The organism is Shewanella mangrovisoli (assembly GCF_019457635.1).
Lineage (GTDB): Bacteria > Pseudomonadota > Gammaproteobacteria > Enterobacterales > Shewanellaceae > Shewanella > Shewanella mangrovisoli.
The window spans coordinates 3110997-3572369 of the sequence record NZ_CP080412.1 but is presented as its reverse complement, the minus strand read 5'-3'; the positions used below and the strand labels follow the sequence as shown (position 1 = coordinate 3572369).

Here is a 461373-nt window from a genome sequence, read left to right as displayed (position 1 = left end):
ACTCAGCTAACTACACCTTTGCAGATGCTTCATCTCCAGCTGAAAACTATGCGGACCGTGTAGGAGTGTTCTCTGACTCATCTAAGCATACCGTTAACTTAGTGGGTTACTATGAAATCGATGATTTCTCTGCTCGTGTAGCTTATAACTGGCGTTCTGAGTACATGATGCGTGAATTACCAGGCTTCTATGGTAACCGCGAGCACCAAGCTTACGGCACGCTAGATTTAAGTGCTAACTACGATGTGACTGATTACTTATCTGTGACATTTGAAGTGGTTAACTTACTTGAAGAAGATAGCATTCAGAAAGGTGTATCACCTGTTGATGCTGAAGGCGTTATCAGTGAGTTTAAAGATAACTACCCAGTGTGGAGCTTCGATGGTGAAGCTCGCTACAAACTTGGTGTAGCACTGCGCTTCTAATTCAATTCAGTGACCAAAAAGCCTAGCAATCGCTAGGCTTTTTATTATCAAAAACACCAACAATAAACTCAGCTTACGCAATTTTAGAGGCGCGTTATGACAATCAGAAAAATAGCCATCATAGGGGGCGGGACTTCAGGTTGGTTAGCGGCGAATCATTTAGGGCGAGTGTTGCAGGGGCGCTCTGAGCTGTCCATCACGCTGATTGAATCCCCTGATATTCCTATCATCGGTGTTGGTGAAGGTACTGTGCCGTCAATTCGGAAATCACTACAGAGTTTTGGGATCAGTGAATCAGAGTTTATTCGCGCATGCGATGTGACGTTTAAGCAGTCAATTAAATTTGTAAATTGGTTAGATAAAGCTCTACATGGTAAGGATAATTTCTACCACCATCTATTTGATATCATTAATTTACAAGGCGTAGATACTGTTTCTGCTTGGTTGGCCGAGAAGCAAGGCGATTTTGCTGATTATGTTTCTCCCCAGCATCTTGTTTGTGAGGCCGCAAAAGCGCCAAAGCTGATCACTACACCTGAATATGCCGGGGTGTTAGGCTATGCCTATCATCTTAATGCGGCGAAGTTTGCTAAATTACTGGCGAAAAACGCGATTGAGAAATTCAACGTTGAGCACATTTTTGCCACGGTGCAGGATGTTCGTTTAGGCGATGATGGTGCAATTTCATCTTTGCTGACTGAGCAAGGGACTCTCTCTTTCGATTTCTATATTGATTGCAGTGGCTTTGAATCTATTTTGTTAGCTAAGGCATTAAAAGTGCCATTTATCAGTAAAGCGCATCAACTGTTTATTGATACTGCATTAGTCGCGCAAATCCCAACGCAAACTACGGATATCATCCCTCCTTATACTCAAGCGACGGCCCATCAAGCGGGTTGGATTTGGGATATTGCATTGACCCAGCGCCGAGGCACGGGATTTGTCTATTCGTCCGCTCATATGACGCCGTCAGAGGCAGAGCGAAAGTTTGACCATTATCTCGGTGGCAAACTTGCCGATGTTCCGCATCGTAAAATTCCAATGACAGTGGGCCATCGTCAACAGTTCTGGGTAAAAAACTGTGTGGCTTTGGGGCTAGCTCAAGGATTTTTAGAGCCGATTGAAGCGACATCCATATTATTAACGGATTTCTCCGCGCGTTTTCTGGCAGAACGTTTTCCAGTGCATACTGATGATGTTGATTACTTAGCAAAGCGGTTTAATGATACCGTGGGCTACGCATGGGAGCGGGTCGTAGAATTTGCCAAACTGCATTACTGTTTATCGAATAGAACTGACTCATCATTTTGGCTCGATAATCAGGCTTCAGAGACCATTCCCGAAGGATTAAAACAACGACTCGAACTATGGAAATCCTATAGTCCTATTGCTGAAGATTTTCCATCTAAGTTTGAAGTGTTTAACTTAGACAATTATTTATACGTTCTTTATGGCATGAAATATCAGACTAATTTGCGTGCCGGCTCGTCGGCAACACCGGCCTCTTTGAACATGTATATGAACAAAATGTCGAAGCTAAAACAACGGATGCTAGATGGTTTGCCTGAGCATAGGGAATTGCTCGATAAAATCTGTACCTATGGTTTGCAATCTATTTAATCGTTTTAAATTTAATGGGTAAAAAGGAAAAATATAATGAAAACACAATTTGTACCTTTAAATGACTCGAGTCATAAGAATTTGGCTATTGGTGATAAGGTCGATTACAGCTACTTTGAAACTATGCATATGCTACCACTGCAAGTGCAAGAGTTTATGTCGGCTGCGACAAGCTTTCCTATTGTATTTACGAAGAATAACCAAACAGGTGAGTTTGTCTCGATAGCGATTACCGCGCTAAAACCTAATACCAATAAGCTACTAAAAAATGGGCTGTGGCAATCACGATACTTACCAATTCAAGTGCAGTTATATCCATTAGGCATGACCCATGTCGATGAGGAAAAGATTATTTTAGGCATCGATATTAACAACTCATCCGTGGCTGAAAATGAAACTCACCGGTTATTTACTGAGACAGGAGAGAAAACGGACTACTTGTCCAAGAAGCTCGAACTCGCGGGGTTACAAGCTAGCTATCAAGATATGACGAAGTACTTTATCAAAGTATTGTTGGAGCACGAGTTATTACAACCAAGAACACTTACAGTTACGGCGCTCGATGGCACAAAAACGAATATCGACGGTATCTATACGATTGATGAGCCTAAGCTGCAACAGCTTGATGATGCGACTTTATTGAATTTTGCGAAACGGGGCTTCTATTCGGCCATTTATGCGCATCTTTGTTCATTAAGTTTAATTGATTTAGTAATGGATAGATAAGATAGCGAGCTTTCAATTTTAGTTTGCGAGCATGACGCTCCCAGTCAAGATAATCCAACTTGAGAAAAACAGCTTTAAGGTTTTGACTGGGAGAAATAGCGCTAGTTTCCGCGCTAACAAACCGCCGATAATTGCGCCTGGGCCTGCAAACAGTACTAGCTCGAATAGGGCGTGACTGTCACTTGCAAACACATGTATCGGGCTTGCCGACCAGATGGTAATCGCCGATACCACCACTCCGATGGCAACGGCCATCTTGGCACACACTCCCCTTAACATCAGATAGATCACTAGCAGTTCGCCCACGCCAACCGATAACCAAGCGGTGATGATCCCGCCCAAATAGCCAATTATTGCTAGCCAGCAATAGTCTAGGGCATTGAGGCTATGGCTTTGAAGGGTACGGCGCTGGCTGCTGATAATGATCGCTATCCCTAATATGATAGAGAAAAGGCTAAAGCTAGTATGTAGTGAGGAAGGGGAGTTCAATTGCCATAACTGACTGCTCCAAAGGCCAAGCACTGAGCAGGTCGCCGCTAATAAAATGCTCGGAATAAAACCTGACCAGGTTTTGTCCTGATGATGGTGTCGTCGATAGTAGCCTGACCATGAAATCGCCCCTGCTGTCATACCAAAACATTGGATCATAAATGACGTGGAGACACTCTGAACTTCACTGAAGTTTAAGCTAGAGAACACCGGAATAAAGATCACTCCACCTCCCGCTCCAGTGGCGTTTGCAAAGATGGCTCCCGTTATCCCCAAAAACAGAAACTGACCGTATTGTTTTATTAACTCAACGGGTTGATGAAATTGAACTAACCAACATAGCCATGCACTCAATAGCACAAGGACGATTGCCATCGCTCGATAATATTGGCTGAGGTTAATCTTTCTGCGTTTGAAGATAAGGCCATATGACAGCATTTTGAGTGATTACGCGGGATGAGTGAGTTGTTGCATGCATGTTATCAGTCGAAGACAGCGTTGTCACACTGGTGTGGAAATAAAAAGTTAAAACATAATCTATTGATATTTAATGGTTAAAAGTGTTTCGACTAAAAAAATACCAATAAATGTCAAAAAAATGTAGAAAACCTGTTCTTTCTTGTGTAATTTAATTAATGACAACGCTGTCATCTGCTTGTGTGATTCGTTGTTTTGTAAGGTCTGCATGAAGAGGATGAGGTCTCCTTATTCATGTACTTGGCAGAAGTATTGCTGGTCGGGCGGCGATACGTTTGTCTTTAATATTTTGATAGTCTCTCCCCAGAAACTAGCGTTGGCTGGGTACTGTAAGCAGTGCCCAGCCATTTTTTTAGGTAGAGCGACCTTGCTTAGGATAAGCAGACAAGTTAGCGGCATTAAAAAATAAAACTCGCTGGATATTCCAGTCATAAAAAAGAGGCTGCGATTCATGGTTATTCATATTGCTACACTGCTTGGCAGCGTAGTAACGATTCTCGCTAAACGTTTGTTGATGCCCATCCTTAGACTATGGGCGAGCGCTATGGTTTGTGTTTTCAGTTTCATTGCGATAGTCGCAGTGGCGTCCGCATCGTTTACGCTTGCAAATGCCGCCTATGCGGCTGGCACTTCTTCGGCAAACAATGCCGCTCCCATCAAGATAGTGACCACCATCCAACAACAATGGCAGTTTAATCTCCTCAAAGAGGCGCTGCGCCGCTCTGGTCAGCACTATCAGGTCGAGCAAATGTCGACGCAGATGAACCAGAAACGTAAGGTCGAAGAAGCGCTGGCCGGCACAGTCGATGTTTTTTGGAGTATGACTTCCAAGGAGCTTGAGGAGACCGTGCTCCCGGTTCGTATCCCCTTGTTTAAGGGATTGCTCGGTAACCGCCTGTTAATTATCCGCAAAACGGATGAGGCCAGATTTGCTAATGTAAAAACGCTGGCGGATTTTAAGCAATTAAAAGCGGGACAAAACCGCTATTGGCCCGATGCTAGCATCCTCGAAGCTAATGGTTTGCCTGTTGTGACTAGCTATCAATACACCAATCTCTATCCGATGTTAGAGGGCGGCCGATTCGATTACCTCGCCCTCGGCGCCCAGGAAATTGGCGATGAACTCGCAAGTCACCCCGATCCCGCGCTGAAAATCGATACTCACATCCTGCTGCAATATCGCTCACCGGCCTATTTTTTTGTGTCCCCAAAACGTCCCGAGTTAGCGGCGGCAATCTTAGCCGGACTCGAAAATATGATAAGCGACGGCAGCTTCGATGAGATGTTTAATCGCGAGCTTAAAATAGACAAGCTCTACCGTGATGCCCAGTTTGAGCAGCGTGTCATTATTCGTCTCGATACGCCAGATTTAAGTCCCTTAACCCCCATTGAACGCCAAGAGTTGTGGTTAGATCTATTTAGTATGCAAGGTGCAAAATAATGAAAACATTAGCCTTAAAAGTACAAATTGGGTTAGCAGCTGCGATATTTATGATAGTCAGCGTGCTATTTGGGGTGTCCTATTGGTTGGCGAGCGATACCTTGGCCAGCAACGAAATGGCCTTTGAAGACAATACCGTTGCTAATCTTCAAGTCACCATGGCGCAGCCGATTTTTACCTATGACTACGAGCAGATCCGTGCCGTGTTGTCTGTCATGTTAAAGTCCGAGCAAATCTATCAAATCACCGTTGTGGATCATCGGGGTAAATTGCTCGCCGAAGACAAACAAGCCGAGGCCGTTGCCGCAAGCGACCTACAAACAAGAGAGTTACAGTTCAGCGACCAAGGGAATCCCACTGGGCGTTTAACCATTGCCTTCTCTACTTTGCCGGTTAAGGCGCAACTATCCGACTTACTACTGGGGTACTTTTTACAGGCACTGCTGATTTTAGCGGGCAGTCTGTTAGTGATTTTCATCATTCTCAAACGCTTAGTGATTAGTCCCTTAGATAAGGTTGTCGCCGCATTAGAAGAAATCGCCAATGGTGATGGTGATTTAAGCCACAGATTACCAGTCGAGAGCGAAGATGAAATCGGCAAACTCGCTAATGCTTTCAACGGTTTTGTCGAGCAAATTCATGGCACTATTACCAGAGTGCATGAAACCTCGGGCCTGCTATTGGGCGATGCTAAGGCGCTGGGCACGCTGTCGCAAAGCAACAATCAAAGGGTGCAAGCTCAGCTTAAAGAAACTGAAGCCGCGGTCACGGCCGTGACTCAATTGAGTGCCAGTGCCAACGAAGTGGCCATCAATGCTAAACGTACCGCCGATGCGGCAACCCAAGCCGATAGAGCGGTCGACGATGGTCAGCGTCAGTTTGACTCTGGCTTAGCCATTACCCGTCAATTGGCGGGGGAATTAGCGCGTTCTGCCCAATCGGTATCGCAGTTACAACAGGAAACCCAACGCATCGATGAAGTCGTGGTGGTGATCAGCAGCATTGCCGAGCAGACTAATCTACTCGCCCTTAATGCCGCCATTGAAGCCGCCAGAGCGGGTGAGCAGGGGCGTGGTTTTGCCGTTGTTGCCGATGAAGTGCGCTCTTTAGCGAGCCGTACCCAACAGGCGACGGGAGAAATCCAAAAAATGATCCAACAGGTGCAGAGCCGAGTTGCCGAAACCGTGAATGTGATGCAATCGAGCCAGACCCTCTCCAATCAAGGGGTCAACCGTTCGGAAGAAATTAAGCTAGTGTTGTCTAAAGTGACTTATTTAGTTTCCAATATCAGTAATATGAATATCGAAGTTTCCCATGCGGCGCAGGAGCAGACCTGCGTCACCGAAGCGATTTCTCGTACATTAAATGATCTTGCCAATGTCTCAGGTTCAGCCTCCCTCGATAGTGAGCACTTAGCACAATCGAGTGAGCGACTGTTTCACCAAGGGGAAAGACTGCGGACGTTAGTAACTTCCTTCAGATTGTAGCCATTTCTGAAGCTAGAAAAGGAATATCATGAATAAAACGATTGCCGCCACCGCGATTTTATTGGCTCTGGGCTTAACGGCCTGTAGCGACGCGTCTAAAACCGAGGCTGTGCCTAGCTCAAGCTCTGTTGAGCAAGCTAAGTCTAGCCAATTAACCCAAGCGCAATTGCAGCAGTTTGGGGATACCTTGGGCGTGAGTTATCGCGTGCTCACCAACAGGCCTGACGATAGCTGTGACAAAGCCGCCGCCGAAGGTCGTTGTTTTGTCGCTGAAATCGATTTTGTCCCAGAGGTTGAGCTTAAGAGCCGGGATTGGGCAATTTATTTTAGTCAGATGCGCCCAGTTCAAGCCGTTGAAAGCAAAGAGTTTAGTATTACGCATATCAAGGGCGATCTGTATCGCATCGCGCCCACCGAGGCATTTAGCGGTTTTAGCAAGGGTGAGAAAAAGACCTTAAAATTCCGCGGTGAGCTATGGCAACTCTCTGAAACCGATGCCATGCCCAACTATTACATAGTTGCTGGCGACTTATCGCCAGTGGTGATCGCCAGCACGCAAGTGAAGCAAGATCCTGAAACACAGATGGAAGTGCGCCCCTATGTTGAGGCGTACACCGATATGGTGAAGCAGTATCGCCGTACCGATGCGGATAAATTAGCGCCTGCCACATCTGCGCAGTTATTTAGCAATAATCAACAGGTCAGTGAAGATGCCAGCTTAGCGGTCAATACCATTATTCCTACGCCGCAAAAAGTCGCTATCCACAGCCAAGATAAAGCCGTGTCATTATCCGCTGGTATTAAACTGGATTTCGGCTCGGTCACCAACGCATCTGCCGCGCAACAGGCTTTGGATCCTGAACAATTGGCGGCGGCACTTTCCCGTTTAGCACGTTTAGGTGTTAATGAGTCTGAACAAGGTTTGGTGGTAAAGCTGAACTGGCGCCAAGGCGCTGAGGGCAGCTATCTGCTGGATATTAAAGCGGATGCGATTGAGATTGCCGCTGCCGATGCTGCAGGGTTTTCCTATGCGTTATCGTCACTTGCCAGTTTGATTAATGTGCAGGATCTGCGTATAAATACCATGACGATTGAGGACAGCCCAAGGTATCCCTTCCGTGGCATGCATATCGATGTGGCCCGTAACTTCCACAGCAAGGCGTTGATTTTTGATCTGCTGGATCAAATGGCGGCATACAAGCTCAACAAGTTACATTTGCATATGGCCGACGATGAAGGTTGGCGCCTAGAGATCGATGGCCTGCCTGAACTGACTGACATCGGCAGTAAGCGTTGCCACGATCTTGAGGAAAACACCTGTTTGTTACCGCAGCTTGGCAGCGGGCCTTTTGCGGATGTTCCCGTTAACGGTTTCTATAGCAAACAAGACTATATCGACATCGTTAAATATGCCGATGCGCGCCAGATTCAAGTGATCCCTTCGATGGATATGCCAGGCCATAGCCGCGCAGCGATTAAAGCGATGGAAGCGCGTTACCGTCGATTACAGGCCGCAGACGTAGAGCTTCAAAACACGGGTAAAGTGCAGGTTGTCCCTGTGCAGGATACGGCAAATCAAGCTAACACAGCGGTAAAAGCGTTAGATGCGGGCGCTCGTCAATTGCAAGCTGAAGGGAAAACCACAGCAGCTGAGCAATATTTGTTATCCGATGCAAACGACAAAACGGTTTATTCTTCGGTGCAGTATTACAACGATAACACCCTGAATGTCTGTATGGAGTCGACCTATCAATTTGTCAATAAAGTCATTGATGAAATTGCCAAGTTACACCAAGCAGCGGGTCAGCCATTAACTCGCTACCATATCGGTGCTGATGAAACGGCAGGGGCGTGGAAACAATCACCCGCCTGTTTGGAGTTTGTGGCCAATAACGATAAAGGCGTTAAGTCGATAGATGATTTAGGTGCTTATTTTATCGAACGAATTTCGACTATGTTAGCGGCAAAAGGCATTGAAGCGGCTGGTTGGAGCGATGGTATGAGCCATGTTCGCCCAAGCAATATGCCTGCAAAAGTTCAATCCAATATTTGGGATGTGATTGCCTACAAAGGCTATGAGCATGCCAATCAGCAAGTCAACAACGGTTGGGATGTGGTGCTCTCAAACCCTGAGGTACTGTACTTTGACTTCCCCTATGAAGCCGATCCTAAGGAGCATGGCTATTACTGGGCAAGCCGCGCGACCAACGCACACAAAGTGTTTAGCTTTATGCCGGACAACTTAGTGGCAAACGCAGAGCAGTGGACCGACATTCAAAATCTGCCTTTTGAGGCCGACGATAGGGCCCGAACCGATGAAAAGGGCAAACAATCTGGCCCAAGGGAACAAGGTAAGGCCTTTGCCGGATTACAGGGCCAGCTCTGGAGTGAAACCATCCGCAGCGATAATACTGTGGAATATATGATTTTCCCACGTTTGCTGATGCTGGCGGAGCGTGCTTGGCATCAAGCCGCGTGGGAAGTGCCATATCAATATCAAGGGGCTTTGTATAATCAAACGACGGGGCATTTCACTGCCTCGATGCGTGAGGCTCAGGCGCAATCTTGGCAGCAAATGGCTAACACCTTAGGGCACAAGGAGTTTATCAAACTCGATAAAGCGGGTATCGATTACCGAGTGCCGACCGTCGGCGCCGAGATCCGTGACGGTAAACTGTTTGCCAACGTGGCCTATCCAGGACTTAAGATTGAATGGCGACAAGCGAGTGGGCAGTGGCAATCCTATCAAGCAGGGCAGGTGGTAACGGGCCCTGTTGAGATCCGCGCGATCGCGGCCGATGGGAAACGTAAAGGTCGCAGCTTAGTCGTTAATTAATAAAAAGTTATATCTGGCTGTATTTTAAATTAAAAATACAGCCTTTTTCTTTTTCACTTTCAGCCATTTCTTCCGTCTGACATTTGATTAGAAATTGCTTCAAAAAGTAAATGACAACGCTGTCATTTTTGCTGTAACATTGAGTTAACTAAAGTTGAGTGTCGTTTTAACGGCATAAGTATAAGCAACGGTAGCGCTGCACTAAGAGATGAAGAGGGGTGTCATGGGGTTAGTCCAGACAAAAGATCAACAACTGTTTATCGGTGTTGATGGGGGCGGCAGTAAGTGCCGAGCCACTATCTATACTGCGGACGGTACCGTTTTAGGGACAGGTGTTGCTGGGCGCGCTAATCCGCTGCATGGTCTTGCACAAACATTTGCATCTATTGAAGCATCGACTCGCCAAGCTCTGCTGGATGCGGGAATGAACGAGACCGATAGCCATTTACTCGTCGCGGGCTTAGGACTGGCTGGAGTCAATGTGCCGCGCCTGTATCAGGATGTGATCAGCTGGCAGCATCCGTTTGCCGCCATGTATGTCACTACGGATCTTCATACCGCTTGTATCGGTGCCCACCGTGGCGCGGATGGGGCGGTGATCATTACGGGCACAGGTTCTTGCGGTTATGCCCATGTAGGTGATGACAGCTTAAGCATCGGTGGTCACGGTTTTGCGCTGGGCGATAAGGGCAGTGGTGCTTGGCTTGGCTTAAAAGCCGCCGAGCATGTGTTACTCGCCCTCGATGGCTTTGCCGCGCCGACTGCTTTAACCAAAATGCTGTTAAACCATTTTGGGGTAAGTGATGCCTTGGGCATCGTCGAGCATCTCGCCGGTAAGTCTTCGAGTTGCTATGCCGAATTAGCCAGAAGTGTACTCGATTGCGCCAACGCCGGTGATGAAGTCGCTCGCGGGATTGTGCAGGAAGGAGCCGATTACATCAGTGAAATGGCACGCAAGTTGTTTAGCCTCAATCCGGTGCGTTTCTCTATGATCGGCGGCCTTGCCGAACCGCTACAGGCATGGCTTGGCAGCGATGTTGTGGCCAAGATTTCTGAAACCTTAGCACCGCCAGAATTGGGGGCCATGTACTTCGCTCAGCAGCAATTTAACTCAGTCAACATTAATGAATAAGCCGTTTTAGCGCATCAGTGCTAAAGCAATACCCGTATTGATTTGTAAGGTAAATAACATGACAAACACTATTATGGAGCAAGAAGCTCGCACCGCGCCGCAGAAGATTGCGGGTCAGTTAGCCGCTAACGCCGATTTAATGCAGCAGTTAGGTGAAAAACTGCGTGCTTTCGATCCCCGTTTTGTGATGATTGTGGGCCGTGGTTCATCGGACCATGCGGGTGTATTTGCTAAATATCTTTTTGAAATCGAAGCGGGTGTACCGACCTTTGCTGCCGCGCCATCTGTGGCCAGTGTTTACGGTAAAACCTTGAAGTTAGAAGGCGGATTAGTGATTGTGATTTCGCAATCTGGCCGCAGCCCTGATATTTTAGCCCAAGCGCGTATGGCGAAAAACGCAGGCGCGTTTTGTGTGGCGTTAGTGAACGATGAAACTGCGCCAATCAAGGATATCGTCGATGTGGTAGTGCCACTACGTGCAGGCGAAGAGAAAGCCGTTGCCGCAACTAAGAGCTACCTTGCAACCCTGTCGGCGATTTTACAATTAGCCTCGGCGTGGACGCAGAGCGAATCCCTCGCCGCTGCTGTTAACTCGTTACCTCAAGCACTGCAAACTGCGGTGGATGCGGAGCCGCAATTGACTCCAGCATCGGTTGAAAACGTGAAAAACTTAGTCGTCCTAGGCCGTGGTTTAGGTTATGCCGTGTCTAAGGAAATCGCACTTAAGTTAAAAGAAGTGTGTTCTATCCATGCTGAAGCCTTTAGTAGTGCTGAGTTCCTCCATGGTCCTGTGACCTTAGTGGAGAAAAAACTCACGATTGTGGATGTCTGCATTGGCGATGAATCCTACGCTAGCCATATCGAACAGATTGAAAATGTGAGCCAACGTGGCGCCGATTTAGTGCATTTAAATCAAACGTCGACGGATATTCACCCACGTGTTGCGCCGTTAGCCTTACTACAACGTTTTTATATCGACGTGGCCGCAGTCGCGATTGCCCGTGGTATTGACCCTGACCAACCCGCTGGGCTGAAAAAAGTCACTCAAACGCTGTAATGGATGGCCGTTGTGCCGCGTTAATTTGAAAAGAGGTTTGGGATGAAATTCACCTTAATTGCCGAGCAACTGTTTGATGGTGAAGCCTTCCATCGGGATATGCCTGTCACCATTGAAGATGGTCTGATAGCCTGCTTAGACACCGCATCGGGTGCTAAGGAAATTCGCTACCCAGGCACCCTAGTGCCAGGTTTTATCGATGTGCAAGTTAACGGCGGTGGCGGCGCGTTATTCAATAGCAGCCCAACGGTCGCTTGCATTGAAACCATAGGCAAGGCGCATGCTCGCTTTGGTACCACAGGCTTTTTACCCACGCTTATCACTGATGATGTGCTGGTGATGGCCAAGGCTGCCGATGCGGTTGCCAGTGCGGTCGCGCAAAAGAGTGCAGGCGTATTAGGCGTACATTTTGAAGGCCCGCATCTTTCGGTACCTAAAAAAGGCGTGCATCCACAAGGTTTTATCCGTGAGATCACCGAGGCTGAACTGGCGATTTTTTGCCGTCAGGATTTAGGTATTCGAGTAGTGACCTTAGCGCCTGAAAATGTCTCGCCTGAGGTGATCCGCCAGTTGGTGGAGTCGGGCGTTAAAGTGTGTTTAGGTCACTCTAATGCGGACTACGATACCGTTGTCGCAGCATTAGCGGCGGGGGCGACGGGCTTCACTCACCTCTACAACGCCATGTCACCCTTAGGTTCCCGTGAACCTGGCGTGGTGGGTGCGGCAATTGAGAGCGAAACCGCTTGGTGTGGTTTGATTGTCGATGGCCACCATGTGCATCCAGCTGCCGCAAGAGTTGCCCTGCGCGCTAAACCCCGTGGCAAAGTGATGTTGGTGACCGATGCTATGCCGCCAGTAGGCATGGATGATGAAACCAGTTTTGAGCTGTTTGGTACTCAGGTACTGCGTGTCGGCGATAGATTAAATGCGGTGACGGGTGAACTGGCAGGCTGTGTGTTAGACATGGCGACCGCAGTTGAGAACAGTGTGAAGATGCTCGGTTTACCGCTCGGTGAGGCCTTGAGAATGGCGTCTTTGTATCCTGCAGAGTTCCTTGGCATTGCCGAAAGCGTTGGTCGATTAGCCGTAGGGCTGCGTGCCGATTTAGTGCTGCTAGATAATCAACACAAAGTGCTGGCCAACTACATTGCTGGAAATGCGGTTTATGTTCGCCCTTAGTGTGGGTTGAGTCAGTAAAGCGTTAACCTTGGCCCTTGTCGTATTTTGATGACAGGGGCTAAGTTTTTTTATTGTACAGTCTGCATTTTGCTCAAAAGTTATAAAATAATTTAAATAACAATAATGAAGGATAATGGTATGAGTACGACTGCGCCGGGAACTGTCGCCAATACGGGCGTGAATGCTCAGGAGGCTGCCGCGAAAAAGCGTCAGTCAAAACCGCGGTTGATGTCCCTCGATGCCCTGCGTGGCTTCGATATGTTTTGGATTCTAGGTGGCGAAGCCCTATTTGGCGCCTTGCTTATCTTGACGGGCTGGGCGGGTTGGCAATGGGGTGATACCCAAATGCACCATAGTGAGTGGAATGGGTTTCGCTTCTATGATTTGATTTTTCCGCTGTTTATTTTCCTCTCCGGTGTTGCCCTAGGATTATCGCCAAAACGCTTAGATAAACTGCCGATGCAGGAGCGCATGCCTGTGTATCGCCACGGAATAAAGCGACTGTTTCTTCTGTTATTGCTTGGGATTCTTTATAACCATGGTTGGGGAACCGGGGCGCCTGCCGATCCTGAAAAAGTCCGTTATGCCAGTGTATTAGGTAGAATCGCCTTTGCGTGGTTTTTTGCCGCCTTGCTGGTCTGGCATACCAGTTTACGGACCCAAGTGCTGGTGGCCTTGGGCATATTAGTGGCTTATGGCGCGGTGCAACTCTGGTTGCCGTTTCCTGGTGGACAGGCTGGAGTGTTATCACCCACAGAATCAATCAATGCTTATGTCGACAGCCTGTTATTGCCGGGTGTGAGTTATCAAGGACGAACGCCCGATCCTGAAGGCGTGTTATCGACACTGCCTGCCGTAGTCAACACCTTAGCAGGTGTATTTGTCGGCCACTTTATTGTGAAATCCCATCCTAAAGGGGAGTGGGCTAAGGTTGGCCTATTGAGCGTTGCCGGTGGTGTTTGTTTGGCCCTAGGCTGGTTGCTGGATGGGGTTATTCCCGTCAATAAAGAGCTGTGGACCTGCTCTTTTGTGTTGGTCACTAGCGGTTGGAGCATGCTGCTGTTAGCGCTGTTTTATGCACTTGTGGATGTGCTGAAATGGCAAAAGCTCGCCTTTATTTTTGTGGTGATAGGCACTAACGCCATCATTATTTATCTGGCCTCCAGCATAGTGGATTGGAAGTATATCGCCCAGAGTGTGTTCGGTGGCGTTATCGCGGCATTGCCAGAAAATGCTCAGCCCTTAGGAGCCGTGATTGGTTTGCTCACCGTTCAATGGTTAGTGCTGTACTGGATGTATCGTCGCAACATTTTTGTGCGGATCTAACGTCGATATCTGATTTTCCCTCAAGCCACAGACTCACCACCTCTGTGGCTTTTTTATTTTTAGCAACCAAAGGGCGCAGAGCATCTTTGGTTGTAAATCAGCAGTTAACTGAGTGTTTATGGCTCATTCTGGGGCAAATAGGGCCATTTTGCGGGCTAAATCGCAAATGACAGCGTTGTCTTTTTGTGTTGTTTGTTTTAACATCACTGAAACAATGGTGCGTTTGGATGATAACATTAGCCATTGCAGACGAGTTGCGATACGGATGTGCGGAATACTCAGCGGTTTTTTGTCCCGCCATCACCTTAAAAATTAATTACTATAAGAAGCAGGTTTATGGAAATGACACTCGATAAAAGCCAGCAGAAAAGCAGTTTTCTCCCCATGGCGATAGTGGCAGCACTCTTTTTCATCCTTGGATTCGCAACTTGGTTGAATGGATCTTTGATGCCCTATTTAAAACAAATTTTGCAACTCAATCCCTTCCAAGCCTCACTAATCCTGTTCTCCTTTTATATTGCGGTGACCTTTACCGCGCTGCCCTCGGCGTGGGTTATCCGTAAAGTCGGTTATAAAAATGGTATGGCACTGGGGATGGGCATCATGATGCTCGCAGGCCTATTATTTATTCCTGCGGCTAAGACCCAAATATTCGGCCTGTTTTTATGTGCACAATTAGTGATGGGCACAGGCCAAACCCTGCTACAAACGGCAGTAAACCCCTACGTGGTTCGCCTTGGGCCTGAAGAGTCTGCCGCGGCCCGCGTCAGCGTGATGGGCATTTTGAATAAAGGTGCGGGGGTGATTGCACCGTTAGTTTTCTCCGCATTGATCTTAGATAGCTTTAAAGACCGCATTGGCACTACGTTAACCCAAGTGCAAATTGATGAAATGGCAAACAGCTTGGTTTTCCCTTACCTCGGTATGGCGATTTTTATTGGAGTGTTGGCGCTTGCTGTTAAAAAATCGCCTCTGCCAGAATTATCTAATGAAGATGAAGTGGCCGAGCACACAGATAAAGGCCAAATCAAGGCTGCCTTGTCCCATCCTAACCTCGCATTTGGCGTTATCGCGCTATTTGTCTACGTGGCCGTTGAAGTGATTGCCGGCGATACTATCGGAACCTTCGCTTTATCACTGGGGGTTGAACATTACGGTGTGATGACCTCATACACTATGGTGTGTATGGTGCTGGGTTATACCTTAGGGATTATCCTGATCCCTCGCTTTATCTCTCAGCCTACGGCACTGATGATTTCGGCGATTCTTGGACTATTACTGACCCTTGCTATCCTGTTCGGGGATAATAATTCCTACGCGATTGCCAATACGCTGTTAGTGCCTTTCGGCGGTGTGGCCTTGCCTGATACCTTACTCTTCATTGCCTTCTTAGGATTAGCCAATGCGATTGTTTGGCCTGCGGTGTGGCCTCTGGCGCTGTCGGGTTTAGGTAAGCTCACCAGCACTGGTTCGGCATTACTCATCATGGGGATTGCGGGTGGTGCTTTTGGTCCACTGTTTTGGGGGCTCACGAGTTCTGCCACTGATATGGGGCAGCAGGGCGGTTATATGGTGATGTTACCTTGCTACCTGTTTATTCTCTTCTATGCCGTGAAAGGCCATAAGATGCGTCACTGGTAATCGGTTATCACGCGATGTAAAAAAGCCCTCAACAGAGGGCTTTTTGCTATTTGCTAGATATGAATTAGAAGGCGTAGCTGACTGTTGCTAATACGGTATCGTCGTTTTTCCACACGCCGTCGGAGACTTTCTGATCGCCACTTAAATCGGTTCCCAGCCATGCGAGCGACAGACCAAATCCCATAAATTCGGTGGATACGCCAACGGAATAATCCGAATAGCTATCAAAGCCTTCACCATCGTCTAAGGCATCGCCTACGTTGTAGCCGTAATGCAGATCGAGGTTCCAGTTTTCAACAAACTCATAGGAGTAATTGATTTCGCCGTAGTGATAATCTAAATCGCTGCCACCGTAATCATTGGTGTACCAATAGGCTACGCGAAAGCCGCTAAACTCGACGCCAGCTGTGACTTCGAAATAGCCGAGGTCACTCTCACCCGAATAGTTATAGCGGTTGAGTGTCACGTCGTAGCTAACGTTATCATTGATGTCACCGCCGTAGGCAACATAGAAGTCGTACTCGATATCTGGACCGTTATAACCAGGCTCATCAAAGTCGACATTACTGGCCCAGGCGCCGACCGAAAATCCTGACTCAAAACTCCAATCGACACCGCCTTGAACCGCAGGATCGCCCGCGGTTTGCGAGATACCACGGAAGCGATAATCATTGGTTACGCTAATTTCCCCCGATACTTCTGCGGCGGCAATGCCGGAGAATAAGCTGGTCGTCAGCGCGAGCCCAACAACTTGTGCCAGCCGTTTTTTATTTAGGTTGTTATTCACGGTATTTCTCCCATTTTCTTGGTTGACACGGATGTACTAAGTTCTTTTAGCTTTTAAAACAGGCTAGTACATTCGTTGCTTTGCCAAACAACAACCCAGGAAACCCCGTAGCTGTGACCTCATGGCGAGTTAAGCTAAATCGCTTTAGCTTGGTTAATCGAGGTAAAAAGCACCCCTACGAAACTCACTTTTGTTCGAAGATGACATAAACCTTGCGGCAGGGCTCTACGACTTGCCACACCCCTTGAAACCCCGCAGGAATAATAAATCGGTCGCCGACAGTGAAGGTTTGTGACTGCCCCTCAAGATCTGTGATGACGCTGGTCCCTTCGAGGATCTCGCAATACTCGTATTCAGTGTAGTTGATTTTCCAAGCGCCTGATTCGCTTTGCCAAATTCCACTGTGGAATTGATTACAGGGGCTAGAGTAATGATTCTGTAATTGCTGGGTGGGATTACCAGAGATGCGCTTTTCTGGGGCGACTTGGTAACTTTCCACCGGCGACTGTGCGCTAGCAAAGCGAATGATCGACGTGATGCTCATTGTTATATTGGCTCCAGTCGAAAGTTATTTCATGGTGGGCATAACAAACTCAGCTTGAGTCTGTTTGCCTACGGGCCAGCGCGCCGTGATGGCTTTACGTTTGGTATAAAAACGTACCCCGTCAGGGCCATGCATATGCAGGGGACCAAAGAGCGAACGTTTCCAGCCACCGAAGGAGTGGAAGGCCATAGGCACTGGGATGGGCACGTTAACCCCTACCATACCCACCTGCACATGGTGGCAAAAATGTCTTGCGGCCTCACCGCTCTGGGTAAAGATGGCAGTGCCATTGCCAAATTCATGCTGGTTGATAAGCGCCAGTGCGCTGGCATAGTCTTTTACCCGCACAATTGATAGCACTGGGCCGAAGATTTCTTCGCGGTAAATACGCATCTCAGGGGTGACGTTATCGAATAAACAGGCCCCTAAGAAGTAACCCTGCTGATGGTCGGCAACGGTTAACTGGCGACCGTCCACCACTAAAGTCGCGCCTTCTTTAACGCCGGCGTCGACAAATTCTGTGACTTTGGCGAGGTGTTGGCGGGAGATCAACGGCCCCATTTCCATCTCAGGGGTGAGGCCATTGCCCACTTTTAACTGTTGAATTTGCGGTAATAATTTATCGACCAGCTTATCGCCTACATCGCCTACGGCCAATACCACTGAAATGGCCATGCAACGCTCGCCCGCACTGCCATAGGCGGCGCCCATGAGGGCACTAACCGCTTGATCTAAATCCGCATCCGGCATCAGTAACATATGGTTTTTTGCGCCGCCTAAGGCTTGTACTCGTTTACCGTGTTTGGATGCTGTGCTGTAGATATACTCGGCGATTGCCGTTGAACCGACAAAGCTAACGGCTTGAATATCTTCATGGCTGAGCAGGGTATCGACGGCCTCTTTATCACCATTGACCACGTTAAATACCCCAGCAGGGAGACCTGCTTGCGTGAGTAATTCCGCAATGCGCATCACTGCACTTGGGTCTTTCTCCGAGGGTTTCATAATAAAGGTGTTACCGCAGGCAATCGCGATTGGGAACATCCACATGGGAACCATCACGGGGAAGTTAAAGGGCGCTATGCCTGCGACAACACCTAAAGCTTGATTGACCGACCAAGCGTCGACGCCACCGCCTACCTGCTCCGTATGATCCCCTTTGAGCAAGTGTGGGATACCACAGGCAAATTCGACGACTTCGAGACCACGAATGAGTTCTCCCCGCGCATCATCGAGCACTTTGCCGTGCTCTAAGGTAATCAGCTGCGCCAGCTCATCCATATGTTGCTCGACCAGCGCCTTAAACTTAAATAGCACACGAGCACGATTGAGGGGCGTTACCTGTGACCAAGTGTCGAAGGCCGATTTGGCGATAGCAATGGCGGCGGAGACTTCGTCGCGACTCGCGAGGGAGACCTGACCTCGGCATTCTCCCGTAGCGGGTTCGAAAATCTCTTGGCTTCTTGTACTGGCGGCGGTGTGCTCGCCATTCACATAATGAGTCATTGTCAACATAGGTAACCTTTCAATTGCCCCCAATTTGGGCGTTAGATAAAAAATTGTGCATCATCCTACGGCGCGAATTGCATCGCTTAGGCTGTTAACTATTTGGTCTATTTGGTGTTTCTCTACGATTAATGGTGGGGATATGGCAATAATGTCGCCCGTCGCCCGCACGAGTGTGCCTTGATGGAAACAATGCTCGAACACGCTGTAACCGCGTTTGCCGACACCTTGGTTATTCGGCGCGAGTTGGAAGCCTGCGACCAATCCGGTGTTGCGGATATCAATCACATTCGGTAAACCTTTGAGACTATGAACGGCATCCTCGAAATAACGCTCAAGTTCGAAGCTGCGTTCAAATAGCTGTTCGTTTTCATAGATGGACAGCGTGGCGAGCGCCGCCGCAGCTGCTACTGGATGCCCTGAATAGGTATAGCCGTGGAAAAACTCGATGAGTTCGGTGGGGCCTTGCATACAGGTATCGTGAATAAAATCCTGCACAAACACGGCGCCCATTGGAATTGCGCCATTATTGATGGCCTTGGCCGTGGTGATTATGTCGGGGATAACGCCCCAGCGCTGGCTAGCAAAGGCTGCACCAACGCGGCCAAAGGCGGTAATCACCTCATCAAAAATCAACAGGATGCCGTGTTTTTGGGTGATTTCCCGTAGGCGTTTTAAGTAACCTAAGGGCGGTAAAATCACCCCCGCAGAACCCGACATAGGCTCGACGATAACTGCGGCAATATTCTCGGCACCATGGAGTGTAACGAGTTGTTCTAATACTTCGGCTTTTTCCGCTCCAAGGCTAGGCAAGCCACGGCTAAAGGCTGAATTTTGAATATCTAAGGTGTGCGGCATGTGATCTACGCCTTGCAGCAGTTGGCCACTGAAGGCTTTACGGTTATTGCTCAAGCCCCCTACTGAAATGCCGCCAAACCCTACGCCATGGTATCCCAACTCTCGGCCAATAAAGCGAGTGCGTGACGCTTGGCCATTGGCTCTGTGGTAACAGAGCGCCATCTTAAGCGCGGTATCGACGGACTCTGATCCCGAGTTGGTAAAGAAGACTTTATTGAGTCCTTCAGGACTGAGTTCAGTTAACCGTTCGGCGAGTTCGAAGGCTAGGGGATGACCCATTTGGAAGGACGGCGCGTAATCCATCTCGCGAATTTGCTTGCTGACGGCTTCGCTGATCTCACGTCGCCCATGGCCGGCGTTACAACACCACAAGCCAGCCGTTGAGTCTAATACCTTGTTGCCATTGATATCCGTGTAGTACATGCCTTCTGCTTGGACGAGCAGACGAGGGCTGGCTTTAAACTGGCGATTGGCGGTAAAGGGCATCCAATAATGTTCGAGAGAAGGATGCTCATGCGTTGCGTTGTAGGGTGAATCGGCCATAGTGTTTACCTTGTCCTTTTCCTTGTTAAATGAGGTCAGGTCTTCGTTAAGGGTGGCTAATATTTGCTATGCTATGTTAGAAATAATGAACATGGAAGAGGTGTGTGCATTTATTTGTGGCAAAAATGCTATTTTTGTAAAAAATATTGAATATTAATGATTGAACAGCGTAATCTAAGCAGCAGTTAACGATTTAGGTCATCTTTGGCATTTGGCCGTCGAGATAGCCCTCATCCCAATAAAGCTAAAATAAACAAATACAAACGATTAAGAGGTCATCATGAGTACACCTAAAAAACGGAGTGATTGGGAAAGCCTCGCTGCTAGCCTAGCAATCAATGGCAAGGCTTATATCAATGGCGAATACCGCGATGCGGCAGCGGGCAGCACTTTTGATTGTGTCAGCCCAATCGACGGACGCGTATTAGCCAAGGTCGCCAGTTGCGATCTGATGGACGCCAATATCGCCGTGGCTAATGCCCGTGAGGTGTTTGAATCTGGCGTATGGTCAAAGACTGCTCCGGTTAAACGTAAGCAAGTGATGATCCGTTTTGCCGAGTTATTGGAAGAAAATGCCAATGAACTCGCCCTGTTAGAAACCTTGGACATGGGTAAGCCAATCCGTTTTTCAAAGGCGGTAGATATTGCCGGCGCCGCCCGTGCTATCCGTTGGTCGGGTGAGGCCGTTGATAAACTCTACGATGAGCTGGCGCCTACGGCACATAATGAAATCGGCATGATCACCCGCGAACCCGTAGGCGTGGTGGCGGCGATTGTGCCTTGGAACTTCCCGTTATTGATGGCCTGTTGGAAGCTGGGGCCAGCATTAGCGACGGGCAACAGCGTTATTCTTAAACCCTCTGAGAAATCCCCCTTAACGGCCATTCGTATCGCCGAGCTTGCGGTACAGGCAGGGATCCCTAAGGGCGTGCTAAACGTACTGCCGGGTTATGGGCATTCTGTCGGTAAGGCGCTGGCGCTGCATATGGATGTGGATACCTTAGTCTTTACTGGCTCAACAAAAATCGCTAAACAATTAATGATTTATGCGGGCGAATCGAATATGAAGCGGGTGTGGCTTGAGGCTGGCGGTAAGAGCCCGAATATTGTATTTAACGATGCGCCCGATCTTAAAGCGGCGGCGGTGGCGGCGGCCGAAGCCATTGCCTTTAACCAAGGTGAAGTCTGTACCGCGGGCTCGCGTTTGCTGGTGGAGTCTGGGGTTAAAGATCAACTGATTGAGCTTATCGCCGAAGAACTCGCCTCGTGGCAGCCCGGGCATCCGCTGGATCCCGCTACTGTTAGCGGCGCAGTGGTCGATAAGCAGCAATTAGATACCATCTTAAGCTATATCAAGGCGGGTCAAGATGAAGGCGCGAGTTTAGTCCATGGTGGACAACAAGTGCTGGCCGGAACGGGCGGCGTGTATGTGCAGCCCACTATCTTTAGCCAAGTGCACAACAAGATGAAAATCGCCAGCGAGGAAATCTTTGGCCCTGTGTTATCTGTCATTGAATTCAATGGCATGGAAGAGGCGATTGCGATAGCCAACGACACCATTTACGGCTTAGCGGCAGGGGTGTGGACGGCGGATATCAGCAAGGCACACAAAACCGCGAAGGCGCTGCGCTCGGGAATGGTGTGGATTAACCATTATGATGGTGGCGATATGACGGCGCCTTTCGGTGGTTATAAGCAATCGGGTAATGGCCGTGATAAATCCATGCACTCCTTCGACAAGTACACTGAAATTAAGGCGACTTGGATAGCCCTCTAAGTCGTTCTGACTCCCTCTCAAGCCTCTTTACGCCGATGCGAAAGAGGCTTTCTTTTTTCTGGTTAACCCTCTAATTAAATGGATAAAGTGGCGCAAGGGTGCCTCTTTGGGATTTTTGCTGTACATTGCTCGGATGATGAACTCATTTGCTAAGGGATGTTCTGTGAGTCTCAAATACTTATCTTTGACCTTAATGCTGCTAGCAACCTTGGCCTTATCGGGGTGTTCTTCTACCCATTCGGGAAGCTGGCAGGGGTTTACTGAGTCTGGCCAAGCCTCTTTCTACGGCGATAAACATCAAAATAAGAAAACCGCCAGCGGTGAGCGTTATAACCATAAATTAAAAACGGCCGCCCATAAGGAAATTCCTTTTGGTTCAGTGGTTAAAGTCACCAATCTTAAGAATGGTAAAACGGTTGTGGTTAAGGTTAACGACAGAGGGCCTTTCGTGCGGGGCCGAATTATAGATTTGTCCAAATCCGCATTTAGCAGCATAGGCAATACTTCGGCGGGTTTACTGGATGTCAAAATTGAAGTGATTAAGGCCGCGAGTCAGTAATCGACTCTCAATGAGTTTGCCATGTGTGCTTTACCAAAACAGTATCGGTTCGAATGGTTTGAATAGCGCTTGGGTTTTAGCATATGCAGCAAAACGCAGGCTGATAAGTCATTATCCCAGTTGGAAATCAGAATAAGGACAGCCAATGGAATATCCTCTCGTGAGTACTCAATGGCTCGAAGAGCACCTCACCTCGCCAGATCTCGTGTTACTCGATGCCAGCATGGCCGTGGTGTTGGGCAAAGAGCCAATCCTCTATTCCGAACCTGTGTGCATTCCGCGCTCGAGACGCTTTGATGTCGAAACGGATTTTTGCGATAAAACCTCTTCTCAAATCCACGCTTTACCAAGGTTTGAACAGTTTGTAGAAGGCATTGCTAAGCTCGGAATAGACCCGCACAGTGTGGTTGTTATTTATGATAATCAAGGGATTTATTCTTCTCCGCGCGCTTGGTGGATATTCAAGGTGATGGGATTTCACCGTGTGTATGTGCTCGACGGTGGTTTACCCCAATGGATGGCTGAAGACAGGGTCACCTCATCCCGCTATCAGGAAGAAGGAATAGATTATGGTGCAAGTGATAGTGAGGAACTCACTGCCGTTTTGGAATATCAGCCTGCCAAGGTGATGGATGCCGAGGCCGTGTTTGCTAGGCTTGATGATAGCGGCAGCGCGATTATCGATGCCCGCGGCGCTGCCCGTTTTTTAGGCCAAGTGAGTGAGCCGCGCCCAGGTGTGCGTAGTGGGCATATTCCCCATTCGGTTAATTTGCCTTTTACAGAGGTGACCGATGGTTTCAAAATCAAAAGCACGGCCGAATTACAAACCCTGTTTCAAGGGCTTGCTGGCGATAAACCGTTAAGGATTTTCAGCTGTGGCTCGGGCATTACCGCCTGTATCTTAATCTTAGCGTCGATTGCATCTGGCCATGCCGATGCTGTGCTTTACGATGGCTCTTGGGCAGACTGGGGCAGTCGCAGCGATTTACCTATAGCGAAATAAGCGCTGATAGCTGGAGTGCTGAGCAGGATAATTAGCAGTACTCCATTGGCAGTGATATATCCTTTGACTTATCAAGGAGTTTGCCATGATAACCCGATTGTTCGATAAACTGATCTTCGGCTTTATCTTAGTGATGGCGCTGCAACTTCCCCAATTAGCCGATCATTATCAGCAATTTTTGGCGGGGCTCTATACCTCGACTCAATGGCAAGTTGAGGGCTACGAGGCCACGGCGAAGGAATATCACTACGGCGATGTTGAAACCATGATTGCCCGCCATTTACAAAACGAGGAGCCTAGCGTCAGGGCGGATGCCGAGCAAAAGCGCCAGACGCTAGACTTGTATCAAGCACTACAGCAGGGAATGCAGACCTTTGCGCAGGGCAATCTCTTCGAGAAAACCGCCTATATGTTCAATCCTGCTCGTTATGAATATTTACAGCAAACCATAGTTAACTTTAAGCTCGGCATCCCGTTAACCACCAGTGGGATTGGCTTTGGCGTGCTGGTGGCGCTAATAGTGCATTATCTGGGTTCGCTGCCTTTTATTCTGTGGTCAAGGCGGCGTAGGCGGATTAAATTGGCTCGCGCCATTTAGTGTCGTTGGATAGCTTGCTCGCATATCCAACGACAGGGCAAACCTCAGAATAAGTCCTTAAACCTGTGGTACAGCATACCCGCCGCCAGCATAGGCGAGCGGAATGTGGGGCCGCCGGGGAAGGTCATATGCTTGATTTTGGCGAATACATCAAAATATCCCGCCTGCTGACAAATGGCTTCGGCGAGCAGTTTGGCCGCCATATGGGTGGCATTTACGCCGTGGCCTGCATAGGCTTGGGCGTAAAAAATATTGCTCGCATCGGGGAGGCGACCGATTTGCGGCATACGGTTGGCGCCAATGCCTATCATGCCGCCCCATTCGTAATCGATGCGTACGCCTTTTAACTGTGGGAATACCTTCTCAAGGTTCGGCCTGAGCGCTGCTTCAATATCCTTAGGATCTTTGCCCGAATAAGTACAAAGTCCGCCGAAGAGTAAGCGTCTATCCGCCGATAAGTGGAAGTAATCTAAGGCGATTCGCATATCAGCAAAGGCCATATTTTGCGGGATAATGCTTTGGCATTGCGCGTCTGTCAGTGGCTCGGTTGCAAGCAAGTAGCTCCCCGCGGGCAGCACTTTACCGCCGATGTAGCTATTTAGTTTATGGCCTATATAAGCGTTGCCCGCCAGCACGACATATTGGCAAGTCACTTCACCTTTTGCGGTTAATACTCGCGGTTTATTCCCAGGAATAATCTTTTCTGCGGCGCTGTATTCAAATAATTGAGCGCCTAAGTCGCGGGCAATACGAGCCTCGCCCAAGGCCAAATTCAGCGGATGTAAATGGCCGCTGCCCATGTCGACTAGAGCGCCTTGGTAAAAGTCTGAGCCGATAACTTCTCCGAGCTGAGACTGAGCTAATAGTTTGATTTCATGCTGATATCCAAGGCGTTTAAGGTGGTCGAACTCTTGTTCAAGCTCGAGCATATGCCGAGGTTTAACCGCCAAATCGCAATAACCCATTTGTAAATCACAATCGATCTGATGGGTCTGTATGCGATTTCGTACAATCTCTACCGCCTCAAACCCCATCTGCTCAATGGCGCTCACGCCTTCTTGGCCTATCTCATTGATAAATTGCGCAGGATCATGGCCAATACCGCGGATCAGCTCGCCACCATTACGCCCTGAGGCGCCCCAGCCAATGCGCTTGGCCTCGAGTAGCACCACGTTTAGGCCCTTTTGCCGCAGTTCGATAGCCGTGTTAATACCGCTGAAACCACCGCCGATAATGCAAACGTCGGTGCTTACCTGGCCTTCAAGTTGGGGATGGGCGTAAATTTCTTTTGCAGTATCAACATAATAAGACTGGGGATATTGTTCACTATGAACGGGAGGTTTGGTGGTCATTTGAGCTCCAAAAAATTGTTTTTATTGTAAATTGGGCTTGTCCCAGTATACTCATCACACTTTTGTGATACTGCTAAAAAGTGTGCATTTTATTTAACACAATTTTTAGATAGAATACAACGGAAGCGATTAAACTCACGCTTTTAGGGCTAAAATGTGTTTGGGATGATGTTTATCCTGAACAACCTGTTCTTCATCTATCGGGGCAACCGATCCTTTGGGGAGATGCGAAATTTGGATATTGGAGCCAGTCTCAGAACTGTTCGAAAAATGAAAGGCTTATCCCAGCGTGAGCTGGCTAAGCGTGCTGGTGTGACTAACAGTACGATTTCAATGATCGAAAAAAACAGTGTTAGCCCATCCGTCAGTTCTTTGAAAAAGGTATTGTCGGGTATCCCTATGTCTTTAGTGGATTTTTTCTCGATTGAAGCCTCGATTGAGAGTGAGCAAAAAGTGGTTTATCGCTCCGATGAACTCCTCGATATAGGTACTGGGCCGTTAGAATTTAAGTTGATTGGCCGTGACTTTCCCAATCGTGCCATGTCGGTGATGAGTGAAACCTATCCACCGGGTTCGGATACGGGCGAGGAAATGCTGAAACACGAAGGTGAAGAGGCGGCCATGGTGATCGAAGGTAAATTCGAACTGACCGTTGGCGACGAGGTATATATCTTAGAAGCGGGTGATAGTTACTACTTTAACAGTGAGTTACCCCATAGATTTCGTAACCCTTTCGATGAACCCTGTCGATTGGTGAGTGCAACAACACCTGCTAATTTCTAATCGCATAGCCAGTCACATAGCTAATCGTATAGCGCTGTCCTAGGTTGTCTAGGATGGCGCAATCCTGACATTTCCCCTTATCAACCTCATCTCAAATTGGCTTTGGATTACAAAATATTATTCAAAGTGTAAATAATATTTTTCAAATGAACCTAAATCAGCGCTGTTTATCTTTGCCTGATTTTCATCCTAAACAACCGCTATAAGCCGATTCTGTTACCCTTAGGCAACACAATACCCCCTAATTTCCTGTATTACATCCCAAAATACTGTCTTGCAACTAAACGATCATTAACAAGTGTTTAACCTCTTGCCTGAGGTTAAAATTCGGTGTACTGTGTGAAAAAATGAACATTAAAACTTAACATGTTCATTATGCAGTCATTCAAGGTGAAGGTGAGTTATGTCTGTCGAGTTGCCCCTTATTGGTGTTATTGCGTGTAATCAACAATTGGGATCACATCCCTTTAATATTGTTGGTGAAAAATACCTCTTAGGTGTAGTGAATGGTGCTAAGGGCTGGCCCTTAGTGATCCCCTCATTAGGTGCTGAACAACCTATAGAGGCGATTCTGGCAAGTCTCGATGGCATTCTCTTTACCGGTTCGCCTTCGAATGTTGAACCCCATCTCTATGCGGGTGATCCGAGTGAAGTCGGTACTCACCACGATCCCAAACGCGATGCCACCACCTTACCGCTCATCCGTGCGGCCATTGCGGCGAGTGTGCCTGTGCTTGGGATTTGTCGTGGCTTTCAAGAGATGAACGTGGCGTTTGGTGGCAGTTTGCATCAGAAGTTGCACGAAGTCGGCGGTTTTATTGAACACAGAGAAGATAAAGAGGCCTCGTTAGAGGTGCAATATGGGCCATCCCACAGTATCACTGTGGAGCCTGGGGGGGTCATTTACGAGGCCTGGGGCCGTAACTCGGCAGAGGTAAACTCTGTACATACTCAGGGCGTGGAGCGTCTTGGGATTGGGTTGCGGCCAGAAGCTTATGCTCCAGATGGTCTAGTGGAGGCATTCTCCGTTATAGACGCAAATGAATTTGCCCTAGGTGTGCAATGGCATCCTGAATGGAAGGTGAGTGAGAACCCATTTTTCCTCTCTATATTCAATGCTTTTGGTGATGCGTGCCGTCGTAGGGCTACAACTCGAGTGAAATAAAATGAATAAGCTAATTGCTTTTTTAAAAGAACGAAAAATCACAGAAGTCGAATGTGTTATCAGCGATATGACAGGTATCGCCCGCGGAAAAATTGCCCCAGTGGATAAGTTCCTCGACGAAAAAGGCATGCGTTTACCCGAAAGCGTGTTGCTGCAAACCGTGACCGGTGACTTTGTCGACGATGATATTTATTACAGCTTGCTCGACGATGCGGATATCGATTTTGTCTGTGTTCCCGATGAAAATGCGGTGTTTATGCTGCCTTGGACCATTGAAGCGACGGCGCAAGTGATCCACGATTGCTACGACAGAATGGGCAATCCCATCGAATTATCGCCACGTAACGTGTTGAAGAAAGTGCTTTCGCTATACGAGCAAAAAGGCTGGGAGCCAGTCATTGCACCAGAGATGGAGTTTTATCTCACCAGCCGTAGCGATGACCACGATTTACCCCTTAAGCCACCTATTGGTCGCTCGGGCAGACCAGAAGCAGGGCGTCAGTCTTTCTCGATTGATGCGGCTAACGAATACGATCCGCTTTTCGAAGATATGTATGACTGGTGCGAGCTGCAAGGTTTAGATATCGATACGCTGATCCACGAAGACGGCCCAGCGCAAATGGAGATTAACTTCAGCCACGGTAATCCATTATCTCTTGCCGATCAGGTGTTTGTATTCAAGCGTACCCTGCGTGAGGCGGCATTAAAACACAATGTGTGCGCCACCTTTATGGCTAAACCTGTCACCGATGAGCCAGGCAGTGCCATGCACATTCATCAAAGCGTGATTAATAAGGAAACGGGCAAAAACATCTTCACTAATGAAGACGGAACTCAAAGCCCATTATTCCTAAGCTATATCGCCGGTTTACAAAAGTTTATTCCTGAACTCTTGCCGTTAATGGCGCCTAATGCCAACTCGTTCCGCCGTTTCTTACCGGGCACCTCTGCGCCAGTTAACTTGGAATGGGGTGTTGAGAACAGAACCTGCGGTCTGCGTATTCCTGAGTCTTCACCGCAAAACCGCCGCATTGAAAACCGTATTCCTGGGGCGGATGCAAACTGCTATTTAGCCATAGCTGCGAGCTTACTCTGCGGTTACATCGGTATGGTGGAAGGGTTAAAACCTTCGACACCAGTGCAGGGTAAATCGAACGAAAGCCGTAGCAACAATCCACATTGCCTGCCGTTAACCTTAGAAGAAGCCTTAGCGGCGATGGAAGAGAGCGATGCCTGTAAGGAATATTTAGGTGAAGCCTTTACCACCGGCTTTGTGGCGGTTAAACAGGCCGAGCTTGAAAACTTCCGCCGCGTCGTGAGTTCGTGGGAGCGGGAGTTCCTGTTACTCAGTGTGTAATTTGCACTGTTTTTGTTCAAAACTGTCACGGCCTTAACGGATTTAGGGTCAAGATAGCGGGAATATTTGAACAATCAGCAAAAATGCTCTGCACTAATTTGGTAAGTTTGCTTAACTTTGGTGCAGAGCGCTTTTAAATTTAAGGAATTGCATACGCGTTACAGTAAGGTCAAGGCAGTTTGAAATCCCATTCAATGGTGTCAGAGTAGTGATGATTTCATTCCTTGGTAACGTGTGCATAAATTTGATTGAAATAAGCGTTTTATAACTTACTGTTAGTTAAGCTTAAAAAGAGTTTTTCCTGAGATGGTTTCAGCGGTTTTTCTAGGGGCTTGAGGCATTTGTCTTAATGTTGCAAGATGTAGGGCGTACAAATATCTAGTCTGTTTTATTGCTTGTTAATGCAAGTGTGTAAATCGACAAATTTGGCATGAAATCTGATACTCCCATCAATTGCAGCCACCTAGAGATGAAGGCATTATGGTGCTGTAGAGACTGCCGATGCGGTTTTTAAGGTGTAGCATTGGTCGAGAATAACAACAATAACCGAGCAGATGGTCGGTGACACAATTTCAGAATTGTTAAAGGCAATTCTGCTACCCGAGAAAGGAGAAAGCATGAAGCTATTTAATAAGATGACGACTTTGGCTTTAGTAACCGCGGGCGCCCTCGCAAGCGTTGCTGCCCAAGCTGAAGAAGTAGTGCGCGTATATAACTGGTCTGATTATATCGCGGAAGATACCTTAGAAAACTTCAAGAAAGAAACGGGCATTCGGGTGATTTACGATGTGTTTGATAGTAACGAAGTGCTGGAAGCCAAGTTACTGTCTGGCCGCAGTGGTTACGACATCGTGGTTCCATCTAACCATTTCCTCGCTAAACAAATTAAGGCTGGCGCATTCAAGCCGCTAGACCGCTCTAAACTCAGCAACTTTAAAAACCTCAATGCCGATCTGATGAAACAGTTAGAGAAAGCTGATCCAGGTAACCAATATGCCGTACCTTACCTCTGGGGTACCAATGGTATCGGTTACAACATCGATAAAGTGAAAGCCGCAGTGGGTGAAGATGCGCCATTTGATTCTATGGAGCTGATCTTTAACCCAAAATATGCTGAAAAAATCTCTAAGTGTGGCTTTGCTATGCTGGATTCGGCCGATGATATGGTGCCACAGGCGATGATCTACTTAGGTCTTGACCCAAATAGCACGAAAGCCGAAGACTATGAAAAAGCAGGTGAGTTACTCGAAAAAATTCGCCCTTACGTGACTTATTTCCACTCATCACGCTATATCTCAGATCTTGCTAACGGCGATATCTGTGTGGCATTCGGCTTCTCGGGTGACGTATTCCAAGCTGCTGCCCGCGCCGATGAAGCGGGTAACGGCAACAAGATTGGTTACTCGATTCCAAAAGAAGGCGCGAATTTGTGGTTCGATATGTTAGCTATCCCTGCGGATGCGGCTAACGTTGAAAATGCTCACAAACTTATCAACTACTTACTTCGCCCAGAAGTGATTGCGCCTATCTCTAACTATGTGGCTTATGCTAACCCTAACGACCCAGCACAGCCTTTAGTTGATGAAGCGATTCGCAATGACCCTGCGATTTATCCACCAAAAGAAGTGTTGGAGAAATTGTATATTGGCGAAATCCGTCCATTGAAAATCCAACGCGTATTAACCCGCGTCTGGACCAAAGTGAAGTCTGGCCAATAATCGAGATGGGGCAAGCACTGCTTGCCCCTTTTAATCGCACAGACATTGGCTTGCTCCTTGAGCATTCGGCCTACAGATTTTATCTCTATTCATTAATTCATTGTGTAAATCTCAAGTATTGAACGCCTTGTCGCAGCAATACTCGGGTGGAGAAGTACTATGGCAAGCACCTCGGGCGTCACCAACAAACCCACTACAAAGACGCAAGAAAAAGTCCTGCTTAAGATTGAGCGGGTCAGTAAATTGTTCGACGATGTACGCGCGGTTGACGACGTATCATTGACGATTAATAAAGGTGAGATTTTTGCTTTACTTGGGGGCTCTGGCTCGGGTAAGTCGACCTTATTGCGTATGCTCGCGGGGTTCGAAAGACCCACCTCTGGGCGGATTTTTCTCGACGGTGAAGATATTACCGATTTGCCACCCTACGAACGTCCCATCAATATGATGTTCCAGTCTTATGCGCTCTTTCCCCATATGACGGTCGCGCAAAATATCGCCTTCGGTTTAAAGCAAGATAAGTTACCCAAAGCGGAAATTGAGCAAAGGGTGCAAGAAATGCTCAAGCTGGTGCATATGGAACAATATGGCAAACGTAAGCCGCATCAGCTCTCCGGTGGTCAGCGTCAGCGGGTGGCGTTAGCCCGCTCCCTCGCGAAACGTCCTAAGTTATTGCTGCTCGACGAGCCGATGGGGGCACTGGATAAAAAGCTGCGCACTCAAATGCAGTTAGAAGTGGTAGAAATTCTTGAGCGTGTTGGCGTGACTTGCGTGATGGTGACCCATGATCAGGAAGAAGCCATGACCATGGCGGGCCGAATTTCGATTATGAGCGACGGTTGGATTGCCCAAACTGGCTCACCCATGGACATTTACGAGAGTCCAAACAGCCGCATGATTGCCGAATTTATCGGTTCAGTGAATCTCTTTGGCGGCGAGATTGAAGTGGACGAAGTCGACCACCTCATCATTAAACCCAATGACTTAGCACAGCCTTTCTATGTGGGTTACGGGGTAACGACCAGTGCCGAAGAAAAGCATGTGTGGTTAGCGGTACGTCCCGAAAAAACCATTATCAGTCGTGAGCAACCCGAAGGTGAGTACAACTGGGCCAAGGGTATTGTGCATGACATCGCCTACTTAGGTGGCATCTCTGTGTACTACATTCGCCTCGAAAACGGTCAAATAGTGCAATGCAGTATGACTAACCGTGAACGCCGTGCCGACCATGCGACATGGGATGATGAAGTGTTCATCAGCTGGGAGGACACCAGTGGCGTGGTGTTAAGATCATGAAGATGAAGTCAAAACTAAAATGGCTTAAGGGACGTTTCTGGACGATTAGCTTCCCCTACGCTTGGCTGTTGTTGTTCTTCGCCTTGCCCTTTGCCATTGTCCTTAAGATCAGTTTTTCGACGGCGGCGATTTCTATTCCGCCCTACGAGGCGACCTTCCAATATGCGGATGATGTATTAAACATCCTCCTGCATTTAGGTAACTACTTGATGTTGCTAGATGATTCGCTGTATTACACCGCGTATCTCAGTTCATTAAAAATGGCGCTCATTTCGACCATTGGCTGTTTAATTATTGGTTATCCCATGGCCTATGCCATTGCCCGTGCGCCAGCAAGGTTGCAAACCGTGCTGCTGCTATTGGTGATGCTACCTTCTTGGACCTCGTTCTTAATCCGCGTTTATGCTTGGATGGGGATCTTAAGTAACACGGGGATTATCAATAACACATTGATGTGGTTAGGAGTTATTTCTGAGCCATTGCAAATCTTAAACACTAATATCGCCGTCTATATCGGGATTATCTACGCCTATTTGCCCTTTATGATTTTGCCGCTGTACGCGACCTTAGTGAAGTTAGATATGAGCTTGATTGAGGCCGCATCTGACTTAGGGTCGAGCCGTTTAAATACCTTCTGGAAAATCACTTTCCCGTTATCGAAGAGCGGGGTGATTGCAGGTTCTATGCTGGTGTTTATTCCTGCGGTAGGGGAGTTTGTGATCCCTGAGCTGCTCGGCGGCCCAGATTCTCTGATGATAGGTAAAGTGCTGTGGCAGGAATTCTTCAATAACCGTGACTGGCCAGTGGCCTCATCACTGGCGATTGTGATGCTGGCACTCTTGATTATTCCTATTACCTTATTCCATCGCTATCAGGCGCGTAGTTTGGAGAAAGACCTATGAAAAAGCTGAGTTTTTCTTCGGTGATGCTGTGGTTCGGCTTGTTCTTCTTGTACGCACCTATGCTGATCCTAGTGATTTATTCGTTTAACGAATCTAAGTTAGTGACAGTGTGGGGCGGGTTTTCACCTAAATGGTATGGCGAGTTATTTGCCGATCAGCAAATTCTCGATGCGGTGTGGACCAGCCTTCGGATTGCGTTTTACAGCTCAACCATGGCGGTGATTATCGGCACTATGGCCGCCTTTGTGATGACGCGGTTTAAGCGCTCTTGGGCCAAGCTCACCCTGTCGAACATGATCACTGCGCCCTTGGTTATGCCTGAGGTGATCACGGGTCTGTCACTGCTGTTGCTATTTGTACATATGGCGGATCTCTTAGGTTGGCCGAAAGAGCGTGGCATGGTGACTGTTTGGATTGCCCACTCGACCTTCTGTGCGGCCTATGTGGCTGTGGTGGTGTCGTCAAGATTGCGTGAGTTAGATATGTCAATCGAAGAGGCGGCAATGGATTTAGGCGCAACGCCGCTTAAGACCTTCTTCCTGATCACTGTGCCTATGATTTCACCGGCATTAGTGGCGGGCTGGTTGTTATCCTTTAGTCTGTCACTCGATGACTTAGTGATCGCAAGTTTTGCCTCAGGACCTGGCGCGACTACCTTACCTATGGTGGTGTTCTCCTCGGTGCGCTTGGGGGTATCGCCTAAGATCAACGCCTTGGCAACACTTATCATTCTATGTGTGTCGTTAATCGCCTTCCTGTCTTGGTATATGGCAAGACGCGCCGAAAAACGTGAGCGTATGCCGCTGAACTAATAAGTGGTGATACAACACAGAGTGAATAAACATTGAGTTATCATTCTCTCGCTAGAAGGATGGCCTTGATTGCCAAGGTCATCCTTCTTTCTCCCTCCAAGTCTTCTTATCTGTACCTCCACTCAATTTCAAATCCGTTTAAGGCAGTAAGGATACTTTGTTTGAAATATCAAACATCGTGTAAATTATTGTGCTTTTATGGCTAGTGTTTCCCGATTTGAAGGTGTAGGATGTGATAGTTGTTTAAAATAATGAACATAAAAATCAAGGGAACATCATGTCAGCCATACCTCACACTGGATCATATTATGCGGCATCGGCCAACGATAAGGTTGAGCGCGCGCGTTTACAGGAATCGATTGAAGCCGATGTTTGTGTGATTGGCGCGGGGTACACTGGCCTGTCTGCCGCACTGCATTTACTCGAATCGGGTTTTAGTGTGGTAGTGCTCGAAGCGGCGCGGATTGGCTGGGGAGCATCGGGGCGTAATGGCGGACAAATCGTTAACAGCTATAGCCGTGACATTGATACCATTGAAAAAACCGTCGGCAAAGAACAAGCCAAGCTTTTCGGACAAATGGCCTTCGAGGGCGGGCGTATCATCCGTGAACGTATCGCTAAGTACAATATTGATTGCGATCTAAAGGATGGCGGCGTATTTGCGGCGATGAACGAAAAGCAAATGGGCCATTTACGCCATCAAAAGCAGTTATGGGAAAGCCATGGCCACGTGGGCAAACTTGAGCTGCTCGATGCAAACAGCATTCGCTCTGTGGTAAATACTGAGCGCTATGTCGGCGGTATGTTGGATAAGAGCGGCGGCCATATTCATCCGCTGAATTTAGCCTTGGGTGAAGCCCGTGCGGTAGAATCCCTCGGCGGAAAAATTTTTGAAGACTCAGCGGTATTGCGGGTCGACGAAGGCGATAGTCCTGTGGTGCACACCGCTAAGGGCAGCGTAAAAGCCAAGTTTGTGGTGGTGGCGGGTAACGCTTACCTCGGTAAGCTCATGCCTGAATTGCAAGCTAAATCAATGCCCTGTGGCACCCAAGTGATCACTACAGAGCCCTTAGACGAAGAGCTGGCAGCAAGCCTGTTACCTCAAGATTATTGCGTCGAAGATTGTAACTATCTGCTCGATTATTTTAGGCTGTCTGGCGATAAGCGCCTGATCTACGGCGGTGGTGTTGTGTATGGTGCCCGCGATCCCGCGGATATCGAATCCCTGATTATTCCGAATATGCTCAAAACCTTCCCACAGTTAAAAGGGGTTAAGGTTGATTATGCCTGGACGGGTAACTTTTTATTGACCTTATCGCGTTTACCACAGGTCGGCCGTATTGGTAAAAATATCTATTATTCACAGGGTTGTAGTGGCCATGGCGTCACTTATACCCACTTGGCAGGCAAGTTAATTGCCGAAATGCTCAATGGTCAAGCCACGCGTTTCGATGCTTTTGCGGCGCTGCCCCATTATCCCTTCCCTGGCGGTCACGCCTTACGTGTGCCTTTTAGTGCGCTGGGGGCATGGTATTACAGTCTAAGAGATAAATTAGGTATCTAATTTATTTAATTTTTATACGAGGTAAGGCATTACCTCGCAGCGAGAGGAATTTCCTGTGTTGTTAAAAGACCCGAGTCTGCTGCGTCAGCAATGTTATATCAATGGTCAGTGGTGCGATGCGCAGTCAAAAGAAACTGTCGCTATCGCCAATCCCGCGACGGGCGCGGTTATCGCCAGTGTCCCTGTGATGGGACAAGCCGAAACTCAAGCGGCTATTGCGGCAGCCGAAGCGGCATTGCCCGCATGGCGAGCACTTACCGCAAAAGAGCGTGGTGCCAAGCTGCGTCGTTGGTTTGAATTACTCAATGAAAACAGTGATGACTTAGCGTTAATGATGACCACTGAGCAGGGCAAGCCTATTGCTGAAGCTAAGGGTGAAGTCACCTACGCCGCCTCCTTTATCGAATGGTTCGCCGAAGAAGCGAAACGCGTCTATGGCGATACGATTCCTGGACATCAGGGCGATAAACGCATCATGGTGATTAAGCAGCCCGTGGGCGTGACTGCGGCCATTACCCCCTGGAATTTCCCTGCGGCGATGATCACCCGCAAAGCTGCGCCAGCACTGGCAGCGGGTTGTACTATGGTGGTGAAACCTGCGCCGCAAACGCCTTTTACTGCATTAGCCTTGGCCGTGCTTGCCGAGCGCGCCGGGATCCCCGCAGGGGTGTTCAGCGTGATCACTGGCGATGCTATCGGCATTGGTAATGAGATGTGCAGCAACCCAGTCGTGCGTAAGTTGTCTTTCACCGGCTCGACCCAGGTGGGCATTAAGTTAATGGAGCAATGTGCGCCGACACTGAAGAAATTATCTTTAGAATTAGGTGGTAACGCGCCATTTATCGTATTCGATGATGCCAATATCGATGCGGCGGTTGAAGGCGCCATGATCGCTAAGTATCGCAATGCGGGGCAAACCTGTGTCTGCGCTAACCGCATTTATGTTCAGGCTGGCGTGTATGACGAATTTGCCCGCAAGCTCAGCATTGCCGTGGGCAAATTAAAGGTGGGCGAGGGCATTGGCGAGGGCGTAACTACGGGACCGCTTATCAATCGCGCGGCGGTCGAAAAAGTCCAGAGCCATCTTGAGGATGCGCTCAGTAAAGGGGCGACTGTGGTTGCGGGCGGTAAGCCCCATAGCTTAGGCGGCAACTTCTTCGAGCCAACGGTACTGACGCATGTCGATAGCAGTATGCGTGTCGCCCGTGAAGAAACCTTTGGCCCACTGGCGCCGCTGTTTAAGTTTACCGATGTGGACGATGTGATTAAGCAAGCCAATGATACCGAGTTTGGCTTGGCGGCTTATTTTTATGGCCGTGATATTTCACTCGTGTGGAAAGTGGCCGAGGCATTGGAATACGGCATGGTGGGCGTCAACACTGGCTTGATTTCCACCGAAGTCGCGCCGTTTGGCGGAATGAAATCCTCAGGGCTCGGTCGAGAAGGTTCTAAGTACGGCATCGAAGAATATTTAGAAATCAAATATATCTGCATGTCTGTTTAAGCATCAGTTTGGGATAGACCGCCAGTGGTAGCCCTTTGGGCATAGGCATTGTTATCGACATTTGTGTATAGCCAAGTTAGGCACGCGAGCAAGGAATACTAAATGAGCACAACCAATGATTCATTGATGGCACGTCGCCAAGCCGCAGTAGCAGGCGGTGTTGGTCAAATTCATCCTGTTTTTACTGCTCGCGCCGAAAACGCGACCGTGTGGGATGTTGAAGGTCGAGAGTTTATCGACTTTGCGGGGGGTATTGCGGTGCTTAACACTGGGCATTTACATCCTAAGGTGAAGGCGGCCGTTGCGGCGCAGCTTGAGGACTTCTCCCACACCTGTTTTATGGTGCTTGGCTACGAAAGTTATATTCAAGTCTGTGAAAAACTGAATCAGTTAGTGCCAGGGGATTTTGCTAAGAAGACGGCCTTATTCACCAGCGGCTCAGAAGCGGTTGAAAACGCGGTTAAAGTTGCTCGTGCATACACTAAGCGAGCGGGCGTGATTGCCTTTACCTCGGGTTACCATGGTCGCACTATGGCGGCGCTGGCATTAACGGGAAAGGTCGCGCCTTACAGCAAAGGCATGGGGCTCATGTCGGCCAATGTGTTCCGCGCCGAGTTCCCCTGTGTACTGCACGGCGTATCAGATGATGATGCGATGGCCTCTATCGAACGCATCTTTAAAAATGATGCTGAGCCGAGCGATATCGCGGCCATCATCCTCGAGCCTGTGCAGGGCGAGGGTGGGTTTTATGCCGCATCGCCAGACTTTATGCAACGTTTACGTGCGCTTTGCGACCGCGAAGGCATTATGCTGATCGCCGATGAAGTGCAAACGGGTGCGGGTCGCACAGGAACCTTCTTTGCTATGGAGCAAATGGGCGTGAGCGCCGATATCACCACCTTTGCGAAATCTATTGCCGGTGGCTTCCCCCTTTCAGGTATTACGGGTAAAGCTGAAGTCATGGATGCCATCGGTCCCGGTGGCCTTGGTGGCACCTACGGCGGTAATCCGCTGGCCTGTGCGGCAGCGCTCGCCGTACTCGAAGTGTTTGAAGAGGAAAAGCTGCTTGAACGTGCCAATGCAATTGGCGAGCGGATTAAGTCGGCGCTGAATACTATGCAGGTTGAACATCCGCAAATTGCCGATGTGCGTGGTCTAGGGGCGATGATTGCCATTGAGTTGATGGAAGAGGGCAAACCCGCGCCTCAGTATTGTGCCCAAATCTTAGCTGAGGCAAGAGATAGAGGACTGATACTTCTTTCCTGTGGCACCTACGGTAACGTGCTGCGTATATTGGTGCCATTAACAGTGCCAGACGAGCAGCTCGCTGCGGGGTTGGGCATTCTTAAGTCCTGCTTCGATGCCGTGTTAAAAGGTTAACAGATATAAAAAAATCCCGCTTAGGCGGGATTTTTTATGGCGTGGTTTAACGCTTAAGAGCCTTTTATCTCCATTAGGATTTGCAGCGCTCGCTCACGTTTGTCCTGAGCATACAAATCGTTGGTAAAGATAAACTCATCGACACCTAACTCCTTCACTATCATCTCTAAGCGGTGTTTGATGCTGGTGGGGCTACCGGTGACGGATAAGCCTAAGAAGTTATCGACATAGGTTTTTTCCTGCTCGCTCCACAGGCCATCCATGCTGTCTACGGGCGGTTTTAACCAAAGCGGTTCACCACGGATCAGCGCAAGCACCCGTTGCTTGGAGGTGGTGCTTAAGTATTCTGCTTCGGCGTCTGTCTCGGCGGCGATAAGTGGCAGGCCAAGCATGACATAGGGCTTATCCAACACCTTAGATGGCTTAAAGTCGCGGCGGTAAATCTCTATCGCATCGTAGAGGAATCTGGGCGCAAAATGCCCTGCAAAGACATAGGGTAAGCCGCGCTGCGCCGCAAGCTGGGCGCTAAACAGGCTAGAGCCGAGTAGCCAAATCGGCACATGGGTGCCTTCGCCGGGAATCGCTCTTACGGGATGACGGCCATTGTAGTCGCCGAGCAAGGTCTGTAACTCGCTCACCTCGGCGGGAAATTGCTCCGCGCGGCTCATATCGCGGTTAAGGGCTCGGCTGGTGATTTGATCGCTGCCCGGTGCGCGGCCAAGTCCTAAATCGATACGCCCAGGATAAAGACTCTCGAGTGTACCAAACTGCTCGGCAACCACTAAGGGCGCATGGTTGGGCAGCATAATCCCACCCGCGCCGACGCGAATGTGTTTAGTATTTTCAGCAATATAACCAATTAATACCGATGTCGCGGCGCTGGCGATACCGGGCATATTGTGATGCTCGGCAAACCAGAATCGATTAAAACCTAAGTCATCGGCCACCTTAGCGTATTGTAGGCTGTCGCGTAGCGTGTCTCCGATACTGGCGCCATGGCGAACCGGGGCAAGCTCTAACAGTGAAAAGGGAATATCCGCTAGGGGAGATTTAGTCACTGCCTGCGATGGGGTGGCAGATGTTGAAGTCGATGATGTAGCCATAAATGAAGCGCCTCTTTGCGTGAGTCAGCTCTGTGGCAACGGCTTTATTTGTCTCCCACGGATGAATAATGTGGTGGGCGCTAAAGCGATTGCTCTGTCAGTGCTGATGGAGTCTTACCCTAGGATATGGTGACGTATCAATGATAAACAAGCTCAAGGCTTGAACTTAACACTGCACTGAAATTGGAACCGAACATCTTAGTTTTGCAAACAGGGGTGAAAGCCTTATCCCAAGCCGATGCATGAAAAATAAGCACAGCAAGTTCAGATTGTTTGGTGCTGAGCTGTAACCTAAAGGTATAAAAAAACTGCCGCAAGCGGGGCTTGTCGGCAGTTTTTAGCGCTCACAAATAGCGAATGTGAGTGGGAGGATTATTGCTCGGCTTTCACATCACGTAGTGAGGCCGCCGCGTTATCTTCAATACTGTTATGGGCGTGATGACTTTCGGTCAAACGTCGCATCAGTGGTAATACGGCTAAGGCGATAAAAGTACAAACCACGGCCGCAATACCTAATTTATTGAATAGATTGGTATAGACTGGCAGTGTCTGCAGCGGATCGACTAAGTCCTGTGGCACGCTGGCAAAGTTCGCTACAACGCCGCCCAAGTACTGGGAAATGCCCGATGCCACGAAATAGGCGCCCATCATAAAGCCGCCCATGCGAGCGGGGACATAGCGGGCGATCATGGCTAAACCAAGACCACTCACCAGCAGTTCGCCGAGTGAGTAAGAAGCATAACCCCAAATCATCACCCAAGAAGAGGTCTTACCCTCAACGGCAAATTGGCCTGCAAAACCGTAGATAAAGAAGCCTATCGCGACAACCGCAAAACCTAAGGCGAACTTAGCGGCAATCGAAAAGTCCTTATTGTTGCGACCTGCCCAAGAATAACTCCAAGCCAGAACAGGGCTTAACACCATGATCCAGATTGGGTTCAGTGCTTGGAACTGTGCCGGAGACCAAGTCCACAAATGGGTACCAAAGACTTGGAAATCCCAATCGACGTTACGCAGCGCAAACAGGGCCAGTGAGGTCGACATTTGTTGATAGAAGATAAAGAAGAAGACGGTCTGCACTGTGAGGATTAGCGCCGCGATAAGGCCTGCACGCTCACTTGGCTCACTGGTACGAATTAAGTGGAAGAAAATCCCCAATACCGCCACACCCGCGGCATACACGAATACTCTGGCAACATCTTCATATTCAAGAATAATGGCTGAAGCCACAACCGAAAGCGCTGCTAAGACTAAGACGATAGCCAAGTTCTTCTTGTTGACTGGGCGAGTATCAGGCTCTGAACCATAGTTGGCGAGGCTCTTGTGCATCAGGGCATAGTTACCTAAGCCGACAATTAAGCCCACACAGCACACCGCAAAGGCGGCATGCCAGCCAAATTCGTTACCGTATTGCGCGTTAACATAGTCCTTAATCCAAGGCGTTAACAGCATAGAGAAGGTTGAACCTACGTTTACCGCCATGTAGTAGATGGTAAAGGCGCTGTCGATTTTAGAATCGTCACCTTCGTAAATCTTACGGACTAAGTTACCGGCATTGGGTTTAAATAGGCCGTTACCGACCACAATCACCCCAAGGGCGGAGAACATAAACCAAGTGTTTTCGGTCGGCACAGTCATCAATGCATAACCTACCGACAAAATCCCCGCACCGAGCAGCATAGTGCGTTTGGTGCCGAGAATTTTATCCCCAACCCAACCGCCGATGGCTGGCGACACGTAAATCAGCGCCGCACAGGCACTCCAAACTAAGTTTGCACGGGAGTCATCAAAGCCAAGACGCTGCACCATAAAGTACACGATCAGCGCCTGCATGCCGTAATAACCAAAACGTTCCCACAATTCGATAAGCGACACTGTCATAAACGAATGTGTCTTGCTTACCTGATTGGTACCAAGAGTCATAAAGCTTGCTTCCGTTATTGTTGTTTTGTGTTAGAGGCCAAGAGTATAAGGCGATAGTCTGCGCAAACCAATGCCACAACGCCGCAGAATAGACTTTGTTACAAATGAAATGGGCATTTTTAATCTGGAATTAATTTTTGTAAAAAAATGTCGACCAGATAACCGAGGCTGATTGTGAGTTTTGTCTTATCACCACATGGCATTTCGCGATAAATATCAAACTTTCAGCGATGGAGATAAAAGTGAAGATTGACGCCAAATGAGTCAGTGAAAAGTTTTACTTACGCTTAACAATTCACTATCTTAAAGGCTGGTAATCTCGTGACTGAGTGCTATTTTTTAAACTGAGAAGCAAAAATAAAAATGAACTAGATCAAAATAATTAGGCTCTTGACCTTCTATCTTTTGGAGTTTACTCGATGAAGCATTTGTCCATCAGTACTAAGTTGTTGTGGATCACTTCCGCCTTATTCCTCTCAATTGTTGCCATTCTTTCCATCAGCCTCTGGTGGACTCTTTCGGACCAAAACACAGAGCTGTCTAATCAGGTTCAAGAGACACTACAAACCGAAACCCGTGACAAACTCGAAGCCCGTGCGGGTGAATATGGTGAAATGGTGGCGGGATTTATCAATGAAGCCTATCGGATCCCGTTTTCCTTTTCCGGCATGTTAGAGAGTACGGCGGAAGAGTTGCCATTAAAGCGTGATCGCTTAGAGCTGGCCGTGGCGGCGGTATTAAAGAAAAATAACCAGATATCCTCCATGTACGCGCAGTTTGAGCCTAATGGTTACGACGGGCTCGACAGTGAGTTTTTAAATGTCGAGGTTAGCCATAGCGTCGCATCATCGGGATCATTGGAGGTGTATTACACTCGCAACGATGATGGCACGGTCGAGCATAATCAAGTAGATGATTCCGCAGAAAAATATGTCACGACCTTAAACGAGTTTGGGATCCGTGAAGCCGAATGGTATCTCTGTGCTAAGGAAACCTTAAAGCCTTGTTTGATGGAGCCTTATCTCTATGAAATCACCCCAGGTAATAATGCGCTGATGACCTCTCTGACCGTGCCAGTGGTCAAGCATAAGCAGTTTATTGGGGTGGTAGGCGTCGATGTGAACTTGCCCGTATTTCAGGCCCTAATCGATAAATTATCTAAGAGTCTTTACGACGGTCAAGCCAAGGTAACCTTACTCAGTACCCGTGGGTTAGTGGTTGCCGCGAGTCATTACAGCAAAAAAGCGCGCCCTCTGAGCGAGTCTATTGACCCTAAACTTGCCTCGCAGATAGTCGCGTTACATAAAAATGGCGGCTATATGGCAAACGATGATGAGATTATCGTGGCCTACCCGATAAAAATCCCACTGGCGAAAGCGGAATGGTCATTGGCTATCCAAGTCCCTAAGGCTCAAGCCTTTAAGAGTTCTATTGAGTTGAATGGCAAAATGGATGAAATGGCCACATCCCTTGGCAGCATCTTGTTGATGGTCGGTTTAGCCGTGTCCATTCTAGCAGTGGTTACTATCAGCATAGTGATCCGCAGCATTATTGCACCGCTTAAGATGATCCAAGGCCGTGTGGAACACTTGGCCAGCGCCGATGGTGATTTAACCCAATCGATTGTGGTCGATGCCCATGCGGAACTGATTGCACTGGGTAAAGGCTTTAACTCCTTTATTCATAAGCTGAAAGACTTGATCAGCGAGTTAAAAACGCTCGCGGGACGCACTCAGGAGGAAAGTCTCTCCTCGGCACAAATTGCGGAATTGACACGCGATAGTGTCCACCGTCAGTATGGCGAAATCGAAAGCGTGGTAACCGCGGTTAATGAGATGAGTGCCACGGCGCTTGAAGTGGCGAAAGCTTCTGAGCAAACGGCTGCGGAAACCGAAGCCATGTCGCGCAATGTGCGTCTCAGCGAAGAGAGCCTGACTAAGGCGATGGAATACGTGACCACAATGTCGCAGGAGTCGATGCAGGCGAAAGTGGCCGTGAGCAAAGTGGCTGAAAGCAGCACGAACATCAGCCGTATTCTCGAGGTGATTAGCTCGATTGCCGCGCAAACTAACTTACTGGCATTGAACGCCGCAATTGAGGCGGCGCGGGCGGGTGAACAAGGACGGGGTTTTGCAGTTGTGGCCGATGAGGTGAGGGCGCTTGCTTCTAAAACCCAAAGTTCGACCGATGATATCAGCGTGCTGATCGATGCCCTGCAGCAAGAGGTGAATAGTGCCTCAGGCATTATTGATAAAGGTGCTGAGCGTGCGCAAATGGCCGTGTCGCAAACCGAGCAAGCGCTCACATCGCTTAATTCTATGGTCAGTCAGATAGAGGAAATTTCTTCTCAGGTGACGCATATTGCCGCCGCAGCGGAGGAACAAAGTGCGGTAACTGAAGAAGTTAATCGTAATATCACCGGAATTTCTGACTCGGCCTCTGAGCTGGCTCGCCTTGCGGGTGAAGCGCAGCAAAGCAGTGTGGTCCTCGCCGAACTGGTGAAACAGCAGCATCAACAATTAGGTAAGTTAAAGACCTAAATAGAGTACCCTTGCACAGCGTGCACAAGGGAAAGTCACCAAGGCGCTTAAGTGAATTTCACTCAGCGCCTTTGTTTTTGGTCTTATTTTAGCAATAGCCTAAAAGGGCAAATCGAAATCACATTTGAGTGGTTATCGGAAATGAAGTGCGTGGGAATGAGTGAGTATTGATAGATGACAGACACAAAAAAGCCCATTATGAAATGGGCTTTTTTGTTGAATTGGGTGGTGGCCCCTCACGGACTTGAACCGTGGACCTAACGATTATGAGTCGTGTGCTCTAACCAACTGAGCTAAGGGGCCGACTAAAGGCAATCGTCATTACCTAAAGCGAGTGGCAGTATACTAAGCTTGTTTGCGCTTGTCACCCGTGTTTTTTGATGAAATTCACCGAATTGATTCAAGTGGTTATCTGTTAATCAACTGTGGTTTTGGCTTCTGGATTTCATATCGTCTGAATGGAGAAGTTATTTTTAACCATTTGATTTTGAAAGAGAGCTTAGTAATGGCTATTCAGGATGAATTTTAAGGGATGTTAATAGGGGCAATAAAAAGCCCCGCGAGGCGGGGCTTAGAATCGATGCTTCGGTTGACTATTCGTCTAAGAACGACTTTAAGATTTCCGAACGTGAAGGGTGGCGCAGTTTACGCAGGGCTTTCGCCTCGATTTGACGGATACGCTCACGGGTTACGTCAAATTGTTTACCCACTTCTTCCAGCGTGTGGTCGGTATTCATGTCGATACCAAAACGCATACGCAGTACTTTTGCTTCACGGGCCGTTAAGCCTGCTAATACCTCATGGGTGGCGCTCTTCAGGCTTTCGCTGGTGGCGCTGTCCAGTGGTAATTCGAGGGTGGTATCCTCGATAAAATCACCTAAATGCGAATCTTCATCGTCACCGATTGGGGTTTCCATGGAGATAGGTTCTTTAGCGATTTTCAGTACCTTACGGATCTTATCTTCCGGCATCATCATACGCTCTGCCAGTTCTTCAGGTGAGGGCTCACGACCCATTTCCTGCAGCATTTGGCGAGAGATACGGTTCAGCTTGTTGATGGTTTCGATCATATGTACTGGAATACGGATCGTACGGGCTTGGTCCGCGATTGAGCGGGTGATTGCCTGACGGATCCACCAAGTCGCATAGGTCGAGAACTTGTAACCACGACGGTATTCGAACTTATCAACAGCCTTCATCAGACCGATGTTACCTTCTTGGATAAGATCCAAGAATTGCAGACCACGGTTGGTGTATTTCTTCGCGATAGAAATTACTAGACGTAAGTTTGCCTCAACCATTTCTTTCTTCGCACGGCGAGCCTTGGCTTCACCGATTGACATACGACGGTTGATATCTTTAATGGCGGCAATCACTAAGCCAGTTTCTTCTTCGATGGCGGCCAGCTTGCTACGGCAACGCTGAACGTCTTCTTCAACCATTCTTAAGCCTTCGGCATAAGGCTTGGTTGAGTTCTTTTCTGCATCGAACCAATCTAGATTGGTTTCGTTACCGGTGAAGAATTTTACAAAGTTCTTCTTCGGCATTTTGGCCTGTTCGACACAGAGCTTCATCAGTAGACGCTCTTGAACGCGCACGCGGTCCATCATAGAGCGCATGCTTTTCACTAAGCGGTCGAATTGCTTAGGTACGAGGCGGAACTCTTTGAAAATCTCGCCGATTTCAAACAGTGCTTGAATCGATTCTGGGTGTTCACGACCTTTGGCATCGATGATTTTAAGCGCGTTTTCGTAGGCGGTTCTTAATTGGCTAAAGCGTTCACGCGCTTCTTCAGGATCGGGACCCTTGTTGCCATCGTCATCACCTTCGCCGTCACCGTCTTCGTCTTCGTCGTCTTCATCATCATCTTCATCATCGAGATCTTCTTCCGATAATTCAGAACCGATATGAGTCGCGGTTGGACCTAGGTCTTCTTCGTCCGGGTTAACAAATCCAGAGATAATATCAGACAGGCGCAGTTCGTCGGCTTCGTACTGGTCGTACTGCTCAAGGATCATGGCGATCGCTTGTGGGTATTCGGCGACAGAGCTTTGAACTGTGTTGATGCCTTCTTCGATGCGTTTGGCGATAACGATTTCGCCTTCACGGGTCAGCAGTTCAACGGTACCCATTTCGCGCATGTACATACGCACTGGGTCTGTGGTGCGGCCTAGCTCACTTTCTACTGTGGCAAGGGCGGCTGCGGCTTCTTCCGCTGCATCTTCGTCTGTGTTGTCTTCCGACATCATCATGTCATCGGCATCAGGTGCTTCTTCGAACACCCGAATACCCATGTCATTTATCATCTGGATAATATCTTCGATCTGGTCAGAATCGACCATGTCTGCAGGTAAGTGATCGTTCACTTCTGCATAGGTTAAGTAACCTTGCTCTTTACCTTTGGCAAGCAACAGCTTGAGTTGCGACTGCGGAGTATGATCCATAGATATCATCCAAGTTGGGAAACTGTTACAACGACGGACAGTTAGCTTGTGCTAAGTGCCGCGCAAATCGTCAATTATAGCCATGTGCACTTACCTGTGCTAGTCACTGGGATACTGATTGAGGACATTTTTGCCTCAGTTTAGTCCTTTCATGACTGAGATCAGCTTCTGCAGCTGGATCTTCTCTTCCTTAGTATGGGTCTGTTTTAGACTCAATTCCTGATATCGTTGCTCAATATATTGATTGTTCAACCAAACCAGGGTCTGTTTAAACTTTTCGAGCAGGTTTTCATCCGCCACTTGATGGTCCCATTGGGCTAATTTATGCAGCGTCCCGCTGTGGGGGCTGTCTCTGAATTGCTCAAGTAGTTGTGCGCTGTTTAACCTATGCTCTCGTGTTAATTCCAACAGCAATGGCAGCAAGTCGATGCCTGGCATTTGCAGATGGTTTAATGCCGGTTGTGGGGATAATCCCACTCCCAGCTCGGGATGCTGTACTAACAAGGCGATGGCAAGTCGCAATGGCGTACCGCGTCCTTTGAGTCCCGTTGATGCTGTGGGCTTAGTTTGTTTGACACTAAAACCCAGTTTTTTCTTCATATCGTCTGAGCTGTTCATGCCTAACTTGTGAGCTAAGTTCTCAAGCAGTAGGTTTTGCAGCACAGTATCTTGAATTTTTTCAATTAGGCCAAAGGCTTGTTTGGCTAAGTTACCTTTATCGGTACCAAATTTTGTCGCTAATGTATCAAACAAAAATTCGGGCAGCGTGATGGCACTTTCCATCATTTGCTCGAAGGCGTCTTTACCTATCTTACGAACCATTGAATCCGGATCTTCAGATTGGGGTAAAAACATAAAACGCACTTTGTCCCCAGGTTTGAGTAGGGGTAAAGCAGTTTCTAAGGCGCGCCAGGCGGCCTCATTACCGGCTCTATCGCCGTCATAACAACAAATCACTTCCTTGGCACTACGCAGCAACAATTGGAATTGTTCAGCCGTCGTCGAGGTGCCTAGGGAGGCGACCGCGTAATCCACGCCATATTGGGCGAGGGCGACTACGTCCATATAGCCTTCGACAATCAGTACCTTATCGGGATCGCGATGACGTTGTTTTAGCTCGTATAGGCCGTAGAGTTCATTGCCCTTATGAAATATGGGCGTTTCTGGCGAATTCAAGTACTTGGGGGTGCCATCTCCCAATACTCTGCCACCAAATCCAATCACACGACCACGACGGTCGCGAATAGGAAACATCAGGCGGTCACGGAATCTGTCGTATCTTTTACCGCTGTCATTGCTGATCAGCATGCCTGCGGTCAGGAGTTTATCCTGTGCATCTTGACTATGTCGGTAGCGGCTTAATAAGCCATCCCAACCGTCGGGCGCAAAACCAATCCCAAAATGCTCAACAATATCATCGGATAATCCGCGATAGGCGAGGTAGTCGATGACTTTTTGCTTGTCTTGGTGTTGTCTTAACTGAGTTTGAAAAAAGCGGCTCGCTTCTTCCATTAATTGGTATAGATCACGGCTTAGGCCATCGTCTTGGCGTTTACCCGTGCCTTGTTCCCTTGGGACTTCTAAGCCCAGTTGTCCGGCAAGATCTTCTATGGCATCGACAAAGTCGAGTCTGTCGTACTCCATCACAAAATCGATGGCGTTGCCGTGGGCACCGCAGCCAAAACAATGATAAAACTGTTTATCGCGGCTAACGGTAAACGAAGGTGATTTTTCGCTATGAAAAGGACAACAGGCCGAGTAGTTTTTACCCGCCTTTTTCAAGGGCACCTTGCGGTCGATAAGCTCGACAATGTCGGTGCGAGCGATTAGCTCATTGATAAAATCACGAGGTATTGCCATTGAGTGCTTAAAATCTCGCCTTGCGCGAATTTAAACAAACAAGCCGCGCATAGGCACGGCTTGTTCATACATTGAAACGCTAATTATTGCAATTTTGCACGGATCATAGCGCCGATAGCGCCCATGTCTGCACGTCCTTGAACTTTAGGTTTTAATGCTCCCATTACTTTGCCCATATCCGCCATGGAGGATGCGCCTATTTCAGAAATAGCGGCATCGATGAACGCGGCAATTTCCGCCTCAGAGAGGGGAGTCGGCAGGAAAGTTTCAATAACTTGAATCTCTTCTGCTTCTGCTGCGGCCAACTCGCTACGACCCGCTGCTTCATATTGAGCAATCGAATCGCGACGTTGTTTCACCATTTTGGTTAAGACAGCTATAACCTGCTCATCATTCAGGGGTTCGCGGGTATCCACTTCAATCTGTTTGATGGCTGCAAGTGCCATACGAATAGTGCTCAATCTCGCCTTCTCTTTGGCGATCATGGCCTGTTTCATATGGTCTTTTAGCTGATCAATTAGGCTCATAAGAGATTAGTATAAACGTACGCGACGTGCGTTTTCGCGAGAAAGCTTTTTAGCTAAACGTTTAACTGCAGCTGCTTTAGCGCGCTTACGTGCAGTAGTTGGCTTCTCGTAGAATTCACGAGCACGCACGTCAGCTAAAATACCAGCTTTTTCACAAGAGCGCTTGAAACGACGCAGAGCTACGTCGAATGGTTCGTTTTCACGTACTTTAATAATTGGCATACGCCATCACCCCTTAGGTGTAGGTTGTGTGGTTCAATTGCTTGAACCAAGTGTATTTAAAATGGTGCGGAATTTTATACCGAGACAACTAGGCTTGTAAAGCCCTAATCCTGTATGGTGGGTTTGGCCACGGGAATATGATGATCGGCGACTGGAGTAATTGTCATCATACAGGTAGAATTAGCGCCCTTTGGTAATTTGGATATGAGGCACCATGCGGGTTCTAGGTATTGAGACATCTTGTGACGAGACAGGTATTGCCGTCTATGACGATAAGCTGGGATTGCTCTCCCATGCTTTATATAGTCAGGTTAAGTTGCATGCGGATTATGGTGGGGTTGTGCCTGAACTGGCTTCCCGCGACCATGTGCGCAAAATTGTCCCGCTGATCCGCCAAGCGTTGAAAAATGCCAATACCGAAATTGCCGATTTAGATGGGATTGCCTACACCAAAGGCCCTGGTCTTATCGGTGCTTTATTAGTGGGCGCTTGTGTTGGCCGCTCACTTGCCTTTGCTTGGAATAAACCCGCCATCGGTGTGCACCATATGGAAGGGCATCTGCTGGCGCCAATGCTGGAAGACGATGCGCCAGAGTTTCCCTTTGTGGCACTGTTAGTGTCTGGCGGCCACTCCATGTTAGTAAAGGTCGATGGTATCGGCCTTTATGAAGTCTTAGGTGAGTCGGTGGATGACGCCGCCGGTGAAGCCTTTGATAAAACTGCTAAGTTAATGGGGCTTGATTATCCCGGCGGTCCACGGCTTGCAAAACTGGCCGCCAAAGGTGAGCCAGCAGGTTATCAATTTCCACGGCCAATGACCGACAGACCCGGACTCGATTTTAGTTTCTCAGGGCTTAAAACTTTTACCGCCAATACCATTGCCGCCGAGCCCGATGATGAGCAAACCCGCGCAAACATCGCCCGCGCCTTTGAAGAAGCGGTCGTCGATACGCTCGCGATTAAATGTCGCCGCGCGTTAAAACAAACTGGCTATAACCGTTTAGTGATCGCGGGTGGCGTGAGTGCCAACACGCGCTTACGTGAAACCTTGGCCGAGATGATGACCTCTATTGGTGGCCGAGTTTATTATCCTCGTGGTGAATTTTGCACTGACAATGGTGCCATGATTGCCTTCGCTGGACTGCAGCGTTTAAAGGCAGGCCAACAGGAAGACTTAGCGGTCAAAGGTCAGCCGAGATGGCCGCTCGATACTTTACCGCCTGTTGCATGAGTTATCGCAGGCTAAGTCAGCAAAATAAAAAACAGCGCATGATGCGCTGTTTTTTTTATTGTTTTCTTGGATTAGTCACTATGACGTTGCGTGACTAAGGTGTTTTAGGACGCTTTTTACGTGACACCTTAGACTCTTCGCCTTTCAGTAACCGCTGAATATTTTCTTTATGGCGGATGATAATCAGGGTTGAGAGCATAGCGACGGGGATCGTAAATCTGTCATCCAACCACCAAGTATAAAGTGGTGCTAGTAGGGCGGTGATAATAGCCGCGAGGGAAGAGTAGCGACTGATCAGGACTAAGACGACCCAAGAAGCCATCAAGCAGATGGCTAAGTCATCACCAATCGGCGCCATGGCACCAAAAGCGGTCGCCACACCTTTGCCACCTTTAAAACCAAAAAATATCGGATAGATATGGCCAAGACAGGCGGCGATGGCGATCAAACCGAGGGATATGGCGTCAATTCCCATTAAATAGGCTAGATAAGTGGGTAAGGCGCCCTTAAGCATATCGAAAAATAACACCATGGCAGCCGAGCTTGCGCCGCCAATGCGCAGCACGTTAGTGGCTCCGGGGTTGCCTGAGCCTTGCAATCTGGGGTCGGGTAGGCCTCTCATCCTACACACTAGCACAGCACTTGAGACAGAACCGGCTAAATAGGCGGCCACAATCATCAAAAGTGTCAGTGTTAATTGACTCACATTGGTTTCCTTACACGTCTTAAGGTATTATCGCGCCACAATTAAACAGCCTCTTGGCAAGCATTCAGTCATAAGCGATAGCGATAACGCGACTTATCAAGTTGCGATAGTTTCTGAACGAACAAATCCATTTGGGCGTTATCCTACTTCGGATTGGTCCGAGTAGAAAGTAAATTAGTCGTTCCATCGAACGGCGGATTATACAGACTCTATCGCGTTTAGCTTATCAGACCTCATTGGTATGAGTTAGTAGGAATTAGTATGGATAAAGTGCTTATTCGACAATTACGTATTGATACTGTGATTGGCGTCTATGAATGGGAAAAGAAAATTCAGCAGAGCCTGTTTTTGGATCTTGACATGGCTTGGGACAATAAAGCCGCCGCGGCAAGCGACGACTATCAATACGCGCTCTGCTATGAGACGGTTTCGAACCGCCTGACTCAGCTCGTCACCGAAAAGCCCATCGAGTTAATCGAAACCGTTGCCGAGCGAGTGGCTGAATGTGTGCTCAACGAGTTTAAGGTCAATTGGGTGAAAGTCGTGGTGATGAAACCCGGCGCGGTGCCTTCGGCTGCTGCCGTTGGGGTTGAGATTGAACGCTCACGCTAATCGTTACTGTAGATTCGGGTTTTAGCTTAGTTAGGCAGACGGTTCGGACATGGGTATGGCACGTATATACATTAGTTTAGGCAGTAATATAGAACCTTCTCGCTATCTAAAGGCGGGCTTGCAGTCATTACGAGAGCACTTTGGTCCACTGCAACTTTCCTCTATGTATGAGAGTGAAGCCGTAGGGTTTGATGGCACTAACTTTTTAAACATGGTGGCCTGTGCACAAACGAGCTTGAATATTGCTGAGGTAGTTGCGCAGTTTAAGCAAATCGAGCAAAATCACGGCCGGTTGGTGGGGGCCAAAAAGTTTAGTCCAAGAACCTTAGATATTGACCTATTGCTTTATGATGAGGTCGTTTGTCAGACCCCTGTGGTACTTCCCCGCGCCGAAATTGTCACTAATGCTTTTGTGCTTTGGCCTTTAGCGGAAATCGCCCCCAATTTGGTTCACCCATTGCAGCAGAAAACCTATGCCGTAATGTGGGATGAATATGATAAAGCGTCGCAAAAGCTGTGGCCGATAGCCTTTGAATGGCCTCATGGGCTCACTTTTTAATTGATTGATAGGATTGTCATGGATACGTTTCAGGTAATTATTTTAGCGTTAATTCAAGGGTTAACAGAGTTCCTCCCCATTTCTAGCTCGGCGCACCTTATCCTACCCGCACAGCTTTTAGGCTGGGAAGATCAAGGCTTATCCTTCGACGTTGCCGTGAACACGGGCTCATTATTCGCCGTAGTGATTTATTTTCGTAATGAACTCTGGGCCATGTTCAAAGCCTGGATTGCCAGCATGGTAAAAGGTCAGCATTCCTATGACAGTAAGTTAGCCTGGTGGATCATTCTTGCTACTTTACCCGCAGTGTTTTTTGGCTTTATCGCCAAAGATTTTATCGAAACCCATTTACGCAGCGCCGGCGTGATCGCCGTGACGACAGTGGTCTTTGGTTTGCTGCTCTGGTGGGCAGATAAGATGTCGCGCCGTGACTTAACGGTTTATCAAACGGGTTGGCGCAAGGCGTTATTAATTGGTTTTGCTCAGGCGCTGGCGTTAATCCCTGGTACTTCACGCTCGGGCGCGACGATGACGGCCGCGCTGATGTTAGGCCTTAGCCGCGATGCCGCTGCGCGTTTCTCGTTCTTGATGTCTGTGCCTGTCAGTTTGGGCGCGGCGATTTTAGTGGGTAAAGATTTGGCTGAAAGCCCGCTTCCCATTGATTATCAAGCACTGACACTTGGCACTGTGATTTCATTTGTGGCCGCTTATCTGTGTATTCACTATTTCTTAAAAATCATCAGCCGTATGGGGATGACGCCATTTGTGATTTATCGTCTCATCCTCGGTGCTGTGTTATGTGGATTTATCTTCCTATAATACAGGGGCGTCATGACTAAAAAATCGGGTCTAGTACCCGATTTTTGTGTTTTTAGGCGCGGATTTTCGTTAACGGAGTAAGTTATGGGCCTTCAATTTCAATGTCCTACCTGTGGTTCGGCCCTGATGCAGCATCAGGCATCCCAAGGTTTTTACTGTGCAAATAAGCATCATTTTGATAAAAACGAAGCGGGTTATTGGATTTTTACTAAACCGGCACGGCAAAAGCCGACTGGCGACTCCCGTCAGCAAGTGCGGGCAAAGCGCTTCTTGCTTGAGTCGGGGATTTTTTCACCTTTAGTTGAAAAAATGGCGGCGATGCTCGCCCCCTATCTCAAAGCGGATGATTGCCTATTGGACTACGAGTGCGCTGACGGCTTCTATTTGCGTGCTTTAGCTTCTGCGCTACCTAATCTCACAAACGAGCTAAACGTCCAGTACAGCGGCGTAGCGGACGCAGAAAATACTATTTTTGCTGCGGCCAAAGCGCAAACCCCTGCAACACTGTGCTTAAGCACCTCAAAAGTGCTGCCTTTTGCCGACAATTGCATTGACCTTATCACTGTGGTCGATAAGCCGTTGAAGGGGAAGGAATGCGTTCGAGTACTGAAAGATCAGGGCTTGATATTACAGGTGATCCCAGGTGCGCGGCATTTGTGGCAAATCAGGGAGTGTATTTATCCAGAACTGACTGAAAAAACTCCCCAAATTAATTTGCCTTCGGGATTAATTGTCAAAGAGCAGCAGCGATTGCAATTTAGTTTGTCTGTCACGGGTGAACAAGCGCTGGTCTTGCTGGATATGACACCCTATGCGTGGCGCGCCTCTGAACAAGTCAAACACCTTATTCGGACGAAAGCCTTCGGTGTGCTGGAAATTGATTTTGTTTTGGTCTTAGCGCAGAAGTCTTTAATTGAGTCTTAACTGGCCAAAATACAAAATTAAATAGGATGTTTTTTAATCTATTCATTAGCTTAGGGAATGCGTTTCTGAGTGCTTGAATAGGGCTAATTGCGCAAGTCTATGATACTAATCGAGCTTTTTATGTTGTTTTAATGTAAATGCGAAACGGCGTCCCTTAAACTTTATCTTTATTACGCTTTTGTCTCTCACAATTATTACCCTTTTATTGCCTTTGTTTCCCTAATAGCCTCAGTTTGTCGCGTTGCAGTTTCTTTAAAATGCTAGCGATAACACTGGGGCAAAAATAAAGTTTTAAGTAAAAAGATTCATCGGGATTAACAAAACTTCAAATCTAAGTTTATGGATGAGATTAAAACTCAAATCCGCTTAAAACAAATGTGTGGTTCACTTCTGTGTTGAATAGACAATGCCATCAAGTCGAATGAGTTTTAAAGAGATGGTGAGTGTAAAGGGCTAAAGAGACGAGAAAGTGCAGGCTTAAATGAGAGAGGGGGATTAAAGATAAGATTGGTGCTTGGATTAACTGAGGCCATAAAAAAAGGCTTGGATGGATGTGCTATTCGCTTTCATCTCTCTCAAGCCTTTTATGCTAACCTGCTGAATTACAGGTTAATTACTTATCATTACTTCTTGTAACGAGAAGCAACGTTGTCTAGACGGTCGTTAGCGCGCTTAGCTTCTGCTTGTGCGTCCATAGCTGCTGCTTTAGCATCTTTAACGTCTGCAGACAGTTTGCTTTGCTCTGATTTCAGAGAGCTAACATCAGCTGACAATTGATCAACTTTGTTGCCCAGAGTTGCAACGCTTTCTTCCAGAGCAGTAGTGTTTGCACAACCACCTAGTAGGGCAGTCATTGCTAAACCAGCAATCATCAGTACTTTTTTGTTCATTGTAAAAAATCCCTTAAAATAGGTTGGATTTGAATGTTTCGTCACTTTGGAATCGAAACTGCCTAATTATGACATAGCTATTTTAATTTGCTACGAATATTAATGCGTTTAACCACTATAGACATATAAATTTTTTTTAAAAGCGTTTTTTCACGGTTATATCGGCCTTTTTCATCGAAAAATGGCACTGTATTTACCAGAAAGTGTGGTCGCATTTACAAAAATATTACAATTTTATGGCGTTTGTTTGGCTTGGGATTGCTGCCAGTTGAGTTTCACTTGCTTAACGACCTCTATCCGCTTCGAATTGAGCGCCTGTTTTATCTGTGCACCTTGAAAACCTGCCGCAATAATAGCCTTCACATCGACTGTATTGGCGGCTGAAAAACAAGCAGAAAGATAATCACCTTGTGGATAGGCATGATGCTCGAATCCGGTTCGGCCACGCATATCGGCGATGCAGGCTAATAGAAGTTGCTCCAGCCGTTCTGGTTTACGCCAAAAATCGGCTTTATCGAAGAGTTTGATGATGGTTTCGCTTCTTAACTCAAAAGCTTGGTGAACATTCTGGTGCTGATCGCTCACCAAGAGTGCCAGATCGCGATATTCGTTCGGGACCCGCAGGCGTTCACACAGACTTTTTATGACGGGTAAACCCTTCTGTCCATGACCATGGTGTTTAGGCCAATGCTCTTTAGGACTTAATGCTTTACCCAAGTCATGTACTAGGGCGGCAAAGCGCACGGCTTTTTCCTCTGTCAGAGAGCTGGCTTGGGCTAACACCAACATAGTGTGCAAACCCGAGTCTATTTCTGGATGCCATTTTTCCGGTTGAGGTACACCAAAAAGCGCCTCAATCTCAGGGAACAGAATATTTAAGGCACCACATTGGCGTAGCACTTCGAAAAAGACTTCTGGGTGAGGGCCGCCAAGACTCTTATCGACTTCTTGCCAGACGCGCTCAGGCGTCAGCGCTGTTAACTCCTCGGTTTGGCTCATATGCTGCATTAACACCATGGTTTCAGCGGCAATTTCGAAACCTAAGTCATGAAAACGTGCCGCAAAGCGGGCCACCCTTAATACTCTGAGCGGATCTTCAGCAAAGGCGGCCGACACATGTCGTAGCTGACGCGCGTTGATATCTGCGACGCCATGGTAAGGATCGTACAAGTTACCCGCCTCATCTTGGGCGATGGCATTAATGGTTAAATCGCGTCTCAGCAAGTCTTGCTCTAGGGTGACATCCGGACTGGCATAGCAGCTAAAGCCGCCATAGCCGAGGCCGACTTTGCGCTCCGTTCGCGCTAAGGCATATTCTTGTTGGGTTTTAGGATGCAAAAAGACCGGGAAGTCTTTACCCACTTGGCGATAGCCTAACTGCTGCATTTGCTCCGGAGTGGCACCGACAACCATAAAATCTTTATCTTTTATTGGGAGATTGAGCAGGCTGTCTCGTACAGCACCGCCCACTAAATAAATTTTCACAGGAATATTTTAGCTAGTGTGTCATAAAGCTAGCTTAACATGATGAGGCGATGGCGAGGCGAATTTGGATGCAGATATTTATTGGGATGTCACATCCATGTTGCGGATGTTTTGACAATATCTCTGGGACGTTTTAACGTGGGGCGTTATTTTTAGCTTAGGATGATTGGTGGTATGTACAAGGCCTTTTATGGACTCAGTGATAACCCTTTTTCGATTGCACCCAATCCCCATTATTTATTTTTGAGTGACAGGCACAGAGAGGCCTTAGCCCATTTGACCTATGGACTGGGTGAAACTGGGGGCTTTGTGTTGTTGACGGGGGAGGTCGGCACGGGGAAGACGACAGTATCTCGTTGTTTGCTTGGGCAATTACCCGATCATACTGATACGGCTTTTATCTTAAATCCTTCGCTGACGGAGTTGGAATTACTCGCCACACTCTGTGATGAATTAAAGATCAGCTATGGTGAAAACCCGACTCTTAAACAACTCACAGACCATCTGAGTCGTTTTTTACTGGCCAATCATGAGAAAGGCCGCAATACCGTACTGATCATCGATGAGGCGCAGCATCTACGCGCCGAAGTATTAGAGCAGTTAAGGCTGCTCACCAATCTCGAGACTGACACGAAAAAACTGCTGCAGGTGATCTTAATTGGTCAGCCCGAGCTACAATTGCTGCTTAAACGGCAAGAGCTTAGACAGTTAGCCCAGCGCATCACCGCTCGTTATCATCTATTGCCTCTTAATGAAGATGAAATTGCACTCTATGTGTTGCACCGTTTGCAGGTGGCGGGTCGTTTTGAACCGCTATTTACCCGTAAAGCGATTAAAGTGCTGCACAAATACAGCGGCGGCATTCCGCGGTTAATTAACTTGCTGTGTGAACGCGCTTTGATGGCGGGTTATGCACAATCTAAGGTACCAATCGATCACCATATGGTGAGACAAGCGGCGGCCGAGGTTCTCGGGGAAGAAGAACCACAGCCAAATAAACTCTTGTGGCCGAGCGCTATTGCGGCGGCATTGGTTGTGGCTTTCGGTGTGTCTTATTGGTTGTTTACCGAAAGCCCTGCGGTTGCCAATGTGGCTAACTCGACTGCGACACAAGCGAGCCAAACGACACCAGCAGTGACTCAAGCATCGACTCAAGCTAATAGTATTCAGCCGGAGCAAACACTGGCTGCAACCCAGAGTGCGCCAGTGGCTAGCGAGCCGCAAACGCTTGCGGCGCCGGATCCGAGTGTGCGGGTGTTGCAGGAGGCTATTAAGCAAAGCCGCAGTATCGATACCGCCTTTGCAGGCCTCTTTAATGTGTGGGGGAAAGTCCCCTTTAAAGGCCTTACCGCGTGCCAGTCGGCGCTTGAACAAGGGCTTTCCTGCTATCAACAGCAGGGCAATTGGATGTCGCTCACAAGGCTAAATTATCCTGCGGTTGTGTATTTAGTGGATGATAATCAACAAGATTTTTATGGCGCCGTGATAGCCGTCGATGCTGATCAGTTATTGATGCAGTTGGGCGAGCAGCAGCTTTGGGTCGATAGGGCCTGGTTCAATCAACACTTTAGCGGCACCTTTGAGATCCTCTGGCAGGCGCCTAATTTACCTATGCTGGAAATCAGCCAGAAGTCGAGTCCCGGGCAATTACAATGGCTTGAAAACGCCCTTGCCCATGTAGCGAACCGACCTTCGCGCCGAGTGTCTCAATTCGATCTGAAATTAGAGAACGATCTGAAAGCTTTCCAAAGCCAACATGGTTTGAAGGCCGACGGTATTGCAGGTAATCAAACCTTAGTGAGACTGAATTTGTATTTAAGTGATCAGGGACCGCGCCTCACCGATAATGGAGCGCAGAGTTAATGTCCATTTTACTCGATGCGGTAACCCGTAATAAGCAGCAACAAACTTCGCCCTTACCCGATGCGGTATTAACGCCAAGGGCAAGTTATCCTACGGCGCGTAAACCTGCATTCCCAGTGGCCAAATTATCCTTACTCGCCGTTGCGGTGGCGCTGGGGGTGGGTGTGGCGTGGGGCGTGGCGAATTGGCAACAGCAAAATGCGATGCCGATAGTAAATGCGGCGCCTAGCAGTAGTATCAATCCAAGCATGGCTGATAGAAAGGTTGAAAACACGCCGCAGACAGGCTCCGCCGTGCAGCAATCTGCCGAAGGTGTTCGCGCCTCATCAGGTGCCGTTACTAACGCTGCGTTGCAAACTGGTGGAGCAGGGCAAACCTCAGCAGAATCATCAGGGTTTCGATTAGCGGGCAAAGTGGCACTGCCAAGGGAGCAGGTATTAAATGAAGCGCCAGCAAACGTGCAGTCTTATCAGAACCCCAACATGAGTTCGACTCCGGCTGCTACGGCATCCGCTTCAGCCAGCGCGGATCCGAGCTACGATGACTATCTGGCGACGTCTGCCGCCTTAGATGAAACGACTAGAAGGCAGCAACCCTCTGTCGAAAACGTTGCGCCACAGGATACGAGCGAGTCAGAGCCTATTATGCTGGGCGCTAATGCTAATCGTCAGGGCTTAGCGACACTCGAGGCACTGCGTGAGCAAGTTAATGCAGCGGCGGCCGATGTGGGCTTAGAAACGGCGCAGAGCCGCAAAGAAGATGAGTTAGTCGCGAATTTTCAGGATGCGCTCAAGGATGTGGAATATGTGAAAGCGGCTAAGACGCCGGTAACAGAGCCCAAGCTTGATCCTATTCCTAAGGTCGAAAACGACGATATTCCTAAATATGGGCAACTGCCCGCAGGGTTACAGCTTCAAGTTCCTGAATTTAATATTGTTGCCCACGTTTATTCGACGGATGCGAGTCAGCGTTGGTTGAATGTTGATGGCGCAGAGTTACAGGAAGGCGACCAGATAGGGGGCAAGTTAAAGATTATTGCGATTCGCCCGCGGGATGTAGTGCTCGAAATTCAAGGCACGCAGTTTAGGGTGCCTGCGATTTAACTTGTTATATTACAAACAAAAAAGGCGCCGATAGGCGCCTTTTTTATCGCTTAAAATCAAAACTTAAGCGAAGAAGTTGTAAGCCAAGAATAAGGTCAGGGCGTAACCCACGCTATAGCATAGGAACAGGGCTGGCACATATTTCAGGTAGCTTACGAAAGTCAGCTCTTTTACTTTGCTCATGGCGACGATACCCGCAGCCGAACCAATCACTAATAGTGAACCACCCACGCCCACACTGTAGGTTAAGCCTAACCATTCTGGGGTGTTGAGTACTGGCTCTGCTTTAAGCAGCGCAGCCGTCAATGGCACGTTATCGATAAGGGCTGAACCCATACCTGTAACGAAGTTAGAGATGTTTGGATTAAACAGGCTGTAAGCTTCGGTCAGCATATCTAAGGTGCCGATTTCTTTAAGCATACCAACCAGCAGTAAAATCCCTAGGAAGAACAACAGGGTATCGTATTCGACTTGGCGAATATATTCGAGGATCTTGATTTCTTCTTTATCACTGCGGGTGGTGTGGCCGATAAGGAACATAATCGACAGACCGGTTAGGAAGGTCAGTACTGGTGGAATACCGAAGAGAATGTTCAGCAGCATGGTCATCAGAATCGTGCAGAAGAACACTAAGGCAATTAGCAGATCCACGGTTTGATAGCTGTGCTTAATTGGGGTGGTGGACACCACGCCTTCAGCCTTCAATGAGAACAGCGTTGCCAGTAAAATCACACTCACGGCTGATGGGATAAACAGCATTAACAGTTCGGAGATGTGTACGTGGCCGCCTAAGAAGATCATCAGGGTGGTAACGTCACCGGTGATCAGGGCGACACCGCCAGAGTTCACGGCGAAAATAATCAACACCGCCATTCTGCGGCGCATTTGCTTTTCGAGCTTAAAGGTCGTTAACAAGCCTAAAGATACTAAGGTCGCGGTGACGTTATCACAGAAAGCCGACAGGATAAGCGCGAATAAGGCCACTTGGATCATTAACAAACGTACAGAAACCTTCTGCGGGAACAGCTTCTGCACCATGATTTGGATCATACCTTTGGCGTTAAGATAGGCCACAAAGGTCATTGTCGACATCAAAAACAGCCACAGGGTGGCAATTTCGAGCAAGTTTTCATTGAGTTGATGGGCAACCAATTTCTCATGGTTGGCGTCTCCGGCAGCCATAAACAGTGCTACCCAGGAAATACAGCCAAAGAATAAGGTGGTTTTTGCTTTATTAAGGTGGGTGACTTCTTCGAAAATAATACTGAGCAATGCAAGCACCGCCAGTATGATCAGAAAGGTATATAACATAACTGCAATTCCAACTGCTGTTTTAATGTCGTGGCAAGCCAAAGGCGAGCTATTGAGTGGCATTATCAAGGCTAAATTAAGCTTGCCGTGTTAATGCGTGCGGATCAGAACATAATGGGGTGAATAACGCAACTGTTAGCTGTAACTCGGTTTTGCGTCATTTTGTGATATTGGTCTCAGTGAAAATGGTTGTGTTTTAGCGTTAAACACTATTTAGTTTTTAATGTGTAGTTTTTTATCTTGTTTAGTTGAGATTGCCAAAGGACTGTAAAGTAAGATCTACGATTAAAGTCTAAGCAGTTATTTTGCCGATCCCGCAATTAATTTTTCTTTATGAAGGAAATATTGCACGAAAATGCAGTCACAGAGGCGAAGGATCGGATTTTGTGCTGTTTACGGTGCTGAGTGCGGGATTCTTTAGCTGTGTCACAAAAATGACCAAGTCAAAATATTGACTGGATAGAAAGTGAGCTGTATCTTGTGCCACTTTAGTAGTTAAGACACTGGATGTTGTATCTTAAGGATAACGCAAAATGACATTTGTGCTCCGCAGTCTGATGTTATTAGGCTCATTAGTGTGGTTAACATATAGTGGCAAGCAGCTGATCGCATTAGGAATATTACATAATCCTAGCCTGATGGTTGACCATATCACTTTGACTTTACAGGTCTTAGTCGCGGCGGTGGTATTTAAATCCGCTTTAGGCTCGAAACGATCCGATAGCTATTGATGGAGTCAAGGCTCACGCAATAGCCTGTTCAAACGCCAAGCAATAAAAAGGGACGCAAATGCGTCCCTTAGTGTTTTTAGCTATCGCTTACATTGCCGCTTTCATACGACCTAATACACGGTCCGCTGCTTCTAGCGTGAGGCGCAGTTCTTCTTCGCCATGGGCCATCGACAGGAAGCCTGCTTCATAGGCGCTCGGTGCTAAGTAAACACCTTCATCTAACATGCCGTGATAGAAAGTGCGGAAGTGTTCGATATTGCACTTAGTCACTTGGTCGAAGCGCGTGATCTGCTCTTGCTCGGTAAAGAAGAAGCCGAACATGCCACCGACATAGTTGATGGCCATTGGAATACCGTGTTTATCGGCCGCTGCTTTAAAGCCTTCGGCGATACGTTTGGTTTTCGCGCTTAGCGCTTCGTACAGACCTTTTTCACACAGGGCTTCCATTTGCGCTAGACCCGCTGACATCGCAATGGGGTTACCAGACAGGGTACCCGCTTGGTACACAGGACCCGTTGGAGCGATGAACTGCATTACTTCTTTACGACCGCCAAATGCACCTACAGGCATGCCGCCGCCAATCACTTTACCCAGTGTGGTTAAGTCAGGAGTAACGCCATAGTGGCCTTGAGCACCACTTCTTGATACACGGAAACCTGTCATCACTTCGTCGATAATGAGCAGCGCACCAAACTCATCACACATAGCACGCAGACCTTCGAGGAAGCCTGGGATAGGCGGGATACAGTTCATGTTGCCTGCGACAGGCTCGATGATGATACAAGAGATTTCAGTCGGATATTGCTCGAACAGGCTACGAACTGAATCGAGATCGTTATACACAGCGGTTAAGGTGTGCTTGGCGAAATCTTCAGGAATACCAGGAGAGCTTGGTTGGCCTAAGGTCAAAGCACCAGAACCTGCTTTAACTAATAGGCAGTCTGCGTGACCGTGGTAGCAACCTTCAAACTTTAAGATCTTGTCACGATTGGTAAAACCGCGCGCTAAACGAATTGCACTCATGGTGGCTTCAGTGCCTGAACTCACCATACGTACTTGTTCGATAGAAGGCACCATGGCGATGACTTTCTCAGCCATTTGCACTTCAAGCTCGGTTGGTGCACCAAAAGACAGACCATTGTGCACCGCAGCTAATACGGCTTCACGGATCTTCGGATGGTTGTGGCCTAAAATCATCGGGCCCCAAGAGCCAACATAGTCGATATAAGCTTTACCATCGGCATCGTAAATATAAGCGCCATCAGCTTTTTCAATAAACAGCGGCGAACCACCTACACCGTTAAATGCACGAACCGGAGAGTTAACACCGCCGGGGATGGTTTTTTTAGCCTGTTCAAATAGCGCTTCGGAACGGGTCATGTTAAGTCCTTAAAGTAAGTAGCCGATTAGCGATCGGCTTTACGTGAATACCAATTAACGGGACACTCGTATTTTTCGAGCTGCGAGTCTACGCCGAGTGTCAATGCAAACAGTGCCATACGAATTAGCAGTCCATTGTCCGCCTGTCTGAAGATAGCGAGATTAGGATGGCTGTTCAAATCATTATCTAACTCATTAGCTTGCGCACGCGAATCCCGTGGCAGCGGGTGCATGATCACAGTGTTAGATTTGCAATGTTGGGTGTAAATACTGCGATTTAAACGGAATTTTCCGCGGTATTTGTTCGCTTCTTCCTGGGATGGGAAGCGCTCTTCTTGAATGCGGGTCAGATAAAGAATGTCGGCTTTATCTAAGTGGCCTTCAAGCTGGTCTGTTATTTTGATGCTATGGCCAGCATTTTCAATGTCGGAGATCACATAGTCAGGCATTGCTAATTCAGTTGGCGAAATCAGTGTGAAGCTGATGTTCTTATACATGCACAACAGGCGCGACAGGGAATGCACGGTACGACCAAATTTTAAGTCGCCGACCATAGCGATATGCATGCCATCGATACCGCGGCCAGCATGGCCTAACTCTTTTTGAATGGTGAACAAATCGAGCAGGGCTTGGGTCGGGTGCTCGTTCGAACCATCACCACCGTTGATTACTGGAACGCGGCTACCTTCAGCAAACTCTTTCACCGAATAAGAGTCGGGGTGGCGCATCGCAATCACATCGGAATAGGTCGAGAGTACACGTGCGGTATCGTACAGAGACTCGCCCTTAGATAAGGACGAAGAGGCCATGCCTGTGGTTTCACGCACATGGCCGCCGAGTAAGTTAAAGGCACAGCCAAAACTCACGCGGGTACGGGTACTAGGCTCGAAAAACAGGTTACCTAAAATGGCGCCTTCGAGCACCTTAGTGCGCTTCTCACGAAGTGCATAGGGCATCATACGATGGGCAACATTAAAAATAGTTTGGATTGAATCAAGATCTAACTGGTTTACGGAGAGGATATGAGATCCTTCGAACTGGTTCATCAGCCTGTTTTCCAATTGCTAGGGGGCGTTAAAGTGCAATGTCGCGCTTTGTGCCCTGATGTATATGTAGGGTGGCTGAGGCGCGATTGTAACAGATGCACAGGGGCAGCGAAATAGTCGCCGCGCCCTCCCATGGATTTTTTAGGCAGCTAATACAGGATTTTGTGAATCTAAGCCCATCTTTGCAGAACTTAGACTTGGCCGGAGCGAATTTCCTGTTGTAGGTTCGACCAACTGACCACTCCCACCACGTTGTCTGGGGTGTCTTGGTAGATAAATACCTCACCATTGCGTTTGGGCGACAACAAGTTATACACCTCATCGAGGGTTTTAGTGTCACTCAGCCCCTGCATAGGATGGCGTGAGAGGGTGATGTTGTCATCGTAGGATTGCATCTCAAGGCTGAGCATTTCGATCACCCCATCGGCGTTACGCACTAGCACTGGGCGACCTTCGGCGCGCTTTAACACTTCGAGCAGCAGCTCGTCGTTGTTGTTGACGATAACAAATCGTTTATCCATCAGGGCGCGCACGCCTTTTTTCTGTAGCGCCAGATTCACCGGGGCGACTTTATAGCCTAAGCCCATAATCTCTAACTGCTTGAAGAAAATAGAGTTGGTTTTAAAACCTTGATAGGCAATTAAGAAGGCGGGAATGGTCACAAACATCGCTGGCAGAATGATACTGGCATCGTTGGTCATCTCAAGTAGCGCCACTAAGGCGGCGAGCGGCGCACTGAGGCAAACCCCCATCATCGCCGTCATGCCGATAACCGTATAGAGGCCAACGTAAGGCGCAATCGAAGGGAATAGAATGGCACTAACTAAAGCTAAGATGGCACCGATCAAGGCGCCAATACCGTAGAGTGGACCAATCAAACCTCCTGGGATCCCAAGTCCGATTGCCGCTATGGTGGCGATAATCTTGGCTGCAAGCAGGGCGATGAGTAGCAATAAACTAGGGTGCTCGCTGATGGCTTCACTGATGGCCAAATCCCCAGTGCCGAGGGCTTGTGGCAAGATTAAGCCAATCAGCGTAGTGATACTGCCCGCAAGTAATAGCCGATAAATCAGTGGCCAGTTTTGCCCAGTGGCGGTGACTTTAAGGAGCGCGTAGTTGAAGAAGGCGGCGGCGCAGCTGAGTGCAATGCCGCCCAAGGCTAAAATGGGATAGTGATCTAATGGAATATGGATCACCTGAATACGGTCAAACTCGTGCACATTACCAAAAACCAGCTGGCTGGAAACTGCGCCACAAATGGCGGACAGCATAATCGGGAAGAAGTAATGTACCTTGTATTCGCGCACTATCACTTCGAGTACAAAAATCACTGCCGCTAGCGGGGCGTTAAAGGTGGCGGCAATCCCTGCGGCAATGCCGCTGGCGCACATTATCCGCACACTATTATCGGGAAGATTAAATTTTTCGGCCAAAACACTGGCACTTACGGCGCCAAGGTGAATGGCGGGGCCTTCACGGCCCACCGAGAAATTTGTGCCTAAGGCAAACAGGGCTTGAAAAAATTGCCCTGCGGCAGATTGCAGTGGAATTTTGCCATAGTGCAATTTAACTCTATGTAATACATAGGCAATCCCCATACGCCTGTAACGTTTGGAGCCGAGTTTGGCGACAATCCAGATCAACAAGGCACCAAAAAGTGGCAACAGGGCTCGCCAGTCGGCGATGTTACCCGTAAAATCCAGCGTCTCGATTTGGGTGTAATGGTTCGCCCACAGGAGCAAGAGTCGAAACAACAGGATCACGCAGGAGGCGAAGATGGCGAATAGCAAGGCCAGTAAGCACAACTGCGCACTGATCTTGGCTTGGGATAAATGATCGCGCAGCTCGTTAGTTAAGTACTTTTTAGCTGTGCTGATGGCGTCTTGAATCGCGGCTTTATTTATCGTTAATTGCACTGCATTGGCCTGAGTTGTATTGTATCGAACTCGTTCTTGAGTTGATTGTATTTTATATAAGGGGCTGTTACCTAATGCCAAATTATCATCGTTGGCTAGATCGGCTGCAAGTCATGGATTTAAAGTATCGTCCATCGACCAAGTATTTATTGTCGTTAGTCTTAGTGGCATTTCTGTTAGGGGCTTGGGTGAGCTTTATTGTGCTCAACAGTGACGAGCCCGTCGTAAAGCATATTGGCGGCGGTAAGCTGCAACGTGTTACCGCCGAACTTGAGGCGCAAACCCAGGAACTCGCGACCCGCAATTTAGAATTATCTGTCGAGCGTGAAGCCAATGCGCAAATGCAAGATATGTTTGCGCAGCAGATGAAAAAGCAAAAAGAGCTAGAGCACGAATTAGCCTTTTATCGCAGTATTATGTCGCCGGATGACAATGCCGAAGGGGTGGCTATCCACGGTTTGGAGATGACACCGGGTGCCTTGGCAGACGAGTATAATTTCAAGTTGATTTTGACTCAGCTGCAAAAGCGTAAGCAGGCTATTCAAGGTCGTACCGAAATCACCCTTATTGGTGTGCAAGACGGAAAATCCGTTGAGTTAAGTGTGAACAAACTCACGGGTTCTAAGCTCGAATTTGATTTTCGCTATTTTCAGGTCATAGATACCAAAGTTACTGTGCCTGCAGGGTTTAATGTGGTGCAGGTCAAAGTCAAAGTGGTGGTGCCTTCGAGCCGCTGGACCAAAAATTCGCAGACAGAGCATGTCTATAGTGTCCCTGAGCTTTTACAGGGTGAAAAAGAACCGCGGGTAATACTTGAACAAAATAGTCAGGTAACGGATAATTTGCCCCAGAAAACTGATGTAAGAGGTAGTAATGACTGATCAAGCTGACGCAGCAATGCCTATCAAATTTACCGATGCGGCAGCCGCTAAGGTAAAAGGCTTGTTGGAAGAAGAGCAAAATCCTGCACTTAAACTACGTGTGTATGTGACGGGTGGTGGTTGTTCTGGATTTCAGTACGGCTTTACCTTTGATGAAAAGGTCAACGAAGGCGACTTCACCGTTGAGAAGCAAGGCGTCCAATTGGTCGTCGATCCCATGAGCTTACAATACCTCGTTGGCGGTGAAGTGGATTACACTTCTGGTCTCGAAGGTTCGCGTTTCTTTGTGAAGAACCCAAATGCGACAACGACTTGTGGTTGTGGCGCAAGTTTCTCTGTGTAAGTTTGTTCTACGAATGTAGTGAACTGATATAGAAGATAAAAAAGCCGTCGAAATGACGGCTTTTTTGTTGGTCTTTCCTGTGCTGCTAGTATTGGCAAAGCAAGGCGTAATCGCCTTGCTTTGGAGTTAATTCATAATATTCAGATTAAGCTTAGGTTTAAACCAAGCCTTCACTTTCTTATCGAATGCCACCCACACCTGCAATAAAGATAAGACAATCAACACGATAAAAATCACGTAGTCGGGCAGCTTTTCTTGCCACTCGCCAAGATGCACTGTGGTGGGCCCTGCGACTAGGTTATCAGGATCATAAAGGATCACAGGTAACATGCTGACTAGCGCCAATTGCACTAAGGTGTAACCCCTTAACATAATCAACCCAGCCTTTTGGCGACCGATAATCCCGAGCACCATCAATAGGGTTAACAGGCAGAAAAGTACCCCTTGTTTGGCAATTAAGCCGCTTACCGATGCTGCGACATAGAGTAGCAGCAAGGCAATTAAGCGTTTAGGTAAACGGGCTTTAGCAAAGGGCGGCGTAGCCTGTGTTGCCAAAGAGGATTCTTGCTCGTTCAGCGACATTGTGGTTTGCCCTTATGGATTAGTGGCTTTGTTTAGTGACTAAACGTTGATCTAATTCATAGGGTGGAATGACCACACCTAAGTCATCTTGCACAGGGAATACGGCAACGAACAGATCGTCTTCTTCCATGCCAGGCACCCATCTTTCATGCCATTCATCATAGGGAATCGCTAAGGTTTGGCAGTCACTCCAGTCATCGACTGCCCATGACTCGGCCGCTTCTTCGGTTGGCCACATTGGGATGCAATCTTCATCTTCTGTGGTCAGCATGACGCAACCATCTTGGTCCTGTAGCGTCCATAACACTTTGTGTTGTTTAACTTGTTCAACGAGGTAATCGTAACGACCTTCTGGAGTCATGCCAGCGGCTTCTGCAAAGGTTTTAACAGTCTTGCTCATGAAAATATCTCTTATGCGTGAATAGGGCGAAGCCTGTTGTGCCACTCATGTATAGCGTCAGCACAGCAAAACTCACCAGTTGGCAAGATGGTAACATTAGAGCGGGGTTTGAAAAAGCACAACAGCGCCGCGAAGGCGCTGTTGCTAGCGGGGAATTACTCTGCAGCGTTGAAATAACGGTAAATCATACCGGCGAGAACGGCACCTACGATAGGAGCGACCCAGAATATCCACAGTTGTGATACGGCCCAATCGCCAACAAAAAGCGCAGGGCCAGTACTGCGAGCCGGATTGACCGAGGTGTTTGATACGGGAATGCTGATCAAGTGTATAAGGGTTAAACACAGACCAATCGCAATCGGCGCAAAGCCTTTAGGTGCACGCTCATCGGTCGCCCCTAAAATCACCAATAAGAAGAACAAGGTCATCACGATTTCGCAGATTAACACCGACATCATGCTGTAACCGCCGGGGGAATGTTCGCCAAAGCCGTTAGAAGCAAAGCCCGCCGCGAGACTAAAACCTTCTTGCCCTGAGGCGATTGCGTACAAGACACCCGCGCCGACAATACTACCCGCCACTTGGGCAATGATATAAGGCAGCAACTCCGATGCCGGAAAACGTCCGCCAGCCCAGAGTCCAAAGGATACCGCGGGGTTTAAGTGGCAACCTGAAATATGACCAATGGCAAACGCCATGGTCAGAACCGTTAAACCAAAGGCTAACGCCACCCCGAGTAAGCCTATGCCGACTTCTGGAAAGGCTGCCGCCAGCACAGCGCTGCCGCAGCCGCCGAGAACGAGCCACAGAGTGCCCAAAAATTCTGCCGCCATTTTTTGTGACATATTCATTGATTGATTTCCTATTCAGTCGATTTATGCGGACATACGCTTCGCATTCTTTGCATAAACCTTTGTTTATCTTGCTGGTTAAGTCGAGCTAGATAAATAACCATTCCCTTAATTGATATGTTTGCGCGCCAAGAGTGTGCAGGCACGAGTTGGCCTTCACAGTGAGTCAGTTGTGTATTTACTGCTTAGTTAACAATCACTTTAGCGAGTTTAGATGACACAACTGTGATCAAGCATAGATGGGTTTTTATATTGTGCATTTTTGAACGACTGTCATTGGTGCTATTTAAAGCATTTTTAGGCATCGTCTCTGCTGTTTTGTTACGTCTTATTGCGCCCCTGTTCGGTAAAAATGCAGTGGAACGCTAACTGCCACACGAAGATTTTTAGTATTTTCAATAGTCGATTTATTCTCTTTGCTTTTCTTTAATGTATTGAAAATAAATGAATAGATATTTAATAGATATAAAACGGGGAAAGAAACGAGGGACAGATGATTGCCGCTCTTCACTCGGCAAAGTACAAGGTTTTGGTTGCTGAAATGTTAATTGTGTTTTTGTGGTGTTGCTACCTCATATTCAAAGAACTTGATGAACATGAATAAGAAAACACGGTTAGCCGGATGAAGTAACAGCTCCAAATAACAACAAGAATGGCTTGCGCTGTAAAAGTGAAGGTGGGAAGGATGAAGAAGAAATTATTGACCTTGGCAATCCAAGCTTCGATGTTTGGTATTGCTCCTTCGGTAGCTTGGGCTGCCGATCCAATTGAAGTGAATGCGGTGAATGAGAGCGCTAATCGGGTTGAAGTCGAGGTAGCGGATAAGCAAGAAAGCATCGAAAAAGTCACAGTCACGGGCTCGCGGATTAAGCGCGACAGCTTTTCCCTTAGCACTCCATTGCAGGGCTTAGATGCGAAAGATATCGCCGATAGCGGTATTGGCTCATTGGCGGATATTTTAGTTGATCAAATTCCAGCGTTGTCGGAAGGCGTGAGCAGTACAAATAGCCAATCGAGCGTGCAAAATACGGGTCTTTCAACCATTGATTTACGTGACTTAGGAACGGATCGCACCCTGACCTTGATCGATGGTCGCCGCGTAGTATCAAACAGTTACAGCGGTAACTATGTCAGCTTAAGCACGATTCCTGCCGCTATGGTCGATAAGGTCGAAATCATTACCGGCGGGGCGTCGGCTGTTTATGGTTCCGATGCGATTGCCGGGGTGGTGAACATTATCACTCAGCAGAACAAGACAGGCTTTGAGATTAACGCACGTGGCGGTGAAACCACCGAAGGTGGTGGTCGTGAAACCACAGTCGATGTAGGTTATGGCACTGATTTCAATGGCGATAAAGGTTATATATTCGCCAGTGCGACTTACGATAAACAACATGGCTTATTTGCGACCGACAGGGAAAGAGCCCTGTATGAGTCAAGTTTTGCCTACGATGAAAAGCAAATGTGTAATGCCATGAACACTGTCGATGGCGACCAGTGTATGCGCGATATTACCCGAGACGACTGGCGCGAGCGCAGTAATGACATCGTCGGTGGCCGCTTTAAATCAAACTCTTGGTGGTACGATGGCACCGAGCTTAAAACCGACTTTAAAGAAGAGCGTGATGGTTATAACGGTTACACCACAGGTTTATTAAAGGTCCCCGAGGATACCTTGGCCGCTGCGGTCAAAATGAATTATGACCTCAGCGACGATGTGCGCGCGAATGTGCAAGTGCAGTTTAGCCGCAATAATGCGTTTCGTCGTACCGATGCCGAAGGCCAAGACTATAACGACGCTGAACTCTATATCGACCCTGTGACGGGTCTACCTGGTACTATTGCTGCGGGCAGTATTTCACCAAACAATCCTTATGTGCCTGCCGAAATTGCCGCGACAGCTGGCAAGAGCATCACTTGGGATCGCCGCTTCCAAGAGGTTGGCCCCGTTGAGAGCGATAACGAGCGCACTACTTTGCGTACTTGGGCGGGATTGCAGGGCAACCTATTTGAAACTTGGACCTGGGATGCCTCACTGGGTTACGGTAAGTTTGAACAGCGTCAGCGCCGCAGCAATGAGATCAGTATTCGTCGTCTGCAATATGCCTTGGATGCTGAATACGCCGCCGATGGTGTGACTATCCAATGTGCCAGTGAAGAGGCTAGAGCCGAGGGCTGTGTTCCCGTCAATATCTTTGGGGAAGGTTCAATCAGTAAGGAAGGGGCGGACTATATTCGCGCCAATCCCTATATCAACACGGATATCACGCAATTCAATGCCCTAGGATTTATCTCGGGTGAATTGTTTGAATTACCGGCTGGTGGCGTGCAGTCAGCATTCGGGGTCGAGTATCGCCGTGATACTCAAGCCGTCGATACCGATAAAGCGATGCGTGGCGATGCGATTACCTTTAACGACGTGCCGCCATTCGAAGGGGATGTAACCGTATGGGAAGCCTTTGGTGAAGCGAATCTTCCTTTGTTAAGGGATGAGGCTTTTGCTAATAAGCTCGACCTAGACGTGTCATTGCGTTTAGCGGATTACAGCCAGAAAAACATCGACTTAATGTCTAGCTATCGCGCGGGGCTCCTGTGGGAGCCTATTGCCAACTATGCCCTACGTGCTAACTACTCTCGCTCACAACGTGCGCCGAATATTACAGAACTGATTTCTCCACCCCGTGGAGATTACGACAGTATTCGCGATATTTGTGATGGGGTAACTGCAACCTCAACTGGGGCTGGGCATGATAGTTGCCGCCAAGATCCTGGTATTGCAGCCGCAATTGCGACTAACGGTGTCTTTGAGGATGAAGGTGGTTCTAAATATTCGCCGAACGCTGGTAACGAAAACCTCACCGAGGAAACTGCGGATACCTATACCTTAGGCTTTACTATGGCGCCAGCCTTCCTCGAAGGCTTTAATCTGGCGGTTGATTATTACGATATTAAAGTCACCGATGCCATTGGTTCATTAAGCAACGAGGATATTCTGGCCGAATGTTATAACTCGAGTAATCCTTATGGTGCCGATAACGAGTACTGTCAGGTCATCAGCCGTGATACTGAAGGGCAAATCACTCAGGTTATCCAACAGGAACAGAACCTGAATGACATTGTCACCCGTGGTGTTGATATCGCCATGGCCTACGAGTGGCAGTTAGACGGATACGGTGAACTCAGCTTAAAAACTAACTGGACCCATGTGTTGGAATTTAGCACTAGCTACTACGGCGCCGATGGTTTAGTTGAAGATGACTACGTGGGTGAACTTGCCAGCGGGATTTTTGAGGACAGAGGCGCAATTTCATTAACCTGGAGCAATGATGATTGGCGTGTTCGTTGGAGCGCTAAGTATAAGAGCGCCATGGTTGATAGCCACGATAGAGTTGAAGAGTGGAATGTGCTGAAAGCCGAAAACCAAGCCAAACTCGATGCGGGTGATGCCAGTGCGGTGGCGAATCCCGAAACGCCCGCATTCCTATTCTACAGCTCGTATATCACCCACGATTTGTCGGTGTCTTACACTATGGACGTGAGTCAGGCTGAATTACGTTTATACGGCGGTGTGCGCAATATTTTCGACAATCAGGGCCCTTGGGTAGCCGATACTGGTGATTTAGTCGAAACGGGTAATGGTAACTACAGCAGCGCCTATGGTGGTGGTGTTGGTCGCTATGCCTACCTAGGTGCAGAGCTTAAGTTCTAATATCATTGAACAGATACTAATTGCTTAAGTTTGCTCAACCGCATGTGGCTCCCTGCATGCGGTTTTTTATTGCCTATAACCGCAAGATATTCACATCAATAGGTTAGTCGCAATAGGTTAGGCACAAGCATCAAGCCTTCAATGGGATAGGCTGACACAGACCTTTGATACTTCTTCTGTAGAGAAGCGCTTAACGTTAACTCTTTCAGTCAGAGCTTGAATGAGTGCTGACTTGGAGTAAGCCGACTAACGGGGAATCGTAAAAAGGCCAAAAAGACAAAGGCTAAAGAGACAAAGCTTCGGCGCATAAGTGAGGGGGAGAGATACTTGCTTAAATACTGAATAAACACAGCGTTTAGGGATAAGTGATAGCAGTAACTTGCTAGATGATTGGCGGCTTATAATGCCGCCTATCATCTGATGGTGTGTTCTTGTGGAATGCTAAGCGCTTACTTCGCTCTTTGGCTTACAGGTTAGTGGATAGGCAGATTTGCCTTTAAGAACTGGCTTTGTTCCCAGAGCAAGTGTTCTAAGGATTCCTTAGCCGCATAACCGTGTCCTTCAAAGGGCAGGATAACTAATCTTGCTTTACCGCCAAGGCCTTGAATGGCATCAAATAGTCGCTCCGATTGCAGCGGGAAAGTGCCTGAATTTTGATCCATCTCTCCGTGAACTAATAGCAAGGGCGATTTGATGTTATCGGCATAATTAAATGGTGACATTTGTTGATAAATATCATTGGCTTGCCAGTAGTAACGCTCCTCATTTTGAAAGCCAAAAGGCGTTAGACTGCGATTATAGGCACCGCTACGGGCAATGCCTGCATAGAATAAATCCGTATGGGCGAGCAAGTTCGCCACCATAAAGGCCCCGTAGGAGTGTCCACCCACGGCGATTTGTTTGCGATCGGCAATGCCTAAATCGACCAAGGTATTGACAGCCGCCTGCGCGTTGGCGACGAGTTGTTCGCGAAAGCTGTCATTGGGCTCTTTATCCCCTTGAGCGATGATGGGCATAGAGACTTTATCAAATACCGCAAAGCCTTCGGCGACTAAAGGAATTGGGCCCCTTGGACTGATGCTGGGATATTGGTTGGCGCTAAAGCTGATTTGGCCCGCGACATCGGGATCGTTAAATTCCCGCGGATAAGCCCACATCAACACGGGTAAGGTGCCTTGCTCCTTGGTGTAATTGGCGGGTAAGTAGAGAGTGCCTGAGAGGGGCACGCCATCGGCTCTTTTGTAGGTGATCAGCTGCTTCTGCATCCCCCGATACGCACTCAATTCATCGGCCTGTTGGTAGAGCACACGTTCTTTGGCGCCATCGATTAAGACGAGGCTTGGGGCTTCAGTCGGGCTTTCACGGTTGATAATCAGTTGTAAGGGCTCAAGATTGAGCACATAGCGCACCGATTCTAATTGCTTGGTTGCAGATTGCCATAACAGTGAGGATTCCCCGGTAGCGAGTGAGGTGCGTTTTAAAAATGGCTTATCTCCCTGAGGCGATGCCCCTTGGCCGTAGTGAATAACCCCTGCTGTTTGTGCCTGCTGCACGCGGATCACTTGCCCTTTGCCTTGGGTATATTCTCTGGGGAATTTTCCAAGCTCTTGATATTTATCGCGCAGATTACGTTCGTTCAAGGTATACAACGGACTTTCCCCAAGGTGGGTGTCTAGGCGACTCAGTCGCAGTAACTGTGCTTTGCTATTGCGCTGGCTCACTAAGGCGATGTTTTTTTCCGCCCAGTCGATATCGATGATCCGCCAAGGGGTTTTGGCGATGAGTTTGGCCTTTTGAGTAAAGGGGGCATCGAGTTGCCATAGGCTATCCCGTAGCGGCGCCTCTTGCTGGCTATCGCCCTGATCTAAAGCCTCGGTAAAGGCTAAGGTTGCGCCTCGCCCTTGAACCCAATGGAACATGCGAGGGCCGGGTAAAACAGAGTCTCTTCCTTGGGGCTTAGATTCTCCACTCTGGCTTTGGTACAGTTGCGTAATGCGTTGACCATCAAGATTATAAATCTCTGTTAAGGTTGGAAAATCATAATACTTTACTTGGGTAGAGAAGGGCGTGGTGAGCTGACTGGTTAAGATATATTGACCATCTGGCGACAGCGAAAAATCCTCAAAAATGCCCGGCGCGGCAATATTTGTCAGCTTGCCATCTATATCCACAAGGGCCAGTTGACTGGTCGTCAGTTGGCTAAAGCGTTGTTTGTCAGCGCTGGTTTTCAATAAGTCTTGATAGGTGCGCTGCGGGCTTTGTTTGCCCGAGGTTTCTTTGGTTTTCGGTGCGTAAACGGTAGGAGCCATGCTTGCGTTGGCATTTAAGGCGATTACAAAGCGAGCAAGCAGGCTGCTATTGTTAGCCCATTGATAATCAAGGCTAATCGTGCCATTTAATCGGTTGTCTGTTAGGCGCTTGTGGCGGTCTTGAGCGATGTCGTAAACATATAAGTAACCCCCCTCTGGTGTTAGGCTGACATAGGACAAATAGCGACTGTCGGGGGAAAATTGCGGCTCGGTGATATCGTGGCCACCGGGCAAGCTTATCAGCCGTTGCCGATTATCCTGAATATTAATCAGCCTGAGTTGGTGGTAGCGCTGGGTTATACGGCTCGGTAAATATTGCTCGGCGGCGATACGTAATCCTGCCAACTTCTGCTCTGGCTGGGCCAGTGTGGCAATGCTCGGCGCCGCAATTGGGCTGAGTAATGCCAGCCACTGATGATCGTTTGATAGTTGAGTCGTGAGATCCGCGTTATGCGAAATGGTTTGTTGCAGTGCGGGGGAAGGTTTCTGGTAGTCCTGCGCTAAGGTGTTGGGGATAAAAATCAGGCATAGCATAGTCCAGATGCCGATCAAGGTTAAGCGAAGCATACTTGGGTTCCTAGCAAAGTAAATTACCCCTGCTGAGATGAGTTAACCGCAGGAGTAAGGCTTTGACTCTTATGTTGTTATTGGTCAATCAGTTGTAAGTAATCTGTTGCCGTATCGCAATCTATCCCGGCTCGTTTCTATATTGTTTAAATCTCTATTTTAGATTTTTAATTAGCTAATATTTTGAATTTTATATAGTTAGTTTAAAACATTGGATTGCCATCTTTGTTAAGACTTAGGTAGTATCTAGCCAGACGATGTACTCATTACCCTAACCATAAAAAGACGAATAGCGAAGGTGTGAGAAAAATGAAGGATAAGAGTAAGTTGGGTTTTTGCTTGGGGAATTGTCGTATTGACCCTTCCGATAACTCAATTTTATTTCACACGCAGGGGGATGAAACCTCCTCGCATGAATCCGCTAAAGTGTCGCTTCAACCTAAGTTTATTGAAGTGCTTAGCTATCTTGCCCTGCGTTATCCTCATGTGGTTACCCGCGATGAGTTGATTACTCAAGTGTGGGAAGGCAATGCCTACGTCGGCACTAAGGCACTCACGAATGCCATTTGGCATTTACGGCAGCAATTATCGCCTCTAGACGTGGAGGGTGGTGTGATTGAGACAGTGCGTAAGGCTGGCTATCGCTTGTTGTTACCGCCTATCTACGATCAACTCGACGTTACCGAAGAAGATATACGGCAGACCACTGAGACTAAATTGCAATATGCCAATCAGCGTCTGCGTTTAATGGCGATGGTGCTGGGGGCCGTGGCTGTTGTCAGTAGTTTATTTATTGGTATGCATTTATATCAAGATAAACAGCGGATGACGGATACCCAAATGACGGTGCTGACTCGAGATCCGGGCTCTGAGCGTTATCCAAGGTTATCCCACGATAGGCGTTGGCTTGTGTATGGCGCGAGTCGTCCTGGGGTGACATCTAGTCTGTATCTTAAAGATTTTAAACGTGAAGATGTTCCCGCCCGTCAGTTAACCCCTTCAACATCGGCTGAGTTGCGTGCAGTGTGGAGCTTAGATGATACCAAGCTGTTTTTTGCCTCCCGCAGCCACGCGACGGGAAAGTGCACTATTACTCAATTGACTTTAGCGACCAATGAGATGCTAGCCCTAGCGCCCTGTAGCACGGATATGGCGGCGATAGATATTTCCCCTGATGGTCAATATCTTGCTTATATCTCCTCCCACGAGGCGGATAAAGTGGGGGGGATTTACCGCTTAACTTTAGCCAAAGCGGACGCTAAGGCTGAAAGATTATCCTGCGAAAGCCAGTGTAATTATGAGGACCGAGATTTAGCCTTTAGCCCCGATGGTAAATGGCTCGCGATAGCGAGGCGCTTTAGTAATATCTCTGAGGATATTTTTATTCGCGACTTAGCCAATGCCAATGAAAAACGCTTAACCCAAGGACTAGAAGATATTCGCGGCTTAAGCTGGACGCCCAACAGTCAGGCGTTAGTGTTTGCCACGGAAGACTCTGGTAGTCGCAACGGTTTTACTATCGATATCGAAACGGCCCATATTCGGCCACTCGATGTCGAAGGTATGAGTTATCCCAGTAGCGTATCCGATGAGGGCGAGTTGGTTTATCACCAGTATCGTCGGCAATTCCAAATGGCGTATTTTTCCCTCGGGGATAAAGTGCCGGGCAGTTTGTTTCCACTGCTGTATTCCGGCATTAGCCACCGTAATCCCCATTATTCCCCAGAGGCGGGGCGAATCGTGTTTGTCTCTAGCGATACTGGCTATAACGAGATTTGGACCTCGGATATCAAGGGGCAAAAACTGGAGCAACACACTCAGCTTAAGTCGCGTGTCGCTTATCCGCGTTGGTCACCCGACGGTTCTAAAATTGCCTTTATCGCCCCCGATGATCGCAATGAAGGCAATCGCATTTTTATTTTAGATTTAACCAATAAGAACATTACCGCCTTAGCTTCGAGTTATCACAACCATGGTCGCCCCAGCTGGAATTGGCAGGGTACTGCGGTATTCGCATCGACCAGCGATGGTATCACCGAGTTTTATTTAGATAACAGTGCGCCCAAGGTGATAAGCCCTCTGAGTATGGCGGTGGGATTTGCCAAGTCGGCAACCGAGTTGGTGTTTAGTCGTTACGGGGTGAATGGACTCTGGTTGATTAATCTCGCGCAGCCAGAAGAGGTAACACAGCTCATTTCCAGCAAAGTGTTTCGATCCGGTAATAATTGGGCAATGACAGCGGATGGGGTGTATTTCAAATCCAGTAATGGCAATGAGCAGCGATTAAATTACTGGGAGGCGAGCAGCCAGCAAGTCACGCCACTCCTTAGGGTGCCCCGCTCGAGCCTAAGCGGGTTTGGCTCCATGACCTATATTCCGGAGTCAAACCGCTTAGTGATGACGCTCGATGGCTTTCCGCAGCGGGATATCATCTTACTTAAACACAAACTATTTCAGTAGGTTTGAGCTTTACTTAGCGCTAAAGCGTCCACCCAATACAGCTTCGCGTGAGGCGCCTGTGACTGCTGGCAGGTTGGCGGGCAAACCTAAATGGTGGCGCATTGCGAGCCACGCAAAGGCGATGCCTTCGGCCCATTTAGGGTCGACGCCGAGTGCAGAGGTGGTATCTATGTGATAATCCGGCAGTAGCGCCGCTAAGCGCTGCATCAACTCGGTATTAAAGGCGCCGCCACCGCAGACAAATAGCTCTCCCACAGGGGCGAGTTTAAGGATATCGCGGGCGATACTGTGGCAGGTTAAATCGAGTAATGTCGATTGGATATCTTCTTCATCCAGTTGATTAAACTGTGATAGTTGCTGCTCTAACCAGGCCTGATTAAATAATTCGCGTCCCGTGCTCTTGGGATAGGCGAGGGAGAAATAAGGGTGCGATAGCAACTGCGCCAGTAGCTGTGGGTCGGTTTTGCCCGAGGCGGCCCATTCACCGTTTTTGTCATAGGGCTCATTTTTCACTTGCTGGATCCAGGCATCAATCAGCGTATTGCCAGGCCCAGTGTCGAAGCCTAAGACCTCTTCACGGTTCCCGGTCAGATAGGTGATGTTGGCAATGCCGCCAATATTGAGGATCACGCGCTTTTTACCCACTTGGGCAAAGGTTTGCTGGTGGAAGGCGGGTACTAAGGGCGCGCCTTGGCCACCTAAGGCGATGTCTTTACGACGAAAATCGGCAATCACATCGATGCCAGTCTCGGTTGCTATGGTGTTGGGATCGCCAATTTGCAGGGTAAAACCCACCTCGAGGTTTGGCATGTGGCGCACTGTCTGGCCATGGCTACCAATGGCAATGATGTCTTCTTTGGCTATCTGGGCTTTGGCGAGCAAGTTATTGACGGCGAGGGCAAATAATTTACCGACACTACGATCGAGGCGGCCGAGGCGGTTGATCTCATCATTGCCAGGCAGGCATAAACGCTGCAATCCCTTAAGCAAATGGCTCGGGATCGCCTCGGTATGCGTTGCGATAAGCTGTGGCTGCTCGCCCGCAAAGTCGACTAACACCGCATCGACGCCGTCCATGCTGGTGCCAGACATCAGTCCAATATAATAAGCCTTGTTCATATGAGGGGATCCGTCCGTCGTTATTGCATCGCCAATTGGGTTTGCTTGTTCTGTGAAATGCTAGCCATCAACTGTTTGCTGAGCGCATCGAATTGTGGCTTTTCTTTACGGGCAATCGATTCGGCCTTAGGTAAATCAACCGTTCTTGGATTACGGTGTACGCCATTGACGATAAATTCATAGTGTAGGTGAGCGCCAGTGACGCGTCCTGTCTTACCTAAGGTGCCGATAATTTGCCCCTGCTTAACGCTGGCCCCTTTACTGACGTTGCGTTTGGTCAAATGCAAATACTTAGTCGTGTAGGTATCGTTGTGCTTAATGAACACATAGTTACCGTTAAATTGATTGTAGCCGGATTCGACAACTCGGCCATTTCCCGCCGCCTTAATGGGGGTGCCGATGGCGGCAACATAATCAACGCCGCGGTGAGCCTTAACTTGCCCCGTAACTGGATGTAGGCGTTTCGGGTTGAAGTTTGAGCTGACGTATTTAAAGTCAACCGGTGAGCGCAGGAAGGCCTTACGCATGCTAGTACCGTTTTCAGAGTAATAGTTACCGTCGGTATAGCGAATTGCGGTGTAGCGCTCATCTTGGTTGATAAACTCGGCGGCGAGGATATTGCCGTTACGTAAAAACTCGCCTTCGGCATATTCCTGCTCATAGATAATGGCGAAGCTGTCGCCCTCACGTAAATCCAAGGCAAAGTCGATATCCCAGCCAAACACGGTCGAGAGCTGCATAATTTGGTTTGCGTTTAAACCCGCATCGACGGCGGCATTCCAGAAGTTACTCTTGATTTTCGCACTGGTGAATTGGGTGCGGATTTCAATGTCTTTTTCGGAGATTTTCTCGGAATACTTATCCTGATCCTTTGTGATCACTAAAGTCGATACCGCATCGACACGGTAGCGGACTTCGGTTAAATCGCCCTTGGCATCCTTCGAAATCACAATTTCTTCGCCAGGGATGATTTTTAACAGATTCTGTTTGGCGAGCGGTAACTGGGTAATTTCATACACATCTTTGCTGGTGAGCCCCGCGCGCTCAAATACCGCGGCTAAGGTATCGCCATTTTTCACATTAAAATGCTCAACGTCCCTATGGTGGGCGCTCTCTAAGGTTTCGCTGGCGGGCACATTGCCTGCGGCTAATGCCTCGGCCGAAGATAACGGCGTGGCGTTGGTGGATGTATCTTGCGATTGGCCCTCAACCCCTTCTGGACGCTCTGGTGAACGAAAGGCTAAGGGAACATCGTAACGGGTATTGACTTGAGCTTGGTCTGCGACACCTTGAGTTTGTCTTGAAGCTTGCGCTTCTTCAGAGGGAAAGAGCAGGGTTATCGTAGTGATAACAGAAAGAATGCTGAGGAGAATTTGATGCTTTTTAGGCAACAATTTAAATAACGTTATAACCTTTCCCATGTGACGCCGATACCGATTACCTAAGGCTTGAATAATCCCGTTAGTGTACACACTTTCAATTGTGGTGGCTAACAAGTAACATAAGTCTCCTCATTTTATAATCATGGCCTTAGGAGTCCCCGCCGAGATGGCTGATTTAGACCAAGTATTAGCAGAAATTAGACGTGGTACCGATGAGATCCTACTCGAATCGGATCTGCTGGAAAAACTCAAAGAAGGACGTCCACTTCGTATCAAGTTAGGCGCTGATCCTACCGCACCGGATATCCATCTTGGACACACAGTAATTTTAAATAAATTAAGATTATTCCAAGAGTTAGGTCATGAAGTCATTTTCTTAATTGGTGACTTTACCGGTATGGTGGGTGATCCAAGTGGTAAAAACAGCACGCGTCCACCACTCACCCGTGAGCAAGTATTAGCCAACGCCGAGACCTACAAAGAGCAGGTCTATAAAATTCTGGATCCTGCAAAAACCCGTATCGAGTTCAACTCAAGCTGGTTAGAGCCATTAGGCGCAGCGGGGATGATCCGTTTAGCCTCGCAGCAAACCGTTGCCCGTATGATGGAACGTGATGACTTTAAGAAGCGCTATGCTTCGGGTCAGTCGATTGCTATCCACGAATTTATGTATCCACTTTTACAGGGTTATGACTCAGTAGCCCTGAAGGCTGATGTTGAACTAGGCGGAACCGACCAGAAGTTCAACCTGTTAATGGGCCGTGAGTTACAGAAAGCCGAAGGCCAAAAGCCACAAGCCGTGATCATGATGCCACTGCTTGAAGGTTTAGACGGCGTGAAGAAAATGTCTAAATCGGCGCACAACTACATTGGTGTGAGTGAGCCCGCCAATGAAATGTTTGGCAAGATCATGTCGATTTCTGACGAATTAATGTGGCGTTACTTTGAGCTGCTGTCATTCCGTCCTTTGGCCGAGATTGAACAGTTCAAACAAGATATTGCCAACGGTGCTAACCCCCGTGATACTAAGATTGCGCTTGCGAAGGAAATCATCGCGCGCTTCCACGACCAAGCGGCGGCCGAGAGTGCCCATCAAGCCTTTATCGACCGTTTCCAAAAGGGCGCTATCCCAGATGATATCCCAGAGGTTGAATTAGCGGCGGGTGAAGGTTTAGCGATTGCTAACTTACTTAAAGATGCCGACTTAGTGGGTTCGACTTCCGATGCGATGCGTATGATCAAGCAAGGCGCGGTGAAGATGGACGGTGAGAAGGTTGATGATAGCCGCATGACCTTAAGCGCTGGCACGGTTGCCGTATTCCAAGTCGGTAAGCGTAAGTTCGCGAAAGTGACTCTGGTTTAAGTTGAACCATGTTAGTGCCGCTTGTGGGGGCTTAAGACGGTTAATAAGCACTTACCAAGCAAATAAAAAGAGCGCCTAAGGGCGCTCTTTTTATATCTGCATTTTATCTCGATAGCTTAAGAGACTGTGCTTAAGGTGCTGTGCTGGCCTCATGCTCGCCGATATTGCATCTGTCGGTACCGAAATGCTGACCATCGCGACACTTCCACGCCAGCTGGGCGGAATCCACTTGCCAGCGCTGGGCACTTTTCTTAAGCGACAGAATTAATAGCATTTGTGGGTGCTGCTGCGACAACTCGCTCACTTGATAGGTAAACACGCCATTTTTGGTGGGCTGAGTGCGGACAAGGGTAAACTTTTTACCCGCATATTGGCTGCTGATGGCGGTGGGATCTTCGCTCCAGGCTTGATGTTGCTCCTGGGCGGCCCGCAGTTGCTGGTTGAAATGGCTTACGGGTTGCACCGCGTAGGACACAATAATCGGCTGCTGCGCCTGTGCATGGGGCGCGAGCATTAGGCCATTCAGGGCGAGTAGGGCAATCAGTCCAAACAACTTCATACAAACCTCATTGAAACGAAACGACCCGTGGGCAAAGGATGCCACACCTCAATCGTATTGACTCATTGCAGGTTTCGACTCGTTTTGAGGGCTCAAGTTTCAACAAAAGCTAAATTTTGTGACTACTGCATCGCTAATTGGTCTGACATGGTCTGGTAATCAATCAGATCCACATGCTCTGTGACCCTGTGATTACGCATATCGAGCTTAAGACTGGTGACTCCAGGAATGGCGACATCAATAATTTTTCCGGGTTTGCCAAATTGCTCGCCGGGACCTTTAAAGTGATAGTTACCAATCATCACCACGAGGGAGCCAGCGTTATACATATGCTCGATATTGAAATCATATTCGAGCACACCCTCGTGGGCGCGCTCGAGGAAGTCGATAATAAACCGCCCACCCGTGTATTTACGATTGGCGGTTTTATCGAAGAAGACGGTATCACGGTTATAGAATTTGCCGAGTGTTTGATAGTCGTGCTCGGTTAGCGCGTTCATGTATTTTACGGCTAACTGCTGTTCTGCTGGCATTTCCCCTGAGTTAGCGTGTACAGACGCAGGAAACAAGGCCGGAACCCAAATAAGACAGACTAAAAGACACAATATTCGCAAACTATTCCCTCTTGGTTTTGAGATCAAAGGCGGGTAACGACAAATGCCATTTGATGGCGCATAGGCGAATGATTAAGGCACTGGTCATGGCTAAAAATAGTGCCGTTTTTTCGCCCATCCCGTAGGCAAGGCTTACGGTATAACCTATGCCGCCAACAATCGACGCCGTGGCATAGATTTCTGTGCGTAACACCATAGGGATTTGTCTGCACAGTAAGTCTCGAATAATGCCTCCTCCTACGCCCGTGATCAAGCCCATCACGACGGCAATCATGCCACTGAGTCCCATATTGAGGGCTTTTTCAGCACCAATCACAGTGAACAGAGCCAAACCTAAGGCGTCGGCGACAGGTAGCGTGTATTGCGGCATCTTGCGGGGACGGCGCACTAACAGCAAACAAGCTAGGACTGTGGCAAGTATCACAATGATGTAGTTAGGGTCGCGGATCCAAAACACCGGCGTGGCGCCTATCAGCGCATCGCGAATACTGCCACCGCCGACCGCAGTCACCGAGGCCAGTACGATAACGCCAAAGGGGTCCATACGGTGACGACCAGCGGCTAAGGCGCCAGAAAGGGCAAATACCGCCGTACCACATAAATCGAAGAAGTAAATCCAGTGGCTCATTTACTCATCTCTTTGATGTGGATGTTCAACGCGTCCACAGAAATACGAATTTCTATCACAGATAAAATCAGTGAATAGAGCAGCAGTAACAAGCTGGCACCGAAGATCACCGAGCCCGTCTTATTAAAACCGATATAGATGAAAATCATACAGAGCACACACAGGGCAAAGCTGGATACGCCTGCCTCCTGCATACGGCGAATAATCCGGATCCGCTGGCTTAAGTTTTTAATCTGATCCTTATGCACGGGTTTGTCGCCGTTACTGAGCTGACGGATCAGCGCGGCCAGCGCAAAGAAGCGGTTGGTATAGGCGAGTAATAGCAGTGAGATTGCCGGAAATAGCAAGGCGGGAGTTGTTAATGAAACATGCATGTTTTCGAACAAGATAGTCAGCCTTTAACCTAATGTTAAGATTAAAGGCATCATATCACAGGGTTTGTAGCCAGCGTAAACCCGCCCAAATGATCGGAAGAAAGGTGATAAAACTAAACCAGATAGCACAGGCCCGTGAGGCGAGTTTTACTGCGGGGGCAATCATCTCTTGGTGCGGCTGCGGGCCATAGACTATCTTAGCCACATCAATGCGTTGCCCCGAAAACTTCTGCGGTCCACCCAATTCAATGCGTAAAATATTAGCCACTAAGGACACGCTCATCACATAACCCCGCAGGGCTGGATGATTTTTAGAGGTGCGAAACAGCAATGCTAAGGCCTTGGGGCCGCCTTGAATCGCAATCGACAGGCTCCATAACCAAGCGGGGATCGCCAGTAGCGCCGTAGAAATAACGTGTACCGAACTGCAAAAGTGCTGGTACTTAGGTTGAATGGGCGGCCAACTGAGTTCGAGCTGTTTAATCATTCTCACCGCCAGTACCATAGGGGCGCCTGCGATCGCAAAGAAGAAGATGGTCGATGCCGTGCCATAAATCGGCGCGGTAGCGAGCTTTTCTATCGTGGCCTTGGTTAAGCCGACTTCCGATAGATTATCCGTATCACGGACAATCCAAGGCTGTAATAGCTTTTTTGCGCTGGCATTGTCCTCGCGTTTCAATGCTTTAGCTATTTCGTCGGCGACTTGGCTAAAGCCTGCATCCGTTAAACACAGATACAGAACTAAAAATTCGAAGAACCAAGGGAAGGCGGCGAGTTCGAGTAAGAAAGTGATAATCGCCCAGAAGGGGAACACCAGCAGCAACATGGCTAAAAAGCCCGCAGTTGCCTGTTGACTGGGCGCGCGCTCGGGGCGATTGACTTTGGCGGCGAGCTGTTTGGCTAAGTGACTAAACCAAATCAGCGGTTGCATTTCCCTTGGCAATGGCGCTAAACGCGCCAGCAATAAAGCAAAGAAAAGTACCAAGAAGCCCTCAAACAAAGCGCCATCAATTTCGACAAGTTGTTGATAAAAAGAACTGTGCATCAGGTACTTTCCGCAATCATGCTTTAGTCAATTACTTTACTGTTTGGATCTAATTGCTCAAGCAGCAACATCACCATCAGTGCCGAATGGTAGCCTGCCTTCACAATGTAAGAATCGAAGTCGACCGGTGAGTCGTTGTTGGCGTTGTCAGAGAGCGAGCGGATCACCACAAATGGCACGCCAAACTGGTGACACACTTGGGCAATTGCCGCGCCCTCCATCTCGCAGGCCGCCATGGTTGGGAAGTGCTCCAACATGGTCTTGGTTCGTACTGGGTCGCAGATAAAACTATCGCCCGTACAGATTAAGCCTTCAATGGCTTTTACTTCACCTAATTGTGCGATCGCCTTATTGGCCGCTTCGACTAAGTATGGCGCGGGGATAAACGCCGCAGGTTGCTGCGCCATTTGGCCAATTTCGTAACCAAATACAGTGACATCCACATCGTGGTGGCGTACTTCGGATGAAATCACGATATCGCCAATCGACAGTGTATCGACAAAACCGCCCGCAGAACCTGTGTTGATTACCGCATCGGGGGCGTATTTTTCAATCAGCAGTGTGGTGGCGATACTGGCGGCGACTTTGCCAATACCAGAGCGTGTCACTACGACGTCTTTGCCCGCTAAGGTGCCTGCGATAAATTCAATGCCCGCAATCGTTTGTGAAGAGGCGTTTGTCATAGCCGCAATAAGATGGGCAACTTCTGGCTCCATTGCGCCAATAATACCAATTTTCATGGGAGACCCTTTTGATTCAACTGAATGTGTGATGCCACTAAAGCGTGGGATAACAGAATGGCGGCTAATATACCACAGTTATGCTTTGGCGTTATTGTGGGATTGCGATTGCTTGATTGGGATAGGATAAAACGCGCGGAAGATAAAAAAATGCGCACCCTAAGGTGCGCCAAAATTCACAAGCAAATGGTGGACTCGTGGGTACGAGTCCGAGACTCACAGGTACAGCGGTACAACAAAAAACAATTAATCTAAGTAGTTAAGAATGCCTTGCGCGGCATCACGTCCTTCGGCAATTGCGGTCACAACCAGATCCGAGCCACGCACCATATCGCCGCCAGCAAATACCTTTGGATTGGTGGTTTGGAATGGGTTATCGGCTTGTTTACTGGCTTTTACTCGGCCCCATTGGTCGAGTTCAATGCCGTAATCGGCAAACCAAGGCGCAGGGCTAGGTTGGAAACCGAAGGCGATAATCACCGCATCGGCGTCGAGTAACTGCTCACTGCCCTCAATCGCTTCGGCACGTTGACGGCCACTGGTATCGGCTTTACCCATTTGGGTTTCAACGCATTCCACGCCCACCACTTTGCCATCCTGGGTTTTAATCGCCACGGGTTGACGGTTAAACAGGAAGTTCACGCCCTCTTCACGGGCGTTTTGCACCTCGCGGCGTGAACCCGGCATGTTGGCTTCGTCACGGCGGTAGGCACAAATCACACTGCTGGCCCCTTGGCGCACGGCGGTGCGGACACAGTCCATAGCGGTATCACCGCCACCTAAGACCACCACGCGCTTACCGGCAAGATTCAGGTAAGGCGTTTCTGGATTACTGCTACCCATCAGATGATGAGTATTGCCAATCAAGTAGGGCAGAGCTTGGTACACGCCTTGGGCATCTTCGCCCTCTAGGCCCGCTTTCATGGCGGTGTAGGTGCCCATACCGAGGAAGACGGCATCGTATTCCTCAAGCAGTTGGTTAAAGGCGATGTCCTTACCGACAGTTACGCCCAGCTTGAACTCGATTCCCATGCCTTCTAACACAGTGCGGCGAGTCGCCATCACGGCTTTATCCAGTTTAAAAGCCGGAATTCCGTAGGTCAGCAGGCCACCAATCTGGGGATATTTATCAAACACCACTGCCTTAACCCCATTACGGGCAAGAATATCGGCGCAGCCTAAACCAGCAGGGCCAGCGCCCACAATCGCGACCTTTTCCTTGCGTGGCGTGACCTTGCTCATATCCGGACGCCAGCCTTGGGCGATGGCGGTATCGGTAATGTATTTCTCCACATTACCGATAGTCACAGCGCCAAAGTCAGCGTTTAGGGTACAAGCGCCTTCGCAGAGTCTGTCCTGTGGGCAGACGCGGCCGCAGATCTCAGGCAGGGTATTGGTCTCATGGACTAAATCTGCCGCTTCCATGATCCGACCCTGCTGCGCCAGTTTCAGCCAGTTAGGAATATAGTTGTGCAGCGGGCATTTCCACTCACAATAAGGGTTACCGCAATCGAGACAACGGTCCGCCTGTTCAGTCACCTGAGCTTGAGCAAAGGGCTGATAAATCTCAATAAACTGAGTCGAACGCTTTGCTGCAGGGTGTTTAGTTGGGTCTTTACGACCCACTTCAATAAATTGAAAATCGTTACTCATCTGCTATTACCCCGCTTTAACTGCTAGTTCCGGGCTCGATTGCTCTAATTTGAGCAGATCTGCAACGGCGATATTTTTCGGTTTCACTAAAACAAAGCAATCTAACCAGTTGGCAAAGTCGCTTAAGATCATCTTCGCGTGCTCACTGCCAGTCTCGGCCACATGTTCTTCAATCAAGCCTTTCAAATGCTGTTGATGAATCGGTGACTCGAGTTTTTGGGTATCGACAAGCTCGTTATTCACGCGGCGATTAAAGCGGCCAAATTGGTCGAAGATATAGGCAAAGCCGCCCGTCATCCCCGCGCCGAAGTTCACCCCGGTTTTACCGAGTACGACTACGATACCGCTGGTCATGTATTCGCAGCCGTTATCGCCTAAGCCTTCAACTACGGCAATAGCGCCCGAGTTACGTACCGCAAAGCGTTCACCCGCTTGGCCCGCGGCGAAGAAGCGTCCGCCCGTCGCACCATACAAACAAGTGTTACCGACAATCGCGCTGCGCTCGCTCTGGAACGGACTCCCTAGCGGTGGATAAATCACAATCTTGCCGCCCGACATGCCCTTACCGACGTAGTCGTTGGCATCACCGCAAAGCTTGAGTTCAAGGCCTGGGCTGTTCCATACCCCAAAGCTTTGGCCAGCACTGCCGTTAAAGCTGAGTTTAATTGGGGCCTTAGTGCCTTTAACACCAAGAGTGGTGGCGATATAGCCCGATAGGCGTGCGCCCACTGAGCGGTCGGTGTTGTTGATACTGTAAGCGGCATCGAAACACTCGCCCTTATCGACCGCACTCTGGCACTCGTTGAGCAGATGTTGGTTGAGTAAGCCTAAATCCGCTGGCGGATTGGTTTCCTGCCAGGTGCGCGAAGTGCTGGCTCTGACCTTAGGCTGATACAGAATTGGCGCTAAATCGAGTCCACGTTGTTTATCAGTCTGGCCTTCTAAGGTATGTAGCCACTCACTGCGGCCCACTAAGTCTTCGAACTTGCTGACCCCTAGGGTTGCCATCCACTCGCGCACTTCCTCGGCGACAAATTCAAAGTAAGTCATCACTCGCTCTGGTAAGCCGTGGTAGTGGTTATCGCGCAGTTTCTTGTCCTGAGTTGCGACACCAGTGGCACAGTTGTTCAGGTGGCAAATACGCAGGTACTTACAACCTAAGGCAATCATAGGCACAGTCCCGAAGCCAAAGCTTTCGGCGCCGAGTAAGGCTGCCTTGATGACGTCGGTTCCGGTTTTTAGGCCGCCATCGACCTGTAAGCGGATCTTATGGCGCAGACCATTTTCCACCAGAGATTGATGCACTTCGGCAAGGCCGAGTTCCCATGGGCTGCCAGCGTATTTCACCGAGGTGATAGGGCTCGCGCCCGTGCCTCCATCGTAGCCAGAAATAGTGATCATATCGGCGTAGGCTTTTGCTACACCTGTAGCGATAGTGCCGACACCTGGCTCAGACACTAACTTCACGGAGATCAGTGCCTTGGTATTGATTTGTTTTAAATCGAAAATCAGCTGTGCTAAGTCTTCGATTGAATAAATATCATGGTGCGGTGGTGGTGAAATCAAGGTTACACCTGGGCGCGCGTGGCGCAGCCCTGCAATTTCCACACTCACCTTATGGCCGGGGAGTTGTCCGCCTTCACCGGGTTTTGCGCCCTGGGCAACTTTAATCTGCAGCACATCGGCGTTGACTAGGTAATGGGCGGTTACGCCAAAACGTGCCGATGCAATTTGTTTGATCGCCGAGTTACGCTCGGTGTTAAAGCGGCGTGCATCCTCACCACCTTCGCCCGAGTTAGAGCGGCCGCCTAAACGGTTCATGGCAATGGCTAATGCTTCATGGGCCTCGGGGCTTAAGGCGCCGATACTCATGGCAGCACTGTCAAAGCGCGGGAATAAATGGCTGGCAGCTTCAACTTTATCCAGTTCAATTGCGGCTTGGTCAGCTTTAATGCCAATCAAATCCCTTAGGGTGGCGACTGGGCGGTTATCGACTAATTCGGCGAACTTCTTATAGGTCGCAAAATTCTTATCGATTAAGGATGCCTGTAGCGTGTTGACCACATCAGGGTTGAAGCAGTGGTACTCACCGCCATCCACGTATTTGAGTAAACCGCCTTGTGGCAGCGGCACATGGGCGCGGTAAGCGGCCTTATGCAGCAGCGCTTGATCTTGAGCGATATCCTCAAAGCTGGCGCCTTCGATGCGGCTTACCACGCCTTTAAAGCAGAGTTCAATCACATCGCTGGCAATACCAATGGCCTCAAACTGTTGGCTACAACGGTAGGAGCCGACGGTGCTGATCCCCATCTTCGACATGATCTTACGTAGGCCTTTCTCGATGCCGTAGCGGAAGTTCAGCATCAGCGCCGTGGTGTCGGTCAGTTGATGGCGTTTCGCCAGATCTGAGATTGATTCATACACTAGATATGGATAAATCGCCGTGGCACCAAAGCCGAGTAGCACTGCAAAGTGGTGCGGATCCCGTGCCGATGCGGTCTCGACAATGATGTTGGTATCGCAGCGCAGGCTCTTACTCACTAGCATTTGTTGTACTGCGCCAACCGCCATGGCCGCTGGGATCACCTGCGCCGATTTATCAATCGCGCGGTCGGATAAAATCAGCAGAGTAGTGCCACTGCGGGCTAAACGTTCGGCTTCCGAGGTGATGCGGCGAATCGCGTGCTCTAAGCCTTCCTTCGGATCGTAGTTTAAGTCGACGATATTGGCGCGATAGTAAGTGCTATCTAATCCGAGTAATTGATTGAAATCACTGAATAATAATATCGGTGAGTTGAACATCACCCGATAGGCATGCCCAGTGGTTTCGTTGAAGAGGTTTTGCTCGCGGCCGATACAGGTCGCCAGAGACATCACGTGCTTTTCACGCAGCGGATCGATAGGCGGGTTAGTGACTTGAGCGAATTTCTGTCGGAAATAGTCATAGAGTGAGCGTGACTTTTTCGACAATACGGCCATTGGCGTATCGTCGCCCATGGAGCCTGTCGCTTCTTCGCCTTGTTTTGCCAGCACCCAAATCACTTGTTCAAGTTCTTCGCGGGTGTAACCAAATTGCTTTTGGTATTGCAGCAGTTGCTCAGGGCTTAATTCGCTGGCGCCATGTTGCTCCGTTGCTAACTGCTCGGCAGGGACCAGAGTCCGGCTGTTTTTGGCCATCCACTCTTTATAGGGGTGGCGACGCTTAAGGTCGTTATCAATTTCGAATGACTGGTATAGACGGCCATTGAGTGTATCTAACACTAACAGCTCACCTGGGCCGACACGGCCTTTTTCAATCACTTCATCGGCGGCGTAGTCCCAAATGCCCACTTCGGAGGCGAGGGTTAAGATACGATCTTTAGTGATCACATAACGTGATGGACGCAGACCGTTACGATCCACCGCGCAAGCAGCATGGCGACCGTTGGTCATGACGATACCCGCTGGGCCATCCCAAGGTTCCATATGCATGGAGTTAAAGTCATAGAAGGCTTTTAGCTCATCATCCATCTCTGGGTTACTCTGCCATGCTGGCGGAATAAGCAAACGCATGGCGCGGTATAGGTCCATACCGCCTGAGAGCAACATCTCGAGCATATTATCGAGCGATGAGGAGTCAGAACCCGTTTCATTCACAAAGGGCGCCGCCTGTTGTAAGTCGGGCAGTAGTGGTGAATTAAACTTGTAGGCACGGGCACGGGCCCATTGGCGGTTACCGGTAATAGTGTTGATCTCGCCGTTATGGGCAAGATATCTAAAGGGCTGAGCGAGTGGCCATTTAGGTGAAGTATTGGTTGAAAAGCGTTGATGGAATAAACAAATAGAGCTCTTCAAACGAATGTCAGCAAGGTCGGGATAGAATGCGGGTAAGTCGGCAGGCATCATCAAGCCTTTGTAGACTATGACTTGGCCTGAAAGACTCGCGACATAAAAGTCTTTATCGTCAGTAATTTGTTGCTCTAATCGGCGGCGAGCCATGTAGAGGCGACGCTCAAGATCTTTCTCACGCCAGCCAATCGGGGCGTTGATCAGTACTTGATAGATTTGCGGTAGGCTCGATTTACCAATTTCACCCAATACTTCAGGATTGACGGGGACTTTACGCCAGCCGGCAATGCTTAAGGTTTCACGCTCGAGCTCGCGTTCGAGAATAAACTTGGCTTGGTCGGCCAGTTCTTCATCTTGGCTTAAAAACAACATGCCCACGGCGAATTTGCGGCTCAGGTGCCAGTCATTTTCCGCGGCAATGGCTTCAAAGAATTGCAATGGTAGCTGCATTAATAAACCACAGCCGTCCCCAGTTCGACCGTCAGAGGCGATACCGCCACGGTGTTTCATGCGATCGAGGCCATGGATGGCGGTACGCACGATACGATGGCTGGCTTCGCCATCCATTTGTGCAATCAAGCCAAAACCACAATTGTCCCGCTCAAAACTGGGATGATATAAGCTCATACAAAAACCTCCCTTGACCTCAACGAAATTACTACTCGGGGAGAAATGTAAAGACTTTCTATAGATATGCACCCGAACCACCCAAATTATCCTGAGATTAACCAAAGGTCAAACCAAAAATTTGCATAAAATATGGGTATTCATTCATGTTTCATACACAAAACACAATTACTTGACGTTAACGTTAACTGATTAAAGTGCTGTATAACATTATGAATAAAAAGAATTTTAAAAAATGAAAAACGATGGGATTACTAAAATGTAACATTGAAATCGATTGTTTTTGATTTAGAAATAGTGATTTTTATTGCAAATACAGTGGTAGTATAAAAATTTATAATAAATGAATTGTTATTCTGTTTGCTTGTGAGTGAAATCACGGAGTGTAAAGACACTGTGAGCAATGACTCAGGTTTTAAGCTTTGCCGCTGCGAATCTAACCGGAGTTTGATTTACCACCAAGAAAACGATGCTCGCTTTGTTTATCATGAGTTTTTTCATCTAAACACACGTCTTTATTTCTTCTTTTTTGTGATTTTATCTTGGTTATTTTTAATGAAACGACATGAAATTTGGCAGGAGAGCTAATGGGGCTCGATGCATACGTAAACACATTCGGTGCCGTGTGTAAGGCGAAATACGGCGAGCGCTTACGCAAGCTGACTATCGATGCCAAATTCACTTGCCCTAACCGCGATGGCACCCTAGGACGTGGCGGTTGCACCTTTTGCAATGTGGCCTCCTTTAGTTATCAGCAGGCGGAAACGCTCAGCATTAGTGAGCAGCTAGAACAAGGGAAAGTCCGTTATAAACAGGCTAAACCTAAGCTGAATGCGGATAAGTTTATCGCGTATTTTCAGGCCTATACGAGCACCTATGATGAGTATCAGGTGTTGATGGCTAAATACGATGAAGCGGTCAAAGACAGTGAGATTGTGGGTTTATGTGTCGGTACGCGTCCCGACTGTGTGCCAGACAAGGTTCTCGATTTATTAGCCAGTTATCAGCAAAAGGGTGTCGATGTCTGGCTGGAGCTTGGATTGCAAACCGCCAACGATAGAACCTTGCATAAGATTAACCGCGGGCACGATTTTGCCTGTTATTGCGATACAGTTGCACGGGCCAGAAGCCGAGGCCTAAAAGTCTGTACTCACCTTATCTTAGGCTTACCCGGTGAAACTCACCTCGATTATATGGCGACACTGCAGGCGGTGCTGGCGCACGGCGTCGATGGCTTAAAGCTACATCCATTACATGTCGTTGAGGGCAGTACGATGGCGAAGGCTTGGCGCGCAGGACGCTTGCCATTGCTCAGTATCGAAGAGTATGCGGCTTGTGTCGGCGAGCTGGTTCGGCATACACCTAAAGAAGTGATTTTTCATCGGGTGACCGCCTATGCGAAAAAACCGATACTACTCGCGCCCGACTGGTGTGGTTATCGTTGGAATGGTTTAGTGGCAATTGTTGAGGATCTTGCGCGTAAGGGTGGACAAGGCGCGGCATTAACGCGACCATAATGACCATATCGCTTGAATGGATTCAGTTGAAATCGATTTATCGCTGAGAGTGTTTGAAATAGTTGATTTTTTGTTAAATAAAACATCATTTGACCACAAATGCTGCTATAAGTTGCACTGACAATTTTAGTGGGTATCATGTCATAAACGTGTTTTAAGCATTGGACTACTTAAGGGAGGCCTAGATGGCCACAGTTGAATTAGAAACAATCCTAGATCTCAATACGTTAGAACAGTATTGCAGTGCGATTGGTGCCGGAACTCTGCTAAAGAGTGTGGTCTTGTTTGAGCAATTAATGCCTGAGTATGTAGGGAATCTAGTCAAGGCTAACGAAGCTGCCGATAAGGACACTTTATGCGCCGAAGCCCATAAATTTAAAGGTGCAGCGGGCTCTGTGGGGTTAAAACGTATTCAGCAAATTGCCCAGTTACTCCAACATGGTGAAGAAACACGTTGGGAAGCTGAACATGGAACCTGGGTCGCGCAAATTGTTGAATTTGCAAGTGCCGATCTCCAGCAATTAAAGCAATTCCTACAGGCGAAAGCTTAGTCTGTACTATGGAGGTGCAGCTTCAGGTTGCACCTCAATAACCTCAGTTCCAGTCTTTATCCCCTCCGTTTGTTCTCCGTAAGCGCTCTCTTAGGTTTTCCTTTGATTGAAAATCGATTTTGCTCACAGTATTGAGCAATTCAGCCGCGTTTTAGTTGATAACTTATGCTAGAGTTGATTAAATTTATTAATTCATAACCTTAGTGGCAATCGATTAAATGAAAAATTTACCTAGCCTCAAGAATTTATTCTATTTGGTGAATCTTCACCAAGAGCAGAATTTTAACCGCGCCGCTAAGGTGTGTTTTGTCAGTCAATCAACGCTATCGAGCGGGATCCAGAATCTTGAAGAACAGCTCGGCCATCAATTGATAGAACGTGATCATAAATCCTTTATGTTCACCGCTATCGGTGAAGAAGTGGTGCAGCGTTCCCGCAAAATCCTCACGGATGTGGATGATTTAGTCGAACTGGTTAAAAACCAGGGCGAACCTATGACTGGGGATATCCGCTTAGGTTGTATCCCAACCATTGCGCCATTTTTATTAAGCCGCGTGGTTAAGCAATGTCAGCAAGCTTATCCGGCGATGAGTTTATTACTCAAAGAGGATACTACTGAGCGTTTGCTCGATGCCTTAGGCAAAGGGGAGTTGGATTTACTGATCCTCGCTTTGCCCGTGGATACCAGTGGTTACCACAGCATGAAAGTCGGGATAGACCCCTTTAAGATGGTGATCCATAAAGATTTAGTGGGTGGCATTCATCAACCTATCGATTATCAGACTTTGCCCGATGAGAGTATCTTCCTGCTACAGAGTGAACACTGTATTACAGGGCATGCGATTACCGCTTGTCAGTTAGGTGACAGCGCTAAGGTGAATCCCTTTGCCGCGACCAGTCTGCATACTTTAGTGCAAATGGTGGATAGCAAGCTGGGCACCACCTTCTTACCGCAAATGGCGATCGATGCTGGCATCTTAAATGATACCGATCTGGTGGTGATGACTCCGCCCGGTGAAGCGCCTTACCGCGATATCGGCTTAGTTTGGCGACAAACAACCAGCCGGATTTTGACCTTCCGTACCCTAGGTTTACTTATTCAAAAGCTGTTAACCAAAGAAATCGAATAATCGCTGTAAGTTAAAGCTAGGATATTAGAGAGGGGAAACACCAAACACTTCAATCGAGTGTTGTTTCCCCTTTAATTTGACTGGACCCAAATTGGTTAAGCGGTATTCGCTATTGGGATTGTCGAGTCGGCCCGCCAGCGCACCAGAGATCAGCATGCGTTGTCCCAGTGGATTACACTGATCTTGAAGTCTGGCTAAGGTATTTAGCACATCACTAAAAAAGCTAATTTCTTGTTTTTGCACACCAACCACTGCAGCAACCACTTGGCCACAGTGGGCCGCCGCCTTAAATTTAGGCACAAACCCATAGTGCTCTTCAAAGTAACGTCGCTGCCAATTTAACTGCTGGCTAAATTCAAAATAGATATTCATGCAGCGGTCGTGCACCACGCCTTCTTCTAACGGCCAGTGGATCAATACGGCATCGCCCATATAACGGTAAATTTCGGCTTCGTTATTGGTCACTGTGTCGGATAGCAGGCTAAAGCTGTCTTGAATCAGGCGGCTAAAACGGTAATCCCCGAGGGACTCGGCGTGGGTTGTCGAGGCAACCATATCTAAATAAAGGAATAAACGCTGCTCGTATCGTGGTTTATGGTATTTACCTAAACCAATGTTGAGCAGAATACGCGGCCCAACCAAAAGTGCCATTTGTTCGACAAAGGCTAAGCTGACCCGTACGACCACTAAATAGACGATAAGCGCTTGGAAGGAAGGACTATAGAGAATATGCGCCGTGAGCATTTGTCTTAGGGTCGACATATGATTTTCAATGGCCCACATATTCAAGAACTGGGTCATATAGGCTAAGGTGGTCGCCCCGAGTAGCAGGAACAAACCTTTAAAAATCACTGAGAAAACATAGGGAAGACGATTGATGGCGCTGAAGTCGGCGATCAGGTTCGACATCCAATGTAGGCTGCCAAAAATGATGCCCATGTAGACGGCAAGCGTCGCGAGATCGGCCGAACCGACAGCCCATTGTGGTAACTCCGGCGACTGTGCATATCGGAAAAACACGAACGCAGCCATGGCTATCGCCCAAGCTAATATCGCAAAAAGAAGTTTTTTCGCTTGTCTACGTGCTCTCACAACGGGTTTTGTATCCGAATACGACCATATATTTCAGGATGCCGTAGTTTATAGAAAATCATCACTAGAGTGCCAGTGATATTTGTGATCTGGATCAATCCAACGCTATATAGCTACGAAAATTTAACCAAATACCTTATTTAATAGCATGGCGGTAAAAGCGGTCTTTAAATAGAAGCCCCGTGGATTGGTCATTTTTAGGCTACCGTCCTCGGCAATGCTCTGTGTCAGCGCCTTACTGTTGGCGGCTTTAGGGCGCAGTTGCAACACTTCGCCATGCCTTGCGGTGAGTTTTTCCACTTTACCTAAGGCGATAAGTTCCATTATCTCCTCCCAATCCTGTTGCAGTAACCTTTGCTCTTGGAGATCGGGTTCCCACAATATGGGGGTGCCCACTCTACGATCTCCCACAGGAATATGCCGCTCACCCTCAACGGGTACCCAGAGTACACGCTGCAACTTGTGACACACTAAGCTGTCTTGCCAGGTTAAGCCTTCGATATTGGTTAGCGGCGCCACACATACATAGGTGGTTTCCAGTGGTTTGCCTTTGCTATCGATGGGAATGGTTTTTAGCTCAACACCGAGGTGGAGAAAATCCTGCTCGGGTTTTGAACCGGCAGTCGCGCCTAACTCCATTTCAATGAGTTGTCCGACCCAGCCCTTATCTCGCTTCAGATCCTTAGGCACAGCAATCCCACGGTGAGCAGCAATTTGAGCCAAAGAGATGCCGGCCATCATATTGGCACGTTCGAGCAGTTCGCTCAGATTTTGAGGGGGGATTATCGGTTTCATAAGGCGAATTTTACTGGAAAATAGGTGCTTAGCAACAGAGGTTAAAAATTGAGCGCTCAAAAAAGGATAAGATTGTACTCACAGATAAATCTGTAAGTGCATGATTTTAATGTTAGTTGTAGGTTTGCATTCCAATGCCTGCGAAAGTGTTCAAAGTTACTCTCGGTTTTCCCTTGCGTTTCTCACATATTTATCCACAGATATTATGGATAACTCACAATGCAGTAGGCTTTAGCCGAATAAAAATCGTGAGTCAATGGTAAAAATGGGCATTTTTCCACGGGAGTGTGGGTAATTTGGGGTGAGCTCTGTGTATAACATTTAGGTATTACTTTGATTAAATCACTTAATTTGCATTAGGTTAAAAAGTGAGCTTTTTCGTTTTTGAGTCACATGTTTTTATACTGATAACGTGTAACTTTATAATTTTTATGTTTTTATTTTATTTAAGTAAGCGGGCTGCCATGAATGATATTTACTGTTTTTTGAACGATATACCTAGTTTACCCGAGTTTCAAACAGAGATATCCACAGAAAATGTGGATATCCCCAAGGTTGAACCCCTTAGATTGTTGATAAAGTAGTTAGTTGAAGGTATTTATCCAAAAAATAGCTGCAAATAGAGGTTTGCTGAGAGACTGGCTTTGTGAAACAATCGGTTTATTAAAAGTTATCCTTATTTGGAGTCCATGTGATTGATAGCGACGGCTTTCGCGCAAATGTGGGCATAATAATTTGTAATAGATACGGCCAAGTGATGTGGGCCAGACGATTCGGACAACATTCATGGCAATTTCCTCAGGGCGGTGTCGATGATGGTGAATCGGCCGAAGAGGCGATGTACCGTGAATTGTATGAGGAAGTAGGCTTAAGACCCGAGCATGTCACTATATTAACCTCGACCCGTTCTTGGTTAAGATACCGCTTGCCCAAGCGTTTAGTGAGACAGGACAGCAAGCCTGTGTGTATCGGCCAAAAACAAAAATGGTTTCTGTTACAACTCAAAAGCCAAGATAGTGCGATTAATTTAAGTTCTTCAGGCCACCCTGAGTTTGACGATTGGCGTTGGGTAAGTTATTGGTATCCTGTGCGGCAGGTTGTCTCATTTAAGCGTGATGTTTATCGTAAGGTTATGAAAGAGTTTGCGGTAACGGCATTGTCCTTCCAAACCCAGGAAATTCCGAGGAAGCGGGTAAGACAAAGAACAACGGGCTGATTTTCAAAAGAGGATTGAAAACAGTGTTAAATACGCTCAGGGATATTACGCAAGCTGTGGCGTCCGCCCACAGCTTAGAAACCGCATTAGAAGTCCTAGTTTCATCGACCAAAGCGGCGATGGAAACCCAATGTTGCTCGGTCTACATCCTAGATCAGCAAGAACTCGTATTATCAGCCACCGATGGCCTTGAGAAGAGTGCCGTTGGGCGCGTGCGCATGCCGTTAACCCAAGGCTTGGTTGGCTTGGCCGCAGAACGCGAAGAAGCGGTAAACCTTGCAGATGCCCGTTTGCATCCACGCTTTAAACTTTTCCCCGAAGTCGCTGAAGAAGAATACCGTGCCTTTTTAGCCGTCCCCATTATTTATCAAAAAGCAGTCGTCGGCGTAATTGTGGTGCAGCAGGCCAGCGCGCGGCAATTTAGCGAAGGGGAAGAAGCCTTCTTAATGACCTTGGCCGCGCAGCTCGCGATGGCGATCCGGGGATTAAAGCAAAAGGCACAGGTCAGTTCGCTGCATCAACAGATTTTATTTCAAGGAACCTCTGCATCCAGCGGTATAGCCATTGCCCACGCCTTGGTGCTCGGTGGCGAAATATCCCTCGAGCAGCCCGATGTGCGCTGTGAGGATATTGCCCTCGAATCCAGCCGATTAGTGGCGGCGATGGGGCGTTGTAAAGAGGCAATCGGTGCCTTATCTCAACGTTTCGACCGTGAGCAGGATGAAGAAGTCGCCTCAATATTCAACGCCTTGCAGCTGCTGCTCGATGATGCCAGCCTAGGTGGTGAATATGCTCGCGAAGTGCAGCAGGGCTGGGAAGCCGAATCGGCGGTTAGCCGGGTTTCGCTGCGTTATATTCAACAGTTTTTGGCGATGGAAGATCCTTACCTCAAAGAACGGGCGAGCGATATTCGGGATCTGGGGCAAAAGGTATTAAGGCAGTTAATCGAACCCGAGCGTTTAGAGCTTGAACCCGATAAGCCGGTGATTTTAGTGACGCGTGAAGCGGATGCCACTATGCTCGCCGAATTCCCTCGGCAAAAATTGGCCGGTATTGTCACTGAATTGGGGGGCGTTAACTCCCATGCGGCGATTTTAGCGCGCGCTCTGGGCGTGCCCGCCATTACTGGCGTCGAGCAATTGTTGTCGGCCGATATTGACCAGAAGCTGTTAGTGGTCAACGCCAGCCGCGGGCAATTAATGGTGTCGCCATCGCCTGCGATTGTTAGCGAATACCGCAGTTTGATTTCGGCGCAAAAGGCGTTGCAACGCCAATACGCGCAGGAGTTAGCCCTGCCGTCGGTGATGCTCGATGGAACACGGATCCGTTTGTACCTTAACGCTGGGTTACTCAGTGGTGTCGCCTCTGAAATCGCCGAAGGCGCCGATGGTATTGGGCTATATCGCACCGAAATTCCCTTTATGTTGCAACAGCGTTTTCCGAGTGAGTCCGAGCAGGTAAAAGTCTATCAACAGGTGTTATCGGCGGCATCGGGTCGTCCTGTGGTGATGCGTACCTTAGATGTGGGGGGCGATAAGCCGCTGCCTTATTTCCCGATTAAAGAAGATAACCCCTTCTTAGGCTGGCGCGGTATCCGCTTATCATTGGATCACCCTGAGCTATTCCTCGTGCAGTTAAGGGCGATGTTGCAAGCGGGCGGAGAGGGCAAGCAGCTCAGTATTTTACTGCCTATGGTCAGTAACTTAGATGAAATTGACCAATCCTTGGCCTATCTAGAGCAGGCCTATGTTGAACTCAAGAACGATGTGAACAGCCAGATTGAAATGCCGCGCATTGGCATTATGCTCGAAGTTCCAGCGCTGTTATATCAGTTAGATGAAGTGGCAAAACGCGTCGATTTTGTGTCGGTCGGCAGTAACGATTTGACCCAATATTTACTCGCTGTGGACCGTAACAACCCAAGGGTGAGCTCACTGTTTGATAGTTATCATCCAGGTATTCTCCGGGCGCTGCATCAGGCAAGGCTTGATTGTGATTATCATCAACTCGATATCAGTATCTGTGGCGAGCTGGCGGGGGAACCCATGGGGGCGATTCTGTTGGTGGCGATGGGATACCAGCATTTGAGTATGAACCAAGGCAGTTTAGCGCGGATTAATTACCTGCTGCGCCGAGTGTCCCGCGCAGATTTGACGCAACTCTTGTCGCAGGCTTTGAGCCTATCAAACGGTTTCCAAGTGCGTGAGTTGGTTAAAGAATATTTAACACAGCAGGGATTAGCCACAATTCTTAATTAACTAATCGCGTCTTTTGCTTTAAGCTAAGGCTTCACTTAATCACGCTGTAGGTACCCGTGTGGATAGTTTGCTGTCGGTGTTCTTTATTTGCTTGGCTTTAGGCGCGTTTGTCGGTTTTATGGCGGGGTTATTGGGCATCGGTGGCGGCTTAATTGTCGTGCCTGCACTGCTTTATATCTTACCTTCGGTCGGTATCACTTCGGCTCAGTTACCTCATATTGCGATTGCCACATCCCTTGCGGCGATTATTTTAACCTCGATTTCTTCTGCCAGAGCCCACCATAAACGCGGTAATGTGCCCTGGGGATTGTTTCGAACCATGTTTCCGGGGATCATTCTCGGCGCTTTAATGTCTGGCTTTATTGCCGAACAAATCCCTGCGGCGACCCTCAGACAAGGGTTTGCGATATTTGTGATGTTAATGGCGATTCAAATGGCTTATCCCTTTAAAACTGAATCGAACCGAGAACTGCCAAACTCGATGATTTTGTTTGTGGTGGCCGTGATTGTTGCCGCGATTGCAGGATTAATGGGGATTGGCGGCGGCGTCTTGTTAGTGCCTTTTTTAACCTATTTTGGTTTACAGATGCGTCTAGCAGTAGGATTTTCCGCCGCGACCGGATTATTAATCTCCTTGTCGGGCAGCTTAGGGTATATAATCGCGGGCTTTAACGCGCCGGATCTCCCTGAGGGCACCTTAGGGTATATCTATTTACCAGCGCTGTTTGGCTTAATAATAACTTCAATTTTAATGGCTCCAGTAGGCGTTAAGGCGGCAAGCACTTGGCCTACCTCAGTCCTTAAAAAAATATTTGCACTTTTACTCTTGTGTGTCGGTCTCAAATTAATTCTGAGCTGATTTTTAGTGTTTAGCCCTCGATTTGAGGCTGTTGATGGATAAGTTATGGCATTGAATTTTCCCAATATCGATCCCGTGATCGTGAAGTTTGGTCCCTTTGATATTTTTGGACAAACCTTTGAACCCGCCCTGCGTTGGTATGGATTTACTTACTTAGTAGGTTTTGTCGCCGCCATGTGGTTACTCAATCGCCAGGCCGACCGCTCCAATGGTTTATGGTCAAGAGAACAGGTTTCCGATCTGCTGTTTTATGGCTTTTTAGGGGTGATTTTAGGTGGCCGTATCGGCTATGTGCTCTTCTATCATTTCGATTACTTCCTCGCTAGCCCAATGTATTTGTTTAAGATTTCAGAAGGTGGCATGTCTTTCCACGGTGGCCTGATGGGGGTGATTACCGCCATGATTTATATCGCCTGGAAGCAAAAGCGTACCTTCTTTGCGGTCGCAGACATGGTGGCACCCGTGGTGCCCATTGGCTTAGGTGCGGGGCGGATCGGTAACTTTATCAATGGTGAGTTGTGGGGCCGTGTCACCGATGTCCCTTGGGCCATGGTGTTCCCAAGTGGTGGACCAGAACCTCGTCACCCATCACAACTCTATCAATTCGCCCTTGAAGGGGTGGCCTTATTCCTGCTCCTCTATTGGTTCAGTAAACGAACGAAGAAAGTCGGCGCCGTGTCGGGCATGTTCTTACTCGGATACGGGATTTTCCGTGTGATTGTTGAAACCGTAAGACAACCCGATGCGCAGTTAGGTCTCTATTGGGGCTTTATGACGATGGGGCAGATCCTCTCTGTGCCGATGATCCTCTTCGGTTTATATTTAATTCTTCGTCCAGAGGGTAAGCAGTAATGCAACAGTATTTAGACTTGATGAAGCACATCTTAGCCGAAGGTGTGGATAAATCAGACCGCACAGGTACCGGCACTCGCTCGGTATTTGGTTATCAAATGCGTTTCGATTTAAGTAAGGGCTTCCCCTTAGTCACTACCAAGAAGTGCCATATGCGCTCGATTATTCATGAGTTATTGTGGTTCCTGAAAGGCGATACCAATATTGCTTATCTGCGTGAGAATAAAGTCAGTATTTGGGACGAATGGGCCGATGAAAACGGCGATTTAGGCCCTGTTTATGGCGCGCAGTGGCGCAGCTGGCCGACCCAAAGTGGCGATGCTATTGATCAAATCTCGCAGGTGATTGCACAAATCAAATCTCAACCCGATTCACGTCGTTTAATTGTGTCGGCGTGGAACGTGGGTGAACTGGATAAAATGGCGCTGGCACCTTGCCATGCCTTTTTCCAATTCTATGTTGCCGATGGCAAATTATCCTGTCAGCTGTACCAGCGTAGCTGTGATGTGTTCTTAGGTTTACCTTTCAATATCGCCAGTTATGCTCTGCTGACCATGATGGTGGCACAGCAATGTGATTTAGCTTTGGGTGACTTTGTGTGGACGGGCGGCGATACCCATTTGTACTCCAACCATATGGAACAAACGGCGTTGCAGTTAAGCCGCGAGCCAAGACCGTTACCCACCATGACGATCCTGCGTAAACCCGCTTCTATTTTCGATTATCAATTCGAGGATTTCGAGCTAACTCACTACGATCCACACCCGCATATCAAAGCCCCTGTCGCCGTTTAATGGCGAATAAATCGACTAACACTTCGGAATTACCGAGGTGTTTTGTCGAAACTATCGATTATACTTGTTTTTTTTCTTCGTCTACACTCAGTTCATTATGATTTTTTGGAGTGCAAGATGGAAAAAGCAATTAGAAATTTTCTGAGCCAGGAATCGGCTGGCGGCATCCTGTTATTGGTTGCTGTTGTCTTAGCCATGCTCATGGCCAATTCTCCTCTAGCGGGACTCTATCAAGGTTTTCTCGGTACTGAAGTACAAGTGCGTGTCGGCGCGCTCGATCTGCATAAGCCGCTGTTGCTGTGGATTAACGATGGCCTGATGGCATTGTTTTTCTTATTGATTGGCTTAGAGGTAAAGCGTGAACTGTTAGAAGGCGCCTTATCCAGTGTGGCTCAGGCTTCACTGCCAACCTTCGCGGCAATTGGTGGTATGTTAGTGCCGGCTGGCATTTATCTGCTATTTAACTACGGCGATCCTGTAACCCAAGCGGGCTGGGCCATTCCTGCTGCTACCGATATTGCGTTTGCACTCGGCATAATGGCGTTGCTGGGTAGCCGCGTGCCTGTGGCATTGAAGGTCTTCCTACTGGCGCTCGCTATTATCGATGATTTAGGCGTGATTGTGATTATTGCGCTCTTCTACAGCAGCGATCTGTCAACCATTAGCTTAATTATTGCCAGCATTGCGATTGTCGGTTTAGTGGCCTTAAACCGTAAAGGCGTGACAGCATTAGCACCCTATGGCGTGTTGGGACTCGTCCTGTGGGTCGCGGTATTGAAGTCTGGCGTCCACGCGACTTTGGCAGGTGTGATTATTGCCTTCTGTATCCCACTGCGGGCAAAGGATGGCAGTTCACCCTCTGAGCATTTAGAGCATAGCCTGCACCCTTGGAGCACCTTCCTTATCCTGCCAGTCTTTGCCTTTGCGAATGCGGGAGTGGCCTTAGGTAACATGAGTTTGGATACCCTGATTTCCCCTGTGCCCGTTGGGATTGCATTGGGACTCATGTTAGGTAAGCCGATTGGTGTGATGCTGTTTAGTTATGTGGCCGTCAAACTGAAGTTGGCACAATTACCCGATGGGATTGGCTGGAAGCAGATTGCGCCAGTGGCGGCAATGTGTGGTATTGGTTTTACGATGTCGATGTTTATTGCTTCGCTGGCATTTGAGCAAGCAGACCCTATGTACGGCGACTTAGCGCGCCTTGGCACCTTGATAGGCTCAATTCTGGCGGCCTTGATCGGGTATTTCTGGTTATCAAAAGTGTTACCTAAAAAAGGAGTATAACTATGATAAATATGAAATTAGTAGGAATGGCAGCACTGTTAACACTTTCTTCAAGCGCAATGGCTTCGCAGATTGATGCCTGTAACAAGGATGTCGCATCACAAACCTGTCAAAGCTACCTTGAGGGCATAGTCGATGGCGCGTTAATGTTTAAATCTGAGGCATTAGGCGCAAGGCTTGAAACCAATGGCTATGAGTCTAGGGCGCTCAAGTACCGCGGCGGTAAACGTTTCCAAGAGGCGAATCGCACGTATTGTGCCAACCGTATTCCGGATAGAGACAGTTTAGTCTCCGGCGTAACAGAAGCGGTTAGCACGGGGACGGCAGCCGATTTAGATCAGCTGCAGGGAATAGTAGTTAACTTATTGGATTGTCAGCGTTTAAAATAGTGCTATCGACTCATCATTTGTTAAGCTGAGTCACTGCGATCCGACATGCCGCAGCCCTTGAGGCTGCGGTATCCATTAGAGGAAGCTCATTGGCGATGCTGCATCTTAATTACAACCATCTTTATTATTTCTGGATGATCAAGAAGAAGGGTTCTGTGGCCAAGGCGGCCGAAGCCCTTTGTCTGACGCCCCAAACCATCACGGGGCAAATTCGTGCCCTCGAAGATCGTCTTAATGGCAGTCTATTCAAACGTGTCGGACGCAATTTAGAGGCAACGGAACTCGGTGAGCTGGTATTTCGCTACGCCGATAAGATGTTTTCCCTCAGTTATGAGATGCTCGATTTACTCAACTATCAAAAAGATGATGCCATTTTATTTGAAGTGGGGATTGCCGATGCCTTGTCTAAAGCCCTAGCTAGTCGGGTGTTGCTTTCTGTGGTGCCTAATGATGGTTCCATGCACCTTGCTTGTTATGAAGCGACCCACGAAAGTTTAATGACTCGTTTACGCGAGCATAAACTGGATATGATCCTCTCGGACTGTGCGGGTGAGTCATTGAAATATCCTGAGATTTTATCGAAAAAACTGGGTGAGTGTGGCGTGAGCTTTTTTTCCGCCGAAACCTATAGCGCCGATTTCCCCGCTTGTTTAGAGCAAGGGCAATTGCTGATCCCTGGTCGTAGAACATCGCTTGGGCAACAATTATACCGTTGGTTCGATGAGCAAAATCTTAAGGTTAGCATCTTAGGTGAGTTTGATGATGCGGCGATGATGAAGGCCTTTGGCTACCTGAAACGCGGGATCTTCGTCACGCCGTCGGTCTATCCGCAAGAAGTGATTTCCCACGGCATGCATTTGCTCGGCGAAACCTTAGATGTGAAGGAAGAATACCATGTGATGTTTGCCGAGCGGATGATCCAACATCCAGCGGTGAAACGTTTATTAGAGACGGATTTCAGTGATTTATTTGCCGGATTAGACAGCCAAGTTCAGCGGTGTTAAGACGAGTTTCAATACGGCTTGCATCGACACTATACGGCGTGAACTGGTAAACTAGGGCGAAATTTGTTTTGGGAGAATTAACTTGGAGTTAATGAACATTGCACGGGTCCGCTGGGCATGTCGCCGCGGAATGCTCGAATTGGACGTCTTGTTCCAGCCTTTCGTCGAAAATGTTTATCAGGATTTGTCGGATGACGACAAGGCCCTGTTTATTCGTTTACTCGAGTGTGAAGACCCTGAATTATTTGCTTGGTTTATGGGTCATGAAGCCTGTCCCGATGCAGAGCTTGCCCGCATGGTAGTGCAAGTCCGTGGCAGAGCGGCGCCATAGTTTTAGCGTAAAAGCCTCTCGCGACCAACGACTCTCGTTGGTCGTTTTTGTTTGTGTCTGCAGTACCTCTTTACTTATCTGGCCTGAAACGGATGTCGTATTTTGGCGTGTGCTTAAGTTGGTCTTCGCCGTTTTAATCCTCGGATTCTTGGGATATCAGTTATGGCGACTGAGGACCTGGCAGTGTCGTTTTGAACTCAATGGAAAAGGGGAAGGCTGGCTCTCGACGGAGGAGGCGTTTCATGTGCTCCCGAGAACTTGGGTAACGCCTTTTATTTGCTTGGTTTATTATCAGTCCGCCGATAAGTTGCATCTGTTGCCCCTGTGGGCCGATATGTTTAGCGATACGGATTACCGCCACTTATGCCGACTATTACTTAAGGTTAAAACTCAAGCGACGAGTCAAGGTGAGTCCCTTTAATTCATATCTAACATGGTTCCTTCAGCCTAAATAAAACGGGCTAAATCTGAGTAGATTTAGCCCGTTAAAAATGTCCCTTAAACAACTCGGTTATTTTTCAGGTTGCAGAATCGTTGGTTGCGGTGAGTCTACCTTCTCGGGATGGTCGATATTGTAGTGCAGGCCACGGCTCTCTTTACGATCCATCGCGCAGCGGATAATCAGCTCTGCCACTTGCACTAAGTTACGCAGTTCCAGCAGGTTATTACTGACTCTGAAGTTGCTGTAATACTCTTGGATTTCCTGTTGTAACATCAGGCAGCGGCGCAATGCACGCTCCAAGCGTTTATCTGAGCGGACAATCCCCACATAGTCCCACATAAAGAGGCGCAGTTCGTGCCAGTTGTGGGCAATCACCACTTCTTCATCGGAGTTGGAGACTTTACTCTCGTCCCACGCCGGAATTTGCCCCGGTAATGGAATTTTGTGCATTTGGCTCTCAATATCCTGCGACGCAGCGCGGGCAAATACCAAACACTCGAGTAGCGAGTTACTCGCCAAGCGGTTCGCACCATGTAAGCCAGTATAGGCGACTTCGCCGATGGCATAGAGGCCGTTGAGGTCGGTTTGGCCGTGCAAATCCGTCATCACGCCACCACAGGTATAGTGGGCGGCAGGCACTACTGGAATGGCATCCTTGGTGATATCGATACCCAGTTCCAAGCAGCGACTATAGATCGTTGGGAAATGCTTGATGATAAAGTCGCTGTCTTTATGGCTGATGTCTAAGTAGACGCAATCGGCACCTAAGCGTTTCATCTCGTAGTCGATGGCGCGGGCAACGATGTCGCGGGGCGCGAGTTCGGCGCGCTCGTCAAAGTCAGGCATAAAGCGGCTGCCATCGGGGCGACGTAAATAAGCTCCTTCACCGCGCAGGGCTTCGGTCAGCAGAAAGTTACGCGCATCGGCATGGTAAAGGCAGGTCGGATGGAATTGATTAAATTCCATATTGGCCACACGGCAACCTGCACGCCACGCCATGGCAATACCATCACCACTCGCCACATCTGGGTTTGAGGTGTATTGGTAGACCTTAGAGCTACCGCCCGTGGCTAATGCGACAAATTTTGCCTTGATGGTTTCGACCTGCTCGGCATTACGGTTCCACACATAAGCGCCTAACACGCGATTGCCAGGGCGATTCAATTTACGGGTAGTGATGAGGTCGATGGCGTTGTAACGTTCTAAAACTTGAATATTGGGATGGGCGAGGGCGCGTTCTTGCAGCGTGGTTTGCACTTCTTTGCCCGTCGCATCGGCGGCATGCAGAATGCGTCTATGGCTGTGGCCGCCTTCGCGGGTCAAGTGATAAGGTGCGTCTTTGGCATTATCGCCAGCGGTTTCTTCTTTATCGAATGCCACGCCACATTCAATTAACCATTGCATGGCGCTTTTGGCGTTTTCAGCGGTAAAAGTCACCACTTCCTTATCGCACAAACCAGCACCGGCCACTAACGTATCGGCCACGTGGGATTCGATGGTATCACTTTCATCGAACACGGAGGCGATACCGCCTTGGGCGTAGTATGTTGACCCTTCCGAGAGTGGGCCTTTTGAGAGCAGAATTACGTTTGCTTTTTCAGCAAGATGCAAAGCTAGTGTCAGACCTGCGGCACCGCTACCTATGACTAATATGTCAGATTGGTGTTCAACTACTTGTTTCATCGGGTATCATGCTATGACTGAGAGTGCCATCTATGGTAAACCAACTCACCGATTATGGGTACTTTCCTTTTAACCTTACTTTTTTTGTATAATTCTTAGAACTTTTTCAAAGCACGCTAGTCTACATAAGTGAATATGATTCGAGCGACTGAGAAATCAGCATTTTAGATTTGGGAGAAGTCGGCTCGGATGAGTGGACAAATAAGTGATCAACAATTAGTTGAGCGCGTACAACGGGGAGATAAAAACGCTTTTAACCTGTTGGTGCTTAAATATCAGAGTAAAGTGGTGAGCTTGATTTCACGCTATGTGCGTAACCAAGCCGACGTTACCGATGTAGCACAGGAAGCGTTTATCAAAGCTTATCGAGCTTTGCCAAACTTTCGCGGAGAAAGTGCGTTTTATACCTGGTTGTACCGCATAGCCGTAAACACGGCTAAGAATTACCTCGTGTCACAGGGGCGCAGAGCGCCTGCAAATGATGTGGATGCAGAGGATGCCGAATACTACGAAGGCAGTGATGCGCTAAAGGAGTTTGCCTCTCCAGAGCGACTAATGTTATCGGACGAAATCAAAAAAGTGGTTTTCGAGACATTAGAAACCTTGCCGGAAGAATTACGTATGGCGATTTCGCTACGTGAACTCGATGGGATGAGTTACGAGGATATTGCCATCATCATGGATTGCCCTGTGGGTACCGTAAGATCTCGTATCTTCCGCGCCCGTGAAGCAATCGATAAAAAACTCCAGCCATTACTGGAAGAGTAACACCCTTAAATTTAGACAGGTGAACAATGGATAAATTAGGTCAAGAATGGGTATCTGCGGCTGTCGATGGAGAGACAGATCTGCAGACAATGGCAGAACTTGCTGCCGATACGCATTCACATAATAAATGGCGTAACTATCATGTGATAGGTGATGCTATGCGGGGAGAGTTGCCCCAAACTATGGCGTTAGACCTTTCCGCCAGTATTGCAGCTGCAATCGAACTTGAGCCTGCCATTGTCTCGCCTCAAGTGAGCGCGCCTGAAGTTACAGCGGCTCCACAGCAAGTCGCTATCAATGCTGGCCAAAGCCGTGTTGTGCCCTTATTCAAGCAGTTTGGTCAGTATGCGATTGCCGCTACTGTGGCTATGTTCGCCATCGTAGGCGTACAGAACTTTAACCAAACCGCCGATGATGCCGCGTCGCCATCGCCTGTGCTCATCACCCGTCCTCTGGTCGGTAGTGCATCGCCAGTGAGCCTACAGACAGGTCCAGTGCAGCAAAATCAGAGCTACACTAATGACCAAATGAATGAGCAACGTCGCCGAATTAATACTTATATTCAGGACCATATGTTGCAGCAACGATTGAATACGGGTGCCGTTGTAGAAGACAATAGCGAGGTTATTCCCGTTCCTGTCAATCAGTAGTAAGGAGTTAGCTTGCGTCTAATCCTGTTGGCTTTGTTAGCCTTGGTATTCCCTGCAGTGGCGCAGGAAGATATGCCTGCCAAAGTCTGGCTTGAGAAAATGAGCCAGGCTTTAAAAGAGAAAGAGTTTAAAGCATCGATTATACAACTTCAGGCCGACCATATTCGGCCTTTGGTTTATCTTCACGGTAAGGTGAATAATCAAGAAGTTGCGTTTCTTGAGTACCTCAATGGCCCACCAAAAAATGCGGTTAGAGTGGGAAACCGAGTCACCTTTATCGAACACGATCAACCCGCCTATAGCATCCTTTCTAATCATATTCAGGGCGTGTGGCCTGCGGCTTTCTCGTCAAAGATGAGTGACTTAGAAGTGGGGTATCAGTTTGTACTCGGTGGTCGTACGCGTATTGCGGGACGTCCCGGCCAAATGATCCGTTTATTACCAAATGATGAGTACCGTTACGGTTTCCAAATTTGGCTGGATATGGACACCTATCTGCCGCTGAGATACGACATGCTGACTCAAGATAAACAGTTACTTGAACAGCTGATGGTGATTGAGCTGATTGAGCTAAATGAGCCGCCATCGATTCTGCAGGAAGCCTATAAGCAAGAGTGGCCAGCGGTTATCGACCAAGCTGAACGCCAAGATGGACAAAACTGGCAGTTTTCTTGGTTACCAGCTGGATTTAGCGTGGTAGTGCGTGATCACCACCGCTTAATTGGCAGTCACGAGGCGGTTGAATATATTGCGTTAACCGATGGCTTAGCTAATATTTCTATCTATGTTGCACGGGCTGGCTCGACGCCTTTACCCGAAGAGTTAATCACTCGTAATGGCTTGTCTTTGGTCTCTGAAAAAGTGGGTAATGCCGAAGTGGTTGCCGTGGGTAAAGTGCCAACCGAAACCTTGGCCCGTATCGCGAAAAGTCTGATGTTAGAATAAGGCCTCTTATCATGATGGAAGAAGTGGCGCGGGTTGTCGCCTGCGATAATCAAGGTTGGCTGACCGTCGAGGTAGAGCTTAAAAGTACCTGTAAGAGCTGCAGCAGTAGCGAGTCTTGCGGTACGTCGGCGGTGGCTCAGGCTTTTTCGGCAAAGACACAGCAATTCTCCATTCAAAGTGAACGAACCTGCGAGGTTGGTGAACTGCTAAAACTCGGTTTACCAGAGAGCGTGATCCTGAAAGCGGCGGCCTTAGTTTATTTGATGCCGCTGCTCGGATTATTTGCTGGCGCCGTATTTGGCCAGTTTTTCGCAGGTTTGTTTGAAATCAATTCGGATCTCAGTGCGATAGCTTTTGCTGCCTTAGGCGCTATAGCCGCTTGGTTCTTTGGAAAGCACAAGGCAAAACAACTCGAAGTCGATTCGCAACCTGTCATTTTGGCTTATTTAGGCTCAGGGATCAGTTTAGAAAAATTACCCGTTTAATTTCATGTTGTTATTGATTTTAATCTGGCAATAAACTTCCGCTGAGAGCCACATTTTCCGACTTAAAGAGAAGGATGAGTGAATCTGATTGGTATTGAAACCGCAATCAGGTACAATTTCGCACCTTTGAACCGTATCCATTTTTCAGTATTAGTCATAGCAGCATAATGAAACACATTAGAAACTTCTCAATTATTGCCCATATCGACCATGGTAAATCGACGCTATCAGATCGTCTTATTCAGGTTTGTGGCGGGTTAAGCGACCGTGAAATGGATGCGCAAGTTCTTGATTCTATGGATCTAGAGCGTGAGCGCGGTATCACGATTAAGGCCCAGAGCGTCACGTTGGAATACAAAGCCAAAAATGGCGAAACTTACCAACTTAACTTTATTGATACCCCAGGCCACGTTGACTTTTCCTATGAAGTATCTCGTTCATTAGCCGCCTGTGAGGGCGCGCTGCTCGTGGTGGATGCGGGTCAAGGCGTTGAAGCGCAGACGCTCGCTAACTGTTACACCGCGCTGGATATGAATCTGGACGTGGTACCTATCTTGAACAAAATCGACTTACCCCAAGCCGATCCTGAGCGCGTAGCCGCTGAGATTGAAGACATCGTGGGTATCGATGCGATGAACGCTGTGCGTTGCTCGGCCAAAACCGGCGTGGGTATTGACGAAGTATTAGAAGTCATCGTTGATCAAATTCCGCCGCCAGAAGGCGACCCAGAGGCGCCGTTACAAGCGCTGATCATCGACTCTTGGTTTGATAGCTACTTAGGCGTTGTTTCTCTCGTACGTATTAAAAACGGCGTGTTGAAGAAAGGTGACAAGTTTAAGGTGATGTCTACCGGACAAAACCACACCGCAGACCGCGTCGGTATTTTCACGCCTAAACAAACCGATAAAACCGAACTGAAAACCGGTGAAGTAGGTTTCGTTATTGCGGGTATTAAAGAAATTCATGGTGCACCAGTGGGTGATACCTTGACGCTGGCTAAGCATGGCGCTGAAAAGCCATTACCCGGCTTTAAGAAAGTGAAGCCTCAGGTTTACGCTGGTGTGTTCCCAATTTCGACCGATGAATATGAAAACTTCCGCGATGCGCTGAACAAACTCAGCCTCAACGATGCGTCATTATTCTTCGAGCCTGAAAGTTCATCAGCCCTGGGTTTTGGTTTCCGTATTGGCTATTTAGGCCTGCTCCACATGGAAATCATTCAAGAGCGTTTAGAGCGTGAATACGATCTTGACCTTATTACGACGGCGCCTACCGTAGTGTATGAGGTGCTGTTGACCAGTGGTGAAACCATCTATGTTGATAACCCAGCGGACTTGCCGGCGATTAACAACATCGAAGAGATGCGTGAGCCTATCGTTGAAGCTAACATTCTGGTGCCAAAAGAATACTTAGGTAACGTGATTACCCTGTGTATTGAAAAACGCGGTACCCAAGTGAACATGGTTTACCACGGTAATCAAGTGGCCGTGACTTACCATCTGCCGATGGCAGAAGTGGTGATGGACTTCTTCGACCGCTTAAAATCAACCAGCCGTGGTTATGCATCGTTAGAATACAACTTCATCCGCTCTGATCCTGCGGACATGGTGCGCTTAGACATCTTAATCAACGGCGACCGTGTTGACGCATTGGCGATGATTATTCACCGTTCAAACATTCGTCACCGTGGTTTGGCGTTGGTTGAGAAGATGAAAGAGCTGATCCCACGTCAGATGTTTGATATCGCGATTCAAGCCGCTGTTGGCAGCCAAATTATTGCCCGTTCTACCGTAAAAGCCTTACGTAAAGACGTAACGGCTAAGTGTTACGGTGGTGACGTTTCCCGTAAGAAGAAACTCTTGAATAAACAAAAAGAGGGTAAGAAACGGATGAAACAAGTGGGTAACGTTGAGGTGCCGCAAGAGGCGTTCTTAGCGGTACTTAAGCTAAACGAGTAACACTCGAGATAACACAATTTAGCTATTATTGCGCCGCAGTTTGCGGCGCTTTACTTAGCTTATCGTATGTTTTGTGGTGTTTTTTTAGAAATACGGTAAGTTAACTAAAGTTCGCGAGTCGAAATACAATAGTCGCTGAGTTTGGATCTTTACATTTCAAGGCAGGAGTTCAATAAGCAATGGCAGCCTATTTTTCCATTATTTTAGTGCTAGTCACCCTGATTTCAGGGCTGATCTGGTTAATCGATGTGCTGGTATTTGCGCCTAAACGCCGCGAAAGCTTAGCCTTAGCCAAGGCTTCGCAGGCTAATTTAACCGAGGAAGCCGAGTATAACATCATCCGCGAACCCACAGTGGTTGAAACCGCGCACTCCATCTTCCCTGTGATTGCCTTCGTGTTGATCCTGCGCTCGTTTATTTACGAACCATTCCAAATTCCCTCAGGCTCTATGATGCCAACCCTGTTAGTGGGTGACTTTATTCTGGTGGAAAAGTTTAGCTATGGCCTAAAAGATCCCGTATGGCGCACTAAACTGATTGAAACGGGCGAGCCGAAACGTGGCGATGTAATTGTGTTTAAATATCCTGAGAACCCTCAGATTGACTACATCAAGCGCGTGGTAGGTTTACCGGGCGATCGGATTATCTACCGCAACAAGCAGTTGATGCTCCAAAAGGCCTGTGGCGCTGAGCAAACCCATTGCCCTGAGCCAGAACTGGTGGCGCGTACCGAAATCAGCCGTGGTGATTTCAGCCAAGATGGTGTGCCATTAATTCGTTTTAAAGAGCAACTCGGTGAAGTGGCTCACGATATTTTAATCAATCCAAGCCGCCCCGATATGTTGGGATACTTCAAGCGTGAAGGAAATTTACCAGCGGGTGAGTTCCTTGTGCCAGAAGGCCATTATTTTGCGATGGGTGACAACCGCGATAACAGTACCGACAGCCGTTTCTGGGGCTTTGTCCCTGAAGAGAATCTTGTGGGTAAAGCGGTCGCTATCTGGATTAGTTTTGAGTTTGACCGTTCTAAAGCCGACTTCCTGCCAACTTGGGTGCCAAGTGGCGTGCGTTTTGAACGAGTAGGTGGAATTCACTAATGGAACCGATTAAAAATTTGCCACGTTTGTGTCGTACTTTGGGTTATGAGTTCAAGAATATTGATCTCCTCACCCAAGCATTGACCCACAGAAGTGCGGCAAATAAGCACAACGAGCGTTTAGAGTTTTTAGGCGATTCGATTTTATCGATTGTGATTTCTGACGCCTTATACCATCAGTTTCCTAAGGCGACTGAGGGTGACTTGAGCCGGATGCGCGCGACCTTAGTGCGTGGTGATACGCTCACCTTGATTGCTAAGGCCTTTAAGCTTGGGGATTATTTATTCTTAGGCCCCGGCGAGTTAAAGAGCGGTGGTTTTAGACGTGAGTCCATCTTGGCCGATGCGGTCGAGGCGATTATCGGCGCAATCTACTTAGATTCCGATCTCGAAGTGTGCCGTAAGCTATTACTGCATTGGTACGCTGAGCGTTTGGCCGAGATCCAACCCGGCGTGAATCAAAAAGACGCTAAAACCTTACTGCAAGAATATTTACAAGGGTTAAAGAAGCCGCTACCCGATTACCAAGTAATCAATATAGAAGGCGATGCCCACGATCAAACATTCACCGTTGAATGTCGTATAGATGACTTGAGCGAAAGCGTGATTGGCGTAGCGAGTTCGCGCCGTAAAGCTGAGCAGATTGCCGCGGCTCAAGTATTGGAGTTACTGAAGAAATGACCAAGAAAACAGACTTGCCAGCTGTCGATGCCGCTAACGCGAGCAATGAGCCGAGCTTAGATGAATTACTGGCAAGGATGAATGCAGCGAGCGCGGCGGCGCCGTCTGTTCACTATGATGTGACCTACTGTGGCATGGTGGCCATTATTGGGCGCCCTAACGTGGGGAAATCGACCCTGCTGAACCGTTTGCTTGGGCAAAAGATCAGTATTACCTCGAAAAAGCCGCAAACGACGCGTCATCGCATCATGGGGATCCATACCGATGGCCCGCGTCAAATCGTGTTTATCGACACACCGGGTCTGCATATTGAAGAGCAGCGTGCGATTAACCGTTTGATGAACCGTGCGGCGGCGAGCTCGCTTGCCGATGTGTCTATGGTGATTTTTGTGGTCGATGGTATGACATGGACCGCCGATGATGAGATGGTATTAAGCAAACTTCGCCGTGGCGGTGAAGAGCGTAAAACCGTTTTAGCCATCAACAAAGTTGATAATATCAAAGACAAAGAAGCCCTTTTCCCTTATTTGGAAGAAGTGGCCAAGAAGTACCCCTTCGATGAGATCCTGCCGATTTCGGCCAGTAAGGGCACCAACGTTAAGCGCATTTTAGATATGGCGGCAGAGTCTCTGCCCGAGAATCCCTTCTTCTTTCCAGAAGATTATGTGACCGACCGTTCGCAGCGTTTTATGGCCTCTGAAATTGTCCGTGAAAAACTGATGCGCTTTTTAGGTGATGAATTGCCCTACGATGCGACGGTTGAAATCGAGCAGTTTAAGATGATGGAAAACGGCGTTTATCAAATCAACGCCCTGATCTTGGTCGAGCGTGAAGGCCAAAAACGGATGGTGATTGGTAGCAAAGGCGAACGCATTCGTACCATAGCCACGCAAGCGCGCCTCGATATGGAAACCTTGTTTGATAACAAAGTGTTCCTCGAAGTGTGGGTGAAGGTCAAATCCGGTTGGGCCGATGATGAACGCGCCCTGCGAAGCTTAGGCTACGGTGACGATTAATCGTTACTGATGATAGGCCGAGCCTTACCATGAACGAGCGCGCAGACCGATGAAACGGGGTTATGTTTTGCATCATCGCCCTTACCGGGAATCTAGCGCGCTGGTCAATCTCTTGGTTGACGGTATTGGTCGTGTCGATGCCGTCGCGCGAGTTGGGAGCGGTAAACGCTCCATCAAAAGTATCCTCCAACCCTTTCAGCCGCTGATTTTTGAATTTAGCGGTAAGTCTGAACTCAAAAACATCAGCCAAATTGAAGCGGCCGCGCCAGCCGTGCCTTTATCGGGTTATAGCCTGTATGCTGGCATGTATATCAATGAGTTGCTGATGCGTACTCTGTCGGTTCACCATAATGCCGAGGCGTTATTCCTCATCTACCATCAAGCCTTGGTCGGGCTCGCGGCGCAGTTTTGCGAGTCGAAGCTGCGCTACCTTGAGCTGGCCCTCTTGCGGGAACTCGGAGCTATGCCATCCCTTATCCGCGATACTCAGGGCGAACCGCTGATCCCTGAACATTACTATCAGCTCGTGCCAGAACTGGGTTTTCAATTTGTGTTGAACAGCAGGGCAAAGCATACCTATCAAGGCGCGATGTTAACTGCACTTAACGATAATCAATTGTTGCAAGAGCAGTTTTTAGAGGCTAAACGATTGATGCGGTCTATGCTGCAACCCTTGCTCGGAAATAAGCCGCTGGTGAGTCGGCAGCTATTTATTCAAGCGATAGCCTCAAATAGAGATGGGAATAATTAGTCCTAGCTCCTGTTTTTTACTGTCTGTCCCAGTACAATAGGGCGCAAATCAGCGTTAATTCTAGCCTTACAAACATAAAGGAGTTCCCGATGAGCCGTATCTTATTGGGTGTTAATATCGACCATATTGCGACCCTGCGTCAGGCTCGCGGCACCAGTTATCCCGATCCTGTCCATGCGGCGGCGGTTGCCGAGCATGCGGGTGCCGACGGTATCACGATTCATTTACGGGAAGACAGACGTCATATTATCGACCGCGATGTATATTTGCTGGCGAAAACCTTAAAGACGCGGATGAACTTTGAGTGTGCCGTGACAGAAGAAATGCTCAACATCGCCTGCGAAGTCAAACCGACCTATGTTTGCTTAGTCCCTGAAAAACGCCAAGAAGTGACGACTGAAGGTGGTTTAGACGTGGCTGGTCAACTAGATAAAATCACTGCCGCGGTAAGCCGTTTAGCCGCCAATGGTATCCAAGTGTCACTGTTTATCGATGCCGATAAGACGCAAATCGATGCCGCTGTCGCCTCTGGCGCGCCACTTATCGAAATCCATACCGGTTGCTATGCCGACGCTAAAACCGCTGAAGAAGAAGCCAAGGAGCTTGCGCGTATCAGCGAAATGGCGAAATACGCCCACGGCAAAGGCTTAGTCGTGAATGCGGGCCATGGGCTGCATTACCACAATGTTAAGCCGATTGCGGCGATCCCAGAGCTGTATGAACTGAATATTGGCCATGCCATTGTCGCGCGTGCGGCCATTGATGGCTTAGCGACAGCGGTTAAAGACATGAAAGCGCTGATGTTAGAAGGTCGTCGAGGCGAATAATGGCAATCGTTGGGCTTGGCACTGACATAGTTGAAATCGAGCGTATCACGGCCCATGTGGCACGTTCCGGCGATAAGCTGGCTAAACGTGTACTGACAGAGGCTGAGTTTGATATCTATCAACAGCATAGCCAACCGAGTCGCTATTTGGCTAAACGCTTTGCCGCCAAAGAGGCTGCAGCTAAAGCCTTGGGGACGGGGATTGGTCGAGGGGTGTCTTTTCAGCATATCCACATTGGGAATACACCCGATGGCGCGCCGACGATTGATTTTACACAAGGGGCGCAGCAGCGTTTAGCTTTGCTCAACGGCGTGGTCGGGCACATTTCAATCGCGGATGAAAAATCCTACGCTATTGCGACGGTTATCCTCGAATCTCGCTAATCTATTACCCGTTACTATAAAGGGAGCTTTAGCTCCCTTTTTTATTGCCTCAAAGTACCTAGCAACATTTTTGTTACTTTTTACTGTTCAGTCTCGCATTTTTGGGCTAGGTTAGGTCAAAAGTGGTATTTAGACACAAGTTTGCAGGGACACAGCAAAAGGAGCCCCAGATGAAATCCGCCGTAGAGCAGCTATCAACCTATAAGAGTGTGCATTTAAATCAGCGTAATATACTTACCCATTTCGTTGGTATTCCATTGATTATATGGTCTGCTTTCCTATTACTAGCGACTATCCGTATTCCACTTGGCAGCGTGGGTGATGTGAGTTTAGGTGTGATTTTGGGGGCTGGTGTGTTGGTTTATTACTTTCGCTTACATGCGAAGTTAGCGATTGGCCTAGCTTTATTTATCGCCCCCGTCGTATATACGACTGAGCTAATGGCTGATTCTCCCAACGCCTTCTGGTTGGCTATATCGGTATTTATCGTGGGATGGATTTTTCAGTTGATTGGCCATCAATACGAGAAGGCCAAACCCGCTTTTGTGGACGATTTAAACCAACTATTAATTGGCCCGTTCTTCTTAATGGCCGAAGTATATTTTGTCTTGGGGTTAGAAAAGGAGTTAGATGCCGAGATTACACCTATCGCTATCGAGAAGCGCCGGGCACTCGAAGCTCGTCTAAAGACGCAAAGCGTTAAATAATTTCTTGGGGGAGAGGAAATCGGCTGATTCCGTTTGGAACCAGCCGATTTTTATGGGAATGTTAGCGTGGCGACTGATAATGCTGTGGAATGATTCGCACTGTTTTGACCATATTATCCGCGACTTCAATCACTTCTAATGGGTAACCCGCTAGGCGAAGGCTAGTGTTCTCGGCGGGAATATCCTCTAAATACTCTAAGATCAAGCCATTGAGGGTTTTAGGGCCATCGGTTGGGAAATCCCATTTCATTTCTTTATTCAAATCACGGATAGTGATACTGGCATCGACTAAGTAACTTCCATCCTGCTGGGCAGTAATATCTTCACTCGGCGTGGCCAGCATAGAGGTGGTGAAGTCGCCGACAATTTCTTCGAGAATATCTTCGAGTGTCACCAATCCTTGAATATCACCGTATTCATCGACCACTAGGCCGATGCGCTCTTTATTGTGCTGAAAGTTAGCTAATTGCACATTGAGCGGCGTACCTTCGGGAATAAAGTAGAGTTCTTTTACCGCACGTAGCAATGAGGATTTACTGAACTGCTCTTTTGATTGTAGGCGCAGTGCGTCACGCAGATGAATAAAACCAACAGCATCGTCAATGGTATCTCGGTATACCAACACTCGAGTATGCGGGCTTTGGATCACTTGGCGATTGATAAACTTAAAATCATCGTTGACGTTAATCGCATAGATATCCGAGCGCGGCACCATGATGTCTTCAACGGTCACTTTTTCTAAATCGAGAATCGATAACAGCATCTCTTGGTGGCGTTGGGGGATCAAGGCGCCAGCCTCATGTACAACCGTCCTTAACTCTTCTTGGCTCAGTGCATCGCTGCTGCTGATGGTTTTGATGCCAAAGAGACGTAGTATGCCTGTGGTTATCCAGTTCACGCTGGTGACGACATAGGCAAAAATGGTTGATAGACCAATGAGTAAAATACTCGATGGGAAGGCAATGCGTTCAGGGTTCAAGGCGGCGATAGTTTTGGGGGTGACTTCGGCAAAGACTAATACGACTAAGGTCAGCACCCCAGTGGCGACCGCGACGCCTAAATCGCCCCAAAGGCGCATCCCAATAATGGTCGCAATGGCGGAGGCGAGAATATTAACGAGGTTATTACCAATCAGAATCAAGCCAATTAAGCGGTCTGGACGTTCGAGCAACTTGAGGGCGCGAATGGCACCTTTATGGCCGTTTGAGGCGAGATGCCTTAACCGATAGCGGTTAAGGGTCATCATGGCGGTTTCAGAACCTGAAAAGTAGGCAGAACAAAGGATAAGCACTAGTAAGAAAATGAGGAGTGCGCTTGTCGATATAGCGTCCAAAAATAGGCTCCAATCAGGCCGATAAGGTTAAGTTGATACCGAGAAATAAACGGGGTGTCAAGTCAGCTTAGGGAATAAGCGCCTAAGCTGACTTGGAATTATTAACTAAGAATTAACTCTTTGACAATCCGAGCGCCAAAATAAGCTAAGGATAACAAGGTCGCGCCGGTTAAGGTGTAAATGACCGCGGTGCGAATTTTACAGCCAACCCAATACTGCTGCCACAGCATGGCGATATACACAAACCACGCGATGATAGACAGAATCGCCTTATGGCCTTTGCCATCGGCAAACATATCATCGAGGAAGATAAAACCAGTGGCGAGGGATAAACTCAGTAAAATCACCCCAATAATCACAAGATGATAGAGCTGTTTTTCTACCGTCATCAGCGGCGGAATGCCTGGGCTTAGCATTAATTGTTTCTTCTTGAGTTTATTTTGGATCATCGCCAGCTGAATCGCATACAGGGCGGCGATCATCAGGGCGCTGTATGCCATAAGAGAGAGCACAACGTGGGCCAAAACCTCAGGATACAGCTCAAAGTGAGTAATAAACTTAGGCGGTAATAACCAGAGTAGAGCCACAGAGAGCACAGAGCAGGCGTAAACCACGGGCACAACCACAATCACTTTTAGCCTAAACATCATCACGGTAAAGGTGAAGGCGATGATCCAGTTCACTAACGAGATCACATTAGTGAGGCTGAAGTTTTGTCCATCGGTCGTAAAAATCGCTTGAGAAAGGGCGGCAGCGTGCAAAATCACGGCGATGGCGGCGACACCGGCAACGGCCTTGCGATTAGGGCCTTCAGGATGGAACAGTCGACTTGTCACTAATACCAATGCGATGCAATAAAAAAACATGGCTGAGGCAGAAAAAATGACCATGGGTAATTAACCTATTCGTGTTGTTAATGGTGCTTTGAAAACGGGGCATACAGATCAATATTTTGCCTAGAATAACATGAGCTGTCGGCAAATGGGCAGTGACATAAGTTGCAAAATTTAGCAGATTCTTATTGTTAGACGTAAATAGTCGTAGGCGAATCGCAAAATATGACCTAAAGCAGGTTAGTTGCCGAAGTTAACGCAAGTAGGGCATAGCAGTAGCATAATGCGCCCGCATCGTTATAATACAGCCCATTAATCGAGATCCTAAAGGTATAGAGCAGGACGATGTTTGAGAATCTAACCGACAGACTGTCACGCACGCTGAAAAATATCAGTGGCCGTGGTCGCTTAACCGAAGAAAACGTTAAGGAAACCCTGCGCGAAGTGCGTATGGCGCTGCTGGAGGCCGATGTTGCCCTGCCTGTGGTGCGTGAATTCGTTAACAATGTAAAAGAACGTGCCGTTGGTCAGGAAGTGGCGAAAAGCTTAAGTCCTGGTCAAGCCTTTATTAAGATTGTTCAAAGCGAACTTGAAAAATCCATGGGTGAGGCCAACCAAGCTCTGGATTTAGCCACTCAGCCGCCAGCGGTGGTGATGATGGCGGGCCTTCAAGGTGCGGGTAAAACGACCAGCGTTGCCAAATTAGGTAAGCTGCTGCGTACGCGCCATAAGAAATCGGTATTAGTCGTCAGTGCCGACGTTTACCGCCCTGCGGCGATTAAACAGCTAGAAACCTTAGCGACCGAAGTCGATGTGGAGTTCTTCCCATCGGATGTGAGCCAAAAGCCAATCGATATCGCCAAGGCGGCTATTGCCCACGCCAAACTTAAATTTATCGATGTGGTGATCCTCGACACCGCGGGTCGTCTGCACGTCGATGAAGCCATGATGGATGAGATCAAGGCGCTGCACGCGGCGGTTAAGCCGATTGAGACACTGTTCGTGGTCGATGCCATGACAGGTCAAGACGCGGCAAATACGGCTAAAGCCTTTAACGAAGCGCTGCCGCTCACAGGTGTGATTTTAACTAAGGTCGACGGTGATGCGCGTGGTGGTGCGGCATTATCAATTCGCCACATTACCGGCAAGCCGATTAAATTCCTCGGTGTTGGCGAGAAGACCGATGCCCTAGAGCCTTTCCATCCCGACCGTATCGCCTCACGTATTCTCGGCATGGGCGATGTATTATCGCTTATCGAAGAAGTTGAGCGCGGTGTCGATAAAGACAAGGCGATGAAGCTGGCTTCTAAAGTGAAGCAGGGCGGAAGTTTTGATCTCGAAGATTTTCGCGAGCAGCTACAGCAGATGAAAAACATGGGCGGCATGATGAGCATGATTGAAAAGCTGCCCGGTGTGGGTCAATTGCCACCGGATGCCCTAGCGCAAATCCAAGACGGTAAAATGACCCGTCAAATGGAAGCCATCATTAACTCAATGACGGCCAAAGAGCGTAAAAACCCTGATTTAATCAAGGGCTCACGTAAGCGCCGTATCGCTGCGGGTTCTGGTACGCAAATTCAAGACGTGAACCGTTTATTGAAACAGTTTACCCAAATGCAAAAGATGATGAAAAAGATGTCGGCCAAGGGCGGCATCCAGAAGATGATGCGCGGAATGCGTGGCATGATGCCAGGCGGCATGAAATTTCCTGGCCGTTAATTCTGGCGATTTTCACCAAAGTTGATGTTTTATCAGTTGGTTGATTCTATTTGAAATGAAGCGGGCAATCCTAAGGCAGGTTTAATAATCGCCAGATTTGGTTGCATTCGTTGAAAAGTCAGGTAAAATCTTCCGGCTTTCTATCTGGGACTCTTCGCGAACACGGGGTTCCAGTTTTTATTTTTGCTTCAAGCAAATCATTAGAGGATTGAAAACGCATGGTTACCATTCGTTTAGCTCGTGGTGGCGCTAAAAAGCGTCCATTTTACAACATCGTTGTTGCTGACAGCCGTAACGCTCGTGACGGTCGTTTCATTGAGCGTGTTGGTTTCTTCAACCCATTGGCTCGTGGCCAAGAAGAAACTTTACGTTTAGACCTAGCTCGCGTTGAGCACTGGGTTGCGAACGGCGCTGCGACAACTGATCGCGTAGCAAAATTGATCAAAGACGCTAAAGCAGCTGCTTAATAGCGTTAAGGTATAGATTGATGAGCAGTAACCAACAGCCAGTCGTACTGGGGAAATTAGGCTCCTGTCATGGCATTAAAGGTTGGCTGAAAATCACCGCCTATACCGATTCTGTTGAAGGTATCTTTGACTATTCACCTTGGCTTATTAAAGAAAATGGTGAATGGCGTGAAGTAAAAGTCATTCAGTGGCGTTACCAAGGCAAGGCTGTTGTAGCTGAGCTTGAAGGTGTCACCACGCGGGAGAGAGCACAAATGCTCACCAATTGCGAAATCGGTATCCTGCCAGAACAGATGAACGATTTGCCAGAAGATGAATTCTACTGGCGTGACCTCATCGGTTGTGAAGTGATTAATACCAATGGCTATAACATGGGTGTGGTCGATCAAATCGTGGAAACCGGTTCGAACGACGTGCTGCTAGTGAAAGCCAATGCCAAAGATAGCTTCGGCAAAGTGGAACGTATGCTTCCCTTTGTCCCAGGACAATTCATCCTGAAGGTGGATGTCCAAGGTAAACAGATTTTAGTGGATTGGGATCCTGACTTTTAAGTCGAGGTACAACATATGTGGTTAGGGGTTATCACCCTGTTCCCAGACATGTTCCGTGCCGTAACAGACTTTGGGGTTACGGGTCGTGCCGTGAAAAACGGTCTGCTTGAGTTGCACACGTGGAATCCTCGCGATTTCACCCATGATAGACACAGTACGGTGGATGACAGGCCTTACGGCGGTGGCCCCGGAATGTTGATGATGGTGCAACCTTTGCGCGATGCCATCCATGCTGCGAAAGCCGCAGCAGGTGAAGGTGCGAAGGTGATTTATTTGTCACCTCAAGGACGTAAGCTGGATCAGCGAGGCGTCACTGAGTTGGCTGAATCATCCCGGTTGATTTTGGTGTGTGGTCGGTACGAAGGTATTGATGAGCGCATCATTCAAACGGAAGTGGATGAAGAATGGTCGGTTGGGGATTACGTGCTTTCGGGCGGCGAATTACCTGCAATGACCTTGATAGATGCAGTATCGAGATTGGTTCCTGGCGTGCTAGGAAAACAAGCTTCGGCGGAGCAAGATTCTTTCTCCGACGGTTTACTGGACTGTCCTCATTACACGCGCCCTGAAAGCTTAGATGGACTCGATGTACCCGCAGTACTGCTAAGTGGCAACCACGAACAAATTAGACTCTGGCGTTTGCAGCAAAGCCTTGGTAGGACTTTTCTAAGACGGCCAGAATTATTTGAAAATCTAGCTCTGACTGACGAACAATCGACTCTTTTAGCGCAGTTCGTTGAAGCAATGGACAAGAATGCTTAGTCGTAGCTCAGTTAATTCTAGAACGGAGTAAGTTATGAACAACATCATTAAAATGCTCAACGATGAGCAAATGAAACAAGACGTACCTGCGTTTGGTGCTGGTGATACAGTAGTAGTTCAGGTTCGTGTTAAAGAAGGTGATAAAGAGCGTTTACAGGCTTTCGAAGGCGTTGTAATTGCTAAACGTAACCGTGGTCTGCACTCTGCATTCACAGTACGTAAAATCTCTAATGGCGAAGGTGTTGAGCGTGCATTCCAAACGCACAGCCCTCTGATCGCTAGCATTGAAGTTAAGCGTCGTGGCCGCGTTCGTCGCGCCAAACTGTACTACTTACGTGATCGTTCAGGTAAATCTGCACGTATCCGTGAAAAGCTGGCTACTAAGTAATAGTACTCGCTACAGAAAACAAGACGTAGTGTTCGCACAGAAAACCGCCCTTGTGGCGGTTTTTTGTTGCCTGCAGTTTGTCTTTTTAGCCATTTCGAGTGCGTTTCGAGTTAAGTGTCGATTTTATTAAATTCTTCCTTGATCTTCTGCCAATTAATAGGCATATTGGTCGCTCATTGTAATGGTGTAGCATTACAATGTTACATGGTGGCCTCGGCTATTTATTCTTCCCCGCAGCGGTTTGAGATCCAGACTCCTGATCACATGGGGATATGACTTCAGTTTTAGGTGGTAAGCATGCAACAGGATACGATCAATAACGTACACATCAGTTCAGAGAAAGTTCTTATAACACCGCAGGAGCTAAAAGCGACTCTGCCACTCTCTGAGCACGCGTATCGTTATATCCTCAATGCACGCAAAACCGTGGCGGATATTGTCCATAAGCGCGATAACCGCGTGCTTATCGTTACAGGACCTTGTTCTATCCATGATATTGATGCCGCCAAGGAATACGCCTTAAAGCTTAAAAAACTCCACGATGAACTTAGCGATGAGTTTTACATCTTGATGCGAGTCTACTTTGAGAAGCCACGTACCACAGTGGGTTGGAAGGGGATGATTAACGACCCTGATATGGACGAGTCCTTCGATGTCGAGAAGGGCTTAAAGATGGCCCGTGAGTTGATGATCTGGTTGGCCGAACTCGAACTGCCAGTAGCAACCGAAGCGCTCGACCCTATCAGCCCGCAGTACATCTCAGAATTAGTGACTTGGTCAGCCATTGGTGCCCGCACGACTGAGTCGCAAACCCACAGGGAAATGGCGTCGGGTTTATCTATGCCCGTTGGTTTTAAAAATGGCACAGACGGAAAGCTCGATGTAGCGATTAACGCGCTGAAATCGGCTGCCAGCAGCCACAGATTTATGGGGATTAACCAACAGGGCCAAGTCGCGTTATTGCAAACTGCGGGTAACCCAGATGGGCATGTGATCCTCCGCGGTGGCGCTGCGCCAAACTACGATGCTAAGAGCGTCGCCGAATGTGAGGCGCAGTTACATAAGGCCAAACTCAATGCGCGCCTGATTATCGATTGCAGCCACGGTAATTCCTCTAAGGATTACACCAGGCAAGTCCCAGTGTGTGAAGATGTATTTAACCAAATCTACAACGGCAATAAGTCCATCATCGGCGTGATGTTAGAAAGCCATTTAAATGAAGGTAATCAAAGTTGTGATAAACCATTGAGCGAACTGGCCTATGGGGTTTCTGTGACAGACTCCTGTATTAATTGGGAAAAGACCGAAAGCGTTTTACGTGCGGGCGCATCGAAGTTATCTTCGGTATTAGCAACGCGTTTCGATATGCTCAAAGTGGCCAATGCTTAAGAGTCAATCTTAAGAGCCGAATGTTTAAACACCTGACTTTAGGTGTGTAGTGGACTGATAAGATGAACGAAAAAACCACAACTGAATTAGAACACCTTCGCGGACTCATCGATGGTGTCGACCAGCAATTGCTGCATTTACTGCGTAAACGCTTAGATTTAGTCGCGCAGGTGGGCACAGTTAAACACGCCGCAGGCCTGCCGATTTATGCGCCGCAACGTGAAGCGGCAATGTTGGCAAAACGCCGCGAAGAAGCCAAAACCATGGGCATTGCGCCGCAACTGATTGAAGATATCTTGCGCCGCTTGATGCGTGAATCCTATCTCAACGAGAAGGATGTCGGCTTTAAGCAAGTGAAAAACGATCTCGGCTCGGTCGTGATTGTCGGTGGTAAGGGTCAGCTTGGTGGATTGTTTCAACAAATGCTGTCGCTCTCGGGTTACCAGGTCAAAGTGCTGGATAAAGACGACTGGCAGCAAGCGGAAACCTTATTTGCTGACGCCGGATTAGTATTGGTGACTGTGCCTATCGCCATCACCTGCGACATTATCCGTGAGAAACTGACCCAATTACCGCAGGAATGTATCTTAGCCGACTTAACCTCGATCAAGACTGAACCTATGAATGCCATGTTGGCCGCTCACAAAGGGCCCGTTGTCGGGTTTCATCCTATGTTTGGCCCGGATGTCGGCAGTTTGGCTAAACAGGTGGTGGTGGTGTGCCATGGCCGCGAAGCCGATAAATACCAATGGCTGCTAGAACAAATTGAGATTTGGGGCGCACGGATTGTCGAAGCTGAACCTGAACGTCACGACAATGCGATGCAGCTGGTACAGGCGATGCGCCACTTCTCAACCTTTGTGTATGGCTTGAATCTTTGCAAAGAAGAAGCGGATATCGAAACCCTGCTGCAATTTAGCTCACCTATCTATCGCTTAGAGCTCGCTATGGTCGGGCGTTTGTTTGCCCAAAGCCCAGAACTCTATGCCGATATTATTTTTGCCCAGCAGGATAGCCAGCATGCGATTGGCGATTATTTGGATAACTATCGAGAGGCATTAGAGCTACTGAAACGGGGCGATAGAGACGCGTTTATCAGCCAGTTCCAAACGGTGGCAAAATGGTTTGGTGATTTTGCACCGCAGTTTCAGCGTGAAAGTCGCATGATGCTGCAATCGGTCAGTGATATGAAAACAAACTGATAATGAATAAGTTAGCCATAAAATGCCCATCTTTGATGGGCATTTTTTTTAGGTTTTTCAGGCGGGCGTTATTGTGTTAATTAGCAATTGCTGAAGGTGATCTCTCTCTAAGATTTCGCATTCGAGCCAAGAAAAGGCTATCGCTTATTTACGGTTTCGGTAGACTTATTTTAAACATGCAAAAATAAAGCATGAATTTAAATTAGGAGTCTATCCATGTTTTGTATTCAGTGTGAGCAAACTATTCGTACCCCAGCTGGCAATGGTTGTAGCTATGCCCAAGGCATGTGCGGCAAATTGGCCGCGACCTCGGATCTGCAAGACTTGTTAATCTATATGCTGCAAGGTGTTTCAGTGTATGCGACTAAGGCGCGTGAACTGGGCGTCATTAACCCTGAGGTGGATACCTTTGTTCCTAAAGCTTTTTTCTCGACCTTAACCAACGTCAACTTCGATGATGAACGCATCATCGCCTATGCCAAGCAGGCGGCTGAGTACCGTGAAAGTTTAAAAAATGCCTATGAAGCGGCGTGTGAAGCTGCGGGTAAACAGGCTGAATCGCTCCCCCCGGTGGCGCAATTTGTGTTGGGCACCAGCAAGCCTGAAATGTTGTCTCAAGCACCAGTCGCCTTACTCAATAAAGATAAAAATGAAGTCCACGAAGATATCCTTGGGCTGAGACTACTGTGCTTATATGGCCTTAAAGGGGCGGCGGCTTACATGGAGCACGCCCGTGTTTTAGGTAAAACCGATGCTGAGATTGCTGGTCGCTTCCATGAGATTATGGCGTTTCTCGGTGAGCCGAGTGTCGATGCTGACAAACTGTTCACCACGGCCATGGATATTGGTCAACTGAACTACCGCATCATGGCGATGCTCGATGCGGGCGAGACCGAAGCCTTTGGTCATCCAGAACCGACTGTCGTCAACACTAAAGCCGTTAAAGGCAAAGCGATTCTGGTATCTGGCCATGATATGAAGGATTTAGAGCTTATCCTCGAGCAAACGGCGGGCAAAGGCATTAATGTTTATACCCATGGTGAAATGCTCCCCGCGCTTGCGTATCCTGCCTTTAAAAAATATGCCCACTTAGTAGGTAACTACGGCAGTGCCTGGCAAAACCAGCAAAAAGAATTCGCTAATTTCCCCGGCGCCGTAGTGATGACCTCAAACTGTATTATCGACCCGAATGTGGGCCAATACAGCGACCGTATCTTTACCCGCAGTATTGTGGGTTGGCCTGGTGTGACCCATGTAATTGGGGATGATTTTTCAGTTGTGATCGACAAGGCGCTCGCGCTCGATGGCTTCCAATACGATGTAATCCCTCACAATATCACCATCGGTTTTGCCCGTAATGCTTTAATGGCCGCAGCACCGACTGTGGTGGAAAACGTGAAAAATGGTTCTATCAAACACTTCTTCTTAGTCGGTGGTTGTGATGGTGATAAGTCGGAGCGGAGTTATTTCACCGATTTAGCGAAATCGGCGCCAAAGGATTCCGTTATCCTGACCTTAGGTTGTGGTAAGTACAAATTCAACAAGCTGGAATTTGGCGATATTAACGGTATTCCGCGTTTGCTCGATATTGGCCAATGTAACGATGCCTATTCGGCTATCCAGTTGGCTATCGCGCTATCACAAATCTTTGAATGCGATATCAATGAATTACCATTGAATCTCGTGCTTTCATGGTTTGAGCAAAAAGCCATTGTCGTGCTGCTGACGCTGTTATCTCTCGGGGTGAAAAACATCCGTACCGGCCCAACGCCGCCGGCGTTTTTAACGGCCAATCTCGCCAAAATTTTGGAAGAAAAATTTGGCCTGCGTAACACCACCACAGTTGAAGCCGATCTGAAGACCATGCTGAACGTGGCCTAGGCCGATTAATGCATGGAGTCACTGCGGCTTTGCGCTAAAGCTGCAGTGTTATGGATACAAAGACGATGAATATCAGTACTATGCAAAATATCATGCCAAGTCCCGTTTTATCTTCTGCGCCTGCAAGTGTTGTGGGCTTTAGCCAGCTAGTGTGTGTGGAGCGCTGGAACGAAACTGCCGATGTGGTGAGTTTTCGCTTTCAAGCGGGTGAGCCGATGAAGTTTGATTATAAGCCGGGGCAATTTATGACCTTAGTGCTCGAGATCAACGGTGAGCAGGCTTGCCGCAGTTACACCTTGTCCTCAACCCCTTCGAGACCCTATTCCTTAATGTTAACCATTAAGCGAGTCGATGGCGGACTGGTGTCGAATTACTTGATTGACCATTTACAGCCGGGGCAAACGGTACGAGTCCTGCCGCCAACAGGGCAGTTTAATCTGTTTGATATTCCAGCCAAAAAATACCTATTTTTGAGTGCAGGCTGTGGGATCACGCCCATGTATTCGATGTCGCGTTATTTAACCGACAGCCAAATGAATGCTGACATTGCCTTTGTGCACAGCGCTCGTACCCAGGCCGATATTATTTTTAAAACCTCATTAGAGACCATGGCTACGCGCCATCGAGATTTTAAGCTGCGTTATATTGTGGAGGATGTCACCGCTGATACGGCTTGGCATCCCGAGGCGGTATTGCATGATGTCGGCCGTTTAAGTGCCGATAATCTACGAGATTTAGTCCCCGATTTTGCCGAGCGAACCGTGTTTTTGTGCGGGCCAGAGCCTTATATGCAGGCGGTCAAAACGATTCTAGCTGAGCTTAACTTCGATATGACTCAGCTGTATCACGAGAGTTTTGCCACAGCGGTGAAAGAGGCGCAATCCCGCGTAAAACAGGCCGAAATGCAGGCTGAAGCTCCTGTTAGTGGCAGTAACAGCTTTATGTTATCCATTGGTGATAAAAAGCGGGCTTTAACGGCCGAGCAAACTTTACTCGAGGGGATTGAAGCCGAAGGCTTACCTATTATTGCGGCCTGTCGTTCGGGCGTATGCGGCGCGTGCAAATGCCAAGTGCTCGAAGGGGAGACTGAGTCCACAAGTAGCATGACCTTAACACCTAACGAAATCGAAGCCGGATATGTGTTAGCTTGCTCGACTAAACTCAAGTCGGATGTGACGCTATCTTTGACCTGACATTAGTCTTTGAAGGGCATAGGTTGATTCAAAAAATCGGTGGTTTAAAAGATCTTGCGAGGAAATATTTTTGCGCCTTAGTTGCGATTATGTCTGCGAGAACGTAAGGTTAAAGACGAGGGCGGAGTAACGCCCAGTCCCATCGTCTGGCTGGAGTCTCTCAATGACAACGACAACCACATATGCCGCAAAAATTGAAGATCGCAGCTTAGGCCATTTGCTTTACGCCTTAATGTCAGGCTTCCCGCTGTTACTGCTGCCGGTGTTGTTGAGTCTATTTATCAACTTGTCTCAACGACATACGCAAGGTAATGCCTTGCTGGCATCACATCTACGCTGGCAACGTCACTCCAATGTGATATTTCTTGGTCTGTTAGTATTGGGCTATTGTCTGCCCATCACTTGGCTCAGTCTTTCGATTTATCTCTTTGGTATTATTTGGTTTTGCCATCGGATTATTAAAGGCTGGTTAAGTCTGTTGGATGGTTTAGAAGTCTAAAACTTGTGCTAGAGTCTCTTCATCTTAGGGTGATTAGAGACTCTTATGACTAGTTATCAAATTCTCTGTATTCTCTGTGCGTTAGCCTTAGTCACGTCTGTGGCATCCTCGCGTTTACATAAGCTGCAAGAAACCGTCGCCATTACCGCATTGGCGTTGGGCATGAGCCTGTTGCTTTTACTGGGGGGTAAAGCGCTTGGCGGCCATGTTTATGGTTACTTTGTGGCGGGGTTGGAGAAGCTCGACTTTCAGGCGCTATTGCTCAATGGCATGTTAGGATTTCTCTTATTTGCCGGGGCATTGCAGATCCGCTTAAAAATCTTAAGGCATCAGAAATGGGAAATTCTCATCCTTGCCTTTGTCAGTACCTTACTCTCGACTTTTATCGTCGGTGGTTTGCTTTATTACATCGCTCCCATGCTGGGATTACCCTTGGCCTTAAGCCATTGTTTGCTCTTTGGTGCCTTGATTTCCCCCACAGATCCGATTGCCGTGTTAGCCATTCTGAAGAAGATGGGCGCGCCCGAAGATATTGCGATTCAGGTAGAAGGGGAGTCGCTCTTTAACGATGGCATAGGACTGGTGATTTTTGTGGCCATCTCCCATCTGGCTTTTTCAACTGAGCCGCTGACCTTTTCGCAAATCTCGCTATTGTTTGTCCAAGAGGCGCTCGGTGGCGTCGTTTATGGCGCCGTGCTCGGCGTATTATTGCACCATTTCTTTCGTTACTGTGAGGAAGAAACCCAGTTGATGCTGGTCACTTTGCTGATCCCGACGGCGGGTTATGTCATAGCCGAAGTGTTAGGGGTATCGGGGCCGCTGGCGATGGTCAGTGCGGGGATGATTATCGGTAACTACAGCGTGCCTAAGTATTTTGTGCGCCATGAGCGCGTGAAACTCTACACTTTTTGGTCGCTGATTGAATCCTTCTTTAATGCGTTGTTGTTTCTCCTGCTCGGATTATTACTCCTGCTCGTCACCTTTAAGGCGCCATTATGGTGGTTTATGTTAGTGGCTATTCCACTGGTTTTAACGGCGCGGGCGGTGAGTGTATTTTTGCCCTATATCGGATTTAGGTTGGTGAAGTCTTACAATCCCTATGCCGAGTCGATACTCATTTGGGGCGGGCTCAGGGGGGGGCTGGCCTTGGCCATGGCGATGAGTTTACCAGAAGGCGTTATTGTCGATTCACAAAGCGGTGTCGAGCTGCGTGAGCTACTGCTCGTGATGACCTATGCCGTGGTGGTGTTTTCAATCCTAGTGCAGGGCTCGAGTATGACGGGGTTAATTCGCCGCAGTAATGCGGTGGCAACAGATACCAATAGCCAGATTGCGCCTGAGCGGACTTAGATCTGCTGGGTTTTACCTTGAGGGGGAAAACCTTAAGCTCTAAATCCACAGCTCTAAATCAGCAGCTATAAATCCTAAGTTCTAAACAATACAGCCACGATATTCGTGGCTGTATGTTCCTCAGTATCCTTATACGCTCAAATTAACGATATAACTCCCTGACGACTTCGGTCATCAATGCTAATGAATCATTTGCTTTATCTTCTTCGAGGGGGCAATTCAGCACTAGCCCATCGGCTTTTAGCTGTTTAATTCCTTGAGTTTGCAGTGGCAGCGCATCTTCGCTGATGGCATAACAAGGGTTAATCACTATGGGGAGATGACTGTGGGCCTTAATTTGGATGAGGCTTGCTAAATCCAAGGTGGGTAAGTTGGCATTGTTATAGGTTCGAATGCCGGAGTCACATAGGATAAGCTGTTGGTTACCTTGGCTTAAAATCGCCTCCGTTGCCGCCATAAACTCCTCATAACTTGCCATATCGTTACGTTCGAGGAATAGCGGGATCGGCAAGGTGCCTGCCTGAGTCAGCAAAGCCTGATTAAACATTTGCTTGCCCGTTAAGAACAACATGTCAGCATGGCCTGTTGCTAATGGCATATCCGTCGCCTGTTCAATGGCAATAACACAAAGCAAATCATACTGATGAAGGGTTTGGCGAAGCTTAGGGATGATAGCTTCGGCCGAGGCAAGTGAGTGGCATCCGTCTAAAATTACCGCTTGAAATCCCGCTTCTTTTAGCTGTTTTACTCTGCGCTCAAAGGCGGATAAGGCGGCCTGTGACGACTCTAGCAGCAGGCTTTTGCTCAGCGTAATCTTGGCAATGGCACCAATATGGCCTGCGCCAATGGTAAAGGGGCCGCAGTGAATTTCACTCGCCTGCGCTTTGTACGTCTTACTGAAACGATAGGGCGATGGATCAAGGCTCACCGTACTTATCACTTCCGCTTTTGAGGTGCTCGGCTCGATAAGTAATTGGCTATTACTGAGTTGTGTCGGTTTGACGGTTTCACAGGGGTAACAACCTAATACTTTGATAAAACGCGTTATCCTCTCGAGCTGCTTGAGCCCTTGTTGCATGGCTTCGCTGGAGATATTGGCATCGATATCCAGATAGAACATTTCTTCCCACGGCGTACCAGGAATAGGGCGAGATTCGAGTTTGCTCATATTGAGCTGATGCGCCTTGAGCACCAATAGGGCTTCAACCAAGGCACCCGCCTTTTGGCCTGTGGCCATAATCAGGGTGGTTTTGGCTGGCAGTTGCTCGGGTACGGCTACGGCTTTTCTAGCCACAACGATAAAGCGGCTCTGGTTAATCTTTTGGTTTGCAAGACCCGACTCAATCGACTCGAGTTGGTACAGCGCGCCACCTTCTGTGCTACCAATTGCTGCAGCGCTATTATCGATAGATTGGTTGACCTTCTCCATTGCTTCGGCGCTGCTTGAGCAATATTCCAGTCTTAAGTCTTTGTGCTGGCTCAGATAACGGCTGCACTGACTAATTGGCTGCGGATGGGCATAGACGGTTTTGATATCACTCAGTTTGCTGCCCGGTTTACCCAACAGGCAATGGCTGACTTCGATAGTCGTCTCGCCTACGATGGACAGACTCGTATGTTGCAGCACGTCATATACTTCGTTGATTGAGCCGGACGAAGTGTTTTCAATTGGCAAAAAGCCATAGTCGGCGTGGCCTGACTCAACCGCTTGGACAATCTCATCGAAACTTTGGCAGCCTAAATCGAGCATCTCAACCTGACGACGTTGGCAATAGCGTGAGGCGGCTAAGTAAGAGTAGGAACCGCGGGCGCCAAGGTAAGCGATACAGTATTGTTGTTTTTGCGTTTCAGGATTCGCGCGGCCGTGGAGATAAGCCTGCTGGTTGAGGACTGAGTCTTCGATAATGCTTTGATAAAGTGAAATCACGTAATGGGCATCTAAGCCTTTTTCTCGGCCAGCGGTGACTAATCTTGTCAGCAGTTCTTTTTCCCTTTGGGTGTCGCGAATGGGTCTCACATCTACTTCTTTACTGCGGGCCACTTCAAGGCTTAGGCGTCGACGTTCGGCGAGTAACGAGAGAAGCTCATTGTCGAGGTGAGTAATTTGTTCTCGCGTTTGATTTAAAGGCTGTGGTTTTTGCATTCTGACCTCATTTGCCACCGTATTATCGAGCGTTTAAGACGAAAAAGCCTCCCAGTGGGAGGCTTTGGATTTTTACTTTCGTTTTTACACAGTAAATCCGCCTCCTAGAGTGGGGGTGTAAAAAAGAAAGTAAAAAAAGCTGCGGTATTTGTTTTCATAGGGAGTAAAACTAAAGGGCGAGGGCGTGGCTGTCAATCAAAAATTATTCAATCGCGATTTTCTTTCATCTTCGCGTTGCTAGGCTGCAATTATGCCTGAGCCAATCGTCATTTCGCCTTCGAGCCAAATAAAAAAGGCGAAGAAATTCTTCGCCTTTTCAGTGTTGTTAGCGATTATTCGCCTAATTCTACGCCAGCACGATTGATCAGGAACTGAGTCAGAATGGGCACAGGGCGACCAGTTGAACCTTTATTCGCGCCGCTGTTCCAGGCAGTACCCGCCACATCTAAGTGAGCCCAGTTGTACTTCTTGGCGAAACGAGACAGGAAACAAGCCGCGGTAATCGCGCCCGCTGGACGACCACCTAAGTTGGTCATATCGGCAAATGGGCTATCGAGCATATCTTGGTACTCATCCCACAGTGGCATGCGCCATGCGCGGTCACCACTTTGCTCACCTGCATTGAGTAGCTCGTGTGCCAGAGGGTTGTGTGATGAGAACAGGCCAGAGGCATGTTTGCCTAAGGCAATCACACAGGCGCCTGTCAGTGTTGCCGTGTCGATCACCAGCTCTGGGTCGAAACGCTCAACATAGGTTAATACGTCACACAGTACTAGACGGCCTTCGGCGTCGGTGTTGAGGACTTCAACGGTCTGACCCGACATTGTGGTTAAAATGTCACCTGGGCGGTAAGCATTGCCCGATGGCATGTTTTCGCAGCCCGCGAGAATACCGACGACGTTGATGGGCAGCTTCATATCACAGATGGCTTTCATGGTGCCGATAACACCAGCTGCGCCGCCCATGTCATATTTCATTTCATCCATGGCTTCGCCCGGCTTTAATGAAATACCGCCTGAGTCAAAGGTTAAGCCTTTACCAATCAATATGATAGGCTTTTCAGTGCTGTCAACGGCACCCTTGTATTCCATCACTGTCATGATGGATTCATTGGCACTTGCGCGGCCAACGGCAAGGTAAGAGTTCATGCCGAGTTTCGCCATTTGCTCTTCGCCCACAGTCGTGACATGCAGGTTTTCGTGAACTTCGGCCAATTGGCGAGCCTGAGAGGCTAAATAGGCTGGATTACAGATATTTGGCGGCATGTTAGCCACATCGCGGCATAAATGCATACCGGCAGATACGGCCATGCCGTGCTCAATCGCACGCTCACCTAAGGTCAGTTCGCGGCGAGTTGGGACATTAAACACTAACTTGCGCAGCGGACGACGGGTCTCACCTTTACGGGTTTTCAGCGCATCGAAGCTATATAAACTGCTATTGGTCGTTTCGACCGCTTGGCGAACTTTCCAATAGGTATCGCGACCTTTCACGTGTAACTCGGTCAAGAAGCACACGGCCTCCATTGAACCTGTTTCATTTAAGGTGTTGATGGTTTTAGTGATGATCTGCTTGTACTGGCGTTCGTCTAGTTCTCGTTCTTTGCCGCAACCGACTAACAGCACTCGTTCACTCAATACGTTAGGAACGTGGTGCAGTAATAACATTTGGCCAGGCTTACCTTCTAAATCGCCGCGACGCAGTAGATTACTGATATAACCTTCGCTAATCTTGTCTAATTGCTCGGCGATGCCGGATAGACGGCGGGGTTCATAAACACCGACAACGATGCAGGCTGAGCGTTGTTTTTCGGGGCTACCGCTCTTTACGCTAAACTCCATGAGCACTCCTAGATTCTTAAAGACAAATTTTTATATTTATTGGATAATGTCTGCTTGTCCCGAAAAGGGCCTAAGTTATTACTCCAAAGGTGATTTATTCTCGGCACTTGAGTCACGTTTTTGTGAAATATCCGTGACATTTATCGTTTGCCAGGAACCCCTGAAGCTGGTCAGAAAACTACCAAAAGTAAACAGTTTACATGAAAGTTAGTCTGTTACCAGCAAAAAGATAAGTTTAGAGACCGGATCCTACCTGTGATTGTATTTAGATACCTTATTCGAGAAGTTTTAAAGGCGCAAATTGCAGTACTTTTCGTACTGTTAACTATTTTTATTAGCCAGCATTTCGTGCGCATATTGGCCGACGCCTCAGACGGTGAATTTCCTGCTTCTCTTATCGCCACCTTGATAGGTCTCAACTTACCCTATCTTGTTGTTCTCGTTTTACCTTTAAGTTTGTTCCTTGGGATCCTCATGGCCCACGGCCGCATGTATGCCGAGAATGAAATGGTCATTCTCCACGGTGTTGGCGTAAGTGAATGGTATGTTACCCGAGTAACGTTGCTCCTCGCCGTTATCAACATGTTGTTTACTGGCTATTTATCCCTCTATGTTGCGCCTTGGGCGGAGGAGCAACAAAACCAAGTGCTCGAGAAAGCCCAATCCGAGGCGGGTCTTGCCGCATTAGTGCAAGGGCGTTTTCAGGCGAGTCCTAACGGCCGTGCTGTGCTGTTTGTCGAACGTATCGGCAAGGATAACGATCTGGATAAAGTGTTTGTGGCCCAGTTGCCCGACCCAAATGACGAAATTGGTTTAACCAACGTGGTGGTGGCTAAAGGCGGACGGGTACTGGAAGATCAGAACGGCTCGCAGCAATTACAGCTCAATGATGGAGTGCGCTATCAGGGCAGCCCACAACAGAAAGACTACCAGATGATTGAATTTGGTGGCTATAAAATGCAAATCAAAGAGCAACAGGTCGATGAGCGTCGCCGTAAACTCTCTGCCTTACCGCTAACGGAATTGATGAAAGTCGAAGGACCTGAAGCCGTGGCTGAGTTCCATTGGCGTTTAGCGATTCCGCTGGCGATTCCTATCATGACACTTATTGCCGTGCCGCTGGCGCGAGTCAATGTGCGCCAAGGTAAATTTGCCAAAATGCTCCCGGCAGTACTGTTATATCTTGGCTACTTTGGCCTGATGGTCGCGGGACGTAAAGCCTTGCAGGATGGGGTGATCCCACAATATTTAGGCATGTGGTGGATCCATTTGTCGGCACTCATTATGGGGATTTTACTCCTAGGAAAAGACAGACCCTTATTTGCTCGTTTATCGACGGCAATGGCGCGTAAAAAGGTGGCCGCATGAAGATTTTAGACCTTTATATCGCCAGAGTTTTATTAAGCACTTCGGCGCTGTGTTTGCTGGTGCTGACGGGCTTGTCGGGCATCATTAAGTGGGTTGACCAGCTGCGTTTAGTGGGGCGTGGTTCCTACACTATGATGGATGCGGGCATTTATGTGTTATTCCTCGTGCCTCGCGATATTGAAATGTTTTTCCCTATGGCGGTGCTGCTAGGCGCGCTGATCGGCATGGGGATGCTGGCCTCGAACTCTGAGCTAGTAGTGATGCAAGCCTCAGGGATGTCGCGGTTGCAGATCACCTTATCTGCGATGAAAACCGCAGTGCCATTGATGTTGATGGTGATGGCATTGGGTGAGTGGGGCGCGCCAGTGGCCGAGCAAAAGGCCAATGAACTCCAAGCCATTAAACTGTCCGGCGGTAGTTTGATTAAATCCCACCGAGGCATTTGGGCTAAAGACGGCGATTTGTTCGTGAATATCGGTGAAGTCGCCGATATTGATAAGCTGAATAATATTACTTTGTATAAGTTTAACAGTGAGTTAAAGCTTACGAATGTTGTGCATGCCAAGAGTGCCTTGTTCAGTAAGGACAGCTGGCATCTTATGGATGTAAAGCGTACTGACTTAAGCTATGACGAAGTGAAGCTCGAACACTTAGACGAAGATATTTGGCGCTCAAGCCTCACGCCCGACAAACTCAGCGTAGTATCGGTCAAGCCTGAGGCGTTATCGATTCGCGGCTTAATGGGGTACTTAGATTACCTTAAAAATAACAGCCAAGATCCAAGCCGTTACGAATTAGCCCTCTGGCGTAAGGTGATGCAGCCTGTCACTGTTGGGGTGATGATGCTGGTGGCCTTATCCTTTGTGTTTGGGCCGCTGCGGACCGTGACTATGGGGGCGCGGGTGTTGCTAGGTGTGGTTGCCGGGTTTAGCTTCTATATCAGTAACGAGATCTTTGGTCCCATGAGTATGGTGTATGAGTTACCAGCCTACGTGGGGGCCATCGCGCCGAGTCTGCTATTTACTGGCATTGCCTTCTACTTTATCCGGCGGTGATAACACTCGGGAAATAAAAAACGACGCCATGGCGTCGTTTTTTATTGGGGCAATGTTAGCTTAATCACAGTTGTAAGGCTTAGATGCCAAGTTTAGCACTATGGTTTAAGCGCTATGATTTAACCGCCAGTGGTTTATGCACCATGCCAATTGCGCATTTGGTTGGCTTCCTTAGAAAGAACAACCACTTCAGAGCGGGTCATCATATCCTGTAGTGCGAGTTTATCGTCGTTGATCAGCACCCACAGATTACCAATCCCGAGTAATGACCAGACGATGCGCGCATAGGCGGTGATAAGGCTTAAGTTTTGGCCATTAGGATGTTGGATCTTAAGGCGCCAGGCGCGCATCCCGAGGGTTTGACCGCCCTTACTCCAAAAAAGCGCATAAAAAGTGCCTACGCAGAGCACTAACCAGAGTTGATAAATCCCATGGTAAATCGGCGTGCCATTGAGGGCGTCGGACACATGTTCAAAGCCATTCATGCTAATCAGGCCCGAGGCCGTGAGTCCGAAGAAAATACCAAAGCCGATGGCGCCAGCAAACATATACACGGCTACCGCGAGCAGCAGGTCATAGATCATTGCCCCTAAGCGGCGGAAGAATCCTGCACGGGGAAAGTTAGCATGTTCAGCATTTAACATCTGCAATCCTAATTCTAAATGGATAAATGACGATAAGGCTTAGGCCTCGGGTTCTTCATCACGTACAAAGTGGATATTGCTAAAACCAAAGCGCGCAAATTCAACTTTGCGATAGTCTTTTTCAGCCTTGGCACCTTTGCGTGAGGTCATGGCAATTTGTTGTTCCATTGCGAGAAACTTGGTTAAGTCTATGCCTTCGGTCTCAGCCACGGCTTCGTATAAATCACGGTGTTTATCATAACTAAAGGCGATGGTTTTCGTCTCACCTTTGAAGGTGTAAGTCACTTGACGCGCCATGATTCTCTCCTGAAAAAGTCCTGAAATAAGTCTGGAATTAGTTAAATTCGCTTCTAAAAATAAAATACACCGCACCGAGGATACACAGGCCCGCCCAGAGATAGTCGAGTTTGAGTGGTTCCTTCATATAGAAATAGGCGAAGGGCACAAACAAGCTTAAGGTGATGACTTCCTGCAGGATTTTTAATTGGCCGACATTCATCACTGTGTAGCCGATGCGGTTAGCGGGCACTTGCAGTAGGTATTCAAATAGGGCGATGCCCCAACTGACTAAGGCGGCAATAATCCAAGGCTTTGAGCCTAGGGATTTTAAATGGCCGTACCATGCAAAGGTCATAAAAATATTGCTAAGACAGAGTAAACCAATAGTCGTTAGGGTGGGGTTCATCATTCTTCTCGATGATTAAGCTTATAAATCATATACATTGCATCGTCGGTATAGCTGCCAAGGCATTTCTCTATGGCCTTAGGTTTAAAGCCCATTTTACGCCAGTAGCTATCGGCACCTTGTACCGCGACCAGAGAGAGGGAGCTCAAGTTAAAACGATCTGCGAGCTGCTTTAAACGCATTAGGGCCTTGGAGCCCGCGCCTAAACCTTGGGCCTTTACCGAGATGGCAATATCGTGCAGATACAAGGTATCGGCCTTAGGTAACTGAGTGATGGGCTCATACAGTGCGGGAGGCATATTGGTGGTCCAAGGGTGGGCGAGGCAATAGCCCACCACCGACTCATTCACCTCAAACACAAAGCAGGATTGAGGTGAGACGTGCCACTTGCTTTGCAATACATGCAGGGGTTCAGGATCCAGTTGGGAGTAGCATTCTTCCTGGATCTGTAAAATAGCATCCCAATCCTCTGGGGTGATTGCACGCAGTAACATGGTCGACCTTTTTCCGTCCAAAACAGTGTGAATAAATAAGTTGGGGATTATATACCCAAATCGCAGCAAAAGCTTTGAAACTCGGCAGCGCTGCGATTGTCTAGGCGGTTTACCGCGCTTATCCCAAATAACGTTGCTTCAAATGTTTAGCAAGATATTGGCTATTGAGCGGCTCGCCAGTGGCTTGAATGATGAGCTCATCCGTTATCAGTAATGAGCCTTTGGACCAAATATGAGTGCCAAGCCAGTCAAATACTTGGGATAGCTGCCCATTATCGATAAGGTTTTCAATCGGGCCTAAGCTTCGCTCCAGCGCAAAACGGCATTGGGCGGCATACATGGCGCCTAAGGTATAACTTGGGAAATACCCCAATTCACCTACGGCCCAATGGATATCCTGCATACAACCATCGCGATAGTTACCATCGGTATTGATCCCGAGCAGTTGTTGCATCTGGCTTGACCAAAAATCGGGGAGGTCATCCACGCTCAGACTGCCGTCGATAAAGGCTTTTTCGGCCTCAAAGCGCAATAGAATGTGACAAGGGTAAGTGACTTCATCGGCATCGACACGGATAAGCCCCGGATTGACGCGGGTATAGTGTCTTGCCAAGTCTTGGGCGCTGAACTCGCAGCCCAAATGCTGTTTAATCAGTGGTTGCAGTTGGCGTAAAAACGCGAGATTGGCACCGAGCTGCATTTCACAAAATAAGCTTTGGCTCTCATGGACGCCCATGGAGCGAGCCAATCCTGCGGGCTGACCGCGCCATGATTTCGGTAAGCCCTGTTCATAACGGGCATGACCAGTTTCATGCACTATGCCCATGATAGCGCTGCTAAAATCGGCTTCATTATAACGCGTCGTGATGCGCACATCGCTGGGCACTCCACCACAAAATGGGTGGCTGCTGATATCGAGCCTGCCATGGTTAAAATCAAACCCTAAATAGGCCATCACCGCTTGGCCGAGGGCTTGCTGTGCCTTGATTTCGAAGGGGCCATTAAGGGTAAGCTTGGGTTCACTGGCTTGTTTTGCCTGCACATCTTGAATAAGAGAGGGTAACCAAGTCTTCAAGTCGCCAAAGGTTTGTTCGAGCTTTGCCGTGGTCATGCCGGGCTCAAATTTATCGAGCAGGGCATCGTAGGGGGAGATGTTAAGCGCCTGCGCGCGAATTAAGGCTTCTTCCCTCGCGAGGGAGATCACTGCTTTTAGATTTGGTTTAAAACCTTGCCAATCATTGTTTTTGCGTTGTTCACGCCAGGCATTTTCACACTGGTAGGCCATTTTGGTTTTGGCCTGTACCAACTCTCCCGGCACTAAGGTCGCCTGTTGATACTGGTATTGCATTTCCCTCAGATTGGCCTGTTGCTCTGGGCTCAGCGCCTCTTGTGAGGCTCGAGCGAGGTTATCGCCAAGCTCTGGCGCTGTTTTAAGGCTATGGATATGTAATGCCATTTCTGCCATGGCATCGCCACGTTCACTGCCGCCACCGAGGGGCATCATGGCGGCCTGATCCCAATCACCTAGCGCACTAAAATGTTCAAAATGTGAAATTTTCTGGAAATGGGCCGTGAGTTTATCGTAACTTGGCGTAGGTTCTTTGCTGTTCATTGCGGTATCCATAGACTCAATCTTAAGGTGCTGTCGTTATCTATTAGCACGAAAAAATAACAATAACAGGATGATAATATCATGCAGCCAAAATCACATCACACTAAAACCCTTAAAGTCATAAGCATGGCGCTGTTGGTCGGCTTATCCAGTGCCGCCCATGCTGGATCTGAGAGCTTTGCGCCGGGAACGGCCATCCCCGAATTTGGTGAAGTGGCTAAGGTCGAAAGCACTCTTGCGATCCCAGCTGGGATGAAGTTTAAGGTGGCATTCGATATGAGTAAGGCGGCCGATGTCGGCCTAGTGAATCGTCAGCTCGACAGCCTTGCCCGTTTTATTAATATGCACGTGGCGGCTGGCGTGAAAGAAAGCGATATTGAGCTAGCGATGGTGGTGCATGGCAGTGCCGTTGGCGATTTAGCCGATGATAGCTTTTATGCCAAGCAGCACAACGGGGCGCAAAACCCCAATAAAGCCTTAGTGAAAACCTTAGTGGCCCACGGGGTGAAGTTTTATATCTGTGGTCAGAGCGCCGCTTATTTTGACTTACACAACGCCTCTTTGTTACCGGGTGTCGATATGGCCCTGTCCGCAATGACGGCCCATGCGATTCTGGCGCAGCAAGGATTTAGTCAAAATCCGTTTTAGGGTAAATTTTTTGTTTGGAAACTTTTTTGTTTGGAAACTAGGCTCGCCTTGCTATTCTGTCACTCGTAAGTTGATAATTACAGTGAAGTAAATGGAATGCTGTATCGTTCAAGGAGATGACTATGTGGGCGTTTTTAGTTGAACAGCCTAACCTACCTTACACTATTGCCTTCGCCTGCGTGCTTGTCCTTGGTGTGTTTGAAGCCTTAGCCCTAGTGATAGGGTTAAGCATGATGAGTGCGCTCGACCAATGGGTGCCCGCCGATGTGGATTATGATGCCGAGATTGGCGGTACTGGCCTGACGGGGATTGCGGGCTGGTTGTGTCTAAATCGATTACCCTTACTTATCTGGTTTGTGCTGGCACTGACCAGCTTTGCGATTGTCGGTTATATTGCAAATTACCTGAGCCTGCTCTTCACGGGCGTCTTGTTACCCCAACTCTTTACCTTACCGATAGCCGTGGTTGGTAGTGCGTTTGCCTGTCGCTATCTCGGGCGGATATTAGCCGATCTGCTCCCTAAGAATGAGTCTACCGCCATATCCCTTGATGATTTAAGCGGTTATGTCGGTACTATCACTTTAGGCTGCGCCATGAAGGGCATGCCTTCGGAAGCCGTGGTGCGCGATAAACATCAACAAAAACATTATGTATTAGTCGAACCCGAAACCTCGGGTATCGAGTTTGCCAGTGGCACGCAAGTGGTGCTGCTAAAACGAGAAGGAAGAGTCTGGTCTGCGACTCGCTTTGATAATTAATTTTCCAAAGCCATTAACGAAAAAGGAAAGCAAATGGATGTGTTAAATGATGTAACCAGTTCGAGCAACTTCGTGTTGTTAGTTGCCGGAATGGTATTGATTGGCCTGATTGTGATTGGTCTGATTTTCGCCAAGTTATATAAACGTGCGACGAAGGAAATGGCCTTTGTGCGTACGGGTTTTGGTGGTGAGAAAATTATTAAGGACGGCGGCGCAATCGTCTTACCCGTGCTGCATGAAACCATCGCAGTAAATATGAATACCCTGCGTATCGAAGTGGAGAAAACCCAAAAAGATGCGCTGATCACTAAGGATAGAATGCGCGTCGATGTGAAGGCAGACTTCTATCTGCGTGTGGCGCCCAATGCTGAAGGCATTTCAATGGCGGCACAAACCTTAGGTACCCGTACCACGCGTGTGGAAGAGCTGAAAAAGCTGATGGAATCTAAGTTTGTTGACGTGTTACGTGCGGTCGCGGCGGAAATGACCATGACAGAAATGCACGAGCAGCGCGCCGATTTTGTCCAGCGGGTGCAGAATAACGTCGCCAACGATCTCGAGAAAAACGGGCTAGAGCTCGAATCCGTTTCGTTGACGGGTTTTGACCAGACTGATCTGCAATTCTTCAATGAGAACAACGCATTCGACGCCGAAGGTCGTGCGCGTTTAGCCAAGATCATCGAAGAGAAACGTAAAGAGACCAACGATATTCAGCAGGAGAACCGCATCAAGATCGAGCAGCGTAACCTCGAGGCTGAAAAAGAATCGCTGGAGATTGAAAAGGCCGAAGAAGAAGCGCGTCTGGTGCAGCAACAGTCACTCGAATTTAAGCGTGCCGAGCAAAAAGCGGAAATTATTAAGCAAAAAGAAAACAAGTCCCGTGAAGAACGCGAAGCCGAGATTGCCAAAGAGCGTGCAATCGAAACTGCGGAAATCGAAAAGACTAAAGACATCGAAACCCGTGAGATTGAGAAGCGCAAATCTATCGAACAGGCACGTATTCAACAGCAACGTGATATCGAAGTCGCCGAGCAGGAAAAACACATCGCGGTAGCCGCGAAGTCGGAAGAAGAGTCAGCTGCCCGTGCCCGCGCCGCCGAAGCGGAAAAAACCAAAGTAGAGAAAGAAGAAGCGGTTATTACGGTGCGCCAAGTGGCTGAGGCGAATCGTCGTAAAGAGATTGAAGTAATCGATGCTCGCAAAGAAGCGGAGCGCGATGCGGTGGGCGTGACAGTGCAAGCCGAGGCGGAAAAACGTGCCGCCGAAGACAGATCGAGCGCAATTCTGATTGAAGCCCGCGCCAGTGCCGATGCCAAGAAACTACAAGCCGAGGCCGACGAGAAGGTCTATGCGGTCGAAGCTGCGGGTAAACAAGCTCTGTACGAAGCCGAAAACGTGCTGCGCGATGAGCAGATTGCACTGCAAAAATCCCTCGCTATCTTAAAAGCACTGCCTGAGATTGTCGCGCAGGCAGTTAAACCGCTGGAAAACATTGAAGGTATTAAAATTCTTCAAGGTTATGGCGCCGGTAATCAACTGGCATCGGGAGCTGATGGCGCTATCGCTCATCAAGGCGGTATCGCCGAGCAAGTGACCAGCGCAGCGCTAAACTACCGCGCCAATGCGCCAGTGGTGGATGCCATGCTGCGGGAGTTGGGCTTAGTGCAATCGGAATCTGGCACCTTAAACGACCTGCTCAATGGCAATAATGCTTTAACTACCGAAGCCTTAAATGTAGTTAAGTCGGCGAATAGCGGATTAAATGGTTATAGCCAGCAACATACAGTGATAGAGCCAAAGATAACTAATTGATATTAATGGTTTAGATTAAAGCGCCTGCGGGCGCTTTTTTAATGCCTGAAACCGCAGTGCCAATTTGTAGTATTCCACTATTACCCTAAATTTAATGGTCGGAGTAGAGTGAAATCCGATGTTGCGTTTTCCCTTATCGAATAAAAGGAGTTTCTCATGGCCAATATTTTGATCATCGCTGGTGATTTTGTTGAAGATTATGAGCTAATGGTACCGTTCCAAGCCCTACAAATGGTGGGGCACAGCGTAACGGTTGTCTGCCCTGATAAAGTGGCGGGACAAACCATTAAAACGGCTATCCATGACTTTGAAGGCGATCAAACCTATACCGAAAAACCAGGACACTTATTTGCCCTAAATGGCAACTTTGCCGGTACCAACGCCAGTGATTACGATGCGCTGCTGCTTCCCGGTGGCCGTGCGCCTGAGTATTTACGCCTAAATCCTGCGGTGATCGCCTTGGTGACGGACTTTGCTGCCCAAGATAAACCTATTGCGGCGATTTGCCATGGCGCGCAGTTACTGACGGCGGCCGATGTGGTACGCGGTAAGAAAGTGTCTGCCTATCCAGCTTGCGCGCCTGAGGTGAAACAAGCGGGCGCCGAGTATTGCGAGATTGAGGTGACGGCGGCAATCACCGATGGCAAGTTAGTCACGGCGCCCGCTTGGCCTGCGCATCCTGCATGGTTGGCGCAGTTTAACAAGTTATTGAATTAACGATATTCATCTAACATTATTTATGGCATAACAGTTCGGGTAGGGCTTAATACCAATCGTATTAAATATCTGTTCATTCAGCAGGAGTTAAACGGGCTTTAGACAAGGCGAAGGCTTGAAGGCATAGTGGCGCTCTGTCGAAAGCCTTAAACGCAGTATAAAGTGCGTTGAAACCCGCCCTTCGGGAGCCTCACAGGCATCTCACTCCGGTGTTACATTGACTTAAAAGGGAATAACCATTTCTTCGTCAATGCGCCTTGGATTGAGATGCTTGTGAGGCTCTGAACTGATTAGATATTTAATGTGATTGGTATAAGTTAAGTATTCGCTGGGGACTTAAGCTAAGCGCAATGCGAGAGCTTAGCGCAATCGCCGCTTGGGGAGTGATATTGTGTGTGAAATCTATTCCGGTGCCGAACCCGAACTGTTTGAACTCAAAACCCGCTCCATTCGAATTGATGGGGTCGTGACGAGCGTGCGGCTCGAGGCGATTTTTTGGCAGATTATTGAAGAGATTGCCGAAGATGCCGAGCTGAGTGTGGCGGTGTTTTTAACCCGTATTTATCGTGAAGTGTTAACTCGCCACGGAGAAGTGGCAAACTTTGCTTCTTTATTGCGGGTTGCCTGCACCACCCATCTTAATCAGGGGCAGCGTTTGGTGTTAAAACCTAAGGTTGCGCTAAACGCAAAATCCTCTTAAATACCCATCTCATCTTTATGATTTACAAAAGACCAAGCTTGCTACGTTAGTGCAGAGCTAGTTTCTTGTGAGCACTTAAAAACATGAGCTTTTATCGATTTAACTGGCAAAGGCTTGGGTGTATTTCTGGATAATCTGCTCCACTTTTCCATCGGCTTTTAGCTGTGCTATCGCATGATTGAGTGCGGGCAGTAGATCGGCATGCTCCTTACGTAGCCTTAGCACCAATACGCCATCGGAATGCACGGCGGCCAATCCTACGGGGATCTTAAGTTTGTTCGACCAATATAGGGCGGGATAGTTACCCGAGATAATGGCCGTGATGCGGTGTTTATCCAATGCCTTAATCAGCTCTTGCTCCGAGGTAAAATCGACACGGATAAACTCCTTGTCATCGTGGTACAAATATCCCCTGACGGTACCGATTTGCTTACCTTTAATTTCAGTGACTTCCTTAAAGGATTCGACATTCTCGGGTCTGGTCACCACGTATTCTGTGATGGGCATAATGGGATCGGATTTAACAAATAAGGGGCCAAAGTCTTGATCCGTAAACCAACTTGGGCTGACCACATCAAAGTCTAACTGGCCGGTTTCAAGGGCGTTGTTCGTCCGTTTTGGCGGCAAGGACAGGTTTTCACCCTCGATATTGGCTAAGGATAAAATCAGTGGAATTAACTCAGACACCATGCCGGGAGCTTCGGGCTGATTCGCAATAAAATAGGGATACCAAGAATAGGAGCCTGTGATGTTGTACTTGAGTAGTTGGGCAAAGGAAGGCGGTGTAAACAACAGAAGTAATAAAACGGCGTGCGCTCGCCAACGATAGAGAATACGTCCTTTACCCATCTTATCCTTCACTCCTTGGTTAAACGAGCTTCGCGGTGACTGCGCTATATCTTACCTAGTTATTGTGAAAAATTTGTTATCTATAGCGCAGTTTCCCTATTCAAGCAGCTTTTTGGGCTTAAGCCAAGAGTAGGCACAAGGCGGGCAGCTGATTGTGCGGGTAAATTTGAAAGGTCTTATGGTGTTTAATCAGGCTAGTTTTCTTATTACCTTGGCTTATCAGCAAGCCGTGGGAGAGGGCGATTTGAGTCAACAGCTGCTCATCGGCGCGAACATATAAGTTGATGGGTTTGATAAGCTGATTGTCTTGAATATGTTGAGTAAACTCTTTTACATCAATAACTAAGCTCGATTGGCCATCGGCGTCTAGCTTAAGCTTGGTGTTAATTTCGGTGTCAGTAAACACTAGCCATTCGAGCTGGGTTAACTCGGCAATCATAGCGTTTAACGCCGTACCTAACTCCACGTGCGAGTCTTCAACGCTCTGATATTGATGAACAATTCTTTCCAATAACCGCTTAAGTTCGGCGCCAGCACCTTGGCTGCGCGCCATACGGATCCATGCCGTGAGATCGTCGGCCACCAGTTTCGAGAAACGCTTCTCTTTGAGCGCCTCAACCATCCAGTTACACAGAAAATGACTCTCCTGCGCGGCGGTTCGTTGGGCTTTTTTAGCTTGGGCTGAGGCGGTTAAATCGGCAAGACCCGCGCGGGCGAGTTCGAGTACGGCTTGGTTATAGGTTTGAGAGTTCATTGTGGCTCCGCCGCGGGCTAAAGGATTGATCTAATGGAACGTGTCGTATCGATTGCGGCCAAGCTAGTTTAGCAAAGCAGCCGCTAAATCGATAACGATTCTTAGCGGCTGTTTGGACGGGGGATGGATTATTCTGGTGTTCCGACGAGGCTGGCGGCCGTCAGAATCAACTTTGGCGCGGGTCTCACCTTGTAGTTGGGATTTACATATTGGAAATGGATTAATCCTTGGGTATCAGCGATATAAATTGCTGGAACTGGTAGAACTAAGCGCTTATCGCCTTCGGGTGTGGTCCACAGTGGGTTATCCAGTTTTAAGCGACTCAGGTAAGTATCAGTCACTTGTTTACTGGTATAAAAGGCAAGACCAAAGGCTTGCGCTGCCTGCATTTTTTCATCGGAAAGCAGCTGATATTTAAGTTCGTTTTTAGCGGCTGATGCCCTTAATTGTGCGGGTGTATCTGGTGAAATACCCACCAGTTGAAAGCCCATGTCGATAAGCTTAGGTTCGATGGCTTTAAGCTGGCCCATCTGGTTATTGCAAAACGGACACCAGCCGCCACGGTAAAAGAAGAAAATGGTTGGCTTTTGTACCGTTAATTTCGCTAAATCAACACTTTGGCCATTCATGTCTTGCAAAGTGATTGCGGGGATTTGCTCGCCATTGAGTAATGGGCTCACCGAATATTCATCCTTGGCGATAGGTTGGGCTAACGTGGTAAAACTGCCGAGTAATAGGCTGGTGGTCAGTAAAAAGCGCTGTAGTAGGGACTGCATCAGTCATCTCTCCGTATTATTGGGTTATTCTTTTTAATCAAGCGATTGAGCCAGGCTTGAGTCTTTGAGTCGGTCTAGGTTGTGGTGACTCAGATAAGAACGGCTAACGGGCCAATTTATTGCAGTTTTAGTGGCATCTTTTATTAAGGAGAATGAATTAATCGTTAGCGTGGTGGGGCGCTGTGGTGTGACTCAAGGGTGTGGTGGAGAAGCATGTAGTGATACTATTGCTTGCATGTTTATAGGTTACAGAGCAATTCACTCAATTTTTCAATAGGAAGCAGTAAATGGATAAGGGATTATTTAACGCATTAAAGAAAGTCTATTATAAAAAGTCCTATCGCAAAGATGAGCATGGCTATCAGCAAAGAATCGATAATGGCGATGTGTTCGATGTCGATACGGGAACCTCTATCTATTCCTATCAAGGTTTGTCAGACGCCGAAATCGCATTGATTGAACAGAGTGGCTATCCGGTCAATAACAGGGTTAAGCTGAGCCATGATGATGTGGTGCTCGGCTATAAAGCGATACTAAAGCAGCCTAATCTTTCCCTCGAAAATTTACTGGCGGCCTATTTATGTGGTTTTTCGAGTTTCCCCCGCGGTCGACAGCCCATACTCAGCTATCTGTTTGCTAAGGCGCTGCCAGAACATACGATGGCAACGGATAGTGACATTTGTCCTGTGTGTTCCATCAAGAGTGTTAACTGGATTGAGCTGGGGCAAGAAATCTTTTCCTGTTACGCTGGCAGTGTGTGGAACGAGCGCTGGGCGCACAAACTCATAGAATTACAAGAATTTTGTACGCTATCGCCTTGTAAACCTAGTGCCGAGGACGTGGCCGTCTTCAGTGCTTTAATTGAGGCAATTCGTCAGGCTCCTGTGGATGAAACACCCGGAAAACTCGAGCAAAGGGTGAAGAAAGCCAAGATTATCCCTAAATTTAATAAGTACAGTTTCCGTGGCCAACTGACGGTGTTAGCTGAGCTTGGCATCATGCCAAATTCCTATGTTGCGCCGCTCTATGAGACTTTTACGCCATTTGAGGATATCTGCAATATCAAATATCCCGGCAGTATTCGCTCTGACATCACCTTACCGCTTGCGGGCTGGCGCGGCGAAAATCCCATTGATGAGGCTCGACTTAACCAATTGTTTGCAAAGTATCTCTAAGTTTATAGTCTCTTCGGCGTTAGGGGCGCTGTTTACCGTTAATCGGAGTAGTTTGAGGGGAAGTAGGCTTGAGTACTTGTACTCAATGGATAAAACGTGAGGTTAGAACTGACGGGTTAATGGGAAACTCATGTTGAATTTGATAGTGGATTGAACAACTTATATAGGCTTGTGATTGAACTTAAACGGGTCTAGGATAAATCTCGAGTAGCGTGACTCGCATTTGTTGGCATCTGGATAGATAAGCTATTGGCTGTTGATAGATGAGCTTGGATTTTTATATAATTTCAAGTCTATACAAGGAGTTGTTGATGAAGAAAGTACTGTTTTCCCTCGCTGCAATCATGGCGAGCCAAGTCGTTTTTGCACAATCTATTTCGGATAAAAATGCTCAGGATGCATTTATCTATGGTTACTCGATAGATGAAGCCTATAAATTTTTCTACGAAACCGCAGTTAAAACCGATACTCCACTGAACCGCTTCCAAAATATTCGTCATATTGCCGACGATACCTACACAGCGCACCCCACCATTAACAACGATACCCTGCACTTAATGGGATGGTTGGACGTGGCCGCTGAGCCTGTGATCGTGAGCGTGCCCGATATGGATAAAGGACGTTATTGGATCCTCCATACTATGGATATGGGCCATTACACCACCTCCATGATTGGCTCTCGTTTAAGGGGCAATGAGGGCGGCCACTTTATGTTTGCCGCCCGTTCATGGAAGGGCGATGTGCCAGCCAGTGTGGACGAAGTGATTTATGTGGATTCGAATCTGATCAAGCTGATGGGCCGCATTATGGCCGTTGGCAAGGAAGATGAGAAAGTCGCGTTAAATTATATGGATGATTGGAATATCCGCACTTTGTCTGCCTATCTTGGTGTGGCTGGCCCTAAACCTAAGGAGCGCACTTACCCCGATCCCGAGAAGACTAATTGGCTGCAACGGGTCAACTATATGCTCTGCGATGGCGACATGGGCACGGCCGATAAGCAATGGTTAGATCAGTTTAAGGATATTGGTCTGGTGCCCTGTAAGGAGGATTTCACGGTCGCCCAAATCGCTGCCGCTAAGGTCGGTGAAACGTTAGGGATGAAACATATCATCGATTTAGCGCCAAAAATGACCAATGCGGGTAAGTTACTGGGTACTCGTGAGCAGTTGAGTGATGGTGCGCGAGATCTCTTCGCCGAAGGCACTTACCTTGGTCAGTGGGGATTACCACCCGATGAGTCGGTTTATCTGAAGGAGGAAAAGGGCGATGACGGTAAAAATCTCAATGGCTCAAATGGCAAAAAATACCTGATGCACTTTAAGGCGCCCGAGGTGAGTCAATTCTGGTCGTTTACTGTGTATGGTTCGGATAATCGTTTAATGGCGCACAATGAGATTAACCGCCACAGCCGCGGTGACCGTACTCTTAAACCCGGCGCCGATGGCATGTATACCATCGAATTGAGCGCTAAAGGGGATGAGAGTAACAGCAATTGGCTGCCGATTCCTGAAAAGGATGCCTACATTATTATGCGTATGTACGGCCCTAATAAGGAAATCCAAGAGGGCAAGTATCCTTTCCCTAAAATTCAAGTGGTTAAGTAATATAAAGCCCATAATTGGCTCAATAAAAAAGCGTCCACTAGGACGCTTTTTTATTGGATAGGTGATAGTTCACTCTATTTACTTAAGTTTTTTCGCCTTACTTGGGGCTTGGCCAACCTTCATCTTCACGCGGCGACCCTGCATGCTTTTCTCGGCGATGATCTGCTCGCTAACGTTGTCGAGTCGCTGTTGTTTCTTGGCAAAACTACGACGAGTTTGTAGCTGCTTTAACAGCAAGTCGCGGCTACCGACTTCGTATCCTGGCACGGTAATACGACGAATTTTTTGGCCGATTAGCTTTTCAATATCAGCGAGTGTGCGCTCTTCTTCACGGCTCACAAATGAAATCGCAACCCCTGATTTACCCGCGCGGCCGGTGCGGCCAATACGGTGCACATAGTCTTCGGCAAGGAAAGGTAAGTCGAAGTTGACCACGTACTCAAGGCTTGGAATGTCTAAGCCGCGGGCGGCGACTTCGGTGGCGACTAATACGCGCACTTTGCCTGAGACAAACTCACGCAGCGCGCGGCGACGGCTACCTTGTGCCTTTTCACCGTGGACGACTTCAGAGGGAATGCCATCTAAATTCAATTCTTTCACTAAGGTGTCGGCCGCATCGCGCGTCGCGGTAAAGACCAACACTTGTTGCCAGTTCTTCTTACCAATCAGTTCGGACAAGAGTTCGCGCTTACGGCGCTGCTCAACCGGATACACCACTTGGCTCACGGTATCTGCGGTGGTGTTTTGCTTATCGGCGCTGATCACCTGAGGCTTGACCATCATGTCGTTGGCCAGTTTTTTCACCGCACTCGAGAAGGTGGCTGAGAACAATAGGTTTTGACGTTTCTTATTCACCGCTTGAAGGATTTTTTGAATATCCGCATTAAAGCCCATGTCTAACATACGGTCGGCTTCATCGAGCACTAAAAAGTCGATGCTAGAGAGGCTTAAATTACAGGCGGTCAGGTGTTCGAGTAAGCGCCCAGGCGTCGCGACAATAATATCGGCACCGCGTTTAAGTTTTTGCGCCTGAGTCTCAACCTTTACACCACCGTAAATGGTTAATACGCTGAAATTTAAATACTTGCTGTAGGCTTCAACGTTGTCGGCGACTTGAGCCGCGAGCTCACGAGTCGGCGTGAGGATTAATACCCGCGCGTTCGATTTTAGGGTCTCGCTGGGGTTTTCCACCATCTTTTGCAGTATCGGCAGGGCGAAGGCCGCCGTTTTGCCCGTGCCTGTTTGCGCACTAGCCAGCACATCTTGCCCGCGGCGGATAGCGGGGATCGCTTGCTGCTGAATAGGTGTCATTTTTTGATAACCGCAATCTGAGATAGCGCGTAAAATCTCGGGGCAAAAACTAAAAGATTCAAATCTCATTTTGGATTCCTGTCAGTCACTTATTCAATCATTCAAGCGCATCATTCTATTGTTGAAAGCGCACTCTGCCGCACTTTATTCATTACAACAGCGCTTCACTACAAGAGTGCTTCAAACCTATGCACTTGCTTACGCATTTCCGCCACACAGTATTTTTGCACTTTGTGTAGCAGAAAAATGGCGGGCGCGGAGTATAGCAAAATTTTCGGTTAAAACCTGTACTTTTTAACCCTTTGGGATTTTATAACAATCTGTAAGCGGTTTTAGATGTGGTTGAAACTGTAGAGGGGAAAACCTAGAGGGAGAGTATCGCGCCATCATCTTAGTTGATAATGGCGCGACGGGAGTACTAGCCAAAGGCGCGGCGTAGACCTAGGGCCTTTTCGGCATTGTGTTTTAAATGGTTAGCGGCATCACCAATTTGATGGGTGGCGGCGAGGTTTTCGCTGCTGGTTTGAGTGATGGAGTGAATGTTGTTAGTGATTTCATGCACCACTTGGCGCTGCTGATCGGCGGCCACCGCGTTTTGCTGAGCAAAGGTGTGGATCTCGCTCACCTCTTGGTAAATGGTGTTCACGTTCTCGGCGGAGGTTTGAATATCGTTAGCACATAGCTCGGCATGCTGACGGCTCTGCTCCATCTCCTTCGCCCAAGCATTTAGCATGCTGAACATCTTGTCGACGCTCTGGGAAATACTGTTAGTCGACAATTGGGTACGGCTCGACAGCGCGCGTACCTCGTCGGCGACAACCGCAAATCCACGGCCTTGCTCGCCTGCGCGAGCCGCCTCAATCGCGGCGTTGAGGGCGAGTAGGTTAGTCTGCTCGGCAATCGAGTCAATCTCGCCCATGGCGCTGGCCACCCGTTCGGCTTCCTTATTGAGTTGATGGGCATTGTTGGCGGCATCGGCCACGGATTTGGCTAATTGCTCAACCTTTTGGGTGTTGGCCTTCATATTGGCGCTGCTTTTGAGGCAGAGATCGTAGGCAGTGTTGATACTGGTCGAGGTCAATTGAGTATTTTGCGCAACCTCGGCAATGGTTGAGCTCATTTCTTCCATCGCGCTGGCGAGTTGTTCTAGCTGGTTTTTCTCTTGATCTAGGCTGACATAGGTTTGTTCTGTCGTCACTACCAGCTGATCGGCAATCGCATGTAAATGGTGGGCCTGATCTTGGGTGCGGCCAAGCACGCCGTTCATCTTGGCTTGCAATAGGACCAATTGGAAATCGAGAATCGATGAAGTATCGGCGCCTGAGTAGATATAGCGGCTGATGGAATCATATTTCTCCTGCATTTCAACCAGTTTGGCTGGAATGCGAAAGGCTTCGTCGTAGAAGATTGCCAGATTGAGGCTCATTAGAATCGCCCCTGCGAAAATCACTCCCCAACCCCAAAAGTAACCCGCAATCAGTAAACCTGTGGTAGCAACAACGGCGGAGACAAAACGTTTTTGCATTAAGCTGAGTGGTTTAGGGATGGGTTTATTTTGTATTAGTCTGCGATAGATATCCGTGGCTTTGCTGACATAGGCCGCCTGCGGCTGAATACGCACCGATTGATAACCTATGATAGTCCCATTCTCAAACAGGGGAGAAACAAAGGCATCGACCCAATAGAAACCGCCATTCTTACAGCGGTTTTTGACTATGCCTCGCCAGGATTGGCCGGATTTCAGCTTTTCCCACATTTCTTTAAAGGCGGCGCTGGGCATATCTGGGTGACGCACCTTGTTATGAGGCTGGCCGATCAATTCCTCGGGCTTATAACCCGAGACTTCGGCAAAGCGTTGATTAACGTAGGTAATAATCCCACGGGTATCTGTGGTTGAAATCAATTCGTCTTGGGGTGTGAGGCGGACTTCCTGTGCGTTACTGTGGAGTTGGCTGGTTTTACTGCGGCTAGGGTTACTCTGGCTCATTTAGTGTGTCCATTCAGGGCCGATACGACTTTTGGGGTAAATGTAACTGGTAAAACGGGTGCCAGCTCTCATTGGAGTCGGCTTATTATGTGATAATGGTATCATTTTTGTGTGGGTATTGGAGAGCGGTTTTTAGCTTTACCCGCAACAAAAGTAATGATTTTTAAATTTTGTAAGTTTCTGCAAATATTGCATTTTTAATTCGCTTTCAAACGAGTGTTTATCCTGTTTAAAAGCAAATTTTAGAGTTTTGTATAAGGTCTGTTTTTAGCTTATGCCTGGCTAAAGCGGTTATAAGTTCATTTGCCTAAATAGTGGTAGGAGCTTAGGTGAAAAACATCAGCCTGACTATTGGACTAATGTCGTGATTTAGCTTGTCAGAACAGTAACATCATAGGTGGAACGGGTCTTGAAGCGACTCTAAATAAAAAGCCCAAGCGTTGGCTTGGGCCTTAGTTTTGTGCCACTTAACGTTAGATGGCTTTTGTGACCTTTGTTAGCCACTCAAGCTCACTGCCTGACATTAATGGCGATAAGGTGTTAAACACTTTCTGATGGTAAGCATTAAACCAGTCGATTTCGCCTTGGGTTAACAGGCTCTTATCGATAAGGCGAGCATCCATTGGGATCAGCGTTAAGGCATCAAATTCATACATTTCACGCTCGGCGCCCTTTAAGGCTTTGCAGTGTTGCACTACCACTAGGTTTTCTAAGCGGATCCCAAAACTGTCGGCGCGGTAATAACCTGGCTCGTTGGATAACACCATGCCTGGCATTAGGGCGATGGCATTGAGGTTTTTACCAATGCGCTGCGGACCTTCGTGCACGCTGAGGAAATGACCGACGCCGTGGCCTGTGCCGTGGTCGTAATCAAACCCATGTTGCCACAGATATTGGCGGGCGAAGGCATCGAGTTGTTGCCCCGTAGTGCCTTTCGGATAGCGAGCCTGATCTAAGGCGATATGGCCTTTTAATACCAAGGTGACCATTTTCTTCTGTTCATCGGTCACTTTACCAATGGCGATGGTGCGAGTGACATCCGTGGTGCCGTCCAGATACTGAGCGCCAGAATCCACAAGATAGATGCTGTCCATCGTCATCATGGCAGGCGTGCCATTGTTATGGTTGTAGTGGCACATGGCCGCATTGGCGCCAGCGGCGGAAATGGTATCGAAACTTGGCTCGCGATATTGTGGATCTTCGAGGCGGAAGCTCTCTAACTTGTCGGCAAGGGTTGCTTCATCGTGCAGACGATTGGCGGCAACTTCGGCATCGAGCCAAGCGAGGAAACGACTCACGGCCACACCATCACGGATATGGCTGGCGCGCATGCCTGCTAATTCGGCGGCATTCTTCTGTGCCTTAGGCAGGGAGACGGGGTCGATACCGGCGATTAATTTGACGCCTGCATCGCGGGCGATATTTTGTGCCCAAGCGTTGGCAGAATTCGGATCGGCGAGCAGTTTCACGCCCTGTAAGCTTGCCAAGGTATCGGCAAGTGCAGCTTCGCTCTTAAAGCTCACACCCGCCCCAACGTGTTCCGCAATGCCTTCAGGGAGTTTGCTCAAATCGGTAAATAGCTGCATATCGCCATTGGCGTGAAGTAGCGCGCAGCCAAGCACGACCGGCAGACGCGGCACGTCATTACCACGGATATTGAGCAGCCAGCAGAAGGAGTCCAAAGCGGCGATCAGCGCGACATCGGCGCCCACTTTTTTGACTAATGCGCCAATCTCGGTCCGTTTTTGCAGGCTGGTCTTACCCGCACTCTCATTACTAAATAACGTGATAGCTGCGCTCGATGGTGCAGGTCGGTTTTGCCAGTGTTTATCAATCGGATTCTGTTCGACGGCAACCAGTTCAATTTGAGCCTTCGCTAAGGTCGCTTTGGCGTTTTCAAACCACGCTAAGGTGTGTAAACGGGCATCGAAGCCCACACGTGAACCAGCGGCAAGCGTATCGCATAGCCATTCGATTTGTGGTGTGTCGGTCAGGCTTTCATAACTAAAGAGATTTGCATCCACCTGCAGACGCACTTGCACCGTATAACGACCATCGGTAAAGATGGCGGCTTTGTCTTTTAAGACAATGGCCATGCCCGCTGAGCCAGTAAAATCCGTTGCCCAGTACAGACGCTCGTTATGCTCAGGCACATATTCGCCCAAGTATTCATCCGCGCGCGGGATGATAAAGGCATCTAAATTGGCATTGGCGAGTTCACTACGAATGGCGGCAAGACGGTTAGCAATCTTATTAGGTTGTTGGGATGATGACGATTCTAACGACATAGGGGCTCCAAATATTGGCATTGGCGGCTGACGTAGGCGACCAAATTATAATGCGTAATGCTGGCGAAAAGGATGCGAATTGGCGGCGATTATCGCAAGCTCAATGGCTAAGATGCAAGGGGATGGAATAAAGGATTTTGTATACAATCTTGTTTTTTAGGCATCACTTTGCGGTAACAAGGGCTGTGATCTTAGGCGAATTCTCAAATTGAAATGTTATCTTTATCACTCAGTCCTTCCGACTAATTCTTACAAATTAGCTACTTAAGTTTTATTCAATCGCTAATATTGGCCCATTATGCTAACATTCGCCATCTCCGCTCGGGGTCAGAGGGGAGCACATGTATCAGTGGAGTTGGCGATGCAAACATTAACAATAGACGTGGGCGGTAGCAAAGCCCTGTTCGAACTTCAACTCAAGGGGCATACAGAACAATATAAAATCCCCACGGGTGAAGGCTTTAAAATTGAAGATTTAAATGATCAAATCGCGGCGCTGGAACGGGATTATGATTTACAGAATTACCATTTAGCGGTCGCTGTACCTGGACTCGTACAACAGAATCGTTTGGTGTCCTGTAAATCTTTGCCCGGTCTCAATGGGCTAAGCTTTGAAACCTTGAAAACCCAAGGCGAACTTAAGTTTATCTGCAATGATATCGACGCTGGTATGCAGGCAACCTGTGATGAAAAATATGCCTGTGAGTTGTTAGTCATGTGCGGCACTGGGATTGGCATGTCGATCGCGTTGAGTGGCAAGGCTTTTACGGGGGCAACGGGAGTCGCGGGGGAGCTTGGACATTGCCGGGTGATGACGGAGGCGGGGGAGTTTAGTCTTGAGCAGCTCGCCAGCGGCGATTCTATCCGCAGCCGTAAGATTGCTACCGCCGATGATTTATATCTCGCCGGTACTTATCTGGGGATGGGGCTCGCGTGGGCGGTCAATCTGTTTAATCCTAATCGGATCTGGTTAGCGGGCGGCATGATGAACAGCGCGCCGTACTATAAGGGTTGTCTCGATAGTTTAAGACGCATGGCCCTGAGTGCACCGTTAGCCGAAATGAAGATTAATCGTGTCGATGATATGGAAACCTTAGTCTGCCGTGGCTTATCGGTGATCTTGGCAAGGGATTACTCGAAGGACGCCGCCTAACGGCTTTCGATTGAGGTGCGATTAGACCAAGATTGAGGCGTGATAAGCTCGTTCCGGCTATTAATCTTGGCTTACTTACGCTGATATTGATTCGGACATTGACTCAGATATTGATTCTGATTGGGTCGAGAACAACAGCATGCGGCCATCGGATTTGTGTGTTTGCAGTGCACTCTGCATATCACCTTGTTCGATGACCGCATTTTTGTTTGCACGAGTTATCGAACGGCGTCTTGCATAACTTCTTTCTTAAGACTTTCGATTTATTTTTATTGTCTCTCCTATTGGCTACGCGAGTCGATGATACGACTCTATGGTTTAAGCAATCCTTTTAAATACAATTGATTGCTCATTTTTTGAACTCAATAGTTCTACCTTTCTTTAAAGCTAATTCGGCGTTGATAATCGGTACAACGGCCTGTTTGTTAATATTTGGTTGCAATTTAACGCTATCGCGGCATATGCTAATTAACGTAATGACAACGTTGTCATTAGTGTGAAAGGCAAACCAATCGAAAGATTGGGACGCAAAGCCTCCGGTCTAAGGGTTCGTTTGTACCTATGATAGCGGGGATACCACAGGTTGTTTCTTCATGCTGCCGTTGTACGCACATGGTTTTAAGAGTGTTGTTTCCTGTCTACGCTTTGTTTGCCTTATTGATGCATAACTTACTCAATAGGGAAATCTCATGTTTAAGACTCAAATCTCCACCTCGGCGATGCTGGTGGCCTCGGTGCTGGCCTCTGCTGCCAGTTTTCAAGCCTTTGCTGCGCTCCCCGGTAAACCGACATTAGGTTGGGGGGAAACCAAGTTTGCCATTATCGAGGTGAATCAAGCCGCCTCAGCCTATAACCAATTAGTGACGGTTAAAGATGCCGCCGATGTGTCCGTGACGTGGAACTTGTATAACGGCGACGTCGGCAATAAGGCGCAGGTGTTACTCGATGGAAATGTGGCATGGGAAGGTCCATCGAGTGCGGCGGGGACGGCCAATTTCAAGGTCAATAAGGGCGGGCGCTATCAAATGCGCGTGCAGCTTTGTAATAACGAAGGTTGCAGCGCCAGTGATGCGAGGGAAATCTTAGTCGCCGATACCGATGGCAGTCATTTACTGCCACTCAATGCGCCTTTGAAGGAAAATAATCGTCCCTATGCGAATAAATCCGGCAAAGTGGTGGGAAGTTACTTTGTGGAGTGGGGTGTTTATGGGCGTAAGTTCCCCGTCGATAAGATCCCTGCACAAAACTTAACCCATATTTTATATGGCTTTACCCCGATTTGTGGTGGCAATGGCATCAACGACAGCCTAAAGGAAATCGAAGGTAGCTTTGAGGCATTGCAGCGCGCTTGTGCTGGCCGTGCCGATTTTAAAGTGGCGATTCATGACCCTTGGGCGGCGGTGCAAATGCCGCAGGCGGGGGTGAGTGAGTATTCCGATCCCTACAAAGGCAACTTCGGCCAACTGATGGCGTTAAAACAAGCCTATCCCGATTTGAAGATCCTCCCGTCCGTTGGTGGGTGGACGCTCTCGGATCCCTTCTACTTTTTAGGAGATAAAACCAAGCGCGACACCTTTGTCGCCTCAGTGAAGGAGTTTTTACAAACCTGGAAGTTCTTCGATGGTGTCGATATCGATTGGGAATTTCCCGGCGGCAGTGGCGCTAACCCAAGCTTAGGAAATGCCAATGATGGGGAAACCTATGTCACCCTGATGCGTGAATTGCGGGCGATGCTCGATGAGCTCAGCGCCGAAACCGGACGCAGCTATGAGCTGACCTCGGCCATCAGTGCGGGCGGCGATAAGATTGCTAAGGTCGATTATCAGGCGGCGCAGCAATATATGGATTACATCTTCCTGATGAGTTACGACTTTAATGGTGGCTGGACCAATACAGAGCTTGGACATCAAACCAATCTCTATGAGGCGAGCTGGGATCCTAATACCCGTTACACCACGGACAAAGGCGTAAAAGCCCTGCTCTCTCAAGGGGTGACGCCGGGTAAGATCGTGGTCGGCGCCGCTATGTACGGCCGCGGCTGGACTGGGGTGAATGGTTATAGCGGTAACAATCCTTTCACGGGCACAGCAACGGGCAAAGTGAAGGGCACCTGGGAAGCGGGCGTGGTGGATTATCGCCAGATCGCTAAGGATTATATGGGCGCAGGTTGGAGCTATGCCTATGATGAAACCGCCGAAGCGCCATCGGTCTTTAATGCATCGACGGGCGATTTAATTACCTTCGACGATGCGCGCTCTGTTAAAGCCAAGGGCCAATACGTGCTGACCAATCAGCTCGGTGGTCTGTTCGCCTGGGAAATTGATGCCGATAATGGCGACATACTCAATGCTATGCACGAAGGTCTAGGCCATGGCGAGGGTACAACGCCACCTGCGAATAAAGCGCCGATTGCCAATGCGGGAGCGGATATCACGGTAACGGGAACTGCGGATGTCACACTAAACGGCAGTGCGTCGCGGGATCCTGAAAACGGCGCCTTGAGTTATCAATGGAGCCAAGTCTCGGGCCCAAGCTTAAGTATCAGTAATGCGGACATGGCCAATGCTGTGGTGCAACTGAGTGAGGCGGCCTCGGATGTAGTGTATGTGTTTAGCCTGCAAGTCACAGATCCCGAAGGATTATCTTCAACCGATACTGTGACTTTAACCCATAAGGCCGAGACGGCAAACCAAGCGCCTGTGGTGACTGTGCCAGCGAGTGTGACGGTTGAGGCGGGGCAATCGGTGAGCATCAATGCGACGGCGACTGACGCCGATGGCGACAGCCTCACCTACGCATGGACAGTGCCCAGCGGCGTGGCGGCGAGTGGACAAAACAGTGCCACACTGGTGGTGACGGCGCCAACGGTTACCCAATCGACCCAATACAGTTTGAGTGTATTGGTCTCCGATGGCGCCTTAGATGCCAGTGCTGCCTTAACCTTAAGCGTGACGCCTAAGGCGACGGGTGGTCAATGTGATGCTACTGACCCCAATGCGGCCAACTATCCCGCCTGGAATGCGACAAGCATTTACAACACGGGTGATACCGTGAGTTATAACCAACTGGTTTGGAAGGCGAAATACTGGACTCAAGGTAATACACCTTCAAGAACCGCCGACCAATGGCAATTGTTGAGTCAGGTTGAGTTAGGTTGGGATGCGGGCGTTGCCTACAACGGCGGAGCAACTACTAGCTATAACGGTCGTCAGTGGCAAGCCAAATACTGGACTAAAGGAGATGTCCCTGGGGTTGCTGCGGTATGGACGGATATCGGCGCGGCGCCTTGCCCTTAGTCGATAGGGATTAAAGACATTAAAAAAGCCCTGCAATGCAGGGCTTTTTATTAAGGATTACAGCGTCAGATTAATTAATCTTCAGCAGCTCAACATCAAAAATCAGTACCGAACCGCCGCCAATTTTGCCAGTGCTGCGATTGCCATAGGCCAGTTCGCTTGGGATAAAGAAGCGGTACTTATCGCCTTCGACCATCAGTTGCACGCCTTCAGTCCAGCCTTTAATGACACGATTGAGTGGGAAGGCAATGGGTTCACCGCGCTCGACCGAGCTATCGAACACAGTGCCATCAATTAAGGTGCCGTGGTAATGCACAGTCACTGTATCACTCGCCTTAGGATGAACCGTGCCAGTGCCTTGCTGTAACACTTGATATTGCAATCCCGAGGCGGTGGTTTTCACCCCTTCTTGGTTTTTGTTTTGCGCTAAAAACTCATTACCTAAACGGATATTTTCTTGGGCCGCTTTTTGGTTATTCATCGAGGTAAAGAAGTAAAAAATCACCCCAGCAATCACAACAACGGCAAGTAACATTTTCATTTTAAGGAGCACCTCAGTCAATTTTGGCCATATTATCAGTTTTTTAGCCGAAGTGGCTAGCGCCTCGGTTCGGCGGGGTGTTGGACGATTCGCGTTACATTTTCTCACTTTTTTAAAATGGCTAAAGGCTTTATCCCGTTTTAGAGATCGCTTAACCTGTGACATTAGACTCTACAAAAACTCAATAAAAACAGATAAGAAGAATAAACAAGGACAGTCTTATGTTAACCAAAGCGGCAAAACCTCTGGTCAAACTCGTCGACCGTTATTTACCCGACCCTTATATCTTTGTCTTGCTCTTAACCTTAGTGGTGCTGATTTCGGCCGTGGTAGCCGAGCAGAAAACCCCACTCGAAGTCATCAATTACTGGGGCGATGGCTTTTGGGCACTGCTGAGTTTTTCGATGCAGATGCTATTAGTACTGGTGGCCGGATTTATGCTCGCCAGCTCGCCACCGATTAAGAAATTACTCGATGGCATCGCTGGATCCGCTAAGTCGGCGCCACAGGCGATTATCTTAGTGACCTTGGTTTCCCTCGCCGCCAGTTGGATTAACTGGGGATTCGGTTTAGTGGTCGGCGCCTTATTCGCTAAGGCCTTAGCGCGTAAAGTGCGTGTGGATTACCGTTTATTGGTTGCCAGTGCTTACTCGGGATTTGTGGTTTGGCACGGCGGCTTAGCGGGCTCAATTCCGCTCACCATCGCTACGGTGGGGCATTTTTCTGAATCACAAATCGGCATTATCCCCACCAGCGAGACCATCTTCGCGAGCTTTAACCTGCTGTTAGTGCTGATTTTGTTTGTGGTGATGCCTCTGGTAAACCGCTTTATGCTGCCCGAAGAGAAAGACGGTATCTATGTCGATCCTAAGGCTCTTGAGGATGGGGCCGCAGACGATAACGCGGCGCAGTTAACGGCCAATACGACGACTCGCCCTGCGGATAAATTAGAAAACAGCCGCTTACTCGGTTGGAGCGTGGGCGGCGCTGGACTCGTTTACTTAGGCTACTACTTTGCGGTGCAGGGCGGCAGCTTAAACCTTAACCTAGTCAACTTCTTATTTTTATTCCTCGCCATCGTGCTGCATCAAACGCCACGCAGTTTATTGCTGAGTCTCAATGAAGCCATCAAAGGAGGCGCGGGTATCGTTATCCAGTTTCCTTTTTACGCTGGCATTATGGCGGTGATGGTGCAATCGGGATTAGCCCAGAGTATTTCCGAAGGTTTTGTGGCCATCGCCAGTGCTGAAAGCCTGCCATTTTGGAGCTTTATCAGTGCCGGGATTGTGAATATTTTCGTACCTTCGGGGGGCGGACAATGGGCGGTGCAGGCGCCGATTATGTTGCCTGCGGCCGAAGCCTTGGGCGCCGATGTGGCACGGGTTGCTATGGCCGTGGCTTGGGGAGATGCGTGGACCAACCTTATCCAGCCTTTCTGGGCGCTGCCTGTGCTGGCCATCGCCGGGTTAAAGGCGCGGGATATCATGGGATTCTGTTTAATGCAGCTGCTGATAACAGGGGTGATTATCAGTATCGCGCTAAGCTGGTTTTAAACGAAAGCTTAAGGGTTCTGATAAAGGGCAATCTCACTTGCCCTTTATTTTTATCCTCTTCTTTATTCTCTTCTTATCCAGTTCACGCACAAATGCGTAAAATGCTTAGGTTTTAGTGTTTTGACGCAGCTTAAAACCATTTCTGCGGATAGGGGCGTCGACACAGCAGATTATGATACAGCCAGCCAAAGGACAGGATCAGCACTAGACCACTGGCGACTGGCGAATATAAAAAGTCCCACCCCTGCGCGGTCAGCATAATAACCAGTGGGTTTGCTCCAGCTGGAGGATGCACTGTGTGAGTGAGCATCATCAATGCAATTCCCGCCCCTACGGCTAATCCTAAGCTTAGCGGCGAGACGCCTACACTGTGGAGGATGATAAGTCCCATCAGACTGGTCAGTAGGTGGCCGCAGACAATATTTCTTGGCTGCGCCAATGGGCTATCGGGAAGGGCAAATAAAATCACCATAGTGGCGCCAAAGGGGGCCATCAGCCACAACAGCTGCGAACTCATTTGCTCCAAGCTTGCTAAGGCACTGATACATAACATGGCGCCTATGCCGGCGAGCAGTGCGGGTTTCAATTGTTGTGGGTTTATCACTTTCATTGTGTGTCCTTTGAGCCCAACTTGGCTATCGCGCAAGGGCTGTGGTTTATATGGTTAATATCAATAACTGCGGCTTGGGATTTAGTGTTGGGTTTCCCCTTGGCGCCATCCCTGTGGCCGCGTTGCACTTCATTGTGTTGAATCTCTAATGGGTAGACCAATCTGTCTACTTGATATCATTGCATGAGTAGACTGATTTGTCTACCTGTGAGAAGATACGCTTAAATCCTAATTGCAGAGGAAGGCGATATGCCACAACCCGAAGTCTTGTCAGATATGCCCTTAGATAAACGTCAACAGCTCATCACCACGGCATTTAAACTGTTTTATTTTCAGAGCGTACATGGGGTGGGTATTAACCAGATTTTGCAGGAGTCGGCGATTGCCAAAAAAACCTTGTACCATCATTTTGTGAGTAAGGATGAGTTGGTCGAAGCCGTGGTGTTGTATCGCGACCAAGTGTTTTATCACTGGTTAAGCGAGCGAGTGCTAGCAGTCGAGATAGGTAAGGCGGGGATCCGCGCGTTATTTATGGCGCTCGATGATTGGTTTAATCAAAGAGTGCCGCAGCTGTGTGAGTTTCGGGGCTGTTTTTTTATCAATGTGAGTGCCGAATTTACCGATGCCAGCCATCCTGTGCATCGTTTATGTGCCGAGCATAAACAGCGGGTAGCTGATTTAATGGGTCAGCAAGTGGCGGCTTTGGGCTTGTCCGAGGCAAAAGCGGCTTATCTTGTCGATACCCTATGCCTATTGAAGGAAGGCGCCATAGTATCAGCGCAGCTGCGCGGCGACACAGATGCGGCTATGCAGGCGTTAAAAGTTGCCGAGCAATTGATTGAAATAGAAACGCATTAGCGTGACGGTTAAATCAATCTATCCATGAAACCCGTTTGGATCCCATAACCCAGCAGGGCTAAGTTGGTCACGACCGTGAGCCAAAACAGTTGGCGAAAGGCGGCTTTGACCGATTTATGCCGCAGTAACTGCTGGGCAAACAGTGCGCCGGGCCAACCCCCGAGGAGAGACATCAGATGTAGGGTGCTTTCCTTGGTGCGCCAGCGACCTTTTCGCGCCGCCGATTTGTCGAAGGCGTAGGCGATAAAGGTGCATAAACTCAGCAGCAGGTATAAACCCACAATCGCAAGCGGCAGCATATGCCACCAAGCGGCGCCGATTAGCATCGCCAGAAAAACGAGCGCTAATAATAAAGGCATCGAACTCTGATGCGAGCGCGCGGCTCTGGGTTTTGCCACTTTTGATTTCGTGACTCTTGGTTCTGTGGCTCTAGATTTAGTCACTCTGCGTTGATTCACTCTTTGTTGAGTCGCTCTTCGTTCATGTACTGGAGCGGATGGCGTTTTATTGGCTCTTTTGTTGTTCATTATTCGAGTTCAAATGGCTACTAGCGTTGATGGACTTAAAGGCGAGCTGGCGCCAGAGTTTTTCGAGTGGCCCTTGGTGAAAGTAGCGTAAATACAAGCTTGCCAGTAGCAATTGCAGCAGCGAGTAACCCAGCGCTATCGCCATATAACCGCCCCTGTCGAGGGTTAATAGTAACTCGGGAGCAAAGTGGCGAAAGATAAACACACCGACAATGGATTGCAATATATACAGGCTAAAGGCGAGTTTGCCGACATTTTGCAAAGGCCTTAACACTGTCGAGCGATTTTGGCAGATTTTTACCAATATATGGATGTAAATCAGTGCAGTAGGGATAGCGCTTAGCATGACTATGATGTCCGAAAACATCACCAATGTTGGGTTTTGAGTTAATCCCAGCAGGGTATCTAGGGTAGAGAGTACAAAGCTGGCTAAAACCAGCTTGATTAAGGTGTTACGCTCAAATCCCTGCTCGAAACTACCTTGGCGATAGAGCGCCATACCTAGCAGCATCAGTCCGCCCGTGAACCACATTAAGGTGAACGGAATGACCAGCGCCATGTAACCGACCTGCATAACATGCAGGAACAGTTGATTGGCATAACCCGATGTCCAAGCGCTGTATTGTTCGGTGAATAAGGGCGATTCGCGGGTAAAGAGTTCGTCACTGCCCATGATGCTGATTAAACAGATAACTACTAACGAACTGAAAATAAAAATATTGGCCTTACGTTTTAACTCGGCGATGCTGGCATCTCGGTAGCAGAGTGCTAAAAAGCCGCTGATCCCATAGGTCAGTAAAATATCACCGGGCCAGATAATGATGCCGTGGATCAGGCCAAAGACAATCAACCATTTCAAGCGTGAGCGCAGCAGCGAATAGGCCGCTAAACCTTTATCACGAAACCGTTGGTACTGAATATAAAGCCCAACGCCAAATAAGATGGAAAACAGGCTGATAAATCGCCCTTCAATAAAGAAATTGCTAAAGGCTTCGAGCACTTGGTCTGAGAGTAATGGGATTTGATGGGGCGCATAGCCATAAAAGCTTATCCCCATAAAATAGATATTCATAAAAAATATCCCCAATACCGCTAACCCACGTATGGCATCGAGGTTGGCATTACGTCCAATTGGGATAGGCCGATGGAGCGTGTGAGTCGCATCGATGGGACTTCCCCAAGGATCCTTGGCAGCTTGAGTGATAGGTTTGATAGCAGGCATCCTTTTGCTATTGGGGAAAATGAACCGAGTCAGCTCGGCGAGATTGAGTTGATAATACAAGGCGCTAGCTTAACAGGCGCTCAAACCAATGAACACTCAACTAATTAAAGCGTTAGGCGCGTGGATCGCTTTGAAAGATATTGTCTATTCACCAATATCTTCGTTCCACAGCTGTGGCTTGGCGGCGATAAAATCGTGCATCAACTGTTTGCACTCGTGATTGTCCACCACTGTCACCTCTACTCCGCGGGACTGCACATAGGCTTCTGGTCCTTGAAAGGTGACATTTTCACCGACCACCACCTTAGGAATGCCATAGAGTAGTATTGCGCCACTACACATATCGCAGGGGGAGAGAGTCGAATAGAGCGTGGCCTTTTGATAATCGGCGGCGGTCAATCTGCCCGCATTTTCGAGGCAATCCATTTCGGCATGCAACACGGCGCTGCCTTGCTGCACGCGTTTGTTATGGCCGCGGGCGACAATTTTCCCGTCGATCACTAATACTGAGCCAATGGGGATCCCGCCTTCGGCTAATCCTTGTTTGGCCTCATCAATCGCGGCCTGTAAAAATTCATCCATTTCGGTCCCCTATCTTAGGTTGTTTGGCTTAGCATAGCAGCCTGCAAGCGTTGAGCAAGACAACCTAAGTGGTGATTTCGATTGATGATTAAGCTTGGGTGGATAAGCCTTGGCTTACTTCTGTGGCTTTTCTGAAATCCATAACTTGATATGTCCTTTCACGACTACCACGCCTTGGGTGTCGTAGGCGGTAACGGGCACCAACATATCGCCGGGAGTCCACTGCTCTGGCGTGACTTCGGCAACACATAAAATATCACTGCCCGCCTTGGCGGTGTAATCCAGGCTCATGCCCTTAGGGATCCAACGTAGGTGAGCCGGAATTGATGCTTCGGCCATCACGCCCATTGCCATTTCTAAGCCGTTACAGATGGCGATAACATGCACGGTTTTTATATGGTTATGAACGGCATGACGTTTTTTAATCAGGCAAGCACAGTGGTTAAGGCGCAATTCAGTGATCAGTGGTTTGATGGTACCAAAATAAGGTGCCATGCGTGATACCATGATGGAGAAAATTTTTTGGCCAAAGGGCCAGCCTTGGGTTTTATGGTAAAGCGCGAGAACCTTATTGGGCTTAGCGTTTGGGGTTTGTGCGTTAGGGCTCATGGTTATCCTTCATCGGAGTGCAAACTTAAGGTGTTAGTCTTGGGCCGCTGATATTTTTAATGCTTAGCGGCGTGCCTGTTTCTTTCTGGTCGGATGAGTGTAACATTGGGATAACATTAAATGCCAGTCGGCCGAATTAAGTAAACTTCATTTCGCGGTTTTTACGCTAACACCGTATAATCACGACAAATTTGTCATCAATGACACTTCATAATGATTTAACTACAAGGACTCACAGTGAAATATTTGCTGACCTATTTTAAGGGAATGGCCATGGGGGCCGCCGATGTGGTGCCTGGGGTTTCGGGTGGCACTATCGCCTTTATCACCGGTATTCTCGATACCCTGCTCGAAAGCGTTAAACGTATTAATCCTTCACTGTGGGGCGTGATTAAGTCGCAGGGGATTAAAGGTGCGTTTGAACATATTAATGGTGGATTTTTACTGAGTTTGTTAGCGGGGATCCTAACCAGTATTTTTACCTTCGCTAAACTGATTTCTTGGTTGCTGGTGGCCCATCCCATTCCGATTTGGTCATTCTTCTTTGGCCTTATCATCATCTCTGTGGTGCACATGCTTAAGCAGGTGAGTGGTTTTACGCTGGCGCGTTTGGGATTATTCGCCTTAGGGGTTTTGGCTGCCTGGGTGATCACTGTACTGAACCCTGTATCGGTCGAGGCCAGCTATTTAAATATTTTCTTCGGCGGTGCGATTGCCATTTGTGCCATGGTATTACCGGGGATTTCGGGCAGTTTTATCTTATTATTGCTCGGCTTATATCCTGTGGTACTCGCGGCGGCAAAAAATATCCAAATCGATATCTTGGCCTGTTTTGCCGTTGGCGCTTTGCTGGGGATTTTAAGCTTTAGCCATTTACTCTCGGCCTTGCTGCGTAAATACCATGATGCGACTGTAGTGTTTCTCACGGGTTTGATGCTCGGCACCTTAGGTAAAATTTGGCCTTGGAAACAAACCTTAACCTGGCGTACTAACTCCCACGGTGAACAAGTGCCACTATTGGAGCAAAATATTTCGCCGCTGAATTTTGAACAAGTGACGGGCCAACCTTCACAGCTGATGTTAGCTGTGGTGTGTATGTTGGCGGCCATTGCCTTAGTTTGGGGTTTAGAGAAGGTCGGCAAACGGGATTAAGCCAATCCTGTGGATGATGTGAATAAAAGCAGCGATATTCGCTGCTTTTATGTTTTAAGGCCAATGGAATGTCCTCGACTTTTGGGCAATGTTATTTTGCTGGTCCGTTAAGTTACAATCGCGCCTCAGAGTGCACGCAGTCGATGTTGTGCATCCGTTTAAACTCAGTGAGAGTTTGCCGTTACGATAAGGATATAGTTGTGGAAAAAAAACAGGTCCCCTGGGTTGGCGTGGCGCTAGCCATTTTTGCCTTAGGTCATGTGGTTAACTTAATCATAGATAAACAAGATTCTGAAATATCCCCAGAGTTAAAGCAGCAAATTTCTGACACTATTCAGGCTCACAGAACACCCGCTTCAGCGAATAATGTCTTGATTCATGAGCCAAACAACCGTGAGATTGCCGAGATTTCGCCCAAAATCCCTATGCCTGCAGAATTAGTCGATGTGAGTCAAATCTACAGCAATCTCAATGCATTTGCGGCGCTCAAACGAGACGGTACTGTAGTCACATGGGGGGATGGCGAGTGTGGTGGCGATAGCAATAACGCCGCCGACCCTCTACTTAATGTAAAACAACTGTATGCGGCAGAGGATACCTGCGGCTTTGCCGCGTTAACCCATGACCACAAACTGATCCCTTGGGGAATGGGGGATGAAACTATGCCTTGGACTCGAGGAGTGAGACCTGTACTGCATGATGTGCGCGAATTTGTTGTGGGTAAGGGGCTCTATGCTGCCATTAAGCAAGATGGAAGTGTCGTCAGTTGGTCTTTTGAAGATGCATCAACTGCCGAGCTAGGCTCTGGTCAATACGCCGCGCCTGCGATGACGGGCGTCGTGTCTGTGTCTGTTAACCATGGCGCTTTTGCCGCCTTAAAACGGGATGAGACAGTAGTGACATGGGGGCAGGCGGATTATGGTGGCGACAGTCACGAAGTCGCCTCAGCGCTTAACAATGTGAAACTCCTCTATGCTAACGATAATGCTTTTACCGCTATGACTGCGACGGGCAGATTGGTGTCGTGGGGTAAGGTCAGAGCGGAGCAAAAAGGTCGTGAGCAAGTGGCAAAGCTTAACCAGCTTGCGCCTGCCGTGAAAGTTGTTGCTTCCAAAAATGGTTTTACAGCGCTGCTGGCTGACGGTAGTGTTTATGCGTGGGGGGAAGGGGAGTTAACTGAGTATGATGTGCCATTCCCTGCCCGCTTATCTCGCCCAAATCGTGCCAATAAAGTGATTGATATTTTTGCCAATAATGACGCGTTTGCCGCCTTAACCATCAGCCGTCAACTTATCGTATGGGGCAGTAAATATCATGGTGCTGATACGACGGTCCTTAAAGATAAATTACAAAGCGTGCTTAAGGTTTATCCCTTTGATGAAGGATTTGTCGCGTTACGTAGGGATAATACGGCTATCGCTTGGGAAGGATGGGAATTGGCAGAAAACCAGCCGCGTTATCAAGAGGTCACTCAGGTGAGCAAAGTGGTGACCTATGAACGTGAGTTTGCCTTTTTAAAGCAAGATGGCACTGTAGTTGATGGCCGCTTTGGCCCCAAAACTGACATAACTCAAGCAACGGATATTTTTCCTACGGGGTTAGGCTTTACGGTTAAACGCCAAGATGGCTCGATTGCAGTATGGATGCGGGAAGATCCCGCGGTGACGCTAGATAAGCAAGCCGTTGATTTGAGCCACATGCGGGATATTCGCAGTAATTTGCTGGATGTGATTGCCCTCATGGACGATGGCACGGTACAGGCTTGGGATGTCACAGGTAGAACGAGCAATGTGCTCTAAGCCAATGAGTAAACCCATTTGAAGCTAGTAAGCTAATAAAAACAAAGGGCTAAGATGTTCATCTTAGCCCTTTATCTTTAAGCGAGGCTTTTCTCGCTTTCCGCCTGATTGGCTTTAATTTCACGCAAATAGCGGTAAATGGAATGCACTGAAATCCCTAATCGAGTGGCGGCCACTTGGGCGCTATCCTTGAGTTCGAAAATCCCTAACTCATGGAGTTGATTGACAATTTCGCGACTCTTTTGTGAAGGGGAAATCGCAGGATTGGCACGCACCTCGTGGTTAACGCTATCGATAGTGCTGTGTAGCGCCTCATCAATATTGCGCGCAAACACCTCGGGCGAACTGGTCAATTCACTGCCGAGGAGCTGCTCCGGCATCATAGTGCGCAGCACAGATTGCAGCGGCGCATCCATATCGGTATTGATGCACAGTAACCCAATCGGCAGGTTTTTAGGATTACGGATAACAGTGGTTATCGAACGTAAGGTCTTACCGTTGGCACATTTGGTCAGGTAAGAGTTGGAAATATCCTGACCCGTTTTGAGCTTAAGCAAGGCTAGGTTAGTGATGGGCGCACCGACCTCACGGCCAGTGACATGACCATTGGCAATTTTGATCACCGAAGGGTGCTTAGCATCTAAGCTGTGCAGCACGACCTCTGTATGTTGGCCATACATGGCGGCAATCCCATCGACGATATTTTCGATGGACTTGAGTATATCCAGATCGCTTTGGGTTAAGTCTTGCAATTTCACAATATTCGGCCTTTTTCAGCAGCTTATCAGGAATAACCGTCTTATTCAGACATGATGTTAATGATAGTGACATCCGTAGATGACATGCCATTGAGTACCATCTTGCCTATGTTCTTAATGGTTTTCTCAACATCTTTGGCGATGATACCTTGGCCCGAAACGTTTTGGCTGTTGAGCGCCATTAAGAAGGAGCGTACCGCCGCACTCGATGAGGTACTGACCTTCATGGCGCAGGAGGCTTTGGCACCATCACAAACCATGCCCGAGCTGTCGCTGATGACGTTTTGAATCGCAAAGCAAGATTGCTCGAAACTGCCGCCCGCTAAATACACCATGGCCATAGAGGCTGCGGCGCTGGTGACCGTATTGCCACAGAATGCCGATAACGGCGGATAGTGGGACTTGATATAAATCGCCCCGAGGTGGCTCATGATCAGCGCGCGAGCCAGTTTCTCTTCGCTGACTTTATAACACTGGGCGGTGATGACCACTGGAATCGTCGCTGCAATTCCTTGGTTACCACTGCCTAAATTGCTCATGGCGGGCAGATTGGCACCGCCCATACGCGCATCCGAAGCCGCTGCGGTGAGCATCACAATCTTATTGAGTAAGTCCTCACCGATGATCCCGGCGGCAATGCCGTTTTTCATGGTGCGGCCGACTTCCAAGCCATAGGGTTTGGACATGCCTTCATCGGATAATTTACTGTTTAATTCCGAGGCTTTAAGAATAAATTGGATTTCTTCGAAGGGCACTTCTTGGGCGAAGCGGTAAATCGATTCAATATTGATATCGACGCCGTCGCAGATTGAGCCTGTGGCCTTGGCTTGGGCGCTATCGGCGGTAAATACTAACTCACCATTTAAGCGCTTCTCGGCAATCAAGGTATGGCCGCCACAGATTTTCACCATGGCCTCTTGCTCGCCGGCGGTTAAGCTGACGCAGCAATAGATAAATTCGTCGGTCTCGGTACGCTCAACCTTCACTTTACCCGTATCGATAAGGGTTTGTGCCTGTGCCACTTGTTCAGGTGTCACGTTGGCCAAGACTTCTAATCCCGCATCGGCATTACCTGCAAGCGCGCCTGCGGCTGCGGCGATAGCGAGACCGATTTTACCTGTGCCGGGCACATAAACGCCCATCGAGTTTTTATACAAGTTATCAGAAACTTGCACCGCAATTGACTCGGGTTCAACCGGTAATAAGGTACGGGCCACGGCCGCCGCATAGGCCGCAGCGATCGGCTCGGTACAGCCTAAGGCGGGTTTAACCACTTGGTTAATAATCTGAATGTATTGCTGCCATAAAGGTTTCATCGGGCTACAACCTTACCAATTTATGCGTGAACGTGGGCGATGGCTTCAACTTCCACTTTGACACCCAGTGGAAGATCTTTTACCGCAAAACAGCTGCGGGCAGGGCAGTCGGCTTTGAAATAGGTTTTATAGACTTCATTAAAGGCGGCAAAGTCACTGATCTCACTCAAGTAACAGGTGGTTTTAAGCACGGTTTCTAGGCTGCCACCACCGGCTTCAATCACGTATTTCAGATTCTCAAGGCATTGCACAGATTGTTCGCTGATCCCACCCTCGACAACGCCACCTTTCTCTTTACATACAGGCAGTTGTCCAGAGGTAAAAATCAGGTTGCCATAACTCGTGCCGTGGGAGTAAGGGCCAATCGCGGCTGGGGCACGTTCTGCATGAATGATGCTTTTCATTATCTCTCCAATCTGCAAATAAAATTGAATGCTGTCGAATTTCTATGTGCAATATTATTTGCATATTTTGGTTTGGTTGCAATTATTTTTTAATGTTTCATGCCGTAAAGACGAGTTTATGCGTCTTTTGGCGGGTTTTGGACCGAATTGTGAGCAACGACACTTTGTTCAACAAAAGTTGAGTATTTTGTTTGCTGAGTTTGTTTTGTTCAAATATATTTGCAAAAAATAACATCAACTCGGTTAGGATGAGATATGGATGCAAGGCTAACGGCGGCACAATGGAAAGAGGATACCCGCTTCGACAGTACGGATTGGGGCTGGATCATTATGAGTATTGGCATGGCGATTGGCGCTGGGATCGTATTTTTGCCAGTGCAGGTGGGCTTGATGGGCTTGTGGGTATTCTTGCTCTCCAGCGTGATTGGTTATCCTGCTATGTATTTGTTTCAGCGATTGTTTATCAATACTTTGGCCGAGTCGCCCGAATGTAAGGATTATCCGAGTGTGATTTCGGGGTATCTGGGCAAAAACTGGGGCATCTTACTCGGCGGCTTGTACTTCATTATGTTGGTGATTTGGGTGTTTGTGTATTCCACGGCCATCACCAATGATAGCGCCTCCTTTTTACAAAGCTTTGGCGCAACTACGTCATTATTGTCTAAAAATCCCTTCTATGGCCTAGCGCTGATCTGCGGTTTAGTCGCATTGGCCTCCCGTGGTGAAAACCTATTATTTAAGATCTCCACCTTTATGGTGCTCACTAAGCTTGGGGTAGTGGCGGTACTCGGGCTGATGATGGTCGATAAGTGGGATATCAATAATATCGGTAGCGTACCCAGCACGGGCGATTGGCTAAAGGATGCGATTGTGATGTTACCCTTTACGCTGACATCGATTCTATTTATCCAAAGTTTAAGCCCTATGGTGATTTCCTATCGTTCGCGGGAGAAATCCCTTGCTGTTGCCCGCTTTAAGGCGATGCGTGCGATGAACATTGCCTTTGGGGTGCTGTTTGTGGTGGTGTTTTTCTACGCTGTGTCTTTTACCCTTGCCATGGGGCATGAGCAGGCGGTGCGCGCCTCCCATGAAAATATCTCCGCCTTAGCCATGGTGGCCCAGGGGATGCCAGGGCAAACCTTAAAGCTGCTTAGTCTGACCTTAAATATCTTTGCGGTGATGACGGCGTATTTTGGTGTGTATTTAGGGTTTAGGGAGGCGTGTCAGGGATTGACCATGAATATGCTGCGCCGAGTGATGCCCGAGGAGCGGATCAATAAGTCGTTAGTGGGTTACGGCATCATGATCTTTACCATTTTGCTGTCCTGGGGTGCGATTGTATTAAATGCCCCTGTGCTGAGTTTTACCTCTATATGCAGTCCTATCTTCGGTTTAGTGGGTTGTTTGATCCCTGCCTATTTGGTCTATCAAGTGCCTGCGCTGCATAAATATAAAGGGGGGTCGCTGTATATCATTATCGTCACTGGCTTATTGCTATGTATTTCGCCTCTGCTTGCCTTTAGTTAATGCTTTACCTCCTTTACAAACAGGTATAGCAGTCGTGCTGTACCTGTTTTTTTGGCTTCTATTGAGACAAATTGTCTTAATTTCCCCGCTATTTACTAGGCTCATTGTGCGCTAGTAGTGGTTTTTGTCATGCTGTTCGCGCTGGATGAAATTTGGTGATTGTGCCGGATCGATAACTTTCTATAATCCTTGGCAACTACTTTAGTGGTATCTTTTTTTCTAATGCTTATCAAACTAAGGAATGCCTAATGCAAAGACGTGATTTTTTGAAGGGTGCAGCCATTCTGTCGGCGGCGGGAACCGTGATGCCAGTGTTAGCGGCGTCGACGCAAACCCATGCGATGACCGATAAAACCTGTGGTCGTCGCCGATTTACCTTAACCAATACCTATCAGCTCGTCGCGCCAGAAGGCTCTGCGGGCGTGGTGAAGTTATGGGTGCCACTTCCTGAAAACACAGCTTTCCAGCAGGTTGAAAAACTTAACTTTAGCGGGACTTATCAAGACGCCTATATCAGTGCCAATAACCACTATGGCGCTAAAACCCTGTTTGCCACTTGGCCCGATGCCAAGGGCAAGATGACCCTAACACTAGAATTAGTGATTGAAACCCAAGATTGGGAACCTGTTAAAAGTGGCGAGTTAAGCCATTACCGCGCGCCAGCTAAACCTGAGTATCCCGCCGACGTCGCCATTTACCTTAAGCCAACCAAGCATATGCCTGTGGATGGTATCGTGAAGCAAACCGCGGATAAGATCGTGGGTAAAGAAACCGAGCCACTCAAACAAGCACAGTTGATTTACAACTGGGTGAGCGCCAACATGTACCGCGATAACGATGTTATCGGTTGCGGCAGTGGCGATGTGGCCGCCATTCTTGAAAGTGGCAAACTCGGCGGTAAGTGTACCGATATCAACTCAGTATTTGTGGCGCTGATGCGCGCAGTGGGTGTGCCTGCCCGTGAAATGTTTGGTATTCGCCTAGGCCAAGCCATCAAGATGGGCCATTATTCCAAAAAAGCCTTTGGCAGCGCCGACGATAAGGGCTTTGCCGATGTGACGGGTGGTCAACACTGCCGTGCCATGTTCTACTTAGCGGGTTATGGCTGGTTGCCCGCCGACCCTGCGGATGTGACTAAGATGCGCCTCACCGAGAAGAAGGAGCATAGCGACCCTGCAGTACAAGCGGTGAATGATTACCTGTTTGGTAACTGGGAAATGAATTGGGTTGGCTTTAACTATGGCCGCGACTTTGACTTATTCCCCGTGGCGGAGCAGACTCCACTGAACAATTTTGGTTATCCCTATGCCGAAGTGGACGGCGATCCTGTGAATTACTATGAGCCAAAAGTTTTCGCCTATGACTACAAGTCAAGCGAGCAGCGCTAAACCGCTGCTTGCCACCATGGCCGCCGCCGTTGTTGCGGCGGTTGCCTCTAGCCTTTGCTGCATCGCGCCCTTAATCTATTTAGTGTTTGGCGTGTCTGCGGCGGGGCTGTCGGGGTTATCGAGCTTAGCTTGGTTACAAGCACCCATGTTGCTCCTATCAACTGGGCTAATTTTGCTGGGTTTTTGGCGCTTGTACTTTGCGAAAAAGCCGCTCTGTACCGGTACATTTAGCCGGGGACAAATGCTATTCGTCTATTGGGTGACTGTGCCTATTGTGCTGGCGTTCCAACTGTATCCCTTTGTTTTACCTTGGCTACTTGAGGTGTTCGAATGAAGCCACTATCACGTATTGCACGACTTGTGCTCATTACATCGTTGGGGTTTACGCCATTCACTTGGGCGGATAACGTGCAGGTGACACTCGATGTTAAAGGCATGACCTGCCCACTGTGCGTTACCGTCGTTAATCAGGCGCTGCGCAAAACCGATGGGGTGATCAAAGCCAAGGCAAACTTGAAAACCGAGCAGGCCGTGGTCACAGTCGCTGATGATTTTAACCTCGATAAGTTGATTACCGCCGTCGACGCCACTGGCTATAAAGGCACTATCAATAAGGTCGAAAAGCAGAGCTGATATTGGCTCATTATCGCTTCAGTATTTAATCTAAAAAGCACAACCTAATTGGGTTGTGCTTTTTTGTTTGCGACTCTTAGATGCAGGATTCTATTAAGCAGAACAATATTAATATCGAGTTTTTCATTCACTCACACTGACATGGTTAATGCTGACCAAATTACTACTTTTGACTGAATGAAGTCTCTAGGTCGCCATACTGGCAATTTCACTGCCAGCAGTAATATGCGATGTAGACCTTGCTCTATTATTGGCACAAATAAAACCAGTAATTAATTATGAGTGCCGGAATCTTATCAATACCTTTGAGTTAACGCGTTTGAATAAGGAAATAATCTAATGGTATGCTTACAAGGTGAACACTTGTGGCTAATGGTATCGTTATGATTTTAAATGCTTTATTTTCAAATGGAGATAACTGAGATTTGAGCTTGCAATGGGTGTTTTCAATACTATTAATGAATATATATGATTATTATGTTTGTTAACATCTGTGTTACTTTTTTGAGGTGAGTTAGTCGCTACAGTCGTCATCGAATGTTATTCATTTTAAGCCGTTGTAATCCTATTTGTGGATACTTCGAAGAGCTATTTTTACCGTCGAATTCCTACTGCAGAACAGAGCAAATTGAATTCGAAATTGCGCTCATTTTCCATCAATAATATGCTTCGCTCAAATAAAGAACCCGATAAAAATCGCCTCAAAAATGTATTTATGTTCGATTAACGGGCATAATGCGGCGTTTTAATATTCAGTTACAGGGAATAACCATGAAGTATTTGGTTAGCGTAGTTACATGTTTTCTATTATCTGCCTGCTCATTTGGCGATGCCGATGTGGAGTTTAAGCCACAAAAAGGTGATGAGCGCGCGTATCAAGTGTATAGCACTGCCCGCATCTCGGTCGAAGCGGGTGGCCGTAATGAAACTGTGGACACCACATCCCACCAATTACTGCGCTATAAGGTGCTCGAGACGGGTAAAAATAGCCGCTTCGAAGTGCATGTCGATTATATGAAAATGCAAGATGGCCAAGGGAGTGGCGTGAGCAGTGGCGAACGGGCTGAGCGAAATCCCGAAATGCATGCCATTTTCTCTCAGGGCTTTGAATTTTCATTAAATTTAGACGATGGCAGCGTTAAAGAATTTAGCGCATTAAATAAACCCGCCTGGCAAGCCATGCTGGCAGAGCGCGGCCTTGAGCTCGAGCAGGAACTTAAAAAGCTCTTTAGCTCATCGGTTTTTATTAATTCGATACCCGCTGAAGTAGGGGCTGTGGTGATGCTTCCGGCCTATCAAGGCCATGCTAATTCAAAGCTTACCGTGTTAAAGGTCACTGACACCCATGTTCTGGCTCAAGTGGAAAGCGAAGGTGAGCAAGCCAAAATATATGGCCAACTGATGCTCGAGCGCGACCGCGGGTGGCTTGTGCAGATGGGGCTAGTGGCAGAGGTGCCCTTTGAGCGTTACGGCTTTAAGGGAACGATGCGCAGCAATGTGATTATGGTGCCTAAGGAGCGTGAGCTGGGCGATCTGTCGCAGCGAGTGGCTTTTGATTACGATTTCCCACCGGGTGAGTATGAAAAACAGCCCGAATTATCACTTGAAGAGGCCAATAAACCCTTAACCCAAGAGGCGGTTTTTGCCTACGATGCGGGTTACTTTGACCTTATTGATGACCAACTCAGTCTTACTTATCAGCATGATTTTTCGGGTTTAAAAGCATCAGGAGAGTTTCGTCTAACCGATATTACGGCGCACAGTGCCGATGGCAGCGTTTTACCGCTACAACTCAATAAGATTTATCGCTTTAATTTCGCAGAGAAGGATGGTTTTTATAAATCCGTAGAGCAACATTTACTCGTTGGCTGGAATGAGCCCTCCGAGCTGTTTTCCCAAGTTGTTGAGTTTCGTGCCAAGGCCCACTATCAGGGCGCTAAACTGGTTAAACTGGCATTAACACCCGATCCAAATAAAACGGTGTCCTTGCAGTATAAAGATTTACAGCTTGAATTTGCTCCTATCCCCGATAAGCCTTTTTCGTATGTGCTGACATCACGCGATCCAACCCATAAATCTTGGTTAGCGGGGCGATTTGACGGTGCCGAAGGCGCCATGATGAAGTACCAATCGCCGTCGGTAGAAGGGCCTGCTTGGTTAACCTCAGCCGAACGGAATATGTTGGGGTTAGCTGCCTCGATGCAATTTGAACCCACCACCTTCTTTAGTTTTCCGGCCGAGCCACCGACGCTAACCATCTATGTGAATACACCAGATGAGAGTAGCGAACTGACCCAAGATGTTCGTTTTATTCCTATGATGGATTACGTGAAAAACGTCGCTTATCCCCCAGTGGATCAGCGCACGCTTTACCGTGATGATATGTATGCGCGCTACAATGAAGCGCCGCAAGATACATTAGCTGCGGATCCCGCCTTACTCGAACCCCAAATGGTGGCTAAATATGGCGTAAGTCTACAGTTAAGCGCCGAGCAAGCCGCCGTGTGCTCGCTAGCTGTGGTGGATGCGCCTCAAGTTGACGGCCACAGCTTGCAATGGACGCAGATCAAATCCGAAAACAGTATGGCGGAACATCTTGATAAGACAGTTTTATATCAACTCACCAGTGCCGATGGGATCCGTCGTAATTTTTACGATATTAAAGTCAGCAGTGCCTTGAGCTGTAGCGGTACACCCGAATGGCAATCCCTTGCGTATCAACCTAAGCAAGGTTGGCTGATTGATACCACTCAATTACCTGAACTCGATACCACGCAAACCGTGGGCGAGGTGATGCGCCATTATCGTTTTTTAAATGCGCAGAACATTCCACTCGCGCCTTTTATGCCAGCTGAGCGCGACGATTTTTATCAACGACCGTTACAGCAAGTGCTACATCAAGACCGTTGGTTTGAGCTGCAAGGGCGAGTGCAGGCGATTGAATACCTGAAGGTTAGCGGCGAGCCCGTTAATAAACAGTGGGTTACTACATTCCCAGCCTTGCCTTAAGGAACTGATATGAGAGCCTTATTACTATTATCTGCACTATTCCTGTCGTGTAATACCTTGGCTGAACGCATCTTGTTCGACGAACAATGGCTGCCTAGCGAGGTGCCAGGTGAAGCGATTTACTACCAGAAACAGCTCGCGACTGAGCAAGAGGGCGTGTGGCCAGTCGCGCTTTTTTATGTAGAGACAGATAAACCCGTTTTTAAAGGGACAGTCAACGGCCCCAATTTAGCGGAGAGTGCTATTGTCGGTGATTTCGAATTTTATCACCCCAATGGTCAACTCTCTCGCAAGGGACGTAGCGATGCACAAGGGCGTTATCAGGGAACGCATCTGTATTACTGGGAAGATGGAACACGCTCGGGTGAGTACCAATATCTGAATGGCAGGCTCCATGGTGAGCAAAAACGTTATCACACCAATGGCCAATTACGCGACCATCAATATTATGCGAATGGTGTGGAGTCCGGATTAGCGCAAAGTTATTTCGACAATGGCCAGCTGCAAACACGGGTAACCTATGGTGCTAAGGGGATGGAAGGCTTATATGAAAGCTTCCACAGCAATGGTCAGCCAGAGCAAACCGTGAATATGGTGGAGGGGAAAAGAGAAGGCGAGCGCCTGTATTGGACAAAAGAAGGCTGGTTATTCACTAAAGAGTTTTATCTTAAGGGGAAATTACATGGTGAAGTGTTGGTTTATCATGCTCCTGATGTGCCTCGAGAGATTAAACATTATCAGCATGATAAGCAGGTGGGTATCCAACAACGATTTGATCAGCAAGGGCGATTAACGCAGCAGCAGAAATACGACACTCATGGCCGTGAAATTCAGGATATAACCTATGCGAGCGCGGGCCATGTAACCTCCCAACTTGACACTCAATATCTCGCTAAAGGCCATATTACCAACGAGCAGCGCTTCGATGAGAGTGGAAAGTTAACCTATCAATATCAGCGCGATACCGTAAAAGATTGGAGTCTGCGTCAGCGTTTTGATGCCACAGGCTCGCTGCTTGAACGAGAAGAGCGAGTTGAGGGGAGCTACGAAGGGGTATATGTCGACGCAGGCTGGAATGGCTCTATCAGGCGGATAAATTACCGTAAAGGCAAAATGCACGGCGCATATCGTGAAGATAACGCTGAAAATGGCAGTTTTGTCACTGGGCAATATCAATCGGATGTAAAGGTTGGAAAGTGGGTGAGCCAAAATCCCGATTCGACGCGTATCGAACAGTTTAATTCGCAAGGGCAGCTCAACGGCGAACAGAGCGATATCGCCCCCGACGGCACGGTAATGTATCGAGCGTTTTATAAAAACGATAAGCTGCATGGCGCTTTTGTACAGCGAGGCTTCGATAAACAACTGCAAGCCCAAGGCCAGTATGTTAACGGCCAGCGTGAAGGTAAATGGTTAGTGCAAGACGAGAGCAGTTACAGCGAGGTGAAGTTATGGCACGGCCAGTACCAAGCGGGGCACGAAGTGGGGCCGTGGCGAGCCATGTCCGCTAACGGCCACTTATTAGGCACGATGCAATACGATAACAAGGGCCTTTTGCAAGGGAAAAGCTACAGCTTCAATGAAGACGGCAGCCTGCAGCGAAGCGAAGAGTATGTCGATAACCAGTTACACGGCAAGTTGGTTTACTACTTCAACGGCGAAGCCTCATCCGAATACCATTATCAAAATGGTGTCGATGTGGGCCAATAACCTAGGTGTACTCGCCCAGATTTAAACTGGCCGAGCCCATTTTTAGGGGCCGCGGTCAGTTTGGATTTGAGCTACCCCCTTTCTGCCCAAACCGCCTTCCAATCGAAATTCTCTCTTGAGTAGTCCCATGTGCGGCTATGTGACCACATCTAAATCAGCTCGGGTTTAATTCCTATAATGAGGAACTGAACCTGCGTCCATAAAACACGCAGGAAAAAAACAACCAACCACATTCAGCTACGGAAATCAGCGCAACGGAGAAACTAAGCCACGAAATCCGCACTCTTGATCCCCCTTCTGCACGGTTTGTATCTTAAATTTTTTTCAGTTTTGGTTTATTGCAGTTCGTAGGCGCAACCAGCGTCATTCCTAGGGGGAGTTAAAGGAGCAAAGATCTGAAATGATTTCGTTGTTGCGCTGTTCGTAGATTTTAAGCAATTGGCAACAGCAATTGTGGACATTGGTAAATCTGTGTGGGCAATCGGTGGACACTGAAAAGAAAAAGGACTTAGCATTTCTGCTAAGTCCTTGTTTTATTTGGTGGAGGCGGCGGGACTTGAACCCGCGTCCAGAAAACCTACATCCAAGGCGCTACATGCTTAGTCTTTCTATTGTTTAACCGTTTGAACTCCGAAAGACAGGATCCCACACGGTGAGTCCGGTACTGTTTCGCGGTTCACCCCCGGACAGGGTTCCCTCGCTAGCACGATGTGAGATGACCATCAAATCCACTGCCCATGTGCGAAACGTGTGGTAGATGGCTAGCGGCATTAAGCGGCTAGAGCGTAGTTATCGTCGTTTGCAACTATAACTTTGCGGCTTTTAACGAGGCCAACCGCCCCTCGGCATGCTCCCAGGGTTTCGTGAATCCTGTCGAATCCAGAATCGCCCCCAAGAAAGTTGATTGTAACTCGTAGCGTGGCGATAACCTAGTATCATTTGCTGCAAGTTCAATCGTTTGTTCATTATCCGCGCGTTTTTTCCTTTTTCATTACGCGGGCTTTTTCCACTTCCCACTCGCGTGCTTTGGTATCTTCACGCTTGTCGTGGTCTTTTTTACCTTTACCTAGGCCGATTTCCACTTTGACCCAAGCCCCTTTACGCCAGTACATGGAGATAGGGATAATCGAGTAACCTTGGCGCTCAACAAGACCGGCTAATTTGTCTAACTCTTTACGACTTAACAGCAATTTCTTCAGTCGAATCGGGTCGCACACCACATGGGTCGATGCGGTATTAAGCGGAATAATGGTACAGCCATGCATAAAGGCTTCGCCATTTTTTAAGAAGACGTAGCAGTCCGATAGGTTCACTTTACCCATGCGGATAGACTTCACCTCCCATCCCATGAGGGAAATGCCAGCTTCCATTTTTTCTTCGAAACGGTATTCGAAGGTTGCGCGCTTATTGCGTGCGATCGTCGCAGGCGCGGCTTTTTTTGAGTTTTTCTTTACCATAGTGGCGCCATTATACGCACGGTGAATCAATTTGAAATGGATATAAGGGTTTATTTGAGCTATTTCAAGCCCTCATCAATTTATTGCTGTTTTTTTATGCGGTTTTGCTTAGTCATCATAGGGATATGTGAGGGGTGCGTTTTTTAAGTATCGTGGTAGAATCCAAACCAATTTTGTTAGCTTCCCTAGAGATTAGGGCGCGCGGAGTTCGCTTGAGACAGCGTGTTTACTTAGATTGAGAGTGCCAAGCCCTATGCCGCAAATTTCTCGAAGTGTGTTAGTTCGTTTTAGTGCGATGCAAATGTATGATTTAGTCAATGATGTTGAGTCGTACAAAGAGTTTTTACCCGGTTGTGTTGGCGGTAAAGTGCTTGAGTTTGATGGTAAAACCATGGTGGCCTCGGTCGATGTGAGTAAGGCGGGGATCCGTAAGACCTTCACCACGCGCAATCAGGTGGTGCCGGGAAAGAGTATCGAGTTAAGACTTGAAAATGGGCCTTTTAAACACTTATTCGGCCAGTGGCGTTTTACCGAGTTGACGGAAGATGCCTGTAAGGTGGAGTTTGACTTAAATTTCGAGTTTTCCAGCTCATTGGTCGATATGGCTTTTGGTAAAGTGTTTAATGATCTTATGGTGTCAATGGTGACGGCATTTACCAGCCGCGCTAAGGTAATTTACAGTGACAAATGAAGCAGATAAGTTCGTCGTCGATGTTATTTATGCGCTGCCGACTCAGCAAAAGGTGATTTCGGTTAGCGTATTGCCCGGCACGAGCGCGATTGACATAGTGCGTCAAAGCAATATGGTGAGTTTTTTCCCTGAGATTGATTTAGAAACGGTAAAGCTTGGGGTGTTTAGCAATGTGGTTAAGCATGACCAAGTGATTCTACCGGGGCAGCGAGTGGAGATTTATCGCCCGCTGATCGCCGATCCTAAGGATGTGCGCCGTCGCCGTGCCGATAAGGCCAAGGATGAAGGTCGTGCCAATAAAGTGACCGGTGGACGGGTGTCTTAGTTTGTCCGCAACACGAACAAACAAAAAGCGCCATGGGCGCTTTTTGTTTTAAGGCAAGTGCTAAACCAGTGTGCTTACTTGATTGGCTTTTGAACTTGCGCTTCTGTTTGATTTTCTTTCACTAATGGCTTTTCATCTGGGCGCTGTGCTGGCACAAGTGGCGCAGACTCAGCGGTGTTGGCCATAGGTAACTTACTCTGCTCAAGCGGCGTATTAAACTCTGGGCTTAATTCATAGTCGCCCTTCACTAAGCTTAATTTGTTACCGGTAAAGTGCAGGATCAGTTCTTTGTGGGTAATGCTCGCATCACGGCCACTCTTATAGTGGTACACATAATACCAAGTATCATCGGCAAAGCTGTCACGCAATACTGGGCGACCAAGAATGTATTCGGCCTGCTCTTTGGTCATGTCGATACGCAACTTTTCAACCTGTTGCGGCTCCATGTAGTTGCCTTGCGGAATATCGGGCTTATAGATCAGCCAATCAAACACGCTACAGGCACTGAGCGAAACTGAGAGCGCAATGGCACTCAGCAGGGTAAGACTTTGCTTTTTATTGATCATTGTATGCGCTACTTCTGAAAATCTGGCGGCCATCATACCCAAGCACTCCCCCTTATGACAAGGGTAATTGGGCGTTGCGGCGCTTATCGTTGCAATTGTGTGAGTTTTCGACCTAAGCGGCGCGTTTTAGTTCGCGATGAGTGAAGATTTTTATGCTTATCATAGGGCTTAAATAAGCTGCCCCGCGGTAAATTGCGCTGAAAAACCGTAAAGTTAAGCAAAGTTGAAATAGTCATGTAGCAATGTTGTGAAAACATGGGTAGAGTTGTGAAAGTGTTTTACTTTGATGGTGTTAGCATTTTTTCGCGACTTTAGGGAGTAGCATAGGGTTTAGCGGTTGCTATCAAGGTTATGGCTTGAGTTCATCAATAAGCCTGCGGCAGTGCATTTTTAGGAGAGACCATTGGGATCACTCGTTTGTGTGGGTACGGGGTTACAGCTCGCGGGGCAAATTAGCGTATTAAGCCGCAGCTATATTGAACATGCCGATATTGTGTTTTCACTCTTACCCGACGGTTTCTCGCAGCGTTGGTTGACGAAGCTCAACCCCAATGTCATCAATTTGCAGCAGTTTTATGCGCAAAATGGTGAAGTTAAAAATCGCCGAGACACCTACGAGCAAATGGTCAATGCCATTCTAGATGCGGTGAGAGCGGGTAAAAAAACCGTGTGTGCACTCTATGGTCATCCGGGCGTGTTTGCCTGTGTATCCCATATGGCCATTTCTCGCGCTAAGGCCGAAGGGTTTTCGGCCAAGATGGAGCCGGGGATTTCGGCCGAAGCTTGCCTGTGGGCCGACTTAGGGATTGACCCTGGTAACTCAGGTCATCAAAGCTTTGAAGCCAGCCAGTTTATGTTTTTCAACCATGTGCCCGATCCCACCACCCACTTATTACTCTGGCAAATCGCGATTGCGGGCGAACATACCCTAACCCAATTTCATACCTCGAGTGATAGGTTGCAGATCCTCGTGGAGCAGTTGAACCAATGGTATCCCCTCGACCATGAGGTGGTCATCTACGAAGCGGCCAATTTGCCAATCCAAGCCCCGCGTATCGAGCGTTTACCTTTAGCGAATTTACCCCAAGCACACTTAACACCGATTAGTACGTTGTTAATTCCGCCAGCAAAAAAGCTAGAGTACAACTATGCTATTTTGGCTAAGTTAGGGATCGGTCCCGAAGATTTGGGCTAAATTGAAGTGTGATATTGAGTCATTATTAACAATAAGGAATAAGTATGTCTGCATTATCGGATTTTTTTACCCAGTTAGGCCAAGATGCGCAGTTAATGGAAGACTATAAACAGAATCCAGAGGCGGTGATGCGTGCCCACGGATTAACTGATGAAGAAATTAACGCTGTAATGACTGGGGATATGGAAAAGCTCAAAACGTTAAGTGGTGACCAAGACTATCAAGCCTTCTTATTAGTGAATCATGGTAATAATTAACTTATCTTGAAACGGTTGCGTTGCGCCCTATTAGCCATCTTTGCTTTGTGGTCGACAGCGTTGATGGCTAACTCTCTCGATTTTGATCAGGCACTCAATGAGCTTGATGTATTACTGCAATCTGATCTTAGCGCAGCGCAGAAAAAACTGGCCGAATATGAGACCGTATTTAGCGGATTAACCCCGACACAAAAAGGCAGACTAAGAATTGACAGAGCCATTAGTTATATTTTTGTCAGTGAATATGCCAAAGCGTTAGACGATTTACATCAGGCCGAAACCTTAATCACAAGTTCTGAGTTATTAGCGTCAGTTTATAGCTATCAAGCCACTGTCTATATAGGGATGCGCGACTATGACAAAGCCTTGTCGGCTGTCGCCAAAGCATTAGCCCTAGTGGTGAATATCGATGATATTACGATTAAACGTCACTCCTATCTAAGAATTGCCAATATTTATTCTGAAATGGATGCTTATAGCGATATGGGCCTCTATGCCAATAAGGTGTTACAACTCGCTCAGGAAACCGATGTTCGCGATATTTGCCATGCCAAATTGCTGCGGGCGATTTACTTGCTCGGTGTGAAAAGTCCCGACGCCTTCGATGCCTTCGAAGATAGCCGTCAATATTGTGATGCGAAGCAATTTCCCCTTTTGGCGACTATGTCGATGAAAGGCAAAGGGATGGTTTTGCAGGAGCGGGGTTACTATTTAGACGCGAGAGCGATTTTACTATTAGCGTTAAAAGGGTATGAAGCTTTTCAATTTCAATTAGAAATCAGCCATGTGCATGCACTACTTGCTGAGAATTACTTTGCAACGGGTGAGCTGGTTCAAGCCAAAAGTCACGCAGTTAAAGTGCTCACATTTCCCGATGATAATAGTTATATCGAACATAAGCATATTGCCTACAAAGTGTTTGCCGAGTTGATGGCGGCGGACAAACAATTTGAGCAAGCCTATGAATACTCCAGAAAAGAGCAACATTATAATCAACTGATTTTTGACCAATCTAAGATGAAAACCCTTGCTTATCAAGCGGCTAAGTTTAATGCCGATGAGCAGGCGCGTGAAATCAACTTGCTGAATAAAGAGCGCGAACTTTACATTGCTCAGCAAACGGTAAAAGAACGTGAATACACTAATATGCTGATGTTTATCACGATATTAGTGGGCGGGCTGTTTTTCCTCGCGATTTTGTTAGTGGTGGGCAATTTGCAAAAACGGCGTTTTATGCGCATGGCCAGAATGGATGCATTGACGGGCGTGCTTAACCGTGGTGCAGGGCAAGATCTTGGCGAAAATCTGTTTGTGCAAGCCGCCGCCCGAGGGGGCGATTATTGCGTAATTTTATTCGACTTGGACCATTTTAAACGGATTAATGATTCCTACGGCCATGGTACGGGTGACTGGGCGCTTAAAAAAGTCGTGGAAGTATTAAAACCCCATGTCCGCAATGGTGATGTGTTTGCCCGGATTGGCGGTGAGGAATTTGCGTTGTTTTTGCCCTATGCCAATGAGGAAAAGGGAATGGAAGTTGCCGAACAATGCCGTCGACGACTCGAAGCCATTGATACGCATCTCTCGGGGCATAAATTTACTATCACCGCGAGCTTTGGGGTCAGCGGTATGACAAAAGAAGACTTAAGCCTAGACCCTTTGCTGCACCGTGCCGATATGGCGCTGTATGCCGCAAAATCCAATGGTCGTAACAGTGTATTCTGTTATGAGGACGCTTTAGCCTCAGATAAACGCGCCACCAATATTACCAGTCAGTTTGCAAGGCAGTAGCGTACGAGTTGTATTGTCTGTGTAACTGACTGTTTAGGCTAATGTAACGTAGATTTCTTCTTTCGCTGTTTCGCTTATTTCTTGTTTTTTTCGATGATTTTTAGGCCAATTTTTCACACTTTTTCCTGTCTAACTAGAGTATGATTGCCAGCGGTAGCCGAAGCTTTTTTGCTTAAGGCTATCCCCCTATTTTTGCCTTTCGCTAACGTTGTGGAGCCCTAATGGAAGAGTCGAGTCTGCTCACTTCTGTATTGTTATTTTTATTGGCCGCGGTGATTTTTGTGCCCTTGGGCAAACGTTTTGGCGCAGGACCGATTCTGTCTTATCTCGCTGCCGGGGTGATTCTAGGCCCCGGAGGCATGGCGCTGGTGTCTGATCCCGCCGCCGTGCTGCATTTTGCCGAGCTGGGTGTGGTACTGATGCTGTTTGTCCTCGGGCTTGAACTCAATCCGAGCAAGTTATGGGAGCTGCGCAGCGCCATCTTTGGTCTCGGCAGTGGTCAGTTACTCCTTTCTTGGGCGGCAATTGGCGGTTTAGCCTGGGGATTTGGCTTATCCATTGAGGCGGCATTAGTGGTGGGCGCAGCGTTATCACTATCATCGACGGCTTTTGCGGTGCAGCTGATGAGCGAACATAGACTACTGACCACTCCGCTTGGCCGTGATGCCTTTGGGGTGTTGTTAATGCAAGATCTCGCCGTGATCCCCATGTTGCTATTAACCGCTTACCTTGCACCTAATTCGGCCCAGATTGAGCACCATGCGGTGCCATGGTATTGGACCTGTGTGGCCTTAGTGGGCTTTGTGTTAGTGGGCAAATATCTGTTACCGCGGGCACTTAAACTTGTCGCCAGCAGCGGGGTTCGTGAGGTGTTAACGGCTTTTGCATTATTGCTGGTGATGGGCAGCGCCGAATTGATGGAGTGGCTGGGGCTGTCGGCGGGTATGGGCGCATTCTTAGCCGGAATTATGTTGGCGAACTCCAGCTACCGACATCAGCTTGAAACCGATATTGAACCTTTTAAGGGCTTACTGCTTGGGCTGTTTTTTATGGCCGTGGGCATGAGTATGGATCTCAAGCTGTTCTTAACCGATCCCTTACTCATTCTCGCGATTTTGCTGGGCATGTTACTGATTAAGACTCTCGTGCTGATGCTCCTTGGCCGTTTACGGCACCATGCATGGCGCCCGAGTATTGCTCTAGGCCTTATCTTGGCCGAAGGCGGTGAGTTTGCCTTCGTGCTGCTGTCGCAGGCGCAATTATCCAGCATAGTGGATGATAAAATCGCGCAAATCTTAGTGCTCGCTATCGGTTTATCCATGGCAGTTACACCGATGATTTTCACGCTTTTTAGAGCCACTAAACCTAAGGTGGTGGATACACGTTTGCCCGATACCATTAATGTGACTGAATCTGAGGTGGTGATTGCCGGATTTGGGCGGGTGGGGCAGATCACTGGGCGGATTTTAGCGTCATCGGGCATTCCGTTTGTGGCTTTAGATAAGGATGCCAGCCATGTGGATGTGATCCGCAAATACGGTGGTGAGGTCTATTTTGGCGATGCCAGACGTTTAGATATGTTGATGTCGGCGGGGATTGCACGTTCGCGCCTGTTGCTACTGGCCGTTGATAATGTTGAGGATTCGATTGAAATTGCCCAGCAGGTGAAAACCCATTTCCCCCATATCAATATCGTTGCTCGGGCGCGGGACCGTAACCATGCCTATCGATTAATGAGCCTTGGGGTGACCGATGTGTTCCGTGAAACCTTTGGTTCTGCTTTATCTGCCAGTGAGAAGATTTTGCAGGGCTTAGGTTTATCGCAGGTGCAAGCCAATGAACGGGTGAAGATTTTTGCCGAGCACGATAAAAAGCTGGTGATAGCCAGCTCGGCCCATCAACATGATTTAGCCAAGCTCCTTGATTTATCCAATAAAGGGAAAGCTGAGTTGGAGTCGCTGATGCGTGGCGACCGGGAGAATGTCAGTTAAGTCAGCTGGCTAAAACAAACAAGAGAGCCGATGGGCTCTCTTGTTGTTTATGGGCTTAAGGAAAGCGCTTAGAAACTGTAGCTATATTGCAGTTTCACATTACGCTCTTCGCCTGGCATACCGCCGAGGAACATCGCCTTACTGTAATAATCTTTATTGAATAGGTTGTTGATATTCAACTGTAACTTCCAGGAGTCGGTGGCGTAGCTGATGGCTGAATCCACTAAGGTGTAGCTCGGCACATAACCATCTGGGATACCAAATGAGCTTGAGTGCGTGCTTCTATCATCCACATACTTGGCGCCTAAACTCAGCTCAATGGGGCTTGATAAGGCAAACCAGTCTGCACCATAGGTTACCCAAGCGCTGGCGGTCACATAGGGCACACCTTTTTGACGGCTGTCGTAGTTGGCTTTGTCATTCGGGTTTTGTTTATCCCTCGCATCCTGATACATGCCGTTCAGGTTGATGCGCCAGTTATCGTTTAGGTGGGCATTGAGATCCAACTCGACCCCTTGGGTATCTTCGCTGCCATCGTAAAAGTACACCGGCACCTCGGCACCTGACACGCCAGCGTTATAGTCGGGGTTGTTGTAAGGCACATTCGTGCGTGAGCTTTTAAAGAACACCAGCGAAGCTAGCATCTGATCGTCAAAGGCTTTAAAGCGCATGCCGAGATCGTTACTGACGGATTCAGAGTCTTCGCGGTCGGTATTTTCCCCTGTGATAGAACCTAAGATGCTGTAGGCGGTGCGGCCCTTTGAGTGATTGACGAAAAACGATAAATCGTCAATGGGCATATAAGTTAAGCCCAAGTTGTAGGTCACACCGTTATCTTTGCTATCTTCCTCAGGAGTGGGGCTCGCTTGACTCGCGCTGTAGCGCTCATCCACACCTAAGTGCTCATAGCTCTGTTTGATTTCGTTAAAGGCCACACCCACACGGGTGGTAAAGCCATAACCTAAATAACCAACATGTTGCACGCCTAAGCCCCAAGCGCTGACTTTTTTGTTGTAGTTGGCGGTTTTGAGCGGATCGTAGTCGGCAAATTTACCCGTTCCCCAGTTTGGATTGCGGATATCGTAAATGTACGGTAGCGAACCACGGTAAATCACTTCGCCTTGCTTATTCTTAATCACCTGATCCGCATCGTAAATCGAGAATTGCTCGAGGCGAATGTTACGATCTTCGTAGTTAGCATTCACCAGCAATTCGTTGTCGATATTGCCTATTTGGAAGTCGTAACGTAGATCGGCAAAATACTGCCACGAGGTTTCTTCTGCATCGAGCTGGCGGTATTCCTGACGTCTGGCGGCAAAGGGATAGAGCACACCATTTTCAACCAGTGGCGCGCGGGGATCGGCGTTTATCTTGCCTTTGTTATTCCAGTACACATAGTTGTAAGCCCCTGTTTGACGGGCAAAACCTGTAGTGTAGTCGCGATATTGCAACTGCTGATTGAGGAACAGATTATCGGTAAAGTAGATATTGTGGGTCAGCTTGAATCTTAATTCTTCACCTTCATTATCCTTTGCCATGGGCGAAATTAATCCCGCGTCACCGAAGGAATAGGGAGTTAAGCCATCACCGCTGGCGAGTGATGCCGCTAATTGCTGACGCTGCTCGTCGGTCAGTTGTACGCCTTGACCCTTAGGATCGTTTATCAAATCTTGCCAAGTGACTTCACCCGCGGTTTTACCGCCGACAGAATCGGCATTGTAGATACGGATTGGATGGCCGATGGAGTCAACGGCAATGGCGTCTTTGATATATGCGCCTGACAGCATCAGATCTTGGTTATCACTTAATACCCACTTGAGTGAGCCGAACACTTCATCACGGTCGGCGCCTAAATCACGGTAGCCTTCACTGCGGGCGGTTTTGGCCACTAAACGATAAGCAAGATCATCGGTGATCCCACCCGTGCTATCGATGGCGAAAGAGTAGGTATCCCACTGGCCAACTTCTGTGGTGATTTTGTGTTTGGATTCAAATTGCGGTTTCTTTTCAATCAGGTTGATCACGCCACCCGCGCTGCCCATGCCGTAGAGTCCAGTAGCAGGCCCTTTTAAAACCTCAACGGATTCCACATTGGTTAGGGAGCGAGTGGGGTTAAAGGTATTGCCAAGGCCGGCACCGCCATACATGCCGTCATAGGTGTAGTTTGCGCCGAGACCGCGAATAACCAAGTTATCCCCAATGCCGTAGTTATTGCCTGCTTGAGTCACCCCACTGATATTGCGGATCAAGTCCTGCAGATTATCGACTCCTTGGCTGTTAATCAGTTCCTGGTCAACGATAACAACCGCCGCAGGGGTTTCCATTAAGGACATATCTGACTTAGTCGCAAGTCCTGAGTTTTTCACCACAGAGTTTTGTCTGCCGTATACCGTTATGCGTTCGACGTTTTCATCGCGAGCGGAAGGTGTGTCATCGGCGTAGGCTGTGTGTGGTAAAGCACTGAGGCAGGCGAGTGCAATAAGTGATAAGCGAAATACAGGCTGTAATACTGGCATTGAAAGTCCCCCAATCAGAAAGGTCGCGAATGATAATGATTTTCATCTACTTTGCAACCCCTTGTTTGGCGCTTAAAAGACCATGAACCTTGGTTATCTTTACATACGAAATACGGTTAACTGCGTTGGGGATAAAGACCTTCACTATCACCTGTTGCCCTCATTTGAAGCAACACAGGGTCAGAATTCTAATTTGTTTCATTTTTTTTATAAAAAAGTGATTTATTTTTTTGGGTTAACCATATCGACTCGGCTTTTTGATCGAGAAACATAACCCGTGATCCCTGTCACTCTCTCCCTATTTATTTGACTGTTTACGTAAACGTAATAGTTAAACGAGTGTTTAAATTTTTATTCTGTTTCTATTTTGTTAATTGCTTGGTTTTGTTGATTTTTACCGCTTTCCTCCGGGTGGAGTTCAAAACGCGCACAGGTTTCTACTTAGGTCGAATAGGTCAAAAATGCTGTATATTTAAATTTTCAATTGGTAATTAAATTACGTATAAAATTACAATGAGCTTTGAGTGGTAAAGTTGTCTGACAAATTTCACGATAAGAAAAAACTCATTTAGCTTAAATTTTTAAAGTTATTATTTATCAGTCATTTGAGTTGTGCCCCTTGTCTTGGTCAGACCAATTTTGAGAGGTTTTTTGGTCAAATTATTGAGCGGTTATGGCACTTTTGGATAGTTGCAAATACAAATGTTTGTCTGTAAGTTTTGGTTCTAAACGAACATTTGAATGTTTTTAGGTGAATGTTTGTACATATTACTCATGTCTTTGCTGGTAACGGGTCGTAAACGAGCAAAAGGTTAGCCTCTTGGGAGGGCGAGAAGATGACGGAACACACTTTAGGTGAACAGCAATTGAATTCGACACAGAATAAGGCCACTGCGAATGGCACTCTGGCCTTAGTGGGAAATACCATACCAGGGCAGGAGGTGATTTTTACCGAAGGCGCGCTGGCGTTGCTTGAGTCACTTTGCCGTGAATTTGCGACAGAAGTGCCCACCTTACTCGCCAAACGTAAAGATAGACAGGCGCGTATCGATAAAGGGGCTTTGCCTGACTTTTTACCTGAGACTCGCGCTATTCGTGACGGTGCATGGAAGATCCGCGGCATTCCGAATGACTTACTCGATCGCCGTGTCGAAATCACCGGTCCCGTCGAACGTAAGATGGTGATCAATGCACTTAATGCCAATGCCAAAGTGTTTATGGCGGATTTTGAAGACTCCTTAGCACCGAGCTGGCAGAAAGTCGTGGAAGGTCAGATTAACCTACGTGATGCCGTGCGCGGTGAGATTGAATACACAGCGCCAGAAACCGGTAAACACTACAAGTTAGGCCCAAATCCTGCGGTATTAATCTGCCGTGTGCGTGGCCTGCACTTAAAAGAGAAGCACGTTGAATTTAACCTGCAGTCCATTCCTGGCGCCTTATTCGACTTTGCGATGTACTTTTACCATAACTATCGCCAATTGCTGGCGAAGGGCAGTGGTCCTTACTTCTATATTCCTAAACTCGAGAGCCATATCGAAGCGCGTTGGTGGGCAAAAGTGTTTGCTTTTGTTGAAGAAAGATTCTGCCTACAGCCTGGCACAATCAAATGTACTTGTTTGATTGAGACCTTACCCGCGGTGTTTGAAATGGACGAAATTCTCTATGAATTACGCTCAAACATTGTCGCGCTCAACTGTGGCCGCTGGGATTATATCTTCAGCTATATCAAAACATTAAAGCGTCATAGCGACCGCGTTTTACCGGATCGCCAAGCGGTGACCATGGATACGCCTTTCTTAAGTGCCTATTCAAGACTGCTGATCAAAACCTGCCATAAACGTGGCGCACTGGCGATGGGCGGCATGGCGGCCTTTATTCCGGCGAAGGATCCCGCTCAGAACGAAACCGTGTTGCAACGGGTACGTAAGGACAAAGAGCTTGAGGCTCGTAATGGCCACGATGGGACTTGGGTCGCTCACCCAGGTCTTGCGGATACGGCGATGGGGATCTTTAACGAATACATAGGCCAAGATCATCAAAACCAATTGCATATCACCCGTGATGTGGATGCACCGATTCTCGCCGCAGAGTTATTAAAACCCTGCGATGGCGAGCGTACTGAGCAAGGGATGCGCCTGAATATTCGCATCGCTCTGCAATACCTTGAGGCGTGGATCAGTGGCAACGGTTGTGTACCGATTTACGGATTAATGGAAGATGCGGCAACCGCTGAAATCTCCCGCGCCTCGATTTGGCAATGGATCCAACATGGCAAGTCACTCTCAAACGGCAAACCCGTCACTAAACAATTGTTTAAGGACATGCTGGTGGAAGAGTTAGCGAATGTGAAAAAAGAAGTAGGCGGTGACAGATTCACCCATGGCAAATTTACCCAAGCGGCGGTATTGCTTGAGGATATTACCACTTCGGATGAGTTGGTCGATTTCTTAACCTTACCCGGTTACGAGATGCTAACGGCTTAATGATTAGCGTTTTAATGCTGTAACACTGAATGCGTTTACATGGAATGCGTTATGGCGGTAAAGCCGCCAATTAAACCAATGGGCAGAGTGAGGCTGTGGGGCAGCTTCACTTGCTACAACATCACAGAGAAAGGAGTGACACTATGACTAAGGCAACACAGACTTCACGTCAGGCACAAATTGACGCAATCAAAAAAGATTGGGCTGAAAATCCACGTTGGAAAAACGTGCGTCGCCCATACACTGCAGAGGAAGTTGTGGCTCTTCGTGGTTCTATCGTACCTGAAAACACCATTGCCAAACGAGGTGCCGCTAAACTGTGGGATTTAGTCAACGGTGGCGCAAAAAAAGGTTATGTGAACTCGTTAGGTGCACTGACTGGCGGTCAAGCGGTACAACAGGCTAAAGCCGGTATCGAAGCAATTTATCTGTCTGGTTGGCAAGTGGCGGCCGACGCTAACTTAGCGGGCACTATGTACCCAGACCAATCTTTATACCCAGCAAACTCAGTACCTGCTGTCGTTGCACGTATTAACAACTCTTTCCGCCGTGCAGACCAAATTCAGTGGAGCAATGGTGTTAATCCGGAAGAAGAAAACTTTGTCGATTACTTCCTGCCGATTATTGCCGATGCGGAAGCGGGTTTTGGTGGCGTACTGAATGCGTTCGAGTTGATGAAGTCGATGATCGACGCTGGCGCCGCCGGTGTGCACTTTGAAGACCAATTGGCCTCAGTGAAAAAGTGCGGCCACATGGGCGGTAAAGTATTAGTACCGACCCAAGAAGCGGTACAAAAGTTAGTTGCAGCGCGCCTTGCAGCCGACGTGAGCGGTGTTGAAACCTTAGTTATCGCTCGTACCGATGCGAACGCAGCGGATTTATTGACCTCTGATTGCGACCCATACGATCGTGACTTCGTGACTGGCGAGCGCACCAGTGAAGGTTTCTACCGCGTGAAAGCGGGTCTAGACCAAGCGATTTCTCGCGGTCTTGCCTACGCACCTTATGCGGATTTAATTTGGTGTGAAACCGCTAAGCCTGACTTAGAAGAAGCACGCCGCTTTGCTGAGGCAATCCATGCTCAGTACCCAGACCAATTACTGGCCTACAACTGTTCACCTTCGTTCAATTGGAAGAAAAACTTGGATGACGCGACGATTGCGCGCTTCCAACAAGAGCTGTCGGACATGGGCTACAAGTACCAGTTCATCACTTTAGCGGGTATCCATAACATGTGGTACAACATGTTTGACCTAGCTTACGACTACGCTCGTGGTGAAGGTATGAAGCATTATGTTGAGAAAGTTCAAGAAGTTGAGTTTGCAGCAGCGAAGAAAGGCTACACCTTCGTCGCGCATCAACAGGAAGTGGGTACTGGTTACTTCGACCAAGTCACCACAGTGATCCAAGGCGGTCATTCATCGGTCACTGCGCTGACTGGCTCGACCGAAGAAGAGCAGTTTTAAGCTAAGTCTGCTGTATCGCGAATAGGTTCTACCCGTAAGATGTTGTACCCGTAAACCCTGTGTTTAGCTGCATTGCAGCTGTTGTCCCCCGTGCAGTTCGCCTACATGTGCTGCACGGGTTTTTAAGTCAAACCTTGTGACTTAACTTCCTACCCAGTCAATACATTGCTTGCCTGAGCTTGGCGACTCTCTGAGTCGCTATTTTTTTATCTAATTGATTATTCTGGTGCAACTCTGACTCGAGTTGGTGCAATTTTTTAACTGTTTTACAATGACTTAATGCTATCTCATTGTTATTCAATGGCTATTTATCTTGGCCTAAATAATGCTGTGCATTAGCGGTAAAACTTGGCATTCACAGTGAGGTCACCGTCATGAAATATTACAGTCGTCGTTTAGTCAAACCTGAACATTTAAATCCTGCAAATACCCTATTTGGCGGCCAGTTATTGAGTTGGATTGACGAGGAGGCGGCCATCTTTGCTGCGTGCCAGATGAAGAGCAGCAGCCATGTGACTAAGTTGATTTCTGAAATCAATTTTATGACGCCAGCGCGCCAAGGGGATGTGTTGGAATTTGGCTTGGAGCTTGTCAGCCTTGGCCACAGTTCCATTACGGTCAGTTGCCAAGTGCGTAATAAGATGACGCAAGCGCCAGTGGTCAGTATCGATAAGATGGTGTTTGTGAATGTGAATGCCCAAGGGTTACCCGTGCCCCACGGTATTCGTGCCAATGCGGCCTAGGGATTGAGACCCGATAAAGCAGAGTGACGCATGGGCGTCACTCCGAATCTTCAGTCAGTTCTTCTTTGACCGATTTCACCGCATCCCGTGAGGCATGACCAATGGCTTTGGTGGTATCGCGGGTGGCGTGGCCAATCTCTTTGGTGGTGTCGCGAGTGGCATGACCAATCTCTTTCGTCACATCTTTAGTGGTGGTGCCTATGGCGCGACCCGCATCCTTTAAATCGGCGCAGGCCGTGGTGGCCAGTAGCAGTGGTAATATTATGAGCGTGGCTTTTTTCATTGTACTCATCCTGAAAACTAACGGTTGTTAAGCAAGATACCAAATACTGCTGTACCGCGCCTTAATAATCTGAAAATCCAATCATTGGAGCCTAATCTTTTGAACCCAATTTTTGGAGTAGGGATAATGCATAAGTTTGCTTGAGTGAAGCTTAAATGTCTCTTGCTCAAGATAACGAGGCGGCGGATTAACGACGGTTTTAGAATGGATTGATTAACAAGGTGAGTAAAACAAAATGCCAGAGTATTAACTCTGGCATTGTTGCTATTTCACTTAGCGATTAATCGCTTGTGTGATACGTCACTTTCAAGCAAAACACTATGAGGCTTGATCAAGTTTTGCTAAACGCTGCTGATAGTCATCAATCAGGTGCTGCATAATTTCTTCTGGCGCAGCCTCGTCACAGCAGGTATCGAGGAAGATTTTAAAGGTGACGAGCGCGTGACCATCATTTTTAAGCCTATCACTTTGCATGGAGAAGTAGGCTTCTTCATTGTCGGCTTTACGGACTACAAACTTACTGGTTTCGAAGGATTTACTGCCTGAGAGTTCGTGCCATTTGGTGATACGGTTTAAGGCAATTTCACTGGATTGGTTTAATTCGATGTGGTTTAACCAACTCACTGGATGTTCGGGATCTTTGTAATGCGGACATCTAACTGTGTAGTTATATACATGAGTAATTGCTGTCATAGCGTACCTACCTGTTGAGGATGTTGCTGCCATCATAGGCATCGTTTTTGAATTCGGTCAATCATTAATTGCGCTGATATCGCCCGAGTTAAATCACAGTTTTTACAAGTATTTTTGTTTAAAAATGAGTCAGTTAATTCATTTCCATTCAGTGTTATTTAGCATGAGTTTTTAACGAATATCTATGTGCTATCTCTCAGTTTTGCACTCAAATTCGTTTTTGCTTAATTACTGCGCAATAAAGCATCAAATAAGCGACAGGATCTGAATGGCGCTGTAAGCCATTAAACAGTAGCAAATTATTGGGGAGGTGTAGGGGCGGACGCTAAAAGGGACAGAGGCCCATTCCTTAGAATGGGCCTCTGAGCTGGCTTCATCTTTTGCAGGGAAAAAGCGAACTAAAGCCAGTCTAGCGGATTTGTAACAGCATGTAACCCACCAAGATCACGTTTTTACGCTATTGGGACGATTTTTCGATCTATGGGATCCCAACTGCCGAAGATTACGGCGCTACGGCGGTATTTTACATTATGGCGTAGTGAAAAATTGGCTGAATCAGCCCAAAAGAAAGGCCCAAACAAGATCCCTTGTTTGGGCCGATTCTCATGTCGTTAGCTTGCGCTAGCCGAACAACATCCTGTCAATTGGCGCGCGACAGACGGCGTTAATGCGAATGCTCTATAACGCGGGTTTATAACGCGTTAGTGAAGATCTGGCAGATCTCTTCATGGGTTGCCTGTTTAGGGTTAGTGAAACCACAGGCATCCTTTAAGGCGTTTTCGGCCAGGGTTGGAATATCTTCCGCTTTAACCCCGAGTAAGGTCAGGTTTTCTGGAATGTTTACCGCAACGGATAGGGCCTTAATCGCGGCGATCGCCGCCGCTGCACCTTGTTCATCCGTCATATTGGCTACATCGACACCCATCGCCTTGGCAATATCTTTTAAGCGATCTGGTACCACTTTGGCGTTGTATTCTTGCACATGGGGTAATAACAGAGCGTTACACACACCGTGGGGCAGGTCGTAGAAACCGCCTAATTGGTGCGCCATCGCATGTACATAACCTAAGCTGGCGTTGTTAAAGGCCATACCCGCTAAGAATTGCGCATAGGCCATTTGCTCGCGGGCTTCAATATCTTGGCCTTGTTTTACCGCATTCACTAAGTTGCCTTGGATAAGTTCAATGGCCTTAATGGCGCAGGCATCGGTTATTGGGTTCGCAGCGATAGACACATAGGCTTCAACCGCGTGGGTCAGCGCGTCCATACCTGTTGCAGCGGTGAGGCTCGCTGGTTTTTTCAGCATCAACTCAGGGTCATTCACAGACAGTAATGGGGTGGTGTGTTTATCGACAATCGCCATTTTAATATGACGAGCTTCGTCAGTGATGATACAAAAACGGGTCATTTCACTGGCGGTACCAGCTGTGGTGTTAATGGCCACTAATGGCAGTTGTGGTTTAGCGGATTGGTCTAACCCTTCATAGTCTTTGATGCTGCCGCCGTTGGTGGCAACCAGGGCGATACCCTTAGCGCAATCGTGGGGTGAACCGCCGCCTAATGAAATCACAAAATCACATTGATTGGCTTTTAATAGTGCAAGACCCGCTTCGACGTTACCGACGGTTGGGTTGGGTTGCACGCCATCAAACACGGTTGAAGTAATGCCGTTTTGACCGAGCTTTTCGGCCACTTCACCGACCAGACCAATCTTGACTAGAGGTTTATCCGTCACGATTAACGCGCGTTTAAAGCCTAAGGTTTTGATATCTCCGATAGCGTCATCGACGGCGCCTTTGCCTAATACGTTGACGGAAGGGATAAAAAATTTAGCAGCCATAAGTCCACCTATTTGCTTGTAAATTAAATTTGTTTCTTTCTGGTGACCAAGCTACCAATTAAGGGGTATTCAAGATGTGATCTAGATCGGCTTAGGCAGTTTATTGAGGTGAAATTCCCACTAAAGTTGGAACTAGATAACTAAATAATGAACTTTTATGACAGGGATCAGGCTCGATATACGCTATGTTTTTAAAAGCTTTTTTCAGCTTTTACTTGTTTAGTTAAACTCAGATTATTACGCGATAAAATTGCCCGCCGAGGTGAGTTGTGGCTGAGTTTCTGGTAAGGTGCGGCCGTTGGGTTGATGAGGAGCACGCGAAGCACGATGGAAAAATACGAACAACTGCTGATTTCACTGCGCAGGGTGATCCGCGCTATCGACATTCATTCCCGGCAACTCAATAAACATTCCGGCTTGACGGGTCCGCAGTTGATGGTGATGCAGAAAATTGCCCAACTCGGCGCTCCCTTAGCTAAGCAGGTGGCTGAAGAAATCACCCTCAGCCCTGCCACAGTAACGACAATTATTGATAGGCTCGAAGGGCGGGGATTAGTGATCCGTCAACGCAGCGAGTCCGATAAGCGCAAGGTGCATTTACATTTAAGTGAGGCGGGGCGGGCATTATTGCAAGAGTCGCCTAAACCACTTCAAGAGCACTTTATAAAGCAATATCAAAATCTTGAAGAGTGGGAGCAGAGTCAGTTGCTGTCATCGGTGGAGCGCATTGCCGCCATGATGGATGCCGATAAAATTGATGCCGCGCCTATGTTGTTGGTGGGTAAAATTCAAGGGGACGAATAATCCCCTTTCGGCCACAAATGAAAAAAAGCACTGTGCATACAGTGCTTTGTTGTTTTTGCTAGGCGGCGGGGCAGCTCGTTTCAGTCACGCTATTGATCAAAATCTCATTCACTGGCGTGTCGCTAAAACCGTTGCTGGTTTTGGTTGGTACAATGCTTATCTGATCGACCACATCCATCCCTTCGACGACTTTACCAAACACGGCATAGCCATAGCTGCTCGCCGAAGCATCGAGCTGCGGATTATCTAACACATTGATAAAGAACTGTGATGTCGCTGAGTCTGGCACTGTGGTACGCGCCATCGCGATAGTGCCACGCTTGTTGCTGATGCCGACGGCGGCCTCGTTTTTAATCGGCGCGCTGGTCGGTTTGCTTTGTAACCCCGTAGTGAAACCGCCGCCTTGGATCACAAAGTTATTGATGGTTCTGTGGAATAAAGTGCCGTTATAGAATGACTTATCGACATATTGTTTAAAGTTCTTACCCGTGATGGGCATATTGGTGAGGTCGATGGCTAAGGTCAAGTCTCCCTTAGTCGTGCTCATCAAATAGCATACATCGGCACTTAGACTCGGTGGGGTTGGATCGGGAGTCGGTATGCTCGGCGTTAATTCATCATCGCCACCACCACAGGCGCTGAGGGCCAAGCTCAAACCGCCTGCGAAGATAAGCCCTGTGATACTTCTCATGTCAATTTCCTTATTTTTGCGTCGTTCGCTACTTACTCCTTGTCAGCTTGGATGATGTAAGCGGGCATGGGTAAATGTTGCGATTAAGTGTTGTTTTTGTTTTGAACGCGCATAGTGACAGAGCGATGAAGGTGAGTTCAATATTAAAAATGCAATTGATACAAAGTGTTGCAGCTAGTTGTTAATGCGGGTATGGCAGTTTGAGCGGGTAAGTTAACCTCTGCGATGCTTTTTGAAATGCTGCTCTAAGATAAGACGCTGTTTTGCTTGCGCCATTTAAGCGCGTTGCACCTTTTTTAACCACTCCCTGCTTCAAACTAGTGCGTTTGCGAGATGGCCCCGTGGGTAAAGGCTTGGGCGATAAAGGCACGCATTTTATTCAAGATGCTGATTTATAAGTTTTCTTTGTTGTCATTTGGCTGACATAAATCTGTCTTCATGCTGTTATTTTGCACTGGCATGGTTACTGCCTAACTAAGGCTATGGATGAGCAGTCGCGGGGGCGACAAATATGGGGCTGGAGAAGTTGCTGTATTTGCGGGGCGTGGGAGCAGATTTTACCGACTGCTTCGGCCAGTACATCCGCATTCCCGAGGCTGACAGGCAAGGGATTTTGACCAGTATGTTGCAGGAGAAAAACACTCAGGCCTGCGAGGCGAAGGATGAGCCATTAACGAGTTTACCCAGTGGCGATGAGCTTGATGCTCAGGTGTATCAACTCGATGCCCAGCATTGGACACAAGTGTTGCCAGCGTTTCATTGGTGTTATGTCGACGAACCTTGGGTCTGTCTGTATTTACCTCAATCTTACCGTGGCGATCTGCTGCTCACCTTTACCTGTGAGCAAGGGGAGAGGGTGGTTCTCGAGGTGCCATTTTCGGCGCTAAAACCGATTGGGGATTATCGTATTCAGGCAGAGGAGTTGGCGCAGTTTGGCACCAGCCTCTTCGCCAATGAGTGTCAGTTTTTGCAATACCGTCTCGACCTCTTAGGCCATGAGTTTTATTGCCGTGATGCGGGCGATATGAGTGAGCAACATAGCAATTCTGAGCCACGCCGTTCATGGGAAAATGTCAGCGCCGCGCCAAACACATCTAACAATAATAACAACTTAAGTGATTTATCTTGCCTGGGGCTTGGGTACCACAGTCTGAGCGTCAGTTTGCTTGGGCTGGCGGACGAGCAGCAAGGCGTATCAAGTGTGGGAACGTCAGCAGCAAGCAATTCTGCAGCAAGTAAGGCGACTGAGTTCCATGGCTCTTTTATGGTGGCGCCGAGAACCGCCTATCAAGGGGTGATGAGCGCTGTGGCTCAAGGAAAGCGCCATAAACCCTGGGGCGTGAGTCTTCAGCTGTATAGCCTGCGCAGCGAAAGCCAATGGGGCATGGGCGACTTTGGCGATTTAGAGCAACTTATCGGTTTAGTGGCCGAGTATGGCGCCGATTTTATTCAGCTTAATCCATTGCATGCCTTAGATATTGCCGCGCCGGAACATCCGAGTCCCTATAGTCCCTGCGATCGTCGAAGGTTGAATCCGCTGTATATTCATTTACCTAGTGTGCCTGAATTTGAGCCATTAAAGACGGAGTTTGCGGCGAAGGAGTGGCAAGAAACCATCGCCCTACTCAATGCGGAGAACTGGCTCGATTATCCCAAGGTGAGTGAGCTTAAGTACCGCGCCTTTGCACGTTTATACACTGTCTTTTGCGAACACCATTTACAGCCAAACACCCCAAGGGCGCAGCGTTTTGAGGATTTTGTGACAGAGCAGGGCGCGCCGCTTAGGGAATTTGCCCAAGCCGAATCGCTACGCAGTCCAAGGGCCATCGCACAGGATGAAGGCTTTTATTTGTACCTGCAGTTTGTGGCCGAAGATCAACTGCAATTGTGCCAACTCAAAGCCAAAGAAGCGGGGATGGGCATAGGGCTTATCCGCGATTTGGCCGTGGGCGCCGCGTTGCAAGGCGTTGAGGTTCAAGCCAATTCGCAGCAGTTTTGCTTAAACGCCAGCATAGGCGCACCGCCAGATCCCTTCGCGCCACAAGGACAAAACTGGGGCCTCACGCCCCTCGATCCCGTCAAGCTAAAACAGCATCAATATCGCCATTTTATTGAGCTGACTCGCGCCAATATGACCCACTGCGGGGCACTGCGAATCGACCATGTGATGGGGCTGCTGCGACTCTGGTGGTGGCCACTAGATAAGCGCCTCGGCCATGGCGCCTATGTGTATTACCCCGTCGAAACCCTGTTGGCGATTCTGTGTCTCGAGAGTCAACGTGCTCGCTGTGTGGTGATTGGTGAGGATTTGGGCCTAGTGCCACCCGATATTATTCATCGCCTGTATCAGGCGGGAGTCTATTCCAACGAGTTGTTCTACTTCTGCAAAGACCATCAAGGTTTTAAGCCGCCGAGCCACTATAAGTTCCAGAGTTTGATGATGCTGGCAAACCATGATGTGCCGACCTTAGTGGCTTGGTGGACTGGCAGCGATTTGCACCTGAGGCGACAACTCGACTTGCTCAATACCGACGAGCAATTAGGAGAGGCCTTAGCCGGACGTGAGCAGGAAAAACACCAGCTCGCGCAGTGCTTAATCTCCCAGGGCTTATTGCCGGAGACAGATATTCAACAGATTGATATTGAAGATTTATTAACGGCGTGGATGCCATTTGGTGCCTCGGGCAACAGCGCACTTTACAGCGTGCAGTGGTGCGATCTGCTAGGGGACCGCCATGCGGTGAATATCCCCGGCACTTGGCTCGAGTACCCCAATTGGCAGCGGCGATTGCCCATCAGCCTAAGTGAAGCCGCTGGTAGGCCTACGCTGGCTGAGCGTTTGCAACGCATTGCTGCGGCAAGACATTTGCCAGAGACGGCTGCGCATACAGATACCCTTTGACTAAAAATGGAAGCCAAATGATGACTCAAGCCCAGACTTACTTCTATGACGGTAGCGATGTCGCGCTGTTAAACGGTCAATATACGGATGTGTTTTCCCTGCTTGGTATGCACAGCATCAACGAGGGTAAAGCCTTGGTGGTGCGCTGTTTTTTACGCAACGCCCAAAAAGTTGATGTGATAAGCCTTAAGGATGGCCGCAAGGTGGCGAGCCTTGAGCGCGTCAATGAGGCGGGGCTATTTGCGGGGACGCTTGGCAGACGGGTTAAGCCTTTTTTGTATGCGCTACGGGTGACTTATCCCCTCTGTGAGCAGGATATTATCGATCCTTATCAGTTTGGTTCTCTCCTCGATAGTCAGGATTTATACCTCTTCGGCGAAGGAAGCTCTGAGCAGGCCTATCGCTTTTTAGGTGCGAATTGGCGCCAAGTCGATAGCGTCAAAGGCGTGCATTTTTGCGTATGGGCCCCCAATGCTAAGCGGGTTTCTGTGGTAGGGGATTTTAACCACTGGGACGATACTCGCCATGTGATGCGCCAACATCTGGCCAACGGCTTGTGGGAGATTTTTCTGCCTGATGTTGCCGAAGGCGCGCACTATAAGTTTGATTTGGTTTATCAAAATGGCGAGCGCCACGCAAAATCTGACCCTATGGCGACCCAAATGGAATGTGCGCCGCACAATGCCTCCATAGTGCCGAAAAAACACCAACACCTGTGGGCAGATTCACAATGGATGGACAAACGGGCGAGCACGGCTTGGCATCGCGCCGCTATGTCTATCTACGAAGTGCAGTTAGGCTCTTGGCGCCGAAAAGGTGAGTTTGGTGAGCAATATTTTGATTATCAAGACTTAGTCGAACAGTTGATCCCCTATGTGAAGCAGCAAGGCTTTACCCATATCGAGTTGATGCCAGTCAGCGAGTATCCCTTCGATGGCTCTTGGGGGTATCAACCCGTTGGCCTGTATGCGCCGACCCATCGTTTTGGCGATGCTAATGACTTAAAGGCCTTTATCGATGCCTGCCATCAGGCCGACATTGGCGTGTTACTCGATTGGGTCGCGGCGCATTTCCCTAAGGATCCCCACGGTCTTGTGCGTTTCGATGGCACTTGCCTCTATGAACATGAAGACCCGCGCAAAGGCACGCACCCCGATTGGGATACGCTGATCTATAACTACGACCGCGGTGAGGTGCGGAGCTTTCTGCTCAGCAATGCCTGTTATTGGCTGCGGGAATTTCACTTAGATGGCCTGCGGCTTGATGCGGTGTCATCCATGTTGTACCTCGACTACAGCCGCGAACCTGGGCAATGGCTGCCCAATGCCTATGGCGGACGGGAGAATTTAGAGGCGATTCATTTCCTGCAAATGTTGAATCAACGTTTGTATCAAGCCTTCCCCGGCATTTGCATGATAGCCGAAGAGTCAACCGCCTTTGCGGGCGTGACTAAGCCGACGGATGGCGGCGGGCTGGGGTTTGGTTTTAAGTGGAATATGGGCTGGATGAACGACAGCCTAAGCTACTTGGGCCGCGATCCCATTTATCGCCAGTATCACCATAACCAGCTGACCTTTAGCCTGATGTATGCCTATTCGGAGCAATTTATGCTGTCGATAAGCCACGATGAAGTGGTGCACGGCAAGGGCTCTTTGTTGCATAAAATCCCCGGTGATGATTGGCAAAAATTCGCCACCCTCAGGGCCTATTACGGCTTTATGTGGGGGCATCCGGGCAAAAAACTACTGTTTATGGGCAGCGAGTTCGCCCAGCGTGACGAATGGAACCATAACCATAGTCTCGATTGGCATTTGCTTGCTTTTGAACCCCATCAAGGCGTGCAGCGCTGGCTTCGGGATCTGAATCAGCTTTATCGCCAATTCCCCGCTTTATCTGTGCTCGACTATGAGTCGCAGGGGTTTCGCTGGCTCGATTGTGACAATGGTCGCGACAGTATTTTTAGCTTTGTTCGCTATGGCGAGGGCAGTGATGTGCCCTTGGTGTTTGTGGTGAACATGACGCCCACTCTGCACCAAGGATTTCGTATCGGCTTGCCCCAAGGCGGGGAGTTCTGTGAGTACCTCAATAGCGACAGCCATCTCTATGGCGGCAGCAATCAGGGGAATGCGGGCAAGGTAATTGCTGAAGATTTACCTTGGCAGGGCATGGCATCGAGCGCGCTGATCACTGTGCCGCCTCTGGGTTGCTTGATCCTCGGGCCTGCGACGGATGCGCCAAGAGATACCAGCCTATGACGAATCCTGTGCCTGTAAATGCTGATGGCTCAACCGCTTATAACCTAAGTGCGGGACAGCCTTTTCCCTTAGGGGCGACAGTCGATGATGGCGGGGTGAATTTCGCCCTGTTTTCGGCCCATGCCACTGGGGTGGAGTTATGCCTGTTCGATGCCCAAGGCGAGGTGGAAATTCAGCGCATCGCCTTGACGGAACAGACCCAGCAAATCTGGCATTTGTATGTGCATGGACTGAGTGCCGGTCAGCTATATGGCTACCGTGTCTATGGTCCCTACGAGCCGCAATTAGGGCACAGATTTAATCCACATAAATTGTTGTTAGACCCTTACGCGCGCCAGCTCGTGGGGCGTTATCACCACCATATCGCCAACTTTGGTTATGAGATTGATAACCCCAGTGAAGACTTATCTTTCAGCATCTTAGATAACGCGGATTTTGTCCCTAAGTGTAAAGTGGTCGATACTCGGCCTCTTTTTAATGCCGCTAAGACGCATAATATTCGGCCACTCTCAAGTCAGCGTGAGCCACTGCCGCTTGAGCAGTGCATTATCTATGAGATGCATTTAAAGGGATTTACCGCGCTGCACCCTGAGATAGATGCGCCACTGCGTGGCACCTTTGCCGGGCTGGCATCGAATGCCGCGATAGATTACTTAGTCAATCTCGGCGTGAATTGCGTCGAGTTACTGCCAGTTCAGGCATTTTTCTCAGAGCCCTTTCTGCTTGAAAAACAGCTATCTAACTATTGGGGCTATAACAGCATTGGCTTTTTTGCACCTGAGCCGAGTTATCTCTCGAGTGAGGATATCGGCGAGTTTCGCACTATGGTGGATGCGCTGCACGGCGCAGGTATCGAAGTTATTCTCGATGTGGTCTATAACCACAGCGCCGAGGGTAGCCGCCTCGGGCCAACCTTTAGCTTCCGCGGTATCGACAATCTGAGTTATTACCGCCTGCATCCAAACGATAAACGCTTTTATATCAACGATACCGGCTGCGGTAATACCTTAAACCTCAATCACCCACGCATGTTGCAGTTGGTGTTAGATTCGCTGCGTTACTGGGTCGAAGTGATGGGCGTCGATGGCTTTCGCTTCGATTTAGCCGCCTGCCTTGGCCGTGAAGCCTATGGATTCGACCCAGGTAGTGGTTTTTTTGATGCGCTGCTGCAAGACCCAGTACTCTGCCGGGTGAAACTGATTGCCGAGCCTTGGGATATTGGCCCGGGTGGGTATCAGCTGGGTAATTTCCCTGTGGCCTTTAGCGAGTGGAATGACAGATACCGCGACACTATGCGGCGTTTTTGGCGCGGCGATCACGCCATGTTGCCCGAGTTTGCGCGGCGTTTTCATGGCTCGGGGGATTTCTTTGAGCACAGCGGCCGGCCTCCTGCCGCCAGTATCAACTTTTTAACCAGTCACGATGGTTTTACCCTCAAAGATTTAGTGAGTTATTGCGAGCGGCACAATTGGGCCAACGGTGAAGAAAACCGCGATGGCCACCATGAGAACTTCAGCCATCACTATGGGGTAGAAGGCGACACTGACGACGCCACCATTCTCGCGCTGCGCGCCCGCCAGCAACGCAATCTATTGACCACATTATTCTTATCCCAAGGGGTGCCCATGTTACTCAGCGGCGATGAGACGGGCCGCACCCAAGGTGGGAATAATAACGCCTATTGCCAAGATAACCCCTTGAATTGGTTCGATTGGTCAGCGGATGGCATGGATAGCTCATTGCTGAGTTTCACCTCACAGCTGATTGCCTTGCGTAAACGCTTTCCGCTCTTGTGTGCCAAACGTTTTATCCATGAGCAGCTAGTGGCCAATGCCTTCGATTGGTCGTCCGAGTCATCTTCAAGCCATGCTGCAAGCCCTGTCTCAACCCCATCGGGGGCGAGGCTGGATTGGTTTAGCCGCCAAGGTGAGCCCATGAGCAAAAGTCTGTGGAGTGAGTCCATGGGCCGCAGCCTCTGCGTGGTGCTATCGGGCAATTTAACCGCCACTCAACCACAAACTCAGGGTGACAGCCTTCAAGCACTGCTGTTGATGGTCAATGCCGATGAGCATCCCTTGGCCTTTACTCTGCCGATTTTTGACGGTTTAGGGCCGTGGCAATGTCTGCTGCATACCCAAACCGACTCACAATTTTTAACTCCCACTGAGCCGCTGGATGCTCAGTCCTCACCGACGCGGTACTTGCTACAGGATCGCAGTCTTATGCTGTTTCATGCTGATTTTATAAGGAATTAACTATGAGTCATAACAGTGAGCTGAGCCCAAATACCAGCGGCGTTCCCCCAAAAAAACGTGCCACTAAGGCCGCGCCGAGTAAGCCAAAAGCGACACTCGAACCCTGCGAGCCCTGTGATGCCCTGCCCGCGACCTTTAATCGCCATGTGCGTTATGGATTAAGTCGCGGCGAAGTGGCTCACGGTGAGTTATTTCAAGCGTTAGCACTCAGCGTTAAAGAGCAAATGTTGGATGAGTGGCGTGAGACGCGCATCAAAGATAGCTGCTATGACAACAAGCAAGTGGCCTACTTATCGCTTGAGTTTCTGATGGGCAGAGCATTAGGTAATGCCTTGTTAAATTTAGATTTGGAGCAAGATAGCCGCGAGGCGCTTAGCCAATATTCCGTGTCTCTTGAGGAGCTTGAAGAGGCCGAACACGATGCTGGTTTAGGTAATGGTGGCCTTGGGCGACTCGCCGCCTGTTTTCTTGATAGCTGCGCCAGCATGGATTTATCCGTCACGGGATACGGCATTCGTTACGAATACGGCATGTTCGCCCAGAAGATTGTCGATGGCTATCAGGTGGAGCGTCCAGACCGCTGGCTGCGTGAGGGCAACCCGTGGGAGGTGCGCGTTCCGCACCATAATGTGACGGTAAAGTTCTTCGGTCACACCGAATCCTATGTGGATAAGCAAGGGCGCAGACACATGATTTGGGTCGATACCCAAGATGTGCTTGCCGTGGCCTATGATATGCCCGTGCCCGGTTATCGCAATGGCCGGGTGAATAGCCTCAGACTCTGGAAGGCTGAAGCGACGGATGACTTTGATTTAGCGGAGTTTAACCAAGGGGATTACACAGAGGCGGTGGCGTGCAAGAACCTCGCTGAACAGATCACTATGGTGCTGTACCCCAATGATGCCAGCGAAAACGGTAAGGAGCTGCGGCTGCGTCAGCAGTACTTTTTGTCCTCCGCTAGCCTGCAGGCGATCTTGAAGCGTTGGGTGCATCACCACGGCCATGACTTCAGTGAGTTTGCCGCGAAAAATGTGATCCAACTGAATGACACTCACCCAAGTATTGCGGTTCCCGAATTAATGCGGCTGCTGGTGGATGAATATGGCCTCGAATGGGACGCCGCGTGGGCGATTACCAGCCACACTATGGCCTATACCAATCACACATTGTTGCCCGAGGCGTTAGAACGCTGGCCCGTGCGTATGATGGCGCTGATGCTGCCGCGAATTTTAGAAATTATCTATGAAATCAATGCACGATACCTAGATTTAGTTGCCCACCACTGGCCGGGGGATGGCGCCAAACTGGCCAGCATGTCGATCATTCAAGATGGCCCCGATCCCCATGTGCGCATGGCGTACCTAGCCATAGTGGCGAGCTTTTCGGTAAACGGTGTGGCGGCGCTGCATACCCAGTTATTAAAGTCGGGCCTGTTTAAGGATTTTTATAGCCTGTGGCCGGAGAAGTTTAACAATCGCACCAATGGCGTGACCCCTAGACGTTGGTTAGCCCACTGCAATCCCGCGCTCGCCAAACTGTTAACCAGCCATTTAGGTAAGGGCTGGGTGACAGATTTAAGCCAGCTGACGGCGCTTAATGCCTTAACCCAAGACGCCAGCTTTATTCAAAAGTGGCGTGAGGTGAAACAAGCCAACAAGGTGCAACTCGCTAAGATGATCGCCAAGGAATGTGGCGTCGAGTTTGACCCTACGATGCTGTTTGATGTGCAGGTTAAGCGGATCCACGAGTACAAGCGTCAGCTCCTTAATATTCTGCATGTGATCCATCTTTACCATCAAATCCAGCAGGGGCACACGGAGCATCTCGTGCCACGCTGTGTGCTGATTGGTGGCAAAGCTGCGCCCGGTTACTTTATGGCGAAACTCATCATCAAACTCGCCAGTAATGTTGCCCACATGGTCAACTGCGATCCTGTGGTGGCGCCTTATCTGCGCTTTGCGTTTCTGCCCAATTACAACGTCAGTGCCATGGAAAAAATCTGCCCCGGAACCGATGTCTCCGAACAAATCTCCACCGCGGGTAAGGAGGCCTCTGGCACGGGCAATATGAAGTTCATGATGAACGGCGCACTCACCATAGGCACCTTAGATGGCGCCAATATTGAGATGCTCGAAGAGGTGGGCGAGGATAACTTTTTCCTCTTTGGCCTCAACGCCGAGCAAGTGACCCAAATGCGCTGCGATTATCAACCGCAGCGGATTATCGCCGAGTCCCACGCCTTATCCGAAGTCATGGCCTTACTCAAGAGCGGCCATTTTAACCTGCTGGAACCGGGGATTTTCGACCCTATTATCGCCTCGATTGAAAGCGCGGATGATCAGTGGATGACGGCGGCGGATTTCGACAGTTATCGCCTCGCCCAAGAGGCTGTGGCTAAGGCCTATAAAGATCCGAAAAAGTGGACGCAAATGAGTATTCGCAACACCGCGGCCAGTGGTCGCTTCTCCAGTGATGTGACGATTGCGGGTTATAGAGATGATATTTGGAAACTGTAACGGAGAGACTAATGAGCAAGGGAATGCGCAGTGGTATGCAATCCTGCGGCCTTAGGGCGGCAGGGAATAGTGGTTGTGAAGCAATCGGCACTGATGTGCTATTTGGGGAGTAGAGCCTATGTCTAATGTACGTTATATCAGTAATTTAACTCGTGAAACCTATGCATTGATTCTGGCTGGTGGCCGAGGCTCGCGTTTACATGAACTCACCGACTGGCGCGCGAAACCCGCGCTGTATTTCGGGGGTAAGTTTAGGATCATCGATTTTCCGCTGTCGAATTGCATCAACTCGGGGATCCGCCGTGTTGGGGTGGTGACCCAATATAAGTCGCACTCGTTAATTCGACATGTGATGCGTGGTTGGGGTCACTTTAAAAAGGAATTAGGTGAGTCGGTGGAGATTCTGCCCGCCTCACAACGTTACTCTGAGAATTGGTATCAAGGCACGGCTGACGCGGTATTTCAAAATATCGATATCATCCGCCATGAGCTGCCCAAATACGTGATGGTGCTGTCGGGTGACCATGTGTATCGCATGGATTACGCTGGCTTACTGGCCGCCCATGCCGAATCCGGCGCCGATATGACAGTCTCCTGCCTCGAAGTGCCCGTGGCCGAAGCGGCGGGCGCGTTTGGGGTGATGGAAGTCGATGACGAGATGCGCATCCTTGGATTTGAAGAAAAACCTAAGCATCCTAAACACTCCCCAGGCAATCCTGAGAAGTGCCTCGCCTCGATGGGCAACTATGTGTTTAACACTGAGTTTTTGTTCGAACAGTTGAAGAAAGACGCGCAAAATGCCAATTCCGATCGCGATTTTGGCAAAGACATTATTCCCTCGATCATCGAAAAACATAAAGTGTTTGCCTATCCCTTTAAGAGCGCCTTCCCCAACGAACAAGCCTACTGGCGCGATGTGGGCACCTTGGATTCCTTCTGGCAGGCCAATATGGAATTGTTATCGCCCACACCCGCATTAAACCTCTACGATGCCAAATGGCCGATTTGGACCTATCAGGAGCAATTACCTCCCGCCAAGTTTGTGTTCGACGATGACGATAGACGCGGTATGGCGGTGGATTCGATTATATCCGGCGGCTGCATCATCTCGGGCGCGACAGTGCGCCGCAGTGTATTGTTTAACGAGGTGCGGGTTTGTTCCTACTCAGTGGTTGAGGACTCGGTTGTGCTGCCCGATGTGGTGGTGCTGCGCCACTGTAAGATTAAAAATGCCATCATCGACAGGGGCTGCATCATCCCCGAAGGCACAGTGATTGGTTATAACCACGACCATGACAGGGCAAAAGGCTTTAGGGTGTCCGAGAAAGGCATCACCTTAGTCACCCGCGATATGTTAGGGCTGCCCGTGGGCTATGAGTAAGGCCAAGCCAGTAATTTGCTTGAATATTAACCCTGTTGGAGTATGAAGTTAGGTGAAACGCATATTAATGGTTGCGGCGGAAAATGGGGCGCTGAAAGGGGCGAAAGTGGGCGGGATGGCGGATGTGATCCGTGACTTGCCCCAAGCCCTCGCGGGTGTTGAGATCCAAGCCGATGTAATTATGCCAAGCTACGGATTTTTAACGGGCCTTGGGGCCAAACTTATCCATGAGTTTGAGGTGAGTTTTGCCGGGCGACAGGAGCCGATTAAGTTGTATTGGCTGACGCACCCCAAGGTGCTGGGCGCCAATATTTATTTGCTGGAGCATGGGCTGTGGCAATCCAGTCCCGGGCAGATTTATAGCCAAGGCACGAGTGACCGCCCCTTTGCCGATGATGCGACTAAGTTTGCGCTGTTGTGTGCAAGCGTAGCCAAAGCCTTAGTGGCGGGGCTTGTGCCTATGCCTCAGCTTTTACATTTGCACGACTGGCACACTGGATGTTTAGCCATGCTGCGGGCGCTGGCGCCCGAGTATCAAGCATTGCAAAGCATAGAATGTGTGTTTTCGATTCATAATCTTGCGCTGCAGGGGATAAGGCCGCTGAGCCATGATAGCTCAAGCTTTGCGGCTTGGTTTCCTCAATTATTCGCCCAGTTGGATGAGGGCCAGCGCGCCCAGATTTTCGATCCCCGTTATCCCCATTGCATCAATCCGATGCGGATGGGAATTACGCTGGCGGATAAAGTGCATCTCGTGTCACCAACCTACGCCAAGGAGGTATTGCTTCCCTCTCGCCCCGAGTTGGGGTTCTTCGGTGGTGAAGGCTTAGAGGCGGATTTACAACGCAAAGCCGAGCAGGGTCGAGTGCTTGGCATTTTAAACGGTTGCGAATACTCAGAGGCTTTAGCGCAAAGCTCCCTCGAACGTATGGGATTAACTGAGTTTAAGGAACTACTGAGTTGCATCGAGTCGGCCCTAGTGCAGTGGCAGGGCGGGCGAACTCAGGTGAGTGGCGTCGATATGATTGCCTTTACGCGGCTGCAAGCTCTGTGGCGTCAGGCCTCTTCGGGGGAATTCCCGGACTTTCTGTTGACCTCGGTTGGCAGGCTGACCGATCAAAAAGTGTTGATCCTGCGCCATATTTTACCTTCTGGCTTATCGGTATTAGAGACATTGCTGCAACAGCTGCAACAGCTGCAACAGCTGCAACAGTTGCCGCAAATCCAGCCTAAGGCACTGTTTGTGTTGCTGGGCAGTGGCGACCCTGAGATAGGGCTGTTTTTTCAAACTCTTGCGGCTAAGTATGCCCATTTTGTGTTTCTGCAGGGATACCATGAGGAGCTCTCACAGTGTCTTTATCAACTGGGTGATTTATTCCTGATGCCAAGCTCCTTCGAACCTTGCGGCATCAGCCAAATGCTCGCCATGCGTAGCGGTCAGCCTTGCCTAGTGCATGGTGTGGGCGGATTGCGGGATACGGTCGAGGACAATGTCGATGGCTTTGTGTTCTATGGCGAGGATATCAAGACGCAGGGTGAGGCGTTACTAGCAAAGCTTGGCGACGCATTGGAGACATTTGGCAGTAATGATTGGATGCAATACAAGCGTAATGCCAAAGTGCGGCGCTTTGATTGGCGTAGCATAGCCCTCGAATACAAGAAACAACTCTACAACATTTTGTGAGTTACCCCTTGTAATTAGACCATGATTTGTAAGCAATTCTGCTACACTTGTGAGGGAGAGTTTTCGTAAGATAATCCGTTCCCTCATTTTTGGAGTTGCTTCCACATCCATGGATAAAAGCATTTTCTTACCCTTAGTACAAAATGCGGCGTTATTGCTCGCCTTGGTGTTTTTGTACGATGCGATTCCTAAAAAGCATCAGCGGCAGTATTTTTTGCTGTGGCGGCTGGGGATCGGATTACTCATAGGTGGCATTGGCGTCACTATTATGAGTACCCCATGGATGTACGAGCCTGGCATTATCTTCGATACCCGCTCTGTGCTCCTATGTGTCACCGGCCTGTTTTTTGGCGGTTTGCCCACCGCCATCGCCGTTGCGATGACGGCCATTTATCGGATCAGCATTGGCGGCGCCGCCATGTGGGTCGGCTTAGGGGTAATTATTTCCTCAGGTTTAATTGGGGTGATATGGCGCCAGCAACGTAAATCTTACCTTGCCAATATCTCTGGCAGAGAAATCTTCAGCTTTGCCTTCGTCGTGCATATCGTCATGTTATTGTGGTTCTTTTTGCTGCCGGACAAGGTTGCCATTCCCGTGCTGCAAAAAATCATGTTGCCCGTGCTAACCATTTATCCCCTCGCGACTTGGCTACTGAGCCGTTTGCTCTCCCGCCGTTTTGAGCTCGAGCGTGACGAGCAGATCCGTTTGCAGGATGATTTTCTATTCCGCAGCCAATTTAACGTTGGCAATATCGGGATAGCCATTACCGGCGTCGATCAAAAGTGGATCAAGGTGAACCCAAGGCTGTGCCAAATGCTGAAATACTCAGAGGATGAGCTATTGCATATGACCTGGAAACAGCTCACCCATCCCGATGATGTTGAGGCGGACATAGTCAAGTTTGAGCTGATGCTGGCGGGTAAAATTGATAATTATGAAATGGATAAACGTTTTATCGCCAAAGATAACTCGATTGTATATACCCATATGACAGTCGCCTGTAAGCGCGCGAATCATCAAGTGTTATTGGTGATTGCGGGTTATTTGGATGTCACCGCCCAGACTCTGGCCGATAGGGAAGTGCTCGCCAGTCGTGAGCAACTCGAGCTGGTGTTAAGCAGTAGCGATCTGGGTGTTTGGGACTGGGATATCCGTAATGACCATATCGAGCGTAACGCCCGCAGTGCCGATATTTTAGGTTGCGATATTGATATGCTTAACGCCAATAGTCGCCAATGGATGGACTCGATTGTGCCCGAAGACAGGCCCAAGGTGCTGCACTCCATCGAGGCCCATATTCGCGGAGAAACGCCGCAACATAAAATGGAATACCGCTTAAAAACCCTTAACCGCGATATCCGCTGGATTTTAGATACGGGCAAAGTGGTGAGCCGCGATGCCAATAACAACGCCTTAAGAATGTGCGGTACCTATACCGATATCACTGAGGCCAAGCTTATTGAAGAATCCCTAAAGCTGTCGGCGCTGGTCTATGACAACAGTTCAGAGGCCATGAGCGTGCTCGATGAGACGGGGGTCATCATCACAGTCAATGCCGCATTTACCGCGATCACGGGTTATAGCGAGTCAGAAATTCGTGGTCAGCATATTCGCCTACTTTATTGCGATCTCAACGGTCACGGCTTTTATACTGAGATGAATAATGAAATTCGCGAAAAAGGCGAGTGGCAGGGGGAGATGCGCCAGCGACGTAAGAACAATGAAGAGTACGTCATTTGGCTCACCATCAACACCATCAAAGATAAAGATGGCCAACCTTATCGCCGTGTGGCGCTGTTTTCCGATATCACGGATAAAAAACAGAGCGAGCATTTGATCTGGAAACAGGCCAACTACGACACGCTTACGGGCTTGCCGAATCGGCGCATGTTGCTCGAATATTTAGGCGCCGAGATCAAGAGTGCCGACCGCAATCGCAATCACTTTGCCTTGATGTTCCTCGATCTGGATTACTTTAAAGAAGTGAACGACACCCTAGGCCATGCCATGGGGGACCTATTGCTGATTGAAACAGCCAGTCGCTTAAAATCCTGTGTGCGGGATGCCGATGTGGTGGCTCGCCTCGGTGGGGATGAGTTTACTGTGGTGCTCAGTTCAATGGTGGATCACAAGGGGATAGAGCGGGTCGCCGAACACATTTTACGCCGCGTTGCCGAGCCCTATGTGCTGGGGGAGGAAACCGCCTATATCAGCGCCAGTATTGGCATTACTCTGTATCCCGATGATGCGACTAGTATCGAAGGTCTGCTCAAACATGCGGATCAGGCCATGTATGCGGCGAAAGATCAGGGCCGCAATCGTTTCAACTATTTCACTCCTTCGATGCAGGAATACGCCAAGTATCGGATGCGCTTAATCCAAGATTTGCGTCAAGCTGTGGTGAGCAAAGAATTTGAACTGCACTATCAACCCATAGTGACCATGACCACGGGCGAGGTGCTTAAGGCCGAAGCGCTATTGCGTTGGTTCCATCCGGAGCGGGGTTATGTATCCCCTGCGGAGTTTATTCCCGTCGCCGAAGATACTGGGCTGATTGTAGAGATTGGCAACTGGGTCTTTGAGCAGGCGGCGCGGCAAAGTGCCCTGTGGCGTAAAACCTTTGGAGTCGATATCCAGATCAGCGTTAACAAGTCACCTATCCAGTTTCGCGATGAGGGCACACTGCTGCACAATTGGTTGGAATTACTCCAGAAATTAGACGTCACCGGCACGGGCGTGTGCGTCGAAATTACCGAAGGGTTACTCCTCGATGCCAGTATGGGCGTCACCGAAAAGCTCTTGGCCTATCGGGATGCGGGCGTGCAAGTTTCCCTAGACGACTTTGGCACAGGTTATTCGTCCTTGGCGTATTTGAAGAAGTTCGATATCGATTATTTAAAAATCGATCAATCCTTTACCCGCAATATCGACACCGATGAAAGCGACCAAACCCTGTGCGAGGCCATTATCGTAATGGCCCATAAGCTGGGGATGAAAGTCATCGCCGAAGGGGTCGAAACCGAGGCGCAGCGCCAAGTGTTGCTTACTGCGGGCTGTGACTATGGTCAGGGCTATTTATTCTCTAAACCCGTGAGTGCCACAGAGTTTGCGAGCAAGTATTTGGTTAAAGAGGCTTAGTTGATAGCTGTGTAACCATAGTCCTGCGCTTATGGTTATTTTTTGCCTATAAATGCGCCGCAAATTTTGCTAGACTCCGCGGCCCCGTAAAGGGCTATATGGCGGCTGATTCGAATAGCAGTTGATTCGTGTAGCGGTTGATAAAGCCACTAACGACGCCGCACTTTATGGAACCAAGCTGCACTCAGCGGTTTTGCATTCACACTTCGCACTAACAAAAAGAGCTTTTATGAAATTTGACACACTCGGCTTATCTTCCCCTATTTTGAATGCGATAGCTGAGTGTGGCTATCAGCAGCTCACGCAAGTGCAGCAGCAGGTGATCCCCCTCGCGCTCGAAGGAAAAGACATTATGGCCTGCGCCCAAACGGGCACGGGTAAAACCGCATCCTTTGCCTTACCCGTACTTGAGCAACTGTCAAAGCAGCCAAATGATAAGCCTCTGCTTAGGGCATTGGTGATGACGCCGACCCGGGAGCTGGCGATTCAAGTTTGCGCTAACATTCAGAAATACAGTCAGTTTTTACCCCTGAAAACCTTAGCCGTTTATGGCGGCGCGAACATGAATCCGCAGCGTAAAGGGGTGGAGCAGGGCGTCGATATTCTGGTGGCGACGCCGGGGCGACTATTCGACATTATTGGCCAGTTCCATTTAGATCTCTCGAGTGTGACCACCTTAGTGATCGACGAAGCTGACCGCATGCTCGATTTAGGCTTTGTGCGCGACATTGAAAAGGTAAAACGCCTTATCGCCACTGAGCATCAAACCATGTTGTTTTCAGCCACCTACAGCGATGCGGTGAAGCAGCTTTCCCATAAGATGCTCAATCAACCCGAGTGGGTCAATGTGGCCGAAAATACCACGGCATCCACGGTTGAGCAGCTGGTCTATCGAGTCGATAAACGCCGCAAGGCCGAATTATTGTCAGAGCTTGTCGGGCGCAACAATTGGCGTCAGGTGCTGGTATTTGCCAGCACCAAGGAATGCGCCGAGCATCTATTGCAGGAACTCAGCCTCGATGGGATCAGTGCGGGCGTGTTCCACGGCGATAAAACCCAAGGCGCGCGTAATCGTGTGCTCGATGATTTTAAAGCGGGCAAATTGCGAGTGCTGGTGGCGACCGATGTGGCGGCGCGCGGCTTAGATATTCAAGCGTTGCCCTTAGTGATTAACCTCGAATTGCCATTCCTTGCGGAAGACTATGTGCACCGTATTGGCCGTACTGGCCGTGCGGGACTTTCGGGGCGCGCGATATCATTTGTGTCTCCAGCCGATGATGAGATGTTGGCCGAGATTGAGGCCTTGATTGGCCAAACCCTGCCAGTGACGGTACAACCCGGTTACGAGGAAGGCACACCGCTGCCTGCGCGTTACCGTGAGGCGCCGACGGCCACCACTAAGACTGCTAAGTGGAATTACAAGAGCAGTCGCAATACGGGGGCTAAAGGCGCAGGCGGCAATGGCACTAAAGGTCATGACACGAAGGGTCATGGCGCGCGAGGCAAGGGCGGCTTTGGCGGTAACGCCGGATTTGGTCAATCGAGCGAAAGCCAGGCACGGGCGCGTAAATCGCCAGCCCGTGAAGGTAAATACGCAAAAAATAAGCCGAATACTCAAAAGGGTAAATAATCCCTCTGCTTCGATTTATCCATTTATCAGCGCGCCATTGGCGCGCTTTTTGTTGAGCTTTTACGGGATAATCCCTACACTCGGGTGCCCTCAATTCTGTTCGTTGCCATGAGAGTGCCGTCCATGATAGTCAAAGCCATTCCCACCAATATCATCACAGGTTTTTTAGGCGTCGGTAAAACTAGCCTGATTAAACAGCTCCTTAAAACCAAACCCGAAGGTGAAACCTGGGCAGTATTAGTGAATGAGTTTGGCGAAGTGGGGATTGATGCTGGGTTGATGGATGCCAGCGACAGCGGCGTGCAAATTCGTGAGGTGGCGGGGGGCTGTATGTGCTGCGCCGCAGGTGTACCGACTCAAGTGGCCATTAATCAACTGATCGCCCGTGCAAAGCCCGACAGATTACTGATTGAGCCAACGGGGCTTGGGCATCCCAATGAGATTATCAAAGTGCTCAGTGCGCCCCATTATCACAATGTTATCAGCTTACAGAGCACTTTATGCCTTATCGATGCCCGCAAATTACGCGATGAGCGCTATCGTCGGCACGACAATTTTATCCAGCAGTTGCACGTCGCCGATGTGATAGTCACAACGAAAACCGATTTATACCCCGAGTTTGAAGCGGCGCAGGGCGGGCGCTTGGCGGACGACTTAAGCCAATATCTGAATGAGTTACAGCTGAGTGATGCTCGCGTGATTGAACATAATACGTCACAGGGATTGTCCGCAACTTTGATAGGCAGCCTTAAACAGTCACGTCATCAAAAGGCATCGATGGGAAACTCCGCCGCTTTTACACCAGTGACAGCATCTTCTAGTCTTTTGCGTAATAGTGGCGACAGCTTAGGGTTACAGGGCGTTTTTGCCGAGGTCGCGAACGAGCAAGTATTTCAGTTTGATGCGCGCGGCCTAGTGCGTAAACACAATCAGGGCGAAGGCTGTTTTAGCTGCGGCTGGGTTATTGAGCCAATGCAAGAGTTTGATTTTGATAAACTCATGCAGTTTATCTCGGCGCAGACTCAAGGCCATTCTGCACTTTTGCGGTTAAAAGCGGTCATGATCACCTGCGATGGTATTGCCGGGATCAATTGGAGTGATGGCGATATGGCGGTGACTGAGCTGGACGATAGCTTAGATTCGCGCTTAGAAATGATAGCGACCCAAGCGCTCAATTGGGATGAGATTGAGCAAGGTTTGTTGGGTTGCTTAGCGCACTAGGCTAAGTGAGCCAGTTAATCTGAAGTTGGGAGTTGTGTTACTCGGTCAGCATAGTATCTGGGATAGACACGCCTCTCGCCTTAGCTAGGTTCGCTAATTCACCGCTTTGCACCATATCCTGCAAAAACAGATCGAAACTATCCAGAAGCGGTTGAAATTGTGCGTATTTTGGAAATGCCATAAAGCCATCTTGAGTATCAATCGTGGGCGAAAGTGGCGCGATAGCCTGTGGGATCTTGATTTGTGCCAGTAAGGCTTGAGTGTTACGCACATTGCTGGCGAGCAGGTCGAGATCGCCACGGGATAAACGTTCTATACCACTCCTAAGATCGGTAAATTCATTGACGGTGAGCGACTTAGTGCGCTCGTTAAACAGATAGCCGTAATTCCAGCCCTGCATCTTACCAATTCTTAATCCACGGATACTGGCGTAGTTACCATCCCAAGGTGTGGGATTGTGGGTTCTGGCGTAAAAGACAATGTCATCGCGGTAAAAGGCGAGGGAGGAAAAGGCTAAGACTTTCTGCCGAGCCTCGGAAATGTAGGGGCCAATCAGAATATCCGCTTGCCCTCGCTCGACCATAGATTGAGCGCGGCGCCAAGGCGCAAGTTGATAGTGAATCGTCACTTTTTGCTGTTCGGCAAAGCGATTCAGAATGTCCACCCCTAAACCGCTGTATTCACCTTTGGCATTCTGTTCAAAAATCTGGCTAAACGAGGTACCGACGGCAAGCAGCTCCTCTGCCTGTGCGGGCGGGCACAGGCTTGAGAGGATAAAAAGGCTGTAAGCGATAAGCACTCTTTTAAATGCCATTGACGGTTCCTTTATGACTACTATAGGAATTTAGTTCAATTTTGAGGTAGTTATTAGGTAAATGTTCCTTTTCCTCAATACTGGCAAATTGTACACCGATTTTTATGCTTATTCGCAGTTTGCAAAGCGACATTACAGAATAAGATTGTTTCTTTAAATGGAAGATAAGCGAATCAATTTATTAGTATTTTACGAGCTTTTTAATCTGGCTATACCTGTTTCAATTTGTATCTTACTAAGTTTGATAACGGGTAAAGGATGTTGATATTCAGGCAGGCTCAAGCAAACTGAGTTATGCTGCGCCGCCCATAGGTATTTTTCGATAAGAAGTGAGCCAATGAAATTACAGCAAGTAGATAAAACGGTTTACCGCAGCAATATGAACCTGTTTATGGTGGCCTTAGTGCTGGGGCTGATTGTTTTGTCCTTAAGTTTTGGGGCGGGATTGATTGCGCTCTTTGGTGTCGAGGCTGTGCCCGGTGAGCCGACGGGGAATTTCCATTGGAATCTACTCGGGGTGATTTTGGCTGTGTTGCTCTGTAGTGCCATAGTGTATCAGCTTAAGAGTAAACTCTTCTTTAGAGAGATTTATTACGTTTGGCAGTTAAAGCAGCTGCAAAATCGCATTTATCGTAAGCTGAGTAAAATTCGAGCCGCGGCGGCGAATAATGATGTAAATGCCTTGATTACGTTGCTGTTTTACTTCACCAGTTTACGCCAAGTCTATCTGCTGGATGATAATACCTTGACCTTATCCAGCGTTGATAAGGAGTTAAACCAACTGCAAGAGCAGTGCAACGCCTTGGGGTTAACGCTCTCGACCGAGCAATTTGAAGTAGCGCTGTTAGCGGGTTTTTAGTGACATTTGTGCCAAGCATTGTCACATCCAATAAAAAAGTGAGTGCCTACACACTCACTTTTTTCGAACTTACTTTTTAGATAAGCCTATTGGGGTAAGAACTTACGTTTCTTATTACGCCCTAGAAGACCCAGCCCATTAGTGCGCGGCTTGCTGCGCCCGTTGCAGCGACAGTAACCACTTACCATAGATATAAATCCCCACAGCCGAAATGGTGCCGATTGCGGCGATAATATACCAAGCCATACCGATATTGTGGCTATGGTAGAGCAGCTGAGTCAGGTCATGGGCGTTTTCGCCAGTAAAGCTCACTAAGGTAGTAAAGGCTTCCCCCTGCGGGATGGCATTCACATCGGCTGAGCTCATGCCGCGCTCGAGTAATAACTCGCGTGAGAACAATTCTTTCGAGGCAAAAATCTCATAGAGTTTAGGGCCGAAATAACCTTCTAAACCCCAACCAATCCCTTGCGGTAGCATCACAAAACCAAGGTACATGGCTTTTTTACCTTCGGGGGCAATGTTACCCATAAACTCGTTTTTCTTCGGGCTTATCATCATCTCGCCGATGGAGAACATGGCAATCGCGAACACAATAAACCAAGCGGCATGGAAGGCGCCGATAAACACAAAGGCTAAGATACTGAGTAAGCAGCCAATTAGCATCGCAGTGGTGATGCGGTACTTGGCGGTAAGGGCGGCAATTAAAAAGCAGCTGGTCATAATCAGGCCGGCGTTGAGGTTTAACATGCCTTCTGGCATCACCTTAGTGCCTTCGTTATTTAACCCGAGCCAGAACTGTAAAATACCGTTGCTGGTGCCTTCGCTGCCAAACAGACTGGTGACAATCACGCTGGTATCGACCCACTCAGAAATATGAATAGGCAGTACGTCGAATAGGGCGTTAAAGAGGAACCAAAAGCCTGCAAACACTAACATGTAATAGATGACGATAGGCTTTTTCAGCTCATGCCAAGCGTCGCGCCAGAGGGCTTCTTGTTTAATTTCGCCGGATTTTATTTGCTGATTACGGGCAATTCGCTCGGCTTTGCCAGGCTCGGTATAGGTTAATAAGAACAAGAAGTTTAGCGAGATAATCGCGGCGCAGGCGTAAAACACATTATCCCAAGAAAGCTGGCGCATATGTACGGCAACCAATGGCCCTAAGAAGCCACCAATATTCACCACTTGGTAAAATATTCCCCAGGCCATGGAGGTATTATTGCGATTGGTTGAGAGTACTAAGGTGCCTTGAATGCCGGGTTTAAATATCCCTGTGCCGATGGCGAGTAATAATGCTCCCGATAAGAAGCCCCAAAAGGTGGGGAAAAACGCCATGGTCAGGTAGCCCATGATTTTAATCACGGTTGAGGCAAAAATGGTTTCCTTGTAGCCGACCCTATCGGAAATCCCGCCAGTAAACACGGGCACAAAGGTCTGCATAATGGCCCAGAGCGAGATAATGATACCATAGTCGCTGAGGCTGATCCCCAGACCGCCCGCCGACTCGGGGGCTTTGGCATATAAGCCCGCACTGGCTTTGACACCGTAATAGGCGATACGCTCGACCAGCTCCATGCCGCCCACTAACCAAAAAATATAACTTAGGCTAGTGATGGAGGCCCACATGCCTAACTGCTTGACTTCGCGCAGATCATTCTCTGCATTTGGACTATTGTGACTCATGTCCTTCCCTTTATTATTGTTATTGAATTTAATTCCACTAATTCATTATTAATTAAATGGTTAACTCAATTGTTTAGGCAAATAATGCCTAGGTAATTAACCGATTTCGGGCAATTTAAGCCTACACTTTACCTAATTAAGGGTTAAATACCAAAAAAGTAGTGAAAAATGATGAGTTTCGCCACATCTGTTATTAAGTGATGCTCGCTTGTTGCAATCACGGAATAAATGTGTACTAGCAGTAAGGCATTGTGCAGATTAGTTTTTGTTACAAATCCACCTCATTCAATCCCTTTGGTATTAAGGCAAAATTTAGGTACAATCCTCTGCCGCATTTTTGTTCATCCACTATTTTATCTGTGCGAATACAGCTTATCTGTGTAAATACAGTCAGAATAATGTGAGTGCGAGCCCTGCCTTTATTTTTGTGAGATTAGGTTATGACTGCTATTTCCGCTGCCGCAACGGACCAACGCCTGCTGCAAGAGCCGATTGCTAAGCTTTTCTGGCGCTATACCATTCCAACGATCGCATCCATGTTGGTGACTGGGGTGTATGTCACTATTGATGGTATTTTCGTTGGCCATTATCTCGGCGAAACCGGATTAGCGGGCATGATGTTAGCCTATCCCGTGGGTGCGATTCTCTATGCCGTCGGCGCCATGATCGGCATGGGCAGCGCGGCGTTAGTCTCGATTAACTTAGGGCAAGGTAATGTCGCCAAGGCGCGCAAGTTGCTCGGCAATGCCTTTAGCTTGTGTTTACTGGCGGGGGCATTTTTTGCCTTAATCGGCGGGATCTTTTCTCGGGATATTTTAATTGCCCTCGGCGCCGAGGGGGAGATACTCGAAAACGCTAACGAATACCTGTTCTGGTATTTTGCATTATGTCATTTCCCTATTATTTCAATGGCATTTACCACCTTGCTGCGTAACGACGGTCGCCCCTCCATGGTGACCTTTGTGCTGATCTTAGGTGGCGTGCTGAACACCTTTTTAGATTGGCTGTTTATTGTGGTGTTTCCCTTTGGTTTGGCCGGAGCGGCGATTGCCACCATGTTGTCCCAGGCCGTTACTGGTTTACTCTGCCTGCAGCATTTTTTTGGGGCGCGCACTCAGCTCAAAATCAATCTTGAGCAGATGAAGCTAAAACTCGATAACTGTCTCAATATTGCCCGTGTTGGCTTGCCAAGCTTTTTGATGAACCTGTATTTGTCGATTGTATTGACCCTGCATAACACCGCCTTTTTATGGGTCGGCGGTCCTCTGCATGTGGCTGCATACGGGGTGGTGAGTTACACCGAAGCGTTTTTCTATCTGATTTTTGAAGGCATTGCCCTCGGTACTCAACCGATTTACAGCTTTAATGCGGGGGCAGGGCGCTTCGACAGGGTTAAGCAGGCACGCAATATCGCCTTTGGCATAACCCTACTCACCGCGGCACTCGGCTTAGTGTTGATTTATTCCCGCCCCGAATGGTTGGTATACCTGTTTGCCGGTGACAACCCAAGCTTAACGCCGGTCGCGATTGAAGGAATGCGTTGGTATTTCTGGGGCTTACCTATGGAAGGTTTGATTCTTGTGGGCGCGAGTTTCTTCCAGGCGATTAATTGTTCTAAGCAGGCCTCGATACTCACAGGGGCGAAACTGCTGCTTATCGCCGCCATTATCTATTGTTTTGCCTGGGCCTTTGGCGTGATTGGTGTGTGGGTGTCGCTCGCGACCTGTAGCACTATGCTGGTGATTTGGATGTTTATCGCGATGGGGCGGCTCCAAGTGAATGCTAAAGTCTGATGTTGTTTACACATTATCTTTACCTTCGAAACCGACTTAGTACTGGCGTGTCGGCATGCGCTCTGTTACATTTCGCTGGTTTAATCCCAGCTTAAATTTAGCGCAGTTTTTAGCGTGTTTTTTGTACTAAAATACGGCGGTCGACTGACGGTAAAAGCGTGTGGATAGGATAGAATTCTGGGCCTTTTCAGGCTCGTCGTTTGTTATTTATGTTTTATGAGGCTCTTATGCGCACCGCTGCAGTCATCTCTATGCTGTTGTTTGGCGTGTTAACCAGTGTTAATGCCAGTGCCAAGGATAATGAGCTAGTGTTTGCTAGCGATTTTGAGGGTAACCGCTTATCCCAACCTTGGTCTTGGATCATGGGCTGCCAATTTGAGGGCGCAGAGCCCCACAGTGGTGAGAGCGCATTGTTATGTGCCGAAGGCAATAGCAGTATCGTCAGTAAATTCCCCGTCTCCGAAGCGGGTCTGCTGGAGTTTTGGGTCAAGACCCAAAATATCCAAACCCAATATCGGATCAATGTACTCACATCGCCGGTATTAAAACTGGATGCCCAGTGGCAGCATGTGGCACTGATCGATATCACTCCTGCAACTACCGAATATTTGGCCCACAGGGTGTCGATTGACGATCCGAGCCGCCAGTATATTCGCCTCGATATCGAAGCCATTAATGGCCCCATCAGTTTGGATGACTTAACCCTAGATAAAATTCGCCTCGATATCGCGCTGCAAAAGAACGAGCAAAAAATCATTGGCGGCATTTTAGATAAGCTTAAAGAAGACAAAAACTACGAGGTTCAAGCCGAATCCTTTAGAACCTTGGGTAAAAATTACGCTGCTCAGCTTGAAAGCCAAAGACAGTACCTCGAGTATTCCAATGCGATTTACTCGAGCATCACCTTTGTATTGGCGACTTCTGAACGTAATAAAATGTCTAACCCATTGGGTTATAACACCTTTAGGTCGGTCTTAACCGATGCTAAGCGGGTGGCATCGCCGATTCAACAGGCGCGTTTAGGCTCTATGGTCAAACCCTTTGGTGACTTAGCTACCGCCACCTTAAATGTGGTAAGTGCGGGCGCATATTCGGCATTTGCCGAACCCTTTAAATCTTTCCTGGCGGCCACCTTCGACCGCTCAAACTATGACAACAGCGACTTAAGCCGCAGTGATAAAAAGTTTGCCGAGGAAAACGGCCTTAAGATTTATCAGCAGGCCGAACGCTTTATGGCTGAAATCGAGAAAGAGCTGCAACAGGTGACGGCGCTCGACAACGATTTAGTCAATATGCAGAAGAACTTAGATACTTTCCGTAAGGATTTAGATAAGCATCTGCGTAGCTATCTGCAGCATGCCAGCATTGCCCGTACACCCGAAAACTACAGTAAGGTGATGAGCAAAGATGAGCAAACGCGGGCGCAGATTATGGCCGATGTGAATGCCAATATCAGTGCCAAGGCCGACGCCTTATTAGCCGCAAATAGCAATGCCGAGTTGGTGCAATACATGATTAAAACTACTGAGAAAATGGATGAGTTTCAGGAGTTTAAAGAGCGTTTTAATCAAATCACCTCGGCGATGTTAACCTTTTACGATCGCTTCGAGCGTTCGATTGCCGCCGAGCAAAATCCCTTCACCGACCCAAGCGATAGGGCGGTATGGGAACAACATGCCCAAAGCGCACGCAACTATATTCGCCAATCGAAGGAAGCCTTTACTAAGGCCTTTATGTAGCGGATGTTTATCGCCAAGTGGTCGTAATGGTCTAAATTACTTGGCTTTTTTCGATGTTAGCTTTGGGGTTATCAAGGATATAACAGGACGTCAGAAGCATATTCTGTTCGTTGGCAAGGATGATGAGTAAACCCTATACAAGCACTCGATTTGACACAGATACCGCCACCATGGCGGTTTTCGATCCCGCGGCATTAGACCATCGCTTTAAGTGCATACTTAATTGTTTCGTCTAAGGTTCTATCCAATAGAAAAGCCGCCTAACTGAGGCGGCTTTTTTGTAAGTGTGTTAGGTCATCATTCCACAGGATCTTTGTATCACTATAGACAGCGCTTACATTGAGGCTTTGTCGGTTATTTTTTCTGCACATATTGCTGTAACACAGCCAACATGGATGCGCCCGATAAGCCGATCATTAGGGCGCCATTTACCGCTTCGATTGGGCCTAATAATTTCCATTTTTCACTCATCACAATATCGCCATAGCCTAAGGTCGCGAAGTTGACCCCAGAATGATAAATCGCATCATGCAGGTTATTGAACTCGCCGAGGAAGAGAAACAAGCTGCCCCAAGCGACGATTTGTAAAAGGTTACCCAGCATTACTATGCTGGTGATACCGAAGAGTCCAAATACTCCTGCGACTAAACTATCGTGGTCTAGTAGCCGTTTATTGTAGAAACGGATGCACCACATAGTGGCAAGAGATTGCAGTAACATATTGATTAATATGATAGGTAAGCCAACCACTAATGCTGATAACATTCTATTCTCCTACGGGGGCTTCTGAGGCTGGGCGGCCTGCAGGCCATTTCTGCTCTAGTGCGATAAAACATAGCCAACCATAACCAGCGACCAATAAATAGAGGCTGCAACGCATGGCGGCCGCTAACCATACATCTTTACCATTCGCGCTGTCGGCAATGGCGGGGCCAAATAAGATGAGGGCGGTGATCCAACTATTGCTCCAAAAGGAAGGGGGAAACCCGGTTGGCACTAACTGAATAAGCCGGCGAGTCAGCCACATGGTCATCAACCCCAGCATCAGCACTAACATCAATAACGAAGGCCAAATACTGAGTCCCATCCACAGGGCGAATGCCAACAAGGCGCCCATTAAGGTAGAAAGCACGAGTTCTCTGCCTGCTTGTTTGGCGTTTAGCAGAGTACTTTGCTGTGCTAACATGACTGTCTTCATCACGGCGGGGATATAAAACGCCGGATCGCTTAGCGCCAGAAGCCATACAGGGATCACTATGATGGTGGCGCGTAGGGCCAACCGTTTTGGATGCTCTGGGGGCAATAGGATAGGTTTTTCTGCTGCGGCCACAGGGGCGGGCGGAAACAAGGCATGGGCGATGCCATTCACTAACGTGCCAATCAATACCCCGATGGCGATGAGCTGTGCAATCGCGAGCGCCACGGCTTGTTCTATTAAGCCTGCAATCGGAATGAGGGTAATCGCCATCGTCAGCAACATGGCCAGCACGCCTTTACCTGTGACCGAAATAAGCATTAAAAAGTACAGCAATAATGCGACTAATAGCACCGCGGCTAAAGTGTAATAACTCAATAAGGGGACTAACAAGACGCCCGCAGTCATGATAAGCGACAAGAGTACACCGCCAATAAGGCCTTTTTTTAAGCTGAGCGCCTCGCCGGGCATGCATAGAATGACCCATGCCATAATGCAACCAAGGTGGGGCATGGGCAGGGCTAGACCAAAACACACAAACGCGGCTAATGAGATGCCAAGGCTAATTCTGAGTACTGTACTGTCTGCGTGATGCATATCAGGCCTCAATACAGGTAGGAGAAGAGGCTCATTACCCGAATATACAGTGCGCCGAGCGGGTTCATCAGGCCATGTTCTTCGGTATAAACCAAGATGTCGGCTTGGCCTCCCACACGGAGGTTAGCTGCGGGGGGCATATCGTCCGCTGAGAACGACACTTTTACGGGGAAGCGTTGTGCTTGGCGCAGCCAATCGCGGCTATTACTGACAGTCGGCAGTGAACCGACGGCCTGCTTTTTACCATCATCCACACCATAGCCAATACTGCGTATTTGTCCGCTAAACAGTTGTCCAGGCATGCTGTCGAGCAGGATAGAGACTCTGTTCCCCACTTTAATATTGCCGAGATTGTTTTCGGTCAGATCCGCCGAAATCCACACATCGTGGATTGCAATCAGGGTCATTGCGGGGGCGCCCGCGTTGATAAACTGCCCCACATCGGTATTTAAGTCGGTGATCACTCCACGGCTTGGGGCGACGACATGGGTATTTTGTCGATCGCGCTCGGCTTTATTCACCGCCGAACGAGCACTTAATAGTTGTGAGTTATTCTCACCATTCACTCCGGCTGCCTCAATGGCGCGCCTAACATCGGCTTCGGCGGCTGTGACTTGGCTGCTGGCGGTTTCTCGCGATGCTTGTGCGATTTCGAGTCGGCGTACTGAAATTGCACCCGGGTCTTGGCGATAGAGGCGTTCTTGTCGCTCGGCATCTTTCACTGAATTATTGTAAGACGCGCGCATGGCTTGTAATTTCGCTTCCGCCGCCTTAACGCCTTCGTTATTGGCTTTTACGCTATTTAGCACTGTTTCATAGTCCGACTTGGCTTTGGCAAGTGCAATATCATAGGGCTCAGGATCGATATCGAATAAGGGATCACCCTCGGCGACATCTTGATTATCCTGCACATAGACTTTCAAAATCTGCCCCGTGACTTCGGTGGCAATCGGCACCACAAAGGCTTGGACCCTTGCCTGTGAGCTATAGGGGGTCATTCTGTCGGCCAAAAGGTACCAAAGCAGTAATATTACTATGAGTGCCAGAAGGCCAAGGATGGCATATTTACTCGCCTTTCCCGGAGTCGCGGTACTGTCAGTCATTCACAATTCCCTTTTGAATAGTCGATGTAGGCTGGGCATTAGGTTGAGAACCCGTTTGGGGCTGGTTTGCATCGGACCGTGAGTTATCAAGATAGGGCACCCATTCATCACGCGTGCGAAGTTTTTGATCAACAGCAGGAGTCACTAACGGACGCTGCCGCCCCGGTTCCCATCCACCGCCAAGTGCTTTGTAGAGGGTGATGAGATTGCCAATATGGGCGCCGCGACTGTTAACGAGCCGTTCCTGTTGGCTGAAGAGGGCGCGCTGCGAATCGAGTACACGCTGAAAATCCGCCATACCTTCGCGGTATTGGGTGTTAGCAATTTCGAGTGAACGACTCGCCGCTTCACCTGTTTGTGTCAGTAAGGTTATTTCGGTTGCGCTGTTGGCATAAGCGATGGCGGCATCATCAACTTCCCGCGCGGCCTTAAAAACGGTTTCACGGTAGCGTTCGTGTAACTGCTCAAAGCGCGCGTCTTCCACTAAGATTTGGTTGGTTAATCTCCCGCTGTCGAGGATATTCCAACTGATTGATGGCCCAGCCCCCCAAGAGAAAATGCTATGGCCGCTGCCCGTTGCACTTATCCCAAGCGTTCCAGCTAAGGTGATGGATGGATACAGATCGCTCTCGGCAATGCCAATCAGCCCCGATTGGGCTGCAAGTTGACGTTCGGCGGTTCTGACATCGGGGCGGCGCCGTAATAAATCGGCAGGCATTTCAGCAACTAAGGCCAATTGCCCTTGGGGGAGTACGCCTGTATTGCTTGCCATTTCGGGTAATGCCCCTGGCGCCCTTGCCAGCAGGGTGCTGAGTGCATTCTGGCTTTGGCGCAGATTCGTTTCTAGCTGAGGGATGGTCGAAAGCGTACTGAGATACTGCGTCTTGGCCTGCTGCACATCCAGCTCGGCGGTATTACCGCTGTGAAACTGGTGCTGAGTAATTTCTAAGCTGCGCTTTTGGATCTGCGCATTCTCATGGGCAATTTGCAGCCGCGCCTCTAAGGTGCGAATGCTCACATACAGCTGTGCCACTTGCGCAATCATCAACACTTGCACATCGTCATATTGGGCGATAGTGGCAAAGTAGTTGGCATCGGCAGACTCGATACTGCGTTGAAACTTGCCCCAAAAATCCAATTCCCAGCCCAGATTAAATGCTGCGCCATAACTGCTACCTGAGGTGCTGTTACCGCTTTGGGTTTGGCCTGCGCCCAGCCATTGTGCCGTGGCTTGGGTTAACTGGGGATTTTTAAGGCTTTCAGCGATACCCAACTGGGCTTGCGCTTCGAGAATGCGTAGCCCTGCGATCCGCACATCGGGATTTTTCTGCAAGGCCTCGTCAATCAAGCTGCTTAGCACTGGGTCGTTCAGTTGCGACCACCATTGATGATAATCGCTGGCCGCTGTCGCACCGCTAAAGAGGCGTGAGCTAGCGCTCTGCCAGCTTTGGACTTCTGGCACATCGGGCCGTTGATAATCAGGACCGAGTACAGTACAACCGCTGAGCAGAGCACATACCCCGCCTAACACGAGGCGGGGAACAAAGTGATCAATTGTCATCTTGCTCTCTCAATCCCTCTTCGAGACCTTCATCCACCCACATCATAAATATGCGGTAGCCGATTGACAGTAGCGTGGCGCCAATAAACATCCCTAAAATACCGCTGGTGGCCATGCCGCCTAAGGCGCCGATGAGTACCACTGGCATGGGAGCATCGACTCCACGGCCGAGGAAAATAGGCTTGAGTACGTTGTCCACCGCACCCGCAAGGACCAGCAACACGGTATAGATGATACTGCCGACTGTGCCGTTATCGCCCGCCATCCAGATATAAGCAATCGCTGGTAGCGTCACTAATAGCGCGGGGATTTGGGCAATCCCTAATATCAAGACCAAGATAAAGAAGATACCCACCAAGGGGATACCCGCGAAGGTCATCACAATGCCGATTAACAAGGCTTGAATGAAGGCCACACCAATAACGCCTAAAGCGACGGCACGAATGGTTGAAGAGCAGATATTGACCAGTTTTGCGCCGCGCTCAGGACCAGCAATCCGAGTGGCAATCCGAGCCGAACTTTGTGCACCAGCGTGGCCATAGGCCATCATGATGCCTGCGATGATAAAGGAAAACATACTCATCAACAGACTGGCACTGATGCTGGCTAACGCATGAATGACTTGCTTGGCGGCATCCCCTAAGTGCGGTTGTAAGCTTTTGACTAACGATGGTAAATCAGTCGATGCTTTCAGCCAAAAGTCATAAATCTTAGCGCCAACAAAGGGAATATTGGCAATGCTTTCCTTTGGAGTAGGGACCTCAAGGGTATTTTGATTCACGCGCTCAACCAAGCTACCCATATTATCGGTCATGGAGCTAACCATCATAATGGTCGGTAAAACTAATATCATTAACCCTATTACAATCAACAAAGTAGCGGCTCGACCTTGCTTATCACTCAGCCGTTTAGCGATACGCTGGTGAAAGGGATAAATGACCACGGCTAAAATCACTGCCCAGAGCATGATATTTAAAAACGGGGAGAAGATGGTGTAGCAGAAGGACGCTAGCGCGAGGAGCATGCCAAACTTGATAAACATGTCCATAAATTTAGTGACGATTCGATTTTCAACCGCGATTAGTTCGTTGTTTTCCATTCCGTTGTTACCTCAACGAGTTATAAACCTATAACTTGAATCATCTGTATTGCTACAGAACGGCAGATCCCTGATATTACTGTGTTGGTGAAGACTATTTAGCACTTTATAGCGACCCGCTAACCGTAACGCTATTCAAGGTGGCAGACTGATAAATCCCCTGTATTCAGTAGAGTGAGCCCTCATTGCAGCTCTCGATATTTTGGTAAGTTACATATTAGTTCATGTTTGTGAATTATTTAGTTATTTTTGAAATTAAAGTGTGATGACCATCTAATAAAACGTCGTGTTAGTCAGCAAGTTGGCAAGTCAGTTATATTCTTGATTGCTCATTTACGCTGCGAATGTATACAAAATTTTGAGGTCAATATAGTCGTGATTGCCTCGCTAAGTGATAGGTTTAAGCGGAAAATACCTGCGTAAGAATGGTGGGAGTACTGAGATGAGTTATCTAAAATAATAATGACTGAATAAGTTTGGAGACTTGAGTCGTTTTAATTTAAGCAGAGTTTAAAATCTTTATCTAAGCGATCTATTTTTTCTCGCTCATGCCCCAAAACTATTAAGTTTGTCGTCTGGTGTGCAGGATGAATTGTCATTGTTTCCCCAGTGACACGCCGCCCTTTTATTTTACAAGAAGTATCCCTATAGGCTCGACGGCGGCATTTGCAATACATGGAAGTGTAAATGCCGCGTTCACATGACCGATGATGTTCCCGACATCATACTGGCATTTCCCATATCCCTATGGGTCAGATGTGAAAGAGCGGCCATGCTGCCAACGGTCACTGTTGCAACAATGCCAATCTTAACGGCCATTGAACTGTTCATTGGCTAAAAGCTTTTTGCCCCGTTCCGTGCCACTGCTCTCAGACAGGTTACTCGTTATCATGAACCAATTGACCAAGTTTTAGTAATGATACAAAGTCTCCACTATCGCCGGATCAGATCTGTGCAAACGATTACCATGCTTTGCTTCAGAAACATCAGCTAGTACAAAGCATGAGTCGTTAAGGGAATTACTAGGATAATGCTTGTGCAGAAAGTTTCTTCCAGACATTAAAAGTTGAAGCACTGCAAGACGAGCCGCTCATGATGCGTGAAAAAATGAAACAAGATATATTTCAGTATATTGAGATTAATTACAATCGGACCAGACGGCATAGTGCTCTTGGGTATTTGAGTCCAGAACACTTTGAATTAAAAAATAGTGCTTAGCAACGTGTACACTATTACTGGATAAGTCAGACCCTAACCCAACTCTGTGTGCAACTTGTCGCCAACACCAACTTCATACTTCTAAGCTATAACGTCAAAGCAATATATAAAAAACAACAACCAGCAATAAATAAGGTTAGAAAATAGGCCTTATATAACATGCTTTCATTTTTTTGTGTTCTTGTAAAAAAACTGGTTATCAGCAAAAAAGATAAGGCACTATAACTATAAGATCTACTCAATTTTATATTTTGCATTATGATGGATTCATTTGATGCGAATAATTCAATAAAAAGGTAGATGCCTGTCGAAAAGATACTAATCCAGAGATATATAAATGGAATAATTAAAAAATGGTACTTGTTGAGCATCTTGAACAATTGTAACCCTATTATTAATGAAAAAAGCGACATTGAACAATAAGCAGCTTGAAGAGTAACTGGAAACACTTCGTTGTTCTTGAAAAGAGGAAGTACTGTCAGAGCTACTGCAAAAATCACTAAAGCTAAATCCCTTAATTTTAAATTTTGCAGATTCATACGCAGTTCCATTTGAGTTTTATGCAATTTTAGTGGCGATGCAATATTGACCTTCCAATAATTTAGCATAGACTTTGCACACTTAAATGCCACAAAAAGACTTTGTTCCTCTTGCACGACTCAGTTGGCTAATTAACTTTTGATCAAACTTTAGTGATGCGACAAAGTCATTAAAACACTAGCAATTTAGTATAGAAGTTGTGCTAGTTACAGAAACAACCTGTATGATGTTGCCAATACAAACTGGCCACAGTTCTAGGGAATGATGCAATGTTTTGCCCCATAGTGAGTTTCTGACCTCGCAGGCTGACAGCCGATCACGTATCCCATTGACCAAATTTTAGTAATGCTACAGAGTGACTAGAGTAACAGGTGGGGATTATCGATAAGTTGCCATAAAGGGTGGAGAGTAATGACCCCTTCCACTTCTCAACGAATATTAGCTGATTCACAGTCATTGACGAATTCTCAGGCTAAAACTACAAACGCAGGGTTAAAATCAGGTGCTGGGTATGGTGTTGGCTATTCAGCAGGAATGAATACAGCTTCAAAAATCTGTACAGATCATGTAAGCAAACTCAGACGAAAACCTGTAACTTTTAATGGTATAAATTATGAGCTCAATAAAAATCTCGGATGCTAAATCTTCAACAGGAAGAATGATCCGACTCATTTGCCATACTATAAATGCATCAATTATAATTGCATCCTTACTAAGGCTTTTTGACGTCATTCCCCGGTACTTCGGTCTGGATCCTAATATACCAGGGAGACTACAAGATCCACTGTTGATGTCATTTTCCTTTGGAACAATCTTTTTGATTATGTCTCTTATAATCTGTATTTTGATGTTTATCCTAAGTAGGTTATTTGTGCTATTTAAAATATGACTGTAAATAACCTGAGATCGGTTTAACGAGCTATAACTTAATAGTACCCGAAACACTTGGCTTTCGCTCTTTCATCGCTAATTTTAGCCAAGTTTTACTTGCCGTTTATTGCGGTGCTAAACCATAGAAATTTTTATCCGAAACTGACGAGTTAGAGTTAATGCTTTAACTCGAAAATGTCCAAAAGCATGCTGTGTATTTCTTTAAAACTTACAGTCTACACTGATACCAAATAGGTGAGCCATGGTGATTAGCGAGACGACCGTCCGCCCCATGGACGGGGCGGTCGAGCATCCACGGATGGACTTGCTGCGTGTCGGTGAGTGAACACCATGGCAAGCCTGAGTAAGTGTAAACCACATAAAAAACAATAGGTTAGCGCAAAGTAGCTTGGTCGTTATAACTTTCCTAATGTTATTTTCGACCTTTAGCGCATTAAATCCAACTCGCTTTCTGTCCCAAATCGTGCATCCCAATAAAAAGCCGCCTGTTAAGGCGGCTTTTAAAGGTTTAGCGCGCTAGCAATTAAACCAGATACACATTTAAGCTGCAGGCACCGTGGGCGCCAACGACTAAGGCTTGTTCGATATCGGCGGTTTTTGAGGGACCCGCGATAAACACACCAAACTCACCCGCATCTAAGGTAATGTCCTTGGCGGCTTGATGCATGTTCGGCACAATTTTAGTGGTAGGTAGCGCTAAGATCAGGTTTTCACAGATAAAAGGCGTGACTCTGTGGCCTAAATTCTTATTATTCACCCAAATGGCGCCATTTTCGGCAACGCCAACATCCCCAGGAATGACCGCATAATCGATATCCCTAAGTTCATGTGCCGTTGGTGGCACATCACGGTTTGCCGTGACGCCTTCAACCAATGAGATAACCTGTAAACCTTGGGCGATAAGCTCATCCACTTTGGCTTGCAGTGCCGCGAGGCCGCCTTCGCGGTGCAGCGTGCCCGCCACGGTTTTAAGATTGGTTTCAAACTGACCAACCAGATCTTCAACCCGCGGGGCGACATCGATGCTTGGCATAGGGTGGTTTGTTAAAGCCGACAGTTTGAGCGCATTGAGAATTTCGTGCTTACTAGACATCTTATAGGCTCCTGTGTTTCTTAAACCAAGCTTCGAAGCTGGAGTTGGGGGCAACGGGCAGTTCACGGTATTTACCCCAAGCGCCGCTAAAGGGCTTGAGCAAACTGCCAGGCAAAATGCGCAGTGCGGTACGGGCCGCGCCCATTGAGCAATTGAGCAGGGTCGTGCTTGCCATAAATTTACCCACTAGTGGCATATAACCGTTTTTGCCGTAGGGGAGTTGTCCGGCTTCGGCCTTAAGGCGTCTGTGGTGGAAAATAATCTTATCGAGCGGCACCTTAGTCGGGCAAACATAGGTACAGCTGCCACACAGGGTACAGGCCCAAGCGATGGAGTTAGTGTCATCATGCTTGGCACCTACGGCAATCCCAATCGGGCCGGGAATGGTGTAGTTGTAACTGTAACCACCGGAGCGGCGATACACAGGGCAAGTATTTAAACAGCCACCGCAGCGAATACATTTCAATGATTCGGCAAGGATTTTATCCTTGAGCATTTCAGTACGGCCGTTATCGACGATGATCACATGCATCTCACCATCGACCTGTGGACCACGGTAGAAGGCGCTATAGGTGGTGACGGGTTGACCGGTTGCGTTACGCGCTAGGGTGCGCAGTAACACGGCGGCGCTGTCGATATCGGGGACAATTTTGTCGATACCCATTGAATGCAATTGCAACTTGGGCAGGTTCGCGCCCATATCGGCGTTACCTTCGTTGGTACAAACGACCACGGCGCCCTTATCGGCAATTGCCATGTTTACCCCTGTCATGGCGGCATCGGCGCTGAGGAATTGCTCACGTAAATGGGCACGGGCGGCGCGGGTCAAATATAGCGGATCGGACTCGCCTGCCTTAGTGCCTAATTTGTCATGGAACAGATCGCCCACTTCTTCTTTCTTCATGTGGATGGCGGGCACCACAATGTGCGAAGGTGGCATTTTTGCCAGCTGAATAATCCGCTCGCCCAAGTCGGTATCGATGACTTCAATCCCGCGTTGCTCTAAGTAAGGATTGAGGTGACATTCCTCGGTGAGCATGGATTTAGACTTAACTAACTTCTTCACTTTATGGCTAGCTAAGATGTCGTGCACGATACGGTTGTGCTCGGCACCGTCCTTTGCCCAGTGGACTTTGATACCATTGGCAAGGCAGTTTTGCTCAAAGGTTTCAAGGTATTGTGCAAGGTTGGTTAAGGTATGCAGCTTGATTTCGGAGCCTAACTGACGCAGTTGTTCCCACTCGGGTAAGCTGCCTGCGGCGCGGTCACGTTTTTCCCGCAGCACCCAAAGGGCTTTTGAATGCCAGTCAACACGGGTTTCATCACGGCAGAAAATATCGGCCTTGTGGGCGTGAACCTGTGAACCCGTTGCCTCGTGATTATGTTGATATGCCATAGTGGGTCTCCTAGAGCGCGGCGTTAAGCACTTGCGCTATGTGGCGAATTTCAATTGGCAATTGTTGTCTGCGGATCATGCCATCGAGGTGTAATAGGCATGAAGGGTCGAAGCCAACCACATATTGCGCGCCCGTTGCCGCGTGGGCTTGGGCCTTATCTTTACCCATCTTGGCGGATACGGCGCCTTCATCAACGGCAAAAGTCCCACCAAAGCCACAGCATTCGTCGCGACGGTCTGGATACACAATGTCGATTCCGGCGATATTGGCGAGCACGGCTTCTACCTTGTTGAATCGTGGGCCCATTTGCTCGCTCGGTGTGGCAAGGCTCAACATGCGAATGCCGTGGCAGCTCAGTTGCAGACTGATCTTATGGGCAAAAGGCTTGTTGAACGCTGGGATTGGGGCGACATCGTGGAGGAACTCGGTCAGCTCATAGAGTTTGTCGATAACGGCTTGGGCTTCTGGGCTGTTGTCAAACTCGTGGAAGTTTTCTTTGGCGGCCACTAAACAAGAGGCGGCAGGGCAAACAATGGCATCACATTCCACACCCTTGAAAGCATTAAGTAATTTCAAGGTAGTACTGCGTGCTGCATCGAAGCAACCCGAGTTGGTCATAGGTTGGCCACAGCAAGTTTGGCCTGCGGGTAGAATCACTTGGTGTCCGAGTTTTTCCAGTAATTCCAGGGTGGCAATCGCCACATCTGGCATCATTTGGTTAACGAGACACGGGATGAAAAGAGCGATTTTCATTGTGTTTTTCTCTTTCTTGTTAGTGAACGACATTGCCTTGCATTGTGACCCCAAAGTCCACACAAATGCTAAGGTAGTTGATCAAATATAGGCTTATCTTAAGTAAATAAGTAGCGCTAATTTAGTAAATGACCTTGTTGATTTTTGCAAAAATGAGAATATTTTAATTTGTTGAATTTAAACTGTTTATCTTAGTTTTTATTTTGTGATTTATCTCCTGTTTTTAGTGTTTCGTTCGATAAATGAGAATAGTTTTCTTCTAAAGAAAAACGGGGCTAACCCTAGCCCCGTTTATTGAGTGTTTTAGCGGCTGCACTCTTCGAGCAGATACGCTAAGTGGCGGTAGGAAATGCCACTGTGCTGCGTTAAGCCGACCTCACACATACGGTTGGCGTAATAGCCTTCCTTAATCTCGACAGGAATGAGCTTTTTAATATTACGCAGGGCGCTGGCGTTGATTTCTGGCTTATACAGGCCTTTTTCACCGGCGTAACCACAGCAGTCAATGCCCGCAGGTTTGTGTACTTGGCTCGAACAAGCATCGGCAATGGCTTGCATCTTAGGCTCTAACTTCATCTTACGAGCACTACAACCTAAGTGCAGAGCAACATTGACCTTTTTGTTGATGCTCAGCTTATCCAGCAGCTTGTCGTGCATAAACTCAACCAAGTCGGTGATTTGCACCTGAGGGTTACCCGTGAGAGTACGATAGGTACAAGACAGCGCATCGACTAATACCGGGATTTTGCCGCCATTACTCATCTTGCTGACCACATCGATAAGCTCTTGGCGTTTGGCGTCGGCGTTTTTAAAGTCGCCCTTAGATTCCCACATCTGGCCGCAGCATAAATCACGGGTCTTCTCAGGGGTAATAACGTTATAGCCCGCACGTTCAAGCAGAGTCACAACTACCTCTGGCAAGGTGCGATTATCGGGATCCTTAGGCGTTGGGCCAAAGGTGCGACCACCGCAGGCAGGGAAGTAAACCACGGTTTCTTGACCTGCTTTGGCGGGCGACGGTTTAGGCAGTTTGCCGCCTTTCGGGAAATCAGGATTCCAGTAGGGCACTTCTTTGGAGAGTAGGCGGCCAGTTTTCATCAGCGCGTTGGTGATACCATCGCCGGTGATTTTATGGATGACTCCCAACACATCAAAGCCTGTGCTGATCACTTGGTTGACGGCGCCGAAGTGTTTGGCTTGGAAATCCAACACTTTTTGCTCAGTGGTGCTGATATAAGGCGTGCGCAGCTTACGCACTAGCTGACCCATGCTGTTGTCGACTGGGCAGGCGATAGTACAGAGCTGACAAGCCGCGCAGGTATCAATCACATCATACTTGGCATCGGCACGCATTTTCTCGGCGGCGACTTTATCGCCAGATTGCTCTAAGCGTTCAATTTCACGCAGGGTGGCGATCCGTTGACGTGGCGAGAAGTTTAGCGCCGAAGTCGGACAGGTTTTTTCGCAGAAACCACACTCGATACACTTATCGACAAAGTCATCGACCACAGGGCATGGCTTGATGTTTTTCACGTGTACTGTGCTGTCGTCGTTTAAGATCACGCCGGGGTTGAGCAGGCCTTCTGGGTCGAAGATTTGCTTGATGCGTTTCATCAGAGTGTAAGCATCTGCGCCCCATTCCATTTCAACGAAAGGTGCAACGGCGCGGCCAGTACCGTGCTCGGCCTTCATCGAACCATCGTATTTATGGATCACCATCTCGGCCACGTCCTGCATAAAGCCTTGGAAGCGCTCGATATCGGCTTGGGAGGCGAAGGTCGGGGTGATAATAAAGTGGAAGTTACCCGCCAGTGCATGGCCGTAAATCACGCCTTCGGGATAACCGTGCTTATGGAATAGCTCGGTTAAATCGGCGGCCGCTGCGGCTAAATGTTCGACGTTAAAGGCCACGTCTTCGATAATGACTGAGCTGCCCTTTGGTCGCTCACCACCAATAATGGGGAACAGGCCTGAGCGCATTGCCCAGTATTTGCTGTACACGTTGGCGTCGCTACTGAAGCTAATCGGACGCTCGGTTTTGATGTGCGCCAGTTTAGCAATCACATCTTGGGTATAGCTTTCTAAGGTTTGGGCATCGTTTGCGCGAGACTCAATCAATAGAATGGCCGCGCCTTCTGGCAGTTCATTGAGCCAGTCTGGCATGCCTTTTTTACCGGTCACTGCCTTGATGGATGCCCAGTCGAGTAATTCGGCGGCGGCAACGCTATCGCCAATAATCGGTGGAATGGCACTCGCCGCATCCACCATGTTGAAGAATACCGCCATCGCCGAGGCTTTAAACTTGGCTTCATCGACCGTGTGGTAAGTGACTTCTTCAACAAAGGCTAAGGTGCCTTCGGCGCCAACGATTAAGTGGTTAATCAAATCGAACGGATCTTCAAAATCCACTAGGGCATTGATGCTATAACCCGTAGTGTTTTTGATGGAGTATTTTTTGCGAATACGCTGCGCGAGCACTTCATTGCTGCGGGTCAACTTAGCGAGTGAAGCCAGTGAATCGAGCAGTTCGCCGTGGCTTTGGGTAAAGGCAGCCTTAGACTTATCACAACCCGTGTTGAGCTCAGTGCCATCGGCAAATAATAGCTTGGCGGAGGCGATAGTCTGGTAACTGTTTTGCGCCGTACCACAGCACATGCCCGAGGCGTTGTTAGACACAATACCGCCAACCATGGCCGAGGCCAGTGTTGCCGGATCGGGACCGATTTTTTTATTGAGTGGCTTAAGTGCGGCGTTGGCATCGGCACCGATAACGGCGGCGCCTAAGGTGATCTTATTGCTGTCGGGGCTGATGTCTATGGTTCTAAAACCATCGTGGCCCAAGATCAATAAAATCCCTTCACCAATGGCTTGGCCCGATAAACTGGTGCCTGCCGCGCGGAAAGTCACAGGCACTTTATGGGCGCGGGCGATGGCTAAGGTCTGTTTGGCTTGTTCTAGGGTATCTGCGTGAACGACGATTTCTGGCACGATACGGAAATAACTGGCATCCGTTGACCAAGCAAAGCGGCGCACAGGGTCATTTGAGACGGCTGATTCACCGAGTTGTTGAATTAGTTCTTTATAAACAGCGTCATAATTAATAGACATAAGTTACTCTCTCAACGCTAAAAATGACTAAGGCCGCCAACGCGGCCTTAGGTTTAGATTGGCTTAGAAGCCACCCCAAAGTGTTGCGATAGTGCCTGCAAGTAACGCGTAGCCAATGGCAACAGGCATAGTTTTACGGATGATTTCAGATTCTCTACCCGCCATACCCACAACGGTCGCAGCTGCCACTACGTTCATTACGCACATCATATTACCAGCGTTAGCACCGATACCTTGTAGTGCTAATACCAATGTATGGTTCATGCCAATGTTGTCCGCCACGCTGTATTGCAGGCTGGAGAACATCATGTTGGAGAAGGTGGCTGAACCTGACAGGAAGGCACCAAAAATCCCCACAATCGGTGCCATCCATGCCCAAACCGCGCCCATAGATTGGCCTAACATATCGGCTAATGCGACGGGCATAGACGCAAGACCTGCACCATTAACACCTGAGTTTAAGAAGATTTTCACCATAGGCACGGATGCGCCTAATGAAATAATAGTCGGTAACATAGACTTGCATGAAACGCCGATGGATTGCTTAATCGCAGGGCTTTTCATCTTGAACAGGAAGAAACCTAAGATACACACGGCCACAAAGAAGGCGCCTGGGGCATATAGGGTTGCAAAGCTGGCTTTAAGCTCTGTGCCCATTAGGCCAGTCCAACTGATGTTGAAACTGGATAACCAGGCTTTGAGTGGTGCAACGGTGCGTGAAAGCACTAATAGCGCAGCCATGATGATATAAGGTGTCCAAGCGGCAATTTGTGAGAATTTTGCAGTCGTCTCAATTTTTGCGCCTTCTTGGCTATCATTTTCAGCAAAGTCGTTCCAAGGCGTTTTTGGCAATAGGTAGCCTTTACGGGCAACAGGGATGACTAAGGCCATACCGACCAATGAACCGATAACAGATGGGAATTCAGGACCCGCTAAGTAGTTGATAATCCATGCTGGAACGGTAAAGGCAAGACCGGCGAAAATCGCAAATTTCCAAATCGCTAAACCTTCTTTAAAAGACTTATTGCGGCCGAAAAATCCTGTCAGTATGGTCACCATGACCAGCGGGATTAATGTACCTGTAATTAAGTCGATAGTGATCATATGCATCACGATAAAGCGAGCATAACCAACGTAGCTACCGCCATGGGCTGCAAACTGCTCAGTTGCCAAGCTCACACCACCTTGAGTTAAACCTTGCTCCATACCAAATAGCACGGGTAGACCAATCGCACCGAATGACACACAAGCTGAGTCGGCAATCAATGCCACTACGGCTGCGGCAACTGGGGGAACGCCCAGTAATACTAGCAGCGGCGCACCAATCGCGGCGGGCGTCCCAAAGCCCGCACTACCTTCGATAAAGGCTCCGAATAACCAACAGATGATGATCACCTGCACACGGGCGTCGGCACTGATGTTAGTGAAGCCCGCGCGGATGGTATCCATTGCCCCTGAGTATTTCAGGGTGTTGAGCAGGAATACCGCGCCGAAGATGATGGTTAATGGGGTGATGGCTGACAGCAGTCCTTCGAGAACCGATGCGGCTAATAGTGTGGTATCCATTTGCCAAATAAACACGGCGGCCAGCGCTGTGATTATCATGGAGATGGGCATAGCTTTGGACGCTGGCATTCTGAGTAATACGAGAAAGATCATTACACTGATTACTGGCGTCAAGCTTGCGAGGAGTTGAAGTATTGTCATGCTTGCCTCTACATAAAGTGGTCTGTCTTATTATTTATATTTGGATCTTACTAGTGTTTTCCTGTCAGACTCTCCGACTGATAAATCAGCAGGTTTCACTGCCAATACCATGAGTCACAACATTCTGTGGTGTGTACTAGACGCTATTCGGGGCTTAACTAATATGATCTAGATCATTTTGGCTGCTGTATAGAATGCTAATTTACAGTGCTGCGGGAGGCTTCTCTCATGGGATTTTCTTAACTGTGATCCATGTCACTCGAAGGTGGTTTTTTATATTTCGATAATGGGATGTTTCGCTAATTTCTATTCCTTCAGGTTATAAAAATCGACATATTCACTAAATTAGCTATCAGTATTGCAATTAACTGATCCATTTATTTCATTAATGAGCGCTTAATGGATTTTTAAGACAATATTAAGATGTGACTTATATCTCGCTTTGGGGTGGGTTGAAAAATCACTCAGCTGGATATTATTTATTAACAGTATGAATAAATAGATTTTTATTGGGGTTTTCACCGCGAGGGATAATGAGGGATGGATCACGTTTTAGTAATGGCTAAATTTCGCGTGATGAATATCACTTAATGAAATTTGTTTTAATCTGAAATTTAATAACGGTTAATAAAGCGGTTTACAGTCATGCAGCTGCAACACTTCATTCTGTTAACAACTGCCGTTGGCCATTATCTTTTGCTACTTAACCATGTAAGCGATGTAAGCTTTAGCTACGTTTTAGGCTTTATTATTGAGCAGACTAAAACAGCTTACTGCCCCAACCGAGTTTACTGCGTAACACATGGAAGTAATTATGGCCTTTAGGGTGGATCAGCCTGAGTTGCTCGGAGCTGCGGCGCACTATGATTTCATCGCCGGGCAATACCGCTAAATGCACGTGGCCATCGCAGCTTACCTCTAAATTCTCACCATTTTCAGGGGAGACAACCATCTTAATGGTGCTGCAGGCATCGACCACAATCGGGCGACACGACAGTGTGTGCGGAAACATGGGCACTAAGATTAATGCCTGTAAATTGGGAGTAAGAATGGCGCCACCCGCCGATAGGGCATAGGCGGTAGAGCCCGTCGGCGTTGAGACTATCATGCCGTCGGCACGTTGACTGTACATGAATTGATTGTCTATATAGACTTCAAATTCAATCATATGGGCGATTTTACCCGGATGCAGCACTGCCTCATTCACTGCGGTATTGCTCGCTTTTAACATGCCGTGACGATAGACCTCGGCCTCGAGTAAAAAGCGGTGCTCGGTATCAAATTCCCCATCGAGCACTTTGGCGAGTGCTTCTTCAAAGGCATCGGGCGGTAAATCCGTTAAAAAGCCCAAGTTGCCACGGTTAACCCCAATCACGCCCACATCGAAGCGGGCCAGCACTCTGGCGGCGCCAAGCATATTGCCATCGCCACCTACGACTATGGCTAAATCGCAGCGTGCGCCAATCTCTAATAAATCGACCGCGACGATATTGGTCCCTAACTCGCTGGCAACGCGCTCTTCCACGAGGACTTCGTACCCTTGCACCGTCAGCCAGTGGTGCAGACGTTTGAGGGTTTGATTTGTCCCTGGGTGGTGCGGCTTGCCAATCAGGCCAATGGTGTGGAACTTTGTGGTCATATTTATGCTAGATCTGGCCTTAGGCCTTGAAACGTCAAAATTGATCCCCATAATATGCCCAGAGTATTTAGAAACAAAGCATTTTTAGCTGGAGTGAAAATGAGCAACGAGTCGATTAAAGCAGAACAGGATCTGATCCAAGAGGGTGTAGAGTCTGAAGTTTCTACCGAAGAAGCGAGTCTGATTGACGAGCTTACCCAAGCCAATTTCCGTATTGAAGAGCTGGAACAGTTACTCGCTGACGCTTTGGCGAAAGTTGAAGAGCAAAAAGATTCCGTTATCCGTGCTGCTGCCGAAGTAGACAACATTCGCCGCCGTGCTGCGATGGATGTGGAAAAGGCGAACAAGTTTGCATTGGAAAAATTCGCCAACGAATTACTGCCAGTGTTAGACAATATGGAACGTGCGCTGCAAGGTACTAATCCGCAGGATGAAACCACCAAAGCGCTGTTTGAAGGTGTTGAGCTTACGCAAAAGAGCTTCTTGACCGCCGTGGCTAAGTTTGGGGTAAAACCTATCGATCCACAGGGGCAAGCTTTCAATCCTGACCAACATCAAGCGATTGGTATGCAGCCAAGTGCTGAGTATCCAGCCAATACTGTGATGTTAGTGATGCAAAAGGGTTATGAGCTAAACAGCCGTTTACTGCGTCCAGCCATGGTGATGGTGTCACAGGGCGGCCCTAGCCAAGAATCAGCTTCAATTAACATTGAAGCCTGATTGAAGCCTAAGCTAACGCGCTGAGCGTTAAGTAATAAAAAGGACTGCAAATGCAGTCCTTTTTATTTGTCTGTTTTTTGCCTGCTAATCGCAATTCATCACGCTTTGCACTGTTGCTGGGAGCTAGGCTCCCATCAACACTCAATCGGCAAGAAAGGCATTAATTTGCGCTAACATACCTTCGGCATCGAGTTGTAAATCATGGGTCACTTCTTCTGGAGAGCCATGTTTAATAAACTCATCGGGTAGGCCGATTTGCAGCACAGGTTTGGGCATTTTAAGCTTTTGCAGCAGTTCTAATACACCAGAGCCTGCGCCGCCCATAATGGCGTTTTCTTCTACTGTTACGATCACATCGTGGGTTTGCGCCATCTCTTTGACTAAATCCACATCCAACGGTTTCACAAAGCGCATATCGACGACGGTGGCGTCTAAGCTTTCTGCGGCGGTTAAGGCGGCGGCTAAGGTGGTGCCAAAGTTCAGCATGGCGATACCTTTGCCTAAACGCTTAATCACGCCTTTACCAATTGGCAGCGCCGTCATGGCTTCGACCTGAGTCGCGCCTGTGGCGCTGCCCCTTGGATAACGCACCGCGCTCGGGCCTGCGTCATAGCAATAACCGGTATACAGCATCTGACGACATTCATTTTCATCCGATGGCGCCATGATCACCATATTCGGGATGCAGCGCATAAAGCTTAAATCGAATGCTCCTTGGTGGGTTGGGCCGTCGGCACCGACGATACCGCCACGGTCAATGGCAAACAATACCGGTAAACGCTGTAGCGCCACATCGTGGATCAGCTGATCATAGCCCCGTTGCAGGAAGGTCGAGTAAATGGCGACCACAGGCTTAAAGCCTTCACAGGCAAATCCGGCCCCTAAGGTCACCGCATGTTGCTCGGCAATGGCTGCATCGAAATATTGTTTCGGGAAGCGTTGTGAGAACTCCACCATGCCCGAACCTTCACGCATGGCAGGGGTAATGCCTAAGACTTTTTCGTCCTGCTCGGCAATATCACATAACCATTTGCCAAACACTTGGGAGAAGGTCGGCAGTCCCGGCTTAGTCGCTGGCTTCTTAAACTGTGAGGGGTCAAATTTAGGTACCGCGTGCCAACCGATAGGATCTTTCTCGGCCGGTTCATAACCACGACCTTTTTTGGTCATGATGTGCAGCACTTGTGGACCCTTTAGAGAGCGCATATTGCGCAGGGTTTCCACTAGGGCATCGACATCGTGGCCATCGATAGGGCCGATATAGTTAAAGCCTAGCTCTTCAAACAGAGTGCCAGGTACAACCATGCCCTTGAGGTGTTCTTCGGTGCGCTTGGCCATCTCTTTGATGACCGGCATGCCCTTGAGCACTTTTTTGCTGCTTTCACGAATCGTGGTGTAGAGGCGGCCCGACATCAGTTGCGCTAAGTGATTGTTGAGCGCGCCGACGTTTTCTGAAATCGACATTTCGTTATCGTTCAGCACCATCAGCATATCGTTGTGCAAATCACCCGCGTGATTCATTGCCTCGAACACCATACCGCCCGTCATGGCGCCATCACCAATGACGGCAACCACTTTACGGCCTGCCTGTTCTTTTTCGGCGGCAACGGCCATGGCTAATGCGGCACTAATGGATGTGCCTGAATGCCCCACGCTAAAGGTGTCGTATTCACTTTCTTCCCGCCAAGGGAAAGGGTGTAAGCCGTTCTTTTGCCTAATGGTGTGCATTCTGTCGCGGCGACCGGTGAGGATTTTATGGGGATAGGCTTGGTGGCCAACGTCCCAAATCAAACGATCAAACGGGGTGTTATAGACATAATGCAGGGCGACAGTCAGTTCGACCGTGCCGAGTCCTGAGGCAAAATGTCCGCTGGACATGCCAACGGACTTAAGAAGAAACTCCCGCAACTCATCGGCCAATTGAGGTAACAGGGCCTGAGGAAGCTGGCGGAGTTCATTAGGAGTGTTGGCCTGAGCCAACACGGGAAACTGTGAAATGTCCAAACTCATAGCGAGATACTTCGTCTCTTATTATATTCTTCGCTCAATGATATAGCGGGCGAAGTCTGCGATTAACTGGCTATTGTATGGCAATTTAGCCAGCGCTGATAGTGCCTCTTGGATCAGTTGCGCGGCGGTGTCTTTGGCGCCTTGCAGTCCAAGTAGTTGCGGAAAAGTACTCTTATTGGACTCGGCGTCAGAGCCTTGGGGTTTGCCGAGTTCTTCCGTGGTGGCAATGATGTCCAGAATATCGTCTTGCACTTGGAAGGCTAGTCCTACCGCATGCGCAAATTCCATCATAGTCTGATATTCATCTTTTGGCGCATTAGCGGCGATCAGGGCTAACTCAACGGCGCAGCTGATAAGGGCGCCCGTCTTCATATTGTGGAGTTGAGTTAAGGCCTTAAGGTCGATGAGCTTATCGGTTGAGGCTAAGTCAATCGCTTGGCCGCCACACATACCACGGTAACCCGAGGCTTTCGCCAGCGCTCTCACCATAGCGATATGCTGCTCGCTGCTGATCCCTGGTACTGCTTCGGTCACAATTTCAAAGGCTAAGGTTTGCAGTGCATCCCCTGCAAGGATGGCGGTCGCCTCATCGAAGGCGATATGAACTGTGGGCTGACCACGACGAAGGTCGTCATCGTCCATGGCGGGTAAATCGTCATGGATTAACGAATAAGCATGAATACACTCAATGGCGGCGGCGCTGGCATCAAGCTTTTCAAGCGGCACGCCAAACATTTGCCCCACGCTGTAAACCAAGAAAGGACGAATACGCTTACCGCCTAATAGCGCGCCGTGGGTCATGGCGGCCTTTAACTGCGGCGCAGTGTCTTCGAGTGTGCTGAAACGTTGTTTTAATTGGTCATCAACCCGTAGTTGATATTCTTTTATTGCATTGACTAACACGCTTATTCGCCCTCAACGGCATAGGGAGAGAGGGGCGCATTTTCATCCTGCTTGAGTAAAATGGCCACTTTTTGCTGAGCTTGCTCGAGTTTTGCTTGGCTGTTACGCACCAAATTGATGCCACGTTCAAATTGTTTTAACGCATCATCCAGAGAGACATCGCCCTGTTCTAATTCGGCAACGATGCGCTCGAGTTCACCAAGGGATTCTTCAAAACTGAGATTTTCGGGTTTCTTCGCCACGTTAATAATTCCTTTGAAAGAGCGGACACAAGGTATATCAGGGCGACTCAAGGGTCAAATTCAGTCGACGGATATTTGCTCAATAGCACGCTTTGTTGCTGAATTTTTTTCAGAAAATAGAAATTGTCGCTAAACTTGCTTAGTGCTTGTCCGATAAATGACAATAATAGCATTATGCTTATAATCATCCTTTGACATCATAGAGTAAGGCTCAGGTTAAAACCAAAGTGTAATCCCTATGCGGATGACATTTTGTGTTATTTTGCGAATAGAGTCAGTATCATGTCGTTTATACCGAATATTGAGGAGCCGTTGTGGATTTAGCTACAGTTATAGGACTAGTCGGGGGCTTTGGTTTTATCCTTTGGGCTATGATGACCAGCGGCGGCCTGGCAATCTTTATCGACGTCCCCTCAGTGTTTATCGTATTCGGTGGTTCATTCTTCGTCGTAATGATGAAGTTCAATCTCAAACAGTTTTTGGGCGCGGTAAAAATCGCCGTCAAAGCCTTTATGTTTAAGATTGATAAGCCTGAAGAGCTTATCGAACAATCCGTGACTATGGCGGACGCCGCCCGTAAAGGCGGATTCCTTGCCCTCGAAGAAGCGCAAATTTCCAACAGTTTTATGCAAAAAGCTGTCGATATGTTGGTCGATGGTCACGATGGTGAAGTGGTGCGCGCCGCGCTTGAAAAAGACATTGCCCTCACCGAAGAGCGCCATCGCAACGGCATTGCGATTTTTAGAGCCTTTGGTGACGTCGGCCCAGCGATGGGGATGATTGGTACCTTAGTGGGCTTAGTGGCCATGTTATCTAACATGTCAGATCCTAAATCGATTGGTCCGTCGATGGCGGTGGCCTTGTTAACGACACTGTACGGCGCCGTGGTCGCCAACATGGTGTGTATTCCCATTGCCGATAAACTCACCCTGCGCATGGGTGAAGAAATGCTGAACCGCAACCTGATTATGGACGCGGTATTAGCGATTCAAGATGGCCAAAACCCGCGGGTGATTGAAGGTTTCTTGAAGAATTATCTTGCTGAAAAACAGCGGAAAATCGATACAACGGACGGAGAGTAGCCCATGGCTAAGTGCAACTGTCCACCGCCCGGAGCGCCGCTCTGGTTGGCAACATTTGCCGATTTGATGTCCCTCTTGATGTGTTTCTTCGTGCTGCTGCTATCATTCTCCGAAATGGACGTGATGAAGTTTAAGCAGATCGCAGGCTCGATGAAGTATGCCTTCGGGGTGCAAAACAAGGTCGAAGTCAAAGACATTCCTAAGGGGACGTCTGTGATTGCATTGGAGTTTCGTCCTGGCCGTCCCGATCCCACGCCGATTGAAATCATTAATCAACAAACCAACGAAATGACCGAACCCGTATTGGATTATCAAGCGGGCGAGGACGATAGCGCGGGTGGTGTGCAGCAGCAAAATGGTTCGCAGCGGGGTGGTGAAGCCTCTGCGACGGCACAAGAAACGGCGGATGCGGTGAAGGCCGAAGCCGCTGCGGCGCAGGATAAAATCAATCAGCAAGTGAAGAAAATGGCACAGGAGCTCAATAATGAGATCACCGATGGGGCGATCGAAATTGAGTCACTTGGGCAGCAAATCATTATCCGTATCCGCGAGAAGGGCTCATTTGCCTCAGGATCTGGCTTCCTGCAGCCACGATTTAAACCCGTGGTGCGCTCGGTCGGTGAATTGCTAAAAGATGTGCCGGGGATCATCACGGTATCGGGTTACACCGATGATATGCAGATAAGTGATGAGCTCTATAGCTCGAACTGGGATCTCTCCAGCAAACGCGCTGTGGCGGTAGCCGATGTGCTGCTGCAAGTGAAGGGCTTCGATCCTAAGCGGATGAAAGTGGTCGGTATGGCGTCGAATAATCCCATCGTGCCTAATGACTCACCTGAAAACCGCGCGCGAAATCGCCGCGTTGAGATTGCGATTGAACAGGGTAAAGCTAAAGAATCCGAAGAAATTCAAGTGGGTAAATAGCTTTTAATCCAAACCTGTAATTCGATAAAAACGCCGTGACTTGCTCACGGCTTTTTTATTTGTGATTTTTTGACTATAAGTTCAACTGTGCATAAGCGCACGCCACGCGCAGACCGAGTGTGGAAACAGGTGCGCCAATCGCCGTGAGTTTGTTATAATCCGGCGATTATTCTTTTAACCAATTTTGCTGTTTACAAAATTGCCCGCGGAAATCCCATGAAGTTTATTGTAAAGCTGTACCCAGAAATCATGATGAAGAGCAAGCCCGTGCGCATGCGCTTCACCAAAATGCTTGAAACCAACATCCGTAACGTGCTCAAAAAAGTTGATGAAGATGCCAAAGTGCAACGTCAATGGGACCGTATTTGGGTAAAGGTGCCAAATGATAAACCTGAATTAGCTCAGGCCTTTGGTGAGCGTTTAGCCTGTATTCCTGGGATTGCCCATGTGGTGCAAGTGGATGAATACAGCTTTACCTCAGTCGATGATATCTACCAGCAAGTCTTACCCGTTTACCGTGACCAAATTGCCGGTAAAACCTTCTGTGTGCGCGTCAAACGCACTGGCTCACACGATTTTAACTCTATCGAAGTCGAGCGTTATGTTGGTGGTGGTTTAAACCAGTTTACCGATGCGATTGGTGTGCGTTTGAAGAACCCAGAAGTGACAGTTAACCTCGAAATCGAGGGTGATAAACTGTATATGGTGACTAAGCGTATCGAAGGCTTAGGCGGCTTCCCGATGGCGACGCAGGAAGATGTATTGTCCTTGATTTCGGGCGGTTTTGACTCAGGCGTGTCGAGCTACCAATTTATTAAGAAGGGTGCTCGTACCCATTACTGTTTCTTCAACCTCGGCGGCGCGCAGCATGAAATTGGCGTGAAACAAGTCGCTTACCATTTGTGGAAAACCTATGGTGAATCCCACAAAGTGAAGTTTGTGTCCGTGCCGTTCGAGCCTGTAGTGGCCGAGATTTTAGAGAAAATCGACAACGGTCAAATGGGCGTGGTACTCAAGCGTATGATGATGCGCACCGCGGCGCGTATTGCTGAACGTATGGGCATTCAGGCGATTGTGACTGGTGAGAGTTTAGGCCAAGTATCGAGCCAAACCTTAACTAACTTGAACGTGATTGACCGCTGCACCGATATGCTGATCCTGCGCCCGCTGATCGCCATGGACAAGCAGGACATCATCAACGAATGTCGCCGTATCGGCACCGAAGATTTTGCTAAATCTATGCCCGAATATTGCGGTGTGATTTCGCAAAAGCCAACCGTTAAGGCGGTACTGGCCAAGGTTGAGGCCGAAGAGACCAAATTCTCTGAGGACCTGATTGACCGTATCGTTGAGCAGGCTGTTGCCATTGATATCAGGGAGATAGCAGAACAGATGAATACGCGTATCACTGAAACTGAAACCGTTGTTGCTATCGACACCAATGAAGTGGTGATTGATATTCGCGCCCCAGAGGAAGAAGAGAACAAACCGCTGGAGATTGAAGGCGTGGAAATCAAGCGCATTCCTTTCTTCAAATTAGCGACTCAGTTTGCCGATCTCGATAAGCAGAAGACTTACCTGCTGTACTGCGAGCGTGGTGTGATGAGTAAATTACAGGCGCTATACCTGATTGAACAAGGTTATCACAATGTTAAGGTTTACCGCCCTTAAGCGATAGCCAGTAAAACGAGAGCTAAGGCCAAACATCAACTTTGGCCTTAATGCGTATGAATTGGGGCCTCGATGTGCCAATAAGCAGGTAAACGAATACAAAAAAGCCGCATTGGAATGCGGCTTTTATTTTACTGATCAGCAGTGCAATTTATTCGGTCTTGACCACTTGCTGGGCCGGTAACACGTCATCGGCAAGCAATAAGGTTGGATCCTGCAGCGCTTCTTCATGCATTTTTTCCATTGTCGCAGTCAGTTCGGCATTGATGCTTGCCTGTAAATCACTGGTGTCGATGATAATTTCTGCATCGATAACATTTGCGCTGACATTGGCACTGAGTGCGCTGACTAACACTAACGCAAAAGCAGATTTTAAATTGAACATAGTCGCCTCCGGGCTGACAAAGTATTGCTGTCAGACATTCCCATCACCCGTTCGAGATTGTCCAACTCATGTGTTTCGTTGGCGCAAAATTTAATCAAAAACGCTGGCCTTTACAAACGATTAAATGTAACAATACGGATTAGAAAAACTAATTAAAAATTGAGATAGAGATCACTATGTCAAGACGCTTACCACCACTGAATGCGGTTAAAGCATTTGAGGCCGCCGCACGGCATTTGAGCTTTACTCGAGCGGCTGAAGAATTGTTTGTGACTCAGGCTGCGGTGAGTCACCAAATTAAGGCGCTGGAAGATTTTCTCGGATTAAAATTATTTCGCCGAAAGAATCGTTCATTGCTGCTGACCGAAGAAGGCCAGAGCTATTTTCTCGATATTAAAGATATCTTCACTCAACTGGCGGATGCCACCGACAGGCTACTTGCACGCAGCGCCATTGGTTCGTTGACCGTGAGCATGTCGCCAAGCTTTGCTATTCAGTGGCTGGTGCCGCGCCTATCGAAGTTTAGTGAAAAAAATCCAGACATTGACGTACGAATTAAGGCGGTAGACACAGAGGCCAGCTCCTTAACTGACGATGTCGACGTCGCCATTTATTATGGTTTAGGCAATTGGCCAGGGCTTCGCGCCGATAAACTCCGTAATGAAGTGCTGATCCCCGTATGTTCGCCCATGCTGTTAAACGGCCCTAAGCCCTTGTCTAAGCCGGAAGATTTAAAACACCACACGCTGCTGCACGATATGAGCCGTCACGATTGGCAGGCTTGGTTTAGACAATGTGGTATCCACGATATCAACGTCAACCAAGGGCCGATTTTTAGTCACTCTTCCCTCGTTTTGCAGGCGGCAGCCCATGGCCAAGGTGTGGCCTTAGGTTATAGCGTACTCGCTCGCCCCGATATTAAGGCGGGTCGACTGGTGTGCCCATTCCAAGAAGTGTTAGTGAGCAAAGATGCCTATTACCTCGTCTGCCAACAGAATCATGCCGAGCTGGGTAAAGTGGTCGCGTTCCGTGAGTGGATGTTAGATATGTTTGCCGAGGAGTCACGCAGTGAGTTGTTGCCCGGATAACCCCTTGGTCAACGAGAATGTGGCGCCAAGTGCCTATGTGTTAGAAGGCGAGCCCTCAGAAACCTTGATTTTATTTGCCCACGGCGCGGGGGCGAATCGAGACTCCGATTTTATGTGCCAAATGGCCGCAGGTCTTGTCGCAAAGGGTTTTCAAGTGATGCGCTTTAACTTTCCTTACATGCAGGCCAATGCCGTGGATGGTAAAAAGCGCCCGCCTGACAGAGCGCCAAAGCTGCTTACCTGTTTTAGCGAGATGCTCGATGTGGCGCACGCTCAGCCTAAGGTTAAGCGTGTGGTCTTGATGGGCAAATCCATGGGCGGACGCATGGCGGCGTTACTGGCCTGCGATAGCGAGCAAGCGAGCCGTATTGATAGGGTCATTTGCTTAGGTTATCCCTTTATTCCGCTTAAGGGGGGGGGACCTAGGTTAGAACCCCTAAACGACTGCCAAGTGCCCGTATTAGTGCTACAAGGTGAGCGGGATAAGTTTGGCACACAGGCGCAGATCCTAAGTTGGCCGCTTAACAGTGATATACAAATTGAATACTTAGCCGATGGGGATCATAGTTTTGTGCCAAGAAAGTCGTCAGGCACGACCGAAGCGGCTAACCTTGCATTGACTGTTGATTTGTCAGCAAAATTTATTGGCTAATGTTTTTTCTTGATATGGCGTAAAGCGCTCAGAGTCTGGATTAACGGCTTGAGCGTCATCCGTCGTAAAGCCTATTGGTTTTTGGAGGTAAAAATGCGTAAAGGATTGTTGTTACTCGCCGCGGTAAGCGGATTTTTTGCGGTCGCGCTTGGCGCCTTTGGCGCCCATGGACTCAAGGCTGTCGCGCCGCCAGAGCTGATTGATGTGTTTAATCTAGGCGTGCAATATCACTTCTACCATACCTTTGCGCTGATTGCTGTGGCCTTTGCCGGGCAGTGGTTAACCTCACGTTTGCTGGATTGGGCGGCGTACCTGTTTATGGCCGGCATAGTGCTGTTTTCTGGCTCGCTCTACGGTTTAGCACTGGTCGGTAGCAAATGGTTAGGCCCTATTACCCCAATGGGTGGTGGCTGTTTCCTCTTAGGTTGGTTATTGCTGGCTGCAGCCGTATGGCGCCATAAAGTGGTGGATGGCAACGAGTCATAATACTTGTGTGGCGCAGCCACTGCGCCGTGCGTTCATGCTGCCAATAACACAAAAGCCCGATAGCAAATCGGGCTTTTGTGCATTGAAATTGCTATACTGGCGCCCAAATCGATAGTCGGCCATGTTTATGGCTTGGATTTCTTAAGGATCTCCATGAAAAACCTATTTTTATTTTGCCGTGCAGGCTATGAGAAAGAATGCGCAGCAGAAATCCAACAGCGAGCCGCCGAGCTCAATGTGGGTGGCTTTGTTAAAGCCAACAACAACGATGCCTACGTGGTATATCAATGTTTTGAAGAAGACGGCGGCGATACCTTAGTGAAGCAATTGCCGTTAGATTCACTGATTTTTGCCCGTCAGATGTTTGCTGCAAACGAGCTGCTGGCGGATTTACCCGAGTCGGATCGTGTCAGCCCGATTGTGGCGGCGCTCAGTGAGGTGAGTAAAGCGGGTGAGCTGAGGGTTGAAACCCCTGATACCAACGAAGCCAAAGAACTGTCGGCATTTTGCCGTAAGTTTACTGTGCCTTTGCGTCAGCATTTGAAAAAATCCGGCAGTTTACTGGCACAGGAAAATCCTAAGCGTCCGATTATCCACGTGTGTTTTATCGGCCCAGGTCGTGCCTACGTAGGTTATTCCTTCAGTAACAACAGCTCACCCTATTTTATGGGGATCCCGCGCCTGAAAATGGCTGCCGATGCGCCGAGCCGCTCAAGCTTGAAACTCGATGAAGCATTCGCGCAGTTTGTGCCTAAAGAAGAGCAAGAAGTGCGGGTTCGCAGCGGCATGAACGCGGTGGACTTAGGCGCTTGCCCAGGCGGCTGGACCTATCAGTTAGTGCGTCGTGGCATGATGGTCTCCGCGGTCGATAATGGCCCAATGAACGAAAAGCTGATGGAAACCGGACAAGTGAAACATTTCCGCGAGGATGGTTTCCGCTTCGAGCCACAGCGTAAAAACATTTATTGGTTAGTGTGTGACATGGTTGAAAAACCCGCGCGCGTGGCTGAGCTGATTGAAGCTTGGGCCATCAATGGCTGGTTTAAAGAAGCGATTTTCAACCTCAAACTGCCGATGAAGAGCCGTTATAAAGAAGTGATGGCGATTTTGAATACCATGCAGGAAATCCTCAAGGAAAACGGCATCAACGAATTCCAGTTACAGTGTAAGCACTTATACCATGACCGTGATGAAGTAACTGTGCACCTGTGGATTAAACCGAGCCAGGCTTGGAACTAATCGGCGGTTTTTGACCGTTCTGTTAGTGAGTGAAGCCCCAAGTCATGTCTGGGGCTTTTTATTTGGCTGTTCTGTTAGATTGCGGCCATAAAAAACGCACCCTAGGGTGCGTTTTTTTGTTTCGCGCAAAGCGATTATGACAGACGGTCAAGCACCGCTTGAGTGAAGTCAGTCGTACCGTGGGTGCCGCCTAAATCGCGAGTCGTACGGTCGCCTTCTTCAATTACTGCCGATACGGCTTTACGGATCAGATCGGCTTTATCAGCCATGCCTAAGTATTCCAGCATTTGGATAGAGGCTAAGATCACAGATGTTGGGTTAGCGAGGTTTTTACCTGCGATATCGGGCGCACTGCCGTGAACCGCTTCGAAAATCGCTGCATCACGGCCAATGTTGGCGCCGGGTGCCATACCTAAACCACCGACTAAACCAGCACACAGATCCGACAGAATGTCACCAAACAGGTTGGTGGTCACGATGACGTCGAAGTTTTCTGGGTTCATCACTAACTTCATGCAAGTCGCATCGACAATCATTTCTTCGGTTTTGATGTCTGGGTAGCGTTGGCTCACTTCACGGGCCACTTTCAGGAACAGACCTGAAGTTGACTTCATGATGTTTGCTTTGTGCACGATAGTGACTTTCTTACGGTTTTCTTTGCGGGCCAGTTCATAGGCGAATGTCGCGATCTGCTCAGCACCTTGGCGAGTGACGATACTGGTCGCTTCAGCAGTGGTGCCGTCTTCAGAAACTTTTTGACCGTGGCCTGAGTACATGCCTTCGGTGTTTTCACGCACAGTAATGATATCAATGTTTTCATAACGGGCTTGAGTGCCTTTGAAAGACAACACTGGACGCACGTTAGCGTACAGACCGAATTTCTTACGTAATGTCACGTTGATAGAGGTGAAACCTTCGCCTACTGGTGTAGTTAGCGGGCCTTTCAGGGTGATGCGGTTTTTTTCGATCAGTTCTAAAGTACGCTGCGGAAGTAGTTCGCCCTGCTTCTCAAGAGCAGTTAAGCCGGCATCGGCAAATTCATATTCAAAATCACAACCAGCTTTATCAAGAATTTTTAAGGCTGAATCAATAATACTTGGGCCAATTCCATCACCTGGAATTACGGTTATCGTTCTTTTTGACATGGAGAAGTCCTTCCACGGTTCGTCGTTACTGCAATTGTCCGACCCGGGATTAGCCGGGTAACATGACTATGAATTTGGTGTTTTTTCTCCCCATTATTTTAACCGTCTTTGGTCAAACTTCACAGGAAATAGTGAGCAATATCACGATTTTTTATCGGGTATAACTTGTAAAAATACTGGGTTATAACGATGATGGAGGACCAATGGTTAAAAAAGTCTACTTTAGTCTAACAACTATATAAAAGAGGAAGACATTGAAGTTATTACCTATCACATCGCTAGTGCTTTTATCCCTCGGAATACTGCCCAATGCCCATGCAGAAACCAGCACTAAACCGCTTACCCTGACCGACATTATGCATTTTGAGTCCCTCGAAAAGCCCGTTATCGCTGACAATGGTCAAGTGCTGGCGGTGGAGGTGGCGCCGGATCGTGGCGATAGCAATGGTTTGGTTAAGAATCTGCAAACAGGAAAAGACTTTCTGATTGAAGGCGGCTCGGACCCTATCGTGAGTCACACTGGCCGTTATGTGGCGATGGCCGTAAAACCCAGTTTGCTTAAAGTCGAAACCAGTGATGCTAAAGCCAAGAAAAAGCTCAAAGCCGATATGGTGCTGCTCGATACCCAAACTGGCACGCAAACCAAATTTGAACGGGTAAAGGAATTTGCCTTTAGCGACGATGGCGCGCATTTAGCTATTTGGTTTGAAGCCGATGAAGAGACCAAGAAAGACGCCAAGGAGAAGACCGAAGGTGCCGATGATAAGCCCAAAGCCGAGAAGGTGAAGGTCGATAAGTTCGACCAAGGCCGTCGTTTGAGTTTAGTGAATTTGTCTTCGCCATCGCAGCGGGTGGATCTGGAGCATGTGACCGCCTATCAGTTTGATAAAGACAGTCGCCGCTTGGCCGTTGCTGTCAATGATATCGAGGCGAAACAACATCAACTGCAACTGATTGATTTGAAATACTACAAAAAATCAACGGCATTTGAATCTCAAACTCAACAAATCGGTGCGGTTTCACTGTCGAAAAATGGTCGCTGGCTGGCCTTTACCCTAGGGGATGCGAGTGAATTACCCTATGGCCGTAGCTATCAGTTAAACCTAGTCGATATCGCTTCAGGCAAAATTCGCCCCGTGCCAAACACCAAAGAGTGGACGTTAAACCGTTACGCCAGTTTAAACTTTTCCCTAGACAGTGAACGACTCTTCTTTGGCCGTGTGCCCGAGGTGAGCCAGCAGCTCAGTTTGAAGAAAATTGCAGAAGAAAAAGACCTTTACGATCAAGAGATAGTCACAGGCCTACGTGGGCTTAAGGTCTGGCATGGAGACGATCCGCGGATTAAACCCCATGAAATCAAGCAATATGATAAAGAGCAAAAGCGCACTTATTTAGCCGTGCTGCATTTAGATTCAAACAATGTAGTGCAGCTTGGCGATAAAACGGTGCCGGATGTGACCCTGTCACAGCATAAGCGTTATATGCTGGCAAGCTCAGACTTACCCTATCGCAAGATGATCACTTGGGCGGGCTTTTATCTAGACTATTACTTGGTGGATATCAACACTGGGCGTAAGCTGCCGCTGTTAACCCAACAACCAAGCGATGCTGAGCCGAGCTTATCGGGCGACGGCAAATATGTGGCCTATTATCAGCAAGGTAATGTGTATTTATATGATATTGCCGAAGGTCGTCGCACCAATCTGAGCAAGTCTTTAAAGGTGAGTTTTGCCGATGAAGACCATGATTATCCTTCCAATGCGCCGGGTTATGGTTTTGGCCCTTGGCTGAAGGATGATGCAGGTTTCCTCGTCTACGACAAATACGATGTGTGGCAGTTTAATACCGCATCGAAAAGCGGATTTGCCTTAACCGCAGGGCAGGGGCGCGCTCAAAAAATTCAATATCGTGTTGAAGGCTTAGTCGATAATCCCGATGAGCCAACCACACTGGCCTACAACGCCACTGTGCTGCTGCATGGTTACAGCGACAAGACTAAGGCCGATGGTTTTTATCAAGCGACCTTAGGCGAAGCGGGCGTTAAGACCCTGATGGAAGGCGAGTATAAGCTAACTGTGCTTGGGCGCAGTAAAGATACGGATACCTTGGTGTTCTCTAAGGAGCGCTTCGATCTGTTCCCTGACTTGTATACCGCAAGCTATCAGACCCCACAAAATGCGGTGAAGCAAACCGATTTAGATAAGCAGCGCCAAGCCTTTAATTGGAGCCAAGCCGAATTAGTGCATTGGACCAATGGTGATGGCAAGCCGCTCGATGGCGTGTTGATTAAGCCGACTAACTATCAAGCGGGTGAGCGTTATCCGGTGCTGGTTTACTACTATCGCTTTATGACCGACAGGCTGCATGCCTTCCCGCAAATGAAGGTTAACCACAGACCAAACTTCGCTTGGTATGTGAATAACGGTTATGCGGTATTCTTGCCGGATATTCGTTTCGAGATCGGTTATCCCGGTGCCAGTTCGGTTCAAGCGCTGACCTCGGGCGTGCAAAAGCTTATCGACATGGGCGTTGCCGATGCTAACGCCATTGGTTTGCAAGGACACTCTTGGAGCGGTTATCAAACGGCGTTTGCCATCACTCAAACCAAGATGTTTAAAGCTGCGGTAGCTGGTGCGCCAGTGGCCAACATGACCAGCGCCTACAGCGGTATTCGCCATGGCACAGGGCTTGCGCGCCAATTCCAATACGAAACGGGCCAAAGCCGCATAGGTGAAAGCCTCTTCGCTGCGCCGCAAAAGTATATTGAGAACTCGCCAGTATTCTATGCCGATCGCATTCAAACACCGCTGATGATCATGTTTGGCGATAAAGACGATGCGGTGCCTTGGGAGCAAGGTGTTGAAATGTACTTGGCGATGCGCCGTGCTGGTAAAGATGTGGTGTTTTTACAATATGAAGATGAACCCCATCATCTGAAGAAATACCCTAATAAGCTCGATTACAGCATTCGCATGATGGAATACTTCGACCATTATCTTAAAGGTAAACCCGCGCCAGCCTGGTTAAGCCAGGGCGAAGCCTATGTCGAATATAAAGCCGATGATGAGTAATCTTCTGTTTTAGGTTTATCTATAAGCAAACGCCACCATAAGGTGGTGTTTTTTTATGGAGAAAGAGGGAGTTTTTACTGTTTCTCTATTCCCGATGAAGAGTTAGCAAAAGTGAATACAAGAATTGATAAGACAATTAGTTAGCCATTCTTCTATTCACCAGCCAGTACTCGATATCTTTGGGGCTGCACCGACGCATAACTAGTACCACAGATTTATGCGTACTATAAAGATGTCGTAATGACAGCAGTATGTGTATTGAATTCACGCCCTCATAAGCAAATTCCCGAACTCATTCGGGATTTGTAGCAAGAGAGGACATTCCAAAGGTTAGCGCTCTTTGTACTTACGCTCAACTTCGGCCACTCTGTTGCAAAAATCCTCCAAGTGAGCTCGCATTTCAGCTTCTGCTCTGTCTTCATCCCTATCAACGACAGCCTGAATTAATTTGTCATGTAAACCTGATGGGTGAATTTCATCCGTAGGTGGTTCGAATGATAAAGCATTCTGACGTAATAACAGCAGTAGTGACTTAGTTATTGCTTCTAAGAAACGATTACCGCAAATTTCGGCCAACACAAAATGCACTTGAGAACGTAATAACACAGTGGTGGGATATTCTAGGGTATCGTCCTCATGTTGATTGGCATCATACAATTTTGCTGCATCTGCTGAGGTACAATTTTTCGCGGCTAAACGGGCTACCTGTGGTTCGAGCAACATCCTTACTTGAACGATTTCAGGCAACGACATTTTACCCATCATCAGTAAATCTTGGCAGGCATCACTTAAGCGCTCGAAGTCGACCTGTTTAACGAAGGCGCCACCCATGGCACCCTGACGAATTTCCACTAAACCGCTCGCTTCGAGAATTTTTATCGCTTCTCTAACCACAGTGCGGCTGACCATAAACAGATCGATTAACTCCCGCTCCGAAGGCAGCTTATCGCCGGCTTTGTACCTGCCGTCAAAAATGGCCTCTTTTAATTGCTGGCCAACTTCGGTCGATGCTCTTAGCTGCTTAACGGGTTTAAAGGTGTTCAAATTGTCATCTCGAATCAAAACTAGGTTGAAATCTTAACATAAATCAAGCTGATGTCTGAATATTCATTAGCTAAAGCCTGATATTCATTAACTTACTTAACGCCATCGTTTTATGTGGATGTGGTGTTATTTGTTTTGAGTACAAGTTTTTGAATTTAAATACTTCTTTGTTTTTAAACATTCCGTTAAGCCTATCGCTCTGTTGAATCAATTTCAGCAATCAACCAATAGCTACATTAGAGATTAAAAAACATTCATTTTTGTTGATCTAAGTTACATCTCCACGAATTTCGCAACTTAATTCTCATATCTCGAAACATCCCGTTGATGACATAAATCATACGTCATACATTTGACCAAAAGCTGCTTTGCAGTTTTTGAACAGCCTGAGAATTACTTCGGGCGACTAATAATAGGAAGAGATGATGATGAAAAACTCTTATTTATCCTTGGTAGTGTTGTCTGCACTAGCGATCCCCGCAGTCGCCGACACCAGTATCGACAAGATGTTCAGTGAAGGCACAGTAAAAGGTGAATTACGTCTTTTAGATTTCACCAAAGATTTTGATGGGGACACCACGACCCAACACACCACATCACTTGGCGGATTGTTTTATTACAACACCGCAAAAGTGAATGGCTTGAGTATCGGGACGAGTTTTGCCTCTGCAAACCCCATTTGGGTTAACGATTCCGATGCGGTTTATAACTTAGTCGGTCGGGATGCTAATGGTGATCACCAGAGCGTCAATCGCATGCAGGAATATTATGTTCAAGGCGATTGGTGGAATACTCAATTTCGTTTAGGTGCTCAAGAGTTACGCACGCCGATGATGAACCCCCATGATATTCGCGCCATCCCGAAAACTTTCCGAGGTTTCTCCGCTGAAAACCACAGCATCGAAAATCTGACACTATCAGCACTCTATATCACTGACTCTATGGGATGGACTGATGAACGCTTTATCTCGGTGAGTGAAGCGGTAAAAGCTGAAGTTAAACGCAATACCGGCAATGTAGTGGATGTAGAAGATAATCCTGTGTATGCCATCGGTGCTAAATATCAATTGCCCTTCGATACAGTCAAAACTCAAATCAACCTGTGGCAGTACTATATGGAAGATGTGTTCCAACAGACCTATGCCAAGGTTAATCTGTCGACACAGTTGGGCAGCACTAATCTGTACTTCATTCCTTCCTACCTCAATCAACAGGCCACAGGTAATAAATCTGCCGGTGAGCTAGATACTTACCAATATGGTTTCCACCTAGGCGCTAAATTTGCTGGTGCAGATGTGACTTATATGTACGCCAAAACCGGAGATGACACCATTCTGGCGCCATGGGGTGATGACAAGGTTGTGATTCAACAAGTGTATCAATCGGCACTGGCTCAAGAAGAAGTGAACGCCCTGAAACTGGAGTATGACTTTGGTCAAGTCGGCGCGAAGGGGTTAAGCGCCTATGCCTTCTACGGCGATTATGACTCACCAGAAAGTCTGAACGATTTTACCGAAACCAACTTTTCTGTGACCTACAAATTTGCAGGTGCCTTGGAGGGACTGGGCGTGAGAGCACGTTATGCCATCGTCGATTTCGCTCAGAAGGAAGACCTCAACGATCTCCGCTTCTACCTAACTTACAAGTTCGCTTTAGGTCACTAATACGCGCGCTCCCCCTGCGCCTACTTGTTGGGTGTATTAACGTCATTTGAATACACCCTTTTTTAAATCTTTATCACTTGGCTAACAAGCCGTTCGTCAGCTTTGACGTTAAAGCAAATCTTATGTCGTTGTAGATGGTGCAGAGCACCAAACGATATAGTCAACGGAGTAATGAAAATGAGTAAAGAATCGAGAGAAATTGACCAATACACTGCGAATGTTCTGCAAAATGGTCTATCGCGCCGAAGTTTTTTAACCCGAGCTGCGATCGGGACTGGGGGCTTAGCCTTTGCTGGATTAACGGGTTCTGCTAGCGCATCTCCTGTTTCTACACAAGCGCAGGAATACGCCCAAATTGGCCATGCGACGTTGGAATTTATGCCAAAGCCAAGAGCCATTCCCGACAGTGAAATTGCATCGACCCAAACCTTCGATGTCGTTGTGGTTGGCGCGGGGGCATCGGGTGTTCCTGCTGCGCTTTCGGCGGCGGAAAATGGTGCTAAAGTCGCAGTGTTGCAAAAACAGGCAATTCCCGTGGCTCAAGGTAACACTGGCTCTGGTCTAGATTTGAAGAAAAGCGATAAGGCGGGAATTGAAGCCTTGGTAAACCGCTTAATGGCCGACAACGCTCATCGCAGTCATCCAGCGCTACTCAGAAGCTGGGCCTATAACTCAGGCGAGGCGGTATCTTGGGTTATTGACCGGGCAAAACAAGGCGGTGCATCCGTTGTTGACCAAGGCACTAAGCCACAACACGGTATTAAAGGCATTACCGAATATCCATTGGAATTTGTGACGTCTTATTTTGGCCCTAAACCCTATACCGCCGGTGATGGCATGCGTGCACTGGCTAAAACTGCCGAAAAAGCTGGGGTGAAGTTCTTCTTTAACACACCCGCTAACCAACTCATCCAAGATGAGAACGGTAAAGTGGTTGGTGTTATCGCCCAAAATCGTGATGGTAAATATCATAAGTTTATGGCTAAAAAGGGCGTGATTTTGGCTGCGGGTGACTACCAAAATAACAAAGCCATGTGTGACTTCTTTATTCCTGATCTGAAAAACTTCGAACGTAAGCAAATGGACCGCACGGGTGATGGTTTTGCGATGGCGTATTGGGCTGGTGGCGTCATTGAGCCTGCGGGGCACACTAAAATGCTCCACGACTTTGATGCAGGTCCCGCGGCTATGTGTGACATGCCATTCCTCGTGGTCAACCGTAAAGGGGAGCGTTTCGTCAACGAAGCCGTTGAAATGTCACTGATGAATAACTACCTACGCAGCGAAGCTGACCAAGGTTGTTACTCCCAGGTTTTCGATTCTGACTATATGGAACAAGCTAAAAACTGGCCAGGAAAAGCCTACACTCCTGAAGAATTGAAGAACTATATGCCGGAAGAACCTTCAGAGAAGAAAGGCGTATTCCCATCACAAATCAATACCTTTGTGGCTAACACTCTAGAAGAACTTGCCGTGAAATTAGGTTGCGACCCTAAAACCTTTGTGAAAAATGTTAATCGTTACAACGAGCTATGCAAATCAGGTCGAGATGAGGACTTTGGTAAAGCGCCAAGCAAAATGGCTCCTGTGTTAAAGGCCCCATTCTATGGTATTCACCGCCGGATGCGCTTATCCGCAATCACCTCTGGCGTATTAGTTAACGAAAACCATCAAGCACTCGATGCCGATGGTAAGCCAATCGGTGGCTTGTTCATTGTCGGTAACATGGGGGGCGGTTTTTACGGCGGTGTTGACTATCCATTAACGGTATTTGGTCTGTCCCTTGGCCGCTGTTACACCTTCGGTTATTTAACCGGTAAGTATGTCGCCAAGCTTTAGGCCATAACGTCATCAATTGTGGTGCCTTTATCGGCATCTTTCAAAATGAATAACGGAATCACACCATGAAGAACTTAACTATTATTCTCTCACTGGCATTAAGCCTGTTTGTAGGCAGTACTTTTGCCGCCGATCAACTACTTGATCAAACCCACATGGCCAAAGGCTTAAAATGTACTAGCTGCCACCAGGGGGAAACTCGCGAAGCTGTGCCTATGTTGAAGTGTGTGCAATGCCATAACACTGCGAAATTGGCGGTTAAAACGGAGAATTTCAAACCCACTAATCCTCATAACAACCGTCACTTCAGTACCGAAACTGACTGTGCTAAGTGTCATCATGTGCACCAAAAGTCTGAAAACTATTGCCAAGGTTGCCATTTAAAGTTTGATTTTGTCACCCCATAATTTCACTCAAAACAACGATTAGTAATTAAAAAACCACCTACCCTGCAGAGGTGGTTTTTTTATATCTAGTATGGATGACTGATGAGATGTGCCAGAGCTAAATCAATTTTTACTTGAGCTTTCGGCTTCTTTGGCGGTGCGGCTGACGATATCGGTGCCAGCTTCGAGGTACTGTTTATAGGTATCATCGCCCCATGCCACGAGTTTATCGTCTTTAAAAATCAGTGGGGTGCATTCTTCTTTGGTGGTCACGCCATCGGATTTTTCATGGTGAGTACGATAAAAGAGCACTTGTAGTTGGCCATCTTTAAGGGATTTGGCTTCTGTAAAATCGGCCTTGCCAAATAGGCTTTTGACGGTGGAAATGTCCTGTCCTAGGGTTAACTCATTTAATTTCTGGCTGTTATAGACTTGTCTATCTTCCCAATCCATTTCATCCGGGGTGGGCTCATATACCAGCACCACAACAGCGACGAAGGCGACATATGCGGCAAATATACTGCCAATAATGACCGAAGTTTTTGATTTCATTGAATCTAATTCCTTTGCATATCCAATGTACTATCTGGCAAGTCAATAAAATACGCCTTTGATGGCCTAAGGTAAACGGCTTTATTGCAACTTAGTGTTAACAAGATGCGTTAATCGAGCTGCGGCGTATTGGCGGGGCCATTGACCCTAAAATCCTTGAGGTTGATGTTTAAGGGCAAATCGATTTGTAATTGGGCTAATTTATAACTGAGGCGAGCCATATCTCGTCCTTCAGCCAGCTTCTTGGCTTGTTTCGCGCCAAGATTGGGCAGAGAAGAAAACAGCGCCGCTAAGGTTCTGAAGGTTCGCAGCAACTCTGCCGCCGATTTGGGGCCTATGCCTGCGATGCCGGGGATTTTATTGCCGCTATCACCTGCCAGCGCCATTAAATCAAGAAATTGGCTGCGATCGACTCCGAGCTTTTGCTCAAGTTCGGCGATGTTGAGGTATTGCTGATTAAAATGATCCCATTGACTGATACGCGGATGATTGAGTTGGCTAAAGCCTTTATCGGTCGACACGATAACGGCCTCACCTTGGGCTTTGGCGGTTTTCATCGCAAGGGTAGCGATAACATCATCGGCCTCGGCTGCGGCATAAATCGATTGAATTTGTACGCTTTTAAGGTGTTCCTGCAGTGCAGGTAAGCCAGCTGCCAGAGGCTCGGGCATAGGTTTACGGCCCTTTTTATAATCGGGGTAAAGCTGTTTTCGCCAAGAGATCTCATCACCATCCCAGACGATAGCGACATGGGTTGGGTGGTGAATGCGCAGCAGTTTAGTGCAGGCGACACTCACACGCTCCGTTAAACTGTCCATATCGTTCTCATCTGGGATCGCCGCATAAATCCGGCGAACTAAGTTGAGACCATCGATAATTAAAAACTTATTCATTGGAGGTTATTGTTTTACTTTACTATTTGATAGCAGGGAATATAAGCGCTTCCCGGCAGTTTCATCCTATGTTGGGCGACAAAGGCCCCCAGCAAATTGTCCATCAGCTCCATTAAATGTGGGTCACCTTTTATGTGGAAGGGGCCTAAGTGCTCAATCTGCTTGATGGTGTCTGATTTTACATTACCTGCCACGATACCCGAAAACGCTTTGCGTAAATTAGCGGCTAATTCCGCTTTATTAGCTTGAAAATGTAAATCTAAGTTAGCCATCACCTCATGGCTAGGGATAAACGGCAGTTGGAACTCGGGTTCTATCTTCAGTCCCCATTGATATTGATAGGCATCACCGGTGGCGCGGCGATGGTTTTTCACTTGTTCCATGCCTTGCTTCATCACTCGGGCGACTTCGGCGGGATTGTCTATGATGATTTGATATTTTTGCTGCGCCTCTGCCCCTAAGGTCGCGGCGATAAACTCATCAATTTTAATAAAATAATCCGCGCTCTCACTGGGCCCTGTCAACACCAGTGGGAAGGGGGTCTCTTGATTTTCTTTATTGAGCAAAATCCCCAGAATATACAGTAGCTCTTCGGCAGTACCCGCGCCGCCGGGGAAGATAATAATGCCATGGCCTAAGCGTACGAAGGCTTCAAGGCGTTTTTCGATATCGGGCAAAATCACCAGCTCGTTCACAATTTGGTTAGGCGGCTCGGCGGCAATAATACTCGGCTCAGTAAGACCAATATAGCGGGCATTTTTAATCCGTTGTTTGGCATGACCAATGGCTGCGCCCTTCATTGGGCCTTCCATCGCGCCTGGGCCACAGCCGGTGCAAATATCGAGCTCCCTTAGGCCGAGCTGATAACCCACCTCGCGGGTGTATTGGTATTCGACGGCATTAATACTGTGGCCGCCCCAACAGACGACCACATTGGGGTCTTTCATCGGTGCGATGGCGCGGGCGTTACGCAAAATATCGAACACTACGTTTGTAATGTGGCTGGCGTTGGTTAGATTGATATGTTTAAGGGTGTCGTACTTATCGCTGATGTAGAGAATATCCCGCAGCACCGAAAACAAGTGTTCTTGGATCCCGGTGATAATTTGGCCATCTACAAAGGCTTGTTCCGGGGGATTGATAAGCTCTAGCTTAACCCCGCGTTCACGTTGCAACACATTAATATCGAAGCTCTGGTATTGCTCGAAAAGTGCTTTAGAATTGTCGGTCTTAAGGCCTGCGGCGAGTACGGCGAGTGAGCAGTTACGATACAGTTGATATAGGGCGCTCTTGGCGCTTTTTTTGAGGCGATCAACTTCGAGTTGTGAAAGCTGATCCATGCTGCCCTTTGGGCTGACTTTTACTATCATTTATCACTCCTTCGTCTCGACAGGAGTGATAAGAGGCGACGTATAGGCTGACTTTGTTATACGTCAATCACAACCCTGTCTCTGCTTTCATGTTTTGCTTTGTAGAGTGCTGCATCGGCGCGCTCGAAGGTTTCATGTATGAGCTCATTCCCCATAACCTGCGCAGCCCCTATAGATACTGTAACTGTAATTCGCTGATTTTTAAATTTAAATGGAATATTTTTTACTTTTTCACGGACTCTGTTTAAAAGTTGAGCAATATCGCCACCGTCAATTTCAGGCAGGATGAGCACAAACTCTTCGCCGCCGTAGCGAGCAACAAACTCGGTATCCCTTAGGGAATTCTTTAATGCCATGGCGATAACCTGCAGGGTTTTATCGCCCGTGCTGTGACCAAAGCTGTCGTTGATGCTTTTGAAATGGTCGATATCGGCTACAGCAATCCACAGCGGTGTTCTGTGACGTTGATAATTGCGATACTCAAGCTCCATGCGCTCTTCAAGGGCGGCGCGGTTAGGCAGTTGAGTTAAGCTATCCAATAGATTGAGTTTTTGTTGCTCGAATAGCCGTTCTTTATAGGTATTCGCTTCGCTACTGAGCTCATTCAGCTCTTTGCGCATGGTCTCCATTGATTTGCGCAGCAGGGCCTGCTCACGCTGCTCTAATGCCTCTTTACGGGCGAGGGCGGAGCGAATCGAGCTAAGTTGTTCGGTTAATTGTGCTTTAAGATCGACAATATCGTCGGTGTCGATAATGGCTTCACCTACGTTATCCACGCGCGAATTAATTTCCCGATTCAACTGAGTCTTCAGTTGGAAGCTGCGCTGATTGTGATTGTAGGATTCACTCACCACTTCACGCACCGCGGCTAAGGCATCGTTTAGTGCGTATAAAAACTCTTGCGAGGCCGATTTTTCGCGGGCGATATTATCGAGCAGCAGGGATAAAATCGTTTGATAGGCTTCGAGTAGGGTGTCGATTTCGACTTCCGAAGCGAGTAGTTCTTTAATGACCAGTACTTGGTCGCGTTGATCTTTACGGAACTCGATTTCCGAGATCATCTGCGCCAATTCGTGGGCGAGCTGCCTGTGTTTAGGCAGCACATCGAGTTTTTCGGCTTCTTCAAATTGCTGCTGCAAAATGGTGTCATAGAAACCAATGATTTGTTTTACTTTAGGAATATATTCCCACACCGTATGGAAAGGTTTGGCGAGATCCTGCTTAAAGTAATTAACTTCTTTTTTGAGTTTATCTGGCGCTGAGTTTACCCGTTGGATTTGGCGGATCACCTGCGCAAGCCCAGTACGGCTCTCTTCAAGTTGTACCATCACATGGTGGTATTGACCCTTTAATAGGCGTTCAACATCGACTAATTCCGGCAACGCTTCATCGACTCGCTCAAAGGTATTCAAGTTATGGCGAAGTTTGGCGAGTTTATTATCCAGTTCTAAATTCTGACCTTTGCAGGCAAGACTTAAATGGCCAATAAATTGGAGTAAGGTTTGTAACTTAGCATTTCTATCTTCATTGACTTCATCGAGTGCCAACTTGGCAGAGTGAAGTTTCTGTTGAAGTAATGCCAGTTGTGAAACTGTCGTGTTGGAATCCTTCATCCGGAGTATTTTCCTAACTCAGCAGGGCTAAAAAGCATGACGTCCTCTGTCTAGATTAGCAGTTAACTCATATGCTACTAATGTTATAACAACGGCAGTGGAGTGCAAATCGGTTTGCCCATGTCCTTGTGATTAATAGTCGATATTGATCAAATATTTTCCAATAAATGTCTATCTTGGTTGTTTTCCCAGCAGGGCCAGGCAATCTGCTCCTTAGGAGCATCGGTGTCGACTCGAATAAGGCCGCGCTCAATCCCTTTCTCCAAGTGCAAGAATAGCGGGTTTGCAAAGAGTGTTGGCGGTACAAAATCCAAGGCCCTTAGGCACACATAATGGCTGGCATCATTCGGTAAACTTCGGGCGCCTGCCAATGCCATTTGCACTGTTTCGAACAGTAATTTGGGGGCGATTTTAATCTCTGCTTTGGCTAGCAGTGGCAAATTAATCAAGCCAAGGTTAAAGCTATGGCTTAAGCCTTTGCCATCAAGGTATCGACGCAGCGTGTGTAATACTTGCTGCGGTTCTACTGCCTCAGTAAATCTTACGGCAAATAGCCCTTGGCGGATCACATAGACGGGCATCAATAGACTATTGCCTATATGGTGAGTCAATTGTTGGGTAATAGCGTTAGCAAAGTATTGGCCGTGATTCAGATCGGTACAGACCTGTTCGCCAAATTCAATCAAGGCGAGGGCGGTGGTGGGCGTATTCGCAGGAGGCTGAGCCAGATCCTTTAAGAGTGCGGCATAGCCTTGATGCTGAGTAAAAGGCTCCTGCAAACTTACCGCGAGTAAGGCTGCGTTTTGGCGCCTCGTTTTACGGCGCTGATTTAATAGGATAACTATCCCCACTAAGAGTAGCGTGGCGATAAGGCCACTCAAGGCGAGTAACTTGTTGGTATTTTTAGTGGTTTCAACCGCATCGTTCAGTTTGCCCTGTAGCATACTGAGCTCAAGTTTGAGTTGCTGCTCGGCCAGTACCGATGAGGATACTGACGAGTCCTGCGCGGTATTTTCGGATGCTTGGCTTAATTCGATAATGCGTTTTTGTGTGCTTATCACCTTGGCTTGATCGTTAAGTTTTTCCGCCGACAAAGCGATTTGCGTCAAGGCTGATTTTTGCTCATCTTGCAATTTTAAATCGGTCGCTAGGGCCAAAGCGTTTTCGGCGTGGCTCATCATCAGCGGCCAATCTTCCTTAGCTTGGGCTATCTCGCCAATTAGGAGCTCGTTATACACTAAATAGTGATGACTTTGTTTTTCAACAAAGATTTGGTTCGCCATCAGTAAGTATTTGAGGGCGTTTGCCTCGTCATCCAAGTGCGAATAGGCTTGGCCGAGATTATGGAAGTTCAACCCTTGAGCGATGTAGTTACCGCGTTTAGCATCGAGCTGCTGGGCATTGAGATAGTAATCAATAGCGCGGTTCCAATCCCCTTGCTCGCCATATACCATGGCGATAACTGTCATACAGCTTGATAAATAAGTGTCATTGCCCAATTTTTTAAAACCTGCGGCGGCCTCATGGGCGTTCTTTAGGGCTTCATCCCATTGTTTTAAATCCCGATAGACCTTCGCCAGTTGTAGCTGCAGGTGGGTCTTCATCGAAGGATAATTGGAGCGATTAGATAGGCGAATCGCTTCGCTATAGTGTTGTAATGATTTGGTGAGTTGTTGATTTTTATTGTAATAATGCCCGAGCTTTGACTCGGCCGCCGCAATCAAATAATCGTTCCTGAGTTTGTAGGCGATATCGCGGTAGGTATGAAAATGCATTAAGGCAGGCACATCCTGACGGATAACGAGGTGCAAACCGCCTAAGTGTTCATGAATGGTGTGTTTGAGCAGCATGGACTCGACATCGTAACTGTCGTTAATCCGTGTCAGCGCCTCATTATAAAAGGCGATTGCTTCTTGGTATTTTTGTTCGGTGCGGCCGATATAGCGGCCCTTTAACATGGCGACCGTGGCTTGCTCGAAGGGCGTCTGCGCTATGCTTGCAAGCAATTCGATAAGGGTATTAGCGTCTTGAAACCCGACCTTGGATTTTACATTCGGCTCCATATTCAATCGCGCCAGTAGCTGCAAAATATGCTCGAATTCGTCGCTGCTGTAGCCCTGCTCTTGGGCGGCACGTTCAAACTGTTCGCGGGTCTTAAAGGCGATTGGAAAAGAAAGGGATTGATTGAGCCTGTCGTACATCTTCTGCGGCGTTTCACGCAATTCTATTTCTTCGGCTTCGAGATCGGCAGCCAGTGTTTGAAACGAAATAGACATCAACAAGGTCACGAAAATAACAATGAATTTACGCATGTGTAGGTGGCCCTATATTCCCTAAGTCAAGGAACTTATTTTGTTAGCTTTTGTTAGCGCCTAATGAGGATGCTACATCGACTTGTTATACTTGGAAAAAATATAAGAAGCATAATAACAGAAGACGGAAGGAAGTCAGAGTGAAACCCAGTAGATTATCTGTTTTGATATTAAGTGCATTAGGTTCGACAACTGTTTTAGCCGATGTAGATTATAAAATTGATTTAAGCCAACCAGAACATCACCTTGCGCAGGTGAGTGTGACTTTTCCCGAAGCTAAAGCGGGTGAGTTGACGGTTAATCTTCCCGTGTGGCGTACGGGTAAATATCAAGTGTTACCCCTATCCGATGGTGTGCGTTTATTTACTGCGAAAGACAGTCAAGGTAACAGTCTTCCATGGAAACGTAGCGCCAGTGGCGAGTGGCAAATAGCCCTCGATAAACCCGCCAGTGTGACTGTGAGTTATCAGCTCTACGCCAATGAATTAGGTCAACGTGTACGTCATATCGATGCGAGCCATGCTTATCTCGATGCCAGTGGCGTATTTATCTATAGCCCGCAATTTCGGACAGACCCAGTGGCTGTACAGTTAACGGTTCCCGAACATTGGCAGAGTTATTCCGGTATGTCATCGGGCAACGCGGCGCACTCTTTCGTTGCCCCTAACTATGATGTGTTGATTGATTCCCCTATCGAAACGGGAGTGAGTCTCCACAAGCAATTCAGCGCCAATGACAAAGACTATGAACTCGTGTTTTGGGGCGAAGGCAACTACGATGCCGATAAGGTGGTGAAAGACTTAACCGCATTGAGTGGCCAAGCCAAGGCGATTTGGGATGGCTATCCCTTTGACCGTTATGTGTATATGGTGCATGCCACCAGTGGTGCGGGCGGCGCGACCGAGCACTTAAACTCAACGGTTATTCAACTGCCGCGCTTTAGTTTTCGTGAGCGTAAGGATTACCTACGCTTTATTAGCACGGCGTCCCATGAGTTTATTCATACCTGGAACGTGAAAGCCTATCGTCCGGCTGGTCTGGTCCCCTACGATTATCAGCATGAAAACATGACCGAACTGTTGTGGATTGCTGAGGGCTCGACCAGTTATTTCCAAGGTCAGTTATTGCTGCGTGCAGGTGTGATGACGCCTAAGGAATTTTTAGAAGACCTCGCCAAACGCATCGAGAAGAGTGAGCTGACACCGGGGCGCGAAATTCAATCCGTTGCCGAAGCCAGTTTAGGCGAGTGGAGCAGCACGGGCGGCGATTATGCCATTAACCACAGTGTGAATATTTACTCCGAAGGTTATTTAGCCTCACTGGCGCTGGATTTCTCTCTGCTGACGGATTCGAAGCTCGCCCACTCGTACCGCGACGTGCACCGTAAACTCTATCAGGATTACCGCGTACCTAAGGGCTACACTGTGAGCGATGTAAAGCAGATCCTGAAGAACTTATCGGGTAAGGATTATGGCCCGTGGTGGCAGAGCCATGTGAATAGTCCGCTGAGCCTTGAGTTTTCAAGCCTGTTGTCTCAGGCGGGATTAGTGATGTCCTATGGTAAAGACTCCAAAGCTGAGCCTTTTACTGGCATGACTTTAAGTAGCGAGCATGGCTCTTTAGTGCTTTCTCAAGTCTTGCGTAATGGCCCTGCTTGGCAGGCTGGTATCGTCGCAGGGGATGAGATCCTCGCGATTAATGGCTTAAAGGTGACTGCGCAAGGTTTTGATAAACGCATTAAAGACTTTAAAGTGGGTGATAAAGTTGAAATCACCTTATTTAACAACGACAAAATCAAGCAAGTGGCGTTAACCTTAGGTGAGAAACAAAGCGGTAAGCTAGTGCTAAAAGGCGATGCAAAGGCGACTAAGCAGCAAAAAGCCTTCTTCAAAGCTTGGCTGGGCATTGATTGGCCGTTCGATAATAAGGGTGAACTGCTGACGAAAAGCTAGTTCGTTTGCGATTTGAGTGAGTGGGCTTTAGGTTGGCTCACTCGAATCGCTCCATCGAATGGCTACCAAAGTGTTATTTCTGTTATAGAGACTAAAAAGGCGCCGCTGTGAACTGAGTCCACTGCGGCGCCTTTTTACATTATTTCGCTTAATTTCACTTAAGCTCGTTTGGAGCTTCAGCAAAATGCGGCTGTGTTTTATAAGCTCGCCTAAGACTTAAGCTTGAGTCTCTTCAAGGCCGCCTAATGCCGAAACCAGTGCGTGCATCAGCGCCACTAACTCACTGCCCATTAAGGCAAAGTCGGCATCGAGGCGCGCCATTGGATCTTCATTCCCTAGCTCATCATTACCCGCTCTAAATTCTTCGGAGAATTTTAAACGTTTTACGCTGGCATCGGATTGCAACAGTAGCGCAATCGATTGGCCAAAGTGCAGGGCGAGTTTATGCACTTCTTTGCCGGTTTCGAGGTGGGCAAGTACTTCATCTTCTTTTAGATCTTGCTGTTTAAAGCGCACGATACCGCCTTCATCGGCGGCCGATTTCAACTCGGCTTCATCTTGCATTTCAAAGGGTAAGGGCGCGCTGCCATCCTTTAACCATTGAGTGAGGTTGGATTCAACTGGCGCTTTAAAGCTTAATGGGATCACTGGCAAGCTGCCTAAGGCCTTACGTAATAAGGTTAATAATTCTTCGGCTTTAGTGGCGCTAGAGCTGTCAACGAGGATCATTTCCAACTCAGGTAAAATCAGCGCGCGAGTTTGGCTGCGACGCGAAAAGGCGCGTGGCAATAGGCTAGTGATGATTTCATCTTTCAGCGCATCTTTTTCTTTTTTGGCGAGCTTACGATTTTCTTCATCTTCAATTTGCGCCACTTTTTCTTCTAATGATTCTTTAATCACTTGGCCTGGCAGAATTTTTTCTTCTTTGGTCACACAGATAAGGTGACGATTGTTTGCGCTGTGTACTAAGGTGCTGCCCTGTTTACCTAAGGCATTGGAAAACCCAAATTTGCTGACGTCTTGGCTGCCGCACGGGGAGAATGTGAAATCGGCGAGTGCGGTTTCAAGTGCTTCTGTCTCGATGGAAAAAGGTTTATTGAAACGGTAAAGAGTAAGATTTTTAAACCACATAAGATGCGCTCATTGGAAAAATAAAGTCGCAGTTTACGGCATAGTTGCAACGGGGTAAACCTACCTTAAATCGTTAAATTTTGCCTTGGTTGCAGAATTCATCAAAATGTAACATTGAAAAAAATCCGGCTGTAACCCTTGGTATATCTCGGTTTTGTCTTTGAGGGGGAAGGCGGCTTCGTGGCGGCTGACCCAAGTTGTCACAATTGAAATAAAACTGAAACAGATTCATTGCAAACTTTCGGTCGTTCCAAACCAATAACCAAGACGAACATAACGTCGAAAGGATTAAATGATGAACGTTTTTTGTAAAACTCTACTTGCTTCTGCGCTAGCTTCTGCAACTCTGGCTTCTGCTTATGCCGCTGAGCCACTGACTGTTTATGGTAAGTTGAACGTTACCGCTCAATCAAATGATGAGAAAGGTGATTCTACAACAACTATTCAAAGTAATGCTTCTCGTTTTGGTGTGAAGGGCGATTTCGAACTGTCTAGCTCGCTGGAAGCGTTCTACACAGTTGAATACGAAGTTGATACTGGCGCTGCAACAAGCGACAACTTCAAAGCCCGTAACCAATTCGTTGGTTTAAAAGGTGCATTTGGTTCTTTCTCTGTTGGTCGTAACGACACTCTGTTAAAGATCTCTCAAGGTAACGTTGACCAGTTCAACGATTTATCAGGTGACTTAAAGAGCCTGTTCAAAGGTGAAAACCGTTTAGGCCAAACGGCAACTTACCTGTCACCTTCAATCGGTGGTTTCGTATTCGGTGCAACTTATGCTGCTGAAGGCGATGCTGACCAACAAGCTCAAGACGGTTTCAGCTTAGCCGCTATGTACGGTGACGCTAAACTGAAAAAATCACCTTTCTACGCTGCTATCGCTTACGATTCTGACGTAAAAGGTTACGAAATCCTGCGTGCATCGGTACAAGGTAAAATCGCTGATTTAACCTTAGGTGGTATGTACCAACAACAGGAACAAACTTACAAAAACTCTTTACCTGTTAACACTGACAGCGTGAACGGTTACCTGTTAAGCGCCGCTTACGATATCAACGCAGTGACCTTAAAAGCTCAATACCAAGACATGGAAGACTTAGGTGATTCATGGTCAGTGGGTGCGGACTACAGCTTAGGTAAGCCAACGAAAGTGTTTGCTTTCTATACTAACCGCTCTATGGAAGCGTCTAACGACGATGACAAATACATCGGTGTTGGTTTAGAACACAAGTTCTAATCTCAGCATTAAGGTTGAATTAAGGAGGCTTAGGCCTCCTTTTTTATTGCGATAAACAAACAGTTATATAAACTTAATATGACAATTATCGCGACAATATTGCTTTTGCGGCATGCTTATTCATAAATCTGTAATAAAAATGACTAATAATAGCCGTGTTGACATTCACTGACAGAAAATCACTTATGACTGCAAGGATATTGATAGTAGAAGACGAGTTAGCCATCCGCGAGATGCTGACTTTTGTAATGGAACAGCATGGGTTTACAACCTCTGCGGCGGAAGATTTTGATTCGGCCATTGCGCTGCTAAAGGAGCCTTACCCCGATCTGATTTTGTTGGATTGGATGTTTCCTGGTGGAAGTGGTATTCAATTGGCCAAACGCCTCAAGCAGGATGAGTTTACCCGTCAGATCCCCATTATTATGTTAACCGCTCGCGGTGAAGAAGAAGATAAGGTTAAGGGCCTCGAAGTGGGCGCCGATGACTATATCACTAAACCTTTCTCACCCAAGGAGCTGGTGGCGCGTATTAAGGCCGTGTTGCGCCGTAGCGCGCCGACCCGCCTCGAAGAAACCATCGATGTACAAGGATTGTTACTCGACCCCGTGAGCCATAGGGTGAGTGTTGGCGATACCGTACTCGATATGGGACCAACGGAATTCCGTTTATTACACTTCTTTATGACACACCCTGAACGTGTTTACAGCCGCGAACAGCTGCTCGATAACGTTTGGGGAACCAATGTGTATGTAGAAGACAGAACCGTGGATGTACACATCCGTCGCCTGCGTAAAGCGGTTGAAGAATCGGGTCATGATCGCCTTATTCAAACGGTTCGTGGTGCAGGTTATCGTTTCTCTACACGCATTTAGTGCCAAATAAGAGATAGGCACAGGTTAGCTTTTAAGCTATCTTGTGCTCCTCCTATTTAGCCTGATGTCTGGGTTTATTTATGTTCGACTCTTATTCAGGGTACCGGCTGTTTTCGCGCTTAGCGGTGTTTTTACTGCTTTGTTTGCTGATTGGTTTATTGGTAGGGAAACCCCTCTGGATACTTATCATTGGATTGCTAGGACTGGTGTTCTGGCATTACCGTCAGTTAGCGCGTCTCAATTTCTGGTTATGGCGAGATAGAAAATTAACACCTCCCCAAGGCAGTGGCAGTTGGGAAGGGGTGTTTAACGGCATATACCGTCTACAGGGCAAAAATCGTCGTCGAGTGGGTCAACTAGCCGCCTTGCTAGGACGTTTTCGCCAAGGGGCCGAGGCCTTGCCCGATGCGGCAGTTGTACTCGACTCTGAACACAATATCTTATGGTGTAACAAGTTAGCTCAGCTGATATTAGGCTTTGTCTGGCCACAGGATAATGGTCAACGCATCGATAACTTGATCCGCCATCCTGATTTTTCGGCCTATATCAAAGCCGGAAAATATAAAGATCCCTTAGAGCTGGCCTCGCCCGTGTCCGATAGACGGCTGCTGGAAATCCGTATCATGGCCTATGGCGATAGGCAGTTATTGCTCATTGCCCGCGATATTACACGGATAAGACAACTCGAAGGTATGCGTAAAGAATTTGTCGCCAATGTGTCACACGAACTGAAAACCCCGCTCACTGTATTGCAGGGTTATTTAGAGATGATGCAAAGCATGGCGGAACCCGATTCGATGAACGCTAAGCCCTTAGCCTTAATGCAGCAGCAGACACGGCGAATGCAGTCGATGGTGGAGCAATTATTGGTGTTATCACGCATCGAAGATGCGGCGGATATTAACCTTGAGAACACCGTAAACATGGCGCAGCTGATGGAAGTCTTAAAGGAAGAGGCTAAGGCGCTGGCGCAGGACAAGTACGAGCTAAGCTTCCACTGTGAAGCGGGACTTAACTCCCATGGCAATGAGTTACAGCTTAGAAGTGCTTGTTCTAATTTGATTTCGAATGCGATTCGCTACACAGAGCCCGGCGGCAAAATTACCGTGCAATGGCGCAGTGTGGCAACCGGTGGCCTCTTTAGTGTGACGGATACCGGTGAGGGGATCGCGCCGCAGCATATTAGTCGCTTAACCGAGCGTTTTTATCGCGTCGACAGTGCGCGCTCAAGGCAAACCGGTGGTAGTGGCCTTGGCTTAGCCATTGTGAAACACGCTTTGAGTCATCACCACAGTGAGCTCAATATCAGCAGTGAATTGGGTAAAGGCAGTACTTTTAGCTTTGTGATCCCATCCCATTTGATTGAACGCAAAAAGTAATTGTCAAAGAAACGCATATTATTTTTACATATAAAACAGGCCATTATGGCCTGTTTTGCTTTTAACACTTTAACAATGCGAGGTTTTTTTCAAAAAAATGCGAAAAATGTGTTTTGTCATCTAAGTGTCACATCTTGGACATAGAATTGTCATTGTAGCGATTGATACTGGCTGCGTCTGAAGAAACTTAAGTTAGAAATTAGTTAGCTTATTACTGGAGCACATAATGAAACTGAAAAAGCTTGTCGGCGCGATGACCCTCACAGCCGCTGGTGTATTCTCTGCCACTGCAATGGCATCTGTTGATCAATCTCTGCCAACTTACGAGAAAGCAAGTGGTGTATCAGGCAACCTTTCGTCTGTAGGTTCAGATACTTTAGCCAACATGATGACTCTGTGGGCTGAAGAATTTAAACAGATGTACCCTAACGTAAACATCCAAATTCAAGCTGCGGGCTCTTCTACTGCGCCACCAGCATTAACTGAAGGTACTTCACAATTCGGCCCTATGAGCCGCAAAATGAAGCCTAACGAAGAAGAAGCCTTCGAAAAACACTATGGTTACAAGCCAACTGCAGTTCGTGTTGCGATTGACGCTTTAGCGGTATTCGTACACAAAGATAACCCAATCAAAGGCTTAACTGTTGAACAAGTTGACGGTATTTTCTCTTCTACTCACAAGTGTGGTAGCAGCGATATCCAACGTTGGGGCGACTTAGGTCTTGACGGTAACTGGTCAGCAAAAGACGTACAATTGTACGGTCGTAACTCAGTATCAGGCACTTACGGTTACTTCAAAGAGCATGCTCTGTGTAAAGGTGACTTCAAGGCCAACGTAAACGAGCAACCAGGTTCTGCTTCTGTGGTTCAGTCAGTGTCTCAATCACTGAACGCTATCGGTTACTCAGGTATCGGTTATAAAACTGCTGGCGTGAAAGCTGTTGCCATCGCGAAGAAAGGTAACGAGTTTATCGAAGCGACTGCAGAAAACGCAGCGAATGGTACTTACCCATTATCACGTTACTTATATGTATACGTGAACAAGCAACCAAACAAAGACTTAGCACCAATGGAAAAAGAATTCATCCGTTACGTGCTGTCTAAGCAAGGTCAGCAAGTGGTAGAAAAAGACGGTTATGTGACTCTACCTAAGAGCGTAGTTGCTAAAGATTTAGAACAGTTAGGTATCCGCCTCTAATTCTTAATCGCTAAACCTTAAGGGTCTCTTCGGAGGCCCTTTTTGTTTTTGGGCCCTAAATCACGAACTTGAGTAGGGGGTTATCATTTTGGGGTGATTGATGGCTGACGCTGACGACTGTAATACCAATCGTATTAAATATCTGTTCATTCAGCGGGAGTTAAATGGGCTTTAGACAAGGCGAAGGCTTAAAGGCATAGTGGCGCTCTGTCGAAAGCCTTAAACGCAGTATAAAGCCCGTTCAACCCCGCCCTTCGGGAGCCTCACAGGCATCTGAACTGATTAGATATTTAATGTGATTGGTATAAATGGACATAAAAAAAGCAACCTAATAAGGTTGCTGTAAATTCCAATTCGGAATCCGGGGACGGTCGCGCTAGAAACCATCTAAAGGAGAATGATGATGAACGAAGAAACTCTTGCAAAGATTCGGTTCATAATATCTGACTCAAGGACGCGAAATTAGTTCAGCAAAAATAGAAAATATTTGAAAATATTTTTTATGTTTTCCTTTATGCATTGAAAAGTATGTGAATTTTATTGTTTATGGTGAGTTGAAGTTGATTATTGCAAGCTATCGACTCAAGCATTGTTACAAAATGCGGATGTGAGGAAGGTTTATTCGATTGCGCAGGAGTAAATCAGCGGCTGATAATATGGTCAGATAATTTTCCGTCCACAGGTTAGCTAAGTGATGCTGTTAGAAAATCAGCAAATACCAATCGCCCCCGCAACATGGGATTTAACCCGAGATTACCATTCTTTTGCCAACAGTGACCAAGTGCAGGTCACGCACTTATCCCTCGCGCTAAAAGTCGACTTTGCGACTCGTACTCTGCTCGGGGAAGCAACGCTGTCATTGCGTTATCTTGAACCACAGGTTGGCGAGCTATGGCTCGATAGTCGCGATTTAAGCATTTTATCGGTCAAGACTGATGAAGCCGCGCTGGCATTTCATCTTGAAGCAGCCGATGACATTCTCGGGCAGAAATTAGTCATCCAGTTACCCCAAGCGCAGTGCGAAAGAATCTATATTCGTTACCAAACCTCACCGGAGGCTGAAGGGCTACAGTGGCTTACACCTGAACAAACGGCGGGCAAAGCATTACCTTATCTCTTTAGTCAGTCTCAGCCCATTAATGCCCGCAGTTGGATCCCCTTGCAGGATTCGCCAAAGGTGCGGATCACCTTCGATGCGCACGTTGAGGTGCCGAAGGGCATGCGCGCCGTGATGAGTGCAATGAACGACCCTGATACACCGCTCGAAGGTCAATTCAAATTCGAGATGGAAAAGCCCATTCCCACCCATTTGCTGGCTTTAGCGGTGGGCGACTTAGCCTTTCAAGCCATAGGTCCGCGCAGCGGCGTGTATACCGAGCCTTGTATGTTGGCAGCCGCAGCGACTGAGTTTGCCGATACCGAACACATGCTGGATGTGGCGCAATCCCTCTTAGGCCCTTATGCCTGGGGCCGTTATGACATGATCATCTTGCCACCGAGTTTTCCTTTCGGCGGCATGGAAAACCCGCGTTTAGCTTTTTTAACCCCAACTCTGATTGCGGGGGATAAAAGCTTAGTGTCGACGGTCGCCCACGAGTTAGCACATTCGTGGACGGGCAATCTGGTCAGTAACGCGACTTGGCGCGATCTCTGGCTAAATGAAGGTTTTACGACCTACTTTACCAATCGGATTGTCGAAGAAGTCTATGGCAAGGAACAAGCCGAGTTGGAATGGGTCATTGAATTTGGCCGACTACAAGAAGAAATGGCGGCTTTACCGCTCCACAGGCAAACGCTGCCCGCCAATGTGCAGCAGGCCGACCCTAATCTGGCCTTTAACCGTTTTACCTACGATAAGGCATCGATGTTCGTCCATGAGCTAGAACATCGCCTCGGTCGCACCGAATTCGATAAGTTTCTGTTTGCCTATGTGCAGCACTTTGCCTTTAAGGCGATCACCACCGAAGTGTTTGTCGAATACGCGAAAGTGGCTTTAGTCGAAGCCTATCCCGATAAAATAAGTGAAGTCGAGCTGTTGGAATGGATTTATGGCGAAGGTTTGCCTCAAGGTTATGTGGGACCCACATCGCGAAGTTTAGATAAGGTCGATAGTGCCTTGGATGACTTCTTACAGGGCAAGGCGGCCAGCGAGCTTAAGGTAAAAGGTTGGCGAGTTCATCATTGGCAGTACTTTTTGACCCAATTGCCCGAAGTGTTGTCGCAGGTGCAATTAATGGATTTGGACGATACCTTTAAGTTGACCGAGTCTAGCAATGCTGAAATTGCCTGCGATTGGTTTAGGGTCGCTATCCGCAATCATTATGATCCTGTGTTACCTGCGTTAAGTGCTTATTTGCAGCGCATTGGCCGCGGCAAGTTTGTTCGTCCACTTTATGCGGAGTTGCAAGTTGCCGGCTATCACACTGAGTTACAACAAATCTATGCCAGTGCGAGGGCGGGTTACCATCCTTCGATTCAAGTGCAACTTGATAGAATGCTGAAGGGGTAAAATACAGATAAAAAAATGGCAACCTAAGGTTGCCATAAAAGAATCAAAGTAGGAGACAAAGGAATGCAGTGCGCTAGCGTGTATTCGATTGCTTCCCAAAAGGGAGATGATGATGAACGACCAACCAATTCGACTCTATGCAATAACTTGAAACTGTTTCATTGAATTAAACGGCGCGTTTTATCCATTTAATCCTTTGCTAAAGTTTTCATTTAGCAATCAATTCTGCATTAAAGCGGATTTGTTAATCCTTACATATAGTCAGACTAAGACCTTTTGATAAAGTTCAGTTGGCGGCTAAAAATTTTTAAATTTATTTTTGGCCTTGCTGGCATCAGCATATTGAGTTGTTGGTGCGTAGCTACATTTATTTTACATATAAAACATGGACATAAAAAAAGGCAACCAAACGGTTGCCTAGTGACCTATTCCTAGGTCAAGGGGGCTGCGCTAGAAGCCCCAGGGAGAATGATGAACATGAAAAAGACATTCGCTGTTCAATATGTTTGAGGGGCTTATAGAATTAAAGTTCCATCGAAAATAAAAAATAACTTAAATTTTTTATTTAATAATAAAATTTCAATGGGATAGCGTGCGGATTATTTTAAAAGCGCTTCTATCTTGTCACTAATGGCCTCTGGTTTTGTGGTTGGTGCAAAGCGAGCGACCACTTCGCCCTGACGATTAATTAAGAATTTAGTGAAATTCCACTTAATGCGTTCTGTGCCTAATACGCCCGGCGCGGCTTTTTTTAGGTACTGATATAAAGGGTGAGTGTGCTCACCGTTTACCTCGATTTTCGAAAACAGCGGAAAGCTCACGCCAAAGTTGAGTTCACAAAAACTTTGGATGCCTTTCTCATCGGCTTTTTCTTGGGCGCCAAACTGATTGCATGGGAAGCCTAAAACCACCAATCCCTGCGCTTTATATTTTTGATAGAGCGCCTCTAAGCCCTTGTACTGTGGTGTAAAACCGCACTCACTGGCGGTATTCACAATTAAGATCACTTTGCCTTGATATTGCGCCAGTGCCGTTGGATTGCCTTGAATGTCGTTTGCGCTATGGCTATAGATAGTCGATGTCATCATTACCTCCTTAGGTGTGATGATTAGCATAAATAATAGTTTGGTTGTTATCAATTTATTTGTGTGCAATTTATTTTGCGGGTTTGCTAATCTTCTTCAATATCAATATAGTTACGCTAATTTTTATCTCAGCAGAAGGGCATTTATGTGACTGAACATGAAGCCGAATACGAAACAAACACACAGGCCGATGTCGGGCAGGTTGTTCAGCAACTCACTGAAGTTGAAGGTGAAGAACAGGCAGAAGTGTTCAGTGAAATTTTAAATGAAGCTGAGCCTGGCACGGTTGCCTTAGTGCTGGAGTCATTACCCTTAGACGAGCGTTACGAGCGTTGGCAACAGGTTGAGTTTAGTGACCGTGTGACTGTGCTGAGTTTAATGCGCGCCGATCCGCGTATGGGGATCTTAAAGCAGATGCCCGACAATGAGGTGGATCTGCTGTTTGCGCAGCTCAGTCCTGAGGATTTGATTGAGTGGAGTGATTATCTCCCCGAAAGTTTTACCGACCGCGCCTTGGCGCAAATGGGCGAACGTCAGCGGCAGCGCTTCGAGCTGTACGACCAATATTCCGAAAATGAGATTGGTCGTTATACCGATCATCAAATGTTAGTGCTCAGCGATAAGGCGACTGTGGCTCAGGCGCAGCGGTTTTTCAGGCGAATCGAACTCGACTGTAACGACAACTTATTTATTGTCGATGAGGCGGATAAATATCTCGGTACGGTCAGACGTTATGATATTTTCAAGCATGATCCCTCTGAGCCGCTGATTTCACTGTTATCGGAAGACAGTCGCGCCTTAACCGCGGATACCACGCTACTCGATGCTGCCGAGGCGATAGAGCATAGCCGCGAAATTGAGTTACCCGTTATCGATGAGGCTGGGGAGCTGATTGGCCGTGTCACCCTAAGGGCCGCCACCGCCTTAGTGCGTGAGCATTACGAAGCGCAATTAATGGCGACCGCGGGTATGGATGAGTCCGACGACTTATTCGCCCCGATCATCAAAGGTGCGCAGCGCCGCGCCGTATGGTTAGGGATTAACTTACTCACGGCATTTTTGGCCTCGGCAACCATTGGGTTATTTGAGAATGTCTTATCTCAAGTGGTGGCACTTGCGGTGCTGATGCCGATAGTGGCATCCATGGGCGGGATTGCGGGGAGTCAGTCGCTCACCTTGATGATCCGCGGTATGGCGATGGGGCAGATTTCTGCGGGTAACTTATTCTCTTTAATGAAGAACGAGTTAGGCATTGGCTTAGTCAATGGCACCCTGTGGGCGATTGTGATTGGACTGGTGGCGGGCTGGTGGTTTGCCGACAGCACCATAGGCATAGTGATAGGCTGCGCGATTTTGATCAATATGGCGGTCGCGGCGTTGGCCGGGGTGTTTGTCCCTATGGTCTTGCAGCGATTTAACCAAGATGCGGCGCTCTCTGGCTCGGTGATTTTAACCACAGTGACCGATGTGGTGGGCTTTTTCACCTTCCTCGGTATGGCGACGATACTGTATCTCTAAGTGGCTTTTGGTTGTTTAACTCATTTGTATGAATCAAAACGATATTCAATTTGTCCTTTGCCAAAACGCAGCCGAATTAGCGGCTGCGGCGGCATTAATCGATCGGCGGGATGATAACGCGCATCCCCTCGACCATCAGTCCTTTACTCTGTCCCGCGCTGTTATATTGGCGAAAACCCTCGAGGGTGAGATGGTTGGCTGCGCGGCGATTAAGGCAGGTTCTGGCCCCGTGGGGGAACTCGGTTATCTGGTGGTCTCGCCTTTGTACCGTCGCCGTGGCATAGCCCAAGGGCTTACTCTTAAGCGGATTGAAGTGGCTAAAGCACAGGGGATTGCCCTGTTATTTGCCACCATTCGAGATGAGAACAATGCCAGTCGAGTGAATTTACTCAAAGCTGGATTTCACTTTTGGCGGAACTATTTAAGTATTAGAGGCACGGGGAATACCGTAGGTTGGTATTACTTAGCTTTGCAGGAAAGTGTCGATATCGACGGCATAATGCAATCTTTAGTTGGAGATCGGGTGCCTGCACCCTAAATGTTTTCGAGTTGTTTAATTTAGGTTTTATTGGTGTTTTTTACCGGTTTTCGTTTGGTTTCAAATTCAAAAATCTTCGCGACTCTCAACTAAATATGCAGATTTTCTTTTTTTATTCGGTATGATCCGCGCCATTACCCACAGTCATTATTGAGGTGTTTTTATGGCTAAGTTCAGAGTAGCAAGTGTCTTATTATTGAGTGCAGCCGCACTACAGGTGAATGCGTCAGAATTTAATCTTGGGTTAAACAACGATGTGGTTTCTACCGAGTTAGAGCTGCAAGTGAATAAAGATGTCAATGCAGTATTAGGATATATTTATTCAGACGATAGCGGTCATATTGCCCAAGGCGCAATGCACATGACCCACGATGTTGGCGTACACCACTTCGAAGTCGGTGCTAAGTTAAGCCAGTTATGGGCAGATGATGCGCCAAACGGCAGTGCCGTGTCAGTGGGCGGTCGTTATGCCTTGGCGTTAGGGCCAAATATCTCTTTGCATGCCGCCGCTTACTATGCGCCATCGGTATTGTCTTTCGGTAATGTCGATGGTCAATACGAGTTAGATTCAAAGGTGCAGTACCGCGTGAACCCTAATATGGCGTTCTATGTGGGTTACCGTAAGATTGCCTTCGAATATGATCACGCCCGTGATTTTACCTTCGAAGATGGCGTTTACATCGGCGGTAAATTCCGCTTCTAATCTCGCTTTTATTGAGTGGCCAACACTACGGCCACTTCGATGTCAAAGCCGGCCAAGGTTAACTTCGCCGGCTTTTCCATTTAGCTTTCAGTTCACTGTAACTTGGCAGGATGGAGGAAAAAATCACCAGTCCTATGCCAATACAAACCACAATGCTTAAGTGCTCATCCAAAAACCACCAGCCAAACAATGCAGCAAAAATAAGGCCTGTGTATTCCACTGGGGCCATTTGGCTGGCATCGGCACGCCGATAGGCATGGATGATGAGGTAGGTCATACCGATATAAAACAGCCCTAAGGTTAAGCCAACTTGGGCGACGGGCAGGCTAAAGTCGGCACCCTCGTACCAAGTTGCCGGTATCAGAAAAACCATCGCAAAGGCATTAGACCAAAAGAGCGTTGAAAAGGGATGCTCATGGGTTGAATATGCCTTCAAAATCAGGCTGTTTGTTGCCGAAGTCATGGCGCCAAAAAAGGCCAAGCCAATGTAGAGGTTAAATTCCGTCGGCTGACTTATCAGCAAAATGCCCGTAAAGCCAATAATCCCCGCAACGGTGCGACGATAACCAATACGCTCATTTAAAAAGAAGGCGGACATCAGCAACAGTAACAATGGGGAGGTATAAATCACTGCCGTTACGGTTGCGAGAGGCAAGTGTAATACGGCCAGCATAAAGATGGCATTGCCTAGCCCAATCAACAGCGCTCGGCTTAAGTGCACTTTGTAGAAGGGGCTTAACTTAAGGTTCCCCTGTAGGCGCCAGACAAAGGGAAGCACCAAAAGCGTGGCAAATAATTGGCGATAAAGCACAAGTTGAAATACGGGCGCATTGGTTTCAAGCAACTTAACCAATAGGTTGCCGCTGGCAATCAATAATTGTGCAGCTAAAATCATCAATAATGGTGCCATAGGTATCCAAGTGAACGTCTGATATTGAGGCTAAGGTGTTGTCCCTTAAGTTAACGACTAAAATATCATCATAAGGCACCCAATTGCCGACTAATTTAGTCTAATCAATTGTAAAAAATAAAATGTAGTCATAAAGTTAACACTTTAAATTGATTTTCTGCGTGGAACGAGACGCTGGTATATAAACTTAGATACCTATGAGTAAACCTAACTTGCAACATTTTTGGTGCTTTTTGCTGCTTCTTTGGACATTTAGTCCGTTTGCCCATAGCGCTGAAATTGCGTTGGATTCCCCCTATTTATTCCATGCCGATGCGAAACAGCTCCCTCCCGAGCATTTTAATGATGTGACCCAGTGGATGGGGCAACTTGAGGAGGCTCGTTCAGTAAGCCTTGCGGGCGGTGATTATTGGATGGTATCACCGGTAATGGTCAATAGTCGTCAAAGCCATTGGGTGGTGGATGCCAGTAATTCTATTGTAGAATCAGTCGATTATTGGTTACTTGGCAGTGATGGCTCAGTGCAAACGGCCCACAGTGGTTACTATGCGCCCTATGAATTTTTATTCGATTACGGCCGTAAAGTACGACTGAATATGGGGACCGATTATTGGTTAGTGACTCGACTCAGTAGCCGCTATTATTCCTCCGCGCCCGAATTGGCGATAGAGTCGGAAGAAGTGCACCAGTTAACCAACGACCGTGTGGCCATGGCGATACTGATTTGTTTAGGGGGATTGCTCTTTATCGCTCTATACAATCTACTGATTTACATCTCTATTTTTGATAAGGCCTTCTTATACTATGGTCTTTATGTATTGACCTATTTTGGTGGCTGGGCACTGACCTTCCATTTACCGGCGCATCTATTTAACTTCCATCAGCTTGAATTACATCATCTGTTTTTTATCAGCTTGCCGATATTTAACATCATGTTCTACAAGCACTTCTTACAGTTACCTAGCTATTCGCCTAGATTATGGCGGCTTAGCCAATATTTATTAGTCGCGTGTATTTTAGCCTTGCCGACCAGTATTTGGTTATTGCCCTATACCGCGATTATTGCCTCTGTCTTAATCATGCTGTGGATTGCGTTAGCGATCACCTGTGGCAATGTGTGCTTGATGAAAGGCTTTGCCCCCGCGCGCTATTTCATCATGGCCTTTAGTTGTTTGCTGTTGCCTGCGGTGATTATCTTACCGGGCAATATGGGGATCACCCCTGATTTTATTGAACATGCCGAGTTTGCGACACTACTGGGTGGCACTGTGGATGCTTTGCTGTTATCCCTTGCGTTAGCGAATAAGCTCAAACTGTTGGCTGAAGAGCGCAAGGCCCACATTGAAGAACTCGGTATCGCCTGGGAGAAGGCCCGACTCGATGGTTTAACCCGGGTGGGCAATCGTTATGCCTTTGATGAATATATGAATTCGCAATTAACCTTTGCCGATAAGGTTGTACAACCAACAGCCTTGGTGCTGCTCAATGTCGACAGCCTTAAAATGGTGAATGATACCTTAGGGCATCAAGAAGGAGACCGTTTACTGCAAAATCTAGTGCAGTTTTTGCAGGCGACCAATATTGCTCACCTTAAGATTTACCGGATCAGCGGCGATGAGTTTGTGCTTATTCTGCCTGCAAATGGCATGGGGACCTTAACCAGCAGCTTAAAGGGATTAACGGCGCAATTTGCCGCCGAAGGCTTAAAGGATTGTCAGTTTAGTTTTGGCGTTGCCATCAATAGCGATGTGGCCGAACCCCACGAGTGGCTACGCTGCGCCGACAGCCATTTGTATCAGTCGCGAATGGAAAAACGTCGTCAAGAATACGCCGATACCCGCGCGGGTGAGATAGTCTCCGTTTAAAAGAGTGTCAATTTAGAAGAGTGCTTATTTAAAAGAGTCTCGATTTAAAAGACGGCCTATTTAAATTTGAATACACAATATCTGGATAAAAAAGGGGCTGCATAACGCAGCCCCTTTGCATTTAGGCGAAGTCTTTTTCGCCTTTGATAATCGCCGGATGGCCGCAGATGGCTTTGGCGGTATGCATGCCCGCCATGGTAGCGGCCTCCACACAACCGGCGTTGAGGCCGGTTTTAATCCAGTCCCCCGTCATATACAGATTGTCGATACCTGTGCCATCCGTGGTGATCCGATATTGTGAGCTGCCTTTAACGGACAAGACGTAACGCTCGGAAGGATCCACATTGGCGCGCCAATATTGGCTATCGAATCGCGCTTCACCTTGGCGGTTTTGTTCATCGTGCAACCATTCCCAGGGGAAGCTGTCGCCAACCTGTTGCCACAGCTTATGAATTTCCGTATTGAGCTGATTGATGGCGCCAGCCTTAGCTTCGGCGGTTTTACGCTGCTGGAAACCGATATCGGTGCGTGGTGGGTACGCATCAACAGGTAAAGCCGAGCAGAAATAACTGGCATTTTTAGGCTCTAGGCCGCGCCAGTCTTCTTTATCGAGCAATTGGTCCATTGATGCCCACGTATCGAAGGGCTCGGTAAAGCCTGATAAGACGGGCTGCTCGCCATCCTCAGAATAATTTGGCCAACCCATACCATTAAGATCTTGATTCATCCACAGTTGATAGGCTTGGGTCGCGACTGTCTGCACTTTGTCAACACAGGTTTTGAGCGCCGGACTCTGCGCCATCACCTCGCTCGCCACATGGGGGACAGATCCTAATGACAGACCAAAAATCACTTTGTCGAAGTCCACGCCTTTTTGCAGACGTTTTTTCGGTAGCGCCTGACCAAATTTCGCCTCGTACAGGTTGTCCCAATCGCTCCAGAAGTGCTCCAGATTAATATCATGGGCTTTTAGCAATGCGGCTTGCTCAGGCTCGAGCTGATCATAATTTGGCGTGCTGGGCCAGCAGGCTAAGCCTTTAACATCCACGAGTGGATTATACTCTTTAAGTGAAGGTGCCAGTGCGACTTGCTCTGTGATTTCAATCGCTTGAATGCTGTTGTTGCGGCATTCTAAATTATCGACCCGATTGAAGAAGTGGAAATTAACCCCGCGCCGTTTCAGCACTTCATAGTAGGGGGTAAAGACCACATCTCCCATACCCGCCTGCATTTTCCACATGACTCCGCCTTGATAACACAGAGCGATACGCAGCATGGAGCGAATAATGGTGCCCGCTTCGACATTCGGTTTGTCGAAGTTGCCTTTTTCGTAGGCAAACACCAGATCATAAAAACCGCGAACCGGCGCGCTGTCGACCGTGTATTTTTGGCTGGCGCCATGTTTGGTTAACCATTCGCGGTAATCGTAGTCGTTGATGGCATCGAAGCCCTTTTCAAACACATCATCGACAAACATCCCTTTTAAGATGGTTAAGCCTAAGTCGACGGCGATATACAGATGGCGTAACTCGTCGTTAGTGTCTAAATGGTCGCTAAAGCGTTTAACCAGCCTTTGGTGCAGGGCATCGACGGCGGATTCAACCAAACCATCGTCACTCTCGCTGTGAACATGCTCATCGCATTCACGGCCAATCATTTGATTAAAATGGCATTCGAGCTTGTTACCAAGAGCGTCGAGGGAGTCCATCGCATCATCAACCGAATCTTCTAACTTATCCTTCAGCCGTTCAAACCAGCCGATATCGAGCCAGTTTTTCGGCGTCGCCATAGCTTTTTCATCGGCTTCCAGGAGGGAGTCCATGTCCTTTAGCCATTCTTTTATCCAAGCAAAGGCGGCCTTAACTACCTTCCAGAAGGTTAAGGTTTCGGTACCATCTCCAGGGATCCCTGGGAGTGTTGGAAAGGTGATTGGCCAGCTAACGGAGCGGCCATTAATTTCTTCCTGCAGCACAATAAAATTATGGGGTTTAAAGGCATCGAAGAAGGTCGCCAGCGGCGCTTCCGGTGGGCGGTCTAATTCTGCATAGGCTTTACGCATCAAGGCGCAGGCATTTTGGTAAAAACCAAACCAGATATGCAGGCCATGCTCTTCAATCCGTTGCCCCATCGCGGCATTACGGCCACTTGCGCCCTTGCCGCCGATACGCCAGCCTAATTGATAGACATCAATCTCATATTGATTCTGCCAACCGGGCCTGTCGGTGAGATAACTGGCGGCGGTCATGGCGGCGACGCCACCGCCAAGAATGGCAATTTTTTGTTTTTTGATTTCCGAGTTATCGACCAGCACTTCGCCCGGCGGCACTTCAAAATCAAAGTTCACATGGTAGGGCAGTAATACATGCTGCTCGCCAACTTCGACGCCTAGCGTCTCTTTGAGTGGGAAGCTGGCGTTATCAAAAATGGTGGCAACAAAGTCATTTTCCAACAGGGCGACACTGTGCACTTTGTTGACCCGTGCGGGCGCCGCGGTAACCGCCTGATAAACCGCTTTTTGGCCTGAAGCATCCGGAAACTGTTTTAAAAACACTTGGTCGATGGCAGGCTTAAACAGCAAATGAAACAGTTGCTCCTCACCGAGTTTATCCAGCTCTGGAATAAAATCCGTTTGTTCTTTAAAGAGTTGCCAGGTTTGGGCTATGGCCTCTAGCGTGGTGAGCTGCGCCTCGGGCTTGGCATTGCAATTCACCTCAATCAGCGGGTGCATGGCAAGCTCAGTGTCAGGACTAAAGTGTAAGAAGCTCTTTGTTGCCAAGGAGAGGCGGGTTAATGGCTCACCGACCGCGGGCATAGTGTATTCACACAAATACTTGGGATAACCGAACAACTCGCGACCATTGATCAGGGCCATCGCATCATTTACCCAAATATGCAGCGGCTGAAAATACACATGGCTGATGGCTGTGCTGTTGCTATTGTCTTGGCGACCGACCATGACCCAAGTGATGATGTCGGTTTCTTGGATCCAACCCTTGGCCCTGTCGGTTGGGTCTTCTGAATAGGCTTTTTCGATTTGGGTGAAGGTTGTCAGTACGTAGGGCGACAGTACTTTAAAGTACATGGCGCTTCCGGCCACTTGATTGAGCGTTTTATCGATGGAGCGCTGCAGGTTGGCGAGTTTTCCCTTGAGAAAAAAGCCGTACATATCGGCTTTATTCAACACTAAGGGCGAGTGCATCAACATACTGCCAGGGGGATAGATAAAATCGGGGCGTTGTTTTTCCATGGGATCATCCTTTAAACCCGTCAAGATGTGTCAGGTGGTTTGGTAAACAAAAGGCGTTAATAAACCCTAAAGAGCATAGGGTAAATCAACTCATTAGCCTATTGATTTTACAATTGAATCAAAACGGAAAGGATGAAGGACAACTTGTACTAACTAGCAAGTTGGAGGTTATCCAACTTGCTCGGATTTGACTGGCTTATTAAAGCTCGAATTTGCTAAGGCAAACGGGTGTTTATCGGTTACTTCGATTTATGCTGATAGAAATCCACCTCTGCATCATCTGAATAACGGCGCTTAGTATCCCTGCGACGTTGTTTTACGCGTTTGTTTTTTTGCTTACCTTTGACGTTATCGCCCCATGGCGCATCATCGTCGTCAAATTCATAGGAGTGTGACATGGTCAAAATTCCAAAAATACCTGTGCCATTCTCAGCACTCGATCTTTTTACCCAAAGGCGAGATTAAGCTAAAGCGAAATATTTAATCACTGATGGTGAAAAGTTTTGTCCAAGAAGGGGCGATACGTCTTAATGGAGTTGCATTGGCGATTTTACCCAGCGCCATAGGGTTTATCTTGATGATTATTAAATGAATAAGATTAAAAGCGCATTCATATTGTGTGGAGGTAAAAAGAATGGCACTCAAGGGATGAGTGCCAAGTTCTGATAAAAAATAAGGAGTTAGTGCTAGGGCGTGTTGACGTTTCGAGATTAGATTTTGTTCGTTCTGGCAAGCACGTGCTCGCGAAACGAGGAATGATGTGTAGTCATTCTACTCAAATGATGAGTGACAAAGAGCAAGGGTTTGCCAGACGAACCCTTCGGGCAGCATTTAGCTGGCTTTTCTGCCGCGTTATCGTCCGTTTATGTAGAATAACTACACTGCACGGACTTTGCCTTGCATAAAAGCCAGCCAAACTGCTGCAAAAATAACCCTGAAACGTCAACACGCCCTAATAATTGCGCTGCATGCGCGCTACAAACATTCCATCTGTATTGGCCTCGAAGGGCCATACGGTCAACATTTCTGTTTGTTCGCCAGTAAAGGGGTGGCGGATGGGCACTAAGCTGAACTCGGGATGTTGTTGTAAAAAGGCGGAAACCACTTGCTCATTTTCTACAGGCGACAATGAGCAAGTAGCATAGACTAAGCTTCCGCCCTGTTTTACCGCCTTGCTGCTGCGGCTTAAAATATCCAGTTGGAGTGCAGCTTTATCAGTGACGGCATCGAGGCTGTCGAGCCAGCGCATATCGGGATTACGGCGCCAGGTGCCCGTGCAGCTACAGGGCGCGTCGACTAATACTCCATCAAAATGGTTGGCATCGACTGGCAGCGCATCACTGCGCCAGCGCGCAATGCTGATGCCATCAAACCTTGCCCGCTGGGCACGTTTGCTGAGTTCTTCTAAGGCGTGGGCGCGAATATCCGACGACACAATTGAGCCTACCAATGGGCTGTGCTTAGTCGCGGCCGTTTGCATCAGTGAACGCAATTGCAGGGTTTTTCCACCCGCACCACTGCAGGCATCCCACCAGTGTTGCCAGGGCACTGGTGCACAGATTTGACCTATCACTTGCGAGGCTAAATCTTGGATCTCGATTTTGCCTTCTTTATAGAGTGATATTTCATTGAGATTCATGCTCTTAGTGCCAAGATTGATGGCATCTTCAAAATAGAGGCTCAGGCTCGCATCTATCCCAAGTGCTTGCAGTTGTTTGACTGCTGTTTGGCTGTTGATTCCCTGCGCACGTCCCCAAATCGGTGGGCGGCTAGACATGGCTTCGATGAGATTTGGACGCAGTTCTGGCGCAATCGGGCATATCTGCCAAAACCATTCGGGTAATAAATCTGTGAGTTCGAAGGACGCTTGGGGAAATTGCTGCCGTACCAGTGCCAATTTATCTGTTAAGCTGCTAACGCTAAGGGATTGAAGTTGTTGATAATCAACCGGCGATTGGGCGAGCTCATGCCAGGCTTGGGCGATATCCTGCCATGGATGCGCTTCGATTAAGGCGCTCGTACTGAGCATGGCAAAAAATTGTGGCGCCTGTTGATGATCGCCCGTGGCTTTAAACCAGCCCCACCAACGGAACAGGCTAAATAAGGATTCGCGGATGACTTTGCGGTCCTTAGAACCGTGCTTTTTATGTTCCCTAAAGTAGTTCGCGAGCACTCGGTCGGCGGGTTGCTTGGTATTTAAAATCTCATCGAACAATAACTTAATGGTATTGGCATAACTTAATCCGCGTTTTTGCGCGAGGGTTTGCGGTTCGATATCCACTGTTGATGCCATGATTGCTGATGATAAGCCGTTTGGATTGCCCATAAAGTTAGCCTGAAAAGGGGCCCGGCCGAGTGACATTCATCCGATGGGATGAATATGGCCAAGCAAATCAATAAGTGGCGCAGAGTGTAGCAGTTTTACGCATCACTAGCAGTAAAAAAGCCCCAATGCTAAGTTGGGGCTTGATGGGTAAAAACGAATGCGGGCGTGAGGAGATGATGACCTACTTAGTCACCATTTTCTGGATTTGCTTAGCACGCTCTTCATCACTCAAAACCGAAGGCGGAGGTGTCACTATGCCTTTTTGGCAAGCGGGACGCAGGGCTAGCTCGTCTAACCAACGTTGTAAGTGAGTGAGTCCTTCCATATTGATGCCGCTCCATTCATGGATGCGCACCCAAGGCCAAGTCGCGATATCGGCAATGGTGTATTCATCACCGGCCAGATACTGATGCTTGGCTAACTGGGTATTCATTACCTCAAACAAACGTCGACCTTCTTTTTGATAACGTTCAATGGCCGCGGGGATTTTTTCGGGGAAGTAACGGTAAAAAACGTTAGCTTGACCCATCATAGGGCCGACACCGCTCATTTGGAACATGAGCCATTGAATGACCTGTGAGCGTTTTTTAGGATCGGCAGGCAAAAACTTACCCGTTTTTTCAGCCAGATACAGAAGAATTGCGCCGGACTCGAACACCACAAAGTCCTCGTTATCTCGGTCGATAATGGCTGGAATACGGCCATTAGGGTTAATGGCGAGAAACTCAGGCTGTTTCTGTTCGTTAGTGTTGAAATCTAACTTATGCACTCGATAGTCGAGACCCATTTCTTCGAGCGCGATGGAAATTTTAAAACCGTTCGGGGTCGCGGCGGTATATAAATCAATCATAGTTATCCCTTAAGTCTTAACTGGTTAATGCTTAACTTGGCTGCCCAATAGGGCATCGCTGTCAGTTTTTTGGGGTAAGCGACACTATCGCAGGGCGCTGGGCCACTGTCGCAAACCATGCCTGAATGTGGGGCAGTGTGTCATCCACTTGAATATCTAAGTTTTTAATAAAGCTGATAAAAACGTATGCAGAAATGTCGGCAATCGTAAAGTTATCGCTCGCCACATAGCTTGATTTGGCTAATTGTTGGTCTAAGGTCGGCAGGAAGTCAATGACCCGTTGGCGTGATTCTGCGCCCCAGGCTTCGACGCAATTTTCCCTGTCTTTGTAAATACCCGTCAGGTTTCTAAAGGCTTGAAAGCCGACCATCAACCCTTGTAGTTCGATAATGCGCTGCCACATTTCGACTCTGGCACGCTCTAGTGGACTGTTGCCAAAGAGTGATGTTTCACTCGGATGGATTTCTTCTAAATAGCGGCAAATAGCCACGGATTCACATAGATAGCTTTCATCATTGAGTTCGAGCAGGGGAATTCGGCCGTTTAAGCTTTTGGCTTTAAATTCAGGGCTGAGGTTTTCGCCGCCGCGAATGTCCACACTCACACGTGGAATGTCGATGCCTTTCTCGGCGAGGAAAATACTCACGCGTCTTGCGCTTGGCGTAGGGGCTAATTCATAAAGCTTCATGCTCTTTCCTTCTGTGAATCTGTAAGTTTGGCCAAATAGGGCTTTAACGGAACGATCGGTTAGGATAGAATTTACGCCATATCTAAACGGTCAGTCAAGAATGTTTTTACCCCGTGATATTCCGTTTAATGCAGGCATCAATCTAGGTTTGGACCATGGCACGCAGTTGTAATTTTGATAGACAGGAAAAGCTTATTCAGGCGATGGAGCTGTTTTGGCGAAAGGGATTTGCCGAGACCTCGATTGCCGATCTGGTCGAACACTTAGGGATTAATCGCTTCAGCTTGTATAACAGTTTTGGCGATAAACAGAGTTTGTATCGCGAATCCCTGCGCTTTTATCTCGATCATTATTCCTTCGGCGCGAAGGAGCAAATTCTGCACGCACAGGCCGGTCTGAGTGAGATCTTGACCTATTTAGCGCGATTTGTGGCCTTGCAGCGTGAGCAAGAGTACGGCTGCTTTATGCAGAATGCGGTGATGGAAAAATGCCTCGACGATGACTGCGTGCAGCAGGAGTGCCAGCGTTTATTCACCCAGTTGCAGACTAACTTTACTGATGTATTGCGCTACAGTCAGTTGCAGGGCGAGTTATCTCAATCGGTTCAACCTGAGTCGCTCGCGGCTTTTTTAGTGCTTCAATTACAAGGGATTAGAGTGCTAGGCAAGGCGAAGGAATACGGCCTATTGGATAATGCATTTAAGGTTTTAAGCGAATACCTTAAGAGTCTCGCATTAAGGCCACTTAAGCTCGTCGATGGGAAATAGCGCTTAAGCAAAACCGAAAAGCATGAGGCCAAGTGAGTGCTTGGCCTCGTCAACAGTAAAACTTATGCAAACAACTATGGAAAAGCTAAAAGTCCAATTCGAGGGCGAAGCACAAGTAGGCCATCAATTGGCTACAGTGGGCGAATTGTTCGGCGCAGTAGCGGGCGGCATCGGCTTGGCAGAGTCGCTCGAAGGGGATTGGTTTTAGCGCGATAAAGTCCTTACGTTTCAGTTCGTCCAGCATTGGGTGATGCTTATCGAATCCCTTAGGCGGGCGCGTCAAACTGTCACCATCCATCACAAATCCATGACTGGTTAAGGTCTGTAGCGCCTTTTTATAGCCGTTGGGGTTTTCATCGATACAAGTCCGAATGGCATTCAGCACCTTGGATTCGGGATGCCAAATACCAGCGGCAATAAAACATCCATCCTCGGCAATGTGTAAATACAGCCCAGGTGCATGCACATCCTTACCCTGAAAATGCCGAAACTGGATCCCCACATTGGTCTTGTAGGGCGTTTTGTCGTTGCTAAAACGGCTATCGCGCTGTGGGCGCATTAAGCTGCCACCGACTTTTTTGGCAACCGCCGTTAATCTTGGGGAAATAGCCACAATATCAGGCTGAATTTGCTCGATAAAACGCAGCGCAGGGGTTCTGACCTTACTTTCATATTCTTCCTGATGGGCTTTAAACCAGTCACGGGAGTTATTGAGCGCTAGCAGTTTGAGAAAATCTAAGCTGGCGGCTGTAAATGCCAACTCGGTTTGGGGTTGTGCGGTTAGCTTAGTCATGTCCATAAAACCTTTGAGGTGCTTGAGACTGGGATTCCGACCGTTAATCAAAACAGGCTAGTGCGAGTTGAACAAATGCGCGTGGATATTGCAAATTCTTCGAGCATTTCTCAGCAGTTACCATCAGTTTGTGATTTACATGTAAAGCTAGGTGAGAATTATTCTCATCTTTGGCTTTGATGCCTATAATGCCGCCCTATTTTTTACACTATGTAACAGGGGATGGGGAGATGAGATATCAACCTAAGAGCAGGATATCAAAAGCAATAATGGGCTGTGTGGGTTTGACGATATTGCCTACGTTGCCACTTAATGCCAAGGAAGTATTGGGAGCGCCTAAGGTCGAGCCAATCGAGATATTACAAGTACATGGCCAGCAATACCGCCGAGCGACCACTATGACTAAGCCGGGCGAGGCGATCATCTCTATGGAGCAGATTGAAGAGATGCAAGCGACCACATTTGCTGAGGTCATCGATGATATGGCTGGTGCCCATATTGATGGCGGGACTCGCAGTGGCGGTGAGCGCATCAACCTGTGGGGATTTGGCGAAACCGAAGATTTTAATATTTATGTCGATAACGCCCCCGTGGGATTTGAGCAGTATCGTTATGGCTCGTTCTTCTTAGATCCCGATTTAATCAAGCGAGTCGAAGTGATTAAAGGGGCCCACGATGTCCGCTCGGGTAACGGCGGCTTTGGCGGCTCTATGTATGTTGTGACTAAATCTGCCGATGATTTTTTAACTTACAATCAAAACGTTGGTGCCCGAGTCAAAGCCAGTTACGCCAGTAATAACGACGCCCAAAGCTACACAGGAACAGTTTATGGACGAGCTAATAAACAACTTTCAGGTTTATTGCATGTCACTCGCCGTGATGCGGGGGATGTGACGCTTGCCAATGGTGACGAATTTGAATACTCAGGTTATGAGCAAAATAATTACCTCGGCAAACTGGATTACGAACAGGGCGACCATCAACTCATGTTGAGCCTGACCCATTATCTCGACGAAGGGCGTAAGCCATGGGCCAATCGTCGTGGACCTATGCCCGCAATTTCTGACTACAACATCCGTAAATATGGCTCCTATGAACAGGCGCTCTATGCCACCACGGCCTACAACACCTATGAAGACAATACTTGGTCGGCGAATTATCGCTACTCACCGAGTAATCCTTTAATTGATACCCAGATAGTGATTTCTCATTCGGCGAATGCGCGTCACTGGATCAGGCCGCCAATCGCGTGGGAGAAGATGACTGTCTCCGTCGGCAACTTCGGCCATGAATCTTGGCTGGATTACAAACGTGACTACATTGACATCAACAACTTAAGTGTTATTGGGGATCATGAGATCACCACGGGGTTGCAGTTCCGCAGTCTCGATAGGGATTCGATGGTGTTTAACAAAAGTTATGAGAAAAATCCCGAGAAAAACTACGGTTGGTACACGCCTTACTATCAGCCCGAAGGGCGTCAGGATACCTATGCGGTGTATTTGCGCGATGCGATTAGCGTGACGGATGAGCTGACCATCACCCCTTCGCTACGCTATGACTTTATCTACAGTATTGGTCGTCCCAACATTGCCCCCGATTACAACGATATCGAGGCGGGGCACGACTACAGTTCGACCCACCATTCGGGCTTTTCACCGCGATTGGGAATCGACTACCAGTTAACTGCGAATACTCGAGTGAATTTCGATTACGCCTACAGCTTACAAGCGCCAGTGGTCGATGAAATCTATGCGGTGCAATACGCAAAGGCGAGCATTACTGGCACGAGTCGAGATATCGATGTGGAGCGTCTGCACGCCTTTAAATTGGGCTTGATGACACAGCAAACCAGTCTTTTTGCCGCCCAAGATACGCTTTCAACCCAAGTGACCCTCTTTGCCAACTTGGGGCGGGACGATATTGCTCAGCGCCGAGGGGCAAAGTCCGACCCAAATCAAGCGATTCAAAGCGGTTACACCAATCTTGACGGCTATGATATCTACGGCGCCGATCTCGAGTCCCAATATCGTTATCAGGATTTCTTCAGTGACTTAGCGGTTTCTTGGTTACAGGGTGAGCACAGGGGATCGCTCAGAGACAGTCAAGGCGAGGACGAATACCTTGCCAACATTGCGCCGCTGGATATTCGCCTGCGTGTGGGCATGTACATTACGGATGACATCTCAGTCGCTTGGCAAGGCACTTGGTACGATGCGCAGGATAATGTGCCTCAGGGTGATATCTTCAATGCTGAGTCCCCAAGTGAGAATTACTTCTTACAAAATATATATTTAGCCTACGAGCCCCAAGAGATTCTAAAAGGACTCAGCGTGCGCTTAATGGCAAAAAACCTGACTAACCAGCAAGTGACGCCGTTTCTATCGGATGGAATTCCCGCGCCGGGGCGTGATATTAGGCTCAGTTTAGCTTATGAATTTTAAGGATTAAATGGCGATTTAAAGGATGGAAAAACAGATAACTCATATAAAAAATAGGGTTATCTTGCCTTCCCCCCTGCCGTGAAAAGCCAATTTATGGCATAATCCGCGTTTTATTACGCATGTAGACAGAAAAAATGACTGAAAATGAATTGCTAACTCGCTGTGGCGGCAAATGTGAACTCTGCGCAAGTGACGTCGAACTCTCCATTTATGACTTACCAGCTTCCGATGGTCATGAAAATGAGATCATGATTTGTGAAAATTGCAGCAGCCAAATCGCCGCACCGGATACCATGGACATGAACCACTGGCGTTGTCTGAACGACAGCATGTGGAGCCAAGTCCCAGCGGTTCAAGTAATGTCATATCGCATGCTGAAACGCCTAAGCAGCGAAAGCTGGGCGCAGGATTTACTGGATATGCTGTATCTGGAAGAGGATTTACGTGCTTGGGGCGATGCCGAAGCGGCAGCCGCGAGCGATGATACGCCACCGACCTTAGACAGCAACGGTGCAGTACTGAACGCTGGCGATACCGTGGTTATCATTAAAGATCTCAACGTCAAAGGCACCAGCTTTGTGGCAAAACGCGGCACAGCGGTTCGCAATATCTCGTTGACCAACAATCCTGAGCATATCGAAGGCCGTGTGAATGGCACTCGCATCGTGATCCTGACCTGCTTTGTGAAGAAGTCTTAATCGACTCGAGTTGAAGCTGTTAGCTTGATACCTGAACCGCCCAATTTTTACAAATTGGGCGGTTTTTTATGTGCTTAAATCCTAGGCCATCACTTGTCGATAGTGCAGGGCATAGCTGCTCGGATTAAATTGCCGCGACAGCAGATAAGCGATGACACTCAGCGCCGCAAGTAATAACCAGGCCATATTAAAGCTTTGGAAATTATCGCGAATAAGTCCCGCTATCCAAGGTGAGATAGCGGCAATACTGTAGCCAATACCCTGCACAAAGGCAGTTAACTTACCCGCTAACAGTGGATTCTGTTGATGATCCATAGTCACAATCAAACTCAGCGGGAAAATACCACCAATCCCGAGTCCCGCCAGCGCGGCCCAGAGGAATATCGACACCTGTGGTGCGAGGGCGAATCCGATAAAACCAATGAGTTGCAACAGACACAGTAAGGCAATAATCGCCCGTCTATCCGTCGATTTGCTGGCAAGCCAAGGAAAGACTAAGCCTGCGATCACTTCCATACTGGTGAGGAAGCCTAAGGCTAATCCTGCCTGGGTTTGGCTATAACCTAACTCGATGGCATAAGGTGCTAACCAGGCGAGCACGCAGACATAACAACTTGTTCCTAAAGCAAAAAACAGTGCCAATAACCAACTGCGGCGATAGCGCCAAAATGAGTATTCCGCCTGTTTGTCGGTGTGACTCGGCAGGGCAAGATGTTTTCGGCTGACAATCCATAGCAAGATGGCGATGAGGGCTAACCAAGTCCAATGGCCTAAGCCTGCTCGCCAGCCTAAATCGGCCGCTATAAAAGGTGCGCTGCTGGCGGCCATTGCCGCCCCGCCCATAATGGCGGTGACATATAAGCCCATCATCAACGGTGTTTTGTCGGCAAAGTTTTGTTTAATCAGAGTAGGCATTAAGGTTTGGATGAGGGCGATACCCATGCCCGCTAAAAGTGCAGAACAGATCAGCGCATTCACCGTCTCGACCCAAAAACGCATCGCAGTTGCAATCAGCAGAAATAGCAGCGATACCGTCACAGTGTTTGCAAACCCCAAGCCTTTGGCAATCTTAAAACCAACGAAACACCCCATTCCCATGGCAAGGACTGGCAGCAGGGTGAGCATTGAGGCGAGGGCAAAACTTAAGGAAATATCCTGTTGAATACTCGGCAGTAATGGGCCGACAGAGGCAAGGATGGGGCGCAGATTAAGCCCGATAAGTAACAGACTGACACCTATCATCAGCTGATTGCCCCTAGGGGATAAAATATGAGACATCGCATACTCCTACGCAGGGTCGAATAAAAATGGCTAACACAATCCGTTGAACAGTTTGCACTGTGAAACTGACTTAAACTTTATAAGAAGTATCTTTACGTAAAGATATATGAATTCTGCGGTAAAATGGTTAGCATGTAAAGAATCTTTATGTAGAGATAAAACCATGGCAGAAAATCAATCAGCACTCGATACTCAGCAGGCACTCGTAACGTCTGAAGACGGATTGGATATCATCCTTGGGCAGTGGCAGGCTCAAGGAGTGACAGAGGATTTGGTCCCGATGGCGGTGTTAGGGCGCATCGCGCGCCTGACCAAATATATGGAAAACGCCATCGCCCTGTGTCACGGCGAATTTGGCCTAGGTCAGGGGGAATTTGATGTGCTCGCGACGCTCAGACGTTCGGGCGAGCCTTATATGCTATCGCCTTCGCAGTTGTATCAGAGCATGATGTTAAGCTCTGGCGCTATGACGAGTCGCTTAGACCGGCTTGAAAATAAAGGGCTGATTGCCCGTGAGCACAGTAAGGAAGACCGCCGCGCCGTGCATGTGTCGCTCACCGCAGAAGGCAAGTCATTGATTGACGCGGCGCTGCCCAAACATATTCAATGCCAGAGCGCGTTATTGGCAGGGGTGCCTAGCGCCGAGCGCGAAACATTGCAGCAGATTTTAAAGACTTGGCTTGCTCACTTTGAACGGTAATCGGCCCTGTTTTTGGGGCGAGAGACAAAGTGCCGTATGGCGTTTTTAGGGATAACATCAGGGAGTGACTATGGTAAAAAAACGCGAAGCGTTTGAAATTGAAGGCAAGCGAGTCGTTGCGGGCACGCAGATGGGGATAAAACTTCCCGCCGCTAAGCTCTATACCGATACCCAACTCGATATTCACGTGGAAGTGTTCCATGGTCTCAAACCTGGCCCGACACTGTTAGTCTGCGCCGCCATCCATGGCGATGAGCTCAATGGCATTGAGATCTGCCGGCGCTTGCTTGGGCGTGTCAATCCTAAAAATCTAGCAGGCACTTTGATAGTGGTGCCCATAGTCAATGTGTTTGGTTTTATTCAACAATCCCGTTATCTCCCCGATAGACGCGATCTCAATCGTTGTTTCCCCGGCTCGAGCAAAGGTGCGCTGGCGAGTCGTTTAGCCAACCTTTTTGCGACCCAATTACTGGTGCATGCGACCCATGTGATTGATTTACATACGGGCGCAATTCATAGGGATAACTTGCCGCAGATCCGTTGTGATACTGGCGATGAAACCATGTTAGCTATGGCGAATGCCTTCGGCGCGCCACTTATCATGCACTCCAAGGCGCGCAGTGTGTCGATGCGTGGCTATGCGAACCAGCAGGGCATTCCCTGTATTTTGTATGAGGCAGGCGAGGCGCTGCGCTTTAGTGAACTGGCGATTAAGTCGGGTCTTAAGGGCGTACTCAATGTGATGCGAAGCCTTGGTATGCTCAAGGGGCGAGTCAGTAACAAGGTCGCCAGTGTCAGCGCAATACGCAGTTATTGGGTTCGCAGTGAGTCCGATGGTTTAGTGAATATGAAGCTTAAACTCGGGCAGCGGGTCAATAAGGGGTATATCATCGCCCATATTGTGAGTCCGCATGGGGGCGATAGCGTAGCCATTCGCGCCCCCACCGATGGCATCATCATAGGGATCAGCAATATACCTGTGACCAATGAAGGTGAGGGCATGTTCCATATTGCGCAGTTTGAAGGGGATGAAATTGAAATCGCCAACGAACAACTCGATGAATTTTTAATGGAATACGCCTGATATTTACTGCGCCTTAGCTTTAAAGCCAATAGCGTAATGAGGAGTCAAATGAAGACTGTTAACGTCGGTGATAAACAGATTTGCCCGAGTAAAATTCTGTGTATTGGGCGAAATTATGTCGACCATATCCATGAGCTGGGTAATGACATTCCCGAAGATATGGTGGTGTTTTTCAAACCCAACTCGGCGATTAGCACAGTGCTGCATGCTGAGCATTTAGGTGAGGCGCTGCACTATGAAACTGAGTTGTGTTTTATCTATCAGCAGGGGCGTTTTAGCCATGTTGGGGTCGGGCTGGATCTCACGAAGCGAGAGCTGCAAAGCAAACTGAAAGCCAAGGGATTACCCTGGGAAAAAGCCAAAGCCTTCGACGGCGCGGCGCTCTTTAGTCCCTTTGTTGCTATCGATGATGCCAGCGCGGCATTTGAATTCAGCTTAACGATAGACGGGGTGTTAACCCAAGTGGGCCATATTGAGTTAATGATCTATAACCCGCAGACGATTCTAGAAGAATTACAAAGCTTTACCACCTTAGAAGACGGCGACATTGTGATGACAGGCACCCCAAAAGGTGTCGGCATCATTCCACCGAATCGGGTATTTAAGTTGGCCTTAGGCCTTAAGGATGCGCCACACCAAGCGCCCTTGGTCGAGTATGAATGGCAAAGCTGGTAATGCAATGACGGCGCACTCTGCATCGGCTCATCAGGCGGCAACTGAGCTGGCAATCCATCCCCTTTGGCAATATTTGCTCGCCTTAGGGGCCGAGCCCGAGCACTTAGCGCCGCTACTCAGTCAAGCAAGGGCGTTGGTATGCCAGCCCGGCGAGTGCTTATTACCCCAAGGCGAGCGTCAGCCATTTGCCTATTTTGTGGTGGATGGCATAGTGCGCGCTTGCCACTATACCCAAGAGGGCAGTGAACGCTGTAAGGAGTTTTACTTCGAAGGTGAGCTTTGTTTCTTATATAGCAGTTGGTTAAAGCAGGATATTGCGCCCTATCAGTTAGAAACTGTCACCGCTTGTCGGCTAGTACAAATACCACTTGCCGTGCTAAACGAGCCAACGATGCAGCAAGTGCAACTGGTACTACTCAAACAGCAATTATTGTATAAAGAACAAAAAGAAGCCTTTTTGCTGCTCAATACACCTGAGCAACGTTACTTACATTTACTCCAATACTTTCCCCTCTGGGTTGAGCGTTTAACCCATGCCCAACTGGCTAATTATATTGGCATCACTGCGATTAGCCTGTCGCGGATCCGTAGACGTTTGCAAGATTCAGTATAAACAGCCAGCCAGTTAACTTAAGTTAATGCGCTTTTAGTTCATCCCCTGCATGCTCCTCGGCGCTAAGTTTGAGTCACAGCTGAATGTATCGGCTTATTTTATAAGCCGATATTAAGCCCTAAAGGAGCCTATCTTGAGTGCTTTTTCCCTGTCACAACTATTGGTGGCGATTGCCATCGTTTTCGATTTGATGTCGTTTCAATTTAAGGCGCGTGAGCGCATCGTCGCCTGTTTATTCGTCTCGGGCATCCTAATCTCCATCCATTTTTGCTTATTAGCACAATGGACGGCAGCAGGCCTGATGGGGATTGCCACTGTGCGTTATCTCACCAGCATTTTTACAACGTCCAAAAAGGCCATGTGGTTTTTTAGCGGGGCGGCGGTGCTGATGAGCGGCTTAACCTACAGCGGACTTGTGAGCGTGGTAAGTTGTATTGGAACGCTGTTTCAAACCCGAGCTGCCTTTTGCCTGGCGGATAAAAATCTGCGCTTATTGATGATAGTCGGCACCAGTTTTTGGTTGTGCCACAATATCTTAGTCGGCTCACCCGTGGCGGTATTGATGGAGCTGCTGTTTATTGGCAGTAATCTCGTGGGATATTACCGCTATTATTTTCGAGGACAATTACGCTCATCCTGAAGGAAGGCTTAGATACCTGCCACGGCTTCCATGTCTAGCTCGATATCGGTACAGCCCTTAGGGCAAAAAATACCTGCGGCTTGGTCGGCTTTAGCCGTCTCCGGCAAGATGACTTTGAGGGTTTGATTGCAGCTTGGACATTGCACTGGCTTGCCTTTAAAGACCCGTTTAATCAGGTTTTTCTGTTCATTAAACGAGTTTGCAGTGCTTTGGTTTAACACCGCAAAAGGGCTAGTCGATGCATTGGTCATAGGCAATTAGATCCTTAAAGGTACGGTTATACTGTGGGCTATGTATTTAGCGGAAAGAATTATAGCCCGATTGGGAGCGGGAATGAAAAGTCTAAATCATATATATCAGCATGTGTCCACTTGCTGAACTTAGGCTGACTAAAAGCAAAAATAAGCGGTTTTGACCTTGTCGGAAGGGTGATTTTTTGATGCTATCAGCAAGGCGGATTTTATCATAAGAGTGAAATATGCCGCGACTAGGATATTGGGGGAGATAATGAGTATGTTTGTTAAATTAACGATAGCGGCGACTGTCCTTGTGCTCAGTATTCTTGCCGCGGGCATTTATCGTTTTAACATGACCAATGATGATATCTACATGGTCATGGAAGATGGCCAAGTGCTGCAATACGATGAGGCCATGGCGCAGGCCGATGCAAAGGCAAAAGCCAAAGAGGCGGCATTATCTTCCAGTGAAGATGCCATCGAATCTGTGGTGCCAAGCGAGGTCAAACCGGTGGCGAATGCCTCCGAGGTGATGCTGAAACTCTTTAGCTTAAATACGGCCAATCCCTTTGAAGTGAAGCTGCCCGATAGCCAACTGCCCGTGGTATTGACGCACTTTATTAAAATCAAGCAAACGGAATTTGCGCTGGGGGATTATCAACAAGGTGATGAAAAGGGAAGGGTATTGCTGGATTATCTGCGGATCACACCGCTTAATTTTGACCCCGCATTAGAGCCCGATACCCAAAGCGATGCGACATTACAGGACGATCCTAAGCAGCAAACCATGCCCTTTGTGGCGCCTTATATCGTCACAAACCAAGGTTCGGGGGTATTTTGGTACCTTGGCTTGTTTAGCTTAGATTATGCTCAAAATCGATTAGTGCACTTAGGCAGTGTGTTTATTGGTGATCGCATCGAAGTCGATAGTATTGAACCCGTGTATCCCTTTGAGGCGCCGTTTAAAGTCGCTATTACCTACCGCGATAGGGCGGCTGACCAACCTATGGCCGAGGAGCCTAACGTGGCTAAAACCCTTGAAGTCGGTGTGAGTGAAACGGAAATTAAAGCACTGTATTAGGTTTATATCTGGGCTTATGCTAAGTTAATTTTACCTCAGCTACGGCTGAGGTATTTATTTCACCTAGCGGCTGGGAAAGCTAAGGTTTTGGCATAAAGCATAAAATTAAAACAAGGAGCGAGTCATGGAAATGACCAAAGTCACGGGCAAATTTGATGTTAAGCTCAATCCCGAGAGTGCCTATGCCACAGGTGTGGGGGGCGTGAACTTGGGCAGAATGACCTTAGATAAAAGCTTTTATGGTGAGCTAGAAGCTCGCAGCCAAGGCGAAATGCTCAGTGCCATGACGGCGGTAAAAGGCTCGGCGGGTTATGTAGCGATAGAGCAAGTCGTAGGTAAACTGTGCGGCAGACAGGGCAGTTTTGTGCTGCAACATTTTGGCATTATGACTGATGGTCAAAACCGATTACACCTTGAGGTTGTCCCCCATTCAGGTGCGGGTGAACTGGTGGGGTTATATGGCACTATGGCGATAAGCATCGAAAATGGCCAACATTTTTATGAGTTTAGCTTCTGCATCGAACAGGAAGCTGAAGCCTAAGGCATGATTAATATGGCATCGCACCGATAAAACAAAACCAGCCGAAGCTGGTTTTGTGATTTTTGCCCGAGTGACTAATATCAAGCGTTGAATTGGCAAGTGCTGAATTAGCAAGGGCTGCATGTCAGGACCATTATGAGGTTTTGACTTTGATCTTATCGACGACCTTTTTCACATCATCGGTATTTTTAGCAATGGTCAGGGCTAATTGACGCTCGGCATCGCTAGCCACTTCACCCTGTAAGGTCACTACGCCATCGGCAACATCGACATTAATTTGGGTGCCCGATACGTCGGTCGAGAACAACAGACGGGTTTTCACGACCGTTGCGACCTTAGAGTCGGTTAGGGTCTTCACCACCTCACTGGTGCCTTGGTCTTCATTCATCACGGTTAATTTGTTATCGACCCCTTTTACACCATCTAAGCTTTTGATGAGCTCAGCGGCGAGCGCCTTATCGACACTGCTCTCCACTTGACCGGTTAAGGTGACATGGCCGTTTTTCACGTCGGTCATAATGTCAAAGGAGTTGAGATTAGTATTGAGCAACAAAGTCGTTTCGGCCTTGCCATCGATCCAAGCATCTTTGGCGTCGTCTTTCCAATCCTGTGCGGCGGCCACATTTAAACTGATAGAACCGACAAGTAAGGTGGTTAAAGCTAAAGTTGTCGTGTTTTTCATAATGATATCCTCCGTTGTTATCTCGAAGGAACTAAAGCGTGAATCGTGCCAATATTTTTATCTAACTGATTTTAAATGGGTTAAGTGTTGTTTGTAACTTGTTTTAGGTGTTTGGCTTAATCGCCAAATCGGCGCTTTTTACCGACAAAATGTAAATATTACCTAGGGTGATTCAGCGATTGGGCTTAAGTGGGATAAGCGCTAAAAACAGTCAGACCGCATGCAACAAAAACGCGGCTCAGTTGGCCGCGTTATTTGGAGGTGTAGGCGCATTTACAGGGCTTGGCAGCGCAGGTGCAAAGTATCCAAATGGATTTGTAGCCAGGCAATATCTTCGGCCAATTGGCTGATTAACCTCGGGTGATTGGCTTTTTTGATTAATTGTTTGAGGTGGTTAAGGCGTTGACGCTCAAGCTCACAGAGCACGACGAGAGCATCGGCAAGTTGTTGTTTGATAAGTAAAGCATCGACATCGGCATAGGGCCGAGTCTGCGATGGCGGCGCCGAGTGAGGGCTCTCCCGTTGCAATGTTTGGGCGAGCAGTTGCCTAAATCGCGCCTGCATTCCTTGGTACGTCTTGATTTGGGCGATAAAAATGCGTTTTAGGCTGTAGTCATCGACTGAAGTATTGGCCCGAGTATAAAAATCCACGCCGGTTTGCGTCAGCTCGATTAACTCATTAACCAGCTTAATATCGGCGCTCAGCTCGGTCTGATGTTGCGCAACATTAGACGTCATAACGACCTCCTGTGGTAGTTTGGGCTGCTCCACCGACACGGATTGCCCAAGTTTTTTATGGAAATATCAACTTCATTCAGCTTCTATGCATATTTCGTTCACTTTTTAATGATAAGTTAATGACTTGATTTAACTGATGATATTTATCCATTGTCGCCAGTGGGCTGCTTATTATCGGCAACTCTTACCGTTGAGATTGTTAAAATTTCACGGCTGGCATACAGTGGTGCTTCATTCACAGGGAGTGGCACAAGATGATCCGACCAACGCTTTTCTATCATCTACAGGACTTCGAGACCGAGCAGGCATTAGTTCAGCTCGAGGGCGCGCAGACCTACAACAAGCTACGCAGTACCGATGATTTATCTTGGATTACTCAGCTGGAGGCCAATCGTATCGATGTGGCGATCATTGAGCTGCCCCGTCTAAGCCGTGAAGATTACTTAGCCTTACTCGAGTCCAGCGCCATTGCTGATGTGGAGTTTATTTTCCTCTCCGACGGCCTACCAAATCCTCACCTCGATAAACTCTTGTCCAAATACGCGGGCTACCATTTCCGTAAGCCCATCGATATGTCGTTGTTGTGCGAAACTTTAGCGGATTTTGCCCAGCATCTGGTTGCCAATACCTCGACGCGCATTCGCCCCTTTGCCAGCGAGTTAGATCAATATGGTCTGCTGGTGGGCTCCTCATTACCTATGCACCGTTTGTATCGCACTATCCGCCGCGTGTCGGCCGCCGAGAGCAATGTGTTGATTATCGGTGAGAGTGGCGCGGGTAAAGAATTGGTCGCCAATACCATTCACTTAGCCAGCCCGCGGGTGAATAAGCCCTATATTGCGATTAACTGCGGCGCCTTGAGCCCAGAATTGGTCGATAGTGAACTCTTCGGCCATGTAAAAGGCTCTTTCACTGGCGCGAATCGCGATCACCAAGGGGTATTTGAGCAGGCCGAAGGCGGCACCTTATTCCTCGATGAAGTCACCGAGATGCCCCTTGAGCATCAAGTTAAGCTATTAAGAGTGCTCGAAAATAATGAATATCGCCCCGTCGGCAGCCCTAAGGTGCTCAAGGCGAATGTGCGTATTGTGGCGGCGACAAACCGCGATCCTCTAGTGGCGATTGAGCAAGGACAACTGCGGGAAGACTTGTACTTTCGCTTAGCGCATTTCCCCATTCAAGTGCCGCCATTGCGGGAGCGTGGGGAAGATATAGTGGGACTGGCGAAGCATTTTCTGGCCTATCGCAATGCGGCGGAAAAACAGAGCAAAGTGTTCTCGCCTTCAAGTTTAGAGGCGATTGCGGCCCACACTTGGCCCGGTAATGTGCGCGAGTTAAAGCATGCTATCGAGCGCGCTTATATTCTGGCGGACCATGAGATTACCCCTGAGCATTTACAGCTGACACCTAGTTTGGATAAAGAGTCGGCAGCGGAGGAAAATGTAGTGATCCCCCAAGGTATGCGCCTCGAGGAGCTGGAAAAAATCGCCATTTACCAAGCGCTTGAAACGAGTCAGGGTAATAAAACCGACACCGCTGAGCAGCTTGGGATCAGCGTTAAAACCCTCTATAACAAGCTCAGTAAATATGAGCAGGAGTCAGACGTTCAAACCGCTGATGCAGATTCCGTTAGCGAAGATCCCGTTAGCAATAGCGTCGCCAAGTACTAACCTGCATTAAATGCCTGAAAATAAGCTAATGCATTGATTCAGCTTTTGATTCATATAGTTTGGTTCAGAGTTGATTCTGAATGTGTTAGCTTATTTTGGCTCTGACTGCGGTTCATCATTTTGCGCTTGATAGGGCACAAACACTTTTAAAGAGGCGGGCAGGATGTCGATATTGAGTTCCTCTGGCTCACAAATTTCGCCATCAATCACATACTTGCATGGGGGCTGACTGCTGAGCTTCACCCTTTTAGCGTGGGCATGTTTCACTTTACCCGCGTTGGCCGAGGGCGCAGAGTCGCTATTGGCGGCCTCTTTAATCCAGCCGGTAAAAGCCAGTTCAGCCAGACTGATAAGCTGTTCATTCGGCTCATTATTTGAATCCAACCAAGTGATATCCAACAAGCCGTCGGTCATATTGGGTTCGCCCTTACCTTGGGCGAGTAAGCTGGTAAAAGGTGCGGCATTGGCAACCACTAGGCTGTGGGTTTGCACTGTCATTGGGGCTTGGTCATCTAAAGTCAGCTGCAACTCGAGGTTGGTGTCGGTGTTCACCGCGCGCCACAAACCATCGAGGTAGGCGAGTTGGCCGAGGGCATTTTTACGCTCGCGGCTCGCCGACTCAATCATTTGCTGCTCAAACCCAATGCCAACCAGCAGCAACACCAGCCGCTCATTGCAACGCGCCGTGTCTATGGTCTGAGTCTGGCCTTGGATAATATTATCAAGGGCTTGGGAGACGGCATTGAGCTTACTGCTTAAACCAAAGAGGGCGTGTGACAGGGCATTGGTGGTGCCTAACGGGATAATGCCTAAGGTGATATCGGTGTCGATAATCTCCGCCGCGACCTCAGTGACTGTGCCATCGCCCCCGCAAGCGATGATGATATCGGCGCCCTGAAGCCGTGCTTTTTTCGCTTGGGTTTGGGCGCTAATCTCTGGCGTGGTGAGTGCTAACTGCACCTCAAAATAGCGTTTCAGCTCAGTGCAAATTTGTTCGCCATGGCTCTGCCATTTACCCGCGCCAGAGACGGGATTGGCGATAATCCAGGCGCGCTTATGCAGTTTGATTTCCCCTTGAGTGTACATCTGCTCTAGCGCTTTAAGTTGCCAGCGATTTAACCCTGCGGTTTTACGAATGCTTTTAATCTGTTGCAGCACCGCGGCAAAACTGAGTTCGGGGCGACGGCATACAAGATAAGCGGCCAGCACCATCACGGAACGCCCGCGACCGAGCGCGCAGTGGATTAATACCCGCTTTTGGGCACGTACTTGGCGATGTAACCAGTTAATCGCCTGATTTAATTGGGCGCTAGTCGGTACGCTGTGGTCAAGAATAGGGATATTCAGATAGTCGATATGATCCTCATACAGGGACACATCGAGGCCGTCGAATTCGGCGGTGACATCTAAAATAGCGGTAATGCCATAACGATTTAGTTTAGGTAAATCGGCAGCGCTTAAGCGGCTACCCAAGTACAGGTATTTATCAATGGCTTGCATTGAAGGCACGCTATCGCGGCGCCGTGCCCAGAGATTATAGAGTCGGCATCCTAATAAAAACGGAATAAAGCCCCAGCGAATATACCAAGGGATGGAGCCATCCTGGCGTTTTCTAAAAATACTGGCGAGATTAAACCAATAGGCCGAGCCGACAAGGGCGAGGGATAGGCTGCTCCATGCCCAAATAAAGGTGAAGATGGGAGAGTGCCCCGTTACGGCGAAATAGCCAAATAACAGTGCTCCGAACAGGTAGAAATACTTAATGTGGACCCTACTCAGCATTGGCATATCCTCCATCGATAAACGGCGAGCCTCAGGGAAACCCACTTTATCGTAACCAATGACTGTCGCGATAAAGTGGCTCAGTGGTACTCACTCGAGCTGTGGTTTCCCTGATTAGCTCGTTTGCGGGACTATCTACTCTCCGTCATCCGTTCTAGCAGCGGGTATCTTTCGCTTTAACGCCTTCTTTCAGTTCTTCACAGGCATCTTCAATCGCATTGCCTGTATCTGTGATGGCTTCATCAATTTTTTCGCCTGCGTCCTCGGTGTGGTTGTCGCTACAGGCTGACAGTCCAAAGGTTAATAATAAGGCTAAAAATGCAGTGGTAATCATGGTCATAGGTTTCATATCGATTCTCCTTTTATCCAATTTAAGCGCGTGGTGCCTTGCCCTTAAGGGCGTTGACCAGCAGGGAAATCACAAGTAATACAATAAATAGGAAGAAAATAATCTTTGCGATCCCCGCTGCGGCGCCAGCGATCCCCGTAAATCCAAACAGTCCGGCGATAATGGCCACAACCAGAAACATTAAGGTCCAACCTAACATAGCACCTCCTTTGTCTTATTTCGGTTTTTCTGTCTTCTTTCACTCTGCATGTTTACGTCGAGTGAGCTAGTTGCTGGGTGAGTTGGATAAGCAAGGTTACGTCTTACATCCTGTTATCACTCAATCGCGCAATAAACTCACAAAGGGGATATTGCGAGCTTAATGCCAACTTTGAGATTTTTAGCTAATCTACTGATTATTAGTGTAATTTTTAAACTTTGTGTTGGCGGTAGTATTGGCTGATATAAGTGAGATAGGCAATTTTTACCTGCGATTCGGTAAGAGTTGCAGTAGGGAAATCGAGGGGAAACAGCATAAAAAAGCCGATAGCTTTTGAGTATCGGCTTAGATTAAGGTGTTGATTGCTAGATTGATAATACGACAGACAGTACCTTGCGGAAAGTTCTTAGCTCTTGCATCTGCACAAACGCTAACAGTCGCAATACAACTGTGATGTGTCCTATCACTTAGGGTTTGAATGATATCTGTTAGACATTACGATAATAACTGCACAGGAAATACCATAGAGCGCACTAAGACTTCCATAATGAATCCCTGCTTCAGCGGACGTAATATCTCCTGATGTAAAAGATATAGATATTCCAATATAGGCGCTCAAAATACCCACAGTTGCACCAGCTAGCCCAAACTTACAACCTCGATGACTGGATGCTAAGGTGCTGTCTGCGGTGCTATTAATATCCAGATTACTAACGTTAATATCAAAAGCTGCCGCTAGCGCTCTTTTGGATTCTAAGGAGCCAGAGCCTTCACTCTCTACTCTCTGAATAGTACGAATGCTCAGTCCTGAGATTGTGGCGAGTTGATCTTGGGACCAAGAACGTTCGCTTCGAAGCTTTTTCACTAATTCTTTGTTTATCATTTGTTCCATTTTCTAGTTCCTAATAATGATTGCAGTAGGCGAATCATCATCTAGAACCCATGATTTTAGTTATGACAACCTTACGTCAAAGTTACGACAGTAGCCCGCCAAGCCGTTTTACGCCGCCAACAGTGGGAAAACATGCGGTTTTCTGCGCTAGGCTAAGGTGATACTGTTTGGCTAAGTGAAAACCTTATAACCAAACTGAATTCCTACTTGATTAATGATGTCTGTGCATTGTGATAGGAACTGTGTTGCTAATGCTGTTGGCTCATATTTGCACATAATATTAATTTTAAACTCTCTTCCACGTGAATCTGGATAGCTTTCAAATACCTCGCCAGACTCGAGAAAAGCCAAGTAGATATTAATCTTTTCCTGAAGGAGCAAGAGATGCTTATCATCCCATTCCAAATGATCTGAGATGGTTAGCACGACGACACCTTCATTATCTATTCCAATGGCGTCAATTGAATCTTGATCTTCTATGCTCATAGATATTCAACTCTAATGGATTGCGGCAAATCTCACCTTCAACAATTTGAAGTAGCAAAACTCAAGATTATGATTTTATTGTTTATTTTTAGTTGTGATTCATTTCTGTCAGAGCCGGGGCATCAGTTCAGTTCTTTGGGTTTTGTATAACGAATTGTTTGTAATGTATTGAATATTAAGGCTCGATAATAAGGATTATTTGAAATAATGTGCAAAACGATACTTTTGAATGATAAAAATCCTTATTAACAAACCATGCTTTATATAAAATTTTGGGACGATTGCATTTATCAACGTCTCCCACCCAATTTGAAATCTTGCCTCATGTATTGGATTGATTGTAGATAAGTGTTGCAGGCGAGCATTGTCACGGCAGTGGACATCGGAAAAAGGGATTTTTCCGTTGAGCCCCCAAGGATGGGTTTACGGCGTGCCACTGAAGTGGCAATGCAGAGCGGATATTGAGCCCATAATAGAATCAAAAACAGAACGCCAAAAAAGCGGGTTAAGTTTTCACTTAACCCGCTCAATAAGGTTTAGCAAAGTGAATTAGCAGCGTTGCAGTGGTTTCCAGCGTTGCAGGCTGACTGGAATACTTACCCCTTGGGATAACAACAGGTTAATCCGTGCTTGGTAGGCCGCACCCTGCATTAAATGTTTAGCCAAATCGACCGCATTGCGCTCGCGGTAATCATCTAAATAACTGCCTTTTGCCCAGGCATTAAAGGCACCGAGGGCAGGGCCTGCCCAAATCTGGTAATCCATTTCGCGGCCAACTTCGCCCGTGTTTGACCAACGGCTCGAAAGACCCAAATACCAACGGAAAATCAGTGCCATTTTGCGTTTTGGATTATCCAGCGCGCGCTCAATTTGCTTAGGATCGCGCTCATTAAAGTGCGCCACAGTGCCTGCCCAAATCTCATCTAATGAGGCGCGAAACACTTGCTCTTCCAGCTTGTGTCTTTCCTCTGTCGGGATCGCCTCAATCGAGTCGTAGCGGGTGTAAATCTCGTAGAGTTTATTGGCGCGCATCGGAAATAGGGTACCGCGCTTAACCACTTGTAACTTAACGCCCATTTCAAACATATCGGCGGCGGGCGCCATAGTTACATCGGCCATTTCGGTGGTGGCGAGTAATTTACGGGTATGTTCGCTGGCTCCAGCCTCAACACAGGCTTGATTGATTGAGCCAGTGACAATATAGGCCGCGCCCATATTGAAGGTCGCCAGCGCCGCATCGGGCGTGCCGATACCACCACCTGCGCCCACACGGATCGGCGTTTTGTACTGGTACTTGGCTTGAATGGTATCTTTGAGCGCCAAAATGGTCGGCAATAACGTGACCAGAGGACGATTGTCGGTATGGCCGCCAGAGTCTGCTTCGGCGGTAATGTCATCGGCCATGGGCACAGATTGCGCCATCAACATTTGATCTTCGCTGATAAGCCCTTCGTTCACTAATTGTTGCAGCATCTTAACGGGGGCGGGCTCCATAAACTTGGTGGCCACCTCGGTACGGCTGATTTTAGCAATCACTTTGTTGCCAATCACAATCTCGCCGTTGGCATCGCGGCTCAGACCTGCGGCGCGGTAATAGACGATTTGCGGCGTTAAGCCCAAGAAGGCCGAAGCCTCAACTGTACGCACTTGATGCTTAAGGAAGAGTTCGACACTGCCACGCTCAAGCGCTGGCTCGCTCGGGCTGTGAATGAGGTTAAAGGCGTAGGGGCCATTGGGCAATGCCGTTTGAATGCGTTTAATCGCGGCTTCTACACGAGATGGGATTAACCCTGCCGCGCCAAAGGAGCACAGAATGCCCGCCTGACCTAAGGCGATAACTAACTCTTCCGAGGCGATACCGTTGGCCATGGCGCCCGCGTAGTAGGCGTATTTCACCCCATGCACGCGGCGAAAATTACTGTCGCCCAAGCTTTGGGTGCCAAGGGCGGGGGCGAAGGCACTGACAGGATGCAAACCATTGCTTTTGTGTAAGCTATTGCTGGGTTCTGCAAGACCCACCACCTCGGCGCTTTGGGCTATGCCTAAACCTTTTTCGGCATGATTGACTAAGTAACAGGCTTGATTGAGATCTTTAAGTTTTTTGCCAAGGGAATCGATATCGAAACTGATGGCGGCTTCATCAACCTGCCATGGCCAAGGACTGAGTTTTTTATTGTCGAGTGTGGTAATCGTCATTTGGGCTGTTCACTTTTAGGTGTTTGGGGCCTGAATTTGTTTGCCGCAGTGGGTTATTCCCTTGCACTGCGGCAGTTGTGTGCTGTTTTTAAGCTAACTGTGGCTAATACTGCAATGTAGGCGCTATGCCTCTTCGATGCAGATTGCGATATCGGTCACCTCATAAATGCGCAGGCCATCCTTACTCAGGTTGGCATCGCCTTTGATGATGCGTTTTCCGTTTTTATCTTCAATGCTGGTGATATGCACATCCAGCGACATCTGTTTGTTTAATGGATTAATTTGACCGCGATACTTCCATTTAATTTCTGACAGAATTTGGCCAAATTTCGGATTATTGAAGCCTGCGCCTAGGTCTTGGTCTATGGCATAGGTTTGCAGTAATTCGATAATCGCCTCGACGCCGAGGGAGCCTGGCATCACAGGATCCTGATGGAAATGGAACTGGAAGAACCAATCGCTCGGGTCAATAGTGCGCTCGGCGTACAAGTATCCCAGTCCCTTCTTACCGCCAGTTTTGACAATTTCGGCCTTATCGATAAAGTTCAGCTGTCCACCCGCGAGGCGGTAGTGTGGTTTGCCCTGCGGCGCCACAAAACTGCGGCCGTTTTTATCTAACAGATTGATTTGGCTGTCGGCTTTAATACCGCGCTCAATATGCCAGGCTTGGGTAATTTTACCATTGTCGATACCCAACTGGTTTTTAAGCGCATCGGCCTTAAAGTAACCGAAAACTGCATTACCACGGTAGAAGGGTTCGCCATCGCAGCTCAGTTCGAAACTAAAGTTTTGAATGATATTGCTGCCAGCAATCACGGTGGACAGTAGGCGCGAATCGTTGACTATGGTTTTACCGCGTAAATCCACTTCGCGCAGTAACTTGCCACTGCCGTCGAGGTTGCGGAAGAATAATTCCTGCCCCGAGAAGCCTAAGGTCGTGCCCATATAACCCGAGATAAAGCCATTGGGCTGTAGGGAGATTTCCATCAGCACAGAGTAAGGCATCACACTCTGGTGGCTGTTTTTAGCGTAATACCAAGCGTTGCTGGGCACTTCATACTCGGCAATGCAGGAGGATGGCTTTTTCAGCTCGCCACGCTTGCCCTCAATGGCCACCACTCGGGTGGTGAGTTGCAGATCGCCACAAGGCGTGCGCGGCGGGATTAAACCACGGTAAATACTAAAATCGGGGCCGAAGCAGTTTTCAATATCGCCAGTGGCAAACTCAAACAAATGATAAGGCGTAAACGGCAGGGTATCGGGCACGCGGTTGGCGTACTTAGAGCCTGCTGGCGCAATCGGCGCACTCACATGTTTAAGCGGCACAACGCCTTTATTCAGGGGAGCTGCAACATCAGGGATTTGCGCCATCAGCGGCGCTTGTTCCGCTTGGTTGTCGATATTTGCTGCTTGGGGAGCATTACTCTGTGAGGAATGGCTTTGCGAATAACCGCTCTGCGAATAGCGGGTGCAATCGGCTTCTTCTTTAATCATCACCCCGAGGTTTTGGAAATCCACCACCACTTTGCCATTGAGCAGGATATCGATATTCGCCTTGGCATAGGGGCGAGGGCTCATGCCAATTTCGGTGACTTCCATGCGATAGGTGAGCGTGCCTGATTGTGGCAATACCTGACCGCGGCAGCGTACTTTTTGCGATGCGTTTTCAAGGGGTTGGAAACGACCGTTCGTGACGCCACCTGCTTGTGTATTTGCGTGCATACCAATATGCAACATAAAGAATTGCAGTAACTGGCCACAACCTTCGGCCATGAGGGAGCCGGCCATCACTTGGTCGCCCTTGAAATGGCAAGGGAAATACCAATGGTCGGGGGCTAATTGCTTGTGACCTTCAATCAAGCCTAAGCCCCAGGCGCCGCCATGCACTTCGAGCTTGCTGACTTGCTCGATCATCAGGAATTTTTCTGAGGCGAAGCACAGTGAAGGCTGGAGGCCAAACTTTGCCTGATGGGCCGCATGTTCACCGCCGAAACAGCCGCCAATGTCGGCGCTCAGCAGGCGATGGATTTGGCCGTAGCTAAAGGCCGTTTGCGCGCAGTTAAGTAGCGGTGTGAAGCGCGGCTTATTGTCGTTTCGGGCATATTCATTGGCCAGTGCAATTTGTGCCTGCTCGCGCAGCTTAATTTCGGCCTCGGTGCGGATCACCCCTTTGCCATCGGCCAGTTCTTTATCGGTAAAGAATCCCGCGCAGCCACCGTCCATTTTTAGGATCAGCTTATCGCCCACGAAACATTCGTAGGAGAAGAAAAACAGCAGGGTATCGCCATTGCGAGCAAAGTGGTTGATGGAGATATCGTAGCGCAGGGTATCACCGCCGCGGGGCAGATCCCCAAGGAAGGTGAGGGTGCAGTCGAGCAGGCGGTAGACGCGCTCGCCTTTGTTTTCAAAATCGATACCTAAGTAGCTGATCAGCATTAAGTCGCACTGGCCCGATTCGACCGCCACCGCCCAAGGAATTTGGCCATCGACCAAGAAGGGCGCATCCACGGGAATGTCGTACTCTGTGGTCATAGTGCTCGGCTGATAGCGGTTCATTTGCGCGTTGAGCTTAGTCACCCGCGAGACCAGCAGATAATCCGAGGTCGGCAGACGTACGCGGCGTGTGTAGCTGTCGATAATGGCGTAATCGGCGCCAAAGACTTTAGCAATGTCACCCTCGGCATATTCCACCAGATCCTGATAGTTCCAAATGCAGGGCTTAGCCGCAGGAATGGGGGGCGTATAGGGCGCGACATTCGCGTGATCAGGTTTTAACTCTGGTTTTAATTCTGATTTTAGTTCTGGGACTGATACTGCTTGCTGCGCCGCAGCGGGAGCGACATTGGCGCTGCTGGCAACATGGGGTGTAACAGACCCCATTTGTGTCGTCTGGGATAATTGCGCCTTTAACAGCGCATCGGCCAATTTGAGCCCTTGCTCACGGCTCTGTAAAAAGGCTAAATGCGCCTCGCGGGCCAATTGCTGGTTTTGCAACAGTTGCTGGTTTTGTAACAGTGCCGCGCTATGCTGCGCCAAGGGTACCGCCTGATATTGGCGTGGTGCGTTAGATGACATACCGCTCTCTACTGCTAATGGTGTGGCGTTTCCTGCCGTGATATTAAGTGATGCTTGTTCTGTGGGCTTAGTTTGTGTCGCCTGTGGGGCTAAAGGCTGCAACTGGCGCATTTTGCCTTGGATGGCGGCAAGTGCGGGCAGCGGCGTATCCACAATATGTTGATAGATATCGCGGCCACCGAGCGTCACTGGTTTGATTAAATGCTTTTGCTCACTTAGGGTTAAGTCCTGCTCAAGGCGCAGTTCTAGTTGTGCCGCCTGCGCTGCAGTCTGGCTTAACAGCAGCAGCGAACTTACCCCTTGGCTTTGGGTAGACACTAATGCCTGTTTAGCTGCGTTTTTATCTGAACCCGCAGACCCGTTCTTTAGGCTTAACAGGGCACTCAAAAGACTGGCCATACCCGCAGCGGCAAAGTTATGCCCAAGGGGATTGGCGACTCGGCTGCATGGCGTCCCCATAAGATTAAGCTGCGCTAATAGCTGCTCTGTTGGCAGTCGTTCTTCTGGGGCAATACATTGCTCAACCAAATGGATAGCAGAGAGCTCTGAAGGATTGGCGATAGCCGTTTCGGTTATCAGCGAATCTAACAGCTTGGGTAGCTGATGATTTGTGCCAAATGCTTGACCACGAATGTGGCCGTAACCCTTTTGAGTACTCTTGCTGGCTTGTTGACTGTTGCTCGCTTGCTGGCTGGTCAGCACGATAGCGCCCGCGCCTTCACCCACCTTCCACTGTGGATTCGCGCTGTTGGCATCGAGATCAACGGCGGCTTGAGCATTTTTCAATATGATCTGTTCAATACTGCCGCTTAAATCCACGGCGGCAATCACTACGCCATCGAGGGCCTCTTGGGACAGTAAATTTTGCGCTACATCAATACAGCGAGCGACCGATTGCTCGGCGGCTGAAATGGTAAACGCCGGGCCGTTAAAGTCCCACAGCGAGGCGATGCGCGACGCCATAATATTGCCAATAAAGCTGGTGTATTGATTGAGCTTGGCGGCATCGAGCACGCTGTCCATAGCGATGGCTTCGAGGGCAAGGTATTCATCATTGGAGAGGTGAACGCCTTGCTGCTTTAAGCTATCTGCAAGTTGGGTATGCAAATTCACCCGGCCACGGAATTGGTGCAGCTCAAGCTCGGTTTCCATCGCCACTAACACGGCGACCTTGCTACCAGCGGTTAACTTGGCATCGCGAATCGCCTCGTCGGCGACTTTGATCAGCAATAATTGCTGGGAGATGAGCCTGTCATCCTCATTGGGCGGCACTTTAAAGCGTAAAAAGTCGAAGTCAAACTGCTCGATATAGGCGCCTTTGGGCGCGCGATTTAGGCCAAATTGGTTAAGGATATCGGGATGTTTATCTAAGCCTTTCCATCGTTTAGCTGGCAGTGGGATAAAGGCATCCGTTTGAGCTAATAGCGCCTTATCCAGCGCATTGATGGAGGCCAAAGGCCCAAAGTGCGACGCCATACCGATAACAGTTAATGCTTGCTGTTGATAAACAGGTTTGTTGGCTTGCTTCTCGGCGCTGTGAGTTATTGGTTGATAGGATTCCAACAACAGATGGGCATTACAGCCGCCAAAACCAAATACAGACACCCCCGCATGGCGGCGATCATTGCCTGTTTTATCGGGCCAAGCCTGCAGCTGAGTAGGGATATTATTACCGCTAAACAATCCCTTAGGCGATGAAATCGGCGCCTTGAGGTTGATACTCGCTGGCAGTTGCCCTGAGCGCATGGCGAAGATCATCTTCATGATCCCAGGCATGCCAGCAGCAGTGAGTAAATGCCCAAGGTTGGATTTAGCCGAACCTATTAGCGGCGCTTTAGTGTCGCCGAGTTTATCTTCGAAAAAACGCTCCATCGAGGTGAGCTCAACCTTATCCCCCAGCGGCGTGCCGGTGGCGTGGCATTCAATCACTTCGATATTGCTCGGGTGGGTGTTGGCGGCGGCATAGGCACGCTCGAAGGCTTGCACTTGACCCTTACTGTTGGGGCTTAAGACAAATTGGCCTTTGCCATCGTTCGATAAGCCAATGCCACTGACCACGGCATAGATATTATCGCCATCGCGCTCGGCATCCTCTAAACGCTTAAGCACTAATACGCCAGCGCCTTCGCCCGCGAATAAGCCTTTGCTATTGCTATCGAAAGGCGCCGAAATCCCATGGTCTGGATAGGCGTGGAAAATCGAGAATCCCATATTGATAAAGAAGGGATCGGCACCCGATACCGCGCCCGCAAGCATCATATCGGCCTTGCCCGTGGTTAAATAATCGCAGGCTAATTTGAGGGCATAGACAGAGCTGGCGCAGGCGGCATCGAGGCTGAGCTGCGCGCCGCCAAGGCCGAGGGCATCGCTTAACAACTTAGACGCCGTGTGGGCGATGGCGCCATTGGCGGCCTGTTGCATGCCCGCAATCGATGCATTGGCGAAGGGCGCTAGAGCAAATTCGGGTTGATTAAGCTTGGTTTTTAATGCCTTTTCAACCGCTTGATGATAAATCGGTAAAAACAGCTCATTGGAGCTTGCGGTCGGGAACGACAGCGTGCCCATCACTATCCCTGTGCGTTCAAGCAATGGCGCCGTTAAATCCATACCCGCATCCAGCAGGGCCTTTTTACTGCAATCTAATGCCCATAAAAAGCTTTCATCGAGCCCCTCAAAGGCCGTCGGCGGCAACTGATAACCCTGTGGGTCAAAACGAAAATTGCGGATATAGCCGCCCTTATCGCAATAAAAACGGTCGGCTTGGCCTTGAACACCTTGGTAATCTGCTGGATTGGCATTGAGTTTGGCCGCATCAATTTGGCTGCGGGAGTCTTTTTTATCCAGCAGATTTTGCCAAAACTGTTCCGGTGTGTCGGCATCGGGATACTGAACGGCAAGTCCGACGATGGCAATCTTTGGCACTGCGGTGCCGTCTTGCAGAGTAGGGTGAGCATGCATTTGAGAACTCAAAGGGGTTCTCCTTCTTGGAATACGTTTGAATAATGGCCTAATGCGCTGGCGCTGGCTGAATGTGGCGCTATCGTTTTCGCTGTAGCCTTATCTGCCGATTGAGGCATAAGCGGCGCAAGGGAGAGTGGCACTCTATGGCTGATAAGTTGAGCTAAGCATTTGAGTAAACTGGTGATCGTATCGCTGCCCTTGGCATTGCATGCCATGGCTAATATCGGTTGTTCCTGTGTTTGAACGCCATCGGCGCCCAACTCTAGTTGGCGGCCGATTTTATCGATAAGTGTGCTGGTTTGTCGATCAGCGCCCACCTCAACAAATAAGCGCGCACCTTGGTGATACGCGGTGTTAATCAGCGCGGTAAAATTCAGCGGCGCACAAAAGGTGTCGGCGATACTCTTGGCAATGCTTTGGCTGTCGATACTGACGGCGCTTTGCTGCGCCGCGCTAATAAAACGCACCTGAGTCTCGCAGGCATTCGCCTTTAAGCCCAAGGTATAAAACCTTTGGATAGCACTGTGCTGTGACTGCGAGGGCGGGGTATGCATGGCGGTGACTTTATTGCTGGCAATGCCACGCTTATTCAGCCTTTTAAGGAGTTGTAAGCAGCTTGTTTCGCAGCCCGCGAGAATACAGGTATCACCCTGTTCAATCGCCAGATAAACCCGAGGAAAATCATTCAGCAGGGCATTAATTTCGGCGCGAGAGGCTCGCACTAAAAAGCTATTCCATACTAGCGGTGCATCTTCATTCAATTGCCAATCGCGGCGCACTGCAAGCAGTGGGCCTGAAATCTCCTGATTGAAGATGGTGCTGTTTTGGGTGGCGTTAATTAGGGCGTGTGGCGTTTGCCAAATATCTAAACTTGCCCACATGGCCGCTTCACCCATGGAATAGCCCAGAGCGAGTTGCGGTTGGATATTAAAGACTCGGGTCAACAGCCGACTAAAAAGGTAACTGGCACCAACGCCGCTAATCGCAAGCTGGCTTAAGCTCATGTCTGCCGCGTCTTTTACATCAACTGCACTTTTGGCATAAGCAGCGCTTTGGTAAATCGCCTCGGCCTGCAGCATGGCGGCTAAATCCCCTTCGCGTTCAAGCTCGCGATAAAGTTCGGGAAAATAGCCATGTAAGTCGCTGAACATATTCGGGTAAACCGTGCCAACGCCGGGGTAAACAAAGGTTAAGCCCGTATCGCCAAGGGGCGTTGGCGTAAAATAACTGCCTGCAGGAGTCTTAAAGGCCAGATTGGCCGATGGCGCTGTCGTTGGCGCTGGAGCTGGAGTCTGTTGCGTCTTTTCAATATAAGCGTGCATCGCCTTGGCTTCTTGCATTAGCTCTTCAAGGGAGCCTGCCATCAGCACTAAGGCCAATGTATCCTTTGCTTGATAACGCACAAACCAATCACAGCCTTGGCTGCTGAGCCAATCCGTATCAGGTAGGCATGCCGATAAATCTAATGAATCAATCAGTTGCGATAACTGTGCCGTTAAAGATTCAAGCGTGTTGCCGCTAATGGGAATAAACAGTCTGTTGGCATTGAGCAACGGCTGAGCGATAAGCCGAGTGCCTTGGGTCAAGATAAGGCTTTGGGTGGTGCTCGCTTGAGGGGGCTTACCCAAGAAATTACCCAAGAGATTTAGGCTTAACACCCTTGCCTGATGGGGCTTGGTAAACCAATAGCCTTGCTCGCTTTTTTCTGTATTGAGGTGGGCAAGCATTGGTGTCATACCTGCTAGCATTCGATGACTTAACGCCTCAATTGCTTGAGATAATACATTCAACTGACGGGCAAGATTGCCTGCCTGCGCGTAGCCATTAACCGCCTGAGCACAATCGCGTTTCGCCAAGGTAAAAGCGCTGTTTAAACAGCGCTCGACTGTATTGGTATTGATAGTATTTGTTTCTTCGGCTGTTTCAGCTTGGATTTGCGCTAATGCTGAAATATATGCCTCGGCATGCAGGTGTAATTGCGCTGTCATCAGTCCATCGAGCAGATACAAGCTACGGACTTGCTGCTGATATTCAAAGCGAATTTCAACAAGTTGTTTTTGCGCAATATGGGCGAGCTGCTTGCTGAGTAAGCCAACTAAGGTTGGCTCATCATTGGTTAATGGCTTATCTTCGACATTAAGTCGCACCTGAGAGGCCAGCAGGCGTTGCAGCGCAGTGGCATCAGTTTGAGTATGGCTAAGCACACTCTGCATCCACCCATCACCAAGCCATACGGCTATTCGCAGTGGCTTAGCATTGGGATGCGGGCTGTTTAATGCCGCATTGCTTAATGCGGCATCTGCGCTTGGGTCGAATGTCACTTAACACTTACCTCGGCCGTGCTTTGGGCGACTGCCTGCACTTGCATTGGTTGCTGAGGTTTATTGGCCAAAAACGCTTGGTTGAACGTCTTACTGACCGTGACCTTGGCCCGTTTCATCTCGCAGCTTAATCGGCCATCTTGATGATAGATAGCAATATTGGCTTCAAGTGTTCGGGACGAATGCTTGATAACATCTAGCACCAATACCGCCTTCTCACCAAAACCTAAGGGCGAATAGGATACGAACTCGCCAATGGCACTGGGTAAACTGGCCGCTTGATATTTAAGGCGCGCCCACACGAGCATGGCCTGCAATAACAGATCTTCGGCAAAGGGTTGTGTGCCTTTATCCTCAAGATTGGGCGCAAACTCGCCGCAGTCGTCCAAGGCCACCGCTGGCAGGGTTACCTTAGCGATGAGCTGCTGGTCATCAAAGGCGAGTACTTCGCTTATGCCTTGCAGTCTTGGGCCATGGAACAGTGTGCCATCGCTGTAGAGCGATTCGCGGTTCGTGATAGCGGGTTGCTGTGTTATCTCCTCCATCAGAGAATGTAACTCGCCAACCTCGAAACGCTGTGCGTCTGGCGTGTCATCCGTCTGCGCAACTAATACCGCCTGATACTGCGGGCGACCTTCAAAGCTAATCAGCGCGGCTAACGCCTCAGTCGATTGTTGTGTAGCGTCAGCAAGCGGCGTCAGCATCAATTCGAGCTCAATAGGCGCATTGCGTGCAAGCAGCGCCTCATCGAAGATAATTCCCTTGAGCAGTCGATAATCGCTGACACTCACCGCCTTACCTAAATGCGTCTTGGCGGCCTCACGCATCCAATCGATGGCGCACACCGTCGGCAACACCGCATGACCATTAATGCAATGGTCCTCAATAAAGCTCATGCGTTTAGGGTCGAGGCTGCGCATGACACGAATAGTCTGCGGCACAGTTTGGGCCATAGGCTGCGGATCTAACGCCGTGGTTAGATCCGCTTCAGGCTTTTTTGCTGATGCAGCTTCAACGGCATTGGCGGTATTGCCCTGCATATCGGTTCCGACCAACAGCTGCGCCCCTGTATCACTCAATAATTGGCTAGCAAATAACTCGGCCCCCGCTTTGAGTGGAATGACATAAACCCCGCGGTCGATAAACATTTTTTTCAGCGCAGGATTGACCATGCCGCCATCCCAGGGCCCCCAGTCGAAGCTCATCACCTTGGCTTGTGGCAATTGCTGCGCGAGTTGTAGCGCGGCCTTATTGAGAATGTCGTTAGACATGGCGTAGTCGCTCTGGCCGGTATTACCGTAAAAACCCGCCGCCGAAGCGAACAGGGCGATGAGCGTTAACTGGCTAAGATCCAGTGCCGACAGCAGATTGTTAAGTCCGGTCACCTTAGTGCCATAAACGCGCTCAAGTTCGCTTAAGGTTTTGTCTTGAATATGTTTATCGGCAAGTACACCCGCGCCGTGGATAATCCCCGTGATGGGCGATAGGGCGCTGATAGGTGCAATAGTGCTGGCAATGGCTGCTGGATCATTCACATCCAAGCTTAAGTATTCGGCGCTGGCGCCCACCGCTTCAAAGGCCTGCAAGGCATGGCTGATTTCAAGGCTGCTTTGTACTGGCCAAACTAAGGCATCCACTTGTTTTGGAGTGGGTTTATCACCCAGGCTTTGCAAATGTGCAATGGCCGCGGCTTTCAGCTCGTTGCGATTTTTACCCAGAGCCCAAGCAGGAATTGCTTGATGGGCGCTGCGACCCGCGAGGATAAAATGGGCCTTACAGCGTTTCGCTAAACTTAAGGCGCACTCGAAGGTAACGCCCTTAGCGCCGCCTGTGACGAGGATTTTGTCCGCAGACGAGAGAGACGCGCCACTGCGGCGAAGTACGGCATTGCCCGCGACTAAGGTTGCTCGCTCAAGCTCGCTATCAATACCGACTTCGACCGGCGCATCTTGGAGGTAGTATTCCTGCACTACCGCATTGGCGACCGTTTTGGCATCTAAGTTTGGCGCGATATCCAGTGCGCGGCAGACCACTCCCGGCCACTCGTGATTTAAGGTTTTAGTGAGTCCAGAGAGCGCCGCTTGGTTGAGTTCACTCTGGCTAATAAGAGCGCCTGCCGACTCGTCCATGCCGATATAGCCAAAGCCGCCGTCGATACGGCTGACGGTGACAAAGCGGCAGTGGTCGCGCTCAGTTAAAAGCGGTTGTAAGTGTTTGGCGAACAAGAAGGCTTGCTCGACCGAAGCTTTGGCTTCGTCTGTCAGCACTAAGCCAGCACCTTTATCGGCAACGGACTTATGCTGTGGCTGCAGATGAATAAAACCGGCGATTTGGCCAAGCGATTCAATCTGATTGATGACCTCACAGATGCTTTCATCATCAATCGCCTCCAGCGTGAAGCTGGCAATATGGCTATCGAGTGGCGATGCGCTAGTCACAACTGTTTTGGGTGAGCGTACAACCGCGACCTTAACCCCTTGGGCGTGAAGCTTTTCGGCAATCACCCCTGCGTTGTGGCCATCGTCGCCGATAACGACGTAACTGTTTGACGTCAGTTGAACATCGCTAGTTGCTATGATGCGCGCTAACTCAGCCGCCGCTGGCAACTTTTTTAGCATCACCTCACTATGGGGCGGCAGGTCGACGGTGTCCTCGACGGTTTCTGCAATTGCCTCTTGAATTGGCGCAGCATGGTTTTGCTGTTGCGCCTCACTTGACGATTGCGGACCAGCATAGAGGACGACAATTTCACCCAAGGTGCGACACTCGGCTAAATCCTCAGGGCTCAGTTCTGGCAGATTTGGCAGTTGATCTTGTACAGTGCCTAGAATTTCCACGCGCTTGATGGAGTCGATACCAAGGTCGGCCTCCATATCCATGCTGAGTTCCAGCATTTCAACGGGATAGCCAGTTTTGTCGGCCACGACCGCCATCATAGTGCGTTCGATCTCGCCATTAGATAGCGCCGTGCTTGAGGCTACGGCACTTGCGAGTACTGCATTTTGTGTCGCATGGCTAACTGTGGCAGTAGTTGTTACAGGTGCCGCTTGGCTAAATAGCGCCACAATTTCCCCAAGGGTGCGACACTCGGCGAGATCTTCTGGGCTCAGTTCGGGCAGATTTGGCAGTTGATCTTGTACCGTGCCTAGAATTTCCACGCGCTTAATAGAATCGATACCAAGGTCGGCTTCCATATCCATGCTCAGTTCCAGCATTTCCACGGGATAGCCTGTTTTGTCGGCAACAACTGTCATCATAGTGTGTTCGATCTCGCCATTAGATAGCGCCGCGCTTGTGGCTACTGTACTTGCGTGTACTGCATTTTGTGTCGCATGGCTAACTGTGGCCGCAGCTGTTACAGGTGCCACTTGGCTAAAGAGCGCCACAATTTCCCCTAGGGTGCGGCACTCGGCGAGATCTTCCGGGCTGAGTTCTGGCAGGTTCGGTAATTCGTCTTGTACTGTGCCTAGAATTTCCACGCGCTTAATAGAATCAATACCAAGGTCGGCCTCCATATCCATGCTCAGTTCCAGCATCTCAACGGGATAGCCAGTTTTATCGGCCACCACCGCCATCATAGTGCGCTCAATTTCATCATTGGAAATCGCTGTGTTTGCGGCTACTGCAGTTTGTGCCGCATGGCTAACAGTTGATGCTGGTGTTACGGGTGCCGCTTGGCTAAATAGCGCCACAATTTCCCCTAAGGTGCGGCACTCGGCAAGATCTTCTGGGCTCAGTTCTGGCAGCTTGGGTAATTCGTCTTGCACTGTGCCTAGAATTTCCACGCGTTTAATCGAATCGATCCCAAGGTCAGCTTCCATATCCATGCTCAGTTCCAGCATTTCCACGGGATAGCCGGTCTTATCGGCGACGACCGCCATCATAGTGCGCTCAATTTCATCATTAGAAACCGCCGCACTTGCGACTACTGCACTTTGTGTAATTGACTGAGGGCTTGCTGTAACGGCTGTTACAGGTAGCGTTTGGCTAAATAGCGCCACAATTTCCCCTAGGGTGCGACACTCAGCGAGATCTTCTGGGCTCAGTTCTGGCAGATTTGGTAATTCATCCTGCACTGTGCCTAGAATTTCTACGCGCTTGATAGAGTCGATACCAAGGTCGGCTTCCATATCCATGCCAAGTTCCAACATTTCAACGGGATAACCTGTTTTATCGGCGACCACTGCCAGCATGGCGGTCTCGATTTGCTGCACGACTGACTTCTCGGAAAGCACGCGAGTTGCTGCTGCCACAGTTTGCACTTGTGGTTGTGCTACTTGTTGTGTTACTTGAGGTTGCTGAACTTTGGGCTCACTCACAGGCACAACAGTCGCTTTTGGCTCTGCAACTAACGCTTGAACCACGGGAGCCTGTGCTGGAGCGACTGGCGTTGCCACCGCTACCGCCACTGGTGCAGTCGCTTGAATGGGGGCTTGAACCTGAGGCGCTGGCATTTTTCCGAGCAGGGCTAATGCCGCTTGGCTGCTGCTGGTCTGCAATTGCATAAATTCAGCATGGCTCTTTAGGGTTTGTGCCTGATGCTGGTGGAACAGCTCCATCGAGCGTTGCAGACTCTCTGGAATGGCGATGCCAAGGCTTGCCATTTTGGCTTGCTCAGCCATCAGGGTACTGACGGTATCGCCGTATTGCTGCGGGATAGCTAAAAATTGTTGATGTAATTGCGCGGCCTGGGTTTGGGCGGCAAAAAAGGCGCTCAGGGCATCTTGATTTGCCTGTCCAGTGGTAAAGCTGGTTGGTTGTGCAGGCGTTTGCTGTTGAATAGTATTACTATTTTGTGCCACTGGCTTTTCCACTTCGACAACCTTTTCTAGAATTTTTTCGACAATCACGGGTTTTTCAACGACTTTCTCAACCACTTTTTCAACGAGGCGATCCACATACTGCACTTGACTGGTAATTTTGCCCGATTGCAGCGAATCGACCATTTTGTTGCGGGTCGCTGGGCTGATGTAGTTGGTCGCATTGAGCTTGATATTCATCGCCGAAGGCGTTGCAGGCGCAATCAATTCGGCTTGATAAGGGTCGATTTCACCCAGTTTCACCCCTGCAACCGCCAGTTGCACCGCAGCGCTGCGCAGTTGGCTGTCGGAATCGGCTTTAGAATTCGGGTTAATGCTGATAAGGCAAAGCTCTTGTAACTGCGCGGCTAGGGTATTTTCTGTCAATTTTTGCAGAATGTTTTTCGGGCCGAACTCGACAAACACCCGTGCGCCAGCGGCATACATGGCCTCTAGCTGCTTGCTAAAGTGAACCGATTGCAACATATGATCTTTAAAGGCGGTTTTGATGGCGTTGGCATCGGTAGGATGTAACTTGCCTGTGCCATTGGCATACAGGGCAATCTTTGGCGTGTTGAATTGAGCCTTATCGATGGCTTCGCTAAAGGGCTTTTGCGCATGGGCAACCAATGGCGTGTGGAAGGCACCAGAAACGGGCAGGGCTATCGCCTTAAAGCCTAACTCGCTAATGGCCTTGGCGGCCTGTTGTGTCGCTGTGGTAGCGCCTGCAATTACCAACTGAGTGGGTGAGTTGTAGTTGGCAATTTTGACGCCGTCAAACGGCGCCAAGCATTCCTTGATAGCCTCAATATCCTGTTTTTGCTTAAGAATAACGGCATACATGACGCCAGTATCACGACTGGAGCCGGCATCTTGTGGTGACTGCGCCATCGCCTGTCCACGTTCGAAGGCAAGCTTGATGTAGTCGTCTACTGAAATCACGCCAGCGGCGCACAGGGCCGAGAGTTCACCAAAACTATGGCCTGCGAGCATATCCGGGGCGAATCCCGCCTGAGTAAACAGGGCGTACTGCGCCATAGAGAGCGCGCCGATGGCGCTTTGGGCATAGAGGGTATTGGTTAACGCACTTTCCTGCGCTTTTCTCGATTCGTCATCGAAGGCGGGGATCGGGTACAGCACGCTTGAAAGCGAAACTTCACCACGGTCACTAAACACTTTATCACTGGCGTGGATATGGCGTCGAAGCTCGGGGAAGTTGTTGGCAATTTCCAGTCCCATATTCAGGTACTGTGAGCCTTGGCCTGCAAATAAGGCCGCAACCTTGTTGTTATCCTTGACCAGCGCCTGGGCGCGAAAACTTATCCCTGAGGGTAGTTGCCAGCTCTCGGCGCTATTGGATTCTAGCTGCGCTATTGCTTGGGTTAACAGAGTCTGTAACTGGGCATAATCCTTGGCGATAAAACCAAGACGGGCTGATTGCGGGGGGAGTTCACGCAGGGCGTAGGATTTTGCAAAGGCAACAAAATGCGCCTGAGAAAGCTCAGCCTTGGCGGCGGTTGCTTGCTGCAGCGCGGTTTTTAACTCGCCCAGCAGCGCGGTTTTGTCGGCGGCGGTAAACAGCCAGCTTTGTGCCACGCTGCGTTGGCGATAGGCGTCATCGCGCGCGTGTTCTGGGCGGTATTCTTCGAGCACTAAATGGAAGTTAGTGCCCCCAAAACCGAAGGAGCTGATCCCTGCGCGGCGCGGCGTATCGTCACTGCGTTGGATCCAAGGGCGCGCCTCGGTATTGAGATAAAAAGGCGAACGGGCAATGTTTAATTTAGGGTTAGGCTGACTCACGTTGATCGTAGGTGGTAAGACTTTATGGTGCAGTGCCAATGCAGCTTTAATCACACCCGCCGTACCCGCGGTGGATTTAGTATGACCCACCTGAGATTTGACTGAGCCTAAGGCGATATGCTGTAACTGTTCATTATCCTTAGAGAACACTGAGGTTAAGCCATTGAATTCGGCCACATCGCCTGCGGCAGTGCCTGTGCCGTGGGCCTCAATCAAGCCAACGGTGTGCGGCGCAAAGCCTGCGTCATCATAGGCGCGCTCTAATGCTTTGGCTTGGCCTTCGGGGCGCGGCGCATAAATGCTCTTAAACTTACCGTCCGATGAGGCACCAACGCCTTTGATTACCGCATAAATACGGTCGCCATCGCGCTCGGCATCGTCAAGGCGTTTTAAGGCGACCATGCCGATCCCTTCGCCAATCATCATGCCCTTAGAGTCGATATCGAAGGGTTGAATCTGTTCGTTGGTGGTAAAGGCTGGCGTCTTTGAGAAACTCATATACATGTAAGGCGAGTTGTCGGTACAGACACCGCCGGTGATCATCATGTCGCTGCGACCTTCGGTCAGTTCGGTCAGCGCCATACGCATGGCGGCAAGCGATCCCGCGCAGGCGGCATCGACGACGCAGTTCATTCCGCCTAAATCGAAACGGTTGGCGATGCGTCCGGCAATCACGTTGCCAAGGGAGCCGGGGAAGGAGTTTTCTTCCCAGTGGACATATTGATCTTGGAATTTTTTGATCAGTAGTTCACTATCTTCATCGCTCAGGCCACTGCTTTTAAATACTTTTTTCAGCACTGGATATTGTAGGCGCGCATTGAGGCTATGGCTTAGCTTTTGACCACCGCCAATCCCGAGGGTGATGCCGATGCGGTCACGGTCGTAATCGTCTGGCAAATTGGCATCCTGTAGGACTTCCTTGGCGACGACCAGTGAGAGTAACTGCGAGCTGTCGGTGAGTTCCAAAATATTGGGCGGCAGACCAAACTCCATCGGATTGAAGTCGACCTCTGGCATAAAACCGCCGCGTTTGCAGTAGCTCTTATCGGCCTTGGACTTATCCGCATCGTAATAGTCATCAATCGACCAGTGGGATTCGGGTACGTCGGTAATGGCATCAATTTTGTCGCAAATTAAATCCCAAAACTTATTCAAATAGCGGGAGTTAGCAAAGATACTCGCCATGCCAACGATGGCAATCGGCATATCTTTTAAGCGTTTATTCAGTCTCTTATCGGCTTTTTCATCGGTTGATAATTGAGGCTGTGAAGGGATATGGCTCATAACGAGTCTCCACTGGCAAAGCGTTTGGCCGTTGCCTTATTAAGGGATTTAGCGATGGCTTTTGGGGTTTGTACGCCAGGAAAGCGGGCTAAAAAAGTGTGGTAGTTGCGTACCAGCAATTTACGCAGATGAAACGGCCCATCCTTCAGCACATAGGCGATGTAGCGATTGGCCGCTTGGGTGTTACTGTCTTGATAAATATCGATATAAATCCAATCCGCCTTGCTATCTATGCCAAGGAGTACCGATTTAGGTTCGGCCTCGGTTAATTGCGGCGGCAGGGTGAGGGACACTACTTGTACTACGGTATCGCCATCTGTGCTTGGCAGGGCAAGCGCCTTGGCCAAGGTTTCGGAGTTGACCGTGTAGGTCTGAACATCACTGCCTTGGCTGATAGGTAATTGATTAAAATACTGTTTAGGCACGAGCTCTTGATCAAACTCATCGAGCCGCGAAACCCCATAACGCTTAAGGCAGCGGGCCAACCCCGAGCGGGACACATTGGGGTTGATAAAGGTTTGCGTTGCTTTAAGTAGTCTATCGAGTGGCAGTTTAAGCTGATATCTCAGTCCCACCACCACGTATTCTTCCATCGGCGTGAGGGTGGTATTGAGGTGATGCGGGGTATTCGGGCTGTCGTTCACTGACTCGCGCTTGCGCCATTTACGCACGGTCGCTTCGGTAATATTTAAAATTTTGGCGAGCTGACTCACACTTAATTCAGATTGCTGAATAAAGTGTCGCATCTCCGGCGTGGTGGTGGCATTGCGGTGCCTTGCCGTTTTGGGGGCGGATTTGTGCTCCGGGCTTGGCTTATCAGCCTGAGCATGATCCGCGGCTTGAGTCCCCACTTTTCGAGAACTCATCTTGTTAGTGCTGTCCCATCTTTATTATTTTCATCCAACATAATCTATCGGGACTGCTTAAACTTGCCTGTCAAAGCGGAGTGTGGACTCATGCTTAATCTAGGCTTAAAACCCGTGAGCTATGTGTTTTGTTATGCACAATGGTGATGCAGATTACCTGAGGTTTCGGCTCGATACAATCATATGGGACTTGAAATGGTTTTTTAATGATCAAATGATAGTGTTCAAGGAAGTAAAACTCTGGTTTAGCACAGGGTTTAAGTTTAAAGAGTCATTTAAATTCATAAGATTAGAAACAAAATTAAGATACTGCTCGTCAGGCGAGCAGAACTGAGTAGAATAGGGCTGCCGTTAAACTCAAGTGTTGTTGGAATAAATTAATGAATATTGAGCTTTTTTTTATTCCATTAACCGAAATGGATGTAGCCAGCACGAATGCGTGCATGGCGCTCTTGAGTGAGGACGAGCGCGCAAAAGTAGCGCGTTACCGGGCGCCCAAGGTGCAAATGAACGGTTTATTGGTGCGAGCGGCGCTGCGCTGCGTTTTATCTCAAGGACTGCAAGCTCGCGGTGGAGCCTCACCTTACTCCCCCCAACGACAGATTGCGCCCCAAGATTGGTGTTTTGAGTATGGGGCAAAGGGCAAACCCAGTCTTAACCATGAGCAGTTTCTGAGTACTGGCATTGAGTTTAACTTGAGCCACAGTGGCGACTGGTTATTGATTGCCTTAGCGCAAGACGATGACACGGACGCAACCGCTAACACAGCACTGCCCCGTTTAGGCTTGGGGGTGGATATTGAGCGCTCCCGTGCCAGCACTCATATTTACCCGATCCTGAATCATTATTTTTCCCCGATTGAAGCCGAAAGCTTATTAGCCCTTGAAGGTGAAGATGCGCAGCGGCAACGCTTTTTTGATCTTTGGGCACTCAAGGAGTCCTACATTAAGGCAACGGGCTTAGGCTTAGCGCAGTCGCTGAAATCCTTTGCCTTTGACTTAGCACCAAACAGTTTGCTGGCGGTTGATGATGGCACGCTGCAAGCCGTCGAAACCTTTAACTGGGTTGAACTTAAGCAGCGAGATAACTTTGCTTCAACGAGTCAAGCTAAGCCCTGTTCTTATCTTCAACTCCCATTGCGTGTTCCACTTTATTCCAATATTAAGCTGCTGATTGAACCTGGTTCTGCACAGGATGCCACAAGCTCCTATGCCCAGTACTGGCAGAGTTATTTTGGCCGACTTGGTGAGGAATATCGTTTTGGGCTCAGCTTGGTTCATGGTGACGGCTTAGTGCAGGATGAAAGGTTGGAGAGGGTCACTATTTCGATGCAGCTGACCAGTATCACTGCACTACTGTCAGCGTGCTCGGCCATCTAGTACGGCCTTAGCACTAAGGCTTAGGTTGCCTTCGTTCTTGAATTACTGCTTTGCGTCAACCTTTTAAAAGTACTTTTAATGAGTGCTTTAAATGAGCGCTTTTAATAAGTGCTTTTAATAAGTGCTTAGAATTAGTGCTTTGAATTCAGTTTCTTGTCCCTCCAGCTGACTTTGTTATTCCTCCACTCATATTTCATTTTGGATTAAACCTAGCTCGCTATAGTCACGCCAGAGAACTCACTGACAAGGTTGTTAATCATGAAATTCAAATGCCTTTTATCGACCACTACTTTGCTACTGCTCGGTGGCTGTGGTTACTTTGGTGGCGATGAAAAACAGCAATTAGAGCAGGCATGGCTTGCTCAAGATCCCCAACTACAACAAGTGGTTGAGCAAATCCGCAGCCGCGGGCTCGATGTGGTCGCCCAAAGTGCGGCGGCGGGCACTGTGTCGGCCTGTGTGGCCGAAAAGCTCAGCCAAGATCCCCTCGGTAAATTAGTGAGTGTCGAAGGCGCCTTAGTGGAGTCAGCCAAGGTGGCGGAATTACTTGGCGATTTACAGAAGGTGATGGAGCAAGAGGTGAGCTTCGATCAAGTCGCAAGCCTGTTACAAAAGGGCGCGGATGCGGCGGCCTATGCCAAAAGTTTGGTCGAACAGCAGGGCGTCGAGCAAGCCATGCAAAGCCTTAAGCAAATGGCACTCGCCAGTGAACAATTTGCTCAGCAGAATTTAGGCGCGCATTTCCAGCAATTATTGCTCGAGTGCAAATCTGCTAATTAATTGAGTCAACGCTGTATTAGGGCTGCTTATTTGTGCAGCCTTAGCAACATAAGGAAATACCATGTTTAAAAAACTGCTGGCCTCTGTCGGTATCGGTGGTGCGACGGTCGATACCCAATTAGTCGATAATCGACTGCTGCCAGGTCAAATCTTTCATGCCACTATCGTCGTTAAAGGCGGTAATGTGCCGCAGCAGATCTCCGGCCTCGACTTAGCCCTAATGACTAAGGTGAAAGTGAGCAGCGATAACGGCGACTATTTTAAGAACCATCGTTTAGCGAGCTGGCGCTTAACTGAGTCCTTTGAAATTCAAGCGGGTGAAATTCACGAGATCCCGTTTTCAGGTAAATTGCACCCCGAAACCCCTTTTACTCAGCTCCCAGTGCGCAATAATCAATCCCAAGTATGGCTACAAACGGGAGTGGACATAGATACCGCGCTCGACCCTAGCGATATCGATGCGCTGGTCATTATGCCAACGCCGATTGCCGAGCATGTGTTAAAGGCGATGGATGCCCTTGGTTTTGTGTTGGTGAAAGCCGATGTGGAGCAAGGTTTCCTCAATACCCGCGCCTTTCGTTCCACTTCGGGTTGTTACCAAGAGCTAGAGTTTAAGCCGCGCAATATGGGCTTTAATCGTTTGCGCGAGATTGAGGTTTCTCTGGTGTGCGATGCCGAGCAAACCCATGTGTTGCTTGAGCTTGACCGCGCGTTCCGTGGCGATGGTTACTTGTATTTCAGCCTGCCAAACAATGCCACGTTGAGCCAAGTGCAAGAGATTTTTAGGGCGAATTTGGGTTAAGTGTGGGGACAGTTTAAGTTGTGAGCTTGGTTGAAAAACTTACAACAGATAATAAAAAAGCCCTGATGATTCAGGGCTTTTTGCTGCAAGTCGATTACTGTCTTGCTAAGCGATGGCTCTCGCCTGGGTGCTCAAAATCACTGCGGTAAGGGTTAATGTCTAGGCCGCCGCGACGGGTATAGCGGGCGTAAACGGTTAACTTAGTGCAGTGGCAGTAATGTTTTAAATCGACAAAAATCCGCTCGACACACTGCTCGTGGAACTCGTTATGTTGGCGGAACGAAATCAAATAGCGCAGTAACTTTTCGCGATCGATTTTAGGCCCTTGATAACGGATCATCACACTGCCCCAGTCCGGCTGAGAGGTGATTAAGCAGTTTGATTTCAACAGATTAGAATTGAGTGTTTCGGCAACAATCTGTTTGTCATCTGTGCTGTTTTCAAGATAATCGGGATTAAAGTCATAGTCGCTGACTTCGATATCCAGATCGTCAATGCAAGTGCCTGGCAGCTCGACGACGCGTTGAATACCAAAACTCTTAGGCTCAATAATCTTCACTGTGACTTGGCCTTGGGCGCATTCACTCAGATCCTGCACTAAGGTTTTTTGCACGGCGTCGATATTGTCGAACTTGGTTTGGTTAAAACTGTTTAAATACAGTTTGAAGGATTTTGACTCGATCAGATTTTGGCTTTCATGGCTTAGCTGAATGTCGGCGATAGCCACCATAGGTTTACCCTTGGCGTTTAGCCATGACAACTCATAGGCCGTCCAGATATCGGCTCCGTGGAAAGGCAAACTTTCCGCCGTGAGGTTGATAGCGTTACGGTTAAGTGAGCGAGGAACCCCTTGCAGCAGCGACGCATCATACTCGGCTTGGTAATCCGTGGCTTTACCTAAGGTTAGGCCGGCAAGCTCTTTTGCATCACTATAGGGATCGTGATTGTGTGTCATCAATACTGTTTCCATGTCAAAATAGGCGCACATTATACCCGAAATTGGATTGTGCTTAAGTGTCTTGTCTGCCTGCTCTCGATAAATTTTTAGATAATTACCATCGATCCTATCTATCAACTTTAGGCGAATTACCGCGATATTACCCGCAGGGTGAGCCATCTTTGTGTATTCAAGGTGAGTTTGATGAATCATCCGACGAGGCGGTGTCTTGGCTCCCGGTTAAGCGTGAACAGCTAGGCAGTTTTGCGAATGTTGAACATGCGCTTGAGCTAGCATTATGGCCGGATATCAATCACTTTTATGGTGAATATTTTGCAGCGCCCGTGTTGTTTGATTCACCATGGGGCACGGGCGAATTGCTGCAGGTATGGAACGAGGCGGATTTTGATGCCCTGCAGCAAAATATCATCGGCCACTTAATGATGAAGCAAAAGCTCAAGCAACCAGCAACTTGGTTTATTGGTTTGCTGGATGAGGGCGATAAGATGCTAACCGTTGATAATGCCGATGGTAGTGTCTGGGTTGAAATCCCCGGCGAGCTTCCCTCCATTCAATTGGCGTCGAGTTTAGCTGAATTTATTGAGGCCTTATCGCCACGTATCGCGCCGCCCGTGAAACATGAAGAATTGCCTATGCCAGCGCTCGAACATCCGGGGATTTTTGCCAGCTTTAAACGTATGTGGCACAACCTGATAGGTAAGCGTTAAGCGCGGGGAAATGTTGCAAAGGTCTCTTGAAAAGCCTCTTGCAAACCTGTTTCGCAAACTCGGCTCGGCAATTTTGCCTGCCGAGTTTGCGCTTTAGCATAGGGCGTTATTGATGGTCCCAAGACAAGTTAGATACTATGCGGCAAGGTTCGCAGCGAAAGTGGAACATATCTAATAGCGGCTCATCGAGTTTCCAGTCGTGACTGCCACAGCGTGGGCAGGGGCGAGCTAACTCGGATTGCAGATCCTGTCCTCCAACGCGATACAAATAATAGTAAGTGGGGATTTTGGTCAGGTATTCGATTCGGCCGCGTAAATCCCAACCTCTCCTAAATAAATCACTGCTAGGGCTGGATAATTCTTCCAGCGCGGCAAATTCTGCCTTAGTGGCTGCCGCCATTTGTAACTCATCACAGGCTTGCCACTCGGTTTGCCAGCGGATCACCCGTTTATGGTCACCATTAAAGGTGGCGGGGATTTGGTACAGCGGAATGGGCAATAGGTTATCGCCACTTCGCAGGGGCGAGCACATATGCACATAGCTAGTGTACAGCAGCTGCCAGCTGGGTGACTCAGTGTTACTCACCTCAGAATTAATATCCTGACCGATAAATTTTTCGCGTGGCGCCAGTAGCTTAGCCTCGGTTAATTCCGCCAGCGCTTTTTTCACCCAAGGGCTGTGATAGCGATGATTCAAACTGTTTTTTTCAGGCATGAGTAAGCGTACTCGAAATTCGCCCTCATTAAAGGCCACGGCAAATTCGCGGCCGAGGATTTGGCCATTAGCGCGGTAGGCTTCGAGTAATTGATTGATGGCACGTTCTGCCGCACTGATGGTGGTATCGGCAAAGCATTCAAAGCGTAATTCGGTGACAAACATTAAGCGGATTTTCCTTGGGATTCGAGTTGACTGACACGTTGTTTCAGCTCGATAAGTTCATTTTTGAGTTGCATGATCTCGTTGCTTTTTAACGTGAGGGCCTGCTCAATGCCCTGTTGTAACAGGGCTAACTGTTGCGCCAGTGTGGCGACTGTGAGTGGCGAAGCTTCGGCGGTATGTGTCTCTTCAACCATGGGCTGTGATTGGGTCGCTAAACGCTCACGCTCGGCTTTAGGTATCGATTTAAACTGCTGTAATCCTTGGATTAACAGCGGCATAGGGATTTTGTTACCGACGCGGCTTTTTATCAGGGCAAGGCTAGGGGTTTTACCGCTGGCTTCGAGTGCGCACGCTGCTGCTAACACTTGGTCAATCGGACTCATAATAAGTGAAATTCCTTAATCTATATCGTGTTTTTCACTAACTTACTGTGGCGTGGTTATTTTAGTTCTTATAAATCAATATATTGCTGTTTGGCATTGATTTTGCTTTTTAAGCATTTTTATAACAAGTACACAGGAAGTCATAATATGAACGCAAATATTAATCGCAAACTCATCGCGGTCACGTTTTTAGGGTTAGCAAGCTTAGGTCTTAGCGGTTGTGTGGTCAATGTCGGCGACAGTGAATCTAAGTGGGATAGCAACGAATCTTGGGAAAAAACACAGGACAAAAACCGCAATAATCTGACTAAGCTCAGCCTTGGCATGAGTAAAGACCAAGTGATGACCCTAATGGGCGCCTCGGACTTTAGCGAGTCTTATCTGCAACAGAAAGACGGCCAAGCCGATAAAGAAGTGTTGGTACTCTTCTATCGCACCCAGCATACCCACAGCGACGGTAAAACCACTAAGGATGAATGCACACCAATCGTCTTAAGTAACAGTGTACTGGTCGGTTGGGGCGACACCGCCTACAGCAAAATTTAACGACTCAACGCAACTCGCCATTAAGTGATTCAGTGTCAGCCCTAAGCCATTAGGGCTTTCTTAATTGCACATCGAGCTGCTCGATAAGTTCGGTCCACTGGGCATCGGCCTCTAATGCCTCGGTCAGAAAACTCTTTTGCGCCTGCGTCCAAAACGGGGCTTCGGTTAAGTGTGTCTCTGGGGGAAGTTGATGGGTCGCAATAAACTGGTTGATGGCTTGAGCTTGATTGGCTAATCCCAACTGTTCAAATAGATGACTCAAATCGACTGGCGTGGTATCCATGCTCGCATCCTCTCTGTGTGCCTTTATCTAGGGTATGCAACTCACTGAAAAATGCAATCTATGATTAAAATTTGCACTTTTTTGTTTCCTTGATACAGTGATTATTACTCCTAAGAGTGTGATCTAAATCAAGGAATTCTAATAATGGACAATAATACCTTGGATGAGTGCCGTGCAGTTTATCTCACCGCCGAAGATTTACGCCTCGCCGCTTCGATTCTCTACAACGCCTATCATGACGATCCTTTCTTTGTGGATGCCTTATCCACTTCAGACAAATTCGCCTACGAACAAAAATTACGTGCCGCAATCCGCGAAGAGTTGAATGCGCTCTGGCAGGAGAAGCAAGCCTTAATCGGGCTGTTTGACCAAACGCGCTTAGTCGGTGTTGCCTGTGTGGTCACCCAGGAAGTACCCCTCGGGGAGGGCCGCTATTGGCACTGGCGACTCAAGATGTTGCTTGGTACGGGCTGGCAATCGACCCAGGCGATGATGAAGAAAGAATCGAGCATCGTCGAGCTGCTGCCGAGCGAGCACTGCGGGATCCTACAATTTATCGCCCTTGCGCCTAATGAGCAGGGAAAGGGGTTAGGTCATCAACTCGTGCAAGCCGTAGTGAGTTGGTGCGATGAGCAGCCCGAGCTTGAGGGGATTGGGGTCTTTACCACCCAAGAAGCCCATAGCCAGTTATTTATGCAACATGATTTTGTCTCCCTCGGAGAATTGAGCATAGGCAATGTGGCCGGACAATTACTCTTTTACACGGGCCAACAAGATGAATGAACCTTACCGCTCCTTCGCTGAGTTTTACCCTTTTTACCTCTCACAACATCAGGACTTGAGCTGCAGGCGATTGCACTTTATTGGCAGTATTCTGGTGCTCCTGTTATTCGTCGCTGCGCTGCTTTTCGCAAATGGTTGGTTTTTACTGTTTATCCCACTAGTGGGATATGGTTTTGCTTGGGTGGGACACTTTGTGTTTGAGCATAATCGCCCTGCGACATTCCAATATCCCTTGTACAGTTTGATGGGAGATTGGGTGATGTTTGCACAAATTCTCACCGGTAAGTTGAAGTGCTAAATGTCCCTCACCAGTGAGAAGCTGACACCCGTGTGAGAGATCGCTTACAAAGGCTGTAGGATAAAATGTTTTCTTACTGACTGTTTTGTAATCACAGCTTTTAAAGTGTATTTAAAATCATAGTGTTATATTTGAATAAAGCTTGGCTGTATGAAAAGTACGCTAGTGTGTGTTCTTTAAGCGAAACAAAAATAGTGAGAACCACGTAGAATTAACTCATCGCCAAAGCAAATGGATAGCAGGGATAGCAATACAGGCGAGAGGGACGCAAGAAGCGACGAATTCAGGTTCTTGGATTTGAACCACTGACAGTAGGAAAACTGTCATCTGCCTAGGATAGGCTAAGGAAAAGCAAGGCTGCTTTCTCATGGATGATAGAGGACGTTGTATCTGCTGGGATAGCAGGTTTCAGGATGAAAAAGGACAAGCTTAAGGATTAAGCGTTACTGGATGCAGGAAGTATCGAGTAAAAGGATAAGTATAAGGGTGAACAGCTTGTACTAAGGTTAGGAAAGGATTCAGCAGGACGCTATTGGGATGAGTCACTGGATGTGACAGGAGCCGAGATAGGATATTCGGGTCAAAGGATTGAGTGTGGTGGCGGTTCTACTACACAGGGAAATAAAGGGATTGAAGGACGCTTGCAGGGAGCAAACGATCGCAAGGAAGGTGCAGGGAGCACAATCAAGCAGGATGGCTTGCAGAGGATAAATGGGGTGCACATAGTGCGCCCCTTTCTTTTTGCTATTCTCCAACGTCATTTTTTACGATACGTCATAATGTCCACTTTTGTGTGCGCTCTGTTTGAAAAACAAATTTAACGGACGATTTTTACTCTTTTATACAGTCGCTATTTCCTTTGCTGTGCTTAAACGTCTCGGGATTAATCAATGTTTGTGTCTTCAAACGGCATAAATTGCCCGACTTCTTGTGAGATATATCTCACAAGACTGTAAGTGATTTGTAAGTTTTTTGACTGACAATGACTACCTAGTTTTAGGTAAGTCACATCTAATCAATATGTTAAGAATTTTTTTCCATTATGAACTTAATATGGCGGCTTACATTTTTATCTTTTGCGAAAGCCACCCAGCAACGGCTGTCGTAGAATTCATTTGTAGACGGAACTACAGCGAACAGGAAGTTAGCAGTCAGGATGACTGGACAGTGTTTAAGGAATAAACACTGACGGAGTGGTAAGGAGAGACTTTCAGGATGAAAGCGATGCGAACCACGGAAGGAAAGACTATCAGGGATAGATAGCCTAATTGCACAGGATTGCAATGGCACATGGAGTGCAATAGAAAGGATGCTACTGAACCTATTTCACGGATGATGCTGGAACCGCTCAGGAAAGAGCAAGCTTGGTAAAAGGAACGCCAAGAGATAGGGAAGTACGTTAAGTACAGGGAAATATCACGGATTGAACAGGGATGATGCAGGATGCAAGTTGACGCATGGATGGTGCAGGGAGCACGACAATAGCGGGATAGCTTAACAGAGAACAGAAGGGCGTGGTCTTATGACCACGCCCTTTCTTTTTTATTTTCACACAGATAAAGCTGATTGAGTACGGATGTAGAGCCGAGCTATGGCTGAGTGTTATCTATACGGCTCGGCGTTAGCTATTCAGCTCAGTTTTATCAAAAGGTTAACGGCAATCGCTTAATGACACTTGCCTGAGCTACAGCTACTTTGGCTGCCGCAACCACCAAACTTGCCTTTGGCCATCGGTGCTTCTTGCCATTCTGGCTCGGGGAAAATAGGCCATTCAATCTTTTGCACTTTTTTCCCTAGCATCCAAATATGGCCGCGGTATTGGTTGATGCCATCGGTGCTGAATTCAAATAGATACTTTGCTTTCCAACAGATCCCTGTGGTGCCGCCAAGGCTGGGGCGAGCCGTTTCCATTGCGATGGCTAAAAGCTGTACTTTTTGTCGGCAACATTCTTTTTCGGCAAAAATACGGCTCAATTCTGCCATTTGACGTAATTGCCAAAAAAAGGCCGCAACCACAACGAGCGCAATAATTAACAGCAGATCTGACATCATTTACTTGTAGCCTTAAACAAGCCGCCAATGGCCTGTGATAGTTGAACACTCCGATTGGGGTTTCTTAACTCACCCAATAAGTGGTTACGCAAACTGGGAATCGCCACAATATCAGCAAAGATCTGATTAAAAAAGGCTTGGGGTTGTCGCGCCAGTGCTTCGAGGTAAATACTGCGACTCAGCTCTTGCTTTAATACGGTCCAGTTTCGGCCTGCGATGCTGATGAGTTCATTGGCCTCTAAGCGCTCGCTTTGTTGAAGATGGGCTAAGGCTTGTTGACTCAATTCGGTATGAGAGGCGAGTGCGCGCAAGTAATAGGCTTGGTACTCGGGAGGAGCCGTCACAAACTTAGCGTAAAGTTTATTGGCAAGCGCTTCTGTTAAATGCAGATGTTCGAGACATTGGCACAGGGCAATTTGCACTTCAATCGCACTATTGTCAAAACTGGCAAGGAGTTGCTGCTCGTGATCTAATTCCCCAAGGCGAACACACACGTCGCTCAAACCTTGCAGGCCAATATGCTGCCATTCATTCGGTGCAATTTGTCCCGAGAGATATTGCACTGCAAATTCATATTGAATTGAAGCGCTTAACCCTAATTGTTTACGTACTAAGGCGTTAAATACCGCCAGTTTTTCTTGGCTGGGCTTAAAGCTAAACGGATTGTTAGCGAGGCGATCCTGCTGTTCATCGGTTAATGGCTGAGTCGGATCTTGTCCCAGTGCTGTTAATACCATTTCAATAAACTGTGAGCGCGGCGCCGGCGAGAGCAGTCCTTGTTCGTCTAACGGTAGCTTTAGGAACCAAATAAAGTGCTGTTGGCTCTCGTTCCAAAACACGATGGCAAATTGGGCATGCCCTTGAATGGGGTAAGGGTAGGGTGTGACTAATGATTCGATTTGATGGAAGGCCAGCATATCGATGTGCTGTACTCTTCTCCCTAATTCATAGACTTGGAATTGGGTTTTGGCTGTCGTTAAAAATTGGCTAAGCGTGGTAATTTCAGTCATTTGGCTGCCATATCAATCAAAAAGGCTCAATAAATTGGCGACATTATAGGGGGAAGTTGTGCGCGATGGTATGATTGCCACAGTTTTATCGCCTCAGTCGCAGCGCTTAATTGTCGAATGACTGTGGCTTAATGGACCTTATATCGATGCTTTACAGCCAAACTCAAACCAAACTAGCCCAAATTGCCCACGAGCTACAAAGTGCCGGGCTTTGGTCTACTCGTGCGCCCAGTGATGAAGCTATGGCCAGTACGGCGCCTTTTGCCTGCGATCTAATGTCGTTAGAACAATGGTTGCAGTTTATCTTTATTCCGCGCATGCAAGCCCTTATCGATGCGGGGCAACCTTTGCCAAGCAAAATTGCGATAGCCCCGATGGCGGAACATGTGTGGTCCGAACAAGCGGCGTTAGCGCCTTTAATCGGTGTCTTGAATGAATTGGATATGTTGTTAAATGAACCTAGATGATGATTGGCTGGATATGCCAGAGGATAAATACAACCCAACCGAGGGTGATGAACAGTCAGAGCCTGCGCCAGAGGTACGTGTTTTGTATCAAGACGAGCACTTGGTGGCTATCCACAAACCCGCGGGATTATTGGTTCATCGCAGCTACTTAGCACGGCGGGAGCGCTTTTTTGCGATGCAACTGACTCGGGACTTAGTTGGTTGCCATGTATTTCCGGTACACCGTTTAGATAGACCCACCTCGGGCGTGTTGTTATTTGCCAAAAGCAGTGAGGTAGCCAACGCCCTTTGCGAGCAATTTGCCAACCACAGTATTGAAAAACAATATTTGGCATTGGTACGTGGCAATATGCACGAGAGTGGTGTGTTGGATTATGCGCTTAAAGTCGAATTGGATGAGGTGGCTGACAAGTTTGCCAATCAAGATAAGGCCGCACAGGACGCAGTGACTCAATATGAGCCGCTATTAAATACCGAAATTCCTTATCCGTCGGGGCGTTATGCAACTAGCCGTTTCGCGTTAGTGAAACTGAGTCCAAAAACGGGGCGTAAGCATCAACTCAGACGCCATATGGCGCATTTACGTCACCCGATTATTGGCGATACCACTCACGGCGATGGTAAGCAAAATGCGTTTTTCCGTACGCATTTCGATATCAATCGACTGTGGCTGATTGCGAAAAAGTTAACCTTCACTCACCCGGTGACACTTGAGCGCTTAAGTATCGAAACCGAGCTTGAGCCAGAATGGGAAACAGTGTTTTCAGGACTGGGCTGGGATGATGCCGCCCTTTGCCGCGAGCCAAGTGTGTTGATTGCAGAGCAAACGACGACCGTTTAAGGCAATGTTTGTTTGGGCGTTTAAGGCTAGTGTTCGCTCAAGGTGACTACTAGCTTAAAGATACTTCTAGCTTAAAGATACTTCTAGCCTAAGGCGAGTGCTCACTTCAGCTTGCATCTTGGCTATCTGTCTAGTTGCATGCAATTCATCGCAACAATCGGCGGTCTTAACTACTGGTTGGTTTGAGACTGGATATCAAGCTAGCTAAGGTCGAGTATTCCGCTGGGACGGTTAGCGGTAATTGAAGATTTTGCTGGGCGGCGTGAAAGTAATGTTTGCGTCTAATTTGAGTGGTTTTATGTTGGTGCTTGAGGTGTTTTTGCCTATTGCTCTGTCGCATCAGTTTGCTTCCTCATGCTCAATAACTTGATTTATAAAATTTTTACCTTGTTGCTTGCCCTAAAGCCTCACAATAAAGTAACTTCAGCTAAGTTGCGTTTACGCATGTGGCACGGAGTATATCATGAAAAAAGTTAATCTGGTGTTTGGCACTGTGTATGGTAGCGCACAATTTACCGCCGAAACCTTAGAAAAAGCGCTGACAGAACTCGGTTATGACGCCAAATTGTGGCAACCGAATGAAATTAGCCAATTTACGCCGCCACAGGATGAGTTGTTAGTGGTAGTGACCTCGACCACTGGGCAAGGGGATTTACCCGACGATATTCAGCCTTGGTATTATCATCTTAAGGAGACGGCGCCTTATCTGCCCGAGCTGAAATACAGCGTAATCGCACTTGGTGATTCGAGTTACGATACCTTTTGCGGTGCGGGTAAATCGGTAGATGAATTGCTCAGCGAGTTAGGCGCTAAACCCGTTGTGGCGCGTCTAGAAATTGATGCCTGTGAAACCATGGAACCCGAGGTCGAAGCGATAAAATGGCTGGAAAGCTGGAATCAAATCGTCAAATCCGAACGCGCCGCTTAGGTCATTTCGTTACTCAGCAGTGGTTTAAATTTGCCCAGCGCTTAAGTCAGGCGCTGTTAATTCCGATCGCGATTTTACCCGCAGCGGGTGTGATGCTGGGCTTAACCGTGAGTCCCATCCCTTTTATGCCCGAGGTGCTAACCGTATTAATGCTGGCGGTTGGTAAGCTGATTTTCGCCATCATGCCCATTTTGTTCGCGGTGGCGGTGGCGATAGGGTTCTGCCGCGATCAGGGCATCGCCGCTTTTACTGCCGTATTTGGTTATGGGGTGATGACGGCCACCTTAGCCGCATTAGCGGATCTCTACCAGCTGCCGACCCAATTACTACTCGGCATGGAAACCTTAGATACTGGGATAGCCGGCGGCATGTTGATTGGTGGTGTGACTTGCTTTGCCGTGCGCTGGAGCCAATATATTCGTCTGCCAGCGATTTTCTCCTTTTTCGAGGGACGGCGCAGCGCCTCTTTATTGATCATTCCGTTGGCGATGGGCTTAGGTTATATCCTTGCCCATGTGTGGCCGCCGTTATCTCTGCTCATCGAGAGGGTGTCCGACTGGGCGGTTTACCAAAAACCGGCCATTGCCTTTGGGGTCTATGGCGCGCTCGAACGTTTACTCATACCCCTCGGTTTACATCATATCTGGAATGCGCCTTTTTATTTAGAAGTCGGCCAATACCAGTTACAGAATTCGGAAGTGGTTCGGGGGGAAGTTGCGCGTTATTTAGCGGGCGATCCGCAGGCGGGGAATTTAGCGGGCGGTTATTTGATTAAAATGTGGGGACTTCCCGCAGCTGCACTGGCTATTTGGCGCTGCGCCGATCCCTCGGAGCGTAATCGGGTCGCGGGTATTATGCTTTCCGCGGCGGCGGCCAGTTGGCTGACCGGAGTCACAGAGCCTATCGAGTTCGCCTTTATGTTTGTGGCGCCTTTTTTGTTTCTTATCCATGTGCTGCTGTCGGGGCTGGCATATTTTGTCTGCATCATGCTCGATATTCACCACAGTATTGTGTTTTCCCATGGGCTGGTGGATTTCACACTGCTGTTTTCGCTGTCGCGCAATACGGGCTGGTTTGTATTCTTAGGGCCGCTGACGGCGGTGACTTATTACCTGTTGTTTAGGGGCAGTATTCTGGCATTTAATTTAAAGACGCCAGGACGACTCGAACCCGATGAACCCCATGGCGCCAAAGAGAGTTTAAGAGCCATCATTGCGGCATTGGGCGGTCGCGAGAATATTGTCGAGCTCAATGCTTGTCTCACCCGTTTACGCTTGAGTGTTCACAGCCCAGAACTCGTCAATAAAGTGCGACTCAGCCAGCTCGGTGCTAAGGGCGTGATTGTGATGGGCAAAGGCGTACAAGTGGTGTATGGCACCAAAGCCGAAACCCTACGCAAAGTCTTGCAGCGTTATTTAGATACTCGGCGCTGATATTGCATCTTGTTGAAATTAATCGCTGCTTTATTGTGTTTAATAAAGTTAACTCACAACAAATTCACTTTTTATCACAAAAAATAAGCTTTTCATGCTGTGTGAGTGGATTGGCTATGGCACACTCGAATGAGGGACCATAGAGGAGATCAGATTTTGCAGTCACAGCATGAAATAGTATCGAACGCACAACCCGCCTTAGCACGTAAAATCCTGATGACAGATTGCGCCGATGCCCAAGGGCTAATCGCCAAAATCACCAGTGTTTGCTTTAATCATCAGCTTAACATCATTAAAAACAGTGAGTTTGTGGATAATGCTCAGGGGCGATTTTTTATGCGTACTGAGCTCGAAGGGCACTTTAATAGCGAGCAATTACTGCAGGACCTGCGTGAGGTGTTACCCGCCCAAAATCATATGACCTTGGTCAGCGCGGGCAAGAAGCGCATCGTCGTATTAGTCACGAAAGAGGCCCATTGTTTGGGCGATTTGCTGATGAAGGCCTACTATGGCGGCTTGAATGTTGAGATAGCAGCCGTGGTGGGCAACCATGATGTGTTAAGGGAATTGGTTGAAAAATTTGATATTCCTTTTCACCTCGTGAGTCACGAAGGGCTCGACAGAATTCAGCATGAGCAGGCGTTATTGGCCGCTGTGTCGCAATATGCGCCCGATTATCTGGTGCTCGCTAAATATATGCGAGTGCTGACGCCGGATTTCGTTGCCGAATATCCAAACCGTATCATCAATATCCATCATTCGTTCTTACCCGCATTTATCGGTGCCGCACCTTACCGCCAAGCATGGGAGCGAGGGGTAAAAATCATCGGTGCGACAGCGCATTTTGTGAATAATTGCCTCGATGAAGGGCCGATCATTAAGCAGGACGTGATCCCCGTCGATCACAGTTACAGCGCGCTTGAAATGGCCAAAGCGGGGCGTGATGTCGAAAAAAGCGTTCTCAGTAAGGCGTTACAACTCGTGCTAAATGAGCAAGTGGTGGTTTACGGCAATAAAACCATAGTGTTTTAACATCAGTTAAAAGTGACAGGCAAGTAGGCTTTAACTGCTTGTCTGTTAAGACTTTAGGATTAAGCCAAGGCACTGCGCTTGCTATCAGTATGTTTAATTGCAATATTTAAGGCATGATCATCTAGTAACATGACACTTTGAAATGTATGCCATTCAAAGTGTATTACTCATGGAAGGGGTGTTTGATGTCTATGAGCCGTAGTCTCATTATTGGAATTAAAGACCTGCCTGAGGATTTACCTCTTTCTTGGGCACGGCTTGACCGCCAGTTTCGAGTGCAGTGCATGAGCCGGGCATTTTACGAAAGGTGCCAACGTTCGGCTGCGCAAATCATCAATCAACCCATCTGCCAGTTATTCGATGAGTTTAATGCCAAACTTTGCGGCGATATACTTCAACGCACTGATAACTACATCGGGCTGGTGCTGAGGGATAATCAGGGCAGGCGAGTGCATTTTGCCCTATATGTTATTCCTGAGCTGGGATGGCAACTTATCCTTGCTGATATTAACTATGAAGAATTGCCGATTAAGGGCCTGCATTCCGATTATCGCCGGGCTATCCAAGCGAGTGATGCTTGGTTACAACATATTGACGATGTGATCCAATCGCCGCAGGAAGAGGTGTTTAAAGTGGCGGTCGCCAAGGCGATTGCGTTGATGGACAGTCAGTATGGCTTTATCCTGCTGCATAATGATAAATCCAAGTTCCTCACCTTAGCGGCCCGCTCTCACTATCCTGCGCCTAAGGTTAACCAAGCCGAGTTTGTGGAGGAAAACACCCAAGCCTCTGAGCTTGAAAGCCAGCTCTGGCAAGAATGCGTCAAAGACTACAAACCCATTATTCAGAATAAGTTAGAGAGCAATCGCTCCGATAATCTCCTGTTTGACCGCTTACTGCTGGGCGAGCGCTATCTCGCAGTGCCTATGATTTTCCATAATCGCTTAGTGGGGATAGTGTGTGTGGTGGGGCGCGATGAGCCCTATAGCCGTAACGATGCTCGTTCCTTATTGACCTTTGCCAGTATTTTGTGGCACTCGATTGAGCTTCCACGAAGTTTAAGGGCGGTGTCTCGCCAGTCCAAAATCATCAAGGCGCAAAAAGAGCAGTTATCCCAATCTTTAACTCAGCTTATCAGCGCGATTTCTGAGGCGTTAGAACTTAAGGATGCCTATACCGCAGGGCACCAAAAGTCGGTGGCACAATTAAGCTACTTGATTGGTGAGAAACTCGGACTTGAGCCGCAGCGTTTAGAGGGGCTAAAAATCGGCGCACTGGTGCACGATATTGGTAAGCTTGCGATACCGTCGCAGATTTTGACTAAGCCTTCCAAATTATCCAAAGAAGAGTACGCATTAATCCAAACCCATCCGTTGCATGGGGCAGAGATTGTTGAGGATGTGGAGTTCCCATGGCCGATTAAGCAGATGATTTTGCAGCATCATGAGCGACTCGATGGTTCGGGTTATCCCTTAGGTTTGAAGGATAAAGCGATTCTTTATGAGGCTAAGATCATTGCCGTTGCCGATGTGGCTGACTCCATCCTATCTCACCGTCCTTACCGTCCCTCTTTGGGACTCGCTAAAATGACCGAGGTCTTAAAGGCGGGCAGAGGCACTTTATTCGACTCTGAAATCGTCGATACTTGCCTCGAGATTTTAATCAATCGTGAACTGAGTATTAGTGACCATATCGGTTCAGCGGTATTGGATCCTGTGGTGTCTGTGACCCTAGACCACGAACTTGCCGATATTAAACGCTTATTAACCGCGGCCCATGCTAAAGTGGCCGTGGTGCTCAATGAGCATCATAAGATCATCGGTGTGATCACTCAGCGTTTACTCGATTATTGGCTCAGCCCTCTGATTGGTACGGCGGCGGAGCGAGAACATGACAGGGCGTTCCTGCGTAAAAAAGCCCATCAAATCATGGAGCACTCGGTGCCTTTGATTAGCGATGTCGCCACTTCAGAAGATGCATTGCAGCTGCTGAATCAAATGGATACTGAGTTTTTGGTCGTGGTGAATAAAGCGCAGCATGCGATAGGGATTATTGGCTGGCGAACCATTGCTATGGCCAATAAGGAGCGCCAAGAGGTTGAGCGTTTAATTTAACATGTTTAAGCCTAAGTATTTATGGCAATAAAAAGGCGTCAGTTAGACGCCCTAATATTGGCAATCGTATTGAGTTAAAAATTAACGGCATAAACCTCATCCACTGGATTTTGTGCGATATCTTTAATCGTCACGGTACCTTGTACATAACGGCCTATGCGTTTGGCGGTTTTGTCGGCGCCTTGGCTGAGGGCGAACTGATGGAAGCTTTCGCCGTTACAGACTAAGCGGGGGAATATTCGGCCTTGGTTGATGCGATATTCCTGCATAGTGTTGCTAAACGAGATCAGGTTATTACTGGCTCCAGCCTTACAAACCGCCACTAAGGTATTTTCTAACTGAGGGTCCATGGCGGCAAAAGCGTTTGAGCCCATTCCTAAGGTGCAGAGTAGGGCGACTCCGCCCAATTTTACCAATGTTGATTTCATCTTTAGCTCCTTGTCGGGTGAGTAGACACTTTGAGTAAAGTCTGTTTTTGCGGGCCTTGCAGAGGGATTTGGCCACAGAAGTGTATCTAAATGTGGGGTTGGGAACAGAGTGTTTCTCTGTGTAACTTGATGTGTCTTTGAGCCCATAGGGCGTGCTTTTTCCATAAAAAATGCCAAGCACTAGCTTGGCATTTTGGTATTGTGTACAGCGTGAATTTCGCTTAATCGACGATACGTAACAGTTCGTTGATACCCACTTTGCCGCGGGTTTTCGCATCCACTTTTTTCACAATGATGGCAGCGTATAGGCTGTATTTACCGCAAGCCGATGGCAGGTTACCCGATACCACGACTGAGCCAGCTGGTACACGGCCGTAGTGAATTTCGCCCGTTTCACGGTCATAAATACGGGTACTTTGGCCGATATAAACGCCCATGGAAATCACTGAGCCTTCTTCAACCACAACGCCTTCAACGATTTCTGAGCGTGCGCCGATAAAGCAGTTGTCTTCGATAATGGTAGGGCCCGCTTGCAGCGGCTCGAGTACGCCACCGATGCCAACACCGCCAGATAAGTGCACGTTCTTACCGATTTGCGCACATGAGCCAACGGTGGCCCAAGTGTCAACCATAGTGCCTTCGTCAACGTAGGCACCTAGGTTCACGTAAGAGGGCATCAATACAGTGTTTTTACCGATAAAAGAGCCCTTACGTACGGTTGCCGATGGCACCACACGAATGGCTTCGGCTTTAAAGCGGGCTTCGTCATATTCGGCGAACTTTAACGGTACTTTATCGAAATATTTGGTTTCGGCACCATCGATAACGGCGTTATCGAAAATACGGAATGACAGTAATACCGCCTTCTTCAACCATTGATGTACATGCCATTGGCCATCGATTTTCTCGGCGACGCGTAGTTCACCTTTATCGAGCATATTGATGACATTTTGCACATCGTTACGCACGCTGGCGTCAACAGTGCTTGGTGTGATGTCGGCACGCGCTTCAAATGCGGCCTCAATACGTTGGCGTAAAGCCTCCATTTACTTCTCCCGTTTTGGTTAATTGGTTGACTCTGTGTTGATGGCGCTCAGCGCGCTAATCAAGGCTTCCTTGAGCGTATTCTCTTGGGTTTCATTGAGTTGCAAGCCATCATTGGTTTGCAAAATAAAAAAGTCTTCTGCTCGCTCACCAATAGTGGTGATCTTGGCGGCCAGCAAGGTGGTGTTGCAGCGATAAAAAATATCGCCCACTTTAGCTAATAATCCCGGCGTATCCAAGGCGATAAGTTCCATCATACTTGTACCATGACGGTTGCTCTCAAGGAAACTCACCTGAGTGGGAACATTAAAAGGTTTCATCTTGCGTGACAGTTTTCTAAAACGCGGCAGCTTAGGATTATCACTCGCAAGCGCCTTTTCAAGGGCCTTACGGATACTCTGAATGCGTGAGAGCTGGCTCACTGGCGTGCCGTCTTGCTCGAGGATAACGAAGGTGTCTAGGGCGTAATTATCCTTCGATGTCATAATGTTAGCGTCGTGGACGTTGATGTTTTTATTATCGAGCACCGCCATCACAGTCGCGAACAGCTTAGGCCTGTCCCGACAGTAGACAAAGAGTTCGGTGCCGCCGCGCGTCGTGTGCTTAGACACCAGCACTAGCGGCTCATCCAACTGTTTATGCTTAAGGATGGCTTCGGCATGCCAAGCAACCTGATTTGGCTGGTGTCGCAAAAAATAGTCGGCCTTAAAGCGTTGCCAGAGAGTATCTAACTCTTTTTCTTTTACGCCACGGCGCAGCAACTCTTTCTTGGCTTTAGCTTGGTATTCTCGTACCCGCGCGCGGATATCGACGGGTTTTTCTTTCCCCCGCGCCAGTACCCTTTGGGTGGAAAAATATAAGTCGCGTAGCAGTGAGCCTTTCCAGTTGTTCCAGGTCTTCTCGTTGGTGGCGCAGATATCGGCGACGGTTAAGCAATATAAATAACTTAAATGCACCGCATCGCGCACCTTGCTGGCAAAGTCGGCCACCACATCGGGATCGGAAATATCGCGGCGCTGAGCGGTTACCGACATCACTAAGTGATTTTCGACCAGCCAAGCGACTAAGCGGCCATCGTGGTCGTTCAAGCCATGGAGCTTACAGAAGGCGAGGGCATCGCTCGAGCCAAGCTTGCTGTGATCGCCGCCGCGGCCCTTGGCGATATCATGGAAAATCGCGCCGAGAACTAACAAGCCTTTTTTCGGTAACTGATTGATAAGCACTGAGCCTAAAGGAAACTCTTCCTTCTGCTCCGGCTGAGAGAAGCGCTCGATATTGAGCAGCAATCTGTGGGTGTGTTCATCTACAGTGTAGGCGTGGAACAGGTCAAACTGCATTTGGCCTTCGATATTGCGCCATGCGGGCAAATAGGCCGACAGCACCCCGTGTTTATGCATCAGCGATAAGGCCGCGATGCCACGTGGATGCTTTAAGATTTCCATAAAAGCTTGGCGGCACTGCGGATTTTCCTGCAAGGGTTGCTGCTGTGCCCGGCGTGCGCGTCTTAGCGATCTCAGTGTCGGCGCATAAATGCCTTTGATATTGGAGTTTTTAGCGACATGGACAAAGAGGCGTACAATTTCTTCGCCGCTATCGAATAAATCATCCCTTAGTGCCTCGATAAAGGCACCGCGACGTTGATAGTTATTGTCAATTGCTTGAATTTCTAAGGCCTTGGTTTGGCCCAGTGTCGCCCGCTTAAACAGTTGCAGCAACATTTCGTTCAGCTCCATCACCCGGCGCACCGTGCGATAGTAGCGTTTCATCATCTGCTCAACGGCAAGTTGGGTGGCGTCCTCATAACCCATGAGCTCGGCCACTTGGCGCTGGACATCGAACAGCAGGCGATTTTCATCGCGCCCGACCGCCATATGCAGGGCAAAACGCAGCTTCCACAGAAAATGCTGACACTCGAGCAGCTCTTCTAATTCGGCGGGTTCTAAAAATTCATATTGCACCAGTTCTTCTAAGCGTGAGGCGCCAAAATGGCGCATGGCAACCCAGGCGATGGTTTGAATGTCCCGCAGGCCGCCGGGGCAACTTTTGATGTTGGGCTCAAGATCGAAGGCGCTCGCCTTGACATGGCGGGCCGTTTGTTCATCACGTTTGGCGATAAAGAACTGGCTCGACGTCCAAAAGTCGCTCTGACGGATGGCGTCATAGAGCTGATCGAACAGGGTTTCTGGGCCCCTGAGCAACCTTGCTTCAAGCAGATTAGTGGCGATGGTAATGTCTTCTCGACCCAGATTTAGAGTATCGCTGAGGGTGCGAACACTGTGGCCAATCTCAAGGCTGGCGTCCCATAAAAAGGCGATAAATTCGCTGAGCGCGGTTTCGGCCGCCTTTGATAACTCACCTTCAAACAGGAATAATAAATCGACATCCGAGTGTGGATGTAACTCACCGCGACCATAGCCGCCAACGGCAATCAGGGCGATGGGATATTGGTCCAGACCGTGCTGTTGCCAGGCCTGTTTGACGAGGGTATCGACGAACTGACAGCGCTGCGTCACTAGCTCTTCAATCGGGTTTTTGGCCTTGAATCTAGCTAAAAGTGTTTGATTCTGTTCGATTAATGATTGTTTAGCTAGCAGAGCTGTATTCATCGAGTCCCTTGTTTGGATGAGTTAGGTGTTCAGTAATCCTCTGAATCCTAACGTACTAAGTATGTCGCTTAGTGATTAATGATACTCGGGAAGTCTTCCTCATCACGCAGAGTCAGGACTTCTACACCGGTTTCGGTCACTAATAATGTGTGTTCCCATTGGGCTGAGTTTTTACCATCGGAGGTGGTGACAGTCCACTTATCGTCACGGTCTAACACTGTGGTGTGGCGACCGGCGTTGATCATCGGCTCAATGGTAAAACACATGCCTGGGCGTAAAATGGTGTTATCGCCATTACGGTAGTGCATGACTTGCGGCTCTTCATGGAAACCGGCACCAATACCGTGACCACAATAATCTTGCACGATGGAATATTTCTCAAGACCTGTTTTGCTGGCTTTGATGAATTTTTCGATAGTATTGCCGATTTCTCCCAGTTTTAACCCCGGGCGAACCTTACGAATGGCGAGGTATAAACTCTCCTGCGCGATACGGCACAGGCGTTTGTCCTTAGGGCTGACTTCACCGATTAAGAACATTTTAGAGGTATCGCCGTGGTAACCGTCTTTGATGACTGTGATATCGATATTGAGAATATCGCCATCCTTGAGAACGCGGTCACTTGGAATACCATGGCAAATCACGTTGTTTAGCGAAGTACAAATCGACTTAGGAAAACCATGGTAGTTGAGCGGGGCAGAAATCGCGCCTTGCTCTTCGGTATATTTGGCGCAGATATCGTTGAGTTCATTAGTGCTCACGCCGGCCTTAACATAGGGGGCGATCATTTCTAATACTTGTGCGGCCAGCTTACCCGCTGCGCGCATTTTCTCGATTTCTTCTGCTGTCTTAATGACTATACTCATTGCGTTTTCTCTTGTGTCTTCGATGTCTATTGGCGCCATCCACCCGATGCAAAAATTTGTGCTTTAGGGCTATTTATGGTATAAAGCGCGCCGTTATGTTTAAGTCTTGCAGGTTGTTTAAGGTTAGCTTTTGCTTATCTTAACCCAAGGCAAGACTAAAGATGGCGGCCATTATACATGGCAATTTATCTAAATACTAAATCACACACGTGTCGACACATTCTTCGGGGTGCCCTCAGCTGTTAACTGCGGGGTCGAAGACATGGGATACGTGGAGGTCTAACCCCCTAAATTTTAAGGTAATAGAAATGACTACAGTTTCAATGCGCGATATGCTCCAGGCCGGTGTCCACTTCGGTCACCAAACCCGTTACTGGAACCCAAAAATGAAGCCATTCATTTTCGGTGCTCGCAACGGCGTTCACATCATCAACCTAGAGCATACTGTGCCAATGTTCAATGAAGCACTGGCTTTCATCAGCAACGTTGCTTCAAAGAAAGGTAAAGTATTATTCGTTGGTACTAAACGTGCTGCTGGCGAAGCGATCAAAGAAGCTGCTATTTCTTGCGATCAGTACTACGTTGATCACCGCTGGTTAGGCGGTATGCTGACTAACTGGAAAACCGTTCGTCAGTCAATCAAGCGTCTGAAAGAACTGGAAAGCCAATCAGTAGACGGTACTTTCGACAAGCTGACCAAGAAAGAAGCGCTGATGCGTACTCGTGAGCTTGAAAAGCTGGAAAAATCTTTAGGCGGTATTAAGAACATGGGCGGCCTGCCAGACGTATTATTCGTTATCGGCGCTGACCACGAGCATATCGCTATTAAAGAAGCTAACAACCTGGGTATCCCTGTTGTTGCAGTTGTTGATACTAACTCTGCTCCAGACGGTGTTAACTACATCGTTCCTGGTAACGACGACGCAATGCGCGCTATTCGCCTGTACACTACTTCTGTTGCTGCAGCTGCTAACGCTGGCCGTGGTCAAGATTTAGCTGTTCAAGCTGAGCAAGACGGTTTCGTAGAAGCCGAATAATAATAAGGCGGGATGAGTCTCATCACCCTTATTAACCAAGATTTTGATTGGTTAACAGGGGCCATTCGGCCCCTGTTTTATATCTGCAAATTAGTCGAATTTTTAGAGAGGATTTAACAATGGCAATTTCTGCTGCCCAAGTTAAAGAACTGCGCGAGCGTACTGGCGCAGGCATGATGGATTGTAAAAAAGCGTTAGAAGAAACCAACGGCGACATGGAGTTAGCAATTGACAACATGCGTAAGTCTGGTGCTGCTAAAGCTGCTAAGAAAGCAGGTAACATCGCTGCTGACGGTACTATCCTGATCAAAAACGGTGAAGGTTTCGCAGTACTGTTAGAAGTAAACTGCCAAACTGACTTCGTTGCTAAAGATGCGAACTTCTTAGGTTTTGCTAACGCTGTTTTAGACGTTGCTGCAGCGTCTAAAGTGTCTTTAGAAGACTTAAAAGCCCAATTCGAAGAAGCCCGTGTTGCTCTGGTTGCTAAAATCGGTGAAAACATCAACGTTCGTCGCGTTGAGTACATCGACGGCACTCAATTAGCTTCCTACCGTCACGGTGAGCGTATTGGTGTTGTTGTAACGGGTGAAGCGGATGAGGAAACTCTGAAGCACTTAGCAATGCACGTTGCTGCTTCTAAGCCAGAATACGTTAACCCAGAAGACGTTCCAGCTGACGTAGTCGCTCGTGAACAAGCTCTGCAAATCGAAATCTCTATGAATGAAGGCAAACCTGCTGAAATCGCAGAGAAAATGGTTGTTGGTCGTATGAAGAAGTTCACCGGTGAGATCTCTCTGACTGGTCAAGCTTACATCATGGAACCAAAGAAAACTGTTGGCGAATTCTTGAAAGAGAAAGGCGCTAAAGTCACTAACTTCATTCGTTTAGAAGTGGGTGAAGGTATTGAGAAGAAAGAAGAAGATTTCGCAGCTGAAGTTGCTGCTCAAATCGCCGCTTCTAAAAAGGCTTAATCGCCAACGCTAAATACCCCCAAGACCGCAGCAATGGCTGCGGTCTTGTTATGACCAGGATATAAAAATTATGAGCACCAATCCAAAACCTGCATTTAGACGCATTCTTCTAAAATTAAGTGGCGAAGCACTGATGGGCGACGAAGGCTTCGGCATCGACCCTAAAGTGTTAGATCGCATGGCTCAAGAAGTGAAAGAGCTTGTAGAGTTAGGCATTCAGGTGGGTGTGGTCATTGGTGGTGGTAATCTATTTCGCGGTGAAGGCCTGGCAAAAGCTGGCATGAACCGTGTGGTGGGCGATCACATGGGTATGCTGGCAACGGTTATGAACGGCTTGGCCATGCGTGATGCCCTGCACCGTGCCTATGTTAATGCTCGTCTGATGTCGGCAATCCCGTTAAAAGGGGTGTGTGACGACTACAATTGGGCTGAGGCTATCAGCTTATTAAAATCAGGCCGTGTAGTGATTTTTGCTGCGGGTACTGGTAACCCATTCTGCACTACCGATTCTGCTGCTTGCTTACGCGGCATTGAAATCGAAGCAGAAGTCGTGCTAAAAGGCACTAAAGTTGACGGCGTTTATTCTGACGACCCGATGAAAAATCCAGAAGCAGTGAAGTACGATGAATTATCGTACACTGAAGTACTGGACAAAGAATTAAAAGTAATGGACTTAGCAGCCTTTACGATGGCGCGTGATCATGACATGCCAATCCTAGTATTCAACATGAACAAACCTGGTGCACTGCGCCGCGTGGTCATGGGTGAAGAAGAAGGCACATTGATCAAAGCGAAATAAGTTATTTAATGACCAAGAAGGACATTTAACGTGATTGCAGATATTAAAAAAGATGCTCAAGAGCGCATGGGTAAATGCGTAGAAGCGACTAAGAACCAAATGGCGAAAGTACGTACTGGTCGTGCACACCCAAGCTTACTGGACTCTATTCAAGTGTCTTACTACGGCACTATGACCCCGCTGAACCAAGTGGCTAACGTGGGTATTGAAGATGCGCGCACCCTGTCTGTGACTGTGTTCGACCGTAGTGCAATCCAAGCGGTTGAGAAAGCTATCATGAGCTCAGACCTTGGCTTAAACCCAATGTCAGCGGGCGCAACCTTACGTATTCCATTGCCCGCACTGACTGAAGAACGTCGTAAAGACTTCATCAAAGTGGTTCGTGCAGAAGCCGAAGGCGGCCGTGTGGCGATTCGTAACGTTCGCCGTGACGCGATTTCTGAAGTGAAGAAGCTCGAAAAAGCCAAAGAATGTACTGAAGATGATGTTCGCCGCTTTGAAGACGAAGTGCAAAAGTTCACCGATGCTCACATTAAGAAGGTCGATGAGATTTTAGCGGCCAAAGAAATTGAGTTGATGGAAGTCTAATCTCAGGCGCTATAAGCTAGAGTTGCTACGCCGTGTAGGGGTATACTACACGGCGTTTGTCTATTTTAAAGGGTTGTAATAGATGTCATCCACAGTGGAATTTGATCCGCAATCTAGGTCGACTGAGCAGGATGCTTGTGCTCAGACAAGCTTACCGGAGGTATTACCCGAACTCGTAAAACAGTCATTACCTAAACATGTTGCGATTATTATGGATGGTAATGGACGTTGGGCCCAAACCCAGGGCAAACCACGAGTGATGGGGCATAAAGCCGGCGTAAAGGCGGTGAGACGTGCGGTGAGTGCTGCCAGTCAGTTAGGGATACAATCGCTGACGCTATTTGCGTTTTCCAGCGAGAATTGGCGTAGACCCGATAAAGAAGTCAGCTTGCTGATGGAATTGTTTTTTACCGTGTTACAACGGGAAATTAAGTTACTCGATAAGAACCAAGTCAGATTGAATATCATCGGCGATATCAGCCGTTTTTCTGCGCGTTTACAAAAACAAATTCGTGCCGCAGAAGAAAAAACTGCAGGCAATAGTGGATTGATATTGAATGTAGCGGCCAATTACGGTGGCCGTTGGGACATACTGCAAGCAGCGCAAAAGTTAGCTGAAAAGGTGGAAAATGGCGAAATGACCAGCAGTCAGTTCACCGAAGAAGCCCTGAGTGAACATTTGTGCATGCAAAATCAGAGTGAAGTTGATTTAATGATCCGTACGGGTGGGGATTACCGGATCAGCAATTTTGTGCTCTGGCAGGCTGCCTATGCTGAATTGGTGTTTATGGACACCCTTTGGCCTGATTTCGATGAACAGGCTTTTCATGAAGCGATTGCCACTTTTGCCAGTCGCCAGCGCCGTTTTGGTTTGACCGGAAGTCAAATTGATGAGATGCGCGCATTGTAAAACGTCATGAGGGATTTTTTTTGCTAAAACAACGTATAATAACAGCAATTTGGTTAATTCCATTAGTTTTGGGAGCGATCTTTTTACTCCCCGTAGAGTACTTTGCTTGGGCCTTAGTGGCCGTGTTTCTGATCGCCGCTAAGGAGTGGGGCAGGATCATCGATAGTCAATGTGATGTCACTCAATGGAGTTTTACTTGCACCGTCGGTATTTTACTTATCGCGTTGAATTTAATTGTTCCCGCCGACACCATTTGGCTTAGGGGACAAATTCATCCTATTTATCTTGCCGTGATGGCCATTGGTGCACTGTGGTGGATAGTGTCGCTGCTGTTGGTGGTGACTTATCCTAAGAGCGCTAAACTCTGGCAAAAGAATCCGATGCTAAAGTCCATGTTTGGACAACTCACTTTAGTGCCTTGTTTTGTGGCGCTGATTGCACTCAAATCCATTAGCTCGCAAATATCGCCTTACTATGGCGCGTCATTGGTATTACTGGTGATGCTGATTGTTTGGGCGGCGGATTCGGGCGCGTATTTTGTCGGTAAAGCGGTTGGCAAGACTAAGCTGATGCCTGCGGTGAGCCCAGCCAAAACCTTAGAAGGGTTACTGGGCGGCCTGATGACGACACTGATTGTGGTCGCGGGTGTTATGTATATTTCGCCTGAGCAGGAATTAGGTTTAGTGGTCGCGGTCACTATTTTCGTGGCGCTGATTTCGGCGCTTGGCGATTTATCCGAGAGTATGTTTAAGCGTGCCGCCTGCATCAAAGACTCGGGCACGATTCTGCCTGGGCATGGTGGCGTGCTCGATCGCATCGACAGCCTCACTGCGGCCTTGCCGGTGTTTACCTTAATCTACATTGCATTTTGGATGTAACGCTATGCAAAATATGGTGATTTTGGGCGCAACTGGGTCGATTGGTGCCAGCACTTTAAGTGTGATTTCGGCTAATCCCGATGCCTATCGTGTTTACGCTTTAGTGGCGAATGCGAGTGTCGATAAGATGCTCGCCCTGTGTGTAACCCATCGCCCCCAAGTCGCCCATATGGTCGATAGTCAGGCCGCATTAGCGCTACAAGCTAAGCTTCCTCCTGAGCTTAATATCCAAGTCAGTAGCGGTGAGGATGAACTCATCGCCTTAGTCACAGCCACTGAGGTGGATACTGTGATGGCCGCTATCGTCGGCGCGGCGGGGCTAGTGCCCACCTTAGCCGCTGTTAAGGCGGGTAAGCGGGTATTGCTTGCCAATAAAGAAGCCTTGGTGATGTCAGGTGAACTCTTTATCGAGGCTACGAAAGCATCTGGCGCCACTTTGTTGCCGGTCGATAGTGAGCACAATGCGATTTTCCAATGCTTACCCGAAGAGGTGCAGGCTAATTTAGGCCGCTGTGACTTAGCCGCATCGGGTATTTCCCATATTTTACTGACAGGCTCTGGCGGCCCCTTTTTAACCGCTGAGCTTGCCAGCCTTGCGTCGATGACGCCAGCGCAAGCCTGTAAACATCCAAACTGGTCGATGGGCCCGAAAATTTCAGTCGACTCCGCCACTATGATGAATAAGGGCTTGGAGTTTATTGAAGCGCGCTGGTTGTTTAATACCCAGAAAGACCAATTAAAGGTGGTTATTCATCCGCAGAGCGTTATCCATTCGATGGTGCAATACCGGGATGGTAGCGTGATCGCGCAAATGGGCAACCCGGATATGCGTACACCGATTGCACATTGTATGTCCTATCCACAAAGAATTCGCTCTGGCGTTGAACCTTTGGATTTTTTCAAAGTCGGACAGTTAAGCTTTTGTGAGCCAGACTTTAATCGCTTCCCCTGTTTGGCGTTAGCGATCGCCGCTTGTGCCCAAGGCCAAGAAGCGACTACGGTACTCAATGCCGCCAATGAAATCGCCGTCGAGGCATTTTTACAGGGGCAGATTGGTTTTACCCATATCGCCAAGGTGAATGAAGCTTGTTTATCCTCTGTGCCTAAACGGGCGATGACCAGCATCGATGATATTATCGCCCTCGATGCACAAACGCGGATTTATGCCCGCGAACAGTTAGCAAAATTTGCTTAATCCCTCATTGGGTGAGGGATAAGCGGATTTGACTATGACATAAGGAGTGGAATGTTAGATTTTTTGTGGAATTTAGGTTCGTTTATCGTTGCGCTTGGGCTGCTCATTACCGCCCACGAATACGGCCATTTCTATGTTGCACGTCGCTGTGGCGTGAAGGTTGAACGTTTCTCGATTGGTTTTGGTAAGGCGATTTGGCGCAAAGTGGGTCAAGATGGCACTGAGTACGTCATCGCCATGATCCCGTTAGGCGGCTATGTCAAAATGCTCGATGAGCGAGTAGAAGATGTACCCGATGAGTTAAAGGACCAAGCCTTTAACCGTAAAACGGTTTGGCAACGGATTGCAATTGTGGCCGCAGGGCCGATTGCAAACTTTATCTTTGCGATTATCGCGCTGTATTTTATGTACTTAATTGGCGTGCCATCGCTCAAGCCTGTGATTACCTCAACCACACCTGGCACGGCAGCGGCGCAAATCCAAGTGAATGAGCCAATGCAAGTGACGGCAATTTCTGGCCAGCCAGTACGAAATTGGGAAGAAGTGAATTTAGCGCTAGTGGGCCATATCGGCGATGACAGTTTAACCGTCTCCCTCGCGCCGCTAAATGGCTTGCAGGGTTTAGATACCACCGCTCGCACTTACACCCTTGATACCCGCGAGTGGCGTTTCGACCCAGAAAAAGAGTCGCCAATTACGGCGTTGGGTCTGGGCGTGTATCGCCCTGCGATTGAGCCACAAATTGCGCTCATCAGCGAAGGCAGTGCGGCGGCTAAGAGTGATCTGAAAATCGGTGATACCTTGGTTGCCATCAATGGCCAAAATTACACCGATTGGCAAGCTTTTGTTGACATTATTCAACATTCTGCCAATGTGCCAGTGGAGTTAACGGTGCGCCGTAATGGCGAGCAGTTTGCCATCTCAGTGACACCTGCGAGTGTTAAAAATAGTGATGGTAAAGAGGTAGGCGTGCTTGGGGTGAGCCCCGCTCAGGCACAGTGGCCTGAGAATATGCGCCTGCAACTTGAATATGGCCCAATCGAATCTTTTGCTATCGCAGCCGATAAAACATGGCAACTTGTTGCTGTGAGCTTTAAGATGATTGGCAAATTATTTACTGGCGATGTGTCAGTGAAAAACTTAAGTGGACCTATCTCAATCGCACAGGGTGCGGGCAATAGTGCAAACTATGGCTTGGTTTACTTTCTCGGTTTCCTCGCGCTTATCAGTGTCAATTTAGGCATCATTAACCTGCTGCCATTGCCTGTGCTCGATGGGGGACACCTGCTGTATTACTTCGTTGAGGTAATCACTGGTAAGCCTGTGTCTGAAAAGGTACAGGAAATAGGATTCAGATTTGGGGCAGCATTGCTGCTGATGTTGATGAGCATCGCGCTCTTCAATGACTTTGCCCGACTCTGAGCAAGGACAGACTAATAATTAGAAGTGCTCTATGAGATTGAATAAACTTTTTGCCTCGATGTTATTCGTCGGTGCGTCGTTTTCAGGGACTGTGTTGGCGGATACGTTCCAACCCTTTGAAGTGACCGACATCCAAGTTGAAGGTTTGCAGCGAGTCGCACTGGGTGCTGCCTTGTTAAGCTTACCAGTGAAAGTGGGTGACACTGTTGACCAGTTAAAAATTCAACAAGCCATAAAAAGCCTGTATGCATCGACTAACTTTGAGAATATCTCAGTTAGTCATGATGGCGGGGTGTTGATTGTCAAAGTCACCGAGCGACCAACGATCAGCGCCGTGACCTTTGAAGGCAACAAAGACATTAAAGATGAGCAGTTGCAGGAAAGTCTGGACGGCTCAGGCGTGAAAGTCGGCGAGTCCTTAGACCGTACTATGCTGACGGGCATCGAGAAGGGGTTACAAGACTTCTACTACGGTGTAGGTAAATACGGCGCGAAAGTCGAAGCACAGGTGATTAACTTGCCCCGTAACCGCGTCGAACTCAAATTCAAGTTCACCGAAGGTTTAGCGGCTGAAATTCGCCAAATTAACGTGGTTGGTAACAAAGAGTTCACTGATGCTGAGCTTATCGGCATGTTAGAACTCAAGGACTACGTGGCCTGGTGGGATCTGTTCGGTGAGCGTCGCTACCAGAAGCAAAAGCTACAGGCCGACCTTGAAACCATTAAAACCTATTACCACAACAAGGGTTATATTCGCTTTGAAGTCACTTCGACTCAAGTGGCGATGACGCCTGACCGTAAAGGTTTGTATATCACCATCAACGTCAACGAAGGTGAGAAGTACAAGGTTAAAGACGTTAACCTCACCGGCGACTTAATGGGCCGCGAAGAGTTAATGAAATCGATTCTGCCAATTAAGGCGGGCGATATGTACAACGGCGGTGATGTGACCTTCACCGAAGAGATGTACAGCAAATACTTAGGTCGTTTCGGTTACGCGTATCCTGAAGTGAAAACCTACCCTGAAATTGATGATAAGACTAAGGAAGTGACCTTAAACATCAATATCAAACCGGGTAAACGTGTGTATGTACGTTCGGTTAACTTCACTGGTAACACTGTGACTAAAGACGAAGTGATGCGCCGCGAGCTGCGTCAGATGGAAGGTGCTTGGTTAAACTCGGCGCAGGTTGAGCAATCTAAAGCCCGTCTAAACCGTTTAGGCTTCTTCGAAACCGTTGATACCGAAACCATTCAAGTGCCGGGTACAGACGATTTAGTCGATGTGGCCGTTAAGGTTAAAGAGCAGCCATCGGGCTCATTTAACGCCGGTGTGGGTTATGGTACTGAATCGGGGTTAAGTCTGCAGTTTGGTGTGCAGCAAAATAACTTCCTCGGCACGGGTAACCAAGCGGGCGTGAGTTTAAGCACCAACAAGTATTCTAAGAACGTTAACTTATCTTACACCGATCCTTATTGGACCAAAGATGGTGTGAGCTTAGGTGGCAGCGTTTATTGGAACGAGTTCGATGCGAATGAGGCTAACCTTGAGCGCTATAAAAACAGCTCCTATGGTGTGGCGTTAAACTCTGGCTTCCCAATTAACGAATACAACCGTATCAACGGTGGTATTGGTTATCGTCATAACACGATTTCAGAAATCTCCGCCTACGAACAGGCACTGCGTTTCTACAATATCTACCGTGACGATGATCCGAATGCCGATTTAAGCTTCGACAACTTCGAGCTCAGCTTAGGCTGGTACCGCAGCACCTTAAACCGTGGCACCTTCCCAACGGACGGTTCGTCGCAGCGTTTAAGCGGTAAGATGACAGTACCAGGCTCGGATCTGCAGTACTTTAAGACAGACTTCGATACTAACTATTATTTCCCTATCACCCGCAGCCACAGTTTTGTGCTGTTAGCCCGTGGTCGTTTAGGTTATGGCAATGGCTATGGTCAATTTAATGATAATGACCAAATCCTGCCATTCTGGGAAAACTATTACTCGGGCGGTAGTACCTCACTGCGTGGCTTTAAGTCTAACTCGGTCGGTCCTCGTTCATTCTATCTGTATCGTGGTAGTGAGCCTTGTGCGCCGGATCCATCGGGTGACGGTTGTAGCTTACCGGGCGATCCAAACAGTATTCAGGTCAGTTCAGGTCGTTCAATCGGTGGTAACGCGATTGCAACTGCCAGTATGGAGTTGATTGTACCAACGCCATTCTTGGATGAGGCCTACACTAACTCTGTTCGTACCAGCTTCTTCGTCGATGCAGGTAACGTATGGGATACTGAGTTCGATTTCGCTAAGTATCAAACGCTGCCAGCGGAAGAGTTTGATAAGTTACAGGACTACAGTGACCCAGGTCGTATCAGAGCCTCTTGGGGTCTAAGCTTACAGTGGCTGTCTCCTATGGGACCAATGGTATTCAGCTTGGCATGGCCGATTAAAGAATACGAAGGCGATCAAACAGAGATCTTCTCGTTCAATATTGGCAAAACTTTTTAAAAGGCATACACTCGGCAGGTTTTGCTGAATATAACAAAGGTAACAAGGAGTCTATTTTGAACAAGATGGTAAACCGTGCCCTGGTGACGTTGGCTTTATTAGGTGCACCTTTAGCGGCGCAGGCAGAAAATATTGCTGTTGTTGATATGGGCGCTGTGTTTGAACAGTTACCTCAACGTGAGCAAATCTCCCAATCTCTGAAATCAGAGTTTGGTGATCGCATGGCTGAAGTTCAGAAAATGCAAGAAGAAATGCGCTCTCTGATGGAGAAGCAGCAACGTGACGGCGCGTTAATGAATGACACGCAAAAAACTGAGCTGGTTCGTAAAATGGAAGCGTTAAAATCTGAATATCAGCTAAAAGGTAAAGCGTTGGATGAAGACTTACGTCGTCGCCAAGGTGAAGAGCAAAACAAACTGTTAGTTAAGGTTCAAAAAGCCATTAACACTATCGCTGAAAAAGAAAAATACGATTTAGTTTTACAGCGCGGTGCTGTCATTTATGTTAAGCCAAATGCTGACATCAGTGGCAAAGTGGTTGAAGCCTTAAGCAAAGGCAAGTAATTAATGAAAAGTGTGACTTTAAAAGAGCTAAGCCTGTTATTAGATGGCGTTGTCCAAGGTGATGAAACGTTAGTGATCAACAGCGTTGCGACCCTTGAGCATGCCCAATCGGGTCAAATCTCTTTTTTAGCCAACAGCAAATACCGTGCTCAGCTTGAGTCAACTCAAGCGAGCGCGGTGTTATTGTCGGCTAAAGACGCGCAGGACTATTCAGGCACTGCGTTAGTCGTTAAAGACCCCTATGTGGGGTTTGCCCGTGTGGCACAGTTTTTAGATACCACGCCCAAGGCGGCCCTAGGTATCCATCCCTCGGCACAAATCGACTCTTCTGCCCAGTTAGGCGAAGGTGTAGCGATTGGTGCCAATGTGGTGATCGGCGCGAATGTGATCCTCGGCGAAAACGTGCAGATTGGTGCGGGTTCTGTGATTGGTCAAGATTCCATCGTAGGCTCTAACACTCGTCTGTGGGCCAATGTGACCCTCTATCATAATGTCCATTTAGGCCAAGATTGTATTATCCATTCCGGCGCCATTATTGGCTCCGACGGTTTCGGTTACGCTAACGAGCGTGGACAATGGATTAAAATTCCACAAACCGGTGGTGTACGTATTGGCGATCGCGTCGAAATCGGTGCGAACTCAACCATCGACCGCGGTGCCTTAGGTCATACCGAGATCCACAACGGTGTGATCATCGACAACCAAGTACAGGTTGCCCATAACGATATTATTGGTGAAAATACCGCTATCGCTGGCAGCACGACCATTGCTGGCAGTGTAACCATTGGTAAACATTGTATTATTGGTGGTAACTGCGCGATTGCAGGCCACTTGACCATTGCCGACGGTGTCCATCTTTCTGGCGCGACAAACGTTACAGGTAACATGCGTGAGCCTGGTTTGTATTCTTCTGCGACAGTGGCAATGGAAAACAAAGTGTGGCGTAAAAATACAGTTCGCTTCCGTCAATTGGATGAACTGTTTCAACGTGTGAAAACGTTGGAAAAGAATTCAAATACACCAGAGTAATTGCCCCAAGGCAATTTTGAGGAACTAGGTTCGTGTCAAATCAAATGAACACTATGGATATTACGGAGATCCTTAAGTATCTACCCCATAGATATCCATTTTTATTAATCGATCGCGTTTTGGATTACACCCCAGGTGAGAGTCTCCATGCGATTAAAAACGTGACGATTAATGAACCCTTTTTCCAGGGACATTTCCCTGTTCAGCCTGTGATGCCGGGCGTGCTGATTTTAGAAGCCATGGCACAGGCCACTGGTCTGCTCGCGTTTAAGACCATGAGTGACGATGTACCGCCTCCTGGTGTGTTGTACTATTTTGCTGGTATCGATAATGCACGTTTTAGACGTGTGGTTGAGCCCGGCGACCAAATCCATTTTGAAGTCAAAATGATTAAAGAGCGCCGCGGGATTGGCGTTTTCTATGGTGAGGCCAAAGTGGATGGTGAAGTGGTTTGTTCCGCTGAAATCATGTGTGCCCGCAGAGAGATTAATCAGTGATAGATACATTAGCGTTTGTGCATCCCGATGCAAAAATTGGTAAAAACGTCACCATAGGTCCATGGAGTTATGTGGGCGCGGGTGTCGAGATTGGCGACGATTGTTGGTTAAGCTCCCACGTAGTGGTGAAGGGCCCAACCATTATCGGTAAAGGCAACCGCATTTTCCAATTCGCCTCCGTGGGTGAAGAATGCCAAGACAAGAAATACGCTGGCGAGCCAACTCGACTCATTATTGGCGATAACAACGTTATCCGTGAGCATGTGACCATTCACCGTGGTACGGTTCAAGACAATAGCGAAACCCGTATTGGCTCTAACAACCTGTTTATGAACTACGTGCATATTGCCCATGACTGTGTGGTCGGTAATAACGTGATTATGGCTAACAATGCCTCTATCGCAGGCCATGTGCATGTGGGTGACTGGGCGATTCTCGGTGGTATGACTGGGGTTCACCAGTTTGTGCATATCGGTGCCCACGCCTTTACCGCGGGTTGTTCGTTATTGCTACAGGATGTGCCACCCTTTGTGATGGCGGCGGGACAACCTGCTATTCCTCGTGGCTTAAACAGCGAAGGTATGAAGCGCCGTGGTTTCTCTAAGGAGAGCCAATTAGCGGTGCGCCGAGCCTATAAAACCTTATATCGCAGCAGTTTAACTGTTGATGAAGCGATTGAAGCGCTTGCCGAAGATGCGCAGAACGATGAGCAAGTTAAGTCGTTCATTGAGTTTGTTAAATCATCGGGTCGCGGCATTATTCGTTAAGAGTCCTTGACTCTACACTATGCCATTCATAGGCACTGCTCGTAATATTCTGCTTTAGACAATGCCATGGCAGAGATACGCTGCGGTGCCATTCACTTGTCAGATATGATTGGTTTATGAGCAAAAAATCTCAATTAGTGTTTGCAATGGTCGCCGGAGAACTCTCCGGCGATATTTTAGGTGCAGGTTTAATGGCTGCACTGCAAAAAACACACCCCAACGCCCGTTTTATCGGTATTGGTGGACCTCGTATGGAAGCCCTAGGCTTCGAATCCCTGTTCGCGATGGAAGAATTAGCCGTGATGGGGATAGTCGAAGTGCTATCACGTTTGCCACGCTTACTCCATGTGCGCTCATCCCTGATTAAGTCCATCACCGAACTGAAGCCCGATTGCTTTATCGGTATCGATGCTCCGGATTTTAATATCGGTCTTGAGCTTAAGTTAAAGGCGCAGGGGATTAAAACCGTTCACTACGTGAGCCCTTCGGTATGGGCATGGCGCCCTAAGCGGATTTTTAAAATCGCTAAGGCCACCAATATGGTGCTGTCGTTATTGCCCTTTGAGAAAGCCTTTTACGATAAGCATCAGGTACCTTGTACCTTTGTTGGCCATACCTTGGCTGACGATATTCCGTTAGAGAGTGATAAGGCGAGCGCTCGTCAATTGCTCGAACTCGATCCTGAGGCCGAATATCTCGCGATTTTACCCGGCTCACGTGGCGGTGAATTAAAGCAATTGGCCGAGCCTTTTGTGAAGGCCGCGCTACTTATCAAGCAGCAATTTCCCGATATTCGCTTTGTGACGCCTTTAGTGAACCAAAAACGCCGTGAGCAGTTTGAGCAAGCATTAAAAGCGCATGCGCCGGATCTAGAAATCCACATGGTGGAAGGCAAGTCCCGTGAGGTGATGGCCGCCGCCGATGGCATTTTACTGGCATCGGGTACGGCAACGCTTGAGGCCATGCTGATCAAACGCCCTATGGTGGTCGCCTATCGCGTGAGTCCGCTGACCTATCAGATAGCGAAAACCATGATGCAAGTGAACCGTTTCTCCCTGCCGAATCTGTTAGCGGGGCGAGATGTGGTGCCAGAGCTTATCCAGCACGACTGCACCCCAGAGAAGATTGCCGAAGCGGTTGGCGTTGAGCTGAACCGTGACTTTGCGCCAATCAAAGCCGAGTTTGAGCGTTTACACCAAATGTTGCGCTGCGATGCCAGTCAAAAAGCGGCCGAGGCGGTGTTAGTGCTCGTCAATGCTAAGGATGTGAACTAATGGCGGTATTTAAGACGTTGACCGACGCCGATATCGCTACCTTCTCAACAGGTTTTGTGGCGGGCGTGGATGAAGTTGGCCGTGGTCCACTTGTTGGCGATGTGGTCACCGCTGCGGTGATCCTCGATCCCAATCGTCCCATTGCTGGCTTAAATGACTCTAAAAAACTCAGCGAGAAGCGCCGCAAGGCCTTGTTCGATGAAATTTGTGAAAAAGCCTTGAGTTATCATGTGGGGCGGGCCAGTCCAGCGGAAATCGATGAGCTGAATATTCTTCATGCCACAATGCTTGCGATGCAGCGCGCGGTAGCGGGGCTTACACGTGCGCCCGAGTTAGTTTTAGTCGATGGAAATCGCAGCCCAGCGTTTACGCACCAGGGGCTATCTCTGACAAGTCATAGCATAGTCAAAGGTGATGGCCTGATTGCGAGTATCAGTGCGGCGTCGATTATTGCCAAAGTGACCCGCGATCGGGAAATGGATGCCCTCGATGCGGCCTATCCCCAGTATGGATTTGCTAAGCATAAGGGGTATCCGACTAAGGCGCATTTTGACGCCATCGCCGAGCACGGCGTGTTCGACCAATATCGTAAAAGTTTCAAACCCGTCAAGGCATTACTGGAGCGTTAACACCGATTGAGTGTTTTCACTTCAGCTTGAGAGCAAAGTCACTAGCCCAAGGGCTGTGACTTTGTTAGTCTGCTTTTTTAGTGATTGTTAACCTGCTATTCAAAGATAATTCTAATTATGTCCGATCCTCGTTTTGTGCATCTTCGTGTCCACAGTGACTTCTCTATGTCCGATGGTGTGGCTAAGGTCAAACCCATCCTCGCCCAAGTTGAGGCGAAGGGCATGGCCGCGGTGGCCTTAACGGATCAAAACAACCTCTGTGGTCTGGTCAAGTTTTATGGTGGCTGCCATGGGGCGGGGATTAAGCCTATTATCGGCGCGGACTTTTGGATGCAAGTGCCGGGGTTTGATGGTGAGTTTTGTGCCTTAACCATTATTGCGATGAATAATGATGGCTATCAAAACCTCACTCAAATCATCAGCCAAGCCTATTTACGTGGCCATGTTCAAGGACGCGTGGTGATTGACCAAGAGTGGCTGGTCACCTACAACGAAGGCATTTTACTGCTGTCTGGCGGTCGAGAAGGGGACGTAGGTAAGGCGCTGCTTAAGGGCAACAATACTCAAGTCGAGTCCTTATGCGAGTTTTATCAGCAGCATTTTGAAGGGCGTTATTACCTCGAGTTATTGCGTACAGGACGCACCGATGAAGAGCGTTACCTGCATATGGCGGTGGGACTGGCGCAGGAAAAGGGCATCCCTGTGGTGGCCACCAATCAGGTGGTGTTTTTAAAACCTGAAGACTTTGAGTCCCATGAGATCCGTGTGGCGATTCACGATGGTTTTACGCTCGCCGATCCCCGCCGTCCTAAAAAATACAGTGAGCAGCAGTACCTTCGCAGTGAAGAGGAAATGTGCGAGCTGTTTGCCGACATTCCGGCCGCGCTCGAAAATACCGTTGAAATTGCCAAGCGTTGCAACGTTACCATCCGCTTATACGAATATTTCTTACCGAACTTCCCCACCGGCGATATGTCGATTGAAGATTATCTGGTTGATTGCTCTAAGAAGGGGCTTGAAGAGCGTTTAGAGTTCTTATTCCCCGATCCACAAGTGCGCGCTGAGCGCCGCGGTGAATATGACGAGCGTCTCGATGTCGAGCTTAAGGTTATCAACCAGATGGGCTTCCCCGGTTACTTCCTGATCGTAATGGAGTTTATCCAGTGGGGTAAGGATAACGGCATTCCCGTGGGGCCAGGCCGTGGCTCGGGTGCGGGCTCGCTTGTGGCCTATGCCCTAAAGATTACCGACTTAGACCCCCTCGAATTCGACCTGCTGTTCGAACGTTTCTTGAACCCAGAGCGGGTATCTATGCCCGACTTCGACGTCGACTTCTGTATGGATAGACGCGATGAGGTGATTGACCACGTGGCCGAACTCTACGGCCGTGAAGCGGTATCGCAAATCATTACCTTCGGTACCATGGCGGCCAAGGCGGTTATCCGCGACGTGGGTCGTGTGCTTGGCCATCCCTATGGCTTTGTGGACCGCATTTCGAAGCTGATTCCGCCAGAGCCTGGCATGACACTCGCCAAGGCCTTTGAGGTGGAGCCTGCGCTGCAGGAGTCCTACGATGCCGATGAGGATGTGAAAGATCTTATCGACATGTGCCGCAAACTCGAGGGTGTGACCCGTAATGCGGGTAAGCACGCGGGGGGCGTGGTGATAGCGCCCACCAAGATCACCGACTTCTCGCCGCTTTACTGCGACGCCGAAGGGAAAAACCCGGTAACCCAGTTCGATAAGAACGACGTGGAAACCGCTGGCTTAGTCAAATTCGACTTCTTGGGATTAAGAACCCTCACCATCGTCGACTGGGCGCTGGAGATGATCAACAAGGTGGAGGTTAAAAACGGCCGTCCACCGGTGCGGATTGAGGCTATTCCCCTAGACGATCCAGCTTCGTTCCGCTTGCTGCAACGCTATGAAACCACTGCGGTATTCCAGCTCGAATCCCGTGGTATGAAGGATTTGATTAAGCGTCTGCAACCCGACTGCTTCGAAGATATGATCGCACTCGTGGCACTGTTCCGCCCAGGCCCTCTGCAATCGGGCATGGTGGATAACTTTATCGAGCGTAAGCACGGTCGTGAAGAGGTGTCTTACCCCGATTCTCAATACCAGCATGAATCCTTGAAGGAGCTGTTGTCGCCCACCTACGGCATTATTTTGTACCAAGAGCAGGTGATGCAGATTGCGCAGGTGCTATCGGGTTATACCTTAGGCGGCGCGGACATGCTGCGCCGTGCTATGGGTAAGAAAAAGCCTGAGGAGATGGCCAAACAGCGCGGTACCTTTAAAGAAGGGGCGATTAAGAACGGCGTTGACGGCGAGTTGGCGATGAAGATCTTCGACTTAGTGGAAAAGTTTGCGGGCTACGGCTTTAACAAATCCCACTCCGCCGCGTATGCGCTCGTGTCCTATCAAACGCTGTGGCTCAAGACTCACTTCCCGTCGCAGTTTATGGCGGCGGTAATGTCCGCCGATATGGACAACACAGACAAAATCGTCACCCTAGTGGATGAATGTGAGCGCATGGGACTCACCATTATTCCGCCGGATGTGAACAAAGGTCTGTTTAAGTTTACCGTCGATGATGATCTGCGTATCGTCTACGGCATCGGCGCCATCAAAGGTGTGGGTGAGGGGCCGGTTGAATCGATACTTGAGGCGCGTAAGGACGGTCCATTTAAAGATTTATTCGACTTTTGTGCCCGTATCGATCTTAAAAAACTTAACAAGCGGGTGATTGAAAAGCTTATCTGCGCTGGCGCCTTAGATGCGCTTGGGCCGCACCGCGCCTCTATGATGGCCACCTTGCCCGAGGCAATAAGCGCTGCCGATCAGCATGCTAAGGCCGAGGCTATCGGCCAGCATGATATGTTTGGTTTGCTTAATAGCGACCCTGAAGACAGCAAGCAGCAGTTTGTCGAATGTACCCCGTGGCCGGATAAAATTTGGCTCGAAGGGGAGCGCGAGACCTTAGGCCTGTATTTAACCGGTCACCCGATTAATCAATATCTGAAAGAGCTTAAGCATTACACCTCTGGACGCTTAAAGGACGTGCATCCAACCGATCGCGGCAAAACGGTGAAGGCGGCGGGTCTTGTGGTCGCAACCCGGGTGATGCTCACTAAGCGTGGCTCAAAAATGGGTCTGCTGACGCTAGATGACAAGAGTGCACGCCTCGAGGTGATGCTCTTTACCGAAGCCTTTGAGAAGTTTAACCATCTGCTCGAGAAGGACAGGATCCTGATCTGCGAAGGTGAAGTAAGCTTCGATGATTTTGTCGGTGGCAACCGCATGACGGCGCGTAATATTATCGATATCAGCGAGGCGCGCAGCCACTTTGCCAGCGCCTTAGAAATCGATTTAGACGCCTCGCAGTTAACGCCAAGCGTGCTAGAAAGCATCGAGCAGTCAATAAGCCCATGGCGCAATGGTGCCGTGCCCGTGGTGATTAACTACAGTCAAGCCCGGGCCAAAGGCCAATTTAGGTTGGCGGAAAATTGGCGAGTGAACCCAAGCGATGAATTGGTGTTTGCCCTTGAGAGCCTGCTTGGGCCTAATAAGGTGCGGATCCTGTTCCCCTAATCGATAACCTGACAAAGACTTGGGGTTGGCAGGGGATAATTGAGCATCAGCGTGTGATGGATTTTATAGGGTGAGTGCAATGGCGGCGGTGGAACTGAGTGCCCATATAGCGCGATTTTTAGCGAGCTTACCGCTGCAAGCGGGGAGCAAGTTAGTCCTCGCTTACAGCGGTGGCGTCGATTCCGAAGTGCTCGCCTACGGCTTGAGTGAATTTGCCAAACATCACCCCGAGTTACATTATCAATTGATTTATGTGCACCATGGCTTGAGCCCTAATGCCGATGCTTGGGCCGAGCACTGCCAAATTCGCGCCGCCAACTATGGTTTACCAATCACGGTCGAGCGAGTACAACTCACCCTCGGGCCGAGAGTGAGTGTTGAGGCCGAGGCGCGAAAAATGCGTTATCAGGCGATATTGCAGCACCTTAAGCCTCAGGATGTACTGCTGACAGCCCACCATGAAGACGACCAACTCGAGACGATTCTCCTCGCCCTCAAACGCGGTCAGGGTCCCAAAGGATTAGCCGCCATGGGGCAAATCCAAATGCTCTCACTCGGCGAGAAAGGGGCTTGCCTGCAAGCGCGTCCCTTGCTCGATATTAGCCGTGAGCAGATTGAAGCTTTCGCTCAAATGCGGCAGCTAGTGCATATCGAAGATGAAAGTAATCAAGACGATAAATACGATCGTAACTTTTTACGCCTCGAGATTATCCCACGCCTAAAAGCACGTTGGCCCAGTATCGCCATCACCGCAAGCCGCAGCGCCCAGCTTTGCGCCGAGCAGCAGGCCATAGTGGATGCCGAGGTGAGTGAGCGTTTACCTAAGCTGTTAACCGAGGCACCCTTTACCCAGCAAACCGTGCTTAAGCTTGATGCGCTATCTACGCAAACCAGCGAATGGCAGGGATTGCTGCTGCGGGGCTTTATCGAATCCCAAGGCTTTGGACTGCCTTCCTATGTGCAGTTACAGCAAATCCTGCAGCAGTTAATGGGGGCAAAAGAGGATGCCAAAGTACAGATCCAGATTGGTGACTGTGTGCTGCGCCGCTTTGCCGGCATGCTTTATCTGGATAATGTAAACATTGCATCCGCCGCGCCGCGCATCACTGCGCGCGAACTGCATGAAGATATTCTGGCTTTACTCACTCAAGCATCAACAAGGCTTGAAGATAAGATTGCGCCATTTACCATAGCTACCACAGACCCTCGGCTGCGTTTACCCAAGGCGGGTGAGGTGGTGAGCCTGCGTTATCAGTTACCGGGACAATTTCGCTGTCAGCCACATTTTCGCGATAAGGGACGCGAGCTTAAAAAACTCTGGCAAGAATGCGCTGTGCCTCCGTGGTTACGTGCTGATGTAGGGTTCTTGTTCTATAACGAGCGTTTAGTGATGGCGCTAGGACTCTGGGTCGAAAAGGCATTTTGTGCCCAAGGGGATGATGTCGGGCTGAAGTTTGATGGGCAAGCAATCGGATAGCAAAGTCTATTTGCCATACTTTATTGCTGTGAGCAGCATCCATGCTCGATTAAGACAGTTGAGCTGGACTTAACTTGTAGCAATTACGGCCCGAGGCTTTGGCTTGATACAAGGTTTTATCTGCCTGTTCATAGAGTTGTTCGGCTTCCATGGTATCGCTCGCCTCAGCAGCCCCTAGGCTGCTGCTCACGCCAAATTGATGGAAACTCGCATGGGCATTGGTTGCTGTGACGATACGCTCGCACAGTAAGCCCGCCGCATGAATATTGCCTTGCACTATCACCACAAACTCGTCGCCCCCAATACGGAAGGCCTGATCTGTACTGCGGATACTGCTGCGGATAATGTCTCCAAACTCCTTCAAAATATAATCACCGCATTTGTGACCATATCTATCATTAAGCTGCTTAAAATTATCTAAATCCAATACGATAAGTGACACTGCGCCCTGTTTTCTGTGGGCTCTGGCCACCGCGTTTTTCAAGCTTTGAGTGTAATAATGACGATTGCCAAGGCCAGTGAGGGAATCGAACATCGCCTGCATCGACATCTCTTGATACTGCATGGCATTTAATAATGGTTGCAGCAGCAAGGGCTCAATTTCTTGCAGGATAATGGTTTGCGAAGGTGTGAGCGGCGTCAGCAGTTGATACTGCAGTGTAAGTGGGGTGCCGCCACAGATGATCTGTCGTTTCAGACTGATCCCATAACGTTTGCCCCAGCTTAATTTTTGTTGCTCGGCTTGCAGGCGAGCACCTTGGACGGGCAGATGTTGTCCTAGCACTTTGCCGTAGCAGGCAAAGACTGTCCGCGGATCTAGGCTGGCATGCAGTTGCTGGATCACTTGAACTAAATCCAATGACGACGTTGTTGGGCTGTACGCCTCTGTTTGATAGTTATAATCGTCTGGATATAAGGTTGTCGCTAAGCCAAAGTCCATTATGTTTACCCCAGCAAATGAAATGGCAATTGGAACTATTGTCCATATTAAGCAATATATGTGCCGTGTTGTTTGCTAATAAAATTTGTCTTTGTATGTCACTCAGTTAAGCTTAAAGCGCATCTTAGTTTTTTGACACGCCAGTAATTTGACAGGAGTTATCGAGCCTATGGAGCATGGTTTCTTGATCCAAGTTCTCCTTATGTTGCTGATCGCCATCGTCGCGATTGCCTTGCTGCGGCGTATCGGCTTGCCGGCGATTTTGGCGTATTTATTAACCGGAGTGGTGAGTGGGCCCAGTGGGTTCCATTGGTTTACCCAGCAGCAAATGCAGTCCGTCGCCGAACTTGGGGTTGTGCTCTTGATGTTTACGCTGGGACTTGAGTTTTCGGTGCCAAGATTGTGGGCCATGCGCAGAACCGTATTTGGATTAGGTAGCGCGCAGGTAATTGTTACCACAGTACTCACTATGTTGGTTGCCTTAGCCTGTGGCTTGAATGGCATAGAATCTTTAGTCATAGGCGCGGCAATTGCCCTTTCCTCCACCGCAATTGTGCTCAAACTGCTTAACGAGCAGGGCTGGCTTAGGCGTCGCCATGGCGAGCTGTCGGTCAGTGTGTTGTTATTTCAGGATTTAGCCGTCGTTCCTCTGCTTATTTTGCTGCCATTACTCGGGCAGAATGATGAGCCCTTGATGTTAGCGGCAATCGCCTTAGCGCTTCTCAAGGGGATTCTAGCCTTCTTTTTACTGATGGCCTTAGGCAAATGGGCTTTGCCTCGATTGTTTGATGAGGTGGCAAGATCCCGCTCCAATGAACTCTTTGTACTCTCGACGCTGGTGGTGGCCTTAGTTACGGGAGCTTTTACCCAGTGGTTAGGTTTGTCTATGGCGCTAGGGGCCTTTATGGCGGGAATGCTGCTCGGTGAGAGTCAGTACCGCCGCCAGCTAGAGGCGGATATTCGTCCGTTTCGCGATTTACTCATGGGGCTGTTTTTTATCTCCATCGGCATGATGCTCGATTTCGCGCTCGTTATTCAATTTTGGTGGCAGATTTTACTGATCTTGCTCGCCGTTGTGGTGGGCAAAGCGCTGATAGTCCATGGTTTATTGCGACTGGTCGGCGAGCCTTTTCGGATTGCTATCAGCACGGCTTTGAGTCTGGCGCAGGTCGGCGAATTCAGTTTTGTCGTATTAGCCCTGGCGGTAAGTTATGGGTTATTGAGCAATCAGCTCAGCACTATGCTGGTGATGGTCGCGGTATTGTCGATGAGCATTGCCCCTTGGTTGGTGCGCCATAGCGTGGATATTGCCAAGTGGCTGTTAGGGATCCGCCAGTCGGGGCACGTGGATGAAGTGGTGCCGATTATTACCGAGGATCATGATCTTGTGGTGATTTTAGGTTACGGCCGTGTTGGTCAAACTATAGCCCGGTTTTTAAAGACAGAAGCCGTGCCCTATTTAGTGCTCGATCTTGATCCTACGCGGGTGTCTGAGGCGCGCCGGGCAGGGGAGCCGATTTATTTTGGCGATGTGTGTAAGCGGGCGATCCTTAAGCAGGTAGGAATTAAACACGCCAAAATGATCGTTATCACCTTCTGCGAGACCCGCAGTTTAGAAGAAGCCTTACCCCTGTGTAAGCAATTGGCGCCCGACGCTAAAATCCTCGTCAGAACCCGTGACGACAGTGAGTTAGACATGCTGCAAAAGGCGGGGGCGAATCAGGTGATCCCCGAAACCTTAGAGGGCAGTTTGATGCTAGTCTCGCAGGTGCTGCATCAATGCGGTGTACCGTTGGCGCGGATCCTTAAGCGACTGGAGTCGGAGCGGCGCAACCATTATCAATTTTTACACGGTTTCTTCTCCGGTACCGAAACTGACTTTACCTTAGAGTCGCTGCATGCCGTGCTGTTACACCGCGGCGCGGATGCCGTGGGTAAGCGAGTGGCGGATATTGACTGGGAGCTGCTTCGGGTAGAGTTAAGGGCCATCCGCCGCAGCGGCGCCGAAGTTGAACATCCTGCGCAGGATTGGGTCTTTCGCGCGGGTGATATTTTACTGATTGTGGGTAAGCCCAGAAGGCTTGAAAAAGCCGAGGCCAAGCTATTGCATGGATAGCTATATGCTTGCATAAGTAGTGACATCACGGCTTGCATAAGCTACCACAATCTTAACTTATCAATTTGCTCGTCGAGCACATTGGGTTAACCGTTCGCTATCCGCTTATTCTTCTGAGAGTTTTTGCCGGGCTGAGGCGCTATGCTGGCAAACACCAATTGCAATGATTCGTTACGTTATAAAATTGTTGCTTAACTGTGATGGTGATATTCTCGCTGCCAAATTATCTTGGGCGCATGGTCCCGACAATGACAAGGAGCGTGAATATTGAAAACGGTATTAAAACGAATTGGACTGAGCACTCTCGCCTTAGTGCTGTTGCTCGGGGCGCTCGCCGCCCATGAATGGTTTGCGAAAAAGCCTTTTTTCTTCCGTGCATTTTTAGATAGAAGCATGGTCAAAATGGCATTCGAAAGCCCCGAGACTTTAACCTCCTTGGGATTTTTAGAATCCGTTGGTATCACTGGCCACAATGCCTTGCTCGACGATGATAGCCCTGCGGCCATGGATAAAACCTTTACCCAAGTCCGTGCCCTAAGGGATACCTTACTCAGCTACCAAGATACCGATCTGGATGATAATCAGCGCATTTCCAAGGACATCGCACTGTATTTGGCAGATTTTGCCTTGGCATCTGAACCCTATCGTTACCACAATTATCCTGTCAATCAGCTGTTTGGTGTGCAAAATGGTTATCCAAGCTTTATGCAGGCGCAGCACCAAGTGCACTCGGTTGAAGATGCCGAAAACTACCTATCACGCTTAATTGCGGTGAAGACCAAATTTGGCCAAACCTTGGAAGGATTAAAGCTTCGAGAAGCTAAGGGCATTATTCCGCCTAAGTTTGTGATTGAGCGGGTGCTAACCGAGATGAATGACTTCATCAATGCACCCGTCGAAGACAATATTCTCTACAGCTCCTTTAAGACTAAGCTTGCCGACACGCAAATCAGTGCCGATGAGCAGGCGCGTTTGCTTGCTCAGGCAAAAGCCAATATCGAGTCCGACGTTAAACCGGCATATCGACTCTTTATCGATTATTTCACGGCATTACAGACTAAAGCAGGCTCGGACGATGGTTATTGGGCCTTGCCGAATGGCGATGTGGCCTACGAGCAGTTGCTGAAGTTTTTTACCACCACAAATTACAGCGCCGATGAAATCCATGCCAAGGGATTAGCCGAAGTGAGCCGTATTCAGGACGAAATCATGACGATTTTGGCCGCGCAGGGATACGACACCAGCCAAGGATTCTCGGTGGCAATCGAAGCGCTGGCCGCCGATCCTAAGTTCTATTATGAAGACTCAGATGCGGGCCGGGCGCAGATCTTAGTGGATTACCAAAAAATCCTCGATGAAGTGAATGCGGGCTTAGACAATGCCTTCCGTATTCGTCCGAAAGCGGGGATGGAAGTGGTGCGCATTCCTGAATTTAAAGAGAAAACTGCACCGGGCGCTTATTACCAGCAACCAGCGATTGATGGTAGTCGTCCGGGGCGTTTCTACGCTAACCTGTTCGACATCAAAGCGACGCCTAAATACGGCATGCGTACCTTGGCTTACCATGAGGGGATCCCTGGGCATCACTTCCAAATCGCGGTGGCGATGGAGCTTGAAGGGCAACCGTTGATCCGTAAGATGGCGCCTTTTACGGCCTATATCGAAGGTTGGGCGCTCTATTCTGAGCGTTTAGCCTGGGAACTCGGTTTTCAACAAGATCCCTTCGACAATATTGGTCGCTTACAGGCGGAGCTGTTTAGGGCCGTGCGTCTGGTTGTCGATACGGGTATCCACCATAGTCGTTGGACGCGCGAGCAAGCCATTGACTATATGAAACAAAACACCGGTATGTCCGATCGCGACGTGACCGCCGAAATTGAGCGTTATATCGTTATGCCCGGCCAAGCGACGGCCTATAAGGTGGGCATGATGAAAATTCTCGAACTGCGGGAAAAAGCCAAACAAGCCTTAGGTGATAAATTCGATTTACGGGATTTTCACGATGCGGTGCTAAAAAATGGTGCGGTTCCCTTAGATATTCTAGAAAAATTAGTTGACCGTTATATCGCCGAAAAGCGCAGCCAAGCCTAAGCTTGCGTGAGCTAACGACCCGCAGGCGAGCCCTGCGGGTATGTTATCCGGCTCTCGTATGTGAGTCCTATTCTGGCTTTCCCCATTCGGTTTCAATACAATTCTCCCTTACACGTTGATAAATGCCTTAGACAATCATGGGTTATTGTCCGTCGAGGTATTTTTGAGTTTCAAGGTTTTGCAGATGAATCGCTTGTCCCCCCAAGAGCCAATCCAATTGACTCAAACGGCTATTGAGTCCTTATTCACGCCGCCGACACTGATGCGCGCCCGTGATTATGTGATGCAGGGGAGGGTGTTAAGCGCGAAAGCCAATGCCGATTTTCGCCATATCGAAGGCACAGTCACTGGCACGGAAACCACGCCCTATCGTCAGGATATTCGTCTAGTCAGTGTCAATCATAAACTCGTGATGAATGGCTTTTGCTCCTGCCCTGCCAGCGGCAATTGTAAGCACATGGCCGCGGTGCTCTATAGTCTGCTTACGGATAAAACCGTTGAAGATCAACGTATCGCCCAGTGGTTGCACCTACTCGATGAAGCCGATGATCCCAATGTGAATGATGTCGAATCCCTCTACGATGACAGGGTGTTGTATATCCTTTCAAAGGACGATAACGGGGTGTTTATTGAGCTGAGACGCGGCAAGCTTGGCAAGAAGGGCGGTTACAACAAGGGCACTAAGATTGCGCTCTCGGACGTGCAGTATTATATGCCCGCTTGGATTGGCGCCGAGGATGTGCTGATCTTAAATCTTATTATGTCGACCAGACGCCACGGCGCATCGCGCCTGTATCTTAAGGCGCAATTAGGGGCGGTAGCCATTGAGAAAATGCTCGCTACCGAACGCTGCTTCTGGGAGGAGAGCCGCCTCGCATTAACCGCGGGCGAGGCCATTACACCGCAATTTCTCTGGCAGGATATCGACAGCGAACACAAGCAAATGCGCCTAGTCTTGCCCGAGCGGGATAACTGGGAACTAGTGCCGACAGAGCCGCCTTACTATATCGAGCTGGATTATTTTCACATCGGCCTTATCGATACCGATATCAGCGTCGATAAGCTGCGGCTACTCAGCCAAATGCCGCCGGTGCCGAGCACCCAGGTTGAACTGGTGAGCCATAGACTGATCAAGCATTTTTCGGCGCGCACTGTGCCGCCGCCAAGTGCCATCGATTTTGTCGAGCTGAGAGATAAGTTGCAGCTTCGTTTGACGCTTAAGGTTGTCCCCGCAGGCACAATGCCTAGCAGCAATCAGTCGTCTGTGCTGGATACTCGCATCGCCCAGCCATATCTCGCGCTGGAGTTTGTCTACGGGGATCTCGCCTTAAGTGGCAATGCCGCCAAAGAAGCATTAACTCTGGTGACTCAGGGCGGAACCACCTATCAAATTAACCGTGCGCTTGAAGAAGAGCAGCAAGCCGTGTCAAAGTTGCAAACCCTTGGCTTTAGCCGCTTTAGCTTGGAGGGCGCAGCAAATGGGGCTTCCCTCTGGAGCTTAGGCAACTTGCCCGATGCGATTCGGGAATGGCTAGCGTTTATCGATGAAGAAGTCCCAAAATTACAAACTCAAGGTATAGAGGTGCGATTTGCCCCAGAGTTTAGCCTTAAGGTGGTCGATACGCCGTTAACGGTTGAGCTGGATGACAGTCAAGAGGGCTGGTTCTCTCTGTCGTTACATGCCGATATCAATGGCCAACGCTTACCTATGTTGCCGCTGGTGGCCACTTGGTTAAAACAACATGGTGAGCCGGCTGATGATGCCGAGTTATTGCTACCCAGCCCCTCTGGCGAATGGCTTAAAATTAAGGCCAGTGTTATCAAGCCTTTAATGAGCATTATTCAAGAGTTGTTTGAGCAGCATCGCGGCCAGAGTATCGCCTTACCTAAGTACCGTGCGCATTTACTCAATGAGTTAGCCGAAAGCGAGATTAGCCTGCTCAATGGTGAAAGGGTGCGTCAGCTCGCGACAAAGTTAGCCGAATTTAATGGTGTGGTTGCGGTCAGCGCGCCGACAGGACTGAATGCGCAGCTGCGCGCTTATCAGCAGCAGGGCTTAAATTGGCTTTGTTTTTTAAAGGAATATCAACTCGGCGGCATCTTAGCCGACGATATGGGGCTTGGGAAAACCATTCAAACCTTGGCATTTCTGTTAAAGCAGCAGGAGGCAAAATCCGTTGGGCAGCCAAGACTGCCGAGCCTGATTATTTGCCCAACCAGTTTAGTGGGAAACTGGGCGAAGGAGGCGGCCAAGTTTGCGCCGTCATTAACCTTGGCGGTGATCCATGGCGCGCAGCGTGGGCCGCTGCTATCGCGATTAAGCGAGTTTGATGTCGTTGTCACAACCTATCCCCTTATGGTGCGGGATTACGATTATTATCAGGCTCAAGCATTTGAGCATATTGTGCTCGATGAGGCGCAGCAGATTAAAAACGCCCAAGCCAAAGTGAGCCAGCAAATTAAGGCGTTGCAAGCGCCCTTTAGACTCTGCCTTACCGGTACCCCCCTTGAGAATCATTTAGGTGAACTCAAGTCATTGATGGATTTTTGTTTACCGGGACTCTTGGGAACAACGGCCTATTTCAATAAGGCGTTTCGCTATCGGATTGAGCGTTATGGCGATGGCGAGCAGGCTAAGGTGTTGAGTCAACGCATCGCCCCCTTTGTGTTAAGGCGCACCAAGGCCGAGGTGGTGACTGAGCTGCCGCCTAAAACCGAGATCTACCAAACCCTAGAGCTTGAGAAAGATCAGCGTAATCTATACGAAAGTATTCGCCTGAGTATGGAGAAAAAAATTCGAGAATTATTTGCAACCCAAGGCGTGGCGGGCAGCCATATCGAGTTTTTAGATGCTTTGCTCAAATTGCGCCAAGCCTGCTGCGATCCGCGATTAGTCAAACTCGAGCAGGCGCAAAAGGTTAAAAATAATGCCAAGCTAAACTGGCTGAGCCAAAACCTGCCGGAAATGGTGCAGGAAGGTCGCAAGATTTTAATCTTCAGCCAATTTACCAGTATGTTGCTGTTAATTGAGGAATTGCTGCAATCCCTTGACATCGACTACAGCAAACTGACGGGGCAAACTCGGCTGCGTCAGGGGCAAATTGATAAGTTCCAAGAAGGCGATACGCCGGTATTTTTAATCAGCTTAAAGGCTGGTGGCACTGGGCTTAATCTCACTGCGGCGGATACGGTTATCCATTACGATCCTTGGTGGAATCCGGCGGCAGAAAAGCAAGCGACGGACAGGGCACACCGCATTGGCCAAGAAAACCCAGTGTTCGTCTACAAGCTGATTGCCGAAGGCACGGTCGAAGAGAAAATCCAAGAAATGCAGCAGCATAAGCAAGGTTTAGCGGATAGTATTCTCGAAGGAAAAGGCAAAGGTGCGTGGCACGGCAGTGCAGATGAATTGCTCTCGCTATTCCACTAACAGAGCTTAAGAAACGTTAACCGACTAATGGTTAACGCCATACAGAACACAATAGTCAGAACACAAGAGTGACAAGACAGAGGTGACCCATGCAGTACCCAGTCGATACCCATACCCATACCGTGGCATCTACCCATGCCTATAGCACTATCCACGATTATTTGGCGGTGGCGAAGCAAAAGGGGATCCGTCTGTTTGCCACAACCGACCATGGCCCGGCGATGGCGGATGCACCGCATTTTTGGCATTTTGTGAATTTACGCGTGCTCCCGCGTATGGTTGATGGCGTGGGGATTTTACGCGGCATCGAGGCCAATATTAAAAACCGCGAAGGTGAAATCGATTACTTTGGCGATTATCTGTCTCAGCTCGATATCGTGTTGGCAGGGTTCCATGAGCCAGTATTTCCGCCCTCGGATAAGGCCACCCATACAGAGGCGATGATTAATGCCATTAAAAGTGGCAAGGTCGATATTATTACCCATCCGGGTAATCCTGCTTATCCCATTGATATTGAAGCTGTCGTCACCGCTGCCGCCGAATATGGGGTGGCGCTTGAAATCAATAATTCCTCCTTTGAAGTTTCTCGCAAGGGCAGCGAAGCTAACTGCACCGCGATTGCCAAAGCGGCAAAAGAATTGGGGGCCACCTTAGTGATGGGCTCGGATTCCCATGTGGCTTTTAGTCTTGGCGGTTTTGACCGTGCCTTAAGTATTATAGAAGCGGTTGATTATCCAAAGGATAAGCTGCTTAATCGCTCACCGATGGCACTGCTTAACTTCTTAGCTCAGCGGGGGCATCAAAGCGTTGCCGATTTAATGCCGCTATTTAGCGACGATATCGCTTGAGGCGCCGACGTTAAGAATGCGAAAGGATAACAAGGCGATGTATGCGCCTAATGGCGAGCCAGAATCGACAGTAACAGTATTGTTGACTGGCGCAGATAGCCAACTGTCGAAAGCACTATTACGAGTGCTTGCCAAGGCTGCTTGTCGATTCGATGGCCGCACCTTTCGAGTGCACGCGCTTAGCCATGCCCAGTTAGATATTGGTGATAAAAAGAGCGTTGCCGCTGCCTTTGCCCGCTTTAAACCTGACTGGGTGATTAACTGCGCCGCCTACAATGCGGTCGATAGGGCAGAAACGGCGGCCGATGAGGCTTATCGTGTCAATAGCCTTGGGCCTGAGTTATTGGCAAGCGAATGTGTGCTCACGGGCGCGCGTTTGGTGCATATCTCCAGTGATTATGTATTTAGCGGCGAGCCAACGGTGGCTTATGAACTGGCGTTAAATCAGAACGGCTTAACCAATAGCGGGTTAACCCATAGTGGTTTAACTGAAAGCGGCTTAACTGAAAGTGGCTTAACTGGACGCGGGTTAACCGAAAGCGCCACGCCTGCGCCCTTATCTGTCTATGGCCAGAGTAAACTTGCGGGTGAGCAAGCGGTGCTGCGTATCTTGGCTGAGCACGCAATAGTTATCCGCACCGCATGGCTGTACGGTGTTGATGGGCATAATTTTGTGAAAACCATGCTGAGGTTGATGGCCTCTATGTCCGATGGTCAGCCGCTCTCAGTGATAAACGATCAAATAGGTTCACCGACATGGGCAGATGCGCTTGCGCATCTTATTTGGCAGTTAATAGCGAGTCCGTTAAACGTCGGTTGCGGATCTAGACTATTCCATTATGCCGGGCAGGGACAATGCAGTTGGTATGATTTTGCCCTCGAAATCCAGCGCCAAGCCTTGGCACTGAAGTTATTAGATAAAGCGGTGCCGATTAGCGCCATAGATAGCCTAAGTTATGCGGCAAAAGCGCTTGAGAAAGGCAATAAACTGGCTCCCAGACCCAGTTACAGCGCGTTAAATAGTGATAAAGTTCGCCAGCGCTTAACTGGGCAAAATTCGGCATTAACCCATTGCCCCGAGCTGTGGCGTGACTGGCGATGGCAGCTTAAGGCCATGCTTGAAGATTATGCCGCAAAAGGCCTTTAGCCATTATCTCTAACCATAAGTGGTTGTGAATGACGTTCAGATCTTTTGAATACAAGATAAGTTGTATGTCAGAAGCGCTCCACCCAAGCTACTGATTTATTTCTCCAACCTGTTTTATTTTCAAGGCTGTGAATACGAATGCAGCCTAGACAATGACTCTTTTCAGCGTATCCTGCTTGGCTTAGACTCGACTTATTTAGCATTTATGCCCGTGGCCTAAGCCTTGCGCCTGACTGAATTCGTCAGTGCCTTAGTCGATTTTGCTCGATGAATGATGAATTCGTTCTTAATTATCAATTGCTGCCGATGGCATAATGCCAAAAAGCAAATCGAATATAGGTGGCTAAGTGACAGATAATACAGCGATGGCAGCGCATTTTTCGAAGGCCGATTTACTACGGGTGGTAAAGATTGCCCATGCGGCAGGCGACGCCATCATGGCGATTTATGCTCAAGAGGATTTTGCCGTTACGCAAAAGCGTGATGAGAGCCCAGTTACTGCGGCCGATTTGGCGGCTCACAAAGTTATCTTAGCCCTGCTTACCGAGCAATTTGCGGGTATTCCCGTGATGTCGGAAGAAGCGGCGGATATTGCCTGGGATGAACGTCGGCACTGGCAGACCTATTGGCTGATTGACCCTTTGGATGGCACTAAGGAATTTATTAAGCGAAATGGTGAGTTTACCGTCAATATTGCGCTTATCCATCAAGGAGTTGCTATTGCTGGTGTGGTTTATGCGCCTGTGCTCAATACCGTTTATTTTGGCGCCAAACACTTAGGCGCTTGGCGACAAGATGGGCAACAAGAGCTAGTGCTACAGGGCTGTAATATGCCAAGACAAGTACCGATTGTGGTGGGCAGTCGTTCGCATTTAAGCCCTGATGTGGCGGAATATTTAAAGGATTTCGGTCAACACGAGATGTTAAGCGTAGGAAGCTCGCTGAAGTTTTGTATGTTGGCAGAGGGCAAGGCCGATCTCTACCCAAGATTGGGGCCTACGAGCGAATGGGACACGGCAGCCGCGCAGGCCGTACTGGAAAGCGCAGGCGGCAAAGTGGTGTGTTATGACTCAGGTTTACCCTTAACCTACAATCAAAAACCTGACATATTAAACCCTTATTTTATTGCCACGGCGCCAGGCTGGGCAGAATAACGAACAATGCCAAGGGCGTCAGTACTGATGCCTTGGTCGAATAACAGTGGAGTAAGTCATTCATGATACGCATGGGCATCGATTTAGGTGGCACAAAAATAGAACTCGTCGCCTTAAGTGAGGAAGGTAATGAACTTTTTCGTAAGCGTATCAATACCCCTCGGGATTATCAGGGCACACTGAATGCCATCGTCGATTTAGTGAATGAGGCCGAAGCGACCTTAGGTGAAAAGGGCACTGTTGGCGTGGGTATCCCGGGAGTCATCTCTCCCTATTCAGGATTAGTCAAAAATGCCAACTCGACTTGGATCAACGGTCATCCCCTCGATGTGAATTTGGGGGAGCTGCTTGGCCGTGAAGTGCGAGTCGCTAACGATGCCAACTGTTTTGCGGTATCCGAAGCCGTGGATGGCGCTGCTGCGGGTAAATCTGTGGTGTTTGGGGTGATCATTGGCACGGGCTGCGGCGCGGGTGTGGCCATTAACGGCAAAGTACACGCGGGTGGTAACGGTATTGGCGGCGAGTGGGGCCATAACCCGCTGCCTTGGATGACCAAGGAGGAGTTTAATACTACCCGTTGTTTCTGCGGTAATCCCGATTGTATCGAAACCTTTATTTCTGGCACCGGCTTTGTTCGCGATTACAACGAGGCTCTCAGCCGTGCGGTGAATGTCCAAGCTGCGCCCGCCAAATCTGGCACTGAGATCATGGCCTTAGTCGATGCGGGTGATGAAATGGCCATCGCGGCCTTTGACCGTTACATGGACAGACTCGCGCGCTCACTCGCCCATGTGATTAATATGCTCGACCCGGATGCGATTGTCCTCGGCGGTGGCATGTCTAATATTGAGGCGATTTATCCAAGATTACCTGCATTATTAACTCGTTATGTTGTGGGAAGAGAGTGTCGAACGCCTGTCGTACAGAACCTTTATGGCTGCTCTTCGGGTGTGCGCGGCGCCGCTTGGTTATGGGAAAAATAACCCAGTAACGTTAGGTTTTCCCTCGTGACAACGCATCGCCTTGGCGATGCGTTTTGCTTTCTTTTGATGTTATGATTGCGCTCCTTTGAACCATTGGGCACTAACGCATGTTTTGGGTTAAGAAAGTTGTCTCTCAGGCAATCATGCCAATTCCATTTATCCTGTTGTTATTACTGCTGTCTTTGTTGATTTGGCGCAAACCTAGGTTAGCAAAATGGGCGATTGGCGGTGCGTTTTCGCTGCTCTTAGTGCTCAGCAGTCAATTGAGTGTCGACTATCTCGTTAAACCGCTCGAGGCTAAATATCCCATTAACTCCACTCCTATTGCGGGTACCTGTGTGGTGATGGTGCTGGGCTCTGCTCACTCCGATATCCAAGGTGCAACAGCGGTGCAATCCTTGTCTGCGGTTGCCTTAGCGCGGCTAACGGAAGGACTGAGGCAACTCCAATTAGGGCAAGACTGCACCCTAGTGGTCAGTGGTTGGGAGGGCGAGCTAACACAGCGCCCCCATGCCGAAGTGATGGCCAAGGCGGCGGTTGAACTCGGCGTTGATGCGACTCGTATCGTTCAATTACCCCTCCCGCGCGACACGATTGAAGAGGCGCACTATTTTAAAGAACACTTTGGTGATCAAGCCGTGCGATTAGTTACCTCGGCTTCCCATATGCCAAGGTCGATGGCGATCTTTAGTGGTCAAGGATTAACGGCGAGCGCCGCGCCGACGGATTTTAGGGCAAGAGACGGTTTCTACTGGCGCTTGACTGCGGATAACTTACTCGCCTCGCAACGGGCGATACATGAATACATAGGCCGTTTGTGGCTCTGGATAAAACAGGGATAAAAATATGACGCAAGAGTCCGATGTTGTCTCGGTTCGCCCGCTATCAAAACGTAATGGTTTAACCTTAACGATAGTGGGTGCTAGCGCCTTTGTCTTAGGTTTTGGGTTATTTGTGCTATTTCCTGAGCTATTTGCCGTGGGCTTATTGTTTTTCAGCCTAGGTGCGATTGCGTTGATATTGGGCTTGGCAAAGGTGTATGAACCTGAGACCACCTTGAGCATGGATGAGCAGGGGCTGACCTATTTTCATCGCCGCGGCAAAGTGGCGGTAAGCTGGAGCAATATTCAACGGGTAGATATTCCACGAGTTACTCAGGGTGTTGATACCATTGAGCTTTCCTATATAGGCATTAAGCTCAAACAGTTGAATCCTATCCTCGATAACATTTCATTGCGTCTTGCGGCGGGATTATTGACTGAGCAGCGGCCATTACTGGTGACAGCAGCCTCACAGCAGGAAGATTTGGCAACCTTAGAAACCTACCTTGGCGCCGAGTTTAGTCCTTTAGTGGTCGATGGCGATCGCTACCGTGGGGTATTAGCGATGTTTGGTCATCGCTGCGTGATGCTCAATACTCACCTTGGTTATCATCTTTATATTCCCCACGACAGTTTAGACCGTGACCCGAGAGAATTTATTAAGCTGTTAAAGCAACGCATCGTACAAAGTGCGACTCAAGTTGATACGACAACGAATTAATCGCTACTCATAAAAAAGGGGCTCCGAAGGAGCCCCAATGAGTTGCAGAGAGGAGACTCGGGTTGTGCAGGGGGCAACCCGAAGGTACTAGTACTAGTGTGCTACCTCTGCGTGTACCTTATCTATGCCATAGGTTTTACCTTCAGCATGGCAGGTCGCGCATGATTCTACTGGTAGGTTAGGATCGGTCACAGCATCCGCTTCGACAATCGCACCGTTACTTCTAAAGTGAGCTACGGCTGCTGCATCTGAGTGAGCGTGACAGGTGCGGCATGATTCAGCAACAGGGCTAATGTAGTTGCTGCCCACTTTGATAGCACGTTTGCCAGAAGTTAAACCACCGTCAGCTGCGAACAGGGTTGCACCATCTTTGTGACAGGCTGAACATGCGGTTTCTGGTGATGGATAACCTTCTAATTCGCCTGCTGCATTGCGGAAGATGCCTTCGACAACTCCGAAGTTACCACTGTGGAAACGGTGAGCAACGGTGAATAGGTCTTTGTTGTTAAAGGTGACGTCTGGATTCACAACTAACTTGCCATCTTCGCCTTTGTAACCTGTCGCACCATGGCCAGAAGCGCCAGTGGTATCGTTGTGACAGTTCATACATTGATCGAAGGTGTAAACCCCGTGTCTGTAGCCTTTTGCATAGTCTAAGCTACCATGGCATGCGTTACATTTCGCTTCTTCAACTGTGATACGAGCTGGGTCGTTCATACGGGCTACCGCAGGTGTACCGCCGCTTAAGTTAAAGAATTTCACTGCAGAAGTGTTACCTACTGGGCTAGTTGGACCATATTCAAGTCCTTCAGTATTACAGCTAACCACTTTACCCGCTTTGGCACAGAAGTTGGCTTCAGAACCGACGTAGATAGTGCCAGTTGCTTGTGCATCAGGGATGTCTTTCACGAAGGTTAATACGCCACCTGACAGGGTACCGTTTTCCAGTTTCAGGCTAACGGCAGTAGGTTTAACGTCACGCCATGAGTATACAGTGCCATCGGTGGCCACATTACCCAGTAGCAAACCGTTCGCAGCAAGTATCGCTGTTGGGTTGCTGGTGGCATTGTAGGTTTTCAGGCTAGTGCCATCGGCAATGGCAGCGCCATTGAGTGTGACGTTAGCTTTTAGCGTTAGACTTTGCATGCCCGCGACTGCTGAAGTGCCTAGTGTTGCGCTGGTAAAGTCGACAGTCATTAATGACGCGTATTCAGCACGTTTACCGACACTGTGGACTGCTTCTGGCGTTAAGCTACCGCTACCGTGACAGGATTTACATTGAGTGTCATCGGCTTGAGCTAAACCAAACTCAGAGTGGTTTTCACCGGTTGCGAAGTTAACATTGATATGACAACCCACGCAGGCCTGAGCGTAGATATTGGTGTTATAGCTTGGTTCACCATCGTGACAAGACTTACATTCTTTCAAGTCTGATGGGAAACCAATTTCACCGAAGTATTCTTTGGCTTCGCCAGACAGATAGTCCGCATTATGTTCGCCCGCATGGATACGGTGGATCATAGGTGCAAAGTCGAATACCCAACCTTCAGCAAGTTGTGCATCACTTGGCACTTGGTCTGGGTTGTGGCAGGTTACGCAGTTTTTAACGTCTTGGTAGTTATGGTGGGCTTCAATCTTCGCGATATGGCCATCCACTTCACCGTGACAGTTTTTACAAGCCGCGCTCGATACTGTGTCTTTACCTGATGCTGCTAACTCATCGGTTGCTGGGATAAAGTCTACAGGTACTGAGAGCACCTTATCAGACAAGGCTACGCCCGCAGCGTTGACGATATTGTAAGCGCGTAAAAAGACTCTGTGTACTGCATTAGGATTGTCATTTGGATTGATGATTGGCGCCGCGCCATCATAGGTCCAAGTGGCAGTGTAAGTGCCTGGATTTGCAGTGTCTTCGGTTAATGTACACGCATTTTTAGTACCGTTAAGGCCATTGAGTGTACAAGTTAAAGATGTGCCCGCATTGTTTGCCATGGCATTGTTTTGCCATTCAATGGGAGCGCCCGTGCCCGAGGTGTTTTCATTCGCCGTTAACGAATAGAGGGCAATTTTGTCGAGTCCCATAAAGGGCACATCTTTGCCTGAGCTTTTTCCGGTTAAGCTGAACTTAACGCTAAAGCCTTCGCTACTGGTGACTTTAATGTCTGCTGGGCTGAGGGTGAATTTCAGATCAGTAATGGAGTCAGCGGTTTTAGCAAATGAGCCTGCAGGAAGTCCGGGTGTTCCTGGCGTGCCGGGGGTACCTGGTGTGCCAGGGGTTCCTGGTGCACCATCTTGCCCGTCTTTGCCGTCCCCGCAGGCGGTTAGACACAAGGCGCTGGTGAGCGCCAGTGCCAGTAGAGATTTATTGTAGTTTTTCATCATCGCGTCCCTTTTTCTTCTATAAGACTGCGTGTGCAGTGACTCTACTATAGGTCGATTCACCTACTTATAAAGTGGTATTTACAAGTTTGTATCTGATATGTGAACGATGATTTAACACATCAAAACGGCAATTCTAAAATCTGAAAATAAATATTTTAAAAGTTGAAATTTGCTGGCAAATGTATGAGATACCTCGCAGATTTTTTACTTTGGTTTTAGTGTTTTAAGTGGATTAATTTTCAATTAATTTTATCGGGTGATAGTGGTGAAGCTTATATGTCATTTGTTTTCTGGCCGTAAAAAGGCGTGAAAATGACTCTTGCGTTGAGTCAATCTTTATCCCTCTTTAGGTGGGATTTAACATTCTATAACAGATTTGCAACAAGGCGCGTAGCACCTAATGGCATGGCAATAATGGGGGATTTAGGCGTAAGTTTGGCTAAGCGCCGTCAGTAAAGAACTGACAACGAGTTCACATTGGGCAGGGCTGTAACGTCGGTGGCTGCGAGGCTTTTCAACTAAATAATATTGTGGCGGCATAATAGTATCGTGCAGGCGATGCAGTTCGGTGAGCGGTAGCGGTGCTAATTTGAGCCCCGGCATATGTTTGACCGTGTGCATATCGATACCTGAGCAGAAGGCCACACTCTGCATGGTCAGTAGATGAGCGTACCATTCTTCTCTATCGAGTACCTTTTCGAGCGAAGGCAATAAGATCCCTTGGCGCTGACAGAAGAGCTCGAGAGGATCGATTCTGCTGTTAAATCCTTTGAGTTCAATGCACAAGAAGGGATGGCGACATATCTGTTCTAGACTAATATGGGTTTGAACTTGCCATATGGGATGCTGCTTAGCGGCGACCACGTAAATCATCGAGATCCCACCCAAGCGACTGACGGTTAACTCTTTGCTCTCTGTATTCTCCAGTGAGATCCCGAAATCTAATTCTCCGGCGTGGATTAATTCGGCACTGTTTTCCTGCCATTTATGTAACCTGACTTGCCCTAACTCATCCACGGCTTCGGGGGAACTGAGCTGCGGCGCTAAAAAACTCAGCAACCCATTACTCACCGCTATTTGTAGCGGCCGCTCAACATGGCTGGTTGCATTTTGAATTTGTAGCGCAGATTGCTCTAAGTGATATACTGAATCGGTAAACTGGCAGATAGCAAAATAGAGGCTCTCGGCTAAAGGGGTGGGTTTGAGCCCCTGTTGACGGCGGTAAAATAGCTCATCGTTAAATGTTAATCGTAGGGCATTCAGGCAACGGCTAATCTTAGGAGCCGATACATTTAACGCTTTAGCCGCACTATTAGCATGGCCTGTATCAAAAATGCTTTTAAAGACGAGCAGGGTAAAGACGTCGAGTTCACAGATTTGTTTTAGTAAGGGATTGCTCATGGGGATTGCCTTGCCTGTGCGCCCGATATGCAGACATTATTGATAGGCAAGGTTAGCAGTTGCCATACGGCTTAACTGTGATCTAATCGTTAAATTAACAAATGCGTAACTAATGACATGAATGTAACAAGAGTAAAGGCAGCCAGCGTTGTTACTTAGTCTTGGCTCTCCTGCACAATAGATGCAGAGGTTGACAGTAATACATTTGCAGAGCCGGGCGAGGGGAGCGGATGGGCATGGATGGTTTGGTGATCTTCCTTAATCCTTAACCCAATAAACTGGCCACCTTCGTTGATCTGCATTGAGGTGCACGCCACATCGCCATCGACAATACCATGGCCTTGGATGACTAAGCGCTCGCAAATCAATCGACCTTTAAAGTAGCCATCAATAATCAGTTCACGGCATTTAACCTCGCTATGAAGCTTACCTGTCCGCTCTACAATCACATTGGCCTGTGACAGGATTTGTCCTTGCACTTCACCGCCAATCAACACATCACCGGTAAATTCCATATTGCCCGTAAGCTTAGTCCCTTCGGCGATAAAGCTTAGTGCAGGGGAGGCGCTTCGGGTAAAGGTGAATTTTTTGCCAAACATGCTGATGAGAAACCTAGATGATTAGAGGAGATAGTGACCGTGAAATACTAACCTAAATACGCTGTGAAGCCCAGTAACACTCACATTATTGGGTTATTCTACAGGCTTAACACTGATGGCTTGGCTCGGACAAGGGGCGACACAGGCACCGCAGCCAGTGCAGAGCTCGCTATCAATCTTTGGCATCGGCGCGTTACCCACGCTTAAGGTAAAGCTAATGGCGCGAGGCTCACAGGCATCCTTACAGCTTTGGCACCAAATGCCTTGATATGTTAAGCAGTTATCTTGAATAACTGCCTTGTGTTGCCAAGGAGTTTGGGTCAAATCAAACAGCTTTTCTTCCGGGCAGACGCTCGCACATTGGCGACAAAAAGTGCACTCATTGTCCTTAAAGGAGACTTCGGGAAAGCCGCCATCTCCCTTGTAAATAATCTTAGTTTCGCAGGCTGTGATACAGGCCGAGCATCGGGTACAGACGTCAGTAAACTCAATGCCTTCGCGCACCCAAGGCGGTCTAATGGCCGAGGATTTACGGCGGCTAAAGAGATTGCGGCGGCTGTGATTGATGCTTTCTGTCATAGGTCTTACGGAGTTTAGTTGTGATTAAGGGATAATAAAAATGGCTTGGGAGTTACCGCAAGCCATTTAGACGCTTAGCCTTTATAACCATTTGGATTGGTTGATTGCCAATGCCAACTGCTGTTCGCCATATCTTCTAGGCTGTGAGTCGCCTGCCAGCCCAGATCGGTTTTAGCATGATCTGGGTTTGCATAACAGGCGGCAATGTCACCGGGACGGCGCGGCGCAATTTGATAGGCTATCGACTTACCGCAGGCCTTTTCGAAGGCCTTGACCATATCGAGCACACTGTAGCCTTGGCCTGTGCCTAGGTTATAGGTGACAAGTCCTGGTTTGGTGGCCAGCTTTTCAAGGGCTTTTAGGTGTCCAAGGGCTAAATCCACCACGTGGATATAGTCGCGAACGCCAGTACCATCGTGGGTTGGATAATCATTGCCAAACACACTTAACGCTTCGCGTTTACCGACTGCTACCTGCGCGATAAATGGCATCAAGTTATTTGGAATATCGTTAGGATCTTCGCCAATCAAGCCGCTGGCATGGGCGCCAACAGGGTTGAAGTAACGTAAACGGGCGATATTCCAACTCGGATCGCTATGGTGTAAATCCGCCAGTATATGCTCCACCATCAACTTAGATTGACCGTAGGGGTTAGTGGCGCCCGTGGGAAAATCTTCGGTAATCGGTAGGCTGGCAGGGTCGCCATACACAGTAGCAGAAGAACTAAAGACGAGGTTTTTCACCTTAAACTCTGCCATCACTTGGCAAAGAATTAAGGTGCCAGTCACGTTATTCTCATAGTATTTCAGCGGTTTAGCGACTGACTCACCAACGGCTTTTAATCCTGCAAAATGGATAACAGCATCGATGTTATGGTCGCTAAAGACTTTCTGCAGTAAGGCCTTGTTGAGAATATCGCCTTGGTAAAAGGTGACCGATTTACTGGTAATGCGCTCGACACGGTTAAGGGCTTCGATGCTTGAATTAGACAGGTTGTCTAAAACAATCACTTCGCTCCCCGCATTGAGTAATTCCACTACGGTATGAGTGCCTATATAACCGGCGCCTCCGGTCACTAAAATCGTCATTATTTAATTCCTTTTACTACTGTTTTTAAATATTGTGCAAAATCTTCACCGATTTCGCTGTGGCGCAGGGCGTATTCCACGTTAGCGCGCATATAGCCTTGCTTGTTACCGCAGTCATGACTCTTACCTTGCATGTAGTAAGCGTTTACGGTTTCTTGTTTCATCAACATCGCAATGGCGTCAGTTAACTGGATTTCATCCCCCGCGCCTGCTGGGGTTTTAGCCAGCAGTGGCCAAATCGCCGCGGGCAACACGTAACGACCCACCACGGCTAAGTTAGACGGTGCTTCGTCAACCGGTGGCTTTTCAACGAGTTCGACCAATGGCTCTGACTCACCAGGTTGTAGATCGTGGCCATTCACATCCGCAATACCATATTGGTTCACTAAATGATGTGGCACGCCTTCAACCATGATTTGGCCCACTTGGGTTTCATCAAACAGGCTCACCATGGCGGCCAAGTTGTCTGTTTTCAGGTTGCAGCTGGCATCATCGATAATCACATCTGGCAATAACACGGCGAAAGGCGCATCACCAACGACGGATTTCGCACATAAAATCGCATGACCTAAGCCTTTGGCTTGGGATTGACGCACGCTGATCACTGTCACGTCTTTCGGGCAAATGGATTGTACCGCTTCGAGTAATTGACGCTTCACGCGGCGCTCTAATTGCGCTTCTAATTCAAAACTGGTGTCGAAATGGTTTTCGATAGAGTTTTTACTGGCGTGGGTCACGAGGACGATTTCTTTGATCCCCGCATCAATGGCTTCACTAACCACGTATTGGATCAATGGTTTATCAACAACGGGCAGCATTTCCTTTGGAATTGCTTTGGTCGCAGGAAGCATACGAGTGCCAAGTCCAGCGACGGGAATAACGGCTTTACGAATTTGATGTTGTTTCATTGCGAACCTTCAGATTAAGGAGAGGCGGTTATTGGGCAATATTGTAAATGACCCACGCAGAAAAGCCATTTGCAAACATCGAAATTTGTCGGTTTTTCTGCATATTATCAGTCTATCGTCGTCATTTTTGAGCGGCAGTGTCAAGGTTTGCTAGCAGTCAGGCTCAGATCCGATTTGGATTCACCAAGAGTTTTAAATGCTTTGTAATATTTGCTTTACGTTTGCGTCACATTATCGCGTAAACAATAAAGTATGAGGGAGTTAACAAAAATCGAGGCTTAGATCACTATGGAGGCATTAGCGTCAGCCATGAAGTGAATTTTATGACTAAAGAGATAGCGCACACCGCGCCCTATGTTGCGCGAAGTGCAGATGATTCAGGGTATATCCATTACCCGCAGGAAGAACATGATATTTGGAGCCAATTATATGCTCGCCAAGCGGTGAACCTACCGGGGCGTGCCTGTAAGGAATATCTCCAAGGGCTCGATGCCTTGGCGATGCCGAAGGACCGCATTCCACAATTGGCGGAGATAGACAAAGTATTGCAAGCCACCACGGGATGGAAAACCGCGGCCGTGCCGGCCTTGATTTCCTTTGGCCGCTTCTTTGAGTTATTAGCCAACAAGGAATTTCCGGTTGCGACCTTTATCCGTCGCAAGGAAGAATTTGATTACCTGCAAGAGCCGGATATTTTCCATGAGATCTTTGGCCATTGCCCCTTGCTGACCAATCCTTCTTTCGCCCATTTTTCCCATATCTATGGTCAATTGGGCTTAAATGCCAGCAAGGAAGACCGTGTCTTTTTAGCGCGCCTGTATTGGTTTACCGTCGAATTTGGCTTACTCAAACCTCAAGATGGCGAATTGTGTATCTACGGCGGCGGTATTTTAAGTTCTCCCGGCGAAACCTTGTATGCCATGGAAAGCCAAGTGCCGGAGCGTAAGCCCTTCGATCTCTTAGATGTGCTGCGTACGCCTTATCGTATCGATATTATGCAGCCGATTTATTATGTGATTGAACATATTGATATGCTAGATGAAATCGCCAAGATGGACATCATGGCCTATGTGGCTAAGGCGCGTCAGTTAGGCTTGTTTGCCCCTAAGTATCCGCCCAAGACCAAGAAAGCCAGCTAATGGCTGACCGTTAAAAAACGAATTGAATAAAGCGTAATAAGGGCAACGGATCGATCCCCTAATGTTGCCAAGAGGAGTATGTATGACAGCGTTAACCCAAATGAAATGTGAAGCTTGCCAAGCCGATGCGCCGAAAGTGACCGATGCAGAATTGGCCGAACTTATCCGCATGATCCCCGACTGGGGCGTGCAAGTGCGTGATGGCATCATGCAATTGGAACGGATTTACAAGTTTAAAAACTTTAAGTTAGCGATGGCGTTTACCAATAAGCTAGCGGATCTGGCCGAAGAGGAATTCCACCACCCAGGCATTTTAACCGAGTGGGGCAAAGTGACTGTGACTTGGTGGTCACACTCAATCAAGGGTCTGCATAAGAATGACTTCATCATGGCAGCCAAGACCGACCAGTTGTTAGATTAAAAAATTCAATTTTAAAATCAGCGCTTTAATTGTATCTAAGCGCTGATTTTTTCTTCCTGTTACAAATACGCTGTAAACTAGACTTGCCACTTTGAGCGTAACCTTCTAACGTATACACGCCCAGCTATTAATCCTGCCTTTTACGTTTGCGTAAACTATGAAGGCTTCATCAAACGAATGTCTTACGAGGCCAAGCTTGAGGTCTCGAACTCGAGATAATAGCTCTGCACGGTTTATCCCCAAATTCGAATCAAAATAGGGAATATCAGTCATTATGCGCTTGGAAGTTAGCTGTCAAGATCGCGTGGGTTTAGCGAAAGACATCTTAGTCGTGTTAGAACGTTATGGCATTAATCTCATCGCCATCGATGCCAGTAACCAGGGCTTTCTCTACCTGCAATTTGCCGAGGTCAGTTTTGATACCTTAAGTGCCTTGATGCCGCAGATCCGCAAAGTGGAGAGTGTTCACGATGTGCGAACAGTGTCGTTTATGCCTTCGGAGCAGGAACACTACGCCTTAAAAACCCTACTCAAAACCCTCCCTGACTCAGTGTTCTCCATCGACGTGAAGGCGCGCATTCGTATCGTCAACGAGTCGGCGCTACTCAATATGGGCATGGGGGAGCACGAAGTGCTCGATGAGTCCTTAAACCATTGGGTGCAAGGGTTTAACTTCAGTCGCTGGCTCAGTGAGAGCCAAGTCTTGCCACAGGCGGCGCGGGTCAATATCGGCCAAAACGAATATCTGGCCGAAATGTTACCGATTTACTTACCCGATGAGGATGATAAGACCATCCTCGTGGGCGCAGTCGTATCGCTTAAATCGCCGGCGCGGGTCGGTAAACAATTCAATGCACTGCAAAATCAAACCGCGGGCTTTGAAAATGTGTTAGCCAGCAGCGACAAGATGAAAGAAGTGCTGAAACAAGCTCGCCGGATGGCGCAGCTCGATGCGCCGCTATTAATCACCGGCGAGACTGGTACGGGCAAAGAGCTTATGGCCAGAGCCAGCCATGATGCCAGCATGCGCCGCGAGAAACCCTTTATCGCCATTAACTGTGCGGCACTGCCCGATAGCGCCGCCGAAGAGGAACTCTTTGGCTACGTCAGCCAAGGCAAAGTGATTAAGCGCGGATTTTTTGAAGAAGCGAAGGGCGGCACAGTGTTTCTCGATGAAGTGGCCGAAATGTCTAAGGCGGCACAGGTTAAACTGCTGAGGTTATTACAGGATGGCACCTTTAGACGCATTGGTGGCGACGAAGAAGTTCGCGCCGATGTGCGGATCATCTGCTCGACCCAGAAAAACTTAGCCGAGCTTTGCCAAACCGGTGAGTTTAGGGAAGATTTGTACTATCGCATCCATGTGCTTAGCTATCACATTCCGTCACTGCGCGAGCGCAAGGTCGATATCATTCCGCTGACGGAGATGTTTCTCGAGCATTACAGTCAGCAACTCTCGAGCCCAGTGAGACGGATTTCGGCCCAATGTCGCGATCATCTCTTAACCTACGCTTGGCCGGGTAACGTGCGCCAGCTTAAGAATGCGGTCTTTAGGGCTGTATCTATGTGGGATGGTTCGGGCGAGTTGACCGTTGAGCAACTTAAGCTACCATCCTACGCCGAAGGTTTTGGCTATTTCGATAATGCCTTCGAAGGCAATCTCGATGATGCGATGAAGCAGTTTGAGGCCAGCTTGCTGCGCCGCTTATATCCGGCTTACCCCAGTACTCGCCAATTGGCGAAAAAATTAGGGGTGTCCCACACGGCCATCGCCAACAAACTCAGGGAATACAAGATAGCCAAGCCAAAGTAATCTTGCTTTAAGCTTAGGATGTAACAGTATCGTTCCACTTTGTTGGCGACTTTTTCACCATATCGTTCTGCGAAATAGTGACAAGCGGCAGCAGGGTATGAAACGTAATGATTAGTTTACAAAATGTGAAATAATAGGGTGAAATGTGATTTTGCTCACGCTATAGGAATCCGCCGTCGCTTCGGGTATTTCTACGCGCAGCAAACCCTATACGGCGAGTCTAAAAAGGCTAGATTGCCCGCACTCGTTGTCACCCATTCCCGTTAGCTGAGCGAATCGGCTAACCATAAATAGATAAAAGCGCAGTACGCCGAGCCGTAGAAGCACAGGAGCAGATATGAAACTTGCCAGTTATAACAATGGTCGCCGTGATGGCCAGCTGATGTTAGTGAGCCGCGATCTTACTCAAACGGTTGCCGTACCCGCGATTGCCCACACGATGCAACAATTACTCGATGGTTGGGATCTGCTCAAGCCACAATTGCAAGAATTGTATGATGCGCTTAACGAAGGCAAATTACCGAACGCGCAAGCCTTCGATGAAGCCAAATGTTTATCACCTTTGCCACGTGCCTATCAGTGGGCCGATGGTAGCGCCTATGTTAACCATGTGGAATTAGTGCGTAAGGCGCGCGGCGCTGAAATGCCTGAAACCTTCTGGACCGATCCGCTGTTTTACCAAGGCGGTTCTGACAGCTTTATCGCGCCAAAGGCGGATATCCCTCTAGCGAGCGAAGATTGGGGTATCGATTTCGAATCGGAAATCGCCGTGATCACCGATGATGTGCCTATGGGCGTCAGTGTTGAAAATGCTACATCTCATATTAAGCTGTTGATGTTAGTGAACGATGTGTCACTGCGTAACCTTATCCCCGCAGAGCTGGCCAAAGGCTTTGGTTTCTTCCAATCCAAACCTTCGAGCAGCTTCTCACCAGTAGCTATCACGCCAGATGAATTAGGCCACCGCTGGGAAGATTCAAAGGTGCACTTGCCGCTTATCACCCATCTAAATGGCGAACTATTCGGTCGCCCGAATGCCGGTGTAGATATGACCTTTAACTTCAGTCAGTTAGTTTCTCATGTTGCTAAAACCCGTCCATTAGGCGCGGGCGCGATTATTGGCTCGGGCACGATTTCTAACTATGACCGCAGTGCAGGTTCGAGCTGCTTAGCTGAAAAACGTATGCTCGAAGTGATCGCCGACGGTAAAGCATCGACTCCCTTTATGCGTTTTGGCGACACAGTGCGCATCGAAATGCTCGATGATAATGGCACTTCTATTTTTGGCGCTATCGATCAAAAAGTGGTTGAGTACAAGGCGTAAGGCTTTTGTGCGAACACAGTGACAGATAATATGGACGGGGCTTTTAGCCCCGTTTTTTCAGGAAGACATAAGGACAGAGTGAGATGAAACTATACGGTTATTGGCGCTCTAGCGCCGCCTATCGTGTGCGTATTGCCCTCAATCTTAAAGGCGTGAGCGCCGAACAGCTGTCGGTGCATTTAGTGCGTGATGGTGGCGAGCAGCACAAGGCGGATTATATCGCCCTAAATCCGCAGGAGCTGGTGCCAACATTGGTTTTAGGTGATGAAGAGGAGGGGGATGCCTTATCCCAATCCTTAGCCATTATCGAGTATCTGGATGAGCTTTATCCAAAGACGCCGCTACTGCCCGCATCGGCGCTTGAACGCGCCCATGTGCGTGCCATGGCGTTAACCATCGCCTGTGAAATTCATCCTCTCAATAACCTGCGGGTATTGCAGTACTTAACTCAAAAGCTGAACGTTGACGAAGAAGCTAAAACCGCTTGGTATCACCATTGGGTGGCGAGCGGGTTTGCGGCGCTCGAAACTCAACTTGCGCGCCATAGTGGCCGTTATTGCTTTGGCGACAATGTGACGCTGGCGGATTTGTGTCTAGTGCCGCAGGTGTACAACGCCCAGCGTTTTAATGTGGATTTAACGCCGTACCCCAATATTATGCGGGTATGGGCTGAGTGTAATCAGTTGCCGGCCTTTGCGGATGCGACGCCAGAGCGCCAAGCGGACGCGGTGTAACCCATGATTCACTGTAACTAAGTGCTCTGAAACCGATTACAAAGTGGTGTGAGTCGATATCATTTTTTATGTGTTTGATATTACAGTAGACTTTAGGCATGACTGAAACGGAATTAGCTGCACTATTACGCACCTGGTTAAGCCAAGAGCGGGGGCGGATGAGGGCGCTTGAATTGGCGCAGCAATGCGCCCAAGTGCATACCTTGCCGCAGTGGTGCTTGGCGGCGGGATTTGTCCGCAATCTGGTGTGGGACAAATTACACGATAGTGAGCAGCGTCCGTTAAACGATATCGATCTGATTTACTATTGCCCCTTGGATACTCGTCCTGAGCGGGATAGGGCGATAGAAGCATACCTACATACACTGGCGCCAGACTTACCTTGGTCGGTAAAAAACCAAGCGCGTATGCACCTTAATAATCAGGATAATCCCTATCAATCGACACAGGATGCGATGTGTTATTGGCCTGAGCTGGAAACGGCTGTCGCTGTATATCTTGAACATATGCCTAACACAGAATCTTCCGTCGTCGATAATTTACAACTCATCGCTCCCTTCGGTTTAAGCTCATTATTTGCCTTGCAGTTAACCCATAATCCCAAGCGTGCGTTGGCGGTATTTGAGCAGCGAATTGCCACAAAGAATTGGCTTAAACAATATCCGCGATTGACTTTGGCTAATGACCTTGGCTAATTAACTCACTTCATCAATATGAGTTCTGAGGTTTATTTTTTGCTCCGTTGATAAGTAATGGGCTCTAATTAACGCCGCCTCCATCGTTTCCTCATTATTTTCTTTACCGACTGTATTTCATTCTTCAGCTTTTTTTGCTGTCAAACGACACCAATTCCAGCGTGTTTGATTTCAATTTATGTAACTGAAATGTAAATGGTGAATCTGGCTATTTATTCCTTATTACTCCTTGCGGAGGTTATTAGTGATGGCTAATTAATGCGACGAGTCACAAAAAATAAACTGGTATTGTCAATAAATGTTTAGATAGCGTGACTCAGATCCCATGGCTTATACCTCAAAATAAGTATCACCACTTGATCTTGATTTGGATCAATAAGGTAAATGAATTTATCTGGCAGTGTAGGCGTCAATTGTTAAGGATGTAATGTAAAACAAAAACCTATGTTGTACATATGGAGTATGATGATGAATAAAACTACTGTTTCTACACTGATCGCCGCCACCCTGTTAGCCGCTGGTTTCTCTGCTTCTGTTGCTGCCCATCAAGCGGGCGATATTATTGTTCGTGCTGGTGCTGTCGTTGTCGCACCAAATGAATCAAGTGATGATGTTGTAATTCCTGGTGTAGGTAATTTAGGTGAGTTTAAAGTCAGTAACGATACTCAACTTGGCTTGAACTTCGGTTATATGCTGACTGATAACATTGGTATTGAGTTATTAGCTGCAACGCCATTTAGCCATGATGTGTCTCTAGCTGGTGTTGGTAAAATTGCAGAAACTAAGCATTTACCACCAACTTTAGTTGCTCAATATTATTTCGGTGATGCTCAGTCTAAATTACGTCCCTATGTGGGCGTTGGTGTGAACTACACTAATTTCTTCGACAATGACTTCACCAATGACTTAGGTGGTTCATTAACCGATCTAAGTATGAGCACCTCTTGGGGTTTAGCGGCGCAAGTGGGTTTAGATTACCAATTTGATAAAAACTGGTTAGTAAACGCCTCTGTATGGTATGCGCAAATTGATAGCGATGTTAAATTTAAATACCAAGGCACTCCCGTTACAATCAGCACAGATATTAACCCATGGGTTTATATGGTCAGCGTTGGCTACACTTTCTAATCATCTGATTTTAAAGTAACAAAAAAGGAGCCTGTGGCTCCTTTTTTGTTTTTCGCCGTTTTATAAAGCTAAACACGGCATAACACTACTTTTTGGATTTTTTGGGCTTCCAATGGCGCGTGTTATAGATAAACTCCGGCAGCAACTTCGTTAGCCAAGCCACTAAGCGCCAACGCTTGGTCACATACACGCGGCGTTTACCCTGCTGCATGGCCTTAATGATCTGCGCCGCCACTTGCGGCAGCGGGGCAAGCCATAGCGTGCTTTGCTGCATGGCGGCTTTGTCCAGTAAACCGAGTTGGATATCGGTAATGGTAATGGGCAACTTAAGCCGCTGGGCATGCATGCTTAAGCCTTCTAAATAATTTTGCGCAAAGGCTTTAGAGGCATGATAAGCCACACTTGGGCCGCCGCGCAGACCAGCAATCGAGTTAATGGCGGCAAGCTGGCCATAACCCTGCTCGCGAAATAATCTAAACGCCGTATTGCAGATAGCAGCAAAGCCCCGCACATTGACATCGATAATATCCTGCTCAGGTAGCCATGGCAGTTCAGGATCGTAGCTATTGAGTCCGGTATTCACTAAGACTAAGTGGGCGCCACCTAAGTCGTGCCAGACGCTTTCGAGTTGCTTGATGATGGCGCTTGGCTGTTCAATTTGCAGTGAAAAGACCTGAACTTTCGTAGGCAGGGTCGAGGCAAATTCACGGAGAGATTCGACATCTTGGGCAAAAAGGGCTAATTCAACCTGCTGATCGGCCAATTGTTTGGCAAGTTCGCGGCTTAAATGTGAGCTAGCGCCCACAATTATCGCAGTTGCTTGGGTCATAAATTTTTCGGCAACGAAATGGTAGCTTATCATAGGAAGATATGCCCAGCATGACAAGATTTATAGCTTGGGCGTATAGACATCCAGAAGTCTTTATGTATGATTAGGAGAAATGAAATGAGACAAGGGTTAAGGATTAGCGGACTGACATCTGCATGGCAAAAATTAGCGGCTATGGTGTTACTCGCCGTCACCACGGTGATTTCAGCTTGTGCCACCCCTAATGCGATTGTTGAGATTAAAGGTGAGGCCATGTACCGCGAGCGTATCGCATTGCCCGCCGATGCCAAGTTGATAGTGCAGTTGCTTGATGTCTCTAAGATGGATGTGCCCGCCGTGGTCATGGCAGAGCGCGTTTCCCAAGGGGCGAAAACCCCAACGCCGTTTAGTTTTTCGATGGGGCGTGATCAGTTTGAAGCGGGGCATACCTATGCCATTGGGGCAAGGATAATGCTCGGTGATAAGTTATTGTTTATTAATACTCAAGCCTATCATGTCGACCTCAATTCGACAGAGCCTATGACGATACTGCTTGAGAAAGTCGGTCGCTAATTTGTTTGCTCTTTGATGAGTGGCATACGCGCGCCGGAACCTTTGATTGTTGAATAGAAGAGGCGCGGTATGCCAGTTAAAATTCCAGATCATCTGCCAGCAGCAGGGATTTTAGAATCTGAAAATATTTTCGTCATGTCCGAGACCCGGGCTGCCAATCAGGACATCAGACCGATGAAGGTGCTGATCCTGAATCTGATGCCCAATAAAATCGAGACAGAAACCCAGCTTCTACGCCTATTAGGTAACACGCCTTTGCAGGTGGATGTCGATTTACTACGTATTCACGATAAAGAGTCGAAGCATACCTCAATCGATCATATGAATACCTTCTACCGTGATTTTGAGGACGTGCGCTATAAAAACTACGACGGCCTGATCATCACGGGCGCGCCCCTTGGGCAAATCGATTTCGAAGAGGTCACTTACTGGGACCATATCCGCGAGATTATCGATTGGTCACAGCAGCATGTGACGTCAGTGTTATTCCTCTGCTGGGCGGCTCATGCGGGGCTTTACCATCTCTACGGCTTAAATCGGAAAATCCTGCAGCAAAAGCGTTCTGGGGTGTTTGTGCATCGCCGCACTTGCCAACATTTCCCATTGCTGCGCGGATTCGATGATGAGTTCTTTGCGCCGCATTCCCGCTTTGCCGAGATGGATATCGAGGAACTTAAACAGCATCCTGAGTTGCAGGTGCTGGCACAATCCGATGAGGCAGGGGCTTACTTAGTTCTCAGTCGTAACAATCGCAACCTGTTTGTGATGGGTCACCCAGAGTACCAAAAATCTACCTTAAACGATGAATATCATCGGGATTTAGCGCAGGGGTTAAATCCCAATGTGCCGCAAAACTATTATCGTAACGACGATCCTAAGGCCGATGCCATTGCCCGTTGGCACAGTCATGGTAGTTTATTAGTCAGCAACTGGCTTAACTATTACGTTTACCAATTAACACCCTATGACTTAAGCGATATGTCGGCCGTCACGCCGTGGGAATCGCAATAATTCCCTCTTAACATTCAGTGTAGTACTGTTTTAGCGTTTGTTTTGGCGTTTATTTTAATGCCCTCTTAAATCGAGTGGCTTTGGCTAACCAAGGTCACTCTGCTTATTTAAGCGATGCTCGCCATATTGCTTTGTAAGCCTCTTTTATCCCGTCTCTTTTTCCTCGGTTTAAATTGATTACGGGCTTAGCAACTTCCGCCTCACCGCGTTAACGCTGTATTCCACTCCCTTGACTGTAAATCCTGACTGACAATTTTTGTGGGTTTTTCTCGACACATTAGACCAAGGAATACTTGCTTTACGTTCGCGTAAACGTCAGAGTGGTTTCATTGTCACTATTTATCCGCCGCTGGCGAGTGTTACCGCCAAGGCACATTTAGCTTGGAGCCCCCATGAGTACTGAACAATTTAACCAAGAGATCGTTATTGTTGCCGCTAAACGCACCCCAATGGGTGGCTTTCAAGGCAGTTTGTCTGGCGTAACGTCTCCGAGCTTAGCGGCCACCGCCATCAAAGCCCTGTTAGCCGATACCCAAGTTGCGCCTGATAAGGTCGATGAAGTGTTAATGGGCTGCGTATTGCCAGCGGGTCTGGGGCAAGCGCCTGCGCGTCAGGCGACTTTAGGTGCAGGTTTACCCCTGTCTGTGGGTGCTACGACCGTAAACAAAGTCTGTGGCTCTGGGATGAAAACCGTGATGCTTGCCCACGATTTACTCAAAGCGGGCAGTGCTAAGTTGGTGGTTGCTGGCGGCATGGAAAGCATGAGCCAAGCCCCTTACTTGCTAGATAAAGCGCGCTCAGGCATGCGTATGGGCCATGGCAAGGTCTTAGATCATATGTTCCTCGACGGTTTAGAAGATGCCTACACCGGCGGAGCCATGGGCACATTCGCCCAGAAAACCGCCGATGAATACGGTTTAACCCGTGAGCAAATGGACGCCTTCGCCCTAAGCTCACTGGAAAAAGCCAACGCGGCCATTAATTCTGGCGCCTTCAAGGCGGAGATTGTGCCTGTCACGGTAAGCGATCGCCGTGGTGATGTGACTATCGACACCGATGAGCAACCAGGCAATGCCCGCCCTGAAAAAATCCCCGCACTGCGCCCCGCCTTTGCCAAAGACGGCACTATTACGGCGGCAAACTCAAGCTCGATTTCCGATGGTGCGGCGGCGCTGATGTTAACCACGCGCGCCAATGCCGAGCAGTTAGGCTTAACAGTGCTTGCTACCATCAAGGGCCACACAACCCATGCGCAGGAGCCATCACTCTTTACCACAGCGCCCGTTGGCGCTATGGCAAAACTGCTGAGCAATGTGGGCTGGTCTAAGGATGAGGTTGATCTGTTCGAAATCAACGAAGCCTTTGCCATGGTGACTATGCTGGCCGTTTCTGAATTAGGTTTAGATATGGCAAAAGTGAACGTGAACGGTGGCGCCTGCGCCTTAGGTCATCCTATCGGTTGCTCGGGCGCACGTTTGCTGGTGACCTTAATCCATGCACTTAAAGCCCGTGGGCTTAAGCGCGGCGTAGCCTCACTCTGTATCGGTGGCGGTGAAGCGACTGCTATGGCTATCGAAGTCTAATCAAAGGCTTAATCGCGAATAACGGCAAAACAATCAACAAGACCAAGACTGAGCTGGCAAGGGCAAACATCCCGCTGAGGATAAACATAATATCGCACCGTCAGCTCGACCCTAAACAAGGAAAAGGATTGCAACATGACCACACAAGTTAAGCATTACATCGATGGCGAATTCACCACAGGCACAGGAACATTACAAATCGTGGTGACCAATCCTGCCAATAACGAGCCAATCGCCCTTATCAACAGCGCTACGGCCGATGAAGTGCACGCAGCCATTGCCAGTGCCAAGGCGGCTTTTAAGACGTGGAAAGAAGTGCCCGTGTCTGAGCGTGCCCGTGTCATGTTGCGCTACCAACACTTACTTAAAGAACACCACGACGAACTGGCGACTATCCTTGCCAAAGAAACGGGCAAAACCTTTGAAGATGCTAAGGGCGATGTGTGGCGCGGAATTGAAGTGGCAGAACATGCCTGCAACATTGCCTCATTATTGATGGGCGAAACCGTTGAGAACGTCGCGCGTTCAATCGATACCTACAGCTACACTCAGCCTCTGGGGGTGTGTGCGGGCATCACGCCGTTTAACTTCCCGGCGATGATCCCATTGTGGATGTTCCCACTGGCGATTGCCTGCGGTAACACTTTCATCCTAAAGCCATCTGAGCAAGACCCAATGACGCCGCAGCGCTTAGTTGAGCTGTTTGTCGAAGCGGGCGCGCCAAAGGGCGTATTACAACTGGTGCATGGTGATAAAACCGCGGTCGATATCCTGCTGGCCGATCCTGCGGTGAAAGCCATTTCCTTCGTCGGCTCTGTGGCAGTCGGTCAATATATCTACAAAACCGGTACCGATAACTTAAAACGCGTGCAAGCCTTTGCTGGGGCGAAAAACCACTGCGTGATCATGCCTGATGCGAATAAGCAGCAAGTGATCAACAACCTAGTTGGCGCATCAGTTGGCGCAGCGGGGCAACGCTGTATGGCGATTTCGGTCGCGGTATTTGTTGGCGCGGCCAAAGAGTGGATCCCTGAGCTTAAAGAAGCCCTAGCTAAGGTTCGCCCAGGTTTATGGGACGATAAAGAAGCCGGTTACGGCCCGCTGATCAGCCCAGCCGCTAAAGCGCGCGTGCTTAAACTTATCGCCCAAGGTAAGGAAGAGGGCGCAGAGTGTTTACTCGATGGTAGCGATTTTAGCGTGGCAGGTTTCGAGTCGGGTAACTGGGTCGGGCCAACCATGTTCACTAAGGTCACGACCGATATGAGCATCTACAAAGAAGAAATCTTTGGCCCTGTGCTTTGCTGTATGGAGTCCGATTCATTAGAAGAGGCCATCGAACTGGTTAACGCCAGCCCATACGGTAACGGTACCTCTATCTTTACCGCAAGTGGCGCCGCCGCCCGTAAATATCAACACGAAATCGAAGTCGGCCAAGTCGGTATCAACGTGCCTATCCCTGTGCCATTACCATTCTTCTCATTCACGGGTTGGAAGGGCAGTTTCTACGGCGACCAACACGCTTACGGTAAGCAAGCGGTACGTTTCTACACTGAAACTAAGACCATTACCTCTCGCTGGTTCGAGTCGGACATTGCCGTGGCCGCAGGTCCAAATATGAGCATTAACTTGCGCTAAGCGGTTTAAAAACAGTTTCAACGCATTGTGAAACGGCAGGTGATTCAGTCTAAACGTGTCGCAGTTGGCGCCCATTGATGATAAGGCTGCCGATAAATTCACTGTGTATTACGCAAAAGATATTGACGAAAAGAAATGGCCAAAGAGTCATAGGAGAGCCAAATGGATTTTAATTTCAACGAAGACCAACGCCAATTTGCCGATCTGGCTCGCCAGTTCGCGGCGGATGAACTCGCCCCCTTTGCCGCCAAATGGGACGAAGAACATCATTTCCCTAAGGATGTGATCCAAAAAGCCGGTGAGCTGGGTTTCTGCTCCCTGTATTCCCCCGAATCGGAAGGTGGCATGGGCCTGTCGCGTTTAGATGCCTCGATTATTTTCGAAGAGCTATCGAAAGGCTGTACAGCCACAACGGCTATGCTGACCATTCACAATATGGCCACTTGGATGGTCACCACTTGGGGCACAGAGACGCTGCGTCAAGCTTGGTCAGAGCCCTTGACCACGGGTCAAATGCTGGCGTCTTACTGCTTAACTGAGCCCGGAGCGGGCTCGGATGCGGCATCACTGCAAACCAAAGCGGTGCGTGAGGGTGATGAATACGTAGTATCAGGCTCTAAGATGTTTATCTCGGGCGCCGGTTCAACTGAGCTTTTAGTCGTAATGTGCCGCACTGGCCAAGCTGGGCCAAAGGGGATTTCCGCGATTGCCATTCCTGCCGACAGTGAAGGCATTATCTATGGCAAGGCCGAAGATAAGATGGGCTGGAACGCGCAGCCGACGCGTTTAGTTACCTTCGATAACGTGCGCGTGCCCGTTGCGAACCTGCTCGGCGAAGAAGGCCAAGGCTTTACCTTTGCGATGAAAGGTTTAGACGGTGGTCGTATCAATATCGCCACTTGCTCTGTCGGTACGGCGCAGGCGGCTCTTGAGCGTGCGACTCAGTATATGAATGAGCGTCAGCAATTTGGTAAGCCGCTGGCAGCCTTCCAAGCGCTGCAATTTAAGCTCGCCGATATGGCGACCGAATTAGTGGCCGCGCGGCAAATGGTGCGTCTGGCCGCCTTTAAACTCGACAGTGGCGACCCAGAAGCGACCGCCTATTGCGCGATGGCTAAGCGTTTTGCCACCGATGTGGGCTTCCAAGTTTGTGATGCCGCGCTGCAAATTCATGGCGGATATGGTTATATCAGGGAGTACCCTTTAGAGCGTCACTTCCGTGATGTTCGCGTACATCAGATTTTAGAGGGCACTAACGAGATTATGCGCCTCATTATCGCCCGTCGTTTACTCGACGAAAATGCCGGACAAATCCTTTAAGCTGTCCTGATGGGACTGTAGGATTTGGCGATAACCGATTGGAAATATAAGGGAGCCGAAACAGATGGACTATTTAGTTGAGCGTATCGAAGGCCACACGGCCATTCTGACGATGAACAATCCGCCGGCCAACACTTGGACCGCCCAGAGTTTGCAGGCGCTCAAGGCCAAAGTGCTGGAGCTTAATGCCAACAAGGACATTTATGCGCTGGTATTAACTGGCGAGGGCAACAAGTTTTTCTCCGCGGGTGCCGATTTAAAACTGTTTAGCGACGGTGATAAGGGCAATGCGGCGAGCATGGCAAAACACTTTGGCGAAGCATTTGAAACCTTAAGCCAGTTCCGCGGCGTGTCGATTGCCGCCATTAACGGTTATGCCATGGGCGGTGGCTTAGAAGTCGCGCTGGCTTGCGATATTCGTATTGCCGAGACCCAAGCCGTGATGGCACTGCCTGAGGCCACCGTTGGCCTGCTGCCCTGTGCGGGCGGTACCCAAAACCTGACCGCTTTAGTGGGCGAAGGTTGGGCGAAGCGGATGATCCTCTGCGGTGAGCGTGTGAATGCCGCCCAAGCGCTGAATTTGCGTTTAGTCGAGGAAGTGGTCAGAACGGGTGAAGCCTTAAATGCGGCGATTGCACTGGCCGCTAAAGTGGCGAATCAGAGCCCAAGCAGCGTCACCGCCTGTAAGACACTCATCCAAGCAGGGCGTCAAATGCCGCGCAGCCAAGCCTTACCGATAGAGCGTGAACTGTTTGTCGGATTGTTCGATACTGAAGATCAGGCCGAAGGCGTGAACGCGTTTTTGGAAAAACGTAAAGCTGATTGGAAGAACCGCTAATGACACATTTAGTAGATAAGGCTGCACACACGTCCACCACACAAAATGTGGTTTTTCAAACCTTAGCCACCGCCTCGGGTAAATTAGTTGGGGTGGTGACGCTCAATGTTGAAAAAGCCCTCAACGCCTTGGATCTCGATATGGTTCGAGCCATGACGGTGCAGCTCAATTTGTGGAAAAAAGATCCGTTAATCGCCTGTGTGGTACTCGATGGTAGCGGAGAAAAGGCGTTTTGTGCGGGTGGCGATGTGCGGGCGTTATATCACGCGTCTGTTGCCGCTAAGGGACAAGTGACTGAGGTCGCTAAAGTCTTCTTCGAAGAAGAATATCGTCTCGATTATCTACTGCATACCTATGGCAAACCTGTGCTGGTATGGGGTGATGGCATAGTGATGGGCGGTGGTCTGGGTCTGATGGCGGGCGCGAGTCATAGAGTCGTGACTGAAACCTCCCGTATCGCCATGCCCGAAGTCACCATTGGGCTTTATCCCGATGTGGGCGGCAGCTATTTCCTCAACCGCATGCCGGGCAAAATGGGGCTGTTTTTAGGGCTAACGGCCTATCAAATGAACGCCGCCGATGCCTGTTACGTTGGCCTTGCCGATCATTATCTGAATCGTGACGACAAAGAGCTGATGTTCGATGCCATGGCGACCCTCGATTGGAGCGATACGCCAGCGCTGAACCATCAAAGACTCGACTCTATGATCAACGAACTGTCGAACCAAGTGGACATCCCTAAGGGCGATAGTTTACTGGCCGAGAGTCAAGAGATGATCGACCGACTGATGGCGGGCAGCTTGACGGATATCGTCAGCCGTATGTCAACCTTAAGCACCGAAGAAGCCTGGTTAAATAAAGCCTGTGCGACCATGCTCGCGGGCAGCCCTATCAGTTGGCATTTGGCCTATATCCAAACGCAACTCGGCACCAAACTCAGCCTAGCGCAATGTTTTAAATGGGAATTAACCGTCAGCGTTAACACCTGCGCTAAGGGCGATTTCTGTGAAGGCGTACGGGCACTGCTGATCGATAAAGACAGACAGCCCAAATGGCAATTTGCCGATGTGCAATCTGTGCCAAACAGCGTTATCGAGGACATTTTGACCTCACCTTGGGGAGAGGAACATCCCTTAAGCCAATTAAGCTAAGCCAATCGATGGCAGGTAAAGCGAGTGCTTTACCTGCCATTTTTGTCTGGAATAACAACTATCTGGAATTATAAAAACACCAGAACACAGGAGTGATGGCATGAGTACAGTAGCATTTATCGGTTTAGGTAATATGGGCGGCCCAATGGCGGCCAATTTATTAAAAGCGGGCATGACGGTACGTGTCTTCGACTTAGTGCCAGCCGCCATGCAAGCCTTGGCCGACCAAGGCGCCTTAGTGTCGAGCACGGCATGCGGCGCAGCGGCGGGAGCCAATGTGGTGATCACTATGCTGCCCGCGGGCAAGCATGTCCGAAACTTATACTTAGGCAATGGTAGCGAGAAAGGCCTACTCGACGTTGTCGCTGGCGATACCTTGCTGATTGATTGCTCGACCATTGATGCCCAAAGCGCCCAATTGGTGGCGGCCGAAGCGGCTAAGAGTGGTATCGAATTTATCGATGCGCCAGTATCGGGTGGTACCGCGGGCGCGGCGGCGGGCACCTTGACCTTTATCTGTGGTGGCTCGGATATCGCCTTCGAACGTGCGCAACCTGTGCTCAATGCCATGGGCAAGAATATCTTCCATGCGGGCGGCGCTGGTGCCGGTCAGGTCGCTAAAATCTGCAACAACATGCTGCTATCTGTGTTGATGGTGGGTACTTCTGAGGCATTGCAAATGGGGATTGACCATGGTCTCGATCCTAAAGTGCTGTCGGACATTATGAAGGTCAGTAGCGGCGGTAACTGGACCTTAGAGAAGTACAATCCTTGCCCGGGCGTAATGGAGAATGTGCCTTCTTCTAAGGGCTATCAGGGCGGCTTTATGGTAGATTTGATGGTTAAAGATCTCGGCCTCTCTCAAGAAGCAGCATTATTGAGCAATTCGAGTACACCCATGGGCTCACTCGCGCGCAGCTTGTATGTGAATCATGCAAGACAAGGCAATGGTCGTCGAGACTTCTCCAGTATTTTTGAACAATTTGCACCACTTAAAAAATAGATAAACAAGGGATAACCAGATGGATTTAAAAGATAAGGTTGTCGTCATCACTGGCGGCGCGGGTGGTTTAGGCTTAGCAATGGCGCACAATTTTGCGCAGGCGGGCGCTAAGTTGGCGCTGATCGATGTAGATCAAGAGAAACTCGAGCGCGCCTGTGCCGATTTAGGCTCAGCCACCGAAGTCCAAGGTTATGCGTTAGATATTACCGACGAAGAAGATGTGGTCGCAGGTTTTGCTTACATATTGGAAGATTTCGGTCAAATCAACGTATTAGTGAATAATGCCGGCATCCTGCGCGATGGCATGTTAGTCAAAGCGAAAGACGGCAAAGTGACTGACCGTATGTCATTCGACCAATTCCAATCGGTGATCAATGTTAACCTGACTGGCACCTTCCTCTGTGGCCGTGAGGCAGCTGCGGCGATGATCGAATCGGGTCAAGCTGGGGTGATTGTCAACATTTCTAGCCTCGCCAAAGCGGGTAACGTCGGCCAATCTAACTACGCAGCCTCTAAAGCGGGTGTGGCGGCCATGTCTGTGGGCTGGGCAAAAGAGTTAGCCCGTTACAATATCCGTAGCGCAGCGGTAGCACCTGGGGTGATTGCAACTGAAATGACGGCAGCGATGAAGCCAGAAGCGCTTGAGCGTTTAGAGAAGCTCGTGCCCGTTGGTCGTTTAGGCCAAGCGGAGGAGATAGCTTCTACCGTACGCTTTATCATTGAAAACGATTATGTAAATGGTCGTGTCTTTGAAGTGGATGGCGGTATCCGTCTGTAATATGGTATCTTATTGATATTAAACAAAACCGAGCATTTGCTCGGTTTTTTATTGGGTAAAGATTTGTGTGTGGCGGACGATTTTCGCGCCGCACAACGGTGGATCGGAGTTGACATTTACTGGCTATCCTTCAACAATCGCACTCCACTTTTTTTACATAACTTTACAAATAGGGTTGACATTATAGTGATGGAGTTGATTATCTGAATGTCATGGCAGGATAAGGCCCTTTGGCTTGAAAAAATCACTAAGCGCATGATGTTAATCGTCGGTGTCTTAGGTGTCATAGTGATCTACGGCGGCTTCTTCTTTCTTCTCTTCACAGGTCGTTCGGTCGAGGTGATCCCGTGGTTTTTTCTGCTATCGCCTTGGATTTGTATTTACTTTGGTCTCACGCAAGTGCAGCAGGCCAATGTCATCAAGTGGTTTATCAAAAAAGTAAAAAAATAAGCCCGCAAAGGGCAGTGGCATATTTCGGTTTGTTTAGTTGGCAAACTTGGGGAATACAATGGGGTTAGGACGCTATTTACCGTATCTGCTGAGTGCAGTTTTGCTGCTGGGCGGGTGTGAGCGTACGGATACACAGGATTTACCCGCCAAGGAAAATGGCGATATTAAAGTGGCACCCTATGGCAGCTGGCAATCACCCTTGTCTGCGGCCGAGGTGTTTGAACAGGCCGATGATATTGCCGAGCTGCAAAGCGTTGGCGACGCGATTTATTTTGCCGAATCCAGTGGCAGTGCACAGGGCAAAGTTGGCATTAAACGCCTCGATGGCCTTGGCAAAGTGACCGAAGTGGTTCCCCCCGATTTTAATGTCAGATCTACCGTGCATGAGTATGGCGGCGCCGCATTCTTAGGCATAGGTCAGAGCTTGTTTGCTACCAAATTGCAGGATCAGCTGTTTTATCGTTTCGCCCCGAATCAACCGCCATTGCCGTTAACTCCCAATGGCACCCGCCATGCCGATTGTGTCGCGTACCCCAAGGGCTCACGGATTATTTGTGTGCGTGAAGACCACCGTCAGGGCGGCGAACCTAAAGCCAGCCTAGTGACCATCAATCTTAACTTTGCCGGTGAAGGCGATACCTTCGTCACTGGCCATGACTTTATTGCTTCCCCCACAATTTCCCCCGATAACACGCAATTGGCGTGGATCACTTGGGAACATCCCTATATGCCTTGGGATAACAGCGTGCTTTGGCTTGGGGATCTTGATCGTAAGGGCCAGTTAAAAAATATTCGTAAGGTGAATACGCCCAAAGATTCTTCGGTGACTCAGCCCTTATTCGGCCCCGATGGCAACTTATATGTGGTGTCCGATCTCAGTAACTGGTGGAACATTTACCGCGTGACGCCACAACAAACTTTAGTGCCAGTGCTGAGTAAAAATGCCGAGTTTGCCGTGCCCGATTGGCGCTTAGGCAATCATAACTACGCCTTCGAAAATGCCTCGACCTTGATAGCCAGCTATGTCGAAGGTAATCGAGCGGCATTGCTGCGAATGCACTTAGATTCGGGATTGACTGAATCACTTGCCGTTGATTTTGCTGAGATTACTCAGGTGGTGAAGGGCGAAGATGGGGTTTATTTTGTCGGCGCTAAGGCGACACCAGAGAAGGGCATTTATCGAGTTGTCGGCCGTGGCACTGAGTTAGTCTATGCCCCTGCGCTGCCGAATCTTGACCCGAATTACGTGTCGCGGGCGAAAAATATCGCCTTCGCGACGGGTAAAAATCAGCAGGCCTATGGTTATTTTTATGGTCCGGTGAATCCCAATTACATCGCGCCCCACGACACCAGGCCGCCGCTTATCGTGATGTTACACGGCGGGCCGACGGCGCGCGCTTCACTTGCCTATCGCAGTGAGATCCAATTCTGGACCAGCCGTGGCTTTGCCGTGTTGGATTTAAACTTCCGTGGCAGCAGTGGTTTTGGCCGCGCCTATCGCCAGAGCCTGTATGGCAAATGGGGGGAAAGCGATGTGGAAGATGCGGTCAATGCGGCCAAGTATTTAGTGGCTAAGGGCTGGGTCGATGCCAATAAACTGGCGATTCGCGGGATCAGCGCTGGCGGTTTAACCGTCATGTCCTCCTTGGCGTTTTATGATGTGTTTCAAGCGGGGGTGAGCTACGAGGGGATCAGCGATTTTGAGCAGCTCGCTAAGGGTACGCATAAGTTTGAATCTGGCTATTTAGATCAGCTTATTGGCCCTTATCCCGAGATGAAGCAACGCTATCGCGAGTTATCGCCACTCAATCACTTAGATGGCTTGAATGAACCCCTGCTGATTTTCCAAGGCTTGAGAAACAAGATAGTGCCAACGGCGCAGTCGCGACAAATTTATGAGGCGCTCAAAGCCAAAGGCGTGCCGACGGCCTATATCGACTATGGTGATGATTCCGACGAGGGGCGAACGCCTGAGCATAAAGCCGCCGGTTTAGAAACCGAGTTAGCCTTTTATGGCCAAGTGTTTCACTTTACTCCAGCGGGTAAATTACCCATATTCGCCCTCGATAATGTGATGGCGCTGAAGCAGTAAAGCCTTGGCGTTTAGACCTCAGAGTTCGCGATAACCCCATAAAAAAGCCTGCATCCAAGCAGGCTTTTTTATGGCTGCGTGTTAATGCAGAGAATTAAGCATTTAGTGTTGGTGATTAAGGCTATCAATAATCGCGCAGTGGGGTTGCTCGCCACCCTGGCACTCGCTGACCATTTGCTGTAACTGGCTGCGCAGATTCTGCAATTTACCAATTTGCTCCTCGACATAGGCCAAATGGTTGCGGGTGAGTTGCTTCACATCTTCGGCATTGCGGCTATCGTTATTGCGAAGGCCAAGCAGGAGTTTGCAATCCTCGAGGCTAAAACCTAAGTCGCGGCACTGGTGCACAAATTTCAGCGATTCGATATCCCGATGGCGATACACCCTGTATCCCGCCTCGTTACGCTCGCCGCAGACAAGGCCGATATCGTGGTAATAGCGTATGCTTTTGACGCTTAACCCTGTGTGCTTCGCGACTTCACCAATTTTCATACTGACCTCGGTTCTTATCTGTTCTAAAGACTCGTGCAGACAAGTGTGATACTTGCCACAAAAACACCCTTGACTCTCCCGTGATGGGAGACTTTATCTTAATCCTATAGCGGTTAAGTTCAAGTGAGGGATCTTCCATGTCGCAGATAAAACTCTATGTTGCCACCATGAATTGTGCAGGCTGTGTGGCCAAAATTGAAAAGGCTTTTGCGGCCGAGCCGAATGTGAGTGCCCGTATCAATCTCGCCGATAAACAAGTGACAGTGGATGGCAAGATGAGCAGCGATGCGGCGCTGGCAGTGATGGATAAGGCGGGCTATCCCGCCCAGTTGATTGTGGACGCAAAGGCGGCCGCAGAGGAAAAACGGGTCGAAGATGCGGCTGAGTATCGCCTGCGGATGCGTCAGGCTATCGCCGCGCTTGCTGTCGGTATCCCTATGATGTTATGGGGATTACTGGGCGGCGAAATGATGATTAATAGCCCTAGCATGCAGCTTGGCTGGGGCATAATGGGCTTAGTTACCCTAGCACTTTTAGTCGGTACAGGGCGCCATTTCTATCAGGGAATGTGGCGCGCGCTTAAAGCCAAAACCACCAATATGGATACCTTAATCGTGTTAGGTACCAGCACGGCATGGCTCTATTCCATGCTGGTGGTGCTTATCCCGAGTGCGTTTCCCATGGACACTCGCCACGTGTACTTCGAGGCGAGCGTGATGATTTTAGGCTTAATTAACTTAGGCCACGCCCTCGAACTCAAAGCTCGGGGCAAGACCAGCGAAGCGGTGCAGAGTTTGCTCGGCCTGCAATCTTCTACCGCGATTCGTATTGGTGACAATGGCGATGAAGAGGTGGAAATCGATCAGCTCAAACTAGGGGATAAACTCAGACTTCGACCCGGCGACAGGGTCGCACTCGATGGCGTGGTGGAGTCCGGCCAGTCATTACTCGATGAGGCCATGCTGACGGGCGAACCTATTCCTGTGCCTAAGCATGTTGGCGATAATCTCAGTGCGGGAACTGTCAATGGTAACGGCAGTTTAGTCTACCGAGTGACCGCTGGGCAGCAGGATACGCGCCTTGCCAAAATCATCGCACTGGTGCAGGAGGCGCAAACCTCAAAGATGCCGATTGGCCGTCTGGCCGATAAAATTTCGGCGGTATTTGTGCCAACCGTTGTGGTCATCGCCTTACTCGCGGCGGCGATTTGGTATCTTGTTGGGCCAGAACCCGCGCTCAGTCATGCACTTGTAGTGCTCACCAGCGTGCTGATCATCGCCTGTCCCTGCGCCTTAGGATTAGCGACACCTATGTCTATCATGGTGTCCGTTGGCCGCGCCGCTCAAATGGGCGTATTGGTTAAAAATGGTGAAGCACTGCAAAGCGCCAGCAAGGTCGATTGTGTGGTGTTGGATAAAACCGGCACAGTGACTCAGGGTAAACCCCAAGTGACCGGTATCCACTGGGTTGAGGGCAATGGACAAGCGCTCAGTGATGAAGACAAGCGCGCACTGCTTGGCGCTATCGCCAGTCTTGAGCAGCATTCAGAGCATCCGCTGGCCAGCGCAATGGTTAGCTATGTTAAGCAAGCCTCGATTCCATTGCCTGCGACCGAGATTTTTACCAATCATCAAGGTAAGGGCATCGAAGGGCGAGTCGATGGCGCCGACTTTTTAGTGGGTAATCAAGCTTTAATGGCGGCATTTGATGTGCAGTCAGGGAAGGGCGTGACAGGCAGCCACTCAGGCTTTGCGGTAGAAGCCGCCACACAATTTGCCAAACAGGGTAAGACGGCGATTTATGTCGCCAAGGCGGGCAAGTTAGTGGCCACTATCGCCATTGCCGATCCGATCAAGGCCGACGCTAAAGAAGCCATTAGCGCCATCCGCTCACAGGGGATTCGCGTAGTGCTGCTGACTGGCGATAATCCGCAAACGGCGCAGGCGGTGGCAGCTCAAGTGGGCATAGAGGAAGTGATAGCGGGCGTGTTACCCGAGCAAAAACAGCAGCATATTAAAGCCTTACAACAGCAAGGCCATGTGGTTGCCATGGTGGGGGACGGTATCAACGATGCGCCTGCCTTGATGAGCGCCGATGTGGGGATCGCCATGGGATCGGGCACTGAGGTGGCGATCGAAAGCGCTGATATGACTCTGCTGTCCCAGCAGCTGATAGTGATTGCTAACTTATTGGCACTTTCCCGCGCGACCATTCGCAATATTAAGCAAAACCTGTTTGGGGCCTTTATCTACAACAGTTTCGGTATTCCTGTGGCGGCGGGCGTCTTGTATCCACTCACGGGGATGTTGTTAAGCCCAGTGATTGCCGGGGCGGCGATGGCGCTGTCTTCCCTAACTGTGGTCACCAATGCGAATCGGCTAAGACAGCAAAAGTTATAACGCTTGCGCTCGCATGAGTGATAACACTTTGCCTCGTTAAATCGTGAGGCAGTAAGTAAGCACTCCCGATACAGCCCGCATTTTGCGGGCTGTATTGTTTGAACATAAATCTCAGCCTCAGTCCCCGCCCAAACTCAAGCACATACCTCAGCCCTCAGCCCAAACGTTACATTCGACTCGCTAATCACTTGAGTGGATTCATCCTGCTGTCATCCAATTCTATTAGCTTGAATCATTCGGTAAAAATGTTGCTGAAATAAGCCGTTAGCTTAGGTTAATGCCAGCACTTAAATAAGCCTTCTAGCCCGTTATTTTGCTTGACGATTCGCGGCTAAGTAGGCCTTTTTAGTTGATAATTTAGCCCAAACTGCTATAGTGCCACGTTTATTTTTACCCCCTCAGGTTAGACAACTTGGCTTTTGCAAATAGGTTTATACTTAGTTGCCTTGCCAGACGTCCGGCCAACCTAACTCGATTTGGAAGTTCGTACTGATCACTACAGCGAATATCACCATGCAGTTTGGCTCTAAGCCACTGTTTGAAAACATCTCAGTTAAATTCGGCGGCGGTAACCGTTACGGTCTTATCGGTGCGAACGGCTGCGGTAAATCAACCTTCATGAAGATCCTTTGCGGTGATCTAGAGCCGAGCAGCGGTAACGTATCCTTAGACGTCAACGAGCGTCTGGGTAAGTTAAGCCAGAACCAATTCGGTTATGAGGAATTCACCCTTATCGACACAGTGATCATGGGTCACCGTGAACTGTGGAAGGTGAAGCAAGAGCGTGACCGTATTTATTCTCTGCCAGAAATGAGCGAAGAAGACGGCATTGCCGTGGCAAACCTTGAGATGGAATTTGCCGAAATGGACGGTTACACCGCCGAATCTCGCGCCGGTGAACTCTTGCTTGGTGTCGGTATTGGTATCGAAAGCCATTTCGGTCTGATGTCTGAAATCGCTCCAGGTTTAAAACTGCGGGTGTTATTGGCGCAGGCGCTGTTCTCAGATCCAGACGTACTGCTGCTCGACGAACCTACCAACAACTTGGACATCGACACTATCCGCTGGTTACAGGACGTACTGAACCAACGCGACAGCACCATGATCATCATTTCGCACGACCGTTACTTCTTAAACTCAGTCTGTACCCATATGGCAGACTTGAACTACGGTGAACTGCGCGTTTACCCAGGTAACTACGACGAATACATGCAAGCGGCCTCTCAGGCCCGTGAGCGTCTGCTGGCCGACAACGCCAAGAAGAAAGCGCAAATCTCTGAGCTGCAAACCTTCGTGGCGCGCTTCTCTGCGAACGCTTCTAAGGCAAAACAAGCGACTTCGCGCGCGCGTCAAATCGATAAGATCAAGCTGGAAGAAGTTAAAGCCTCTAGCCGTGTTAACCCATTCATTCGTTTCGATCAGGAAAAGAAACTGTTCCGTAACGCATTAGTGGTTGAAAACTTAGCCAAAGGTTACGACACGCCGCTGTTTAAAGATTTGAACCTTATCGTTGAAGTGGGTGAGCGTATCGCCATCCTCGGTGAGAACGGTGTGGGTAAAACGACCTTACTGCGTACCTTAATCCATGATATTCCACAGGATGAAGGTCTGATCCAGTGGTCTGAAAACAGCAACATCGGCTACTACGCGCAGGACCATGAGTCAGATTTCGAAAACGACATGACCCTCTTCGAGTGGATGAGCCAATGGCGTAAACCAGAGGACGACGACCAAGCGGTACGCGGTATTTTAGGCCGTATGCTGTTTAGCGCCGACGACATCAAAAAGTCAGTTAAAGTGCTGTCGGGTGGTGAAAAGGGTCGTATGTTATTTGGTAAGCTCATCATGCAAAAGCCAAATATCCTGATGCTCGACGAACCAACCAACCACATGGATATGGAATCGATCGAATCATTAAACAACGCGCTGGAAAAATACGAAGGCACCTTGTTGTTTGTGAGCCACGACCGCGCATTCGTATCGTCACTGGCCAACCGTATCCTTGAAATCACTCCGAACGGCGTGAATGACTTCAAGGGCACCTACGATGAGTTCCTCGTGAGCAAAGGCATTGAAGGCTAATTAATTGTTTTAAATAGCCTTAAGTGATCAGATAAAAAACGCCGCTTATTAGCGGCGTTTTTGTTGCTGAGGTTTGAATTGTGCGCTTAACTTTGCGTTTAACTTCACCTTTAACTATGCGCTTAGCTTTGTGTTTAACTGGGCGCTTAAGTCGGGCAACCCTTCAAGGTTTTGCTGGCCGAGTGGCGCTGGCTTAAGTAGCCCTGTGCCATGCCCGCCAACATAATCAGCGATACCCCCAGCATTTGCTGCGTTGTGAGCGCCTCATCAAATAACCACCAAGCGAGTGCGACCACCACCACAGGTTCGACGTAGGAGAGGGTGCCATAGGTGACCGAAGGCAGTTGTGCGAGGGCTTTTACCGCAAACAGAATGGCTAAAAAGCCCGGAAAGAAGCCAATCGCCAGCAGCCAAGCAAATTGATCCAGACTCGGTACTAAGGGTGTCGTTAACACTAAGGGCAGTAAACAGAGGGCGCCGACACTGAGCTGGACTAAGGTGCTTTGATAGGGCGAGGCGGCGCTCGGTTTACGGTTGATTAAGATAAAGCCGCAATAGGTGAGCAATGCGAGCAGGGCATAAAAATACCCCATAATTTCATTGTCGTAGAGTGACTGACTCGAGGTCACGGGCAGCATCAGCATAAAACCCATCAAGGCGAGCACCACTGTGGCGATGCTGGATCGCTTAAGCCTCTCGTGAAACACAAAATGGGCAAAGAGTGACGCCAGTACAGGGGCGAGATAGATAATCATGATCACCGTTGCCATTTGGGTGTATTCAATGGCCTCGATATAAAAAGCCATAAATCCCGCCAACATAGCGCCATTGACCAAGGTGCGCTTGCTCGGTTTGTGGCGAATTTGCCGTCCTTTACCTGTTAACAGCATATAGGCCATTAAAAACAGCGCGCCGAGTAGCAGGCGGTAAAAGGTAATATGTTCGGCGGGCAGGGCGGCAAAACGGGCGAATACGCCAATGGTGCCCATTAGGCTCGCGGCCAGCAGGGCAAGCACTATGGCCAGTGCGGGTGGCGGTGTCATGTATCACCTTTAATGCAAATAATTCAACGACGAAGGAAGCTGAGTTTGCCTTAAAAATGCCGCCTAGGCGAGCGCTATTGCGAACGCCGTGTTGGCGTGGTGTTGCAAAGATGCTGACCGCCCCACACCAGCAGAGATTGATGAGTTGACTGCGCTAGCGAGCCATCAATCCTCTGCTACACAATGGATTTGCGCGAGCGAAAATGATTTAAGGGATCTTGGCAATAACTGGCCTTAACCTGCTGCAACATTTGATAATTTTGCCCAAAGTAGCGTGCGGTCGGGATGGTATTGTCCTTAAAGCTGATAAAGGCGCCTGAGCTATTGGCAATGCTGGCATCGCGGCAGGTGTCTATCCAGTCGAGCGCCTTATTCACTCGGGGATAGACGGAGTTAACCTGCATTAAGGCTTGCTCTTGGAGTTCGCTGTTCCACCATGCCTGATACTGAATAATGTAGGCCTGCTCCTTGTAGGGGAAGGCGCTCTGGCTTTTTTGCACTTCACCAAGTGTGCGATAAAAATCACCGGCAATGGCGCTTAGGGTGACATAGGTAAACAAGCCTAATTGCCGATTGCCATCAATCAGTTGAGATGAGGTGAGGCTGTCGATAAGCGCGATATACCCCTGTTTTAGCCCCTGTGCATGGGCCAAGCGCGATGTCACCCTATGGGGCGCGGGCTTGAGCAAATCCTGCGAATGTTGGCGCTGATTTTTATACAGCTGTATATCCGTATCATTAAGCAGTTCGGCCATTCTATGGTTTAAGACGGGTTGTAAATCCCGAATCGCCTCACGGTTCCAGCTCTCCATCAATTCATCGCCATAGGATTGGCTTAAGCCGCCCATGGCCGCCATTTGCACTCTTTTGGGTTTTAAGCCGACCTCACTAAACTGGGTCTTGATAAAGTGTGCAAGGCTCGCAGGATTCCCCTCCCAATAGCCGTACATAATGCAGTTATGTTTAGCCTCTTGGGGATCCTGCACGCCAGTGTTTAATGGCGGTTTTACCCCTGGCAATACGGTGGGTTTGGCTTGGATTTTAAGGTTGGTGCCCAGCAAACAAGGCAGATTATCGGCCAGAATAATCTGCTCCCAACGCTCCAATAATCTTAAGGTCGGGGTGGTTTCTCGTAGCTGTTGGCTATCCTGCTGATACGGGTTCCATTCCAGTTCAAATTTCAGCAGGCTTGGGGGCAGGGCAAAGGTTTGAATAAAAAAACGAGTGACAATACCGTAGCTTAAACCTCCTCCGCCCTTCAGCGCCCAGAGGAGTTCGGGCTTATTGGCCGCCGACACCACTTGGGTTTCACCTACGCCCAACACGATTTCTGCCTGCACTAAGCTCTCGCAGCACATGCCGTATTTACGGCACCAAGGTCCCCAGCCGCCGCCCATAATAAAGCCCGCTAAGGCATGGGAGGCGCTGGTGCTGTGGGGCAACATTAAGCCCTTTTGCGCCAGATAACTGGTTAAGGCTCGCATAGTGCAACCTGGCCCAACGGCGACGATGCCGCTGATGGGATCGAGTTCGATGCTGTTCATCAAGGATAGGTCGATCACTATGCTATTGGTCTCGCCACTTTCCCCTTCGTGATCATGGCCGCTGGAACGCACACTAATGGCTAAGTGATAATCGACCGCCGTCTTGTAGACCAGCTTGACCTCTTGGCTGGTGCGGCATTTGATGATGGCGAGGGGCCTTTTTTGCAAGCGGCGATTAAACAGTTGGCAGGCGTTTTCGTAGGCCAGCATCTGTTGTCCCGTGCTTACCCAAAAATCCTGCTCGGCATAATACTGGCCATCGGTAATGATGTTATCGCTGGCAATATGGCTGCGTACTTCGTTAATAAAGCGCATAAAATGCTTGGCTTGGCGGGTGACCACATTTTCGCTGATACGGATCTCGGCCGTTAATCGGTTCGAATTTGATTGGCTGATAAAGCAATCAAATTCCAGCTCATTACTTAGCTGTAAATCAATCTGTGAACGATGGGGAGTGAGGGACTTTAAAATATCAAATCTCAGTTTGATATCGGTACTTTCTTTGGCTTGATAGTTCGCCTTGTAAATAAAGTGCGGCCAGTTATCACTGCTGGATTCAATCATATAAGCGCAGCGTTCATGGGCGGGGATAATACTCGGTAGCTGCTTGTTAAAATTATTGCTGTTTAAGTTCTGCTTACTAAAATTATATTCGGTATCATTAAAAATAATCAGCATGACTTCCTGCCTTGCCAATTGAGCTGGCATTAAGTTGAGAGTCTGCTTTGAATGTTGTTTGGGATAAATATATAAGTTGCTGTCAATCAGCGCCGCTTGCTGCTGTGGATGTAAATAACAATCTAAAATTTCAGTATCTGTTAAACAGGTTTCAATCAAATTAATATTAACGATTTCTCCATCGAAAGTCGCAGCAGTCTGTTTTTCGGTTTTTAATTTAGCCTCATCCGTTAAGGGCGTTGTATGCTGCTGTAAATGGATTTGAGCGCCATCGATAAAACAGCTTAATTCATGGTATTGATAAGTGATGGATAATAAATGCCAATAACCATCATTTAAGCCGCCTAAGGTGGATATAGTGTCAATCTGTAATAACTGGCTGTTTACTCGAATATCGATATGCCCAAGTGGCGTTATTTGTAGCGTAAAGCAGGGATTATTGGCTTGGTCGCAATATTGAAATACCGTCCCGCCCTGTTGAGTGTTAACCCAAGCTTGGAAGGTAAACACATCTAGGGTCTGACTGAGAGAAAATGGCGTTAAGGAAAGTGAATTCATCGAAGCTGCTGTCTCTTGACCCTGTGCTTGAGCCACAGTGTTAGTCGAGGTATCCGAAGTGTTATGGGGTGTATTCGGCGTTTTCATGGGCAACATCCTTGTTTAATTTCATTCCCTTACAATTGCTTACGCTGCAATCGCTACTGCCTACAGTGAGGCGTTTATCCGATCACGACCATCGGCCTTGGCGCGGTAAAGCGCGGTATCGGCGGCGCACACCATGGCGAGTGAAGTACGGAACTGGCCATTAACTTCACTGGCAATCCCTTGGCTGGCACTTACCGAGACATAATCCCTAAGCCCTTGGTCAGTAAAGCGAATATTATTAATCCCTTGCTGAATTTTTTGCGCTATGGTCAGTGCCATTTTTGCATTGTGATTAGGCAGGATCAGCGCAAACTCTTCGCCGCCGTAACGGGCCGCAAGACCGATGTCGATAGGCACAATATTGGCGATTACTTTGGCGATTTTTCTAAGGCATTCATCACCTTGGATATGACCGAACTGGTCATTAAACACCTTAAAATAATCCACATCGATAATGACTACGCTGATAGGGCGCAGCTTAGCGGTACATTCTTCCCATTGCTGTTGCAGCATTTCATCAAAATAGCGACGGTTCGCCAGTTGGGTGAGGGAGTCGGTGGCGGCCAATTTACGCAGCTTGAGGTTTTCCGCCTTATGCTGAGTTAAATCGTGCATCACCATCACAAACACGGGTTCATGGCTGGGAATATAAGAGATAGACAATTCAACATCTTTGGCCTTGCCAGAGGCGCAGATCAGCGTGGTTTCCTGCGCAGGGTGCTGCACGGGGTGACCACAATTAGTGCCTAGTTGCACATCATGGCTCAGGAGATTGTCGTAGCGCGCTTGATGATGTTCGGTCAAAAAATTGCGCCAGTCTTGGCCCTTTAAACTCGCCAGCGGGCAATCGAGCAGCTCGGCACTACGTTGATTGCACGAACGGATAAAGCCGTTGGCATTCACTAGGATCACTGGCTCGGTTAAATGTTGAATAAAGAGCTCAATGGTCTCGAGGGAAGAATGCTCGAAAAAGTTCAGCTGTAGCTCGGCAGCCTTTGCATGCTGAGTTGCGGCCAATGCAGCATCATCGACAATGGATAAGGCGGGTTGTTGACGTGCCAGTTTCGGTGAGTTTGTCATTGTTATCTTTCTCCGTGAACTTTAATCATCTGCGCTAGGCGCTTTTCTGAGGATGACTTTATTCTGGTGGAAGAAAAGATACCTTCTGCTTACCTTCTGGTTTAACTTATTGTTTATAAATGAATAAAAAATTAGCTTCCGAATAGTTTAGGGCAATCTTCACGTCGATTCGCTGCGATTTATGTCGTATGAAGGGGAAATAATGCGCAAATTTGCGAAGCAGAATTGGTTAAAAAGGGGGGACGAATTGACACTCAGGCGTTTAGCTGTGGCAAGCAGAGGGGGCAGGAAGGGGGAAAAGGGGACTGCTAGGCAGTCCCTTTCAACAAAGATTAGTTTTCTGGACGGTTAATAATTTGTGGGTCAGGGCTTAATACCAGCAGAGTATTGGCTGTGTTGCTCAGTACAAATTGGAACTTAGTGGTGCCTGGCGTTCTATCGAGGTCAACAAGTTGCACTAACAAACCATCGCTGCTAATGGTCACTGCATCGATAACTTCATCGAATGGAGTCACAAAACCCACACCGACAAATTTTAAACCTTTACCAGTTTGATCATTGAGCAAATAGGTCACAGTGCTAGCTTGGGTGATGGTGACATCACCTGGGCACTGCTCGCCGCTGGCATCGGTATAGATAAATACAGGTTCACCATTTTCTAGGGTGACGTTTACTTTAATAAACTGAGCGGATCCTTGTGGTACTAACATATAAATTTCCTTTCTTTTGATTAAAATGCTGTATTAGTTATATGAGATTCTAATAATAATTTTTTTAAGTGTTCATCATTGACAACTTCACCGAGGCAGTCAAGTGATTTTATATAAGTAACCGTGAAGTTTGGTGATTTATCCTTTTTGAGTATTGGATAAATTAAACTTTTCGTAGTATTACATAACTCAATCTTTGTTTTTTCATCTTGAACAGTTTTTGCTTCTAATAATATGCTTTCAGCTAAACTTGATGTGAAGTTTGTGCTTTGGTTGAACTTTTTTGATATTTTCTGGAATTTATTTTTTGCCTCAGATGCATAATATCTGCTTTCAGTAGTCAGTCCTTGTCGCTGTAAGTGTTTTGCTGACGCCAGAAAATAACTTGCGTAAATCTCATCTTTTTTTGTTGATGAATTTAATTTGACATCAGAATCAAGTAAATTCTTTAAGTTAGACACATCACTTGAAACAGCATTTGAGAGTGCAAGTAGATTAAATTGCAAAGTGTATTTTTGTCTGATCCATATATCATTCCCAGGGTCCTGCTCTAATGCTCTTGTAATCGCTTCTAATCCAAGTTGAGCTTGACGTAGAGATAAGTCGATTTGGTTTTGATAATCATATAACTCACTTAGAATTTGATGGCTCGCTGACAGCCTATCTAATATATATGGTTGTTTAATATTTTTTCCTAACTCTTGTTGAAGTTGAATATGAATATTTATCGCCGATAGCAAATCCCCTTGTGAGAGTGCTGCACTTGCTAACCAAGAGCGAGTATCGGCCACATCGGCAATCAGTTGGCTATCTTCGGGGGCTTTGGCCAGTGCCAAGAGCTTTAATCGTAATGATTCCTCAAAATCTTGCTGTGCTTTAGTAAAGTCCTGTTGCTTCATCGACACTGAGCCCAAGGTGTTATGGGCATAGGATAGTTCCATCAGCGCATCTTTATCCTCGGGCGCTAGGGTGTACATGGTTTGGCTATAGGCTAAGTACTGCTCGAAGAAGGGGCGAGATGCCGCCCAATCTTTCACATCATATTTAAGCTGACCCAACCAGAAGGCGTTGGCGCCTAAGGTTTTTAGCAGGGCTAAGTTTTCTGGCTGCAATTCGAGCAGCGGTAGCATTTTTTCCTGTGCGGCGAGTAGGGCGCTGCGGGCTTCATCGATTTTATTACGTGAATAGGCGACTTCGCCCATGGCCTCTAAGGTTTGTCCATGCTGGAAGCGGGCATCGAAGCTTAAGTACTTCTCATCGTCTTGGCTGGAGAAATCTGTGAAATATTCCAATGCCTTATTGCTGATGCCGTCGAGTAAGTCCATTCGGCCGATGCCGCGCATCTTATCGGCGAAGTCACCCACCATAAACCCGAGCAGATCTTCGGCGGCGAGGCGTTTTTGCTGGGCCAGCTTTTCGGCTTCGATACTGCGAACGCTCATAATGACTGAGGTTAAGGTGAGTACGCACAGCAGGGCGACGGTAACGCGCCTCGTCCAGCGCAGCATAGTGGCGCGTTTGCTGGAGGCGGCAATAAAGTCGGTTTCCCGCTCGTCTAAGTCAAATAAGGGGTTTTGCCTAAGGCTTTGGGCCTCTTTTAAGGGTTTACCCTCGGCCAGCAAATAGGCGCTGTGTTTGGCTTCGCTGAGCCAGCGCTGGGATAAATGCTGTAGTCGGCTCTTAATGCTAAGGCTGTCGTTATGTTCGCTGATCCACGCCGTCGCCCTTGGCCAGCGGCGCAGCAGGGCTTCGTGGGCGATGCTAAAACAGGGCTCACCATTTTGCAGATGGGACACAAATAAGCGGCTGTCGACCATGGCTTGCACTAGGGCGGTTTCGGCCGCGCTTTGCAACTGCGACCAGCGGGCGGTGCGGCTGGTGATGGATTTTTCATCCTCACGCAGGGTGACTAACAGGGATAAAATCCGTGGCAGACTGGCTTTTTCGGCCTCGGTTAAATGGGAGATGGCCTGCTCGGCATTTTTACCAATAGCGCCTTCGATACCGCCCAAGGTGCGATATACAGAGACCAATAGCTTGTCGTCGTCGCTGCGTTGTAAGTACAGCGCCTGCAAGGTGTATTGCAGCATAGGCAGCGCATCTGGGTTGCTGGCGGCATCGCTACAGAGCATTTCATCCAGCGGCATGGCGGTGTCGCTATCGATTTCCCAAGTTAAATTGGCGGCAACGGCTGGCAGGCGGATCATCTGCAACAGCTCGGTGCGAGTGGGCGGCGCTAAGTCGAAATGGGCGCCGCGGGCTTTGCCTGCCATCAGGCTGGGGTAATTGACTAGCAGCGGATAAAAATCGTTGCGACAGGCACTTAGAATCAACACTGCATGGGAAGTGGCAAGACGCTCTAACAGCTCGATAAAGGCGCTGCGCTCGGCATCGCTAAACAGCGGCGATGATAATAAGACCTCTAATCTGTCGATAAATAAGGCAAAGCGTGGTGTAGCATAAGTCTGATTTTTAAGGCTTTGTTTACATATATCGACAATGCTCTGCGGATCTTGTTCAAGCTTGGCGGCAAGCGTATCGGCGCTCATTCCCTCAAAGACTGGGGTGTCGTTTAGCTCCCAGTCGAGCATGGCACTGGCCAGTACGGTGAGCAGTTGTCCCTTGCTAACATCGGCAAAATCGAGGCTGCTGTAGGCCACAACCCCAACGCCATTAAAGCCATTGGCGGCCATGAGGTTAGGCAAAACACCGGCATTAATTAAGGAGGATTTACCGCTGCCACTCGGGCCCAAAATTAAGCAGAAGGCGCGGCCAAACTGGATTTGTTGGCTAATGCGATTCAGCAGCGTGCTAATTTGCTCGCTGCGGCCGAAGAATACGTCGGCATAGTTGGCGCTGTAGGCTTGCAGGCCCGGAAACGGCGAGCCGCCTTGCCAAGTCTGTGGCGTGGCGCTGGCCTCGTGGCCAACGGGAAAGCGAACCTCGGCTAAGGTGCGATAGCCACGTTTGCGAATGGTCTCAATGTAACGGGATTCGGTGGCGCTATCGCCAAGTGCGCGACGTAACTGGTTGATAATCTTGTGCAGTGGATTGTCGCCCGTGTCGACCCCTGGCCAGCAATGGCTAACAATTTCGTCGCTGCTGACCACTTCACCGGCGTTTTGGCAGAGAAACAACAACACATCCATCGCCTTAGGTTCAAGTTGTTTAACTTGTTTACCAAGGAGCAGGCTGTTGGCGCTGGGATTGACTTGCCATTCACCAAAAAAAAATGTGCTGTCACTCATAGGATTTCCATTGCTTGAGCATCGACTAAGGCGGGGGAATCGCGGTGCCATTAGCCATTGTTATTTTTATAGGTAGCGCGTGTTGTACATTGAGTGTCATCAATTCGCATGACGTCAAAACATTGACATTATGCCTAGACACTTTGTTATTTAAAAGGAATAACCTTCGGTAATCAATGTAAATTTTATATCGTCATTGTGACGATATTGCGTCCTGTGGCACCTGCTTTATCACTCATTTGTGATCTCGCGCGGCATTTTGGAAACCTTTGTTAGAAATTTGTCTTGTGCTTTTCTGTCTGGCTTTAACTGAGGCTGATTGCATTAAGCTAAAAAAAAGAGTGCCCGGGTGGGCACTCAAAACGGTTGGGAAGGGAGATGTGAAAAATGAAAAATGAATTAGCGGCTAAACACAGTCGTTAGCGGCTAAGTACCAGTGCGTTGGCCTGAAAACTTAACCGCGCCATTTGCCCTTGGTCTTGCAGCTCAAGCTCGTTGAGTTCAAAGGGCGGTTGCAGACCCGAGGCTTGGATAAGTGTTGGGTCAAACATCAGCTTGAGTTTGGGGGATTCGGGCGTTAACCAAGTCGCCGCTTGGGTGCGCATAATCGCCACTTTTTGGCCTTCGGTATTGGTGCCCGTGAGCACGCCACTTAAACCAAAGCGTCCCGCCTCGGCGACATTTAGCTCAAAGTTGACTTGATTAGGTACGCCTTTGTCCCACACGGTCAATACTTCTGGCTTGATGCTGGCCGAGTTCACATAGGACTTAAAGGCGGTTTTCACCGTGCGCTGCACTGGGCGGCCATCGACCTGGGTCTGGACTGTGACTTCGATTTCACTCAGCCCCGCATTGCTGCTGGCAAGGGGCAAGTCTGCGGGCACTAAAGCCTGCCATTCATCCCCCTGTTTCACCATGGCCAGCGCTTGCTCTGTGCCATCGGCTTGTTTGAGTTTGGCCTGAGGCGCAAATTGATTATCGCTTTGGCTTAAGGCGAGTTTTACCCCAACCGCTTGGGCATCGGCCGCAATTGCGCTGGGTGCCTTGATGCTCAGTTGATAGGGCGAGCCTTTTTCCTTCACGTTGACCAGATAGTTGGCCTTAGCGACCAAGGGCTGGCTGACTTGTAGGCGATATTCTCCGGCCGTGGCCTTGTCAGACATTTGCAGCGCGCTGGAATCATCGGCGAGTCCCGCGCTGGCTAAGGCGTCGGCGCTCACCAGCGATTTAACTAAAGATTCTGTTGCTTGCGGGCTGCTGGCGTTTTTCCCCTGCGGCGTTTGGCCTATCCGCTGAATTTGCACTCGCTCGGGGGCAACGGCATCGGCATGCATTAAGGCGCCTGTGCTGACATCGCCGCGGGGCGCAATCCGCACTAAGCTGCCCGCTTGGCTTAAGTTAAGCTGCACGCCAGCATTCAGCTCGGCGCCGGTGACATTAAGCCAATACTCATCACTCTGGCTTGCCTGCTCAAGCACGGGCTGACTGGCTTGGTATTCGCCATAGAGTGGGGTGATAAAGCTGACGTAATCGGTACTGGTGTTAATCGGCGCGAGGGTTGGCGCGGCGATATTGGTATCGACAAGATCGCTATCCGTTGGCGCTGATAAGGTTAAGCCCTTGGCATACATTGGGCTGGCTTCTTTTTGTGGCTCAGGCGTGGTCGATTCATCCTGACAGGCACCGAGCAGGCCAGCTAAGATGACCAAGCTGACCGCTTTGCTTAAGGTGCGGAGTGTGAATGGTTGCATAGTTAGCTCCTTAAATATGGTTGCGGATCAGCGTGTCTAAGTTAAAGCAGGCACGGCGACTCTGCTGATGGCTTAGCGGTTCTTGGCCTCGGGTCTTTTGTTTATCGGTAAACCAGACTGTGCCTGCGGCTTTTTGAGAGCTGCAATTTAAGAAGCCGTCGGAGCAGCTATCGAGCCAGTTTTGGGTGGTTTCGAGGGCGACCTGATATTGATAGCCTGCGCAGTAGCTGTCGCTATCCCAAATGGCGGAATCCACATCCGAGCCGACAACTACCTCGAAGGGTTTACCTAAACTCGGGCGACCAGCTGTGCCGTAGAGCAAGGTGTTGTTGTAGTTTGCCATCCAGCCGACTTGCTGCTGTTTGACCGCATTGCTGCCATAACCTAAGAGCCAACCTAGGCTAGTTTCGAACACATTGCCCTGATTGACCGCATCGGCCAGCGGCGTGCCGCCACTCGATGGCGCAAGGGCGATCACTCTGGAGGTGGCGTTGATCACCGCAGGATAACGGCTGTCCCAAGTGGGGTTGGATAAAATCCAGCGCACCACATTGCCGCCATTGGAGTGGGTGAGCAGGATTAAATCATCTATATTCTTCGCTTGAATAAAGCTATTAAGCTGAGTGGCAAGGCAGCCTGCGGCCGTTTCTTCCCACATATATTGGTCGAAGTCACAGTTGATGACAGTGTAATTATTGGGGACGGGGATCCCTTGGCGCACCGAGTTAACAAATTCGGATGTCCAATAGTCGGCTAACGCATTGGTTTGATGCCCCGTTCCGTGGACAAAGGCGATACCTGTTGCAGCAAATACTGCGGGGCTGACAGCTAACAGACCCAAGAGCATTAAGGTGTTTTTTATCTTCATGGGTGTTTCTCATCTTTTTAGTGATTGAGCACGGCCTTGCAGTCCATTGCTAACGGCCATTGAGTGTCGGGTGAATGGCGTTAAGTCGCAGCGTTCGGCATGGCAAGCGTTTGTCAGGTTTAATCAATACGGCGAAACCTTAGGAATGGAAGCCTAAAGCACATCATTACTAGGCTTTAGCATTGGGGGTAAACTGGCCCGACTTCCACTCTGGGTTATTAACCTAGTCGCAACATTTTCTGCTGGCAAGCAAAAATTCACCATACAATTTAATGACATAGCGACAATCTTTTGACTGTGTTTTAATAGGGGAGAGGGACACGCTAATTACTTGATCAGTAAACGCTAATAAAACGCATGACGTATTAAGCTGTTTAAATTTGCCTAAAGCTGTGGGAAATTATTTTTATTAACACTGATAGGCTAATCAGTTTATTGTTCTGTATATCAAGATGTTTACACTTTTAGGAGGCGCTTTTGGCTATTACACAACAGGAAATGAGCCGCTGTTTAACCGAGTTGCATTGTCGCAGCAATTTTTCGGTGAAGAGCATTACCGAATATATGTTGCCGGAAACCAAGGAAGCTTTTTATCTGCATATGGAGGGCAAAACCGCGCAGCTGATTATCCGCCCAGCCTTTGAGGTGTTTTCCAGCGAGTTAGCCACCTTAGCGGGCGTACATGCCAAGTATGACTATTACCACAATGCGGAAATGACGCGTTTTCCCAAGCGCTTACATAAGAGCCTGAACGAAACCCACTACGGATTGGCGTTTAGTTTCGATACCCTTGAAGCTGTGCAGCAATTTATCGCACGTTTAAGCGCCATCGTGAAAGGGGCGTAAGCTGTACAGCCTTGAACCCTGAGCCTTAAGCTCAACTCCTGCGTTGAAGCCGTTAAGTGAGAGGTAAAAGTGGCTTAAGCGGCTGAAACCTCTACCTTAAGCCTTTTAGGTTAAATTCCTCAATTTGAATCAAAATGAGGAATTTAACTGCTGCCTTTTCCAGCAGCTTTTCAGTATATTCATCAATAGATGAATTCTGCTGGAGCTGGTTATGTCGCTCATTCCCAGCCGCCCCCGTGGGGTGGTTCCATTTGCTACCCATGCCGACACCTCCCAGGCGGCAGGCCGCCCTAAGGGCAACTCTGATGCGCGCCAACGGCTGATCGCCGCCGCGGTGACGCTCTTTAGTGAACGCAGTTATCCCACTGTTTCTACCCGTGAAATAGCCCGTGAAGCCGAGGTGGATGCGGCGCTTATCCGCTATTACTTTGGCTCTAAGGCTGGCTTATTCGAGCAGATGGTGCGGGAAACCCTAGAGCCTGTGATTGGGCGTTTACGTGAAATTTCCAGCGCTCAAGCACCCAATGATATAGGTGAACTGATGCAAACCTATTATCGGGTGATGGCACCTAATCCCGGATTACCCCGATTAATAGTACGTGTGTTGCAGGAAGGCGATGGCACCGAGGCCTATCGAATTATGTTGTCGGTGTTTGAGCAAATTCTGTCCCTCTCGCGCCAATGGGTCGAGTCGGCATTAGTGAACGCGGGATTACTCAAAGAAGGCCTCGACCCCAATTTAGTGCGCCTGAGTTTTATCAGTTTGATGGTGTTTCCGCTGATCGCGCCCCCGGTTTTAATGCGTCAGTTTGGCCTGTTTAGTGCCAATGCTGCGGATTTACAACGCTTAGCACAGCACAATATGCAAGTGTTTACCCTGGGCGTATTACGTGAACCTAGGAGTGAATAATGATATTAACCAATAGGTTAACAGTGATGTCGGTTATGGCGCGGCGACTTTCTGTTCAAAGATGGGGCAAGATGTTGGCGAATCTTTTGGGCGCGGCATTGTTGCTGCAATTGACGGCCTGCGGTGATGAATCGCCCCGCGTGCTAGGCACAGTCGAGCGCGACAGGTTAACCCTCACCGCACCCGTGGGGGAGCTGATCAATCGGATTAATGTGGTTGAAGGCCAGCAAGTGCAGGCGGGGGAGGTGTTACTCGAGCTGGATAGCACAGCCGCCAAGGCGCGCCTTGGACAGCGTCAAGCCGAGCTTAAGCAAGCGCAGGCCAAGCTGGAAGAAGCCATGACGGGGGCCCGCTCGGAAGATATAGATAAAGCCCGCGCCGCCCTCGACGGCGCCAATGCCAGCGTGAAAGAGGCGCGGCAGAATTTTGAGCGCACGCAGCGGTTATTTAAGACTAAGGTGCTCAGCCAAGCGGATTTAGATGCGGCGCGCGCGGCGCGTGATACCAGCCTTGCCAAGCAAGCCGAAGCCGAGCAGAGCTTAAGATTGTTGCAAAACGGCACCCGTAGCGAGCAACTCGAGCAGGCCAAAGCCGCAGTTGAGGCGGCCATGGCTGGCGTGGCGCAGGAGCAAAAAGCCTTCAAGGATTTAAGCCTAGTGGCAGCAAGACCCGCAGTAGTGGATACCTTACCTTGGCGGGTGGGCGACAGGGTGGCCGCAGGTAGTCAACTTATTGGTTTATTGGCGATTGAGCATCCCTATGTGCGGGTGTATCTGCCTGCGACTTGGCTCGATAGGGTCAAGGCGGGGAGCAAAGTGAAGATCCTTGTCGATGGCCGCGCGCAGCCTATTGCAGGCACAGTGCGTAATATTCGCAGTCAACCAGCTTACACTCCTTTTTATGCCTTAAATGAACGCGATAGGGCGAGGTTGATGTATCTCACCGATATCGATATTGCGCCAGATGGGCAGGATTTACCCACGGGAATGGCCCTTGAGGTACAGCTGCCATGAGCGCTCAACAGGCTTCAGTAGGGAGATCAGTCGCTGGGACATCAGCGGCAGAAACATTAAGCGCGGCTTCTGAGTTTGCTATCGAAACCCGCGGTATGACCCGCGCCTTTGGCGGCATCAATGCGGTCAAAGATCTCGACTTGGCGATCCCTAAGGGCACGATTTATGGGTTTTTAGGCCCCAATGGCTGCGGCAAATCGACCTCCATTCGGATGTTGACTGGGCTGCTGAGTCCAACCTCGGGGGATATTCGGGTGCTGGGGGAAACCTTGCCCGGCGCCGAGGAAAAACTGCGCCGCCGCATTGGCTATATGACGCAAAAATTCTCCCTCTACGACAACCTGTCGGTGAGGGAAAACCTCGAGTTTGTGGCGCAAATTTATGGGTTGAATCGTCGCCAAACCAAGGCGCGTTTGGCCGAGTTATTAAGCTTGTACGATTTGGCGGGGCGCGAGAAGCAAATGGCGGGCTCCATGAGTGGCGGGCAAAAGCAGCGTCTAGCCTTAGCCGCCGCGACCTTGCATCACCCCGAGCTGTTATTTCTCGATGAGCCGACGTCGGCGGTCGACCCTGAAAATCGCCGCGAGTTTTGGGAGCGGCTGTTCGATCTCTGCGCCCAAGGCACCACGATTTTAGTCTCGACCCACTATATGGATGAGGCCGAGCGTTGCCATGGTCTGGCGATTTTAGAGCGCGGGATAAAACGCGCCGACGGCTCGCCGCAACAATTAATGGCGGCCATGGGCGCGCGGGTCATTGAAGTGTCGGGTGAGGATTTACGTAAGCTTAAACAGTCGCTTATCAGCGACGCCAACGTGTTATCGGCGGCGCAGATTGGCAGTCGTTTACGGGTATTAGTGCAAAGTTCGATTGCAGATCCGCTGGCTTGGTTAAGCCCAAGGGTTGCGGGGCGAGCACTTACCGAAGTGCGTCCAAGCCTTGAGGATGTGTTTGTCACCTGCACTGGCGGGCGTGCCCAGCTAACGCCGCCAAATGGCAGTCAGGCCACGACTTTGGAGGCTCAAGATGCTACGTAGAATTTGGGCCGTGGTGGTCAAAGAACTCAGGCAGTTATCGCGGGATCGCATGACCTTCGGCATGATAGTGATGATCCCCTTAGTGCAGTTGATGCTGTTTGGTTATGCCATCAACACCGATGCGCGCCATTTGCCCGCAGGTTTAGTGAACTTAAGCGACTCCGCCTATAGCCGCGCCTTGGTTAAGGCGGTAGAATCGACTCAAGTAGTTGATTTTAAAAATCGCTACTTGAGCGCCGCCGAAGCGGATGCGGCCATTACTCGGGGCGAAGTGAAAGCCGTGTTGTATTTAGGCGCCGATCTCGACGAGCGTTTAGTGCGACATCCCGCCTTTGTGGGGCAGGCCTATTTTGCCGAGCCCGTGGGGCAATGGTTGGTGGATGGCTCGGATACCGTGGTCGCCTCTACCATTCGCAGTTTAAGGCAAATGCCATTGGATGAAATTGCGGGGAGGGCGGTTAAATCGAATCCCCCCAGTTTTGAGGTGGTGCAGTATTTTAACCCTGAGCAGCGTTCTGTGGTGAATATCGTTCCCGGCCTCTTAGGGGTGATTTTGACTATGACTATGGTGATGTTTACCTCGGCCGCGATTGTGCGCGAGCGTGAGCAGGGCAATATGGAGTTTTTAATCACCACACCAGTGCGGCCGCTCGAGCTAATGCTAGGTAAAATAACGCCTTATGTATTAGTGGGCTTTGTGCAACTGGCCATTATTCTTACCGCCGGACATTTACTGTTTGCCGTGCCGATTCGCGGCGGTTTGGATTCGATTGCGCTGGCGGCTATGCTGTTTATCTGCGCCAGTTTGACCTTAGGCCTAGTGATTTCAACCATAGCGAAAACCCAGTTGCAGTCGATGCAGATGACGGTGTTTATCCTGCTGCCGTCGATTCTGTTGTCGGGCTTTATGTTCCCCTACGAGGCCATGCCCGTGGCGGCGCAGTGGATTGCCGAGGCGTTACCCGCGACGCACTTTATGCGCATGTCCCGCGCGATTGTGTTGAGGGATGCCGAGGTGAGTGACTTGCAATTTGATGCGCTGTGGATGATTGGCTTTACCTGTTTAGGCCTGCTGGTGGCCAGTCTGCGATTCTCCAAACGTTTGGATTAAGGCTCTTGCTTTGGGCGCGAGTTTTGACTTAACGCAAAGTATTGGTAAAGAATCGGACTAAGTCGTTGAAATGGATGTTAGTTACTTTAGAACTCGCTTACACTGCTGCTAATAAAATGTTCCTTTGCTGTATTGGCTTTGCGTAACCCTTGGGGGAGCGGAGACGCAAAGCGTGTGGCGCATCCTCGCCACAACATGCGCAAAGGAATGGGGATCAGCTAAGCGAAGGAATTCTGTATGCCTGCGATTGTGTGTCAAAGTGCCCTCGAAGCGGTATCGCTCATTCAAAGTGGCGAAACCCTGTGGACCCATTCCATGGGGGCGACCCCCAGAGTCTTATTAGATGCGCTGGCAACACATGCGCTCACCCTTGAAAATCTCACCTTATTACAGCTACATACCGAAGGCGCTGAGTCCTTAAGTCATCCCGATTTGCGTGGTCATTTGCGCCATCGTTGTTTCTTTGGTGGAGTGCCGACTCGGCCGTTATTACAAAGCGGTGACGCCGACTATGTGCCGATTTTCCTCTCGGAAGTGCCTAAACTGTTCCGCAGCGGCGAGCAAAAAATCGATACCGCGATTATCCAAGTGTCGCCGCCCGACAAACACGGCATGTGTTCCTTAGGGATTTCGGTGGAGGCCACCTTAGCCGCCTGCCAAGTGGCGGGTAAAATCATCGCCCATATCAACCCGCAAATGCCCCGCACCCACGGCGATGGTTTTATTCATATCGACCGTTTCGCCGCTGTGTATGAACAGAGCGCCAGTTTACCCATCCATGCCTTTGCCACCGGCGATGCAGTGAGTTTGGCGATAGGTAAAAATGTGGCCGAATTAGTGCGTGATGGCGATTGTTTGCAGATGGGCATTGGCGCGATTCCCGATGCTGTATTGTCTTGCCTGACCGAGCACAAAGACTTAGGCGTGCATACCGAGCTATTTTCCGACGGGATTTTGCAGCTGGTCGAAAAGGGCGTGATTAACAACAGCAAGAAGCGTTTTTACCCCGGAAAACTGGTCACAGGTTTCGCCTTAGGTAGCCAGAAGTTATACGACTATGTGGATGATAATCCTGCGGTCATTTTTATGGATATCGAGCAAGTCAACGACACCTCTATTATCCGTAAAAACCCCAATGTGATGGCGATTAACTCGGCGCTGCAGGTCGATCTTTCGGGCCAAGTTTGCGCCGATTCGATAGGCACTAAGATTTATTCGGGTGTTGGCGGGCAGATGGACTTTATTCGCGGCGCGGGGTTATCCGAAGGCGGCCGCTCTGTGATTGCCTTGCCAAGTACCGCCTCGGGCGGCGCGATTTCCCGCATTGCTCCTGTGTTATCGCCCGGTGCTGGGGTCGTGACGACCCGTGCCCATGTGCATTACATAGTGACCGAGTATGGCGCGGCGAACCTGCGTGGTCGCTCCCTGCGCGAGCGGGCACAGGCCTTGATCAATATCGCTCATCCGGATTTTCGTGAGCAGCTTTGCCGCGATGCCTTCGAAGTGTGGGGATTAAGTCTCTAATTCTATCAGTCAGTTACTCATGAGTGCCGAGTTTGCGACTGCGCAGGCTCGGTACTGTGCTAAGTGCCTGCTTTGATGCCAATTGTGGGATGTTTTACTCGATTCGACGCCCTCAATGTTTTACCATGCCCACGCGATTTAATCTGGTCAGTGTGAATCGAATGGTTAAAAATTATTTTTAACTCTTTGATAGTAAAGGACTGAACCGCTTAATAACAGGAAGTTTGCCAATGTTGTACACCCTAGAAACGACAACCCCACTCGAACAAATTTTTGTGAAGGCCCTCCAAGACAATCTGTATGCGGCCGAGTTTTATCAACAACTTAGCCAATCAACCCTGTTTATCTTGAGTGAGAGTCGCACTGAGGCGCCCGAGGCGGGTGAAGGTGCGATGGCTATCGGCATCACCCAGTGGTATGTCCCCCTCGAGGATGGTAGTGATCATCCTTTTACGCCGATTTTTACATCTCAAACCGCCGTTGATAAGGCCATCGAACTGATGAAGAGCGAAGGCACTGCGCACCATGGGGTGATGACGCTCGATGCCGAGACGCTGTTCCAAGTGCTGCTGCAATCGGGGAGCGATATGGCGCTGAATCCTAACAGCAATATGTCGAAATCCTTGGATGCACACGAAGTGCGCTTGATGTTGTCATCGCAGCTTGAGTTGGTTGAGCACAGGGGGGCGCTTTCGTTATTTGGCAATATCGAGCCCCATGAGTATCCCCATTTTGCTCAGCTCAAAGGGTTACTCGCGAACTATAAAACTGTCGAGAAGGCCTATCTGCTGGAATCATCACGCTTGGATTTCATTCGAAGTACGTCGGATCACGCCTTAAGCCTAGTGATCCAGTTACCCGCTGAAAACGCAGAGGATATTAATCGTATCCGTGGCGATGTGAAGTTGCTCGAGCGTCAACTGGGGCAGGACAGCTGGCCTATCAAAGTGCACCATTTACATGGCGACAGCGTCGAGCCTATCGCGACATTTTGCCAAGCCAAGGGTGTGCCTTTTTACAGCCGCTCACTGCTGACCAGTATCAAAGGCTGGTTTAAGTAATCTTCCAATAGACAATAAAAAAACCAGCACAAGTGCTGGTTTTTTTATTGGGATTATCTTGGCTGATTATCTTGGCTAAATACTATTTGCCAGAGCAGCCATAGGTAGTGAGGTAAGCATCGGCCGCTTTCGCGTTGACGATACCATAACCGAAGTAGTTATCCTTACCTACAGTACCCGCATCCATTGCCGTTGCTTTGAGTGCGTTACGGATTTGTGTACCAGTACATTGTGAATGGTTAGACCATACCAGTGCAGCCATACCCGATACTGCTGGTGTGGCCATTGAAGTACCGCTCATAAAGCCGTAGTCAACCGAATCGATTGAAACCGTTGCGTTTTGTGCAGCAAGTAGGCTGGCTCTATCTTCAAACGCTGCGCCAACGGCAGGAATGGTGGTGGCGTTGGTATCACCCAAAGTGCCGTAGAGCATGCCCGCGACGTTGTTGATAACGATTGCGCCGACACCGCCTGAGTTTTCACAGTTAAGCACTTTATCGTGGAAGGAAATCACGCCGCGATCGATAACACAAATCTTACCGTTCGCGCCAGAATCCACTGCCTGAGCCGTACCCATAAAGTAGGTGTTACCTGTGGCTGAACCTGGGTTCTCCATTGCTGATGAGGCAACTGTCGCGCCATCGGCTGTTAAGGTTGAGGCTGTTGCCATGCCTGCAGGGTAGGTTGATAGGGTATCGACACCGCCTGCGGTCACTTCAACACAGATGCCATCATCGTTGACGGCTTTTTTACCACGACCGCTCACGCAGCTTGGGTATTGGGAGAAGTCGGCAATCTTATTGTTAGCATCGTTAGCACCGATCATCATCACCGATGGGTAACCCGCTGGATAAGAGCGTACTGAGTTACCGTCGTTACCCGCAGCCGCGACCACTAAACCACCCGCCGCAGTAAAGGCGTCGAAGGCATTCTTTTCGGTATTGTTGGCTGCGCCGCCACCTAAACTCATGCTGATGATCTTAGCGCCAGCATTGCTACATTTGTTGGCTGCATAGGCTAAGTCAGAGGAGTAACCCCAACCCGAGGCGTTGAATACTTTTACGATATGCATAGGTACGCCAGGCGCCATACCGACAACACCGATATTGTTGTCTGCCGCACCAATAGTACCCGCCACGTGAGTGCCGTGTGGGCCACCGTTCTGATCCCAGTTACCCGTACCAGAGTCGTTATCGCCAGTGATGTTGTTCCAGTTAAAGTCTGGGTTTGAGCTATCTAAACCAGAGTCAATAATACACACCTTCATGCCCGCATTTGGGTTAAAGGTTACTTCGTTGGCATGGGATTGATATACCGCATAAGGCGTGACTTGCTGGGTCATTGGATTGCCCGCATCGTCGTTATACAGCGCCATAGGATGACGGCGAACGTCTTCTTCAATCAGAGTGATATGTGGGTTGTTCAGCAGGCCTTTTACTTGGGCGAGATCTTTGCCGGTAAAAGTCGCAGCGATAAATTCATCCCCTTCAAGATTGATTTCTGCGCCCAATTTTTTGGCCAGTGCTTTAACAATGCCTTTATGACCCGCTTCGACTTGAATGACATAACGATTGTCGTCGGCATGGGCTTGGGCAATAACGCCCACAGATAAGGCAATAACGGCACTGGCGATTTTGGTTAATTTCATTGTGCTTGCTCCATTTGTTATCAAGGTTGTAAGACCTAAGCGACACGGAGCATCTACTTGTGCTCCTATGGACAGACGGGCGTCTGCTGACTTAGGCGATTTCAACCTAACACAGGAATTTATTTTTAACAAACAAATAACAAAAGTAGCAATTTGTAAACATTTTGGGCTGTAAACAAAGAATGACAATTATGGCTGCGTTAACAGCCAAGCTATGTAGGGGAGAATATGCTGGCTAATTCATCCTAAGCTAATGAATTATCATTATGTTTTTTATTGATGTGATAGAGAGCTAGGCTTGTGACCGACAGGCCGTTTGATTATAGTGTCCGCCGTAAGTATTCCTAGGAGAGGACGAGATAATCGACATGGATGAGATTGAATTAAAAGCGTATTTAACACAGCGTGTGTTATCTTTCTGCCAAAGTTGGAATGAGATCGAAAATAATCTTTATGCCAAACTGCAAGCAGAGGAAGAAGCCTTAAGAAAGGTATTACCCGAAACAGAGTTCCACTATGCAGAGCGGACCGATTGGTTTGCACTGCTCAATGAACAAATCTCCCCCCGATAAGCCCCGTGTGTATGGCGGTAAAGTTCGCAACTCCTTTGGTTTTCCTTCAAAGTTTAATGGTTGTGACCATCCTCTTGAGCTGCTCGTTAACTTAAAACATAAGAGCAGAGCCGAAATCTATATCAAAACCAACACTCACTTCGAAGATGAGTATCTGTTTATCGTCCTTAAAAAGGCCGATGAATGGCGTATCGATAGCTATAAAAATCGTCGCTATGGCAATGAGAAATGGAGCACACAAATCCTGTGATTGGTGTAAACAGTGCGACCTTTCCCAATGCCTAAACTTAGGAGTTGTTAGGTTTATTGCTTTGAAATAAAAGCTATTTCCCCATGCACTCTGCGAGTAATTTAATAAAAAACTCGCTGCCTTTACGCTCACAAAATTGAATATTGCGCTCGGGAATTGATTCGGGGTCGTTGTAGTTAGCAAGGGCTAACTCCATACTAGCCTCGCGAATAATATGCAGGGTTGGATAGGGAGCGCGGTTGGTAAAATTGGCGGCAGAGTCCTGTGGTTCATCCTCGAAGCAATAATCGGGATGAAAATGCGCGAGCTGATACACGCCTTCATAGTCGTTGTCGAATAAGGCGTCGTTCGCCATATCGACCAGATCGAGGTAAGTGTAAAAGCCCTCAAAACCCCGCGGCAGAATAAACAGTGTAGTTTCGGCTTCGGGATGCGCATCTAGGTATTGGCATTCTTCAATCAAGGCTTTGAGCACTAGCTTGACTTTGGTTTGTTCAACAACGAGATAGCGAATACTGCCGCGCTCAACCTCACGTCTGGCGAAGGGGCAAATATTGTATTTCATGATCACTTTTTTCACCCAGTTATCGGTTTGTTGAGTGATCAGTTCTATCTCATTCATGCTAGTGCTTAACTCTTACGGCCAAAATTAGGGGGCGATCATAGGGATGATAGACGCCACAAGCAAGATGGCCATAGTGATATTAAAGATCTTCTGCTGGCGCTCGTTTTTCAAAATACGTTTAAGCGCCACGCCAAACCCAAGCCACACCACTGCGCAGGGAAAGGCCACACATAAAAATACTGTGGCAATAGTGACCACTTGCGGCGTGAGATCCTGTTGCACCGAGGTAAAAGTGGCAATTGCGCCCACGGCCATAATCCAGCCTTTAGGGTTAACCCATTGAAATGCGGCGGCTTGCAGAAAGCTAAAGGGTTTAGCGATACTTTTGCCCTCCATCTTGCTACTGCTGTTGGCAATCAGCCAAGACAGGTACAGGAGATACACAATCCCAATGATTTTAATCACTTGGTGGATAATCGGATAGGCTTGAAATAGGGCACTTAAGCCTAGGCCGATGGCGAGGATCATAGTGGGAAAGCCAAGGCTAATCCCCATCAGATGCGGAATACTGCGTTTAACGCCAAAGTTGACCCCAGAGGTCATCAGCATAATGTTGTTAGGCCCTGGGGTGATCCCCGATGAGAAGGCAAACAACGCGATAGCGAGTATTAACTCCATAGATCTATTTCACACCTTTTGTTGTCGTTATTGGCATTGTGATAAGGGCATATTCCCTCGATTTTTGCGCCGTGACTATGCAAGTTGCAGTCGCTCGGCGAGGCATTCTAGCGGGTAAATTGAGCCGCGCCTATACGCCCTGCGGGCATAATAAAGTAACAAATCATAACGAATTGGGAAGCCATGAATGCCTGAGTGCAATTTAGCCACAAGACTTGTCGAGAGCGATGATTTAACACTATGATGCATATCGACTTTCAGTCTTGGAAATAGCAACTATCCTTAAGCTGTAAAAATCGCAATAAGGGAATAAGTATGTATTTACCACAAACTATTGGGCGTTTATTGACGCTATTAACCATAGGTTTTGCCGCGCTGACGGCCTGTGTGAGTGTGGATGATTCGCAGGCGCTGCGAACCACAATTGTGACTTCGGGGGATTTGAGCCAATTACCGCCGAGCGCCATGACCTACAGTTGGCACTCAACACTCCAGAAAATCTTTGTCGACAGTCGATTAGACAAACAACAAGTCCAACAACATATGCAAGATACGCTAAAAAAAGTGTTGCTGACGAAAGGTTATCGTTGGGTTGAAGATCCGCAGCTGGCGGACTTTCAAGTCGGATTTGGCGTCGCCATGGGCACACAAATGTCGGACGAGCAGATACTCGCCGCCGCAGGCTTAGTGCCGGGTTTATCGAACCAAGGTGTGGACCCTAAAAAGTACGATAAAGGCTCAGTGCTAATTAGCTTTTTTAAACCGACGGGTATCGCGGGGCAACCCACCGAAATGGTCTGGCGAGTCCTTGCCCAAGGCTTTGCCAACATTAAAGATATGGATGAAGTTAGAGCCCGCTTCGATGGTTTAATCGATGAAATGCTGTTATCGCTGCCCGCCACCCATGCGGTGCAATAGTGCGGTTATCCCAGTTCGGTTGCAAACTGACTCTTATAAACAGATAGCTATAAAGAGAAGGTTATAAACTGACAGACTTAAGGCTGAAAGCTTAAGATCACTGTCATAAGGTATCCTCATAAGGCGAGTAAGATACTCGCCTTATGCTCTTGTGGGAATATAGGTTTAGGATGCCGCAATGATTGACTAGACTGTTCTCTGAGCTATTTACAGTTACAGGTATTTTTACAGGACTGGATGTGACGTCCGCAGGGATTTTTAAAGGGAGATTATGATGGCACAAAGTATCTTTGTTAATTTAGCGGTTGAAAATGTTCAACAATCACGGGCTTTTTACGCCGGCCTAGGGTTTGGGATTAATGAGCAATACAGCAATGAGCAGGCCGCTTGCGTGGTGATTGCCGACAATATTTATGTGATGTTGCTGGCAAAGCCTTTTTTCGCGGGTTTTACCGATAAGCCGATTGCCGATGCCCGCACCACGACAGAAGTGCTCAATTGCCTAGACTGCGACAGTCGGGAGCGTGTCGATCACTTGGTCAAGCTTGCCGAGCAGCATGGCGGCAAAGCCTATCGTCAAGCGCAGGATCAAGGATTTATGTATGGCCATGCTTTTGAAGATCCCGATGGACATATCTGGGAACTTGTTTATATGGTTGCGCAACCAAGTTAGAGCAAAGCCTCTGCTCGATTGATTTAATCTCTTCAAAATCAGGCTTATCCAAGAATGGCGAGCGTTGCGTGGGGCTTATGCTTTACACAACGCCGCTATTCCTAATCAAGCTAGCTTAAGCTGGCTTATTTTCTTGCCTTATTCTCTTTATTAGCTACATGAGTTTCGAGAAATTCCTTCAGAAAATCAAAATTATCCATATTTATTTCCCTATTCGTGAACGACACTTGGCCGGAAATCTGGACAAAGTTGATCGTCAAGCGGCGTGTGCCTCTATATTTAAAGTATTTTGTACTGGCAATCTCATCCAATGGGACAAACTGTTGTTTCATATCAAAAAGATGAAACTCGGCATCGTAGAGATTAAATATAAGGCCTTCTTGATAGATATCGATGTAATAACCATCAGGTCCAGCTTCAGCTAATCTAAGCTGTTCATCTTTAGCGGCTTTGCTCAATCTTATCGTTTCAGAAATGATCATGAAGACGAAGAAAAATGCCACCACAACGGCTAAAACGACAACAATTGTAAATCCTATATCCCATGGTTCTGTCGATAGCGATGCGGTCAGTTCCTTCCAAGGACCGCTTGCTATTATCAACGGGATTATTAAGAGCAACATTATCCCAGATTGCTTACTACGTAATTCTTGTTGGAATGCACAGCGACGGATAAAATTTTGAGGTCCTTGTTTCATAAAATATATTCCATATAGAGATTTTTACCTTGGAAAAGGTGAGCGCCATTTTATCCATGTGGGATGCTGGGAGTGGGTGCGGCTGAGTGATTGCAAGATAAGGGTGATCACAATGCTTTAGGTATGAGTATATCGAGGTTCAACCTAAGCGATTTAGACGCTTCACTACTGTCATCTAACGGTTTAGCAATGAGTGTACTGATAGCCATAACGGCGTTCAACACACTCATTTGACAGGAATTTTAGCTTATATTAGTCAGCTAACGCTACGCTGACTTCATAGGCGGTGAATTTGCGAATATTAATCACGCCCGTATCGAAGATCAGATACTGACCTTTTATCCCCTGTAAAATCCCGCTTACTACCTCATTTTTATCGAAGTTGTGGGAAGTGATCTTCTTCGGAAAGGTGTCGATGGGATAGTGAATCGACTGAATCGTTTCATCTAAACGTTCGATGCTGTAATCGCCTTTTTGCATGCCGATTTCATGCAACTTAGCCTCAATTTGCGGGATCAGTTCCACCGCCTTAGCATTTAAATCGATATCGTCGGCGTGGCCCTTAAGCATGGTTTGCCAGTGGGTTTTATCATTGATGAGTTTGGCTAACTCCACTTCCACTAAACCCGAGATTTGTCGTGTCGACACTTTAAAAATCGGTAAACCTTGAGTCGCACCCTGATCTATCCAGCGAGTAGGCAATTGTGTGTGGCGAGTGATACCGACCTTGATGCCTGAAGTATTAGATAGATAAACATAATGTGGCACAAAACAATGGCTTTGCGCCCACTCTGGCTCGCGGCAAGTACCTTGGTCAAAGTGACAGGTTTCGGGCTTCATAATGCACATATCGCAACTGGCGAGCTTTTGCATACACACAAAGCAATGGCCTTGCGAATAGCTCTTTTTGGTCTTTTTGCCGCAGTTACAGCAGAAGATGTTACCCGTGTGGGTAAGAGTTAACGGCTTGCCAATTAAGGGATTCAGTGGCAGTAACTCGTCGCCAACAACCAATTGATACTGTACTTGTTGCGCCTCATCTAAGTGTGCGCGCAGCTTTTTTAGCGTTCCTAACATAGGTGTTCCTAGTTTTTTATGGTGTCACTGGGTTTGGTAAGGCATCCAGCGCACTTATGCATTCGTCATTGCGTGGTGTGCAGTATACAAGATTATCCCGCCGAGTTTAGATAGGAATTCTCGATTGAGAGCCTAACTATCATTTGTGGCTAATCAGGGCTTTCTGGTGGCGTAATTATGTTAATAAATTGATTGTATTGATAAAAACCAGTAACTTAGCAGCCATTGTTCAGGGAGGTAAACGATGCGGATAGTATTAGGGCTGATTTTTTTCTTGTCGATGCAGGTGATGGCGCAGGCTGGCAAGATGCAGATCCATTCTGAAATATTGAATGATGACATTAACTTGCAAATCAAACTCCCCGAAACCTATGGCCATTCCAGCGACTTCCGTTATCCCGTTTTAGTTGTCTTGGATGGCTCAACACAATTTGAGCATATTGCCGCGAATGTCGGTTTTTTAAGTAGCTATGCCATTATCCCTGAGCTGATTGTCGTGGGTGTCAGCTCGAATAATCGCTTAAAGTCGTTTACGCCGACCCAATTAGAACAGTTTAAAGATCGAAGTGGTGGGGCTGAGAACTACAGGCAGTTTTTAGAAACAGAACTACTCAGCAGCTTGGGCCAGAAATATCGTATTGCCGATTACCACATACTTTCGGGACACTCTATGGCTGGGCTATTCAGCAGCTATGTGGCTCTGACGCCTGACACTCGGTTTAATGCGGCAATATCCATCAGCCCAAGCCTTTGGTGGGACAATGATTGGCTTGTCCGCGAGTCCGCGAAGCTAGCCGTTGCCAAACGGACAAAACCCATGCGCTGGTTTTTGAGTATGGCCAGTGAACCCAACGAGATGGCCAGCGCCTTTGCAGCCCAAATCACCCAATTGCAAAATACCTTGGGTAATAGCCCGTCAGTGAAGCCTCCTTCAACCCAAATGTTGCAATGGTTTGATAAACGCTTTCCCGAAGAAACCCATGACAGCACCCCGCTTATCGGCAATGTTGAGGCATTAAAGACGCTGTTTGCGAATTGGAATGCGGTGCCCGAAATCGCGGTGATGCCGCTAAAGGCGTTAAAGCAGTTCTATCACCAGCAAACGGCGGTCTTCGGTTATGAGTTTCCGCTCTCTGCCCAGCAATATAATGTCTATGGCCTCAAGGCCAGCTATGAGCAAAAAACGGCGTGGGGTGTGGAGATTTTACAGGAGGGGACAAAGGTGTTTCCCATGTCTGAGGTGCTCTGGGATAGCTTAGCAACCGCCTACGATCTTGATGGTCAAACCGCCCTCGCGATTGATGCTTCCAACAAAGCGGTGCAGTTGGCAAAGCAATCCGACTCAGTGTTTTTAAATGAAATCTTGAGTCAGGCCAAAAGTCTACAAGGCAAGACTCGCCAGTAGCACGGTTTAAACGCTAACAGTGTCGCAACATATTTGGACAAGCGCCCAGCATCTGGGTAATCTTGTCATCCTTTTTAATCATTGAGACCGTATCTTGCCAGCCAATTTTTTACTCCTGCTCGCCGCCGCTATTTGGGGCTTTGGTTTTGTCGCCCAAACCTTAGGGATGGAGCATTTATCGCCCTTTGCATTCAACGGGTTACGTTTCTTAATTGGTACTGTGTCACTCGTTCCTCTGGTGTGGTACTTGGCTCGGCAAGGCAAAATTCATCTCGGTACACCCAAAGACTTTGCCATGGGCTGCGGGGTGGTAGGCGGACTGTTATTCGCTGGCGCATCGCTACAACAGGTGGGGCTGCTTTATACCACGGCGGCTAATGCGGGTTTTATCACTGGGCTTTATATCGTGTTAGTGCCGATATTGGGCTTAGCCCTGAAACATGCTACTGGCGCAAATACCTGGGTGGGCTGCGGTATCGCCGTGGTCGGGCTGTATTTTTTAAGCATTAAAGAAGGCTTTCACCTCGGTTATGGCGATACGCTGCAATTGATTGGCGCACTGTTTTGGGCGATGCATATTTTGGCAGTGGATCATTTTGCCAAGCGAATTTCGCCAGTGTTACTCGCCATGATGCAATTTTTGGTGTGCGGCGTATTAAGCCTGCTGGTGTCGGCGGCCATTGAGGTGACGACTGTCGATAAGGTGATTGCAGCTTGGGGCTCACTGGCCTACGCGGGGCTGATTTCAGTGGGTATTGCCTACACTTTACAGGTGCTGGCGCAAAAGCATGCTCATCCTGCGCACGCGGCGATTATTTTAAGTCTAGAAACCGTGTTTGCGGCCATCGGCGGTATTATGTTCCTTGGAGAGAGCTTAGGGCTGCGCGCCTTGTTGGGTTGCGGTTTAATGTTGCTGGGGATGTTGATTTCCCAAGTGCCGCTGCGATATTTGATTAAGTCTCGGCACCAGAAAGTCAGTTAGCTCACCATAAAAAACGCCGCAGGGTTTGCCCGCGGCGTTTTTTGTTGAAGGGGTTGAAGGTTAACGACTGAGTTTATCCAGCACTAAGTCATCACCGAGGGCATAGAGGGATTGCACCAGTTGTTCCTCTTGGGCGAGGTCGGTTAAGCCTAAACCTATGGTGGCGCGAAACAGGGCAATGCCGGTATGGCCTGCGGTCTCAAACTGGCTGCTAAACTGTTCGATATTGATACCTAGTGCGGTGATGCGATTGGAAATATCCAGCACTAAACCGGGTCTGTCGTAGGACACTAGGCTGTAGGTTAGCCGCTTAATGGGTTTGAGGGCGACCGAGGTTTTTGAATAGGTGAGGGTGAGGCCGTCGATGCATTCCAAGGCTTCAATCAGCTCGTCCATTTTCAGGGAAGGCACCTCGAGTAACAATATGGCGGCAAAAATCCCGTCGATATGGCGCAACTCTGAGTCTAACCAGTTGCCGCCATGGCGACTCACGGCGTGGGCGATTTGCTCGACTAATCCTTTTCTATCAGGTGCTTGAAGCGTGATTAAATATCGTAGCATGGCGACTGACTCCTATTTTTTGTAAAAGGCACCTGTTTTAAAATCGGGTGTAACACAACTGTCATCTTTGCGTCATATAATTCAACGCACTTAGAATGAAGGGTGTTGTTATTGCTCAGTTTATGCTCAAACAGTGTAAGCATAGCATTTCGCAATTCCTAGCGAAAAAACTCACAGGCTTTAATAATAGAGGTTCTTAATGGAAAGTCAGGTCATTCAACCTGGTTCTGCGCCGCAAAGTATGCTGAAAGGCGGACGTTCAAGTCGCAGGGCATTTAAGGATAAAGCGGCTCAAATTGGGGTCACGATTGGCGGCACTATGGTGTTTGTCGCCTTATTGTTGATCTTCTTCTATTTGCTGTACGTGATTAAACCCATTTTCGACAGCGCGGATGTGACTCCGGTAAAAAGCGTGAGTTATCAACATGCTGAAGTCTCGACCCTGATGGTCGGTGCCGACGAGCAAAATGAGGTCATGTATCGCGTGGCCGCCGATGGCCAAGTGGATTTCTACACGGTTGCCGATGGCAGCTTACTCTCCAGTTTTACACCGCCATTACCCGCTGGTGTGAGCGTCACCAGCGCCGCGATTGCCGCGCCGAGTGAGCAACGCTTTGCACTGGGGTTAAGTAACGGTCAAGCCTTAATTGTGGGAATCGAATTTGGCTTAAGTTATCCTAACAACAAGCGCCTTATTACCCCAAAACTGCGTTACAGCGCGGGTGAAGCGCCGATCACGATCGATGAGTCGGGCAGCGCTATCCATCATTTAGCCTTTAGTTACAGCAACGATAAAATCAGCTTCGCCTACCAAGATGACAATGGCGCTTGGCGTTTAAGCCGTCTCGAAGGTCAAGAAAACATGATGACCGAAGAGGTGGAATGGACGACCACGGGGGCACTGTTACCTGATGCCCCTAAAAAAGTCGCACACCAATTGATGACGCCTGACCAACGCCAATTGATGCTGCAAATGGGCAACAAGGTGTTTATCTACAATATCCGTGATGTTGAAAGCCTAGATTTAATGCAGGTAATCGATGCGGAAAAGGAAAAGTCTAAGGTTAACAACATTGCCTTACTCGCCGGTGCCAGTTCGATTCTGGTGAGCTACGACTCAGGTGTAGTGACCCAGTACTTCCAAGTGAATGGTCCAAAAGGCCGTTTATACAAAGAGATCCGTGAGTTTACTGACTTAGCACCAGTGGCCTCGATTGCCTCTGAGTTCTACCGTAAAAGTTTTGCCGTGGTGAGCCCAGAGGGTGAGTTATCACTCCTGTATACCACCAGTGAGCGCGAACTGTTTGATGAAAAATTTGACCTTAAAAACCCAGGCGTGATGGGCTTTAGCCCACGTTCGAACGGCCTAGTGGTCGAAGCGAACAAACAACTGAATATCTTCCACGTGGAAAACTCGCATCCAGAAGTGTCTTGGAGCGCGTTGTGGAATAAGGTGTGGTACGAAGGTTACCCAGAGCCAAAGTTTGTGTGGCAATCCACCTCGGGTAGCGATGACTTTGAAGCCAAGCTCAGCTTAATGCCATTGGCCTACGGCACCATGAAGGCGGCGTTCTACGCCATGCTGTTTGCCGTGCCATTAGCGATTGCGGGCGCCATTTATACTGCTTACTTTATGTCGCCAAAGGTGCGCGGCATTGTTAAGCCAACCATTGAAATCATGGAAGCCTTACCGACGGTTATCTTAGGTTTCCTCGCCGGACTTTGGTTAGCTCCGCTGATTGAAGAGCACTTGCCGGGCATCTTAGTGTTACTGGTACTGCTGCCGACGGCGATTCTGGTGTCGGCTTACTCTTGGAGCAAATTACCCGGCACTTGGAAACAACGTCTGCCTGAAGTGTATCAGGAGCTGATGCTAATTCCGGTTATCTGCTTTGTGGGTTGGTTCTCCTTTGCCATCAGCCCGATGATCGAAGTGGCGCTGTTTGATGGCAACACTCGTCAATTTATCACTAACGAATTAGGCATCACCTTCGACCAACGTAACGCGCTGGTAGTAGGTATCGCCATGGGCTTTGCGGTTATTCCAACGATTTTCTCGATTGCCGAAGACGCGATTTTCTCTGTGCCACGCCATTTATCGAACGGCAGTTTGGCGCTGGGCGCGACGCCTTGGCAAACCCTAACACGTGTAGTGCTGTTGACCGCAAGCCCAGGGATTTTCTCTGCGGTGATGATGGGTCTAGGCCGCGCTGTGGGTGAAACCATGATCGTACTGATGGCAACGGGTAACACCGCCATCATGGAATGGAGCGTGTTTGAAGGTATGCGTACGCTGGCGGCTAACATTGCGGTGGAAATGCCAGAGTCGGCGATTGGCAGCTCGCACTACCGTGTGCTGTTCCTCGCGGCCTTCGTTCTGTTCGTATTTACCTTCTTCTTTAACACGATTGCCGAAGTGGTAAGACAGCGTCTGCGTGACCGCTATAGCTCGCTGTAATGGAGATAAGATAATGATACTAAATACTATTTCGCCAATGACCTTGAGAGGTTTGTGCAATGGGTAAGTGGGTAAAATCAGGCTCGCCATGGATTTGGATGACAGGTGGCGCGGTGAGCATCAGTTTGATTGCAGTATTAGGCCTGTTACTGCTCATTGCATGGCGCGGATTAAGCTACTTTTGGCCTGCAACGATTTATCAATGGGAACTCGAAGATAACACAGGCGCGCGTTCAACCTTAATCGGTGAGATTTACGATAGGGAGGAAGTGCCAACCGAACGCTTAACCGCCGCGGGCCATGTGTTTAAACAACCACCCGGTGAGTTTGTGACACGTTACTTAGTGAAAACCGGTAACCGTGAGTTTGTGGGCTTAGATTTCCGTTGGATTTTAGCAACAGACATTATCAGCCGTAGCGAGCCAGCCGATGTGGCCATGCTCGAGCGTGCTAAAAACGGTAACTTTTATGGCTACCCAGTGGCCGTGATTGAAAACGGTAAACGCTTAGAGCTTAAAAACGATGCGCTTGAATCCTCCTTAATGGAGCATATCGACCGTGCCGTTACTTTGTCTGACAAAGCGTTATCACTGCAAAAGCAAGATATTGGTGCGATTAACTACAAGATTGAAAAACTGCGTTTAAAAGAGCGCCGTTACGAGTTAGATGGTGAGTTGACCGATAGCCGTAAGCAAGAGTTAGCTGCGGCGAAAGTGGCGCTCGAGCAAGACTATAAACTGCTTGAAAAAGAGCTGTTTGCCCTGCGTGATGAAGCGGCTCGCGACTCTGTTATCGTGCGTGATATGCGTGGTGTTGAGGTCGAGCTTAAGCTGGATTCGGTTCTCGATGTCACCTACGTCAACCACTTAGGCTTGATGGGGAAAATCGGCAAATGGTTTGTGGGACTGGGCCGCTTTGTCAGCGACGACCCACGCGAAGCCAACACCGAGGGCGGCGTGTTCCCTGCGATTTTCGGTACTGTGTTTATGGTGCTGTTGATGGCGATTATCGTGACGCCATTCGGGGTGATTGCTGCGATTTACCTGCACGAATATGCCAAAAAAGGCCCTATCACTAAGATGATCCGCATTGCGGTAATCAACTTGGCGGGTGTGCCATCGATTGTGTACGGGGTGTTTGGTTTAGGGTTCTTCGTATACATGATGGGCGGCTCGATTGACCAACTGTTTTACGCCGAAGCCTTACCATCACCGACCTTTGGTTCGCCAGGGGTGATTTGGTCGGCGCTGACATTAGCGATTCTGACCCTGCCAGTGGTGATTGTATCGACCGAAGAAGGCTTAAGCCGTATTCCGAGTGCTGTGCGTCAAGGCAGTTTGGCACTGGGTGCGACTAAGGCCGAAACCCTGTGGCGGATTGTGATCCCGATGGCAAGCCCTGCGATTATGACGGGTTTGATTTTAGCCGTGGCTCGCGCTGCGGGTGAAGTGGCACCGTTAATGCTGGTGGGTGTAGTGAAATTAGCACCGACATTGCCACTGGACTTAAACTTCCCGTTCGTGCATTTAGAACGTAAATTCATGCACTTAGGGTTCCATATTTATGATGTGGGCTTCCAGAGTCCTAACGTTGAAGCGGCACGTCCTCTGGTATACGCCACCTCCTTCTTGCTGGTAACAGTGATTGTGGCACTGAACTTAACCGCGATTAGTGTGCGTAACCACTTACGTGAAAAATATCGTTCGCTTGAGCATTAATCAGCGATTATCCTGAAAGTATTAGGACTGAATATGATTTCTATAGATTCGACAGCCATGAAAACCAACAACTTTGACTTAGCAAACTTGAGCCAGAACGATACCGCACTGGAGATCCGCAACTTAGACCTGCGCTATGGTGACAAGCAAGCGCTGTTTAATGTGTCGATGAAGATCCCGAAGAAGCAAGTTACGGCGTTTATCGGCCCCAGCGGCTGTGGTAAATCCACCTTATTGCGCTGCATTAACCGCATGAACGATCTGGTCGACAACTGCCATATCGACGGCGAGATTTTGCTGCACGGTCAAAATATTTATGACAAAAAAATCGACGTTGCCGCTCTGCGCCGCAACGTAGGTATGGTGTTCCAGCGTCCTAACCCATTCCCTAAATCGATTTACGAAAACGTGGTTTATGGTCTGCGTTTGCAGGGCATTAACAACCGCCGTGAACTCGACGAAGCGGCCGAGCGTTCGCTACGCGGCGCGGCGATTTGGGATGAAGTGAAAGACCGTCTGCACGATAACGCGTTTGGTTTATCCGGCGGTCAGCAGCAACGTCTGGTGATTGCCCGTGCGATTGCCATCGAGCCGGAAGTTTTACTGCTCGACGAACCGACTTCGGCCCTAGACCCGATTTCAACCTTAACCATCGAAGAGCTGATCACTGAGCTTAAGACTAAGTACACAGTGGTTATCGTGACCCACAACATGCAACAGGCGGCGCGGGTGTCGGACCAAACGGCCTTTATGTATATGGGCGAATTGGTGGAATACGCCGATACCAACACTATTTTCACCACACCGAAAAAACGTAAGACCGAAGATTACATTACCGGCCGTTACGGTTAATCACCTTGCCTTTGGTAGTGGTGATGTGAGTGATAAGCGATTAACGAAATAAGCCACCGCCTAGAACCGAGTTAAGCATTGCAAACTCCATCTAGGCGTTGATACAGTTGAGTAAAAGGTTGGCCAAATGGAAAATATGAATTTAAACAAACATATCTCTGGGCAATTTAACGCCGAGTTAGATGATATCCGTAACCGTGTACTCGCCATGGGTGGCTTGGTTGAGCGTCAGTTAGAGCAAGCTATCGACGCCTTAAGCACCTTAGATGCCGAATTAGCGCAAAAGGTGATCACCGGCGATCACAAAGTGAATGGCATGGAAGTCTCGATTGACGAAGAATGCACCCGCATTATCGCCAAACGCCAACCGGCAGCGAGCGATTTACGTCTGATCATTGCGATTTCAAAATCGATTGCCGATCTTGAGCGTATCGGTGATGCCTGTGTACGTATTGCCAAGGCCGCATTAGATAAGCGCTTGAATAATCAGCAGCCATTATTAGTCAGCATTGAAAATATGGGCCGCCATGCGATTCGTATGCTGCATGCAACGCTCGATGCCTTAGCCCGTATGGATGCCGATTCGGCGCTGGAGCTTCACAAAGAAGATGCCAAGCTCGACCGTGAATACGAAGGCATTATCCGTCAATTAATGACCTACATGATGGAAGATCCACGCTCAATCCCCGATGTATTAGACGTACTCTGGGCAGCCCGTGCGGTTGAGCGTGTCGGCGACCGTTGTAAAAATATCTGCGAATACATTATTTACTACGTGAAAGGCAAAGACGTTCGTCATACTTCCTACGAAGATATGGAAAAGGATTTAAAGGACTAAACGCCTTTTATCACACGGCTTTATCCATAAACGCTCTGCCTAACCGCAGAGCGTTTTTGTTTAAGGGGTTAATGGGGGATGGCCTTGAATAGACGGTAAGAAGGTTGGCGAGGTTGTTTGTTATGAGGATGGGCGAACCATGGTATTTGCTCAACGACACGCAGCAAGTCCTTCCTTGGATGCTCGACCGCCCCGTCCATGGGGCGGACGGTCGTCTCGCTAATCACCATGGCTCACCTGTTTAGCATCGCGTAGCCTGTAAATTTTAAAGAAATACAAAGCATGCTTAGGGATATTTACAAGCTAGAACTTCAATTCTAACACATGAATTTCGGATAGAAATTTCTATGTATTAACGCTCAAAGTAACTGCGTTGTACGCATCAGCGGCCTTTACTTGTTAGAGCTATTTCCTTCAAACTTTAGGGAGTTTCACTTGCAAACTTGGAAGGTAAATACTTATTGGATTATCCTCACCTCGATTGTTGTCAGATGGATTTAGATAATTCTTGATATGTTCAATCAACTCATTTTTTGCGGATTCCATTCTGTCTATTAATGTATAGATATCAGATACATCTATAACTATCGTTCGCCCTTGAGCTACATCGAATGGAATCTTGTCTCCTTTCCTAATGATTTGAATAGTCGGGAGCTTCGTCATATGCCTGACGCCCAACTCGTAAAATGCATTTGGATTGCCAAATGAAAGGTCTGCAACGCAAAACTTGCTCGAAACTATGTGCTCAAATATCTGCTGTGAAATCAATCCAGACCGACCGATTTTGTCGGCCCTCACAACTTGAATTCCAAATTTTAAAAATGCAGGTTCTACTAAGTGCTTCAAAAGCATATCAGCATGTTTGCGTTCTGCTGATGATTCCTCCCCGATTGGGGTGATATAAAAGCAAAGTTTTTCTACATCAGATAAATCAGTCTGACTGTTATCTACGTCGTCAGATTCTTCGTTTTCACTGGGAGCCAACTCGGTACCAACAAATTCGGAAGCTTTACTAGCTTTCTTAGGGGTTGTTGCGTTTATGACGGAGCCATCTAATCGTATGGTTTTCTTTCCTCCAGAGTGCTCTAGTATTATTCCTGCGTATTCGGCATTTGAAATTATTATGCTTTTAGCTTCCTCTACACGTTCTCGAGGTATGGAGTATCGATTTTCCAAAACATTATTAAGAAACTCTTCGTCTGGTAAAAGCTTTCCATCATAATCTGAGTAAAATTTACTTGGTAATGTAGGAATCCGTACCGCTTTTATGGCAGCTTCTGATCTTTCCTCAGGATAGTTCGGCGCCAGTAACTTTCTTCCAGTTTCAGATAGATGAAATTTATCACCCTCTTTCACGATTAGTTCATAAGCTTGAGCACCCCAAATCAGATATTTTGTGTTTGGAGACTTAGAGCCGACATTCATTGCCCCAGCTATTTCGTCCCACGTCGCTGAACCTCCGGCATATATCTCATGTATTGGTTTTATGACAGCAAGACATTCTTCTAATGTCTTTTTTGGGAGCTCATTTGTTGAGAATTGCTTTTTTCCCGTTTTCGGACCGCGCTGCTTAGCTTCAGCCTTTTCTGCTTCGTCTGTCATAACCTACCCCATTAAGTGATTTAAATTTTCAAATAATCTAACGCTTTTCAAATCTCAAATGCCAAACAGATTGCGAATCTTCCTTAACACATTAGTAGTCTAAAATACTGTAAAAGCAAATTTGGTCTTGCTAATAGGGGTCGTGGAAATACAGCCAGACACCAATTTGACGCCATAGTTTTTTGCATATTGATTGACTAAGGCCTCGAGCTGTATATGGGGTAAAAAAGGATGAACACCCAATGACCACATTGTTCTAATGTCGTCCTCTGAACGTTTCACTTGGCTAATTTTACATACGTCTTTCATCATGCCAGCAATACATGAAGCGGCACTCAAGTTTTGTTTGATTTCAAGTGCTATGAATTGTTCAAGGCGAGCATGTCTTTTTCGGATCAAAAAGTCTATCGCCATAAATTTTTGATTTTTAGATATTCGTTTATCCATTGAATACTGAAACTCACGGAACCATTCATCCACTAGCAGTTGAGTTTCTAGAAACATGGCAAACTCAACTTGCAACCAGACCTCCCAGCCAGTCAATTTATTAGTCTCAATCAGTTTCAGTCGTTCAATAATATGCTTCTGACCAAAAAAATTGACCGCTAGCTCATTAATAAATTGAAAGTCATTCTTAACCATGAAATACCTTTGTTGATTAGTAAAATAATAATAAATCTGGCCACTAACTTTAAATCAATAACATAATGTACTTTCGGTTTGTCTACAACTTGTACGAGGTGAAATGGCTTAATTAAGAGTAATCAAAAGTTGAATGGCTAAAAATCAGACATAATATTTAGCTAACTCAATAAAAATTGGTGTATTTAAAACATGCTAATTCACCCACTCATAAAACAAATTGGGAGTGATTGATAGTTAAGCAGAACTATAGTGAATTGTAGTGAAGGTGCCGACAGCTTGACGCAAAGTGCCGTCATCGCTTTCGAGATGTTCGCAGTAATCGGTTATTTTGAGTCAATTATCATGGGGGATATTTTATCAGGTCAGTTAATTGGCTAAAGCATCCGTGTTTATCGCAGCGAATGATTCGGCTCATATCATCCACCAATTCGAGGTAATCCGTTAAGGTAAATGCAATCCCCTTGGATTGCTGAGTAGCTAGCCAATAATAAAGGCGAGAACTTCCCGCCTTGATTACGTAATTTGAAGATTGGCTAGGATTCAGGGCACACTTTGGGCTCGCGTTTAAACCGAATAATTCGCGGTAGCAGTAAGCCTGCGATAACCACGATAATCCCTAACAGTTGCAACTCGGTCACAGCTTGGCCAAGCATAAACGAGGTTAATACGGAGAAGATGGGGACAAAGTTGAAAAACAGTGCTGCGTTGGCTGAGCCTAACTGACGCACGCCATTTAGCCACAATAAATAGCCTGCAACCGTACCAAATACGCCGATATAGACGACTTCGGCCATGCCTAGCGCCGTACTATTGAATAACTCAGCGAAGGGATGCACCTCTGGCGATACCAAACACAAAGCGCCAATCACCGCAGCGCCACTCAACATGCCGATAAAGGTATAGGGGATGACTGGCATCCAGCGGCTGATACCTTGGCTGAAATAGGTGTAAAAACTCCAGGCCAGCATGCCGCCAAATATTAATTTATCTCCGTGGTTTATCTGCATCGAGAAGAGGGTTTCAAGGTGTCCATTGGTGATCACCATCAGCACACCGGTGAGACTCACCAGCAGACTAAAACACTGGGCAAACGATGGCAGCGTTCGCAGGGCAACACAGGCAATCAGTGATGTTATGAGCGGGCTAAGGGCCATGATTAATGAGCCGTTCGTCGCATTAGTTGACGCCAATCCCGTAAACAGCCCCAGGTTAAGTCCGCCTATAC

At 48.5% G+C, this 461373-nt stretch carries 377 protein-coding genes, 1 tRNA gene, 1 other RNA gene, 1 pseudogene, 1 riboswitch and 1 other annotated feature (2 of these 382 running past the window's edge); of the genes and pseudogenes, 228 read left to right on the top strand and 152 right to left on the bottom strand.

The features are described 5' to 3' along the window. The 3 genes from K0H60_RS15625 to K0H60_RS15615 form a co-directional block, all read left to right on the top strand. Window positions 1-425, top strand: the final stretch of a protein-coding gene (locus tag K0H60_RS15625; RefSeq protein ID WP_220058182.1) for a TonB-dependent receptor. Its footprint begins 2203 nt before the window's first position; only the last 425 of its 2628 coding nucleotides appear in the window; its start codon lies beyond the left edge, outside the window; it ends in the stop codon at window positions 423-425. 96 nt (window positions 426-521) lie between these two features. Continuing rightward, window positions 522-2045 carry a tryptophan halogenase family protein gene (locus K0H60_RS15620; RefSeq protein ID WP_220056289.1) on the top strand — a complete coding sequence of 508 codons (1524 nt, stop codon included), beginning with the start codon at window positions 522-524 and terminating at the stop codon, window positions 2043-2045. A gap of 36 nt (window positions 2046-2081) precedes the next feature. Beyond that, on the top strand, window positions 2082-2771 hold the full coding sequence (locus K0H60_RS15615; RefSeq protein WP_220056288.1) for a SapC family protein: 690 nt from the start codon (window positions 2082-2084) through the stop codon (window positions 2769-2771). An 18-nt stretch (window positions 2772-2789) separates the two neighbouring features. Here K0H60_RS15615 and K0H60_RS15610 read toward each other — a convergent pair whose 3' ends face one another. After that, the gene (locus K0H60_RS15610; RefSeq protein ID WP_220056287.1) at window positions 2790-3698 is read right to left on the bottom strand and encodes a sulfite exporter TauE/SafE family protein; all 909 of its coding nucleotides are present in this window, start codon (window positions 3696-3698) and stop codon (window positions 2790-2792) included. Window positions 3699-4188: 490 nt separating this feature from the next. Here K0H60_RS15610 and K0H60_RS15605 point away from each other — a divergent pair, with 490 nt between their 5' ends. From K0H60_RS15605 to nagP, 8 genes are all read left to right on the top strand, one after another. After that, on the top strand, window positions 4189-5178 hold the full coding sequence (locus K0H60_RS15605) for a substrate-binding periplasmic protein (RefSeq protein ID WP_220056286.1): 990 nt from the start codon (window positions 4189-4191) through the stop codon (window positions 5176-5178). Next, window positions 5178-6665: a methyl-accepting chemotaxis protein gene (locus K0H60_RS15600; protein ID WP_220056285.1), complete on the top strand. Its 1488-nt coding sequence runs from the start codon at window positions 5178-5180 to the stop codon at window positions 6663-6665. Before K0H60_RS15605 ends, K0H60_RS15600 begins: the two co-directional genes overlap by 1 nt. 28 nt (window positions 6666-6693) lie before the next feature. Further along, on the top strand, window positions 6694-9501 hold the full coding sequence (locus K0H60_RS15595; RefSeq protein ID WP_220056284.1) for a beta-N-acetylhexosaminidase: 2808 nt from the start codon (window positions 6694-6696) through the stop codon (window positions 9499-9501). A 223-nt stretch (window positions 9502-9724) separates the two neighbouring features. Then, window positions 9725-10633 (top strand): N-acetylglucosamine kinase, encoded by a 909-nt coding sequence (nagK, locus tag K0H60_RS15590; RefSeq protein ID WP_220056283.1) that lies wholly within the window; start codon window positions 9725-9727, stop codon window positions 10631-10633. Between the two features lie 58 nt (window positions 10634-10691). Then, the gene (nagB-II, locus tag K0H60_RS15585; RefSeq protein WP_011623683.1) at window positions 10692-11690 is read left to right on the top strand and encodes a glucosamine-6-phosphate deaminase NagB-II; all 999 of its coding nucleotides are present in this window, start codon (window positions 10692-10694) and stop codon (window positions 11688-11690) included. Window positions 11691-11732: 42 nt separating this feature from the next. After that, a complete protein-coding gene (gene nagA, locus K0H60_RS15580) occupies window positions 11733-12869 on the top strand; it encodes an N-acetylglucosamine-6-phosphate deacetylase (protein ID WP_220056282.1) in 1137 nt (378 codons plus the stop codon). A gap of 138 nt (window positions 12870-13007) precedes the next feature. Then, complete coding sequence (gene nagX / locus K0H60_RS15575) at window positions 13008-14195, top strand: transmembrane glucosamine N-acetyltransferase NagX (RefSeq protein ID WP_220056281.1); 1188 nt, start codon at window positions 13008-13010, stop codon at window positions 14193-14195. Between the two features lie 342 nt (window positions 14196-14537). Next, a complete protein-coding gene (gene nagP, locus K0H60_RS15570; RefSeq protein WP_086903136.1) occupies window positions 14538-15836 on the top strand; it encodes an N-acetylglucosamine MFS transporter NagP in 1299 nt (432 codons plus the stop codon). A gap of 64 nt (window positions 15837-15900) precedes the next feature. On the opposite strand, the gene K0H60_RS15565 is transcribed toward nagP, so the two are convergent. From K0H60_RS15565 to aptA, 4 genes are all read right to left on the bottom strand, one after another. Beyond that, the gene (locus tag K0H60_RS15565) at window positions 15901-16623 is read right to left on the bottom strand and encodes a TorF family putative porin (RefSeq protein WP_088210443.1); all 723 of its coding nucleotides are present in this window, start codon (window positions 16621-16623) and stop codon (window positions 15901-15903) included. Window positions 16624-16807: 184 nt separating this feature from the next. After that, the gene (locus K0H60_RS15560; protein ID WP_220058181.1) at window positions 16808-17173 is read right to left on the bottom strand and encodes a cupin domain-containing protein; all 366 of its coding nucleotides are present in this window, start codon (window positions 17171-17173) and stop codon (window positions 16808-16810) included. 18 nt (window positions 17174-17191) lie between these two features. Then, complete coding sequence (locus K0H60_RS15555; RefSeq protein ID WP_220056280.1) at window positions 17192-18682, bottom strand: CoA-acylating methylmalonate-semialdehyde dehydrogenase; 1491 nt, start codon at window positions 18680-18682, stop codon at window positions 17192-17194. A 51-nt stretch (window positions 18683-18733) separates the two neighbouring features. Further along, window positions 18734-20074 carry an omega-aminotransferase AptA gene (aptA, locus tag K0H60_RS15550; RefSeq protein WP_220056279.1) on the bottom strand — a complete coding sequence of 447 codons (1341 nt, stop codon included), beginning with the start codon at window positions 20072-20074 and terminating at the stop codon, window positions 18734-18736. A 280-nt stretch (window positions 20075-20354) separates the two neighbouring features. Between aptA and K0H60_RS15545 the strand changes: the two genes are divergently transcribed. The 4 genes from K0H60_RS15545 (at window position 20355) to K0H60_RS15530 (ending at window position 24011) form a co-directional block, all read left to right on the top strand. Continuing rightward, window positions 20355-21851 (top strand): aldehyde dehydrogenase, encoded by a 1497-nt coding sequence (locus K0H60_RS15545; RefSeq protein ID WP_220056278.1) that lies wholly within the window; start codon window positions 20355-20357, stop codon window positions 21849-21851. Window positions 21852-21987: 136 nt separating this feature from the next. Beyond that, window positions 21988-22410 (top strand): septal ring lytic transglycosylase RlpA family protein, encoded by a 423-nt coding sequence (locus K0H60_RS15540; RefSeq protein ID WP_374911695.1) that lies wholly within the window; start codon window positions 21988-21990, stop codon window positions 22408-22410. Window positions 22411-22555: 145 nt separating this feature from the next. Further along, complete coding sequence (locus K0H60_RS15535) at window positions 22556-23413, top strand: sulfurtransferase (RefSeq protein WP_220056277.1); 858 nt, start codon at window positions 22556-22558, stop codon at window positions 23411-23413. An 85-nt stretch (window positions 23414-23498) separates the two neighbouring features. Beyond that, complete coding sequence (locus tag K0H60_RS15530; RefSeq protein WP_220056276.1) at window positions 23499-24011, top strand: DUF2937 family protein; 513 nt, start codon at window positions 23499-23501, stop codon at window positions 24009-24011. Window positions 24012-24055: 44 nt separating this feature from the next. Here K0H60_RS15530 and K0H60_RS15525 read toward each other — a convergent pair whose 3' ends face one another. Continuing rightward, window positions 24056-25363 (bottom strand): NAD(P)/FAD-dependent oxidoreductase, encoded by a 1308-nt coding sequence (locus K0H60_RS15525; protein WP_220056275.1) that lies wholly within the window; start codon window positions 25361-25363, stop codon window positions 24056-24058. 234 nt (window positions 25364-25597) lie between these two features. Here K0H60_RS15525 and K0H60_RS15520 point away from each other — a divergent pair, with 234 nt between their 5' ends. The 10 genes from K0H60_RS15520 (at window position 25598) to gabT (ending at window position 37844) form a co-directional block, all read left to right on the top strand. Then, window positions 25598-26146 (top strand): cupin domain-containing protein, encoded by a 549-nt coding sequence (locus K0H60_RS15520; protein ID WP_039977919.1) that lies wholly within the window; start codon window positions 25598-25600, stop codon window positions 26144-26146. A gap of 403 nt (window positions 26147-26549) precedes the next feature. Then, the gene (locus K0H60_RS15515; RefSeq protein ID WP_220056274.1) at window positions 26550-27311 is read left to right on the top strand and encodes a gamma-glutamyl-gamma-aminobutyrate hydrolase family protein; all 762 of its coding nucleotides are present in this window, start codon (window positions 26550-26552) and stop codon (window positions 27309-27311) included. Window position 27312: 1 nt separating this feature from the next. Continuing rightward, window positions 27313-28668 (top strand): glutamine synthetase family protein, encoded by a 1356-nt coding sequence (locus K0H60_RS15510; protein WP_011623668.1) that lies wholly within the window; start codon window positions 27313-27315, stop codon window positions 28666-28668. A 617-nt stretch (window positions 28669-29285) separates the two neighbouring features. Then, the gene (locus tag K0H60_RS15505) at window positions 29286-30386 is read left to right on the top strand and encodes a polyamine ABC transporter substrate-binding protein (RefSeq protein WP_088210452.1); all 1101 of its coding nucleotides are present in this window, start codon (window positions 29286-29288) and stop codon (window positions 30384-30386) included. A 159-nt stretch (window positions 30387-30545) separates the two neighbouring features. Then, a complete protein-coding gene (gene potA, locus K0H60_RS15500; protein ID WP_011623666.1) occupies window positions 30546-31682 on the top strand; it encodes a polyamine ABC transporter ATP-binding protein in 1137 nt (378 codons plus the stop codon). Then, complete coding sequence (locus K0H60_RS15495) at window positions 31679-32584, top strand: ABC transporter permease subunit (RefSeq protein ID WP_220056273.1); 906 nt, start codon at window positions 31679-31681, stop codon at window positions 32582-32584. Before potA ends, K0H60_RS15495 begins: the two co-directional genes overlap by 4 nt. Next, window positions 32581-33396 (top strand): ABC transporter permease subunit, encoded by an 816-nt coding sequence (locus tag K0H60_RS15490; RefSeq protein WP_011623664.1) that lies wholly within the window; start codon window positions 32581-32583, stop codon window positions 33394-33396. The genes K0H60_RS15495 and K0H60_RS15490 overlap by 4 nt, the downstream gene beginning before the upstream one ends. Before the next feature lie 277 nt (window positions 33397-33673). After that, window positions 33674-34960 (top strand): NAD(P)/FAD-dependent oxidoreductase, encoded by a 1287-nt coding sequence (locus tag K0H60_RS15485; RefSeq protein WP_011717931.1) that lies wholly within the window; start codon window positions 33674-33676, stop codon window positions 34958-34960. Between the two features lie 55 nt (window positions 34961-35015). Beyond that, complete coding sequence (gene gabD, locus K0H60_RS15480; RefSeq protein ID WP_220056272.1) at window positions 35016-36464, top strand: NADP-dependent succinate-semialdehyde dehydrogenase; 1449 nt, start codon at window positions 35016-35018, stop codon at window positions 36462-36464. Window positions 36465-36566: 102 nt separating this feature from the next. Then, on the top strand, window positions 36567-37844 hold the full coding sequence (gene gabT, locus K0H60_RS15475; RefSeq protein WP_220056271.1) for a 4-aminobutyrate--2-oxoglutarate transaminase: 1278 nt from the start codon (window positions 36567-36569) through the stop codon (window positions 37842-37844). Between the two features lie 53 nt (window positions 37845-37897). Here gabT and K0H60_RS15470 read toward each other — a convergent pair whose 3' ends face one another. Continuing rightward, window positions 37898-38947: an LLM class flavin-dependent oxidoreductase gene (locus tag K0H60_RS15470; RefSeq protein ID WP_220056270.1), complete on the bottom strand. Its 1050-nt coding sequence runs from the start codon at window positions 38945-38947 to the stop codon at window positions 37898-37900. A gap of 372 nt (window positions 38948-39319) precedes the next feature. Further along, a complete protein-coding gene (locus K0H60_RS15465; protein WP_011717927.1) occupies window positions 39320-40870 on the bottom strand; it encodes a peptide MFS transporter in 1551 nt (516 codons plus the stop codon). A gap of 419 nt (window positions 40871-41289) precedes the next feature. On the opposite strand from K0H60_RS15465, the gene K0H60_RS15460 reads away from it, so the two are divergent. Next, window positions 41290-43410 (top strand): methyl-accepting chemotaxis protein, encoded by a 2121-nt coding sequence (locus K0H60_RS15460; protein WP_220056269.1) that lies wholly within the window; start codon window positions 41290-41292, stop codon window positions 43408-43410. Between the two features lie 226 nt (window positions 43411-43636). Here the strand turns inward: K0H60_RS15460 and K0H60_RS15455 are convergent. The 5 genes from K0H60_RS15455 to rpsU all read right to left on the bottom strand — a co-directional run bounded on the left by K0H60_RS15455 (window position 43637) and on the right by rpsU (window position 48463). Continuing rightward, a tRNA-Ile gene (locus K0H60_RS15455) sits at window positions 43637-43713 on the bottom strand. A 290-nt stretch (window positions 43714-44003) separates the two neighbouring features. Continuing rightward, the gene (rpoD, locus tag K0H60_RS15450) at window positions 44004-45854 is read right to left on the bottom strand and encodes an RNA polymerase sigma factor RpoD (RefSeq protein ID WP_086017268.1); all 1851 of its coding nucleotides are present in this window, start codon (window positions 45852-45854) and stop codon (window positions 44004-44006) included. A 135-nt stretch (window positions 45855-45989) separates the two neighbouring features. Beyond that, window positions 45990-47714 carry a DNA primase gene (gene dnaG / locus K0H60_RS15445; RefSeq protein WP_011626923.1) on the bottom strand — a complete coding sequence of 575 codons (1725 nt, stop codon included), beginning with the start codon at window positions 47712-47714 and terminating at the stop codon, window positions 45990-45992. Between the two features lie 83 nt (window positions 47715-47797). Beyond that, window positions 47798-48241 (bottom strand): GatB/YqeY domain-containing protein, encoded by a 444-nt coding sequence (locus K0H60_RS15440; RefSeq protein ID WP_220056268.1) that lies wholly within the window; start codon window positions 48239-48241, stop codon window positions 47798-47800. A gap of 6 nt (window positions 48242-48247) precedes the next feature. Next, complete coding sequence (rpsU, locus tag K0H60_RS15435) at window positions 48248-48463, bottom strand: 30S ribosomal protein S21 (RefSeq protein ID WP_006080725.1); 216 nt, start codon at window positions 48461-48463, stop codon at window positions 48248-48250. Window positions 48464-48677: 214 nt separating this feature from the next. On the opposite strand from rpsU, the gene tsaD reads away from it, so the two are divergent. Next, complete coding sequence (gene tsaD / locus K0H60_RS15430) at window positions 48678-49694, top strand: tRNA (adenosine(37)-N6)-threonylcarbamoyltransferase complex transferase subunit TsaD (RefSeq protein WP_011623654.1); 1017 nt, start codon at window positions 48678-48680, stop codon at window positions 49692-49694. A 94-nt stretch (window positions 49695-49788) separates the two neighbouring features. Here tsaD and plsY read toward each other — a convergent pair whose 3' ends face one another. Further along, a complete protein-coding gene (gene plsY, locus K0H60_RS15425) occupies window positions 49789-50400 on the bottom strand; it encodes a glycerol-3-phosphate 1-O-acyltransferase PlsY (protein ID WP_086903110.1) in 612 nt (203 codons plus the stop codon). Between the two features lie 261 nt (window positions 50401-50661). Here plsY and folB point away from each other — a divergent pair, with 261 nt between their 5' ends. The 4 genes from folB (at window position 50662) to K0H60_RS15405 (ending at window position 53314) form a co-directional block, all read left to right on the top strand. Further along, the gene (gene folB, locus K0H60_RS15420) at window positions 50662-51012 is read left to right on the top strand and encodes a dihydroneopterin aldolase (protein ID WP_023266748.1); all 351 of its coding nucleotides are present in this window, start codon (window positions 50662-50664) and stop codon (window positions 51010-51012) included. Between the two features lie 55 nt (window positions 51013-51067). Further along, window positions 51068-51571, top strand: coding sequence for a 2-amino-4-hydroxy-6-hydroxymethyldihydropteridine diphosphokinase (gene folK / locus K0H60_RS15415; protein WP_220056267.1), 504 nt, complete (start codon window positions 51068-51070; stop codon window positions 51569-51571). Between the two features lie 18 nt (window positions 51572-51589). Beyond that, complete coding sequence (locus K0H60_RS15410) at window positions 51590-52390, top strand: undecaprenyl-diphosphate phosphatase (RefSeq protein ID WP_220056266.1); 801 nt, start codon at window positions 51590-51592, stop codon at window positions 52388-52390. An 84-nt stretch (window positions 52391-52474) separates the two neighbouring features. After that, a complete protein-coding gene (locus K0H60_RS15405) occupies window positions 52475-53314 on the top strand; it encodes a putative RNA methyltransferase (protein WP_220056265.1) in 840 nt (279 codons plus the stop codon). Between the two features lie 623 nt (window positions 53315-53937). Here the strand turns inward: K0H60_RS15405 and K0H60_RS15400 are convergent. Then, window positions 53938-54204 (bottom strand): Lpp/OprI family alanine-zipper lipoprotein, encoded by a 267-nt coding sequence (locus K0H60_RS15400; protein ID WP_011623648.1) that lies wholly within the window; start codon window positions 54202-54204, stop codon window positions 53938-53940. Between the two features lie 234 nt (window positions 54205-54438). Next, a complete protein-coding gene (locus tag K0H60_RS15395; protein ID WP_220056264.1) occupies window positions 54439-55689 on the bottom strand; it encodes a multifunctional CCA addition/repair protein in 1251 nt (416 codons plus the stop codon). A 174-nt stretch (window positions 55690-55863) separates the two neighbouring features. Here K0H60_RS15395 and K0H60_RS15390 point away from each other — a divergent pair, with 174 nt between their 5' ends. Next, window positions 55864-57552: an ExeA family protein gene (locus K0H60_RS15390; RefSeq protein WP_220056263.1), complete on the top strand. Its 1689-nt coding sequence runs from the start codon at window positions 55864-55866 to the stop codon at window positions 57550-57552. Beyond that, window positions 57552-58655: a general secretion pathway protein GspB gene (locus tag K0H60_RS15385; RefSeq protein ID WP_220056262.1), complete on the top strand. Its 1104-nt coding sequence runs from the start codon at window positions 57552-57554 to the stop codon at window positions 58653-58655. The genes K0H60_RS15390 and K0H60_RS15385 overlap by 1 nt, the downstream gene beginning before the upstream one ends. A gap of 63 nt (window positions 58656-58718) precedes the next feature. Here the strand turns inward: K0H60_RS15385 and nhaD are convergent, their stop codons facing one another. From nhaD to K0H60_RS15365, 4 genes are all read right to left on the bottom strand, one after another. Next, window positions 58719-59966 carry a sodium:proton antiporter NhaD gene (gene nhaD, locus K0H60_RS15380; RefSeq protein ID WP_041412728.1) on the bottom strand — a complete coding sequence of 416 codons (1248 nt, stop codon included), beginning with the start codon at window positions 59964-59966 and terminating at the stop codon, window positions 58719-58721. Window positions 59967-60784: 818 nt separating this feature from the next. Beyond that, window positions 60785-62077, bottom strand: a complete 1293-nt coding sequence (hemL, locus tag K0H60_RS15375) for a glutamate-1-semialdehyde 2,1-aminomutase (RefSeq protein WP_220056261.1) — start codon at window positions 62075-62077, stop codon at window positions 60785-60787. A 26-nt stretch (window positions 62078-62103) separates the two neighbouring features. Next, entirely contained in the window at window positions 62104-63123 is a 1020-nt protein-coding gene (locus K0H60_RS15370; RefSeq protein ID WP_011717911.1) for an aspartate carbamoyltransferase, read from the bottom strand. 191 nt (window positions 63124-63314) lie between these two features. Continuing rightward, window positions 63315-65039 (bottom strand): chloride channel protein, encoded by a 1725-nt coding sequence (locus K0H60_RS15365; protein ID WP_220056260.1) that lies wholly within the window; start codon window positions 65037-65039, stop codon window positions 63315-63317. Between the two features lie 74 nt (window positions 65040-65113). On the opposite strand from K0H60_RS15365, the gene K0H60_RS15360 reads away from it, so the two are divergent. Both K0H60_RS15360 and erpA read left to right on the top strand, forming a co-directional pair. Then, the gene (locus K0H60_RS15360; RefSeq protein ID WP_011717910.1) at window positions 65114-65920 is read left to right on the top strand and encodes a DUF6776 family protein; all 807 of its coding nucleotides are present in this window, start codon (window positions 65114-65116) and stop codon (window positions 65918-65920) included. Beyond that, window positions 65913-66263, top strand: coding sequence for an iron-sulfur cluster insertion protein ErpA (gene erpA, locus K0H60_RS15355; protein ID WP_011623639.1), 351 nt, complete (start codon window positions 65913-65915; stop codon window positions 66261-66263). The genes K0H60_RS15360 and erpA overlap by 8 nt, the downstream gene beginning before the upstream one ends. A gap of 126 nt (window positions 66264-66389) precedes the next feature. Here the strand turns inward: erpA and K0H60_RS15350 are convergent, their stop codons facing one another. From K0H60_RS15350 to aqpZ, 3 genes are all read right to left on the bottom strand, one after another. After that, a complete protein-coding gene (locus K0H60_RS15350) occupies window positions 66390-66845 on the bottom strand; it encodes a hypothetical protein (protein WP_220056259.1) in 456 nt (151 codons plus the stop codon). 19 nt (window positions 66846-66864) lie between these two features. Next, window positions 66865-67245 carry a DUF2750 domain-containing protein gene (locus K0H60_RS15345; protein ID WP_011717908.1) on the bottom strand — a complete coding sequence of 127 codons (381 nt, stop codon included), beginning with the start codon at window positions 67243-67245 and terminating at the stop codon, window positions 66865-66867. Between the two features lie 155 nt (window positions 67246-67400). Beyond that, complete coding sequence (aqpZ, locus tag K0H60_RS15340) at window positions 67401-68096, bottom strand: aquaporin Z (protein ID WP_220056258.1); 696 nt, start codon at window positions 68094-68096, stop codon at window positions 67401-67403. Window positions 68097-68781: 685 nt separating this feature from the next. Between aqpZ and K0H60_RS15335 the strand changes: the two genes are divergently transcribed. After that, the gene (locus K0H60_RS15335) at window positions 68782-71805 is read left to right on the top strand and encodes a TonB-dependent receptor plug domain-containing protein (protein ID WP_220056257.1); all 3024 of its coding nucleotides are present in this window, start codon (window positions 68782-68784) and stop codon (window positions 71803-71805) included. A 473-nt stretch (window positions 71806-72278) separates the two neighbouring features. Here the strand turns inward: K0H60_RS15335 and K0H60_RS15330 are convergent, their stop codons facing one another. Then, on the bottom strand, window positions 72279-74681 hold the full coding sequence (locus tag K0H60_RS15330; RefSeq protein ID WP_220056256.1) for an alpha/beta hydrolase family protein: 2403 nt from the start codon (window positions 74679-74681) through the stop codon (window positions 72279-72281). 426 nt (window positions 74682-75107) lie between these two features. Between K0H60_RS15330 and K0H60_RS15325 the strand changes: the two genes are divergently transcribed. Beyond that, complete coding sequence (locus K0H60_RS15325; protein WP_258405751.1) at window positions 75108-77141, top strand: winged helix-turn-helix domain-containing protein; 2034 nt, start codon at window positions 75108-75110, stop codon at window positions 77139-77141. Window positions 77142-77150: 9 nt separating this feature from the next. Here the strand turns inward: K0H60_RS15325 and K0H60_RS15320 are convergent, their stop codons facing one another. Together K0H60_RS15320 and K0H60_RS15315 are read right to left on the bottom strand one after the other, a co-directional pair. Then, on the bottom strand, window positions 77151-78260 hold the full coding sequence (locus K0H60_RS15320; RefSeq protein WP_220056254.1) for an anhydro-N-acetylmuramic acid kinase: 1110 nt from the start codon (window positions 78258-78260) through the stop codon (window positions 77151-77153). Between the two features lie 20 nt (window positions 78261-78280). Then, window positions 78281-79681: a peptidoglycan DD-metalloendopeptidase family protein gene (locus K0H60_RS15315; RefSeq protein ID WP_220056253.1), complete on the bottom strand. Its 1401-nt coding sequence runs from the start codon at window positions 79679-79681 to the stop codon at window positions 78281-78283. Window positions 79682-79808: 127 nt separating this feature from the next. On the opposite strand from K0H60_RS15315, the gene tyrS reads away from it, so the two are divergent. Next, the gene (tyrS, locus tag K0H60_RS15310) at window positions 79809-81005 is read left to right on the top strand and encodes a tyrosine--tRNA ligase (protein WP_011626902.1); all 1197 of its coding nucleotides are present in this window, start codon (window positions 79809-79811) and stop codon (window positions 81003-81005) included. Between the two features lie 130 nt (window positions 81006-81135). Here tyrS and K0H60_RS15305 read toward each other — a convergent pair whose 3' ends face one another. The 8 genes from K0H60_RS15305 to gltB all read right to left on the bottom strand — a co-directional run bounded on the left by K0H60_RS15305 (window position 81136) and on the right by gltB (window position 91073). Beyond that, complete coding sequence (locus tag K0H60_RS15305) at window positions 81136-81564, bottom strand: hypothetical protein (protein WP_011717900.1); 429 nt, start codon at window positions 81562-81564, stop codon at window positions 81136-81138. 122 nt (window positions 81565-81686) lie between these two features. Next, on the bottom strand, window positions 81687-82178 hold the full coding sequence (locus K0H60_RS15300) for a nuclear transport factor 2 family protein (RefSeq protein ID WP_011717899.1): 492 nt from the start codon (window positions 82176-82178) through the stop codon (window positions 81687-81689). A 1-nt stretch (window position 82179) separates the two neighbouring features. After that, the gene (locus tag K0H60_RS15295; RefSeq protein ID WP_011717898.1) at window positions 82180-82806 is read right to left on the bottom strand and encodes a trimeric intracellular cation channel family protein; all 627 of its coding nucleotides are present in this window, start codon (window positions 82804-82806) and stop codon (window positions 82180-82182) included. Continuing rightward, entirely contained in the window at window positions 82803-83180 is a 378-nt protein-coding gene (locus K0H60_RS15290) for a DUF2721 domain-containing protein (protein WP_011623626.1), read from the bottom strand. Before K0H60_RS15290 ends, K0H60_RS15295 begins: the two co-directional genes overlap by 4 nt. 55 nt (window positions 83181-83235) lie before the next feature. Then, window positions 83236-84225 (bottom strand): cobalamin biosynthesis protein CobD/CbiB, encoded by a 990-nt coding sequence (locus tag K0H60_RS15285; protein WP_220056252.1) that lies wholly within the window; start codon window positions 84223-84225, stop codon window positions 83236-83238. 23 nt (window positions 84226-84248) lie between these two features. Next, entirely contained in the window at window positions 84249-84965 is a 717-nt protein-coding gene (locus K0H60_RS15280) for a 5'-methylthioadenosine/adenosylhomocysteine nucleosidase (protein WP_220056251.1), read from the bottom strand. Window positions 84966-85211: 246 nt separating this feature from the next. Next, window positions 85212-86618 carry an FAD-dependent oxidoreductase gene (locus K0H60_RS15275; RefSeq protein WP_220056250.1) on the bottom strand — a complete coding sequence of 469 codons (1407 nt, stop codon included), beginning with the start codon at window positions 86616-86618 and terminating at the stop codon, window positions 85212-85214. A gap of 6 nt (window positions 86619-86624) precedes the next feature. Beyond that, window positions 86625-91073, bottom strand: a complete 4449-nt coding sequence (gene gltB, locus K0H60_RS15270) for a glutamate synthase large subunit (RefSeq protein ID WP_220056249.1) — start codon at window positions 91071-91073, stop codon at window positions 86625-86627. A 587-nt stretch (window positions 91074-91660) separates the two neighbouring features. Between gltB and mnmL the strand changes: the two genes are divergently transcribed. The 3 genes from mnmL (at window position 91661) to oxyR (ending at window position 94271) form a co-directional block, all read left to right on the top strand. Then, window positions 91661-92590, top strand: coding sequence for a tRNA modification radical SAM protein MnmL/YtqA (mnmL, locus tag K0H60_RS15265; protein WP_220056248.1), 930 nt, complete (start codon window positions 91661-91663; stop codon window positions 92588-92590). Window positions 92591-92775: 185 nt separating this feature from the next. After that, window positions 92776-93141 carry an Hpt domain-containing protein gene (locus tag K0H60_RS15260; RefSeq protein WP_220056247.1) on the top strand — a complete coding sequence of 122 codons (366 nt, stop codon included), beginning with the start codon at window positions 92776-92778 and terminating at the stop codon, window positions 93139-93141. 218 nt (window positions 93142-93359) lie between these two features. Beyond that, a complete protein-coding gene (oxyR, locus tag K0H60_RS15255; RefSeq protein WP_011717891.1) occupies window positions 93360-94271 on the top strand; it encodes a hydrogen peroxide-inducible genes transcriptional activator OxyR in 912 nt (303 codons plus the stop codon). A 24-nt stretch (window positions 94272-94295) separates the two neighbouring features. Here oxyR and K0H60_RS15250 read toward each other — a convergent pair whose 3' ends face one another. Next, the gene (locus tag K0H60_RS15250) at window positions 94296-95363 is read right to left on the bottom strand and encodes an adenylate/guanylate cyclase domain-containing protein (protein WP_041412723.1); all 1068 of its coding nucleotides are present in this window, start codon (window positions 95361-95363) and stop codon (window positions 94296-94298) included. 123 nt (window positions 95364-95486) lie between these two features. Then, complete coding sequence (gene mutH / locus K0H60_RS15245) at window positions 95487-96158, bottom strand: DNA mismatch repair endonuclease MutH (RefSeq protein ID WP_011717889.1); 672 nt, start codon at window positions 96156-96158, stop codon at window positions 95487-95489. A 691-nt stretch (window positions 96159-96849) separates the two neighbouring features. On the opposite strand from mutH, the gene rppH reads away from it, so the two are divergent. From rppH to K0H60_RS20615, 10 genes are all read left to right on the top strand, one after another. Further along, window positions 96850-97374: an RNA pyrophosphohydrolase gene (gene rppH / locus K0H60_RS15240; RefSeq protein WP_011717888.1), complete on the top strand. Its 525-nt coding sequence runs from the start codon at window positions 96850-96852 to the stop codon at window positions 97372-97374. A 23-nt stretch (window positions 97375-97397) separates the two neighbouring features. Next, complete coding sequence (ptsP, locus tag K0H60_RS15235; protein ID WP_220056246.1) at window positions 97398-99632, top strand: phosphoenolpyruvate--protein phosphotransferase; 2235 nt, start codon at window positions 97398-97400, stop codon at window positions 99630-99632. A 58-nt stretch (window positions 99633-99690) separates the two neighbouring features. Next, on the top strand, window positions 99691-100491 hold the full coding sequence (locus K0H60_RS15230; RefSeq protein ID WP_023266782.1) for a sulfite exporter TauE/SafE family protein: 801 nt from the start codon (window positions 99691-99693) through the stop codon (window positions 100489-100491). 45 nt (window positions 100492-100536) lie between these two features. Beyond that, a complete protein-coding gene (lgt, locus tag K0H60_RS15225; protein WP_011717885.1) occupies window positions 100537-101343 on the top strand; it encodes a prolipoprotein diacylglyceryl transferase in 807 nt (268 codons plus the stop codon). Further along, complete coding sequence (thyA, locus tag K0H60_RS15220) at window positions 101343-102137, top strand: thymidylate synthase (protein ID WP_220056245.1); 795 nt, start codon at window positions 101343-101345, stop codon at window positions 102135-102137. The genes lgt and thyA overlap by 1 nt, the downstream gene beginning before the upstream one ends. A 117-nt stretch (window positions 102138-102254) precedes the next feature. Continuing rightward, window positions 102255-103424, top strand: coding sequence for a Na+/H+ antiporter NhaA (nhaA, locus tag K0H60_RS15215; RefSeq protein WP_088210495.1), 1170 nt, complete (start codon window positions 102255-102257; stop codon window positions 103422-103424). A gap of 2 nt (window positions 103425-103426) precedes the next feature. Continuing rightward, the gene (locus K0H60_RS15210) at window positions 103427-103813 is read left to right on the top strand and encodes a hypothetical protein (protein WP_220053620.1); all 387 of its coding nucleotides are present in this window, start codon (window positions 103427-103429) and stop codon (window positions 103811-103813) included. A 95-nt stretch (window positions 103814-103908) separates the two neighbouring features. Beyond that, window positions 103909-104817 carry a transcriptional activator NhaR gene (nhaR, locus tag K0H60_RS15205; RefSeq protein WP_011717881.1) on the top strand — a complete coding sequence of 303 codons (909 nt, stop codon included), beginning with the start codon at window positions 103909-103911 and terminating at the stop codon, window positions 104815-104817. An 82-nt stretch (window positions 104818-104899) separates the two neighbouring features. Next, entirely contained in the window at window positions 104900-105148 is a 249-nt protein-coding gene (locus K0H60_RS15200; protein ID WP_084294861.1) for an FAD assembly factor SdhE, read from the top strand. Then, window positions 105129-105569 (top strand): protein YgfX, encoded by a 441-nt coding sequence (locus K0H60_RS20615; RefSeq protein WP_258405750.1) that lies wholly within the window; start codon window positions 105129-105131, stop codon window positions 105567-105569. Before K0H60_RS15200 ends, K0H60_RS20615 begins: the two co-directional genes overlap by 20 nt. Before the next feature lie 90 nt (window positions 105570-105659). Here K0H60_RS20615 and nadB read toward each other — a convergent pair whose 3' ends face one another. Next, window positions 105660-107273, bottom strand: coding sequence for an L-aspartate oxidase (gene nadB / locus K0H60_RS15195; protein WP_086903302.1), 1614 nt, complete (start codon window positions 107271-107273; stop codon window positions 105660-105662). A 189-nt stretch (window positions 107274-107462) separates the two neighbouring features. Between nadB and rpoE the strand changes: the two genes are divergently transcribed. From rpoE to K0H60_RS15135, 12 genes are all read left to right on the top strand, one after another. Next, window positions 107463-108041: an RNA polymerase sigma factor RpoE gene (rpoE, locus tag K0H60_RS15190; protein ID WP_011623604.1), complete on the top strand. Its 579-nt coding sequence runs from the start codon at window positions 107463-107465 to the stop codon at window positions 108039-108041. 26 nt (window positions 108042-108067) lie between these two features. Continuing rightward, window positions 108068-108691, top strand: coding sequence for a sigma-E factor negative regulatory protein (locus K0H60_RS15185; RefSeq protein ID WP_220056244.1), 624 nt, complete (start codon window positions 108068-108070; stop codon window positions 108689-108691). A gap of 12 nt (window positions 108692-108703) precedes the next feature. Further along, window positions 108704-109636: a MucB/RseB C-terminal domain-containing protein gene (locus tag K0H60_RS15180; RefSeq protein ID WP_220053615.1), complete on the top strand. Its 933-nt coding sequence runs from the start codon at window positions 108704-108706 to the stop codon at window positions 109634-109636. An 11-nt stretch (window positions 109637-109647) separates the two neighbouring features. After that, window positions 109648-110121, top strand: a complete 474-nt coding sequence (locus K0H60_RS15175; protein ID WP_220056243.1) for a SoxR reducing system RseC family protein — start codon at window positions 109648-109650, stop codon at window positions 110119-110121. Window positions 110122-110288: 167 nt separating this feature from the next. Further along, complete coding sequence (gene lepA / locus K0H60_RS15170; RefSeq protein ID WP_220056242.1) at window positions 110289-112079, top strand: translation elongation factor 4; 1791 nt, start codon at window positions 110289-110291, stop codon at window positions 112077-112079. A 179-nt stretch (window positions 112080-112258) separates the two neighbouring features. Continuing rightward, window positions 112259-113176, top strand: a complete 918-nt coding sequence (gene lepB, locus K0H60_RS15165; protein WP_220056241.1) for a signal peptidase I — start codon at window positions 112259-112261, stop codon at window positions 113174-113176. Next, window positions 113176-113856, top strand: a complete 681-nt coding sequence (gene rnc / locus K0H60_RS15160; protein ID WP_011717872.1) for a ribonuclease III — start codon at window positions 113176-113178, stop codon at window positions 113854-113856. Before lepB ends, rnc begins: the two co-directional genes overlap by 1 nt. Next, window positions 113853-114872, top strand: a complete 1020-nt coding sequence (era, locus tag K0H60_RS15155) for a GTPase Era (protein ID WP_037427575.1) — start codon at window positions 113853-113855, stop codon at window positions 114870-114872. Before rnc ends, era begins: the two co-directional genes overlap by 4 nt. A gap of 49 nt (window positions 114873-114921) precedes the next feature. Next, window positions 114922-115623 carry a DNA repair protein RecO gene (gene recO, locus K0H60_RS15150; RefSeq protein ID WP_220056240.1) on the top strand — a complete coding sequence of 234 codons (702 nt, stop codon included), beginning with the start codon at window positions 114922-114924 and terminating at the stop codon, window positions 115621-115623. A gap of 89 nt (window positions 115624-115712) precedes the next feature. Then, window positions 115713-116450 carry a pyridoxine 5'-phosphate synthase gene (gene pdxJ, locus K0H60_RS15145; protein WP_133178708.1) on the top strand — a complete coding sequence of 246 codons (738 nt, stop codon included), beginning with the start codon at window positions 115713-115715 and terminating at the stop codon, window positions 116448-116450. Then, window positions 116450-116833 carry a holo-ACP synthase gene (gene acpS, locus K0H60_RS15140; protein WP_011623594.1) on the top strand — a complete coding sequence of 128 codons (384 nt, stop codon included), beginning with the start codon at window positions 116450-116452 and terminating at the stop codon, window positions 116831-116833. The genes pdxJ and acpS overlap by 1 nt, the downstream gene beginning before the upstream one ends. A gap of 170 nt (window positions 116834-117003) precedes the next feature. Then, the gene (locus K0H60_RS15135) at window positions 117004-117540 is read left to right on the top strand and encodes an Mpo1 family 2-hydroxy fatty acid dioxygenase (RefSeq protein ID WP_220056239.1); all 537 of its coding nucleotides are present in this window, start codon (window positions 117004-117006) and stop codon (window positions 117538-117540) included. Between the two features lie 61 nt (window positions 117541-117601). On the opposite strand, the gene K0H60_RS15130 is transcribed toward K0H60_RS15135, so the two are convergent. Further along, complete coding sequence (locus tag K0H60_RS15130) at window positions 117602-118873, bottom strand: HlyC/CorC family transporter (RefSeq protein ID WP_011717867.1); 1272 nt, start codon at window positions 118871-118873, stop codon at window positions 117602-117604. 101 nt (window positions 118874-118974) lie between these two features. After that, the gene (locus K0H60_RS15125; RefSeq protein WP_011717866.1) at window positions 118975-119763 is read right to left on the bottom strand and encodes a cytochrome C assembly family protein; all 789 of its coding nucleotides are present in this window, start codon (window positions 119761-119763) and stop codon (window positions 118975-118977) included. A 288-nt stretch (window positions 119764-120051) separates the two neighbouring features. Here K0H60_RS15125 and ffh point away from each other — a divergent pair, with 288 nt between their 5' ends. The 11 genes from ffh (at window position 120052) to K0H60_RS15070 (ending at window position 131107) form a co-directional block, all read left to right on the top strand. After that, window positions 120052-121425, top strand: a complete 1374-nt coding sequence (ffh, locus tag K0H60_RS15120; protein ID WP_011623589.1) for a signal recognition particle protein — start codon at window positions 120052-120054, stop codon at window positions 121423-121425. 218 nt (window positions 121426-121643) lie between these two features. Continuing rightward, window positions 121644-121892, top strand: coding sequence for a 30S ribosomal protein S16 (gene rpsP, locus K0H60_RS15115; RefSeq protein ID WP_011071566.1), 249 nt, complete (start codon window positions 121644-121646; stop codon window positions 121890-121892). A 20-nt stretch (window positions 121893-121912) separates the two neighbouring features. Next, the gene (gene rimM, locus K0H60_RS15110) at window positions 121913-122443 is read left to right on the top strand and encodes a ribosome maturation factor RimM (RefSeq protein WP_011717865.1); all 531 of its coding nucleotides are present in this window, start codon (window positions 121913-121915) and stop codon (window positions 122441-122443) included. A 15-nt stretch (window positions 122444-122458) separates the two neighbouring features. Next, a complete protein-coding gene (trmD, locus tag K0H60_RS15105) occupies window positions 122459-123205 on the top strand; it encodes a tRNA (guanosine(37)-N1)-methyltransferase TrmD (protein ID WP_220056238.1) in 747 nt (248 codons plus the stop codon). A 34-nt stretch (window positions 123206-123239) separates the two neighbouring features. Next, window positions 123240-123593, top strand: coding sequence for a 50S ribosomal protein L19 (rplS, locus tag K0H60_RS15100; RefSeq protein ID WP_006080791.1), 354 nt, complete (start codon window positions 123240-123242; stop codon window positions 123591-123593). A gap of 297 nt (window positions 123594-123890) precedes the next feature. Next, window positions 123891-124982 carry a 3-deoxy-7-phosphoheptulonate synthase gene (locus K0H60_RS15095; RefSeq protein ID WP_220056237.1) on the top strand — a complete coding sequence of 364 codons (1092 nt, stop codon included), beginning with the start codon at window positions 123891-123893 and terminating at the stop codon, window positions 124980-124982. Window positions 124983-125044: 62 nt separating this feature from the next. Continuing rightward, window positions 125045-126184, top strand: a complete 1140-nt coding sequence (tyrA, locus tag K0H60_RS15090; protein WP_220056236.1) for a bifunctional chorismate mutase/prephenate dehydrogenase — start codon at window positions 125045-125047, stop codon at window positions 126182-126184. A gap of 216 nt (window positions 126185-126400) precedes the next feature. After that, window positions 126401-128065: a hydroxylamine reductase gene (gene hcp / locus K0H60_RS15085; protein WP_220056235.1), complete on the top strand. Its 1665-nt coding sequence runs from the start codon at window positions 126401-126403 to the stop codon at window positions 128063-128065. Between the two features lie 50 nt (window positions 128066-128115). Then, entirely contained in the window at window positions 128116-129258 is a 1143-nt protein-coding gene (locus K0H60_RS15080; RefSeq protein ID WP_220056234.1) for an FAD-binding oxidoreductase, read from the top strand. 163 nt (window positions 129259-129421) lie between these two features. Then, window positions 129422-129757 carry a hypothetical protein gene (locus K0H60_RS15075; protein ID WP_011623581.1) on the top strand — a complete coding sequence of 112 codons (336 nt, stop codon included), beginning with the start codon at window positions 129422-129424 and terminating at the stop codon, window positions 129755-129757. 45 nt (window positions 129758-129802) lie between these two features. Continuing rightward, window positions 129803-131107, top strand: a complete 1305-nt coding sequence (locus tag K0H60_RS15070; protein ID WP_220056233.1) for a cation:proton antiporter — start codon at window positions 129803-129805, stop codon at window positions 131105-131107. Between the two features lie 142 nt (window positions 131108-131249). Here K0H60_RS15070 and K0H60_RS15065 read toward each other — a convergent pair whose 3' ends face one another. Beyond that, window positions 131250-133250, bottom strand: a complete 2001-nt coding sequence (locus tag K0H60_RS15065; RefSeq protein WP_220056232.1) for a chorismate mutase — start codon at window positions 133248-133250, stop codon at window positions 131250-131252. A gap of 37 nt (window positions 133251-133287) precedes the next feature. Continuing rightward, window positions 133288-133406, bottom strand: a sequence feature (Phe leader region). A gap of 176 nt (window positions 133407-133582) precedes the next feature. Continuing rightward, window positions 133583-135091, bottom strand: a complete 1509-nt coding sequence (pepA, locus tag K0H60_RS15060; protein WP_220056231.1) for a leucyl aminopeptidase — start codon at window positions 135089-135091, stop codon at window positions 133583-133585. A gap of 255 nt (window positions 135092-135346) precedes the next feature. On the opposite strand from pepA, the gene lptF reads away from it, so the two are divergent. Together lptF and lptG are read left to right on the top strand one after the other, a co-directional pair. Beyond that, window positions 135347-136459 carry an LPS export ABC transporter permease LptF gene (lptF, locus tag K0H60_RS15055; RefSeq protein ID WP_220056230.1) on the top strand — a complete coding sequence of 371 codons (1113 nt, stop codon included), beginning with the start codon at window positions 135347-135349 and terminating at the stop codon, window positions 136457-136459. Next, window positions 136456-137514 (top strand): LPS export ABC transporter permease LptG, encoded by a 1059-nt coding sequence (gene lptG / locus K0H60_RS15050; RefSeq protein ID WP_011717857.1) that lies wholly within the window; start codon window positions 136456-136458, stop codon window positions 137512-137514. Before lptF ends, lptG begins: the two co-directional genes overlap by 4 nt. A 134-nt stretch (window positions 137515-137648) precedes the next feature. Here lptG and K0H60_RS15045 read toward each other — a convergent pair whose 3' ends face one another. From K0H60_RS15045 to K0H60_RS15025, 5 genes are all read right to left on the bottom strand, one after another. Further along, window positions 137649-138158 carry an RDD family protein gene (locus K0H60_RS15045; RefSeq protein WP_011717856.1) on the bottom strand — a complete coding sequence of 170 codons (510 nt, stop codon included), beginning with the start codon at window positions 138156-138158 and terminating at the stop codon, window positions 137649-137651. A 39-nt stretch (window positions 138159-138197) separates the two neighbouring features. After that, window positions 138198-138455 (bottom strand): DUF2960 domain-containing protein, encoded by a 258-nt coding sequence (locus tag K0H60_RS15040; RefSeq protein ID WP_220056229.1) that lies wholly within the window; start codon window positions 138453-138455, stop codon window positions 138198-138200. A gap of 37 nt (window positions 138456-138492) precedes the next feature. Further along, the gene (locus K0H60_RS15035) at window positions 138493-138843 is read right to left on the bottom strand and encodes a DMT family protein (protein WP_037415674.1); all 351 of its coding nucleotides are present in this window, start codon (window positions 138841-138843) and stop codon (window positions 138493-138495) included. Further along, on the bottom strand, window positions 138843-139337 hold the full coding sequence (locus tag K0H60_RS15030) for a GNAT family N-acetyltransferase (protein ID WP_011717855.1): 495 nt from the start codon (window positions 139335-139337) through the stop codon (window positions 138843-138845). The genes K0H60_RS15035 and K0H60_RS15030 overlap by 1 nt, the downstream gene beginning before the upstream one ends. Window positions 139338-139455: 118 nt before the next feature. Further along, window positions 139456-140949, bottom strand: coding sequence for a carboxypeptidase M32 (locus K0H60_RS15025; RefSeq protein ID WP_434086660.1), 1494 nt, complete (start codon window positions 140947-140949; stop codon window positions 139456-139458). An 81-nt stretch (window positions 140950-141030) separates the two neighbouring features. On the opposite strand from K0H60_RS15025, the gene K0H60_RS15020 reads away from it, so the two are divergent. The 5 genes from K0H60_RS15020 to K0H60_RS15000 all read left to right on the top strand — a co-directional run bounded on the left by K0H60_RS15020 (window position 141031) and on the right by K0H60_RS15000 (window position 145584). Beyond that, entirely contained in the window at window positions 141031-141597 is a 567-nt protein-coding gene (locus K0H60_RS15020) for a DsrE family protein (RefSeq protein ID WP_220056227.1), read from the top strand. 122 nt (window positions 141598-141719) lie between these two features. Then, complete coding sequence (locus K0H60_RS15015; RefSeq protein ID WP_011717852.1) at window positions 141720-142355, top strand: YqiJ family protein; 636 nt, start codon at window positions 141720-141722, stop codon at window positions 142353-142355. A gap of 33 nt (window positions 142356-142388) precedes the next feature. Next, window positions 142389-144167, top strand: a complete 1779-nt coding sequence (locus tag K0H60_RS15010; protein ID WP_220056226.1) for a flotillin family protein — start codon at window positions 142389-142391, stop codon at window positions 144165-144167. A gap of 156 nt (window positions 144168-144323) precedes the next feature. Then, window positions 144324-144884: a DJ-1/PfpI family protein gene (locus K0H60_RS15005; protein WP_220056225.1), complete on the top strand. Its 561-nt coding sequence runs from the start codon at window positions 144324-144326 to the stop codon at window positions 144882-144884. A 391-nt stretch (window positions 144885-145275) separates the two neighbouring features. Beyond that, on the top strand, window positions 145276-145584 hold the full coding sequence (locus K0H60_RS15000) for a ribbon-helix-helix domain-containing protein (protein ID WP_037416089.1): 309 nt from the start codon (window positions 145276-145278) through the stop codon (window positions 145582-145584). Window positions 145585-145683: 99 nt separating this feature from the next. Here the strand turns inward: K0H60_RS15000 and K0H60_RS14995 are convergent, their stop codons facing one another. From K0H60_RS14995 to K0H60_RS14985, 3 genes are all read right to left on the bottom strand, one after another. After that, window positions 145684-146433 carry a substrate-binding periplasmic protein gene (locus K0H60_RS14995; RefSeq protein WP_220056224.1) on the bottom strand — a complete coding sequence of 250 codons (750 nt, stop codon included), beginning with the start codon at window positions 146431-146433 and terminating at the stop codon, window positions 145684-145686. 118 nt (window positions 146434-146551) lie between these two features. Further along, window positions 146552-147187: a DUF2913 family protein gene (locus K0H60_RS14990; RefSeq protein WP_220056223.1), complete on the bottom strand. Its 636-nt coding sequence runs from the start codon at window positions 147185-147187 to the stop codon at window positions 146552-146554. Between the two features lie 128 nt (window positions 147188-147315). Continuing rightward, window positions 147316-147963 (bottom strand): peroxiredoxin-like family protein, encoded by a 648-nt coding sequence (locus K0H60_RS14985; RefSeq protein ID WP_220056222.1) that lies wholly within the window; start codon window positions 147961-147963, stop codon window positions 147316-147318. Between the two features lie 287 nt (window positions 147964-148250). Here K0H60_RS14985 and K0H60_RS14980 point away from each other — a divergent pair, with 287 nt between their 5' ends. Together K0H60_RS14980 and K0H60_RS14975 are read left to right on the top strand one after the other, a co-directional pair. After that, on the top strand, window positions 148251-149138 hold the full coding sequence (locus K0H60_RS14980) for a hypothetical protein (protein WP_220056221.1): 888 nt from the start codon (window positions 148251-148253) through the stop codon (window positions 149136-149138). A 311-nt stretch (window positions 149139-149449) separates the two neighbouring features. Continuing rightward, window positions 149450-150745, top strand: a complete 1296-nt coding sequence (locus tag K0H60_RS14975; RefSeq protein WP_220056220.1) for a DUF1254 domain-containing protein — start codon at window positions 149450-149452, stop codon at window positions 150743-150745. A gap of 78 nt (window positions 150746-150823) precedes the next feature. Here K0H60_RS14975 and K0H60_RS14970 read toward each other — a convergent pair whose 3' ends face one another. The 3 genes from K0H60_RS14970 to K0H60_RS14960 form a co-directional block, all read right to left on the bottom strand. Beyond that, a complete protein-coding gene (locus K0H60_RS14970; protein WP_011717843.1) occupies window positions 150824-152125 on the bottom strand; it encodes a DEAD/DEAH box helicase in 1302 nt (433 codons plus the stop codon). A gap of 349 nt (window positions 152126-152474) precedes the next feature. Continuing rightward, the gene (locus K0H60_RS14965) at window positions 152475-154043 is read right to left on the bottom strand and encodes a methyl-accepting chemotaxis protein (protein ID WP_220056219.1); all 1569 of its coding nucleotides are present in this window, start codon (window positions 154041-154043) and stop codon (window positions 152475-152477) included. Window positions 154044-154516: 473 nt separating this feature from the next. Then, window positions 154517-156331 (bottom strand): aminopeptidase P family protein, encoded by a 1815-nt coding sequence (locus K0H60_RS14960; protein WP_220056218.1) that lies wholly within the window; start codon window positions 156329-156331, stop codon window positions 154517-154519. A 361-nt stretch (window positions 156332-156692) separates the two neighbouring features. On the opposite strand from K0H60_RS14960, the gene K0H60_RS14955 reads away from it, so the two are divergent. Both K0H60_RS14955 and K0H60_RS14950 read left to right on the top strand, forming a co-directional pair. Continuing rightward, the gene (locus tag K0H60_RS14955; RefSeq protein WP_220056217.1) at window positions 156693-157484 is read left to right on the top strand and encodes an ROK family protein; all 792 of its coding nucleotides are present in this window, start codon (window positions 156693-156695) and stop codon (window positions 157482-157484) included. A 492-nt stretch (window positions 157485-157976) separates the two neighbouring features. After that, a riboswitch (cyclic di-GMP riboswitch) is annotated at window positions 157977-158065 on the top strand. 108 nt (window positions 158066-158173) lie between these two features. Then, complete coding sequence (locus K0H60_RS14950) at window positions 158174-160780, top strand: glycosyl hydrolase family 18 protein (protein ID WP_220056216.1); 2607 nt, start codon at window positions 158174-158176, stop codon at window positions 160778-160780. A gap of 70 nt (window positions 160781-160850) precedes the next feature. Here K0H60_RS14950 and bamJ read toward each other — a convergent pair whose 3' ends face one another. After that, entirely contained in the window at window positions 160851-161321 is a 471-nt protein-coding gene (gene bamJ / locus K0H60_RS14945; protein ID WP_011717838.1) for a BamJ family beta-barrel-assembly machinery protein, read from the bottom strand. Window positions 161322-161542: 221 nt separating this feature from the next. On the opposite strand from bamJ, the gene K0H60_RS14940 reads away from it, so the two are divergent. Further along, window positions 161543-162874 carry a short-chain fatty acid transporter gene (locus tag K0H60_RS14940; protein WP_220056215.1) on the top strand — a complete coding sequence of 444 codons (1332 nt, stop codon included), beginning with the start codon at window positions 161543-161545 and terminating at the stop codon, window positions 162872-162874. 130 nt (window positions 162875-163004) lie between these two features. Here the strand turns inward: K0H60_RS14940 and K0H60_RS14935 are convergent, their stop codons facing one another. Beyond that, complete coding sequence (locus K0H60_RS14935) at window positions 163005-163484, bottom strand: HPP family protein (RefSeq protein WP_220053596.1); 480 nt, start codon at window positions 163482-163484, stop codon at window positions 163005-163007. 249 nt (window positions 163485-163733) lie between these two features. On the opposite strand from K0H60_RS14935, the gene K0H60_RS14930 reads away from it, so the two are divergent. Further along, window positions 163734-164342, top strand: a complete 609-nt coding sequence (locus K0H60_RS14930) for a TetR/AcrR family transcriptional regulator (protein ID WP_220056214.1) — start codon at window positions 163734-163736, stop codon at window positions 164340-164342. 8 nt (window positions 164343-164350) lie between these two features. On the opposite strand, the gene K0H60_RS14925 is transcribed toward K0H60_RS14930, so the two are convergent. The 4 genes from K0H60_RS14925 to K0H60_RS14910 form a co-directional block, all read right to left on the bottom strand. Beyond that, complete coding sequence (locus tag K0H60_RS14925; protein ID WP_220056213.1) at window positions 164351-164869, bottom strand: DUF1294 domain-containing protein; 519 nt, start codon at window positions 164867-164869, stop codon at window positions 164351-164353. Continuing rightward, window positions 164847-166091: a DUF418 domain-containing protein gene (locus K0H60_RS14920; RefSeq protein ID WP_220056212.1), complete on the bottom strand. Its 1245-nt coding sequence runs from the start codon at window positions 166089-166091 to the stop codon at window positions 164847-164849. The genes K0H60_RS14925 and K0H60_RS14920 overlap by 23 nt, the downstream gene beginning before the upstream one ends. A gap of 144 nt (window positions 166092-166235) precedes the next feature. Beyond that, window positions 166236-166673, bottom strand: coding sequence for a nucleoside deaminase (locus tag K0H60_RS14915; protein ID WP_220053592.1), 438 nt, complete (start codon window positions 166671-166673; stop codon window positions 166236-166238). 114 nt (window positions 166674-166787) lie between these two features. Further along, window positions 166788-167282 (bottom strand): hotdog fold domain-containing protein, encoded by a 495-nt coding sequence (locus tag K0H60_RS14910; protein ID WP_011717831.1) that lies wholly within the window; start codon window positions 167280-167282, stop codon window positions 166788-166790. Between the two features lie 237 nt (window positions 167283-167519). Here K0H60_RS14910 and K0H60_RS14905 point away from each other — a divergent pair, with 237 nt between their 5' ends. Then, complete coding sequence (locus tag K0H60_RS14905) at window positions 167520-168434, top strand: polyprenyl-phosphate transporter (RefSeq protein ID WP_011626843.1); 915 nt, start codon at window positions 167520-167522, stop codon at window positions 168432-168434. Between the two features lie 200 nt (window positions 168435-168634). Continuing rightward, window positions 168635-170233: an RCC1 domain-containing protein gene (locus tag K0H60_RS14900; protein ID WP_220056211.1), complete on the top strand. Its 1599-nt coding sequence runs from the start codon at window positions 168635-168637 to the stop codon at window positions 170231-170233. 77 nt (window positions 170234-170310) lie between these two features. On the opposite strand, the gene K0H60_RS14895 is transcribed toward K0H60_RS14900, so the two are convergent. Genes K0H60_RS14895 through K0H60_RS14885 form a run of 3 tightly spaced genes read right to left on the bottom strand, consistent with a single transcriptional unit; the run spans window position 170311 to window position 172711 of the window. After that, a complete protein-coding gene (locus K0H60_RS14895; protein WP_086903341.1) occupies window positions 170311-170991 on the bottom strand; it encodes a helix-turn-helix transcriptional regulator in 681 nt (226 codons plus the stop codon). A gap of 41 nt (window positions 170992-171032) precedes the next feature. Further along, on the bottom strand, window positions 171033-172307 hold the full coding sequence (locus K0H60_RS14890) for an L-cysteine desulfidase family protein (protein WP_220056210.1): 1275 nt from the start codon (window positions 172305-172307) through the stop codon (window positions 171033-171035). A 20-nt stretch (window positions 172308-172327) separates the two neighbouring features. Beyond that, window positions 172328-172711: a RidA family protein gene (locus K0H60_RS14885; RefSeq protein ID WP_220056209.1), complete on the bottom strand. Its 384-nt coding sequence runs from the start codon at window positions 172709-172711 to the stop codon at window positions 172328-172330. Window positions 172712-172966: 255 nt separating this feature from the next. On the opposite strand from K0H60_RS14885, the gene K0H60_RS14880 reads away from it, so the two are divergent. The 6 genes from K0H60_RS14880 (at window position 172967) to K0H60_RS14855 (ending at window position 180978) form a co-directional block, all read left to right on the top strand. Then, the gene (locus tag K0H60_RS14880; RefSeq protein ID WP_220056208.1) at window positions 172967-174238 is read left to right on the top strand and encodes an amino acid permease; all 1272 of its coding nucleotides are present in this window, start codon (window positions 172967-172969) and stop codon (window positions 174236-174238) included. Window positions 174239-174486: 248 nt separating this feature from the next. Then, window positions 174487-175626 carry a transglutaminase domain-containing protein gene (locus K0H60_RS14875; protein WP_088210542.1) on the top strand — a complete coding sequence of 380 codons (1140 nt, stop codon included), beginning with the start codon at window positions 174487-174489 and terminating at the stop codon, window positions 175624-175626. Window positions 175627-175642: 16 nt separating this feature from the next. After that, on the top strand, window positions 175643-175960 hold the full coding sequence (locus K0H60_RS14870) for a hypothetical protein (protein ID WP_220058179.1): 318 nt from the start codon (window positions 175643-175645) through the stop codon (window positions 175958-175960). Continuing rightward, window positions 175957-176259 (top strand): heavy-metal-associated domain-containing protein, encoded by a 303-nt coding sequence (locus K0H60_RS14865; RefSeq protein WP_220056207.1) that lies wholly within the window; start codon window positions 175957-175959, stop codon window positions 176257-176259. Before K0H60_RS14870 ends, K0H60_RS14865 begins: the two co-directional genes overlap by 4 nt. A 771-nt stretch (window positions 176260-177030) precedes the next feature. Continuing rightward, window positions 177031-179268: a hypothetical protein gene (locus tag K0H60_RS14860; protein ID WP_220056206.1), complete on the top strand. Its 2238-nt coding sequence runs from the start codon at window positions 177031-177033 to the stop codon at window positions 179266-179268. Between the two features lie 9 nt (window positions 179269-179277). Then, on the top strand, window positions 179278-180978 hold the full coding sequence (locus K0H60_RS14855; protein ID WP_220056205.1) for a toxin-antitoxin system YwqK family antitoxin: 1701 nt from the start codon (window positions 179278-179280) through the stop codon (window positions 180976-180978). 538 nt (window positions 180979-181516) lie between these two features. On the opposite strand, the gene ssrA is transcribed toward K0H60_RS14855, so the two are convergent. Together ssrA and smpB are read right to left on the bottom strand one after the other, a co-directional pair. Then, window positions 181517-181871, bottom strand: a transfer-messenger RNA (tmRNA) gene (ssrA, locus tag K0H60_RS14850). A 72-nt stretch (window positions 181872-181943) separates the two neighbouring features. Next, window positions 181944-182435: an SsrA-binding protein SmpB gene (gene smpB, locus K0H60_RS14845; RefSeq protein WP_011623527.1), complete on the bottom strand. Its 492-nt coding sequence runs from the start codon at window positions 182433-182435 to the stop codon at window positions 181944-181946. A 253-nt stretch (window positions 182436-182688) separates the two neighbouring features. On the opposite strand from smpB, the gene K0H60_RS14840 reads away from it, so the two are divergent. After that, entirely contained in the window at window positions 182689-183126 is a 438-nt protein-coding gene (locus tag K0H60_RS14840) for a type II toxin-antitoxin system RatA family toxin (RefSeq protein WP_011623526.1), read from the top strand. Then, window positions 183116-183451, top strand: a complete 336-nt coding sequence (locus K0H60_RS14835; RefSeq protein ID WP_011623525.1) for an RnfH family protein — start codon at window positions 183116-183118, stop codon at window positions 183449-183451. The genes K0H60_RS14840 and K0H60_RS14835 overlap by 11 nt, the downstream gene beginning before the upstream one ends. Window positions 183452-183525: 74 nt before the next feature. Here K0H60_RS14835 and K0H60_RS14830 read toward each other — a convergent pair whose 3' ends face one another. Further along, entirely contained in the window at window positions 183526-184017 is a 492-nt protein-coding gene (locus K0H60_RS14830) for an outer membrane protein assembly factor BamE (RefSeq protein ID WP_039978606.1), read from the bottom strand. 403 nt (window positions 184018-184420) lie between these two features. Between K0H60_RS14830 and K0H60_RS14825 the strand changes: the two genes are divergently transcribed. The 4 genes from K0H60_RS14825 to K0H60_RS14810 all read left to right on the top strand — a co-directional run bounded on the left by K0H60_RS14825 (window position 184421) and on the right by K0H60_RS14810 (window position 189251). Next, a complete protein-coding gene (locus K0H60_RS14825; protein WP_220056204.1) occupies window positions 184421-185212 on the top strand; it encodes an SAM-dependent methyltransferase in 792 nt (263 codons plus the stop codon). A 44-nt stretch (window positions 185213-185256) separates the two neighbouring features. Beyond that, window positions 185257-185469: a hypothetical protein gene (locus K0H60_RS14820; RefSeq protein ID WP_086904596.1), complete on the top strand. Its 213-nt coding sequence runs from the start codon at window positions 185257-185259 to the stop codon at window positions 185467-185469. 63 nt (window positions 185470-185532) lie between these two features. After that, complete coding sequence (locus tag K0H60_RS14815) at window positions 185533-187260, top strand: tetratricopeptide repeat-containing diguanylate cyclase (protein ID WP_220056203.1); 1728 nt, start codon at window positions 185533-185535, stop codon at window positions 187258-187260. A 221-nt stretch (window positions 187261-187481) separates the two neighbouring features. Then, on the top strand, window positions 187482-189251 hold the full coding sequence (locus K0H60_RS14810) for a monovalent cation:proton antiporter-2 (CPA2) family protein (RefSeq protein WP_220056202.1): 1770 nt from the start codon (window positions 187482-187484) through the stop codon (window positions 189249-189251). Between the two features lie 68 nt (window positions 189252-189319). On the opposite strand, the gene K0H60_RS14805 is transcribed toward K0H60_RS14810, so the two are convergent. Further along, a complete protein-coding gene (locus K0H60_RS14805; protein ID WP_220056201.1) occupies window positions 189320-191767 on the bottom strand; it encodes a TonB-dependent receptor in 2448 nt (815 codons plus the stop codon). An 836-nt stretch (window positions 191768-192603) separates the two neighbouring features. Between K0H60_RS14805 and aceB the strand changes: the two genes are divergently transcribed. From aceB to K0H60_RS14790, 3 genes are all read left to right on the top strand, one after another. After that, a complete protein-coding gene (aceB, locus tag K0H60_RS14800; RefSeq protein WP_220056200.1) occupies window positions 192604-194253 on the top strand; it encodes a malate synthase A in 1650 nt (549 codons plus the stop codon). A 143-nt stretch (window positions 194254-194396) separates the two neighbouring features. Continuing rightward, window positions 194397-195719 (top strand): isocitrate lyase, encoded by a 1323-nt coding sequence (gene aceA / locus K0H60_RS14795; protein ID WP_086904378.1) that lies wholly within the window; start codon window positions 194397-194399, stop codon window positions 195717-195719. A 374-nt stretch (window positions 195720-196093) separates the two neighbouring features. Next, complete coding sequence (locus K0H60_RS14790) at window positions 196094-196462, top strand: acyl-CoA thioesterase (protein ID WP_011623516.1); 369 nt, start codon at window positions 196094-196096, stop codon at window positions 196460-196462. A gap of 37 nt (window positions 196463-196499) precedes the next feature. Here the strand turns inward: K0H60_RS14790 and K0H60_RS14785 are convergent, their stop codons facing one another. The 3 genes from K0H60_RS14785 to yiaY form a co-directional block, all read right to left on the bottom strand. Beyond that, the gene (locus tag K0H60_RS14785) at window positions 196500-196745 is read right to left on the bottom strand and encodes a hypothetical protein (RefSeq protein WP_011717801.1); all 246 of its coding nucleotides are present in this window, start codon (window positions 196743-196745) and stop codon (window positions 196500-196502) included. A 318-nt stretch (window positions 196746-197063) separates the two neighbouring features. Beyond that, window positions 197064-197438: a hypothetical protein gene (locus tag K0H60_RS14780; RefSeq protein WP_011717800.1), complete on the bottom strand. Its 375-nt coding sequence runs from the start codon at window positions 197436-197438 to the stop codon at window positions 197064-197066. A gap of 691 nt (window positions 197439-198129) precedes the next feature. Continuing rightward, complete coding sequence (gene yiaY, locus K0H60_RS14775) at window positions 198130-199278, bottom strand: L-threonine dehydrogenase (RefSeq protein WP_088210573.1); 1149 nt, start codon at window positions 199276-199278, stop codon at window positions 198130-198132. Between the two features lie 327 nt (window positions 199279-199605). Between yiaY and K0H60_RS14770 the strand changes: the two genes are divergently transcribed. Then, window positions 199606-200082 (top strand): MarR family winged helix-turn-helix transcriptional regulator, encoded by a 477-nt coding sequence (locus K0H60_RS14770; RefSeq protein ID WP_220056199.1) that lies wholly within the window; start codon window positions 199606-199608, stop codon window positions 200080-200082. Window positions 200083-200140: 58 nt separating this feature from the next. On the opposite strand, the gene K0H60_RS14765 is transcribed toward K0H60_RS14770, so the two are convergent. Next, complete coding sequence (locus tag K0H60_RS14765) at window positions 200141-200773, bottom strand: peptidylprolyl isomerase (protein WP_220056198.1); 633 nt, start codon at window positions 200771-200773, stop codon at window positions 200141-200143. Between the two features lie 511 nt (window positions 200774-201284). Here K0H60_RS14765 and malQ point away from each other — a divergent pair. From malQ to K0H60_RS14720, 9 genes are all read left to right on the top strand, one after another. Continuing rightward, a complete protein-coding gene (gene malQ / locus K0H60_RS14760) occupies window positions 201285-203675 on the top strand; it encodes a 4-alpha-glucanotransferase (RefSeq protein WP_220056197.1) in 2391 nt (796 codons plus the stop codon). A gap of 17 nt (window positions 203676-203692) precedes the next feature. After that, on the top strand, window positions 203693-205930 hold the full coding sequence (gene glgB, locus K0H60_RS14755) for a 1,4-alpha-glucan branching protein GlgB (RefSeq protein WP_220056196.1): 2238 nt from the start codon (window positions 203693-203695) through the stop codon (window positions 205928-205930). Beyond that, window positions 205927-208185 (top strand): glycogen debranching protein GlgX, encoded by a 2259-nt coding sequence (gene glgX / locus K0H60_RS14750; protein ID WP_220056195.1) that lies wholly within the window; start codon window positions 205927-205929, stop codon window positions 208183-208185. The genes glgB and glgX overlap by 4 nt, the downstream gene beginning before the upstream one ends. A gap of 2 nt (window positions 208186-208187) precedes the next feature. Continuing rightward, window positions 208188-210701, top strand: coding sequence for a glycogen/starch/alpha-glucan phosphorylase (locus K0H60_RS14745; RefSeq protein ID WP_220056194.1), 2514 nt, complete (start codon window positions 208188-208190; stop codon window positions 210699-210701). 118 nt (window positions 210702-210819) lie between these two features. Beyond that, entirely contained in the window at window positions 210820-212082 is a 1263-nt protein-coding gene (gene glgC / locus K0H60_RS14740) for a glucose-1-phosphate adenylyltransferase (RefSeq protein WP_011717793.1), read from the top strand. Between the two features lie 67 nt (window positions 212083-212149). After that, window positions 212150-213766, top strand: coding sequence for a glycogen/starch synthase (locus tag K0H60_RS14735; protein WP_220058178.1), 1617 nt, complete (start codon window positions 212150-212152; stop codon window positions 213764-213766). Between the two features lie 109 nt (window positions 213767-213875). After that, on the top strand, window positions 213876-216905 hold the full coding sequence (locus K0H60_RS14730; protein WP_220056193.1) for an EAL domain-containing protein: 3030 nt from the start codon (window positions 213876-213878) through the stop codon (window positions 216903-216905). 229 nt (window positions 216906-217134) lie between these two features. Next, window positions 217135-218535: a DEAD/DEAH box helicase gene (locus K0H60_RS14725; RefSeq protein WP_220056192.1), complete on the top strand. Its 1401-nt coding sequence runs from the start codon at window positions 217135-217137 to the stop codon at window positions 218533-218535. 123 nt (window positions 218536-218658) lie between these two features. Next, entirely contained in the window at window positions 218659-219756 is a 1098-nt protein-coding gene (locus K0H60_RS14720; protein WP_220056191.1) for a CobW family GTP-binding protein, read from the top strand. Window positions 219757-219793: 37 nt separating this feature from the next. On the opposite strand, the gene K0H60_RS14715 is transcribed toward K0H60_RS14720, so the two are convergent. Then, a complete protein-coding gene (locus tag K0H60_RS14715; protein ID WP_220056190.1) occupies window positions 219794-220570 on the bottom strand; it encodes a substrate-binding periplasmic protein in 777 nt (258 codons plus the stop codon). Window positions 220571-220907: 337 nt separating this feature from the next. On the opposite strand from K0H60_RS14715, the gene K0H60_RS14710 reads away from it, so the two are divergent. Continuing rightward, window positions 220908-221429 carry a DUF3087 domain-containing protein gene (locus K0H60_RS14710; protein WP_220056189.1) on the top strand — a complete coding sequence of 174 codons (522 nt, stop codon included), beginning with the start codon at window positions 220908-220910 and terminating at the stop codon, window positions 221427-221429. A 138-nt stretch (window positions 221430-221567) separates the two neighbouring features. On the opposite strand, the gene K0H60_RS14705 is transcribed toward K0H60_RS14710, so the two are convergent. Next, the gene (locus tag K0H60_RS14705) at window positions 221568-223112 is read right to left on the bottom strand and encodes an MFS transporter (RefSeq protein WP_220056188.1); all 1545 of its coding nucleotides are present in this window, start codon (window positions 223110-223112) and stop codon (window positions 221568-221570) included. 440 nt (window positions 223113-223552) lie between these two features. On the opposite strand from K0H60_RS14705, the gene K0H60_RS14700 reads away from it, so the two are divergent. Then, entirely contained in the window at window positions 223553-224905 is a 1353-nt protein-coding gene (locus K0H60_RS14700) for an MATE family efflux transporter (RefSeq protein WP_220056187.1), read from the top strand. A 227-nt stretch (window positions 224906-225132) separates the two neighbouring features. Next, window positions 225133-226644, top strand: coding sequence for a BAR domain-like protein A BdpA (gene bdpA / locus K0H60_RS14695; protein ID WP_011717784.1), 1512 nt, complete (start codon window positions 225133-225135; stop codon window positions 226642-226644). 354 nt (window positions 226645-226998) lie between these two features. Here bdpA and K0H60_RS14690 read toward each other — a convergent pair whose 3' ends face one another. From K0H60_RS14690 to K0H60_RS20610, 6 genes are all read right to left on the bottom strand, one after another. Continuing rightward, window positions 226999-227409, bottom strand: a complete 411-nt coding sequence (locus K0H60_RS14690; protein ID WP_220056186.1) for an ion channel — start codon at window positions 227407-227409, stop codon at window positions 226999-227001. 1 nt (window position 227410) lies between these two features. After that, entirely contained in the window at window positions 227411-228436 is a 1026-nt protein-coding gene (locus K0H60_RS14685; RefSeq protein WP_220056185.1) for a hypothetical protein, read from the bottom strand. Between the two features lie 8 nt (window positions 228437-228444). Beyond that, window positions 228445-229539 carry an HlyD family secretion protein gene (locus K0H60_RS14680; protein ID WP_220056184.1) on the bottom strand — a complete coding sequence of 365 codons (1095 nt, stop codon included), beginning with the start codon at window positions 229537-229539 and terminating at the stop codon, window positions 228445-228447. Further along, the gene (locus K0H60_RS14675; RefSeq protein ID WP_220056183.1) at window positions 229532-231100 is read right to left on the bottom strand and encodes an efflux transporter outer membrane subunit; all 1569 of its coding nucleotides are present in this window, start codon (window positions 231098-231100) and stop codon (window positions 229532-229534) included. Before K0H60_RS14675 ends, K0H60_RS14680 begins: the two co-directional genes overlap by 8 nt. Then, the gene (locus tag K0H60_RS14670) at window positions 231090-232199 is read right to left on the bottom strand and encodes an AI-2E family transporter (RefSeq protein ID WP_220056182.1); all 1110 of its coding nucleotides are present in this window, start codon (window positions 232197-232199) and stop codon (window positions 231090-231092) included. The genes K0H60_RS14675 and K0H60_RS14670 overlap by 11 nt, the downstream gene beginning before the upstream one ends. Before the next feature lie 696 nt (window positions 232200-232895). Continuing rightward, a complete protein-coding gene (locus K0H60_RS20610; protein ID WP_258405748.1) occupies window positions 232896-233018 on the bottom strand; it encodes a hypothetical protein in 123 nt (40 codons plus the stop codon). A 126-nt stretch (window positions 233019-233144) separates the two neighbouring features. Between K0H60_RS20610 and K0H60_RS14665 the strand changes: the two are divergent. Together K0H60_RS14665 and K0H60_RS14660 are read left to right on the top strand one after the other, a co-directional pair. Beyond that, window positions 233145-233417 (top strand): annotated as a pseudogene (locus K0H60_RS14665) (IS3 family transposase); the annotation flags it as partial. A 951-nt stretch (window positions 233418-234368) separates the two neighbouring features. Further along, window positions 234369-234599, top strand: a complete 231-nt coding sequence (locus K0H60_RS14660; protein ID WP_220056181.1) for a hypothetical protein — start codon at window positions 234369-234371, stop codon at window positions 234597-234599. Window positions 234600-235371: 772 nt separating this feature from the next. Here the strand turns inward: K0H60_RS14660 and K0H60_RS14655 are convergent. From K0H60_RS14655 to nadK, 6 genes are all read right to left on the bottom strand, one after another. Continuing rightward, window positions 235372-235941 carry a LutC/YkgG family protein gene (locus K0H60_RS14655; RefSeq protein ID WP_220056180.1) on the bottom strand — a complete coding sequence of 190 codons (570 nt, stop codon included), beginning with the start codon at window positions 235939-235941 and terminating at the stop codon, window positions 235372-235374. A gap of 1 nt (window position 235942) precedes the next feature. Continuing rightward, entirely contained in the window at window positions 235943-237337 is a 1395-nt protein-coding gene (locus tag K0H60_RS14650) for a lactate utilization protein B (protein WP_011717770.1), read from the bottom strand. A 10-nt stretch (window positions 237338-237347) separates the two neighbouring features. Continuing rightward, window positions 237348-238091, bottom strand: coding sequence for a (Fe-S)-binding protein (locus K0H60_RS14645; protein WP_011626788.1), 744 nt, complete (start codon window positions 238089-238091; stop codon window positions 237348-237350). A 303-nt stretch (window positions 238092-238394) separates the two neighbouring features. Further along, on the bottom strand, window positions 238395-241199 hold the full coding sequence (locus tag K0H60_RS14640; RefSeq protein ID WP_220056179.1) for an FAD-binding and (Fe-S)-binding domain-containing protein: 2805 nt from the start codon (window positions 241197-241199) through the stop codon (window positions 238395-238397). Between the two features lie 63 nt (window positions 241200-241262). Next, on the bottom strand, window positions 241263-242906 hold the full coding sequence (locus tag K0H60_RS14635; RefSeq protein ID WP_220056178.1) for an L-lactate permease: 1644 nt from the start codon (window positions 242904-242906) through the stop codon (window positions 241263-241265). Window positions 242907-243666: 760 nt separating this feature from the next. Then, the gene (gene nadK / locus K0H60_RS14630; RefSeq protein ID WP_084789193.1) at window positions 243667-244545 is read right to left on the bottom strand and encodes an NAD(+) kinase; all 879 of its coding nucleotides are present in this window, start codon (window positions 244543-244545) and stop codon (window positions 243667-243669) included. 99 nt (window positions 244546-244644) lie between these two features. Between nadK and grpE the strand changes: the two genes are divergently transcribed. Beyond that, window positions 244645-245265 (top strand): nucleotide exchange factor GrpE, encoded by a 621-nt coding sequence (grpE, locus tag K0H60_RS14625; RefSeq protein ID WP_011717765.1) that lies wholly within the window; start codon window positions 244645-244647, stop codon window positions 245263-245265. A gap of 141 nt (window positions 245266-245406) precedes the next feature. Here the strand turns inward: grpE and dxs are convergent, their stop codons facing one another. Genes dxs through xseB form a run of 3 tightly spaced genes read right to left on the bottom strand, consistent with a single transcriptional unit; the run spans window position 245407 to window position 248420 of the window. Further along, window positions 245407-247275: a 1-deoxy-D-xylulose-5-phosphate synthase gene (dxs, locus tag K0H60_RS14620; protein WP_220053533.1), complete on the bottom strand. Its 1869-nt coding sequence runs from the start codon at window positions 247273-247275 to the stop codon at window positions 245407-245409. A 21-nt stretch (window positions 247276-247296) separates the two neighbouring features. Then, on the bottom strand, window positions 247297-248178 hold the full coding sequence (ispA, locus tag K0H60_RS14615) for a (2E,6E)-farnesyl diphosphate synthase (RefSeq protein ID WP_011717763.1): 882 nt from the start codon (window positions 248176-248178) through the stop codon (window positions 247297-247299). Window positions 248179-248180: 2 nt separating this feature from the next. Continuing rightward, the gene (gene xseB / locus K0H60_RS14610; RefSeq protein ID WP_011623480.1) at window positions 248181-248420 is read right to left on the bottom strand and encodes an exodeoxyribonuclease VII small subunit; all 240 of its coding nucleotides are present in this window, start codon (window positions 248418-248420) and stop codon (window positions 248181-248183) included. Window positions 248421-248734: 314 nt separating this feature from the next. On the opposite strand from xseB, the gene pomA reads away from it, so the two are divergent. The 3 genes from pomA to thiI all read left to right on the top strand — a co-directional run bounded on the left by pomA (window position 248735) and on the right by thiI (window position 252097). Beyond that, the gene (pomA, locus tag K0H60_RS14605) at window positions 248735-249502 is read left to right on the top strand and encodes a flagellar motor protein PomA (protein WP_220056177.1); all 768 of its coding nucleotides are present in this window, start codon (window positions 248735-248737) and stop codon (window positions 249500-249502) included. Between the two features lie 3 nt (window positions 249503-249505). Beyond that, window positions 249506-250426 carry a flagellar motor protein MotB gene (locus K0H60_RS14600; protein WP_011623478.1) on the top strand — a complete coding sequence of 307 codons (921 nt, stop codon included), beginning with the start codon at window positions 249506-249508 and terminating at the stop codon, window positions 250424-250426. 216 nt (window positions 250427-250642) lie between these two features. Beyond that, window positions 250643-252097: a tRNA uracil 4-sulfurtransferase ThiI gene (gene thiI / locus K0H60_RS14595; RefSeq protein ID WP_011717761.1), complete on the top strand. Its 1455-nt coding sequence runs from the start codon at window positions 250643-250645 to the stop codon at window positions 252095-252097. 151 nt (window positions 252098-252248) lie between these two features. Here thiI and K0H60_RS14590 read toward each other — a convergent pair whose 3' ends face one another. Continuing rightward, the gene (locus K0H60_RS14590) at window positions 252249-252482 is read right to left on the bottom strand and encodes a hypothetical protein (protein WP_088210590.1); all 234 of its coding nucleotides are present in this window, start codon (window positions 252480-252482) and stop codon (window positions 252249-252251) included. Window positions 252483-252658: 176 nt separating this feature from the next. Between K0H60_RS14590 and K0H60_RS14585 the strand changes: the two genes are divergently transcribed. The 4 genes from K0H60_RS14585 to rlmM all read left to right on the top strand — a co-directional run bounded on the left by K0H60_RS14585 (window position 252659) and on the right by rlmM (window position 255947). Beyond that, the gene (locus K0H60_RS14585) at window positions 252659-253570 is read left to right on the top strand and encodes a transcriptional regulator GcvA (protein ID WP_023268106.1); all 912 of its coding nucleotides are present in this window, start codon (window positions 252659-252661) and stop codon (window positions 253568-253570) included. Beyond that, a complete protein-coding gene (locus tag K0H60_RS14580; RefSeq protein ID WP_220056176.1) occupies window positions 253551-254222 on the top strand; it encodes an alpha/beta fold hydrolase in 672 nt (223 codons plus the stop codon). The genes K0H60_RS14585 and K0H60_RS14580 overlap by 20 nt, the downstream gene beginning before the upstream one ends. Window positions 254223-254315: 93 nt before the next feature. Then, entirely contained in the window at window positions 254316-254708 is a 393-nt protein-coding gene (locus tag K0H60_RS14575; RefSeq protein WP_011717758.1) for a DUF423 domain-containing protein, read from the top strand. A gap of 153 nt (window positions 254709-254861) precedes the next feature. Further along, a complete protein-coding gene (rlmM, locus tag K0H60_RS14570; protein WP_220056175.1) occupies window positions 254862-255947 on the top strand; it encodes a 23S rRNA (cytidine(2498)-2'-O)-methyltransferase RlmM in 1086 nt (361 codons plus the stop codon). Window positions 255948-256081: 134 nt separating this feature from the next. Here rlmM and K0H60_RS14565 read toward each other — a convergent pair whose 3' ends face one another. Further along, complete coding sequence (locus K0H60_RS14565) at window positions 256082-257092, bottom strand: isocitrate dehydrogenase (RefSeq protein ID WP_011717756.1); 1011 nt, start codon at window positions 257090-257092, stop codon at window positions 256082-256084. Between the two features lie 254 nt (window positions 257093-257346). Between K0H60_RS14565 and K0H60_RS14560 the strand changes: the two genes are divergently transcribed. Continuing rightward, complete coding sequence (locus tag K0H60_RS14560; RefSeq protein WP_220056174.1) at window positions 257347-260163, top strand: S9 family peptidase; 2817 nt, start codon at window positions 257347-257349, stop codon at window positions 260161-260163. Between the two features lie 330 nt (window positions 260164-260493). Here K0H60_RS14560 and K0H60_RS14555 read toward each other — a convergent pair whose 3' ends face one another. Then, on the bottom strand, window positions 260494-261207 hold the full coding sequence (locus tag K0H60_RS14555) for a FadR/GntR family transcriptional regulator (protein ID WP_220056173.1): 714 nt from the start codon (window positions 261205-261207) through the stop codon (window positions 260494-260496). Window positions 261208-261629: 422 nt separating this feature from the next. On the opposite strand from K0H60_RS14555, the gene K0H60_RS14550 reads away from it, so the two are divergent. From K0H60_RS14550 to K0H60_RS14540, 3 genes are all read left to right on the top strand, one after another. Next, on the top strand, window positions 261630-262871 hold the full coding sequence (locus K0H60_RS14550; protein ID WP_220056172.1) for an OprD family outer membrane porin: 1242 nt from the start codon (window positions 261630-261632) through the stop codon (window positions 262869-262871). 177 nt (window positions 262872-263048) lie between these two features. Then, window positions 263049-264710: an FAD-dependent oxidoreductase gene (locus tag K0H60_RS14545; protein WP_220056171.1), complete on the top strand. Its 1662-nt coding sequence runs from the start codon at window positions 263049-263051 to the stop codon at window positions 264708-264710. A 65-nt stretch (window positions 264711-264775) separates the two neighbouring features. Beyond that, on the top strand, window positions 264776-265117 hold the full coding sequence (locus K0H60_RS14540) for a cytochrome c3 family protein (RefSeq protein WP_109285411.1): 342 nt from the start codon (window positions 264776-264778) through the stop codon (window positions 265115-265117). Between the two features lie 102 nt (window positions 265118-265219). On the opposite strand, the gene K0H60_RS14535 is transcribed toward K0H60_RS14540, so the two are convergent. The 5 genes from K0H60_RS14535 to K0H60_RS20675 all read right to left on the bottom strand — a co-directional run bounded on the left by K0H60_RS14535 (window position 265220) and on the right by K0H60_RS20675 (window position 271836). Beyond that, entirely contained in the window at window positions 265220-265648 is a 429-nt protein-coding gene (locus K0H60_RS14535) for a DUF3192 domain-containing protein (protein ID WP_220056170.1), read from the bottom strand. Between the two features lie 110 nt (window positions 265649-265758). After that, window positions 265759-266541, bottom strand: a complete 783-nt coding sequence (xni, locus tag K0H60_RS14530; protein WP_088210595.1) for a flap endonuclease Xni — start codon at window positions 266539-266541, stop codon at window positions 265759-265761. Window positions 266542-266555: 14 nt separating this feature from the next. After that, window positions 266556-267911: a nucleotide 5'-monophosphate nucleosidase PpnN gene (gene ppnN, locus K0H60_RS14525; protein WP_220053526.1), complete on the bottom strand. Its 1356-nt coding sequence runs from the start codon at window positions 267909-267911 to the stop codon at window positions 266556-266558. Window positions 267912-267967: 56 nt separating this feature from the next. Next, the gene (locus K0H60_RS14520) at window positions 267968-269524 is read right to left on the bottom strand and encodes a GGDEF domain-containing protein (RefSeq protein ID WP_011717750.1); all 1557 of its coding nucleotides are present in this window, start codon (window positions 269522-269524) and stop codon (window positions 267968-267970) included. A 149-nt stretch (window positions 269525-269673) separates the two neighbouring features. Beyond that, window positions 269674-271836: a tetratricopeptide repeat protein gene (locus K0H60_RS20675; protein ID WP_220056169.1), complete on the bottom strand. Its 2163-nt coding sequence runs from the start codon at window positions 271834-271836 to the stop codon at window positions 269674-269676. A gap of 140 nt (window positions 271837-271976) precedes the next feature. Between K0H60_RS20675 and K0H60_RS14510 the strand changes: the two genes are divergently transcribed. Then, entirely contained in the window at window positions 271977-273788 is a 1812-nt protein-coding gene (locus tag K0H60_RS14510) for a M61 family metallopeptidase (RefSeq protein ID WP_220056168.1), read from the top strand. A 216-nt stretch (window positions 273789-274004) separates the two neighbouring features. Here the strand turns inward: K0H60_RS14510 and rdgC are convergent, their stop codons facing one another. Then, a complete protein-coding gene (gene rdgC, locus K0H60_RS14505) occupies window positions 274005-274919 on the bottom strand; it encodes a recombination-associated protein RdgC (protein ID WP_220056167.1) in 915 nt (304 codons plus the stop codon). Between the two features lie 292 nt (window positions 274920-275211). On the opposite strand from rdgC, the gene K0H60_RS14500 reads away from it, so the two are divergent. The 5 genes from K0H60_RS14500 (at window position 275212) to K0H60_RS14480 (ending at window position 282117) form a co-directional block, all read left to right on the top strand. Continuing rightward, window positions 275212-276156 carry a porin gene (locus K0H60_RS14500; protein WP_011717746.1) on the top strand — a complete coding sequence of 315 codons (945 nt, stop codon included), beginning with the start codon at window positions 275212-275214 and terminating at the stop codon, window positions 276154-276156. Window positions 276157-276341: 185 nt separating this feature from the next. Further along, window positions 276342-277031: a phosphate regulon transcriptional regulator PhoB gene (gene phoB / locus K0H60_RS14495; protein ID WP_011623460.1), complete on the top strand. Its 690-nt coding sequence runs from the start codon at window positions 276342-276344 to the stop codon at window positions 277029-277031. Between the two features lie 80 nt (window positions 277032-277111). Continuing rightward, entirely contained in the window at window positions 277112-278410 is a 1299-nt protein-coding gene (gene phoR, locus K0H60_RS14490; RefSeq protein WP_220056166.1) for a phosphate regulon sensor histidine kinase PhoR, read from the top strand. Window positions 278411-278636: 226 nt separating this feature from the next. Beyond that, window positions 278637-279608 carry a PstS family phosphate ABC transporter substrate-binding protein gene (locus K0H60_RS14485; protein WP_011623458.1) on the top strand — a complete coding sequence of 324 codons (972 nt, stop codon included), beginning with the start codon at window positions 278637-278639 and terminating at the stop codon, window positions 279606-279608. Window positions 279609-280302: 694 nt separating this feature from the next. Next, window positions 280303-282117 (top strand): M1 family metallopeptidase, encoded by a 1815-nt coding sequence (locus tag K0H60_RS14480; protein WP_220058177.1) that lies wholly within the window; start codon window positions 280303-280305, stop codon window positions 282115-282117. 599 nt (window positions 282118-282716) lie between these two features. Here the strand turns inward: K0H60_RS14480 and K0H60_RS14475 are convergent. Further along, window positions 282717-283202: a glutathione peroxidase gene (locus K0H60_RS14475; protein WP_011626764.1), complete on the bottom strand. Its 486-nt coding sequence runs from the start codon at window positions 283200-283202 to the stop codon at window positions 282717-282719. A 147-nt stretch (window positions 283203-283349) separates the two neighbouring features. Here K0H60_RS14475 and K0H60_RS14470 point away from each other — a divergent pair, with 147 nt between their 5' ends. The 3 genes from K0H60_RS14470 to K0H60_RS14460 all read left to right on the top strand — a co-directional run bounded on the left by K0H60_RS14470 (window position 283350) and on the right by K0H60_RS14460 (window position 285961). Beyond that, the gene (locus tag K0H60_RS14470; protein ID WP_011626763.1) at window positions 283350-284720 is read left to right on the top strand and encodes a magnesium transporter; all 1371 of its coding nucleotides are present in this window, start codon (window positions 283350-283352) and stop codon (window positions 284718-284720) included. A gap of 28 nt (window positions 284721-284748) precedes the next feature. Continuing rightward, complete coding sequence (locus tag K0H60_RS14465; protein ID WP_220056165.1) at window positions 284749-285258, top strand: GNAT family N-acetyltransferase; 510 nt, start codon at window positions 284749-284751, stop codon at window positions 285256-285258. 163 nt (window positions 285259-285421) lie between these two features. Next, window positions 285422-285961: a YfaZ family protein gene (locus tag K0H60_RS14460; RefSeq protein WP_011717740.1), complete on the top strand. Its 540-nt coding sequence runs from the start codon at window positions 285422-285424 to the stop codon at window positions 285959-285961. 58 nt (window positions 285962-286019) lie between these two features. Here the strand turns inward: K0H60_RS14460 and K0H60_RS14455 are convergent, their stop codons facing one another. Then, window positions 286020-286871 (bottom strand): DMT family transporter, encoded by an 852-nt coding sequence (locus K0H60_RS14455; RefSeq protein WP_011717739.1) that lies wholly within the window; start codon window positions 286869-286871, stop codon window positions 286020-286022. A 197-nt stretch (window positions 286872-287068) separates the two neighbouring features. Here K0H60_RS14455 and K0H60_RS14450 point away from each other — a divergent pair, with 197 nt between their 5' ends. Further along, a complete protein-coding gene (locus K0H60_RS14450) occupies window positions 287069-288736 on the top strand; it encodes a diguanylate cyclase (RefSeq protein ID WP_220056164.1) in 1668 nt (555 codons plus the stop codon). A 121-nt stretch (window positions 288737-288857) separates the two neighbouring features. Here K0H60_RS14450 and K0H60_RS14445 read toward each other — a convergent pair whose 3' ends face one another. From K0H60_RS14445 to K0H60_RS14425, 5 genes are all read right to left on the bottom strand, one after another. Beyond that, window positions 288858-291983 (bottom strand): NAD(P)-binding protein, encoded by a 3126-nt coding sequence (locus K0H60_RS14445; protein ID WP_220056163.1) that lies wholly within the window; start codon window positions 291981-291983, stop codon window positions 288858-288860. A gap of 239 nt (window positions 291984-292222) precedes the next feature. Further along, window positions 292223-292381: a hypothetical protein gene (locus K0H60_RS14440; RefSeq protein ID WP_011626757.1), complete on the bottom strand. Its 159-nt coding sequence runs from the start codon at window positions 292379-292381 to the stop codon at window positions 292223-292225. Between the two features lie 554 nt (window positions 292382-292935). Then, the gene (locus K0H60_RS14435) at window positions 292936-294309 is read right to left on the bottom strand and encodes an RsmB/NOP family class I SAM-dependent RNA methyltransferase (protein WP_220056162.1); all 1374 of its coding nucleotides are present in this window, start codon (window positions 294307-294309) and stop codon (window positions 292936-292938) included. A 181-nt stretch (window positions 294310-294490) separates the two neighbouring features. Further along, entirely contained in the window at window positions 294491-295159 is a 669-nt protein-coding gene (locus K0H60_RS14430) for a glutathione S-transferase family protein (protein ID WP_037416621.1), read from the bottom strand. 61 nt (window positions 295160-295220) lie between these two features. Next, entirely contained in the window at window positions 295221-295847 is a 627-nt protein-coding gene (locus K0H60_RS14425; RefSeq protein WP_220056161.1) for a glutathione S-transferase, read from the bottom strand. Window positions 295848-296002: 155 nt separating this feature from the next. Here K0H60_RS14425 and K0H60_RS14420 point away from each other — a divergent pair, with 155 nt between their 5' ends. After that, window positions 296003-296614: a TetR/AcrR family transcriptional regulator gene (locus K0H60_RS14420; RefSeq protein ID WP_220056160.1), complete on the top strand. Its 612-nt coding sequence runs from the start codon at window positions 296003-296005 to the stop codon at window positions 296612-296614. A gap of 85 nt (window positions 296615-296699) precedes the next feature. Here the strand turns inward: K0H60_RS14420 and K0H60_RS14415 are convergent, their stop codons facing one another. Further along, window positions 296700-297407: a DUF2461 domain-containing protein gene (locus tag K0H60_RS14415; RefSeq protein ID WP_220056159.1), complete on the bottom strand. Its 708-nt coding sequence runs from the start codon at window positions 297405-297407 to the stop codon at window positions 296700-296702. A gap of 230 nt (window positions 297408-297637) precedes the next feature. Between K0H60_RS14415 and K0H60_RS14410 the strand changes: the two genes are divergently transcribed. Continuing rightward, window positions 297638-299851, top strand: coding sequence for a TonB-dependent receptor domain-containing protein (locus K0H60_RS14410; RefSeq protein WP_220056158.1), 2214 nt, complete (start codon window positions 297638-297640; stop codon window positions 299849-299851). Between the two features lie 134 nt (window positions 299852-299985). After that, complete coding sequence (locus K0H60_RS14405) at window positions 299986-300549, top strand: PhnA domain-containing protein (RefSeq protein ID WP_011626751.1); 564 nt, start codon at window positions 299986-299988, stop codon at window positions 300547-300549. 81 nt (window positions 300550-300630) lie between these two features. Here the strand turns inward: K0H60_RS14405 and K0H60_RS14400 are convergent, their stop codons facing one another. Continuing rightward, entirely contained in the window at window positions 300631-301827 is a 1197-nt protein-coding gene (locus tag K0H60_RS14400) for a cyanate transporter (protein WP_220056157.1), read from the bottom strand. A 166-nt stretch (window positions 301828-301993) separates the two neighbouring features. Here K0H60_RS14400 and K0H60_RS14395 point away from each other — a divergent pair, with 166 nt between their 5' ends. The 5 genes from K0H60_RS14395 to K0H60_RS14375 all read left to right on the top strand — a co-directional run bounded on the left by K0H60_RS14395 (window position 301994) and on the right by K0H60_RS14375 (window position 305542). Then, window positions 301994-302530 (top strand): MarR family winged helix-turn-helix transcriptional regulator, encoded by a 537-nt coding sequence (locus K0H60_RS14395; RefSeq protein WP_220056156.1) that lies wholly within the window; start codon window positions 301994-301996, stop codon window positions 302528-302530. Window positions 302531-302600: 70 nt separating this feature from the next. Further along, entirely contained in the window at window positions 302601-303614 is a 1014-nt protein-coding gene (locus K0H60_RS14390) for a succinylglutamate desuccinylase/aspartoacylase family protein (RefSeq protein WP_088210614.1), read from the top strand. 48 nt (window positions 303615-303662) lie between these two features. Then, window positions 303663-304289: a fumarylacetoacetate hydrolase family protein gene (locus tag K0H60_RS14385; protein ID WP_220056155.1), complete on the top strand. Its 627-nt coding sequence runs from the start codon at window positions 303663-303665 to the stop codon at window positions 304287-304289. A 4-nt stretch (window positions 304290-304293) separates the two neighbouring features. Further along, window positions 304294-304902, top strand: coding sequence for a Crp/Fnr family transcriptional regulator (locus K0H60_RS14380; RefSeq protein ID WP_220058176.1), 609 nt, complete (start codon window positions 304294-304296; stop codon window positions 304900-304902). A 133-nt stretch (window positions 304903-305035) separates the two neighbouring features. Next, entirely contained in the window at window positions 305036-305542 is a 507-nt protein-coding gene (locus K0H60_RS14375; protein WP_220056154.1) for a YgjV family protein, read from the top strand. An 8-nt stretch (window positions 305543-305550) separates the two neighbouring features. Here the strand turns inward: K0H60_RS14375 and K0H60_RS14370 are convergent, their stop codons facing one another. After that, window positions 305551-305793, bottom strand: a complete 243-nt coding sequence (locus tag K0H60_RS14370; RefSeq protein WP_011626746.1) for a hypothetical protein — start codon at window positions 305791-305793, stop codon at window positions 305551-305553. Between the two features lie 256 nt (window positions 305794-306049). Between K0H60_RS14370 and K0H60_RS14365 the strand changes: the two genes are divergently transcribed. Both K0H60_RS14365 and K0H60_RS14360 read left to right on the top strand, forming a co-directional pair. After that, window positions 306050-306859: a hypothetical protein gene (locus K0H60_RS14365; RefSeq protein WP_220056153.1), complete on the top strand. Its 810-nt coding sequence runs from the start codon at window positions 306050-306052 to the stop codon at window positions 306857-306859. A gap of 124 nt (window positions 306860-306983) precedes the next feature. Next, entirely contained in the window at window positions 306984-307400 is a 417-nt protein-coding gene (locus K0H60_RS14360) for a DUF3224 domain-containing protein (RefSeq protein WP_220056152.1), read from the top strand. Between the two features lie 133 nt (window positions 307401-307533). Here K0H60_RS14360 and K0H60_RS14355 read toward each other — a convergent pair whose 3' ends face one another. Together K0H60_RS14355 and K0H60_RS14350 are read right to left on the bottom strand one after the other, a co-directional pair. Continuing rightward, on the bottom strand, window positions 307534-308082 hold the full coding sequence (locus K0H60_RS14355) for a BON domain-containing protein (RefSeq protein ID WP_088210618.1): 549 nt from the start codon (window positions 308080-308082) through the stop codon (window positions 307534-307536). 273 nt (window positions 308083-308355) lie between these two features. Further along, a complete protein-coding gene (locus K0H60_RS14350; protein ID WP_220056151.1) occupies window positions 308356-308820 on the bottom strand; it encodes a hypothetical protein in 465 nt (154 codons plus the stop codon). Window positions 308821-309074: 254 nt separating this feature from the next. Between K0H60_RS14350 and K0H60_RS14345 the strand changes: the two genes are divergently transcribed. Then, window positions 309075-310490 (top strand): sigma-54 interaction domain-containing protein, encoded by a 1416-nt coding sequence (locus K0H60_RS14345; protein ID WP_220056150.1) that lies wholly within the window; start codon window positions 309075-309077, stop codon window positions 310488-310490. 90 nt (window positions 310491-310580) lie between these two features. Here K0H60_RS14345 and K0H60_RS14340 read toward each other — a convergent pair whose 3' ends face one another. From K0H60_RS14340 to K0H60_RS14295, 10 genes are all read right to left on the bottom strand, one after another. Beyond that, window positions 310581-312272 (bottom strand): diacylglycerol kinase family protein, encoded by a 1692-nt coding sequence (locus K0H60_RS14340; RefSeq protein WP_220056149.1) that lies wholly within the window; start codon window positions 312270-312272, stop codon window positions 310581-310583. A 154-nt stretch (window positions 312273-312426) separates the two neighbouring features. After that, a complete protein-coding gene (locus K0H60_RS14335; RefSeq protein WP_220056148.1) occupies window positions 312427-312621 on the bottom strand; it encodes a hypothetical protein in 195 nt (64 codons plus the stop codon). A gap of 22 nt (window positions 312622-312643) precedes the next feature. Continuing rightward, window positions 312644-312820, bottom strand: a complete 177-nt coding sequence (locus tag K0H60_RS14330) for a DUF1328 domain-containing protein (protein WP_011626732.1) — start codon at window positions 312818-312820, stop codon at window positions 312644-312646. Window positions 312821-313283: 463 nt separating this feature from the next. After that, on the bottom strand, window positions 313284-313712 hold the full coding sequence (locus tag K0H60_RS14325) for a helix-turn-helix transcriptional regulator (RefSeq protein ID WP_220056147.1): 429 nt from the start codon (window positions 313710-313712) through the stop codon (window positions 313284-313286). Window positions 313713-313883: 171 nt separating this feature from the next. Further along, window positions 313884-314198, bottom strand: a complete 315-nt coding sequence (locus K0H60_RS14320; protein ID WP_220056146.1) for a DUF6572 domain-containing protein — start codon at window positions 314196-314198, stop codon at window positions 313884-313886. Window positions 314199-314747: 549 nt separating this feature from the next. Beyond that, complete coding sequence (pfaD, locus tag K0H60_RS14315) at window positions 314748-316394, bottom strand: eicosapentaenoate synthase subunit PfaD (RefSeq protein WP_220056145.1); 1647 nt, start codon at window positions 316392-316394, stop codon at window positions 314748-314750. 123 nt (window positions 316395-316517) lie between these two features. Then, complete coding sequence (locus K0H60_RS14310; RefSeq protein WP_258405828.1) at window positions 316518-322427, bottom strand: hotdog fold thioesterase; 5910 nt, start codon at window positions 322425-322427, stop codon at window positions 316518-316520. An 8-nt stretch (window positions 322428-322435) separates the two neighbouring features. Continuing rightward, entirely contained in the window at window positions 322436-324643 is a 2208-nt protein-coding gene (locus tag K0H60_RS14305; protein ID WP_220058175.1) for a PfaB family protein, read from the bottom strand. A gap of 104 nt (window positions 324644-324747) precedes the next feature. Continuing rightward, window positions 324748-332634 carry a type I polyketide synthase gene (locus K0H60_RS14300; protein WP_220056143.1) on the bottom strand — a complete coding sequence of 2629 codons (7887 nt, stop codon included), beginning with the start codon at window positions 332632-332634 and terminating at the stop codon, window positions 324748-324750. Continuing rightward, window positions 332631-333500, bottom strand: a complete 870-nt coding sequence (locus K0H60_RS14295; protein WP_133180750.1) for a transcriptional regulator — start codon at window positions 333498-333500, stop codon at window positions 332631-332633. Before K0H60_RS14295 ends, K0H60_RS14300 begins: the two co-directional genes overlap by 4 nt. 380 nt (window positions 333501-333880) lie before the next feature. Between K0H60_RS14295 and K0H60_RS14290 the strand changes: the two genes are divergently transcribed. The 3 genes from K0H60_RS14290 to K0H60_RS14280 all read left to right on the top strand — a co-directional run bounded on the left by K0H60_RS14290 (window position 333881) and on the right by K0H60_RS14280 (window position 336461). Next, complete coding sequence (locus K0H60_RS14290) at window positions 333881-334879, top strand: 4'-phosphopantetheinyl transferase family protein (protein WP_220056142.1); 999 nt, start codon at window positions 333881-333883, stop codon at window positions 334877-334879. Between the two features lie 258 nt (window positions 334880-335137). Next, on the top strand, window positions 335138-335659 hold the full coding sequence (locus K0H60_RS14285) for a hypothetical protein (RefSeq protein WP_220056141.1): 522 nt from the start codon (window positions 335138-335140) through the stop codon (window positions 335657-335659). 61 nt (window positions 335660-335720) lie between these two features. Next, window positions 335721-336461 carry a sporulation protein gene (locus K0H60_RS14280; protein ID WP_220056140.1) on the top strand — a complete coding sequence of 247 codons (741 nt, stop codon included), beginning with the start codon at window positions 335721-335723 and terminating at the stop codon, window positions 336459-336461. A 94-nt stretch (window positions 336462-336555) separates the two neighbouring features. Here the strand turns inward: K0H60_RS14280 and queF are convergent, their stop codons facing one another. Further along, window positions 336556-337416 carry an NADPH-dependent 7-cyano-7-deazaguanine reductase QueF gene (gene queF / locus K0H60_RS14275; protein WP_011623412.1) on the bottom strand — a complete coding sequence of 287 codons (861 nt, stop codon included), beginning with the start codon at window positions 337414-337416 and terminating at the stop codon, window positions 336556-336558. Between the two features lie 59 nt (window positions 337417-337475). On the opposite strand from queF, the gene syd reads away from it, so the two are divergent. After that, window positions 337476-338126 carry a SecY-interacting protein gene (gene syd / locus K0H60_RS14270; protein ID WP_220056139.1) on the top strand — a complete coding sequence of 217 codons (651 nt, stop codon included), beginning with the start codon at window positions 337476-337478 and terminating at the stop codon, window positions 338124-338126. A gap of 106 nt (window positions 338127-338232) precedes the next feature. On the opposite strand, the gene K0H60_RS14265 is transcribed toward syd, so the two are convergent. Both K0H60_RS14265 and K0H60_RS14260 read right to left on the bottom strand, forming a co-directional pair. Continuing rightward, complete coding sequence (locus K0H60_RS14265; RefSeq protein WP_220056138.1) at window positions 338233-339006, bottom strand: Zn-ribbon-containing protein; 774 nt, start codon at window positions 339004-339006, stop codon at window positions 338233-338235. Further along, window positions 339006-339389, bottom strand: a complete 384-nt coding sequence (locus tag K0H60_RS14260) for a hypothetical protein (RefSeq protein WP_220056137.1) — start codon at window positions 339387-339389, stop codon at window positions 339006-339008. The genes K0H60_RS14265 and K0H60_RS14260 overlap by 1 nt, the downstream gene beginning before the upstream one ends. A 147-nt stretch (window positions 339390-339536) precedes the next feature. Here K0H60_RS14260 and K0H60_RS14255 point away from each other — a divergent pair, with 147 nt between their 5' ends. Beyond that, window positions 339537-339935, top strand: a complete 399-nt coding sequence (locus K0H60_RS14255) for a DUF3192 domain-containing protein (protein WP_011623408.1) — start codon at window positions 339537-339539, stop codon at window positions 339933-339935. 49 nt (window positions 339936-339984) lie between these two features. On the opposite strand, the gene K0H60_RS14250 is transcribed toward K0H60_RS14255, so the two are convergent. Continuing rightward, the gene (locus K0H60_RS14250; RefSeq protein WP_220056136.1) at window positions 339985-340218 is read right to left on the bottom strand and encodes a DUF2789 domain-containing protein; all 234 of its coding nucleotides are present in this window, start codon (window positions 340216-340218) and stop codon (window positions 339985-339987) included. A 144-nt stretch (window positions 340219-340362) separates the two neighbouring features. Between K0H60_RS14250 and K0H60_RS14245 the strand changes: the two genes are divergently transcribed. Continuing rightward, the gene (locus K0H60_RS14245) at window positions 340363-341001 is read left to right on the top strand and encodes a GNAT family N-acetyltransferase (RefSeq protein ID WP_011623406.1); all 639 of its coding nucleotides are present in this window, start codon (window positions 340363-340365) and stop codon (window positions 340999-341001) included. Next, entirely contained in the window at window positions 340994-341299 is a 306-nt protein-coding gene (locus K0H60_RS14240; protein ID WP_220056135.1) for an Mpo1-like protein, read from the top strand. Before K0H60_RS14245 ends, K0H60_RS14240 begins: the two co-directional genes overlap by 8 nt. Before the next feature lie 1665 nt (window positions 341300-342964). On the opposite strand, the gene K0H60_RS14235 is transcribed toward K0H60_RS14240, so the two are convergent. Together K0H60_RS14235 and K0H60_RS14230 are read right to left on the bottom strand one after the other, a co-directional pair. After that, complete coding sequence (locus K0H60_RS14235; RefSeq protein WP_011623404.1) at window positions 342965-343351, bottom strand: DUF3301 domain-containing protein; 387 nt, start codon at window positions 343349-343351, stop codon at window positions 342965-342967. Beyond that, window positions 343348-344361, bottom strand: a complete 1014-nt coding sequence (locus K0H60_RS14230; protein ID WP_220056134.1) for a DUF3549 family protein — start codon at window positions 344359-344361, stop codon at window positions 343348-343350. Before K0H60_RS14230 ends, K0H60_RS14235 begins: the two co-directional genes overlap by 4 nt. 146 nt (window positions 344362-344507) lie before the next feature. Here K0H60_RS14230 and K0H60_RS14225 point away from each other — a divergent pair, with 146 nt between their 5' ends. From K0H60_RS14225 to K0H60_RS14200, 6 genes are all read left to right on the top strand, one after another. After that, on the top strand, window positions 344508-344828 hold the full coding sequence (locus tag K0H60_RS14225; RefSeq protein WP_220056133.1) for a YqcC family protein: 321 nt from the start codon (window positions 344508-344510) through the stop codon (window positions 344826-344828). Then, on the top strand, window positions 344815-345669 hold the full coding sequence (gene truC / locus K0H60_RS14220) for a tRNA pseudouridine(65) synthase TruC (protein WP_220056132.1): 855 nt from the start codon (window positions 344815-344817) through the stop codon (window positions 345667-345669). Before K0H60_RS14225 ends, truC begins: the two co-directional genes overlap by 14 nt. A 463-nt stretch (window positions 345670-346132) precedes the next feature. After that, entirely contained in the window at window positions 346133-346597 is a 465-nt protein-coding gene (locus tag K0H60_RS14215; RefSeq protein WP_011623400.1) for a flavodoxin, read from the top strand. Next, window positions 346549-348030 (top strand): PTS transporter subunit EIIC, encoded by a 1482-nt coding sequence (locus tag K0H60_RS14210; protein ID WP_220056131.1) that lies wholly within the window; start codon window positions 346549-346551, stop codon window positions 348028-348030. Before K0H60_RS14215 ends, K0H60_RS14210 begins: the two co-directional genes overlap by 49 nt. Before the next feature lie 216 nt (window positions 348031-348246). Further along, window positions 348247-349062, top strand: a complete 816-nt coding sequence (gene purU, locus K0H60_RS14205) for a formyltetrahydrofolate deformylase (protein WP_023267379.1) — start codon at window positions 348247-348249, stop codon at window positions 349060-349062. Between the two features lie 185 nt (window positions 349063-349247). Continuing rightward, on the top strand, window positions 349248-351176 hold the full coding sequence (locus tag K0H60_RS14200) for an HD domain-containing phosphohydrolase (protein WP_220056130.1): 1929 nt from the start codon (window positions 349248-349250) through the stop codon (window positions 351174-351176). Window positions 351177-351250: 74 nt separating this feature from the next. On the opposite strand, the gene K0H60_RS14195 is transcribed toward K0H60_RS14200, so the two are convergent. The 4 genes from K0H60_RS14195 to map all read right to left on the bottom strand — a co-directional run bounded on the left by K0H60_RS14195 (window position 351251) and on the right by map (window position 356120). Then, window positions 351251-351604 carry a DUF3718 domain-containing protein gene (locus K0H60_RS14195; protein ID WP_220056129.1) on the bottom strand — a complete coding sequence of 118 codons (354 nt, stop codon included), beginning with the start codon at window positions 351602-351604 and terminating at the stop codon, window positions 351251-351253. A 221-nt stretch (window positions 351605-351825) separates the two neighbouring features. Continuing rightward, window positions 351826-352650: a 2,3,4,5-tetrahydropyridine-2,6-dicarboxylate N-succinyltransferase gene (gene dapD / locus K0H60_RS14190; protein WP_011623395.1), complete on the bottom strand. Its 825-nt coding sequence runs from the start codon at window positions 352648-352650 to the stop codon at window positions 351826-351828. Window positions 352651-352668: 18 nt separating this feature from the next. Further along, the gene (glnD, locus tag K0H60_RS14185; RefSeq protein ID WP_220056128.1) at window positions 352669-355254 is read right to left on the bottom strand and encodes a bifunctional uridylyltransferase/uridylyl-removing protein GlnD; all 2586 of its coding nucleotides are present in this window, start codon (window positions 355252-355254) and stop codon (window positions 352669-352671) included. A 68-nt stretch (window positions 355255-355322) separates the two neighbouring features. Then, on the bottom strand, window positions 355323-356120 hold the full coding sequence (gene map, locus K0H60_RS14180) for a type I methionyl aminopeptidase (RefSeq protein WP_220056127.1): 798 nt from the start codon (window positions 356118-356120) through the stop codon (window positions 355323-355325). A gap of 308 nt (window positions 356121-356428) precedes the next feature. Here map and rpsB point away from each other — a divergent pair, with 308 nt between their 5' ends. From rpsB to tilS, 17 genes are all read left to right on the top strand, one after another. After that, the gene (gene rpsB, locus K0H60_RS14175) at window positions 356429-357157 is read left to right on the top strand and encodes a 30S ribosomal protein S2 (RefSeq protein WP_011071784.1); all 729 of its coding nucleotides are present in this window, start codon (window positions 356429-356431) and stop codon (window positions 357155-357157) included. A gap of 119 nt (window positions 357158-357276) precedes the next feature. Next, a complete protein-coding gene (tsf, locus tag K0H60_RS14170) occupies window positions 357277-358128 on the top strand; it encodes a translation elongation factor Ts (protein WP_011623392.1) in 852 nt (283 codons plus the stop codon). A 70-nt stretch (window positions 358129-358198) separates the two neighbouring features. Continuing rightward, window positions 358199-358927, top strand: coding sequence for a UMP kinase (gene pyrH, locus K0H60_RS14165; RefSeq protein WP_011717690.1), 729 nt, complete (start codon window positions 358199-358201; stop codon window positions 358925-358927). A gap of 30 nt (window positions 358928-358957) precedes the next feature. Then, window positions 358958-359515 carry a ribosome recycling factor gene (gene frr / locus K0H60_RS14160; protein ID WP_011717689.1) on the top strand — a complete coding sequence of 186 codons (558 nt, stop codon included), beginning with the start codon at window positions 358958-358960 and terminating at the stop codon, window positions 359513-359515. A gap of 82 nt (window positions 359516-359597) precedes the next feature. Next, window positions 359598-360425 (top strand): polyprenyl diphosphate synthase, encoded by an 828-nt coding sequence (gene uppS, locus K0H60_RS14155; RefSeq protein ID WP_011623389.1) that lies wholly within the window; start codon window positions 359598-359600, stop codon window positions 360423-360425. Window positions 360426-360445: 20 nt separating this feature from the next. Continuing rightward, the gene (locus K0H60_RS14150; protein ID WP_220053488.1) at window positions 360446-361303 is read left to right on the top strand and encodes a phosphatidate cytidylyltransferase; all 858 of its coding nucleotides are present in this window, start codon (window positions 360446-360448) and stop codon (window positions 361301-361303) included. Between the two features lie 4 nt (window positions 361304-361307). Continuing rightward, window positions 361308-362498: a 1-deoxy-D-xylulose-5-phosphate reductoisomerase gene (gene ispC, locus K0H60_RS14145; protein ID WP_220056126.1), complete on the top strand. Its 1191-nt coding sequence runs from the start codon at window positions 361308-361310 to the stop codon at window positions 362496-362498. 51 nt (window positions 362499-362549) lie between these two features. Beyond that, on the top strand, window positions 362550-363920 hold the full coding sequence (gene rseP / locus K0H60_RS14140) for a sigma E protease regulator RseP (RefSeq protein WP_220056125.1): 1371 nt from the start codon (window positions 362550-362552) through the stop codon (window positions 363918-363920). Between the two features lie 31 nt (window positions 363921-363951). Beyond that, complete coding sequence (gene bamA / locus K0H60_RS14135) at window positions 363952-366432, top strand: outer membrane protein assembly factor BamA (RefSeq protein ID WP_220056124.1); 2481 nt, start codon at window positions 363952-363954, stop codon at window positions 366430-366432. Between the two features lie 65 nt (window positions 366433-366497). Further along, window positions 366498-366995, top strand: a complete 498-nt coding sequence (locus K0H60_RS14130) for an OmpH family outer membrane protein (RefSeq protein ID WP_011623384.1) — start codon at window positions 366498-366500, stop codon at window positions 366993-366995. Between the two features lie 3 nt (window positions 366996-366998). Further along, the gene (gene lpxD, locus K0H60_RS14125) at window positions 366999-368024 is read left to right on the top strand and encodes a UDP-3-O-(3-hydroxymyristoyl)glucosamine N-acyltransferase (protein ID WP_220053484.1); all 1026 of its coding nucleotides are present in this window, start codon (window positions 366999-367001) and stop codon (window positions 368022-368024) included. Between the two features lie 32 nt (window positions 368025-368056). Continuing rightward, window positions 368057-368521 carry a 3-hydroxyacyl-ACP dehydratase FabZ gene (gene fabZ, locus K0H60_RS14120; RefSeq protein WP_041412686.1) on the top strand — a complete coding sequence of 155 codons (465 nt, stop codon included), beginning with the start codon at window positions 368057-368059 and terminating at the stop codon, window positions 368519-368521. Further along, on the top strand, window positions 368518-369288 hold the full coding sequence (lpxA, locus tag K0H60_RS14115; protein ID WP_011717682.1) for an acyl-ACP--UDP-N-acetylglucosamine O-acyltransferase: 771 nt from the start codon (window positions 368518-368520) through the stop codon (window positions 369286-369288). Before fabZ ends, lpxA begins: the two co-directional genes overlap by 4 nt. Before the next feature lie 116 nt (window positions 369289-369404). Next, window positions 369405-370562, top strand: coding sequence for a lipid-A-disaccharide synthase (lpxB, locus tag K0H60_RS14110; RefSeq protein ID WP_220056123.1), 1158 nt, complete (start codon window positions 369405-369407; stop codon window positions 370560-370562). Further along, window positions 370562-371191 (top strand): ribonuclease HII, encoded by a 630-nt coding sequence (rnhB, locus tag K0H60_RS14105; protein WP_220056122.1) that lies wholly within the window; start codon window positions 370562-370564, stop codon window positions 371189-371191. Before lpxB ends, rnhB begins: the two co-directional genes overlap by 1 nt. Window positions 371192-371308: 117 nt before the next feature. Then, window positions 371309-374785 (top strand): DNA polymerase III subunit alpha, encoded by a 3477-nt coding sequence (dnaE, locus tag K0H60_RS14100; RefSeq protein WP_220056121.1) that lies wholly within the window; start codon window positions 371309-371311, stop codon window positions 374783-374785. Window positions 374786-374864: 79 nt separating this feature from the next. Next, a complete protein-coding gene (gene tilS / locus K0H60_RS14095) occupies window positions 374865-376262 on the top strand; it encodes a tRNA lysidine(34) synthetase TilS (RefSeq protein ID WP_220056120.1) in 1398 nt (465 codons plus the stop codon). Between the two features lie 49 nt (window positions 376263-376311). Here the strand turns inward: tilS and dgcS are convergent, their stop codons facing one another. Next, window positions 376312-377202: a diguanylate cyclase DgcS gene (gene dgcS / locus K0H60_RS14090; protein ID WP_220056119.1), complete on the bottom strand. Its 891-nt coding sequence runs from the start codon at window positions 377200-377202 to the stop codon at window positions 376312-376314. A 169-nt stretch (window positions 377203-377371) separates the two neighbouring features. Here dgcS and K0H60_RS14085 point away from each other — a divergent pair, with 169 nt between their 5' ends. From K0H60_RS14085 to K0H60_RS14045, 9 genes are all read left to right on the top strand, one after another. Next, window positions 377372-379318: a monovalent cation:proton antiporter family protein gene (locus K0H60_RS14085; protein WP_220056118.1), complete on the top strand. Its 1947-nt coding sequence runs from the start codon at window positions 377372-377374 to the stop codon at window positions 379316-379318. 267 nt (window positions 379319-379585) lie between these two features. Then, complete coding sequence (locus tag K0H60_RS14080; RefSeq protein ID WP_220056117.1) at window positions 379586-381409, top strand: DUF885 domain-containing protein; 1824 nt, start codon at window positions 379586-379588, stop codon at window positions 381407-381409. Window positions 381410-381593: 184 nt separating this feature from the next. Beyond that, on the top strand, window positions 381594-384839 hold the full coding sequence (locus K0H60_RS14075) for a DEAD/DEAH box helicase (RefSeq protein WP_220056116.1): 3246 nt from the start codon (window positions 381594-381596) through the stop codon (window positions 384837-384839). Window positions 384840-384928: 89 nt separating this feature from the next. Next, window positions 384929-385687 carry a phosphatase gene (locus tag K0H60_RS14070; protein WP_220056115.1) on the top strand — a complete coding sequence of 253 codons (759 nt, stop codon included), beginning with the start codon at window positions 384929-384931 and terminating at the stop codon, window positions 385685-385687. Between the two features lie 37 nt (window positions 385688-385724). Next, window positions 385725-386834, top strand: a complete 1110-nt coding sequence (locus K0H60_RS14065; protein WP_220058174.1) for an SDR family oxidoreductase — start codon at window positions 385725-385727, stop codon at window positions 386832-386834. Between the two features lie 347 nt (window positions 386835-387181). Further along, complete coding sequence (gene cysQ, locus K0H60_RS14060; RefSeq protein WP_220056114.1) at window positions 387182-387988, top strand: 3'(2'),5'-bisphosphate nucleotidase CysQ; 807 nt, start codon at window positions 387182-387184, stop codon at window positions 387986-387988. A gap of 62 nt (window positions 387989-388050) precedes the next feature. Beyond that, a complete protein-coding gene (gene mak, locus K0H60_RS14055) occupies window positions 388051-388971 on the top strand; it encodes a fructokinase (protein WP_011623368.1) in 921 nt (306 codons plus the stop codon). A 143-nt stretch (window positions 388972-389114) separates the two neighbouring features. Continuing rightward, entirely contained in the window at window positions 389115-389813 is a 699-nt protein-coding gene (locus K0H60_RS14050; RefSeq protein WP_220056113.1) for a YdcF family protein, read from the top strand. Window positions 389814-389817: 4 nt separating this feature from the next. After that, on the top strand, window positions 389818-390513 hold the full coding sequence (locus K0H60_RS14045) for a DUF2982 domain-containing protein (RefSeq protein ID WP_220056112.1): 696 nt from the start codon (window positions 389818-389820) through the stop codon (window positions 390511-390513). Window positions 390514-390606: 93 nt separating this feature from the next. Here K0H60_RS14045 and K0H60_RS14040 read toward each other — a convergent pair whose 3' ends face one another. The 6 genes from K0H60_RS14040 to galU form a co-directional block, all read right to left on the bottom strand. Next, window positions 390607-392895 carry an OmcA/MtrC family decaheme c-type cytochrome gene (locus K0H60_RS14040; RefSeq protein WP_220056111.1) on the bottom strand — a complete coding sequence of 763 codons (2289 nt, stop codon included), beginning with the start codon at window positions 392893-392895 and terminating at the stop codon, window positions 390607-390609. 423 nt (window positions 392896-393318) lie between these two features. Beyond that, window positions 393319-394296 carry a LysR family transcriptional regulator gene (locus tag K0H60_RS14035; protein ID WP_220053473.1) on the bottom strand — a complete coding sequence of 326 codons (978 nt, stop codon included), beginning with the start codon at window positions 394294-394296 and terminating at the stop codon, window positions 393319-393321. Window positions 394297-394451: 155 nt separating this feature from the next. Next, window positions 394452-394895 carry a bactofilin family protein gene (locus K0H60_RS14030; RefSeq protein ID WP_220056110.1) on the bottom strand — a complete coding sequence of 148 codons (444 nt, stop codon included), beginning with the start codon at window positions 394893-394895 and terminating at the stop codon, window positions 394452-394454. 93 nt (window positions 394896-394988) lie between these two features. Continuing rightward, window positions 394989-395474 (bottom strand): ferredoxin-type protein NapF, encoded by a 486-nt coding sequence (gene napF / locus K0H60_RS14025; RefSeq protein ID WP_220056109.1) that lies wholly within the window; start codon window positions 395472-395474, stop codon window positions 394989-394991. A 74-nt stretch (window positions 395475-395548) separates the two neighbouring features. Next, entirely contained in the window at window positions 395549-396562 is a 1014-nt protein-coding gene (galE, locus tag K0H60_RS14020) for a UDP-glucose 4-epimerase GalE (protein ID WP_220053470.1), read from the bottom strand. Continuing rightward, entirely contained in the window at window positions 396562-397470 is a 909-nt protein-coding gene (galU, locus tag K0H60_RS14015) for a UTP--glucose-1-phosphate uridylyltransferase GalU (RefSeq protein ID WP_011717661.1), read from the bottom strand. The genes galE and galU overlap by 1 nt, the downstream gene beginning before the upstream one ends. A gap of 323 nt (window positions 397471-397793) precedes the next feature. Between galU and phhA the strand changes: the two genes are divergently transcribed. The 7 genes from phhA (at window position 397794) to ompW (ending at window position 404724) form a co-directional block, all read left to right on the top strand. Then, window positions 397794-398609, top strand: a complete 816-nt coding sequence (phhA, locus tag K0H60_RS14010; RefSeq protein WP_220053469.1) for a phenylalanine 4-monooxygenase — start codon at window positions 397794-397796, stop codon at window positions 398607-398609. Window positions 398610-398691: 82 nt separating this feature from the next. Further along, complete coding sequence (locus tag K0H60_RS14005) at window positions 398692-399030, top strand: 4a-hydroxytetrahydrobiopterin dehydratase (protein WP_220056108.1); 339 nt, start codon at window positions 398692-398694, stop codon at window positions 399028-399030. Window positions 399031-399304: 274 nt separating this feature from the next. Next, window positions 399305-400843, top strand: coding sequence for a transcriptional regulator TyrR (gene tyrR, locus K0H60_RS14000; RefSeq protein ID WP_011717658.1), 1539 nt, complete (start codon window positions 399305-399307; stop codon window positions 400841-400843). A 337-nt stretch (window positions 400844-401180) separates the two neighbouring features. Next, entirely contained in the window at window positions 401181-402167 is a 987-nt protein-coding gene (locus K0H60_RS13995) for a fumarylacetoacetate hydrolase family protein (RefSeq protein WP_220056107.1), read from the top strand. Window positions 402168-402250: 83 nt separating this feature from the next. Continuing rightward, window positions 402251-402901 (top strand): maleylacetoacetate isomerase, encoded by a 651-nt coding sequence (gene maiA / locus K0H60_RS13990; protein ID WP_220056106.1) that lies wholly within the window; start codon window positions 402251-402253, stop codon window positions 402899-402901. Window positions 402902-402999: 98 nt separating this feature from the next. Continuing rightward, complete coding sequence (locus tag K0H60_RS13985; RefSeq protein ID WP_220056105.1) at window positions 403000-403596, top strand: nucleotidyltransferase family protein; 597 nt, start codon at window positions 403000-403002, stop codon at window positions 403594-403596. Window positions 403597-404061: 465 nt separating this feature from the next. Beyond that, on the top strand, window positions 404062-404724 hold the full coding sequence (gene ompW, locus K0H60_RS13980) for an outer membrane protein OmpW (protein ID WP_176399862.1): 663 nt from the start codon (window positions 404062-404064) through the stop codon (window positions 404722-404724). A gap of 85 nt (window positions 404725-404809) precedes the next feature. Here the strand turns inward: ompW and K0H60_RS13975 are convergent, their stop codons facing one another. Then, window positions 404810-405553 (bottom strand): SDR family NAD(P)-dependent oxidoreductase, encoded by a 744-nt coding sequence (locus K0H60_RS13975; RefSeq protein ID WP_039978355.1) that lies wholly within the window; start codon window positions 405551-405553, stop codon window positions 404810-404812. Between the two features lie 117 nt (window positions 405554-405670). Here K0H60_RS13975 and K0H60_RS13970 point away from each other — a divergent pair, with 117 nt between their 5' ends. From K0H60_RS13970 to K0H60_RS13920, 11 genes are all read left to right on the top strand, one after another. Further along, entirely contained in the window at window positions 405671-406105 is a 435-nt protein-coding gene (locus K0H60_RS13970; protein ID WP_220056104.1) for a YbaY family lipoprotein, read from the top strand. A 69-nt stretch (window positions 406106-406174) separates the two neighbouring features. Beyond that, window positions 406175-407116: a homoserine O-acetyltransferase MetA gene (gene metA / locus K0H60_RS13965; RefSeq protein ID WP_220056103.1), complete on the top strand. Its 942-nt coding sequence runs from the start codon at window positions 406175-406177 to the stop codon at window positions 407114-407116. 392 nt (window positions 407117-407508) lie between these two features. After that, on the top strand, window positions 407509-408699 hold the full coding sequence (locus tag K0H60_RS13960; protein ID WP_086902401.1) for a thiolase family protein: 1191 nt from the start codon (window positions 407509-407511) through the stop codon (window positions 408697-408699). Between the two features lie 135 nt (window positions 408700-408834). Beyond that, window positions 408835-410334, top strand: coding sequence for a CoA-acylating methylmalonate-semialdehyde dehydrogenase (locus tag K0H60_RS13955; RefSeq protein ID WP_220056102.1), 1500 nt, complete (start codon window positions 408835-408837; stop codon window positions 410332-410334). A 162-nt stretch (window positions 410335-410496) separates the two neighbouring features. Next, on the top strand, window positions 410497-411654 hold the full coding sequence (locus K0H60_RS13950; protein ID WP_086902403.1) for an acyl-CoA dehydrogenase family protein: 1158 nt from the start codon (window positions 410497-410499) through the stop codon (window positions 411652-411654). Between the two features lie 64 nt (window positions 411655-411718). Then, on the top strand, window positions 411719-412492 hold the full coding sequence (locus K0H60_RS13945) for an enoyl-CoA hydratase (RefSeq protein WP_220056101.1): 774 nt from the start codon (window positions 411719-411721) through the stop codon (window positions 412490-412492). Next, on the top strand, window positions 412492-413643 hold the full coding sequence (locus tag K0H60_RS13940; protein WP_220053462.1) for an enoyl-CoA hydratase/isomerase family protein: 1152 nt from the start codon (window positions 412492-412494) through the stop codon (window positions 413641-413643). Before K0H60_RS13945 ends, K0H60_RS13940 begins: the two co-directional genes overlap by 1 nt. A 100-nt stretch (window positions 413644-413743) precedes the next feature. Next, the gene (gene mmsB, locus K0H60_RS13935; protein WP_047539148.1) at window positions 413744-414646 is read left to right on the top strand and encodes a 3-hydroxyisobutyrate dehydrogenase; all 903 of its coding nucleotides are present in this window, start codon (window positions 413744-413746) and stop codon (window positions 414644-414646) included. Between the two features lie 19 nt (window positions 414647-414665). Continuing rightward, window positions 414666-415424, top strand: a complete 759-nt coding sequence (locus K0H60_RS13930; protein WP_220056100.1) for an SDR family oxidoreductase — start codon at window positions 414666-414668, stop codon at window positions 415422-415424. Between the two features lie 207 nt (window positions 415425-415631). Next, entirely contained in the window at window positions 415632-415874 is a 243-nt protein-coding gene (locus tag K0H60_RS13925; protein WP_011717644.1) for a hypothetical protein, read from the top strand. Between the two features lie 58 nt (window positions 415875-415932). Beyond that, on the top strand, window positions 415933-417966 hold the full coding sequence (locus K0H60_RS13920) for a S9 family peptidase (protein WP_220056099.1): 2034 nt from the start codon (window positions 415933-415935) through the stop codon (window positions 417964-417966). Between the two features lie 102 nt (window positions 417967-418068). On the opposite strand, the gene K0H60_RS13915 is transcribed toward K0H60_RS13920, so the two are convergent. Then, on the bottom strand, window positions 418069-418458 hold the full coding sequence (locus tag K0H60_RS13915; RefSeq protein ID WP_011717642.1) for a MerR family DNA-binding protein: 390 nt from the start codon (window positions 418456-418458) through the stop codon (window positions 418069-418071). 137 nt (window positions 418459-418595) lie between these two features. Here K0H60_RS13915 and K0H60_RS13910 point away from each other — a divergent pair, with 137 nt between their 5' ends. Together K0H60_RS13910 and K0H60_RS13905 are read left to right on the top strand one after the other, a co-directional pair. Beyond that, entirely contained in the window at window positions 418596-420857 is a 2262-nt protein-coding gene (locus K0H60_RS13910) for a heavy metal translocating P-type ATPase (protein WP_220056098.1), read from the top strand. A gap of 489 nt (window positions 420858-421346) precedes the next feature. Continuing rightward, a complete protein-coding gene (locus K0H60_RS13905; RefSeq protein ID WP_220058173.1) occupies window positions 421347-422939 on the top strand; it encodes an ABC-F family ATPase in 1593 nt (530 codons plus the stop codon). Between the two features lie 146 nt (window positions 422940-423085). On the opposite strand, the gene K0H60_RS13900 is transcribed toward K0H60_RS13905, so the two are convergent. The 7 genes from K0H60_RS13900 to K0H60_RS13870 form a co-directional block, all read right to left on the bottom strand. Continuing rightward, window positions 423086-423982, bottom strand: a complete 897-nt coding sequence (locus tag K0H60_RS13900; protein WP_220056097.1) for a DMT family transporter — start codon at window positions 423980-423982, stop codon at window positions 423086-423088. 176 nt (window positions 423983-424158) lie between these two features. Next, a complete protein-coding gene (locus K0H60_RS13895; RefSeq protein WP_220056096.1) occupies window positions 424159-426849 on the bottom strand; it encodes an FAD-binding oxidoreductase in 2691 nt (896 codons plus the stop codon). A gap of 60 nt (window positions 426850-426909) precedes the next feature. Next, complete coding sequence (locus K0H60_RS13890) at window positions 426910-427929, bottom strand: sensor domain-containing diguanylate cyclase (RefSeq protein ID WP_220056095.1); 1020 nt, start codon at window positions 427927-427929, stop codon at window positions 426910-426912. Window positions 427930-428261: 332 nt separating this feature from the next. Continuing rightward, window positions 428262-428639: a DP-EP family protein gene (locus K0H60_RS13885; RefSeq protein WP_011626667.1), complete on the bottom strand. Its 378-nt coding sequence runs from the start codon at window positions 428637-428639 to the stop codon at window positions 428262-428264. A 20-nt stretch (window positions 428640-428659) separates the two neighbouring features. After that, window positions 428660-431887 carry an nSTAND1 domain-containing NTPase gene (locus K0H60_RS13880; protein WP_220056094.1) on the bottom strand — a complete coding sequence of 1076 codons (3228 nt, stop codon included), beginning with the start codon at window positions 431885-431887 and terminating at the stop codon, window positions 428660-428662. Between the two features lie 419 nt (window positions 431888-432306). Then, complete coding sequence (locus tag K0H60_RS13875; protein WP_220056093.1) at window positions 432307-433638, bottom strand: DUF4785 domain-containing protein; 1332 nt, start codon at window positions 433636-433638, stop codon at window positions 432307-432309. A 10-nt stretch (window positions 433639-433648) separates the two neighbouring features. Further along, window positions 433649-434506 (bottom strand): lipase family protein, encoded by an 858-nt coding sequence (locus K0H60_RS13870; protein WP_088210687.1) that lies wholly within the window; start codon window positions 434504-434506, stop codon window positions 433649-433651. 498 nt (window positions 434507-435004) lie between these two features. On the opposite strand from K0H60_RS13870, the gene K0H60_RS13865 reads away from it, so the two are divergent. The 7 genes from K0H60_RS13865 to K0H60_RS13835 all read left to right on the top strand — a co-directional run bounded on the left by K0H60_RS13865 (window position 435005) and on the right by K0H60_RS13835 (window position 442008). After that, window positions 435005-435352, top strand: coding sequence for a hypothetical protein (locus tag K0H60_RS13865; protein ID WP_220058172.1), 348 nt, complete (start codon window positions 435005-435007; stop codon window positions 435350-435352). Between the two features lie 211 nt (window positions 435353-435563). Further along, entirely contained in the window at window positions 435564-436262 is a 699-nt protein-coding gene (locus tag K0H60_RS13860; RefSeq protein WP_220056092.1) for a TetR/AcrR family transcriptional regulator, read from the top strand. Continuing rightward, window positions 436262-437275, top strand: a complete 1014-nt coding sequence (locus tag K0H60_RS13855) for an HlyD family secretion protein (RefSeq protein ID WP_220056091.1) — start codon at window positions 436262-436264, stop codon at window positions 437273-437275. Before K0H60_RS13860 ends, K0H60_RS13855 begins: the two co-directional genes overlap by 1 nt. A gap of 95 nt (window positions 437276-437370) precedes the next feature. Beyond that, the gene (locus K0H60_RS13850) at window positions 437371-438312 is read left to right on the top strand and encodes an ABC transporter ATP-binding protein (RefSeq protein WP_220058171.1); all 942 of its coding nucleotides are present in this window, start codon (window positions 437371-437373) and stop codon (window positions 438310-438312) included. Then, the gene (locus tag K0H60_RS13845) at window positions 438302-439423 is read left to right on the top strand and encodes an ABC transporter permease (RefSeq protein WP_220056090.1); all 1122 of its coding nucleotides are present in this window, start codon (window positions 438302-438304) and stop codon (window positions 439421-439423) included. Before K0H60_RS13850 ends, K0H60_RS13845 begins: the two co-directional genes overlap by 11 nt. A 237-nt stretch (window positions 439424-439660) precedes the next feature. After that, complete coding sequence (locus K0H60_RS13840; protein WP_220056089.1) at window positions 439661-440947, top strand: acetyl-CoA hydrolase/transferase family protein; 1287 nt, start codon at window positions 439661-439663, stop codon at window positions 440945-440947. Window positions 440948-441177: 230 nt separating this feature from the next. Beyond that, complete coding sequence (locus tag K0H60_RS13835) at window positions 441178-442008, top strand: SseB family protein (protein WP_220056088.1); 831 nt, start codon at window positions 441178-441180, stop codon at window positions 442006-442008. Window positions 442009-442090: 82 nt separating this feature from the next. Here K0H60_RS13835 and K0H60_RS13830 read toward each other — a convergent pair whose 3' ends face one another. Then, a complete protein-coding gene (locus K0H60_RS13830; RefSeq protein WP_220056087.1) occupies window positions 442091-443656 on the bottom strand; it encodes a S8 family serine peptidase in 1566 nt (521 codons plus the stop codon). Window positions 443657-444024: 368 nt separating this feature from the next. Here K0H60_RS13830 and K0H60_RS20605 point away from each other — a divergent pair, with 368 nt between their 5' ends. After that, window positions 444025-444228: a hypothetical protein gene (locus tag K0H60_RS20605; protein ID WP_258405744.1), complete on the top strand. Its 204-nt coding sequence runs from the start codon at window positions 444025-444027 to the stop codon at window positions 444226-444228. Continuing rightward, window positions 444206-444478: an NTF2 fold immunity protein gene (locus K0H60_RS20600; protein ID WP_258405743.1), complete on the top strand. Its 273-nt coding sequence runs from the start codon at window positions 444206-444208 to the stop codon at window positions 444476-444478. The genes K0H60_RS20605 and K0H60_RS20600 overlap by 23 nt, the downstream gene beginning before the upstream one ends. A 73-nt stretch (window positions 444479-444551) precedes the next feature. Here K0H60_RS20600 and K0H60_RS13820 read toward each other — a convergent pair whose 3' ends face one another. Then, window positions 444552-445100, bottom strand: a complete 549-nt coding sequence (locus K0H60_RS13820; RefSeq protein ID WP_220056086.1) for a DUF1415 domain-containing protein — start codon at window positions 445098-445100, stop codon at window positions 444552-444554. 27 nt (window positions 445101-445127) lie between these two features. Next, on the bottom strand, window positions 445128-445721 hold the full coding sequence (locus tag K0H60_RS13815) for a LysE family translocator (protein WP_011717623.1): 594 nt from the start codon (window positions 445719-445721) through the stop codon (window positions 445128-445130). 315 nt (window positions 445722-446036) lie between these two features. Between K0H60_RS13815 and K0H60_RS13810 the strand changes: the two genes are divergently transcribed. Together K0H60_RS13810 and K0H60_RS13805 are read left to right on the top strand one after the other, a co-directional pair. After that, on the top strand, window positions 446037-446639 hold the full coding sequence (locus K0H60_RS13810) for a DUF4136 domain-containing protein (RefSeq protein WP_220056085.1): 603 nt from the start codon (window positions 446037-446039) through the stop codon (window positions 446637-446639). Window positions 446640-446913: 274 nt separating this feature from the next. Further along, the gene (locus K0H60_RS13805; RefSeq protein WP_220056084.1) at window positions 446914-447312 is read left to right on the top strand and encodes a VOC family protein; all 399 of its coding nucleotides are present in this window, start codon (window positions 446914-446916) and stop codon (window positions 447310-447312) included. Between the two features lie 125 nt (window positions 447313-447437). Here the strand turns inward: K0H60_RS13805 and K0H60_RS13800 are convergent, their stop codons facing one another. Together K0H60_RS13800 and K0H60_RS13795 are read right to left on the bottom strand one after the other, a co-directional pair. Next, the gene (locus K0H60_RS13800; RefSeq protein WP_220056083.1) at window positions 447438-448010 is read right to left on the bottom strand and encodes a hypothetical protein; all 573 of its coding nucleotides are present in this window, start codon (window positions 448008-448010) and stop codon (window positions 447438-447440) included. 252 nt (window positions 448011-448262) lie between these two features. After that, on the bottom strand, window positions 448263-449087 hold the full coding sequence (locus K0H60_RS13795) for a DUF2797 domain-containing protein (protein WP_220056082.1): 825 nt from the start codon (window positions 449085-449087) through the stop codon (window positions 448263-448265). A 244-nt stretch (window positions 449088-449331) separates the two neighbouring features. Between K0H60_RS13795 and K0H60_RS13790 the strand changes: the two genes are divergently transcribed. Both K0H60_RS13790 and K0H60_RS13785 read left to right on the top strand, forming a co-directional pair. Beyond that, entirely contained in the window at window positions 449332-450492 is a 1161-nt protein-coding gene (locus K0H60_RS13790) for an alpha/beta hydrolase (RefSeq protein WP_220056081.1), read from the top strand. Between the two features lie 94 nt (window positions 450493-450586). After that, the gene (locus tag K0H60_RS13785; RefSeq protein ID WP_220056080.1) at window positions 450587-451474 is read left to right on the top strand and encodes a DMT family transporter; all 888 of its coding nucleotides are present in this window, start codon (window positions 450587-450589) and stop codon (window positions 451472-451474) included. Between the two features lie 60 nt (window positions 451475-451534). On the opposite strand, the gene K0H60_RS13780 is transcribed toward K0H60_RS13785, so the two are convergent. Then, a complete protein-coding gene (locus K0H60_RS13780; protein ID WP_220053440.1) occupies window positions 451535-452035 on the bottom strand; it encodes a glycine cleavage system transcriptional repressor in 501 nt (166 codons plus the stop codon). A 199-nt stretch (window positions 452036-452234) separates the two neighbouring features. On the opposite strand from K0H60_RS13780, the gene K0H60_RS13775 reads away from it, so the two are divergent. From K0H60_RS13775 to phoU, 4 genes are all read left to right on the top strand, one after another. Beyond that, a complete protein-coding gene (locus K0H60_RS13775) occupies window positions 452235-454493 on the top strand; it encodes an ABC transporter permease subunit (protein ID WP_220056079.1) in 2259 nt (752 codons plus the stop codon). Window positions 454494-454552: 59 nt separating this feature from the next. After that, window positions 454553-456211, top strand: coding sequence for a phosphate ABC transporter permease PstA (pstA, locus tag K0H60_RS13770; RefSeq protein ID WP_220053438.1), 1659 nt, complete (start codon window positions 454553-454555; stop codon window positions 456209-456211). A 33-nt stretch (window positions 456212-456244) separates the two neighbouring features. Then, window positions 456245-457063: a phosphate ABC transporter ATP-binding protein PstB gene (gene pstB, locus K0H60_RS13765; RefSeq protein WP_011623310.1), complete on the top strand. Its 819-nt coding sequence runs from the start codon at window positions 456245-456247 to the stop codon at window positions 457061-457063. Window positions 457064-457190: 127 nt separating this feature from the next. Beyond that, window positions 457191-457901 (top strand): phosphate signaling complex protein PhoU, encoded by a 711-nt coding sequence (gene phoU, locus K0H60_RS13760; RefSeq protein WP_011623309.1) that lies wholly within the window; start codon window positions 457191-457193, stop codon window positions 457899-457901. 414 nt (window positions 457902-458315) lie between these two features. Here phoU and K0H60_RS13755 read toward each other — a convergent pair whose 3' ends face one another. From K0H60_RS13755 to K0H60_RS13745, 3 genes are all read right to left on the bottom strand, one after another. Then, window positions 458316-459503: a hypothetical protein gene (locus K0H60_RS13755; RefSeq protein WP_220056078.1), complete on the bottom strand. Its 1188-nt coding sequence runs from the start codon at window positions 459501-459503 to the stop codon at window positions 458316-458318. A gap of 99 nt (window positions 459504-459602) precedes the next feature. Then, window positions 459603-460145, bottom strand: coding sequence for a hypothetical protein (locus tag K0H60_RS13750; RefSeq protein ID WP_220056077.1), 543 nt, complete (start codon window positions 460143-460145; stop codon window positions 459603-459605). Between the two features lie 536 nt (window positions 460146-460681). Beyond that, window positions 460682-461373 carry the 3' portion of a DMT family transporter gene (locus K0H60_RS13745; protein WP_220056076.1) on the bottom strand. 238 nt of this gene lie beyond the right edge of the window, so 692 of the gene's 930 nt are visible here — the last part of the coding sequence; the start codon falls outside the window, past its right edge — the gene reads right to left on this strand; the stop codon is at window positions 460682-460684.

Coding starts and splice junctions, on each gene's coding strand:
- K0H60_RS15620 (WP_220056289.1), top strand. CDS start 522: ATGACAATCAGAAAAATAGCCATCATAGGGGGCGGGACTTCAGGTTGG.
- K0H60_RS15615 (WP_220056288.1), top strand. CDS start 2,082: ATGAAAACACAATTTGTACCTTTAAATGACTCGAGTCATAAGAATTTG.
- K0H60_RS15610 (WP_220056287.1), bottom strand. CDS start 3,698: ATGCTGTCATATGGCCTTATCTTCAAACGCAGAAAGATTAACCTCAGC.
- K0H60_RS15605 (WP_220056286.1), top strand. CDS start 4,189: ATGGTTATTCATATTGCTACACTGCTTGGCAGCGTAGTAACGATTCTC.
- K0H60_RS15600 (WP_220056285.1), top strand. CDS start 5,178: ATGAAAACATTAGCCTTAAAAGTACAAATTGGGTTAGCAGCTGCGATA.
- K0H60_RS15595 (WP_220056284.1), top strand. CDS start 6,694: ATGAATAAAACGATTGCCGCCACCGCGATTTTATTGGCTCTGGGCTTA.
- nagK (WP_220056283.1), top strand. CDS start 9,725: ATGGGGTTAGTCCAGACAAAAGATCAACAACTGTTTATCGGTGTTGAT.
- nagB-II (WP_011623683.1), top strand. CDS start 10,692: ATGACAAACACTATTATGGAGCAAGAAGCTCGCACCGCGCCGCAGAAG.
- nagA (WP_220056282.1), top strand. CDS start 11,733: ATGAAATTCACCTTAATTGCCGAGCAACTGTTTGATGGTGAAGCCTTC.
- nagX (WP_220056281.1), top strand. CDS start 13,008: ATGAGTACGACTGCGCCGGGAACTGTCGCCAATACGGGCGTGAATGCT.
- nagP (WP_086903136.1), top strand. CDS start 14,538: ATGACACTCGATAAAAGCCAGCAGAAAAGCAGTTTTCTCCCCATGGCG.
- K0H60_RS15555 (WP_220056280.1), bottom strand. CDS start 18,682: ATGTTGACAATGACTCATTATGTGAATGGCGAGCACACCGCCGCCAGT.
- aptA (WP_220056279.1), bottom strand. CDS start 20,074: ATGGCCGATTCACCCTACAACGCAACGCATGAGCATCCTTCTCTCGAA.
- K0H60_RS15545 (WP_220056278.1), top strand. CDS start 20,355: ATGAGTACACCTAAAAAACGGAGTGATTGGGAAAGCCTCGCTGCTAGC.
- K0H60_RS15540 (WP_374911695.1), top strand. CDS start 21,988: ATGAACTCATTTGCTAAGGGATGTTCTGTGAGTCTCAAATACTTATCT.
- K0H60_RS15535 (WP_220056277.1), top strand. CDS start 22,556: ATGGAATATCCTCTCGTGAGTACTCAATGGCTCGAAGAGCACCTCACC.
- K0H60_RS15530 (WP_220056276.1), top strand. CDS start 23,499: ATGATAACCCGATTGTTCGATAAACTGATCTTCGGCTTTATCTTAGTG.
- K0H60_RS15525 (WP_220056275.1), bottom strand. CDS start 25,363: ATGACCACCAAACCTCCCGTTCATAGTGAACAATATCCCCAGTCTTAT.
- K0H60_RS15515 (WP_220056274.1), top strand. CDS start 26,550: ATGTCTGTCGAGTTGCCCCTTATTGGTGTTATTGCGTGTAATCAACAA.
- K0H60_RS15510 (WP_011623668.1), top strand. CDS start 27,313: ATGAATAAGCTAATTGCTTTTTTAAAAGAACGAAAAATCACAGAAGTC.
- K0H60_RS15505 (WP_088210452.1), top strand. CDS start 29,286: ATGAAGCTATTTAATAAGATGACGACTTTGGCTTTAGTAACCGCGGGC.
- potA (WP_011623666.1), top strand. CDS start 30,546: ATGGCAAGCACCTCGGGCGTCACCAACAAACCCACTACAAAGACGCAA.
- K0H60_RS15495 (WP_220056273.1), top strand. CDS start 31,679: ATGAAGATGAAGTCAAAACTAAAATGGCTTAAGGGACGTTTCTGGACG.
- K0H60_RS15490 (WP_011623664.1), top strand. CDS start 32,581: ATGAAAAAGCTGAGTTTTTCTTCGGTGATGCTGTGGTTCGGCTTGTTC.
- K0H60_RS15485 (WP_011717931.1), top strand. CDS start 33,674: ATGTCAGCCATACCTCACACTGGATCATATTATGCGGCATCGGCCAAC.
- gabT (WP_220056271.1), top strand. CDS start 36,567: ATGAGCACAACCAATGATTCATTGATGGCACGTCGCCAAGCCGCAGTA.
- K0H60_RS15470 (WP_220056270.1), bottom strand. CDS start 38,947: ATGGCTACATCATCGACTTCAACATCTGCCACCCCATCGCAGGCAGTG.
- K0H60_RS15465 (WP_011717927.1), bottom strand. CDS start 40,870: ATGACTCTTGGTACCAATCAGGTAAGCAAGACACATTCGTTTATGACA.
- K0H60_RS15460 (WP_220056269.1), top strand. CDS start 41,290: ATGAAGCATTTGTCCATCAGTACTAAGTTGTTGTGGATCACTTCCGCC.
- rpoD (WP_086017268.1), bottom strand. CDS start 45,854: ATGGATCATACTCCGCAGTCGCAACTCAAGCTGTTGCTTGCCAAAGGT.
- dnaG (WP_011626923.1), bottom strand. CDS start 47,714: ATGGCAATACCTCGTGATTTTATCAATGAGCTAATCGCTCGCACCGAC.
- K0H60_RS15440 (WP_220056268.1), bottom strand. CDS start 48,241: ATGAGCCTAATTGATCAGCTAAAAGACCATATGAAACAGGCCATGATC.
- rpsU (WP_006080725.1), bottom strand. CDS start 48,463: ATGCCAATTATTAAAGTACGTGAAAACGAACCATTCGACGTAGCTCTG.
- tsaD (WP_011623654.1), top strand. CDS start 48,678: ATGCGGGTTCTAGGTATTGAGACATCTTGTGACGAGACAGGTATTGCC.
- folB (WP_023266748.1), top strand. CDS start 50,662: ATGGATAAAGTGCTTATTCGACAATTACGTATTGATACTGTGATTGGC.
- folK (WP_220056267.1), top strand. CDS start 51,068: ATGGCACGTATATACATTAGTTTAGGCAGTAATATAGAACCTTCTCGC.
- K0H60_RS15410 (WP_220056266.1), top strand. CDS start 51,590: ATGGATACGTTTCAGGTAATTATTTTAGCGTTAATTCAAGGGTTAACA.
- K0H60_RS15405 (WP_220056265.1), top strand. CDS start 52,475: ATGGGCCTTCAATTTCAATGTCCTACCTGTGGTTCGGCCCTGATGCAG.
- K0H60_RS15400 (WP_011623648.1), bottom strand. CDS start 54,204: ATGAACAAAAAAGTACTGATGATTGCTGGTTTAGCAATGACTGCCCTA.
- K0H60_RS15390 (WP_220056263.1), top strand. CDS start 55,864: ATGTACAAGGCCTTTTATGGACTCAGTGATAACCCTTTTTCGATTGCA.
- K0H60_RS15385 (WP_220056262.1), top strand. CDS start 57,552: ATGTCCATTTTACTCGATGCGGTAACCCGTAATAAGCAGCAACAAACT.
- nhaD (WP_041412728.1), bottom strand. CDS start 59,966: ATGTTATATACCTTTCTGATCATACTGGCGGTGCTTGCATTGCTCAGT.
- hemL (WP_220056261.1), bottom strand. CDS start 62,077: ATGACCCGTTCCGAAGCGCTATTTGAACAGGCTAAAAAAACCATCCCC.
- K0H60_RS15370 (WP_011717911.1), bottom strand. CDS start 63,123: ATGAACCAGTTCGAAGGATCTCATATCCTCTCCGTAAACCAGTTAGAT.
- K0H60_RS15360 (WP_011717910.1), top strand. CDS start 65,114: ATGCCAAATTATCATCGTTGGCTAGATCGGCTGCAAGTCATGGATTTA.
- erpA (WP_011623639.1), top strand. CDS start 65,913: ATGACTGATCAAGCTGACGCAGCAATGCCTATCAAATTTACCGATGCG.
- K0H60_RS15350 (WP_220056259.1), bottom strand. CDS start 66,845: ATGTCGCTGAACGAGCAAGAATCCTCTTTGGCAACACAGGCTACGCCG.
- K0H60_RS15345 (WP_011717908.1), bottom strand. CDS start 67,245: ATGAGCAAGACTGTTAAAACCTTTGCAGAAGCCGCTGGCATGACTCCA.
- aqpZ (WP_220056258.1), bottom strand. CDS start 68,096: ATGAATATGTCACAAAAAATGGCGGCAGAATTTTTGGGCACTCTGTGG.
- K0H60_RS15335 (WP_220056257.1), top strand. CDS start 68,782: ATGAAGAAGAAATTATTGACCTTGGCAATCCAAGCTTCGATGTTTGGT.
- K0H60_RS15330 (WP_220056256.1), bottom strand. CDS start 74,681: ATGCTTCGCTTAACCTTGATCGGCATCTGGACTATGCTATGCCTGATT.
- K0H60_RS15320 (WP_220056254.1), bottom strand. CDS start 78,260: ATGAACAAGGCTTATTATATTGGACTGATGTCTGGCACCAGCATGGAC.
- K0H60_RS15315 (WP_220056253.1), bottom strand. CDS start 79,681: ATGGGAAAGGTTATAACGTTATTTAAATTGTTGCCTAAAAAGCATCAA.
- tyrS (WP_011626902.1), top strand. CDS start 79,809: ATGGCTGATTTAGACCAAGTATTAGCAGAAATTAGACGTGGTACCGAT.
- K0H60_RS15305 (WP_011717900.1), bottom strand. CDS start 81,564: ATGAAGTTGTTTGGACTGATTGCCCTACTCGCCCTGAATGGCCTAATG.
- K0H60_RS15295 (WP_011717898.1), bottom strand. CDS start 82,806: ATGAGCCACTGGATTTACTTCTTCGATTTATGTGGTACGGCGGTATTT.
- K0H60_RS15290 (WP_011623626.1), bottom strand. CDS start 83,180: ATGCATGTTTCATTAACAACTCCCGCCTTGCTATTTCCGGCAATCTCA.
- K0H60_RS15285 (WP_220056252.1), bottom strand. CDS start 84,225: ATGCACAGTTCTTTTTATCAACAACTTGTCGAAATTGATGGCGCTTTG.
- K0H60_RS15280 (WP_220056251.1), bottom strand. CDS start 84,965: ATGAAAATTGGTATTATTGGCGCAATGGAGCCAGAAGTTGCCCATCTT.
- K0H60_RS15275 (WP_220056250.1), bottom strand. CDS start 86,618: ATGAGTAACGATTTTCAATTTATTGAAGTGGGTCGTAAAGACCCAACT.
- gltB (WP_220056249.1), bottom strand. CDS start 91,073: ATGAGCTTATATCATCCCAGTTTTGAGCGGGACAATTGTGGTTTTGGC.
- mnmL (WP_220056248.1), top strand. CDS start 91,661: ATGGGGCTCGATGCATACGTAAACACATTCGGTGCCGTGTGTAAGGCG.
- K0H60_RS15260 (WP_220056247.1), top strand. CDS start 92,776: ATGGCCACAGTTGAATTAGAAACAATCCTAGATCTCAATACGTTAGAA.
- oxyR (WP_011717891.1), top strand. CDS start 93,360: ATGAAAAATTTACCTAGCCTCAAGAATTTATTCTATTTGGTGAATCTT.
- mutH (WP_011717889.1), bottom strand. CDS start 96,158: ATGAAACCGATAATCCCCCCTCAAAATCTGAGCGAACTGCTCGAACGT.
- lgt (WP_011717885.1), top strand. CDS start 100,537: ATGGCATTGAATTTTCCCAATATCGATCCCGTGATCGTGAAGTTTGGT.
- thyA (WP_220056245.1), top strand. CDS start 101,343: ATGCAACAGTATTTAGACTTGATGAAGCACATCTTAGCCGAAGGTGTG.
- nhaA (WP_088210495.1), top strand. CDS start 102,255: ATGGAAAAAGCAATTAGAAATTTTCTGAGCCAGGAATCGGCTGGCGGC.
- K0H60_RS15210 (WP_220053620.1), top strand. CDS start 103,427: ATGATAAATATGAAATTAGTAGGAATGGCAGCACTGTTAACACTTTCT.
- nhaR (WP_011717881.1), top strand. CDS start 103,909: ATGCTGCATCTTAATTACAACCATCTTTATTATTTCTGGATGATCAAG.
- nadB (WP_086903302.1), bottom strand. CDS start 107,273: ATGAAACAAGTAGTTGAACACCAATCTGACATATTAGTCATAGGTAGC.
- rpoE (WP_011623604.1), top strand. CDS start 107,463: ATGAGTGGACAAATAAGTGATCAACAATTAGTTGAGCGCGTACAACGG.
- K0H60_RS15185 (WP_220056244.1), top strand. CDS start 108,068: ATGGATAAATTAGGTCAAGAATGGGTATCTGCGGCTGTCGATGGAGAG.
- K0H60_RS15175 (WP_220056243.1), top strand. CDS start 109,648: ATGATGGAAGAAGTGGCGCGGGTTGTCGCCTGCGATAATCAAGGTTGG.
- lepA (WP_220056242.1), top strand. CDS start 110,289: ATGAAACACATTAGAAACTTCTCAATTATTGCCCATATCGACCATGGT.
- lepB (WP_220056241.1), top strand. CDS start 112,259: ATGGCAGCCTATTTTTCCATTATTTTAGTGCTAGTCACCCTGATTTCA.
- rnc (WP_011717872.1), top strand. CDS start 113,176: ATGGAACCGATTAAAAATTTGCCACGTTTGTGTCGTACTTTGGGTTAT.
- era (WP_037427575.1), top strand. CDS start 113,853: ATGACCAAGAAAACAGACTTGCCAGCTGTCGATGCCGCTAACGCGAGC.
- recO (WP_220056240.1), top strand. CDS start 114,922: ATGAAACGGGGTTATGTTTTGCATCATCGCCCTTACCGGGAATCTAGC.
- pdxJ (WP_133178708.1), top strand. CDS start 115,713: ATGAGCCGTATCTTATTGGGTGTTAATATCGACCATATTGCGACCCTG.
- acpS (WP_011623594.1), top strand. CDS start 116,450: ATGGCAATCGTTGGGCTTGGCACTGACATAGTTGAAATCGAGCGTATC.
- K0H60_RS15135 (WP_220056239.1), top strand. CDS start 117,004: ATGAAATCCGCCGTAGAGCAGCTATCAACCTATAAGAGTGTGCATTTA.
- K0H60_RS15125 (WP_011717866.1), bottom strand. CDS start 119,763: ATGGTCATTTTTTCTGCCTCAGCCATGTTTTTTTATTGCATCGCATTG.
- ffh (WP_011623589.1), top strand. CDS start 120,052: ATGTTTGAGAATCTAACCGACAGACTGTCACGCACGCTGAAAAATATC.
- rpsP (WP_011071566.1), top strand. CDS start 121,644: ATGGTTACCATTCGTTTAGCTCGTGGTGGCGCTAAAAAGCGTCCATTT.
- rimM (WP_011717865.1), top strand. CDS start 121,913: ATGAGCAGTAACCAACAGCCAGTCGTACTGGGGAAATTAGGCTCCTGT.
- trmD (WP_220056238.1), top strand. CDS start 122,459: ATGTGGTTAGGGGTTATCACCCTGTTCCCAGACATGTTCCGTGCCGTA.
- rplS (WP_006080791.1), top strand. CDS start 123,240: ATGAACAACATCATTAAAATGCTCAACGATGAGCAAATGAAACAAGAC.
- K0H60_RS15095 (WP_220056237.1), top strand. CDS start 123,891: ATGCAACAGGATACGATCAATAACGTACACATCAGTTCAGAGAAAGTT.
- tyrA (WP_220056236.1), top strand. CDS start 125,045: ATGAACGAAAAAACCACAACTGAATTAGAACACCTTCGCGGACTCATC.
- hcp (WP_220056235.1), top strand. CDS start 126,401: ATGTTTTGTATTCAGTGTGAGCAAACTATTCGTACCCCAGCTGGCAAT.
- K0H60_RS15080 (WP_220056234.1), top strand. CDS start 128,116: ATGGATACAAAGACGATGAATATCAGTACTATGCAAAATATCATGCCA.
- K0H60_RS15075 (WP_011623581.1), top strand. CDS start 129,422: ATGACAACGACAACCACATATGCCGCAAAAATTGAAGATCGCAGCTTA.
- K0H60_RS15070 (WP_220056233.1), top strand. CDS start 129,803: ATGACTAGTTATCAAATTCTCTGTATTCTCTGTGCGTTAGCCTTAGTC.
- K0H60_RS15065 (WP_220056232.1), bottom strand. CDS start 133,250: ATGCAAAAACCACAGCCTTTAAATCAAACGCGAGAACAAATTACTCAC.
- pepA (WP_220056231.1), bottom strand. CDS start 135,091: ATGGAGTTTAGCGTAAAGAGCGGTAGCCCCGAAAAACAACGCTCAGCC.
- lptG (WP_011717857.1), top strand. CDS start 136,456: ATGAAGATTTTAGACCTTTATATCGCCAGAGTTTTATTAAGCACTTCG.
- K0H60_RS15045 (WP_011717856.1), bottom strand. CDS start 138,158: ATGTTAAATGCTGAACATGCTAACTTTCCCCGTGCAGGATTCTTCCGC.
- K0H60_RS15040 (WP_220056229.1), bottom strand. CDS start 138,455: ATGGCGCGTCAAGTGACTTACACCTTCAAAGGTGAGACGAAAACCATC.
- K0H60_RS15035 (WP_037415674.1), bottom strand. CDS start 138,843: ATGAACCCCACCCTAACGACTATTGGTTTACTCTGTCTTAGCAATATT.
- K0H60_RS15030 (WP_011717855.1), bottom strand. CDS start 139,337: ATGTTACTGCGTGCAATCACCCCAGAGGATTGGGATGCTATTTTACAG.
- K0H60_RS15025 (WP_434086660.1), bottom strand. CDS start 140,949: ATGAACAGCAAAGAACCTACGCCAAGTTACGATAAACTCACGGCCCAT.
- K0H60_RS15020 (WP_220056227.1), top strand. CDS start 141,031: ATGCAGCCAAAATCACATCACACTAAAACCCTTAAAGTCATAAGCATG.
- K0H60_RS15015 (WP_011717852.1), top strand. CDS start 141,720: ATGTGGGCGTTTTTAGTTGAACAGCCTAACCTACCTTACACTATTGCC.
- K0H60_RS15010 (WP_220056226.1), top strand. CDS start 142,389: ATGGATGTGTTAAATGATGTAACCAGTTCGAGCAACTTCGTGTTGTTA.
- K0H60_RS15005 (WP_220056225.1), top strand. CDS start 144,324: ATGGCCAATATTTTGATCATCGCTGGTGATTTTGTTGAAGATTATGAG.
- K0H60_RS14995 (WP_220056224.1), bottom strand. CDS start 146,433: ATGGGTAAAGGACGTATTCTCTATCGTTGGCGAGCGCACGCCGTTTTA.
- K0H60_RS14990 (WP_220056223.1), bottom strand. CDS start 147,187: ATGAACTCTCAAACCTATAACCAAGCCGTACTCGAACTCGCCCGCGCG.
- K0H60_RS14985 (WP_220056222.1), bottom strand. CDS start 147,963: ATGCAGTCCCTACTACAGCGCTTTTTACTGACCACCAGCCTATTACTC.
- K0H60_RS14980 (WP_220056221.1), top strand. CDS start 148,251: ATGGATAAGGGATTATTTAACGCATTAAAGAAAGTCTATTATAAAAAG.
- K0H60_RS14975 (WP_220056220.1), top strand. CDS start 149,450: ATGAAGAAAGTACTGTTTTCCCTCGCTGCAATCATGGCGAGCCAAGTC.
- K0H60_RS14970 (WP_011717843.1), bottom strand. CDS start 152,125: ATGAGATTTGAATCTTTTAGTTTTTGCCCCGAGATTTTACGCGCTATC.
- K0H60_RS14965 (WP_220056219.1), bottom strand. CDS start 154,043: ATGAGCCAGAGTAACCCTAGCCGCAGTAAAACCAGCCAACTCCACAGT.
- K0H60_RS14960 (WP_220056218.1), bottom strand. CDS start 156,331: ATGTCGTTAGAATCGTCATCATCCCAACAACCTAATAAGATTGCTAAC.
- K0H60_RS14955 (WP_220056217.1), top strand. CDS start 156,693: ATGCAAACATTAACAATAGACGTGGGCGGTAGCAAAGCCCTGTTCGAA.
- K0H60_RS14950 (WP_220056216.1), top strand. CDS start 158,174: ATGTTTAAGACTCAAATCTCCACCTCGGCGATGCTGGTGGCCTCGGTG.
- bamJ (WP_011717838.1), bottom strand. CDS start 161,321: ATGAAAATGTTACTTGCCGTTGTTGTGATTGCTGGGGTGATTTTTTAC.
- K0H60_RS14940 (WP_220056215.1), top strand. CDS start 161,543: ATGTTAACCAAAGCGGCAAAACCTCTGGTCAAACTCGTCGACCGTTAT.
- K0H60_RS14935 (WP_220053596.1), bottom strand. CDS start 163,484: ATGAAAGTGATAAACCCACAACAATTGAAACCCGCACTGCTCGCCGGC.
- K0H60_RS14930 (WP_220056214.1), top strand. CDS start 163,734: ATGCCACAACCCGAAGTCTTGTCAGATATGCCCTTAGATAAACGTCAA.
- K0H60_RS14925 (WP_220056213.1), bottom strand. CDS start 164,869: ATGAACAACAAAAGAGCCAATAAAACGCCATCCGCTCCAGTACATGAA.
- K0H60_RS14920 (WP_220056212.1), bottom strand. CDS start 166,091: ATGCCTGCTATCAAACCTATCACTCAAGCTGCCAAGGATCCTTGGGGA.
- K0H60_RS14915 (WP_220053592.1), bottom strand. CDS start 166,673: ATGGATGAATTTTTACAGGCCGCGATTGATGAGGCCAAACAAGGATTA.
- K0H60_RS14910 (WP_011717831.1), bottom strand. CDS start 167,282: ATGAGCCCTAACGCACAAACCCCAAACGCTAAGCCCAATAAGGTTCTC.
- K0H60_RS14890 (WP_220056210.1), bottom strand. CDS start 172,307: ATGAAACCTTTATGGCAGCAATACATTCAGATTATTAACCAAGTGGTT.
- K0H60_RS14885 (WP_220056209.1), bottom strand. CDS start 172,711: ATGAAAAGCATCATTCATGCAGAACGTGCCCCAGCCGCGATTGGCCCT.
- K0H60_RS14880 (WP_220056208.1), top strand. CDS start 172,967: ATGGATGCAAGGCTAACGGCGGCACAATGGAAAGAGGATACCCGCTTC.
- K0H60_RS14875 (WP_088210542.1), top strand. CDS start 174,487: ATGCAAAGACGTGATTTTTTGAAGGGTGCAGCCATTCTGTCGGCGGCG.
- K0H60_RS14870 (WP_220058179.1), top strand. CDS start 175,643: ATGGCCGCCGCCGTTGTTGCGGCGGTTGCCTCTAGCCTTTGCTGCATC.
- K0H60_RS14865 (WP_220056207.1), top strand. CDS start 175,957: ATGAAGCCACTATCACGTATTGCACGACTTGTGCTCATTACATCGTTG.
- K0H60_RS14860 (WP_220056206.1), top strand. CDS start 177,031: ATGAAGTATTTGGTTAGCGTAGTTACATGTTTTCTATTATCTGCCTGC.
- K0H60_RS14855 (WP_220056205.1), top strand. CDS start 179,278: ATGAGAGCCTTATTACTATTATCTGCACTATTCCTGTCGTGTAATACC.
- smpB (WP_011623527.1), bottom strand. CDS start 182,435: ATGGTAAAGAAAAACTCAAAAAAAGCCGCGCCTGCGACGATCGCACGC.
- K0H60_RS14840 (WP_011623526.1), top strand. CDS start 182,689: ATGCCGCAAATTTCTCGAAGTGTGTTAGTTCGTTTTAGTGCGATGCAA.
- K0H60_RS14830 (WP_039978606.1), bottom strand. CDS start 184,017: ATGATCAATAAAAAGCAAAGTCTTACCCTGCTGAGTGCCATTGCGCTC.
- K0H60_RS14820 (WP_086904596.1), top strand. CDS start 185,257: ATGTCTGCATTATCGGATTTTTTTACCCAGTTAGGCCAAGATGCGCAG.
- K0H60_RS14815 (WP_220056203.1), top strand. CDS start 185,533: ATGGCTAACTCTCTCGATTTTGATCAGGCACTCAATGAGCTTGATGTA.
- K0H60_RS14810 (WP_220056202.1), top strand. CDS start 187,482: ATGGAAGAGTCGAGTCTGCTCACTTCTGTATTGTTATTTTTATTGGCC.
- K0H60_RS14805 (WP_220056201.1), bottom strand. CDS start 191,767: ATGCCAGTATTACAGCCTGTATTTCGCTTATCACTTATTGCACTCGCC.
- aceB (WP_220056200.1), top strand. CDS start 192,604: ATGACGGAACACACTTTAGGTGAACAGCAATTGAATTCGACACAGAAT.
- aceA (WP_086904378.1), top strand. CDS start 194,397: ATGACTAAGGCAACACAGACTTCACGTCAGGCACAAATTGACGCAATC.
- K0H60_RS14790 (WP_011623516.1), top strand. CDS start 196,094: ATGAAATATTACAGTCGTCGTTTAGTCAAACCTGAACATTTAAATCCT.
- K0H60_RS14785 (WP_011717801.1), bottom strand. CDS start 196,745: ATGAAAAAAGCCACGCTCATAATATTACCACTGCTACTGGCCACCACG.
- K0H60_RS14780 (WP_011717800.1), bottom strand. CDS start 197,438: ATGACAGCAATTACTCATGTATATAACTACACAGTTAGATGTCCGCAT.
- yiaY (WP_088210573.1), bottom strand. CDS start 199,278: ATGGCTGCTAAATTTTTTATCCCTTCCGTCAACGTATTAGGCAAAGGC.
- K0H60_RS14770 (WP_220056199.1), top strand. CDS start 199,606: ATGGAAAAATACGAACAACTGCTGATTTCACTGCGCAGGGTGATCCGC.
- K0H60_RS14765 (WP_220056198.1), bottom strand. CDS start 200,773: ATGAGAAGTATCACAGGGCTTATCTTCGCAGGCGGTTTGAGCTTGGCC.
- malQ (WP_220056197.1), top strand. CDS start 201,285: ATGGGGCTGGAGAAGTTGCTGTATTTGCGGGGCGTGGGAGCAGATTTT.
- glgB (WP_220056196.1), top strand. CDS start 203,693: ATGATGACTCAAGCCCAGACTTACTTCTATGACGGTAGCGATGTCGCG.
- glgX (WP_220056195.1), top strand. CDS start 205,927: ATGACGAATCCTGTGCCTGTAAATGCTGATGGCTCAACCGCTTATAAC.
- K0H60_RS14745 (WP_220056194.1), top strand. CDS start 208,188: ATGAGTCATAACAGTGAGCTGAGCCCAAATACCAGCGGCGTTCCCCCA.
- glgC (WP_011717793.1), top strand. CDS start 210,820: ATGTCTAATGTACGTTATATCAGTAATTTAACTCGTGAAACCTATGCA.
- K0H60_RS14735 (WP_220058178.1), top strand. CDS start 212,150: ATGGTTGCGGCGGAAAATGGGGCGCTGAAAGGGGCGAAAGTGGGCGGG.
- K0H60_RS14730 (WP_220056193.1), top strand. CDS start 213,876: ATGGATAAAAGCATTTTCTTACCCTTAGTACAAAATGCGGCGTTATTG.
- K0H60_RS14725 (WP_220056192.1), top strand. CDS start 217,135: ATGAAATTTGACACACTCGGCTTATCTTCCCCTATTTTGAATGCGATA.
- K0H60_RS14720 (WP_220056191.1), top strand. CDS start 218,659: ATGATAGTCAAAGCCATTCCCACCAATATCATCACAGGTTTTTTAGGC.
- K0H60_RS14715 (WP_220056190.1), bottom strand. CDS start 220,570: ATGGCATTTAAAAGAGTGCTTATCGCTTACAGCCTTTTTATCCTCTCA.
- K0H60_RS14710 (WP_220056189.1), top strand. CDS start 220,908: ATGAAATTACAGCAAGTAGATAAAACGGTTTACCGCAGCAATATGAAC.
- K0H60_RS14705 (WP_220056188.1), bottom strand. CDS start 223,112: ATGAGTCACAATAGTCCAAATGCAGAGAATGATCTGCGCGAAGTCAAG.
- K0H60_RS14700 (WP_220056187.1), top strand. CDS start 223,553: ATGACTGCTATTTCCGCTGCCGCAACGGACCAACGCCTGCTGCAAGAG.
- bdpA (WP_011717784.1), top strand. CDS start 225,133: ATGCGCACCGCTGCAGTCATCTCTATGCTGTTGTTTGGCGTGTTAACC.
- K0H60_RS14690 (WP_220056186.1), bottom strand. CDS start 227,409: ATGTTATCAGCATTAGTGGTTGGCTTACCTATCATATTAATCAATATG.
- K0H60_RS14685 (WP_220056185.1), bottom strand. CDS start 228,436: ATGCATCACGCAGACAGTACAGTACTCAGAATTAGCCTTGGCATCTCA.
- K0H60_RS14680 (WP_220056184.1), bottom strand. CDS start 229,539: ATGACTGACAGTACCGCGACTCCGGGAAAGGCGAGTAAATATGCCATC.
- K0H60_RS14675 (WP_220056183.1), bottom strand. CDS start 231,100: ATGACAATTGATCACTTTGTTCCCCGCCTCGTGTTAGGCGGGGTATGT.
- K0H60_RS14670 (WP_220056182.1), bottom strand. CDS start 232,199: ATGGAAAACAACGAACTAATCGCGGTTGAAAATCGAATCGTCACTAAA.
- K0H60_RS20610 (WP_258405748.1), bottom strand. CDS start 233,018: ATGGCCGTTAAGATTGGCATTGTTGCAACAGTGACCGTTGGCAGCATG.
- K0H60_RS14660 (WP_220056181.1), top strand. CDS start 234,369: ATGACCCCTTCCACTTCTCAACGAATATTAGCTGATTCACAGTCATTG.
- K0H60_RS14655 (WP_220056180.1), bottom strand. CDS start 235,941: ATGTCTAGTAAGCACGAAATTCTCAATGCGCTCAAACTGTCGGCTTTA.
- K0H60_RS14650 (WP_011717770.1), bottom strand. CDS start 237,337: ATGGCATATCAACATAATCACGAGGCAACGGGTTCACAGGTTCACGCC.
- K0H60_RS14645 (WP_011626788.1), bottom strand. CDS start 238,091: ATGAAAATCGCTCTTTTCATCCCGTGTCTCGTTAACCAAATGATGCCA.
- K0H60_RS14640 (WP_220056179.1), bottom strand. CDS start 241,199: ATGTCTATTAATTATGACGCTGTTTATAAAGAACTAATTCAACAACTC.
- K0H60_RS14635 (WP_220056178.1), bottom strand. CDS start 242,906: ATGACAATACTTCAACTCCTCGCAAGCTTGACGCCAGTAATCAGTGTA.
- nadK (WP_084789193.1), bottom strand. CDS start 244,545: ATGACCACAAAGTTCCACACCATTGGCCTGATTGGCAAGCCGCACCAC.
- grpE (WP_011717765.1), top strand. CDS start 244,645: ATGAGCAACGAGTCGATTAAAGCAGAACAGGATCTGATCCAAGAGGGT.
- dxs (WP_220053533.1), bottom strand. CDS start 247,275: ATGAGTTTGGACATTTCACAGTTTCCCGTGTTGGCTCAGGCCAACACT.
- K0H60_RS14600 (WP_011623478.1), top strand. CDS start 249,506: ATGGCTAAGTGCAACTGTCCACCGCCCGGAGCGCCGCTCTGGTTGGCA.
- thiI (WP_011717761.1), top strand. CDS start 250,643: ATGAAGTTTATTGTAAAGCTGTACCCAGAAATCATGATGAAGAGCAAG.
- K0H60_RS14590 (WP_088210590.1), bottom strand. CDS start 252,482: ATGTTCAATTTAAAATCTGCTTTTGCGTTAGTGTTAGTCAGCGCACTC.
- K0H60_RS14585 (WP_023268106.1), top strand. CDS start 252,659: ATGTCAAGACGCTTACCACCACTGAATGCGGTTAAAGCATTTGAGGCC.
- K0H60_RS14575 (WP_011717758.1), top strand. CDS start 254,316: ATGCGTAAAGGATTGTTGTTACTCGCCGCGGTAAGCGGATTTTTTGCG.
- rlmM (WP_220056175.1), top strand. CDS start 254,862: ATGAAAAACCTATTTTTATTTTGCCGTGCAGGCTATGAGAAAGAATGC.
- K0H60_RS14565 (WP_011717756.1), bottom strand. CDS start 257,092: ATGTCAAAAAGAACGATAACCGTAATTCCAGGTGATGGAATTGGCCCA.
- K0H60_RS14550 (WP_220056172.1), top strand. CDS start 261,630: ATGATGATGAAAAACTCTTATTTATCCTTGGTAGTGTTGTCTGCACTA.
- K0H60_RS14545 (WP_220056171.1), top strand. CDS start 263,049: ATGAGTAAAGAATCGAGAGAAATTGACCAATACACTGCGAATGTTCTG.
- K0H60_RS14540 (WP_109285411.1), top strand. CDS start 264,776: ATGAAGAACTTAACTATTATTCTCTCACTGGCATTAAGCCTGTTTGTA.
- K0H60_RS14535 (WP_220056170.1), bottom strand. CDS start 265,648: ATGAAATCAAAAACTTCGGTCATTATTGGCAGTATATTTGCCGCATAT.
- xni (WP_088210595.1), bottom strand. CDS start 266,541: ATGAATAAGTTTTTAATTATCGATGGTCTCAACTTAGTTCGCCGGATT.
- ppnN (WP_220053526.1), bottom strand. CDS start 267,911: ATGATAGTAAAAGTCAGCCCAAAGGGCAGCATGGATCAGCTTTCACAA.
- K0H60_RS14520 (WP_011717750.1), bottom strand. CDS start 269,524: ATGAAGGATTCCAACACGACAGTTTCACAACTGGCATTACTTCAACAG.
- K0H60_RS20675 (WP_220056169.1), bottom strand. CDS start 271,836: ATGCGTAAATTCATTGTTATTTTCGTGACCTTGTTGATGTCTATTTCG.
- rdgC (WP_220056167.1), bottom strand. CDS start 274,919: ATGTGGTTTAAAAATCTTACTCTTTACCGTTTCAATAAACCTTTTTCC.
- K0H60_RS14500 (WP_011717746.1), top strand. CDS start 275,212: ATGATGAACGTTTTTTGTAAAACTCTACTTGCTTCTGCGCTAGCTTCT.
- phoB (WP_011623460.1), top strand. CDS start 276,342: ATGACTGCAAGGATATTGATAGTAGAAGACGAGTTAGCCATCCGCGAG.
- phoR (WP_220056166.1), top strand. CDS start 277,112: ATGTTCGACTCTTATTCAGGGTACCGGCTGTTTTCGCGCTTAGCGGTG.
- K0H60_RS14485 (WP_011623458.1), top strand. CDS start 278,637: ATGAAACTGAAAAAGCTTGTCGGCGCGATGACCCTCACAGCCGCTGGT.
- K0H60_RS14480 (WP_220058177.1), top strand. CDS start 280,303: ATGCTGTTAGAAAATCAGCAAATACCAATCGCCCCCGCAACATGGGAT.
- K0H60_RS14475 (WP_011626764.1), bottom strand. CDS start 283,202: ATGACATCGACTATCTATAGCCATAGCGCAAACGACATTCAAGGCAAT.
- K0H60_RS14465 (WP_220056165.1), top strand. CDS start 284,749: ATGAATCAAAACGATATTCAATTTGTCCTTTGCCAAAACGCAGCCGAA.
- K0H60_RS14460 (WP_011717740.1), top strand. CDS start 285,422: ATGGCTAAGTTCAGAGTAGCAAGTGTCTTATTATTGAGTGCAGCCGCA.
- K0H60_RS14455 (WP_011717739.1), bottom strand. CDS start 286,871: ATGGCACCATTATTGATGATTTTAGCTGCACAATTATTGATTGCCAGC.
- K0H60_RS14450 (WP_220056164.1), top strand. CDS start 287,069: ATGAGTAAACCTAACTTGCAACATTTTTGGTGCTTTTTGCTGCTTCTT.
- K0H60_RS14445 (WP_220056163.1), bottom strand. CDS start 291,983: ATGGAAAAACAACGCCCCGATTTTATCTATCCCCCTGGCAGTATGTTG.
- K0H60_RS14440 (WP_011626757.1), bottom strand. CDS start 292,381: ATGTCACACTCCTATGAATTTGACGACGATGATGCGCCATGGGGCGAT.
- K0H60_RS14435 (WP_220056162.1), bottom strand. CDS start 294,309: ATGGGCAATCCAAACGGCTTATCATCAGCAATCATGGCATCAACAGTG.
- K0H60_RS14430 (WP_037416621.1), bottom strand. CDS start 295,159: ATGATTGATTTATATACCGCCGCGACCCCGAACGGTTTTAAAATTTCC.
- K0H60_RS14425 (WP_220056161.1), bottom strand. CDS start 295,847: ATGAAGCTTTATGAATTAGCCCCTACGCCAAGCGCAAGACGCGTGAGT.
- K0H60_RS14420 (WP_220056160.1), top strand. CDS start 296,003: ATGGCACGCAGTTGTAATTTTGATAGACAGGAAAAGCTTATTCAGGCG.
- K0H60_RS14415 (WP_220056159.1), bottom strand. CDS start 297,407: ATGACTAAGCTAACCGCACAACCCCAAACCGAGTTGGCATTTACAGCC.
- K0H60_RS14410 (WP_220056158.1), top strand. CDS start 297,638: ATGAGATATCAACCTAAGAGCAGGATATCAAAAGCAATAATGGGCTGT.
- K0H60_RS14405 (WP_011626751.1), top strand. CDS start 299,986: ATGACTGAAAATGAATTGCTAACTCGCTGTGGCGGCAAATGTGAACTC.
- K0H60_RS14400 (WP_220056157.1), bottom strand. CDS start 301,827: ATGTCTCATATTTTATCCCCTAGGGGCAATCAGCTGATGATAGGTGTC.
- K0H60_RS14395 (WP_220056156.1), top strand. CDS start 301,994: ATGGCAGAAAATCAATCAGCACTCGATACTCAGCAGGCACTCGTAACG.
- K0H60_RS14390 (WP_088210614.1), top strand. CDS start 302,601: ATGGTAAAAAAACGCGAAGCGTTTGAAATTGAAGGCAAGCGAGTCGTT.
- K0H60_RS14385 (WP_220056155.1), top strand. CDS start 303,663: ATGAAGACTGTTAACGTCGGTGATAAACAGATTTGCCCGAGTAAAATT.
- K0H60_RS14380 (WP_220058176.1), top strand. CDS start 304,294: ATGACGGCGCACTCTGCATCGGCTCATCAGGCGGCAACTGAGCTGGCA.
- K0H60_RS14370 (WP_011626746.1), bottom strand. CDS start 305,793: ATGACCAATGCATCGACTAGCCCTTTTGCGGTGTTAAACCAAAGCACT.
- K0H60_RS14365 (WP_220056153.1), top strand. CDS start 306,050: ATGAGTATGTTTGTTAAATTAACGATAGCGGCGACTGTCCTTGTGCTC.
- K0H60_RS14360 (WP_220056152.1), top strand. CDS start 306,984: ATGGAAATGACCAAAGTCACGGGCAAATTTGATGTTAAGCTCAATCCC.
- K0H60_RS14355 (WP_088210618.1), bottom strand. CDS start 308,082: ATGAAAAACACGACAACTTTAGCTTTAACCACCTTACTTGTCGGTTCT.
- K0H60_RS14350 (WP_220056151.1), bottom strand. CDS start 308,820: ATGACGTCTAATGTTGCGCAACATCAGACCGAGCTGAGCGCCGATATT.
- K0H60_RS14345 (WP_220056150.1), top strand. CDS start 309,075: ATGATCCGACCAACGCTTTTCTATCATCTACAGGACTTCGAGACCGAG.
- K0H60_RS14340 (WP_220056149.1), bottom strand. CDS start 312,272: ATGCTGAGTAGGGTCCACATTAAGTATTTCTACCTGTTCGGAGCACTG.
- K0H60_RS14335 (WP_220056148.1), bottom strand. CDS start 312,621: ATGAAACCTATGACCATGATTACCACTGCATTTTTAGCCTTATTATTA.
- K0H60_RS14330 (WP_011626732.1), bottom strand. CDS start 312,820: ATGTTAGGTTGGACCTTAATGTTTCTGGTTGTGGCCATTATCGCCGGA.
- K0H60_RS14325 (WP_220056147.1), bottom strand. CDS start 313,712: ATGGAACAAATGATAAACAAAGAATTAGTGAAAAAGCTTCGAAGCGAA.
- K0H60_RS14320 (WP_220056146.1), bottom strand. CDS start 314,198: ATGAGCATAGAAGATCAAGATTCAATTGACGCCATTGGAATAGATAAT.
- pfaD (WP_220056145.1), bottom strand. CDS start 316,394: ATGACGATTACCACACTCGACAATAAAAAACTCAGTCCTTGGCCATGG.
- K0H60_RS14310 (WP_258405828.1), bottom strand. CDS start 322,427: ATGCATGCTCACCCTACTCTGCAAGACGGCACCGCAGTGCCAAAGATT.
- K0H60_RS14305 (WP_220058175.1), bottom strand. CDS start 324,643: ATGCAGAGTGTGCTTAGCCATACTCAAACTGATGCCACTGCGCTGCAA.
- K0H60_RS14300 (WP_220056143.1), bottom strand. CDS start 332,634: ATGAGCCATATCCCTTCACAGCCTCAATTATCAACCGATGAAAAAGCC.
- K0H60_RS14295 (WP_133180750.1), bottom strand. CDS start 333,500: ATGAGTTCTCGAAAAGTGGGGACTCAAGCCGCGGATCATGCTCAGGCT.
- K0H60_RS14290 (WP_220056142.1), top strand. CDS start 333,881: ATGAATATTGAGCTTTTTTTTATTCCATTAACCGAAATGGATGTAGCC.
- K0H60_RS14285 (WP_220056141.1), top strand. CDS start 335,138: ATGAAATTCAAATGCCTTTTATCGACCACTACTTTGCTACTGCTCGGT.
- K0H60_RS14280 (WP_220056140.1), top strand. CDS start 335,721: ATGTTTAAAAAACTGCTGGCCTCTGTCGGTATCGGTGGTGCGACGGTC.
- queF (WP_011623412.1), bottom strand. CDS start 337,416: ATGACACACAATCACGATCCCTATAGTGATGCAAAAGAGCTTGCCGGC.
- K0H60_RS14265 (WP_220056138.1), bottom strand. CDS start 339,006: ATGTTTGTCACCGAATTACGCTTTGAATGCTTTGCCGATACCACCATC.
- K0H60_RS14260 (WP_220056137.1), bottom strand. CDS start 339,389: ATGAGTCCGATTGACCAAGTGTTAGCAGCAGCGTGCGCACTCGAAGCC.
- K0H60_RS14255 (WP_011623408.1), top strand. CDS start 339,537: ATGAACGCAAATATTAATCGCAAACTCATCGCGGTCACGTTTTTAGGG.
- K0H60_RS14250 (WP_220056136.1), bottom strand. CDS start 340,218: ATGGATACCACGCCAGTCGATTTGAGTCATCTATTTGAACAGTTGGGA.
- K0H60_RS14245 (WP_011623406.1), top strand. CDS start 340,363: ATGGACAATAATACCTTGGATGAGTGCCGTGCAGTTTATCTCACCGCC.
- K0H60_RS14240 (WP_220056135.1), top strand. CDS start 340,994: ATGAATGAACCTTACCGCTCCTTCGCTGAGTTTTACCCTTTTTACCTC.
- K0H60_RS14235 (WP_011623404.1), bottom strand. CDS start 343,351: ATGATGTCAGATCTGCTGTTAATTATTGCGCTCGTTGTGGTTGCGGCC.
- K0H60_RS14230 (WP_220056134.1), bottom strand. CDS start 344,361: ATGACTGAAATTACCACGCTTAGCCAATTTTTAACGACAGCCAAAACC.
- K0H60_RS14225 (WP_220056133.1), top strand. CDS start 344,508: ATGCTTTACAGCCAAACTCAAACCAAACTAGCCCAAATTGCCCACGAG.
- truC (WP_220056132.1), top strand. CDS start 344,815: ATGAACCTAGATGATGATTGGCTGGATATGCCAGAGGATAAATACAAC.
- K0H60_RS14215 (WP_011623400.1), top strand. CDS start 346,133: ATGAAAAAAGTTAATCTGGTGTTTGGCACTGTGTATGGTAGCGCACAA.
- K0H60_RS14210 (WP_220056131.1), top strand. CDS start 346,549: ATGGCTGGAAAGCTGGAATCAAATCGTCAAATCCGAACGCGCCGCTTA.
- purU (WP_023267379.1), top strand. CDS start 348,247: ATGACAGATTGCGCCGATGCCCAAGGGCTAATCGCCAAAATCACCAGT.
- K0H60_RS14200 (WP_220056130.1), top strand. CDS start 349,248: ATGTCTATGAGCCGTAGTCTCATTATTGGAATTAAAGACCTGCCTGAG.
- K0H60_RS14195 (WP_220056129.1), bottom strand. CDS start 351,604: ATGAAATCAACATTGGTAAAATTGGGCGGAGTCGCCCTACTCTGCACC.
- dapD (WP_011623395.1), bottom strand. CDS start 352,650: ATGGAGGCTTTACGCCAACGTATTGAGGCCGCATTTGAAGCGCGTGCC.
- glnD (WP_220056128.1), bottom strand. CDS start 355,254: ATGAATACAGCTCTGCTAGCTAAACAATCATTAATCGAACAGAATCAA.
- map (WP_220056127.1), bottom strand. CDS start 356,120: ATGAGTATAGTCATTAAGACAGCAGAAGAAATCGAGAAAATGCGCGCA.
- rpsB (WP_011071784.1), top strand. CDS start 356,429: ATGACTACAGTTTCAATGCGCGATATGCTCCAGGCCGGTGTCCACTTC.
- tsf (WP_011623392.1), top strand. CDS start 357,277: ATGGCAATTTCTGCTGCCCAAGTTAAAGAACTGCGCGAGCGTACTGGC.
- pyrH (WP_011717690.1), top strand. CDS start 358,199: ATGAGCACCAATCCAAAACCTGCATTTAGACGCATTCTTCTAAAATTA.
- uppS (WP_011623389.1), top strand. CDS start 359,598: ATGTCATCCACAGTGGAATTTGATCCGCAATCTAGGTCGACTGAGCAG.
- ispC (WP_220056126.1), top strand. CDS start 361,308: ATGCAAAATATGGTGATTTTGGGCGCAACTGGGTCGATTGGTGCCAGC.
- rseP (WP_220056125.1), top strand. CDS start 362,550: ATGTTAGATTTTTTGTGGAATTTAGGTTCGTTTATCGTTGCGCTTGGG.
- bamA (WP_220056124.1), top strand. CDS start 363,952: ATGAGATTGAATAAACTTTTTGCCTCGATGTTATTCGTCGGTGCGTCG.
- K0H60_RS14130 (WP_011623384.1), top strand. CDS start 366,498: ATGGTAAACCGTGCCCTGGTGACGTTGGCTTTATTAGGTGCACCTTTA.
- lpxD (WP_220053484.1), top strand. CDS start 366,999: ATGAAAAGTGTGACTTTAAAAGAGCTAAGCCTGTTATTAGATGGCGTT.
- lpxB (WP_220056123.1), top strand. CDS start 369,405: ATGAGCAAAAAATCTCAATTAGTGTTTGCAATGGTCGCCGGAGAACTC.
- rnhB (WP_220056122.1), top strand. CDS start 370,562: ATGGCGGTATTTAAGACGTTGACCGACGCCGATATCGCTACCTTCTCA.
- dnaE (WP_220056121.1), top strand. CDS start 371,309: ATGTCCGATCCTCGTTTTGTGCATCTTCGTGTCCACAGTGACTTCTCT.
- tilS (WP_220056120.1), top strand. CDS start 374,865: ATGGCGGCGGTGGAACTGAGTGCCCATATAGCGCGATTTTTAGCGAGC.
- dgcS (WP_220056119.1), bottom strand. CDS start 377,202: ATGGACTTTGGCTTAGCGACAACCTTATATCCAGACGATTATAACTAT.
- K0H60_RS14085 (WP_220056118.1), top strand. CDS start 377,372: ATGGAGCATGGTTTCTTGATCCAAGTTCTCCTTATGTTGCTGATCGCC.
- K0H60_RS14075 (WP_220056116.1), top strand. CDS start 381,594: ATGAATCGCTTGTCCCCCCAAGAGCCAATCCAATTGACTCAAACGGCT.
- K0H60_RS14070 (WP_220056115.1), top strand. CDS start 384,929: ATGCAGTACCCAGTCGATACCCATACCCATACCGTGGCATCTACCCAT.
- K0H60_RS14065 (WP_220058174.1), top strand. CDS start 385,725: ATGTATGCGCCTAATGGCGAGCCAGAATCGACAGTAACAGTATTGTTG.
- mak (WP_011623368.1), top strand. CDS start 388,051: ATGATACGCATGGGCATCGATTTAGGTGGCACAAAAATAGAACTCGTC.
- K0H60_RS14050 (WP_220056113.1), top strand. CDS start 389,115: ATGCCAATTCCATTTATCCTGTTGTTATTACTGCTGTCTTTGTTGATT.
- K0H60_RS14045 (WP_220056112.1), top strand. CDS start 389,818: ATGACGCAAGAGTCCGATGTTGTCTCGGTTCGCCCGCTATCAAAACGT.
- K0H60_RS14040 (WP_220056111.1), bottom strand. CDS start 392,895: ATGATGAAAAACTACAATAAATCTCTACTGGCACTGGCGCTCACCAGC.
- K0H60_RS14035 (WP_220053473.1), bottom strand. CDS start 394,296: ATGAGCAATCCCTTACTAAAACAAATCTGTGAACTCGACGTCTTTACC.
- K0H60_RS14030 (WP_220056110.1), bottom strand. CDS start 394,895: ATGTTTGGCAAAAAATTCACCTTTACCCGAAGCGCCTCCCCTGCACTA.
- napF (WP_220056109.1), bottom strand. CDS start 395,474: ATGACAGAAAGCATCAATCACAGCCGCCGCAATCTCTTTAGCCGCCGT.
- galE (WP_220053470.1), bottom strand. CDS start 396,562: ATGACGATTTTAGTGACCGGAGGCGCCGGTTATATAGGCACTCATACC.
- galU (WP_011717661.1), bottom strand. CDS start 397,470: ATGAAACAACATCAAATTCGTAAAGCCGTTATTCCCGTCGCTGGACTT.
- phhA (WP_220053469.1), top strand. CDS start 397,794: ATGACTAAAGAGATAGCGCACACCGCGCCCTATGTTGCGCGAAGTGCA.
- K0H60_RS14005 (WP_220056108.1), top strand. CDS start 398,692: ATGACAGCGTTAACCCAAATGAAATGTGAAGCTTGCCAAGCCGATGCG.
- tyrR (WP_011717658.1), top strand. CDS start 399,305: ATGCGCTTGGAAGTTAGCTGTCAAGATCGCGTGGGTTTAGCGAAAGAC.
- K0H60_RS13995 (WP_220056107.1), top strand. CDS start 401,181: ATGAAACTTGCCAGTTATAACAATGGTCGCCGTGATGGCCAGCTGATG.
- maiA (WP_220056106.1), top strand. CDS start 402,251: ATGAAACTATACGGTTATTGGCGCTCTAGCGCCGCCTATCGTGTGCGT.
- K0H60_RS13985 (WP_220056105.1), top strand. CDS start 403,000: ATGACTGAAACGGAATTAGCTGCACTATTACGCACCTGGTTAAGCCAA.
- ompW (WP_176399862.1), top strand. CDS start 404,062: ATGATGAATAAAACTACTGTTTCTACACTGATCGCCGCCACCCTGTTA.
- K0H60_RS13975 (WP_039978355.1), bottom strand. CDS start 405,553: ATGACCCAAGCAACTGCGATAATTGTGGGCGCTAGCTCACATTTAAGC.
- K0H60_RS13970 (WP_220056104.1), top strand. CDS start 405,671: ATGAGACAAGGGTTAAGGATTAGCGGACTGACATCTGCATGGCAAAAA.
- metA (WP_220056103.1), top strand. CDS start 406,175: ATGCCAGTTAAAATTCCAGATCATCTGCCAGCAGCAGGGATTTTAGAA.
- K0H60_RS13960 (WP_086902401.1), top strand. CDS start 407,509: ATGAGTACTGAACAATTTAACCAAGAGATCGTTATTGTTGCCGCTAAA.
- K0H60_RS13955 (WP_220056102.1), top strand. CDS start 408,835: ATGACCACACAAGTTAAGCATTACATCGATGGCGAATTCACCACAGGC.
- K0H60_RS13950 (WP_086902403.1), top strand. CDS start 410,497: ATGGATTTTAATTTCAACGAAGACCAACGCCAATTTGCCGATCTGGCT.
- K0H60_RS13945 (WP_220056101.1), top strand. CDS start 411,719: ATGGACTATTTAGTTGAGCGTATCGAAGGCCACACGGCCATTCTGACG.
- K0H60_RS13940 (WP_220053462.1), top strand. CDS start 412,492: ATGACACATTTAGTAGATAAGGCTGCACACACGTCCACCACACAAAAT.
- mmsB (WP_047539148.1), top strand. CDS start 413,744: ATGAGTACAGTAGCATTTATCGGTTTAGGTAATATGGGCGGCCCAATG.
- K0H60_RS13930 (WP_220056100.1), top strand. CDS start 414,666: ATGGATTTAAAAGATAAGGTTGTCGTCATCACTGGCGGCGCGGGTGGT.
- K0H60_RS13925 (WP_011717644.1), top strand. CDS start 415,632: ATGTCATGGCAGGATAAGGCCCTTTGGCTTGAAAAAATCACTAAGCGC.
- K0H60_RS13920 (WP_220056099.1), top strand. CDS start 415,933: ATGGGGTTAGGACGCTATTTACCGTATCTGCTGAGTGCAGTTTTGCTG.
- K0H60_RS13915 (WP_011717642.1), bottom strand. CDS start 418,458: ATGAAAATTGGTGAAGTCGCGAAGCACACAGGGTTAAGCGTCAAAAGC.
- K0H60_RS13910 (WP_220056098.1), top strand. CDS start 418,596: ATGTCGCAGATAAAACTCTATGTTGCCACCATGAATTGTGCAGGCTGT.
- K0H60_RS13900 (WP_220056097.1), bottom strand. CDS start 423,982: ATGACACCGCCACCCGCACTGGCCATAGTGCTTGCCCTGCTGGCCGCG.
- K0H60_RS13895 (WP_220056096.1), bottom strand. CDS start 426,849: ATGAAAACGCCGAATACACCCCATAACACTTCGGATACCTCGACTAAC.
- K0H60_RS13890 (WP_220056095.1), bottom strand. CDS start 427,929: ATGACAAACTCACCGAAACTGGCACGTCAACAACCCGCCTTATCCATT.
- K0H60_RS13885 (WP_011626667.1), bottom strand. CDS start 428,639: ATGTTAGTACCACAAGGATCCGCTCAGTTTATTAAAGTAAACGTCACC.
- K0H60_RS13880 (WP_220056094.1), bottom strand. CDS start 431,887: ATGAGTGACAGCACATTTTTTTTTGGTGAATGGCAAGTCAATCCCAGC.
- K0H60_RS13875 (WP_220056093.1), bottom strand. CDS start 433,638: ATGCAACCATTCACACTCCGCACCTTAAGCAAAGCGGTCAGCTTGGTC.
- K0H60_RS13870 (WP_088210687.1), bottom strand. CDS start 434,506: ATGAAGATAAAAAACACCTTAATGCTCTTGGGTCTGTTAGCTGTCAGC.
- K0H60_RS13865 (WP_220058172.1), top strand. CDS start 435,005: ATGAGCCGCTGTTTAACCGAGTTGCATTGTCGCAGCAATTTTTCGGTG.
- K0H60_RS13860 (WP_220056092.1), top strand. CDS start 435,564: ATGTCGCTCATTCCCAGCCGCCCCCGTGGGGTGGTTCCATTTGCTACC.
- K0H60_RS13855 (WP_220056091.1), top strand. CDS start 436,262: ATGATATTAACCAATAGGTTAACAGTGATGTCGGTTATGGCGCGGCGA.
- K0H60_RS13850 (WP_220058171.1), top strand. CDS start 437,371: ATGACCCGCGCCTTTGGCGGCATCAATGCGGTCAAAGATCTCGACTTG.
- K0H60_RS13845 (WP_220056090.1), top strand. CDS start 438,302: ATGCTACGTAGAATTTGGGCCGTGGTGGTCAAAGAACTCAGGCAGTTA.
- K0H60_RS13840 (WP_220056089.1), top strand. CDS start 439,661: ATGCCTGCGATTGTGTGTCAAAGTGCCCTCGAAGCGGTATCGCTCATT.
- K0H60_RS13835 (WP_220056088.1), top strand. CDS start 441,178: ATGTTGTACACCCTAGAAACGACAACCCCACTCGAACAAATTTTTGTG.
- K0H60_RS13830 (WP_220056087.1), bottom strand. CDS start 443,656: ATGAAATTAACCAAAATCGCCAGTGCCGTTATTGCCTTATCTGTGGGC.
- K0H60_RS20605 (WP_258405744.1), top strand. CDS start 444,025: ATGGATGAGATTGAATTAAAAGCGTATTTAACACAGCGTGTGTTATCT.
- K0H60_RS20600 (WP_258405743.1), top strand. CDS start 444,206: ATGAACAAATCTCCCCCCGATAAGCCCCGTGTGTATGGCGGTAAAGTT.
- K0H60_RS13820 (WP_220056086.1), bottom strand. CDS start 445,100: ATGAATGAGATAGAACTGATCACTCAACAAACCGATAACTGGGTGAAA.
- K0H60_RS13815 (WP_011717623.1), bottom strand. CDS start 445,721: ATGGAGTTAATACTCGCTATCGCGTTGTTTGCCTTCTCATCGGGGATC.
- K0H60_RS13810 (WP_220056085.1), top strand. CDS start 446,037: ATGTATTTACCACAAACTATTGGGCGTTTATTGACGCTATTAACCATA.
- K0H60_RS13805 (WP_220056084.1), top strand. CDS start 446,914: ATGGCACAAAGTATCTTTGTTAATTTAGCGGTTGAAAATGTTCAACAA.
- K0H60_RS13800 (WP_220056083.1), bottom strand. CDS start 448,010: ATGAAACAAGGACCTCAAAATTTTATCCGTCGCTGTGCATTCCAACAA.
- K0H60_RS13795 (WP_220056082.1), bottom strand. CDS start 449,087: ATGTTAGGAACGCTAAAAAAGCTGCGCGCACACTTAGATGAGGCGCAA.
- K0H60_RS13790 (WP_220056081.1), top strand. CDS start 449,332: ATGCGGATAGTATTAGGGCTGATTTTTTTCTTGTCGATGCAGGTGATG.
- K0H60_RS13780 (WP_220053440.1), bottom strand. CDS start 452,035: ATGCTACGATATTTAATCACGCTTCAAGCACCTGATAGAAAAGGATTA.
- K0H60_RS13775 (WP_220056079.1), top strand. CDS start 452,235: ATGGAAAGTCAGGTCATTCAACCTGGTTCTGCGCCGCAAAGTATGCTG.
- pstA (WP_220053438.1), top strand. CDS start 454,553: ATGGGTAAGTGGGTAAAATCAGGCTCGCCATGGATTTGGATGACAGGT.
- pstB (WP_011623310.1), top strand. CDS start 456,245: ATGATTTCTATAGATTCGACAGCCATGAAAACCAACAACTTTGACTTA.
- phoU (WP_011623309.1), top strand. CDS start 457,191: ATGGAAAATATGAATTTAAACAAACATATCTCTGGGCAATTTAACGCC.
- K0H60_RS13755 (WP_220056078.1), bottom strand. CDS start 459,503: ATGACAGACGAAGCAGAAAAGGCTGAAGCTAAGCAGCGCGGTCCGAAA.
- K0H60_RS13750 (WP_220056077.1), bottom strand. CDS start 460,145: ATGGTTAAGAATGACTTTCAATTTATTAATGAGCTAGCGGTCAATTTT.